Consider the following 452,523-nt stretch of genomic DNA (forward strand, 5'->3'; position numbering starts at 1 on the left):
CCATCAACTGGAGGAGCGGTAAAGCCCCCTCATTATGGCGACTGGGCAGAGTTGCCTCTGAGCGTGCCTCACGCACAGAGGCGCAAGGGCAGCGGCAGGGAGGTAAGCTCTAATGGACAAATATTTATAAGATTCAGCGATAAACTCAGGCTTCTGACCCCGGAAAATAGCCCAACAGGAGCCCGCTGAATGTTTCCTCACCTGCGCATTGCCAGACCCGTGACCGATCTTGCACGATCTTTCCATATGTACGCCAGCGGCCTGGGGCTGCAAAAGATTGCCGACTTTGACGATCATGACGGCTTTAGCGGCATCATGCTCGGCCGTGCGGGGCTGCACTGGCATATGGAGTTAACCCTCTGTCTGCACCATCCGGTACAGCCTTCCCCGACAGCAGAAGATCTGCTGGTCATGTACTATCCGGAAAAGCAGGCGTGGGAAGAGGCCTGTGAAAAGATGATCGCGGCGGGCTTCAGGGCGGTGAGCGCGTTCAATCCTTACTGGGATAAGCAGGGGGCAACCTTTATAGATCCTGACGGGTACAGGGTCGTTATCCAGAACCGAGCCTGGGAGTCACCTAAATAACGGATCAGAATGTCGGCACTGCCTGGTACGCATGCAGAACCGCCATGCACACAGGCTTACGCACGCGATAAACAACAGGAATGGCTGTATGCGTTATCCCACCACGGGAGACTGCGCCTTTAGAGTGGAAATAAAGGCGCAGATAGCACGCGAAATTACAGTTTTTTGTACCTTATGGACTGCCCAAAAAAGCGTGTTCTGTTAACGCTGTTCTGAACCGCACCAGGCGCCGAGTAACGCCTTCAACACACTGATAAGACCCAACACTATGAGCGCTACCAAAGCGGCCAGCAATACAAAATCTGCCATCGGTTAATCCCTTCTGATAACACGTTTCTCAGAAAGCGTAGACGCTGTTTTCAAATTTTCCTCCCTTAATAATTCAGTGCGCTCTTTTTGTTAAATGCTTCGTTTCGCACCGGGCATTTCGGAGCGTCTGGCGGAGACTGAGGAACAACGCACTGGAGCTGCCAGCGTTGTCCTACAACATCGGCCAGAGTAGCGCCGAGAGGGTTGCCAGCCCGCCGAGAACCACCCACAACACGGTCATGCCACGCAGCTGCGCCAGCGCAGTACGCGTGCAAATAAGCCAGGCGGGAATGAGGAACACGATCACCGCAATGAGCGGCCCACAAAACGTCTCGATCAGGTTGATGACGTCCGGGTTCGCGTAGACGATGCCGAACGTGAGCAGAAACAGTCCCAGAGAGGCGGCGCGCTTGCGAGACGCCGCGTTTTTACCCGATCCGCTGGTCACCAGCTGGCTAAAGGTTTCTGCTACCGACAGGCCCACCCCGAGGAAAGATTTTGTCATGCCGAGTATGGCGATGAACGGAGCCACATAAAAGATGAGGTTGAAGCTGCCGTTTCCTTTAATCACAGAGAGCACGTTCAGGTTCTCCGCCTTCGCCTGCACGAAGCTGTCATGCGGAATACTTAGCACGCAGCTCAGCACGAAGAAGATGATACTGGTAAAGATGGCGATATAAGCCACGCGGATCACCCACAACGCCTTTTCCTCGCCCCCGGCTTTTTTCTCTTTATACCAGGAGGTGAGGGGGGAGATCATCGGCGCACAGCAGAACGAAAACGTAATCAGCGGCAGCGTCAGCCAGATACCTTTCAGCGTCACCGGCAGCGGAGTGGTTTTCACCTCAGCAACCGCACCGGTGAAATTTGCAAGATGCCACTCCGGGATCAGTGAAACGGCGATAAGCAGCACCGATGCCGCGAAGGGTAGTGCCAGCGCGCTCATCGTCGCGACGACCTTATCGCGCCCCTTACTCAGTACCCCATATAGCGCAGCGACCACGATAAATGAAAGCGGCCCACGGTTGATGCTGGTCATCTGCAGATGATCCACGAGGAAGTTATCCAGCGCATTGACCAGCGCCACCCCGTAAACCAGGGTCACAGGGAAGAAGGTCACGCAGTAGAATAAGGTCATCAACTTCTCGCCGTGACCACTAAAGAAAGAACCGAAGATGGGCAGCATACCTTTTTCGGTCTGCTCCTCTCGCAGATAGACCCGACATAAAAGCAGGTGCGGTATCAGGGATAATGGCAGGCCCAGCAGCAGCATCACCAGGAAGATGACCGGCCCGCGCGTACCAATTTCCACCGGCAGGAAAAGCGTTCCCGCCCCGACCGCTGTGCCATACAGACCCAGGGTCCAGATATTGTCCTGCCAGCGCCAGCCCTTACGTACAGGGAGGGTGACTGTCGTCGTTGAACTATTCATCATGTTTTACCGCGTGGAGAATAACGCCTGAAACAGGGAGACCAAACCGGGAAATCGAATAAGTGTTGCCGGTCATCTTGCCAGTGAGGGGTGTAAAAAGGAGATCATCTGCCTCTGGAAATCGCGGTAGAGATATAACGTCCAGTGCTATCACGTACTGGGCCGAGAGGAGGTGCTTTCGCATACTCAAAACCTTGTCAGTATACCTGTAAGCAACTGTCATTATTTATAGAGTATGCTTTAACAGGCGGTTAATAAGAAAAGGCATTTGTGACATTAACGACTAAATAACGCCTGACTTTCCCTGCCTGCACGCCTGTTAATCAGAAAAAAATACCTTAATAATTAATTACCATAAGTAATTTTATTTCTGAAGGAGAAGCTTATTCGAATATTTTATAGCGGAGCTGAATGGATGCGCCTGGGGGGAATTAAAAAAACATGAACAATACAATCTTATAACCAGCCTATAGCGTTATGCACGTTAAGGATGCTGCTGAAAAAAGCGGTTGTGAGATGCCATAATTTTGTGGCGACAGGACATTGCCGGTTGGGTGATGCTGCCAACTTACTGATTTAGTGTATGATGGTGTTTTTGAGGTGCTCCAGTGGCTTCTGTTTCTATCAGCTGTCCCTCCTGTTCAGCTACTGACGGGGTGGTGCGTAACGGCAAAAGCACCGCCGGACATCAGCGCTATCTCTGCTCTCACTGCCGTAAAACATGGCAACTGCAGTTCACTTACACCGCTTCTCAACCCGGTACGCACCAGAAAATCATTGATATGGCCATGAATGGCGTTGGATGCCGGGCAACCGCCCGCATTATGGGCGTTGGCCTCAACACGATTTTACGTCACTTAAAAAACTCAGGCCGCAGTCGGTAACCTCGCGCATACAGCCGGGCAGTGACGTCATCGTCTGCGCGGAAATGGACGAACAGTGGGGCTATGTCGGGGCTAAATCGCTCCAGCGCTGGCTGTTTTACGCGTATGACAGGCTCCGGAAGACGGTTGTTGCGCACGTATTCGGTGAACGCACTATGGCGACGCTGGGGCGTCTTATGAGCCTGCTGTCACCCTTTGACGTGGTGATATGGATGACGGATGGCTGGCCGCTGTATGAATCCCGCCTGAAGGGAAAGCTGCACGTAATCAGCAAGCGATATACGCAGCGAATTGAGCGGCATAACCTGAATCTGAGGCAGCACCTGGCACGGCTGGGACGGAAGTCGCTGTCGTTCTCAAAATCGGTGGAGCTGCATGACAAAGTCATCGGGCATTATCTGAACATAAAACACTATCAATAAGTTGGAGTCATTACCGCCGGTTGGGTGAATTTTGTCTGTTTGTTTATATATTGTCACAGGTCGGCAGCAATGATCGCTAAACCGCACAATTGTGATAATTTTATAGCATCTATTAACAAAAGATGGCCATTTTCATAAGTTACCCTAAATTTTTGTCAAAGTTATAACATTATGAAAATATCCAAAAACCTTAGTCCTGCGTTCTGGTTCACCTTAATGCTGCCGTTACTGTTTATGGCGGTACGGTTCTCTCCTTTACCCTTATTTGATGCCTCTATGGTGGGTCAGATAGAAAATTATCAGGCACTCTGGTTACTCTTTTGCGGCGTATTCACACTGGCCGCGATGTTGCCACTCTCCCTCAGTAAGCCCACCCGGCTATTCTGGATCTGGTCTGCATACTGGTGGTTTGTACTGCTGGGGAGAAGCATTAGCTGGGGGCGTGAATATTTCCCGGATGTGCCACATCTTTATTTCCGTATCATCTCCGTGCTCTGGATTGCACCGCTTATCGTTGCGCTTTTTTCCAGGGCTCTCAGGGCAGAAATAGCACGCAAAATCAGAGATATTCCTTTCCCTGTGGCTATCTTCTCCCTGGCGCTCATCTCTTTCCTTATCTCCGATACGGTTGAGCATAAAAGAGTGCTCGCCTTCCTTTTCGTTGATAGCCCTGAACATCAGGATATTATTGAAGAGCTGTATGAAATACCCTTTATGGTCGCGCTATTTATGACGGCATGTTATTACATGCGGATTGATAAATTAGCCTTAGCACATCCGGTTCGAAACCGTACCGATAACAGAGAAGCATCGATAACGCGCACATAATTAATCGCTATCACGAGTCGTCATGCTGTGTTTTTACGGCATGATGGCAAAACAAAAATAGCAGCCAGGCTCGACTCCCCCTCTTTATGCCGCGAAAGGGGGATATTTAACGGCCGTCACAAAGCGAAACCGACTATCTCTCTCCTTCATAAAAAGTGAGGAGTGTGCTCACGCCTTACCGCATTGCAACGCGTACTGAGCCGTATAATACGCGTCGAGGGGCGTATCGTCCCGGTAGACCGCCCGGGTGTCCTCTCTGCATATCCACTCATCAAGAAACCAGTCATCTTTACATCTGGCGTCCCGGGATGGCTTCACCGTCCAGGTGGATTTTCTGCCAAAGAGTCCCCTCCGCTGAACGATACTGCCGATGCCTCTCTCGTCGCCCATGCGAATGATCTCAAACTTCGCCATCATAGCCTCATGCTAACGAATACTAAGTCCAGATTATCTCACCCCTGCGCCGTGGTTTCTTCACAGTCTGCGCTGTATTGCCTTCGTGATGGAGATGAAAGCGGGGGGTGTAACTCGGGTGACCGCGTTATACATAACGTCACCGAATTGCTTTTGATAGCGCATGAGCAGCGGCGATAACGCGTCACAGGCAGATTTCACTACCGCGTAAAACGCGTTTCGTGGCGTGAACCGTCGAACGTTTCACTTTGCGACCCGCATCCGCGCAATCTGTCATAAACCTGTCACACTCAAGGCGATGCGTAAAAAAAAGAGGAAGAAGGGATGAAAAGAGCACTCCTGGCGATCGCCGTGGCAAGCAGCGTCGCACTCAGTTCTGGGGTACAGGCGCAAACCGCGCCGGAAGGGTATCAGCTTCAGCAGGTTTTAATTATGAGCCGCCATAACCTGCGCGCTCCGCTGGCCAATAACGGCAGCGTACTCGAACAATCCACGCCCAGCCAGTGGCCGGAGTGGGATGTACCGGGCGGGCAGCTCACCACCAAGGGCGGCGTCCTGGAAGTGTATATGGGCCATTACATGCGGGAATGGCTCGCCGACGAGGGGATGATCAAGGCTGGGGAGTGTCCGCCGGCCAGTAACGTCTATGCCTACGCCAACAGCCTACAACGCACGGTCGCTACCGCGCAGTTCTTTATCACCGGCGCCTTCCCGGGCTGCGACGTGCCTGTCCATCATCAGGAACAGATGGGCACCATGGATCCGACCTTTAACCCGGTGATTACCGATAACTCTCCAGCGTTTAAAGAAAAAGCCCTTAAGGCGATGGAGGCCGAGCGGCAAAAAATGCAGCTTGGTGAGAGTTACAAACTGCTGGAGCAGATGACCCACTATGCCGACTCCCCCTCCTGTAAGGAGAAGCAGGTGTGTGATTTGAGCGAGGCGAAGGACACCTTCAGTGCAGACTACCAAAAAGAGCCGGGCGTTTCGGGCCCGTTGAAGGTGGGGAACTCGCTGGTGGATGCCTTTACGCTGCAGTATTACGAAGGCTTCCCGATGGATCAGGTGGCGTGGGGCGAAATCAAAACCGACCAGCAGTGGCGGCTACTTTCGAAGCTGAAAAATGGCTATCAGGATTCGCTGTTCACCTCGTCAGAGGTGGCACGTAATGTGGCTAAACCGCTGGTGAAATATATCGATAACGCGCTGGTCACCGACCAGGCGAAGGCCCCGAAAATCACGGTACTGGTCGGGCATGATTCCAATATAGCTTCGATGCTAACGGCGCTCGACTTTAAGCCTTATCAGCTACACGATCAGTACGAGCGTACGCCAATTGGCGGCAAGATCGTCTTCCAGCGCTGGCACGATAAAAACGGTAACCGGGATCTGATGAAGATTGAGTATGTGTACCAGAGTGCGGAACAGCTGCGAAACGCGGATGTCCTGACGCTGAAATCCCCGGCTCAGCGCGTGACGCTGGAGCTGACGGGCTGCCCAATTGATGCAAATGGTTTTTGTCAGATCGACAAATTCAATGCGGTATTAAACGACGCGGCGAAGTAAAAAAGTCCCCCCCGCGCTGGCGGGGGGGTAGTTGTCAGACGTTTTGCCGTTCTATGGTTTGCTCGCCCCAGAACAGCGAGTCTTTATCCGTCTTCTCAAAGGCGCGCACCAGTACTTCATCGCTGCCTTCTTCCCATATTTTCTCCGCCAGCTTCTCATCGTAGTTTGCGACTTCAAAGATAGCCTCTGCGATTTCTGGCGATGTATTACGTAAACTCGCCCATTCGCCCACGCGATGCGCTTTTGCTTCTTGAGTTGGCATATTCGTCCTCCTGTTTACGGTTAACCTTTCAGTTTGACGGCTAAGCCGGCAACATGTTCACCCTGATAGCGGGCAATATTCAGCTCCGCCTCGCTGGGCTGGCGGGAGCCATCTCCCCCGGCAATGGTCGTGGCGCCGTAGGGGGTACCACCACGTACCTGAGAAATATCAAACAGTTCCGGTGAGCCGTAGCCGATAGGTACAATCACCATCCCATGATGTGCAAGGGTAGTCCATGTAGAGGTAATTGTCTGTTCCTGGCCGCCGCCGGTGCCGGTTGAGCTAAACACGCTGGCAATTTTGCCGCGTAGCGCGCCGTTGGCCCACAGCCCCCCGGTCTGATCGAGGAAAGTGCGCATCTGTCCGGCCATATTGCCGAAGCGCGTTGGGGTGCCAATGATAATCGCATCGTAGTCCGCCAGCTCCTGCGGGGTGGCGACCGGGGTATCCTGTGTTTTACCCCCTGCGTTGGCAAACACCTCTGCGGGCATGGTTTCAGGTACACGTTTAATGGTTACCTCAACGCCCCCAATTCTTCTGGCGCCTTCCGCCACTGCCTGCGCCATCGTTTCTACGTGTCCGTACATCGAATAATAGAGCACCAGAATTTTCGCCATCTTGCTTCACTCCTCAATTATCGTCGCGCAGCCGAGCGCTGCAGTACCTTAAAGATATGACGTGCTGGCAGGAGTGCAAATTATTGCGCGGGTTGTTTGATCTGAGCACTGCTGCTTTTGCGGGGCCGGTGAGCGTCGCTTAAGATTCGCTTTGACCATAAACCGACCCCCACTGAACCGTGCGGCAGCGCTGGTCTGACGATATCCGGCGTTAGAGTCTGCAGCCGCGACGCGCCTCACTCAGTCGTTGCAGCCTGAAGATCATTGTGGCGAAAGGGATCAGGCGCATTGTTGCAATATGAAACATATTTGCCGTATCGAATTTTCGGAACGATAAGAGGTGCTTATGTGTAAGCGGCAGGAATTTTCATACGAAAGGCTGATTTCCTGTTGCTGAATATTACGATTCACTGGCCGGATGCCCTATGTCCACTAAGCTTAGTTTCACGCGGCGCAGATAAACTCGCTGAGTAAGTGTCGCCAGGTGAAAGAATCCTCTTTTACTGAATGCAGTATGATGTCTAATATGTCGAACTCTGGAGGTAGAACATGGCTAACCATCGTGGTGGGTCAGGTAATTTCGCAGAAGATCGTGAAAGAGCATCAGCAGCAGGCCGTAAAGGTGGCCAGCAGAGCGGGGGTAATTTCAAAAATGACCCTCAGCGTGCATCAGAAGCTGGCAAAAAAGGGGGCAAAAACAGTCACGGCAGCGGTAACAATAGCAAGTAGTGACTAAAGTCTACGATACGGATAGCGTAATCCGTAACGTTGCTCCCACCGCCGGATAGCCCGGCGGTTTTTTTTATCTCCGCAACATTGAACTGTTATCACCGACATCGCACACTAGCGGATTGATTCTTGTCTTTGGTGTTACATGTCTGCCTCTCGTTATGCTTTCTCCGTTAAACCGCAAGAAGCGCTATTAATTCTCATCACTATGTTCTGGGGTGGCACGTTTCTGGCCGTCCAGTATGCGGTCACCCTGAGCGATCCCTTTTTCTTTGTCGGCCTGCGCTTCGCCACGGCGGCAATTGCGGTGGCGTTGATCTCACTGAAATCTTTGCGCGGACTTACGCTTAGAGAGCTCAAAGCCGGCGTAGCGATCGGCGTGGCGATCGCCATGGGTTACAGCCTGCAAACCTGGGGTTTACAAAGCATCTCCAGCAGTAAATCGGCCTTTATCACGGCGATGTACGTTCCGCTGGTGCCACTGTTGCAATGGTTATGCCTCGGCAGAATACCGGGAATCATGTCCTGTGTGGGCATCGTGCTGGCCTTTATAGGCCTGATACTGCTGGCCGGGCCGGGCGATAATCTGCTGGCATTAGGACCGGGTGAGATCATCACCCTGGTAGGCGCGATTGCCATTGCGGCGGAGATCATTCTTATTAGTGCGTGGGCGGGACAGGTCGATGTAAAACGGGTCACCGTGGTGCAGCTCGCTACCGCGTCGCTGGTGGCATTTGGCGCGATGGTCCCTGCCGGCGAAGCCGTTCCAGCTCTGTCGCCAGGGCTGATTATTGTTGCGCTCGGTCTGGGCATTTTCAGCGCCATTATTCAGGTCACCATGAACTGGGCGCAGAAAAGTGTCTCCCCGACGCGTGCGACCGTCATCTACACCGGCGAACCGGTCTGGGCCGGTATTTTTGGCCGCATCGCCGGCGAACGACTGCCTGTCCTGGCCCTGCTTGGCGGCGTCTTTATTGTCGCAGGCGTGCTGGTGAGCGAACTGAAGTTAAAAAAGAAGCGAAAAGCGGCAAGCGAGCTAACCTCAGACTAAATCGTGTTGAGCAGAAATGCCCCTCCCCGGAGGGGCATTGGCTGTTAACTGTCCTGCCCGACAACTTCCCCCTGGGGGACGGCTGCCGTCCGTCGGCTTAATAGCGCATTCAACAGAATTGCGCCGAAGGTCGCGGTGCCAATGCCGCCCAGAGTAAAGCCGCCCAGCGACAGGGCAAAATCTCCCGCCCCCAGAACCAGCGTCACCGCCACCATGATCAGATTCCCGTTCTGACTCAGATCAACATGGTTTTGCACCCAGATGCGCGCTCCCGCCACCGCAATCAGGCCAAACACCACGATCGAGGCGCCGCCAATCACCGGAGCAGGAATGGTGTGGATCAGCGCGCCAAACTTCGGCGAGAAGCCCAGCAGCAGGGCAATCACCGCCGCGGCCACAAACACCAGCGTAGAGTAGACTTTTGTCACCGCCATCACACCGATGTTCTCGGCATAGGTGGTCACGCCGCTGCCGCCCACCGAGCCTGAAAGCAGCGTCGCCAGTCCGTCACCGACAAAGGCGCGGCCCATGTACGGGTCCATATTGCGCCCGGTCATCCCCGCCACCGCCTTCAGGTGGCCCAGGTTTTCCGCCACCAGGATCACTGCCACCGGGGCAATCAGCATCATCGCCTGGCCGCTAAACGTGGGGGAGGTGAGCTGCGGCACACCAAACCAGGCGGCGTTGTGTACCAGCGTAAAATCCACCGGTTTCCCCAGCCCGAGCACGTTAGTGACCAGCGCATAGAGCAGGCAGGCGATGATCAATCCCACCAGAATCAAAAGCCGTTGCACCATGCCGCGGGTAAAGACCGCGACCAGGCCAATGCACAGCACCGTCATCACCGCCATCCAGCTATCAAATGCCGAGCCAGAGACCCCTTTCACCGCAATCGGCGCCAGGTTAAGGCCAATGGCCATCACCACCGCCCCCGTGACCACCGGCGGCATGAGCCGTTCTATCCAGCGGGTACCGCTTTTCATCACGATCAGCCCAATCAGGGTATAGACTGCCCCGCAGGCGATAATTCCCCCCAGCGCCACGCTGAGATTGGGGTTTACCCCCTGGCCGCTAAAGCCGGTGGCAGCAATCACTACCCCCACAAAGGCCGCGCTGGAGCCGAGATAGCTTGGCACCCGCCCCTCGGTTATCAGGAAGAACAGCAGGGTGCCGACGCCTGACATCAGGATCGATAAGTTCGGATCCAGCCCCATCAGGATGGGCATCAGCACCGTGGCACCAAACATCGCCACCGCGTGCTGCACCCCCATCACGGCGGTCTGAGGATACGAGAGTCGTTCATCCGGCGCGACCACGCCGCTACCCGTAGAGGTCGATTTCAACTGCCAGTGGGGAAAACCGAACATTGCCATGAGCAAACTCCTTCAGGAGGGTTAACAGGCTGGTCGCATAAGTGCGTGATAGCCGCGATCAAACCACACCAACCCCTGCGGCGCGGGGTGGCACGTAATAGCCACGATGCTACAAAACAGAATGTCGTGGGTACCCACGCTCACCACCTGGCTAATGTGGCAATCGAACGACACCAGCGCCTCTTCCAGCCGCGGGCAGCCGGTCTCCCCCCTCTGCCAGCGGGCGGCGGCGAAACGCTCCACCATCGGCGTTTTGCCGCCAAACAGATTAGAGAGCGGTTCTTGTCCGGCGCTCAGGGTATTCACGCACAGGGTGCGGTTTTCGCTAAACGTGGGCCACACCGAGGCACCCCGATTCAGGCACACCAGCAGGGTCGGCGGCTCGTCAGTGACGCTACACACCGCACTGGCGGTAAAGCCCGCCTGTCCGGCAGGACCGTCAGTGGTGATGATATTCACCGCCGCCCCCATGCAGGCCATGGCGTCGCGAAAGGTCTGTTTATCAGGAAGGGTCATGATGGCTCCTTACGCCAGTCCGCAGGCGTCTTCAAAGGTGAGGCGCGGCAGGCGGGCATACACTTTGCTGGCATCGCCATAGCCGATGTTAACGAGCAGATTGCTCTTGAGAGGGGTGCCGGTGAAAAAGGCGGCGTCCACCTTCTCACGGTCGAAGCCGGACATCGGCCCGGTATCCATCCCCAGCGCCCGGCAGGCGAAAATGAGATAGGCCGCCTGCATGGCGCTATTACGGAACGCCGTCTCCTCGGCCAGCGCCGGGCTTGAGGTAAACCAGCTTCGCGCATCGCCGTGCGGAAACAGCGCAGGGAGGCGATCATAGAACGTGCTGTCCCAGGCGACGATGGCCGTCACCGGAGCGGTAAGCGTCTTTTCCAGGTTGCCGCTGGAGAGCGCGGGGCGCAGCTTCTCTTTGCCCTCCGGCGTACGGATAAACACGAAGCGCGCCGGAGAACAGTTAGCGGAGGTGGGCCCCCATTTCAGCAGCGCATAGATCTCGCGCAGGGTCTCGTCACTCACCGGCTGGGGCAGCCAGCCGTTGTGCGTGCGCGCCTGGGTAAACAGAGTATTGATTGCGGTGGGGTTGAGTGCTTCGCTCATTTCGACTCCTTAAAAAACGGGTTCGGGTCTGTGTAGCAGGCTGGCCAGCCCGTTCAGCAGCAGGGTGTTAAAGGATTCGGGTTCGGTGACATTGCAGGCGTGGCCGCCATGGCGCATCACCACCTTTGTGCTGCGGGGCAGGGCCGCATGCAGCGCTGTGGAGCAGACCGTCGGCACCAGCAGATCGTCGGCGGAACAGATCACCTGCACCGGGCAGGCCACGCGCGCAGCCTGATGGCTAAAATCGGCTGACTTGAGGGCGGCGAGCCTGCGCAGCAGATTGGTTTTGCCCTGGAAGTGGGCCAGCGCCAGCGCCTCTTCCGCCTCCATACGTGGCGCACGGGCGGCCATCCAGTCTGCCGGGTAGAGAAACAGCGGCTGGGCCTCGACCCACGCCTGAGCACCGCCCGCATGCAGGAGCCGCTCGCGAATCTGGAAGCAGCGTCGGGTGTGTGGATTAAGCGTCAGCCACCCGTTGATGCAGACCAGCGCGCTCACGGCCTCAGGCGAGTCGATGGCCAGTTGCAGCCCCACCAGGGCGCCCAGCGCATGACCCACCACGGCGTAGCGTGAGATGCCCGCTGTTAAAAGTGCCTCGTGCAGCTCGCGGGCCATCTGTGCCAGGGAGTAGTCCTCGGGCAGCGTCGCGGTATTGCTACCCGTGCCGCGCTGGTCGTAGCAGACCACCTGATACTCCTGCTCCAGCGCAGCGAGCTGAGGCAGCCAGTAGCTGGCGCTGCCCCCGAGCCCCGAAATCAATACCACGACTGGCGCGCCCGCCCAGGGCGGCGGTGAGACGGAGAGTTTCATCAGTCCCTCACTTAGCGATATGCGCAACAGAGGCGATCTCAACCAGCGCTTCCGGCTTCACCAGTCCGCACTGAATGCAGAATCGCGCCGGCTTATCGCCGGGGAAGAACTCCGCGTAAATTTCGTTAATCGCGGCGTAGTTTTTCCAGTCGGTGATAAAGATGCTGTTGAAGGTCACATCCTCCAGGGTGCCACCCGCCGTCTCGATAACGCTTTTGATGGTCTCGAGCACGTGGCGGGTTTGCCCCTTTGGGTCGTCGGGATAGACCACATTATTCTGCTTATCAAACGGCAGGGTACCGGAGACATAGACCACGCCATCGGCAAGGGTGCCCGGCACAAACGGGGCGATGGGGGTGCTGGTGCCTGGCGGGATAATGACGGATTTAGGCATGGCGTGACTCCTCAGGCGATACGGGCAAGTGTGGCGGGTGAAAGGGCATGGCAGAAGCTTTCGACATCGCTGACCCAGCCAAAAAAGGTTTCGATATTGAACAGCGCGGCCTCTTGCGCAAATGCAGGGCCCGCCTGGTGGGTCGCGTCCTCCAGCACAACGCCGAAATATTCGAGGAAAAAGCCGTCGCGCAGGGTCGACTCCACGCAGACGTTGGTCGCGATTCCGGTAAAGACCAGATGACGAATGCCCCGGCTTCGCAGGATGCTGTCCAGCGGGGTGTTGAAAAAGCCGCTATAGCGCGGTTTTGGCAACACGATATCGCCGGGCTGAGGCACCAGCTCATCCACGAGCTGGTAATCCCAGCTCCCTTTTGCCAGCAGCTTGCCCTGCAGTTCAGGCCGTTTGCGCATGGTTTTCAGGGCGTTCGATTTGTGGTAGTTGGGGGAGCCGGGGCCTCCCGCCTCGACGTACTGCTCATCCCAGCCGTTCTGGAACCAGATGATCAGCATCCCCGCTTCTCGTGCGGCGGTGACGGCGGTATGAATGTTCTCAATCACAGGCCGGGTGGTGGAGACGTCAAATCCGGCCAGATCGAGATAGCCTCCCGGGGTGGCGTAGGCGTTCTGCATATCCACCACAATCAGGGCGCTCTGCTGCGGCGCAAAGGTAATCGCCTCCGGGCGTGCAGGTAAGGTTGTCATTACGCGACCTCCCGGGTGGTAGCCGGGATATTCGCCCGACACTGCATCAGGGGCTGAATGCGTTCCCCGAAGGCCTCGATGCCCATCAGGAAATCGTCAAAGGTAAGCAACACCCCTTCGGCACCCGGTACGCTGGCGACTTCATCCAGCATTTTTGCTACGCTGGCGTAAGAGCCAACCAGCGTGCCCATATTGATATTCACCGCTGAGGTGGGGTCGGCCATCTGGCGCACATTGGTATCGGTGCCGGAGCGGGTGTCTTTCTGGCTCTGCTCGGTGAGCCAGCTCAGGGCCTCTTCGTCTGCCCCTGCTTTATAGTGTTCCCACTTCGCCCGTGCAGCCTCGTCGGTTTCGTCAGCAATAACCATAAACAGGACGTAAGAACCCACGTGGCGCCCGGTTTTCTCGGCCGCCTGCTGCATGCGAGCGGCCGTCGGCGCGAAGGCACTCGGTGTATTGACCCCTTTGCCGAAGCAAAAGTTAACGTCCGCATGCTCGGCGGAGAAGGCCATGCCCGCATCGCTCTGTCCGGCACAGATCACCTTCATTGGCACCTGCGGCTGCGGGCTGACGCGACAGTCGTTCATGGTGAAGTAGTCGCCCTTGAAATCGCTTTTCCCCGTGCCCCACAGGTCGCGCAGGACGGTGACATATTCGGTCAGGTAGTCGTAACGTTTTGAGAAGTATTCGTCGCCCGGCCAGAGCCCCATCTGCTCATATTCGGGTTTCTGCCAGCCGGTGACCAGATTCACGCCAAAGCGTCCACCGGAGATAGAGTCGATGGTTGAGGCCATCCGCGCCACAATGGCCGGCGGCAGCGTCAGGGTCGCGGCGGTCGCGTAAATCTGGATGCGGGTGGTCACCGCCGCAAGGCCCGCCATCAGCGTGAAGGAGTCCATGTTGTGATCCCAGAACTCGGTTTTACCGCCAAAACCGCGCAGCTTGATCATCGAGAGGGCAAAATCAAAATGGTAGTGCTCTGCCTTTTGCACAATCGCTTTGTTCAGCTCAAAGGTCGGCAGGTACTGGGGGGCATGGGTGGAGATCAGCCAGCCGTTGTTGCCGATAGGGACAAATACGCCAATTTTCATCACAAACCTCTCTTACTCTGTGTGGGGTGAAAGTCAGACGTGGCGCTGCATCCTGCATCTCCTCTTCAGCCGCGTACTCCTGTTTTGCAAAGGCGATGCCAGTTTTGAAAAGGTTAATGTTATTAGCGTGTTAAAAGAAAGTTGATAAAAAAGGCATTAGAAAAGTGGACTAAACGGTCAAAAAGTCTGCACATAAATCAGGCAGTCATGCGCGATCGCGGTGCAGAATATCGTGTCATGTCAGGGGTTTTGCTATGCTGTTGGCAAAGAAAAAGGAGTGAGCACATGGCACAAGGCGCAGTGAAGGGCACCGGTAAGCGGTCGCAGGCGGTGAGCGCAAAAAAAGCGGCGATCCTGGCGGCGGCGCTTGAGACCTTTTCCCAGTTTGGCATCCACGGTACTCGTCTCGAACAGGTTGCTGAGCTGGCGGGGGTGTCAAAAACGAATCTGCTCTATTACTACCCGTCTAAAGAGGTGCTGTACGTGGCGGTATTACGCCAAATTCTTGACGTCTGGCTGGCACCGCTGAAGGCGTTTCGCGAGGAGTTCACCCCGCTGGTGGCCATCTCGGAGTACATTCGCCTGAAACTGGAAGTGTCGCGTGACTACCCGCAGGCTTCCCGGCTTTTCTGTCTGGAGATGTTGCAGGGCGCTCCGCTGCTAAAAGAAGAGCTGACCGGGGGCGTGAAAGCGCTGGTGGATGAAAAATCGGCCATTATTGCGGGCTGGGTGGCCAGCGGCAAACTGGCGGCGGTGGATCCGCACCATCTGATCTTTATGATCTGGGCCGCGACCCAGCACTATGCTGACTTCTCGGCGCAGGTAGAGGCGGTGACGGGCAAGACCTTACAGGATGAGGCGTTCTTCCAGCGCACCGCCGAAAACGTGCAGCGGATGATTATTGAAGGGATCCGCGTGCGTTAGTTGGCCGGGGGAAGCGGGCAGCTCAAATCGCCCTCTTCACACTGCATCAGGCTGGCGAGCATGGCTTCGCGCTCGCTGGTCTTCTCGGTAAGACACTGATTGACGATCATGGGCTGTACGGAGCCGCCCTCAGTGCCAGAGCCGATAAAGGCGCAGTCAGCGTCGCGCAATTTAATCCACGCCAGCTGGGCGTTTTTCAGCAACCCTTGCTGAGCGCCAGCCGCACGCTTCATTGCTGCCTGGTATGTCTGGTTCAACTTACTATCCGCCTCCTGATACTGTTTTGCCGTGCAGATATTCAGATCCAGTTGCGTCGTCGCGTTTGCGCACTCATCCGCCAGCGCACTGGCGCTTAACAGCAACGCGGTGCCGGCGATCAGTAAAGATTTCACGTTTTCTCCCAGGGCTTAAAACGAAAAAAGCTCCGTTACCGGAGCTTTTATTAGCATAGCGTTAACCGATTGTCATCAGGCTTGCGTTGCCCCCGGCTGCGGCGGTGTTGACGCTGAGCGAACGCTCAACGTACAGACGCTCCAGCAGCAGATTCGTTTCACCGCGGGCGAAGCCCTGCACCGAAACAATCGCCCCTTCGCGGGCCGCAACCTCTTCGCAGAGTTCACGCAGCTGGTCAGAGTCGCCGTGGTAAATCACCGCATCGAACGGCTGGCGGGCCAGCTCCTCTTGTTTTGCAAAGTGGATCCGCTCGCTGACCGCCTTAGGCAGCTGTTTGGCCATGTCGCGGTGCAGGCCATCTTCTGGCCACAGCACTTCACAACCCGTTGCCAGCGCACCGGCCAGCTGGACCAGGGCATCCTGCTCGTTATCCGCCACACAGAGCACACGCTCACGCGGCATCAGCGTCCAGGTGTTGCGCTCGCCGGTTGGGCCCGGAAGCAGACGCTGCGTACCGGCCTGCGCCAGCTCGCCATACTGCAGGCACAGGGCATGCAGTTCCGGGCGTTTCTCTGCCCAGGCTGCCAGCGCCTCCAGCGGATGGGTAAGGACGGTTTTCACCTGGGTGTCCACCGCGTACTGCGCATCCTGACGCGCCAGGGTTACACCCAGTGCGTTCTCCGGGCGGTTCGCCAGCAGACGATAAAGGTACATTGGACCACCGGCTTTCGGACCGGTGCCCGACAGGCCTTCACCGCCAAACGGCTGCACGCCGACCACAGCACCGACCATGTTGCGGTTGACGTACAGGTTGCCCACTTTGGCGCTGCCCGTCACCTGCGCGATGGTTTCGTCGATACGGGTATGCACGCCGAGAGTCAGACCGTAGCCGGAGGCGTTGATCTGTTCAATCAGCGCGGCAAGGTTATTACGGCTGTAGCGCACCACGTGCAGCACCGGGCCGAAGACCTCTTTTTTCAGCTCATCGAAGCTGGCGAGCTCAATCAGGGTCGGTGCCACGAAGGTACCGGTTTTCCACTCACGGGCGTCGTCGCTATTTTCACGGACGGCCTGGTAGACCGGGCGGCCTTTAGCACGCATCGCCTGAATGTGATTTTCAATGTTGGCTTTCGCTTCGGCATCGATGACCGGCCCGATATCGGTGGTGAGACGACCCGGGTTGCCCATGCGGCACTCGGCCATCGCACCACGCAACATTTTCAGCGTATGGTCGGCAATGTCGTCCTGCAGGCAGAGAACTCGCAGGGCGGAGCAGCGCTGACCCGCGCTGTCGAAGGCGGAGGAGAGCACGTCTACCACCACCTGTTCGGTCAGGGCAGAAGAGTCGACAATCATGGCGTTCATGCCGCCGGTTTCCGCAATCAGCGGCGTCGGGCGGCCCTGTGCGTCAAGACGGGTAGCAATGTTGCGTTGCAGCATCGAGGCCACTTCAGTGGAGCCGGTAAACATCACGCCGCGCACCCGAGTGTCGGCGGTGAGCTGAGCACCGACGGTTTCACCGCGTCCTGGCAGCAGCTGCACCACGCCCGGCGGCACGCCCGCTTCCAGCAGAATAGAGATGCCCTGAGCCGCAATCAGCGGGGTTTGCTCAGCCGGTTTTGCCAGCACGCTATTGCCTGCGGCCAGCGCGGCGGCAATCTGGCCGGCGAAGATCGCCAGCGGGAAGTTCCACGGGCTGATACAGACGACCGGCCCCAGAGGACGGTGCGTTTCGTTATCGAAATCATCGCGCACCTGACCTGCATAGTAGTGCAGGAAATCGACCGCCTCACGCACTTCGGCGATGGCATTACTGAAGCTCTTGCCCGCTTCGCGCACCAGGATGCCAATCAGTTGCTGCATCTGGTCTTCCATCAGCACCGCGGCGCGCTCCAGAATGGCGGCACGTTCCTGCGGCGGGGTGGCGAACCAGATCGGGGCGTTATTCACTGCGCTATCCAGCGCCTGGTTAACTTCCTCTTCGGTGGCTTCACGCACATAGCCAACAATATCTTTTGGCTCTGCCGGGTTGAGCACCGGCTGCATATCACCGTCAGTCACCGGCTGTTCGAGGATCGGTTTGGCCTGCCATTTATGCAGGGCGCTGTTGAGCAGGGAAGAGGAGAGGGAGGCCAGACGGTGTTCGTTCGCCAGGTCCAGACCCGCGGAGTTGACGCGACCTTCGCCGTACAGATCGCGCGGCAGGGCAATTTTCGGATGCGGCAGGCCAACCTGACCCTCCTGCGCGGCCATCTTCTCTACCGCCTGTACCGGATCGGCCACCAGCTCATCCAGCGGCAGGGTGGTATCGGCGATACGGTTAACGAAGGAGGTGTTAGCACCGTTTTCCAGCAGACGACGAACCAGATACGCCAGCAGCGTTTCGTGGGTGCCGACCGGAGCATAAATGCGGCATGGACGGTTGAGTTTTCCTTCCGCCACTTTACCGGTGACCTGCTCGTACAGAGGCTCACCCATACCGTGCAGACACTGGAACTCATACTGACCCGGGTAGTAGTTCTGCCCCGCCAGCTGATAAATCGCCGCCAGCGTGTGCGCGTTGTGGGTCGCAAACTGCGGGTAGATCAGATTGGGCACGCCAAGCAATTTTTTCGCGCAGGCAAGGTAAGAGACATCGGTATACACCTTGCGGGTATAAACCGGGTAGCCTTCCAGCCCTTCCATCTGGGCACGTTTGATTTCGCTATCCCAGTAGGCGCCTTTCACCAGACGGATCATCAGGCGGCGACGGCTGCGCGAAGCCAGGTCAATCAGGTAATCAATGACGAACGGACAGCGTTTCTGGTAGGCCTGAATAACAAAGCCGATCCCGTTCCAGCCCGCCAGCTCTGGCTCAAAGCACAGTTTTTCCAGCAAATCTAATGAGATCTCCAGACGATCGGCCTCTTCGGCGTCGATGTTAATGCCGATGTCATACTGCCGCGCCAGCAGGGTCAGGGATTTCAGACGGGGATAGAGCTCTTCCATTACGCGGTCGTACTGCGCGCGGCTGTAGCGCGGGTGCAGCGCCGAAAGCTTAATGGAGATACCCGGGCCTTCATAAATGCCGCGCCCGTTGGAGGCTTTACCGATGGCGTGGATCGCCTGCTGATAAGAGACCATATAGGCCTGCGCATCGGCGGCGGTCAGGGCCGCTTCGCCCAGCATATCGTAAGAGTAGCGGAAGCCTTTGTCTTCCAGCTTGCGGGCATTCGCCAGCGCTTCGGCGATGGTTTCGCCGGTCACAAACTGCTCGCCCATCAGGCGCATCGCCATATCCACGCCTTTGCGGATCAGCGGTTCGCCGCTTTTACCGATAATACGGTTAAGGGAGCGGGAGAGGCTGGCTTCGTTGTGGGTAGAGACCAGGCGACCGGTAAACAGCAGTCCCCAGGTGGCGGCATTAACAAACAGCGACGGGCTGCGGCCAATGTGTGACTGCCAGTTGCCGTTGCTGATTTTGTCGCGGATCAGGGCATCGCGGGTGGCTTTGTCCGGAATACGCAGCAGCGCTTCGGCCAGGCACATCAGGGCGACACCCTCCTGAGAGGAGAGGGAGAACTCCTGCAGCAGGCTCTGCACCATGCCGGCACGGCCGCTGGCGGTTTTCTGATTACGCAGCTTCTCGGCCAGCTGGTATGCCAGGTTATGCGCCTGAGTCGCAATCGGCTCGGGCAGGCGGGCCTGCTCCAGCAGCATCGGCACGGCGTCGGTCTCTGCACGGCGGTAAGCGGCAGTGATGGCGGCACGGCTGACAGACTGCGGCAGGATCTGCTCGGCGAACTCCAGGAAGGGCTGATAGCTCTCTTCCGCTGCGTCGGCCGTCTCGTCGCCCTCGTTAGCGGCGCCGTTTAGCAGGGCCGGCAGCTCCGGTAACCCCTCTTCGCTCTCCAGTCGCTCCAGATAATTAAAAATAGCCTGCTTAATTAACCAGTGCGGCGTGCGGTCAATGCGGGTCGCCGCGCTCTTAATCCGTTCGCGGGTTGCGTCATCCAGCTTAACCCCCATGGTGGTCATGCCCATGCCAAAACTCCTGTTGTTCTTTAATGATGTTCTAACGTTTCGAGAAATATCCACCATGTTGCAACTTTGTGCAACCGTGTTAATTGTGACAGGGCTTGCAAGCTGAAAAATGAATGGATTGTTAATGACTGGTTAGCTGAAAAAATAGGTAGCCGGCGGCGGCTAAGGCCAGTTTTTATGCGGTGCTTAACACTTTTACAAGGTGCAACCCGTAAAAGCGTGAGCGAGTGCAACCTATAGGAAAGACCTATAAATTCTGGGATGAATTCGGTGTAAATGCAGTGTTAAATCGTTTGTGTGCGAGCACTGCTTACGGCAGGATACGCGCGGCCAACAGAAATAGAGATCATCATCACGTTCCGATGATGCAATAACAAGACAATCCGGATGATTGTCGCAGAACATTTGCGGAGTAGTTATATGGCAATAAGCACACCGATGCTGGTGACCTTCATCGTTTATATTTTTGGCATGATCCTTATTGGCTTCCTGGCCTGGCGATCTACCAATAGCTTTGATGATTATATTTTAGGTGGCCGCAGTTTAGGGCCGATGGTGACAGCACTCTCAGCGGGCGCCTCCGACATGAGCGGCTGGCTGCTGATGGGCCTGCCGGGCGCCATCTTCATCTCTGGTATTTCAGAAAGCTGGATCGCGATTGGTTTGACCGTCGGGGCCTGGATCAACTGGAAGCTGGTGGCGGGCCGTCTGCGCGTGCATACCGAAGCCAACAACAATGCGCTAACCCTGCCGGACTACTTCACTGGCCGCTTCGAAGATAACAGCCGCGTGCTGCGCATCATCTCGGCGGTGGTAATTCTAGTGTTCTTCACCATCTATTGTGCTTCCGGCATCGTGGCCGGTGCGCGTCTGTTTGAAAGCACCTTCGGTATGAGCTATGAAACCGCGCTGTGGGCCGGTGCCGCAGCGACCATCCTCTATACCTTTGTCGGTGGGTTCCTGGCCGTCAGCTGGACTGATACCGTGCAGGCGAGCCTGATGATCTTCGCCCTGATCCTGACGCCGGTCATTGTGATTATCACCGTGGGTGGGTTTGGCGATTCGCTGGAAGTGATTAAGCAAAAAAGCATTGAAAACGTCGATATGCTGAAAGGGCTTAACTTCGTCGCTATCGTCTCCCTGATGGGCTGGGGGCTGGGCTATTTCGGTCAGCCACACATTCTGGCGCGCTTTATGGCGGCGGATTCTCACCACACCATCGTGCATGCGCGTCGTATCAGCATGACCTGGATGATTCTCTGCCTGGCGGGTGCCTGTGCAGTAGGCTTCTTCGGTATCGCTTACTTCAATAACAATCCGGCGCAGGCGGGCGCGGTGAACCAGAACGCCGAGCGCGTATTCATTGAGCTGGCGCAGATCCTCTTTAACCCATGGATTGCCGGGATTTTACTGTCCGCTATTCTGGCCGCGGTGATGTCCACCCTGAGCTGCCAGCTGCTGGTCTGCTCCAGCGCCATTACTGAAGATCTCTATAAGGCTTTCCTGCGTAAAGGGGCAAGTCAGAAAGAGCTGGTATGGGTAGGGCGCTTTATGGTGCTGGTGGTGGCGCTAATTGCCATTGCGCTGGCGGCAAATCCGGATAACCGCGTACTGGGTCTGGTGAGCTACGCCTGGGCGGGCTTTGGTGCCGCTTTCGGCCCGGTAGTCCTCTTCTCTGTACTCTGGTCGCGTATGACCCGTAACGGCGCGCTGGCGGGGATGATCATCGGTGCGGTTACCGTTATCGTCTGGAAACAGTTCGCCTGGCTGGGCCTGTACGAAATCATCCCGGGCTTTATCTTCGCCAGCCTGGGTATTGTGATCTTTAGCTTGCTGGGCAAAGCGCCATCTGCGGCCATGCAGAAACGCTTTGCTGAAGCGGATGCCCATTATCACACGGCACCGCCGGTTAAGCTGCAGGCGGAATAAGCCTGACGCACGCTCTCTAAGCCGGGTACGCCCGGCTTTTTTATTGCTAAATTTTCTGTTTTACGTTGATATCTCGGGGCTTATAACAATGAGGATAGCAACCATGATGTTCAAAACAGGGTTAATGGCAGGCACACTTTTACTGCTGGCTGGCTGCAGCGCACCGTCGCAACATGCGGCGGTAGCGGAATGTAAAGCCGATAACCAGATGCAGCAAACCACGCTCTATTTCGGGCTTAACCGCCCGGCAGGGGCAGAGATTACCGGTGCGGAGTGGCAACAGTTTGTCGATCAGGACGTTACCCCACGTTTTCGTGATGGCTTAACGGTGTTTGATGCACGTGGGCAATGGCTGGGGAACGACGGGAAAGTGGCGCGGGAGCCGAGCAAGGCGCTGATGCTGATTCACGGTAAAGACGCGCAGAGTGAGAAAAATATTGAGGCACTGCGGGGGATTTATAAATCACGCTTCGCCCAGGAGTCGGTGATGCGTATTGACCAGCCGGTGTGCGTCCAGTTTTAACGAAAAACGGCGGGATACCCCGCCGTCAAGATTTACAGCACCAGGCCGGCAAAGCTCGCCGAGAGCAAGCTCACCAGCGTCGCACCGTAGACCAGGCGCAGGCCGAAGCGTGATACCACGTTGCCCTGCTGCTCGTTCAGCCCTTTAATTGCCCCGGCCACGATACCGATAGAGGCAAAGTTGGCGAACGAAACCAGGAACACCGACAAAATGCCCAGCCCCCGCGGCGTCATCTCCGCGGCAATTTTTTGCAGCTCGATCATCGCCACAAATTCGTTCGCCACCAGCTTGGTGGCCATAATGCCACCTGCGTGCAACGCATCGCTAAGCGGGATGCCTACCAGCCAGGCCAGAGGATAAAACACATAGCCCAGGATCTGCTGGAAGCTTAAACCAAAGATGCTGGAGAAGAGGGCGTTGACGGCGCTAATCAGTGCAATAAAGCCAATCAGCATCGCCAGAATAATCATCGCCACCTTAAAGCCGGCCAGAATATACTCTCCGAGCATTTCGAAGAAACTCTGGGATTCGTGCATCTTTTCCAGCTTAATATCCGGCTCAGCTTCCGGGCGCGTCGGATTAATGACCGACAGAATGATAAAGGTGCTGAACATATTCAGAATCAGCGCCGCCACCACATATTTGGCCTCCAGCATCGTCATATAGGCGCCCACGATCGAGAGCGAGACGGTCGACATGGCCGTGGCCGCCATCGTGAACAGACGACGGGAGGAGAGATCGCCTAACACCCCTTTATAAGCAATGAAGTTTTCTGACTGGCCGAGCGTAAGAGAGCTGATCGCGTTAAACGACTCCAGCTTACCCATGCCGTTCACTTTTGCCAGCGCGCTACCCAGCAGGCGAATAAAGATCGGCAGAATGCGCCAGTGTTGCAATATCCCAATCAGGGCGGAGATAAAGACGATGGGGCAGAGCACGCCAAGGAAGATAAAGGCCAGCCCTTTGTCACCCATACCGCCAAAGACAAAGTTGGTGCCCTCGGCGGCATATTTCAGCAGCGTTTCAAAGAAGCCCGAAACATATTTAATAATGAACAGGCCGCTTTCGGCATGCAGGAAAAAGAACGCCAGCGCTATTTCGATCACGATGAGCTGTAAAATATAGCGGATACGAATTTTACGGCGATCGAAACTGACCAGCCACGCCAGCGCCAGGATAACCACCAGGGCCAGCAGGAAGTGCAAAATAGTAGACATATTTAATAATCAGCAGGTTTTCGAGGCGCACATTTAGCCACAGCCGCGTTTAAGGGTAAATGGACTTTTATTCATGAGCTTATAAAGCCGTTAGTTAACAGGGTAATGATTACCCTGCAAGGGGTTTACATCCTGTCATCAAAACGCCGCATATTTCGCTTGTATTTCTTCATGCCGTAATGATAATCACTATCACAAGAATTTACCTTTCTTTGCATCAATTGACGGCGATAAACATTTAAGGTGTCGGCATGTTTGTTCCATTTCTCATTATGTTACGTGAAGGCCTTGAAGCGGCCTTAATTGTCAGTCTTATCGCCAGTTACCTGAAACGCACCCAACGCGGGCGCTGGATTGGGGTGATGTGGATTGGGGTTTTCCTCGCCGCAGCGCTCTGCCTGGGGCTGGGCATTGCCATCAACGAAACCACCGGCGAGTTTCCGCAAAAAGAGCAGGAGTTATTCGAAGGCATCGTGGCGGTAATTGCCGTGGTGATCCTCACTTGGATGGTGTTCTGGATGCGTAAAGTGTCCCGTAACGTCAAAGTTCAGCTGGAGCAGGCGGTCGATAGCGCCCTGCAGAAAGGCAATCATCACGGCTGGGCGCTGATCATGATGGTCTTTTTCGCCGTCGCCCGCGAAGGGCTGGAGTCGGTCTTTTTCCTGCTGGCGGCATTCCAGCAGGACGTAGGTATCTGGCCACCGCTCGGCGCTGTACTGGGGCTGGCGACCGCCGTGGTGCTCGGTTTTCTTCTCTACTGGGGCGGCGTGCGTCTCAACCTCGGCGCTTTTTTCAAATGGACCAGCCTGTTTATCCTGCTGGTGGCCGCCGGGCTGGCAGCGGGCGCTATCCGCGCTTTCCACGAGGCCGGGCTGTGGAATCACTTCCAGGATGTGGCTTTTGACCTGAGCACTATCCTCTCTACCCACACACTGGCGGGAACGCTCCTCGAAGGCATCTTCGGTTATCAGGAGACGCCGAGCGTCAGCGAAGTGGCGATCTATTTTATCTATCTTATTCCGGCGCTGGTGCTGTTTTTCATGCCATCACGCCCCAGCACGCAACCGACGCGGACTGCGCTGTAACGTGCTTTATTTAGTTACAACATACTTATTAACGGGAAGGGTCATGGCTATTCAATTTCGTCGTACCGCGTTACAGGCAGGTATTGCCGCGCTGTTGTCCTCTGCGTTTTATGTGCAGGCTGCCGATATTCCACAGGTGAAAGTCACCGTCAATGACAAGCAGTGTGAGCCGATGACCCTCACGGTCAATAGCGGCAAGACCCAGTTCCTCATTCAGAACCATAGCCAGAAAGCGCTGGAGTGGGAGATCCTGAAAGGGGTGATGGTTGTGGAAGAGCGTGAGAACATTGCCCCAGGCTTTAGCCAGAAGATGACGGCCAACCTGGAGCCGGGTGAGTATGAGATGACCTGTGGCCTGCTGACCAACCCGAAAGGCAAGCTGATTGTTAAAGGCGGTGCCACTGCCGAGGCGGCGAAAGGGGAGGCCTTACTAAGCCTGGGCGACGCCATCACCGCCTACAAAGCTTATGTGACGAAAGAGACCGCCGACCTGGTCGCCAGGACCAAAGCCTTCACCGATGCGGTGAAAGCGGGCGATATCGAAAAGGCCAAATCGCTGTATGCGCCGACCCGTCAGCATTACGAACGTATTGAACCTATCGCTGAGCTCTTCTCCGACCTCGACGGCAGCATCGACGCCCGTGAAGATGATTACGAGCAAAAAGCGGCCGATCCTAAATTCACCGGCTTCCACCGTCTGGAAAAGGCGCTGTTTGGCGATAACAGCACTAAAGGGATGGAGCACTATGCCGATCAACTCAATAGCGATGTGCTGGAGCTGCAAAAACGCATCAGCGAGCTGGCATTCCCGCCATCTAAAGTCGTGGGCGGCGCGGCAGGTCTGATTGAAGAAGTCGCGGCCAGCAAAATCAGCGGTGAAGAAGATCGTTACAGTCATACCGACCTCTGGGACTTCCAGGCGAACGTGGAAGGCGCGCAGAAGATTGTCGACCTGCTGCGTCCTCAACTGCAAAAAGAGAACAGCGCGCTCCTGACGAAGGTGGATGCCAACTTCAAAAAAGTGAACACCATTCTGGCGAAATACCGCACCAAAGACGGCTACGAGACCTATGAAAAGCTGACCGAGGCGGATCGTAATGCCCTGAAAGGACCGATTACTACTCTGGCGGAAGATCTGGCTCAACTGCGCGGCGTGCTGGGTCTGGATTAAGCATCATGAACAAGCACGATGAGTACGACGTTGCCCAGCCTTCGCGGCGTCGGTTGTTAAAAGGGGTCGGCGCGCTTGGCGGCGCGCTCGCTCTGGCAGGGGGTTGCCCGGTAGCGCATGCGGCAAAACCGCAAAGCGCGCCGGGGACGCTCTCCCCGGATGCACGCATGGAGACGCAGCCGTTCTTCGGTAAACATCAGGCGGGTATTCTTACGCCGCAGCAGGCATCGATGATGCTGGTGGCTTTTGATGTTCTGGCCAGCGATAAAGCCGATCTGGAGCGTCTGTTCCGGCTGTTAACGGCCCGTATCGACTTCCTGACGACGGGCGGCCCGGCCCCCGATACCCAGAATACACGCCTGCCGCCCATGGATTCCGGTATTCTGGGGGCCTATATTGCCCCGGATAATCTGACCATTACCGTCTCGCTGGGCGAATCGCTGTTTGATGCACGCTTTGGTTTGCAAAAGCTGAAGCCTAAGGCGCTGCAAAAAATGACGCGCTTCCCGAACGATTCGCTGGATGCCGCCTTCTGTCATGGTGATGTCCTGCTGCAAATTTGCGCCAACACCCAGGACACGGTGATCCACGCGTTGCGCGATGTGATCAAACATACTCCGGACCTGCTGAGCGTGCGCTGGAAACGGGAAGGGTTTATCTCCGATCACGCGGCGCGCAGTAAAGGCAAAGAGACGCCGGTTAACCTGCTCGGTTTTAAAGACGGGACTGCCAACCCCGACAGCAGCGACAATGTGCTGATGAACGAGGTGGTATGGGTCACAGCGGATCAGGGCGAACCGGCCTGGGCCGTAGGCGGCAGCTATCAGGCGGTGCGTATCATTCAGTTCCATGTGGAGTTCTGGGATCGTACGCCGCTGAAAGAGCAGCAGACCATCTTTGGCCGCGACAAACAGAGCGGGGCGCCGCTGGGAATGAAAAACGAGCACGATGTGCCGGACTACGCCCGCGATCCCGACGGGGAGACTATCGCCCTCGATAGCCATATTCGTCTCGCCAATCCTCGCACCAAAGAGACCGCCTCCAGCCTGATGATGCGCAGGGGATACAGCTACTCGCTGGGCGTGACCAACTCGGGGCAACTGGACATGGGGCTGCTGTTTGTCTGTTATCAGCACGACCTGAATAAAGGCTTTTTAACCGTACAAAAGCGGCTAAATGGCGAAGCGCTGGAAGAGTATGTGAAGCCCATTGGCGGCGGCTATTTCTTCGCCTTACCGGGCGCCCTGGATAAAAATCACTACCTCGCTCAGGGTTTACTCGAAGCCTGAATAACTCTCCCGCATCGTGGTGCGGGAGAGCTTTTTTTACTATGATCTTCCTGATGTTATAATTTTGTAATAATTCTGAATGACACTGTGGTCTGCTGCAGGGCGACTCTGAAAGTTGCATTCAGGTAAAATAAATGTTGCATTTGTTTTAAATCCTGATGTACTTATTCTAGGAAAGCGGTAAATCCCGGCAGTGATGTCTTTCACTATGGAGATCGCGAATGGTAGGGTCCTGTACTGGACAAGGTAAACGCAATAACCGCAGCACCCGACGCGGAGGCTTAGACTCCGACAGCGATTTCTTCACCACAAAAAACGCCCCCACCAACGTAAATCATGATTTTTCCCACGTGCCGAACGGTGCGCGTAGCCGTTCGGCAATGTCCAACAACCAGGCAAGCTATGGCTTAAAAGGAAGCCAAACCTCAGATGTTTGTGCGCATAATCGCGCCGGCAACGGCGTGTGTGATGAATACCAACAACTCAAGGTGCTATCCATGGGAAGACAAAAAGCAGTGATCAAAGCTCGTCGTGAAGCAAAACGTGTGCTGAGACGAGATTCACGCAGCCATAAACAGCGTGAAGAAGAATCGGTCACCTCGCTTGTGCAGATGAGTGGCGTTGAAGCAATTGGCATGGCAAGGGACAGCCGTGATCTTACTCCTGTTGTGGCACGCAATGACGCTCAGGCGCAGTACCTGAATGCTATTGAGAGAAAATCGCTTATCTTTGCAACTGGCGAAGCCGGATGCGGTAAAACCTGGATAAGCGCCGCCAAAGCGGCGGAGGCTCTGATCCATAAGGACGTAGACAAGATTATTGTTACTCGTCCTGTGCTGCAGGCCGATGAAGACCTGGGCTTCCTGCCAGGCGATATCTCGGAGAAGTTTGCGCCTTACTTCCGGCCGGTTTACGACGTGCTCGTTAAACGGTTGGGCGCTTCCTTTATGCAGTACTGCCTACGACCAGAAATTGGCAAGGTAGAAATCGCGCCGTTCGCCTATATGCGCGGACGTACATTTGAAAATGCGGTTGTGATTCTCGACGAGGCTCAGAACGTGACCGCTGCGCAAATGAAGATGTTTTTAACGCGCCTCGGGGAGAACGTGACGGTCATCGTTAACGGTGATATTACGCAGTGCGATTTGCCGGCGGGCGTTCCGTCGGGATTAAGCGATGCGCTGGCACGTTTTGAGGAAGATGAGATGGTGGGTATTGTCCGCTTCACAAAAGACGATTGCGTACGATCGGCTTTGTGTCAGCGAACGTTGAATGCGTATTACTGAGTTCGCTGTTCTGTTCAAGGCCCGGGAAACCGGGCTTTGTTTTTTTGGGAGGGGGATAGATTCGCTGCGCGCTCAGTCTGTCCAACTGGCTGCGCCAGTTGTCGAACCCCGGTCGGGAGTTCTCATCCCCCCTGCGGAGAATATAAAAGAAAAGAGCCCGTACTTTCGTACGAGCTCTCATCTCGAATATGGCGGTAAGGGGGGGATTGACTCGCTGCGCTCGCCCTTCGGGCAGATTCCTCGCAGGCTCGTCATCTGTCCAACTGGCTGCGCCAGTTGTCGAACCCCAGTCGGGGTTTCTCATCCCCCCCGCAGGCGTGCAATATGCGAAAAAAAAGCCCGTACTTTCGTACGAGCTCTTTCTCAAATATGGCGGTGAGGGGGGGATTCGAACCCCCGATACGTTGCCGTATACACACTTTCCAGGCGTGCTCCTTCAGCCACTCGGACACCTCACCATATTGTTTTGCTGCCTGACCACGTGGGGGGCAACGGGGCGCTACTATAGGGAGATGGGCTAAATCGGTCAAGCAGATTTTATAATTAATGGTTTGTTCGGTTAAGCAATAATCAGCTCCATCGTTTTTATCGTTGTGGAGCGGGCTGTTGACGCTGTGAATGGGCGTAGTTGGATGGAGCCGGTTGCCGAACCCCGGTCGGGGGTTCTCATCCCCCCCTGGCGGAGAATATAAAAGAAAAAAGCCCGTACTTGCGTACGAGCTCTTATCTCGAATATGGCGGTGAGGGGGGGATTGACTCGCTGCGCTCGCCCTACGGGCAGCCTGTTCGCTTCGCTCCCAGTCTGTCCAACTGGCTGCGCCAGTTGTCGAACCCCAGTCGGGAGTTCTCATCCCCCCCGCAGGCGTGCAATATGCGAAAAAAAAGCCCGTACTTTCGTACGAGCTCTTTCTCAAAATATGGCGGTGAGGGGGGGATTCGAACCCCCGATACGTTGCCGTATACACACTTTCCAGGCGTGCTCCTTCAGCCACTCGGACACCTCACCATATTGTCATCCCGTTGTTGCTTGGACGGGCGCTAATGTAAGGAAAACCCGAACGGTCGTCAACTCACTTTTTCAGTAATTTAGCGCGTTCATACAAACTTCAAGCAATATGCTTCCTAATTGTTCTGAAAGCGCCTCTTTTATCAGCAACGCAGCAGCCGCATTTATTTGTTATGCTGGCAATCCAGTTGAAAATGAAAATAAAACAGCGCAGAAAAGCAGGAGAAATTATGGATATCATCTTTTATCACCCTACATTTGATACCGCTTATTGGCTTAATGCCCTGTCAGCAGCATTGCCGGGGGCGCGGGTTCGCGAGTGGAAGCGAGGAGATAAAGATCATGCGGATTACGCCCTGGTCTGGCATCCACCCATCGAAATGCTCCAGGGACGCGATCTGAAAGCAGTGTTTGCACTCGGCGCCGGCGTTGATTCGATTCTCAGCAAGCTAAAAGCCCATCCAGAGATGTTGCCTGAACATATCCCCCTGTTCCGCCTGGAAGATACCGGGATGGGCGAGCAGATGCAGGAGTACGCCGTGAGCCAGGTATTGCACTGGTTCCGCCGATTCGATGATTATCAGGCCTTCAAGTTACAGGCGCACTGGGAACCGTTAGCGGATTATCAGCGTGAAGACTTTACCATTGGTATCCTGGGGGCGGGGGTGCTGGGCTCGAAAGTTGCCGAAGCGCTGGCACCCTGGGGATTCCCGCTGCGCTGCTGGAGTCGCAGTCGTAAAGAGCTGCCAGGCGTAACCAGCTATGCCGGTGTGGAAGAGCTGCCAGATTTCCTCAAAGAGACCCGCGTGCTCATAAACCTGCTGCCCAATACGGCAGAGACGGCGGGCATTATCAATGGGGCGCTGCTCAGACAACTGCCCGATCAAAGTTATCTCATCAACCTGGCTCGCGGCGTGCACGTGGTTGAACCTGACCTGCTGGCTGCCCTCGGGAGCGGAAAACTGAAAGGGGCCATGCTGGATGTCTACAGTAAAGAGCCGCTGCCGCCTGAAAGCCCGCTCTGGGCACATCCGCGCGTGGCTATGACGCCGCATATTGCCGCCGTCACGCGTCCGGCAGAAGCCGTCGATTATATTGCCCGCACCATCACACAGCTGGAAGCGGGAAAACCCGTCAGCGGACAGGTAGACCGCCAGCGCGGTTACTGAGTTAAACCCGGCGTTTGCCGGGTTTTTGCTAATATTCGCAGACGATAACTGCTATCCTTTGGGAAAGATGAGAGGAGAGAATGATGTATCCCGTTGACCTGCACATGCACACTGTCGCCAGCACCCACGCCTACAGCAACCTTCATGACTACATCGCACAAGCAAAGCTTAAGAACATCAAACTCTTTGCGATTACCGATCACGGCCCTGATATGGCAGATGCTCCGCACTATTGGCACTTTGTGAATATGCGTATCTGGCCACGCGTGGTAGACGGCGTCGGGATCCTGCGCGGCATTGAGGCGAATATCAAAAACACCCAGGGTGAGATTGACTGTACCGGCCCGATGCTCACCTCTCTGGATCTGATTCTGGCCGGGTTCCATGAACCGGTATTTGCCCCTCAGGATCAGGCCACAAATACCGATGCGATGATTGCCACCATTGCCAGCGGCAATGTGCATATCATCAGCCATCCGGGCAATCCAAAATATCCTATCGACATTAAGGCAGTGGCGCAGGCCGCGGCCGAACACCGCGTGGCGCTGGAGATCAACAACTCGTCATTCGTTCACTCGCGTAAGGGCAGTGAAGCGAACTGCCGGGCTGTCGCGGCGGCGGTACGAGACGCCGGAGGGATGGTGGCGCTGGGTTCCGACTCCCACACCGCGTTCACGCTGGGTGATTTTAGCGAGTGCCGTAAAATCCTCGACGAGGTCGACTTCCCGGAAGATCAGATTCTGAACGTGACGCCTCGACGCATGCTCGACTTCCTGGCGTCGCGGGGGATGGAACCTATCCCTGAATTTGCTGAATTTTAACTGTGTAATGGACTAAATAAATGAATGAGTTTTCCATCCTCTGCCGCGTGCTGGGCTCTTTGTACTACCGTCAGCCTCAGGATCCGCTGCTGGTGCCGCTCTTCACCCTGATTCGTGAAGGCAAACTGGCGCAGAGCTGGCCGCTGGAGCAGGATGAGCAGTTACAGCGTCTGCAGCATAGCTGCGATATGCAGCAAATTGCCGCAGATTACAACGCTCTGTTTGTTGGCGAGGAGTGCCGCGTGTCGCCTTATCGTTCCGCCTGGGAAGAGGGGGCAACAGAGGCCGAGGTAAGGGCTTTTCTTTCAGAGCGCGGCATGCCCCTGTCTGATACGCCGGCGGATCACATCGGTACCTTGCTGCTGGCAGCATCGTGGATTGAAGATCATGCCGGGGATGACGAAAACGAGGCGCTTGAAACGCTCTTTGCGGATTACATTCTGCCGTGGTGTGACACCTTCCTGGGGAAAGTTGAAGCCCATGCGGCCTCTCCATTCTGGCGGACCATGGCTCCCTTAACCCGTGACGCTATCGCAGCCATGTGGGATGAACTTCAGGAAGAGAACGAAGAGTGATATCTGTCACATAAATAATGTAACGGTGAATCTCATTTTACATATTATGTGCTTCTGATCGCATTTCACTGGCGCGTATCTGCTAAGATGCGCGCCATGAACATACTCCTTTCTATCGCAATCACGACAGGCATCCTCTCCGGTATCTGGGGATGGGTTGCCGTCTCATTAGGGCTACTGAGCTGGGCCGGTTTCCTGGGATGTACGGCCTATTTCGCCTGCCCGCAGGGCGGACTTAAGGGGCTCTTTATCTCAGGCTGCACCCTGATGAGCGGTGTTGCATGGGCGTTAATCATCATTCACGGCAGCGCGCTGGCACCGCATATGGAGCTGGCAGGCTACGTTATGACCGGTATAGTGGCGTTTCTGATGTGCATACAGGCAAAACATCTGCTGCTTTCGTTCGTACCGGGCACCTTTATCGGTGCGTGCGCTACCTTCGCAGGGCAGGGAGACTGGGCGCTGGTAGTGCCGTCTCTGCTGCTGGGGTTGGTATTTGGGTATGCCATGAAAAATAGCGGGCTGTGGATTGCCGCCAGGCGAGAACGATCGCAACGCGTAGCGGCGTTAAATGAATAAAAAAGGCGAGACATCTGTCTCGCCTTTTTTGATGCGCCATTAGCAATCAGGATTCAGGCGGTACCGACATCTGACGGTATTTAACCAGGATATCGTTTTTCACATCATTTTTATTCTGCAGATCCCATAAACCACGATCGATACCGTCGTTAATCAGGAAAATAACACCTGTCTCGATAGCAGACATCAGGCAGAGCATGACCGGTTCATTCGAGGTGTAGCCAATTTCACCCTCAAGCAGGCGCTGGTAATCAATAAAGCGGAAGACCCCAGCCTGAACCTCATAAGAGAGGATCGTTTTGCTGGTGGTGACCGAAGATAAGATCTCACCCGTGCTAACGTTAATAACACGAAGGTTAACCGCTATCTGATCCAGCTGGTACTGGGTATCGCCGCCGATACCAAAATACCGGGCCCCCACGCCGCCAGATTTCACGTTACTTTCGTAACCAATAATCGAACCTTCCACCATGACGTTTGCTGCAGTTAACGACTCGAGCGGAACACGGTTATTGATGGCAACGGTTCCGTTCTCCTGTGCGGCACGAATAATCTTGCGTTCGTTCAGCAGGTTTTGCAGTCCCTGACGTTCCAGCGGCACAAACCAGCGAGAATCTTTTAACGCCGTCACCAGCATTGCCGTGGCGCTTTGCGGTACAGCAGTAGAGAAGTTACTCGCCGGGTAAGGTTTGAATTGTCCGGTCTCATCCTGGATGTTATAGACCGAGACGAAAACTTTCCCGGTCGGCATCGGCAGATGAGTTAAATCACGATAACTTTGGGCCCGGGGCATTAATGTCGGTTTAGCGGCTTCTTTAGGTGGAGCAGTTAAACAACCGCTCAATAAGCACACTGCAACAAGTAACAGTAAGCGCTGCATGATTATTGTCCTTATTACGACGTTGTCTAAAAGTCGGTTGAGTTAGTTTGTAAACCCGAAACCTGGATAGTGGAGGTTTTCCCCGTTTTCCGGTCGGTTACGTTTAACTGCAACTGCCCATCTTTATTAGCAATATCAACGATGTAATCGCTGGTCACCATGCGGCCAGGCTTACCGGTATTAATATTGGTTAACAGTCCACCCAATATTTGCGACTGAATAGCCTGGGTAAAGTTATCCAGCGCAGAGGGCGTTTCGATGCCAAAGTCATCATCAAAACTGGGATCTTTATAGGAGTTCTGTGCCTGGGCACTGTTTAAAAGGAATGCGCCATTATTGGGGTTTCCACCAAAATTAGGGTTGCGGAACTGGAAAGTCATATTCCCGGCCCAGGTAATGGGTGAAATAAACATTAATACAATCACTGCATGTTTTATACGCATGACAGCCTCCGGATAATAATGCTTTTAAAATTCGTCTTGTGCTAAATCGCCTGTGCTCAATAGAGCTTTATCTATTTGCAAACGATTAAGCGCCTCTTCGGTTTGCGCCAGGGCAACATTCACGTTGTCATCGAGACCTTGTTTGCCTGGGAATAAGAAAGTCTGAAATATCACGTCCTGATTGACCGTTATGGTTATCCAGCTTCCCCAACGTGCGCTGGGCCGCTCATTGATGGTTAAGTTGCCGGGGTAATCACTTTCCCATTTGTCGCTAAATGCACGATAAAAGCTGTGCCCGACAGACGAAACTGTGTGATCGGTCAATAATCCGGGGATCTCCACTTCAACCGCGTGCAGCTCCCCGGCAGCAAGTAAAAAACCTGCGGCGGCAATCCAACTCATGGTGCGTTTCATAGCGTTAACGCCTGAGGTTATCGTTTGCCCATGAAACAGCCTGAGTTCGGTTTTTAACAGCTATCTTCTTGAAAAGATTATATAGGTGAGTCTTAACCGTATTTTCGCTGATAAATAACGAACGGGCGATTTCAATATTTGAAGCTCCGATGCGAAGTTTATTCAAAATCTCTTTTTCGCGATGCGTAAGCAAAGCGGATTCCGAACTGTTGTAGCGATAATTTCCGGAGTGTGTGATGAGATAGCTAGCAAGCTTTTGCGAAAAGTAGCATTCGCCGCGCAATATGCTTTGCAGCCCATCGATAACGCGCGTCTCGTCTTCACTGACATAAAAAACGCCGTTGATATGGGGCCAGCTTTCGATATCTCTGAAGGGATACTCGTCAGGAGTATTCAATAAAAGTACACGGATATTATTGTTTTTCCTGCTTAAAATATCCTGCCAGTAATGGATAAGCTTTTTGTCGGCTTCCATCATGTCGAAAAGAATAATACTGCCAGTCGTAATGTCGTCAAAAGAACGTTGAATATTATGCAATTTCCCGTTCAGTGACAGAGTATGTTTCAAATGCTGTAGTAAAGCTGTGGCTTGCAACGAAGGCTTGGTGATCAACAATAAAGCATGACCATGAATACTATGGACTTCATTAAACATGATGAAACCCCTTTTTTCGGGACATCCGGCAGCTGCCCTCTTATATTAAGAGGGCACCAGAAGTACTGACAGATGTTGCACTGCTGTGTGTAGAAGAAAATCATATCCTCCAGAAGGAGGTAAAATAAAAAATACTACTGAACTTCTGATTTCAATCTAGCTATTACGATTTTTAAAGCAAGTGTTAAACATGTAACAGGATGTAAAAATCAATATTGATTTGTAAAAACAGAGAGTTTAAAATGCTTATATTTGATAATAAAGTTGTACATATTGATATTGGTGCACACATTTTAAAAATCATACAAATATTTATAACCAGATGAATTTAAATGTAAATTTAATTTGTACAGGCTTGCGCATCAGGTATGAGTCCTGCCCGGAATCTACGACTCAGGTTACAATCTGTAAACGTCTTAAGAAATGACGCCTTGTGTCACGCTCTTAAAAATATATCCTGTTTTATCACCTATAACGAAGCCGTAACGCCCGGTTCGCCATCCTCTACGTTTTATTGTTAAAAGTGGGAAATGACCCGTATGACATAACGATAACCAGACTTATCGCTACCTTGATGAGTATTAATTAATACTTTGGGGTGACCACAAGAATAAAAATACAACTGGCGGGTGAGATATTTAAATTGTTTACCCCGACATACTGTTCTTCGTAACGCGGCGTTAACAAACTTTCACTGTTGTTAACACAATGTTATTCACGTAAGTCCAGGTCCAGGGTGACAACATGAAGAGCAAGATGTTATTGATGTTAACATTGCTGGGTGCGCCTGGGGTAGTTTTCGCGGCAACATCAGATTTAGCGGTTTCTGAATATAATTTCGCGGTTAATGAATTAAGTAAAGCTTCATATAACCAGTCAGCCATTATAGGTCAGCAGGGCGTTAATAATAACGCTGCTGTTCGGCAGGACGGCTCGAAATTATTATCTGTCGTCTCACAGGAGGGCGGAAATAATCGTGCAAGGATAGATCAATCAGGCAGTTACAATCTTGCATATATTGATCAATCCGGTAATTCGAATGATGCAAGCATTAAACAAGCTGCATACGGTAATACCGCGATGATTATCCAGAAAGGTTCTGGTAATAGAGCGAGCATTGCGCAGTACGGTACACAGAAAACAGCAGTTGTAGTACAGAGACAGTCGCAAATGGATATTCGCGTTATTCAACGCTAACCACGCGCGGCACTTAAATCAATCCGATGGGGGTTTACCATGAAACTTTTAAAAGTGGCAGTTATTGCAGCGATCGTAGTTTCTGGCAGTGCTATGGCAGGTTCTGTTCCTCAATATGGCCACGGTGGGAATGGTGGCTGGGGCGGTAATAATGGCGGCCCAAATTCAAATTTGAGCATTTATCAGAGTGGTGGCAGTAACGCAGCACTTGCTCTGCAAACGGATGCAAGAAATTCAGACCTGACTATTCGTCAGAACGGTTTTGGCAACGGCGCAGACGTTGGCCAGGGTGCTGACGACAGCGACATTCTGCTGACCCAGCATGGCTTTGGTAACAACGCCACCATCGACCAGTGGAACGCTAAAAACGCGGATATCAACGTCTCTCAGAGTGGCGGTCGCAACGCCGCAGCAGTTGACCAGACTGCATCAGGCTCGAACGTCGTTGTTCAGCAGGTTGGTTTCGCCAACAACGCGACTGCACATCAGTATTAATCGTCAAATCTGTGCTACAAACAAACAGGGCCTTTGCCCTGTTTTTTTTCGGGGGTAATTTATGAATACGCTGCTACTTCTTGCTGCGCTCTCCAGTCAGATAACGTTTCAAACCTCTCAGGAGAACGGCATGCTGACCATTATTCCGCAGGTCACGCTAACGGAATCCTGTCTTTGCCAGGTACAGATCGTCACGTTACGCAAAGGACAGGGGGGACAAAGTACCTCTCAGCAGCGTAATACACTGACGCTACCGGCGAACAGGACTGTCGACTTGAGCCGCATCAGCGTAAACGCCGGGCCTGATGATGCCATCAATATGGTTGTGACAGTATCTGACGGTAAATCGCTTCACCTGTCCCAGCAGTGGCCGCCGTCGAAATCCTGATTTAAAACATTCATTAAATCAATATATTATAGTTCTGGAATTAGTTTGAGCCCCTGTCTATGCTGACGTAAGGGGTGTCGTCGATACCCGCCCACAGGCCTATTTCGGGCAGGTGGTTTCATCATCAAGGACGATATCATTAAGGGTCTCACTAATGGTTACGTCAGCCATCAAATATCTCTCTGGTCTCTCTGTCACCCTCCTTTTCCTTGCGCCTGCTCTCTCTGCCACGCTGGAAAACGCAGCGGTTATCAAAATCGTTGGCCGCGTTGTGGAAGATCCCTGCGTCATCTCGCCGCAACAGCAAGCGGTACAATTTACCTGCTATCAGGCCGGTGAAATGCACAGCCGCAACGTCAGCTATCAGGCAGTCAGTGACGGGGCGACCGTGAATGTTGGGGTCGCAGATTTACGCATGAAATACCTGACTCCAGAGCGAAAACTGGCCATTCTTGAGGTCAATTACCGCTAGGCCCGGCCTCGATTAAAACAGGGAAGAGGTCAAAATCTTCCCTTTATCTACGTGGCCTCTGCGATACAATTAAAAGAAAACCGCAAGCAGAGGTACTTATGCAGGCGCGAATTGAAGTTATCCAGGGCGATATCACCACACTGCAGGTGGATGTCATAGTGAATGCGGCCAATCCTTCCCTGATGGGCGGCGGCGGCGTGGATGGGGCCATCCACCGGGCGGCAGGTCCGGAACTCCTTGAGGCCTGTAAAAAGGTGCGTCAGCAGCAGGGCGAGTGCGCCCCGGGTCAGGCGGTCATAACCCTCGCAGGCAATCTTCCCGCTAAAGCGGTGATCCATACCGTCGGCCCAGTCTGGCATGGTGGCGATCACCATGAAGCCCGTACCCTTGAAGAGGCCTATCTGAACAGCCTGAAACTGGCCGCAGCCAATGGCTATCAAAGCCTGGCATTCCCGGCCATCAGTACTGGCGTTTACGGTTTTCCGCGCGTGGCCGCTGCAGAAATCGCCGTCGCTACGGTTTCAGACTATCTCACCCGCAAGCCTCTGCCGGAGCGGGTATACTTTGTCTGTTATGATGAAGAAAATACCCGGCTATATCAGCGACTCCTTACCCAGGGAGGACAAGAAACCGACGCATAATACGCGGCTAGGCCGCGCCATTGCGCCGGTAAGCTCTGCACATCCCGGCCTGTGTGGTCTACTCCCGCTGGATGACAGTCTCGACGCTTTTGCCTGTCGTTACCGGCTGGCCGAGATGGCAGAGCGCTCGCTTGATGTGCAGTATTACATCTGGGAAGACGACATGTCCGGGCGGCTGTTGTTTTCCGTACTCTTAGCCGCAGCCTCGCGCGGGGTGCGGGTTCGCCTCTTGCTGGATGACAATAACACCCAGGGCCTGGATGAGATCCTCTCTCTTCTCGATGCGCATCCCAATATCTCTGTACGCCTTTTTAACCCTTTCTCTTTTCGTAGCCTGCGTGCGCTGGGCTATCTGACCGATTTTGCCAGGCTCAATCGGCGCATGCACAATAAATCGTTCACGGTTGATGGCGAAGCGACCATCATTGGCGGACGCAACGTGGGAGACGCCTATTTTGGCGCCGGAGAAGAGCCGCTCTTTTCTGACCTGGACGTCATGGCCGTTGGGCCTGTGGTAAAGGACGTGGCAGACGATTTTGAGCGGTACTGGCGCTGTGCGTCGGTTTCGACTTTGCGACAAGTGTTAGAGCTTTCCGAGACGGAGATCGCGGAAAAACTCACCCCGCCGGAAACCTGGTACCAGGGGGATATTACCCGCCGCTATCTCGACAAGCTCGCGTCGAGTGAATTTATCACTCGCCTCGAAGCCCGTGACCTACCGCTGATTTGGGCCAAAACGCGACTACTCAGTGACGATCCCGGTAAAGGGCAGGGTAGGGCAAAGCGACACTCTCTACTGCCGCAGCGTTTGCTGGATGTAATGGGCTCGCCGGAACAGCAGATCGATATTATCTCTTCTTATTTTGTTCCCACCCGTTCGGGCGTGGCGCTGCTGCTGCAAATGGTACGGAAAGGGGTGAAGATTGCCATTCTCACCAATTCTTTAGCGGCCAATGATGTGGCGGTAGTTCATGCAGGCTATGCCCGCTGGCGTAAGAAATTGCTGCGACACGGTATAGAGTTATATGAGTTAAAACCGACCCAGGAAGGGCCGCCGGTACTGCACGATCGGGGGATAACCGGGAATTCCGGTTCCAGCCTGCATGCGAAAACCTTTAGCATTGACGGGGAGAAGGTCTTCATTGGTTCGCTCAATTTTGATCCCCGCTCCACGATGCTCAATACCGAGATGGGCTTTGTGATTGAGAGCAAAACCCTGGCACAGTTGATTCATAAGCGCTTTTCGCGTAGCCAGCGTCATGAGGCCTGGCAACTACGGCTGGACAAATTCGGGCGTCTGAACTGGATTGAGTACAAAGAGGGCAAAGAGATTGTGCACAAAAAGGAGCCCAAAACCCGCTTCTGGCAGCGCGTGCTGGTCCGCCTCACTTACTGGCTGCCGGTGGAGTGGCTACTGTAAAAGCTGCGCCGGACCATAATCCGGCGCACCGTGATTAGTTTGCGGCTTGTTTGACGCTTTCAGCCTTGTTCTGCGGTTTACCCGAGAAGAGGAAACGCAGCAGGGGAATGCGCAGATGAATTTCGTACAGCACAATCGCCAGGCCGACGACAAACACCAGTCCGGTAATAAATCCTAACAGGTTCGAACCGATATGCGGCGTAATGTATGCACCAAAGAAGAGCGTCAGTGGGTGGTGCACCAGGTAGATGAAGAGCGAGGCATTAACGAAATAGGTCACCCGTGACGATTTAAAATTCAGCAGGCGGTGGCCCAGCGCAAAGACCACATTTACCATCCACAGCCCAAGTAGCATGGTGATCACGCTTTCAGTTTCATACATCCAGGCATCGCCGCTGCCATATTTCTGATTCAACAGATAAGCCACAAATGCCAGCGCCGCACCCAGCGTACACCCGCGGGAAGGGGTGGTAAAAAGCGCCTTCAGCTGAGGATAGATAAAGGCCAGCGCGCCCAGGAGGTAGAAAGGCAGATAGTAGAGCGTCTGCATGACCACAAAGTTGAACATGCCGTCGCTAAGAATAGGGGGGTAGAGGATAAACAGCGTGCGACGCACCGCCGCGTAAGCGATGCCCAATAGCAGGAAGACAATCGACAGTTTACCCAGCGTAATTCGTTCAAACAGACCTTCGCTACGGGTAGCAAGGTGATGCCGCACGCGGCTAAAGATCCACAGACTAATGGTCGTTAATACCACCAGTACCAACAGGAACCAGAGATGTGAAATCAGCTCCCAGGCGAGGGTGTTGTATTTTTCATACCCGGAGAGGTTATGCCAGTCATCCGCTTTTCCCTTCACATACTGAAGCATGATGAATTGAGGTAGCGTGAGGAGCGGAATGGCGGTCAGCATCGGTATCCCGACGCGCTCAACACGCACTTTCCACCAGCGTTTCAGCGGATAGCGCAAAAACAGCATATAAGAGAAGTAGCCGGAGATAACAAAGAAAACCTGCATCCGGAAAGAGTGAATAAAGTCGTTAAACAGCGTTAGCCACCAGGAGGGCTCGGCGCTATTCACGTGCCAGACGTGGCTTGAATAGATCAATGAGATATGAAAGGGGATCCCCAACAGCATGAGCCATGCCCGAATGGAGTCGAGGAAATATTCACGTTGTGCAGGTGCTGTGCTCATATAACGTTGTGCATTCTCAGACTTTTCGTCTTATCCCTAAGGGTCATAGTGGTTACATTCGAGGCCAACCCTACACGAAGTCCGACACACTGTCTCCAGGATAAGCACGCAAAGTGAAAATGGGTTACTTTCACTTGCTTAATCCATGAGCCAGCGCGCTGAACAAAGCGGTGATTATGTTGTCGGAATGCCTGATTTTCCATTAAAATGGATCGGATCGATATAAGCACACAAAGGGGGAAGTGCTTACTTATTATGAAACATAAACCACAAATGATGAAAATGCGTTGGTTGGGGGCAGCTGTACTGTTGTCTCTATATACCTCATCGGCCTGGTCCTTTACCATCGACGACGTCGCAAAACAGGCAAAATCGATGGCGGGCAAGAGCTATGAAGCGCCAAAAAGTAACCTGCCCTCCGTTTTCCGCGACATGAAATATGCGGACTATCAGCAGATCCAGTTTAACCGCGACAAAGCTTACTGGAACAACACTAAGACCCCGTTCAAGCTTGAGTTTTATCACCAGGGGATGTATTTCGACACGCCAGTCACCATTAATGAAGTGACCGCCACGGCAGTGCGTAAAATCAAGTACAGCCCGGATTATTTTAATTTTGGCAACGTACAGCACGATAAAGACACGGTAAAAGATTTGGGCTTTGCTGGCTTCAAGGTGCTTTATCCTATTAACAGCAAAGATAAAAATGACGAAATCGTCAGCATGCTTGGCGCAAGTTATTTCCGCGTGATCGGTGCCGGCCAGGTGTACGGTATCTCTGCGCGCGGTCTGGCCATTGATACGGCGCTGCCCTCTGGCGAAGAGTTCCCGCGTTTTCGTGAGTTTTGGGTCGAGCGTCCAAAACCTACCGACAAGCGTCTGACGGTTTATGCACTGCTGGATTCCCCTCGCGCGACCGGCGCGTACCGTTTTGTGATCATTCCAGGCCGCGATACGGTGGTTGACGTTCAATCCAAAGTTTACCTGCGCGATAAAGTGGGCAAGCTGGGCGTTGCGCCATTGACCAGTATGTTCCTGTTTGGGCCGAACCAGCCCTCTCCGGCGACCAACTTCCGTCCTGAGCTGCATGATTCCAATGGACTGTCGATTCATGCCGGTAATGGCGAATGGATCTGGCGTCCACTGAATAACCCGAAACATCTGGCTGTTAGCAGCTTCGCGATGGAAAACCCGCAAGGCTTCGGCCTGCTGCAGCGTGGCCGCCAGTTCTCTCGTTTTGAAGATCTCGATGACCGCTACGACCTGCGCCCAAGCGCCTGGATTACGCCGAAGGGCGAATGGGGTAAAGGCAAGGTTGAACTGGTAGAGATCCCGACCAACGATGAAACCAACGATAATATCGTTGCGTACTGGACGCCGGATCAGCTGCCGGAAGCCGGTAAAGAGATGAACTTCAAGTACACCATCACGCTGAGCCGCGATGAAGACAAACTTCATGCTCCGGATAACGCGTATGTCATGCAAACGCGTCGCTCTACCGGTGATGTGAAGCAGTCGAACCTGATTCGTCAGCCCGATGGCACCATCGCATTTGTGGTGGATTTTGCCGGTCAGAACATGAAGACGCTTGCGCCAGATACCCCTGTAACCGCCCAGGCCAGCATTGGAGACAACGGTGAAATCGTTGAAAACAGTGTGCGCTATAACCCGGTCACTAAAGGGTGGCGTTTAACCTTGCGCGTGAAAGTGAAAGATGCGAAACAGCCGACTGAAATGCGTGCCGCTCTGGTGAACGCCGACCAGCCGCTGAGTGAAACCTGGAGCTATCAGCTACCTGCCAATGAATAAGACAACTGAGTATATCGACGCCATGCCGCTCTCTGACATAGAGAAAGCGGCATTGCCGAAGGACGATATCCGCGCGGTACACACCGCGCTGGATGCAGAACGTCACCCATATACCCGTGACGACGATACGCCGCTGGGCTCGGTCAAGGCTCGCCTTGAGCAGGCCTGGCCCGATTCGCTGGCTGAAGGGCAACTGATAAAGGATGACGAAGGGCGTACCCAGCTTGAGGCAATGCCGAAGGCGACGCGTTCTTCCATGTTCCCGGATCCGTGGCGCACGAACCCGGTAGGCCGCTTCTGGGATCGTCTGCGTGGGCGCGACGTTACGCCGCGCTATCTTTCTCGTCTCACAAAAGAGCAGCAGGCGAGCGAGCAAAAATGGCGTACCGTGGGCAGCATCCGTCGCTATATTTTGCTGTTGCTGACCGTGGCGCAAACCGTTGTCGCTACCTGGTACATGAAAACCATTCTGCCTTACCAGGGGTGGGCACTGATCAACCCGGCAGACATGCTCGATCAGGATCTGCTCGTCTCCTTTATGCAGATCCTGCCGTACATTCTGCAAAGCGGCATCCTGCTGCTGTTCGCCGTACTCTTCTGTTGGGTCTCGGCCGGTTTCTGGACCGCGCTGATGGGCTTCCTGCAGCTGCTGATAGGCCGTGACAAATACAGCATTTCGCACTCTACGGTGGGGGATGAACCCCTGAATCCCGAGCACCGTACTGCGCTGATCATGCCGATTTGTAACGAAGACGTGGATCGCGTCTTCGCCGGACTGCGCGCTACCTGGGAGTCGGTGAAAGCCACCGGTAACGCGGCGCACTTCGACGTTTATATTCTGAGCGACAGCTACAACCCCGATATCTGCGTTGCTGAGCAGAAAGCGTGGATGGAACTGATTGCGGAAGTGCAGGGCGAAGGGCAGATCTTCTATCGTCGCCGCCGCCGTCGTGTGAAGCGTAAAAGCGGTAACATCGATGACTTCTGCCGTCGCTGGGGTAACCAGTACAGCTATATGGTGGTGCTGGACGCCGACTCGGTTATGACGGGCGACTGTCTGACTGGTCTGGTGCGCCTGATGGAGGCGAACCCGAACGCTGGCATTATCCAGTCTTCGCCGAAAGCGTCGGGTATGGATACGCTGTATGCGCGTTGCCAGCAGTTTGCCACCCGTGTTTACGGGCCGCTGTTTACCGCGGGCCTGCACTTCTGGCAGTTGGGTGAATCCCACTACTGGGGCCATAACGCCATCATCCGTGTTCAACCCTTTATCGAGCATTGCGCCCTGGCGCCGCTGCCAGGCGAAGGGTCTTTTGCCGGTTCTATCCTCTCCCATGACTTCGTTGAAGCCGCCCTGATGCGTCGTGCCGGGTGGGGGGTGTGGATCGCTTACGATCTGCCAGGCTCCTATGAAGAGCTGCCGCCAAACCTGCTGGATGAACTGAAACGCGACCGCCGCTGGTGTCACGGGAACCTGATGAACTTCCGTCTGTTCCTGGTTAAAGGGATGCACCCGGTTCACCGTGCGGTGTTCCTCACCGGGGTAATGTCTTACCTCTCTGCGCCGCTGTGGTTTATGTTCCTTGCGCTGTCCACGGCGCTCCAGGTGGTGCATGCGCTCACCGAGCCGCAATACTTCCTGCAACCGCGCCAGCTTTTCCCGGTGTGGCCGCAGTGGCGCCCTGAACTGGCGATTGCGCTCTTTGCGTCAACCATGGTGCTGCTGTTCCTGCCGAAGCTGCTGAGTATTGTGCTCATCTGGTGTAAAGGCTCGAAGGAGTATGGCGGCTTTTTCCGCGTCACGCTCTCGCTGCTGCTGGAAGTGCTGTTCTCGGTGCTGCTGGCGCCGGTACGTATGCTGTTCCACACCGTGTTCGTGGTTAGCGCCTTCCTCGGCTGGGAAGTAGTCTGGAACTCACCGCAGCGTGACGACGACTCCACGCCGTGGAGCGAAGCCTTTATGCGTCATGGTTCGCAATTGCTGCTGGGTCTGGTTTGGGCAGTGGGTATGGCATGGCTGGATCTGCGTTTCCTCTTCTGGCTGGCACCGATTGTCTTCTCGCTGATTCTGTCGCCGTTTGTGTCGGTGATATCCAGCCGTTCAACGGTCGGTCTGCGTACCAAGCGCTGGAAACTGTTCCTCATTCCGGAAGAGTATTCGCCGCCGCAGGTGCTGGTTGACACTGACAGATTCCTTGAGCTTAACCGTAGCCGTTCGCTGGAAGATGGGTTTATGCACGCCGTATTTAACCCATCCTTTAACGCGCTCTCTACGGCGATGGCAACGGCCCGTCACCGGGCAAGTCAGGTGCTGGAGATCGCCCGCGATCGTCATGTGGAACAGGCGCTGAATGAAACGCCTGAAAAACTGAACCGTGACCGTCGTCTGGTGCTGTTGAGCGATCCGGTGACCATGTCGCGTCTGCACTATCGCGTCTGGTCAGCCCCGGAGAGATACTCGTCGTGGGTTAGCCATTACGAGACGCTGAAGCTTAATCCGTTGGCGCTGAAGGCGAAATAAGCCTGAGGTAAAAAAAATACCGGCCTGTGGGCCGGTATTTTTTTCTATGAGGTAACCATGAAAGTCATCATCGTCATCATGATGTCCCTGATGCTAACTGGATGCGGAAGCATCATTAGTCGCACCATCCCTGGACAGGGGCATGGTAATCAATATTATCCCGGTGTGCAGTGGGATGTACGCGATTCCGCATGGCGCTACCTGACGGTGCTGGACCTGCCGTTCTCGCTGATATTTGATACGCTGCTCCTGCCCATTGATGCCCATCACGGGCCGTACGAATAGTTAACGCTCGTCCCACTCGTCTGCCGCGGTTTGCCCCTCTTCGGTATCCAGCGGCGGTTCGAGCTGGAACTCACCTTCATCCCACTCATGGAGGGTATTCTCCTCCAGCCACTCCTGGCGCAGTTCAATTTCATCGAAATCGCCGTCGAAAACAGCCTGCGCTGCTTCGCCACTTAATACCGGCAGGCATTCCCCCTCCTGGCCATCGTCGGCAAAAAACTCGACCTGCCACATAATGTCCCCATCCTGCAGAACATATTTTTGAATATTGAGTTGCTCAATATTCGCATTCTCTTCCTCAATGCCTGGATTATTGGCGAGATACTCCTCGCGTGCAGCGTCAATAGCTTCTTCCAGCGTGGCGTACATAGTCATAAGTGTCTCCCTGTTTTCGACATAGCATTCAGGGAAAGGATAGCTTATCCACTGAAATTGCAAGTATGAATGCGCGGAAAGCCGTCAGCCATTTTTCTTAATGACGCACTGCCGGGGAGGAAGAAGGGGGATTTCGCGGCGATTTGCGCGTAGCTCTCGCCATGCTGAGCCAGGAATAGATGGCGTTAAAGAGCACGACGCAGGCCGTCACAATAAAGACGGCCCTGAAGCCGAAGCTCGCAGAGACACCGGCCCCCACCAGCGGCCCGGTGACATTACCAATATCGCGAAAAGACTGGTTATAACTGAATATCCGCCCGGCAATCTGGTTGGTGGAGTTGTAGACCAGCAGGGTCTGTACGGCGGGCAATAGCGCCCCGTCAGCGGCTCCTAACAGGAAACGTAATACGACCAGTTGCCAGGGGGACTGCACCATCGACATAGGAATCAGCAGCAGCACCGAAATGATCAGGGCTGCGATCAGGATTTTCTCTGGGCCAATGCGATCGCCGAGTTTACCCAGTCGCGGCGCACTGATCAGCGCCGCCACGCCGGGTACCGAGGCAATCATCCCGCTAATAAAGGCGATATTGCTCACGTTGCCCGCTAAATCGCGCACATAGAGCGTAAGGATGGGGGCTATAGAGCCGGTCGCAACCTGAATGATTAAGGTCGTGACAAAGAGACTTAACACCAGTTTCGGATTTTTCAGGGCGCCTATCACCTGACGCGCATGGAGCATCTCTTTCTTCGCCACCGGGGTAAAGTTTTCCCGAATGCACAGCAAGGTGACGATAAAACAGATGAACAGCACCGCCGCGGTGATAAAAAAGACCGGCCGCAGGCCATAAATATCGGCCATAAAACCGCCCGCCAGCGGGCCGAGGAGTGCGCCGCTTACCGCCCCGGTAGAGAGCGTACCCAGCGCCCAGCCGCTTTTATGTCGCGGTATCTGCGTAGCAATAAGCGCGTTGGCATTGGGCACAAACCCGCCCAGCAAGCCCAGCAAGGCGCGCAAAATCAGCAACTGCCAGACATTTTGTGCCAGCCCCATCAGCACCATGATAATGGACATGCCCAGCGCTGAGCGCAGCAGCATGATTTTGCGCCCTTTCCGGTCAGCAAGTCCGCCCCAGAAGGGGGAGGCAATGGCCGAAAAGAGAAAAGTAATGCTAAACACCAGCCCCGACCACATATTCAGCGCGCTATGGCCGGTCACCCCGAGCTGTTCGACATACAGCGGCAGAAAAGGCATGACCAGACTGAAGGCTGCGCCGGTTAAAAAACAACCGAACCACGCAACCGCGAGATTACGTTTCCAGTTTATAGGGGCATCTGAGGGCGACATAGCAATCCGCAATAATATTATGAGAGGTAATAAGCCTGCTAATTATGCGCCTGCGTGATGATTGCTGCAATGGAGGAGGGCTTTTATCGCTAAAAGAGAGGCGGCCTGCTGGCCGCCCCGGGGAGATTAATAGCGGGAGGGAACGCCCTCCGGCCGGGTTTTAAAGCGACGATGTAGCCACATATACTGTTCAGGTGCCAGCATGATGCACTTCTCCACAACCTCATTCATCCAGCGGGCGGTGGTCTCGGCATCGTCAAGCGGGGGAGCCAGCTCGGGCTCGAGCATCATAAGTTCATAGCCTTTACCGTCAGGTTTTCGCCGCGGTACGAAGGGAACAATCGCCGCTTTAGACATGCGCGCCAGCATCCAGGTACCGGAGGTCGTTGCTGCCTCTTCTACGGCAAAGAAGGGGACAAAGACGCTGGCGTTACGACCATAGTCATGATCTGGCGCGTACCAGATGACCTCACCTGATTTCAGGGCGCGAATCATCCCTTTCAGGTCTTTACGGTCAATCATGCTCTTATTGGAACGCATACGTCCCCAGGTTTGTAACCAGTCAATCACCGGATTGTCGTTGGGGCGATAAACGCCGATGCCGGGCGCCTGCATGCCAAAAATACGTGCACCGATTTCGAGGGTGAGGAAATGGACCCCAATCAACAGCACGCCGGTTTTATCGGCCTGAAGTTGATGCACCGGACCCATGCCGGTACCGGTGACGTCATACCAGCGTGCCATCCGCTTATCAGACCAGAACCAGGCCATGCCTGTTTCCATCAGCCCCATACCGACGGATTCAAAGTTTTTAACCACCATCTCATGGCGTGCCTTTGCGTCCATTTGCGGAAAGCAGAGCTCCAGATTGCGATCGGCAATGCGGGCACGGCGTTTCATCAGGCGCAGGGCAAGGTGGCCCAGAACACAGCCAAGGCGATAGATGATGGGGTAGGGCAGCTTTACCACTAACCATAATAAACCGATCCCCAGCCAGGTAGGCCAATAACGTGGATGGAGTAGCGCCATGGAAAATTGAGGTAAATGGGTCATGTTTTTCCTGTTCTTAAACGTCCTTATGCAGCATTGTCGCATTTTTCAATCTATTGCCCAAATTTCTGCAAAAAAAGCGATCTCATGTTGCGGGTAAAGCGCAAAACGAAATTTTGTGAGTCAGAAATGTAGCGCAAAATGAAGGGATGTAAATTCTCATTGTTTGCTATATCATGCGGCCCGATTTGATTCTCTAACGATTGCAGGAACCGTACACCATGCCAGTGTTACACAACCGCATTTCGAACGAGGAGTTAAAAGCGCGCATGCTGGCCGAAACAGAGCCGCGCACGACTATCTCGTTCTATAAATACTTCACCATCGTCAATCCGCACGAAACGCGTGACACCCTCTACAAAGCCCTGACTGCGCTGAACGTATTTGGCCGCATTTATCTGGCTAAAGAGGGCATCAATGCGCAGATTAGCGTGCCTGAAAGCAAAGTCGACGCGTTACGTGATTATCTCTACGGCTTCGATCCTGCACTGAATGGGCTGCGTCTGAACGTGGCGCTGGAAGATGACGGTAAATCCTTCTGGGTGCTGCGTTTGAAAGTGCGTGAACGCATCGTCGCCGATGGGATTGACGACCCGACCTTCGATGCCAGCGACGTGGGTGACTATCTGAAGGCGGCTGAAGTGAATGCCATGCTCGACGATCCCGATGCGGTGTTTATCGATATGCGTAATCACTATGAATATGAAGTGGGCCATTTCGAGGATGCGCTGGAGATCCCGGCAGATACCTTCCGTGAGCAACTGCCTAAAGCCGTTGAGATGATGCAGGAACATAAAGATAAAAAGATCGTTATGTACTGCACCGGTGGGATCCGTTGTGAAAAGGCCAGTGCCTGGATGAAGCACAACGGCTTCAATAAGGTGTGGCATATTGAGGGCGGCATTATTGAGTATGCCCGCCGTGCCCGTGAGCAGGGCCTGCCGGTACGATTTATCGGTAAAAACTTCGTCTTCGATGAGCGGATGGGTGAGCGAATTTCAGAGGATGTAATCTCGCAATGCCATCAGTGCGGTACATCATGCGACACGCATACCAACTGCAAAAACGACGGTTGTCATCTACTGTTTATTCAGTGCCCGGCATGTGCTGAGAAGTTTAATGGCTGCTGTAGTGAACTGTGCAGCGAAGAGAGCGCTCTGCCTGAAGAGGAGCAGCGCCGTCGCCGCGCGGGACGTGAAAACGGTAATAAAATCTTCAATAAGTCTCGTGGTCGTCTCAATACCCGCCTGGGTATTCCTGACCCGGAATAACGGCTGTCCGGCCCGGTTGCAGCGAGCAACCGGGCCGACTTCACTTACTTCTTCTGCACGCCTTCAACAGAAATAATCAGATCCACTTCCTGCGATGCCGGACCCAGATCGGTAGTGATATTAAAGTCCTTCAGACGGATTTTACCCTCAGCTTCAAACCCGGCGCGTTTGCCGCCCCACGGATCGTCGCCCTGACCAATCAGCTTCGCTGCCAGCGTCACTGGTTTAGTCACGCCGTTTAAGGTCAGGTTACCGGTGATATCCAGTCCGTCACCTGCTTTTTTAACTTCTGTAGACGCGAAAGTCGCCTGCGGGAACTTCGACACGTTCAGGAACTCTGCGCTGCGCAGGTGTTTATCACGCTCAGCGTGGTTAGTGTCTACGCTGTTGGTATTGATCGTGACATTCACTTTATCGGCAGCCGGATTTTTTTCATCGAAGGTAAAAGACCCATCGAAATCATTAAAGGTGCCGTACAGCCAGCTGTAGCCCAAGTGCTGGATGCGGAAGTTGACGAAGGCGTGCTGCCCTTGTTTATCAATTGTATAGTCTGCTGCAACGGCGGCGCCGGTGGTGAACAGCAGAGTTCCTAAGGTTAATCCCAGCAGGCTTTTTTTCATCTTATGCTCCAGAGTCAGACGACGCTTTACCCAACATACGTGTCAGGGTGGCATCTTTATCGATAACGTGATGTTTGATGGCGGCGAGGCCATGTAAAACGGAAAGAACAACCAGGCTCCAGGCGAGCCATAGATGTAGTGAACCCGCGAGATCCGCCTGCGTACCGGCATCTGCCAATAGTGCAGGGACATCAAACAGGCCGAATACGCTGATGGGCTTGCCGTCGGCGGTGGAAATCAGGTAGCCGCTAATTAGAATGGCAAAGAGTAGGCCGTAAAGGGCGATATGGGCCGAGGCGGCCGCCAGTCGGGTCAGGCGAGTCTGGCTTTGCAGCGGCGGCGGTACCGGGGAGACGTGGCGCCAGATAATGCGGATCACCAGACCCATCATCAACAGGATGCCAATGCTCTTATGCAGCTCGGGTGCCTGATGGTACCAGCCATCGTAGTAGCTAAGCGTGACCATCCACAACCCGAGGCCAAACATGGCATAAACGACAATGGCCGTGACCCAGTGTAATAAAAGGGAAATAACACCATAGCGTGTCGGGGAATTACGTAACTGCATAGTCAGTACCGCAATAATATTAATGTGCGGTCAACATGACGTGTCAGAAATAGTAATGCAAATGATATTTAATAATAATGACTATTAATTTTTATCTTTCAGTTACTTTGATGATGACAGGGATTTTACATCAGCTTTTTCGTAAAAAATGAAATGTTTAGCAGCTCTGCAGCAGGTTTCATTGGGTTAATAACATTCAAATTATTTGCGATGAATTTATAGTTATTTTAAGAAATGTAAGGTTGTGTCAGGGGTTATGCCGCATAGAACAGAATATAAACGACATCGATAACGGCTAATAATGACCACAGCACAATATAGAGCATCAGATGCTCACGAATATTGTTGATCAGATAGTTAAGCAGGCGTCGCATTCACTTCCCATTTGCGAAAAGTTAAAGGCTTCGGCATCCCGAAGCCTGGGACAATTATCAGCGAAAGCGTGCTAAGGAGAAGGGCGTCAGATCAAACGACGGCGTGATATCCTGGGCAAATTGCGCGGCAATCTCACCCAGTACGCTGGCAAACTTAAAGCCATGACCGCTGAGGCCGGTGATCAGCAACGTATTATCATGCCCTGGCAGCGTATCGATAATAAAATCTTCGTCTGGGGTGTTGTCATAGGTGCAGGCTGCTCCATGCAGCAGACCGCCTACGCCCGGCAGTACATTCCGTAAGTATGTAAAACACTCCGATCCATCACTGGCTATGGCACCAAAGGGGACGCGTTCTTGCTGGGACGTGATGGGTTGCCCGCCGTTATGTTTACCGATCTTGAGTTCATCATTTTCAGCAGGAAAACCGTAGAACTGATTGCCGTCTGGCAACTCGCCGGTAAACGCCGGGAAGTGGTTTTTACTGCTGTAGCGGCCATCGGCCTGGAACCACGCAAAGACTTTGCGCACTGGCTGCACTGGCAGGTCAGGCACCAGGCTAGAGACCCAGGTCCCCGAACTGACCAGCAGTCGATGCGCGCTATATGCACCATCAGCCGTTTCTACCGTCACCTCATCATCACCATGCTGAATGCGGCTCACCGGGCAGTTAAACAGCTGCGCGCATCCGGACTCTTTCGCCAGAGCAATCCAGGTCTTAATCGCCAGTTCGCTACGTAATACCCCAGAACTGCCTTCAAACAGACCGACATAGTTCTCAGGCACCCGAATTTCAGGCCAGCGCGCCATAATGGCCTCGCTGCTCATAGACTCTACGTTGAGGTTAAACTTCTGCGCGCTCTGGGCGACATTTGTCAGAAATTCAGAATCAGCAGGGCCCAGGTTGATCACGCCGGTACGCTCAAAGACGGCCTCACCACTAATCTCTGCCAGCTCATCCCACAGCGCCTGCGCGCGTAACACCATCGGGACATAGCGCTCACCTTCGCCGTAAGCGTGACGAATCAGGCGGGTATCACCATGGTGGCTCCCTTCGGTGTGTGGCGGCATATGGGCATCTATCATCAATACCTTCAGCCCGGCACGCGTTGCATAATAACCTGCGGCGGCGCCGACGGAACCACTGCCAATAATGATTAGATCGTATTTCATATAAATCTCTTTACGCTGCACTTTACATAGCAGAGTAATTAACATGGCGGGGTTATACAAGGGAGAAATAAATAAGGCACCCTGAGGTGCCTGTTGAGTGAAAAATGGGCATATTCTTAATGTCGACGATACTCATTTTCCTGATAGTCACCAGATTCTATTTTTGCAATTCCTGCTTCTAAAATAGAAATAAACTGGCGTGCGACATCTGTTGTTAACCACAGAGTCTGCCCAACCTCCGCTTCTTCACGGTCCGCCTGATTTGGGGTCTGGTAGTGTAAGCGCAACATCAGCGCGTCGTAGCTGTCTACGGTGCTAATATCCCAGCCGACGAGAGGATGGGTCTGGATGACTTCATTATTCTTTTCCATCTTAACCCCCTTAATACGTGTTAGAAGACAACGACTTTGAGGTTCAATGCGTGTTTTTCTGAAGCTACTTCAGTATACATTAAATAAGGGTTCTGATCGGAAAAAGAAACCATCGCAACGTAAATAGTTACATTTTAGGAATGTTCGAACAATAAATCACCGTGATGCTCACGATTTTAAAAGAAGTCTGGCAGGGCGGGGAACTTTCTTAAAACGAAACGAAAAAAAGCCGGGGCGACCCGGCAAAAAACACAATGAGGGCGTAAAACTTAATCGGTAATAAACCAGTCGTCAGCGCTTTCCCAGGTCTCCTGGAGGATTTCGCTGATGCGCTCTTTATCTTCTTTGGCACCACCTAATACTGACAGGTTATTGGCGGCAGCATAACGCACGGTAACGGCACCATCGCGCTCGGGAAAGGAATCGTTGATACGACGGGATAATTCACCCGCCAGCGCATCCAGCGCGCCGGCAGGCATGGCTGTGGTTCTGGCGATCGTGACTTCAATACGCATAATAACCCCCTGTGCAATATACTGTGTATTTATACAGTTCTATTGATGCCAACGCAACAGGGGGCGACCATTTTTTTAACCTTTAACCGTCCATTGCACCTTTTCACCCGCCAGGAATGGAATTACGGTGTCATCCGTCAGGGCAATCGACTCCACCACCTGGCTCTCTTCGCGCACCAGTTCAACGAACGTATCGTTAACCGGCAGGTTGTAGAATTTCGGGCCGTTAAGCGAGCAGAAAGCTTCGAAATGTTGCAAGGCATTCATCTCCTCAAAGACCTGGGCATAGCTCGCCAGTGCGGTAGGCGCATTAAAGCAGCCTGCACAGCCGCAGCTGGCCTCTTTGCGATGACGTGCATGCGGCGCGGAGTCTGTACCCAGGAACACGCGGTCAAAACCGCTGGCGACCAGCTCACGCAGCGCCTGCTGGTGGATATTACGCTTCAGGATCGGCAGGCAGTACAGATGCGGACGCACGCCGCCAACCAGCATATGGTTGCGGTTAAACATCAGGTGCTGCGGGGTAATGGTTGCCGCCAGACGCTCGTTGCCCTCGCGGACATAATCTGCGGCATCTTTAGTGGTGATGTGTTCAAACACCACTTTCAAACCCGGCAGGCGCTGGCGAAGCGGTTCCATCACGGTATCGATAAAGCGGGCTTCACGATCGAAGATATCGATGTCGGCATGGGTCACTTCACCGTGCACCAGCAGCGGCATACCCAGTTTCTCCATGCGCTCCAGTACCGGCATAATGGCATCGACGCTGGTCACGCCGTGGCTGGAGTTGGTGGTGGCGTTTGCCGGATAGAGTTTGGCGGCGGTGAAAACCCCTTCGGTAAAGCCGCGCTCAATCTCTGCCGGATCCAGCGTGTCAGTCAGGTAGCAGGTCATCAGCGGCGTAAAGTTATGCCCGGCCGGTACGGCAGCGAGGATGCGGTCGCGATAGGCAATAGCGGCATCAACGGTAGTGACTGGCGGTACCAGGTTAGGCATGACAATCGCGCGGCCATAAATTTCACTGGTATAAGGCACGACGGTGGCCAGCATGTCGCCATCACGCAGATGGATATGCCAGTCGTCAGGACGGCGGATTTTCAGAACCTGGGGATGTGCAGTCATTAGTATGCTCCGGCTTGGTAGGAATCAGTCATGAAGGCTGTTTTTTGCCGGACACAAAGGATAGGCGGAAACGTTTTCGTTTGCACTCTTTTTCCAAAAAAAAGGCGCCGAAGCGCCGTTATATTTACTCAGTGAAGGGGATTATGATTTCTCCCGGCTTCACTTCAATGCCTTTGGCATATTTCTTCGCCAACGCTTCGCCTTTGCTCTTATCTTTACTCAGGATATAGGCTGGCTGTTTATTGAAGTAGCTGCGCAGCGACTGGTTGAGATAAGGCATCAGGGTCTGAAGTACCGGTTTCATTTTCTCCGGCGTGACGACCGCATCGGCAATCTCCATCTCCTGCAGATAAATCGCCCCTTCTTCTTTGTTGAAGACCGGCAGCGCTTTTAATTTGAGCTGAATATTGGCCTTCTGGCTGCCAAACAGGGAGTTCATGTCCAGGCTGGCATCACCGGAGAGCATCACTTTGTTTGGCTCTTCCCGGCCAATCTTACTGTCCAGGTTGGTCAGTACAATATGCGCATCCGCCACGCCGGGGACGCCGATATCTTTGGCAAAATTATTATGTTTCTGAAGCGCCTGGTTAATTTCCTGCTCGCTGACGGTGTACTGAGTAAGCTGATTGCAACCAACCAGCAGGCCGCTCACTATAAACGCAGCGGCAATAACGATTTTCTTCATGTTTTTCCTCAACATAATGTCAGCACTTAACGCCCGGCGAGCCAGTATGTCAGGCGAGAGTGTTACAGACCAGCAGAAAAAGCTGAAATCAACGGGCGGGCAGAGGGTGCCCGCCCGTCCGGGCTTACAGTGCCTGGGAAGAGAGAAGGTTGATTTGGGTCTGCTTCGCCATGTTATCGCGATAGTCCGCGACCCGCGTTGGCCAGGTAATGCCCGCGACCAGCGTCAGGTTACGCAGCAGTGGGAAGAGGTGAATATCATCGTCAGATAACTCGCCATTGACGGCGTTAGGCTGGACGATGAGCTTGTCCAGCGCCCGCAGGTCATCGCTGATATTTTTTACCAGACCGGCGGTGTGGGCCATATGCTCATCAAAGCTGCCGATAGCGGCCTCTTTCTTCTCAACGAAGTACGCACGGGCCTCTGGTGTAGAAAACTCATCAAACGCAGATTTCGCGAAGCGGGGGATAAGCAGACGATTCACGTAACCGTTCACTTTGCGTAGCCACTCTTCAATGGCGGGGTTTTGCTTGCCAGTGAGCAGCGGCTTGCCATCAAGCTGGTCGACATAGTGGACGATATCCATGCTTTCGGGCAGGTAACGGCTGTCGTCTTTTTGCAGGATGGGGGCCATTTTCTTACCAATCATCCGCGTGGGCGTTGCTTCGTCATCATTCTGCAGCGTGATGAGTTCGACGGGTAGATTCTTCAGACCAAAAATCATTCGGGCTTTAAGACAGAACGGGCAGTGATCGTAAATATAAAGTTTCACGTTTCTCCTCCAGTTGTTGACCATCAATAGTCAGTATGGAGGAGAAAAAAGCATGAGACAAATCAGGCCCCAGGCTCCAGCATGGTGCCCGCGCTACGTTTGTGGCTGAACTGCCAGCCCAGCGCGAAGAAGGTGATCACCCCGATCACCGCCAGCATCACCCAGGGTAACTCCGGCTGACTGAATGCTTTGCCGGCATCAAACAGCCAGCCGCCGCCTGCATAACCCAGCGCACCGCCAATCGCCAGTCCGAGGCGGCTAAAGCCCATATAGCTACCACGTGCACGGGCATCCGCCAGCTGGGCGCTCAGGGTTTCACGTGCCGGTTCGGCGATGATCGAGCCAATGTAAAAAGTGCAGATCAGAATAAACAGCTGCTGTAGCGAGCTGACCATCCCGATCGGCAGCATGCTGATCGACATTAACAGCAGTCCAGCCATTAACCGGTGCTCCAGACGAAACCGCTTTTCGCTCCAGCGGGCAATCGGATAGAGCAGAGTCAGCGACAGGCTGGCTTCGATGGCATACATCCATTTCACCGCTGCCGGAGAGCCGGCGATATCGTTGACCATGATGGGCAGCATAAGCATGACCTGCACCGCCAGCATGTAATAGCCCGCCAGGGTCAGCACGTAGGTGACGAAGCGTTTGTCCCGCAGCACCCGGCCCATCCCTTCGCGCACCGGGGCCTTAACGGTGGAGAGTTTCCACGCAGGCAGTAGCCAGGCGTTGAAGCCCGCGCACAGGATAAAGAGGACGGCACCTACGGCGCAGACCAGGCGGAAATCATACTGCAGTAGCCAGCTACCCAGCAGGGCGCCAATCACCGCGCCGGCACTGTCCTGCATCATCAACAGGGAGAAAAACCGTCCACGCTGCTGCGGGCGAATCAGTTTGACCACCAGCGCGGTGCGCGGTGGGTCAAATAATGTTCCTCCGAGCCCGGAGATAAGGCAGGAGGCCCAGAGTATCCAGGGTTCGTGAGCAATGCCCATGGTGGCAAACCCGGCCGCACGTAGCAGCATGCCGGTGACGATCATCGGTTTGGCGCCGAAGCGGTCGGCAATCGCGCCACCAAAGATCCCCAGCCCTTGCTGCACAAACTGGCGCAGGCCGAGGGCAATACCGACCATTAATGCCGCCCAGCCCATTTGATCCACAAAGCGAATCGAAATCAGAGGGAATACGACAAAAAAGCCCAGTACTACCAGCATATTATCGACGAGAAGGAAGTATTTACCCAGGTTCCGGGCCTGCGAGATGCGGGACATTTCCCCTCCGGGAAATTAAAAGGTAAGCGCGCTAATATTCTGCGGGGTTATGAACATTTTTCCCACTGTCCCGGCGACAATATTTTTTTATCAAACGAAGACTTTGATTGGCGCTTTTCATCGTAAAGTGTGAAAAGTCACGAAAATGGTATGTCACTGTTTTCACAGACGGCAACCGCACAGGTATAGTAAAGATAACGGGCCGAGGTTGTAACGGGAAGGAGTGGTATCGATGTTTGGCTATCGCAGTAATGTGCCGAAGGTGCGCCTGACGACCGACCGGCTGGTTGTGCGTCTGGTGCACGAGCGTGATGCCTGGCGTCTGGCGGATTATTACGCCGAGAATCGTCAGTTTTTAAAACCCTGGGAGCCCATTCGGGATGAGAGCCACTGTTATCCCTCCGGGTGGCAGGCGCGCCTGGGAATGATTGCAGAGTTCCATAAGCAGGGCTCGGCATTCTATTTCGCGCTGCTCGATCCCGATGAAAAAGAGATCATCGGCATCGCCAATTTTTCCAACGTGGTGCGCGGGTCTTTTCATGCCTGCTATCTCGGCTATTCAATTGGCCAGAAGTGGCAAGGGCAGGGGTTGATGTTCGAGGCGCTCTCCGCCGCCATTCGCTATATGCAGCGCACCCAACATATTCACCGCATTATGGCGAACTATATGCCGCACAATCAGCGCAGCGGCGATCTGCTGGCGCGTCTCGGCTTTGAAAAAGAGGGATACGCGAAAGATTATCTATTGATAGACGGCGAGTGGCGCGATCATGTCCTGACGGCGCTCACAACCAAAGAGTGGAGCTCAGGACGCTAAGGAGATGTCATGAAATATCAGTTATCGCTTATGGAAGCGCGGGTGATCGGCAGCCTGCTTGAAAAACAGATCACTACCCCTGAACAGTATCCCCTGTCGATCAATGCCGTGACGCTTGCCTGTAACCAAAAAACTAACCGCGAGCCGGTGATGAACCTTGCAGAACATGAGGTTCAGGATCTGCTTGATGCGCTGGTCAAGCGCCACTATCTACGAACAGTGAGCGGGTTCGGCAACCGCGTCACAAAGTACGAGCAGCGTTTCTGCAACTCTGAATTTGGCGACCTGAAACTCAATCCCGCCGAGGTGGCGGTCATTACCACACTGCTGTTGCGTGGGCCTCAAACCCCGGGTGAACTGCGCAGCCGGGCCGCGCGGATGTATGAATTTGCCGATATGCAGGAGATTGAGCAAACGCTGGAACATCTGGCCTCCCGCGAAGACGGGCCCTATGTCTTGCGTCTGCCGCGGGAGCCGGGCAAACGTGAGAGCCGTTATATGCATCTCTTTAGCGGCAATGTCGAAACGCTGATAAACGTGGTTGAGGCGGTGGCGCCGGTAGAGGATGAGAGCCTGCTTGCCCGCGTCGAGGCGCTGGAAGGTGAAGTCGCCGACCTAAAACAGCGGCTCGATTCGCTGCTGGCACATCTGGGAGATTAACTGTGACAAAATTACGCGTAGGTGTTGTAGGGTTGGGCGGCATTGCTCAGAAAGCCTGGCTGCCGGTATTGAGCGCCGCCACCGACTGGACGCTGCAGGGGGCCTGGTCTCCGTCGCGGGATAAAGCGCTGCGTATCTGTGAGACCTTCCGCATGCCCTATGCCGGCTCGCTGACCGAACTGGCCCAGCAGTGCGACGCGGTCTTTGTTCATACCTCTACGGCTACCCATTACCAGGTGGTGAGCGAACTGCTCAACGCCGGCGTGCATGTCTGCGTAGATAAACCGCTGGCAGAAAATATTCAGGATGCCGAGCGTCTGATTGAACTGGCCGCGCGGAAAAAACTCACCCTGATGGTGGGCTTCAATCGCCGTTTTGCCCCCCTGTATCAGTCGCTGAAAAGTCAGCTCTCTGGCGCGGCTTCTCTGCGAATGGATAAGCACCGCGCTGACAGCGTCGGCCCCGGCGATCTGCGCTTCACGCTGCTCGACGACTATCTGCACGTGGTAGACACCGCACTGTGGCTGGCAGGCGGTAACGCGCAGCTCGATAGCGGCACCCTGCTGGCGAACGAGCAAGGCGAGATGGTCTATGCCGAGCACCATTTCAGTATTAACCATTTGCAGATTACAACCGCCATGCATCGGCGGGCGGGCAGTCAACGGGAGTGGGTTCAGGCCGTCACCGACGGTGCGCTGGTGGATGTCACCGATATGCGTGAGTGGCGAGAAGAGAGAGGGCAGGGGGTGGTACACCGCCCGGTACCGGGCTGGCAGAGTACGCTGGAGCAGCGGGGTTTTGCAGGCTGCGCGCATCACTTTATTGAGTGCGTGCAAAATCAGACCATTCCGGAGACGGCGGGCGAGCAGGCCATTATGGCTCAGCGCATCGTCGAGAAGCTGTGGCGCGAGGCGATGAGCGAGTAACCATTATCTGCGGGTTCAACCCCTGTAACATCTGCCGATAGTAATTCCCCGGAATCCAGGTAGACTAAGCGCTTCTTTCAACGCCTGCACTGCAGGCGTTTTGCCGTGTGGTTGTGGAAATTCACGTTAATGAACCTATTAAAATCGCTGGCCGCCGTCAGCTCGATGACCATGTTTTCTCGCGTGCTGGGCTTTGCACGCGATGCCATTGTGGCGAGGGTTTTTGGTGCAGGCATGGCGACCGATGCCTTCTTCGTCGCCTTTAAGTTGCCCAACCTGCTGCGTCGTATCTTTGCTGAAGGGGCTTTCTCGCAGGCGTTTGTCCCAATCCTGGCTGAGTACAAAAGTAAGCAGGGCGAAGATGCCACCCGGGTGTTTATCTCTTACGTTTCGGGTCTGCTGACCCTGGCGCTGGCCATCGTCACCGTGGTGGGGATGTTGGCAGCGCCGTGGGTCATCATGGTGACCGCGCCAGGCTTTGCCAACACGGCGGACAAATTTGCTCTCACCACCCAGCTGTTGCAGATCACTTTCCCCTATATTTTGCTTATATCGCTCGCCTCTCTGGCAGGGGCGATTCTCAATACCTGGAACCGCTTCTCGGTACCGGCGTTTGCCCCCACGTTCCTCAATATCAGCATGATCGGATTTGCGCTGTTTGCCGCGCCGCACTTTAACCCTCCGGTGCTGGCCCTTGCCTGGGCGGTGACCGTCGGCGGCGTGTTGCAGCTGGCTTATCAGCTACCGCATCTGAAGAAAATTGGCATGCTGGTCTTGCCGCGCATCAACCTGCGCGATGCCGGAGCGATGCGTGTCGTCAAACAGATGGGGCCGGCGATCCTGGGCGTCTCCGTTAGTCAGATCTCGCTGATTATCAACACCATTTTTGCCTCCTTCCTTGCCTCAGGATCGGTTTCATGGATGTATTACGCCGATCGTCTGATGGAGTTTCCCTCTGGCGTGCTGGGCGTGGCGCTGGGCACCATCTTGCTGCCGTCGCTGTCGAAAAGCTTTGCCAGCGGCAATAATGATGAATATTGCCGCCTGATGGACTGGGGGCTGCGGCTCTGCTTCCTGCTGGCACTTCCCAGTGCGGTTGCGCTGGGGATCCTGGCCAAGCCGCTGACCGTGTCGCTGTTCCAGTACGGCAAATTTACCGCGTTTGATGCGGCCATGACCCAGCGGGCGCTCATTGCCTATTCGGTAGGACTGATGGGGCTGATCGTCGTGAAAGTGTTGGCGCCGGGCTTCTATTCGCGCCAGGACATCAAAACGCCGGTCAAAATTGCCATTGTGACTTTAATTATGACCCAGCTGATGAACCTGGCGTTTATTGGCCCTCTTAAGCACGCTGGCCTGGCACTCTCTATCGGTCTGGCGGCATGTCTTAACGCCGCGCTGCTCTACTGGCAATTGCGTAAACAGAAGATCTTTACTCCGCAGCCGGGTTGGGCACGTTTCCTGGTGCGTCTGGTGATAGCGGTGTTGGTGATGGCGGCGGCATTAGTGGGCATGCTGCATGTTATGCCGGATTGGGCGCAGGGCACGATGCTCTATCGACTGCTGCGGTTAATGGCGGTCGTGGTGACCGGCGTGGTGGCTTACTTTGCGACCCTGGCCATTCTCGGTTTTAAAGTGAAAGAGTTCACCCGCCGTACGGCGTAACGAAAAAAGGGGAGTCACAGACTGTGCTCCCCGTTCCTCTCTCGCTGGCGCGATTAGATAGAAAACTTCTTACCGCCGCCGCCGCGCGAGGCGGACTGTTGTCCATTCGCGCCATACAGGCCTGGCTCCTGATGTGGCTTCAGAACCTCCAGCGCCTGCTGGTTGCGGGTAATCTGTCCTTCCAGTAACCAACCATTGTGCTGGTTAAGGTCGCGCAACTGCTGGGTTTTTTCTGTAATTGTCTGCCAGCGTTCGGCGAAATCATCATTCGCACTACGTTGGGAGACTTGCTCAGCGCGACGCTGCTGCTCCAGGTAATCCAGAGTGGCGAGCAGCGAACTTTTATCTTCAGTAATTCGCTGAAGTGCGCTGCCGCTGATATGCCCGGCAGAGAGCTGTTGTTGTTCAGCATCCATTACCGTTTTCAGGTCATTAAGAATGACCGTCATTTGATCCAGTATTTCCGAGAGACGACTCATACGGTTTTTACTCTAAGAAACTTTGCGCTTCCTGAATCAGCGCGTCAGCAATTTTGCTGGTATCCATTTTTAGTTCGCCATTACGAATAGCGGTTTTCAGCGCGTCAACGCGTTCCATATTAATATCGTTGCTACCCGGCTGCATCAGCTTCGCCTGGGCATCGCTCAGCGTCACGCTGGTGCTGTTAGCCGACGCCGTTTTTTCAAGGCGAGTTTTTGGCGTGGCAGTGTCATTCGTTTCGCGAGTTTGTACAGTGCTAACCGGCTTTACGGGCGATGTACGATCAATGCTCATTGTGTTGTCCTCATAGAGGGTTCGCGGCGTTGGTGCCTGACATCATCATTTGTTACTACTTTATCGGCAGCCGCCGCAAAATCTTTAAAAAGATTATAGGTTAATCAGAATATTCCCATCAGAACCGACCGTTCCACTGACCACCTGGCCGGAAGCCATACGCACGCGGGCATTCTGCGCCACCGCTGCGTTGTTCAACGCCTTGCCTTCACTGTTCACGCTAAAGCCGTCTCCGCTGGCGACAACCATCACGCGTTGACCGGCTTTAATACGCCATGACTGACGCAGCATACTCAATTGCAGCGGCTGCCCTGGCGCCACATCGCGAAGCGTGACGGCATCTTGCGCCTGGTTGATATCCAGCATGGTGCGCGGTGGCAACTGATCCAGTCTGCCGCGCTTAAGCGTTACGCTACCGGGCTGCAACACGCTGCCGCGAGCAATCACCTGGGAGGCGACAACATAATTGCCCATCGCCTGAACTGCAACCTGAATGTAGCGCTTCTCATTGGCGCAACGTGTCTGCACGCTGAGATTGCCCCACAGTCTGGCACTGCCCGGTACGCTAAATGAGGGCTGCTCACAGCTGGGCAGCAGGTTAGCCGGGGAACGAATGGTCACGGTGACCTCATCGCTAATGCCGGCCAGCCGCTGGGCAAAAAATGCCGTCAGCTGCGCGTCCAGATCCTGCGCAGAGGAGAGGGCGCTCCAGAGCAATAAGGTTGCCGCAAGACCACGTTTGAAAATGCGCATCATAAAATACCCGCCAGTTCCAGGATGAGAGGGATTCTACCTGTCGTCCTTTCTCATCAACGCAATAAATAGCGACGCATTTTGCGCTTATTCCGTCGATAAGGGTGACGGGTTGAGATTTAAGCTGTGAACTGAAATTTTGCCATCAGCGGAGGAGACATGCTCGATAAACTCGACGCCGCGCTACGTTTTCAGCAGGAAGCGCTCAACTTACGCGCCCAGCGTCAGGAGATTCTGGCCGCCAATATCGCGAACGCTGATACCCCCGGGTTTCAGGCGCGCGATATTGATTTTTCCAGTGAACTTAAAAAAGTGATGGAGCGTGGACGGGCCGAAAACACCGGCGTTGCCCTTGCGCTGACATCTGCACGCCATATTCCCGCTCAGGTCGTTAACACCCCGACCACCGATTTACTTTACCGCGTTCCCGATCAGCCATCTCTCGACGGCAACACCGTAGATATGGACCGGGAGCGTACGCAGTTTGCCGATAACAGCCTGAAGTACCAGATGGGGCTGACCGTTCTCGGTGGACAAATTAAAGGCATGATGAATGTCCTGCAGGGAGGCAATTAATTTTGGCTTTACTGAATATTTTTGATATCGCCGGTTCCGCGTTGACCGCCCAGTCCCAGCGTCTGAACGTGGCTGCCAGTAACCTGGCAAACGCCGACAGCGTGACGGGCCCAGATGGTCAACCCTACCGTGCAAAACAGGTTGTTTTCCAGGTCAATGCTGCGCCAGGCGCAGCGACCGGTGGGGTAAAAGTCGCTGATGTGATCGAGAGCCAGGCGCCGGACAAACTGGTGTACGAGCCAGGCAATCCGCTGGCCGATGCCAATGGCTACGTCAAAATGCCAAACGTGGATGTCGTGGGTGAGATGGTGAACACCATGTCTGCCTCCCGCAGCTACCAGGCAAACGTTGAAGTACTCAATACCGTCAAGGGCATGATGCTCAAAACGCTTACTCTCGGTCAGTAAAGGAGACTCGCATGTCCATTGCAGTCAATATGAATGACACCACCAATGCTACCAGCGCAGCCAGCTCCAGCTCGTTGACGGGTAGCAAAGCGTCGGATCTGCAGAGCAGCTTCTTAACGCTACTGGTGGCGCAGTTGAAAAACCAGGACCCCACCAACCCGATGCAGAATAACGAACTGACCACGCAGCTTGCGCAGATCAGTACCGTTAGCGGCATCGAAAAACTGAACACCACCCTGGGCTCTATCTCCGGCCAGATCGACAACAGCCAGTCTCTGCAGGCGAGCAGCCTGATTGGTCATGGCGTGATGATCCCGGGTAGCACCATCCTTGCCGGTACCAACACTACCGACGGTACCAGCAATACGTCGACAACGCCGTTTGGCGTTGAGCTGCAGCAGCCTGCCGACAAAGTGACAGCCACCATTACCGATAAGGCTGGCGCCGTCGTTCGCACCATTGACATTGGTGAACTGAAAGCGGGTGTTCACACCTTTACCTGGGATGGCACGCTGGCCGACGGCACGACCGCGCCGAACGGCTCTTATAACGTTGCCATTTCTGCCAGCAGCGGCACGACCCAGTTGGTGGCACAACCTCTGCAGTTTGCGCTGGTTCAGGGCGTCACGCGGGGTAGCGATGGCAACAAACTGGATTTGGGTACCTACGGTACCACCACGCTCGACCAAGTTCGGCAGATTATCTAAGCCTTAATACTTATCAGGAGTAAGTCATGGCCTTTTCTCAAGCGGTCAGCGGCCTGAATGCTGCGGCCACCAACCTCGATGTCATTGGTAACAACATTGCCAACTCCGCGACCTATGGTTTTAAATCCTCAACCGCCTCTTTTGCGGATATGTTTGCGGGTTCTAAAGCGGGTCTGGGCGTCAAAGTGGCCGGCATCACCCAGGATTTCACCGACGGCACTACGACCAACACCGGCCGTGGCCTGGATGTTGCCATTAGCCAGAACGGTTTCTTCCGTATGGTCGACAGCAACGGTTCCGTGTTCTATAGCCGTAACGGCCAGTTCAGCCTGGATGAAAACCGTAATCTGGTGAACATGCAGGGCCTGCAGCTGACCGGTTATCCGGTCGCGGGTACGCCACCAACGGTGCAGACCGGTGCGAACCCACAGGCTATTTCCGTTCCAAATAACTTGATGGCGGCGAAATCCACCACTACAGCAACTCAGCAGATTAACTTGAACTCTACCGACAGCATACCGACGAAAGCATTCGATCCGACTGACCCTGATAGCTACAACAAAAAAGGGACCGTGACGGTGTTTGATAGTCAAGGTAACGAGCATAATATGAACGTTTATTATGTTAAAACCGAGGACAACAAGTGGGATCTGTATACCCAAGATAGCAGCGTAGCGAATTCTCCCTTCGCGAAAAAAGCAGTCATGAACTTTAACGAGAACGGTAATCTGACCTCAGTTAATGATTATATTCCGGATACGGCGAATCCTGGCGATGTTATCGAAGGACCAGCTAATACTGATCCTGCTTTGGGTATTAGAATCGCTACTGACTCAGTCAGCGGTGCGACGCCTGCAACATTCTCCCTGAGCTTCCTCAATTCCATGCAGCAAAACACCGGTGCTAATAACGTAGTTGCTACCACGCAGAACGGTTATAAGCCAGGCGATCTGGTCAGCTATCAGATCAACGATGACGGTACCGTTGTGGGTAACTACTCCAACGAACAGACCCAGGTTCTGGGCCAGATCGTGCTGGCGAACTTCGCCAACAACGAAGGTCTGCAGTCCGAAGGTAATAACGTCTGGTCTGCGACCCAGTCTTCTGGCGTGGCGCTGCTGGGTACCGCCGGTACCGGCAACTTCGGTTCACTGACCAACGGTGCGCTGGAAGCCTCGAACGTGGATCTGAGTAAAGAGCTGGTGAACATGATCGTTGCGCAGCGTAACTACCAGTCGAACGCGCAGACCATCAAAACCCAGGACCAGATCCTCAACACGCTGGTTAACCTTCGCTAAGTGGCTGACGGGATAGCTTAATGGATCACGCAATATATACCGCGATGGGCGCTGCCAGTCAGACGCTCAATCAGCAGGCAGTGACCGCCAGTAACCTGGCTAACGCCTCGACACCCGGATTTCGTGCCCAGCTCAATGCGCTGCGTGCGGTACCGGTAGAAGGCTTGTCCTTGCCAACGCGTACGCTGGTCACCGCCTCGACGCCGGGCGCAGATATGACCCCTGGCCAAATGGACTACACCTCGCGTCCGCTGGACGTGGCGCTGCAGCAGGATGGCTGGCTGGCGGTACAGACCGCAGACGGTACAGAAGGTTATACCCGTAACGGTAACATTCAGGTGAATGCGGCGGGACAACTGACGATTCAGGGGCGTCCGGTGATTGGCGAAGCAGGACCGATCGCCGTGCCGGAAGGCTCTGAGGTCACTATTGCCGCAGACGGAACCATCTCTGCACTTAACCCGGGCGATCCGCCGAATACGGTGGCACCGGTCGGCCGTCTGAAGCTGGTAAAGGCCGAGGGTAACGAAGTGCAGCGTGGCGACGACGGTATCTTCCGTCTGACGCAGGCGGCTCAGGCAACCCGAGGCGCAGCCCTGCAGGCTGACCCAACCATTCGCGTTATGTCTGGCGTACTGGAGGGCAGTAACGTCAAACCGGTTGAAGCCATGACCGATATGATCGCCAGCGCACGTCGTTTCGAGATGCAGATGAAAGTTATCAGCAGCGTGAATGAGAACGCGGGCAAAGCTAACCAACTGTTGGCAATGACTTAACAGGACTTCCTATGATCAGTTCTTTATGGATCGCAAAAACTGGCCTGGATGCGCAGCAAACCAATATGGATGTGATCGCCAACAACCTGGCGAACGTAAGCACCAATGGTTTTAAGCGTCAACGCGCCGTTTTTGAAGATTTGCTTTATCAAACCATCCGCCAGCCAGGTGCGCAGTCGTCTGAACAGACAACGCTGCCGTCCGGTTTGCAGATTGGTACCGGCGTTCGTCCGGTAGCGACCGAGCGTCTGCATAGCCAGGGTAACCTGTCTCAGACCAATAACAGTAAAGATGTGGCCATCAAAGGGCAGGGTTTCTTCCAGGTACAGTTGCCAGATGGCACCTCCGCCTATACCCGTGATGGTTCGTTCCAGGTGGATCAGAACGGCCAGCTGGTCACCGCAGGCGGTTTCCAGGTACAGCCAGCGATCACCATTCCGGCCAACGCCCTCGGCATCACTATCGGGCGTGACGGGGTCGTGAGCGTGACCCAGCAGGGCCAGGCGGCACCTGTGCAGGTTGGCCAGCTCAACCTCACCACCTTTATGAACGACACCGGTCTGGAAAGCATCGGTGAGAACCTGTACATCGAAACCCAGTCTTCCGGCGCGCCGAACGAGAGCACGCCAGGTTTGAATGGTTCAGGTTTGCTCTATCAGGGGTACGTTGAGACCTCTAACGTTAACGTCGCGGAAGAGCTGGTGAATATGATCCAGGTTCAGCGTGCGTATGAAATTAACAGTAAAGCAGTGTCGACGACCGACCAGATGCTGCAGAAACTGACGCAACTCTAAGGTGTAGCCCGGTGCGGTAATCCCCGCACCGGCTCCCTGTTTTCGAAGATGAAGGCAATGCAAAAACACGCGGCGAATCGTTATCCTATAGTGACTCTGCTGGCCGTGACCCTGAGCGGTTGCGCCTGGATCCCGTCTAAACCTTTGGTGCAGGGTGCGACCACCGCCCAACCCGTTCCCGGCCCCGCGCCGGTCGTTAACGGCTCTATTTTCCAGACCGCGCAGCCTATTAACTACGGTTATCAGCCGCTGTTTGAAGATCGTCGTCCGCGTAACGTGGGTGACACACTCACCATCGTCCTGCAGGAAAACGTCAGTGCGAGCAAGAGCTCGTCGGCGAACGCCAGCCGCGATGGCAAAACGAATTTTGGCTTTGACACCGTGCCACGCTACCTGCAAGGGCTGTTTGGTAATGCACGTGCCGATGTCGAGACCTCTGGCGGCAACTCCTTTAATGGTAAGGGCGGCGCCAACGCCAGCAATACCTTTAGCGGCACCCTGACGGTGACCGTCGATCAGGTACTGGTGAACGGTAATTTACATGTTGTGGGTGAAAAACAGATTGCCATCAATCAGGGCACTGAGTTCATTCGATTCTCCGGTGTGGTTAACCCTCGCACCATCAGCGGCACTAACACCGTACCGTCCACCCAGGTGGCGGATGCGCGCATTGAGTACGTCGGTAACGGCTACATCAACGAGGCGCAGAATATGGGTTGGCTGCAGCGTTTCTTCCTTAATTTATCGCCGATGTAAGCGAGGTGACCTATGTTTAAATCCCTCTTGGGTATCGCGTTGGTGCTGGTGGCAAGCTTTGCCCAGGCTGACCGTATCCGCGATCTCACCAGCGTACAGGGCGTACGACAAAACTCCTTGATAGGCTACGGCCTGGTCGTGGGGCTGGATGGTACCGGTGACCAGACGACGCAAACCCCGTTCACCACCCAGAGCCTGAACAACATGCTCTCGCAACTGGGGATCACTGTACCCACGGGCACCAACATGCAGTTGAAGAACGTGGCGGCCGTTATGGTTACCGCGAGCTTCCCCGCGTTTGCGCGTCAGGGGCAGACCATTGACGTGGTGGTCTCTTCCATGGGTAACGCCAAAAGTCTGCGCGGCGGTACGCTGTTAATGACCCCGCTGAAAGGGGTGGACAGCCAGGTCTACGCGCTGGCCCAGGGTAACATTCTGGTTGGCGGCGCAGGCGCCTCCGCGGGTGGCAGCAGCGTGCAGGTTAACCAGCTCAATGGCGGGCGCATCACTAACGGCGCCATCATTGAACGTGAGCTCCCGTCTCAGTTTGGTTCCGGTAATACCATCAATCTGCAGCTGAATAATGAAGATTTCACCATGGCGCAGCAGATTGCCGACACCATCAACCGCAGCCGTGGCTTTGGCAGTGCGACAGCGCTTGACGCGCGTACCGTGCAGATTCGCACCTCCAGCGGCGGCAGCAATCAGGTCCGGATGCTGGCCGATATCCAGAATATGGAAGTCAACGTACCGTTGCAGGATGCGAAAGTGATTATCAACTCCCGTACCGGCTCGGTGGTAATGAACCGCGAAGTGACCCTGGATAGTTGCGCCGTGGCGCAGGGGAACCTCTCGGTAACGGTTAACCGCCAGGCGAACGTCAGCCAGCCTGATACGCCATTCGGTGGCGGCCAGACGGTGGTGACGCCGCAGACGCAGATCGATCTGCGCCAGGAGGGGGGGTCACTGCAGAGCGTACGTTCCAGCGCCAATCTCAACAATGTGGTACGTGCGCTTAACGCGCTGGGCGCCACGCCGATGGAGCTGATGTCGATTCTGCAATCCATGCAGACCGCAGGCTGCCTGCGCGCGAAAGTGGAAATTATCTAATGCTCGGCGATAGCAAACTGATGGCAAGTGCGGCCTGGGATGCCCAGTCGCTCAACGAACTGAAAACCAGTGCAGGTAAAGACCCGGCGGCGAATCTCCGCCCGGTTGCCCGCCAGGTTGAAGGGATGTTTGTGCAGATGATGTTGAAAAGCATGCGTGAAGCGCTACCGAAAGATGGCATCTTCAGCAGCGACTCAACCCGGCTGTACACCAGCATGTATGACCAACAGATTGCCCAGCAGATGACCTCCGGCAAGGGGCTTGGCCTTGCCGATATGATCGTCAAGCAGATGGAAGCCGCACAAGGAGTTAAGCCGGAAGATCAGCCTCAGCAGGTGCCGATGAAGTTCGACCTGCAAACGGTGACCAGTTATCAAAACCAGGCGCTAACCCAGATGGTGCGTAAGGCCGTGCCGAAAGCGCCGGAGAGCAACGATGAGCCGTTATCCGGCGACAGCAAAGACTTCCTGGCGCAGCTCTCTCTGCCCGCACGCCTGGCGAGCGAGCAGAGCGGCGTGCCGCATCACCTGATTCTGGCCCAGGCGGCGCTTGAGTCGGGTTGGGGCCAGCGCCAGATCCGTCGGGAAAACGGCGAGCCGAGCTTTAACATCTTTGGTGTGAAAGCGTCTGGCAGCTGGAAAGGGCCGACGACCGAGATCACCACCACCGAGTTCGAAAACGGTGAGGCGAAAAAGGTTAAAGCCAGGTTCCGCGTTTACAGCTCCTATCTGGAGGCACTCTCAGATTACGTTGGCTTGCTCACCCGCAATCCGCGCTACGCTGCGGTGACCCAGGCGGCGACGGCGGAGCAGGGTGCACAGGCGCTTCAGAGCGCAGGGTATGCCACCGATCCGAACTACGCCCGCAAGCTCACCAGCATGATCCAGCAGCTAAAAGCAATGGGTGAAAAAGTCAGTAAAGCCTATAGCACAGATCTTGAAAATCTGTTCTGAAAGTTCTCAAGTCCTGATGGTGTCTGCCGATAATCATCATCAGGACTCGTGTCTGAAAGTGTAAAAGGAACCCCCATGTCCAGTTTGATTAACAGCGCCATGAGTGGCCTCGGTGCTGCACAGGCAGCGCTGAATACCGTCAGTAATAATATTTCAAGTTACAACGTGGCAGGGTATACCCGCCAGACTACAGTGCTGGGCGCATCGAACAGCACCCTCACAGGCGGTGGCTGGGTAGGAAACGGTGTTTATGTATCAGGAGTGCAACGTGAATACGATGCGTTCATTACCAACCAATTGCGCTCGGCTGAAAATCAGGGCAGTGCGCTAACGACACGCTATCAGCAAATGTCAAAAATTGACGATGTATTATCTGGTAACGCCAATAACTTATCTACGACAATGCAGGATTTCTTTACCAGCCTGCAGACGCTTGTGAGTAATGCAGAAGACCCGGCTGCACGGCAAACCGTTTTGGGAAAAGCAGATGGATTAGTTAACCAATTCAAAGTTAATGATCAATATTTGCGCGACCAAGACAAACAGATTAATACCGCTATTGGCACTAGCGTCGATCAAATAAACAATTATGCGAAGCAGATTGCTAGCTTAAATGATCAAATTTCACGACTGACAGGGGTTGGTGCTGGCGCATCTCCAAATAATTTACTCGATCAGCGCGACCAGTTAGTTAGCGAGCTGAATAAAATCGTCGGTTTGGAAGTTACTGTTCAAGACGGCAACAGTTACAACGTCTCTTTCGGCAATGGTTATACCCTGGTCCAAGGCAGCACTTCAAATGAGCTAGCGGCAGTGAAATCGCACGCTAATACAAATCGTATTACCGTAGCCTATGTAGACAAAGTTGCAGGCAATGTTGAAATCCCTGAGAAATTACTTACCACCGGTTCCCTGGGTGGTATGTTGTCCTTCCGCACTGAAGAGCTGGATAGCGCACGCAATACGCTGAACCAACTGGCGCTATCTTTCGCTAACGCCATGAACGAACAGCATACTAAAGGCTTCGATTCCCAAGGTAAGCAGGGAGGAGAACTGTTCAAAATCGGTAAGCCAGCCATTTATAGTAATGAGAAAAACAACGGCGATGCGGTTATCACGGCCAGTATCTCTGCCACCGATAGCAAATCCGTGCAGGCTACAGATTATAAACTCGAATACGTGGGTCCCACTTGGACGGTAACGCGGCTTTCAGATAAAACCACGCAAACACTCACGCCAGATGCTAGCGGCAATCTCTCGTTTGATGGTCTTGATATCAATATCAGCGGTAATCCAGAGCCTAAAGACAGTTTTATCATTCAGCCAGTCGTCGACGCCATTATGAATATGGACTTGGACATTTCTGATGCCACAAAACTGGCTCTGGCTTCCGCTTCTGATAGTGGTGAAAGCGATAATCGTAACGGACAGGCTTTGCTCGACTTACAAAATAGCAAGGTGGTTGGCGGTACGAAAACCTTCAATGATGCTTATGCGTCTCTTGTTAGCACCGTAGGCAGTAAAACGGCGACGTTGAAGACTAGCAGCACAACCCAGAATAATGTAGCAACGCAGTTGAGCAATCAGCAGCAGTCCATTTCGGGGGTTAACCTTGATGAAGAATACGGTAACTTACAGCGTTATCAGCAATATTACATGGCGAACGCCCAAGTATTGCAAACAGCTAGTGCACTATTCGACGCGTTGCTCAGTATTCGCTAAGGACGAGATAAAATATGCGTATTAGCACTCAAATGATGTACCAGCAGAATATGCGTGGTATCACCGAATCGCAAAGTAAATGGTTGGGTTATGGTGAACAGATGGCAACGGGGAAACGCATTAACCGTCCTTCAGATGATCCAATCGCAGCCTCACAAGCTGTGGTGCTTTCTCAGGCGCAGTCACAAAATACCCAGTTCACTCTGGCCCGTAGCTTCGCTACACAAAAAGTATCGCTAGAAGAGAATGTCTTAACTCAAGTCACTACGGCAATTCAGAGCGCACAAGAAAAGATTGTTTATGCCGGTAACGGTACGCTTAGTGACAATGACCGCGCCTCCCTGGCCACCGACTTAAAAGGGATTCGTGATCAATTAATGAATCTTGCCAACAGTACCGATGGTAATGGCCGCTATATCTTCGCTGGTTATAAAACGGAAAATCCGCCATTCGATATGGGTACGGGCGATTACAATGGCGGCAGTATAGGTATTAGTCAACAAGTAGACTCAGCACGCAATATGCAGATCAGCCATACGGGAATAGAAGTCTTTGACTCTTTCACCAGTAATGCCGATCCGGAGCCAGTAGGGAGTGAGCAGGAAACCAATTTATTCAAAATTTTGGACACTGCAATTGACTCACTAAACACACCAATTGAAGGTAATGGTGTACAGGCAGAAACCGAAACGGCGCGTATTGATAAAGCGAACCGCGGTCTTCGTAACGCGCTTGATAATGTATTGACAGTGCGTGCAGATCTTGGGACAAAACTCAATGAACTGGATAAGTTGGATGCTCTGGGTGATGACCGTGCAATGGGGCAAACACTACAGATGAGCGACCTGGTTGATGTTGACTGGAACTCGGTTATCTCGTCCTACACCATGCAGCAGGCGGCACTTCAGGCTTCGTATAAAGCGTTCAGTGATATGCAGGGAATGTCTCTGTTTCAGCTGAATAGATAACATTTTTGACCTTTAGAGTATGGCTTGAAACTGGTCATACTTTGTCTGCCCAACCCGTCATCCCGGGTTGGGCTTTTTTTTATCCGTTTTGCGCAGCGGCGGTGGTCGTTGCGGTGCGTTCGGTCAGGCGAATCACCAGTGCGATAGCGCCGGTGAGGGTGGCCAGGGCTACTACGGCTGGCCAGCCTGCAAGGGCATACACCTTAGTACCCAGCGCAGAGCCCAGCGCCATACCGATAAATACCACGGTAAAGAGGAGGGCATTCAGACGCCCGCGCGCCTGCGGCTCAAGGCTATAAACCAGGTTCTGGTGGGCCACCAGGCTGGATTGCAGACCCAGGTCAAACCCCACCGCCGATACGGCAATCAGAATCAGTTGACCATGAACGCCCAGCATAGGCATCAGGAACATCAGGGCAAAAGAGACGGTGACCAGTGCGGCGCCGAGCTGGGTGACTTTACCTGCGCCCAGCTTATCAGCCAGCCCACCGGCCAGCGGAGCCGCCAGCGCACCGGCTGCCCCGGCAATACCGAATCCTCCTGCCACCGCGCTGCCCAACTGATAGCGCTCCAGCAGCATCACCGCCAGCGTTGACCAGAAGGCGCTAAAGGCGATTGAGAGGAACCCTTGCGCCAGCGCGGCACGACGCAATGCGGGGTAGCGGCGCCACAGGTGCGCCATCGAGCGCATTAATGCGGGGTAGCTAAGCGTGGAATGAATAGCGAAGCGGGGCAGAACAGCCCACATCACCACACCGATGAGGGCAATACTGGCCGCCGCCAGTTGATACATCACGCGCCAGCCAAAGGCTTCGCCAACGATGCCGCTAACGGTACGGGAGAGCAAAATCCCGAGCAGCAGACCGGTCATCACCGTGCCAACGGTTTTCCCCTGTTTGCCCTCAGGGGCAAGAATGGCCGCCGCCGGAACGATATCCTGCGCCATGGTGGCTGCCATACCAATCAGCAGGCTAACAATCAGTAAGCTGTGCAGTTCCGTGACGAGGCTACTGGCCAGTAAAACCAGCGCCAGGGCCGTGCTTTTCAGCAGAATCAGGGTTCGACGATCATGGCGATCGCCAAGCGGCAGCAGAAACAGAATGCCGATGGCATAGCCTGCCTGGGTCAGGGTAGGTACCAGCCCCATCCCTTCAATACTCAGGTGCAGGTCGCTGCCCATCAGCGGCAGCAAAGGCCGGGCGTAGTAAATCGAGGCAACGCTAAAGCCAGCGCCAATGGCGAGCAGTAAAATGACCCAGCGGCTAATGGCGTGGGCAGGGAGGGTAGTGTTCATAGTGTGTACCTCAATCAGGATGTGACGCTATTCTTTCGCACCCACGCTTGCGGTGGTAGCCAGCCTGGTGTTAAAACACCTATACGTTAAACGTATAACAGAGGGTGATATGCAGCGTTCAGAGCGTATAGATAGGGTGGAGTTGATGCGAACCTTCGTCCGCATTGTTGAGGCAGGCTCGCTGTCTGCGGCGGCGAAACAACTTGAAACCACCCAGGCGACGGTCAGCCGCCGTTTGCAGTCTCTGGAGTCACTGCTGGGTGTGCGACTCATTTTACGCACCACGCATGCCATGAAACTGACCGATGACGGCGAACGATGCTATCAGCACGCGGGTAGGGTGATAGACAGCTGGCTGGCGCTGGAAGATGAGATGGGCCATGCGGAAGATGAACCCGTCGGTGTGCTGCGTGTGCGGGCGCCGCACGCCTTCGGTCAGGAGCAGTTACTGGAGCCATTAACACAGTTTCTGAACCGTTACCCGCGGCTGACGGTCGAGTGGATGCTGAATGACCGTTCGGCAGATTTTATGAGTGAAAATATCGACTGCGCGATTCGGGTCGGGGCGGAGATCGATCCGGCAACGGTTTCAATCCTGCTGGCGGAGGTGCCGCGCTGCATTGTGGCCGCGCCGGAACTCCTGGCTCGCTTCGATCCTGTGCAGTCACCTCAGGCGCTATCCGCATTGCCCTGGGTGGCATTGAACAGCTTTTATCGTCAACATATCGAGCTCTACACCGACGGAGAGACGCAACCGTTGCGTATCCCTATCTCTCCCCGCTTAAGCACTGACAGCCTGTACGTGACGCGTAAAAGCGCACTTACCGGGCTGGGGGTAGCGGTGGTGTCGAGCTGGACGGTGGAGGAAGATATTCGGGCAGGGAGGCTGGTGCATCTTTTACCGGAATGGCAGCCTGCGGCACTGCCCGTGCACCTGGTCTATCCGTGGTCGCGCTATTACCCTGCGCGCTTAAGACGTTTTCTGGAAATGATGCGTGAAGTGATGCCAGAAATAGCCGGTATGCGTAAGCCGCTGGCGCAAAAAAGGTAAAAAAAAGCCGACCCTAAAGTCGGCTTTTTTATTACGCGGCGTGTTTATTCAACAGACTGCGGACGCGTTGCAGGCGCAGTGGCCTGATGCGTTGCACTGTGGCCACCGGCAGATCCTTTACCTTCGAAGTTGAAGGCTGGACGTACCCAGTCGCTATGGCGCGGTGCTTCTGCGACGTATTCCGGCGCAGGAGCGCGGGTCATAGGAGCAGTCGCATGGTGCAGTGAGGTGTCAGCTTTCGCGGCTGGCGCTGCGTTGACTTCTGGCGCTTTCTCTACAGCGACATCCGCCTTCACTTCAGGCTCAGCTTTCACTTCCGGCTCTGCTTCAACCAAAGGCTCTGCTTCAACAACAGGCGCAATTTCCGGTTCAACGTCGGCCACGGCTGCGACAGCAGGGGCTTCCTGAGCAGGCGCTTCGGATGCTTCAGCCACAACAGGTTCTGCTACTGCGACGTCTTCAATCACCTCTTTAGCGACCACGACATCTTCATTGGCGATAATTTGCGGTTGTTCAGCAACAGGCGCGGCAATCACTTCCGGATGGGTTGTCTCCACCGGCGCAACCTGCGACTCAACAGCAATCGCTGCAGCGGTATTCACCTCTTCCGGTGCAACAGTAGTGGCGTCGGTCACAACAGGTTCAACGGCATTGGTTTGCTCATCGATCTGCGCTTCTTGCTCCAGCGGGCGAGCAACCGGATAACGGATCCAGGCTTTACCGGACGCCATCTCTGGGGAGGCGCAGGCAATGGCCAGTGGCATCGGCGACTGCAGCGGGTAACGTTCGTCACGGTAACGACGACGACGCTGACCACTTACACGCAGATGACGCGGGGAACGACGTGAACGACGCGGCATACCGGCGTTATCACGCGCTTCGCCGTTGTCGTCCTGCTCCTGCACGTTTTCCACCACGGCTGGCAGATCCACTTTCGCCAGTTCGGTGCTCTGTGCCGGGGCAACAGGTGCCTCAACGGTTTCTACGGCTGCGGCTTCGTCTGCCTGAGACTGGATACGTACAGATTTGGTCAACTGGCGCTGTTTACGGCGCGGCATCACCTGAACGCGTTCTTCCTGCTCGGTTTCCTGCTCTGGCTGCTCTTCGCGGTTCAGCACTTTAACTTCTTGCTGTGCCTGACGCTTCTCGTCATTACGACGACGGTTGCGCTCACGACGCGGCTGCTGCTCGTCACGGTTACGGGTTTTTTCCGCTTCGGTGCCGGTAGACTGGCGAATTTCGCGCTCTTCCGCGTTCTGCTGCGATTTCTCGCGGCGATTACGACGGTTCTCCTCGCGGCCTTCACGCGCTTCGTTGTTGTCAGCACGGTTGTCGCGACGTTCATTGCGGTCGCCACGGTCGCCACGGTCGCCACGGTCGCCACGGTCGTTACGATCGCCACGGTCATTACGATCGCGACGGTTGTTTTGACGTTTACGGCGCTCCTGAGAACGTTCCTGCTTCTCTTCTTTTTTCTCGACTTTCGGCTGTTCAGGCTGCGCCTCTTCACCGGCAAACATCTTCTTCAGCGCACTGAAGAAGCGGCTCAGCAGGCCTTGCTCAGCAGGGGCTGTGCTTGCTACAACGGCTGGTTTCTTCGCCGCAGGTTTGGCAGTTGCCTCTTCCTGTGCAGGTGCTGGCGGTGCTTCAGGCATCACGAAAGCGGCCAGCGCAGGCTGCTCTGGCAGTTTACGTTCGGCGTACTCTTCTTCAGACGGCAGGGCCATCGCTTCTTCATGCAGCTTCGGCAGCATGTAGCTCAGGGTGGCCGTCTCTTCGCCTTTACGCACGCGCAGAACGGAGTAATGCGGCGTCTGCATCTGATCGTTTGGCACGATCACGCAACGAACGCCGCCCAGACGCGTTTCGATGGCGCTCACTGCGGCACGTTTTTCGTTCAGCAGATAAGACGCAATCGGCACCGGAACAATGGCGTGAACTTCTTTGGTGTTCTCTTTCAGCGCTTCTTCTTCAATCAGACGCAGAATGGAGAGGGACAGCGATTCGTTGTCACGCACGGTACCCGTACCGGAACAGCGTGGGCAGACGTGATGGCTGGACTCACCCAGAGACGGGCTAAGACGCTGACGAGACATCTCCAGCAGGCCAAAGCGCGAAATATGACTGATCTGGATACGCGCACGGTCCTGACGCACGGATTCGCGCAGTCGGTTCTCAACGGCGCGCTGGTGGCGAACAGGGGTCATATCGATAAAGTCGATAACGATCAGACCACCGAGGTCACGCAGACGCAGCTGACGTGCAATCTCATCTGCCGCTTCCAGGTTGGTGTTAAAGGCCGTCTCTTCGATATCGCCACCGCGGGTTGCACGCGCGGAGTTGATGTCGATTGCGGTCAGGGCTTCGGTAGTATCGATAACGATAGAACCGCCTGACGGCAGACGCACTTCACGCTGGAAGGCGGACTCAATCTGGGATTCAATCTGGTAGTGGCTGAACAGCGGGATTTCACCGGTGTACAGTTTAATTTTGCTGGTGAAATCCGGACGACCCAGCGCGGCGATATGCTGGCGAGCCAGCTCAAGCACTTTAGGGTTATCAATCAGAATCTCGCCGATGTCCTGACGCAGATAGTCGCGGAAAGCACGAACAATGACGTTACTTTCCTGGTGAATCAGGAATGGGGCAGGGCGGCTTTCTGCAGCCTTCTGAATCGCTTCCCAGTGCTTAAGGCGGAAGCTCAGGTCCCACTGCAACGCTTCGGCAGATTTGCCGACGCCCGCGGTGCGAACAATCAGGCCCATGCCGTCCGGCAGCTCAAGGCTTGCCAGTGCTTCTTTCAGCTCAGTGCGATCATCACCTTCGATGCGACGAGAGATGCCGCCAGCGCGTGGGTTGTTTGGCATCAGCACCAGATAGCTGCCTGCCAGGCTAATAAAGGTTGTTAGCGCAGCGCCTTTGTTACCCCGTTCTTCTTTATCGATCTGAACGATAACTTCCTGACCTTCACGCAGAACGTCTTTGATGTTCGGACGACCATGGGCGTTATAGTTGGACGGGAAATATTCGCGGGCAATTTCTTTGAGTGGGAGGAAACCGTGACGCTCAGCACCGTAGTCAACAAATGCAGCTTCAAGGCTGGGTTCAATGCGGGTGATTTTGCCTTTGTAAATGTTCGCTTTTTTCTGTTCGTGGCCTGGGCTTTCAATATCCAGATCGTACAGACGCTGCCCATCCACAAGGGCGACACGCAACTCTTCTTGCTGAGTTGCGTTGATTAACATTCTTTTCATCGTAACTTACTCATTATTCTTACATTGACGACTAAGCTGCGGGCAAGATGACGCTTTCCGGGGTATGAACCGATGGCCTCGTGTCTATTCACGTCGCCAACCTCACGGTTGTCGCTCGCTTAAGAGGCGCAAAGTGTCGGTTGCCTGTATTTCATACGGAAACACAGCGCAATTATCAGGGGAACAGCCTGGGTAAAACTCTCCAGAGAAGATTCCATTTACCGGTAAGTACTGCAACCCGCAGCCCGCTAACTGTCTGAAAGATCAATACGTCTTACGCCATTGCTGCGTGGATGATCGGTCAGACAAAATTGGTCATTCCGTCGTTATCCTTACTTAACCAGGATTTAACACGGAAAACAGCAACATTATTCCATTGCTTCCTGGGTTATAGCAAGTTGACTTTTACCATTTATCACCCGGTTACTCACAGTTTTTTCACTTCTTCGAAAGGATCGGTTTAATAACCATCAAATCGATTGCGTAAAGCAAAGAGTAACCGGTCAAAGGTATATATAAGCATAGAAAAATGAGTGGCGCTAACCGCGACTGATAATTAGAATCGCCCACCATGAAAACAGAGACTCCATCAGTAAAAATCGTTGCCATCACCGAAGATGAAGCGGGGCAACGTATCGACAACTTTTTGCGCACCCAACTGAAGGGCGTGCCAAAGAGCATGATCTACCGCATCCTGCGTAAGGGTGAGGTGCGGGTAAATAAGAAGCGCATCAAACCTGAATACAAACTTGAAGCGGGAGATGAAGTCCGCATCCCGCCGGTCCGCGTCGCCGAGCGGGAAGAGCAGGCGGTCTCGCCGCATCTCAACAAAGTTGCGGCGCTAACGGATGTGATTTTATATGAAGACGATCATATCCTGGTGCTGAACAAGCCTTCAGGCACCGCCGTACATGGCGGCAGTGGGCTGAGCTTTGGCGTGATCGAAGGTTTACGCGCCCTGCGCCCCGAAGCGCGCTTCCTTGAACTGGTACACCGCCTCGATCGCGACACTTCTGGTATCTTGTTGGTGGCAAAGAAACGCTCCGCGCTGCGCTCCCTGCATGAACAGTTGCGTGAAAAAGGGATGCAGAAAGATTATCTCGCGCTGGTCCGTGGCCAGTGGCAATCTCACGTGAAAGTGGTTCAAGCGCCACTGCTGAAAAATATTCTGCAAAGCGGTGAGCGTATTGTGCGCGTGAGCCAGGAAGGTAAACCGTCTGAGACCCGTTTTAAGGTTGAAGAGCGTTACGCCTTTGCAACGCTGGTGCGTTGCAGCCCAGTGACGGGGCGTACTCACCAGATTCGCGTCCATACCCAGCACGCAGGCCACCCGATTGCCTTTGATGATCGCTATGGCGATCGCGAATTTGATAAGCAGTTGGCGGGTACCGGGCTTTCACGCCTGTTTCTGCACGCAGCGGCACTGAAGTTTACCCACCCTAATACGGGGGAGGTCATGCGCGTTGAAGCGCCTCTGGACGACCAGCTCAAACGTTGCCTCAAGGTATTGCGGGACGCGATCTAAAAGAAGAAACCGGCCATTGGCCGGTTTTTTTTACGCCATTAACGGGTTGTAATCTTCCCGACGCAGCATCTGGCAGAGCGCAATGAGCGGCAACCCGACCAGCGTATTGGGATCGCGCCCCTCCAGCCGATCGAACAGCGCAATCCCCAGCCCTTCGCTTTTGAAACTGCCTGCGCAGCTCAGCGGACGCTCTTTGCGCACGTAGTCGTCGATCTCCTGCTCGCTAAGATGACGGAAGTGGACGTCAAAGGGTTCGCACTCTGTCTGTAGATGGCCCGTCGCGGTGTTATACAGCGCCAGCCCCGTATAAAAGGTGACGATGTTGCCGCGCGCTTTCATGAGCTGCTGGCGTGCTCTCTCTTCCGTGTGCGGTTTACCGGTAATCTCGCCATCCAGGACGCAAACCTGATCGGATCCTATAATCAGATGGTTAGGATAACGTGCTGCGAAGCACTGCGCTTTTTCCTGTGCCAGACGAAGAACGAGATGGCGGGGGGACTCACCCGGCTGCGGGGTCTCATCGATGTCCGGTGCGGCACATTCAAACGGTAGACCGAGTTTTTCAAGCAACGCGCGGCGCCAGGGAGATGTGGAGGCAAGAATGAGATTCGGCATATTTTTTTCACCAGATATAGCGTATCGATGCCAGCCATTTTAAACTACAGGCCGCAATGTGTGCGAATAATTGGCAAAAGGCAGCTCTGGTTGCCTTTTTCTTTGACTCTATGACGTTACAAAGTTAATATGCGCGCCCTATGCAAAAGGTAAAATTACCCCTGACTCTTGATCCGGTCCGTACGGCTCAAAAACGCCTCGATTACGAAGGAATCTATTCTTCCGATCAGGCAGAGCGTATTGCCGAATCCGTAGTCAGTGTGGACAGTGATGTAGAATGCTCCATGTCGTTCGCTATCGACAACCAGCGCCTTGCCGTTTTAACCGGTGATGCAAAGGTGACGGTAACGCTCGAATGTCAGCGTTGCGGGAAACCGTTTGTACAGCATGTTCACACAACGTATTGTTTTAGCCCGGTTCGTTCCGACGAACAGGCTGAAGCACTCCCGGAAGCGTATGAGCCGATTGAGGTTAACGAATTCGGTGAAATCGATCTTCTGGCGTTGGTTGAAGATGAAATCATCCTCACCTTGCCAGTCGTTCCGGTGCATGATTCTGAACACTGTGAAGTGTCCGAGGCGGACATGGTCTTTGGGGAACTGCCTGATGAAGCGCAAAAACCAAACCCATTTGCCGTATTAGCCAGCTTAAAGCGTAAGTAATTGAGGAGTAAGGTCCATGGCCGTACAACAGAATAAACCAACCCGTTCCAAACGTGGCATGCGTCGTTCCCATGACGCGCTAACTGCAGTTACCAGCCTGTCTGTAGACAAGACTTCTGGTGAGAAACACCTGCGTCACCACATCACTGCTGACGGTTTCTACCGTGGCCGCAAGGTAATCACTAAGTAATCACGCGCAAGCGTGATGAAGCTTAGTGAGGATTTCCCCGGGCAACTGGGGAAACACCAAACCAGGCTGTGACGATACCTTGACACGTCTAACCCTGGCGTTAGATGTCATGGGGGGAGATTTTGGCCCTTCCGTGACAGTGCCTGCAGCATTGCAGGCACTGAACTCTAATTCGCAACTCACACTTCTTTTAGTCGGCAATCCCGACACAATCACGCCATTACTTGCAAAAGCTGACTTTGAACAACGTTCACGTCTGCAGATTATTCCTGCGCAGTCAGTTATTGCCAGTGATGCCCGCCCATCGCAGGCTATTCGCAATAGCCGGGGCAGTTCAATGCGAGTGGCGTTGGAGCTGGTAAAAGAAGGGCGAGCTGAGGCTTGCGTGAGCGCGGGAAATACCGGCGCGCTAATGGGGCTGGCCAAATTACTGCTCAAACCCATCGAGGGGATTGAGCGTCCGGCGTTGGTGACGGTTTTGCCGCATCAACAAAAGGGCAAAACGGTGGTGCTTGATTTAGGTGCTAACGTCGATTGCGATGGCGTGATGCTGGCGCAATTCGCCGTGATGGGCTCGGTGCTAGCCGAAGAGGTGGTAGGCATCACCAATCCCCGCGTCGCCTTGCTGAATATCGGAGAAGAAGAGACCAAAGGTCTTGATAATATCCGCGAGGCCGCCGAGCGACTTAAAACTGTTCCGACCATCAACTATATTGGTTATCTCGAAGCCAACGAATTATTGACCGGAAAAACGGATGTACTGGTGTGTGACGGTTTTACTGGAAACGTCACGTTAAAAACCATGGAAGGGGTCGTCAGAATGTTTCTCTCGCTGCTGAAATCGCAGGGCGAGGGTAAAAAACGGTCCTGGTGGCTGATTTTATTAAAGCGTTGGTTACAAAAAAGCCTGACGCGGCGATTCAGTCACCTCAACCCCGACCAGTATAATGGCGCCTGTCTGTTAGGATTGCGCGGCATCGTGATTAAGAGTCATGGTGCTGCCAATCAGCGAGCCTTTACCGTCGCGATTGAACAGGCAGTGCAGGCGGTGCAGCGACAAGTTCCTCAGCGGATTGCCGCTCGCCTGGAATCTGTATTAGCAAAAAGTGACTGAGCGTACATGTATACGAAGATTTTAGGTACCGGCAGCTATCTGCCCAAACAAGTGCGAACCAACGCCGATCTGGAAAAAATGGTTGATACCTCTGACGAGTGGATTGTCACACGCACAGGTATCCGCGAGCGTCGTATCGCCGCGCCAGATGAAACCGTTTCTACCATGGGTTATGAAGCTGCTCTGCGTGCGCTCGACATGGCTGGCGTCGATAAAAACGACATTGGTCTGATTATCGTTGCAACGACGTCTGCGACCCATGCTTTCCCAAGTGCAGCCTGTCAGGTTCAGAACATGCTGGGCATTAAAGGTTGCCCGGCTTTTGACGTTGCGGCCGCCTGCGCGGGCTTTACCTACGCGTTGAGCATCGCCGATCAATACGTGAAATCTGGTGCAGTTAAAAATGCGCTGGTGATCGGTTCTGATGTTCTCGCACGCACTTGCGATCCTAACGATCGCGGCACGATTATTATCTTCGGCGACGGTGCCGGCGCGGTACTGCTTGGTCAGTCTGAAGAGCCGGGCATCATCTCTACTCACCTGCATGCCGATGGCAGCTACGGTGAGTTGTTAACGCTGCCGAACGCCAACCGCGTTAACCCGGACGACCCGATTTTCCTGACCATGGCCGGAAACGAAGTGTTCAAGGTCGCGGTAACCGAGCTGGCGCATATCGTTGATGAGACGCTGCAGGCCAATAACCTGGAGCGCACGGCGCTCGACTGGCTGGTGCCACATCAGGCTAACCTGCGCATTATCAGCGCCACGGCCAAAAAGTTAGGCATGTCGATGGATAACGTTGTGGTGACCCTTGATCGTCACGGCAACACCTCTGCGGCATCCGTACCTTGCGCGTTTGACGAAGCGGTACGCGATGGGCGAATTCAACGGGGTCAGCTGGTGCTGCTCGAAGCCTTTGGCGGCGGGTTCACCTGGGGCTCTGCACTGGTTCGTTTCTAAAAAGGATTAATAAAAATGACGCAATTTGCATTTGTGTTTCCGGGTCAGGGCTCTCAGGCCGTTGGCATGTTGTCTGATTTAGCAGCAAGCAACCCGGTTATTGAAGAGACTTTCCGTGAAGCTTCTGATGCCCTGGGGTATGATCTCTGGGCACTGACTCAGCAGGGTCCTGCTGAAGAGCTGAACAAGACCTGGCAGACGCAGCCTGCGTTACTGACCGCCTCCGTCGCGCTCTGGCGCTTGTGGCAGCAGCAGGGCGGAAAAGCGCCTGTCATGATGGCTGGCCATAGCCTTGGCGAATACTCCGCACTGGTCTGTGCCGGGGTGATCGGCTTTGCGGATGCGGTGCGTCTGGTTGAACTGCGTGGCAAATTCATGCAGGAAGCCGTCCCTGAAGGGACCGGCGGTATGTCGGCCATTATTGGTCTGGACGATGCCTCTATCGCCAAAGCCTGTGAAGAGTCAGCCGAAGGGCAGGTTGTATCGCCTGTTAACTTCAACTCCCCGGGCCAGGTCGTGATCGCAGGTCACAAAGAAGCAGTGGAACGTGCAGGTGCAGCCTGTAAAGCAGCAGGCGCGAAACGCGCACTTCCTCTGCCTGTCAGCGTACCTTCTCACTGTGCACTGATGAAACCCGCCGCAGATAAGCTGGCGCTGGAGCTGGAAAAAATCACCTTCAACGCACCGTCTGTTCCGGTGGTGAATAACGTTGACGTGCAGGCTGAAACCGCACCTGAAGCGATCCGCCAGGCGCTGGTACGTCAGCTGTACAGCCCGGTTCAGTGGACAAAAACCGTTGAATTTATGGCATCGCAGGGCGTTGAGCACCTGTATGAAGTGGGCCCGGGTAAAGTCCTCACCGGCCTGACTAAACGTATTGTTGATACCCTGACTGCCTCGGCCATTAATGAACCGGAAGCAATGTCAGCGGCACTCTCGCAATAAAAGAGGAAAACCATGAGTTTTGAAGGAAAAATCGCACTGGTCACCGGCGCAAGCCGCGGTATCGGTCGCGCAATCGCTGAGACGCTCGTTGCCCGTGGCGCGAAAGTTATCGGCACTGCAACCAGCGAGAATGGCGCACAGGCCATCAGCGACTATCTGGGTGATAACGGGAAAGGTCTGGTACTGAATGTGACCGATCCTGCATCTATCGAATCTGTTCTGGGAAATATTCGCGCAGAGTTTGGCGAAGTCGATATTCTGGTAAATAATGCCGGTATCACTCGCGATAACCTGCTGATGCGAATGAAAGATGATGAGTGGGACGATATTCTCGAAACCAACCTGTCATCTGTATTCCGTCTGTCAAAAGCGGTAATGCGAGCTATGATGAAAAAGCGTCATGGCCGTATTATCACTATCGGTTCTGTGGTTGGTACCATGGGAAATGCTGGTCAGGCTAACTACGCTGCGGCGAAAGCAGGTCTGATCGGTTTCAGTAAGTCGCTGGCGCGCGAAGTTGCGTCCCGCGGTATTACTGTAAACGTTGTTGCTCCGGGCTTTATTGAAACGGACATGACGCGTGCGCTGACCGATGATCAGCGTGCGGGTACGCTGGCAGCTGTTCCTGCGGGTCGTCTTGGCGATCCTAAAGAAATTGCCAGCGCGGTTGCATTTTTAGCCTCTGACGAAGCGGGTTACATCACTGGTGAGACCCTCCACGTCAACGGCGGGATGTATATGGTTTAATCACGATCGAAAATATTTGCGTTATTGTAGGGATTGGCCTCAAAATAACGTAAAATCGTGGTAAGAACTGCCGGGATTTAGTTGCAAATTTTTCAACATTTTATACACTACGAAAACCATCGCGAAAGCGAGTTTTGATAGGAAATTTAAGAGTATGAGCACTATCGAAGAACGCGTTAAGAAAATTATCGGCGAACAGCTGGGCGTTAAGCAGGAAGAAGTTGTGAACTCCGCTTCCTTCGTTGAAGACCTGGGCGCAGATTCTCTTGACACCGTTGAGCTGGTAATGGCTCTGGAAGAAGAGTTTGATACTGAGATTCCGGACGAAGAAGCTGAGAAAATCACCACCGTTCAGGCTGCCATTGATTACATCAACGGTCACCAGGCGTAAGTGAACATCTCCAGGCGGTCATTCGACCGCCTGAGTTTTATCTTTTATCGTCCCACGAATCTCTTTTATTTATCCCTCCCTGGAGGACAAACGTGTCTAAGCGTCGTGTAGTTGTGACCGGACTTGGCATGTTGTCTCCTGTCGGCAATACCGTAGAGTCCACCTGGAAAGCTCTCCTTGCCGGTCAGAGCGGCATCAGCCTAATCGACCATTTCGATACTAGCGCCTACGCAACGAAATTTGCTGGCTTAGTAAAGGATTTTAACTGTGAAGAGATCATCTCGCGCAAAGAACAGCGCAAGATGGATGCCTTCATTCAATATGGAATTGTCGCTGGCGTTCAGGCCATGCAGGATTCTGGCCTTGTTATTATGGAAGAGAACGCAACCCGTATCGGTGCTGCAATCGGCTCCGGAATCGGCGGTCTTGGTCTGATTGAGGAAAACCATACCTCTTTAGTGAATGGTGGCCCACGTAAAATCAGCCCGTTCTTCGTTCCGTCCACGATTGTTAACATGGTGGCAGGTCACCTGACCATTATGTATGGCCTGCGTGGCCCAAGCATCTCTATCGCAACCGCCTGTACCTCTGGCGTGCATAACATCGGCCAGGCCGCGCGTATCATCGCGTATGGCGATGCGGATGCCATGGTTGCGGGTGGGGCTGAAAAAGCCAGTACACCTCTTGGCGTAGGCGGTTTCGGCGCAGCACGTGCGCTCTCTACGCGCAACGACAACCCTCAGGCAGCGAGCCGTCCATGGGATAAAGACCGTGATGGTTTTGTGCTGGGCGACGGGGCAGGTATGATCGTACTGGAAGAGTACGAACACGCGAAAAAACGCGGCGCGAAAATTTATGCTGAAGTCGTTGGCTTTGGGATGAGTAGCGATGCTTACCACATGACATCACCACCAGAGAACGGCGCAGGTGCTGCGCTGGCGATGGAAAACGCGATTCGTGATGCAGGTATTACCCCTGCACAGATTGGCTACGTGAATGCGCACGGTACCTCTACCCCTGCGGGTGACAAAGCTGAAGCGCAGGCTGTTAAGTCTATCTTCGGTGAAGCAGCCAGCCGCGTAATGGTGAGCTCGACCAAGTCCATGACCGGCCACCTGTTGGGTGCGGCGGGTGCAGTAGAATCTATCTACTCCATTCTTGCGCTGCGCGATCAGGCTGTCCCTCCAACCATCAACCTGGATAACCCGGATGAAGGTTGCGATCTGGACTTCGTTCCACACGAAGCGCGTCAGGTCAGCGGAATGGAGTACACCCTGTGTAACTCCTTCGGCTTCGGCGGAACCAACGGTTCTCTGATCTTCAAAAAGGTCTGAGACTGACTCTCCGCTAGTCCTGTTTAAAGGTCCGCTTGTCGGACCTTTTTTATTCAACCTTATCTGCTTGTTCAAGACCCGCCGTCCTGCCAGACTTAATCTCCCCTATAAAGGAGCCATCATGTATTTAATCAATGGATTGCCTCAGGACAGCCTGCCCGTGAACGACAGGGCAGTGCAGTTTGGCGATGGTTGCTTCACCACGGCGCGGATCGTCGATGGAGAGGTCTGTTTACTGACAGCGCACCTGCAGCGTTTGCGCAGTGCCTGTGAAAAACTCTTTATCCCTTTTGAGCAGTGGTCAGCGCTGGAAGCTGAAATGACTACCCATGCCCAGGGAATATCCCGGGGCGTGCTGAAGGTGATCATTACCCGCGGCGGCGGGGGGCGGGGTTACAGTGCGGCAAACTGCCTGCAACCGACCCGTATCCTGTCGGTTTCCGCCTTTCCTGCCCACTATGATCGCTGGCGCAATGAGGGTATTCGCCTGGCATTAAGTCCGGTACGTTTAGGGCGTAATCCGATGCTGGCAGGCATTAAGCATCTTAATCGCCTTGAGCAGGTCTTAATTCGCACGCATCTTGAACAGACGGATTGTGATGAGGCGCTGGTTCTTGACAGCGAAGGGCTCATTACGGAATGCTGTGCCGCTAATTTGTTCTGGCGCTGCGGGCGCGAGGTGTTTACCCCGCGGCTTGACCAGGCGGGTGTAAATGGCCTGATGCGCCAGTTTTGTCTGCAACAACTGGCACACTCCGACTATCGTGTTGTCGAAGTCTGTGCACAGGAAGAGGCGCTGGGCGCGGCCGAGGAGGTCATTGTTTGTAATGCTCTGATGCCTCTGGTGCCCGTGCGTCAGTATGGCGAACACCACTGGTCATCGCGAGAGTTGTACCAATTTTTAGCCCCACTGTGTGAGCAAACCAGATAATCATGAAGAAAATGTTTCGTTTTATTCTCCTCATCATCGTCGTGCTGGGTATTGCGGCCGGCGTGGGAATGTGGAAAGTGCGCCAGCTGGCGGACAGCAAGATCCTGATCAAAGAAGAGACCATTTTTAGCCTGAAAGCGGGAACCGGGCGTCTGGCGCTTGGCGAACAGCTTTACGGTGAAAAGGTGATTAACCGTCCACGCGTCTTCCAGTGGCTGCTGCGTATCGAGCCAGACCTCTCTCACTTTAAGGCCGGGACGTACCGCCTGATGCCAGGGATGAGCGTGCGCGAAATGCTGGAACTGCTTGAAAGCGGAAAAGAGGCGCAGTTCCCGCTGCGATTCGTTGAAGGCATGCGGTTGAGCGACTATCTTGCGCAGCTTCGTGATGCGCCATATATCAAGCACACTCTGAAGGACGACGATTACGCTACCGTTGCCCAGGCTCTTAAATTCGACAATCCAGCGCGGATTGAGGGCTGGTTCTGGCCCGATACCTGGATGTATACCGCAGGAACCACCGATATTGCCATGCTGCAGCGCGCGCACAAAAAAATGGTGAGCGCGATAGAGAAAGCCTGGGAAGGCAGGGCAGAAGGTCTGCCTTATAAAGATCAGAATCAGTTTGTCACGATGGCCTCGATCATTGAGAAGGAGACGGCGGTGGCCAGCGAGCGGGATCAGGTCGCTTCGGTGTTTATCAACCGTCTGCGTATTGGCATGCGTTTGCAGACCGATCCCACGGTGATCTACGGGATGGGTAAAAACTATAACGGGAAACTAAGCCGTAAAGACCTGGAAACCCCGACCGTTTATAATACCTACGTCATTAGCGGCTTACCGCCAGGACCGATCGCCACGCCGGGCCAGGCATCACTGGATGCTGCCGCTCACCCGGCTAAGACGCCTTATCTCTATTTTGTTGCTGATGGCAAGGGCGGGCACACATTTAATACTAATCTTGCCGCTCATAACCGTTCGGTTCAGGACTATCTGAAGGCACTTAAGGAAAAAAATGCGCAGTAATTACATCGTCATTGAAGGGCTGGAAGGCGCCGGAAAGACCACCGCACGGGATACGGTCGTTGAAACCCTGAAGGAGTGCGGCGTAGAAGAGATGGTCTTCACCCGTGAGCCGGGCGGCACGCAGTTGGCTGAAAAGCTGAGAAGCCTGGTGCTGGACATCAAATCCGTCGGCGATGAAGTGATTACCGACAAAGCTGAAGTGATGATGTTCTATGCGGCGCGCGTACAGTTGGTGGAAACGGTTATCAAGCCGGCACTGGCTCAGGGGCAATGGGTGATTGGCGATCGTCATGATCTCTCTACACAGGCCTATCAGGGCGGAGGGCGTGGAATCGATCAACAGATGCTGGCGACGCTGCGTGATGCGGTGCTGGGGAGTTTCCGCCCGGATCTCACGCTCTATCTGGATGTGACGCCGGAAGTGGGCCTCCGACGCGCACGTGCGCGTGGAGAGCTGGATCGGATCGAGCAGGAGTCTCTGGATTTCTTTAATCGTACCCGCGCGCGTTACCTTGAACTGGCCGCCCAGGACCCCTCAATTCGCACTGTCGATGCGACTCAATCGCTGGATGAAGTGAAGCAGGCGATTCGCCAGACCGTGCGTGACTGGCTGAAGGAAGTACAGGCATGAAATGGTACCCATGGTTGCGCCCGCATTTTGAACAACTGGTGAAGGGTTATCAGTCGGGGCGGGGGCATCATGCGCTACTTATTCAGTCGTTACCCGGTATGGGTGATGATGCACTTATCTACGCGATAAGCCGCTTAATGATGTGTCAGCAGCCGCAGGGTACCAAAAGCTGCGGACACTGTCGCAGCTGCCAGTTGATGCAGGCCGAAACCCACCCGGATTACTACACGCTTGAGCCGGAAAAGGGGAAAAGTACCCTGGGCATTGATGCAGTACGCGCGGTGAGCGAAAAGCTCTACGAGCGCGCACGGCTGGGTGGCGCCAAGGTGGTGTGGTTGAAAGATGCCGCACAGCTAACCGAGGCTGCTGCCAATGCTTTGCTGAAAACCCTGGAGGAGCCGCCGGAGAACACGTGGTTCCTGCTCTCGTGTCGGGAACCCGGAAAGCTACTGGCGACGCTGCGTAGCCGCTGCCGCTTACATCATCTCGGTGCTCCTCAGGAATCTTGGGCAATGAACTGGCTCCAGCGAGAAGTGACGGTGTCACAGGACGCGGCATTAACGGCGCTGCGTCTTTGCGGCGGCGCGCCAGCCGCGGCTTTGTATCTTCTCCAGCCCAACCTCTGGACGCCCCGTGAGCAGCTCTGTCAGGCCGTGGGCAACGCCAGCGAAAGTCGGGATTGGCTGAGCCTGCTGGCTATCCTCAATCATGACCAGGTGACAAGCCGACTGCAGTGGTTCTCCACTCTGCTGCTGGATGCGTTAAAAATGCAGCAGGGGGCGACACAGGTGAGCAATGTCGACGCCTGGCAACTGATCACCCTCCTGGCTCAGCGTCACAATGGCGCCTGGCTGCGCGCCGTACTACACGATGTTTGCAAGTGTCGTGAACAGCTTATGAGCGTCACCGGGCTTAATCGCGAGCTTGTGCTGACAGACCTGTTACTGAATATTGAGCATTACCTGCAACCGGGTGCCGTCTTGCCCGATACCCACCTCTGAGAGAGACATTATGTTTTTAGTCGACTCACACTGCCATCTCGATGGCCTTGATTACCAAACACTCCATAAAGACGTCGATGATGTGCTGGCGAAAGCCGCCGCACGCGACGTGAAATTCTGCCTGGCGGTCGCGACCACCTTACCAGGATACCGCAGCATGCGCGAGCTGGTGGGGGTACGTGATAACGTCGTCTTCTCCTGCGGTGTCCATCCGCTCAACCAGGATGAAGCCTACGACGTGGACGATCTGCGCCGGCTCGCGGCAGAAGAGGGCGTGGTCGCTATGGGCGAAACCGGGCTGGACTATTTTTACACGCCGGAAACAAAACCGCGTCAGCAGGAGTCCTTCCGCAACCATATCCGTATTGGGCGAGAGCTGAACAAGCCAGTGATTGTTCACACCCGCGATGCACGTGCCGACACCCTGGCGATCCTTAGCGAAGAAAAGGTGACGGATTGCGGAGGCGTACTACACTGTTTCACAGAAGATAGAGAAACAGCAGGTAAGCTGCTGGATATGGGGTTTTATATCTCGTTTTCCGGGATTGTGACGTTCCGTAATGCTGAACAGCTGCGCGATGCGGCGCGTTATGTACCGCTCGATCGCTTGCTGGTGGAGACCGATTCTCCCTATCTGGCACCGGTACCGCATCGCGGTAAAGAGAATCAGCCCGCAATGGCACGGGACGTGGCCGACTATATGGCCGTGTTGAAAGGCGTCGAGGTTCAAGAACTGGCACGCATTACTACTGAAAACTTTGCCAGCCTGTTTCATATCGACCCCTCCCGCCTGCAATCTGCCTGATTAACCTCTTTTTTTAAGGCTCGTAATTAATAGTTAAAACGAGTAAAGTTCTCCGCCCTGAAAGGGGCGGTAGAGACGATTTTGGAAACACTTTGACATCTATTTTGTAAAAAACTGCAAGTTTTTAGGATGCCATAAGCTGAAACGTGATAACCGTCAAACAACGACGCGGAGATTTATTTTACTCTGTGTAATAAATAAAGGGCACTTAGATGTCCTGTCCACGGCGCGGTTCTCCCCCCGTGCCAATGCGTGAAAGCGTAAAAAAAGCACAAATACTCAGGAGCACTCTCAATTATGTTTAAGAATGCATTTGCTAACCTGCAGAAGGTCGGTAAATCGCTGATGCTGCCAGTATCCGTACTGCCTATCGCAGGTATCCTGCTGGGCGTCGGTTCGGCTAACTTCAGCTGGCTGCCAGCCGTCGTATCTCATGTTATGGCTGAAGCAGGTGGTTCTGTTTTTGCAAACATGCCGCTGATCTTCGCAATCGGTGTTGCCCTCGGCTTCACGAATAACGATGGTGTATCCGCACTGGCCGCGGTCGTTGCCTACGGCATCATGGTTAAGACCATGGCGGTCGTTGCGCCTCTGGTGCTGCATTTACCTGCTGAAGAAATCGCGGCAAAACACCTGGCTGATACCGGTGTTCTGGGTGGTATCATCTCGGGTGCGATTGCGGCATATATGTTCAATCGCTTTTATCGCATCAAGCTGCCTGAGTATCTGGGCTTCTTCGCTGGTAAGCGTTTTGTTCCAATCATCTCTGGTCTGGCGGCGATCTTCACTGGCGTGATTCTCTCCTTCATCTGGCCACCGATTGGTTCCGCTATCCAGACCTTCTCCCAGTGGGCTGCGTATCAGAACCCGGTAGTGGCGTTCGGTATCTACGGCTTCATTGAGCGCTGCCTGGTACCGTTCGGTCTGCACCATATCTGGAACGTTCCATTCCAGATGCAGATTGGTGAATTCACCAACGCGGCAGGTCAGGTCTTCCACGGCGATATCCCACGCTACATGGCGGGTGACCCGACTGCAGGTAAACTCTCTGGCGGCTTCCTGTTCAAAATGTACGGCCTGCCGGCTGCGGCAATTGCTATCTGGCACTCTGCTAAACCAGAGAACCGTGCAAAAGTGGGCGGTATCATGATCTCCGCAGCGCTGACCTCGTTCCTGACCGGTATTACCGAGCCGATCGAGTTCTCCTTTATGTTCGTTGCGCCGATCCTGTACATCATTCACGCAGTACTGGCTGGCCTGGCATTCCCTATCTGTATCCTGCTGGGTATGCGCGACGGTACCTCCTTCTCGCACGGCCTGATCGACTTTATCGTACTGTCGGGTAACAGCAGCAAACTGTGGCTGTTCCCAATCGTGGGTGCGGGCTATGCGATTGCTTACTACACCATCTTCCGCGTGCTGATCAAAGCACTGGACCTGAAAACACCGGGTCGTGAAGATGCAACAGAAGACAGCAAAGCAGGCGTGACCAGCGAAATGGCTCCGGCCCTGGTTGCAGCGTTCGGCGGTAAAGAGAACATCACTAACCTGGACGCATGTATCACTCGTCTGCGTGTGAGCGTTGCTGATGTTGCGAAAGTAGACCAGACGGGTCTGAAAAAACTGGGCGCAGCGGGCGTAGTTGTTGCAGGTTCTGGTGTACAGGCTATCTTCGGGACGAAGTCCGATAACCTGAAAACCGAAATGGATGAGTACATCCGCAACAGCTAAGTTGTGACCTGGGGAGACTAAGGCAGCCGTATGGCTGCCTTTTTTATTGGCGGCATTAGCGTGTATTAACTGCCAGACAATGTACAGTCCATAAAAAAAGGGAGCCAGTTGGCTCCCTTGTTTGTCATGTTATTATCAGAACTGATAACTCGCGGTCACGCTTACGTTACGGGGTTCGCCATACACGAGGGCACCTTCCACGTTGGTGTCGTAAGTTTTGTCGAACAGGTTGTTCAGGTTGCCCTGCACAGAGAAGTTCGGAGTAACCTGGTAACGTGTGAAAAGATCAACCAACGCATAGCTGCCTTGTTTTGCACGCCAGGTGCCGTAAGGCGTAACAACATCTTTGTAGACACTATTTTGCCAGTTCACGCCCCCGCCGACAGTTAACTCAGGCAATACTGGCAGGCGGTAGCTGGTAAACATTTTTACGCTGGTTCGAGGCAGATTCGGATTTACGGCGTTACCCTCACTGTCTTCTGCAACATAGCGAGTTGCACCAAAGGTTAACTGCCAGTTATCTGTCAATGCGCCATTGATCTCAAACTCAACACCTTTACTTACGGTACCGTCAGCGGCTTTATATGCGGTGTCGGTTGAACCCTGAATAGGCACCCCAGTGCTCTGTCCAAGGTTATCCTGTTCGATACGGAAGATAGCCAGCGTAGTGGTCAGGCGGCTGTTCATCCAGTCCGACTTCAGTCCAAGCTCGTAGTTATTACCCGTAATAGGTGCGAGATACCTACCCGAGCTATCACGCACATTCTGTGGCTGGAAGATTGAGGTGTAGCTTGCGTAAGTCGACCAATTTTCGTTGATGTCAAAAACCAGACCCGCATAAGGCGTCGTATGGTTCTGCTCCATCCCGTAGGTCATAGTATCGACCTTCCAGTTGGTATAACGCGCTCCGAGAATCAGGTGCAGCGGGTCAGCCAACGAGATGCGGGTCGCTGCGTAGAGCGACTTCATGTCAGTGGTGTCGTCCTGCGCAAGCGACTGAGAACCCCAGTTGGTTTCAGGGAAGTGGCCGTTGTAGTCGTAGAAGCTGCCAAACTCGTCGGGGAAGACATTTGCCCATGAGTTGGTGTAACGGTTGGTCTGCCTGCTGTAACTGCCGCCAAACATCAGGGTATGCTGACGACCAAATAACTCGTAACCGCCATCAGCAAAGAGATCCAGCGCATCCACTTTACGTTTGCCACTGTTCCAGCCAGTCCCACCAATATAGGTGTAGTCAGGTCCGTAGCTAGCGTAAGGACCGACCAGCATGCCGGTGTTTTTATCGACATACGCATCAAGATACATCGCTTTACTGTCGAACTTCGCTTCGGTGTGAGTGGCATTCAGGGTTGCTTGCCAGTTATCCGAAAAACGCTGCTTCAGCGTAAAGTAAACTTTATTGAACTCTTTATCATTGTAGGCCCAGTCCGGCGCGGTGCTTTTGGCGCGGTCGTAGTGATTGACACTACCGTCGGTGTTCCAGCGTGGTAATCCGCCCCAGGTCTGGTTGTTCACGTCAATGCGTTGATATTCGTATCCTGCCGATAATGTGGTATCTGAACCTAAATCGGCGTCAATGATGCCGGAGAAGAATGTTTTCTTCTGGTTGTAATGGTCGAGCCAGGAGTCGTTATCCTGGTAACCCGCAACCACGCGGCCACGGAGATTTCCATCTTCGGTAAGCGGGCTCTGCAAATCCATCACATAACGTTGCTTATTCCAGCTACCGTATTCCGCAGAGAGATTACCTTTGAATTCGTGGCTGGTGGCGTGCTTACGCACCATGTTAATCGCCGCAGAGGGGTTACCAGTACCCGTCATTAAACCATTGGCACCGCGAACAACTTCTACACGCTCAAAGAGCGCCATATCGGAGAGTGAGTCGCCGAGATTCCAGCGCGACTCAAAATAGGTCGGGATGCCGTCGACCATGTAATTATCGATTTGGAATCCACGAGAGTAGTAACTGCTACGATCGGAATCTGCGGTACTTTTGCTGATACCCATCGTGCTATCCATGACGTCACCCAGCGTTTGCAGCTGCTGATCCTGCATACGTTGTTCGCTAACAATCGTAACGGACTGAGGGATATCACGCTGCACCATCTGCATTTTCGTGCCAACGGTGGTGGTTTTTACGCTGTAATCCTGCGCTTCGTCAGGCTGGTCGTTAGACGTAGAACCGTCAACAATAACCGTCTCTTCCGACGTTGCAGCGAAACTTACGGTCGGCATCAATGCCATCGCAATACAGGCTGCCAGCAACGAGGGGGTTGCGGCAGGCTGACGTTGCCCGTCCCTGGTATGATGAATGAAAGACATTATCAAACCCTTTCTGAGTGAGTTGTAAAAAGCGCCCCAGTCCTGCATTCGGTCTGGGATCATTTGTATGTTCAAAATGCGCATGAAAATGCAAATGCGAAATATACGCATTAGGATTCATCGTGTAAACAGATGTAATCCGGTGAATTAAAATTATGTTTTAGTCTGTCGGGGTGGGTAGCTGGTCACTCTGCGACCAGCAAGAGGTGAATAAGGAAAGAATTCACGGGATAAGGTTGAAAGGATTAGAGAAACTCGCTCATACTCTTATTCTGTGTCACTGAAGAGTGCGCCCGCAGGATGAGATTGCCGGGCACGACGTCTGATTAAAAAGTAATAAGGAAAACGTCATGGCTGAAGAAACTATTTTCAGTAAAATTATTCGCCGCGAGATCCCGGCCGACATCCTCTATCAGGACGATCTGGTGACCGCTTTCCGCGACATTTCGCCTCAGGCACCTACACACATCCTGATTATTCCTAATATTCTGATTCCGACGGCTAATGACGTGAAAACTGAGCATGAACTGGCATTAGGCCGTATGCTGACAGTAGCCGCAAAAATTGCCGCGCAGGAAGGCATTGCTGAAGACGGCTACCGTTTAATCATGAACTGCAACCGCCATGGCGGCCAGGAAGTCTATCATATTCATATGCATCTACTGGGCGGTCGTCCGCTGGGGCCGATGCTGGCGCATAAAGGTTGATGACATGCTAAATGGGCGTATTGCTGCGCTGATGGTAGGACTGGTGCTGGTGGGGTGCAGTTCGCGTCCGGCTATCCCCGTCAACGACGACCAGACGTTGATTATGGAGTCCTCCGTGCTGGCGGCGGGGATCACCGCAGAGGCACCGTCGCTGGCCATCAGTGAAATCCAGCCGTCTGCGTCCTCAACGCTATTTAATGAAAGAAACGTACCTGTTACCGTCCATTACCGTTTTTTCTGGTATGACGCCAGAGGCCTTGAAATGCACCCGCTTGAGGCGCCGCGTAGCGTAACCATTCCGGCTAAAAAGTCGGTTACGCTGTATGGCAGCGCCAACTATCTGGGCGCGCACAAGGTCAGACTGTATCTCTATTTGTAAGGGGTGAACCTTGATTAAGAACCTGACTCGTTACGCGCTGGTCACGGCTTTCGCACTTTTCCTTTCCGGCTGTATTACCCGTACGGAGCAACCGCCTGCGCCCGTTGACGAGGCGAAACCGGGTACGCAGCAACCTACCCAGCCAACGCAGCCGGTGCCTACTGTACCGTCGGTTCCTTCGGTCCCTTCACAGCCGGGCCCGATTGAGCATCCGGACGAAACTGCACAGCCCACGCCGCGCGAACGTCATTATGACTGGAACGGCGCCATGCAGCCGATGATGGACAAAATGCTGCAGGCCCAGGGCGTGACCTCCGGCAGCGTGCTGCTGGTGGATAGCGTGAATAACCGTACTAACGGTTCGCTGAACGCAAGCGAAGCCACGGAAACCCTGCGCAATGCGCTGGCCAATAACGGTAAATTTACCCTGGTTTCCGCGCAGCAGCTGGCGGTCGCCAAGCAGCAGCTTGGGCTCTCTCCGCAGGACAGCCTGGGTTCGCGCAGTAAAGCCATTGGTATTGCCCGTAACGTCGGCGCACAATATGTGCTTTACTCCAGCGCTACCGGCAACGTCAACGCGCCTGCATTGCAAATGCAGCTGATGCTGGTTCAGACAGGCGAGATCATCTGGTCGGGCAAAGGTGCAGTTCAGCAACGCTAATCTGTCGCGCGACACGCTGCTGTCGCGCTATTTTCCGCAATATCGACTCCTCGCGCCGCAGGCCCACCCGGGATTGAGCGGCGCGAGCGCCATTATTGAGCACGATAATCACCGGTTGGTACTTCGTCAGTATCATACCGCGCTGGGTTCACCGGCTCATTTTCGCCGTCACTATCATGCGTTACGCCACCTTCCTGAGACGCTGGCGCCGCAGCCGCGTTTTATTGCTCCTGGCTGGATGGCCGTGGAGTATCTTCCGGGCGAAGTGAAACAGGCCCTCCCGGCCACCCGGGCGCTGGCGGCTATGCTGTATCATCTTCACCGACAGCCGCCGTTTGGCTGGCGGATCGTTTTGATGCCGCTGCTTGAGCGCTACTGGCTACAAGCTTCGCCTTCGCGTCGTTCGCCGTTATGGCTACAACAGTTAAAGCGTCTGCGCAAACTGGGCGAGCCGTCACCCTTGCGACTGGCGCCACTGCATATGGACGTGCATGCAGGTAATATTGTGCACACGGCCAACGGCCCGCGGTTACTTGACTGGGAATATTGCGGCGACGGGGATATCGCCCTGGAACTGGCGAGCGTGTGGACGGAAAATGAAACGCAACGTCAGGTGCTACTGACAGAATATGCTCATCTCGCCAGGTTGCCAGCGCGGCAATTACACCGTCAGGTCAGACGCTGGCGTCCCTGGGTGCTGATGTTGATGGCTGGCTGGTATGAGCTGCGCTGGCAACAATCGCAAGACAAACAATTTATTACGCTCGCCGATGACATCTGGCAGCAGTTACAAACAAAAGGATAAGAGAGGGTACTGTGGGTCCAGTGATGTTGGATGTGGAAGGGTACGAACTGGATGCGGAAGAGCGTGAAATATTGGCGCATCCGCTGGTGGGGGGGCTAATCCTTTTTACCCGAAATTATCACGATCCGGCGCAGCTGCGTGAATTGGTGCGCCAAATCCGCGCCGCTTCCCGCCATCGCCTGGTCGTCGCGGTGGATCAGGAAGGCGGGCGCGTCCAGCGTTTCCGTGAGGGCTTTACCCGCCTGCCGGCGGCACAGTCCTTTGCCGCGCTGCTGGGTATGGAAGAGGGTGGGAATCTTGCGCAAGAGGCTGGCTGGTTAATGGCGAGCGAAATGATCGCCATGGATATCGATATCAGCTTCGCGCCGGTTCTGGATGTGGAGCACATCAGCGCCGCCATCGGTGAGCGCTCATACCACGCCGACCCGCAAAAAGCGCTGGCGGTGGCGACCCGCTTTATTGACGGTATGCACGATGCCGGTATGAAAACCACCGGTAAACACTTCCCGGGCCACGGGGCGGTAACGGCGGATTCGCATAAAGAGACGCCGCGCGACCCACGTCCCGAAGCAGAGATCCGCAGTAAGGACATGGCCGTGTTCCGCTCGTTGATTACCGATAACAAGCTGGATGCCATCATGCCTGCGCATGTTATCTACAGTGACGTCGATCCGCGCCCGGCCAGCGGTTCTCCGCACTGGCTCAAAACCGTGTTGCGTGGAGAGCTGGGTTTTAATGGCGTGATCTTCTCAGACGATCTGTCGATGGAAGGGGCGGCAATTATGGGCAGTTATGCTGAACGCGGTCAGGCGTCGCTGGACGCGGGTTGCGATATGATCCTGGTCTGCAATAATCGTAAAGGCGCGGTAAGTGTGCTTGATAACCTGTCGCCGATCAAAGCTGACCGTGTTACACAATTGTATCATAAAGGTTCATTTAGCCGTCAGGAACTGATGGATTCAGCACGCTGGAAGACGGTCAACGCGCAGCTAGAGGCGCTGAATGAACGCTGGCAGGCGCACAAAGCGGGCCAATAATCCCTTCCTGTTATGAGAAGTGTGGCGAGGATACGATGATCATCTATTTGCACGGTTTTGATTCGAACAGTCCCGGTAACCATGAAAAAGTTCTGCAACTGCAGTTTATCGACCCGGATGTACGTCTGATTAGCTACAGCACGCGCCATCCTAAGCACGACATGCAGCATCTGCTGAAAGAGGTGGATAAGATGTTGCAATTAAATGTCGACGATCGGCCGTTGATCTGCGGTGTGGGGTTGGGCGGTTATTGGGCAGAGCGGATCGGTTTTCTCTGTGATATCCGTCAGGTGATCTTCAATCCTAATCTGTTGCCGAACGAGAACATGGAAGGCAAAATCGACCGCCCGGAAGAGTATGTCGATATTGCCACCAAATGCGTAAGTAACTTTCGCGAGAAGAACCGCGACCGCTGTCTGGTCGTGCTCTCACGCCACGATGAAGCGCTGAACAGCCACCGCTCGGCCGAACTGCTGCATCCCTATTATGAGATTGTTTGGGACGAAGAACAGACCCATAAGTTCAAAAACATCTCTCACCATCTGCAACGCATAAAAGCCTTTAAAACCCTCGGCTAATCCCTGTGCTAAGCAGTAGAAAAACCCGGCGCCTCTCGGTTAGCCGGGTTTTCTTTTGCCATAATTGATTAACATTTAAACGGCAAAACTTGATTAATATCAATTTTGGTATGACCAATGCACCGAACATGCTATTCTCGAAAGTGTTGAATGGTTTCAGTGCGGTAACCCTTTGTTAAGTAAAGGTTATTTCTATAACTTTTACTTAACAATTGGTTAATAATTTGAGGGGGTCACGTTGACTACGCCATTGAAAAAGATAGTGATTGTGGGCGGCGGCGCAGGCGGGCTAGAGCTGGCGACGCAGCTAGGTAAAAAGCTTGGGCGCGGTAAAAAAGCCAAAATTACGCTTGTGGATCGTAACCATAGCCACCTGTGGAAACCGCTGCTGCACGAAGTCGCAACCGGTTCTCTGGATGAAGGGGTGGACGCCCTGAGCTATCTGGCACATGCCTGCAACCATGATTTTCAGTTCCAGCTGGGTTCCGTGGTGGATATCAATCGTGAAAGTAAAACCATCACTCTGGCAGAGCTGCGTGATGAGAAGGGCGAGCTGCTGGTGCCAGAGCGTAAACTGGCGTACGACACGCTGGTAATGGCGTTGGGCAGTACCTCTAATGATTTCAACACACCGGGCGTGAAAGAGCACTGCATCTTCCTCGATAACCCGCACCAGGCGCGTCGTTTCCATCAGGAGATGCTGAACCTGTTCCTGAAGTACTCCAATAACCTCGGGGCGAGCGGTAAAGTGAACATCGCCATCGTGGGCGGCGGGGCCACCGGCGTGGAGCTCTCTGCTGAACTGCACAACGCGGTGAAACAGCTGCATAGCTACGGTTATAAAGGGCTAACGAACGATGCGCTGAACGTGACCCTGGTTGAAGCAGGCGAACGTATTCTGCCTGCGCTCCCGCCGCGTATTTCCAGTGCCGCACATAACGAACTCACCAAGCTCGGCGTGCGCGTACTGACGCAGACCATGGTGACCAGTGCCGATGCGGGCGGTTTGCATACCAAAGAAGGTGAGTATATTCAGGCCGATCTGATGGTCTGGGCGGCGGGTATTAAAGCCCCTGATTTCATGAAAGATATCGGCGGCCTGGAAACCAACCGTATCAATCAGTTGGTAACCGAACCTACGCTGCAAACCACGCGCGATCCCGATATCTTCGCCATTGGCGACTGTGCTTCCTGCGCCCGCCCGGAAGGCGGTTTCGTGCCACCACGCGCTCAGGCCGCACACCAGATGGCAAGTCTGGTCCTGCACAACATTCTGGCGCAGCGCAAAGGGAAAGAGATGAAGAACTATGTCTACAAAGACCACGGTTCTCTGGTATCGCTCTCTAACTTTTCTACCGTCGGTAGCCTGATGGGCAACCTAATGCGGGGTTCAATGATGGTAGAAGGGCGTATTGCACGTTTCGTCTACATCTCTCTGTACCGTATGCACCAGATTGCACTGCACGGTTACTTCAAAACAGGCCTGATGATGCTGGTAGGCAGAATCAACCGCGTGATACGTCCACGTCTGAAATTGCATTAATCTTCTCGCCCCTCCGCACTCGTCGGAGGGGCTTATTCAGCAGATCCTTCTGTTTCAGTGCCCCTGAAAGTCCAGGAGTTCTCTGAATCACTTCGGTTTCCCCTGTCGTACCACATTTTTAATCCTTTATCCCATTTGCAGACCCCTCTGTCTGGTTGCAGAATTGTTACCAATAGCAACACAAAGGAGGAAGCCCCGTGAATAAGTCAATGTTAGCGGGTATAGGGATTGGCGTAGCTGCTGCGCTGGGTGTGGCGGCGGTTGCCAGTCTTAATGTGTTTCAGAGTGGGCCACAATATGCTCAGGTTGTCTCTGCCACACCGATTAAAGAAACCGTAAAAACGCCGCGTCAGGAGTGCCGTAATGTCACCGTAACGCATCGTCGGCCTGTGCAGGATGAGAACCGTATCGCCGGTTCCGTACTGGGTGCCGTAGCGGGTGGGGTTCTGGGCCATCAGTTTGGTGGTGGCCGCGGTAAAGATGTTGCCACCGTTGTCGGCGCGCTGGGTGGCGGCTATGCCGGCAACCAGGTTCAGGGCGCCATGCAGGATCGTGATACTTACACCACGACCCAGCAGCGTTGCAAGACCGTGTATGACAAGTCCGAAAAAATGCTTGGTTACGACGTGACCTACAAAATTGGCGAACAGCAGGGGAAAATCCGTATGGATAAAGATCCTGGCAGCCAGATCCCGCTGAACGATAAGGGTCAGCTGGTCCTGAATAACAAAGCATAAAAAAGCTGTACTCTGCATTTGCTCCCCATTCGCTCAGGCTGGGGAGCTTTTTTATGCCTGCAATAAAAAGACCTTAAACGCCCGTCTCGATCCCGGCAGGTTTAAGGCCTTTTTCATGTCCACAGTTATCAGATATCGAAGAGATTATGCTGGCGGTGTAAAAACCATCCTGTAAGCAGGATGGAGATAAAAGCAAATAACACAGAACCACCACATAAAATCCAGAGACCAAATAACAATGTTATTACTATTAGCACCTTCAATAATGGTAATAGCAAAATCATCTCTATCAATCCTTCTGTATGTGTAGTCAGAAAGTGTTTTGTCCTTGAGGAGAAGTACGATTTTGCCGCCCGCACAGGGTTCAGGAGAGTAAACGTCATTGTTGTTGTTGTCGTCATGACGTTTGCGCAACTTGTGTTGAACGGCTGCTAATCATTAGCAGAACAATAATCACAAGTTAAGGATAGCAAACGCCTTAATTTATGAGAAAGATTTGGCCTATCGTTTAACAGGCCAAACCCTCTTTCTGTGGCAGGTTTACATCTTAATGAGCTCAGGCCACAAGTGCAGCGTGGTCCGGGTGATGCTCTGTAGCTTTTCGAGGGTTGCCCCTTCACGTGCGCTGATAGACATTCCCTGCAGGACACAGCTGAGATACTGCGCCAGCCGGTCTGTTTCACATTGGGCCGGCATCTCACCGCGCTGTTGCCGTTGGCGAAGAAAAAGGCCAAGTGTCTCTTCCTGCATGGCGTGGCGCGATTTCACCGTATTCGCAATCTCTTTAGAAGAGGCGGCAAGGGTGGCGGAGGTATTAATCATAAAACAGCCCGCCGGGGTCTCTTTACTGGTGAAGCAGGTTGCTACTGCGGTGAAATAGTCACTCAGTGCCTGCTCAACGCTCTTCTCTTCACAAAACAGCTGGGCTTCATGTTTCGCCGCAAACCGGGTGATATAGCGATCCAGCACCGCGCGAAACAGCCCCTCTTTATTGGTGAACTCTGCATACAATGTTGGCGCTTTCGCACCCGTCGCTTCCACCAGATCCGCGAGGGATGTCGCTTCATACCCGTGTTGCCAGAAGAGTGTCATGGCCTTATCAAGCGCCGCGTCCCTGTCGAACACCTTAGGTCGGCCACGGCTTTTTTTAGCGCAACTCGTCACTGTGGTTGTCATAGGCCGTCGTACCTTAGTTGGATTGTTGAATAACCATTATAAAAATAATCTCATGGCGCGACCAGCACTCATTTCAGAAAAATAATTTAATCCTATCTTTATGAAAAATAAAGGATTTGAAATTAATTTAATGATCATTATAAAAATAATGTTGACGCGTGATGGGGATCACACTTACGATTTACCTATCGATCGTTAAGTAATTAACTTGCGACCCCAAATTCATCTGTCAAAAGGCTATAATCATGAAAAACGTAAAAACTTTGATCGCTGCAACCCTGCTCAGTTCCCTCTCTTTCGCCAGCTTCGCCGCGGTTCAGGTGCAGACCACACCTGCCGATCAGCATAAAGTGGGCACTATTTCTGCCAATGCAGGGACTAACCTGAGTTCTCTGGAAAGTGAACTGGCCCAAAAAGCCGATGAGATGGGTGCAACATCCTATCGCATCACCTCCGTGGCCGGTCCTAACAACCTGCACGGTACTGCTGTTATCTATAAATAAGCCCTGGCTAAACCCTCATACTGCCACTGCTTTACCACTGCTTTACCACTGCTAAAAAAAGGCCCTGCATCTGCAGGGCCTTTTTTATTTACATAGACTGGCTGGCAGCCACGTGTCGGGTGACATCGGTGGGCATTCCGGAACGCGCCTCCATCGCTCTTTCCATCACGATGCCGTCAGCCTGGCTTTTAAAAGCCTGCATGCTGGCATTAAGCGTGATGGGCAAGGTTTGCGGATCGTCCTCGATGTTTTTCGACAGGGGCTGATGGATCTCCACAAGGTGTCTGCCATCGGGCTCTACGGAGGCTTTAATCGGCGTATTGATGATATTGACCTTCGTGCCCGGGGTTATTACCCGGAACAGGGTTTCGATGTCGTTATCACGCAGACGAATACAGCCAGAGCTGACGCGCATACCGATACCGAAATCCGCGTTAGTGCCATGCAGTAAATAGACGCCGCCGTAGGCTGCCAGACGAATAGCATGATGGCCCATCGGATTATCCGGCCCGGCAGGCACTACCGCAGGCAAATCGATGCCCTGGGCTTTATAGCGGGCACGAATATTCGCCGTCGGGGTCCAGGTCGGATTGGCGCGCTTGTCCGAGACGGTCGTCACCATGGTGGGTGTTAACGTATTGCTATCCAGCTGCCCGATACCGATGGGATAGACGGTCACCTCATTTTTTCCAGGCGGGTAGTAATAGAGGCGAAGTTCGGCCAGGTTGATCACAATACCTGTGCGTGGTGCATCCGGCAGTAATGTTTGCAGCGGGATGGTCAGTACGCTGCCCGGGCGCGGAACATAAGGGTCGACGCCCGGGTTGGCTTGTAACAGGGCCAGAAAACCGACGTTATAGCGTTTTGCGATCGCCTCCAGCGAGCCGCCGTCATCTTCCACTACGTGAAAGCGATTCTCACCCACCAGACGACTTCCTGCAGCAGGGAGAGGCCAGGTGTTAGCCCGCGCAGGGAGGGCCAGGGCGACGGTGGCGACCAGCGCAAAAAACGTTATCCAGCGAGAAAATCGTTGAGTCATCATCACCAAAATCCATAGCAATAATTGGGTTCATGTTATCTGAACGTTAATTGATAATTATGGTGAATAGATGTGTCGAAAAGTGGCAGGAGATTGCAAAGAGTTTGTAAATTCCCGGCCTGTCAGGCAAGCCGGGGAGGGGGATCAGGCGACGGCGTTCTCTTCCAGCTGGCGCATAAAGTTTCGTACCCACTCCATGCGGGTCTTGCGCTCCGTCAGCTCCTGGGTGAACTTGAGATGGGTCGGGCCATCCAGGCGGAAGTGCTGGGGCTCTTTCTGCAGCAGGCCAATCAGCCACATCGGGTCGACGTGATTCTTCTCAGCAAACTCGATCATGCCCCCTTTTTCGTTACCTTCCAGCTTGCGTATACCCAGTTTCTGCGCCTGCTGACGAAGGCGAGCGATATCCAGTAGATTACGTGCCGCATCGGGGAGCAGGCCAAAGCGATCGATCAGCTCGACTTTTATCTCCTCCAGCTCGGCCTCCTTTTTGGCGCTGGCGATGCGCTTATAGAAGGAGAGGCGAGTATTGACGTCAGGGATGAAATCATCCGGCAGCAGAGAAGGCATGCGTAACTCGACCTCCGTTTGCTGGCTGGTCAGATCTTCGAGCGACGGCTCCCGTCCCGCTTTCAGGGCATCGACGGCGTTTTCCAGCAATTCCATATAGAGCGAGAAGCCAATGGTTTCCATCGAGCCGCTCTGGTCTTCCCCTAACAGTTCGCCCGCGCCGCGAATTTCCAGATCGTGGGTCGCCAGCGCAAAACCTGCCCCCAGATCTTCCAGCGAGGCGAGAGCTTCGAGGCGTTTTTGCGCGTCGGTGGTCATCGCTTTCGGGTGCGGGGTTAACAGCCAGGCGTAAGCCTGGTGATGCGAACGGCCCACGCGGCCACGCAACTGGTGCAACTGCGCCAGGCCAAAGTGGTCCGCACGTTCAATAATGATGGTATTCGCCGTCGGGATATCGATGCCGGTTTCAATGATAGTGGTGCAGACCAGCACGTTAAAGCGCTGGTGGTGGAAATCATTCATGACCCTTTCCAGCTCGCGTTCGCGCATCTGGCCATGGCCAATGGCGACGCGGGCCTCAGGCACCAGTTCGGCCAGTCGATCTGCGGCCTTCTGGATGTTCTCCACGTCGTTATACAGATAGTAAACCTGTCCACCACGTAGCACTTCGCGCAGGATCGCTTCGCGTACTACCAGGCTATCGTACTCGCGTACAAAGGTTTTCACCGCCAGACGGCGCGCCGGTGGGGTGGCGATAATCGACAGATCGCGCATGCCGCTCATGGCCATATTGAGCGTACGGGGGATCGGCGTTGCGGTGAGGGTCAGGATATCCACATCCGCACGCATCGCTTTGATGCGCTCTTTATGACGCACGCCGAAACGGTGCTCTTCATCGACAATGAGCAGTCCCAGATCTTTCCATTTCACGTCGCTTTGCAGCAGTTTATGGGTACCGATCAGGATATCGATTTTGCCTTCGCTTGCCTCCTGCAGGATCTGCGTCTGCTCTTTAGCGCTCCGGAAACGGGACAGCATTTCGATGCGCACGGGCCAGTTGGCGAAACGGTCGCGGAAGTTATCGTAGTGCTGCTGTGCCAGCAGGGTGGTCGGTACCAGCACCGCCACCTGCTTGTTGTTCTCCACGGCGAGGAAGGCGGCGCGCATTGCCACTTCGGTTTTACCGAAGCCGACGTCGCCGCACACCAGTCGGTCCATCGCCAGCGGCTGACACATGTCGCTCAGCACCGCATTAATCGCCTGGCTCTGATCCGGGGTGGTCTCAAAGGGGAAACTTTCACAGAAGAGCTGGTACTGTTCTTTATCATGCTTAAAGGCGTAGCCCGTTTTGGCCGCACGCTGAGCATAGATATCCAGCAGTTCCGCCGCCACGTCACGCACTTTCTCTGCCGCTTTCTGACGCGCACGCGACCAGGCATCCCCCCCCAGTTTATGCAGCGGGGCGTTATCTTCCGCACCGCCGGCGTAGCGGCTGATCAGATGCAGCGAAGAGACGGGCACATACAGTTTGGCGTCGTTGGCGTAGGTGAGCATCAGGTACTCCCCTTTGATGCCGCCGGCTTCAAGGGTGGTCATCCCGGCGTAGCGACCCACGCCATGCTCCAGATGGACGATAGGCTGGCCTGGATGCAGTTCTGCCAGGTTACGGATCAGCGTGTCCGGGTTTATGGTGCGACGGCTATCCTGGCGACGACGCGCCACGCGCTCGCCCAGCAGATCGCTTTCGCAGATCAGGGCCCGGTTGTTGAGGGTATCGACAAAGCCATGCTCGGCGGCACCTATCATCAGATAGCGGCCATTGCCGGTCGCCTCGTCGAGGCGCAGAATGCGTTTAGGTGCGAGCTTAATTCGCCCCAGCAACTCGCCCAGCGCTTCACGACGGCCTTCGCTTTCTACGGAGAAGATCACCGGGCCGGTAAAGCTTTCAAGGAATTTGCGCAAATTGTCCAGAGGTGACTTCTGCTGGGCCTGCACCGCCAGGTCTGGCAGTTTCTGGAAACCGAGATTGGTGTTTGCCGCTTTTTCTGCGAGATTTTCAGTTTTAAGCTGCATGCGCGGCCAGCGCTTCAGCTCGCTGAACAGTTCATCGCTGCGTAGCCACAGCTGTTCGGGTGGCAGCAACGGACGCATCGGGTCTACGCCGCGGTTCTCATAACGCGCACGGGTTTCGCTCTCAAAACGGTTTGCGCTACTTTCCAGATCGCCGGTGTTCACCACCAGGGTATTGGCCGGGAAATAGCTAAACAGCGGCGGCAGCGGCTCGCTGAAGAACAATGGCTGCCAGTATTCAATGCCCGCGGGCAAGGTGCCTTTGCTCACCTGCTGATAGATATGTTCAGCGTCACGTTTCACATCGAACTTATCCCGCCACTGACTCCGGAACAGCTCAATGGCGGTTTTATCCGTCGGGAACTCATGGGCCGGCAGCAGATTAATGGCTTCTACCTCTTCCAGCGTTCGCTGTGTATCGGCATCGAATACGCGCAGGCTATCGATCTCATCGTCGAAGAAATCCAGACGATAAGGGCGATCGCTGCCCATAGGATAGAGGTCGAGCAGCGCGCCGCGCGTAGCATATTCACCGTGCTCCATCACCTGGTCCACATGACGATAGCCCGCACTGTCGAGTTGCGCTCGCAGGGCATCACGCGATAAACGCTGCCCTTTTTTCATCACCAGCGCATGGCCATGCAGGTAGCTGTGGGGGCAGACGCGCTGCATCAGCGTATTGACCGGCACAATCAACACCCCGCGCTGCATAGAAGGCAGTTGGTACAGCGTTGAGAGGCGCGACGAGATAATCTCCTGGTGCGGGGAGAAGCTGTCGTAGGGGAGGGTCTCCCAGTCGGCAAGGCTGAACACCAGGCTGTCGGTAAATTGACGAATTTCATCATGCAGGCGCAGGGCGTTCTGCATATCTGGCGCAACCAGCACCACCGGCCCTGGATGACGTTCAGCGATCTCCGCCACCAGCGTGGCGCAGGCCGCGCCCGTGAGTTCACCCAACTGGCGTTGGTCGCCCGCTTTGTTGGGCAGGGAATAACGATATTGTTCAGACATAGCTTAGTCAGGATCTCTTATGGGCATATCACTGATACACAATGTCTTTATTATCCTTGATCGTTTTGCTTTAGCAAACCGGAACCGCACGGGAGGAGAAGGCGCCCCCCGTCGGGAGCGCCTGGAGGCTAGCGTGAAGCCTGTAACGCTGGGGGGGAGAAGAAAAGATCGCCAAACAGAATGCCCGACAGTTTACGCGTACCCAGTCCAACCAGGGTGCAGATCAGCAGGCTGGCAAACGGGTAAAACAGTACCAGCGTGAGTTCCGCCCACTGAGGCCATGTCGCCGCATTCATCTGGCCAATAAAGAACAGGCTGAAAGCCTCGATCAGAATGCGGTGCGTGGTATAGATGGCAATGGTGTTGGAGCCAATCACGTTAAGCAGATTGTTCGGTTGCACGCTATAGCGCTGCTCAAAGCCGTAAAAAAGCTTCATGATCAGCAGAATCGACAGCAGCGAGAGCAGCAGCGGCGCGTTGGCAAACCACAGCACGACCGAAATAGCGGCGAAAAGCGCCACCGGTAGCACGTTACGACGCAGCGCCAGCCCTTTCATCCATGTCATCAGCTGTGCGCCGTACCAGGCCCCCAGGCTGTAGTAAATGGCATTACGGACCACGCTGTTCATGCCCCACCAGGGTAACGGCAGGAAGTTAATCGCCACGCTTGCCAGCGCCAGCAGGGCGATCATGGGCACTTTCCAGCGGCTAAAGAATTTACACAGGGTGAAATAGACCACCAGCGCGTACAGATACCAGAGACTGGTACTGGCGGTGAGCATGCCTTTGATAAAGTCCGGTAAGGTAGCGGCGTAAGCGGCGTTGGAGCCGAGGGACAGTTCGCGCTCGGGTGCCAGCCAGGCGTTGATATGGCTCAGGGCTTGCCACTGCAGAACGCCCCACAGAATCAGTACCCAGACGATGCTCCAGATCCGTTTATCGATACTGTCACGCCAGGTCACCTCGTCGATGTACCGGCGAATCAAAAAACCGGAGATAAAGAAAAATACCGGCATACGAAAAGGGGCGAGATAAAGATTAAAGTAGACCCAGCATTTCGCCAGCAGCGCTGAAAGGGGAAGTTGTAGTGCATCCAGATGCGGATAAAAAGTGATCACCGAGTGATAAATGACCACTAAACAGATGCAAAGTCCTTTTATCTGATTAATCCATAATGCTTTTTGTTTCATCGGAAACCGATACCTGTATTGCCAAAAACGAACCGTTAAGTCTGCTAAGGGGCGCTAGTGATGTAATGGGTAAGAGTCTGTATCCGGGCGTTTTTAAGAAAAGGTGGAGGGAGTTTGCGGCTATGTTGCCCACAATTGTGACCTTAGCTGACTGATTTCCGTTGTTTTTTCGGAAAAATGAGAAGCAAAGCTTAGGGTTTCAGTCATTTACGCTTCACGGATTCGCTTATATACTCGTGGGTCTGCTATCAGCAAACAGACGGATTTCATGTACCAACCTGTCGCACTATTCATAGGCTTACGTTATATGCGTGGGCGCGCCGCGGACCGCTTCGGTCGCTTTGTCTCCTGGCTCTCTACCATTGGTATTACGCTTGGCGTGATGGCGTTGGTGACGGTGCTGTCGGTGATGAACGGCTTCGAGCGCGAGCTGCAAAACAATATTCTGGGGCTGATGCCGCAGGCCGTTCTCTCTTCTGCCAACGGGTCGGTTAACCCTCAACAGCTACCGGAAAGCGCGGTGAAGTTGCAGGGCGTAAACCGCGTCGCGCCGCTTACCACCGGTGATGTGGTGCTCCAAAGCGCCCGCAGCGTGGCGGTGGGCGTGATGCTCGGTATCGATCCGGCGCAAAAAGATCCGCTCACCCCTTATCTGGTTAATGTGAAGCAGACCGACCTGCAGCCCGGCCAATATAACGTGATCCTTGGCGAACAGCTGGCCGGGCAACTGGGCGTAAACCGTGGCGATCAGCTCCGGATCATGGTGCCTTCTGCCAGCCAGTTTACGCCGATGGGGCGCCTGCCGAGCCAGCGTCTCTTTAACGTGATTGGCACCTTTGCCGCCAGCAGTGAAGTCGATGGCTATCAGATGCTGGTGAATATTCAGGATGCCTCACGCCTGATGCGCTACCCGGCGGGCAATATCACCGGCTGGCGTCTGTGGCTGAATGAGCCATTGAAGGTTGACGTGCTCAGCCAGCAGACCCTGCCAGAAGGGACCAAATGGCAGGACTGGCGCGACCGCAAAGGCGAGCTGTTCCAGGCCGTGCGCATGGAAAAGAATATGATGGGCCTGCTGCTGAGCCTGATCGTCGCCGTGGCGGCGTTTAATATCATTACCTCGCTGGGGCTGATGGTAATGGAGAAGCAGGGCGAGGTGGCGATTCTCCAGACCCAGGGGCTGACGCCGCGCCAGATTATGGCGGTCTTTATGGTTCAGGGGGCCAGCGCCGGGATTGTCGGTGCGCTGTTGGGCGCCGTACTGGGGGCGCTACTCGCCAGCCAGTTGAACAATTTAATGCCTATTATCGGCGCACTGCTTGATGGTGCGGCGTTGCCGGTCGCCATCGAGCCGCTGCAGGTCGTGGGTATCGCGCTGGCCGCGATGGCCATTGCGCTGCTCTCTACGCTTTACCCTTCCTGGCGCGCTGCCGCCACTCAACCCGCTGAGGCTTTACGTTATGAATAAGATCCTGTTGCAATGCGACAACCTGTGCAAACGCTATCAGGAAGGCAACGTGCAGACTGATGTCCTGCACAATGTCAGCTTCAGCGTAGGAGAAGGGGAGATGATGGCCATTGTCGGGACCTCTGGCTCTGGCAAAAGTACCTTGTTGCACCTGCTCGGCGGACTGGATACCCCCACTTCCGGGGATGTGATTTTCTCCGGTACGCCGCTCAGTACCATGTCTTCAACGGCGAAGGCCGATCTGCGTAACCGCGAGCTGGGCTTTATTTATCAGTTCCACCATCTGCTGCCCGATTTTACCGCGCTGGAAAACGTGGCCATGCCGCTGCTGATCGGTAAAAAGAGACCGGCAGAGATCAATGAGCGCGCCAGCGCGATGCTGAATGCAGTTGGTCTGGGCCATCGTGGTAATCACCGTCCATCGGAACTCTCTGGCGGTGAACGCCAGCGCGTGGCCATTGCCCGTGCGTTGGTCAATAATCCGCGTCTGGTGCTGGCGGATGAGCCGACCGGTAACCTGGATGCCCGTAACGCCGACAGCATTTTCCAACTGCTAGGTGAACTGAACGCCTCTCAGGGTACAGCCTTCCTGGTCGTGACCCACGACCTGCAGCTGGCGAAACGGATGTCGCGCCAGCTTGAGATGCGCGACGGCCGTTTGAATGCGGAACTGACCCTGATGGGGGCAGATTAATGGCTTCACCATTATCGTTACTTATCGGCCTGCGCTTTAGCCGTGGCCGCCGCCGTAGCGGCATGGTATCGCTGATCTCGGTGATCTCCACCGTGGGTATCGCGCTGGGCGTGGCGGTATTAATCGTCGGCCTGAGCGCCATGAACGGTTTCGAGCGCGAGCTGAACAATCGTATTCTGGCGGTGGTGCCGCATGGCGAGATCGAGCCGGTTAATCAACCCTGGAATAACTGGAACGAGGCGCTAAACAAAGTAGAGAAGGTGCCCGGTGTGGCTGCCGCTGCGCCCTATATCAACTTTACCGGCCTGGTGGAGAGCGGCGTTAATCTGCGTGCGATTCAGGTAAAGGGGGTTAACCCTCGTCAGGAAGAGAAACTGAGCGCATTGCCGCAATTTGTGAAAGACGGCGCATGGACGGGCTTTAAAGCGGGCGAACAACAGATCATTATAGGCAAAGGGGTGGCCGACGCGCTGAAAGTGAAGCAGGGCGACTGGGTCTCGATCATGATCCCGAATGCCAGCGCCGATCATAAATTGCAGCAGCCGAAGCGCGTGCGCTTGCACGTTACCGGCATCCTGCAGCTGAGCGGCCAGCTTGATCACAGCTTTGCCATGGTCCCGCTGGAAGATGCCCGTCAGTATCTGGATATGGGTAGCAGCGTCACCGGTATTGCCATCAAGGTGAACGACGTCTTTAACGCTAACAAGCTGGTGCGCGACGCAGGCGAAGTGACCAATAGCTATGTCTATATCAAGAGCTGGATTGGCACCTATGGCTATATGTATCGCGATATTCAGATGATCCGCGCCATTATGTATCTGGCGATGGTGCTGGTGATTGGCGTGGCCTGCTTTAACATTGTCTCGACGCTGGTAATGGCGGTGAAGGACAAGAGTGGCGACATTGCGGTGCTGCGTACTCTCGGCGCCAAAGACGGTCTTATTCGTGCCATTTTCGTCTGGTATGGTTTGCTCGCCGGGCTGCTGGGAAGCCTCTGTGGTGTAGTGATTGGCGTAGTGGTTTCTCTGCAACTCACCCCAATTATCAATGGAATTGAGCGTCTAATCGGCCATCAGTTCCTCTCTGGCGATATCTATTTTATTGACTTCCTGCCGTCTGAATTGCATTGGCTGGACGTCGTTTATGTGCTGATTACAGCACTTTTGTTGAGTCTGCTGGCAAGCTGGTATCCGGCGCGTCGCGCAAGCCGAATCGATCCGGCGAGGGTGCTAAGTGGCCAGTAATTACGTCTTGATGTAGCGATCGCAAGGCCGCTATATCGAAAGAGGAATGCACTATGTATTACGGATTTGATATTGGCGGCACCAAAATTGCGCTCGGCGTGTTTGATGAGAATCTCAAACTGCAGTGGGAAACCCGCGTTCCCACGCCGCATGAAAGCTACGATGAATTCTTAACTACTCTCGTCGCGCTGGTGGGGCAGGCCGATGCGCGCTTTGGTGTGACAGGCAGCGTGGGGATAGGTATCCCCGGCATGCCGGAAACCGATGACGGCACGCTCTACGCCGCCAACGTGCCTGCGGCCAGCGGTAAACCCCTGCGCGCGGATCTCAGCCGCCTGTTGGCGCGCGATGTGCGTCTGGATAACGACGCAAACTGTTTTGCCCTCTCTGAAGCCTGGGACGATGAGTTTCGCCGTTATCCACTGGTTATGGGGCTGATTCTCGGCACCGGCGTCGGCGGCGGGCTTATTATTGATGGCAAACCGATCACCGGCCGCAGTTACATAACCGGCGAGTTTGGTCATATCCGGCTTCCTGTCGATGCGCTGGAGGTCGTCGGTCGCGATTTCCCGCTTATCCGCTGTGGTTGCGGCCAGCTTGGCTGCATTGAGAATTACTTGTCAGGCCGTGGATTTGCATGGCTATATGAACACTTCTATCATCAAAAAATGCAGGCACCCGAAATCATCGCCCTGTGGAATCAGGGAGATGAACAGGCGAAAGCGCATGTTGAGCGCTATCTCGACCTGCTGGCGGTCTGTCTGGGTAACATACTTACCGTCGTCGATCCTGACCTGTTGGTCATTGGCGGCGGATTATCAAACTTTACCGCGATCACGGAGCGGTTATCAGAACGTTTACCACGGCATTTGTTGCCGGTTGCCCGCCTGCCGCGCATTGAAAAAGCGCGCCATGGGGATGCCGGGGGAATGCGCGGTGCGGCGTTCCTGCACCTCAGCCGCTAGCCAGAAGAGGTTTTTATGTTGTCGCGTCGGTCACATCGCCTCACCCGTTTTCGCAGAAATAAACGTCGTTTGCGTGAACGCTTACGCCAGCGAATATTCTTCAGAGATCAGGTAATGCCAGAATTAATGGAAAAACCGAGAGTAGTGGTGCTGACCGGAGCAGGGATCTCCGCAGAGTCAGGCATTCGCACCTTCCGGGCCGCTGATGGGCTGTGGGAAGAGCACCGTGTGGAGGACGTCGCAACGCCGGAAGGTTTTGCCCGTAACCCGCAGCTGGTCCAGTCGTTTTACAATGCGCGTCGCCGTCAGCTGCAATCTGCTGAAATTGCCCCTAACGCGGCGCATCTGGCGCTGGCGAGGCTGGAAGAGGCGCTGGGCGATCGCTTCCTGCTGGTGACGCAGAACATCGATAATCTCCATGAGCGCGCGGGTAACAAGAATGTTATCCATATGCACGGTGAACTGCTCAAGGTACGCTGCGCCTGGAGCGGCCAGGTGCTGGAGTGGCCTGGCGATGTCACCCCTGATGACAAATGCCACTGCTGTCAGTTTCCGTCGGCGCTGCGCCCGCACGTCGTCTGGTTCGGCGAAATGCCGCTGGGTATGGATGAGATCTACAGCGCGCTGGCGATGGCCGATGTGTTTATCGCCATTGGCACCTCCGGGCATGTCTATCCCGCAGCCGGGTTCGTCCATGAGGCGAAACTGCAGGGGGCACATACGGTAGAGCTTAATCTTGAACCGAGCCAGGTGGGAAGCGAATTTGAAGAGAAACAGTACGGTCTGGCCAGTGAAGTGGTGCCGGCGTTCGTAGAAAAGTTACTGAAGGGATTGTAAAAGAGAGGTGAGGGCCCAGGCCCTCACCGTATTTATTAGCGACCTGCTTTCAACTTCTGATAATACTCTTCGTAGATGCGGCTGGCGTCGCCCACATCGTTTTGCCACTCACCTTTACTGATAGTTTCGGCATCAGGATAGAGCGTCTTATCGTTCGCCACGTCCGGGCTGAGCAGTTTACGCGCCGCGAGATTCGGGGTCGGGTAGCCAATGGTTTCTGCCACCTCTTTGGCCACATCCGGGCGCAGCAGGAAGTTAATCAGCTTCATGGCGCCATCTACGTTCCTGGCGTTTGCCGGGATCGCGAGGCTGTCCATCCAGAAGATGCCCCCCTCTTTTGGCCAGATGACCTCCAGCGGGGTACCGGCCTGACGCGCCACATACGCCGAACCGTTCCACACCATGCCGAGGTTCACTTCCCCTTCCATGTACGGGTTCGCCGGGTTATCGGAGTTAAAGGCCGCCACGTTAGGCATCAGCTTTCTCAGCTCGTTGTAGGCGGCTTCGATCTCTTTCGGATCGGTGGTGTTGCCGGAATAACCGAGTTTACGCAGCGCCATCTGGAACACTTCGCGCGCATCGTCGGTCAACAGCAGGCTACCCTTATACTCGGGTTTCCACAGATCGGCCCAGCTGGTCACCGTTTTCGGATCCATCTCGTCACGGTTTACGCCAATCGCGGTGGCACCCCAGATATAGGGAATGGAGTAGTCGTTGTTAGGATCGAAGGGTTTGTTCAGCATCTCAGGATCGAGGTTAGCGAAGTTGGTCAGCTTCGTCTTATCGATCTTCTGGATCATCCCCTCTTTACGCATTTTATCCACGAAATAGGTCGAGGGTACAACCAGATCGTAGGCGCCGTCTTTATAGGTTTTGAGCTTGGCATACATGGTTTCGTTCGACTCGTAGGTCGAATAGATCACCTTGATACCGGTCTCTTTGGTGAACTGCTCCAGCAGGCCTGGCGGCACATACTCGGTCCAGTTATAGAAGTAGAGTGTTTTACTGTCGTCCGCGTGCGCAGCGCTCATACCGAAAGCAAGCGCGCCAGCCGCGAGCAGGTGGCGTGACCATTTCATCATTTTAACGTCCCCTGAACTTTTGTTTTATCACGAGCAATAAGCTGGCTGGTAATAACCAGAACCAGCGATAACGTCAACAGAATGGTGGCCAGCGCGTTCACCTCCGGCGAGACGCCCACTTTAACCATCGAATAAATTTTCAGCGGCAAGATCTCATAGCTCGGCCCGGTGACGAACGAAGAAACCACGACGTCGTCCATCGACAGGGTAAAGCTCAACAACCATCCGGCTGCCACCGCAGGCATCGCCAGCGGCAGGAGGATCTTGCGCAGAATCACCATCTCACTGGCACCCAGATCTTTCGCCGCTTCCAGCATGCGCACGTCAAATCCCTTCAGACGGGAGTAAACCGTCACCACCACGAAAGGCAGGCAGAAGGTGATATGCGAAAAGAGCAGCGACCAGAAGCCGAGTTGTACGCCCAGCAGCATAAACAGCACCAGCAGCGATATGGCCATTACAATGTCCGGAGACATCATCACCACAAACAGCATGCCGCTCACAAACGGCTTGCCGCGAAAGCGGTAACGGTAGAGGGCCACGGCGGTCAGCGAGCCAATCAAGGTCGCAAACGTGGCCGAGACGATTGCCATCGTCAACGAATGCTGCGCAGCCTGAAGCAAACTGTCGTTGTTGACCAGCAGGCTATACCACTTGGTGGTAAAACCCTGCCAGTTAATCCCGAAACGTGAACTGTTAAATGAATTCACAATCAGGATGATGATGGGAATATACAAATAAGCATAGATGGCGGTCATAAAACCGCCGCGAAGCAGTCGACCCATCATTCCAGCTCACCTTTTTTGTTAAGCAGTCGGGATGCGCGCCAGTAGACCATTAGCATCAGCCCCATAACCACCGTCAGCGTGATGCTGGTGGCGGAGCCAAACGGCCAGTCGCGAATATTGAGGAACTGGCTTTTGATGACGTTGCCAATCAGCAGGTTTTTCGCGCCACCCATCAGATCCGAGACGTAGAACAGCCCCATGGCCGGCAGTATCACCAGCAGGCAACCGGCGATGATACCCGGCATCGTCAGCGGCAGGATTATCCGGATAAAGGTCTGCATCTTACTGGCGCCGAGGTCTCTTGCCGCTTCCAGCAGCGGCTTATCGAGCTTCTCGATGCTGGAGTAGAGCGGCATCACCATAAAGGGCAGGAGTATATAAACCAGGCCGATAATGACGGCACCCGGGGTGTACATAATGCGAAGCGGGGTCTCAATGATCCCCAGCCACAGTAAAAATTCGTTCAGATACCCTTTGGTACTAAGGAAAATCTTCAGGCCATAGATGCGAATCAGAGAGTTGGTCCAGAATGGCACAATCAGCAGAAACAGCAGCAGCGGGCGAATTTTCTGTGGCAGACGCGCCAGAAACCAGGCGAAGGGATAGCCCAGTACCAGACAGGCGAGGGTGGCTATCACGGCCATGTTCAGCGAGTGCATCAGCACCTGGAAATAGAGCGGATCCAGCAGGCGCGCGTAGTTATCCAGCGTAAAGACCAGCTTAACGAAGTGGGCATCGTCACGGGTCAAAAAGCTGGTGGCGATGATCATCAGGTTGGGTAAGAAGACAAACAACACAAGCCAACCGACGATAGTGGCAATCACCACATTCTGGAACTTACTTGTGTTCTTCATCAGCCAGTACGACCTCCCAGCTCTCTACCCAGTTAATGGCCATTTTCTGGTCAAGGGAGTGGTCGAAGTCCGGATCGTCTTCATTGAAGAACTCACTGACCAACACCATTTTGCCATTTTCGAGTTCAACCACCGACTCCAGGGTCATGCCCTTATAGTTGCGCTCGCGGATATAACCAATCAGACCTTCGACGTCGCTGCTGTCATGGACCTCGTCAACGCGCAGATCTTCCGGGCGCAGCATCACGTTCAGCTTTTGCCCTTTTTCTACCGCAAAGTTAACGGTGATGTTGCACTCATGGCCTTCGACGCTGGCGCGGACGCGCTGCGCATCCAGGCGTTCGATAACCGTGGCGCTAAAGTTATTGATCTCACCAATAAAGCTGGCGACAAAGAGGTTTTTCGGCTCTTCATAGATCTCACGCGGCGTGCCGTCTTGCTCGATTTTGCCTTCGCGCATCACGACGATACGGTCGGACATTGTCAGCGCCTCTTCCTGATCGTGCGTCACGAAAACAAAGGTGATGCCCAGCTTACGCTGTAGCGCTTTCAATTCGTTCTGCATCTGTTTGCGCAGTTTGTAATCCAGCGCGGAGAGCGATTCGTCGAGTAACAACAGGCGGGGTTTGTTCACTACCGCGCGGGCAATGGCGACGCGCTGCTGTTGTCCACCTGAGAGCTGATGCGGCTTGCGCTGGGCAAACTCTTCCAGCTGCACCATGCGCAGCGCCTCCGTCACACGCGGGGCAATCTCCTGCGCCGGGGTTTTCTGCATGCGCAGGCCAAAAGCGACATTTTCAAAGACCGTCATATGCGGGAAGAGGGCGTAGCTCTGGAAGACGGTATTGACGTGGCGATGCTCGGCAGGGACGTCGGTGATATCCTGGTTTTCAAGATGAATATGGCCGGTGTCGACGTTTTCCAGCCCGGCGATCAGGCGCAATACTGTTGTCTTACCGCAGCCAGAGGGGCCGAGAAGCGTAAGGAACTCGCCGTTGTTAATGGTCAAATTAAGGTCGGCGATAACGGTTTTACCATCAAAACTCTTATTAATGCCCGATAAAAGCACCAGCGGTGACAGTGAACCTGGTTGTGTATTCAATTTATGACTCTGTCCCATATCGACGCTGCGATCTATCTAACGCAGCGGGGTTTGTGTGTAACCACCTTGGTGACTCGTAATGAGGGCGGCCATTCTACGGCAAACCATTGAATTCGCCAATCCTTGATGCTCCCCGATAAGCTACCTTTATTAGCAACGGGATGAGATAAACGAAAAATATTCTCGTTTGCGGGATAAAAGTGACCTGACGCAATATTTGCGTTTTAGGGCTTATTGATAATGTTGTCACAAAAAGTGAGGGTGACTGCATGGATAAATTACTAGAGCGTTTTTTACAGTACGTTTCGCTGGATACCCAATCTAAGCCGGGTGTTCGCCAGGTGCCGAGCACAGAGGGCCAATGGAAATTACTGCAGCTGCTAAAGTCGCAGCTTGAAGAGTTAGGCCTGGTCAACGTGACATTAAGTGACAAAGGCACGGTCATGGGCACGCTACCGGCGAACGTGCCGGGTGAGATACCGGCCATTGGTTTCATATCCCATGTTGATACCTCCCCTGATTATAGCGGCAAAAACGTTAACCCTCAGATTGTGGAGAACTATCGCGGCGGCGATATCGCCCTGGGCGTCGGCGATGAGATTTTATCCCCGGTCATGTTCCCTGTGCTCCACCAGTTGCTCGGCCAGACCCTAATCACGACAGACGGTAAAACGCTGTTGGGAGCAGACGATAAAGCTGGCGTCGCCGAGATCATGACCGCGCTGGCGGTGCTGAAGGGTAAAAACATTCCTCACGGTGATATTCGTGTCGCCTTCACCCCCGATGAAGAGGTGGGGAAAGGGGCAAAGCATTTTGATGTGGAGGCGTTTAACGCAAAATGGGCCTACACCGTGGATGGCGGTGGCGTAGGGGAGCTGGAGTTTGAAAACTTCAACGCCGCGTCGGTCAATATCCGTATCGTGGGCAACAATGTGCACCCAGGCACCGCAAAAGGGGTGATGGTTAACGCACTCTCGCTGGCGGCGCGTATCCACGCCGAAGTGCCTGCCGGGGAGAGCCCGGAGCAGACGGAAGGCTATGAAGGTTTTTATCACCTTACCGGCATTAAAGGCACCGTTGACCGCGCGGATATGCACTACATCATTCGCGATTTCGATCGCGAGGGGTTTGAAGCGCGTAAACGTAAAATCATGGATATCGCCAAAAAGGTTGGCAAGGGGCTGCACCCGGATTGCTATATCGAACTGGTGATTGAAGACAGTTATTACAATATGCGGGATAAGGTGGTCGCACATCCGCACATTCTGGATATTGCCCAGCAGGCGATGCGTGATTGCGATATTGAACCGCAACTTAAGCCGATTCGTGGCGGAACCGACGGGGCACAGCTCTCCTTTATGGGATTACCTTGCCCGAATCTCTTCACCGGAGGCTATAATTACCACGGCAAGCATGAGTTCGTCACCCTGGAAGGGATGGAGAAAGCGGTGCGGGTTATTGTGCGCATTGCCGAACTGACGGCGAAAGGGTGATAAGGAAGAGTCCGGGTGGCGTTATGGCCACCCGGTACAGGCGCGACTTAGTCCTCAAAGAACCAGTAGCCGCTGTTAACCAGCGCGGCGAGCATCGCCAGGAAGGAGGGGTCATCCAGCGCATCGCCAAACTGTGCGGCATCCAGCACCATATGGCTGGCGATAGCTTCCACGGCAGGGCGGTGAGGTGAATCCAGCTTCTCGCCGTTAACATAAACCTCGCCATCGATACGCAGTACGCGCAGACCACCCAGGCGTACCAGTTTGTCGCCCTGCTGCAGCGCATCGTAGATTTCGTCTGGCTGGTAAGGTGGCTCCGGCGGCGAAACATCCAGCTCGTGACGAGACTGGCTGACAAACTCACCAAACCACTGGTTAAAATGTTCTGGTTGATTAATCAGATCCAACATCATCCCGCGCAGTTTATCGAGCTCCTGCGGCAGGATATCGGCGGGATGTTCACGCGCAGGGACGTCCGGATCGGCAAAGCGATGGCTTCCCAGCTCGCGCTGCAGGACGTAGTCCGCAAAGCTGCTGATCATCTCCCGGCCGCTTGGCGCGCGGAATCCGACGGAATAGTTCATCGAATTTTCCAGCGAGTAGCCTTCGTGCGGGAATCCAGGCGGAATATAGAGAATGTCGCCCGGCTCCAGCTCTTCATCAATAATGCCTTCAAAGGGAGCAACCTGCAGCAAATCCGGATGCGGGCAGTGCTGCTTCATGGGCACTTTGTCACCCACGCGCCAGCGGCGACGGCCGGTGCCCTGAATGATAAATACGTCATACTGATCGAGATGCGGGCCTACGCCGCCGCCAGGCACGGAGAAGGAGATCATCAGATCGTCCATCCGCCAGTCAGGCAGCGCGCGGAACGGGCGCATCAGCGCTGCGGTAGGTTCATGCCAGTGGTTGACGGCCTGAACTAACAGCGACCAGTTGGTCTCGCCGAGGTGATCGTAGCTCTCGAACGGACCATGGCTAACCTGCCATTTCCCATCCTCATGACTGACCAGGCGGCTATCGACCTCATTCTCCATCGCTAAGCCAGCGAGTTCGTCAGGGGAGATAGGATCGACAAAATTTGCAATGCCGCGTTTCAGAACGACCGGGCGTTTTTGCCAGTAACGTTCAATAAACTCAGGCCAGTTAAGTGTTAAGTGATAATCCATAATATTTTATTCCGCAGGCTCTTACTGAGACGGATTATAACGGAAGCTCAGGCACCTGCGCGTGAGAATCTCGCTTTTTTCACCCGGAGGGCTTAACTCTCATGGTCGCCTGGCTGTTGGCGGCCAAAGATTGCCACCATGCGGGCACCGCCGAGCAGGCTGTCGCCCGTTTCGATACGGCCGTCATACTGCTCAACAATATCCCGCGCGACCGAAAGCCCCACGCCCTGGCCTGGACGCAGGGTATCAGCCCGCTGTCCGCGGTCGAAGACCTGATCGCGTTTACCCTGGGGAATACCGGGGCCATCGTCCTCAACAATAATATGAAGTTGATCGTCGTCCTGTCGGGCCGAGATTTCGACAAACTCGAGGCAATATTTGCAGGCGTTATCAAGCAGATTACCCATCACCTCCATAAAGTCGTTTTTCTCGCCAATGAAGCTTATCTCCGGCGAAATATCGAGGCTGATGCTGACCCCTTTACGTTGATAGACCTTGTTCAACGCCGAGGTGAGGTTGTCCAGCAGCGGCGCCACCGGGTGAAGTTCGCGGCTGAGCAACGCACTGCCAGAACGCATACTTGCCCGGTGCAGATAGTAGCCAATCTGCTGGGAGATACGGCTGATCTGCTCCAGCATCACCGGCTCGGCGTCGTCCACGCTCAGCTTCGCGCTGCGCAGGGAGCGTAAGGTACTTTGTAATACCGCCAGCGGCGTCTTCAGACTGTGGGTCAGGTCGGTCAGCGTTGTGCGGTATTTGTCATAGCGTTCACGCTCACTCTTCAGCAGGCGGTTCAGGTTACGCACCAGGCTGGTCAGTTCACGGGTGGTGACCGGGTTAAGTTTCTCCCGGTGATGCTCTTCCAGCTCACGCACCTCTTTCGCCAGCGACTCGATAGGGCGCAGGCTCCACCAGGCGGCGACCCACAGCAGAGGGATCACCAGCAGCAGGTTCGCCACCAGCACATAGACGAACCAGTTCCACACCATATAAGAGCGTTTTAGCTCAACGGGAATGGTGTCGATCACCACGATGGTGAGCTGGGGCATTTCGAGGGTCGCGGGATAGAGATTAATAGCGACCGAGTGGGTCATCTCAGTGTCGTCGTCATCTTCGCGGATCTCGCTCAGTTGCTGCTGCATGGAGCGGTCATTACCTACCAGGCTGCTGGAGGCGTTAAGGTCTGCCTCCAGCTCGTGAAATCCGTTGGTTCTCAGCCACTCCGGCTGGATACGGTTCACCAGCCAGGGTACATCTCGCTGGGCCCAGAGAAGCTGGCCCTTTTCACCGTATATCAGGGCGATGGTCGGACTCTGTCTGTCCAGATGTTCCGGCATGTCGATGCTGATTTTATTATTTTCCCAGCGGGCAAGGGTATAAAACAGGTTACTTTCGCCGCGCAGTAGGCGAAAGGTGGTCTTGTCAAAGCTAACGCTGTAACCCAACAACGCCACCAGACCGTAGGCCAAAGAGAGCACCAGCACCACGGCAGCCGTCGCCAGCAGGAAGCGAACCCGCAGCGAAAGCGGCAGGAAGTGACGCAGAATTTTTTTCATTTAGCGTAATTCGAAAAGGTAGCCCTGACCGCGGACCGTCGTAATGACATCTTCCGGATACTGTGCCTGGATCTTTTTCCTTAGACGCCCCATCAGCACATCAATGGTGTGGCTTTCACGCAACTCAGCATCAGGATAGAGCTGCAACATCAGGGAATCTTTGCTAACCACTTTGCCGCTGTTGCGGATCAGGGTTTCCATAATGGTGTATTCGAAAGCGGTCAGTTTGATCACTTCGTCATTGATGGAGAGCTCACGGCGAGAGAGATCGACCTGGAAAGGCGGTAGCGAGATCACCTGAGAGGCGTGGCCGCTGTTACGGCGCATCAGGGCCTGCATGCGGGCAGCGACTTCTTCAATATGGAAGGGCTTGGTCACATAGTCGTCGGCCCCGGCGCTAAGTACCTCGACTTTATCCTGCCACCCTTCGCGGGCGGTTAACACCAGCACGGGCAGTGAGACATCGTGGCTGCGCCAGCGACGAATGAGCGACAGACCGTCTTCATCCGGCAGGCCGAGGTCGACGATGGCAATATCCGGCAAGTGTTCATTCAGATAGTAGTCAGCCTCTTTGGCATCTTCGGCATCATCCACCTGATGACCCATTTCCTGAAGTTGAACCTTCAGGTGATGACGTAATAATGCATTATCCTCGACAACCAATACGCGCATCATCGCTTCTCCCTAAAATAATTGCTCTGAATAGTTTAACGCTGATTATGTGACATGGAATCAGCACCATGAAATTAAATGACTTTTTTCATGCTTCCGAACCCCTGGGGGCGTCCTGGGGGCAATGCCGTCGGCATTTGCTTGTTCAGCATGTTGACCTGATCCTGATTCATATCGCTAATCCACTTCGAATAAACCTGATACACCATACGCGCGTCCTCATGCCCCATCTGACTAGCGATAAAAGAAGGGTTGGCACCGGCCATCAGCGTCCAGCATGCGAAAGTATGGCGCGTCTGATAGGCGTTTCTCTTACGGATACCGGAAAGTTTAGTACCGCGCTTCCAGCTGTAGGAGATTGAGTTTTTCGAAAAATGGTTATTCTTTGATCCTGAGTTTTCGCCAGGTATGAAAACAGAGCGTAAATTCTGCCGCTCAGTCTTACCGAGCTCACGATGATGAAACACGATCTCCTGCTTCTGACCGCCGCCCGTAATTTCATATTGCTCCAGCAGGGCCTCATGGGCAGGCTTCAGCAATTTGATAGTTCTTATACCTGCATCCGTTTTAGGCGGCACAAATACCCGCTTGTTCGTCAGGCTTCTCAATACGTGGATTTCACCTTTTTTCAGGTCGATATCTTCCCATGCGAGCGCACAAATTTCGCCAGGCCTTAATCCCGTATGTACCGCAACAATGATGATCAAAGCTTGTTTGCGGGGAAGGGCGGAGATTAGGGCCTGATACTCATGAAGTAAAAGCGGATCAGGATCTGGTTTAGACAGCTTGAGCCTCGATACACCTTCATGAGGAGCATGTAATATAAACTGACTTCGCTGCGCGAGCTTCAGCATTTCTGATAAAACAGCCATCTGTTTATTGACCGTTGAGGGGCACGACCCTGCTTTGCTGTATTCGGTATTGCCGGGTTGATAACTGACCCGGTTAGCAGTTCTTTGCGGTAGTTCAAAATGTCAGCATGCTGAATATCATCGAGACGAGTATTTTCTCCCACAACACGTTGCAACGTATTTACTGCTGAGGTAATTGATTGCAATGTTGCGGCAGAAACCTCCAGGGCCTTGGTATCAAGAAAAAATTCGCTTAGCTCGCTGAACGTTACGATCCGTTTTGTTGTTGAGAATTTTTTCAGCGATTTGGATTCAGGGAAACGTTCAGCGTAACTGAAGTTCCCCAGTTGGATCTCACTCATGATGAGCGCGCGAAGATTACCTGCTTTTTTGATATTACTGGTATTTACGACCCACCCCCGAAGGGTTTCGCGGCAACGAATGCCGCGATAAGTGAAAGTGATTCTTATTTTTCCGTTATGTATTTCTACACCTGTGGGGTATTTCATTAAGCATCCCGAACTAACTGATTTATCTTAGGGTAGTTGTACCAAAGCAGACCTTTTGAATTATCAGTCTCGCCGAGAGCAGTCAGGCGTTTGAAGTGGACGCCCTCCACCCAAAGCTTCAGACGATAATTTTTTATTTGTCCTTCATTCAAGCCTGTTTTTTCACTTAGCCTGGCCTCAACAACCCATTCAGAATCGAAAATTACCTGTGCCATTTTTCACCTCAGGTAACCGGCATCAGTATAAAGATGCCGAGGAAATGTTAGTGATATTTCAATATCAGGCGATCTGCCCGGGTAAGGATCGCAAGCGGCGCATGCCGGTCATCGCGGTGGCCACGTAGCTCGCCTTTCGGTTCCCCACCTCCACCCAGACCTTCACGCCTTCTACTCTCACCGTATACGTCTCTTTCATTTTGCTGCGAGCGTAATCGCCGTAACGTTCTGCGTGGGTCGCCAGGGCGATAGCACATGCCCGGCGCGCCAGAGGGGACTGCTGATTGCCGCGGTTAATCAGTCGCATGGTCATCTCCTAGCACTTCAGGTTGCATGCCGGCACGGCAAGCATTGAGCCGCTGTATTTCTTCCCGAATCACCGCAATGCAGTCTCTCGAGTCCATTAAGTAGTCTTCGCCGTGGAGTCGCTCCTGCTCTTTTTCTATCGCCGCGATAAAAGCGTTAGCGATAGACTCGAGTACTGGCTGCGAAAATTGTGATGCTGAAAGCGCTGACATTGCGATTTCAGCCAGGCATTTATCCATCTGCGCCAACTTGCTATCCGGGAAACTTGCAACCATAGCGAGGCGCATTTTTGTGCGTGCGATTAACTCTTCGTTTGTGAATTTGCTCATCTCGTTACCGGGAGGGCGTACCCTCCCGCCTCCCTTAGGCCACATATTCCGGTTTCATATCTGCAAGGGTGATGCTGAACTGATCGTGCAGTTCGTCGCCCAGATGACGTTTTGCCGACGCCAGCACGCGTTCGGCTTCCTCGAAGCGCTCGGCACCATCCGGTTCGCCGGGCTGCGGCAGGGAGTTGATTGCCGCTTCGACTTTGTTGCGTGCATCCACCAGGTGATAGCGTTTCACCGCTTTGTTTTTGAGCTCTGTGTACAGGGCTGTACCCAGCGTCACCTTTGCGGTTTCGATGTCAGCGCGGAGTGCTTTGGCACTATCCACATCCTCAGCAGCCTCGATGCGATCGCGGAACTCATGGGCTATAGCATCGATGTTTGCGGCAGACTCCTGTGAACTGTGGGTGTTTGTTACGCTGTCACCTTTGATATCAGCCAGGCTCACGCGCTGAGCTGGGGCCGGGTTAATTTCCCTCTCGGTGCGCTGCTCAACTTCATCCGGGGTATACACACCCAGAACAACTGCAGGGCAATACAGTCGCGCCCAGTATTTGAGGGCCAGATATGCAATCTGCTGCTTAGGATTCGAAATCCACAGGGGAGAATTACGCGTAATCACGCTGGACAGGAATACCGGTTCGCCCCAAATGATCTCACTCTCACCGCGAATGACTGCCCCCACACGAACAGATAGGCCTTGCTCGTCAGTACTGGTCCAGCCGCGTACCATTTCTTTTTTGTCGTACGTACCACCGCCTTTCGCTGGCTTCTTAACGATCTCCTCGCGGCTGCTGGCGCATTTCGACCAGTCACCTTCGTACTCATAGTGAAAACGGCCAACAATGGCGTTGGAGCTGGAGATCACCGCGTTCAACATCTGCGCTTCGTAACCCAGCACACCGTTGACCAGGTGCGTTTTCTGCGCCACGGCGTAAGGGTTCATGCCCCACTGCATGGCCTGCATGACGATCGCCATGCAGTCGGCAGGATTGCCGCGAAGATGCTCAGGAAAGGTGACGGCAGACTGCTCCCTTAACCCGGCGAACGCCTGAAGTGGCCGAACAGGTTCAACTGAAGGACGTTGTGCAGATTGTCAGTGAGATCCCCTCGTTCACCGAAGGGCGCGACGTATCCGTGGCCATTCCGACGGTCCGGGTTATCTCCCGCGAAATTCGCCGCGCGAAGAGCAAGCTGGCGAACCTGGAGAGATTGCGCGACGCCGTGCGTGTTGTTGGCCGCCATAAGCACCTCGTTCAGTAGCTGGTAAATGCGGAGGCACAAAATGGCAAGGCCTAAGACCCATCAAGAACGCGCGCTGTTTATCGCCTGGATCATCGAGATGGTGAAAAAGAATGGCCACGCTACGACCAAAGACATCGTGGAGATGTTCGGGTTGCATCGCACCATCGCCGAGAAGTACATCGGGGTTGTCATAAAACAGGGCTCACTAATCCGCCATGGACGCTGCGGCATCTTCCGCGACGAACGCGCAGTTATCGACTTTGACCTGGAACGCTATACGCATCTGGGAGCCTCAAAATGAACGATTCACTGAACAACAAAGAGCTGGTGGCCGTTGGGTATCAGTTTGCGAAGGCAATGAGCAGCAACACGCCAATCATCGATATGGCGAAGATTGTTTCCCGACTGGCCGAACGACTGGATTGCACCATCGCGGCGCTGCTTGAGATGACAAAGCAGCGCGATGCGCTGGCTGCGGAGAATGCGGGGCTCAAAGCGATATGCGATGACAGTTGCACGTTCATCATGAACGGTGTCAAGTTGGGTTATATCCAAGTTCCGACAATGGAAGCAGACCCGGCACTTGAAACCATTCGCGTTGCCGTATCTCCGCAGGCACCAACCCCCGCCACCGACTCCTTCCAGGCTGAAGTGCGCGTGCAAGATATGAAAGTTACGCTCCCCACTGGTTGGTCAGTTCGCGCTGGTCACCTGATTAACGAGGCAGAACGCGGCGTTATGACTCCCAAATATAACGGGCCATGGCTTTCTCGTCACGATGTTGAACATGCTTTGCGGGTTGCTGGTATCAGCATCAACGGGGAGGGGTGATATGGCTAAGTATATCGTGACGATTGAGGGGTTTTACCACAGCAAATCTGTCGAGTTTGAGGCTGATTCTCTTGAGGCGGCAGAAGAGATAGGTAAAGACATTTTCCACGAGAAATGTAACTACGGCGTATCACCGGCCGATGAGGTCTAACCCATTGAATCGCCACAGATAATCTAGACACTTCCGAGCCGCTGATAATATTGTTTTTCGTATTCAGTTGGTGGCATATGATCACTCGAACCATGCCGACGCTTACTGTTATAAAATATTTCGATGTAATCAAAAATATCACCGCGAGCTTCTTCTCGCGTTCCGTAGATCTTTTTCTTTATCCGTTCACGTTTCAGTAGCTGGAAAAAACTTTCTGCGACTGCGTTGTCATGACAGTTACCGCGACGGCTCATACTGCCCTCCAGCCCGTGTGATTTCAGGAACGACTGCCACTCATAGCTTGTGTACTGACTGCCTTGATCAGAATGAACCAGCACCTGCTTTTGAGGATTACGTCGCCACACGGCCATCAGAAGTGCATTCAGGACAATATCCTTTGTCATCCGGGGCTGCATTGACCAGCCAATAACTTTGCGCGAGAACAGGTCAACAACCACAGCCAGATACAGCCAGCCTTCGTGAGTCCGGATGTAGGTGATGTCCGTTACCCAACGCTCATCCGGTGCTTCCGGGTTGAACTGCCGCTGGAGCCTGTTGGGCGTCACGATGCTGGTTTCACCCTTACGTGCCCGTGGGCTACGGTACCCGACCTGAGCCCTTATCCCGGCACGCTTCATCAGTCGCCAGACACGGTTAACTCCGCACTGTTGTCCGGTATCCCGCAGGTCGAGGTGGATCTTGCGATAACCATAAACGCAACCCGACTCCAGCCAGAACTGCTTTATCAGCCCCGTCAGCCTCAGGTCAGCATGATGCCGCCGTGAATCCGGCTGCTGAAGCCAGGCGTAAAAACCACTCGGATGCACATCCAGCACCCGACAAAGCAGTCGGACAGGCCAGCAATAGGTGTTGTCACGGATAAAGGCGTACCTCAGTCGGACAGCTTTGCGAAGTACGCCGCGGCTTTTTTTAATATGTCCCGTTCGTCGGTAACCCGCTTCAGCTCTTTCTGGAGGCGTCGGATCTCAGCCTGAGCGTCTGACTGGACTTTATTGGTTGAGGAATCCGGGCCATATGCCTTTATCCAGGCATAAAGACTGTGGGTGGTGATACCGAGACGTGTTGCCACGCTGGAAACAGAATGGCCGCGATCAACAACCTGTTTTACCGCTTCAATTTTAAACTCTTCGGGATAACGCTTACCGCTCATGGGCACCTCTCTTTAAGTCATCTTAAATGACTCTGAGGTGTCTGTTAAACCCGTGGCGATTCAGTTGCGTTAAAAATTAAAGATCAACAAAGAACTGACGTTATTTATTAATGATGTACTTACAAGGAGAAAGTTATGCAGCATCATTTTAAAAACGTCATTTTCCAGCGTATCGCGAAGGGTTCAACGGTTGGCAATCAGGTAAAGCTAAACGATGTTCTTGCTAATGGGAAGACGGAATCAGCTCTGCTAGAGGCTCTTCAGAAGCAATTTAAGGGCGATACGATAAAGCTGAAAAGCTACCAATAGGTTCAGGCCACTGCGGTGGCCTTTTTTATTGCTATAAATCCACCAACGGACAAACCATGACTGACAAATTAACTCTCGCCGTCAACCATGCGTTGAATGATGCGCGAATGGCGCGCGCCCGTATGGGGCTGATGGCACCGACGATGGGGCTGGAAAATAAGCGCCATTCAGCGTGGTGCGAGTATGGTTTCCCTGAGCAGGTCATCTACGAAAACCTTTACGCCCTGTACCGGCGCGGTGGCATAGCCCACAGTGCAGTTGAGAAGTTGGTGGGCAAGTACTGGCAGACTAACCCGGAAATTATTGTGGGGGATGATGCCGATGAAAGCAAGGATGAGACTGCTTGGTAGAAGAACACCAAAAAGGTTTTCACAAAGCGCCTATGGCGTGCCTTTGCTGAGGCAGACCGACGCCGCCTGGTCGGACGTTATGCCGGCATCCTGCAGCACATCAATGATTCCAGAACGTGGGATCAACCCGTTGTTCGTGGTAAGTCACTAAAAAAGGTTACGATCGCATGGGCTGGGTCATTAACAGTCAGCGAGTGGGTCACTGACCAGAAATCGGCAGATTACGGCCAGCCAAAACAATGGAAATACGTTGAGAGCCTGCCAAATGGCGCGACAAATCAGTGCTTCGTACATCCCGATCGCGTCTTCATCCCTGGTGACTATTCTAACGATGCCATTGGCTTCCTTGAACCCTGCGTCAGCCTAGAGAAGGTTGAAGGTCGGTCAGGTGAGGCCATGGAAGAGGCAGAGGTAATGGGCCGGGTGATGTACTTCATCAACCGTGCTCTGGGCAGTGACGAGGCACTGGTATAATACGTGATGCGCACCTTAAATCCTACAATCTGAGGTGGGCATTATGAACACGTCAGATAGGGTCGTAAAGAGTGTAATGACGATTCCGGGAAGAGCCACGCAAAAGCAAAGATTTTTGGGGGCAAATGAATATCCGTTATTATCCGTTATTGTCTGTTAGGTAACAGCTGTAACCATATAATTTATAAATAACTATATGTCTTGTTAGGTTTTTTTCTCTATTTCCACAGTTTAACGCTGATTATGTTGGGAGGGGGATAAACATTTAATAAACCGGGGGAGGGAACCCTCTTTCCGGACGGAAAGAGGGGGAATGCGATTACTTCAGTTCATCAACCATGGTAATGGCGCGGCCGATGTAATTCGCCGGGGTCATTGCCTTCAGACGGGTCTTCTCTTCTTCCGGCACGTCCAGGCTATCGATAAACTGTTTCATGCCTTCTGCGTCAACGCGCTTACCGCGGGTCAGCTCTTTCAGCTTCTCATACGGTTTTTCGATGCCATAGCGACGCATCACGGTCTGAATCGGCTCGGCCAGGACTTCCCAGTTGTGATCCAGTTCGTCCAGCAGACGGTCGCGGTTCACTTCCAGCTTGCTCACGCCCTTCAGGGTGGACTGATAAGCAATCAGCGCATAGCCAATACCCACGCCCAGGTTACGCAGGACGGTGGAGTCCGTCAGGTCGCGCTGCCAGCGGGAAACCGGCAGTTTGCTCGCCATGTGTTGCAGCACGGCATTCGCAAGGCCGAGGTTGCCTTCGGAGTTTTCGAAGTCAATCGGGTTCACTTTGTGCGGCATGGTGGAGGAGCCGATTTCGCCGGCGATGGTTTTCTGCTTGAAGTGGTTCAGCGCAATGTAACCCCAGACGTCACGATCAAAGTCGATCAGGATGGTGTTGAAACGCGCGATGCAGTCAAACAGCTCAGCAATATAGTCGTGCGGCTCGATCTGGGTGGTGTACGGGTTCCACTGAATGCCCAGTGAGGTCACGAACTCTTCGCTGAACTGGTGCCAGTCCACTTCCGGGTAGGCAGCGATGTGGGCATTGTAGTTACCGACAGCGCCGTTGATTTTACCGAGAATTTCAATCTGTTCCAGCTGACGGAACTGGCGCTCCATACGGTAGGCCACGTTCGCCATCTCTTTACCCATGGTGGATGGGGTAGCTGGCTGACCGTGGGTACGGGAAAGCAGCGGGATATCGCGATACTCGACTGACAGCGCTTTCACCGCGTCAATAATTTTACGCCAGTACGGCAGCACCACGTCCTGACGCGCAGTTGAGAGCATCAGGGCATGAGAAAGGTTATTGATATCTTCAGACGTACAGGCGAAGTGAATGAATTCGGAGACAGCATTGAGGGCCGGGATGCTGGCCACTTTCTCTTTCAGGAAATATTCAACCGCCTTCACATCGTGGTTAGTCGTGCGTTCAATGGTTTTGATGCGTGCGGCATCTTCTTCATTGAATTGAGCAACGATTTGATCGAGGTAATCGTTTGCCTGGGCGTCAAAAGCAGGAACTTCCTTGATGGCTGCCTGTGCGGCCAGCTTTTGCAGCCAGCGAACTTCAACCTGTACGCGGAACTTCAGCAGACCATATTCGCTGAAAATGTCGCGCAGCGCGCTGACTTTATCGCCGTAGCGTCCATCGACAGGGGAAACGGCGGTCAGTGAGGATAATTCCATAATTCGTAACTCCGGGAGGTTAACAATGAGCAAGAATCTGTTTTGCCTGAGTGCTCAGGCGATGACGAGAAAACATTAACTGCAGGCGGCCACCGCCGACCTGGTGCCACAGCACGGCGGCGCGGATGCCCGCCAGCAGCGAGGCGCGAACTTTGGCCTGCACCTGTGGACTTTGTAGCACTGCCGGGGACCCCGTGACCTGAATGCGTGGCCCCAGTGGGCTAATCACATCCACGTAGATACCCGCCATGGCGCTCAGTAAGGTTTCAGATTGCAAATCGAAATGATCGAGCTGACGCTGCAGCCCGGCAATGCGGTTGCCGAGGGTGTCCATCGCGCCTTTGGCTGCGTTGAGCTTACGCTCCAGCACCATCATGCTTAAGGTATAGCGGGTCAGTTCGGCATTCAGCCCCTGACGATTGTTAGCGTTCAGGACCCCTAACAGGGTTTCAAGGCCGAGGCGAAGATTCGCTTCACTGCCGCCGAAGACACCAAGCGTTGAACTGGGGTTCAGATCAACGATGCTGTTCAGCGACACGTGCAGGGCATCAGCGTCGCAATGACCCTGATGCGCCAACTGTTGCACCAGACGGGCAGACTGGCAAATTCCCGCCAGCGCCAGGGTGATGTCATAATAGTTCTTCGCCACACTTACTCCTTTCTGTGTGCTAACGCATTAGTCGGTTGTCAGCGGCAGACGCTGTTCGATGATACCACCGCCCAGACAGATTTCGCCGCTGTAAAAGACCGCGGACTGCCCTGGGGTAACGGCGGAGACGGGCTCGTCGAAGCGCACCTCAATGCGTTCGCCGTCAATCGCGGTGAGGGTGCAAGGAATATCGGTCTGGCGATAGCGGGTTTTCACCGTGCAACGCAGCGTGCCTTTTACCGGCTCGCGATCGACCCAGTGCAGCTGTTGGGCAATCAGCCCCACCGACATCAGACGCGGATGATCGTGCCCCTGCGCCACAATCAGAATATTGTTCTCAACATCTTTATCGACCACGTACCACGGATCTTCGCTGCCTTCTTTGGTACCACCAATCCCCAGCCCTTTGCGCTGGCCGAGGGTGTGGTACATCAGCCCCTGATGCTGACCAATTTCTTCACCATCAACGGTGACGATTTTGCCCGGCTGGGCTGGCAAGTAGCGGCCAAGGAATTCGCGGAATTTCCGCTCGCCGATAAAACAGATACCGGTTGAGTCTTTTTTCTTGGCGGTGATCAGATCCAGCTCTTCGGCAATCTTACGCACTTCGGGTTTTTCCAGCTCGCCCACCGGGAACAGGCTCTGGGCAATCTGCTCATGACCGAGGGTATAGAGGAAATAGCTCTGATCTTTATTGCCGTCGAGGCCTCGCAGCAGCTGGCTTTTGCCGTTGACATCGGCACGACGCACATAGTGGCCAGTGGCAATGTAATCGGCGCCCAGGTCTTCAGCGGCGAACTCAAGGAAGGCTTTAAATTTGATCTCTTTGTTGCAGAGAATGTCCGGGTTAGGGGTACGGCCGGCTTTATACTCTTCCAGGAAATGTTCGAAGACATTATCCCAGTACTCTGCAGCAAAATTGACGGTATGCAGTTCAATGCCGAGCTTATCGCACACGGCCTGCGCATCGGCCAGATCGGCCGCCGCGGTACAGTATTCCTCGCCGTCGTCTTCCTCCCAGTTCTTCATGAACAGGCCTTCCACCTTATAGCCCTGTTGCAGCAACAGCCAGGCGGAAACGGAGGAGTCGACACCGCCGGACATGCCGACGATCACTTTTTTTGGGCTTTCTGACATTGGAATACTCACGACATTGAACTTCAAGGCGGCGTATTCTATCACGCGCCCCCGGCAATGGCACCCTCTGTAAACGGCCAGTTAAATTCGCCGATTGTCTCTAACGGCAGACGATGACCAGAGAGATAGCAGCGGATGCTCTCGGCAACCAGCGGTGAACGCAGGTTGGTGGCGCTCAGAATCTCGTCGGCCGTCACCCACAGGCAGCGGTCGATATCATCGTCGTGCGGCTCGGTGTCGCACATTTCGTTAAGCTCGATAACAAACAGAAAACGCAGGAACGGCGTCTTATCCGGCGCAATCCAGTGATGAAGACGAATAAACTGCTGAGGTTCAGCGTGAATACCGGTCTCTTCCCACAATTCCCGGCGGGCGGCCTGTACCAGGGTCTCATCGGCTTCAAGATGACCGGCGGGTTGGTTCCACAGCGCTTTGCCGTTGATAGTCTCTTCCACCACCAGAAATTTGCCCTGGGCGTGAACCACTGTGGCCACGGTGACGTGCGGTTTAAACATTCTCTTCTCCTTTTTCTGTCCCGTCGCGCCATTCACCATTGGCGAGATTATCCAGTGAGTAATCGCCCATGGCGTAGCGGATTAAGCGTAACGTCGGGAAGCCGACATGCGCGGTCATGCGACGAACTTGGCGATTGCGCCCCTCATAAAGGGTAATTTTGAGCCAGGATGTGGGGATCGATTTGCGCTCGCGTACGGGCGGCGTGCGCGGCCACAGCCACTCCGGTTCACTCACCCGCTCAATACCGGCGGGCAGGGTAGGGCCATCCTTAAGGGTCACCCCGGTACGCAGAGCGGCAAGCGCCTCTTCGGTAGGTTCACCTTCTACCTGTACGTAATAGATCTTTCCGGTGCGCTTACCGGGCTGCGTCAGCCGCGCCTGCAATGCGCCGTCATTCGTTAACACCAGCAGACCTTCACTATCCCGATCCAGACGGCCTGCGGCGTAGACGCCTGCAACCGGGATAAAGTCTTTCAACGTGCTGCGGCCAGCTTCATCGGTAAACTGCGGCAAAACATCGTAGGGTTTATTGAACAAAATCACCCGTTTGGGCTGGTTTGTTTTCGGTTTTCTGGTGGCTTGTCGTGAGCTGAATCGCTCAACCCGGTGATTTCTAAAAGAAGTTTTCTTCATGGTATTTTCAGGCTTTATCAATTGCCGCATTATAGCCTAATAACGAAGACCTTTCATGGCGCCAGACATTCAGGTACTATCGGGAGGCTCATTACAAATTATTAACATAAGATCAGTAACAACCAGAAGCGCTCGAAGGAGAGGTTAATGGAAAGCAAAGTAGTTGTTCCGGCGGAAGGTAAAAAGATCACCCTGCAAGACGGTAAGCTGAACGTCCCTCATAACCCGATTATCCCGTTCATCGAAGGCGATGGTATCGGTGTAGACGTCACCCCGGCAATGCTGAAAGTGGTGGATGCCGCTGTTGAGAAAGCCTACAAAGGCGAGCGTAAAATTTCCTGGATGGAAATTTACACCGGTGAAAAATCTACCCACGTTTACGGCCAGGACGTCTGGCTGCCAGCTGAAACCCTCGATCTAATCCGCGACTACCGTGTTGCCATCAAAGGCCCACTGACTACCCCAGTCGGCGGCGGCATCCGTTCTCTGAACGTTGCGCTGCGTCAGGAGCTGGATCTGTATGTTTGCCTGCGTCCGGTACGTTATTACCAGGGCACCCCAAGCCCGGTTAAACACCCGGAGCTGACCGATATGGTTATCTTCCGCGAAAACTCTGAAGATATCTATGCGGGTATCGAGTGGAAAGCGGACTCCGCTGACGCCGAAAAAGTGATTAAATTCCTGCGCGACGAGATGGGCGTGAAGAAAATTCGCTTCCCGGAACATTGCGGTATCGGTATCAAGCCGTGCTCCGAAGAGGGGACTAAGCGTCTGGTACGTGCGGCGATCGAATATGCGATCACTAACGACCGTGACTCTGTGACCCTGGTTCACAAAGGTAACATCATGAAGTTCACCGAAGGCGCGTTCAAAGACTGGGGTTACCAGTTGGCGACCGACGAGTTCGGCGGTGAACTGATTGACGGCGGCCCATGGCAGAAGATTAAGAACCCGAACACCGGCAAAGAGATCATCATTAAAGATGTGATCGCCGATGCGTTCCTGCAGCAAATCCTGCTGCGTCCAGCGGAATACGACGTTATCGCTTGTATGAACCTGAACGGTGACTACATCTCCGACGCCCTGGCGGCGCAGGTTGGCGGCATCGGTATCGCCCCGGGCGCGAACATTGGTGACGAGTGCGCCCTGTTCGAAGCGACCCACGGTACTGCACCGAAGTATGCAGGCCAGGATAAGGTGAACCCAGGTTCAATCATCCTGTCGGCAGAGATGATGCTCCGTCATATGGAATGGTTCGAAGCCGCAGACCTGATCGTTAAAGGTATGGAAGGCGCGATTAACGCTAAAACCGTAACCTATGACTTCGAACGTCTGATGGAAGGCGCTAAACTGCTGAAATGTTCAGAGTTTGGTGACGCGATCATCGCAAATATGTAATCCATTTGAGGGATTAAACAAGAATGGGAACCGTATGGTTCCCGTTCTTGTTATTAGTTTTTGATTGGTTAACAAAATTTTATCAAAATAAGTTATCAAAATACCTTGGTTACAACTTGTCAAACAAAGTAGTTAGCTTAACTGCAATTACAGAGTAATCGTCTATAGGGGGGCCATTCTCGATACGCTTTTTTAGGCTTGAACAGAACCTAGAGGGTTCAGACAAAGTATTTACCGAAAATCGGGGCCTTTTTTCCCAAAAATGATGCGCTCCGTCAGACATTACGATGAGAATTAAATTATGGTTGTCATCATAAAGTTCATCCAGTGGTATTTGCAACATGCTGTAATCTAAATTAATTGTTTTTGAAATCGCCGTTGTTAGTAAATTTTTACCTTTTGCATTTTTTAATTGTCTAGAGCTAAAGAGGCCTTCATCAATAAGCATCTGGTGTTGAGTATGATCTTTTGTAAGCTGCTTTAATTTATTGCCCTGTTTAACATATAAACGACAATCTCCTACATGTGCAATTTTTAGATATTTATTTGTAATAAAACACAGAGTTAAAGTTGTAGCTGCATTTGTAAGTTCACTATTTTGCTCGCTTAATTGATTTACAGCTTCTTTGAGGCCTATGAAAAGATTTTCGAAATTATTATTGATTAAATTATTTGAGTTTTCATATAAGAACGAAATAACTTTCTCTGAGGCTTCCTTCCCTCCTGTATAACCACCTAATCCATCGGCAATGGCAAATAGATAGCCATCATTTATTTTTATTGGTGGGAGTATGGTGTCTTGATTAAGCTTGTTTAGCTCTTTAGGCATGGTGAAGAAAGAAGCTGAGACGATATCAGTCATTTGTTCTGCTCCATATGCTTGTTAATATCATTGAGAAGTTGCTCTGCATTTAAATATCGTTTTTGCAACCTTCTGTCAGTACATCTAGCAATGATATCATCAAATCCTGCAATGTTTAACTCCTCAAGAACTATTCCTATAGAGAAAATATCAGATTGAGGTGAGTAACCATTGAGCACAACATTATGATCAAAGTACCGAGGAGTTCGCGGGAAATGGCCAACTTGTGTTAGAATCTGGCTAGCCTCATCAGGATCCATGTGTCTTGCCAACCCAAAATCAGAAATTTTGTATACACCGTTTGGACACTTTAAAATATTCTGAGGTTTTATGTCTCTATGTAAAAAACCTTTGGAGTGTATATGCGCAACACCGCTGGTAATCATTTGTGCTATCTTTATTTTATCAGCTTGTTGTAATTGACCTGCTTTAATTTCATCCTCTAAGGTACATTCTCCTAATTCCATTACATACCATAAAGGTGGGGATATTAAGTTGCACAGAATTATTCTCACCACATTTGTATGCAAGCAGGTATCTTGGGACATTACTTCTCGACGAAAACGAGCTTCAAGTAATGGATCGGAATGATGGTTTACAAGAATTTTTCTTGCAAACTCACCGCAATCCTCTTTTTTAGAATTTCTAATAGTCACTTTTTCGACATTGCCGAAACTTCCTTCTCCTAGACCATTGTGAAGCTCAATAAAGTAACTGCTATGTGGAATCATTAAAACCCTCCGAAGCGGCTATCAACATTTTTATGAACAAGATACCCATTTCATTCAGATATATCCTAATTATGTGTCAATTCATTGAACTTAATCAACATTTAGAGCTGATTACTTAGTCTGGTTTTCACACATTATCATCTTATAATGCAACCTTCGTCCATTCCTTACCACGATCATCATGATAACGAGCAGTCTGATTTGGTGACTTGTGGCCTAGCAATTTCTGAGTATCAACACCTTGTTCATTGTAGAGTCGCTCTGCTAGTGACCGCTGTTCATGAAATGTCGCTGGGGTACCATCCCCCCACTCAATATCAGTCTTGTCCCGGGACTTACTAAAATTCATAGTAATGGTGTTCGACTTAACCTGTGCACCTCGTTCAGCCATTGAGGTTGCGCGGAAAAAATGGATTAGATATGGACTCACTGCATAGTCACGGCATCGCGCAACTACATCCCTCAAACTCCAGTCAATCGCGTTAAGTTTAAGGGAAAGCGGGATCGCTAGCTTACTCCCCGTCTTCTCCTGAACGACGTGAAGATGGTCATCCCAAATATCGCTAAATTTCATATTCGAAATATCCCCGAGGCGCTGACCAGTAACGAGCGCCAAAAGCATCGCATTACCCATATACTTGTGCTGTGCGTCAGCAATCTCGAAAATCTTTTGCCACTCTTCAAGGTTAAGGCGTTGCCTAGTGATACGTCTTCGTGGCTGCTTCGTTGCGAGTGCTGGATTATAGCCAGGAGGAACCTCACCATAGTGTTGAGCTTCCTTAAATACGTCGATTAATACGGAACGAATAACCTGCGCCATTCTCGGTTGACCTTCTGAGACGTAAGACTCAAGTATTTCAGCAATATCCCGAACGTCAACGGTGGGAATAAGCTTCATGCCAACACGTTCGCGGAGAAGTGCTACCGGTTTAGCCTTTTGCTTATGAGTGTTCGGCCTGATATCGCCGTTCTCCAGCCTTTCATCCTGAATTTTCCAGTAACGGTCAAGCCAGGTGCTGGTGGTTATCGCTTTCCCTTTGCTGGTAGCTATCTTGTCGCTAATCGCCAGAATCTGTTTGGTACGTTGCTCCGCGAGCCGTGCATTTGCTTCGAGGGCAATTGCTGTAGCTTCAGCCTCATCCGTGCCGAGGCTGTGAAATTTACCAGTGATAGGATGCTTATATCGCCAATAAACCTTATTAACCTTCCGGCTAAATAGCGGATAGAGGTTTGGGACTTTGACATTGTTCTTACGTGGACGAGCAGCCATCGTTCAAGATCCTTTGGAGTTTTTGTGAATCAGTTTTTCGGATATCAGGCTTTGCCAGTTCGCCAACAATTTCAGCATCCTCTCTTACTCTCCACAAACGTCCTTGCTTCATCGCGGGTGGGGAGAACATATTTTGCTTGGCATAACGACGCAAGGTATTCATGCCCGGTGGGTTGCTCCGGTATTTCTCTGCCGCCCATTCCTCTAGTGTTAGCATTTGCTTCATGGTTTCTTCTCCACTAAACCGGCTGCACCCGGTTAAGGTTTATAGAACGCGCAAGATGAGCATCCACCGCGGAGGCCATCATTGCAGGTACGACATCTTTTTGTTTCTGTGTGATAGAGCTGGTGGATCATTTCTTTCGGCATCATCACGGGCATCGACACACGGATAACCAGTTTCTTGAGCCTGTCTATCTCGTCGGCCTGCTCCATCACCCTGGCGTGTAGGTCGTTGGCTTCTGCGCGCCACCTGGCCACATCGGATTTAAGGCGGCGCGTACTCCGCTGTTTAAGTTTGCTCACCATGGCAGCCAGCCCATCTGGTCGATAGAACCATAGCCGAGCAGCGCGAACATGATTGCATCTACTGGGTTAGGCATCGCTATTATCCTCGTAGCAGTGGTGTCGGCCTTCTGGGTCATCAGTTACACACCCGCACTCACTACAGGTGAATTCATCCGGGAACGGATTCCCATCGCCTCCAGGCCAGGCATCCAGCTCGTCTTCACGTTGACAGTTTCGGCAGAGGTTATTGCCAGCCCACATATCCTCTTTGCAGAGAGGGCAACGGTCTAAATCTTCGTCTTTCATACTTCAAGCCCCTCGCAAATATGCTGTTCTGGCTCGTCTGCCTTGCAGTAACCACCGCAGATGGTGCAGAGAGTCTCTGGCACGTCGTCGTAACTTGAGGTTCCAGTAATCACTCTTCACCTCCCTGGCGAAGCTGGGCGGCGAACACTTTGGCGTGTTCGATCATCAGCGTGTAATGCTCTTCATCCTCTGGCTCAATAAACACGATGTCTAATTCGCATTGCTCAACCATCATATCCACACCCTGCGCCCGCACTTCAGCCAGGAAGGAATCGGTGGCCGGGGTTTCCATGGAGCGATAAAGCGCAACGATATCGTCCGTTTCGCTCGGCTCTTCATGCGAGCAATTCGGGCACACTGCAACGGAATCTGCATGCTGCTCAATAAGCGACTTCAGCCCCGCATTCTCCGCAGCCAGTGCATCGCGCTGCGCTTTCAGTTCTGCAACTTGTTCCGAAATGCCCAATGTATCGCTTGAGCCAAGAATCGCGATGATGGCTTTGATGCTATTCATCGCCGCCACGTGATTTTCATCAGTTGGTTTCATTTCCCGAACCTGGCGCAGTTCCAGAACTGCAACCTGAACTGCATAAGCGAAGAGGGAAGTCTGGCGGTCGTTGTTCGATTCACATTCGCGCTGCATGTTGACGGCAACAGTCATCAGTTCATCCAACTGCTCACCGGTCATTGGTTTATCAGTTGTTTTCATGATGGCTTTCCTGCTGCAGCTTGTATTGCTTAACGAAGTGGGCAACCGCTTTCGACTGGCTGGTGATGATCCCGTTGAGCGTAACGTTTTTGCCCCGGTAGATAGGAGCTGACCCGATTTCGATACCGTCCAGAGTGACGTAAAGGTTTTTCCCACGTACTTCAGCGGCCGGTATTGGCTGAGACAGGCGGTAGGTTTCACGCGCTTCAGCAATGGCTTTGTGTTCGTCGATGATGGAAAGAGCTTCGGCCAGAGCTGCGCCTTCGACAGTAAACACACCTTCATCGCTGATAGATGCCTGGGCCATTAGCTCGACGAAACGACGTGCAGTTTTGATGCTGAGTTCTGGCGCGATAGAGCTGCGCGTAACTTTCGTTTTGCCCTGGGCAGCAGCCACAGCTTTATCGTGCTGGAGAACTTCACCCGCCTGCTCGCCATATTCGCGAACGCGGTCAACAGCCACATCAACCGAGACAGCACCGGATTTAACTTCCTGCTGAACGTCGTAATTGGCAGTGCTGAGGGTCAGGAGCTTCTCAACCGTGGACACGGACTTATTTACGAGCTTCGCTATATCGCTGGTGGTCTGGTTAAACGCGTTGTGCAGTTCCTGTATAACGGCGGCCTGTTCCATATCGGAGAGAGGAAGCTGGTTATTACTGGTCATGATGCGAGCCAGGCGCTGCACGTCGCTACCGTTGAACGGCATGATGTGAATACGGTCAACCGGTTTACCAGCATCACGGCAACGCTCATAGCAGCGGCGTCGGCGATGGCCTTCGACAACCCACACGCCACCTTCATCACGGGCGATAACTTCCATTGGAGGAACTGAGCCACCGTTCATCAGATAGTTGAACAGGTCATCATCAGCCAGGCGGGTACGATCATCGTTGTCGTCACGCTTGTTGAAACCTTCGCGCACGTGGATATCGTCGAGACTAATGAACATGCCGGTGTCGGTACGTTTGATTGTCCCGTCACGAGACATCAATTTGAATGAGTTAGCCATCACGCAACCCCTTCGCTTAATACAGTCAGGGTTACAGGCGTAAGTTCGCGTAATTCGCGCTGAGCTTCCAGCAGGTGCATATTACTGCGGGTCTTGGTGTGACGTTCTACGATACGGTCACACTCTTTGGCCCAGTTTTTAACGTCATCACGAAGGGTGACATTCTCAGCAGCAAGCTCTTTGCGCTGTTTCATTGCCTCGCACAGCGCCACACTGGTGTAATCCAGTCGGTTCGCCAGTTCGTTCATCAGCTGAGCTGAAGCAACGGGCAGAAACTTAGCTGCGGTATGAGCTGCATCGATCAGTTGCTCGCGGGTCAGGCGTGGTTGTAACTCGGTGATGTTCTGTGTGGTCGTCATTGTTAGTTTCTCCGTTATATAAGCGCTCTGCACAGCGCTGGTTTTTGGCCTTACAACTTAAAAGAGGCCGCCTTGGTCTTTCGGGGTGCTGCGTTTTCGTTTAGTGATTTCGGTTTTAGAAACCTGCTTGTCTGCCCAGGCTTTCGCATGCCGTAACACATCATCAAAAATCGCGCCTTTCTTACTTGCCTGTGACATACGCTTATACAAATCAAGCGCCTGCCACGCCCCCCTTGAGCCACTGAAGAGGAAAAGCCCTGTTTAATGAGCAATTCCTTCACGTTCTTCTCAATAAATTCGAGGTGGTTCATCAGTCCTCCAGTGGAAAATCCGCTGAATTTTGGTTGCACGAATCCCTCGCCGGATGGCGACAAAAAATAAAGGGGTATCGTTTTAGTAAGCACCCAGCCTGGGCACTTAGTGAAACGGGCGACTGCAATCGCCTGTTAGCTTCTCCACAACTGAGAGCGCGTTCCGCTCGAAATTGCATTTAACGAACTGACACTTAGGTTAAAGGTCCAGAACGCGCTTTCAGTTGTGTAAAAGGGGCGGCCGACATAAGGACATTCGAAACTGCCGACCGCCAAGACTACACACAGCATTTGTTGCAGTTACTACGGGTTTACCACATTGGCTACGTGATACTGGCGCAGCATGCAGGATTCGAACCTGCGACCCACGGCTTAGAAGGCCGTTGCTCTATCCATCTGAGCTAATGCCACAACCGAGAGAACACTAATCGGTTCAGAAAGGTCTTCTGGAGTTTCCTTTGCCACAGAAGAGTGTTCTCACGGTTGCATCCTCGTCTCTTCCGAGGTGTCACACCGTACCGCCAGGATGGTGAATCCCATGTTCGTGCAACTGCGTGGCTTGCACATTCCGGCTACCCGCTGGATCTGGATATTGTCTTGCAAGGAATCCCCGGACCGCTGCGGCACATGTGCCATATGCCGTTCTGCATTATGTTTCGATGACTAAAATCTAAAATAACTTAGAGTGAACGTCAAGCAGAAAACCTAAAATAATTTAGATTCTCTGTAAGGGGAGGGGATCTACTTGCGGCGCATCATTCGTCGATGCTCAACAACCACACCAACGATATGAATTTTTTCTTGTGCAGAATTGCGAATGGCGTAATCGTCGTTCAGAGGAACGAGCTCGAATATCTCTTCGCCATATTCACTGATACCACGAGCGCGGTATTTCTTAAATGTCGCCTCATCACCACCATTTTTAGCGACAACGTAATCGCCAGGGCCCGGATGCAGCTCTGGATCCACGATGATGACATCACCCTCGACAAATTCAGGCTCCATAGACTTTCCTTTTACTTTCAAGGCAAAAGTTGAATGCGAGTGAAGCTCTGAAGTCAAAATATAGTCCACCGTTCCTTCAAGGTTTCTGGCGTCGCATTCAGGTGACCAGGCACCGGCTTGAACGTAGCTAATTATCGGAACCTGCTGCGCAGCGACTGGAGCAGCACTTATGTTAGATTCGTCTTCTCTGCCGTACAAAAGGAAACCTTCACTAACCCCCAAGTATCGAGCTAGGTTTGTCAGTGACTTCCCGCCAGGAACATTAAAATCTCTTTCCCAATAGCCAATGGTTACATCTGAAACACCCACAGCCTTTCCTAGCTGGCCTTGAGTTAGCTTCCTCTGCTTCCTTAACTCCTTTAAACGCGTGCCAAGTGTTCCCACAGTTCAGATCCTTAGAAATTATAACCTAAGTAATCTTAGTTTTTATTGACCTAAAAAAGATTAGGTAATAATATCTAAATATTCTTAGGAGGACATCATGACTACGACTGAACTTGAGCAGTATTTCGGCTCACCAAACAAGGCTGCAGAATTTTTTGGAGTTTCCCCGGAGGCTTTTTACCAATGGCGCACTCGCCCTGGTCAGTTAATCCCGAAAGGACGTGCAGCCGAGGCAGCGGCACGAACTAAGGGGAAGCTTAAGTTCGACGCATCGCTTTACCAAAAGCGTAACCAAAAAGCTGCTTAGCAGTAACCACAGAGATAAGGGGTTAACCGTGGGTATTGAACCTGAATGGAAAGTTGATAAGCAACCAGCCTGGCTGGTGGGTGCTATCAAAAAAACGATCACCGAACTGCCTGGCGGCTATGCCGAAGCAGCAGAGTGGTTAGGTGTAACTGAAAACGCTTTGTTTAACCGCCTTCGTACCGATGGTGATCAGATTTTCCCGCTGGGTTGGGCCATGGTTCTGCAGCGAGCTGGTGGTTCTACGTACATCGCTGACGCTATCGCTCGGCATTCAAACGGCGTCTTCGTGCCGTTGGCAGATGTGGAAGAGGTAGACAACGGGGACATCAATCAGCGTCTGATGGAATCCGTAGAGTGGATCGGCAAGCACTCACAGTATCTGCGTAAAGCAACGGCTGACGGTGTTATTGACGATGCAGAACGCGCTCAAATCGAAGAGAACAGCTATCAGGTGATGGCTAAGTGGCAGGAACATTTAACGCTGCTTTTCCGTGTGTTTTGTGCACCAGAAAAGAGTGACGCCCGCGAGTGTGCAGCTCCGGGCGCCGTGGCGTGTCGTATCAGTGGAGAAACTAACGCATGAACAGTTTAACGGTAAAACACCGTCTGCCGCAACTACGTGGCGTTCCAGTGCATGGGGCCTCGTCGTTTCGGTATGAGCGCATGGTATCAGGCCGCTGGGTTCCGTGTAACCACAGTCGGGCGATGGCAATCGTGGGGGTATGGCGTCGTAAAGCGGAGGTTTTATGCCAGAGCTTGATCGCAGGTTCAGGGACCACTACGGCGTCCCGGTTAGAGTTATCCGGTGGGAGCCAGAGAGTCGACGCGTTATATACCTTCGCGAAGGGTACGATCATGAGTGCTTCAGCCCTCTTGAGCAATTCCAGCGTAAATTTACAGAGTTAAAGGACTGCCATGAGCCTGTTAATGCCATCCCGGCCGATAGTGATAAACCCTGACCTTGCATACAGCATTGGCCTGAACGAGGCAATTGCGTTGCAGCAGGTGAACTACTGGCTGAAAGAAACAAACTCCGGTCTGGAGCGTGACGGCGTGCGCTGGATTTACAACACGAACGAGCAGTGGCTGGAGCAGTTCCCGTTCTGGTCAGAGTCTACCCTGAAGCGCACTTTCACCCGCCTGAAGACTCTAGGTGTTCTCAAAATTGAGCAGCTGAACAAGTCTCAGCGCGACATGACGAACTACTACACGATCAACTACGAAAGCGAGCTTTTAGATGAGGTCAAAGTGACCAAATCGAAGAGTTCAAAATGCACTCGTCCATCAGGTCAAAATGAACTCATGGAAGAGGTCAAAGTGGAACGCTCCATCGGGTCAAAACGAACCGCTGTCATCAGGTCAAATTGCACTGATGTTCTTACAGAGAGTACAACAGAGATTACTACAGAGAATAAAACCCCTTTTTGTCCGGTTGCGTCGCAACCAGACCGTGAAGTGTTGATCACTGATCAGGCCAAATCGGTGTTATCTCACCTGAACCAGGTCACGAACTCACGGTTCCAGGTATCAACCACATCCCTGCAGAATATCCGCGCCCGTATCGGCGAGGGGTTCACCGTGGAAGAGTTGCAGCTGGTGGTTGACTACTGCAATGCCAAATGGGCTGATGATCTGAAAATGTCCGATTACCTTCGCCCACAGACGCTTTTCCAGCCGACCAAGTTCCCTGGCTACCTGAAGTCTGCTAACAGTTGGTCAAAAGCTGGTAAGCCTGCACGGGTTAACGGTGAGTGGGCGAGGGAGGAGGGTATATTCAAATCAAGTTTCCAGAACACCAACTACGGCAAGATCCCCGCTGGTTTCAGAGGAGCTAACTCGTGAGCCTTTTGAAAAACATTCAGCTGTTCATCGCGAACAACCCCGGCCTGACGAACAAGCAGCTCGCGGCTTCGATGCCACAGTTCGATGTTCATGCTGTTCAGCGTGCTGTGTGTCACCTGGTAAAACTGAATCGCGCCACTCGCAGACATAACGGCAAGTGCTACCAGTACTTCGCTGAGCCACCAAGCGGAGCGGTAGGGGAAGTGGTTTCCCGCGTGAAAATCGACAGAGCCCAGAGCACTACTGACGCGGAACAAGAATCAGTATCTAACCCGGCGGTAGCTGCAATGCTGCTGAAAGCGAAGGGACTGGCTGAAAAGGGTCTGTATCAGCGTGCAGCTACAGTCCTGATGGAGGCATTCAACCGTTCTAAGAACGAAGATGTGCGCGAAATGATTCTGGTTGAGCGCCAGAAATGCCTCAGCCAGGTTCACAAGCCGAAAGCATCAACGGATTCATGGTGTTTGGCTGGCAGGGGGAGAAACGTCTGATGAAATATTCACTGATTTACGCCGATCCAGCCTGGGAATATGGCAACACCATCAGCAACGGTGCAGCAGAGAACCACTATGGCACGATGAAGCTGATCGACATGAAACGTCTGCCTGTGTGGGAGCTGGCTGCAGAAGATGCCGTTCTGGCCATGTGGTTTACCGGCACTCACACACGTGAGGCTATCGAACTGGCTGAAGCGTGGGGCTTCAAGATTCGCACGATGAAGGGGTTCACCTGGGTGAAGCTGAACCAGTTGGCTGAGCAGCATATTAACAAAGCCCTTCAGGCTGGTGGCGTAGAGGACTTTTACGACTTCCTCGACCTGCTCAATGTGCAGACCCGGATGAACGGTGGCAACTACACCCGCGCCAATACCGAAGACCTGCTGATCGCCGCCAGAGGGAAGGGCCTCGAACGCATGAACGCCAGTGTGAAGCAGGTTATCTACAGCCCTCTCGGTGAGCATAGCGAGAAACCAGCAGAGGCTCGTTTCCGGCTGGAGCAGCTTTACGGCGACGTTCCGCGCATCGAACTGTTCAGTCGCTGCGGCGCGCCTGGCTGGGATCACTGGGGAAATCAGGCTGAGCGCCCAGCGATTCATTTGTTGCCAGGTGTTGTCTGCGCCATCGACTGGGCTAAAGAGGATGTCGCATGAACCAGTCCATCGAGAACGCCATTCAGGCAGAAGCTAAGCGCTGCAGCGAAGCCATCAAGTCAGCGATGAAGGCAAAGCCACGGCCAAAGTTCGACAGCATCAGCAAGCCCTTGCTCAGCAAGCACTATGCGAAGGTAAAGCCACTTGGAATTTCCTTCATCAAATTCGTCAGTGTGATTGGACGCCTTAACGGGCGCTATGGAGTGGACTCATGAACCATTTAACGCCCCGTCAAAGTGAAGTTCTGGATGCAATAGTGCTCTACAAGGATAGAACCGGATTCCCACCGACGATTCTGGAGCTTGCCGGTTTAATTGGCTGTGCATCACCTAATGCTGCTGCCGAGCATGTGAAGGCACTTAAGAAAAAGGGGTACATCTCAATTGCTCCTGGCGCTGCCAGGGGGATTACCGTAATCAAAACGGAATGGGATGCAGAACCTGTAACGATCATCAAAGAGCTCTTAACCGGTGGAGAGAATGCCAGAGATAACGCTATGGAATGGCTGAAAAAGCAGGGAGTGACTTTATGAAGCTAATGCTCCCGTTTCCACCAAGCGTAAACACTTACTGGCGAGCCCCTAACAGCGGCCCACTTAAGGGGCGTCACCTCATCAGTGCAAAGGGCAGGGCATACCAGAGCGCGGCATGTGCGGCCATTATCGAACAACTGCGCCGCCTGCCCAAGCCATCGAATTCACCAGCATCAGTGGAGATCGTGCTGTTCCCGCCAGATGCCCGCCGCCGTGACATCGACAACTACAACAAAGCGCTGTTCGACGCGCTCACTCATGCTGGTGTCTGGGAGGACGACAGCCAGGTTAAACGCATGCTGGTGGAGTGGGGGCCGCAGGTAGCAGGCGGTCGGGTAGAAATCACGATCACCACGCATGAACCTTTGGCGGGTGCAGCCGCCTGATAAGTGGAGAAGAGCATGAACCAGATGAACGTAACCGTAATGTGTCAGACCCATCATGCAGCTGCTATGGCGCAGCAAATAACGATGTCCAGTCGTGAAATTGCCAAGTTAGTGGATTCTCGCCACAGCAATGTATGCGTGACCATTGAGCGGCTCATGAACAGCGGTGTTATTGGGGGGTATGCTGCAATGCAGTACACCCATCCCCAGAACGGGCAGGTTTACCACTACTACGAAGTTAACAAGCGAGACAGTTACGTGATCGTCGCCCAGCTCTCGCCAGAGTTCACGGCCCGTCTTGTTGACCGTTGGCAGGAGCTGGAAAGCAGCGGGGGAATGGTGGTACCGCAATCGTTGCCTGAAGCCCTCAGGTTAGCGGCTGACCTGGCTGAGCAAAAGCAGCGCCTGAGCGAAGAGCTGGCGATTGCCGCACCTAAAGCAGAGTTTGTTGATCGTTACGTCACGGCAACCGGCTCAATGACTTTTCGACAGGTTGCGAAGTTGCTTAATGCCAAAGAGCCAGAGTTCCGCCTGTTCCTGCTGGATCATCACATCATGTACCGTCTGAGCGGGGTTCTTACACCATATCATCAGCATATTGAGTCTGGCCGCTTCGAAGTTAAGACCGGTACAACCAACGCTTCGAATTATGCGTTCAGCCAGGCCCGCTTCACGGCGAAAGGGGTCAAGTGGATTGGTGGTCTTTGGGCTGAACACACCGCTAAGGGGCAAATGACGTGAGGGCACTACTTACACCTGAAATCGCGCCTATGGCCGGGGTGGTTATCTTTCGCCCCGGGACTGATTTGCTCTGGCTATTCCGTCAGGGAAGGGTGGTAATTGAAAAGCCCTCGGACGCTATACAGCATCTACCGTCTGGCCTTCTTCCAGAGTCATACCAGCCACTTACACATGATGACAGCATGCAGGTTGTTTTTGAGAACGAGCGGGTCATTCAGCGTGCCGGCGGTCTGAACGGTCTGGATGCCTGGCTGGAGCGAAAGTATGAATGCCAGTGGCCACACGAAGAATGGCATTCCCGTGATTTTACAGTGATGCGCCACGCTCCCGGCAGCATACGTCTGTGCTGGGGTTGTGATAACAATCTGCGTGATCAAACCACTGAAAGACTCGCAGGAATTGCGCGTGAAAACCTGGTATCCTGGCTACTGGCAACCGTAAGCGGCCAACTTGGTTTCAGCGAAGACCATGTGCTGACACTTCCGGAGTTCTGCTGGTGGATGGTCAGGAACGGGCTGGCAGATGTTATTCCGGAAAAGCTGGCGGCAAAAGCTCTGAGGATTGAGCCAGAACCCATCCAGTCTGTGATGCGCGAAAGCGATATCATGCCATCGGTACCGGCGGCAGAACTGTTACAGGAGAAAGCCAAAAAGATAGTGACGGTGAAGGTTGATCCGGATAGCCCGGAATCCTTCATGCTGAAACCTAAGCGTCGCCGCTGGGAGAACGAGAAGTACACCCGTTGGGTTAAGTCGCAGCAGTGCATGTGCTGCAACAACCCGGCAGACGACCCCCACCACCTGATAGGCCACGGGCAGGGTGGAATGGGTACAAAGGCGCACGACCTGTTTGTGATACCTCTGTGCAGAGAGCATCACGACGAGTTGCACGCTGGCCCTGTGGCATTTGAAGCGAAATACGGCGACCAGTTAACGCTGCTGTTTCGGTTTTTAGATCGTGCACTGGCAATCGGCGTACTGGCGTAATTTAGTGGAGAGAGTTGATGCGTGATATTCAGAAGGTCATGGAGTTGTGGGGCGGGTGGGCTGCAAGCGATAGCTCAGGTGTGGATTACTCACCAATAGCTGCTGGTTTTAAGGGATTGCTGCCGCAAACGGGCAAATCCCGTCTTTCATGTACAGACGATGATGCCTTGATCATTGAAGGCTGCTTGGCCCAGCTGAAGAAAAGAAAACCGTATGAGCATTCATTGCTGGTTGCACATTATCTGTATGGCATCTCAAAGCGGAAGATTGCTAAAGCGCGAAAAAAAGATGAGAAGTTGATACGCATTGAGATACAGATGGCAGAGGGGTTTGTTGAAGGGTGCCTTAGCATGCTAAATATCAATTTAGATATGGATGCTATCGTAAATTGAAAAAAACGGCCGTTAGGCCGTTTATTCTTCTTCTGAGGAAGTAGTTGCAGCAGTAACTGATAGCGTCTTACCAATATTGACTAAGCTTCTAATAGTTTTTTCTCGATCTTTGATTAATTCATTACGAAATTCATCTGTTAGATGAGAGCTCTTCAATTGTTCATCGATGAGATTAAGATCTCTATTCAGGCGGTTGCGAAGTGAAGCCTCAGCAGGGGATTCTAATCCATGACGATTGATCACCCAAATCATTATGTAAGTCAAAAACGCAGAAACTAAAGGAGCCAATGCGTAAAGTAATGGTCGCCAACCACTAGTAGGATCAGGAGCAATCAAAGGGACGATGGTTGTGAGAACAGCACCTATGCCACCTGTTGTAAGCCCTTTGCTTTCACTCAGCAGGTTTTTTTTGTCATCACTCATTGTTTAGCCGAGACCTTCGATTTAGCTTCTTCAATGAGATCAACAACTTTCTTTCCTTCACTACCATCTAATTTAATGGTAAGGGTTTTGATCAAACGGTGCTCAGAATCATGCATCCGTATTTCAACCTTGCGTGTAGGAAAAAGTTGTCGCCAGATCAAGGCAGAACCAGCATATACAAAGCGATAAAAGGTCGGAAGGCTAACGATCACCCCCAACCAAAATACGATTTGTATTAACTGTTGCTGTATCATTTTGATTTATAGTCTTAAATTAGTTTTTTGCCTTGAGCAACACGGTGGCGTAGCACTCTCTTAATCACAAATTTTTGTGTGCTAGCTCGAGCAGTCGTGGTCTTGGTTGTCTCTAATGTCACCGAAAAAAGGTCTTCGCTGGTTATCGTACCTTCAGCCTGACGTACTTTAGCTAAAAATTCGTAATCTGTAAGTAGTACCGAATGCTCTTCATCCAAATACTCCATCCTCCACCCCTTCTCACTATGGAAGTTGACCTGAGTAAACTTGACGTTTACATCTTTAGTTTCAACCTCTTTTTTCAGCAAAGTTCCTCTGGGTAGGGGTTTTATTTCCTCTGTTTGTTCGCCTTCAAGCCTCATCAATTCGTTGCCATTATCATCAACAATCTTGAAAACAGGTGCTTCTTTGCCTTCTAGTGGAGCCTGTACAACAGAAATCAAAGCATCACGAATTGTTGGTTCTGTAACAAGTGCCGCAACTGGAGCAGGGCAAACAATCTCCTCGCCTTCAAGCTCGAGAACAGCCTCGTTGGTACCAGCTCTTCTGGTTACTGAAATTACTTTTCTACTTCCTAACTGTCGAATTAAGGAAATAGCTGTTGCATGAGCTACAGCGCCTGCGGTTCCCACAATGCCGATAGTTTTAAGCACGCTAATTGTAGCGGGCAATAATTCGACAATTGTATAAGCCACTCCAATTGATCCAGCGACAGCTGGATTTGTAACTAAAACTTTAACTGACTTATTACCCTCATTAAGGATGTCATCCGCTTTCTCAATAAGGTTTGTCATTGAAAGTATTGATTTTGCTAATGTTTCAGCATCGATGGCGTGTTTAGAAAGTTCATCGTCATCAGCATCGTAAAACACTTTAAAGGAGGTAGTCTTATTCATAACTTTCCTGTTATGTAAGGCAGCTCTAACAATTAATCGCTGTAGTGGGCAAAGCATGAATTTAACGCGAAAAAAAATAGAAATCACTACTGCGGTCCGCAATTTGTGTTGTAGCCTGTTAAGAGTGGTCACTTCGCCACGGACTTAAAACAAATTTTCTACCTCGCTTCGGCGGGGTTTTGTCATTTCTAAGGCTGCCAACGGGCGGCCTTTTTTGTTTCCCCTCACTTCTGAGAGGACTCACAGTAATAAGAGGGGGCTAAATGTCCGATCCTGTTTCAGGCACTACGGTAGCTGCCGGTGGGCTCATGGGGGCCAGTATGTTTGGCCTGGCAACCGGCATTGATTACGGTGTGGTGTTTGGTGCATTTGCTGGCGCGGTTTTTTATGTCGCTACGGCGGTAAATATCACCCGCCTTAAGCTGGTGGGCTACTTCATCACCTCGTTCATCTTCGGCGTTATCGGCGCTCCATTACTTGGCTCTTACTTCTCCAAATGGACGGGTTACAGCGACAGGCCACTTGATGCGCTGGGCGCGGTAATCGTAGCCGCTATTGCTATTAAGCTGCTGACGTTCGTCAACAGTCAGGATTTGGGTAGCCTGTTTGGAATTCTCTCTCGTTTACGTGGAGGAGGGGCCAGCAATGGTAACAAGTGATCCGAGTGCAATGGCGAATGCTCTTATCTGTGGGGTGATCGTCGTTGCTCTGATGTTCTACCAGCGCGGCGGGGCGAGACATCGCCCTCTGATATCGCTGATGGCTTATTTCACGGTGCTGGTATATGCCAGCGTCCCCTTCCGTTACCTGTTCGGCCTGTACCATGAATCGCACTGGTTCGTGGTGCTGGTGAACGTCCTGATTTGCGCTGCCGTTCTCTGGGCTCGGGGAAACGTGGCGCGTCTGATTGATGCACTGAGGCAGCCCCATGACCAAAGACGAAATTTTTGATGCCATTCTTGGTAAAGAGGGTAGCTACGTTAATCACCCTGATGACAAGGGTGGCCCAACAAATTGGGGGATTACGCAAGCGGTAGCTCGCGCCCATGGGTTCACCGGCGATATGCGGAACCTCAGCCGGCAACAAGCTCTGGATATTCTGACCGCTGACTACTGGACAGGTCCACGCTTCGACCTTGTTTCTGAGGTGTCACCGGCCATTGCCGCAGAACTCTGCGACACAGGCGTTAACATGGGGCCATCGGTTCAGACGAAATGGTTTCAGCGTTGGCTTAACGTCTTCAACATTCAGGGCTCGCTCTACCCCGATCTTATTGCAGATGGTTTTATCGGTCCGAGAACAATCAGTGCATTACAAAGTTATCTTTCTCGACGCGGTAAAGAGGGTGAACTGGTAATGCTTAGGGCCCTAAATTGTAGCCAGGGTCAACGCTATCTTGAACTGGCTGAACAGCGCAGCGCGAACGAGACGTTTGTTTATGGCTGGGTGAAGGAGCGGGTGGTGATATGAATCTTGAATTGATCATCGGTCTCGCTGCAGCTGTGTTTGCTGCAATCGCCGCCGCGTTCGGATTGGGCCATTCACGCGGCACCAACAAAGCGGAAGCCAAAGCTGACCAGCAGCGAGCAGAAGAAAAGGCCGCAGCCACTGAGGCAGCAGCCGAACGCCGGGTACAAGCCACCAAAGAGGCCAGCAATGTACAGCAGACTGTTAGCCGTATGCCTGATGACGATGTTGATCGCGAGCTGCGCGGAAACTGGACCCGCACCGGTAGTCGTTGATACCGCGTGCGATTGGGTTAAGCCAATCTATCTTACTGACCACGACATTGACGTTTTGGATAAGCAGACTAAACGCGACATCCTGGCGCATAACAAAACGTGGCAGGTGAACTGTCAGAAATCAGGTAGAGTCTCGCAATAGCGAGATGTTTTACAGCGGTGACCACTGGGCTTTTGGCTTTGTTATCTTTGGGTTAAAATATTAGTTCTCATAAATGGAGAATTTAATGTTCAAACTATTCAGACGCAATATCGCTTCTGCGAAGATGAGGAAGTACATAGCTCATTGGATGGAAGTAATGTCGCTTACATTCAGAAATTCTATGGCAGGAAATTATATTGACCAGAAGGATTTAGACAGAATTAGCCTTGTTATTATTAGTACTGCAATCGCTGAGGAAAAAGTTTGTAGTGGCACAATCATGACGTGTGTTGCTGATGTGGCGTCTAGAGCAGGTATGACTGAGGAAGATTTGAGCTATCTTCCGTATCAGGTGCTTGCCATAACGAAAGGGGTGAAAGGCCGTTCCCCATTAGAGTCTAAGAAAGGTATGCTTGGACTCATTTCACCTGGTTATGAGTTTTCTGATCAGGACACAGGATGGTTTGATACTAATATTGAAATCATAACTAAACAGCTTAAAAATGATCTTCGCAGCGTAGTTAACACGCTGCAAGATTAATTCATTTGGCGCGTATGATTTCATAACCCTCTTCGGGGTGGTTGCCATTAGTGTATGTATTACCGCAGGCATTCACTGAGTGCCTGTGATAATGTCGAATTTGAGGGGGAACAGCCAAGGCTGATTGGCATGACCGGTCGTTCTTGTGGCACCACAGACCTAGATCGTTAAGCCGCAAAGCTGGAGATCAGCACCAGCCACCTCAACCCATCCAAGCCACTGGTATCCGCCGGTGGCTTTTTATTTGGATTTTCTCATGCCGCCACGCACACCAAAGGCCTGTCGCGTTCGCGGCTGCCGCTTGACAACCACTGACCCATCAGGCTACTGCGAATCCCACGAAGGCGAAGGCTGGCGACAGTATAAGCCTGGACAAACCAGACACCAGCGAGGATACGGTACCAAATGGGAGATCATCCGCGCCCGCATACTGAAGAGAGATAACGGTCTCTGTCAGGATCACCTTACAGATGGCGTGGCGAAGCCAGCCTCCTGTGTTGACCACATCAAGCCCAAGGCTCAGGGCGGAACCGACGATGACTCGAACCTGCAAAGCCTGTGCTGGTCATGCCACGCCCGCAAGACCGCGCGCGACCGCATCAAGTGAGAGTGGTTCTCATTTGCATCAAGACAGGGGGGAGGGGGAGGGAAAATCTCTGGCGTCCCCCGACTTCCGGACTGCCCGCCTCCTCGAATTTTTATACCCGCGAAAAATCAAATTTAACCAGGAGTGTCGCTTATGGCTGGAACGGCGGGGCGTTCCGGGCGTCGCCCTAAGCCAACGGCGCGCAAGGAGCTGGCTGGAAACCCCGGCAAGCGAGCCCTGAATAAAGAAGAACCGGTGTTCACTCCCATCAAAGGGGTGGCCCCGCCGGATTGGTTCGAAGAGGATGATCTCCCTCTTGCTGCAATCATGTGGCAACTGACCACAAAAGAATTATGTGGTCAGGGTCTTCTCTGCGTTACCGATCTCGCCGTGCTGGAGCGCTGGTGCATTGCTTATGAGTTCTGGCGCCGCGCCGTAAAAAATATCGCGGTTGATGGTCTTTCCATCACTGGCGCCATGGGCGGCAAGATTAAGAACCCTGAGCTTACCGCCAAGAAAGAACAGGAATCGGAGATGAGTTCTACCGGTTCAATGCTGGGCCTCGACCCCAGCAGCCGCCAGCGTCTGATCGGCCTCGCCGGCCAGAAGAAGACCGACAACCCATTCCTGAAGATGATTAACTCATGAGCCGGAAATCGTACCCCAACGTTAACGCCGCGAATCAGTATGCCCGCAACGTTGTGCGGGGAAAAATCCCGGCGTGCCAGTTTGTCATTCAGGCCTGCCAGCGTCATATCGATGATATGGCCCAGGAGAAGAGCCGCAAATTCCGGTATCGCTTTGACAAAGACATGGCGGAGAAGGCGGCGAAGTTTATCCAGCTGCTGCCCCACACAAAGGGGGAGTGGGCGTTCAAACGGATGCCGATCACGCTGGAACCCTGGCAGTTATTTATCGTGTGCTGCGCCTTCGGCTGGGTGCAGAAAGGCTCAAAGCTTCGTCGCTTCCGTGAAGTCTATACCGAGATCCCCCGCAAGAACGGCAAGTCGGCTATTTCTGCGGGCGTGGCGCTATTCTGTTTTACCTGCGACAACGAGTTCGGCGCTGAGGTTTACTCTGGCGCCACAACCGAAAAACAGGCGTGGGAGGTGTTCAGACCCGCCCGCCTGATGTGCAAGCGCACACCTCTGCTGGTGGAGGCTTTCGGGATAGAGGTCAATGCCTCGAACCTGAACCGGCCCGAGGATGGGGCGCGTTTCGAACCGCTGATCGGTAACCCCGGCGATGGTGCTTCGCCACACTGTGCCATTGTCGACGAGTATCATGAACACCCGACGGATTCGCTTTACACCACAATGCTGACAGGTATGGGTGCCCGCCGGCAGCCGCTTATGTGGGCCATCACTACGGCAGGCTACAACATCGAGGGGCCTTGTTACGACAAGCGGCGCGAAGTGATTGAGATGCTGAATGGCACGGTACCGAACGAAGAGCTGTTCGGCGTGATCTACACGGTCGACGAAGGCGACGACTGGACGGATCCGAAAGTGCTTGAGAAAGCCAACCCGAATATGGGCGTCTCCGTTTACCGGGACTTCCTGTTGAGCCAGCAACAGCGTGCCATCAATAACGCCCGCCAGGCTGGGGTGTTTAAAACTAAACACCTCAACATCTGGGTGGCCGCGCGCGCCGCATTCTTCAACCTGGTGTCCTGGCAGAACTGCGAGGACAAAACCCTGACGCTTGAAATGTTCGAAGGGCAGCCATGCGTGCTGGGCTTCGACCTCGCGCGCAAGCTGGACATGAACAGCATGCCGCGTCTGTTCACGCGTGAGATTGACGGCAAAACGCATTACTACAGTGTTGCTCCGCGCTTCTGGGTGCCTTACGACACGGTCTACAGCGTTGACAGAAACGAGGATCGGCGCACAGCGGAGCGCTTTCAGAAATGGGTTGAGATGGGGCTACTAACCGTTACCGATGGTGCTGAGGTTGATTACCGCTACATCCTTGAAGAGGCCAAGGCTGCGAACAAACTCAACCCGGTTAGCGAGTCACCTATTGACCCGTTCGGCGCAACTGGCCTTTCGCATGATCTGGCTGATGAAGGGCTTAACCCCATCACGATTGTTCAGAACTACACCAACATGTCTGACCCTATGAAGGAACTGGAGGCCGCGATTGAGTCTGGCCGTTTTCATCACGATGGCAACCCGATCATGAGCTGGTGTATCAGCAACGTCGTCGGCAAATACCTTCCTGGTAATGACGATGTGGTGAAGCCAATCAAGGAGCAGAACGAAAACAAAATCGACGGCGCAGTAGCGCTGATTATGGCGATTGGTCGGGCAATGCTGAAAGAACCTGGCGATTTCCTCTCATCTCTTGATCCGGACGACGACCTCTTAATTCTATGAAATCACTTATTACTGATGTTATCGGGCTAACCGGTTTTGGTCTGCTCACGTCCGGGGTTTACCTGCGGTTTGGTCTGGCCCCGGCGCTCATGTTCTCAGGTAGCATGATGGTGCTTAGTGCCCTGGCTTTAGCCAGAGGGGGGAAACGTGCTGATTGATGCCTTATTCCGAAGCGAATCACTGGAGAACCCGACCACACCAATAACGGGGGATGCCATCGATACGGACGGGCTGTTCAGGGCTGATGTGTATGTGAGCCCTGAAACAGCCATGAAGCTGGCCGCGGTTTACGCCTGTATTTATGTCCTGTCCTCAAACCTTGCCCAGATGCCGCTGCACGTGATGCGCAAGCACAACGGCAAAGTTGAACCAGCCCGGGATCATCCCGCGTTTTACCTTGTGCACGATGAGCCAAACACCTGGCAAACCAGTTACAAATGGCGCGAGCTGAAACAGCGCCACATCCTCGGCTGGGGAAACGGATACACCTGGGTTAAACGTAACCGCCGAGGGGAAGTGACCGCCCTGGACTGCTGCATGCCCTGGGAAACCACGTTGATTAATACCGGCGGCAGGTACACCTACGGTCTGTATAACGAAGAGGGCGCGTTTGCCATCAGTCCGGATGACATGATCCACATCCGTGCGCTGGGCAATAACCAGAAGATGGGGCTGAGTCCTGTGATGCAGCATGCCGAAACGATTGGCATGGGGATGAGCGGGCAAAAATATACCGAGAGCTTTTTCAGCGGTAACGCGCGCCCAGCCGGGATTGTCACTGTCAAAGGTGAGATTAAATCCGAAGGGTGGGAGAGGCTAAAGAAGGTCTGGCAAAAGGCTGCGCTAGCACTGCGCAGCCAGGAAAACAAAACGATGCTGCTACCTGCAGACCTGGACTACAAAGCGCTGACCGTATCGCCAATTGACGCCCAGATCATCGATATGTCCAAGCTCAACCGCTCCATGATTGCCGGGATATTTAACGTACCGGCACACATGATTAACGACCTTGAAAAAGCCACCTTCAGCAACATCACGCAGCAGGCCATTCAGTTTGTCCGCTACTCGATGATGCCCTGGGTAACGAACTGGGAGCAGGAGCTTAACCGCCGCCTGTTTACCCGCGCCGAGTTGGCCGCCGGGTATTACGTCCGGTTTAACCTTACTGGCCTGCTGCGCGGTACCCCGCAAGAACGAGCCCAGTTCTATCACTTTGCCATTACCGATGGATGGATGAGTCGCAACGAAGCACGCGCTTTCGAGGATATGAACCCTGTGGATGGTCTGGACGAAATGCTCGTCAGTGTAAACGCCGCCAACCCAGCGGACGATTTCAAAACCACCAAAACCGAAAAGGAAAAAACCGATGAGTGATCGCGAGACTCGCTGTTACAGCGGTGAGGTCCGTGCCGAAAAGCAGGGTGAGCAGCCCACGCGGATTATCGGTTACGGCTCGGTATTCAACAGCCGCTCTGAGCCGCTCTGGGGATTCCGTGAAATTATCAAACCTGGCGCGTTCGACGATGTGTTGGGTGACGATATTCGCGGCCTGTTTAACCATGATCCCAATTTCATTCTGGGCCGTAGCACTTCCGGCACGCTAAGCGTGGGCGTGGATGATAAAGGCCTGCGCTATGACATCGCAGCGCCGGATACGCAGACCATTCGTGATCTGGTGCTGGCACCGATGATGCGCGGGGATATCAACCAGTCGTCTTTTGCATTTCGCGTTGCGCACGATGGCGAGAATTGGTACCAGGACGATGAGGGGATCGTCATCCGCGAAATTAACCGTTTTTCACGCCTCTTTGATGTCAGCCCGGTGACCTATCCGGCTTACCAAGAGGCCGATTCTGGAATTCGTTCCATGAAAGCCTGGCAGGAAGCGCGCAACAGCGGCGCGCTGGCGCAAGCCATGACCCAACGAATGGCGCGTGAGCGCCTGCTGACTCTTCTTAACGCGTAAGGAAAAATCATGAAATTGCACGAACTGAAGCAAAAACGAAATACCATCGCCACCGACATGCGTGCACTGCACGAGAAAATTGGCGATGCTACCTGGACTGATGAGCAGCGTACTCAGTGGAACGCAGCGAAATCTGAACTGGACGCGCTTGAGTTGCGTATTGCCCGCGAAGATGAGCTTCGTCGTCAGGATCAGGACTACGTCGATGACAACGAGCAGGAAAACCGTCATCAACAGCAGCAAGACCCAGCCAACCCGAACGCTAAAACTGATGAACGTCGCGCTGCGGCATTCGATCGCTTCCTGCGTCATGGCTTCAGTGAATTGACGGCGGAAGAACGTCAGGCGGTTAAAGAACTTCGCGCTCAGGGGACGTCACCGGACGCGAAAGGCGGGTATACGGTTCCGACCCAGATGCTGAATAAGATCGTTGATACGATGAAAGCTTATGGTGGCATCGCCAGTGTGGCACAAATCCTCACCACCTCAACTGGTCAGGATATTACCTGGTCAACTTCTGACGGAACCTCGGAAGAGGGCGAACTGCTGGGTGAGAACAGCGAAGCATCAGAAGAAGATGTCACTTTCGGGTCTGCTGTTCTGGGCTCCAAAAAGCTGTCTTCTAAAATCATCCGTGTGTCGAACGAACTGCTGCAGGACAGTGGTGTTGATATTGAAGCTTACCTGGCGAAACGTATTGGTCAACGCATTGGCCGGGGTGAGGCTAAATACCTTGTCCAGGGTAGTGGTGCAGGCACCCCGGTACAGCCTAAAGGTCTGATCGCCTCTGTTACGGGTACGGTTAACACCGCTGCTGCAGGCGCATTCACCTGGAAAGAGATGAATGCGCTGAAGCATTCTATCGATCCTGCATATCGTGGCGGACCGAAATTCCGCTGGGCATTCAACGATTCGACACTCCAGGTCATCGAAGAAATGGTTGATGGTCAGAATCGTCCCCTGTGGCTTCCGGATATTGCAGGCGGTACCCCGGCCACTATTTTGAATATTCCTTATGTTATCGATCAGGCCATTGATAGCATTGCTGCGGGTAAGAAATTTGCTTTCCTCGGCGATTTCGACCGTTTCATTGTGCGCCGTGTTACCTACATGACGCTTAAGCGTCTTGTTGAGCGCTATGCTGAATACGATCAGACGGCGTTCCTTGCCTTCCATCGCTTCGACTGCGTTCTTGAAGATACCGCCGCCATTAAAGCGCTGGTGGGTAAACCAGCAACACCATAATCACAAACTCAGGTTTAACTGATGCCGCGTAAGCGGTTTTTTTATGCCCGCCAGATGGCGGGCATGGAGGTCTTAATGCTCCTGACACTGAAAGAAATTAAACGTCAGTTGCGTCTGGAGGAGGATTATTCGGATGAAGATTCACTTCTGGAAGCCTTCAGTAAAGCGGTGCAAGCCAGGACAGAAACGTATCTGAACCGAAAGCTCTACGATGCTGTGTCCGACATCCCGGCTGACGATCCTGACGGGCTTGTGTTGCCGGATGATATCCGGCTGGGGATGCTGCTGCTGGTGACGCATTTCTACGAAAACCGCTCTTCCGTTACTGAGGTTGAGAAAACGGAAATGCCGCAATCCTATACCTGGCTTGTTGGCCCGTACCGGTTCATCCCGCTATGAAGCTTCGCCAGGCGCAAACCAGCGCGAACTATCTGCTGCCCGATCCTGGTGAACTGGATAAACGGATACTCGTTCGCAAACGGGTCGATGTACCGACTGCTGATTTCGGTACCAAACCGGAATACCCGGTTTCATTCCGAACCTGGGCGAAGGTCGTCCAGACCAGCGCGACGACTTACCAGGAAACAGCCCAGACCGACAACGTCATCACGCATTACATCACCATTCGCTGGCGCAGTGGGATCACCACTGACTTCGAGGTGGTGCTCAACGACCTGGTGTACCGGGTTAAACGGGCACGAGACCTCAACAGTAAACGGCGATTTCTGTTGCTCGAGTGTACTGAGCTGGGCATCGAACCAGCTTCAACCGGAGGGAGCGGTAATGGCGACACCCTTTTTTCACGTTGATTTTCAGCAGCCAAAAGAGATGCGGTTCAACCGGGCGCGCGTCCGGCGGGCGTTTACCCACATCGGTCAGCGCCATATGCGTGATGCTCGCCGTCTGGTGATGCGCCGCGGGCGTTCTGAGCCAGGCGATAACCCAGGCTATCAAAGCGGCCGCCTGGCAAAGTCCATCGGGTATATGGTGCCGAAGGCCAGCAAACGCCGACCCGGCTTTATGACCCGCATCGCGCCGAACCAGCGCAACGGTCAGGGAAACAGGCTGATCACCGGTGACTTCTACCCGGCGTTTCTGTTCTACGGCGTGCGCGGTGGTGCCAAACGTCGCCGCAGTCACCATCGTGGCGCTTCCGGCGGCAGCGGCTGGCGCATGGCACCGCGTAATAACTTCATGGTTGAGACGCTGAAAAGAAACAGCCCATGGACACGTTACTATCTGGCGCGCGAGCTGCGCCTCTCACTCAAACCGGAGAAACGGCGCTGATGAAACTGACGCCCATAATCGCTACGCTGCGCGCCCGCTGCGCACTTTTTCAGAACCGGGTGGCCGGTGCTGCGCAGTTCAAGGAGCTGCCTGAAGTCGGGAAGATGATTTTGCCCGCTGCTTATGTAGTACCGGGTGATGATTCTCCGGGTGAGCAGAAAAGCCTGACCGATTACTGGCAGACGATACGCGAAGGTTTCTCCGTCATTGTGTTCGTCAGCAACAGCCGTGACGAGCGCGGCCAGTTTGCCTCTTTCGATGTGGTGCATGAGGTGCGCGAGGCGCTCTTTAAGGCGCTGCTGGGCTGGAACCCGGAAGAGGGCGGTAATCCAATCACGTATGACGGCGGCACGCTTCTTGATGTGAACCGTCACGAGCTGAGTTACCAGTTCGACTTCGTGGTTGAGACCGAGCTTGGCGAGGAAGACACCCGCCAGTTCGACGAGCTCAACGCGCTTGAAGAGTTCAAAACGTTGTCCATCGATGTCGACTTTATCGATCCCGGTACAGGGCCGGACGGTAAGATCGAACACCACACGGAAATCACTCTCCCCACCTGAGGAAACCATGTTTGTAAAACCCACGAAAGGGCGGGCAGTTCATGACCCCGCCCGCGGCGACCTTTTGCCTGAAGAGGGGCGAAACGTTGACGAAAGCCAGTACTGGTACCGTCGGGAGATTGACGGTGATATCAAAATTGTTCAGCCAGGCAACGAGGCTGAACCGGTTAAAAAGGCGAGCGCTAAATGACAGTCTCCATGAATACCATCCCGGCCGATCTCCGCGTTCCTTTGTTTTACGCAGAGATGGACAACAGCGCGGCGAATACAGCGCAAACCAGTGCGCCGTCGCTGCTGATTGGCCATGTGAATGCTGGCGCCAGTATCGCAACTAACCAACTGGTCTTTATGCCATCGAAAGACTATGCCATCCAGCAGTGTGGTGCCGGCAGCCAGCTGGCCCGTATGGTTGAGGCATATCGTGCAACGGATCCGTTTGGCGAGTTGTGGGTTATTGCTGTGCCGGATACAGGAACAGCGGCGACATTTAAAATGGCGGTGACCGGCACGGCCACGGAATCTGGAGTGGTCAGCCTTTATATCGGGTCACGACGTATCCAGACCGTGGTGACCACCGGCGATGCGGTCACTGATATCGCTACTGCGATTGCAGCCGCTATTACCGCCGATGGGCAGTCACCATTTACTGCCGCGGCTTCTGCCGGTGTTGTGACACTGACGGCTCGGCATAAGGGGACCTGGGCTAATGACATTCCAGTCAGCCTGAACTATCGCGGGTTTAGTGGTGGTGAAAAACTGCCTGCAGGCGTACAAATTGCCATTACCCTGGATGCAGCGGGCGCAGGCGCACCGGCGCTGGCAGGCACCATTGCTGCCATGGGTGATGAACCTTTCGACTATATCGGCCACCCGTTTAACGACACGGCGTCCGTTAACACCTTCACGCTGGAAATGAACGATACCAGCGGGCGCTGGAGCTGGTTACGCCAGATTTACGGCCACGTCTACACTGCCAAAATTGCGGCGATCAGTGACCTGATCACCGTCGGTGACATGTTCAACGATCAGCATCTCACCCTGGCGGGCTACGAGAAAACCATCCAGTCGAATCCTGACGAACTGGCGGCCAGCCGCACAGCGCGCGCGGCGGTGTTCCTGCGCATCGACCCCGCGCGACCAACGCAGACGGGCGAACTGGTGGGCATGCTTCCACCTCCGACGGGCAAACGCTTCATCACCACGGAACAGCAGTCCCTGCTGACCCATGGCATTGCCACGGCGTATACCGAAAGCGGCACGCTGCGCATCCAGCGCGACATCACCACCTATAAGAAGAACGCTTATGGCGTGGCGGATAACAGCTACCTGGATAGTGAGACGCTGCATACCAGCGCCTACGTTCTGCGCCGCCTGAAGACGGTGATCACCAGTAAGTACGGGCGCCATAAACTGGCGAACGACGGCACGCGCTTTGGGCCTGGTCAGGCGATTGTGACGCCTGCCGTTATCAAGGGTGAGCTGCTGGCGACTTACCGCCAGATGGAGCGCGAGGGGATTGTCGAAAACTACGACCTGTTTAAGAAGTACCTGATCGTAGAGCGCGACGCTAACACCCCGACGCGCATCAACGTGCTGTACCCACCTGACTATGTTAACCAGCTGCGTGTCTTCGCTGTGCTTAACCAGTTCCGTAATCAGTATGCAGAGGAGAGCGCATAATGGGGAAGATTGCCGGTACCTGTTATTTCAAACTGGATGGCCTCCAGATTTCAGCAACTGGGGGCGTAGAGGTTCCGATGAACACCAAGGTGCGGGATGACGTTCTCGGCCTTGATGGCAGCGTGGATTTTAAGGAGACACACCGCGCACCTTACGTCAAATTCACCGGGAAAGTCCCTAAAGATTTCCCGGTCGACAAAATCACTGAATCGACCGAAATGACGATCACATCAGAGCTGGCCAACGGTCAGGTCTATGTGTTGTCTCAGGCCTGGCTTCACGGGGAAGCGAACCACAACCCGGAAGAAGGCACGGTTGATCTCGAATTCCATGGCACAGAGGGAGGTTACCAGTAATGAAAGAACTTGAACTCAGCACCCCGGTAACCGCTCACGGTGAAAGTGTCAGCGTTCTGGAATTCAAGGAGCCGACGGGTAAGGACGTTCGTGAACTGGGTTATCCATATCAGATGAACCAGGATGAATCGATCAAACTGCAGGCGCACATTATCGCCAAATACATCGTCAAGCTGGCTGGTGTTCCGTTAAGTACAGTTGATCAGATGTCTCCATCAGACCTGAATAATGCAGGCTGGCTGGTGGCAGGTTTTTTCCTCCAGGCCTGACGGCAGACTATCTCACCGACCGTTATTTTGACTGCGCCAGCTACTGGCGCATTAACCCCTTCGAACTGCTTGAGCAGCCAATCAGCGAGATCCCTGCGCTTGTCAGTCAGGCAAACAGAATAGAAGAGGAGAAGCGGCGTAATGGCTGAGTTCGAACTAAAAGCGCTCATCACAGGTGTCGATAAGCTCTCGCCTGCACTTTCAAGGATGCAGAAAAATATCCGTGGCTTTAAACGGCAGGCCGAGGAGGGCGCAAAAGGTGGGCTTGGCATGGCCGCCGGTCTTGCTGCTGGATTGACACTGTCTCTTAAAACGTATGCCGACCAGGAAAACGCGGCAACTGGCCTTAAAGTCGCCATGATGCAGGCGAATGGGGAGGTTGGGAAAAGCTTTGAAAGCATCAATAAACTGGCTGTCGGGCTGGGTAACCAGTTGCCGGGAACAACGGCAGACTTTCAGAACATGATGCAGATGCTGGTTCGCCAGGGTATTCCTGCTGAAAACATACTCGGTGGGGTGGGTAAAGCCACGGCTTACCTGGCTGTTCAGTTAAAGAAAACGCCTGAAGCTGCGGCTGAGTTCGCGGCAAAAATGCAGGACGCAACAGGCACAGCCTCAGATGACATGATGGGGTTATTCGATACGATCCAGAAAGCTTTTTACCTGGGCGTTGACGATACCAACATGCTGTCGTTCTTTACCAAAACCAGCTCAGTGCTGCAGATGGTAAATAAGGATGGACTTAAAGCTGCACAAGGCCTGGCACCTATCAGTGTAATGATGGATCAGATGGGTATGCAGGGTGAGTCGGCAGGTAACGCCGTGCGCAAAGTGATTCAGGCAGGCCTCAGCGTCAAAAAAGTTAATGATGTGAATAAGGTGCTGGCGCGTCAGAAGTTGGGCATTAACCTGGATTTTACTGACGGAAAAGGCAGTTTTGGCGGTCTGGACAATTTGTTCAAGCAACTGGCCAAGCTTAAAAGCCTGACCGATGTTAAACGAACCGGGGTGATGAAAGCGTTGTTCGGCGATGATGCCGAGACACTACAGGTCGTAAATGCGCTGATTGACAAAGGCAAGGATGGGTACGATCAGGTTCAACAAAAAATGAACCGCCAGGCCAACCTGAATAGTCGTGTTCAGGCTCAGCTCGGAACATTAACAAACCTTTGGGAAGCGATGACCGGTACCGCCACTAACGGCCTTGCAGCAATTGGCGGTGCGTTTTCTTCGGATACTAAGCAGCTTGTAAATTGGTTGGGTGAACTTGGTGAGAAGTTTTCTAACTTCGCACAATCTAACCCCGCAGTTATCAGAGGGGCTTTTGGTCTTGCTGCCGGATTAACCGCGGTTAAGTTAGGCTTTATGGGTGTCAATTTTGCTTTAGGCTTAGTGTCAAAGACGTTATCTATGTCCTGGTTTGGCATTGCCATTAGAGCCATTGCATTAGCGGCTGGATTTATAATTGCTAACTGGGGAACCATAGGCCCATGGTTTCAAGACATGTGGGCCTCCATAAAACCTTATTTCGATACGGGATGGGCATTTATTAAAGAAGTGTTCAGTTGGTCCCCGCTTGGCCTAATCATCAATAACTGGGGTCCTATCGTTAAATGGTTCCAGGACATGTGGGAGAAGGTTAAACCAATAGTTGAGTGGTTCACTGATGGTGCCAGTGAAACCGTAGCGGCAGCTAATGCCGCACAATGGGGCGCTGGTGGTTACGGCGCATATGGCACAGGCGTGGCAAACCCCGGTTACAATCCTTACCAGATCCAGAAGGGAGGAACTCAACAACCTAAAGGATCAATTACCGTTGAGTTCAAAGGGGCTCCACCTGGAATGAGTGTTACTGAAAGTCGTAGTGCTGGAATTGATGTAAATCATGATGTCGGCTATACCAGAATTGGTAGAGTTGGCATGGGTGGTTAACTCAATGTATTTTGTATTCGCTATCATTTGCATAGCAAATAACTATACACAGGCAAAGGTTAATCATGAATAACACTATTGTGGCGAGTGCAATCATTGGCGTCTCAGTGATTTTTTCAGGTCTTGTCATCTCGGACAATATCTCCTTCAAAGATCAGCACATAATTCCCCTAGCAGGTGGTGCTGTAAAGCTAGGCGATATATATAAGGAAGAGAAACTAATTAGCGCGAAACTCATTTTCAAAGAGGGTGAGGAAGTATTAGTTACTGAAGGAAATCCTGATGATTTTAGCAGTGAGGTAGATAATAAAATCGCTGAAATTATCAAATCCTTGAATGCTGGAAAAGGCAAAAATGACGAGCGCGTTACGCCGGAAACCCTTAGTGTCCTTGACGATGCCAAGCTTGAGCTAGTGTCAGCCGTTCGTTACAACAGTGAGCATCAACCAATGTTCACTTTAACTCTTGAAAAGAAAGCTATACCAATGGTTAAGGGTTCCTACATTAAAGATTTTTCTGAACAAAACATTAAAAAATTTGTTGAAAGTCAGCAACAGGCATACAACCAAGCACTTTTCCTCACCAAATAATTAACCATATGTATTAGCCAAGCCCGCCAACCGGCGGGTTTTTTATTGCCCGGAGTTTATATGGCGTGGAAAGACAGGCTTGTTGATGCGTCGTTTCGCGGCGTACCTTTCAAAACCGAAGATGAGTCCATGGGGGTTGGTCGTCGTGTTGAAACCCATGAATACCCCAACCGTGACAAGCCCTACACCGAAGATCTCGGCAAGGTCACAGGGCGGCCCGTATTTTCAGGTTATGTGATCGGGGAGGACTGTTACGACCAGCGCGACAGGTTGATTGAAGCACTGAACACACCGGGGCCGGGAACGCTTGTTCATCCTGCCTACGGTGAAATGTCCGTGTGCGTCGACGGCGAAATCCGTGTAAGCACGACCTATGGCGAAGGCCGCATGGTACGTTTCGATCTGCGTTTCGTTGAGGCGGGAGAGCTTTCTTTCCCCACCTCTGGCGCGGCCACGGCAGACAACCTGACAACCTCATGCTCTGCGCTTGATGACTGCATCAGCGATAACTTCGACGATTTCAGCATTGATGGCGTGGCTGACTTTGTGCAGAACGATGTGATCGGCAATGCGACAGAAATGATGGGTTATGTTTCAGGCGCGATGAAGGTAGTCGATGCCGTGGTATCTGAATCAGCCCGCCTGATGCAGGGTGATATCTCCGTTCTTCTGCCCCCGCCGTCGTCCGGTAAAACGTTCGTTAACCAGTTACAGACAATGTGGCGCGCCGGCAATCGCCTTTATGGCAATACGGGTGACCTGATCACGATGATCAAAACCTTTTCCGGAATCAGCCTGGGCAGCGACCTGCAGCCGCGCGGAGTCTGGAAGACGGACAGCGTCACCACGAAAACCACGAAAGAGCAGAGCAACTATGTGGCCAGCGCTATCCGCACCACTGCGATTAGCGAAGCTGCACATGCTGTCACGACCTTACCCGCGCCACGCCCGAAAGTGACTGGCTCCACACCGCAAGTAAGCCAGTCCACTGGTTTCCCTGTTATCTCGCATCCGGCCCTGAACAATGCCCCGGCAGAAACGACGGCTACCGAGTCTGCCGAAGAGCTGCCGAACTGGGATGAACTGGTTGAAGTTCGCGATGCCCTGAACGAGGCCATTGATAAAGAGCTAGGACGAACGACAGACGACAGACTGTTTCTGGCGCTGCGCCGGGTAAAAGCTGATCTCAACACGGATATTAAAAGCCGTCTGGAACAGGCAGGGCAGACCGTCTTCCGCACGCCGGGAGAGGTTACGCCCGCGCTGGTGCTGGCGGCGACCTGGTACGACAACGCCGCGCGCGAGCGTGACATCGTCAAACGTAATGCCATCGCACATCCCGGCTTTGTGCCTGTGGCCTCACTGAGGGTGTCTGTTCAATGAGCGATATCGTAACCCTGCGCGTAAACGGTCGGGAGTGGGGCGGCTGGACCTCTGTTCGTATCGGGGCCGGCATCGAGCGTCTGGCCCGCGACTTCAATGTGGAGATCACCCGAGAGTGGCCTGGCAGTGATGGTGCAGCCTCTCTCCAGCCCCGGATTAAAAACGGCTCGAAGGTTGAAGTCCTGATTGATGATGACCTGGTGATCACCGGCTGGGTGGAAGCGACGCCAGCCCGCTATGACGCGCGTTCCGTAAGTACGGGTATCAGCGGCCGTAGCCTGACCGCCGACCTTATCGACTGTGTCGCCGAACCCACGCAGTTCAACGGCCAGTCACTGGCGCAGGTTGCCGCAGCACTGGCAAAACCCTTCAGCATTGAGGTGGTGAATGTTGGCGCTCCGTCGGCAGCTATTCCCGGCGTGCAGCCCGATCACGGCGAAACCGTTATTGAGGTGCTGAATAAAATGCTGGGTCAGCAACAGGCGCTGGCCTATGACGATCCGAAAGGACGGCTGGTCATTGGCGGCATCGGCGCCACCCGTGCACATACCGCCCTGGTGCTGGGCCAGAACATCATCTCCTGCGATACCGAAAAGAGCATCCGCGATCGGTTTTCAACCTATCAGGTTTCCGGCCAGCGGGCCGGGAATGATGAAGACTTTGGCGCGGCCACCACAACGGCACTGCGCAGTAAAACAGCCGATGCCTCGATCGGGCGCTACCGTCCGATGGCTATCCAGCAAACGGGCCAGGCGACGGGTGAAAGCTGTATTGCCCGCGCGGAGTTCGAAGCGCGTCAGCGCGCCGCCCGCACCGATGAAACGACCTATGTTGTCTGGGGCTGGCGTCAGGGTGATGGCTCTCTGTGGCAGCCTAACCAGCGCGTGATTGTCTTTGATCCGGTTTGTGGGTTTAACAACCGCGAACTGCTGATCTCTGAAGTGACGTTTACCAAAGACAACAACGGCACGCTGACGGAATTACGGGTTGGCCCGCCTGATGCCTATCTCCCTGAACCTCAGGACCCTGCGAAACGGAAAAAACAAAAAGTAGAGGAGGCTCCGTTCTGATGAACCTTTCACGGCTGGTACTTGGCCTGATTGGCCGCGCGGTGGTGAAGAGCATTAACGCTGCAGGCAAATGTCAGACGGTGGATGTTGCGCTGCTTGGCGGCCAGACAAAATCCGGTATTGAACATCTCGAACCCTATGGCTTTACCTCCCGCGCTAAGGAAGGGGCTGAAGCCGTCGTTCTCTTTCCTGACGGTGACCGTTCACACGGCATAGCGATTGCCGTCTCTGATCGCCGTTACAGGATGAAAGGACTTAAAGGCGGCGAAGTCGCGCTGTATGACGATCAGGGCCAGTCGGTGGTACTCACCCGTGACGGGATTGTGGTGGACGGTGGCGGCAAGCTTATTACCTTCAAAAACGCGCCTAAAGCCCGGTTTGAAATGGATATTGAAGCGACGGGTCAGATTAAAGATTTGTGTGATTCCGGTGGCCTGACGATGGCAGCGATGCGCATTGCCTACAACGGCCATAAACATAAAGAGAACGGAAACATCACCGACGCGCCTGACAAAAAGATGGAGGCATGATGGAACTCTGGCTCACGGTAAATGGCCAACGCGTAAGCACCAGCACGCAGCTCGACCCGCTCACCCGGTCGGTTGTTATTTCCCTCTTCACACACCGGCGCGCCGATCCTGACGATAACGCCGATGTGCCCATGGGATGGTGGGGCGACACCTGGCCGGTGGTTGCAAATGACCGCTACGGCTCGAAGCTATGGCTGCTGCAGCGCAGCAAGTTAACCAACGACCTGGTGAACCGGGTGCGGACATACCTTCGCGACGCGCTTCAGTGGATGCTGACGGATGGTGTGGTAACGCGAATTGATATCGATGTGAAACGCACCGGTATCAACGAACTCGGGAACAGCATCGTACTGTGGCGCGGTAACAGTCCGCTCACGCTCTCTTTCGAAAATTTCTGGAGTGCAATTACCAATGGCGGACAGTGAATTCCAGCGGCCCACGTTGGCCGAAAACATTAACATGATCCGCACAGACCTCTTCTCCAGGCTGGATATCAGCGACACGCTGCGACGGATGGATGAGGATGTGAGGGCGAAGGTCTACGCCGCGGCGCTGCACACGGTGTACGGCTATATCGATTATCTGGCCATGAACATGCTGCCGGATCTCTGCGATGAGTCCTGGCTGGCACGTCATGCGGCCATGAAGCGCTGTCCGCGCAAAGCGGCTACCAGCGCAGCCGGATACATTCGCTGGGACGGTGTGAACAACAACCTGAAAGTAACGGCAGGGGCGGTCATTCAGCGTGATGATCTGCTGACCTATACCGTACTCGCCGACGCAGTGAGTTCCAGGGGCGTTCTTCGCGCGCCAGTTTCCTGTAATACACCTGGTGCGACTGGTAACACGGACGACGCGCAGGCGCTTTATCTTGTCACCCCTGTCAATGGCCTGCCGTCTGCCGGACTCGCCGACAGCGTTATCGGCGGCTTTGATATTGAGGATCTTGAAGTATGGCGGGCGAGGGTGCTGGAGCGATACTACTGGACCCCGCAGGGCGGTGCCGACCCGGATTACGTTATCTGGGCGAAAGAGGTTCCTGGCATCACGCGCGCCTGGACGTACCGGCACTGGATGGGTACCGGGACAGTGGGAGTGATGGTGGCTAGCAGTGACCCGATTAACCCGATACCCGATCAAGTGACAGTGGATGCCGCCAAGGCACACATTGAGCCTCTGGCCCCCGTGGCCGGTGCGAACCTTTATGTCTTTGCGGCCACGGAAAAGAAAGTCGATTTTCACATCCGGCTTACTCCTGATACACCTGCAATTCGCGCAGCTGTAACCGCTGAGTTGCGATCGTTTTTATTCCGTGATGGTTACCCGGAAGGCACGTTAGTTCTTTCGCGTATCAATGAGGCTATTTCCGTGGCTACCGGGGAATACAGCCACGTGCTGGTGGCTCCGGCGGCAGACACCCCGATTGCCAAAAATGAACTTGCCACACTGGGGACGCTTTCATGGACGTGACGGATGACGACTACATTTCGCTTCTTTCGGCACTGTTGCCACCCGGCCCCGCCTGGTCAACTGATGATGTTGCAATCCGTGGCGTAGCGCCCTCACTCAGACGCGTGCATGAGCGCGCTGACGAGCTGATGCTGGAGCTAGATCCTCGTACAACCTCTGAGTTGATAGATCGCTGGGAGAAGTGTTGCGGGCTGCCGGATGAATGTATCCCCACCGGAACGCAAACTCTTCGCCAGCGACAGAAACGATTAGATGCAAAGGTGAATCTCATTGGCGGCATTAACGAGGCGTTCTATCTCTCTCAACTGGCAGCACTGGGGAAACCCGGCGCGACAATCACGCGTTATGACAAAGGTCCGTTTAAATGCACATCGGCCTGTACCGATGCGGTGTTCTCACCGGAGTGGCGTTATTACTGGCAGGTCAACATGCCAGCCTCGACGGACGCAACCTGGATGACATGTACCGACGACTGCGAAACACCGATTCGATACTGGGGCGATACCGTCGCTGAGTGTGTCATCAACAAACTTTGTCCTTCTCACACCTACGTTATTTTCAAATATCCGTAAACGGAGATTCTATGCACCGTATTGATACTCCCTCCGCGCAAAAGGATAAGTTCGGCGCGGGCAAAAATGGCTTTACCCGGGGTAACCCACAGACAGGAACTCCTGCGACCGATCTTGATGATGACTACTTTGACATGCTGCAGGAAGAGCTTGCCAGCGTAGTCGAGGCGGCAGGCATTACTCTCGATAAAACCAAACATGACCAGCTATTACAGGCCTTGCCCTTAATTGCGGGGTTTGGTTTCAGGAGCCGCATCATCTTTAATGTCGCGGGTGTAACAAACTGGAATGTTCCGGACATTCTCAAATCGGGCAAACGCAAAGCGCTGGTGAAAGTCATCGGAGCCGGTGCCAGCGGCGGACGCCTTGACGTCGGCGGCGGCGGCGGCGGTGGCGCGGGCGGGATTGCCGAGAAATTACTGGATCTCACTGACGTAGACACTGTGACAATTACGGTCGGCAAAGGTGGAGAGTTGGCAATGGGCGCACCGCAATCCCCCGGCGTGGGCGGTGGTTCATCATCATTTGGTTCATATCTTTCCGCCACCGGAGGTGGTCGCGGGGCTACGCCAAGCGGTGGCGCGTCGGGGGTAGGTTCCGGAGGTGATGACAACAGTGGTATTGGCCCAGGAACGGCTGGAAGCAGTAGCGGCTCTGGATATGTGGGCGGTACAGGAGGAGGCGCGGGTGGTGCAGGTCCGTATCACTTAACGCTGACGGATGGTAACGATGCCGTAGGGCCAGGCGGCGGTGGTTCTGGCTGTGCAAAATCTACAGCAAGTGCCTCAGCCAAACCCGGCAAAGGCGGGGACGGCCTGATAATGATTATGTGGTAACAGGAGAAGATTTTATGTGGGCTCGTATTGATATTGATCCAGAAAACAGGGAATTGGAAAGCGTAGCGGAGCTAACGGACATTGATCCCGATGGGCGATTTCATCCCTCTTTAGTGTGGATTGAATGCCTAGCCGGCACGCAGCAGGGTTATATCTATGATGGTTCGGGTTTCATTCCACCCATTCCTGTTTAAAGCATTGCGGACATTTAACGCTTGATCTATTCACCTTGAATTAATACTGTATATAAATACAGTTGAATGGAGTGAAGTTCATGCCCCGCAAATTAGACCTTCGCGCCGCATTCGTTGCGGCAGTTCACAAAAATCCGAAAGGGTACCAGTGCCTGCATACCTCAGATTTTATCCGGGAGTTGCGCGCCAGGAACTGGCATTTCACTGAGCAGGATGCCAACGACTGGATAGAACGGTACCAGGCTGGGTTCGTTGATAAAACACCGAATGAAAGCCCGAACCGTTTCTGGATCATGCGCAACATGGGGTATGTACGATAATGGGTTTCGTATCGCCGGCAGGCGACTATGTTGAGCGCAGGTTAAACCCTGAGGACATGCTTACAACCGATCAGAGCCGTATCCTTGAAACCTCTACAGGGTATGCTGTGATTGAACCTGTATCCAGGCTGAAGCAGGGCATGGTGCTTATTCTACGCTGTGACGGGCATACGCAATTTGCGAAGCTGCAGGGGGGGTCACTGATAACTGAAGATGGTGAAGCGATAGAAGGAGAGGCGGCAGAGCAGGTTGAAGTGTTAGGAAGGGTGACGTTCTTCATCAATCGAGCATCGGATGATGACACACCGGTTTAAACTGGAACGATCAATTCAGGTCCCTGATTCTTTACATTGCCAACGGCACGTGTCACAGCGTGCCAGATAAACCGATCTGCAGGTACCGCGCCATCAGACGCAATACTTTCGGCCTCTTTTCCTCCAACATCTTGCCGCATCCACTCACGAGCCGCTTCTGGTGACAAAACAACTGGACGACGGTCATGAACGTCAACCAACCCCTTATCAGCCGCTGATGTCACAATCAGAAAGCCCTCAGCCTCATCACCCCTATCAAATGGTGTACTACCAATAGCAGCCATGTAAATTGGTTGCCCGTCTTCCCGATGAATAAAGTAGGGGGTTTTAACTGATCCCTCTTTCTTCCATTCGAACCATCCATCAGCAAAGCAGATCGCTCTCCCATGTTGCCATAATGGTTTGAACATTCTGCTGGTGGCCGCTGTTTCAACTCTTGCGTTAATGAGCGGTGGTTTGTCCCACCATCCTGGTGCGTATCCCCACAGTACAGGATCAAGATGTAGCTGTTCGTCTCTCTCACTCAACAGTAAGACTTTCGTGCCTGGCGAGACGTTGAAACGACCAATAGGTTCAGGATCATAGGCAATATTACGTTCTGCATCCTCAGATAGGAGAGCAAGGTAATCCTCACGTGTCATTGATTGTGCAAAACGTCCACACATAGATACCTCCAGGCAGATGTCATGCTGAAATTATAGGCAGGGAATTAACAATATTCGCAGCAGTTAGTTTGACTAAAATGATGATGAAAGTGGTTATCAAAACTTAAAAGTTTTTAGGCTAAATCAACGAGTTAGTTTGTAGTCATAAATGAGTGATGTGAATGTTATTTCTGAAAATATAAACTGTATATCAATGAGTTAAGTTCAATACAAAGAAATACTGCTCCGTCATATGGAGTGGTTCGAAGCCGCTGACCTTATCGTTAAAGGTATGGAAGGCGCGATCAACAACAAGACCGTGACCTATGACTTCGAACGTCTGATGGAAGGCGCTAAACTGCTGAAATGTTCAGAGTTTGGTGACGCGATCATCGAAAACATGTAATCCAGTCACTGGGTTATACAAGAACGGGAGCCGAAGGGCTCCCGTTTTTTTATGCTTGATAAACTTTTCCCTTATACCGGGCGGCTCGAGGTTGCCACGCATAGTGTGATAACGGCTGAGTTATATATCAAGGCGAGTGGTATTGAGGGCTGTAATAGTATTTGCTGCTGCGCTTATGATTATCCAAATTATTATTCGGAATAATCGGAAAGGAGATTTTGCATTAATAAATGGCGCGTCAAAACGGCCTCTTTAAACCTTATGCTCTCTGCGGTACAGGGGTGAAGAAGAGTGTAAACAGCCCGGTAAACACCGGGCCTGCTCAGTTAAAACCAGTTGAATTTGGCGGACAGCAGACATAACAGCGCGCCTGCTGAAACAACATTTATAAAAATGATGAATCGACTAGATACGTTCATATTATCAATTTATGTATAGGATATTGGGTAATGACTCCAACTTATTGATAGTGTTTTATGTTCAGATAATGCCCGATGACTTTGTCATGCAGCTCCACCGATTTTGAGAACGACAGCGACTTCCGTCCCAGCCGTGCCAGGTGCTGCCTCAGATTCAGGTTATGCCGCTCAATTCGCTGCGTATATCGCTTGCTGATTACGTGCAGCTTTCCCTTCAGGCGGGATTCATACAGCGGCCAGCCATCCGTCATCCATATCACCACGTCAAAGGGTGACAGCAGGCTCATAAGACGCCCCAGCGTCGCCATAGTGCGTTCACCGAATACGTGCGCAACAACCGTCTTCCGGAGCCTGTCATACGCGTAAAACAGCCAGCGCTGGAGCGATTTAGCCCCGACATAGCCCCACTGTTCGTCCATTTCCGCGCAGACGATGACGTCACTGCCCGGCTGTATGCGCGAGGTTACCGACTGCGGCCTGAGTTTTTTAAGTGACGTAAAATCGTGTTGAGGCCAACGCCCATAATGCGGGCGGTTGCCCGGCATCCAACGCCATTCATGGCCATATCAATGATTTTCTGGTGCGTACCGGGTTGAGAAGCGGTGTAAGTGAACTGCAGTTGCCATGTTTTACGGCAGTGAGAGCAGAGATAGCGCTGATGTCCGGCGGTGCTTTTGCCGTTACGCACCACCCCGTCAGTAGCTGAACAGGAGGGACAGCTGATAGAAACAGAAGCCACTGGAGCACCTCAAAAACACCATCATACACTAAATCAGTAAGTTGGCAGCATCACCGGATATTGAACCAGTGCGAATAATCGTAATAGCAAATGCTAAAACGATCAATGCGGATATAGATAAAAAAAAGCCCACACGAGGTGGGCAAGAAATACTGGAAGCAATGTGAGCAATGTCGTACTGAATACCTGAGTGTTTCGCTCAACTATTCAGTATTGAGAAAGATAATCTTTCTCATTGGAACATGCAACCCCTTCTTTTGTGCGGATTGCCTCTTTTTCAGATGGCGTTAAATCGTGCACGTGATGCTTATCACAATTTGCAAATCTGAATCCTGTGCTATCCTTTGTGTGTACTTGATTTAACGACAAAAACCATACAGAGAGGAACGATATGGGAATTTTATCCTGGATTATCTTTGGGCTTATCGCGGGTATTCTGGCGAAGTGGATCATGCCGGGCAAAGACGGCGGCGGCTTCATTGTCACCATCATCCTGGGGATTATTGGTGCCGTGGTCGGCGGTTGGATCAGTACACTTTTCGGGTTCGGCAAAGTGGATGGGTTTAACTTCGGTAGCTTTGTAGTCGCGGTGATCGGTGCGCTGGTCGTGCTGTTTGTTTACCGTAAAATCAAGAGCTAACAGATAAAAAGACCGCCTTCTGGCGGTCTTTTTATTGTCATCACCACCAGCCCAGTTGGCTTCCGGCTACGGCAACAACGGCGACAATCAGCATAATAATGGTCGTTTTTCTCATTTATCCTCCCGGTGCCGCGTAACCGCCGACAAAAAACCACGTTAAAAATACTACCGCCGTTATAAAGATAACGACCGGAAACAAAATACCGATCCGCATGTTTTTATCCATCCTGATAATCAAAGCCCGTTGAGTGTACGGGGTTAATCCACATTGAGGAAAGCGGTTTTACGTCGGGATTTTTTATCCACGTACATCGCCGCATCGGCCGAGCGCAGGGCGCTGTCGGCATCAGTCGAAAGCGGATCCACTTCGATTACCCCAAGGCTGGCCCCTGGATAGACAATATGCACATTCCCTAGCCAATACTCTCCGGCAATACGCGCATTGATTTGTGTCTTCAATAGTGAGAGCGATTGCTCTTCCTGCGTTCCCTCATTCCGGGACAGGCAAGCAACCATAAACTCGTCTCCGCCCAGTCTGCCGACGATATCATCATCACGACGGCCGTCGTTAAGCCGCTTCCCCACTTCAACCAGGAACTTGTCACCCGCTTCATGGCCAAAGCGGTCATTAATCAGTTTGAAATCGTCCAGATCGATATAAGCGATAATGGCGTTCTGCTTTACGTGTCGCGCCAGGGAGAAAAGGGTAGAGAGGTCTTCAAAAATCGCGCGTCGATTTGGCAGGCCCGTCAGCGCATCGGTATAGGAGTAGGCAATCAACGCCGCGTTGGCTTCCCGCAGTTGAGTGACCAGCGACTCTTTTTCAATGGACTGGGCAATCAGCCCGGCAAACAACTTCAGCACATGTTCGGCGCGCTCGCTCAATCTCTTTTTATGCGTGCTGGTCGCGCACAGGGTGCCGTAGAGAGACCCATCCGCAAGATGAATGGGGATGCTCATATAGGTGGTGATCCCCAGCGCTCTGGCTGCATCGCAATCGGGAAACTGCTCCCCAACGTGATCGCTAAAAAAGGTACTGGAGTCGATCGCCCGCTTACACAGGGTATCGCCCCAGGGAACGCTCAACCCTTCCGGGATCTGCATCTGCTGGCTATTACGGGCATAAAGAATATGCTGCAAACGGGCGCTGATATCGATTTTAGTGAGATAGGTAGACTCCATCTCGGTAACAATCTCGAGCATTTCAAGAAGCTGGCGCACCAGACTCTCAAGAGATTGTTCGGTGGCAAGCGTTTCAGAAACACGGGCAAGAATAAGATCCGACATGCGATGCTCGACTCCCATACAGAGACCTCTGTATCTGTATGTTTTGCTGAAAAAATGGGCTTCGGCGCATAGTAAAACATGAATGTGAATAATTTGATATATCCAGGAATCGTCCGTTATGTTTCGGCGAGAGAATAAAAAAAGCCCCGGTAGTTAACCGGGGCAAAATAGATCTTGATTACGGAATGATGTTCTCTGGTCAAGGTGAGAACGGGGCCACTATAACCCCCAAAGATGCAGTATTAATGAAGAAATCATGGAGAAGGTGATTGCGATAATAGGCGGGATTAAGAATAATCTTAGCCCTCAGAATTCAACCTGCAATGAGTGAAGCATGTTTCAGTTAAAGCCGGGCAACCTGGCGTTAGTCATTGGCGCCCGTACGACTGCCGGCCGTCGCAATATTGGTAAATCCGTTGAGCTGTTTGGTCTTTGCCAGCCTGGACAGCGTTTTTTGAACCCGGTGAATGGCGTAATAACCGAAATGCCAGATACCGCCGAACGCGCGCTCTGGCTGGTGACCGGCGATGTCTTTGCCTGTGATAATCAGCACGGTTTTGCCTTTGTGCGCCCGGAACATCTGCTGCCGCTCAATCCGCAACAACTACCAGAAACCTTGCTCACAGCACTGCACGACTAAATTACAGACGGCGGAGCCATGCGGCCAACACCTGGGCGTGGTTCTGCTCGCGATCTTTCGCACCATAGAGCAGCGTGACCCTTTGTTTATCTGCTAGCCTGGCGATGCGTTTTCCTTCCTCGACGTTTTCTTCCAGCTCTTGCTGATACGCCTTACTGAAGTTGGCAAAGTCGATGGTTTCGCTATGGAAGGCTTTGCGCAGCTCGCCTGAAGGCGCCAGGACCTTGCACCATTCATCGCAGGCCAGGTCCGTTTTCTTCACTCCTCGTGGCCAGAGACGGTCAACCAGAATGCGGTACCCATCCTCTTTACTGGCGTCGTCATAGAGACGTTTGCACTGAATCATGATCCTTATCTCCTTATTTTGCCACCTAATTTAAGGTGTTGTGATAATTGCAAAAGATCGGTAGTCTGAGATTCCTTATGTTATCCGGAATTTTTCTGGCATAAGGAATACCTGATGGAACACACTCCGCAAAAAGATACCCTCCGCATTGCCCTGGTCGGGGATTATAACCCTGACGTTCTGGCGCACCAGGCGATACCGCTCGCCATTGATGATGCCGCCGCTGTACTGGATATTACCGCTGATTACGACTGGATAGCGACCATCGAGCTTAGTAGTCCGGAGGATCTGGTCGGTTATGACGCACTCTGGCTGGTTCCGGCAAGTCCTTATAAAAACGTGCAAGCGGCGTTCATTGCCGCCCGCTATGCCCGCGAAAACAGCCTCCCGTTCCTCGGTACCTGTGGCGGCTTCCAGCATGCGCTGATTGAATATGCGCGTAACGTGCTGGGCTGGCATGACGCTGCCCATGCCGAAACGGACCGTGACGGGCGCATGGTGATCGCTCCGCTCACCTGTTCTCTGGTGGAGGTCACGAACACCATCGAGTTGCGCGCCAATACCCTGATTGCGAAAGCGTATGGTCGGGAAGAGATTGTCGAGGGGTATCACTGCAACTACGGTGTGTCTGAAGCCTTCGCGGCAGAGCTGGAAAAGGGCGACCTGCGGGTGACCGGCTGGGATGAACAGGGTGATATTCGCGCCGTTGAGTTAGTGACGCATCCGTTTTTTGTCGCCACGCTGTTCCAGCATGAGCGTGCGGCGCTGGATGGGCGTCCTGCGCCGCTGGTGCAGGCACTGCTGCGTGCGGCGCAGGGCTAAAGGCCTGTTAACGCGGCGCGATCTCCCGGTCGCGCCCGGCCAGTATGCCGCAACCGGCCATCACGATTGAGGCCAGCGCACAGGCAAGCAGCGGGATATGCCAGTCGCCGCTGGTATCATGAATTTTCCCCATCAGCGGTGGGCCGCAGGCGGCCAGCAAATAGCCCACCGACTGCGCCATCCCCGAAAGCGCCGCAGCCTGATGCGCGGAACTGGCACGCAGGCCAATAAAGGTCAGGCCGAGAATCATCGTCGCCCCTGAACCGAAGCCGAATATCAGCGTCCAGACCACCGCCTGCGAGGGCATAAACCAAAAGCCGGCGGCACTGACCGCACACATTAACGCTACCACTCCGGCCAGCGCGCGCTGATCTTTCAGACGGTGAAGGATCAGCGGAACGGCCAGCCCCGGGGCGGCAGTGGCCAGCTGCAGCAGGCCGTGCATGGAGCCGGCTTCGGTTTCGCTGTAGCCGTGACTTTGTAAAATAGCGGGTAACCAGCCGATAATGACGTAATAGATCAGCGAGTTAATGCCGAGGAACAGCGTCACTTGCCAGGCCAACGGTGAGCGCCAGATCCCCCGGTTATGCAGCGCCCGGGCACCACTGAGCTGGCTGGCCGGTTGCTGTCGCCATTGTGGGAGCCACAGCAGCAACGCCAGCAGCGGGAAGACCATCAGCATCAATAAGGCGCCGTGCCAGCCCGCACCGCCCAATGCCACCGGCACCACCAGCGCTGAGCCCAGCGCCGCCGCCGCGCCCATGGTCAGGGAGTAGGCCCCGGTTAACTTCGCCACCTGGCCTGGAAAGTCACGTTTAATCAGTCCTGGCAGTAACACATTGCCCAGTGCAATACCGCAGCCGATCACGGCGGTGCCGATAAACAGCAGCGATGCCGTGGGCAGGGAACGCAGCGCAATACCGCCGATAATTAGCAGCAACGCCACAAACAGGCTGCGCTCCATCCCAATGCGCCGGGCAAGGCCTGCCGCTAACGGCGATATCAGCGCGAAAGCCAGCAACGGCAGGGTGGTCAGTAATCCAGTCTGAGCGGTACTCAGGGCGTAGTCGAGACGAATCGCATCCAGTAGCGGTGCGGCGCCGGTAAATGTCACTCGCAGCGTGGTGGCGATTAACAAAATCCCGGCAATCAGCAGGGCGCGCTGTTTCCCGGTGGCAGAGAGTGCAGTGGTCATTGTTTTCCCTGGTCTGAAATGAAGGCCACACGATACCCGTTTTCGTTGCTGATGGAATCAAGCTAAAATGACAGATTATCGCTAAATTCGGACAAGATGATGTCTGGTCTCGGTTTAAATGGTTATGACCCGGATAGCCAGCACGCTGCGGCAGTGGCTTTCCATATACGCGTGGTGGAAGAGGAGCAGCACATTCCGCTGCATCAGCACCGCAAGGGACAGTTGATCCTGGCGCTACGCGGCGCCATCACCACGGAGGTGGAAAATGCCATGCTGATGGTGCCGCCCCAGTATGCGGTGTGGATCCCGGGGCAGCTTCCCCACAGTAATAAAGCCACCCCCGGCGCGCGGCTCTGCTTCTTATTTATTGAACCCGGAGCTATCGCGCTACCCGATCGCTGCTGCACATTAAAAATCTCGCCGCTGGTACGAGAGGTGATCCTCGCAATGGCAGAACGTCAAAACATCGCCTGCCAGCGACTGGTGGAGGTGCTGGGCGATGAACTGCCGAGCCAGCCGCAGGAACAGTTACAGTTGCCGGTATCACCGCATCCTAAAATCCGTCAGATGAGTGAAATGATGATCGCCCAGCCCGCCGCGTGGCAAACCCTGCATCAGTGGGCGCGCCATTTTGCGATGAGTGAGCGTAACCTGGCGCGGCTGGTGGTTAACGAAACCGGGCTGAGTTTTCGCCGCTGGCGCCATCAGCTACAACTGATTGTCGCGCTGCAGGCATTAATATCCGGGCAGACGGTGCAGCAGGTCGCGCAAATGCTGGGCTACGACTCTACCACCGCCTTTATTACTATGTTCAAGAAGGGGCTTGGGCAGACCCCCGCGCGCTACATTGCCAGCCTGGCTACGTCTTACCGATAAACAGCGAGACCAGACCGGCAGCGATAAGCGGGCCAACAGGAACGCCGCGAAACAGCGCGACCCCCAGTACGGTACCCACCAGCAGGCCGGCAACCAGCGTCGGCTGAGAGCTCATTAAGGTTACGCCCCGTCCGCCCAGCCAGGAGACAAAGACGCCCACGGCAATGGCGATCAATGATTTCCAGTTCATAAAGGCGTGGATAAGCGTTGAGGCAGGTAGCGTACCGCTGGCGATGGGCGCCATCACCCCAATGGTGAGAATAATAATGCCGATGGTCAGGCCCTGTTTTTCAATCCAGGGGAAAAAGCCGCTGAGTGGCGTAACGCGCACAATAATTAACACCAGAATGGAGATGGCAACCGTGGTGTTATGGCTGACAAAGCCCAGTGCAGCCAGCCCGAGCAGGATAAGCAGGGTAGGGTCAAACATGAAGAGATCCTTGCCAAAAATAGTAAGCCTGCTTACTTTACCCGCAAGCGGGTGAGTAAACAGGCTTTTCTAAAAAATTCCACTATTTTTGGGCGGTTGCCTGAAGGTTACGCCACTAACAGCGATACCAGCGGGCTTCCTTCGCGCACAAAGACAGGAATGGTCTCCAGTGCGGCCTCAACACGGATACGTTCACCGCCCTGGTAGCGCTCACCGTTCAGCGCGATCCACTGCTGGCCCGCAGGCAACCAAACTTCGCGCTGGCGTTGTCCGGCGTGCATCACCGGCGCGACCAGCAGGTCCTCGCCAAACAGATATTGATCTTCATTTTCCCAGCTCTGGGGCTGCTGCGGATAGTGCCAGAAGAGCGGGCGCATTAGCGGATCGCCGTGCTGATGGGCATTGTCATACAGCTCATCAATATAAGGTCGCAATTTCTCGCGTACCGTCAGCCAGTGCTGCATGATGCTGAAGTTCGCTTCGCCATAACTCCACAGTTCGTTCGGGGAGCCGCTGTTGCACTGAGGAATGCCGTCGCGATAGCGCTCTGGCGGCTGGATTTGTGGCTCACGATATCCGTGCATCCGCAGAACCGGGCAGAAGACCGCCCACTGGAACCAGCGGATCAGCAGTTCATGAAACGCCGGATCGTTAACGTTGCCGCCCTGGAAGCCGCCGATATCGGTCGTCCACCATGGGATACCCGCCAGACCCATATTGAGCCCTGCGGCTAGCTGATTGCGGAAGGCGTGGAATGATGAGTGCACATCGCCTGACCAGGCCAGCACGCCATAGCGCTGGCTGCCTGCCCATGAACAGCGCACCAGGTTAACAATATCCTTTTCGCCGTTGGCCTTCAGCCCATCGTAGAACCCTTGCGCGAAGTCGCGTGGATAGCGGTTACCCACTTCCAGCACAGGGCCTGCGTGGTAACGATAGTTATCAAAGTCGTAAGCACGATACTCAGGCTCGGCCTCATCCAGCCAGTACAATTTGATACCCAGATCATAATAATTCTGTTTTACCGTATCCCAGACGAAGGCGCGCGCCTGGGGATGCGTCGCGTCAAAGAAGGTCGTGTTACCCATAAAGTCGAGATTTACCTGCACCCCGCGTTCGCTGGACACCAGCCAGCCTTTGGCTTTCATGTGGGGATAGAGCGGGCTACGTGCTTCAACCGTTGGCCAGACGGAGACCATCAGCTCAATGCCCAGGCCGTTAAGCTCTTCAACCATCGCTTTCGGATCGGGCCAGTCGATCGGATCAAAACACCAGGTCCCCTGATTCGGCCAGTGGAAGAAATCGATCACCATCACCGACAGCGGTAGGTTGCGGCGACGGTACTCACGGGCTACGTCCAGCACCTCCTGCTGGGTGCGATAGCGCAGTTTGCACTGCCATAATCCGCTGATAAATGCCGGGGCCGGCGGAGGTGTCCCCGTGGCCTTGACATACTGGCGGGTAATGGCCTGGATGGAGTCCGCGGCGGTGATCCAGTAGTCCATCTCGCCGGTCACGCGGGCGCGCCATTCGGTCTGGTTTTTGGCGAAACTGACCTCGCCAATGGCCGGGTTGTTCCAGAGCACGCCATAACCGAGGCTCGACTGCATAAAGGGAACGCTGGCCTGGGAGTTGCGCTGTGCCAGCTCAAGGGTGCAGCCTTTCAAATCCAGCCACGGCTGTTGGTACTGACCCATACCGTAAATCCGCTCATCAGGGCGCGACTCAAAACGGACGGCGAGCTGATATTTCCCGCCCGCAAGCGGTTTGAATTCACGGCCATCAAGCTTCAGCGCACTGACGTACTTATCCTGACTCTTTTCACTTGCCCCAATGCCTACCGTGGAGCGCTGACGCCACATCTCCTCCAGCAGCAACTCTCCGCGCTGGTTATAAAACGCCAGTTGCCCCTTCAGGTTGAGCACTGCGGTAATATTGCCATTACGCAGGGTCAGGATCTCGGGCTGGACGTCAATGTCAGCCGTAGACGGTGTCGCCGGCAGTAAGGCATGATTTTCATCATTGAACGCCGGTGAACAGGTCGCTCTCACGCGCAGGCTGTGCTCTCCCCAGGGCTCTATACGTAAGATCTGACGCTCAAAACGCCACTCAATACTGTTGGTGTGTCGAATAAGTTCACTCATGAATGCTGCGTCCTTTTAAGAAAAAGTCTGTTTGGCGAGTTGGATGGATTTCATGGTGCTGTCGTCGAGTTTGTACCAGCGCAGAGTCGCGAAGGCGGCCAGCGAAAGGATGCCCGGCACCACGGTAAAGAGGGCGATGATGCAGTACATGGCGGTAGAGGTCTGTTCCGGCGCATTCGCCACATAGCCGCTAAAGCCCAGCGTCCAGCCAACAATGGCGCCGCTGATGGCCATACCGAGTTTGAGCACCGCCAGGAAGGTCGAGAAGATAACCCCATCCATGCGTTTGCCCTGTTTCCATTCGCCGTAGTCGGCGACGTCGGCCATCATGACCCACATTAGCGTGGTGGTGGCCTGGTAGAGGGTAGAGATGATGAATGTCATTGGCACCAGCACCAGCACGGATTTTGGCGCGAAGAACAGGGCGATGCTCAGTACCCCGGCCAGCACCGCACAATAGCCGAACATTTGCACTTTGCTGTAGTCACGCGTCAGGCGTTTTGCCAGTGCGCTACCGGCGGCTTTACCCAGAATATGCGCCCCCAGCATCCACATAAAATAGCTGGCGCTGCCGAGATAATAGGTGACGAAATACATCATGGCGCCGAGGCGAATTACGCCGAAGCCGATGTTAGTCAGTACCAGAACGGCCACAACGCGCCACTGATCGTTGCGTAACAAATCGCGTAATTCAGAGAGGTAATTATTATGGGTCGCGGGGGCATTAATCCTCTCCCGGGTATTGGCGAAGCAGATCCAGAACATGATGACCGCCACCGTCGCCATTATTCCCATGGCCCAGCGATAACCGACTAATTTGTCATCTCCGCCAATAAACTCGGCCAATGGCATCATAAAGAAAGTGGATAATGCGCCGCCCAGGGTGGCAAGGAAGAAGCGATAAGATTGCAGAGAAATACGCGCTTCGTTATCTGGCGTAATGACCGCCCCCATAGAGCAGTATGGAATATTAATGGCGGTGTACATCAGCATCATCAGGGTATAGCTGACGGTGGCGAAAATCATTTTACCATGAAGATCGAGCGATTCCGGTACCGCATAGGTCAGCAGGCAGCTGGCACCAAATGGCAGGGCCAGCCACAACATCCATGGTCGGAACTTACCCCAGCGGGTACGGGTGCGGTCAGCAATATATCCCATGGCCGGGTCAATGATGGCATCGGCGGTACGCGCCAGTAAAAACATGGTGCCAACAAAGGCAGCAGGCAGCCCGACCACATCGGTATAATAGAAGGTCAGAAAAATAATGACGTTATCCAGCCCTATATGGCTGGCCATATCGCCCAGCCCGTAGCTGATTTTTTCTTTACGGGTAATTTTTTCGGTCATTGCATTCCCCTGCCGGTAGGCGGTGTATTTGTTATGATGTTCTGCAGCTTATGTTTTATCAGTAACGAATGTTTAACAATTACGAGATCTGGCATCGTAGTTACGGAAACTTATTTTCGTGATACCGGTAACAAATCACTCTGTAAGGGTTAGCGTTTATTTGAATTAAATGGTTTGAGAGGCTAGAGCTGTCTGAATCGTTTCAGTATGAAGATATTTATTTCTTACTAAAAATGTCATTGAAGTGTCATTTCTCCGGGGTAAAAACGAATAAAACACGACGGGAGAATGATGATGAACGATCCTGCTTTTGGCGATGTAATCTATATTTCCGGCACCTTTTTCACCATTGTTTTTATTCTGGTCGCCTCGGTACTTTGGCTCGAAAAGCACGCGTAAATCCGTGACTCCGGGTCGTTAGATCCCCTTTTTCAACCCTTTTTTCACGCCGTTATTCTCCTCGTTTTTTATTGTTGCGCCCCGTTCCCCGCGGCACACTTTTTCATTCAGATCCCTGTGCCTGCCCATCTCTCCCACTCTCTGAACAAGGGATTTGTCTTCACGGCAGGACAGCAACACTCTTTTAAGTTTGGGTTCAGGAATGAATAAAGAATGCTTTGTCCTTCATCCGCTGGCGCTTGCGCTACTGGGCGCATTGTCATTTACTTCTCAGGCGGCTGAACGAACTACGGCCCCGCAGGTAAACGATGGCGATGTCATCACCGTAACCGCGCCCGTGCTCTCCCCGCTGGAAGTGGTGACCTCGCCAAAAACGCCACGCCAGCCGGTGCCGGCCAGCGACGGTTCTGATTACCTCAAAACCATTCCCGGGTTTAGCCAGATCCGTAACGGAGGGAGCAACGGCGACCCGGTATTCCGCGGCATGTTTGGCTCACGCCTGCGCCTGTTGACCAATGACAGCGAGATGTTAGGTGCCTGTCCTTCGCGTATGGATGCGCCAAGCTCCTATATTTCGCCAGAAAGTTATGACCTGCTGACGGTGATCAAAGGGCCCGAAACCGTACTCTGGGGGCCGGGTAACTCTGCCGGAACGGTACGATTCGAACGTGAACCTCCGCGTTTCGATAAGGCCGGCATAAAGGGGGACGCCAGTTTGCTGGCCGCCTCTAACGATCGCGTTGATGAAAATGCCGACGTCAGCTTTGGCAACGATAAGGGCTACGTGCGCCTGACGGGGAATAATTCGAAAGCGGGGGATTACAAAGATGGCAATGGCGATCGCGTCGCCTCGAAGTGGGATAAATGGAACACCGATTTGGCCATCGGCTGGACGCCGGATGCGGACACGTTGCTGGAGTTGACCGCCGGGCAGGGCGATGGCGATGCCAGCTATGCCGGGCGTGGCATGGACGGCTCGCAATTCAAACGTGAAAGCCTGGGGCTGCGCTTCAAAAAAGAGAATATCGGCGAGGTCTTCGATTCGCTGGATATGAGCGCGTATTACAACTATGCCAACCACATTATGGATAACTACTCCATGCGTTCGCCGGGAGCGCCCGCTTCAGGCACCATGCCGATGGGATCGATGGATATGTCGATGCCAAGGGAAAAACAGGTCGATCGGAGGACGGTAGGGGGCAGGGTGATGGGAACCTGGCTGTGGTCTGATTATGAGCTGAAAAGCGGTCTCGATACGCAACTGAATACCCATCGCAGCAACGAAGATGATGAGGACGAAGGCTGGCAGGAAGATGCTCGCTTTCATGACTATGGTGCCTTTAGCGAACTGACGTGGAGTGCGACCGACCTCAGCAAAGTGATTGGCGGTGCGCGTCTGGATAAGGTGGAAGTGGATAACTTTACTGGCGTTGGTAGCAGCAGTCGGCAAGACACGCTTCCGGCCGGCTTCTTACGGGTTGAGCATAATCTCGGATCTCAGCCAGCGATGGTCTACGCCGGACTGGGATACACCGAGCGTTTCCCGGATTACTGGGAACTCTTTTCACCCACCTATGGACCGGATGGCACCACGGATGTCTTTGATAATCTGAAACCGGAAAAAACCACCCAGCTTGATGTTGGGGCACAATACAAAGGGAAAAAAACGACCGGCTGGATCTCCGCCTATATCGGACGGATTAACGACTATATCCTCTTTCTGTACGATTCCGATGATAGCCACGTCAGCCAGGCAGATAACGTTGATGCCACCATTATGGGGGGCGAGATGGGTGCCTCTTATCAGCTAAGCGAACGGTGGAAAACAGATGCCACCCTGAACTACGCCTGGGGGGAAAATACGGACGAACATCAGCCGCTGCCACAAATGCCGCCGCTGGAAGCTCGCCTTGGCCTGACGTGGGAGAAAGGCGACTGGAGCTCTACAGGGCTGTTGCGTATGGTCAGCCCGCAGCACCGGGTGGCGTTGAACGAGGGGAACGTGGTAGGCAAAGACTTTGATCAGAGTGCCGGGTTTGCCATTGTTTCCGCCAACGCTGCGTACAAGGTCAATAAATTCCTGAAACTCAGCAGTGGCGTTGATAATCTGCTGGATAAAAGTTACAGCGAACACCTTAACCTGGCGGGAAACAGTAGCTTCGGTTACTCCTCTGATACCCCTGTCAATGAGCCAGGGCGAACCTTCTGGGCCAAAATGAACGTTGAATTTTAAGTCTCTGCCCTCCGTCGTTATTATTTAATGGGACGTGAGGGCTATTAAATAGAATTAAACAGGTTGGCCTGTTTTAACTGATAATAATATCGTTGCTTGTTATATGCAGTTTAACGAATAACTAAATTTTCTTATTTAATAGGGAGTTTCTGTTTTTAATGCCGTTAATTTAGATATACTGACAAAAATAGATATTTAATATGGTATACTCTTTACAGGTTATTCTTTTGTTATGTGAAGGTTAATATGAACAGGAAGTTCAGAGATATCGACGCGACCGTGCGTGGACTCAATAGCGCAACTGATGCGCATTTTAAATGGCTGGTAAAAGTTCTCCGTTATGTAGCGAGTCGTGAGGGCGATTTACCTGAAATCACCTGCACCGACGCGCATCATCATTGTGAATTTGGACACTGGCTGAATGACAAATTGCTTGAGGAGCGAGAGGATAAAAACTTTCTCCTGGACATTAATAAACAGCATATTGTGATTCATTACGCCTGTCGTACCATGATTACGGAAATCATTGAGAACAAAGACGCTTCCAGTGCCTATGAGGACTTTGAAAACGCGCTGTTAGCCTTCACGGAATCTCTCACTCTTTTTAAAGTGCATCTTTTGCAGCTGCGCACAAGTTATGACGCACTCACAGGGTTACCTTTACGCCGCGTGCTTGATGAATCTTTCGCGAGCATGAATAAAGAGTTAAGCGATGATGGTCTTTATCTGTTGCTGCTCGATGTCGATCATTTCAAAAAAGTGAATGATGATTACGGCCATTTGAATGGCGATATTGTATTGCAATCATTGGCAACGCATCTTGATAACCACGTTCGCGCATCAGAGTCGGTATATCGCTACGGGGGTGAGGAGTTTATTATTCTGCTGCACGTCAGGGATGATAACGAAGCTATCGCAACGGCGGAACGACTCCGTCGACTGATTTCTGAAATGGTGATTGTCGCAGGGGAATATCATATCAATGTGACGTTCACCTCGGGATTAACCAGAATAAAGTATGGCGAACCCCTTCGGGAAGCGGTCGAGAGAGCAGATTTAGCTTTATATAAAGGCAAAGCCAGCGGCCGAAATTGTACGATGTTGATAAACACCCAGCGTGAAACGCAGAGATATAGCGATTAAAAAAGAACAGCCAGTTAGTAATAACTGGCTGTTTTGTTTAGCTGTTGCTGGTGGCCGATTGCTTGTGGAAGAGCTCACGGAAGACGGGATAAATATCATCCTGGTCGCGGATATGCTGCATCGCGAAGTTTTCAAACGTCGCCTGCAGATGTTCATATTCACGCCACAGGGTCTGGTGTGCCCGACGGGTGATCTCAATATAGCTATAGTAGCGCACCACGGGCAGCAGTTTTTTCGCCAGGATCTCATGACACAGCGGTGAATCGTCTGCCCAGTTATCCCCATCGGAGGCCTGAGCCGCATAGATATTCCATTGTGCCGGGTCGTAGCGCTCTTTCACCACCTCGTCCATTAACTTCAGGGCACTAGAGACAATGGTGCCCCCTGTCTCTTGAGAGTAGAAGAACTCGTGTTCATCTACTTCTTTCGCCTGAGTGTGGTGACGAATATAGACCACCTCCACGTTTTTATAGGTTCTGCTCAGGAACAGATAGAGCAGGATATAAAAGCGTTTGGCCATATCCTTAGTGGTCTGATCCATCGAGCCGGAGACGTCCATCAGACAGAACATCACCGCCTGGCTTGAGGGCTCAGGGCGTTTTTCATAGTTCCTGTAACGCAAGTCGAAGGTGTCGATAAAGGGCACGCGTTCGATCTTAGCGCGTAACTCGGCAATCTCTTTGCGCAGACGCTCCTCTTCCAGCAGTTGCACAGGCTCGCTGTTTTCCACCGTTTGCAGGCTGGCTTCCAGTTCGCGTAGCGCCCGACGTTTGCCTGCTGTCATGGCGGTCCGCCGCGCCAGCGAGTTCTGCAGCGAGCGCACCACGCTGATGTTTGCCGGTACGCCATTCGCGGTATAACCCGCGCGATGGGTTTTATACTCGGTTAACTGACGGTGCTGATTTTTCTTCAGATTTGGCAGGGCCAAATCTTCAAACAGCAGATCGAGATACTCATCTTTGGAGATCTGAAAAACGAATTCATCCTGTCCTTCACCATCCTGACTCGCCTGGCCCTGGCCGCTGCCAGAACCGCCACCGCCGCCCTGCGGACGCTCGATGCGGTCATTCTGGATAAAGTGATCGTTACCGGGATGTACGCGATGGCGTAAACCGCCGCGTCCCTGGTGAAACATTGGCTCGCTAATATCGTCCGTCGGAATAGAGACGGACTCGCCGCTATCGACATCGGTCACCGAACGCTTATTAATGGCCTCGGAGATCGACTGTTTGATTTGCGCTTTATAACGGCGCAAGAAGCGTTGGCGATTCACCGTGCTCTTGTTTTTGCCGTTAAGACGCCGGTCAATAAACCAGGTCATATGTCCCCCGTACTGCATTTGCCAACTTTGTACCCTTACGGGTATGCGCAGTTGCTGTTTGCCCGGCAGGCTTTCACCGCCGGGCATCATTGTTATGATGATTTACGGACGCGGAGATACCATTCACACAGCAGGCGAACCTGCTTGCGGGTATAGCCTTTCTCCATCATACGGTCGACAAAGTCGTCGTGCTTTTTCTGCTCGTCGGTGGAAGTTTTGGCGTTAAACGAAATCACCGGCAGCAACTCCTCGGTATTAGAGAACATTTTCTTCTCAATGACCGTGCGCAGTTTTTCATAACTGGTCCAGTTGGGGTTGCGACCGTTGTTATTTGCCCGGGCACGCAGCACAAAGTTAACGATCTCATTACGGAAGTCTTTCGGGTTACTGATCCCGGCAGGCTTCTCGATTTTTTCAAGCTCGGCGTTCAGCGATTCACGATCGAAGAGCTGACCGGTGTCCGGATCGCGGTACTCCTGATCCTGGATCCAGAAATCGGCATAGGTAACATAGCGGTCAAAAATGTTCTGGCCGTACTCGGAGTACGACTCCAGGTAGGCCGTCTGGATCTCCTTGCCAATGAACTCAGCATATTTCGGGATCAGATAACCTTTAAGGAACTCAAGGTAACGTTCGGCCTGCTCCTGCGGGAACTGCTCACGCTCAATCTGCTGCTCCAGAACATAGAACAGGTGTACCGGGTTTGCCGCCACTTCCGCATGATCAAAGTTGAATACGCGAGAGAGGATCTTAAACGCGAAGCGCGTAGACAACCCGTTCATCCCTTCATCAACACCCGCATAGTCGCGATACTCCTGGTAGGATTTCGCTTTCGGGTCAGTGTCTTTCAGGCTCTCACCATCGTACACGCGCATTTTTGAGTAGATGCTTGAGTTTTCAGGCTCTTTCAAACGCGACAAGATTGAGAAGCGTGACAGCGTTTCCAGGGTGCCAGGGGCGCAGGGCGCATGCACCAGCTCACTGTGATTCAGCAGTTTTTCGTAAATTTTGATCTCTTCTGAGATGCGCAGGCAATAAGGCACCTTGACGATGTAAACACGGTCAAGGAAGGCCTCATTGTTTTTGTTATTTCTGAACGTGACCCACTCCGATTCGTTCGAGTGAGCCAGAATAATGCCGTTGAACGGCAGGGCGGAGATGCCTTCAGTCCCGTTATAGTTGCCTTCCTGCGTCGCGGTCAGCAGCGGGTGCAGCACTTTGATGGGGGCCTTAAACATCTCGACAAATTCCATCACCCCCTGGTTTGCCCGGCAGAGCGCACCTGAGTAGCCGTACGCATCTGGATCGTTTTGGGCATGGTTTTCCAGTTTACGGATATCGACTTTACCGACCAGGGCAGAGATATCCTGGTTGTTCTCATCACCCGGTTCCGTCTTGGCGATAGCAATCTGTTCCAGAATGGACGGCCAGACTTTTACCACGCGGAATTTGGTAATATCGCCGCCAAATTCGTGCAGACGTTTTGCCGCCCAGGGTGACATGATGGTGCCCAGATAACGACGGGGAATGCCGTACTCTTTATCCAGGATCTGCGCATCTTCCTGCGGATTAAATAGACAGAGCGGGTGATCATTCACCGGGCTGCGCTCACCGTTGGCGCTCAGCACATAGATTGGCACCCGCTGCATTAATGATTTCAGACGTTCAGCCAGTGACGATTTACCGCCACCCACCGGCCCTAGCAGATACAGAATCTGTTTCTTCTCTTCCAGCCCTTGTGCCGCGTGCTTCAGATAAGAGACGATCTGCTCAATGGCATCCTCCATACCATAAAACTCTTCGAACGCAGGATATCGGGCGACGACCCGATTGGAAAAAAGACGGGAAAGCCGTGGTTCCTGGGCAGTGTCCACCATCTGTGGCTCACCGATAGCCATCAATAGCCGTTCTGCCGCGTTAGCATAGGCACTGCGATCTTGCTTACAGATGGCAAGAAACTCCTGCAGTGTGAACTCTTCGTCCTTGGCAGCTTCATAGCGCTGGCGATAGTGATCGAATATATTCATGGCATGCCGTCCTTTCGTTTTTTAGCACAGGATAAGAGCCGTTCGTATGAATAGTGGAGGCTCCCGGAAGCGGGATCCTTTGCACCTCACTGCAAAAGCAGCAACCCGTGTGCCAGGTCGGGGGCTAAAACTGCGGGGTGGTCAGGAATTCATCTTCTTAAAATTAAGCGTAGATGGCATTTGCAAAACTTGCATGTCGCCCAAATCTAATTTCAATGACATATCAATAACTCATCCGAAAAATCAGCGATAATTTTTAAGTCAAACACACTTATTTCGCGGTTCTGTCATCGGAGTGACAATATTTCGTCATGTGCATCGCAGAAATTAATCTGTTTATCAGAAATATTCGTATGTAAAAAATTGGGAAAGCGCGCGAAGGGCGGTTAAACTCCTTTCGCGGATTATTTGACTACAGGAAAGAATGGATTGTGACCAAACTCAAACTTCTGGCACTGGGAATTCTCGCTGCCGCTTCAGTGGGTACCGCTAGCGCGGAGAATCAGTGGTCTGTCGGCGCAGGCGTCGGCGTGCTCAATAGCCCGTACAAAGACTATGACCGTGATGTCTATCCGGTACCGGTGATCACCTATGAAGGTGACAACTTCTGGTTCCGCGGTCTTGGCGGTGGCTATTATCTGTGGAATGACGAAAGCGATAAGCTTTCGATCATGGCTTACTACGATCCGATGCACTTCAAGCCGGGCGACAGCGACGACTGGCGACTGAAGCAGCTCGATAAACGTAAGAGCACCATGATGGCGGGTCTCTCCTACGTGCATAACACCCAGTATGGTTTCCTGCGTACCTCCCTGGCAGCTGACACGCTCGATAACAGCAACGGCTACATTTGGGATCTGGCCTGGTTGTATCGCTATACCAACGGCGGCCTGACGCTGACGCCGGGTATTGGCGTAGAGTACACCAGTGAAAACTATAATGACTACTACTATGGGGTGTCCCGCCGTGAGGCAAATCGTAGTGGGTTAAATCGCTACAATGCTGACGATGGCTGGAACCCGTACCTGGCGCTCACTGCCAGCTACGAATTCACTCAGGACTGGAATATCTACGGCACCGGCCGTTATACCCGTCTGAGCGACGAGATCAAAGACAGCCCGATGGTCGATAAATCCTGGGCAGGCGCGTTCTCTGTTGGGGTGACCTACAGTTTCTGATTGTGCATCTTCACAGTGCAATCACTGCATTACAACGGGGCGCTTGCGCCCCGTTTGCATTATGTTGGTGCGGTGAAACAGGAGAAACAGATGAGCAAAAAAACCGTTATGTTTGGCGAAAAAGAGACTCTGCCGGCCATTGGCAGGGCACCTGGTATATAGGTGAGAAAAACAGCCTTCGTTCTCAGGAGGTCACTGCGCTGCGCACGGGCATCGAACTGGGCCTCACCCTGATCGATACCGCAGAAATGTACGCAGACGGCAAAGCAGAAGAGGTGGTTGGCGAAGCGATTAAAGGAGCGCGGGATAAAGTCTATCTGGTCTCCAAAGTCTATCCGTGGAACGCGGCAGGCCAGAAAGGGATGGCGGCCTGTGAAGCCAGCTTACGCCGCCTGGGTACCGACTACCTCGATCTCTATCTGCTGCACTGGCGAGGCGAGTACGGCCTGGAGGAGACCGTCGGGTTGATGGAGACCTTGCAGCGTCAGGGCAAAATTCGCCGCTGGGGTGTATCTAATCTGGATGTTGAAGATATGCAGGCGCTCTGGCAAGTGCCCGGAGGGCAGGCCTGCGCGACAAATCAGGTCCTCTATCATCTGGCTTCGCGAGGCATCGAATACGATCTTCTTCCCTGGTGTCAGCAACAGCAGATGCCGGTAATGGCTTACTGCCCCCTGGCTCAGGCCGGGCGATTACGTTCTGGATTAATGACGCATCCGGTGGTCAATGAGATAGCATAACGTCATCGCGCCACGCCGGCGCAGATCCTGTTGGCATGGGTCATTAGTCATCAGGGGGTGATAGCGATTCCAAAAGCGGGCTCGCCAGAGCATGTCAGGGATAACGCGCAGGCGTTAGAGATTACGCTCTCTGACGAAGAGATAGCTATGCTTGCGGACGCATTTCCGGCGCCTGGCCATAAAACGCCGCTGGATATGGTGTGATGGTAAAACGCCCCGCTCCCGTGGGGAGTGAGGCGGGCATCATTAGCGCTGAATGATGCTAATAGTTTGCCCCAGACGAGAAGGCTTCTCTTCGCTGGTCTTCTGTGGTGATGTTACGCAGGCGGTTTCTACACAGACGAAGGTCTTATAACCCTCGTCCGGTACGTCGGCCATGCTCACAGAGAGCGCCGGGCCCGGGTTCCAGCCCACAACGTTGCTATGGTGATGGTGCACCACTTCGACGCTGCGGTTCAGCGCGGCGTCATGAATGACGCTGCACGCTTCCGGATGCAGATAAACGCGGTCGGTACGATCCGGGAAGGTCTGCACGCCGTCGCTCAGTTTGCCCTCTTTGGCGTTATCCACTTTGTCGATAAAGGTATCGCCCAATCCACTCACCTTGACCGCGCTGATGTCACCCACGTTGAAATAGGTGTGCAGGGCGCTGGTGGTTTCAAATTCGCCGTGGGCTTCCAGTTCGATTTCACAGGTTTTACCCAGCTTGAAGCGTGCATAGAGTGTGAAATCGTGCGGCCAGAGCGCACGGGTCTCCTCATTTGCCTGCAGTTCAAACGTCAGTACCACACCATTTTCATCGTCATTGTGCGCTTTCAAGGTCCACTGCTGATTACGGGCAAACCCGTGAGCAGGCAAACCTGACTGTGCCGCCGGGCCAAACCACGGCCAGCAAATCGGCACGCCGCCGCGGATCGCCGCCCCTTTTTTGAAAGAGGTGTTGTCGCTGAGCCACAGCGCTTCGGTTTGACCTTCTGGTTTCCAGGAGAGCAGGTGAGCGCCATTCAGCGCTACGGAGGCTTTTACGCGCGGGTGATCAACGACGATGATGTCGGCTCCGTCAATCTGACGGCGGGAAAGCACAGGGGTAAGTTCTTCGACTACCGGAAGTGCAAAAATTTTATTAATCATTAAGCAATCCTCTGTCTTGAAGCAATAAAAAAGGCGACCGAAGTCGCCTTTTGAATCAGTGTCTCATCTCAACTTATTTGGAGATGTGAGCGATCAGGTCCAGTACTTTGTTGGAGTAACCGGTTTCGTTGTCGTACCAGGATACCAGCTTAACGAAGTTGTCGTTCAGTGCGATACCTGCTTTAGCATCGAACACGGAAGTGCATACTTCGCCGTTGAAATCGGTAGAAACAACGTCATCTTCGGTGTAACCCAGAACGCCTTTCATTGCGCCTTCGGAAGCAGCTTTGATTGCTTTCTTAATTTCTTCATAAGAAGCAGCTTTTTCCAGACGAACGGTCAGGTCAACAACGGATACGTTAGGAGTCGGAACGCGGAACGCCATACCAGTCAGTTTGCCATTCAGTTCTGGCAATACTTTACCTACCGCTTTAGCAGCACCGGTAGAGGATGGGATGATGTTCTGAGCCGCGCCACGGCCGCCACGCCAGTCTTTGTGAGACGGGCCGTCAACGGTTTTCTGAGTTGCGGTGGTCGCGTGTACGGTGGTCATCAGACCTTCAACGATACCGAAGTTGTCGTTGATAACTTTCGCCAGCGGTGCCAGGCAGTTGGTGGTGCAGGATGCGTTGGAAACGATATCCTGGCCAGCGTAAGTTTCGAAGTTAGCACCACGTACGAACATTGGGGTGTTGTCTTTGGAAGGACCAGTCAGAACAACTTTTTTCGCGCCAGCGGTGATGTGCTTACGTGCAGTTTCGTCGGTCAGGAAGATACCGGTTGCTTCAGCAACCACGTCAACACCGATTTCGTTCCACTTCAGGTTAGCTGGATCTTTTTCAGCAGTAACACGGATGGTTTTGCCGTTAACAACCAGGTGGCCGTCTTTAACTTCAACAGTACCGTTGAAGCGACCGTGGGTTGAGTCGTACTTCAGCATGTACGCCATGTATTCAGCGTCCAACAGATCGTTGATACCAACGATTTCGATGTCAGAACGTTCCTGAGCAGCACGGAAAACAATGCGACCGATACGGCCAAAACCGTTGATACCTACTTTGATAGTCATATATTCCACCAGCTATTTGTTAGTGAATAAAAGGTTGCCTGTAAAATTACAAAAACCATACGCAGCGTCAAGCGGAATCGTGTCAATCATTGCGGCAAATCAATCCTTCGCGCGACCTTTGGGCGATTGACTCGCCTAACATTCCCTCGGAGCTTGCAACCATATGGGGACTGCGCCGTGAATTTTAAAGGGCTGGCCGAAGAAAAATGTGGATTAGATCACATTTGGCCGACCGCCTTTTCGCAACGACTAAGTTTAGAACAAAAGTTCACACTTCAGTGTTAATGTTTTGTTAGAATCGACCTAAACGTTGTCTGTTTTCAATCGTGAGATATGAGCTTATGTCGAATCAATCCAACCCGGACGAACTGAAGAAAAATCTAACAGAAATGCAGTTCTACGTGACCCAGAACCACGGCACCGAGCCGCCGTTCACCGGGCGTTTACTGCATAACAAACGTGATGGGATCTACCACTGCCTGGTGTGTGATGCTGCGCTGTTTAACTCTGAAAGTAAATACGATTCTGGCTGCGGTTGGCCAAGCTTCTATGAGCCCGTCAGCGATGAGGCAATCCGCTATCTGACCGACAACTCTCATGGTATGCAGCGCATCGAAATCCGCTGCGGAAATTGTGATGCCCACCTCGGTCATGTTTTCCCGGACGGCCCTCAGCCAACAGGGGAGCGTTTCTGCGTCAATTCTGCCTCGTTAAGCTTCACCGATGACCAGAATGGCGACCAGACTAAAGGTTGAAAAATCGATTCAGCAAATTATTCCACCGGAGCCGGGTAAATCATGAATATTGACGAGATGATTAGTGGGATGACAGAGGACGTTTATCAACGCCTGGTCACTGCCGTTGAGCTGGGAAAATGGCCTGATGGGGTGGCGCTGACCCCGGCCCAGAAAGAGAACAGCCTGCAACTGGTTATGCTATGGCAGGCGCGGCATAACACCGACGCGCAACACATGACCATTGATACTCAGGGGCAGATGGTGATGAAGAGTAAACAACAGCTGAAGGAAGATTTCGGCATCGCGCCAAAATCGATTGCCATGTTCAAATCCTGATGGGTTTATGCGTACCGGGCGGTGAAAGTACCACCGCCCGGCAAAAGGACTACGCCTGTGTCTCTTGCCAGTCTTCCAGCGTATACAGGGTGGCACCCGCAGCTGCCATATCCATAAACGCCTGCGCGCTATCCTGAGGCTGAAGATTGACGCCGCGGCAGCCATCGGTAATCACATTGACGGTGTATCCCAGCTGGAGTGCGTCCAGCACGGTAAATTTCACGCAATAATCTGTCGCCAGACCCAGCACAATAAGCTCAACGATTTCATGGTGACGCAGCCACGCATCCAGCGCCGTTTTCTGACGATGGCCGTTATCAAAGAATGCGCTATAACTGTCGATGGCCGGGTTTTCGCCTTTGTGGAACACCGCATCAATCGCTTTTTGGTTAAGCAAAGGGTGGAGCTCAGCGCCTTCGGTCTGCTGAACGCAGTGATCCGGCCAGAATGTCTGTGCCAGCCCGTCGAGTTCGCCCAGGCTATAAGGTTCAACGTCATGCTGGCTGGCAAAGCTACCGTGATTTTCCGGATGCCAGTCCTGGCTTGCCACCACGGCATCGCCGCGGGCTTTACACCACTCAATAAGCGTATTAGCGATATCAACAGTGCTGTCGCCTTCTGCTACCGCCAGCGCGCCGCCTGCGCAAAAATCATTTTGCAGATCAACCAGTAATAAAGCTCGTTGCGTCATATTCATTCCTTAAAAGCAGCGTATTTATCATCTAATTTTAATGGTAAAGCGGGGCCACAGAATGCTATCCGGAGCATTCCTGGACGCCCGGGCATTAACGACAAAAGACGACAGGGACGCGTTTCGAGTAGATAAACCAGGGCACTAAAACAATCAGGCTGAAAGAGGAGACCAGAAGCCAGAGCAGGTCGGCGAATTGTTGTGACATATCGAAGGCGATCCCGCTGTAGATGACCGAACCGGCGTTGATAACAAAATTACCCACGTAATAGGCAATCATGGCTTTTCGGGTTCGCTTACTTTTTCTGAAGAACTGCCAGCAGGCGTTGCCCAGCAAGGTCATATAGACAATGCTCGGCAGGGTTAACGCTGCAACAGCCAGCCCGACGTCATGGTCTTCACCCGTGAAAAAGAGCCACAGGAGTAACACGACCACCCAGGCGTTGAACGCCCCGGCGATGCAGGAAAGTATCAAACCGGCTGCAGGAAACAAGAGAAAACCGTCAATTTTGGTACTGTTGCTCATAAGCTCCCTCTCATGAGATAGCGGGCGAGGAGGGCAACGCCGTTACCCTCTCGTGCTTCCCAACCGACTCTATTCGTCTGGCGTCAGTTCGCCGCGCAGGTTCTGCATCATGGCGAGACGTATGGCGTGGATATCCAGATCCTGGCTCAGAAGGTAGTGCAATTTGGTAAGGGTGGCTTCCACCGTCATATCAAAGCCGCTGATCACCCCGGCATGCGCCAGCGCGTTACCCGTGGCGTATCCGCCCATATTGACCTTACCGGACATGCACTGCGTCAAATTCACCACCACAATGCCGCGTTCGCTTGCGGCCTGCAGCTCTTGCAAAAATTCACCATTCTGCGGAGCATTGCCCACCCCGTATGAACGCAGTATTAGCGCTTTCACCGGCTGACGCAGAAAGTTTCGCACCACATCCGCCGAGATCCCCGGGTAGATCGTCACTACGCCAATCGGCTGCGGCGTAATCGGATGGACCACTAGTTCGCCCAGGGTATTTGGCGCAGGCGGGGTACCGAGGCGGCGAATATGAATACCCGCCTCCAGCAGCGGTTGCAGGTTAGGTGAGGCAAACGCATCGAAACCATCCGCGTGGGCTTTGGTGGTGCGGTTACCCCGGAAGAGGCGGTTATTAAAGAACAGCGCGACCTCGTTAATCGGGTAGTTTGCCGCTACGTACAGGGAGTTCAGCAGATTGATCTGCCCGTCAGAGCGCAGCTCGGCCAGCGGGATTTGCGAGCCGGTCACAATCACGGGCTTACCCAGGTTCTCCAGCATAAAAGAGAGCGCCGAGGCGGTAAACGCCATGGTGTCGGTGCCATGCAGGATCACGAAGCCGTCATACAGATCGTAATGAGCTTTAATATCGTCGGCGATATGCTGCCAGTCTTCTGGCGTCATATCGGAGGAGTCCATTAGCGGGTCATACTCGTGAATGGTGAAGTCTGGCATCTCCGGGCGATGAAACTCCGGCATCAGCGCCAGCTGGCGTTGCAGATGACCCGAGACCGGGATGTAACCATTTTCAGAGCGCTGCATACCGATGGTACCGCCGGTATAAGCCACGTAGATCGATTTCTTGTGCATGATGTTGTGTTCTTGGCTTCAAAGAAAAATCCCCTCTTCACGGAAGAGGGGATGAGGATTAACGCACGTTGGCGCAGGTTAGACAGAACGCGTAACGATTTTGTGGATCGTTAAAGGCCGCGAGCTTATCGCTTTCACCTTTTACCACGCTGGCCGCCGAGGCCAGCGGTGCCGGCAGCATCGCCTGTAGCGCCTGCGGCAACATGGCCCGCACCGAGCCTGACATGCTGTTCACGACCACGTCGAAGAACGTAGGTTCGTCCTGATAGTAGTCCACATGCCACTGCTTCAGCTTCGCCAGTTCAGCCGCTTTCGCGACGGCATCGTCGAAATCGCCGAGGCTATCAACCAGACCGTTCTTTTTGGCATCCTGACCGGTCCAGACGTGACCCTGGGCAATCTGATCGATCTGCTCCGGCGTCTTCTTGCGCGAGTCGGCAACCAGCGTAATAAAGCGCTTGTAACCATTCTCAATGCTGAGCTGCATCATCTGCGAGACTTCTGGCGGCAGCGCTTTGGTTACCGCGACATCTGCCAGCGGTGAGGTGGCTACGCCGTCGGTATGCACGCCCAGATAATCCAGGCTGTTCTCCATAGTGTTGATGACCCCGAAGATACCGATAGAGCCGGTCAGGGTGCTCGGGTTCGCCACGATGTAGTTCGCTGGCGTGGAGATCCAGTAACCGCCAGAGGCCGCCATACCACCCATGGATACGACCACCGGTTTACCCGCCGCGCGCGCCGCAGCCAGCTCGGCGCGGATCACCTCAGAAGCGCTGACGCTGCCGCCCGGGCTATTAACCCGCAGAACAATCGCTTTCACTTTTGGATCGAGGCGTGCATCGCGGATCTGCGAAGCGGTAGTATCACCGCCCACGTTACCCGGCGTCTCTTCCCCGTCCATGATGGCGCCGTTAGCAAACACAACCGCAATACTGTCGCCAGCATCGGCCGGTTTGTTCGGCTGGTAATCATAGAAGCTGATGGCGCTGAAGTTTTTGTCCTCTTTGCTCCAGCCAAACTGTTTGGTCAGGGCTTTTTCGATGTCGGCGCTGGAACCGAGCACATCAACCAGTTTGTTATTCAGGGCATATTTCGCCGTGTCGCCATCGACCTTACGCAGGCCATCAAGCACCGCCTGTGCGCCCGGGAAAAGCTGTTCAGGCGTGATCTGGCGGTTAGCGGCCACGGTGCCGAGATAGTTCTGCCACAGTTCGCCAATCCAGCGGCTGTCAGCCTCGCGGGCGGCAGGGGACATATCATCGCGAATAAACGGCTCAACGGCCGATTTATAGGTGCCAACACGGAAGACATGGGTGGTGACTTTCAGCTTATCCAGCAGCGATTTGTAATAAAGGCCATTGGTCGCAAAGCCATGCAGGTCCACGGTACCTTGGGGCGAGAGCCAAATTTTATTGGCGAAACTGGCCAGATAATATTGCCCCTGACTGTAGTTATCGCCCACAGCGATGACCGGTTTGCCGCTGTCGCGGAGCTCGCGTAGCGCTTTACCAATGTACTGCATGGAAGGCTGGTCGGCCCCCGCGAAGTTTCTCAGGTCGAGAACGATCCCGGTGATGTTACGATCTGCTTTCGCCTGACGAATCGCGTCGACGATGTCAAACAGCGAGTTCTCCTGCAGACGATCGCTGCTGGCACCAAACAGCTGGCGACCCAGCACGCCGAGTCGGTTGTTGGTAGATGGTTTATCGACCACCACCCCAGCAATATCCAGCAGCAGCGCACCGCGCGTAGCATGCTGACTTTGACTGGTGCTGCTTATATGCATCCAGACGCCAACGCAAACCATCACCAGCAAGATGAAAAAGAGGTTCATGACCAGCTGACGGACGAAATTCAGCAGCCGCCACGTCCATTTAAAAAATCCGGCAAAAAAACGCCAAAGGGTTCGCATCTCTTCTCCCTGTCCAAAAATTACCCGGCCCGTCGCCATGGACGGGTTGTCGGGCTATCGTAATGACCCAACTGCCTCTTGTCAGCAGGAATCGCCTGCCACGCTGTAACAAAATCTGCTGTCGTGTTAATTTTGAGTAAATCCGTAGACAGGAGTTACCCCATGGATGCACTAGAACTGCTGGTTAACCGCCGCAGCGCCTCGCGCCTTACTGAGCCCGCTCCCGCTGGTGAGCAGCTGGAAAATATCCTTCGCGCAGCCTTGCGCGCGCCCGATCACGGTACGTTACAGCCGTGGCACTTCTTTATCATAGAAGGTGAAGGCCGCACGCGTTTCAGCGCGCTGCTGGAAAAGGGGGCTATTGCCGCTGAGCAGGATGAAAAAGCGATCGAGAAAGTGCGAAATGCGCCATTCCGCGCGCCGATGATCATCGCCGTGGTCGCCAAATGTCAGCCGAATCACAAAGTTCCCGTCTGGGAGCAGGAGATGTCCGCCGGATGCGCGGTCATGGCAATGCAGATGTCTGCCCTCGCGCAGGGCTTTAATGGTATCTGGCGCAGCGGGGCATTAACCGACAGCCCGGTGGTACGGGATGCGCTTGATTGCAGAACAGAAGATAAAATCGTCGGTTTCCTCTATCTCGGTACGCCGCAGTTAAAAGCGTCCACCACCGTCTCAGTGCCCGATACCTCGCCGTTCGTCACCCGCTTCTGACGACCTGGGCTAAACTGTCTGGATTCTGTGCAAGTGCACCAGAATTCAGACACCCATACTTACCCCGTAATGGAATGAGCGTTAACATAACGCAATTGCAATGACAGGAGATGTCCATGAGCGAGCAAACCATTCGTTTAACGCAATACAGCCACGGAGCCGGTTGCGGTTGTAAAATTTCCCCCAAAGTGCTGGAGACCATTCTTCACAGCGAGCAGGCGAAGTTTGTCGACCCGAACCTGCTTGTTGGCAACGAAACCCGTGACGACGCCGCCGTTTACGATTTAGGCAACGGGACCAGCATCATTAGCACCACCGATTTCTTTATGCCGATTGTCGACAACCCGTACGACTTTGGCCGCATCGCCGCCACCAACGCCATCAGCGATATCTTCGCGATGGGGGGTAAACCCATTATGGCGATTGCCATTCTTGGCTGGCCCATTAATACCCTGGCACCGGAAATTGCCCGCGAGGTGATTGAGGGCGGGCGTTTTGCTTGCCAGCAGGCGGGCATTGCGCTGGCAGGCGGCCACTCTATCGACGCACCAGAGCCTATCTTTGGCCTGGCGGTGACCGGCGTGGTGCCCACCGAACGCGTTAAACGCAACAGTACCGCCGAGCCCGGCTGCAAACTCTATCTGACCAAGCCGCTGGGGATTGGCGTGCTCACCACCGCGGAGAAGAAATCTCTGCTCAAGCCTGAACATAAAGGCCTGGCGGCGGAAGTGATGTGTCAGATGAACCTCGCCGGGGCGGCTTTTGCCAACATTGATGGTGTGAAGGCGATGACGGATGTCACCGGCTTTGGCCTGCTTGGCCACCTGAGCGAGGTGTGTCAGGGAGCGGGCGTGCAGGCGCAACTCTGGTATCAGGATGTGCCGAAACTGCCGGGTGTCGAAGCATATATTGCCCAGGGGGCGGTGCCGGGTGGCACCCAGCGCAACTTTGCCAGCTACGGTCATCTGATGGGCGAGATGCCCGCCGAGTGGCGTGATCTGCTGTGCGATCCGCAAACCTCTGGCGGTCTGCTGCTGGCGGTAACGCCAGAGGCCGAAGCCGAAGTGAAAGCCACCGCCGCGGAATACGGCATCAACCTGAGCGCCATCGGCGAACTGGTCACGGCTCGTGGTGGACGGCCAATGATCGAGATCCAGTAATTCGATGCGGTTATTTATTGCCGAAAAACCGAGTCTCGGTCGCGCCATCGCCGATGTGTTGCCTAAACCGCACCGCAAAGGCGATGGTTTTATTGAGTGTGGTAATGGGCAGGTGGTGACCTGGTGTATCGGCCACCTGCTGGAGCAGGCGCAGCCCGATGCCTACGACAGCCGTTATGCGCGCTGGAATCTTAACGACCTGCCCATCGTGCCGGAAAAATGGCAGCTTCAGCCGCGCCCGTCGGTAACTAAACAGCTCAATGTGATTAAGCGCTTCTTGCACGATGCGGCGGAAATCATTCACGCCGGTGACCCGGACAGGGAAGGGCAGTTGCTGGTGGATGAGGTGCTGGACTACCTGCAACTGGCACCAGAAAAGCGTCAGCAGGTGCAGCGCTGTCTGATTAACGATCTCAACCCGCAGGCGGTCGAGCGCGCCATCTCGCGACTGCGTGCCAATAGCGAGTTTGTACCGCTCTGCGTCTCGGCGCTGGCCCGGGCGCGCGCCGACTGGCTGTACGGCATTAATATGACCCGCGCCTACACCATTCTTGGGCGCAATGCAGGCTATCAGGGCGTGCTCTCCGTGGGCCGCGTCCAGACGCCGGTCCTGGGGCTGGTGGTGCGTCGTGACGAAGAGATCGAAAACTTCGTTGCCAAAGATTTCTTTGAAGTGAAAGCGCATATCGTTACCCCGAAAGAGGAGCGCTTTACCGCGACCTGGCAACCCAGCGAAGCCTGCGAACCCTATCAGGATGAAGAGGGGCGTTTGCTTCATCGTCCGCTCGCAGATCACGTCGTGAACCGTATCGGCGGGCAACCGGCGGTCGTGACCAGCTATAACGATAAACGGGAATCAGAACCGGCACCGCTGCCGTTTTCGCTCTCTGCGCTGCAGATTGAAGCGGCGAAACGCTTTGGCCTGAGCGCGCAAAACGTGCTCGATATCTGCCAGAAGTTGTACGAAACCCTTAAATTGATAACTTATCCGCGTTCTGACAGCCGATACCTGCCCGAGGAGCATTTTGCCGGGCGGCACGCAGTGATGAACGCCATCAGCGCGCATGCGCCGGAGTTATCAGGCCAGCCTGTCGTTAACGCAGATACCCGCAACCGCTGCTGGGATGACAAAAAAGTCGATGCCCACCACGCCATTATTCCGACGGCGCGCAGTAGCAAGGTCACGCTGACGGACAACGAAGCGAAAGTGTACAACCTGATTGCCCGCCAGTATCTGATGCAGTTCTGCCCTGATGCGGTATTCCGCAAGTGCGTCATTGAGCTGGAGATCGCAAAAGGCAAATTCGTGGCCAAAGCGCGTTTCCTGGCCGAAGCCGGATGGCGGACGCTGCTGGGCAATAAAGAGCGCGATGAAGAGAACGACGGTACGCCGCTGCCGGTGGTGGCAAAAGAGGACGAACTGCTCTGTGAGAAAGGCGAAGTGGTTGAGCGGCAGACGCAGCCGCCGCGTCACTTTACCGATGCGACGTTGCTCTCGGCCATGACCGGTATTGCCCGCTTTGTGCAGGACAAAGATCTGAAGAAGATCCTGCGCGCGACGGATGGATTAGGCACCGAAGCTACCCGCGCCGGGATCATCGAGCTGCTGTTCAAACGGGGTTTTTTTATCAAGAAAGGGCGCTACATTCACTCCACCGATCCAGGACGGGCGCTGATCCACTCGCTGCCTGAACTGGCCGCACGGCCGGATATGACAGCCCACTGGGAATCGGTACTGACACAAATCAGTGAGAAGCAGTGCCGTTATCAGGACTTTATGCAGCCGCTGGTGGGCACCCTGTTTGATTTGATTAACCAGGCGAAGAGTACCCCGGTCAGGCAGTTCAGGGGGATGTCAGCGCCAGGTGGCGGTAATAAGAAACCCTTTAAAAAAAAGCGCAGCGCAGCATAAAAAAAGCCCGGTGAGGTAACCTGCACCGGGCTTTTAACGTCTGCCATTTTAGAGAATTTAAATCACTCCCTGGCCCATCATCGCATCGGCGACCTTTACGAACCCGGCGATATTTGCCCCGCGTACGTAGTTGGTCTGTTTCTCTTCACCGCCGTACTCGACGCAGGCGTGGTGAATATCCAGCATGATGTGGTGCAGGCGCGCATCCACTTTTTCGGCTTTCCAGCCCATCCGCGCGGCGTTCTGCGCCATCTCAAGACCTGACGTCGCCACGCCGCCGGCGTTAGCCGCTTTACCCGGCGCGAAGAGCACACCCGCCTCCAGGAACAGATCGGTCGCTTCGATGGTGGTGGGCATATTGGCCCCTTCCGCTACCGCTTTCACGCCGTTTGCCACCAGCTGACGCGCGGCATCGATATCCAGTTCATTCTGGGTGGCGCAGGGCAGGGCGATATCCACCGGCACGGCCCATGGCTGTTTGCCCTCAAGATAGGTCAGCCCAAATTCGCGGGCATAGTCGGCCACGCGGCCATCGCGGCTGGCTTTAATTTCGCAAAGACGTGCCAGCTTCTCGGCAGTAAAACCGGCTTCATCAACTACGGTGCCGCTGGAGTCAGAGGCGGTGATGACCCGTGCGCCAAACTCCATCGCTTTCTCAATGGCATACTGAGCCACGTTCCCCGAGCCAGAGACCGCCACGCGCATCCCTTCAAAGCTCAGACCATGGCGCTGTAACATCGCCTGGGTGAAATAGACCAGACCATAGCCGGTGGCTTCCGGACGGATCAGGCTGCCGCCGAAGGAGAGACCTTTACCGGTAAACACGCAGGCGCTGTTATTGGAGAGTTTTTTCATCATCCCGGCCATAAAGCCCACTTCGCGTCCGCCTACGCCGATATCCCCGGCCGGTACGTCGGTGTCCGGCCCCAGGTGACGATAAAGTTCAGTCATCAGCGCCTGGCAGAATCGCATGACCTCACCTTCACTTTTGCCTTTCGGATCGAAATCACTGCCACCTTTACCGCCGCCCATCGGCAGGGTGGTGAGGGCGTTTTTAAAGGTTTGTTCAAAACCGAGGAACTTAAGAATGGAGAGGTTAACGGAGGGATGGAATCGCATGCCGCCCTTAAACGGACCAATTGCCGAGTTGAACTGTACACGCCACGCACGGTTAACCTGTACCTGATTGCGGTCATCCACCCAGACCACGCGGAACTGAATTACGCGCTCAGGCTCAACCAGACGCTCCAGCAGGGACATCTGACGATAGCGTGGGTTCTGTTCAAGGAACGGCCACAGGGTGGTCATCACTTCGCGAACGGCCTGCGAAAACTCACTCTGATGCGGGTCGCGCTGTTGAACAGTATTCAGAAACGATTCCAGAGAGCATACCTGGTCCATAAGTATAAGTTCCTCTTATAAATAGAATTATTATCTTTTTGACGGTTTTATCTGTGATGTGTTGTGGTTTTCGACTATATCACTCGTACCAGTTTGTAACGCAAGTGAAAATTTCCCCATCCAGGGAAATTCATCATCCGCCCCGGGTCATAATAAAAAACGATGATGGAAAGGGTTAAAGCTTGCGGGTGACTGTCCGTTATAGTGTTAAGAGGACAAGACAGGATGAAACGTCTATGAATCGATTAATGATTGCCGCCATGCTCGGGCTTTTCTCTCTCAGCAGTTATGCCGAGCAACGTCTGCGCCCGGATATCGACGTGAACGTACCGCCGGAAGTGTTCAGCTCTGGTGGGCAGCGGGCGCAGCCGTGCAACATGTGTTGTATCTATCAGGATCAGAACTATTCGGAGGGGGCGGTGGTTCGCGCTGACGGGGTATTGTTACAGTGTCAGCGCGACGAACGGACAATCAGTACGAATCCACTGGTGTGGCGTCGTGTGAAAGAATAAAGGCTTCCAGCAGCGGGACATCCGCGGGCGCAAGGTTGTAAGTCAACGCCTGCCGTGGGGTACACCATACCAGTTGGGTGTGATAGTGCGCCACCGGGGTGCCGCTAAAGTGCGGCACGTGCCAGGCGTGCAGGTGGATCAGCCGGCGGGAGACTTCCCGCTGGTGGCTGGCAACATAGTCGCCTGGCTGAACCTCAATGGCGAGTTCCTCACGCAGCTCGCGAATCAGAGCCTCTTGCTGCGTTTCACCCGGTTCCACTTTGCCCCCGGCCAGTTCCCACATTCCCGCCTGATCGGCATGCTCTGGCCGCTGGGCCAGCAAAATCTGGCCATCCCGTTCGAGGATGGCGCAGACGACGTCAATTGTTTTGACCTTCATCGCGGTGAGCTTAGAGATCAAACTTCGCCCAGACCGGCGCATGGTCAGACGGTTTTTCCATGCCGCGGATGGCGTAATCAATCCCGGTGTCGATACAACGTTCCGCCAGCGGATGGCTTGCCAGCAGCACATCAATGCGCAGCCCGCGGTTGTCATCAAAACCTTTGGAACGGTAGTCGAACCACGAGAAGCGATCCTGGGTTTCCGGGTTGGCGTGGCGGAAAGTGTCTACCAAACCCCAGTCCAGCAGGCGACCCATCCACTCGCGCTCTTCCGGCAGGAAGGAGCATTTACCGGCGCGCAGCCAGCGTTTGCGGCTCTCTTCGCCAATGCCGATATCAAGGTCCGTCGGGCTAATATTGATGTCACCCATGATTAGCACCGGGTTTTCTTTCTGCAGCTCAGTTTCAAGATAACGCTGGAGATCCTGATAGAACTTCTCTTTCGCCGGGAACTTGGTCGGATGGTCGCGGCTTTCGCCCTGTGGGAAATAGCCATTGATAACCGTGATGTTTCCCATCGGCGAAGGCAGTTCTGCCATGATGATGCGGCGTTGCGCCTCACCGTCATCGTCCGGGAAGCCACGACGAACAGAAACTGGCGTCTCTTTGGTCAGCAGCGCCACGCCGTAGTGACCTTTTTGCCCGTGATAAAAGACGTTATAGCCCAGTTTTGCCACCTCTTCGAGGGGGAACATATCGTCGTGAACTTTTGTCTCCTGCAGACCAATGACGTCGGGCTGATGTTGTTCGACGATGGCTGCCAGTTGATGGGGACGGGCGCGCAGGCCGTTGATATTAAATGAGACAAATTTCATAGTCGCTGCCAGTGCAAGGTGAATAGTGCAAGGATGGTAGCAGAATTTAGCGCGACTGACTGCCACCGCAAGGAGGGAAAAACCGATAACGGCGATAGATGTAAATAATGGTGCAAGTTTTGCACTTTTTAGGCGCAGCTTGCCCAATAAAAGCGCGTAAAGAGTTAAGTAATTTCGCGAGGGATCACAATTCCAGAATTATATTTGGCAAATGAATAATATTACTATTTTTCATCCGGCAAACCCGCGCTTGTTGCGAAAATATTCACTATTTATGCAAAAATAATGAATAACGCCTCGACGTAACTTGTTGATTTTACGTTTACACCTCCCTTTTATGCACTTTTATCGCTAGCTGGCACGAACAGTGCAATCTACATTTACAGCGCAAACACTCAAATATTTAACATCTAAATAACCTTTTATTTACCGGATGAGGTCGCTATGTCTCTGTCAATTACGCGTGAAAATTTCGATGAATGGATGATGCCGGTTTATGCGCCGGCGGCTTTTATTCCGGTGCGGGGAGAGGGTTCACGTCTGTGGGATCAGCAGGGTAAAGAGTATATCGACTTTGCCGGCGGGATTGCGGTTAACGCACTGGGCCATGCGCACCCGGCATTGCGTCAGACCCTGAACGAGCAGGCGGCCAGGTTTTGGCATACGGGAAATGGCTACACCAACGAGCCGGCGTTGCGTCTGGCGAAGAAGTTGATCGACGCCACCTTCGCGGAGAAAGTGTTCTTCTGTAACTCGGGGGCCGAAGCCAACGAGGCGGCGCTGAAGCTGGCGCGCAAATATGCCCACGACCACTTTGGCAGCCAGAAAAGCGGGATCGTCGCGTTCAAAAACGCGTTCCATGGCCGCACGCTATTTACCGTCAGTGCCGGCGGGCAGCCCTCTTATTCTCAGGATTTTGCCCCGTTGCCGCCGGACATTCGCCACGGCGTCTATAACGATCTGAACTCAGCCCGGGATCTGATCGACGACATGACCTGCGCGGTGATCGTTGAGCCGATGCAGGGGGAGGGGGGCGTGTTACCGGCAGACAAAGCGTTCCTGCAGGGGTTACGCGAACTCTGCGATCGTCACAACGCGGTGCTGATTTTCGATGAAGTACAGACCGGCGTCGGCCGTACCGGTGAGTTGTATGCCTATATGCACTACGGTGTAACGCCAGATGTACTCTCTACCGCCAAGGCGCTCGGCGGCGGCTTCCCGATTGGGGCGATGCTGACCACCAATAAATTCGCCAGCGTCATGGGCGTGGGGACGCATGGCACAACCTATGGCGGTAACCCGCTGGCTACTGCGGTGGCCGGGCAGGTGCTGGATATTATCAATACGCCAGAGGTGCTGAATGGCGTGAAACAGCGTCATGACTGGTTTGTTGAGCGTCTCACGGCCATCAACAATCAGACCGGCCTCTTTAAGGAGATTCGTGGCCTTGGTCTGCTGATTGGCTGTGTGCTAACGGAGGAGTACGCCGGAAAAGCGAAATTGATTTCACAGGAGGCGGCGAAAGCGGGGGTCATGGTGTTAATTGCCGGGGCCAACGTGGTGCGTTTTGCCCCCGCGCTGATTGTGAGCACCGAAGAGGTGCAAACCGGGTTAGACCGGTTTGCGCAGGCCTGTGAACGCGTGAAGTCCGGGGTGTCATCATGATGGTTATCCGTCCCGTTGAGCGTGAGGATCTCCCTGCGCTCATGCAGCTTGCCGGTAAGACAGGCGGTGGGTTGACCTCGTTGCCGGCCGATGAACAGACGCTGTTGGCGCGTATCGAGCGTGCCATTCAAACCTGGCAAGGGACGGTGCCGAAAGGTGAACAGGGCTATGTCTTTGTGCTGGAAGAGTGCGAAACCGGCACCGTGGCGGGGATCTGCGCCATTGAAGTGGCGGTGGGGCTCAACGATCCCTGGTACAACTACCGCGTAGGTACCCTGGTTCATGCCTCGAAAGAGCTGAACGTCTATAACGCACTGCCGACGCTATTTCTCAGTAACGATCACACCGGCAGCAGTGAACTTTGTACCTTGTTTCTCGATCCCGCCTGGCGCAAGGAGGGCAATGGCTACCTGCTCTCTAAATCGCGTTTTATGTTCATGGCGGCCTTCCGCGATCGCTTCAATGACAAAGTGGTGGCTGAGATGCGCGGCGTGATCGACGAAACGGGTTTCTCTCCGTTCTGGAAAAGCCTCGGCGAGCGCTTCTTTTCCATGGAATTCAGCCGCGCTGACTACCTGTGCGGCACCGGGCAAAAAGCCTTTATCGCTGAGCTGATGCCCAAACACCCGATCTATACCCACTTCCTTAGCGAAGAGGCGCAGGCGGTGATTGGCGAAGTGCATCCGCAAACCGCGCCGGCCCGTGCGGTGCTGGAAAAAGAGGGATTCCGCTACTGTAACTATGTGGACATTTTCGACGGCGGGCCAACGCTCGAGTGCGATATCGATCGGGTGCGCGCGATTCGTAAAAGTCGGCTGGTGGAGGTGGCAGAAGGCCAGCCTGCACCGGGCGAGTGGCCAGCCTGTCTGGTCGCCAACGAACAGTATGACCATTTTCGCGCCACGCTGATTCGCGTGGATCCCGACTGCGAACGTCTGGTGCTCACCGCCGCGCAACTGGATGCCCTGAAATGCCACGCAGGCGACCGTATCCGCATGGTGCGTCTGTGTCCTGAGGAGAAAACAGCATGACTTTATGGATTAACGGCGACTGGGTCACCGGCGCGGGAGAAAAACGCACGAAAACCAATCCGGTTGGACAAGAGACCCTCTGGCAGGGCAACGACGCCAGCCCGGAGCAGGTTGAGCAGGCCTGCCGTGCCGCCCGGGCGGCCTTCCCGGCATGGGCCAGGTTGCCCTTTACCGTGCGCCAAAGCATTGCGGAAAAATTCGCCGGACTACTGGAAGCCAATAAAACTGAACTGACGAGCATCATTGCTCGCGAAACCGGGAAACCGCGCTGGGAAGCGGCCACTGAAATCACGGCGATGATCAATAAAGTGGCCATCTCGGTGAAGGCCTACCATACCCGCACTGGCGAGCAACGCACCGAGATGGCAGACGGCGCGGCAACCCTGCGCCATCGTCCTCATGGGGTGCTGGCGGTGTTCGGCCCCTATAACTTCCCCGGCCACCTGCCGAACGGACACATCGTTCCGGCGCTGTTGGCGGGTAATACCCTGATCTTCAAACCCAGTGAACTGACCCCCTGGACGGGCGAAGCGGTGGTTAAACTGTGGGAGCAAGCCGGTTTGCCGCCGGGCGTGTTGAACCTGGTGCAGGGGGGACGGGAAACGGGCCAGGCGCTGAGCGGTCTTCGCGACGTGGATGGCCTGCTGTTTACGGGCAGCGCCGGCACCGGGTATCAGCTGCACCGTCAGCTGGCAGGACAGCCGGAAAAAATTCTCGCGCTGGAGATGGGCGGCAATAACCCCCTGATCGTTGATGAGCCCGCCGATATTGATGCCGCCGTCCACCTTACCATTCAGTCCGCCTTTATTACGGCGGGCCAGCGCTGTACCTGCGCGCGTCGCCTGCTGGTAAAACGCGGTGCGCAGGGGGATGCGTTTCTGGCGCGCCTGGTAGAGGTATCGTCAACGCTGATACCCGGCGAGTGGGATGCTCTGGATCAACCGTTTATCGGCGGCCTAATCTCTGAGCAGGCAGCTATACAGGTGTATAACGCCTGGCGCGAGCATGTTGCGAAGGGCGGGACCTCGTTACTGGATCCGCGACGGGTAAAAGCGGGTACCTCTTTATTGACGCCAGCTATCGTCGAGATGAGCGGCGTGCAGAGCGTGGCGGATGAAGAGGTCTTTGGCCCCCTGCTGTGCGTCTGGCGTTATGACACCTTCGATGAAGCCATCGCCATGGCTAATGCCACCCGCTATGGCCTGTCGAGCGGGTTGATCTCCCCGGATCGTGAAAAGTTTGACCAGCTGTTGCTGGAAGCCCGGGCCGGGATCGTCAACTGGAACAAACCCCTTACCGGTGCCGCCAGTACCGCGCCGTTTGGCGGCGTGGGTGCCTCTGGCAACCATCGCGCCAGCGCCTGGTACGCCGCAGATTACTGCTCGTGGCCGATGGCGAGCCTAGAAACGGAAACCATCGCGCTGCCAGAGCAGCTCAATCCGGGCCTCGATTTTACACAGGGGAAGCGCCATGAAAGCGCGTGAAGTCAATTTTGACGGCCTGGTCGGGCTGACCCACCACTATGCCGGGCTCTCTTTTGGGAATGAAGCCTCAACCAAACACCGTTTCCAGATCTCAAATCCTCGTCTGGCGGCGAAACAGGGGTTGCTCAAAATGAAAGCCCTGGCTGATGCCGGGTTTCCGCAGGGGGTGATCCCTCCTCATGAGCGGCCAAACGTGGCCGTTTTGCGCCAGCTTGGCTTCAGCGGGACTGACGAGCAGGTCGTAGAGAAAGCCGGCACTTTGTATCCGGATCTGCTCTCCGCCGCCAGTTCAGCGTCGGCGATGTGGGTGGCGAATGCCGCCACCGTGGCGCCCTCTGCCGATACGCTCGACGGCAAAGTGCATCTCACCGTGGCTAACCTCAATAACAAATTCCACCGCGCCACCGAAGCGCGAACCACTGAACAGCTGCTGCGGTCGATTTTCCGCGACAGAACGCACTTTAGCGTTCATGACGCCCTGCCGCAGGTGGCGATGTTTGGAGACGAAGGGGCAGCCAACCATAACCGCCTGGGAGGGGAGTATGGCGAACCGGGTATTCAGCTCTTTGTCTATGGCCGCGATGAATCCGGGCATGCCACTCCGTCACGCTATCCCGCCCGTCAGACCCTGGCGGCGAGCCAGGCGGTGGCCCGGCTGAATCAGGTCAATCCGGGTCAGCTGATTTTCGCCCAGCAAAATCCCGAGGTGATTGACCACGGGGTATTCCATAACGATGTGATTGCCGTCTCCAACCGTCAGGTACTGTTTTGCCACGAGCAGGCGTTTATGGACCAGCAGGCGCTGTTCGGGATCCTTCGCAGCCGCGTGCCGGGCTTTACCCCGCTGGAGGTGCCCACAAAGGCGGTCTCGGTCGCGGATGCCGTGGCCACCTATCTCTTTAACAGCCAGCTTCTGAGTAAAGACGACGGCAGCATGATGCTGGTGCTACCGCAGGAATCGCAACTTCATGCTGGCGTTTGGCATTACCTGAATACCTTGCTGGAAGGGGACAACCCCATCAGCGAATTGCGCGTATTTGACCTTCGCGAAAGCATGGCGAACGGCGGCGGCCCGGCATGCCTGCGGTTGCGGGTCGTCCTCACGCCAGAGCAACAGCAGGCGGTCAACCCGGCGGTGATGATGAATGAGACGTTGTTCAACACACTTAATGACTGGGTGGATCGCTACTATCGCGATCGCTTAACCCAGGCCGATCTGGTTGATCCGCAATTGTTGCGTGAAGGGCGCGAGGCGCTGGATGCCTTAACCCGAATTTTACAGCTCGGTTCGGTCTATCCGTTCCAGCAATAAAGGAGGCGAGATGGAAAACCTGTTGGCCCTGACGCTGGCCGCGGAGTCACCGGCCCAGCATGCGGGCACCGGCCCTTCGTTTCACTGGCGCTGGCTGGCGCCAGGCGTGATGGAATTGACCCCTGAGACACAGAGCACGCGTTCGCTGGTGCTTTCGTCAGGGATCCATGGCAATGAGACGGCACCGGTTGAAATCGTCGATGCCTTACTTAGCGCCCTGTTCCGCGGCGAAATGATGCTGAGCTGTCGTCTGCTGGTGATCTTCGGCCATCCGCAGGCGCTGGTGGCGAATAAGCGCTATCTGGAGTGGGATATCAACCGCATGTTTGGTGGACGCTGGACGCAGTTTCCGCCTGGGGAAGATGCCGCCCGGGCCCAGGTGCTGGAACAGTGTGTAGCTGACTTCTTTGCCGATGCAGGGGATGATCGCTGGCATCTGGATCTGCATACCGCGATCCGCGCCTCTTACCACGTGCGCTTCGGGGTGTTGCCCCAGCGGGACGCCCCCTGGGATGAGGTATTTCTGGGGTGGCTGGGGGATGCAGGGCTAGAGGCGCTGGTGTTCCATCAGACTCCGGGCGGAACCTTTACCCATTTCAGCTGTGAACGCTTTGGTGCGCTGGCCTGTACTTTGGAGCTCGGGAAAGCCCTGCCTTTTGGGCATAACGATCTTCGCCTGTTTGCTGTCACTCAGCAGGCCCTGCAGGCACTATTAAGCGGAAAAACGCCGACCCGGCAGGCAGGCGAGGTGGAGCGCTATCGGGTGGTGCAACAAATCACCCGCCGCAGCGACGCCTTTCGCCTGCATATGGCGGCACATACGCTAAACTTTACCCCGTTTCGTCGGGGCGTGCTGCTGGCGGAAGATGGTGAGGAGCGCTACGAGGTGCAAAAGTCGACCGAGTATGTGCTCTTTCCAAACCCCTCGGTTGCCTTTGGGCTGCGCGCAGGATTAATGCTGGAAAAAATAAGCTGATAACGGCTGCCCCGAAAGGGGCGGTCATTCATCGTTGCGTTTATTTTGATTGATCTTTAATGCGCCAGATTTTTTATACGGATTATTCCTGGATAATTGCTTTATTATTAAACGCCATGCCGCTACACTTCCCCATAATTCCTTTAAAATCATTCATATGATTATTCTTGTTTCATCTCCCCACGGTTTATCCTTATTTCCTTCACAATTGAACAAATATTGTTTTTTACACTTTCACAGTTTTACTGTTGCTCTGATTTATTGACGATAAACCCCGTAAAGTTTATCTCGTCAACACGGCATAGCGCCGAAGAATAACTGAAAGAAAGGACAAGATTATGCGTAAATTAACTGCACTGTTTGTTGCTTCTACCCTGGCTCTGGGCGCTACCAGCATGGCGTTCGCAGCGGATACCGCCACAACGACCGCGGCGCCGACTGAAGGCAAAATGATCCACCATAAAGGCAAGCCGGGCATGCATCACGATATGATGTTTAAAGACCTGAATCTGACCGACGCGCAAAAACAGCAGGTGCGCGACATCATGAAAAGCCAGCGCGACCAGATGAAGCGTCCACCTCTGGAAGAGCGTCGCGCAATGCACGACATCATCGCCAGCGACTCCTTCGATAAAGCGAAAGCAGAAGCGCAGATCGATAAAATGGCCGAGCAGCACAAAGCCCGTATGCTGGCGCACATGGAAACCCAGAATAAGATCTACAACATTCTGACGCCTGAACAGAAAAAACAGTTCAATGCCAATTTTGAGAAGCGTCTGACAGAACGTCGCGCACCAGAAGGTAAAATGCCAGCACCTGCCGAATAATCGGCCCCCTCCTTAAGACCGCCGGCGTCCTGTTCACAAAAGCGAATTCGCTGTGGACAGGTCCGGCGGTTTTTTTCTTTACCGCCCTCTTGTAAGCCGCCAGAAGCGCGGTATTCTCCTGTAACGGCTTGAATGTACTTACACTTATGGCCAGAAATTTTTCCTGACCAGCCTAAAATCTGTAAGCACGCTTGCCGATACTACGTCTGTAGTAAACCAACTAACGATAACAATCAATTCAGCGACCGTGGTAAACGGCCGCTCTGGTGCGTTTTGCGCCATTCAGGAGTGGTGATGGAGTTTTTCGATATCCGTAAAATGCCGGTCAATCTTTGGCGTAATGGCGCCGGAGAGACGCGAGAAATTTGTTGTTTGCCTCCGGCAACCCGTGACTTTACCTGGCGGGCCAGTATCGCGTCCATTGCCGGTAATGGTGAGTTCTCTCTCTTTCCGGGCGTTGACCGGGTCATTACGCTACTGGAAGGGGGGGAGGTCGCTCTCGATGGGGGCCATGCGTTTAACCACAGGCTACGTCGCCATCAACCCTTCAGCTTTGCAGGTGATACGCCGGTAAAAGCGAAGCTCACTGAAGGGCAGATGTCGATGGATTTCAATATTATGACCCGACGTGACCGCTGTCGGGCCAAAGTGCGGGTGGCCGATCGCACCTTTACGACCTTTGCCTCGCGCGGTGGCGTAGTCTTTGTCATCAGCGGCGCATGGCAGATGGGCGACAAGCTTCTGACCGCCGATCAGGGGGCATGGTGGCAGGAAAGGCCGGCATACCCTGCGTTTACTGAAGGACGAAGGCAAGCTGCTGTTTAGCGAAATTATTTGGCTACCCGGTCATTAAGGGGGGTGATCTCATAACTGCCGGAGAGCAGCGGTTTACAGAGGATCTTATACCCATCCTGATCGAACCCCGCAGGCGTGCGGAGCAACTCCGGCGCCTCGTCCAGCGAATTCACTGCGCCCAGCCAGAGCCAGTTGTGGATGATATGATAATGGGTCATCCCCTCTCGCGACTCTTTAAGCGCAATGGCACTGTCCCACGGCCAGCAGGTGACGCCAATGTTTTCCAGCCCCGTCAGCAGCCGTTGCTGATGATCCTCCACGCTCTCTTTGCCGCAGCAGGCACCCGCGCAGCGTTTTAGCGCTGAGCGAAAGCAGGCGCGCCCGCGGGTTAAGGACTCCAGCCCCAACAGGCCGTAACAGAGCTTCTCCGTATCGGCGAGGCTTTGCAGAGTTTGTAACGCCGCACGGCGGTTAGCAAAGAGGCCGTAGAGATTGGGCGTATGGGAGAAATCGACTTCACGGGCATACACCACCTGCGGTTTCCCCTCGCTGATATGCAGCGAGCAGAGCTGCCGGTTGCGGCGCAGCCGTTTATTAAAGAGCGGCTGCTGCTCTTTAATCAGGCGCGCTTCCAGCAGCAGCGCACCGAGTTCACCGGCGGTCTGCGTCCAGCTAATGCGCCGGGACTGACGTAACATCGCGGCCTCTTCCGGGGTACGCAGATGCGACAGGACCCGGCTGCGAATATTGACGCTTTTACCTATGTACAGCGGCATGGCATCGCTCTCGCCATGGAAAAAGTAAACGCCGGGCTGCTTAGGTAACGCTTCCAGCCATGGGCGCAAATGTTCGGGGTATTCATAGATGGCAGCCGCTTCAAATTCGAGACGCGGTGCGGATTGACGCCTGCTCACAACTTACTCCTGATACTGTTCAGGTATACAGTATAGCAGCCTGTCGCTGGTTAAAAAAGAGGCGGCTTACGCCGCCTGCAGGAAATTATCGTTTCCAGAAGTCGTCAAATAGCGTGATAGGTGGGCGACGTTTATGCTCCGTCTTCACATACCAGCCTTCGATAATGCGCGCAGTTCCTTCGTCGAGAACCTTGCCTTCCAGATAATCATCAATATTCTCATAGGTTACACCCAGCGCGGCTTCGTCCGGCAGGGAAGGGCGATCGTCTTCCAGATCGGCGGTTGGGGCTTTTTTGTACAGATGCTCCGGACAGCCCAGTGCGGCCAGCAGCTGTTTACCCTGGCGCTTGTTAAGGCGGAACAGCGGGTTGATGTCCGTGCCGCCATCACCGTATTTGGTGAAGAAACCGGTCAGCGCTTCGGCGGCGTGGTCGGTCCCAACGACGATCCCTTTGGTCATACCGGCAATGCTGTACTGTGCTTTCATTCGCTCGCGGGCCTTTTCGTTACCGCGAACAAAATCGCTTAGCTCAATACCGGCATCGCGCAGCGCTTTTTCACTGGCCAGCACCGATTCTTTAATATTGACGGTCAATACCCGATCCGGCTGGATAAAGTTGAGTGCATCCTGGCAATCCTGTTCATCGAATTGCACGCCATACGGCAGGCGTACCGCGATAAACTGCAGCGTGGCGTCGCCGGTTTCATCACGCAATTCCGTGATGGCCTGCTGACTCAGTTTACCCGCCAGCGTGGAGTCCTGACCGCCGCTGATGCCCAGCACCAGCGTCTTAATGAAGGGGTAGGTTTTCAGATAGGTTTTCATAAAATCGACGCTACGGCGGATTTCATCCTCCGCGTTGATCGTCGGTTTGACCCCGAGCGCTTGAATAATCTCTTGTTGCAGAGCCATTTAGCCCCTCCGTTTCGTGAATTCGCTTAATGAATGATTCGTTAAAATTACCCCGTCAGGCGTAAAACGACAAGGATCCCTGTTATCACTGTGGCAAAAGCACGCGATTTTGCTGCTAATCGCTGTTTTATTAGAATTTTCCTAAAAAGCCGCGCTGGGCTGTCCGGGGTTGAAAAAAGTAATTTTATATTCCAGGCTTATCTAACACGCTGATAAACAAGAGGACGGAATATGAACAAGAACATCGCAGGAATGTTGGGTGCAGCGGCGGTACTGACTATGCTGGCAGGCTGTACGGCGTATGACCGTACAACGGACCAGTTCACACAGCCTGTTGTTAAAGACGTTAAGAAAGGGATGAGCCGTGCGCAGGTTGCGCAGGTAGCCGGCAAACCTTCTTCAGAAGTTTCAATGATTCATGCACGCGGTACTTGCCAGACTTACATCCTGGGTCAACGTAATGGTAAAGCAGAAACTTACTTTGTTGCCCTGGACGATACCGGTCACGTGATCAATTCGGGCTACCAGACCTGTGCGGAATACGATACTGACCCGCAGGCTCCTAAAGCCCAGTAAGGCACTCTCCTTAGCTCTGATACAAACCGGCCACTGCGCCGGTTTTTTTACATCCCGCCGACGCTTAATTCTCCACGCGAATTATTTGCCTGAAATGTGAAGGTAATCATTACGCCAGGTCAATGAGAGACAATTATAAACCTCTTAGGATTATTACCGGCATAGCGGTTGCCGTATACTCATGCCATACCGAAACGTCATCGATACACCGAGGAAAGTGGAGGCTGGCGTTGTCACCCATCGGGTAGCCATATAAGAGGGAAGTTGGGATGGAAAAGAAACACATCTATCTGTTTTGTTCTGCGGGCATGTCAACGTCACTGTTAGTGTCAAAAATGCGTGCGCAGGCGGAGAAGTACGAAGTACCGGTCATCATCGAAGCATTTCCGGAGACCCTGGCAGGCGAGAAGGGCGTTAACGCCGATGTCGTTCTGCTCGGCCCGCAAATTGCTTATATGCTGCCAGAAATCCAGCGTTTATTACCCAATAAGCCGGTAGAAGTGATCGACTCTGCGCTGTACGGCAAAGTTGATGGTTTAGGTGTACTTAAAGCTGCCGTTGCAGCGATTAAAAAAGCTGCAAATTAAAATTTTATTTTTTTCCCGTCAAAGAGCAATTTCACACTCACTTACGCCGCAATTTTATTGCGGCATTTAAGGGTATTTTTCTATGAGTAGAGTCATTGGTGCACTTGAAAAGGTACTCCTTCCTTTTGCAGTTAAAATAGGAAAGCAACCCCATGTCAACGCCATCAAAAACGGTTTTATTAAATTAATGCCGTTAACGCTGGCCGGTGCCATGTTCGTTTTAATTAATAACGTTTTTCTAAGTTTTGGCGATGGCTCATTTTTCTACTCATTAGGTGTTCGGTTAGACCCCTCAACCATTGAAACGTTAAATGGTTTCAAAGCCATCGGCGGCAATGTATATAACGGTACGCTGGGTATTATGTCGCTGATGGCCCCTTTTTTTATTGGGATGGCGCTGGCTGAAGAGCGTAAAGTGGACTCGCTGGCGGCGGGGCTGTTATCTGTTGCTGCCTTTATGACCGTCACGCCCTATAGCGTTGGCGAAGCCTATGCGGTAGGCGCGAACTGGCTGGGTGGCGCCAATATTATCTCCGGTATCGTCATCGGGCTGGTAGTTGCGGAACTCTTTACCTTTATTATTCGTCGTAACTGGGTCATTAGATTACCCGATAGCGTGCCGGCATCGGTGTCACGCTCCTTCTCAGCGCTGATCCCGGGCTTCATCATTCTTTCTATAATGGGCACCCTTGCCTGGGCGTTGTCGCACTGGGGGACGAACTTCCACCAGATCATCATGGATACCATCTCCACGCCGCTGGCATCGATGGGCGGTGTAGTCGGCTGGGCTTACGTTATTTTCACCTCGTTGCTGTGGTTCTTTGGCGTGCATGGCTCGCTGGCGCTGGCGGCTCTCGACAGCGGCATCATGACCCCGTGGGCGCTGGAGAACGTGGCGCTGTATCAGCAGTATGGCTCCGTGGATGCGGCACTGGCAGCCGGGAAAACCTTCCATGTATGGGCGAAACCGATGCTCGACTCCTACATCTTCCTGGGGGGCACCGGTGCTACGCTTGGCCTGATCATTGCGGTCTTTATCACTTCACGCCGCGCTGACCATCGTCAGGTGGCGAAACTGGCGCTGCCATCCGGGATCTTCCAGATTAACGAGCCGATTCTGTTTGGTCTGCCGATCATTATGAACCCGGTGATGTTTATTCCCTTTATTTTGGTTCAGCCGCTGCTAGCGGCCATCACCCTGACCGCCTACTACTTAGGCACTATCCCCCCGGTGACCAATATCGCGCCGTGGACGATGCCCGCTGGTCTGGGTGCGTTCTTCAACACCAACGGCAGCGTAGCGGCCTTCCTGTTGGCGATGTTTAACCTTGGGGTGGCAACCCTGCTTTATATGCCGTTCGTGGCCATTGCCAACAAAGCGCAGACCACCATTGATGAAGAAGAGAGCGAAGAAGAGATCGCCCTCGCACTGAAATTCTGATGTCGACTGGCGCGGGGTAACTCGCGCCTGTAAAGGAGAAGAGCATGTTTGATTTGGATAACGTCGTGGCAGAAGAGGCCGTTGAAAACGATCTGGAAGAGGTGGTGATGAGCCTCATTATCAACTCAGGGCAAGCGCGCAGCCTGGCGTATGCCGCGCTGAAGCAGGCTAAGCAGGGCGATTTTGCCGCTGCGCGTGCGATGATGGACCAGTCCCGCCTGGCGCTGAATGAAGCGCATCTGGTACAAACTAAACTGATTGAAGGCGATCAGGGTGAAGGTAAAATGAAAGTGAGCCTGGTGCTGGTACATGCCCAGGATCATCTGATGACCTCAATGCTTGCCCGCGAGCTGGTCACCGAACTCATCGATCTTCACGAAAAAATTCAGTAAGTATGGACAGGCAGGAGGTCAGCGCGATGGAGATCAAAACCGCACGTGAGCAGCAACTGTTCAATGGCAAAAATTTTCACGTGTTCATCTACAACAAGGTTGAGAGCATCAGTGGTTTGCATCAGCATGACTACTATGAATTCACCATTGTGCTGACCGGCCGTTACTATCAGGAGATCAACGGCAAGCGGGTACTACTGGAGCGCGGTGATTTTGTTTTTATTCCGATGGGCTCACATCACCAGAGCTTCTACGATTTTGGCGCCACGCGTATTCTCAACGTGGGGATCAGCAAGCGCTTTTTCGAAACGCATTATCTGCCGCTTCTGCCGTTCTGCTTTGTCGCCTCGCAGATTTATCACATCAAAGCAGAGTTCCTGACCTGGATCGAAACGGTGATTGCATCGCTAAATTTTCGCGACAGTGAATTTGATGAGTTTATCGAAACCGTCACCTTTTACGTCATCAACCGCCTGCGCCACCATCGCGAAGAGCAGCAGGTGGCGGATGATATTCCCCAGTGGCTGCGCACCACAGTTGAGGTGATGCACGATAAACTCAAGTTTGGCGAAAACGCGCTGGAAAATATGGTGCAACTCTCCGGTAAATCACAAGAATATCTCACCCGTGCGACTCAGCGCTATTATCGTAAGACGCCGGTGCAGATTATTAATGAAATTCGCATTAATTTCGCCAAGAAGCAGCTGGAAATAACCAACTACTCAGTGACGGATATTGCTTATGAGTCGGGTTATAGCAGTCCCAGTCTGTTTATAAAAACGTTTAAAAAATTCACCTCATTTACACCTAATAGCTATCGCAAAAACCTGACGGTAATCAATTAAACGCCGGCGGATCTGACGCCGGGAATATCGATTTCAAAAACTTGCCCATAACTGGTGGGAAGGGAGCGCTATACTTAACGGGCGGCTCTCCCAGGGAGAATAATATGCAGAAGAAATTAAAAGTAGTTACGATCGGCGGCGGCAGCAGTTATACCCCGGAATTACTTGAAGGCTTTATTAAGCGTTACCACGAACTGCCGGTCAGTGAATTATGGCTAGTCGATGTGGAAGAGGGGCAGGAGAAGCTGAATATTATTTTCGACCTCTGCCAGCGGATGGTGAAAAAAGCTGGCGTACCTATGACGGTGCATAAAACACTGGATCGCCGTGAGGCACTGAAAGACGCCGATTTCGTCACCACCCAACTACGCGTAGGCCAGCTCAAAGCGCGTGAGCTGGACGAGCGTCTGCCGCTGAGTTACGGCTACCTCGGACAAGAGACCAACGGTGCGGGCGGTCTGTTCAAGGGGCTGCGCACTATTCCGGTGGTCTTCGACATCATCAAAGATGTGCAGGCGATCTGCCCGAACGCGTGGGTGATTAACTTTACCAATCCGGCCGGCATGGTCACCGAGGCGGTCTATCGTCATACCGATTTCAAACGCTTTATTGGTGTCTGTAATATTCCCATCGGTATGAAGATGTTTATACGCGACGTGCTGGCGCTTGAGGAGAGCGATGCGCTCTCTATCGACCTCTTTGGTCTGAACCATATGGTCTTTATCCGCGATGTGCTGGTAAACGGGCAGTCGCGCTTTGCCGAGCTGCTGGACGGCGTAGCCAGCGGCAATCTTAAGGCTGGCTCGGTGAAAAATATCTTCGACCTGCCGTTCAGCGAAGGGCTGATTCGCTCCCTGAATCTGCTGCCTTGCTCGTATCTGCTCTACTACTTCAAGCAGAAAGAGATGCTGGCCATCGAAATGGGCGAGTACTACAAAGGCGGCGCACGTGCGCAGGTGGTGCAGAAGGTCGAAAAACAGCTGTTCGATCTGTATAAAGATCCGCAACTGAACATTAAGCCGAAAGAGCTGGAGCAGCGCGGTGGCGCCTATTACTCCGACGCGGCCTGCGAAGTGATCAACGCTATCTATAACGATAAGCAGGCCGAACATTACGTGAACATTCCGCATCATGGTCACGTTGAAAATATTCCGGCTGACTGGGCGGTAGAAATGACCTGCATCCTGGGGCGTGACGGCGCAAAACCGCACCCACGTATCACCCGCTTCGACGATAAAGTGATGGGGCTTATTCACACCATCAAGGGCTTTGAGGTGGCGGCAAGCCAGGCGGCGCTGAGTGGCGAGTTTAACGATGTGCTACTGGCGATGAACCTCAGCCCGCTGGTGCACTCGGATCGCGATGCTGAAAAACTGGCACGTGATATGATTCTGGCCCATGAAAAATGGCTGCCAAATTTTGCAGCAACCATCGATAAGCTCAAGAGCGAACAGCATTAAGAGGGCGTGCAATGGAAAATCTGCTGATCGTCAACGCCGATGATTTTGGTCTGTCGAAAGGGCAGAACTACGGCATCGTGGAAGCCTGCCGGCATGGCGTGGTGACCTCTACCACCGCCATGATGAATGCTGAGGCAATTGAACACGCCGTTGCCCTGAGCCGTGACCTGCCTGCTTTGGGCGTCGGGATGCACTTCGTCCTGACGTTAGGCAGGCCCCTGACCGCAATGCCTGGCCTGGCGCGCGAAGGGGAGCTTGGAAAATGGATCTGGGAAATGGCTGAGCAGGGCGGCCTGCCGCTTGAGGAGATTGCCAAAGAGCTGGAGTGTCAGTTCAACCGCTTTGTCGATCTCTTCGGTCGTGCGCCGACGCATATCGACAGCCACCACCATGTGCACATGATCCCGGCGATTTTCCCGCTGGTGGCTGAATTTGCCCGCCGTAAAGGGGTGGCGATGCGGGTGGATCGTCAGGAGGCCGCCTTTAAAGCAGCGGTGCCAGCGTTGCCGCCAACTACCGATGGCTTCAGCAGCGCGTTCTATGGCGATGCCATCGACGAGGCGCTGTTCTTGCAAACGCTTGATGATTCGGCGCAGCAGGGGGAGCGAAGTCTGGAGGTGATGGCGCATCCGGCCCTAATCGACAATACTCTGCGTAAAAGCGCCTATTGCTGGCCGCGACTGGATGAGCTGGAGGTATTGACCTCGGCGTCACTGAAAACTGCGATTGCCGAGCGCGGATATCGAATGGGAACCTTTAACGACCTGTAAAAAACAAAGCCGGGTGGCATTACCACCCGGCTCTTTTTTATGCCGGAATAGCGGCTATCTTGTTGCTACGTGACCAGACACGGTGCGCGGCCAGCAGATTCAAAAGCTGATCGGTGAAGGCGCTATCTGCGCTGTCACCTTCTACAATGCCCTCTTCACCCTGATCCGCAACCTTAAGCAGCGCTTTAAACTGTCGCGCATCGCCCGCCAGCGCGATAGGTTTAAGATGCTTATAGGCCTCCAGCAGGTAATATTGCGCATCGCCATTATTCAACAGGCTTTGAATATCACCACATGGCACCACCACGGCATCTACCGTCAAGGAAGGCGCACCCGCAAAGGTCGCGGCTATCGGCAGGGTAGAACCGTCGTCAGCCGTTACTTCACCCATGCGGGCGTAGAGCAGCTTTGCGTGAACCCCCCGGGACTTGAGGGCCTGTAACACCGCCAGTAGATCCGACGAACGGGTTTTATCATTCAGCAGTACGCCAACCACACGACCTTTAATATCGCCGCCCGGCACCGCATAAAGGCTGAGGCTGGGATCCTTTTTCAGGTTGTTGACGTCCTTCGGCGGCGCAATGTTGCGCTGTGCTTCAGTGAGGGTAATCCCCAGATTTTCAGCGACCCCCTGGGCAAGCGTGATATCAATGTGGGCCAGTTGATCCACGACCCGCTCCCGGATATAGGCCCGAACCACCTTGCTCAGCTCGAAACTGAAGGCACCAATAATATGCTGCTGCTCCACCGGCGTTTGACTCTGCCAGAAGAGGCGAGGGTGGGCATAATATTCGCCAAAGGAGGGGCTACGCTCACGTACTTTATGACCCTCAACGCGTTCCTGATACGACTCAAAGCCGCCGCGTTTTGGGCCTGGAGGGGTTTCGCGCGGCCAGTTATCGTTGATCGAGTTCGGTTCATAGTTGGCCGGGTTGGTATCGATATCCTGACGGTGCATGCCATCGCGCTGGAAGTTGTGGTACGGGCAGGTCGGGCGATTAATCGGGATCTCGTGGAAGTTAGGTCCGCCCAGGCGGCTGATCTGCGTATCGGTATAGGAGAACAGACGCCCCTGCAACAGCGGATCGTTAGTGAAGTCCAGCCCCGGTACGATGTGGCCAGGATGGAAAGCAGCCTGTTCGTTTTCGGCGAAGAAGTTATCCGGGTTACGGTTAAGGACCATTTTGCCGACGCGTTGCACCGGCACCAGCTCTTCAGGAATCAGCTTGGTAGGATCCAGCAGGTCAAAATCATATTTGAATTCATCTTCTTCCGGGATGAGCTGGAAGCCCAGTTCATACTCCGGATAATCGCCCGCTTCGATGGCTTCCCACAATTCACGGCGATGGAAATCCGGATCGCGCCCCGTCAGTTTTTGCGCCTCATCCCAGACCAGAGAGGCTTTACCCGCTACGGGCTTCCAGTGGAAGCGAACAAACGTGGCTTTACCTTCGGCGTTAATCAGCCGGAAGGTGTGGATGCCAAAACCTTCCATGGTGCGATAGCTACGCGGGATACCGCGATCGGACATCGCCCACATCACGTTGTGCAGGGTTTCCGGCTGCAGAGAAACATAATCCCAGAAGGTGTCATGGGCGCTCTGCCCCTGGGGAATGGCCCAGTGTGGCTCGGGTTTAACGGCATGGACGAAGTCGGGAAACTTGTGCGCGTCCTGAATAAAGAAGATCGGCGTGTTGTTGCCCACCAGGTCAAAGATACCTTCGTCGGTATAAAATTTGGTGGCGAACCCGCGGATATCACGCACCGTATCGGCGGAGCCTGCACCGCCCTGTACCGTTGAAAATCGTACGAATACCGGGGTGATCTTATCGGGGTCGGAGAGAAAATCCGCTTTGGTCAGGTCGCTCAGGCTCTTATAGGGCTGGAAATAACCGTGTGCTGCCGAGCCGCGCGCATGCACGATACGCTCCGGAATGCGCTCGTGGTCGAAATGGGTGATCTTCTCGCGCAGGATAAAATCTTCCAGCAGCGTGGGGCCGCGGCTACCGGCGCGCAGGGAGTTTTGATCGTCGGCGATACGTACGCCCTGATTGGTCGTTAGCGGAAAGTTCTCGCCATTTTTACGCTGGCACTCCAGCGCGTTGAGCTTTTCGTTACCCGTGTGCGGTGCCTTCAGGCTACCTGGCGCAGTGGGCTGTTCTCCTGGTGCAGTTGGGTCAGCCGTGGGCCGGTGAGAGCCGTCCTCCGGCGCCAGCGAGTCCAGTCCGGGTTTTGCTTCGTTTTCGTTGTGAACTGGAGATTGATGGGGTTTATGGGGATTATCATTCTGCGACATTACTCTCGTCTCCTGTTTTCATTGCTGAAAAGCCTTTTTTATTGGCATCAAAACCTATTAACTATAGAACAAGAGGCGTAATAATCCCGGTTAGGGCGTCATATCTTGCTGTTCAAGGGTGAGTAAAAGGCACGCAAGGCACGACGCAGGAGGGGCAATCAGCTATGATAGGATTTTACTGATTCTTGAATTTGCTTTAGTGAACCAGTCGCTTATGAAACCACTTCGCCAACAAAACCGTCCTGTCATTAGCTACGTACCCCGCGTGGAACCCGCCCCGCCTGACCATGCCACTAAAATGGAGGGGTTTCGTGATGTCTGGCTATTGCGCGGCAAATATGTGGCGTTTGTGCTGATGGGGGAACATTTTCGTTGTTCCCCACCGTTTACCGTGCCAGAGTCGGCCCAGCGCTGGGCGACACAGGTACGTCAGGAAAACGAGTTAAAAGAGTAGCCATAAAAAAACCGCCCGAAGGCGGTTTTTTTTATGCTGTTAGCGATTAACGGTGCGCCAGTTCGGCGTTGTCGTCGCTCTCCAGAATCTCTTTATCGGTCTGTTTCAGCCACTGACTGGTCAGTGTACCGGCAGTCATAGAACCACTCACGTTCAGGGCGGTACGGCCCATGTCGATCAGGGGCTCTACAGAGATGAGCAGGGCAACCAGCGTGACCGGCAGACCCAGTGCAGGCAGAACAATCAGTGCGGCGAAGGTCGCACCGCCACCCACGCCGGCTACGCCTGCGGAGCTGATGGTGACGATACCTACCAGCGTTGCAATCCAGACGGGATCCAGCGGGTTAATCCCGACGGTTGGAGCCACCATCACTGCCAGCATCGCCGGATAAAGGCCCGCACAGCCATTCTGACCAATGGTGGCACCAAAGGAGGCAGAGAAGCTGGCGATAGATTCCGGTACGCCCAGACGACGGGTCTGCGCTTCAACGTTCAGCGGAATAGAGGCTGCGCTGGAGCGGCTGGTGAACGCGAAGGTCAGAACCGGCCAGACTTTGCGGAAATATTTCAGCGGGCTCACGCCGTTCACGCCCAGCAGGATCCCGTGAACCACAAACATAATGCCCAGGCCCAGATACGAGGCGACAACGAAGCTACCCAGCTTAATGATGTCAGCCATATTAGAACCGGCAACCACTTTGGTCATCAGTGCCAGGACGCCGTATGGCGTCAACTGCATCACCAGACGGACCAGCTTCATTACCCAGCTCTGCAGGGTATCGATAGCGGTGATAACACGCTGACCTTTCGGCGCATCTTCTTTCAACAGCTTGAGGGCGGCCACGCCCAGGAACGCCGCGAAGATCACCACGCTGATGATCGACGTCGGGCTCGCACCCGTCAGATCGGCAAACGGATTTTTAGGCACGAAAGAGAGCAGCATTTGCGGCACGGTCAGGTCGGCCACTTTGCCCGCGTAGTTTGTTTCGATCGCCGTCAGACGTGCGGTTTCGGCCGTACCCTGTACCAGACCTTCGGCAGTCAGGCCGAAGAGGTTGGTGACCAGCACACCCACGAGCGCGGCAATCAGCGTGGTAAACAGCAGCGTACCGATGGTCAGGAAGCTGATTTTACCCAACTGAGAGGCGTTATGCAGACGCGCAACCGCGCTCAGAATAGAGGCAAAGACCAGCGGCATTACGATCATTTGCAGCAGTTGAACGTAGCCGTTACCGACAATGTTAAACCACTGGATGGAGTCTTTCAGTACCGGGTTGGCGGCACCGTAAATAGCCTGCAACGCCAGGCCAAATACCACACCCATTACCAGACCTACCAGCACCTTTTTGGCCAGGCTCCACTGACGATGACGCGTTTGCGCCAGCAGCAATAGCAAGACTACGAACACCACGATGTTCGCGATTAATGGAAAGTTCATCCCCGTTCTCCTGATTTATTATCAGATCGGACGTCAGCCCGATCCTGTTGGCGCAAGGGTAGCAGATGTGAACCAGGTCTCTTATATCCAAATGGAATGGATTATGCCAAACCGACCAATAACGTTGGTTTATTGTTCAATCTGGTGATGAATAAAGCGATTGAACTGCATTTGTAGCGAATTAATCATCTGCGATGACCAACGCACTGCACCATTATCGGGCAAGGTTTGCGGCATCCACACCGCCCAGGCAAAGAGCGCCATGCAGAGCACGCGCTCAAGCTGGTTCCCTTTTTGCGGCGCCAGAATAGGCAGGCGAAAACGCCAGCGGCAGGGCCAGAGTAGCGGAACGCCGGCCGGGGTGAGCATATCCGCAAGGATATGGCTGAGATAACCGAGTACCATCCCCTGAATGGCATCCGCGGGGATAATCCAGTCTTCAGGCACTTTTAAATAAAAGAGGGTAAGGGCGATGAAAACCGCCAGCAGGCTGTGGGTAAAGCCCCGGTGACCAAACATGCGGGCCACCGGCTTTGATATCCACTTGAGGCGCTGCCCCAGCAGCGATTTTGGGTGATCGATATCCGGAAGCAGACAGGTCAGTACCGCGGAGGGCACAATGTGCCACCAGTCGCCCTGCGCCAGCACAGGCGTAAGCTCAGCGTTTTTGGCAAACACTGCGCAGGCGAGAGAAAAAAGCAGATGACCTTCCGCCGTCATGATAAAACCCACTAAACTGTCGATTCATCCAGTATAGGGTTTTTATACAGTAGACGGAAGAGGTGACGTTGTAACCCTTTGTCACAAATTGCGCTTAACGCGCCAGCCAGCCGCCGTCTACTGCCAGAGTATGACCATTAATATAGTCGGAGGCCGACGAGGCTAAAAACACGACGGGCCCTTGCAGGTCGGCGGGCGTACCCCAGCGACCGGCGGGAATACGATCAAGAATCTCTTTGCTGCGCTGTGCATCATCGCGCAGTTGCTGCGTATTATTGGTTGCCATATAACCGGGTGCAATCGCGTTAACGTTAATTCCCTGCGTTGCCCATTCGTTGGCCAGCAGTCGTGTAATACCCAGTACGCCACTTTTAGAGGCCGTATATGAGGGCACCCGGATACCGCCCTGAAAGGAGAGCATCGACGCGATATTAATGATTTTGCCGCCCTGACCCTGGCGAATAAACTGCCGCGCCACGGCTTGCGAGAGGAAAAAGACCGACTTCAGGTTCAGGTTCATGACCTCATCCCAATCTTTTTCGCTAAAGTTAAGGGCATCTTCCCGGCGGATAGTTCCGGCGTTATTGACCAGAATATCTACCCGGCCCATCTCCGTCACCGTCTGGTTGACGATATCGTCCAGGGCATCCTGCTTACTGAGGTCGGCCTGAATAGCCATAAAGCGGCGACCCAGCGCGTTGACTTTTTCGGCGGTCTCTTGCGGGATTTTGCGGTTTACGCCGACGATGTCGCAGCCTGCCTGTGCCAGGCCGAGCGTCATTCCCTGGCCTAAGCCCGTGTCGCAGCCGGTGACAATTGCCACTTTACCTGAAAGATTAAAGGCATCCATTATCATGTTGACCTCAGAAAGTAGGGTTATTGTGATTCTGAGATAAGAATAGAAGTGGCGTATAGAAAATACAAACTAAAATGAAATGGCGTTTTAAAATATTTAAATTGATCGCATTTCTGGGCAACCTGGGTTGCCCAGTGCCGCATTAACCGAGCAGGTGGGCAGGGGTTAGCTGCGTTAGAGAGTGAAGTTTAACATCGGCCAGCGCATAGCGTGCGTCCTGCTGATTCTCCTCGGCAGGTACCACGATAGCGCGCATGCGTGCCGCTTTACTGGCGATCATGCCATTAACGGAATCTTCCAGCGCGACGCACGCCGTAGGATCGACGCCCAGCTTAGCCGCACAATCCATATAGACCTGCGGGTGCGGTTTGCTGTAAGGCAGTTTTTCGGCCGATGCGAGCGCATCGAAGCTGCTGCGCAGATCGAACATCTCCAGCACTTTTTCCAGCATATGAAGCGGCGAGGCGGATGCCAGACCCACCCGTAACCCCTGCGCTTTACAGAGCGCGGCGGCTTCGCGCGCGCCTGCCAGCAGCGGGCGGCTCTCTTCAACCAGCGCAATGGCGCGGTTGATAATTAAGTCGGTGACTTCGGCCCGGCCCGGACCCGACCAGGGTTGCTGGGCAAACCACAACTCCACCACCATGTCGATCCGCAGACCGAGGGTATCCGGCAGTTCATTGCGGCGGCTGATATCCACGCCAAGGCTGGCCATGACATCCAGTTCAGCACGATCCCAGAGCGGCTCGGAATCGATCAGTAATCCATCCATATCAAAAATGGCAGCAATAATTTGACGCGAGTTTGACATTATAACTTCTCCATAAAGGGGGCCGAACACCGTGGGTGTACACAGCAATTTACCATATTGTCCTCAAAGATCGGGCGAAAATGGCGACCAGCAGGTAGACTTATCCACTATGTAAGCGTCTCTATAACGAGGAATCAATGACGTATCAACAAGCTGGACGCATAGCCATTCTTAAGCAGATCGCGGGCTGGGTGATTTTTATTCCAACGGTAATTTCCACGATCATCTCTGTTTTGAAATTTATGTATGACCACAGCGAAAAGCAGGCCGGTATAAACGCCGTCATGCTGGACTTCGCTCACGTCATGATTGAGATGATGCGTTTTAATACGCCGTTTCTTAACTTTTTCTGGTTTAACTCCCCAACTCCGGATTTCAAACAGAGCCTGAATATCGGTTTCTGGATTATCTTTGTCCTTATTTTTGTCGCGCTGGCGTTACAGGCTTCAGGCGCCCGTATGCGGCGGCAAACTCGTTTTCTGCGCGAGGGGCTTGAAGATCAGCTGATTCTGGAGAAAGCGAAAGGGGCAGAAGGGATGAGCCGGGAGCAGATTGAGTCGCGTATCGTGGTGCCACACCACACCATTTTCCTGCAAATCTTTCCGCTTTATGTGCTGCCGGTCATTTTGATTATTGGCGGCTACTTCTTCTTTTCACTGCTCGGGTTTTTGTAAGAGCATTGCCGGGCAGGTTGGCTGCCCGGCAGTTCCGTCAGGCCGCCAGTACCCTTTCCAGCGCTTTTTGGGCATTGACCAGATGCTGTCCGCCAAAGAGGATCGCACGGTTCATCAGCGTATAAAGCTGGTAAATAGGTTGGCGCTCAAGGAAGTCTGCCGGCAGGGGAGAGACCGACTGGTAACCGTCGTAGATTTGTGGCGGCTGTTCTGGGTGCAGCGGCAACATCGCCAGGTCACACTCTCTGTCCCCCCAGTAGCAGGCCGGGTCAAAAATGTAAGGCCCCTGTGGGCCGAGCGCGCAGTTATCTGACCAGAGATCGCCATGCAGGAGCGACGGCTGCGGTTGATGGGAAGAGAGCCGCTGGCGGATATGTTCCACGATGGTATCGATATTCCCGAACTCCAGTCCTTTTTCAGCCGCCAGTTCAAGCTGCCAGCCAATGCGTTGCTCGGCAAAAAAAGTAGACCAGCGCCGCTGCCAGGCGTTGGGCTGAGGCGTGGTGGAAAGATCGTTATCAAAATCGAGGCCGAATTGTGGCTGGTCGCTCCACTGGTGCAGCCGTGCAATCTGTTGCCCCAGAATAAAGGCGTTGTGGGCATCCAGCGGACGGGGAGGGAGATAATCCACCACCAAAAAACTGTAATCGCGATCGCTTCCAACGGCCAGGACCTGCGGTACGCTCACCGTTTTGCTGCGAGAGAGGAGTTCCAACTGATCGGCCTCGGCGGTGAATATAGGCAGTAACTCCCGCTCATCGCATTTAACGAAAAGGTCGCGCCCCGCATAGCGCAGATGCCATGCGGCATGGATCTCTCCGCCTGGCAGTTCGTTACGCAGTTCAATTTCACCTTCACCCAGTTGTTCACGTAAAAGATGACTGATAGCCTGCCACATGTGCTCTCTCCCATGTTGTCTGCCAGATCATAAAGTTAGCGTAAATTGGTGGTAAAAAAATACGAACTAACGCACATCTGCGCCGTTTGGTACGAGCGAGGGCACTTATTGTTGCTTGTGCCACTCATCCCAGGTGGCAATCTCAACCGTCGCCTCTTTACCGGTAGCACTTGCCACCAGCCCTTTCGCCAGCGCTTCTACCTCATCCGGACTAAGTGGACTCACCAGACCAAAGGTATTGGGGCCGAGTTCATGCAGATTGCCTTCATCATCCGTCAGCGTTAATAAAAAACCGCTGCGGGTAAGATGGTTATTAATTTCGTTCAGTTCAGTCAGCGAATCTTCGTGGACCTTTACGGTTACGACGTAGCGGGTGATGTCACCACTGCTCATATTTCACCTCATTGTTATCATGAAATTTTTCTAGCTTAGTCGATTCATCTGGTTTGGCGACCCCTCCGGCAGGCCGAAGGGGGAATATCAGGATTTCGCCAGGTATTGATATATTTTATCGGTGTCCGCCAGAGAACAGAGACGGGTGCCCTGATTTATGGTGGCTGCGCTACCTGCGGCGACGCCGTAGCGCGTCATCTCCTGGAGTGATGCCCCCTGCGCCAGCTTGAGCGTCATGGCGCCCACCATACTGTCACCGGCACCGACGGTGCTCTGGCTTTTCATCGGGGGCGGCACCACCTGGACGAAGCCAGTGGCATCTACGGCCAGTGCTCCCTGTGGACCCAGGGAGACCACCACGCGGTGTGCTTTGCCGCTTTTTACCAGCTCTTCTGCGGCGGTACGGACGTCATCCGGCTGGGTGAGATCGCGTTTTACCAGCGCGCTCAGCTCTTTTTGGTTGGGTTTCACCAGTTCAATCCCGCCGAGTGCCAGCGCCGCGGTAAGCGCATCACCCGAGCTGTCCACAATGCAGCGAATACCTTGTCGCTGGGCAGCCTGAATGAGCTGCGTGAGTTTGTCGGTTTTAACCCCAGGCGGAAGGCTGCCGCTAATAACCAGGATGGATCCGCTTTCAATTGCGAGGACTTTTTCTTCCAGTTGGCGAAACTCGTCATCACTCAATGTGGCGCCGGGCATCACAAAGCGGTATTGCTCGCTGTTAGACTCCACGTGAACATGCAGGTTCTGCCGTGTCCAGTCGTGCGCATCCACGGTCTGAACCGGAACCTGTTCATCCGCAAGCAGGGTAACCAGGTGCTCGCCGGTTGCCCCGCCTGCAGGGAAAATCGCTGTCGCTTTGCCCCCCAGGTGGGTAATGGCGCGAGCGACATTGATGCCACCGCCGCCCGGTTCGAACACGGGGGCGCTACAGCGTAATTTACCTTCCGGGTAGATCTGCGCGGTGATGGTCGCACTATCCAGTGAAGGGGAGAGCGTTAAAGTAAAGATTCGGACCATTTTAACCTCCATTTTGTATGGGCAGCTTAAGCCTGGCACCAATAAGCCGATCGCGAAAGTAAATAACAGTATGATTTCTCATATAAATATTTTTTTGCGATGTCGCTTCTATTTATATTTTTTTAAAGGGTTTGAGATCGTTCTTATTCAAAAAATGAAATAAGAAATCATTGCTATGTTATTTGAGCCTTTTTATAATTTGTTACCTTTCGATGGGCGGCTTGTTATTGATCCATAAGAAGGTTTCCGGGACCGTGATGGTCTCTTTTTTTGTTGTACGGACTCTTTATAAATGAAGCTCTTAAAGACAGTACCCGCTGCGATGATGTTAGCGGGGGGCATGTTTGTATCTCAGTATGCAGCTGCCGATGATTCCGTTTTTACTGTCATGGATGATCCCTCCACTGCGCAGAAACCTTTTGAAGGCAACCTTAACGCAGGTTATCTGGCGCAATCCGGTAACACGAAAAGCTCATCTCTGACGGCTGACAGCACACTGACCTGGTACGGTAATACGACCGCATGGTCACTGTGGGGGAATGCCAGCAACACCTCTTCTAACGATGAGCGCTCTTCCGAGAAATATGCGGTGGGCGGACGTAGCCGTTACAATTTGACTGATGTGGATTACCTGTTTGGCCAGGCAAGCTGGCTGACCGACCGCTACAACGGCTATAAGGAACGCGATGTGGGGACCGTCGGTTACGGTCGTCAGTTCCTGAGTGGCCCGGTTCACAGCTTCCGTTTTGAATTTGGTCCGGGCGTACGTTACGACAAATATACCGACGGCGATAGTGAAACTCAGCCGCTGGGTTATGCGTCCGGGACTTACGCCTGGCAGATGACAGACACCACCAAATTTACCCAGGGTGTTTCTGTCTTTGGTGCAGAGGATACTACCGTAAACTCAGAAACGGCGCTTAACGTTGCCATTAACGAGCATTTCGGTTTGAAAGTCGCTTACAACGTGACCTGGAACTCCGAGCCGCCGTCGTCTGCGCCAGAGCATACCGACCGTAGAACCACGCTCTCACTGGGCTACAAGATGTAATAATGGCGGGCCAATTAATATTGGCCCGTTTTTAATTCTGCGCCAGGAAATAACAAACGCCGTTTTAAAAATATTAGCGTAGCTGATATCTCCATATTTCCTCCATCATTCCTTTGACTGAGCTTTGTCAGTTTATTTGACACGAATTGATAAATATTTTGACTAGGCAAAAGTGTGATCCAGATCTACACTGTGAACACAGGCAATATAAAGCCTATTAAGTTGTTCTGTATTAATTCTGTGTGAGATATCTGTTATGAATAAAATTACAACTGCGGCTGCAGTGACTGTGCTTTCTGCACTTTCATTCGGCGTATTTGCCGCCGATGCCGTTTATGACTCTGCCAGTAACATGAATAGCCAAATTGGTATTACTCAAGCTTCCGACGTTGAAGCAGGTTCAAACATCGCGCCGGGTTCACAGTCCACAGGGCAGTCCATGGACAAAGCCTTTGATGTGCATACTCTGGTTGCGGGTGAATGGTCCTGACACATGCTAATAATGGCTGGCCGTTGATTTCACATCGTCGTGCCGAGTAAAAAAACCGGATCTTGTCGTACCGGTTTTTTTTATTTTTCGCATTAATGGTTAAAATATTTAAAATTGAATTTTAGTTCTGCGCACAGAGTGCAAATTTAAGTAAAGATCGCTTGCCCGAAACGAGGGGATTATCCCCAAATCATCGCAGCCCAACGTAATAACAACATCGCAGCGCATATTGCGATAAGTATCAGCACCATTTTCCAGTGTTTTTTTGAAAAGCGTTTCGTTGGCATAGTTTCCATCCCTGTTCGAATCCCGACGAAGTTTATCAAACTTCGCCTGACGATGCTTCCACCCACTCGCTCGGGAAAAACGCGGCAGAGGTTATGTCTTAAAACCAGTGAAATTTATTCGCAAGGATCAGTACCACACCCGCTGCGGAGAGAATGTTCAGGATAACCACGGTTCGACTGGATACATTCATAAGACGCCCCATTATCTGTTAACGGACCAGTACAAGGATAGCTCAGCAATTGCGCCTTGCCTGTTCCCGCTTTGAATCTCAGACAAAAGTACCAGTGACTCATTCTCCGGGGAGGGTGTTTTCACTCTTTTGTTAGTGTTACCATCGGCATGCTGATCGAAAGGGGAAACCACACCCTTCGATCTTGTGCGGGATGACAAGCCAATTTGACGATTGTTGGTCAGATGGTTCGGTAATCCACTGTTAACTGTAAAATTATTCTCTTTGCATATGCTCTTATGTGTGGGGCATCACTGCGAATAAGGACATAAAATGCCTGTTATTACTCTTCCTGATGGTAGCCAACGCCATTTCGACCACGCTGTAAGCCCAATGGATGTTGCCCTGAACATCGGTCCAGGCCTGGCGAAAGCCACCATTGCCGGCCGCGTGAATGGCGAACTGGTTGATGCTTCCGATCTCATTGAAAACGATGCGCAGCTCTCCATCATTACTGCGAAAGACGAAGAAGGTCTGGAGATTATTCGTCACTCCTGTGCGCATTTGTTAGGTCATGCCATCAAACAGCTGTGGCCCAATACCAAAATGGCGATTGGCCCGGTTATCGACAACGGCTTCTATTATGACGTTGATCTTGACCACACCCTGACCCAGGAAGATATCGACGCGCTCGAAAAGCGTATGCACGAGCTCGCTGAAACCAACTACGATGTCATCAAGAAGAAAGTGAGCTGGCACGAAGCGCGTGAAACCTTCGTGAAGCGTGGCGAGAGCTATAAAGTCTCTATTCTTGACGAGAACATCGCCCATGATGACAAGCCTGGCTTGTACCATCATGAAGAATACGTCGACATGTGCCGTGGACCGCACGTGCCGAATATGCGCTTCTGTCATCACTTTAAGCTGATGAAAATCGCCGGCGCTTACTGGCGTGGCGACAGTAACAACAAAATGTTGCAGCGTATCTATGGTACGGCCTGGGCAGACAAAAAAGCCCTGAATGCCTACCTGCAGCGCCTGGAAGAGGCCGCAAAACGTGACCACCGTAAAATCGGTAAGCAGCTTGACCTGTATCATATGCAGGAAGAAGCACCGGGCATGGTGTTCTGGCACAACGATGGCTGGACCATCTTCCGCGAACTGGAAACCTTCGTACGCTCCAAGCTGAAAGAGTACCAGTACCAGGAAGTGAAAGGCCCGTTCATGATGGACCGCGTGCTGTGGGAAAAAACCGGCCACTGGGAAAATTACAAAGATGCGATGTTCACTACCTCTTCCGAGAACCGTGAATACTGCATCAAGCCGATGAACTGCCCGGGTCACGTGCAAATCTTCAACCAGGGTCTAAAATCCTACCGTGACCTGCCGCTGCGTATGGCTGAGTTCGGTAGCTGTCACCGTAACGAGCCATCAGGTGCGCTGCATGGTCTGATGCGTGTACGTGGCTTTACCCAGGATGATGCGCATATCTTCTGTACCGAAGATCAGGTTCGTGATGAAGTTAACGCCTGTATTCGTATGGTCTACGATATGTATAGCACCTTTGGCTTCGAGAAGATCGTCGTCAAACTCTCAACGCGTCCGGAAAAACGTATCGGTAGCGATGAGACCTGGGATCGCGCGGAAGCGGACCTCGCCGTGGCGCTGGAAGAGAACGGTATCCCGTTCGAATACCAGCTGGGTGAGGGCGCCTTCTACGGTCCTAAAATTGAATTTACCCTGTATGACTGCCTCGATCGCGCATGGCAGTGCGGAACAGTACAGCTGGACTTCTCCCTGCCGCAGCGTTTAAGCGCCTCTTATGTTGGCGAAGACAACGAGCGTCAGGTACCGGTTATGATTCACCGTGCAATCCTCGGTTCTCTGGAGCGCTTCATCGGCATCCTGACCGAAGAGTTTGCTGGCTTCTTCCCAACCTGGCTGGCGCCAGTGCAGGTCGTGGTCATGAACATTACCGATTCTCAGGCCGATTACGTTAAAGAATTGACGCAGAAACTACAAAATGCGGGCATTCGCGTAAAAGCGGACTTGAGAAATGAGAAGATTGGCTTTAAAATCCGCGAGCACACTTTACGTCGTGTCCCTTATATGTTGGTCTGTGGTGATAAAGAGGTGGAAGCAGGCAAAGTTGCCGTTCGCACCCGCCGTGGTAAAGACCTGGGGAGCCTGGACGTAAGTGAAGTGATTGAGAAGCTGCAACAAGAGATTCGCAGCCGCAGTCTTCAACAACTGGAGGAATAAGGTATTAAAGGCGGAAAACGAGTTCAAACGGCACGTCCGAATCGTATCAATGGCGAGATTCGCGCCCAGGAAGTTCGCTTAACAGGTCTGGAAGGCGAGCAGCTGGGGATTGTGAGTCTGAGAGAAGCAATCGAAAAGGCTGAAGAAGCTGGAGTAGATTTAGTTGAAATCAGCCCTAACGCCGAACCGCCAGTTTGTCGTATCATGGACTACGGCAAGTTCCTTTATGAAAAGAGTAAGTCTTCTAAGGAACAGAAGAAGAAGCAAAAAGTTATCCAGGTTAAGGAAATCAAATTCCGTCCTGGTACCGACGATGGCGATTATCAGGTAAAACTCCGCAGCCTGATTCGCTTTCTGGAAGATGGCGATAAGGCCAAGATCACACTGCGTTTCCGCGGTCGTGAGATGGCCCACCAACAGATCGGTATGGAAGTGCTTAACCGCGTCCGTGAAGATCTGAGTGAACTGGCAGTAGTCGAATCCTTCCCTACGAAGATCGAAGGCCGCCAGATGATCATGGTGCTCGCTCCTAAGAAGAAACAGTAAGGCCTTCAAGCAGCAAAATCTGTGGAGCCTTCGGGCCTCATAGGTTTTGCTCGCCTATGTTTCGTTTATTTAACAATGCGAAGTGGAAGTTATTAAGATGCCAAAAATTAAGACCGTACGCGGTGCTGCTAAGCGCTTCAAAAAAACCGGTGGTGGTGGATTTAAGCGTAAGCACGCAAACCTGCGTCATATTCTGACCAAAAAATCTACTAAGCGTAAACGTCACCTGCGTCCAAAAGGCCTTGTTTCTAAAGGCGATCTGGGTCTGGTTATCGCGTGCCTGCCGTACGCATAAGCCGTTAACGTTTAATTTTTTTACTAAGAATATAGATACAGGAGAGCACATATGGCTCGCGTAAAACGTGGTGTAATTGCACGTGCACGTCACAAGAAAATTTTGAAACAAGCTAAAGGCTACTACGGTGCGCGTTCACGCGTTTACCGCGTTGCCTTCCAGGCTGTTATCAAAGCAGGTCAGTACGCTTACCGTGACCGTCGTCAGCGTAAGCGTCAGTTCCGTCAACTGTGGATTGCGCGTATCAACGCAGCAGCACGTCAGAACGGTATTTCTTACAGCAAATTCATCAACGGCCTGAAAAAAGCCTCTGTTGAAATCGACCGTAAGATCCTGGCTGACATCGCAGTATTCGACAAAGTAGCGTTCACCGCTCTGGTCGAAAAAGCGAAAGCAGCTCTGGCATAAGCCAGTTGAAAGAGGGGGCTTTGCTCCCTCTTTTCATATACCCGTCATACTTCAAGCTGTACCTGCATTGGCTGCGTTCGTTCACTTCAGTCACTGATGTAAGGGCCTGAGGATTCTCTCTCTTGCCGCCTTGTTACAACGTGAATTATTTGGGGTATAACCTTATCAGAACATTGACATTTATCCGTGCAGGCTTTTCAATAAGCGCTTAACGGTTTTTCCACACAAGGTAACGCAAGCATGAATGCTGCTATTTTCCGCTTCTTCTTTTACTTTAGCACCTGAATTCAGGAGGCTAGCGCGTGAAAGATGAAACGAAAAACAGCGCCAATTAAGCCTCCCGATGGAGGCTTTTTTTGTGTCTAAATTCGAGAGATTAAGTCCACCAAATCGGTGTCTGCACCGACATAATGAGGAAAACCATGTCACATCTCGCAGAGCTGGTTGCCAGTGCAACGGCTGCCATTAACCAGGCCTCAGATGTTGCCGCGTTAGACAACGTCCGCGTCGAATACCTGGGCAAGAAAGGGCATCTGACTCTTCAGATGACCACCCTGCGTGAGCTGCCGCCGGAAGAGCGTCCAGCTGCAGGCGCAGTGATTAACGAAGCCAAAGAGCAGGTCCAGCAAGTTTTGAATGCGCGTAAAGCCGAATTAGAAAATGCCGCGCTGAACGCCCGTCTCGCTGCAGAGACCATCGACGTCTCCCTGCCGGGTCGCCGCGTTGAGAACGGTGGCTTGCACCCGGTTACCCGCACCATTGACCGTATTGAAAGTTTCTTCGGTGAACTGGGCTTTACCGTCGCCACCGGGCCGGAAATTGAAGATGACTACCATAACTTCGATGCCCTGAACATTCCGGGTCACCACCCGGCACGTGCCGACCACGACACCTTCTGGTTTGATGCGACCCGTCTGCTGCGTACCCAGACCTCTGGCGTACAGATTCGCACCATGAAAAACCAGCAACCACCGATTCGCATCATCGCGCCGGGCCGTGTTTACCGTAACGATTACGACCAGACTCACACCCCGATGTTCCACCAGATGGAAGGTCTGATCGTTGATAAGAACATCAGCTTCACCAATCTGAAAGGCACGCTGCACGAGTTCCTGAATAACTTCTTTGAAGAGGATCTGCAGGTGCGTTTCCGTCCGTCCTACTTCCCGTTCACCGAACCCTCTGCTGAAGTGGATGTGATGGGTAAAAACGGCAAATGGCTGGAAGTGCTGGGCTGCGGTATGGTGCATCCGAATGTACTGCGCAACGTGGGCATCGATCCGGAAGTTTACTCCGGCTTTGCGTTCGGCATGGGTATGGAGCGACTGACCATGCTGCGTTACGGCGTAACCGACTTACGCGCTTTCTTCGAGAACGATCTGCGTTTCCTCAAACAGTTTAAATAAGGGCAGGACAGAACAATGAAATTCAGTGAACTGTGGCTACGCGAATGGGTGAATACCTCTCTCGACAGCGAAGCGCTTTCTAACCAGATCACCATGGCTGGCCTGGAAGTGGACGGCGTTGAGCCGGTTGCGGGCGCTTTCAACGGCGTGGTAGTGGGCGAAGTGGTGGAGTGCGGTCAGCACCCTAACGCCGATAAATTGCGTGTTACCAAGATCAACGTAGGCGGCGAACGCCTGCTGGATATCGTCTGCGGCGCACCTAACTGTCGCCAGGGGCTGAAAGTTGCGGTGGCGACTATCGGCGCCGTACTGCCGGGTGACTTCAAAATTAAAGCCGCAAAACTGCGCGGCGAGCCTTCCGAAGGCATGCTTTGCTCCTTCTCTGAGCTGGGTATTTCCGACGATCATAACGGTATTATCGAATTGCCGGCCGATGCGCCTGTCGGTACCGACATTCGTGAGTACCTGAAACTCGATGACAACACCATCGAAATTAGCGTTACGCCAAACCGTGCGGATTGCTTAGGTATTATCGGTGTGGCACGTGACGTCGCCGTGCTGAATCAGACCGAGCTGAACGTACCAGAAATCGTGCCTGTTGAAGCGACCATCAGCGACACGCTGCCTATCCAGGTTGAAGCTGCAGACGCCTGTCCGCGCTACCTGGGGCGTGTGGTCAAAGGCATCAACGTGAAAGCGCCAACTCCGCTGTGGATGAAAGAGAAGCTTCGTCGTTGCGGCATTCGCTCTATCGATGCCGTCGTTGACGTCACTAACTACGTTCTGCTGGAGCTGGGTCAGCCGATGCACGCGTTCGATAAAGATCGTATCGAAGGCGGCATCGTGGTGCGTATGGCGAAAGAGGGCGAAACCCTGGTTCTGCTGGACGGCACCGAAGCCAAACTGAATGCCGATACGCTGGTAATTGCTGACCATAACAAAGCGCTGGCCATGGGCGGCATCTTTGGTGGGGAGCACTCTGGGGTTAATGATGAAACGCAGAACGTGCTGCTGGAGTGTGCGTTCTTCAGTCCGCTCTCCATCACCGGTCGTGCACGTCGTCACGGCCTGCACACCGATGCGTCTCACCGCTACGAGCGTGGTGTGGATCCTGCACTGCAGTATAAAGCGATGGAGCGTGCGACACGCTTGCTGCTCGATATCTGCGGCGGCGAAGCAGGCCCGGTTATCGATGTCACTCACGAAGCGACCCTGCCGAAGCGTGCAACCATTACGCTGCGCCGCAGCAAGCTGGATCGCCTGATTGGTCACCACATTGCCGATGCGCAGGTAGGTGACATTCTTCGCCGTCTGGGCTGCGAAGTGACCGAAGGTCAGGATCAGTGGCAGGCTGTTGCCCCAAGCTGGCGTTTCGATATGGAGATCGAAGAGGATCTGGTTGAGGAAGTTGCCCGCGTCTATGGCTACAACAACATTCCTGACGCCCCTGTTCAGGCGGGTCTGGTCATGGGCTCGCACCGCGAAGCTGACCTGTCCCTGAAGCGAGTGAAAACCATGCTTAACGACAAAGGCTACCAGGAAGTCATCACCTACAGCTTTGTCGATCCGAAAGTGCAGCAGCTGGTTCATCCAGGTGAAGACGCGCTGATTTTGCCAAGCCCAATCTCCAGCGAAATGTCTGCAATGCGCTTGTCATTGCTGACCGGTCTGCTGAGTACCATCGTTTATAACCAGAACCGTCAGCAGAGCCGCGTACGTATCTTTGAAACCGGCCTGCGTTTCGTACCGGATACCCAGGCTGATCTCGGTATCCGTCAGGATCTGATGCTGGCCGGCGCCATTTGCGGCAACCGCTACGAAGAGCACTGGGATCTGACGAAAAACAGCGTTGATTTCTACGATTTGAAAGGTGACCTCGAGTCCGTGCTCGATCTGACCGGTAAATTATCCGAAATTGAGTTCCGTGCTGAAGCTATTCCAGCCCTGCATCCGGGCCAGTGTGCGGCAATTTATCTGCAGGGAGAACGCGTTGGTGTCATTGGCGTTATCCATCCAGAGCTTGAGCGTAAACTGGACCTGAATGGCCGTACGCTGGCGTTTGAGCTGGAGTGGAACAAGGTTGCAGACCGCGTTATTCCTCAGGCTCAGGACGTTTCTCGCTTCCCGGCGAACCGTCGTGATATCGCTGTTGTGGTGGCCGAAAACGTGCCTGCCGCAGATATTTTGGCCGAATGTAAGAAAGTTGGCGTAAATCAGGTAGTTGGCGTAAACTTATTTGACGTGTACCGCGGCAAGGGCGTAGCAGAGGGCTTTAAGAGCCTGGCTATCAGCCTGATCCTTCAGGATACCGGCCGTACACTCGAAGAAGAGGAGATTGCCGCTACCGTTGCCAAATGTGTAGAGGCATTAAAAGAGCGATTCCAGGCATCATTGAGGGATTGAACCTATGGCGCTTACAAAAGCTGAAATGTCAGAATATCTGTTTGATAAGCTTGGGCTTAGCAAACGGGATGCTAAAGAGCTGGTAGAGCTGTTTTTCGAAGAGATCCGTCGTGCTCTGGAAAATGGTGAGCAGGTAAAACTCTCCGGCTTTGGCAATTTTGATTTGCGAGACAAAAACCAACGTCCGGGCCGTAACCCGAAGACGGGGGAAGATATTCCCATTACAGCCCGCCGCGTGGTGACCTTCAGACCCGGACAGAAGTTAAAAAGCCGTGTCGAAAACGCTTCGCCAAAAGCAGAGTGATATGAACTAACTAAAAAGGCCGCTTTTGCGGCCTTTTTTCTTTGCGCTGTTGTAAACCCACCGTAAAATCAATCACCTCATTCATACGCATAATGATACCCATGCCCGAATTCGCCCGTCATCAATACCGCGCCGATCTGCGAAAATTACTGTTGCTGATAGTGGCGCTGGTAGCGGCCCTGGGGTTTAGCCTGTGTGCAGGTGAGCAGTGGATTTCGCCGCAGGCCTGGTTTAGTGATGATGCGCGTCTTTACATCTGGCAAATACGGCTTCCGCGTACCCTGGCGGTGGTGTTGGTGGGGGCGGCTCTGGCCCTGAGCGGTACCATTATGCAGGCGCTGTTTGATAATCCCCTCGCCGAGCCCGGTCTGTTGGGCGTCTCAAACGGTGCCGGTGTGGGTCTGATTGCGGCAGTCATGTTGGGGGGCGGGGCGCTCTCGGGGACGGCGCTAAGCCTCTACGCCATTCTCGGCGCGCTGATTATTACCACTATCCTGCTGCGCTGCGCCCGCAAACATCTCTCCTCCAGTCGCCTGCTGTTGGCAGGCGTGGCGCTGGGCATTATCTGTAGCGCCCTCATGACCTGGGCGGTCTATTTCTCCACCTCGTTTGACCTTCGCCAGCTAATGTACTGGATGATGGGGGGCTTTGGGGGTGTCGACTGGAGTCAAGGCTGGCTGATGCTACTGCTGATACCTGTGATTCTCTGGGCGTGCCTGCAAGCCTCGCCGCTGAATATGTTAGTGCTGGGAGAGACCTCCGCGCGCCAGCTCGGCCTGCCGCTGACCTTCTGGCGTAACACGCTGGTGATGGCTATCGGATGGATGGTGGGCGTCAGCGTGGCGCTGGCGGGTGCCATCGGATTTATTGGTCTTGTCATTCCACACATGCTGCGCTTAGCCGGTATCACCGATCATCGTCTGTTGCTGCCTGCCGCGGCGGTGGCCGGGGGGGCCATATTGCTGCTGGCCGATATCATCGCCAGGCTGGCGCTGAATGCTGCAGAACTGCCCATCGGTGTCGTGACCGCGACATTGGGCGCACCGGTGTTTATCTGGCTACTCTTAAAGGCCGGACGTTAATCGCCGCCAACCTGAAACACAACCTGAGGTAAAACTATGTCGACAGATATTTTGCATACTGAAGTGACGACCATCGATGGGGAAAAGACCACCCTGGAAAGCTATAAAGGTAACGTTTTGCTGGTGGTGAACGTGGCATCAAAATGTGGCCTCACGCCGCAGTATGAACAGCTGGAAGCGCTGCAAAAGAGCAAAGAACAAGAGGGCTTCACCGTACTCGGCTTCCCGTGCAATCAGTTTCTGGGACAGGAGCCAGGCAGCGAAGAAGAGATCAAGACCTTCTGCAGCACGACTTATGGCGTGACGTTCCCGATGTTCAGTAAGGTAGAGGTTAACGGAGAACAGCGTCATCCTCTCTACCAGAAGCTTATCGCTGCGGCTCCTGCGGCCGTCGCTCCAGAGGGCAGTGGTTTTTACGAGCGAATGGCAAGCAAAGGTCGCGCGCCGCTCTATCCGGACGATATTCTTTGGAACTTCGAGAAATTCCTCATTGGCCGCGACGGACAGGTCATTCAGCGCTTTTCACCGGATATGACGCCAGACGATCCGCAAATCACTGCCGCCATTGAGAAGGCACTGGCCAGCTAATGACGGCGCTGATGCAGCTCAACGGCGTTGCGGTGGCGAACAGGCTAGGGCCGATCGATGTGCAGGTCAACGCAGGGGAGATTATTCACCTTGTGGGGCCGAACGGCGCCGGTAAAAGCACCTTGCTGAGCCGGATGTCAGGGTTGTCAGACGGTGCAGGGGAGATCCTTTTTCAGGATAAACCGCTGGCCGACTGGTCGCCGGCCTCGCTTGCCACTCGACGCGCCTGGCTGGTTCAGCAGCAAACCCCGCCGTTTGCCATGCCGGTCTGGCACTATTTGATGCTGCATCAGCACGATAAAGCCCAGGAGTCGTTACTGCTGGAAGTTGCGGGCGCGCTGGGCGTTAAGGATAAGCTCACCCGCAATGTCAATCAGCTCTCCGGCGGCGAGTGGCAGCGAGTGCGCCTGGCTGCAGTGATCCTGCAAATTCATCCGTCAGGTAACCCACACGGCCAGTTACTGCTGCTGGATGAGCCAATGACCAGCCTTGATGTTGCGCAGCAGGTAGCGCTCGACAGAGCGCTCAGCGCGCTCTCGCAGCAGGGGATCGCCATTGTGATGAGCAGCCACGATCTTAATCATACGTTGCGGCATGCCCACCGCGTATGGCTATTAAAGCGCGGCGAGTTGCTCGCCAGCGGCGCGCGAGACAAGGTTTTAACCCCTCCTAATCTTGCCCGCGCCTACGGGATGCCATTCCGCCGGCTGGATATCGAAGGTCACAGAATGATCATTTCCACCGGACAGGAATAAGCGCAGGTTGCGCCGTAGCGCTAAGACAGGCTAAATTACGGAAAGAACAAAAAAAGCAGAGGATTCGTCTGGAATGCGATTCTGGTTTCCCCTTGTGGTGGCGCTATTTCTGGCCGGGTGCAGTAGCCATCGTGCGCCACCGCCAAACGCGCGCCTCTCTGACTCGATCACGGTCATTGCTAACCTAAACGATCAGTTGCAGAACTGGCGCGGCACACCTTACCGCTATGGCGGGATGAGTCGTGGCGGGGTGGACTGCTCGGGCTTTGTGTTAATGACCTTCCGCGACAAGTTTGATTTGCAACTCCCCCGGGAGACGCGTAAACAGGCTGAAATAGGCACCGAAATTAATAAAGATGACCTCCTACCAGGGGATCTGGTTTTTTTCAAAACCGGGTCGGGCGAGAGTGGGCTTCACGTCGGTATTTATGATACCGACAACCAGTTTATTCACGCTTCTACCAGCCGCGGCGTGATGCGCTCGTCGCTGGATAATGTCTACTGGCGTAAAAATTTCTGGCAGGCCAGACGTATATAAATGGGTAGCGCCGCAAGGCGCGCTCGCTTTAAAAGTCCCGCAATATTCTTTCATCGACGTTATTTTCTGTTGTAATAATTAGCCGTAAATGCGTTGCTTATCAAAAACTGGCTATTAATGGATATCCAGGATAAGATTATTTCGAGTCTAAGGAAACTCCTAAAATTATAACGGAACTAATGAAATTCTTCCTATTAAAATCCATGATATTGAATTACATATCTATATGTTTCAGGATGACACATAGCGTCATAAGTACGGGGCGGGAAAATGATAATTACGCTGGATAACGCTTATCAGTCTGAGCTGTTAATAGTGCCAGCCCGCAATGATTCAGGGGCGCTAATCGGAATCGAAATAATCGTCAACTTTGTTGGCGTGGCTACAAATGTACGTATGCCGACTGAACTGGTTATGCCGTATCTCACGGCCAGGCAAGAGATTGAGCTGTTTCAGGAAAAGTTGTTACTGCTCGATAGCTGTAAACTCTTTTTTATTCAACATCAGCTGACCGCATGGATAAATATTACCCCTACGGTCGTAACCTGGTTAATTAGCGAAGGTAATGGTATTGCAATTTGTGAACGTTACCCGTCACTCGAGTTTACTGTTAATGAGAATTATCCTGAACTTAATAAAGGAAAAGAAAATACCAGTTTGATGAACTTCGCGCTTCGCTTTCCGCTGGTATTAGCCAATTTTGGTGCGGGGGATGCCTCCACTAAAGCCATTTTCGATGGATTGTTTAATCGCGTGGCGCTGGATAAAAACTTCATTCAACAACATTTAACTGATCGAACGTTTGAACCCTTTATCCGGGCCATCATGATGCAGGTTTCACCTTATTGTCAGTCGGTGATGGTGGCTGGAGTGGATGACAAAGAGACCTTGCAGCGTCTGTCGGGTTTTGGCTTTAGCGCCATGCAGGGGAGTCTGTGGCCCCCGGTATCTGTAGAAAACATCACCTCCCTGGTGCAAGATAACCCTTAGGTTACCCCGTGTTTAACACCGGATAAACGCACTACACTAAAGGCAGGAGGATCTATGACCCTGTCTTTTACTTCTCACTGGCATGATGAACTGCCAGGTTTTTACACCGCGCTGAAACCCACGCCGCTCAGTAATGCTCGTCTGGTCTGGCATAACGCCGCCCTGGCGGACGAACTGGGTATCCCTGCATCACTGTTTACCCCAGCCGAAGGGGCTGGCGTCTGGGGAGGCGAAACGCTGCTCCCGGGCATGAAGCCGCTGGCACAGGTCTATAGCGGCCACCAGTTTGGCGTCTGGGCCGGACAACTCGGCGATGGTCGTGGCATCCTGCTGGGCGAACAGCAGCTTGCGAATGGTCAGACGGTCGACTGGCACCTGAAAGGGGCTGGCCTGACGCCTTACTCCCGCATGGGGGATGGCCGAGCCGTTCTGCGCTCAACCATCCGGGAAGCTCTCGCTTCCGAGGCGATGCACGCGCTGGGCGTGCCCACCAGCCGTGCTTTATCGATCGTCACCAGCGATACCCCGGTATCACGTGAATCGGTGGAGCAGGGTGCGATGCTGATGCGTATAGCCCAAAGCCATGTGCGTTTCGGTCATTTTGAACACTTTTACTATCGCCGTGAGCCAGAAAAAGTGCGACAGCTGGCGGATTTCGTTATTGCCCATCACTGGCCCCACCTGCAGAACGATGCCGATAAGTATCGGCTCTGGTTCCGTGATGTTGTCGCCCGCACCGCCTCGCTAATGGCCTGCTGGCAGACGATCGGTTTTGCGCACGGGGTAATGAATACCGATAACATGTCGATACTGGGTCTGACTTTTGATTATGGCCCATACGGTTTTCTGGATGATTACCAGCCCGGTTTTATCTGTAACCACTCCGATTATCAGGGACGCTATAGCTTCGATAACCAGCCGTCCGTGGGATTATGGAACCTGCAACGGCTGGCCCAGTCGTTATCGCCGTTTATCGACGTGGATGCCCTCAATGATGCGCTCGATGAGTATCAGGAGGTGTTGCTGCAGCAGTACGGTAAACTGATGCGCCGCAAACTGGGGCTGATGCGTCAGGAGAAGGGCGATAACACCCTCCTGAACGGGCTGTTTACGCTGATGGCAAAAGAGGGCAGTGACTATACGCGAACCTTCCGCATGCTGGGCCAGACGGAGCGCCAAAGCGCGGCGTCCCCGCTGCGGGATGAATTTATTGACCGCCAGGCCTTCGACCAGTGGTTCGCGCTCTACCGCGAGCGCCTACAGCTGGAAGATGCGGACGATGCTGCCCGACAGACGCAAATGAACGCCGTCAACCCGGCAATGATACTGCGTAACTGGCTGGCACAGCGCGCTATCGAGCAGGCAGAGCAGGGCGATTATGCCGAACTCCATCGTCTACATGAGGCGCTTCGTACGCCGTTTGCCGAACGGGATGATGACTACGTCAGCCGCCCACCGGACTGGGGCAAGCGGCTGGAAGTGAGTTGCTCAAGCTAAGGGACAAGAAAAACCTGCGGTGTGGCGCTGGCAGGATGCGTACCAACGTGGATCTCAGCGCCATACCAGCGGGTGAGGGTATCAGCTTGTAAAACATGCTGCGCTGTTCCCCCGGCAACGAGATCGCCGTTGTGCAGCAACAACACACGATCTGCCCACAGCGCGGCGAGGTTGAGATCGTGCAGGACAACGCACACATGCAGATGCCCGTGCCCCGTCAAACGCTTCAATAAACGCAGTATGTGTTGCTGGTGGTAAAGATCCAGCGCTGAGGTAGGTTCATCCAGAAACAGCCAGCCTCGGGGCGCCCCGTTGCGCCAGAGCTGCGCCAGCGCGCGGGCAAGTTGCACCCGCTGCTGCTCACCGCCGGAGAGCGCCGAATAAGAACGCCCGGCCAGCGGCAGGCAGCCGGTCAGCTGCATGGCCTGGGTGATTATCGATCTGTCCGGCGTTAAGCCCCAGGGGGTACGCCCCATGGCGACGACCGCTTCAACCGGCCAGTCAAAACCAGGCTGGGTGAGCTGGCGCATCACCGCCCGGGTACGCGAAAGGGCCGGGGCGCTCCAGTGTGCCAGGTCTTTACCCTCGAGTTTGCACTGCCCGGCCTCGGGCTTCAGGTAGCCGGTCAGCAGCCGTAATAACGTCGATTTCCCCGCTCCGTTGGGGCCAATCAGCGCCACCAGTTCACCCGGTGCCAGAGTGAGGGAGATGTTGCGGATCACCGTCCGATCCGCCACGCGATAAGTCAGGTTTTGTGCGACAAACGTCTCAGCCATGGTGCCCTCCCCGGCGGAAGATCAGCCACAGGAACCAGGGGGCGCCGAGGAGGCTGGTCAGCAGGCCAACCGGCATCTCCGCAGGCGCCACCAGCGTACGGGCGGCCGTATCGGCGATCAGCAGCAGTAATGCTCCCGCCAGCACGGAGCCTGGGATCACCGCCCGATGATCGGAACCCAGCCACATGCGCAACAGATGGGGAACCACCAGCCCGATAAAGCCAATCACGCCGCTTACCGCCACGGCAGCAGCCACCAGCAGGGCGCTGCAGAGCAGTAAAATCCGCTGCACCATCCGCACCTCAATGCCGAGGTAGTGTGCTTCTTCATCGCCCAGTTGCAGCACGTTAAGCGCCGACGCCAACCGACAGATAATTAATACCGTGGGGATCATCAGGGAAGTGATCGCCAGTAGCGTTGACCACTGGGCCTGACCCAGGCTACCCATACCCCACAGCGAGAGTTGACGTAGCTGGGCATCGTTACTGACCCACGACAATACGCCCACTGCGGCACCGCACAGGGCATTGATCGCGATCCCCACCAGCAGCAAGCGAGACAGCGAACTTTCGCGCTGCTGGCTCAGGATAAAGATGACTCCGGTTGCCGCCAGTGCGCCGACAAACGCTGCCAGCATTGGCGCGTAGAGCATCAATAGCGCGGGTAAAGAGAGCGGTAAGACCACCCATAAAGCCACAGCTAACGCCGCACCGCTACTGATCCCCAGCAGGCCCGGATCGGCGAGGGGGTTACGAAACAACCCCTGCATCACGCAGCCTGCCAACGCCAGCGAACCGCCAATCACCAGCGCCAGCAACACGCGGGGCAAACGGATGGTAAACCAAATCTGGCGCAGAGCGTCGTCATCCCTGCTCCAGAAGAGACTTACCGGCAGGCGCAACGCGCCAAAACCGGTAGCAAGCAGGGTCGCGAGGGCCAGCGAAAGGGCCAGTAACCATAGCGAGAGTGTGATTTTACGGGACATCAGGGGAGTTGCCCGGCTTTGGTACGCAGCTGCTGGATGGCCTGCGGCGTGCGAACGCTAAAGCCAAGCAGCGCCATATCGTCAATAACCAGAAGCTGTTTATGACGCCCGGCCAGGGTTTGTGCCAGCCCGGGTAACGTCCACAGGTTATCCTCGCCGCCCAGCGCTTTCACGCCGTCCTGCGAGATCACCACCAGATCGGGTTGGCTGGCGATCACCCCTTCTTGCGAAAGGGGCTGATAGCGGGTAAATCCCTGCATCGCATTTTGCAATCCGGCGGCACGGATCGCCGCATCGGCTGCGGTTTGCTGGCCTGCGGCCATCGCGGTCATTCCCCCGTGATTCAGTATGAAAAGGACACGCTTGTGAAGCGAAGAGTCAGGCAGCGCAGCCAGCTGCGCGCGCAGCCTGTTGCGCAGAACCTCGCCTTCAGCTTCCCGGTGCGTCGCCTTAGCCACAATCCGCACTTTCTCATCGATCGCGCTCAGGTCAGGACTCCCTGGCACCGTGACCACCGCGACGCGGCTTTGTTCAACCTGCTTCAGGGCCAGAGAGGGTTGCGCCTGATCGCTGGCCAGCACCAGCGTCGGACGCATGGCGAGGATCCCTTCGGCATTGAGCTGACGCAGATAGCCCACGTCCGGCAATGATTTCGCCTCGGCGGGCCACAGGCTGGTACTGTCTCGCGCTACCAGCGACGACTGCGCACCCAGGGCATAGACGATCTCGGTAACGTCGCCCCCGAGGGCGACGATTTTTTGCGGAGTGGCGGCAAAAACCGTCAGCGGCAAGGCGGCGATCAGGACCAACAGTCTTTTCATGCGGCCAGCCCCTTAGGCAGCAGGGTGTCGATCTGAGTCCGCCACTGGGGCTGCTCTGGCTCCCCTTCGGTGCGCTGGCCATAAAGCTGGGCGATTTGCGTCCCATCGGCCGCAAAGAGCTCAAGGCTGGTGACGTGACCGTCGGCGGTGGGTTTACGGGTCACCCAGGTTTCTGCGATGGTCTCTTCCAGCAGATGGAGGGTGAAAGTCGGGTTAAAGATATTTAGCCAGCCTTTCATCGGCACCACTTTTTCGACCGTACCCGTGAAAATCTGTACGCAGCCACGATTGCCGACAAAAACCATAATTTCGTTGCCGTCCTGACGGGTGGTCTCCAGCAGTCTGCTCAGGGCGCTGTTATCCACCCGGCAGGCCAGATCGTCACTCACCAGGCGGAAGGCCTGCTGGCGGCTCAGGTTATGGCGTTTCAACAGACCAAAGAACTGATGCACATCGGTCATGGCGCGCCATTCTTTATCCAGGGTAGCGGCATCTGCCCCTTCGGCGTAGGTGACGGCGTCGGCCGGTTTGAGCGTCAGCGGCGGATTGTCGGCAGAGATAAAGCGCGTGAGCAGGTCGCCCCAGGCGGCAACGTCGGTCTTGTCGGTGGTGTAAACCTTCAATAGCGCATCGCCCTGATGGTCAAAAAACTGGATGCTCTGGTGCGCGCCCCGGGCGTTGACCTCGCTAATATGGAAGGCGCTGGCCCACTGGCCGAGGAACAGGCGCAGATCCAGGGCCCGCGGATTCAGCACCAGCCCGGCGTGACCCTTAAGATGCTGATTGCTGAAGGCACCGACCTGCTCGTGTACCGCATATTCATTACGGCAAATGCACTTTGTTTCTCCCACGGCCTCCAGCGCGCCGAGGATCTCGCGGATCTCGCCCTGCAGACGCCAGGCATCATGCCCAACGCGCGCAGAGGTGAGTTCTGCTTCGCTGATACTCATCATGCCTGCGATGTCACGAGCATATTTACCCGGATGTTCTTCTTTTAGCGCAAGCCAGCGTGTGTAGTCATTCATTGTCTCTTCCTTCCGAATAAAGACCCCGGCGAACCGGGGCAAGGGGATTACCACTGATAACTTACGAAGATCTTACCGTTACGGCCATCCTGCGGGATGCCCTGCGGTGACCAGTACTCTTTGTCGAAGGCGTTGCCCAGCACCAGCGTGGTGGTAACACCTTTCAACTGCGCCTGACCTTCGTAGCTGACGTAGAAGTCATTTACCGCGTAGCCAGGTTGCTTACTGTAGCTGCTGCTAACGTGGGTTGAACGGTCGGCAAAGGTGCCGATCCAGCCGACGGAGAAGCCGCTCTGGGCCACCGGTATGTTCAGTTTACTGGTGACAGTGTCCGGGTTGATGCTGGAGATGTACTCCCCGGTGTCGGTATCTTTGCCGCGGGTGCGGTTATAGGCCATGTCGAGGCTAAACAGGTCGGCGGAATATTTTGCCATTACGTCCCAGCCCCAGATTTTGGCATTCGGCACGTTGTAGGACATGGTGGTCGCAGCGGCAAAATCGACGGTGGTCGAGATGTAGTCTTTGGCGTTGGTATCAAAGTAGCTGGCTTTGAACTCCAGCGCATCGTTGCCAAGCCAGAGATTGTCAAAGCGCAGACCAAAACCATACTCCTGCGTTTCGTTGGTTTCTGGTCGCAGGTTCGGGTTTGGTACCCAGTAGTTGGTGTAGAAGCTGCCTATGGAGAAGTGTTTCTCATCGTTATAAATCTCACCCATGGTCGGGGCGCGGAAGGCCTGGGCATACGAGCCAAACAGCATCAGCCAGTCGGTTGGGCTAACGGTTAACCCGGCACGCGATGACCACTTATGCGCATCCACATCTTCATAGCCGTCGCTACTTCCGCGATAGTTGTCATAGCGGGTACCGCCAAGAAGGGTGACCGGCAGATCGCGCAGGGTGATCTCATCCTGCAACCAGCCTGAGCTGAAGTCGATTTTCGCATCCGGGAAGCCTGTCGCAGCGCCAGATGCGTTCTGCTCCTGACGGTAATACTCGCCGCCGTAAGTCAGTAAATGAGAGGCGAAGGAGTCGCTGAACAGGCGGGAGCGGTTTTCCACTTTCCCGCCTTTGGTGGTCTGTTTGCGGAATTCGCCGGTGTCATCGAGGTTTTGCGCGTTGATGCGGGCTTCTGACCAGTACACTTTGGCATCCGCATTCAGCCAGTCGTTACCCGCCGGCGCAATCTTATAGCCAAGCTGGGCGTCACGCTGAATAGTGGAACGGTCAGTCATGGGGTTGCTGCTATCCACTTCGCCTGGCGTTTGCGGATTTTTTGGCTCCTGCGCGGCATTGTTGTAGTAACGCAGCATTCCGCTCAGGGTCTGAGCGCTGTCAATTTTCCAGCTCCCTTTTGCCAGCATGTTATTGATGGACTCATCGTTGGGCGCGGTATCACCGTCGCTCTGACGAATATCGCCCCGGTCGCGGCTGGACCAGGAGAGAAGGCCGTCGAGGGTGTCGGTACGGCCAAAGGCGCTGGCGCCCATGCCCAGGCTATGATCCCTGGTGGCGGCGGTGCCGAATACGCGATATCCGCTGTTTTTTCCAGCCTCCAGCAGATCGCTGGCATTCACCGTATCGTAAGCAATCACGCCCCCCAGCGCGCCGCTGCCGTACAGCAGGGCGGAGGGGCCACGCACCACTTCGATGCGCTTAATAAGGGCGGGATCGAGAAAAGTGCTGTTGAGATGACCGGTATCGGTCCCCTGACGCACCCCATCTACCAGGATCAGTACGCCACGACGATCGTAACCGCGCAGGTTCACGTCCTGGCCGTTAGTGCGACCACTACCGTCGAGGGTTATCCCCGGTACCTGACGCAGCAAATCGGCGGCAGAGCTGGCGGTCTGATTCTCAGGGGCGGTGGCATCAATAACGCTCACCATCATCGGGGCTTCAAAGGTGCTCCGGGCGTTGCCCGTGGCGGTGACGGTCATCTCCTCCGCAGCAGCAAAAGCGGCGCCGGGCAGGGTACTGAAAATCGCCAGCGCCAGCAGCGACGGGCGCAAAGACGCGGAATGCAGGTATGGCATAGCAACTCTCCATAAGGATATGAAAGCGCTGGCTGCCTGGGGATGACCTGGGTGGCTGGCGAGGTTTTTTATTTTGTCAGGATTAATTTTCCGGCATGGGTTTGACGCAGCAGATACTGCTGGCCGTCATGCTCGATAATGACGCGGCCTTCATCGCCCAGCAGCGTTTTACTGCTGATACGACGATCGGCTGCATCGGGCGCAGGCTGTGTTTTGTCTTCAGGACGAGAAAGCGTTGCTGCAGTGTTATCCATACGTGACATAGTGTTTTCAAAATAGCAATCAATGTAACAATGATAATCATTATCAACAAAAGATCTGACTCGGCAAGCGTTTTTACCAAAAAAGCGCGAGAGGATCGGATTACCGACAAATGTGAAGAAAATGAGGATATTAAGCGCGGAGAAACCCGGCGCAAAGGCCGGGTATTAGTTTAAAACCGGGTATCAACCGCGGCAGCGAGCTTTTCAATCAGCAGCTCAGTATCTTCCCAGCTGAGGCACGGATCGGTAATGGACTGGCCGTAAGCAATCGGCTGACCGACCACCACTTTTTGCGTCCCTTCTTTGATAAAGCTTTCAGCCATAATGCCGGCGATGGCGGTGGAGCCGCTGCGGATCTGCTGGCAAACGTCATCACAAACCTCCAGCTGGCGACGATGTTGTTTCTGGCAATTACCGTGGCTGAAGTCGACGACCAGCTGCTCCGGCAGGTCAAATTCACGCAGCGTTTCACACGCCTCATGAATATCCTGAGCATGATAATTCGGCTTTTTGCCGCCGCGCATAATGATGTGACCGTACGGGTTGCCGCTGGTCTGGTAGATCGCCATTTGACCGTTTTTATCCGGCGAGAGGAACATATGGCTAGTCCGCGCCGCGCGAATCGCGTCTACGGCGATACGGGTATTACCGTCGGTGCCATTTTTAAAGCCCACAGGGCAGGAGAGCGCTGAGGCCATTTCACGGTGGATCTGGCTTTCCGTCGTACGGGCGCCGATTGCGCCCCAGCTAATGAGGTCGGCGATAAACTGTCCGGTCACCATATCGAGAAATTCGGTGGCCGTCGGCATGCCAAGCTCGTTCACCTGCAGCAGCAGTTTACGCGCCAGTTGAATACCCTGATTAACGCGGTAGCTACCATTCAGATCGGGATCGGAAATCAGCCCCTTCCAGCCCACCACCGTGCGCGGTTTTTCGAAGTAGGTGCGCATGACGATCTCAAGCCGGGCCTGATGTTTGTCACGCAGCACTTTCAGCCGTTGGGCATAGTCGATAGCGGCATCAAGATCGTGGATGGAACAAGGGCCAATAATTACCAGCAGGCGAGGGTCATCGCCATTAAGGATTTTTTCGATACTTTTTCGTGACGTTGTCACGTTTTCTGCCACGGCGGCAGAGAGAGGATAGCGCTCGGCCAGTTCGGCTGGCGTGACGAGAGTGTCAATGCGCGCCGTGCGGAGTTCATCGGTTTTATTCATGGAATATCTCAGAATTTTGTGCTTCATCGGCAAACTACCGGGAAGTGATGGGCATCACCTTAAACCAATCCCCGCTGATTTCAAGTGCAGGGCGTTATCCGCCCTGCCGTTGCGCAGCAGTATACGCTTTTATGAATTCATGTACTAGCATGTTAGTACATGCGGCGACTCAGACCCATTATGTCGAGGATTTTGGTGGCAATCTCTTCCACCGAATAGTTAGTGCTGTTTAGCCAGGGGATCTGGTTTTTTCGGTATAAAGCTTCCACTTCAGAGACTTCCATTCGGCACTGACGCATAGAGGCGTAACGGCTATTTTCGCGGCGCTCTTCGCGGATAGCGGCCAGCCGTTCCGGGTTGATCGTCAGGCCAAAAAGTTTGTGTTGCAGCGGTTTAAGGGCCGCAGGCAGGACAAGATTGTCCATATCGTCGGCAATAAAGGGGTAGTTGGCGGCGCGGATACCAAACTGCATCGCCAGATAGAGGCTGGTGGGGGTTTTACCGCAGCGCGAAACGCCCAGCAGGATCACCTGCGCCTGATCAAGGTTACGCATTGAAATGCCATCGTCGTGCGCCAGGGTGTAATCAATGGCGGCAATACGGGCATCGTATTTGATGATATTGGCCGGGTTCAGGCCGTGCGTACGGTGGGCGATAGGGGTCGGATCGAGTTGCAACTCATTCTGTAACGGAGCAACCAGCGCCTGGACAATATCCTGGCAGAATCCTTCGCTCTGCAAAATGATGGCCCGGATTTCAGGAAGCACAATAGAGTAAAACACCAGCGGACGTACGCCGGTTTGCTGAAAGATAGCGTCGATCTGATCCTTCACCGCCCTGGCGCGGCTTTCGTTTTCCACAAAAGGGAGCGTGATGCTGTTAATGGCGACCGGGAACTGTGACATTACCGCGTGGCCCAGCACTTCGGCGGTAATTGCCGTCCCATCGGAAATATAAAAAACCTGGCGATCCACAGCATTATCCATTTTGCGTACCTTGAATATCAAACGTAATTGACTGAAAGCATAAATTAAAAAAGTAAATTACAACAGTCAATCAGCGGGCCTAATTAAAAATGAAATGGTGTTTTTATTTTTAATGAAAAGTGGATTTCATTTTTATAAACAGCGTTGTATACCGATTATTTTTGTGGGAATCCATATTAATCATTAGGTTAGCAATTGAGCGGGAACAGTCCGAAAAGCGAAAAAATAAATCTGCTTACACGATTCACCGTTTTTTTAGCGCGGATAAATATGCCAGTATAAATACCGCAGTAAGGTGTTTCTTAACCCGTTCATATATCATAAAAGGATTGTTTCGATGTCCAACAATGGCTCGTCACCGCTGGTGCTTTGGTATAACCAACTCGGCATGAATGATGTAGACAGAGTTGGAGGCAAAAATGCCTCCCTGGGTGAAATGATTACAAATCTGTCAGGTATGGGTGTCTCCGTACCGAATGGATTTGCTACCACCGCCGATGCGTTTAATCTGTTTTTAGACCAGAGCGGCGTAAACCAGCGCATTTACGACCTGCTGGACAACACGGATATTGATGATGTCTCTGCGCTTGCAAAAGCCGGGGCACAAATCCGCCAGTGGATTATCGACACACCTTTCCAGCCGGAACTGGAAAAAGCCATCCACGATGCGTACAACCAGCTTTCGGCTGATGATGCGCAAGCCTCTTTTGCCGTGCGCTCATCCGCCACCGCAGAAGATATGCCCGATGCCTCCTTTGCCGGGCAGCAGGAGACCTTCCTCAACGTGCAGGGCTATGATGCCGTGCTGGTGGCAGTGAAACACGTCTTTGCCTCCCTCTTTAACGACCGCGCCATCTCTTATCGCGTACACCAGGGCTACGACCATCGCGGGGTGGCGCTGTCTGCTGGCGTTCAACGCATGGTGCGCTCCGATCTCGCCTCATCGGGTGTGATGTTCTCTATTGATACCGAATCCGGTTTCGATCAGGTGGTCTTTATCACCTCGGCCTGGGGCCTGGGCGAAATGGTGGTCCAGGGGGCGGTGAACCCGGATGAGTTCTACGTGCATAAACCGACGCTGGCCGCCGGGCGCCCGTCGATTGTGCGTCGTACCATGGGCTCGAAAAAAATTCGTATGATCTATGCCCCGAACCAGGAGCACGGTAAACAGGTGACGATTGAAGATGTACCGCAGGAACAACGCGACCGCTTCTCTCTGACCGATGCCGAAGTGCAGGAGCTGGCGAAACAGGCGGTACAGATCGAGAAACATTATGGCCGTCCGATGGATATTGAGTGGGCCAAAGATGGCAACACCGGCAAGCTGTTTATCGTCCAGGCGCGTCCGGAAACCGTGCGCTCACGCGGGCAGGTGATGGAGCGTTACACGCTGCATGCGCAGGGCAAAATTGTTGCTGAAGGCCGTGCTATCGGCCATCGTATCGGCGCCGGCCCGGTAAAAGTGATCCACGATATTAGCGAGATGAACCGCATTCAGCCCGGCGATGTGCTGGTCACCGACATGACCGACCCGGACTGGGAACCGATCATGAAGAAGGCCGCGGCCATCGTCACCAACCGTGGCGGCCGTACCTGTCACGCGGCCATCATCGCCCGTGAGCTGGGGATCCCTGCCGTTGTTGGCTGTGGGGATGCGACGGAGCGCATGAAGGATGATGAGAAGGTGACCGTCTCCTGTGCCGAGGGTGATACCGGTTATGTCTACGCCGATATTCTGGACTTCAGCGTGAAAAGCTCCAGTGTGGATACCATGCCGGATCTGCCGCTGAAGATCATGATGAACGTCGGTAACCCGGATCGCGCCTTTGACTTTGCCTGTCTGCCGAACGAAGGCGTGGGTCTGGCGCGACTGGAATTTATCATCAACCGCATGATTGGCGTTCACCCGCGTGCGCTACTGGAGTTTGATGACCAGCCGGCGACGCTGCAGAACGAAATCCGTGAAATAATGAAAGGCTACGACTCACCGAAAGAGTTCTACGTGGGCCGTCTGTCCGAAGGAATTGCCACCCTGGGCGCGGCATTCTACCCGAAACGCGTGATCGTACGTCTGTCGGACTTTAAGTCGAATGAGTACGCCAATCTGGTCGGCGGTGAGCGTTACGAGCCGGAAGAAGAGAACCCGATGCTGGGCTTCCGTGGTGCGGGTCGCTACGTCTCCGACAGCTTCCGCGACTGCTTCGCGCTGGAGTGCGAGGCGGTGAAACGCGTGCGCAACGACATGGGGCTGACCAACGTTGAAATCATGATCCCGTTTGTGCGTACCGTAGACCAGGCGAAAGCGGTGGTAGACGAGCTGGCGCGTCAGGGGCTGAAGCGCGGTGAGAACGGGCTGAAGATCATCATGATGTGCGAAATTCCGTCCAACGCACTGTTGGCAGAACAGTTCCTTGAGCACTTTGATGGCTTCTCTATCGGCTCGAACGACATGACGCAGCTGACGCTGGGTCTGGATCGCGACTCCGGCGTGGTCTCTGAGCTGTTTGATGAGCGTAACGAAGCGGTGAAAGCGCTGCTTTCTATGTCTATCCGCGCGGCGAAGAAGCAGGGCAAATATGTCGGGATTTGCGGACAGGGCCCGTCCGACCATGAAGACTTTGCGGCGTGGCTGATGGAGGAGGGCATTGATAGCCTCTCCCTGAACCCGGATACCGTGGTGCAGACCTGGCTGAGCCTGGCTGAGCTGAATAAGTAAAACCTGAATCCGGTTTTTTTATAAGGCCGGGAAAGAGTAAAAAGGGCGAGGAGAATACTCCTCGCCCTTTTATTTTCTCTTATTTGCTGCGCATCACAAATAATGCAAAAAACTAAAAATCATAATTTGTCTGTTAATTTCGACAATTGTTAGCCTGGCAGGTGTTGCTAATACTTTGGCCTTAACTGCGCATTGCCCTGAAATCTGCGCATCCTGGTTGAAACACGTTTTAACCTGATAATAAGGCCAATAAAATGACACTCTCCTCTGTTTTAACTACGAAAGATAAAATAGGTTACGGTTTTGGCGATATGGCCAGTGCGCTGGTCTGGCAAACAGCAACGTTATTTCTTGCTTATTTCTATACGGATGTTTTCGGTTTGCCTGCAGCGATTATGGGAACCATGTTTTTAGTGGTTCGCGTCGTGGATGCCTTTGTCGATCCCTGCATCGGTGCCCTGGTCGACCGGACGCAAACCCGCCATGGTCGATTTCGTCCCTGGCTACTGTGGTTCGCCATTCCGTTTGGCGTAAGCTGTCTCATCACCTTCTACGTACCGGACGTGGGGGCGACGGCGAAAATAGTCTATGCCTGCCTCACCTATACCCTCCTGAGCCTGATCTACTCTGCTATCAACGTCCCGTATTGCGCCATGCCCGGTGCTCTGACGCTGGATCCGCGTGAACGTCACTCGTTACAATCCTGGCGCTTTGGACTGTCGTTCATCGGCGGGTTGATTGTCACGGTGATTGCCCTGCCGCTGGTTTCGCTCCTCGGTAATGGAAACGTGCAGAAAGGCTATTTCTACGCCATGAGCCTGATGGGGTTACTGGGTATCATTTTATTTTTCTGCTGCTTCTTCATGACCCGCGAACGTTATTCCCCGCGAAATGATACTTCGGGCTCTATGTTGTCTGATTTAAAACTGCTGGCCGGCAACAGCCAGTGGCGAATTCTTTTCCTGTTTAATATTTTATTGTTAACCGCAGTGGTGACGCGTGGCTCGGCGACAATGTATTATGTTAATTATGTCCTGCTGCGCCCGGATCTGGTCTTTGCGTTTATCGTGGCCGGAATGGTCGCGGCCCTGAGCGGGGCATTATTGTCCGAACGTCTGTTAGGTAAATTCGACCGCGTACGTGCTTATCAGTGGACAATAATCTCTTTCGTGATATTTGGTGCGCTGATATTCTTTATTCCCCCATCACAGATCTGGCTTATCTTTGGCCTGAATATCATTTTTAGCTTTATTCAAAACCTGACGACACCATTACAGTGGACGATGTTCTCTGACGTGGTCGACTACGAAGAACATCGCAGCGGTCGTCGCCTTGATGGGCTGGTTTTTTCAACCGCGCTGTTTGCCATTAAGTTCGGCCTGGCGCTGGGCGGTGCCGTTGTGGGCTGGGTGCTGGGTATGGTGAATTATGCCCCAGGACAGGCGACCCAGACGCCGCACGTGCTTACCACGATTAATGCGCTGTTTACCCTCATTCCTTGCGCGCTGTTTCTCGGCATGGTGGTACTGCTTGCCCTCTACAAGCTTAACAGCCGGGTGGTGGATTCCATCGCCCGTGAGCTCGCCAGTAAGCGCGACGGACAGACCGCTGCTGAACCGCTTAGCCCTGCCATTCCATCTGCCACACAGGAGTAAACTATGACTGCTATCTACAAGGATGCGGGCCGTCCCGTTCAGGAACGCGTTGCTGATTTACTGGCGCACATGACTCCGGAAGAGAAATTTGCCCAGATGCACGCCTACTGGTTGATCCTCGATGAGCACGGCCACCACCGTGAGCGCAGCGATCTCAGCGATGAATTCGCGGGCGTCACTGAGCAGGCATCCCTCAACGAACGCCTCAAGTTAGGCGTGGGACAGATCACCCGTCCGCTGGGAACCCATATTGTGGAGGCAAAAACCGGCGTTCGTGCCGCAAACCGGCTGCAACGAATGATGATGGAGGAAACCCGGCTGGGTATTCCTGCGCTGTTCCATGAAGAGTGCCTGGTCGGCCTGTTATGTAAAGACGCCACCCTGTTTCCCTCTTCACTGAATTATGGATCGACCTGGGATCCGGCACTGGTTCAGCGTGCCGCAGAGCAGATTGGAAAGGAGGCGCGATCTGTGGGCTGCCAGCAGGGACTGGCGCCGGTGCTGGACGTCTCCCGTGATGTACGCTGGGGCCGCACAGAAGAGACCTTTGGGGAAGACCCCTGGCTGGTGGGGGTGATGGCGACGGCGTATGTCAAAGGGCTGCAGGGAAAAGAGCGCGATCTGCTGGCCACGCTAAAACACTATGTGGGCCACTCCTTCAGCGAAGGGGCGCGTAACCATGCTCCGGTACATCTCGGCTTTAGCGAACTGAACGATACCTTCCTGCTGCCGTTCGAAATGGCGGTTAAGCTGGCCAACGCCGGCTCGGTGATGCCGGCCTACCACGATATCGATAATCAGCCGGGGCATAGCGATAGCTTCCTGCTGACCACGGTCTTACGCGAACAGTGGGGGTTTGACGGGCTCATTGTCGCCGATTACGGCGGCGTAAGTTTGCTGCATCAGCATCACGGTATCTCTCATGATGCCGCGGAGTCTGCGGCGCTGGCATTTAATGCCGGGCTGGACGTCGAGCTACCGAAGGATGATTGCGCCCGCCATCTCGCAGATGCGGTCGCGCGCGGGCTGATAACGATGGCGAAGATTGATGAAATCGTCGCGCGCGTGCTCACGGAAAAATTCCGTCTTGGCTTATTTGAACAGCCTTACGTGGATGAGAGCGGTATCGACCTGCAGAACGAAGAGACCCGGCAGGTGGCACGCGAAGTGGCCACGCGCTCCATGACCCTGCTGGTGAATAACGGGATCTTACCGCTGTCCTCGACACCGCAGGTGGCCGTCGTCGGGCCTACCGCCGATGATCCCCTTGCGCTGCTGAGTGGCTATAGCTTCCCGGTGCATCTGATTATTAGCGATATGGTGGAGGAAACTGTTCAGGTCACTACACCGCTGGCGGCCCTGAAACACTACCTCGGAGAGGGCAATGTCCGCTATGCCAAAGGTTGCCATATCATTGAGCACCGGATGGCGGGGGCGCCGGTCTTCCCGGGCGAGAGCAGCGGCAAGCCGATGCAGCAATCACCGGTCTCGCACGATACCGGTCTGATAGCGCAGGCGGTGCGCGCCGCGCAGGATAGCGAGGTCGTGGTGGCATGCGTCGGGGATCTGGCGGGCTTATTCCAGAGTGGCACCGTTGGAGAAGGGTCCGATACCGATAGCCTGAATTTACCGGGCGTACAACAGCAACTGCTGGAAGCGCTGGTTGCCACCGGCAAACCGGTAATTGTGGTGATGACCGGCGGCCGACCTTACAACCTGCAGGGGCTGGAGGAGAAGGTGGCCGCCCTGATGCTGGCCTGGGCTCCGGGTCAGGAAGGGGGCTGGGCCATCGCGGACGTGCTGACAGGGCGCGCTGAGCCTGAAGGCCGGCTGGTGGTCAGCGTACCGAAAAGCGCAGGGGCGATGCCGTATTACTACAACCACAAGCTGAAAAGCGGCGGCACGCCGTTTGCTTTCCATTTTGGCGCGCGCTACCCCTTCGGCTTTGGTCTGGGATGGACGCAATTTGACTGGAGCGCGGCGCAACTCGTTGAAAGCCAGGTTGCGATAACCGGTGATGTTGCGGTGAGTATTACCCTGAAGAACGTAGGCGAGCGTAGCGGCAGTGAAGTCGTCCAGCTGTACGTACGCGATAAAGTGGCGACGCAGGTAAGGCCTTTACAGGAGTTGAAAGCGTTTCAGCGGGTCACGCTTGCGCCAGGCGAATCGGCGAAGCTTACCTTCACGCTGCCTGTCGATATGTTCAACTTTACGCGCCGTGACGGCAAGCGCATCGTCGAGCCCGGCGAGTTTGAACTCCAGCTCGGGGCGTCGTCGGCGGATATTCGTGATGTTGCCACGGTCAACGTAACGGGTGAGACTCGGATGCTGCCTGCCCAATGGCGAATGGTGGGGCGGTGTGAGGTCAATCGCGGATAGCAGGATAAAAAAAAGCCCATCGTGGGAGATGGGCAAAGACTACACACAGCAATTCGTTGTTTCACTCAGGGGATTTCCATGCTTATAAATCAACGCGTTGATTCATAACCGTGACCTAATAGTAGGCTTGCGCGCTTTTAGCGTCGATCGGATTCCTCTCAATAGTTTAAAAGCGTTGAAGATTTTTCGAGGTTTATGAGGCAATTGCGGGCACTTAGTAGGTCAGAGGGGATAAATACACTCAATAAATATTAGCAACGCTTAACATTCTGGTGGGCGAACCCACCAGAACCATGGTTTTACTTATGCCGTTGTTCAGCGTCGCTAATCTCTTCGGGTACCAGGTGCGGATCCTTGACGGGGAAGGGCACTTCATTCACCCACGCTGAGAAAAGACGCCAGGAGACGGCCAACAGGACCGGGCCGATAAACAAGCCTATCATGCCGAAGGCGATCAGCCCGCCGATGACGCCGGACAGAATCAGGATGAGCGGCAAATCGGCGCCCATCCGGATAAGTATTGGGCGAATGACGTTATCCATCGTGCCCACAACGCAGCTCCAGACCAGCAACACGGTGCCCCAGGTGGTATCGCCACTCCAGTAAAGCCAGATAATCGATGGTACCAATACCGTCAGCGGCCCCAGCTGAACCAGACAGGAGAACAGCATTACGACGGTGAAGAGGGTTGCGTAGGGCACACCCGCAATCGCCAGACCAATGCCACCCAGCACCGACTGCACCAGCGCGGTAACCACAACACCCAGCGCCACGGCGCGGACCGCCTGCGCAGCCAGCACCATCGCGGCATCGCCGCGCGCAGAGGCGAGGCGCGTGGCGAAGTGACGTACACCCAGCGCCACTTGCTCGCCCCGCCAGTAGAGCAGAGCGCTAAACAGCAGCATCAGGGCGCAGTGCACGATAAAGCGACCAATATGCGCCGCCTGGCCGACAAACCAGGCCGTGGTGGCGCCCACGTACGGGCGTACCTTCGCCATAATTGCGCTGCCGCCCATATCCAGCAGGTTGTGCCAGCCGGCGTACAACTTATCGCCCACCAGCGGAATACTGTTCAGCCAGGCCAGATCCGGTAACGTGAGATCGCCGCTGGTCAGTGCTTTGATAATCGGGCCGCTGCCATCTACAAGGCTGTTCACCAGCAGGGCGACAGGAATCACAAACAGCAGCACCAACAGAAGGGTCATCACCAGCACCGCCAGCGAACGACGGCCAAACAGCAGGCGCTGAAGACGGATAAAGAGCGGCCAGGTGGCAATCACCACCGTACCCGCCCAGGCAAAGCCGAGAATAAAGGGTTGAACAATCCACAGACACGCAATGATCATGATGGCCAAAAACAGCACCGACAGCAGTATCTGCGCAACATCCCTGGGCTGACGAAGAGAGGTCATAAATGAAATTTTCCTTAATGAACACCCGCCGGGCTGGCAGGAAGGGAAACCGCGTCACTCTAATCATCAGTGATTTCCCCGGTTTTTAACAGGCGGATTCTGCCTGTAATTCTACTGAGCGTATAAGAAAAAAATGTGATAAAACTTTCCGGACACAACGCAAACGATTATCCCCCTCCTGGTTCAAGCTGCAGATGCGTGGGCTGCGTGTATTCACCCGGTGTGCTGTGCGCCCGGGGATCTGTTCACATGCCGCCTTTCTGTAGCGCGAATGAGTAAGGGGATCCACAACTCTTATTAGGGTCGACAGTAATGATCCCACAGATTTCTCAGGCACCCGGCGTCGTTCAGTTGGTGCTCAATTTTTTGCAAGCACTGGAGCAACAGGGTTTTACCGGCGATACCGCCACGGGCTACGCCGACAGGCTGACCATGGCCACCGACAACAGTATCTACCAGCTACTTCCCGATGCCGTCGTATTTCCCCGTTCTACCGCTGACGTGGCGCTGATTGCCCGTCTTGCCTCGCAGGAACGTTTTACGTCTCTGATTTTTACCCCGCGCGGCGGCGGTACCGGTACCAATGGTCAGGCGCTTAACCAGGGCATCATCATCGATATGTCCCGCTATATGAACCGCATCATCGAAATCAATCCTGAAGAGGGATGGGTGCGTGTAGAAGCGGGGGTGATCAAAGACCAGCTTAATCAGTACCTCAAGCCTTACGGCTACTTTTTTGCGCCGGAACTCTCTACCAGTAACCGCGCCACCATCGGGGGGATGATCAACACCGATGCGTCCGGCCAGGGCTCGCTGGTGTATGGCAAAACATCCGACCACGTCCTCGGCGTCCGTGCCGTATTGCTGGGCGGTGACATCCTTGATACCCGGCCCATGCCGGTTGCGCTGGCCGAGACGCTGGGCAACGACAGCACCGCCACGGGGCGAATTTATCGTACCGTGCTGGAGCGTTGCCGGGATAACCGCCAGCTGATTATTGATAAATTCCCGAAACTGAACCGCTTCCTGACGGGGTACGATCTGCGCCACGTTTTCAATGACGATCTGAGCGAGTTCGATTTAACCCGTATTCTGGCAGGCTCCGAAGGAACGCTGGCGTTTATTACCGAAGCGCGGCTGGACATTACGCCGCTGCCAAAAGTGCGCCGTCTGGTGAATGTGAAATACAACTCCTTCGACTCCGCGCTGCGTAATGCCCCCTTTATGGTCGATGCGCGGGCGCTGTCGGTAGAGACGGTCGATTCCAAAGTGCTGAACCTCGCACGGGAAGATATCGTCTGGCACTCGGTAAGCGAACTTATTACCGACGTTCCCGACAAAGAGATGCTCGGTCTGAATATCGTCGAATTTGCCGGCGATAACGGCGAGTTGATCGACCACCAGGTTAACACGCTCTGCCAGCGCCTCGATGAGCTTATCGCCGCGGGCGAAGGCGGCGTGATTGGCTGGCAACTGTGCAGTGAGTTGGCGGGTATAGAACGTATCTACGCTATGCGTAAAAAAGCGGTGGGGCTACTGGGTAATGCCAAAGGCGCGGCCAAGCCCATTCCTTTTGCCGAAGATACCTGCGTGCCTCCCGAGCATCTGGCCGACTATATTGTGGAGTTCCGGGCGTTGCTCGACAGCCACGGCCTGAGCTACGGCATGTTTGGTCACGTGGATGCGGGTGTGCTGCATGTGCGTCCTGCGCTGGATATGTGCGACCCGCAGCAAGAGATGCTGATGAAACAGCTCTCTGATGACGTGGTGGCGTTAACGGCCAAATACGGCGGGCTACTCTGGGGTGAACACGGTAAAGGCTTCCGCGCGGAGTACAGCCCGGCGTTCTTCGGAGAGGCGCTCTACGGCGAGTTGCGCAAGGTGAAAGCGGCGTTCGATCCGGATAACCGCCTGAATCCGGGAAAGATCTGCCCGCCAGAGGACATCGATGCCCCCATGATGAAGGTCGATGCCGTCAAACGCGGCACCTTTGATCGTCAGATCCCTATCGCGGTGCGCGCCTCCTGGCGCGGCGCGATGGAGTGTAACGGTAACGGGCTGTGCTTTAACTTCGACGCAAAAAGTCCGATGTGCCCGTCAATGAAGATCACCAGCAACCGCATTCACTCGCCAAAAGGGCGCGCCACCCTGGTGCGTGAATGGCTGCGTCTGTTGGCCGATCGGGGTGTGGATCCGCTGGTGCTGGAAAAAGAGCTGCCCGGGAAACGCGCCAGCCTGCGTTCACTTATCGAGCGCACGCGCAATAGCTGGCATGCCCGCAAAGGGGAGTATGACTTCTCGCATGAAGTAAAAGAGGCGATGTCCGGTTGTCTGGCCTGTAAAGCGTGCTCTACGCAGTGCCCAATCAAGATCGATGTGCCGGAGTTCCGGTCACGCTTCCTGCAGCTTTATCACACCCGCTATCTGCGCCCGGTGCGCGATCACCTGGTGGCGACGGTGGAGAGCTACGCCCCCCTTATGGCCCGCGCGCCGAAGACCTTCAACTTCTTCCTTAAACAGCCGATGGTGCGCAAACTTTCCGGTAAGCACATCGGTATGATCGATCTGCCGCTGCTGTCGGTGCCGTCGCTGCAGCAGCAGCTTGTGGGTCACCGCTCCGCCAACACTACGCTCGAACAGCTCGAAGCCCTGAGCGACGAACAGAAAGCCCGCACCGTGCTGGTGGTGCAGGATCCTTTTACCAGCTATTACGACGCGCAGGTTGTGGCCGATTTCATCCGGCTGGTGGAACGCCTCGATCATCAACCCGTGGTGCTGCCGTTCTCGCCCAACGGCAAGGCGCAGCATATTAAGGGGTTCCTCAACCGCTTTGCGAAAACCGCGCAGAAGACCTCTGATTTCCTCAACCGCGTGGCGCAGTTGGGGATGCCGATGGTGGGTGTCGACCCGGCGCTGGTGCTCTGTTATCGCGATGAGTACAAACAGACGCTGGGAGACAAACGTGGAGATTTCCACGTTCAGCTGGTGCATGAATGGCTGCCAGCCGTGCTGAATAACCCTGCGGTGCCGGAGTCCAGCGGGGAGTCCTGGTATCTGTTTGGTCACTGTACGGAAGTGACGGCGCTGCCCGGGGCGCCGGGACAGTGGGCATCTATCTTCGCCCGTTTTGGCGCGAAGCTGGAAAACGTCAACGTAGGGTGCTGCGGTATGGCAGGAACTTACGGACATGAGGTGAAAAACCATGCCAACTCGCTGGGTATTTATGAGCTCTCCTGGCGCCAGGCGATGCAGCGCCTGCCGCGAAACCGCTGTCTGGCTACCGGCTACTCGTGCCGCAGCCAGGTGAAGCGCATCGAGGGCAGCGGCGTGCGTCACCCTCTGCAGGCATTACTGGAGATTATGGGATGATCTGGAGACGTACCACGACGCTTGAGGCCTTAAACGCCATGGGCGCGGACAATATGGTCGGCCTGCTGGATATACAGTTCACCCGCCTCGGTGATGATGAGCTGGAAGCCACCATGCCCGTCGATAGCCGGACGCATCAGCCATTCGGTCTGCTGCATGGCGGCGCCTCCGTGGTGCTCGCCGAAACGCTGGGGTCGGTCGCCGGTTATCTCTGCACCGAGGGGGAACAGAAGGTGGTAGGCCTCGAGGTCAATGCCAATCATCTTCGTTCTGTGCGGAGTGGTAGGGTGCGCGGCGTCTGCCGCGCGCTGCACGCCGGGGGGCGCCATCAGGTGTGGCAGATTGAGATCTACGATGAGCAGCAACGGCTGTGCTGCTCCTCGCGGCTCACAACCGCGGTGGTGTAAAAAAAGGCGGGGATGCCTTGTTTATGGTCAAAAAACGAACAGCAAAGTGTGATATACTGGTCGCGTTTTGTACATAAACGAGGACATTATGGATACCGATTTGAACCCAACCCAACTGGCCATTGAATATTTACGCCGCGATACGAGCAACCTTTCTCCGGCTCAGTATTTGAAAAAGCTGAAACAGCTTGAACTGGAATTTACGGATCTGCTCACGCTCTCTTCAAGCGAATTGAAAGAAGAGATCTACTTTGCCTGGCGGTTGGGTGTTCACGTCCATTAATTTCTGCACTCTGTAATAAAGGCCGCGATTGCGGCCTTTATGCTTTCTGTGCGCTTTGCAGAGCGGCGCCGCAATTTATGTCAAATCACCGCCCGCTATTCATGAGACTATTCTGATGCTCCTTCAAGAGCTAAGCCACAGAGTGCCGGAGATAAGCGCCGGATGGAGCAAGGAACCCTTAAGATTACCCACGGGTAGTCTTAAGGGTTTTCTTTTGGCTGAATTACAATGACAGGCCGATCGCCGCGTTCACTATGCTCGAAGCCATAAAGACGCCACCCACGATGAGAAACGCCCGGTTTTTGCGAGTGCCCGCGAGCGTCAGCATTACTATAGCCACCACGAAAAACGGGATGGCAATAATCGAAAATGTATTCATAGTGGCACCTAATCTTTAAGAGGCAGATAACGTAACCGGGTCTACCGCCTAACGCCAGACTTTGCGAACCGCCAATACAGGTAGGGTCTCGCTTCACACCTGGTTTCCCTTCTATGACTGTTCCGGAAGAGTCGGGTTGCCGGCCGCGCTCTTCATCAACGAAGCCTGCTCAAAAAACTATCTCATAAATAGGCATTCCCTATACAACTTTACCATTTCTACCCGTCTCATCGATTAGCGCGTCTAAATCCATTATTAATCAATGAATTGATTAAAATAATCCTTGCCTGATAACAACTCAGGCAGGGTCTATGCTTAATGAAAGTAGCCAAAAAGGGCGATTAAGCAGAAAGCCCCTGCTGTCAGGGGGTTGAAGTGATAATCGTTATCACTAACATGGTGTTATGCCCTGATGGCGCAACAAATGAGGTGGACCTATGGAATTGCATTCAGAAACGTTCAACCCAGCGGATTTCACATGGCGCGGACTGTCGCTTACCCCTGCGGCAGCGAAGCATATTCATGAGCTGGTGGAGAAACAGCCCGGCATGCTGGGCGTGCGCTTAAGCGTCAAGACGACCGGCTGCGCCGGTTTCGGCTATGTGCTGGATACCGTCAGCGAGCCGCAAAAAGACGACCTTATTTTCGAGCATGACGGTGCAAAATTGTATGTGCCGTTACAGGCGATGCCGTTTATTGACGGTACTGAAGTGGATTACGTGCGCGAAGGTTTAAACCAGTTATTCAAATTCAACAACCCGAAAGCCCAGAACGAATGTGGGTGCGGCGAAAGCTTTGGGGTATAGGCGGTACTATGTCTCGTAATACTGAAGCAACTGACGATGTCAAAACCTGGTCCGGTGGCCAACTCAATTATAAAGAGGGCTTCTTTACCCATTTACAAACCGACGAGCTGGCAAAAGGGATCAGCGAAGAGGTGGTGCGCGCTATCTCAGCACGCCGTAATGAGCCTGAGTGGATGCTTGAATTTCGCCTGAGCGCTTACAAAGCCTGGCTGGAAATGGACGAGCCGCACTGGCTGAAGGCGCACTACGATAAGCTGAACTATCAAGATTACAGCTACTACTCCGCCCCTTCCTGCGGTAACTGCGACGATACCTGCGCCTCTGAGCCGGGGGCCGTACAGCAGACCGGCGCCAACACCTTCCTGAGCAAAGAGGTGGAAGAGGCCTTTGAGCAGCTCGGGGTGCCGGTGCGTGAAGGGCGAGAAGTGGCCGTAGACGCCATCTTCGACTCCGTCTCCGTGGCGACGACCTATCGTGAAAAACTGGCGGAACAGGGGATTATCTTCTGCTCCTTTGGCGAGGCGATACACGATCATCCGGAGCTGGTGCAGAAATATATTGGCACCGTGGTGCCCAGCAACGACAACTTCTTTGCAGCGCTGAATGCGGCCGTGGCCTCGGACGGCACCTTCATCTACGTGCCAAAAGGGGTGCGCTGCCCGATGGAGCTGTCGACCTATTTCCGTATCAACGCGGAAAAAACAGGTCAGTTTGAACGCACCATCCTGGTTGCCGATGAGGGCAGTTACGTCAGTTACATCGAGGGCTGTTCTGCGCCGGTACGAGACAGCTATCAGCTGCATGCGGCCGTGGTGGAAGTGATTATTCACAAAGATGCGGAAGTGAAGTACTCCACGGTACAAAACTGGTTCCCGGGGGATAACAACACCGGCGGCATCCTGAACTTCGTCACCAAGCGTGCCCTGTGCGAAGGTGAAAACAGCAAGATGTCCTGGACCCAGTCGGAAACCGGCTCCGCCATCACCTGGAAGTACCCAAGCTGCATTCTGCGCGGCGATAACTCCATCGGTGAGTTTTACTCCGTGGCGCTGACCAGCGGTCATCAGCAGGCCGATACCGGCACCAAGATGATCCACATCGGCAAAAACACCAAATCAACCATCATCTCGAAGGGGATCTCTGCCGGACAGAGCCAGAACAGCTATCGGGGGCTGGTAAAAATCATGCCAACGGCGACCAACGCCCGAAACTTCACCCAGTGTGATTCAATGCTGATCGGGCCAGACTGTGGGGCGCATACCTTCCCCTACGTGGAGTGCCGGAACAACAGCGCACAGCTGGAGCATGAAGCCACCACCTCGCGGATTGGTGAGGATCAGCTCTTCTACTGCCTGCAGCGCGGCATCAGCGAAGAGGATGCCATCTCCATGATTGTTAACGGCTTCTGTAAGGACGTGTTCTCTGAACTGCCGCTGGAGTTTGCCGTTGAAGCACAGAAACTGCTGGCGATTAGCCTTGAACACAGCGTCGGTTAAGCATTAAGGAAAGCACATGTTAAGCATTAAAGATTTACAGGTCAGTGTGGAAGATAAAGCGATCCTGCGTGGGCTGAGCCTGGAGGTTCGCCCGGGCGAGGTGCATGCCATTATGGGGCCGAACGGTTCCGGGAAAAGTACGCTCTCTGCAACCCTGGCCGGGCGTGAAGATTACGACGTGGTGGGCGGCTCGGTGGCGTTCAAGGACAAAGATCTGCTGGAACTGTCGCCGGAAGAGCGCGCCGGTGAAGGGATCTTTATGGCCTTCCAGTATCCGGTCGAGATCCCGGGCGTCAGTAATCAGTTCTTCCTGCAAACCGCGTTAAACGCCGTGCGCAAGTACCGTGATCAGGAAGCGCTGGACCGCTTCGACTTCCAGGACTTAATGGAAGAGAAGATTCAGCTGCTAAAAATGCCGGAAGATCTGCTCACACGTTCGGTAAACGTCGGCTTTTCCGGTGGCGAGAAGAAGCGTAACGACATTTTGCAGATGGCGGTACTGGAGCCTGAGCTATGTATTCTGGATGAGACCGACTCCGGTCTGGATATTGATGCGCTGAAAATCGTTGCCGACGGGGTGAACGCCCTGCGCGATGGCAACCGCTCATTTATCATCGTCACCCACTACCAGCGTATTCTCGACTACATCAAGCCAGACTTCGTACACGTACTTTATCAAGGGCGCATTGTGAAATCGGGTGATTTCACTCTGGTTAAACAGCTGGAGGAGCAGGGCTATGGCTGGCTTACCGAACAGCAGTAACGCGCTACAGCAGTGGCATCGCCTGTTTGAAGCGCAAGGTCAACCACGCTCCGAACAGGCTCAACAGCATCTGCAGCAGATGCTGCGTCTGGGATTGCCTGGGCGGAAACATGAAAACTGGAAGTACACCCCCCTGGACGGGTTGCTGAATAGCCAGTTTGTCACCCGTCTGGCCGAAGTGAGCGCAGCGCAGCGGGATGCGCTGAGCATAGCGGTGGATGCCGTACGGCTGGTCTTTGTCGACGGTCAGTTTATTCCGGGCCTGAGCGACAGCAGCGAAGGGAGCGGTTTTGACATTGAGATCAACGACGCGCGTCAATCCTTGCCCGCGCCGGTTCAGCCTGAGCTCTTCCTGCATCTCACCGAAAGCCTGGCGCAATCGGTCACGCACATTCGTGTGAAGCGCAATCAGCGTCCCGCCCGGCCTTTGCTGTTGCTGCACATTACCCAGGGGCTTGCGGGGGGAGAGGAGGTGAATACCGCCCACTACCGCCACCATCTGGAGCTGGAGCAGGGCGCCGAAGCGACGGTCATCGAACACTATGTCAGCCTGAATGATGTTCGCCATTTTACCGGTTCACGAATGACCATGAACGTGGCGGCAAATGCACAGTTGCACCATCTGAAGCTGGCGTTTGAAAATGCGCTTTGTCATCACTTCGGCCACAACGACATCTTGCTGGCTGCAGACGCGGCGGCCCACAGCCACAGCTTCCTGCTGGGCGGCGCGGTGTTACGCCACAATACCAGTACCCAACTTAACGGCGAAAATACCACGCTGCGCATTAACAGCCTGGCGATGCCGGTGAAATCCGAAGTGTGCGACACCCGCACCTGGCTCGAACACAACAAAGGGTTCTGCAACAGCCGTCAGCTGCACAAAACCATCGTCAGCGATAAAGGTCGCGCGGTGTTTAATGGGCTAATCAAAGTGGCCCAGCATGCCATCAAGACCGACGGGCAGATGACCAACAACAATCTGCTGATGGGGCGCCTGGCTGAGGTGGATACCAAGCCGCAGCTGGAAATCTATGCGGATGATGTGAAGTGCAGCCACGGGGCAACCGTGGGCCGTATCGACGATGAGCAGATGTTCTATCTCCGTTCGCGCGGTATTGACCAGCAGGCTGCCGAAAAGATGATCATCTACGCCTTTGCCGCTGAGCTGACAGAAGCTATTGGTGACGAAGGGGTAAAACAGCAAGTCCTGGCCCGCATCGGTCAGCGCTTGCCTGGAGGTAAGGCATGAATTTTCCGGTGGAGAAAGTACGGGCGGATTTTCCGGTCCTGACCCGTGAAGTGAATGGTCTGCCGCTCGCCTATCTCGACAGCGCCGCCAGCGCCCAGAAGCCGGCGCAGGTGATCGATGCCGAAGCGGAGTTTTACCGACACGGCTATGCGGCGGTACACCGGGGTATCCATACCCTCAGTGCAGAAGCGACTCAGCGCATGGAAAATGTGCGCAACCAGGCGGCGGCGTTTTTAAACGCCCGTTCGCCGGAAGAGCTGGTCTTCGTGCGCGGCACCACCGAAGGGATCAACCTGGTCGCTAACAGCTGGGGCAGCGCCTCGGTTCATGCCGGGGATAATATTGTCATCACTCAGATGGAACATCATGCCAACATCGTGCCGTGGCAGATGCTCTGTGAGCGCGTGGGGGCCCAACTGCGGGTGATCCCGCTGAACCAGGACGGTACGCTGCAGCTGGCGCAGCTGGATGCGCTGCTTGATGAACGTACCCGACTGGTGGCGGTGACGCACATCTCTAACGTTCTGGGGACCGAAAACCCGTTGGCGGAGATTGTAGCGAAAGCGCATCAGGTGGGGGCGAAGGTGCTGGTGGACGGTGCCCAGGCGGTGATGCACCAGGGTACCGATGTCCAGGCGCTGGACTGCGATTTTTATGTGTTTTCCGGACATAAACTCTACGGACCGACCGGGATCGGCGTGCTCTACGTGAAGGAGGATATCCTGCAGGCTATGCCGCCGTGGGAAGGGGGCGGGTCGATGATCGCCACCGTCAGCCTCACCGAGGGGACGACCTACGCTAAAGCGCCCTGGCGCTTTGAAGCGGGTACGCCAAACACCGGCGGCATTATTGGTCTTGGGGCTGCTATAGAGTATGTCTCAGCCATTGGTCTGGAGAAGATTGCCGCGTACGAGCAGAAGCTGATGGATTACGCCTTGCACGCCCTGGCCGAGGTGCCGGATCTGGTTCTCTATGGACCGGCAGATCGCAAAGGGGTGATTGCCTTTAACCTGGGTAAACATCACGCCTATGATGTGGGGAGCTTCCTCGACAATTACGGCGTTGCGGTGCGCACCGGGCACCACTGTGCAATGCCGCTGATGGCCTTTTATCAGGTTCCGGCCATGTGCCGCGCGTCGCTGGTCATGTATAACACCACAGAAGAGATCGACAGGCTGGTGGCGGGACTCAAACGCATCCACCAGCTGTTAGGTTAACAGGGAGGCAAGAGATGGCCGCGTTGCCAGACAGAGATAAATTACTGCGTAACTTTACACGTTGCGCAAACTGGGAAGAGAAGTACCTGTACATCATTGAGCTTGGGCAGCGACTGCCTGAGCTTAGTCCGGAAGCCCATAACCCGGACAATATTATTCAGGGATGTCAGAGCCAGGTCTGGATCCTGATGCACCAGAACGAGGCGGGGGTGATAGAACTGCAGGGCGATAGCGATGCGGCCATTGTGAAGGGGCTGATCGCCGTGGTGTTTATTCTCTATCACCAGATGTCCCCGCAGGACATTCTGGCTTTCGATGTGCGCCCGTGGTTTGAACAGATGGCGCTGACTCAACACTTAACGCCGTCCCGTTCCCAGGGGCTGGAAGCGATGATTCGCGCTATCCGCACCAAAGCCGCCAACATTAGCTAAACTTACCAGACAGCATTCATTCTGTTTCGCGAGGCGGTTCCCGCCTCGCTGGTTTTCAGCTTTCTGACGTCCTGTCAGTGAATAAGGAATATCAGCATGAAGCGCGCGTCTCTGATTACACTTTTACTTCTTGGGTCGCTCGGCGCGGTAAATAGCGCCAGAGCGGTAGATTATCCATTGCCGCCTGCGGGCAGTCGCCTAATAGGACAGAATCAGACTTACACTATTCAGGAAGGCGATAAAAATCTGCAGGCAATCGCCCGCCGGTTTAATACTGCTGCGCACTTAATTCTCGAAACCAATAACACCATTGCCCCGGTTTATCCGGCTCCGGGCACGGTGATTACTATTCCATCGCAAATGTTACTGCCCGATACGCCGCGCGAAGGAATTGTGGTTAATCTTGCCGAACTGCGGCTCTATTATTTCCCCCCCGGGGAGAATAGCGTGCAGGTTTATCCTCTGGGGATAGGCCAGTTGGGGCTGGAGACGCCGGTCACCACGACCCGCATCAGCCAGAAGATCCCCAATCCCACCTGGACGCCACCAGCCGGCATCCGGGCGCGCTCACTGGCGCAGGGGATAAAACTGCCGCCCGTGGTCCCGGCAGGGCCAAATAATCCACTGGGGCGCTTCGCATTGCGTCTGGGGGTGGGTAACGGCGAATACCTGATTCACGGCACCAGCGCACCCGACAGCGTAGGCCTGCGCGTGAGTTCTGGCTGTATGCGTATGAATGCGCCGGATATTAAAGCGCTCTTCTCGCAGGTTCGGGTCGGCACCCGGGTGCAGATCATCAATGAGCCGGTGAAATTCGCCGTCGAGCCGGACGGCAGACGCTATGTTGAGGTGCACCGCCCGCTGGCGGCTATTGAAGGTGATAATCCACAGATCCTGCCTATTCCGCAGTCTGCTGGTTTTGCGTCCTTTGTTGCTGAGAGCGGTAGCGATAAAGCGCTGGTGGATAAAGCAATGTCACGCAGGGCAGGCATTCCGGTCGCCGTGTCGGTAGGGGCCACGCCTTCAGCGAATCACACTGTGCAGTCGGTGCAGAATCAGCGCACGCCGGTGACCTCTGTTGAGGAGACGCGCGAGCAGGTTACGCAGTAGGGAAGGGGAATCGCAGGCAAAAAAAATGGCGCACAATGTGCGCCATTTTATTAACAGCTACTATTACTTACGGTATTTAGTAGCCTGGTTGTCCAGACGCTGGTTAGCGCGTGCTGCGTCGTCTTTAGCAGCCTGAACGTCGGAACGCATTGCGTTCACGTCGTTGCTCAGCTGGTCAACTTTAGCGTTCAGAGTCTGAACGTCAGAAGACAGCTGATCGATTTTAGCGTTGCTGGAGCAACCTGCCAGCAGAGTAGAACCCAGGATTACCGCGCCCAGTACCAGTTTAGTACGATTCATTATTAATACCCTCTAGATTGAGTTAATCTCCATGTAGCGTTACAAGTATTACACAAAGTTTTTTAGGTTGAGAATATTTTTTTGTTGGGAATCCGCCTATTTTTGATCGTTCGCTCAAAGAAGCATCGAAATCGGCTATATCAGCCAAAAAATGCTGTTAAAACAAAATATTTTAATCGGATTCATCTTAGTAAAAGTGCGTATTAAATAGAAAAACCCGATTTGATTTTTTAATGACTATGGTCGATGGCACAAATAAAAAAAACGCTCCGAAGAGCGCTTTTTAAACTAATTAATTCGGACAGTAATTATTACAGAACGTGAACAGATGCGGTATTGGTGGTGCCTGATGGTACCAGCGCGCCAGAAACCATCACCACAACGTCGCCTTTCTGTGCCAGACCGCACTCAACCAGCTGCAGAGCCACTTCTTTACCCAGACGATAGAAATCATCGGTAGAAGCAATCTCTTTCACCAGATGCGGAACCACGCCTTTGCTCAGCACCAGCTGACGTGCTGTGGTTTCGTTGGTGGTCAGTGCAAGGATGGTGGCGTTCGGGAAGTATTTACGTACAGCTTTCGCAGATTTGCCGCCCTGGGTTGCCACAACGATCAGCGGCGCTTCCAGTTTCTCAGCGGTCTCTACCGCACCGCGGCAGACGGCTTCGGTGATGCGCAGCTTACGGCTGTCGTTGTTGTTGTCCAGACGGCTCTTCATCACGCGGTCGGTACGCTCACAGATGGTCGCCATGATGGAGACCGCTTCCAGCGGGTATTTACCTTTTGCGGATTCGCCAGAGAGCATAACGGCATCGGTACCGTCGAGGATGGCGTTAGCCACGTCGCCTGCTTCAGCGCGGGTTGGGCGTGGGTTTTTGATCATGGAGTCCAGCATCTGCGTCGCGGTGATAACCACTTTACGTGCACGCACACACTTCTCGATCATCATCTTCTGCGCGAAGATTACCTCTTCAACCGGAATCTCAACGCCCAGGTCGCCACGAGCAACCATGATGCCGTCAGACGCTTCGAGGATCTCATCGAAGTTGTTCAGACCTTCCTGGTTTTCAATTTTGGAGATGATCTGGATATTTTCGCCGCCGTGCGCTTTCAGGTGCTCACGGATTTCAACGACGTCAGAACGTTTACGGATGAAAGAGGCCGCCACGAAGTCAACGCCTTGCTCACAACCGAAGATCAGGTCTTGCTTATCTTTTTCTGCCAGGGCAGGCAGCGCGATGGAGACACCCGGCAGGTTCACGCCTTTGTTCTCACCCAGGTCGCCGTTGTTCAGCACTTTACAAACAACGTTCTTACCTTCGATAGCGGTCACTTCCATGCCGATCAGACCGTCATCCACCAGCACGGTGTTGCCCACGGAGAGATCGTTGGTGAAGCCTTCGTAAGTCACAGCAACGATTTCGCTGTTGCCGACCACGGACTTGTCTGTAGTGAACGTGAAGGTCTGGCCCGCTTTCAGCGAAACGTCATTGCCGCCTTCCAGTTTGATGGTACGAATTTCTGGACCTTTGGTATCCAGCAGGATTGCTGCTTTTTTACCGGTCTTGCTCATCACGTTGCGCAAGTTCTGAATGCGCTGGCCGTGTTCAGCATAGTCACCGTGAGAGAAGTTCAGACGCATAACGTTCATGCCGGCGTCCAGCATTTTGGTCAGCATCTCTTCAGATTCGGTTTTCGGGCCGATGGTGCAAACAATTTTCGTCTTTTTCATGACAGTCTTAGTCTTTAAGTTGAGAAGGATATGGAAATCTCGCTCCGGGGGCGCTGGGCCTCAGAGTCAAACCTGTGTTGCGAATGATTTTATGGCACGCAGTAAGGATAGGTGACATCAATTGAGCGTGCAGAAGAAAGTGTGCCTGTGTTTCAGCCCAGGAGGAGAGGGAAAGTTGTATGCGTTGTTTTTTGTATTCCAAGCGCTGAAACCATTCATCAGGGATTAGGCGCGCATTATACGCCTAAGTATGCGCAAAAGGAAAATGAAAACAGCGTTTCAAAAATTATATGTGCAGATTCACAAAGGATTGTTATCAACGCGTTAAGCTTGCCCAGGCGGATGTTGCGGCAACGAAAAACCTAACCGCAAATTGGCCAGATTTGCTGCTTTTCCAGCGATACGCCGCCCTTTCTGGCCCCTGAATCCGGGTAAAAGGCGAACCAGAGGTGCATTTGCGGAAAATAGCTCACCTTTTCCATAATGCAGCTATCCCGCTCTCCCCAATCAAACTGCCGTTTATAACTCAAAATTATATGAAATTCCTTTTTGGTCATTTCAAAGATAATCACGGCTGATTACTATCATTTGGACATCCATACTGCTAAACCGCTAAATGCTAACGGATAAGTATAAGAATGATAGTTCTCAGGAATATTTCGAAGATTTTTGATGACGGAAAAGTCTCGCTGACCGCCGTTGACGACGTCAACCTGGCGATTGAGCAGGGGCAAATTTACGGCATCATTGGCTACAGCGGTGCCGGTAAAAGTACGCTGATTCGCCTGCTAAACGGACTGGAAAAACCGACTACAGGCACGGTGACCATTAACGGGCAGGAGATTTCCGCGGCGAAAGGCGAGGCCCTGCGTCAGGCACGTCTGAAGATCAGCATGGTGTTTCAGCACTTTAATCTGCTCTGGTCGCGCACGGTGAGTGAGAACATCGCCTTCTCTATGCAAATTGCCGGCGTATCCAAAGCCAGGATCGCTGCGCGCGTCGCCGAGCTGGTAGAACTGGTGGGATTAAAAGGGCGTGAAAATGCTTATCCATCCCAACTGAGCGGCGGGCAGAAACAGCGCGTAGGCATTGCCCGGGCGCTGGCCAATAATCCGGATGTGCTGCTCTGCGACGAGGCCACCTCGGCGCTTGACCCGCAAACCACCGATCAGATCCTCGATCTACTGCTGGACATCAATCGTCGCTTTAAGCTGACCATTGTATTGATCACCCACGAAATGCACGTGGTGCGCAAAATCTGCGACCGCGTGGCGGTGATGGAAAACGGCAAAGTGGTGGAGGAGGGCGAGGTGCTACAGGTCTTTACCCATCCGCAAAAGGCGATCACGCAGCAATTTGTGCGTCAGGTAAGCCAGTATGCAGAAGAGGAGACCTTCAATCCGGAACTGACAAACGCGCTGGAAGGCACGGTAATCAAACTGACCTTCACCGGTCACAGCACCCATCAGCCGATCGTTGGGGAGCTGACCCTGCGCTATGGCCTGCCCTTTAACATTCTGCACGGCAAAATGACACAAACCGCCCACGGCGTCTTCGGACAGCTCTGGCTGCATGTCGTTGCAACGGAAGAACAACTTAACAATATCCTCGCCGACCTGCAGCAAAGCGATATTGAAGGCGAGGTAGTTAAACATGGCTGAAAATCTCTTCCCACACCTGAAGTGGGACCAGCTCTGGGCCGCCACCCAGGAGACGCTGTACATGACCGCCTTATCCGGCGTGGCGACATTTGCGCTGGGGTTGATTCTGGGACTGGCGCTCTTTTTAACCGCCCGCGGCGGTATGTTCCAGAACCGCACGGTCTATAGCCTGATCTCCATCGTGGTGAACGTCTTCCGCTCGATTCCTTTTATCATTCTGATCGTGCTGCTGATCCCCTTCACCAAAACCGTGGTGGGCACCATTCTTGGCGCTAACGCCGCATTGCCGGCGTTGATTGTCGGGGCGGCCCCTTTCTATGCGCGTCTGGTGGAGATCGCCCTGCGCGAAGTGGATAAAGGCGTTATTGAAGCCACGCGATCGATGGGCGCACGACTGAGCACATTAATCTTTCGGGTTTTATTGCCGGAGTCATCACCCGCGCTGGTATCAGGCATGACGGTCACGCTGATTGCCCTGGTGAGCTACAGCGCAATGGCAGGGGTGATTGGTGCTGGCGGTTTAGGAAATCTGGCTTATCTGGAAGGATTCCAGCGCAACCATGGTGACGTCACGCTGGTGGCAACGGTGACCATTTTAATCATCGTTTTCATTATCCAGTTCTGCGGCGATGTCATTACTTCACTGTTAGATAAAAGATAATCACGAATAACACACAGGAACCAACATCATGAAAAAAACACTGACGCTGATCGCCGCCGCAACCCTGAGCACCCTGAGCTTTGCCTCCTGGGCCGACACCCTGACCGTGGGCGCGTCTAACACCCCGCATGCGGAAATTCTGGAGCAGGCTAAGCCGATTCTGGCGAAGCAGGGTATCGACCTGGAGATTAAACCTTTCCAGGACTATATTCTGCCGAACACCGCGCTGGCGGGGCGGGATATTGACGCCAACTATTTCCAGCATATCCCTTATCTGAACAGCGTGCTGAAAGACCACGCCGGTGACAAAGAGTATGGCTTTGTCAGCGCAGGCGCTATCCACATTGAGCCTATCGGTATCTACTCTAAAAAATACAAATCGCTGAAGGATCTGCCGGAAGGCGGCAAAATCATCATGCGTGACGCGGTGTCTGAAGAGGGCCGAATCCTCTCCATTTTCGAGAAAGAGGGCGTGATTAAGCTGAAGCCGGGTATCGACAAAGTAACCGCCCGCATTAGCGATATCGTGGAAAACCCGCAAAAACTGCAGTTTACGCCGAACGTGGAGGCCTCTCTGCTGCCGCAGATGTATAACAACGACGAAGGCGCCGCCGTGGTGATTAACGCCAACTACGCGATTGATGCCGGTCTGGATCCGGTTCACGACCCCATCGCGGTAGAGAGCGGTGAGAACAACCCGTATGCCAACATCATCACCGTGCATCGTGGCGATGAGAAGAAGAAAGATATCGTCGCGCTGGTGGACGTGCTGCACTCGAAAGAGATCCAGGACTGGATCCGCACCAAATATAAAGGCGCGGTGATCCCGGTAAATAACTAATTCCCTGATTTATTTTAAAAAAGCCTGGTGAGCCACTCGCCGGGCTTTTTTTGTATAAGAGGTATGAATGCTTTAAGCTGGCCTTTTCGGGCAAAGGAGTGAAAGCGATGGGCAATGTGAGCAAAGACGACGCGCTGTATCAGGAGATGTGCCGGGTGGTAGGAAAAGTGGTGCTTGAGATGCGTGATCTGGGACAGGAACCGAAGCATATTGTGATTGCCGGGGTGGTGAGGACATCCCTGGCGAACCAGCGCGTGAAGCGAAGTGAATTGACCACCGAAGCGATGGAGCGCGTCATTAAAGCGCTGGCAGGCTAACCACCACGCACGCGGGCGCTTTGCGCTGCCCGTCCGGTTTGTGCGAATTTCGCAAAACCTCTGCCGGTTTTGGTATTTCCCTCGTCCTCTTTCTGCTGCTTAACTAAGGGCAGGCTGAAATGACGAGGAACAGGACCATGCGAAAATGGATAAGTACGTTACGGCGGTTTTTTGCCACACCCGAAACGCGTGCAGAGAACAGTGCGCAACGTATTATTGAGTCGATTTTGCCTGTCGCCAGCCTGTATGGCGTGGACATCGCCACTATCGACCCGGAGTGGTTCCATGCGCAAACGCAACGTTAAAAACCGCCTCATGCGGGAAACTTACTGGAACGAGGTGTGCGTTCTGTGACCGGGATCCCCGGCACCTTTTGTCCATAACCTGACAACCTGCTAAGGTTTCTGGCGTCTACCCACCACGCCAGCTAACCGGATGAACAGCAAAAACTTTATTAGACGTAGCCTCCTGCTCTAGCTCTCCTTTAGTCTGCTCTGTAGCGCGCTACTCTACGCCGAGCAAATCCGCCGTCAGTACTGGGATCGCGATCGGGATTTCAGCGCCCTCTGGTCAGCCATCGGTGCGGTACTCACCCAAAACGAATCGGTTCTGCCGCTGCTTAGCGGCGATGAAGATCTGCTGGCGTTGCGCAAAAAATTTCCGCAAATTGTGGCGCTGGAAAAAACGGCTAACCGTCCCCTCGATGCCGCACGCGTTGAACCCTCAGGCGGCAATCAATACTGGCTCTATAATCCCTGGCGACAAATCCGGGTGCGCATTGACCTGCAACCCATGCTGGATACCCGCCACCGTTTTAACGCCTTGCGCCTGTATCTCACCGATCCTGTTGCCGCACCCGACACCACGGCCTTCTGGCACTGGCAGCGCCCGTTTCCTCAGCACACTCAACCGTTCTTGCTGAGCGCCGAGGCAAAGCCGGCCTGGTTTCAGGTCTCTGCCGGGCCGTTCATGCTGCTGATTCTGCTCTGCGGCGCGGTGACCGGGGTCGGTCGACTGTTCGTCTGGCAGCGTCTGCAGCGGCAGAATGCCGAACGCCGCGCCTGGTATTATCAGCATGCCCGTCTGAATACGCTGGGGGAGATCACCGCCGGGATTGTCCACGAAATTAACCAGCCGTTGACGGCCGCGCAGACCTGGATACAGGGCGCAAAGCGACAGGTGCGACAAGGGAATCTGGATGCCACAGGGCAGGCACTGGACGCAGCCCTGGTGCAAACGCAGCGGATCAGCGCCTTGCTAAACCGCTTTCGTGAACATGTGGCCGAAGAGAAAGTGGATTTACAGGCGGTCGATCTGGCCGAGTGCTGGCAGCATGTGGGCAATTTACTGCAACATGAGCGCAGCGCGAAACATATTCGCATTACCCACGATTTTCCCCCTGATGGGCGCAGCATCCGGGCAGACCGTTTATGGCTGGAGCAGGTGCTGCATAACTTGCTCAGCAACGCCATTCAGGCCCAGCAAGAGCGCCCGGCGGGCTGGGTACATATTGCCAGCCAGCGTCGGGCTGAGCATATCCTGGTAACATTAACCGACGGTGGCCCCGGCTTTACCCCCGAAGCACTCGAGAAGGCCTTTATGCCGTTTTATAGCGGCCGGCAGGCGGGCATCGGCTTGGGGATGACCCTGACGGAGTCGCTGGTAGAGAGAATGAACGGCACGATTTCACTGCATAATGCGCCCGAAGGCGGAGCCCGGATCGCGCTGCAATTCACCCATCCGGAGGAGACAACACATGGGTAGTCACATCTATTTAATCGATGACGATGCGGCCATCCGGGAATCGTTAGCCTTTTTGCTGTCGGATATGGGCTGGCAGGTCGTTTCCTTCGAGAGCATTGCCGCCTTTATTGCCGGGCACGGCAGCGACCCATCCTTGACCGGCTGCCTGCTGCTGGATATGCGCATGCCGGGGAAAGGGGGAATGACGTGGCTGGAAGAGGGGCAGTGGCCCTGGCCGCTGCTGCCGGTGATCCTGATGACCGGACATGGGACCATCGACGCCTGTCGCCGGGCATTTCATAACGGGGTGTTTGAGTTCTTCACCAAGCCTCTGGACGCCGATAAGCTTATCGAAACCCTCGGTTGCGCGCTGGAGGAGAGCACCTCGCGCATGACGCGCTGGCAGGAAAGCCGGCGCGTGCGAATCTTATTTGAGCAGCTCACAGCCCGCGAACATGAGGTGCTGAAAGCACTGATGGAAGGGCATAGTAACAAAGAGGTGGCGCAGCGGCTGCATCTCTCCCCGCGTACGGTAGAGGCGCACCGGGCGGCAGTCTTCGCCAAGCTGGGCGTCACCAGCCTGGTGCAGGCCATACGTGAATATGACAAATTGCAATCCGTATAACTACCAGGTGGCTTGCGTAATCAACCGAATAACTTTTCATCGCGCGCTTTCGTACTCTGTGCCTGTTTCCCCTCACAAGAGAATGAGCAATGAAAAAGAGAATAATGGCAGCGGCCCTGATCGCGGGTCTGGTAAGCGTATCGGCACAGGCGCAGTCTGTCGCGCAGAAGAGCCTCTCATTAACCCAGGCCAATGCCCTGGCGACGGCGGCCATTCAGGCCTGCATGGCCAAAAACTATCAGGTCACGGTGACCGTGGTTGATCGCGCAGGGGTGGTAAAAGCCGTCCAGCGCACGGATAACGCGGGTCCGCATACGGTTAAGGCCAGTGAGATGAAAGCCTGGACTGCCCTGAGCACCAAAAATTCCTCGGGCAAGGTGATGGAGGCGGCGCAAAACAATGCCGGGGCACAAAACATGCGTGATGTTCCTGGCTTCTTGCTGCTGGCGGGTGGGCTACCGGTGAAGGAGGTGATTGGTGCCATCGGTATCGGCGGCGCACCGGGAGGCCATCTTGATGAAGCCTGCGCTCAGCAAGCCATTGAAGGCCTCGATAAGTAATAAAAAGCCCCGAGGTAACGGGGCATTTCGTTTAGATCTTGCAGGCATCGCCGCAGTCGTTGTCCGCGATAATTTCCTGAGCTTTTTTATTAGCATCTTCCAGACGCTCTGCGTTACGCTCTTCTGCCTCATCCAGCCCGCTAAAGACCAGATTATCGAGATCGATTTCCATACATCACCTGCTTTATCAGTTTGATCATCGGCTCAGTATAGGCAGGTGACAGGCAAACTGCACGTCGCAATCTGTGCGGTTACGCGAGACGTTTCACACATGCACTGCATGGCGAGATTGTTGACGAGCGCTATACATTTGCTGACATATCCCTTACATTGCCCTCCCCATAATAAAACAAATAGTTCTCATTACTATTCGCATTGGCGCTCAGCGGGCATTAGACGCTGGCGTAAAAGACGATAAAGGGCAGGGCACAAGATGACATTTCTACGCAGAAAGCGTGGCAGGAAACTCGCCGCGTCGATCCCACTTAAACCGCTTACAGTTTCTCTGCTGGCGGTGGCAATCCATGCGCTGGTGCAGCCGGCATATGCCGCTGACGAAGCAGATATGGTGGTGTATGGCAGCGGCGAAAGCACGGCTGAGTCACAGCAAGACTATGCGGTAAAAACCACGCGGGCGGGCACGAAGATGGTGCTGGCACCGCGTGACATCCCCCAGGCGGTGAGCGTGGTAACCACCCAGCGGATGGCGGATCAAAACCTCCAGTCGGTGGATGACGTCTTAACCAACGCCACGGGCGTTTCGTCCCAGGCCATCGACAGCGAGCGTAGTTATTACTATTCGCGCGGCTTTGCGATCACAAGCTTCTCTTACGATGACATCCCCACCGCCACGGGCGATGCGTGGAACTACGGCGACGCGGCGGGAGATACCGCCATCTACGATCGCATCGAAGTGGTGCGCGGGGCGACCGGGCTCATGACCGGGGCTGGCGATCCGGGGGCCTCTATTAACATGGTGCGAAAAACAGCTGCCTCGAAAACCCCCGCAGCGAATATTAGCGCCAGCTACGGCAGCTGGAATGCACAGCGCTACGTCGCCGATCTCGCCACACCGCTTAACAGCGACGCCAGCCTGCGCGGGCGAGTGGTGACGGGGTATCAGGATCAAGACAGCTGGCTGGATCGCTACCATAAAAGAAAGAAATTCCTCTACGGCGTGGTGGATGCCGATTTGACCGAACGCACAACGTTATCGCTGGGCTGGGATTATCAACAGAACAATACCGCTAATCCAACCTGGGGCGGCCTGCCGAGTCTTTATAGCAATGGTACCAGAACCCATTACAACCGCAGTACCAACACGGCGGCCGACTGGACGGGTTATGAAGTTGAATCACGTAAGGTCTTCGCGACCCTCACCCACGCCTGGGATAATGGCTGGACCTTCCGCCTTAACGGGACGCACGGAGAGCAGACCTTTAACGATACCTTGCTGTATGTGATGGGCAACCCCGATGTGAACACCGGCGAAGGCACCACCGGCTGGGGCAGTAAAGATCGCGGCGAACGTAAGCTCGACGCCTGGGATGCGTATCTCAGCGGCTCCTTCGAGCTGCTGGGACGCCAGCATCAGCTGATGGCGGGAGCCAGCTATAGCCGCCAACACAATGCGACCGAAAGCCGCGATGGCCCGCTGGACAGCGAGCTGATGGGCATTTTTAGCAATAACTGGGACGGCAGCGTGGCAGAACCGACCTGGGGCGACTGGTATCAGAATGCGGATGATGTTGTCCGGCAGAAATCTGCCTACACCGCAGCACGGTTGTCGATCACCGATCCGCTGTCGCTGATTCTGGGGGCGCGTTACACCCAGTACAACACCATCGGCAGCAGCGGTGAGATGCGTAAATATAACCTCACCCCATATGGCGGCGTGGTTTATGACATCACCGACAGTCTGTCGGGCTACGCCAGCTATACCTCAATCTTCTCACCGCAGACAAAACGCGACACCCGCGGCGCATGGCTCTCGCCGGTGACCGGCAAAAACTACGAAACTGGTTTGAAAGCCGACTGGGCGGATGGCCGCCTGACGACCAATCTGGCCATTTTCCGCATTGAGCAGGAGCATGCCGCCGAGGCGATCAGCGGCCAGTTTGTTAACGGCTCCAGCGAGCAGGCCTATCAGGAGACGGAAGGCGCGGTGAGCAAAGGGGCTGAGCTGGAAGTTAACGGTGCCGTCACCGATAATCTGCAGCTCACCTTCAGCGCGACGCGTTACGTGGCGCGGGATAAGCGCGGCCGGTTTAACAGCTATGCGCCGCAAACGCAGCTCAAGCTTTTTACCCGTTACCAGCTTCCGATGCTGCCGGAATTGACAGTCGGCGGCGGCGTGAACTGGCAAAACCGGGTCTACAAAGACGTGACCGGGCCTGATGGCGAGACGCAGCGCCTCCATCAGGGCAGCTATCCGCTGGTGGATCTGTTTGCTCGCTATCAGCTGACCCGACAGCTAGCGGTGCAGGCGAACGTCAGCAATCTGTTTGATCGTGAATACTATTCATACCTGGATGACTCCGCCGTCTATGGCGATCCCCGTCACTTCTCGGTCAGCCTCAATTACCAGTTCTGATTTTCCTTCCCCGGCCTGGCCGGGGATTTTCTTGCAAAACGTGTCATCTCGCTTAATTCCCCTTCCGGTTTTACCTGCCGGTGGTACACTTTAAAACTGTGATCTTTGTCATGCAGTCATTAAAACCGAAAAAGAGACAGTGCTATGCAACATATCATTGAGGGTTTCCTCAACTTTCAGAAAGAAATTTTCCCACAACGTAAAGAACTGTTCCGCAGCCTGGCTTCCAGCCAGAACCCCAAAGCACTTTTTATCTCCTGCTCCGACAGCCGCCTGGTACCGGAACTGGTCACCCAGCAGGAACCGGGACAGCTCTTTGTGATTCGTAACGCGGGCAACATCGTTCCGTCATTCGGCCCAGAGCCGGGCGGCGTGTCAGCAACCATCGAATATGCGGTGGTTGCGTTGGGCGTGACCGATATCGTGATTTGCGGCCACTCCAACTGTGGCGCGATGAAAGCCATCGCCGCCAACCAGGATCTGGAGCCGATGCCGGCTGTCGCCCACTGGTTACGTTACTCAGACGCGGCGAAAGCGGTAGTGGATAAGAAAAGCTGGGAAAACGAGACAGATAAAGTGAACGCAATGGTGCAGGAAAACGTCATTGCGCAGCTTAATAACATTAAAACCCATCCGTCTGTCGCGGTCGGCCTGCGTAACAACGCGCTGCGCCTGCATGGCTGGGTCTACGATATTGAAAGCGGTGTGATTCATGCGCTGGATAAAAACAGCAAATCGTTCGTTTCGCTTTCGGATAATCCGGACGTTTACTGCGAATAATCTAAACGCGGCTCAGGCCGCGTTTTTTTATCCCCTCTGCCAGTAGAGAGGCGAGCCAAACGCCTCCAGATAGTAATCAATTACCGCCCTGACATTCAGAGAAGGATGACGCGCATCGGGATAAAGTGCCGAAATCAGTTGCGGCTCGGTATTGATGGTCGCCTCAAGTTCGGGCAGTAGCGCAACAAGTTCCCCGCTTTGCAGCTTATCGCCAATCAGCCAGTCCGGAAACAGCACCAATCCCATCCCCCCCAGCGCGGCGATGAGCAAAGCCTCCGCATTGTTAGAGGTCATCAAGGGCGACACAGGGTAGTGTGTCCAGTCAGCGCCCATCGCGCGAAAAAACCAGCGGTTAGGACCCGAAGAACCCCGGTACACCAGACAACGGTGAGATGAAAGGTCGTCAGGGCTCGCCGGCGTGCCAGAGCGGCGGAGATATCCGGGGGCGGCGGCCAGATGATACACCTGGCGTCCGAAGGTACGGGCGTGAAACGACGAGTTGGTGAGAGCGCCGATGCGAAAGATCACATCAGCAGCGTCTTTATGCGGATCGATATAGTCGTCGGTCAGAATGAGCTCGATATCCAGTCCCGGATAGCGCTCGCTCAGGCCCGGCAGGGCAGGGGCAACGTGCCGCTGGCCGAAAAACACCGGAGCGTTAATACGCACCAGACCGGTGGGCTGCTGGGTTCTGGCGGCTAGCTCCCGACGCGCCTCGTCGAGGCTACGAGTCATCTCTCGGGCATAGCGGATAAACAGATGACCATTTTCGGTGGGGATGATTGAGCGCGTGTTGCGATAAAAGAGCTGCTGACCGAGGGCATCTTCGAGCTGATGGATCACCCGCGACACCTGTGAAGCCGAGATCCCCTGCTGGCGTGCCACCACGGAAAAATTATGCGTTTCATAGACTTCTATAAAAATGAGCAAAGTACGCAGGGTGATACTACCCGAATCGGTCATTGATGCAGTTCCTGCAAAGGTGTTTATCCGATTGTAGCATTTTTCTCATGAATACAAACGCGTACCCTTCCGGACCTGAACAACAAAAGAGTCACTATTATGCAATTTTTATTGATCGGGTTAGTCATTGCCGGAGGGATGGGACTGTCCGTAGAGGCCGGTCTGCTGGGGCCGCTGGGACAAGAGGTTGGCGATTTATGGGCAACGTTGAGCATATTTGGCGTAGGCGCGGCGTTAACGTTTTTGCTGATGCTCTTTTTTAGTCCACGTAATGCGCCTTCGTATTTTTCGCAACCCGGTTGGCAGCTGCTGGGCGGCATTCTTGGGCCGGTTTACGTCATTATCCTGACGGTTACCACTCCGATGATCGGCATTGCGTTAACGATGATAGGTATTCTGGCCGGGCAGGTGTTCAAAAGCCTGGTGATAGATCATTACGGCCTGTTTGGTACGCCGCACCGTAAAATTGACCGTAAACGACTTCTTGCGCTGGTGTTTATCATTGCCGCGCTCATCTTCGTCGCGCAGGGGTAAGATATGACGATAGTAATGATTATGCTCGCCGTGATTGGCGGGGCGATGTTGAGTATTCAGGCTGCGATTAACGGGCAGCTTGGCAGTAAAGTGGGGGTCTTCAAGAGCGCGTTTCTGACCTTTTCTGTGGGCGCGTTGGTGACGTCGCTGCTCATCCTCTTCTTTGAACCCGCTCATCCGGTCACGCTGCTGGATGTTCCGAAATGGCAACTGGTCGGGGCGCTGTTTGGTGTCCCTTACATCATTATTATGGTGATAGCGGTGCAACGCATCGGCACCGCCGTAGCCACGGTGGCGGTCATTTTTGGGCAACTGGCCATGAGCCTGCTTATCGACAATTTTGGCTGGCTGGGCAATGCGGCCATCCCTTTTTCCTTCAACCGCTTTGGCGCCGTGATCTGCCTGGGCATAGCCCTGTGCTTTATCTACGCCAGCAGCGTTGCTGAAAAACGTCGCTCATAGCGCTCCCGCTGTGTCACGCCGACGCTAGTCTAAGCGTCGGCGTATCCGTTGCGACGGAGAGAGAATGGCCCTCGCCATGGCGGCACCAATGTCAGCACTTTCGGTCAGACCCTGCACAAAGGGTCGGTCCTGCATCAGCCATGGCAGGGCACCAAAGGCGATGCGGCCCCGTGCTTCGACGGGATCGTGCAGAGTGTAATTCTCGGTCACGTCCGGAATGTCGTCCCCGACGGCCTGAAGCTGTTCGCGCAGGCGTGGGAACGGCAGATCTTTGGTTTTTAGCGCCCGCTGACCGCGTGCGTCAATATAGACATCAAATTCATAGCGCCGCTCGTCAGTGGTGATGATGGTTCGGTCTTCCTGAATATCCAGACGGTAGTCGGTGCCCAGCGCGATAATGTTGATGATCCCAGCCTCACGCAGTGCAAGCAGGCGGCGAATCGACTGCGAGGGGATAGCCGCATAGTTATCGATAAAGACCCGGGCCAGGCCGGATTTAAACCGTTTTCTGTCGTCATCGTTCAGGTGAGGCACGATCTCCTGAACCGGCTCATGCATACGCAAAATAGCGTATCGCCAGGGGACGGTATGCTTGTTACGTTTGTTCTCCTCGACTTCACGCAGATTCTCTTCGGCCCATTTAAAAGGGTCATGCTCACGACGTTCAGCGAACCAGGCTTTTGAGAAGCTATCTGCATCATGGGTCGCCAGCGCGATATGGTCACTCCAGGCCGGATCGGCAAGGCTAATCTCCTTTACCATCAGGGCAAAGACCCGGTCGAGTAACCCCTCCGGGCCCTGTTCGATTTCAGCCTTTAGCGCGGCGTCTGTGACCACCTCAAGGGGCTCGTAGGGCAGCGGACAGTAAAAGTCCGCTTCGGGAAACACTCCGGTGCGCGACATTAACGCTACCTTCAACCCTTCGTGGCCATCATCGAGCTCAAAGCGGCACGGCTGTGCATCAGATTCGAAAAACGTCCCGTGCTGGATCACCACCGCCATGGCCGCATCGAGACCACTCAATGAGGTGCCCATAATGCCCACCCGACAGGCCGGAACCGTTGCTTCCATCAGGCCGGACCAGGGGCTTGGGAAATACGTGCGGCTAGATTCCTCTTCATCCGGCCAGACGTGCCCGGTAGCAATCGCAACAAAATCATAATTACGCGGCTCGGGTGCCGCATCTTCCCACAGCATGACCCCCTCTTGTGTTGCTTGCAGATCAGTAACCTGACAAGACTCTTTTATCTCAACGTCGAAGCCTTGTTTTTTCGCCTGTTCCACGCAGGCGAGAAAGCGATCGCGCAGGTATTCGCCCAGCAGCAAGCGCGGCAGAAACTTGCGATCGTGCAGGGAGTCTCGTGCAACGTCATAACGGGCCAAATGTTCAACAGGCTGCAGACGTAGCCAGTCGAGGTAAGTCATAAAGAGAGGGGGGATTTCGATACTGGCGATGTTGGCCAGCATCATCCTGGAGTTATCGTCATGGCTGTACGGCATGCCGATACCGGCTTTTTCACCCTGTTCATAAACCGTAATCGATAACGCTTCTTTCGCCTCAAGTAACGAAAAGAACGTATAAATCCCTGTGGGACCCGAGCCGACAATCGCTATTTTTTTCATTTTTTTATGCATCCTTATCTCAACGCCATGCCGAAAAAAGTCCTCTGGATCAAGTGTGGACGAAAAATGTGAAACCCGGCAGGTCTGGCGCGTAAATGAGGCACGGAGTGCGTAAAAAATGATCTGCCACAGGCGAATACTGACTTCAGAAAGCATATGACCTTGCGATAAACAACAATCAGGAGGGAGATGCTATGAACGAACAGAATCCATATTCCGTCACCAATTTTGACTTTCTGGCGCGCAGTTTTGCCCGGATGCAGGCGATGGGACGACCCGTTGATATTGGTGCCGTCACTGGCAATATGAATGACGAACAAAAGGTCTGGTTTCGGGAAAGATACCAACGTTACCTGGAGCAAGCCACAAGGGCAAAGGAAAAAGCACTGAGCTAATCATCACGACCAACGGGCTTTCGGGCCCGTTTTCTTTTCGTCGAAAAGGGTGATTAAAAAGAGAGGCACTGAGATTCAGCAGAATGGTGCGTCCGGGTGAATCCGTACACCGCCCCCATTCTGTCGATCGGTTAGGGCTACCAATATATTCTGTTCAGCTAATAGCGACCTGCCTGGATATTTACCTGACGAGATACTTTGTAGGTGGTGTTAACGCTGTCTCTTATTTACGCTGTTGATTTTGCGTTCAGTATCGAATGAAAAGAATAGTCTGCGGTTCGTCTTCGGCGTTGCATAATCAGAATTGAGGAACGCGCAATCCTCTCTGAAATTCTTAAACAAAAAATGCGGGCGATATTTTTTGTCTGATAATGGAGTCAATCTCAGCGCAGGCCTGCAAGAACAGGCCGAAGAATATTCTTAATGAAATAATCGCCATGAAAGCAATAATAAAGATACGTTGTTGAATGGAGTGATCTAAATCAATAAATAATGATAATTTCGATATAAAAGTAATGATTTTTATATTTCTAGCCTATATGTCTACCCTTTTCAAACGAAGCGGCTGATTTCTCTTATCTGTCAGGCATGCGGAATGTTCATCATATTCTCAATGAAGAAGAAAATTCTTAAGTAATTTCTTATGGTGGCCCTAAGATCTAAAATGTTGATCTTTATTAGTGGTTTACACTATTATCGCTTTTGCAATAAAGTGCCCATCCACTCAATAAACATTTTGCAAGGAAAGGGAATGCTATGGCTGACACGTTCCAGAATGAAGTGCCAAAAGCACGAATAAATTTAAAATTGAGCCTGCATACAGGGGGGGCGCAGAAGAAAATCGAACTGCCGCTTAAACTCCTCACCATGGGTGATTTCAGTAATGGCAAAGAATCCCGGCCATTATCTGAACGAGAGAAAATCAACGTCAATAAAAACAATTTCAACAGCGTGCTTTCAGAATTTAATCCAGAGGTGAACCTGAACGTTAAGAATACGCTGGTAAACAGTGACTCCGCAGAAAATGTAAGGCTGAGTTTTTCCGATATCAAAGATTTCGAGCCAGAACAGGTTGCTCGTCAAATACCTCAACTTCGCGCCATGCTGGCAATGCGTAATTTATTACGCGACCTTAAATCCAATCTCCTTGATAACGCCACTTTCAGAAAAGAGCTCGAGAAAATTCTCAAAGATCCGGCTCTGTCTCAGGAATTACGCGACGAAATGAGTGCGCTGGCCCCGAAATAACCGTCGGGCCTCTCTTTTAATGGATTAATCGGGAACATGCTGATGACTGTCAATACTGAAACTGCTGCGGCACCGGGTCATACTACGGTGCTGGAAAAAGAGAGCGTTTACGCCTCCCTGTTCGAAAAAATTAATCTGACGCCGGCTTCCCATCTTGGCGATATCAACGCCTTTATGGATGATGCTGCCCTTGCCGATGCGTCTGCGGGCGAGCGTTTGACGGCGGCGATGCAGGTCTTTATGGACTGTATCCGTAAATCCGGGCAGCAGGTGGAAAAGCTCGACAAGACCTTGATCGACCACCATATCGCCGAACTGGATTACCAGATTAGCCGCCAGCTTGATGCGGTAATGCACCATCCTGAATTCCAGAAAGTCGAATCCCTGTGGCGTGGCCTGAAACAACTGGTCGACAATACTGACTATCGTCAGAACGTAAAAACCGAAATTCTGGATGTGTCCAAAGACGATCTGCGTCAGGACTTCGAGGACGCGCCGGAACTGATCCAGAGCGGCCTCTACTGGCACACCTACACCGCCGAATATGATACCCCGGGCGGTGAGCCGATCGGTTCGGTGATCTCCTCTTACGAGTTTGACGCCAGCCCGCAGGACATCGCGCTGCTGCGCAACATCTCCAACGTCTCCGCCGCGGCACATATGCCGTTTATCGGCTCCGTTGGCCCGACATTCTTCCTGAAAGACTCCATGGAAGAGGTGGCCGCGATTAAGGATATCGCTAACTACTTCGACCGCGCCGAATACATCAAGTGGAAATCCTTCCGTGACACCGACGACTCCCGCTACATCGGGCTGGTAATGCCGCGCGTGCTGGGCCGCCTGCCGTACGGTCCGGACACCGTGCCGGTGCGTAGCTTCAACTACGTTGAGCAGGTGAAAGGCCCGGATCACGAGAAATACCTCTGGACCAGCGCGGCGTTCTCCTTCGCCTCCAATATGGTGAAGAGTTTCATCAACAACGGCTGGTGCGTGCAGATCCGTGGCCCGCAGGCGGGCGGGGCGGTGAAAGATCTGCCTATCCACCTGTATGATCTGGGCACCGGCAACCAGGTGAAAATCCCGTCAGAGGTGATGATCCCGGAAACCCGCGAGTTCGAATTCGCCAATCTCGGCTTTATCCCGCTGTCTTACTATAAGAACCGCGATTACGCCTGCTTCTTCTCGGCGAACTCTGCCCAGAAACCGGCGCTGTACGACACCGCCGATGCGACCGCCAACAGCCGCATCAACGCGCGTCTGCCGTACATCTTCCTGCTGTCGCGCATTGCCCACTACCTGAAGCTGATCCAGCGTGAAAACATCGGCACCACCAAGGATCGCCGCCTGCTGGAGCTGGAGCTGAACACCTGGGTGCGGGGTCTGGTGACCGAAATGACCGATCCGGGCGACGCGCTGCAGGCATCCCATCCGCTGCGCGATGCGAAGGTGGTAGTGGAAGACATCGAGGACAACCCGGGCTTCTTCCGCGTGCGTCTGTATGCGGTGCCGCACTTCCAGGTGGAAGGGATGGACGTGAACCTGTCTCTGGTCAGCCAGATGCCGAAAGCGAAAGCGTAAGGCGGTAGCAGGGATGAAAATTTATCGTCCGTTATGGAGTGACGGGGCGTTTCTGGCCCCGCAACAGTTCCAGCAGCAGGCCCGCTGGGATGCGCACGTTGCTGATAACGTCGCGCGAATGGCGCTGGCGCATCCCTGGGGTGTGCTGTGCGCTGAGTTTGACGACAGCGCACTGTCGTCCTCCCGCCTCAATGCCACGCGTCTGGCGGTACGTTTTGCCGACGGAACGTTGGTGGACACGGATCTGGCGGATAACCTGCCGCCGGTATGTGATGTGTCCGCAGTGGGGCAGGAGAGTGTAGAGGTGCTGCTGTGTCTGCCCCTGCTCAGCGCGAACGGCGGTAATCTGGATGACGGGCGCGACAGCGCCCGTCCTCGTCGCTGGATGTCTGAGCGGGTGACGGTTCAGGAGCTTGCCGGTCATGAACGTAGCGATCTGGCGGTACTGCGTCATGCGCTGACGCTGCGGCTGTCCACTCAGGAAAACAGCGCGTATCTGACCTGCCCGGTGGCGAGGCTTACCCGCAATACGCAGGGGCAGTGGGTCCGGGATGCCGAATTTATCCCACCGCTACTGTCGCTGGAGGCCAGTCCCGTCCTGACGGGTGAACTCAGGGATCTCCTGCACCGCCTGTCAGCACGGCGTAAGCGTCTGATGTCGATGCGACGTGAAAGCAATGAGCGGATGGCGGATTTCGCCGTGGCGGACGTTTCCCTGTTCTGGCTGCTTAATGCCCTAAATAGCGCCGAGCCCGTGCTGACAGAGCTGCACCAGACGCCGACACGCCACCCTGAACTGCTGTATCGGGAGCTGGCACGGCTTGCCGGCAGCCTGCTGACGTTTTCTCTCGGGCACAATGTCGACGATATTCCTCCTTACCGGCACGACGCGCCGGAGCGAGTGTTTCCGCCGCTGTTTACCCTTCTGGACCATCTTCTGGAGGCCAGCCTGCCGTCGCGGGTAATCGCCATTGCGCTGGAACAGGGTGAGGACCAGGAAATCTGGCGCGGAAAACTGCACGATGCGCGGCTGCGCGAAGGCGCGGATTTCTATCTCTCCGTGCGTTCTTCCATGCCAAACCACGAACTGCAGACCCGCTTCCCGCAGCTGTGTAAAGCAGGCAGCCATGACGATGTGTCTGAGGTGGTCAATATCGCCCTCAGCGGCATGGTCATTAAACCGCTGAGCCATGTCCCTGCGGCTATCCCGCTGCGTCTGGAGAACCAGTACTTTGCGCTTGACCTGTCCACCGATGCGGCCCGCGCCATGCTGGAAGCAGGAAACTGCACCTTCTACACGCCACAATCGCTGGGTGACGTGAAACTTGAACTCTTTGCGGTGCTGCGCTCATGAATACCCCGGATACTGATCTGATCAACCAAACGTTTTATCCAGGCTGGCTGATGGTCAGCCAGTTGCGAAGTGGCCATGAGATCCAGGACGGCGAGGCGCTTTACCGCCGCGCCTGCCGGTGGGTGAAGGATGCCCGCGAATCTCTGACTCAGGCGGGCTTCAGCGAGCTGAGCTGTGACCGGATGTTATATGCCTACTGCGCCCTGCTGGATGAGAGCGTGCTCAACCGTGACAGGCAGGATGATGGCTACCGTAGGTGGCGTAAAGATCCGTTGCAGGCCCGGTTTTTTAGCACCCTGAACGCGGGTGAAGAGCTGTGGGAGCGCATCCGCTTCATCCTGCGGGAACCCGCGCCGGATGTTGCGGTACTGACCTGCCTGTACCGGACGTTACAGCTCGGTTTTGTCGGCGAATACCGTGCGCAAAATGACGAGCGGCGCGAGGACGTGATCCGTGCGCTCAGCGAGCATGTCCCGCCCTTTACCCTGACGCAGGATTCGCCTGTGGTGGTCAAGGCACCAGGGCTGCGCAGTGGACGCAGGCTCTACTGGCTGGGCTGGGCGGCAGGCTTTGTGGTGCTGGTGGCGCTGTGGTTCACCTTTTCCTCAGTACTGGCGCAGATGGTGTCACATATTGCAGGGCAGGGATAAGGGATGCGTGAATTATCCCGGGTAGTACTGACGATGCTCGCTACTGTACTGGCGCTGTGGCTGGTCCTGGGTTTCTGGCCGCTTTCCGGCGGGAGTCGGTTTGCCCTCTGCCTGTGTATTTTAGTGATGGGCGGCGCGGTGCTATGGCGGCAGTGGCGACGGTTTCGGCGTCTATCTGCGGCCCGTGAACAGCGCGAAGAGAACAATCTACCGCCCGAGGAATTTCAGGGGGCAGTGGTATTCGTCTGTGGCGATACCGCATCGCTGTTTTCGCAGGGCCTGGCGCATAGGGAAACGCGCCAGGGCTGGTATCTGCGGGTAGAGAATGCTGAGCAACTGCCTTTGCTGGCCCGGCATCTGGCGAACGTCCGTCCTGACCTGATACCCCAGGTTTCGGTGCTGCTGGCGGTTGTGCCGGAGCAGCATCATTCAGAAGAGGGGCTGGCGCAGTCCCTGCGCGGATGGCGGCGAAGTATTGTGCAGTGCCGCGCGTGGCTGAATGGCCTGCCGCCAGTCTGGAACACAGTCTGGGTAACACCGCCGGACGGCGAATGCCCGCAAGAGGAGCGCTGGTTTACCGTGACGCCGGACCTGCCGGGTGTGCGGGTGCGTCAGAGCAGCCATCTTCCACTTCCGGTTGAGGACTGGCAGCGTGAGGCCGCCGGTCACGCTTTCCGGCTCTACCACGCGCTCTGGCTGAACAGCGTACTGGCGCTGATAGATCGTCATATTAACCCGCCGCTGAGTACCCGACAGGCCGAACTTCCGGCCCTGACACTCTGCGCCTGCGGTATCAGTCTGACGCCGGTCTCTGCCGTTGCGGATAATCTCTGGCAGCAGCAAATAGGGGAGATCACCACGCTCGCCCCGGACAGTGCGCCCGTGTCGGAAATGCTCTCTCTCCCGGATGTCCTTCTTCCGTATCTGCCGCGCCGCCAGGGTGTCAGTCGCCGGATGCAGGATATACGTCTGGCTGGGGGTGTCTGTTTTCTTTTCCTCGCGCTGGCGATGCTGGCTTCCTTTATTAACAACCAGCGGCTGGTCCGCAGCGTTGGCGATCACCTTGCCGTCTATCACCGCCTTAGCGGTACGCCCCCTGAGCCAAAACTGCAGGCTCAGCAGCGTCTTCGCGCCGACAGCCGCCTGCTTGATGACTGGCTGCGTCGCGGCGAGCCGCTGCGCTACGGTCTGGGGCTGTATCAGGGGATGCGTCTGATCCCGCCAGCGGAGGCAGCCATAAACGACTGGACGCCGCCACCTCCGCCTCGTCCGATCATCAAGCAGATCGTGCAGGGACCGCAGACGATCCGCCTCGACAGCATGTCGCTGTTCGACACCGGCAGGTGGGCGCTGAAGCCGGGTTCCACGAAGCTGCTGGTCAACTCGCTGGTGGGCATTAAGGCGAAGCCCGGCTGGCTGATTGTGGTGGCGGGCCATACCGACAGCACCGGCGACGACAAATCCAACCAGGTGCTTTCCCTTAAGCGCGCGGAATCGGTGCGCGACTGGATGCGTGACACCGGCGACGTGCCGGAGAGCTGTTTTGCAGTGCAGGGCTACGGCGAAAGCCGGCCTGTCGCAACCAATAACACGCCGGAAGGCCGGGCGCTGAACCGCCGTGTCGAAATCAGCCTGGTGCCGCAGGCGAACGCCTGCAAGTTACCGGGCAACCCCCATGCGTCATTGCAGGATGATGGCGCATTAAAAAATGAAATGGAGAAATAACATGGCAATTCCTGTTTATCTGTGGCTCAAGGACGACGGCGGCGCGGACATTAAAGGTTCCGTGGATGTGAAAGACCGTGAGGGCAGCATCGAAGTGGTGGCGCAGGAGCATAACCTGTACATCCCGACCGACAACAACACCGGCAAGCTGACCGGCACGCGTATCCACACCCCCTTCCTGTTCACCAAGGAAATCGACTCCTCCAGCCCGTACCTGTACAAGGCGGTGACCACCGGCCAGACCCTGAAATCGGCTGAATTCAAGTGGTACAAAATCAACGACGCGGGCCAGGAAGTGGAGTACTTCAACACAAAACTGGAAAACGTGAAGCTGGTGAAGGTTGCGCCAAAAATGCACGACATCAAGGACCCGGCGTTCGAGAAGCACAACCATCTGGAACAGATTGAGCTGCGCTACGAGAAAATCACCTGGACCTATAAAGACGGCAACATCATTCATTCCGATTCGTGGAACGAACGTACTACCGCTTAATTTCGTTGCGGACAGGGGCCCCTGTCCGCCGTTTTTGCTGAGCGCCTGCCCCGCGGACGCTCAGCAAAGAACACACAATCTGCCTGCCTGACCTGATGCGCTTTGGTAAGTCAACAGCGAGGGGCGGTAGCGTGCCCGGAACTGACAAAGAGAGAATCTCATGGAAAATCCAGCCATCCTGCTACGTCGTCTACCCGGTTGTGCGGACAATACCGCCACGCCGCTGTCGCGCTTTCTGGCGCTGCTGCCGGTCATGTTGCTACCGGGGCGCACGGCGGAGGGGATCGCTGCGCTGGTTCAACTCCTGGCACCGGATACCCGTGCGACGGTGTATCCCCACGACCGTTGCCGCATCGAGCTGAAGCATCCGCTCACCATGAGTACGCAGCGGCCGATTGGCCTGCGGATTCGCCCTGTCATGGGCACGCACGGAACGGACGTGAATGGTCAGGTGCTGTTGCAGTTGACCTCAGATAACCCCGAAGAGGTGCGCGGCTGGCTACCCGGCGGGGAGCTGCACGGCGATCTGATGGCGCTGCTGCATGTCTATCTGGGATCGCATCTGGACGTGCGGATGCAGCTGTGCGTAGCGCGGCATCTGCTGCCGGATGCCCGGCTGGCGTGCAATGACGTCCAGGGGAGCCAGATCGGACGGACGGCGGTACTGCGGCCGCTCAATGCGCAGCAAAACATTAATGACGTTATCACCATTCACCTGGGCCGTTATCAGCGCGTTCAGGAAAATATTCACCGAAGGGAGAGCGATGAAGATGGCGATTACCGCTGGTAACACCACCGCTACGCTGCTGGCATTAACACTCGCCACGGCCTTAACCGGCTGCGGGCTGACGCAAACGGTAAAAGACGGGACGGTCTCAATGACCCGCTCCATTTTTTACCAACAGGTTAAAACCCTGCATCTGGATATTCAGGCGCGCTTGGGGGTAAATAACAACGCGAAAGGGGCGTCGCTGGCGACGGTCGTACGCATTTACCAGTTGAAAGACCGCAAGGCTTTCGACAGCACCGATTATCCGTCGCTGTTTGCCGATGACAGCCAGGCCATTAAAGCGGACCTGGTAGCCGAAAAAGATATCCGTCTTCGTCCAGGAGAATCCATGACGCTGGACATGCCGCTGGAAGAGGCGGCACAGTTTGTCGCGGTGGCGGGGATGTTTATGTCGCCGGACCAGGAGAACGATACATGGCGTCTGGTCCTCACCCGTGACGACCTCGACCCGGATAAACCCCGCATTATTGAAGCCAGCAATAATCGCCTGACCCTGCAACCGCTTAAGGAGGAGTGAAATGCCACGTCCGTCTCTGTATGAAACGCTTTTCGGCAACTTCGCCGGCGGCTTCGGCCTGAACAGCGTCAGCGAGGAGAATCAGCTCATCCTGTCGGTGCTGGACAACATGCAGCGCATTCTCAACTGCCGCGCCGGGACGCTGGCACATCTGCCGGACTACGGCCTGCCTGATATGACCAGAATCCTCCAGGGGATGCCCGGCACCGCGCACCAGTTGATCGCGACGCTCTCCGCCGTGCTGCTGAAATACGAGCCGCGCCTGAGCAAAATCACCGTAGTGATGCTGGATCAGAGGCAGCCTGGCGAGCTGCGCTACGCCATTGATGCGGAACTAAAGGGCATTGGGCTGGTGCGCTACGGTACCGAGTTTATGCCGGAAGGCAGGGTCTTAATCCGCCATCTTAAACAGCAGCAGTACCTGGACGCTCGCGCCGCAATTTAGCGCTCTTTCTGTCGGAAATGACTATGCCAACCTTTCCTGAACGCCACCTCAAAACCGGTGGCGATCCGCGCACGCTTGCGGAATATGTTGCCCTGCGCGATGAAATCAACAAACTGACCCATCCGGCGCGCCCGGATGTCGACTGGATTTATATCGAGAAACGCTGCCTTTCGCTGTTTGAGTATAATGGTGTCGAGTTGCAGACCGCCGCCTGGTATACGCTTGCCCGTACGCATAATGCCGGGTTGTCCGGCATGAACGAGGGGTTAACGGTTCTGATGGCGCTGGTCTCCTGGCAGTGGGAGCACCTCTGGCCGCATCCTGCTAATGCGCGAGTGGAAATCCTCAGCACGCTCAGTAAACGACTTCAACAGGGGATGCGCACCCTGACCCTGAGATACACCGACCTCAGTCAAATGTACCAGGTCGAAGCGCATCTGAAAGCGCTGGAAGAGGTATTGCAGCGCCGGGAATTAAATCATGGCGGTCATCTGACTGCGCTGCGCACGTTACTGCATAACGCGGTGATACGGCTGGAAAAGAGCGACGGTGCGACCGGGGCGGTTTACCCCTCTCCTGTTGCCGAGCCGGGTGACGTAGAGCCCCCCGCTCGCGATAGTAAACCAACAGATCCTGTGAAAAGGGTCTACGTCGTAAAGCCGGAGCCGCAACCTCATATCGAGTATGTGCACGCCCCCTCACAAGCCGCAAAGAGGTGGAAGCCATTTATCGCCGGAATGCTGACTATGCTGGTCATGGCAGGCGGCACCGTAGGCGGATGGCAGGCGATGCACCAGCCGGATCCTCTACAGGCGCAGCTTGCCGCCTCGCTGGCACCCTTGCCCGTCGCGCTTGCTCCGGCGCAGTTGAAGACGTTGCCGCCGAGCTTGCTGTTGCCTGAAAGGGGGATTAGCCAGACGAAGCGGCAATTAGCAAGGCTGGGGCAATTAGAGCCGGACTGGGCCTTTAGCTATAGCCGACAGCTGGTGCAGCAGGCGCTGACGCTGTGGCCTGAGCAGGCAAAACCGCTGGCGACGCAGTGGCAGCAGCAGGTTGCGGCACAGGCGTTACCCACGTCCGGCCTGAACGGCTGGTATCAGGGGATGACGGGGCTACATAACCTGGCGAACCAGCTCAGTGCGCTGGATGAAAAGCGCGGCAAGTATATGACCGTCAGCGAACTTAAAACGCAGGTATTTGCCATTATGCAGTCGTTTAACCGCGCCATCCCGGCAGAAGAACAGCTGCGCCAGCTCTCTGTCTTACCCAAAGGCGAACCATGGCCTGCGGCGCACCAGAGCCTGACGGAGCAGCATCTGCAACAACTTATTGCTCGTTACGGCCTGCTGAAACAGGCAAAACCATAATAGCCGGTCAGCACAGGGGATGAATGTGTCAGCCAGAGAGCGAATGTGAGAATGTGATCATGACGGAGGCCTGTTTTTTCGACACCATTGACCGCCTGGCCTGAGTGTGACAACGCATTGGCGGAGGCAAGATTGTCAACGAAACCGTTGGGGGTTAGCTAATCAGCAAACCGGGCAGGGGAGAGCGCGTTAACCCGTCGCTACAGGATGAGCTAAAGACATCACAAGGTTTAAGGTAAAAAGCTGGGAATGAACGAGATAAAACAGAATGGTGCGTCCGAGTGGACTCGAACCACCGACCCCCACCATGTCAAGGTGGTGCTCTAACCAACTGAGCTACGGACGCACTGAAGAGATGGTGCGTTCAATTGGACTCGAACCAACGACCCCCACCATGTCAAGGTGGTGCTCTAACCAACTGAGCTATGAACGCATTGTTGTGTGTGACAACGGGGTCGAATATTAGCGGCAGAGGCGGGAGGTGGCAAGAGGTAAACTGCAAATTTCTTTCGGATTTCACGCGATTGCTTCATTCCCGCGCAAAATGAAGAGAAAGTAGCCGCCCGCAGGCGGCTACTGTGCACTTAGCGGGCGGCGCGCTGTAAAATCACCTGGGACGGTTGGCGCTGCAGGTGACGCATTCGCAGCATCATCATAATGGCCGCTGAGGTTAGCCCGATGATAAAGCCCATCCAGAATCCGGCAGGCCCCATCCGATCCACCACCAGATCGGTGAGGGCGAGAATATAGCCGGTCGGCAAGCCCAAAACCCAGTAGGCAATAAAGGTAATAAAGAAAATAGAACGCGTATCTTTATAACCCCGCAGCACACCGCTGCCTATCACCTGAATAGAGTCCGAGATCTGATAAATCGCTGCCAGCAGCATCAGATGTGAGGCCAGGGTGATAACCTCCGGATTATCGTTATAAAGCAGGGCAATCTGCTCGCGCAGGATAATGGTGAAAAGGGCGGTGAAAACCGCCATACATACGCCCACGCCAATGCCGGTTCTCGCCGCCGTTTGCGCCTCCAGCGTGGAGCCCTGGCCAAGACGGAAGCCCACCCGGATAGTCACCGCTGCGGCCAGCGACAGCGGCATCACGAACATCAATGAACTGAAGTTAAGCGCAATCTGGTGACCAGCCACGTCCACGATCCCGAGCGGCGAAACCAGCAGGGCGACAACCGCGAACAGCGTCACTTCGAAAAAGAGAGCCAGTGCGATAGGCAGGCCCAGTTGTATCAGGCGAATCATGATGGCTTTATCCGGTTTGCTAAACGGCACTTCATGGCGAATATCACGCATCGAACGGGCACGCTTCACGTAGGAAATCATGCTGAAGAACATCACCCAGTAGACCGCCGCGGTGGCGACGCCACATCCCACACCGCCAAGTTCAGGCATACCAAAATGGCCATAAATAAAGACGTAGTTCACCGGAATGTTCACCAACAATCCGATAAAGCCCATCACCATGCCCGGTTTGGTTTTTGCCAGTCCTTCACACTGGTTACGAGCCACCTGGAAGAAGAGATAGCCGGGTGTTCCCCAGAGCAGAGCCCGCAAATAGCCCACCGCTTTATCTGCCAGGGCCGGGTCGATATTGCGCATCGCATGAATGATGTACCCCGCGTTCCACAGCACCACCATGATCAAGAGCGAGACAAATCCCGCCAGCCAGAATCCTTGACGTACCTGATGCGCGATGCGGTCCCGGCGTCCAGAGCCATTTAACTGCGCAATGACCGGCGTTAATGCCAATAGCAGGCCGTGACCAAATAAAATGGCCGGCAGCCAGATAGAGGTGCCGATGGCGACGGCGGCCATATCGGTGGCGCTGTAGCCTCCCGCCATCACTGTATCGACAAAACCCATCGAGGTCTGGGCAATTTGCGCGAGTATCACCGGGATCGCCAGGGCTAATAACTGACGCGCTTCACTCATGTACTTCTGCACGTGAACACCTTTGATATTGTTGTTATTTGAGAGACTAAAAAAGCCGCCGTAACTGGCAGCAAGAAGAAGAAATAGAGGGAATTTCAGCTATTGTAGCGGGGTTTAGCCATTTATCTAGTGAAAAAAACGTCAGATAGGGCAGGGTGCTGGCAACCTCTATTTCCAACTGTTATTGTGATGCGATTAACGGTGGAATCACCGTACCGATCCTGGAGGAGTTGTACGCATGTTTACTGGTATTGTGCAGGGCACCGCAAAACTGGTGTCTATCGATGAAAAACCGAACTTCCGTACCCACGTCGTGGCGCTGCCCGACACCATGCTCGACGGGCTGGAGACGGGGGCATCGGTTGCACACAACGGTTGCTGCCTGACGGTAACTGAGATCAACGGCAATCTGATCAGCTTCGACCTGATGAAAGAGACGCTGCGCATTACCAACTTGGGTGAGCTGGTGGAAGGCGACTGGGTGAACGTCGAGCGCGCTGCGAAATTCAGCGACGAGATTGGCGGCCACCTGATGTCTGGTCATATTATGACTACCGCCGAGATTTCTAAGATCCTTACCTCTGAAAACAATCGTCAGATCTGGTTCAAGGTACAGGATCCGACGCTGATGAAGTACATCCTCTATAAAGGCTTTATCGGCGTGGATGGTATTAGCCTGACCGTGGGTGAAGTGACCCCAACCCGCTTCTGCGTGCACTTAATCCCGGAAACTTTGCAACGCACCACGCTTGCGAATAAAAAATTGGGCCATCGTGTCAATATTGAAATCGATCCGCAAACCCAGGCGGTGGTTGACACCGTTGAGCGGGTCCTGGCGGCAAAAGAGGCAGCCATAAAACAGGCTGTTGATGAAGCATAAAAAAATACCCCGGCAAGCCGGGGTATTTTTTAACGGGCGACCCGCAGGCCGTGTTCAACGCCGCGGCTAAAGACCACCTGCCACAGCTGAATATCACGAGCGCGAAAAGCCCCTGCGCAGGCATTCAGATAATAGCTGAACATCCGTTTAAACCGTTCTGAATAGTTGTCTGCAATTTCCGGCCAGCTGGCGAGGAAACGCGAATACCATGCCATTAGCGTGGTATCGTAATCTGCGCCGAAATTATGCCAGTCTTCCATCACGAAGTGCGGTTCGCTGGCAGTAGCAATCTGGCGTACAGAGGGTAAACAGCCATTCGGAAAGATGTATTTGTTGATCCAGGGATCCACCTTCAGGTCCGTTTTTTTCGAGCCGATGGTATGCAGGAGAAATAACCCGTCAGGTTTAAGGTTACGATCGACCACTTCAAAATAGGTGCGGTAGTTCTTGGGCCCCACGTGCTCGAACATCCCTACCGAAACGATGCGGTCAAACTGATCGCGCAGCTCACGGTAATCCTGCAGTAAAATCGTGACATCCAGCCCCTCGCACCGCGTCTGTGCCATTTTTTGCTGCTCGGCAGAGATAGTCACCCCCACGACGCTCACGCCATAGTGCTGCGCCATATACTGGGCCAGCCCACCCCAGCCGCAACCGATATCCAGCACCCTCATGCCGGGCTCCAGCTGCAATTTCTGGCAAATAAGCTGCAGTTTATCCTGCTGGGCTTGTTCAAGAGAGTCTGCCTCTTTCCAGTAACCGCAGGAATACTGCATAAAGGGGTCAAGCATGCGGGTAAAGAGATCGTTTCCGAGGTCGTAATGTTCCTTTCCGACGATCCAGGCGCGTTTTTTGCTTTGAAGGTTGAGCAGGCGGGCAGTGGCAATGCGCAGCGTATCTTTCAGATGACTGGGTAATTGATTTTCCAGTCCGGCGCGGAGAACGCGAGTGAAAAAGATATCCAGCCGTTCGCACTCCCACCAGCCGTCCATATAACTCTCGCCAAGACCCAGCGAACCTTCCCGCATGACACGTTTGAAAAAGTCCGGGTGTTTAACCTGAATATCAGAGGGGGCCGTGCCGTTAATCGCGATGCCCGCGCGGCTTAGCATTTCATTGACGATCCGGAACCAGTTGTCGTCCCGGATGGTGACTTCTTCTATACACGATGAACTCATAGCTTCTCCATCACTCGCTGTGATCAGAACCTTTAAACAGCGTAGACGCTCTTTTGGTTTGTGAGAAATCTCACGGCTTTCCCGCGAGGCTAGTATCCGACGTAGAACAGAGGAAGGGAGGTGACCCTTGCCGAAAGGCCTTCCATGGTGAAACGGGAGCGCTCCGGCTCCCGTTACTACATAATAAGTATCGTTATTATTAGACCGCGAACTCAGTATAGGCCTGAAAAAAGCCTCCTTCAACAGAAAGTTGTTAGCAGGCTAATAACTGATTTTTAACATAATGTCTGGCGGCACTATGCTTCTGAGGATTCTGGCTGCAGCGTTTCGTGCTGCTCTGATGCTTTTACATACTGCATCCGATAGCCCAGCCCCGCCAGCGCCACGGTGGCCAGCATCACGCTGGTGGTCGTCAGCAGCGGTGTCGCAATAAGCCAGGAGACAAGCAGGCTCGCCAGGAAACAGAGCCCCAGCTGCAATGTATTTTGCAGCGCCGCTGCGCTCCCGGTGGCCTGTGGGAAGGGACGCAACGCCTGCGCTACCACAATCGGGTAGATCGCGCCGTTAGCCACCGCCATCAGACAGAACGGGATCAGCAACTCCACGAGGTTCGCGCCGGGGATAAAACCGACCCCCCAGGTGGCAACCACACTCAGGGCATACAACACCAGCAGCCATGGCAGCATCTGATGCCCGTGCCATTTTTGCAGGGCTGCGCGGCAACCATAGCCGCCAACCAGAAAGGCGATAGTCTGCGGCACATAGCTCAGGCCAATTACGGCCGGGCTGTAACCCATTTCGTTGAGAATAAACGGCGAACCGGTCAGCCAGGCGAAGAAGCTGGCGGAGCAGGCGGCATAAATCAGCACGTTGCCACGATACGCGCGGGTGCGCAGGAGCGTAGTGAAGGTGACGGGTGCGGCGGCGCTAACATGCTGCACGCTACGGCGTTTAAGGGTGAAGGCCGGAAGCATCAACAACAGCGTAATCGCGAACAAGACGGCAAAGATGGCTTGCCAGTCAAAGTGAGCCAGTAGCCAGCTGCCCAGCAGCGGGGCGAGAGCAGGGGAGAGCCCGACCAGCGGCATAATGGTGGCAAATATACGGTTGGTACGGGACGCCGGATAGTAGTCTGTCACCAGCGCCTGCCAGGTGACCGCCGCAGCACATACGCCCACGGCCTGCACGAATCGTAATACCAGCAGCCAGGTCGCATCGCGCACCCATAGCATGCCGAGGCAGCCGACAGCGAAAATCGCTAAACCGGTCAGCAAGATTGGTTTACGACCCAAGCGATCGGAGAGCGGCCCCCAGAGCAACTGCGCAAAGGCGAAGCCGGCCAGGAACACGCTCAGGCTGGCGCTGATGGCAGCGGCTGGCGTTTGTAAATCTTCCTGCATCGCCGCAAAAGCGGGCAGGTACATATCGGTTGCAAGAAAGCCCAGCACGCTTAAGCCGCCAAGCCAGACTAAAAATCCTTTCCCGGGTGTCACGATGGTTTTCCCCATTTTGTATGCAGGTGTGGCAGCCGCTGAGTGTAGAGAGTGCAATACCGCTTGTGAAACGCTAATATTTGGCGGTTGCATTCAAAAAATTTGCAGGCAGAAAATGTGGTCAGAATATTCCCTTGAAGTCGTAGATGCGGTAGCTCGTAACGGCAGCTTTAGCGGCGCAGCGCAAGAGCTGCATCGCGTGCCTTCTGCCATCAGCTATACGGTGCGCCAGCTGGAGGAGTGGCTGGCGGTGCCGCTGTTTGAACGCCGCCACCGTGACGTGGAACTGACCCCGGCAGGGGCATGGTTTTTGAAAGAAGGGCGCTCTGTTATCAAAAAAATGCAGATCACCCGCGAGCAGTGCCAGCAGATTGCGAATGGCTGGCGCGGGCACCTCTCTATCGCCGTGGATAATATCGTCCGCCCCGAGCGTACCCGCCAGATGATCCTCGATTTTTATCGCCACTTTTCTGATGTGGAGCTGCGCGTCTCGCAGGAGGTGTTCAATGGCGTCTGGGATGCGCTGGCCGATGGCCGGGTAGAGATGGCGATCGGCGCGACTCAGGCCATCCCCGTGGGTGGGCGCTGGGCGTTTCGCGATATGGGAACCCTCAGCTGGTACTGCGTGGTGGCAAGCCACCATCCGCTGGCGGCGATGCCAGGGCCGCTCAGCGATGATACCTTGCGCAGCTGGCCCTCGCTGGTGCTGGAAGATACCTCCCGCTCATTACCCAAACGCATTACCTGGCTGCTGGATAACCAGCGGCGAATCGTTGCCCCGGACTGGGCATCCTCTGCCGATTGCCTCTCTGCCGGGCTCTGCGTGGGGATGGTTCCCGCCCATTTTGCCCGCCCCTGGATCGATGCCGGCAAATGGGTGGCGTTGCAACTTGAGAATCCCTTCCCGGATGCGGCCTGCTGCCTGACATGGCAACAGAATGACATGTCGCCTGCGCTGGCCTGGCTGCTGGATTATCTTGGGGATAGCGAAACGATGAACAGGGAGTGGTTGCGGGAGCCAGACGCGCTGGCTCCGCAGGAGGATTAACGGCGATAATCGCGGAACGGGCCGTCGGCCACCGAGCGGCGTTCAATAAGGCGGGGATGCACTTCAATTGATTGCGACTCTTCTCGCTTATTGACGATGCGATCCAGCAGCATGTTAAACGCGGTTTCACCGAGGAAATCTTTAGGCTGATGGATGGTGGTCAGAGCCGGGGTGAAGAAGCGCGCGTTGCGCACGTTATCATACCCGATCAACGAAATGTCTTGCGGCACCCGCAGTCCCATCTCGTCTGCAGCGCAGAGCGCGCCCATCGCCATCACATCTCCCCCGCAGAACACGGCGGTCGGGCGCGGAGATTGGGAGAGGATCTGCTGCATGGCACGATAGCCGGACTCGGGCTCAAAATCGCCCTGCACAATCCAGTTTTCTGGCACGGTGATCAGCGCCTCTTCCATCGCTTTCATAAACCCAGCCAGACGTCCGGCGCCGGTATTACGCTCCAGCGGGCCGGGGATAACGCCGATTTCACGGTGTCCGCGTTCAATCAGATAACGCCCCGCCATGTAACCCCCCTCGAAGGCGTTATCGATAACGGAGTCGGTAAAGTCAGCTTTCGCTTCACCCCAGTCCATCACCACCATCGGGATATTGCGATACTCTTCCAGCATCGTCAGCACGGGTTCCGGGTACTCTGAACACATCACCAGCAGACCGTCGACACGCTTTTGCGCCATCATCGATAAATAGGCCCGCTGCTTTTCCAGGTTATTCCACGCGTTGCCAAGAATCAGGGTATAGCCCTTCTGGAAGCAGTTTTTCTCCACGGCTTCGATAATCTCGGCAAAGTAGGGCGCTTCGCTACTGGTTGCTAACAAGCCGATAGATTTGGTGTGATTCACTTTCAGGCTGCGAGCGACCGCGCTCGGTGAATAGTGCAGCTCTTTGATCGCCGCCCAGACGGCATTACGCGTCTCTTCAGCGACAAAACGCGTTTTGTTAATTACATGTGATACGGTTGTAGTGGAAACGTTTGCTCGTTTCGCTACGTCTTTGATTGTTGCCATTAGATGTCACTCCAGACCATATCCTAAACTCCTGAAAAACCGAAAGGTAAACGATTGCCTTCTCTCACCCTAATTGCGCAATCTGAATTGCGGTACGCCGGGAAAACGACACAGGACGTCAGGAGGGGGTCAATGGCCGGTACGCTAATAAATTAAGCCTGGAATTTTGTCTGATCTTGACCAAAAGGGGAAGAGCAAAAACGGATATCGCACTAAATCCTGCAAGATTTTTAGCGTAAGTTGTGTAAAAATGAGCAGGCTCACTTTTCGTGGGGGGATTATAAGGAGAAAAATTGATGAATACCGATCTTAAGTTTTCGCTGACAACCACCATCATTGTTCTGGGTCTGATTGTTGCGGCAAGTTTTACCGCGATTCTGCACTGAGTGACTGGGGGGAGTATCATCTCCCTCCTGCCTTTCCTGATTGTTACCCTTCTGGCAAAAATCTTTTGCGCAATTGTTAACTTCTCATTTTTTGTGATTGATGTCATGCTTTCGCCTTCACTGTTCTGTGTCGCATCAAGACACGGTTTCTGGAGTTGACGTATGAAAATCAATTTTCCCCTGCTGGCCCTGGCGATAGGTGCCTTCGGGATTGGCACGACTGAATTCTCTCCCATGGGATTACTCCCGGTAATTGCCCGTGGCGTAGATGTCTCTATCCCGACGGCGGGGATGCTGATCAGTGCTTATGCCATCGGCGTGATGGTGGGGGCGCCGTTGATGACGCTTCTTCTCTCTCACCGCGCACGCCGCAACGCACTTATTTTCCTGATGGCAATTTTCACCGTCGGCAATGTGCTCTCTGCCGTAGCGCCGGATTACAGCACCCTGATGCTCTCGCGCATCCTGACCAGCCTTAATCATGGGGCGTTCTTCGGCCTCGGCTCGGTGGTCGCGGCCAGCGTGGTACCTAAACATAAGCAGGCCAGCGCCGTGGCGACCATGTTTATGGGTCTCACCATCGCCAATATCGGCGGCGTTCCGGCAGCTACCTGGCTGGGGGAAACCATTGGCTGGCGTATGTCTTTCTTCGCCACGGCCGGGTTAGGTATGGTGGCGATGGTCGCCCTCTACTTCTCTTTACCGAAAGGGAGCGCGGGTGAGCGTCCGGAGGTGCGTAAAGAGCTGGCGGTGTTACTGCGTCCGCAAGTGCTTTCTGCGCTGTTAACCACCGTGCTGGGTGCCGGGGCAATGTTTACCCTTTATACCTATATCTCACCGGTGTTGCGCGATATTACCCATGCGACACCCGCGTTTGTCACCGCCATGCTGGTGTTGATTGGCGTCGGATTTTCCATTGGCAACTATCTGGGCGGCAAGCTGGCGGATCGCTCGGTCACCGCCACGCTGAAAGGTTTTTTACTGCTGCTGATTGTCATCATGCTTGCCATTCCGTGGCTGGCGCGCAGTGAAATTGGTGCAGCCATCAGCATGGTGGTATGGGGCGCCGCTACCTTTGCCGTGGTGCCTCCACTGCAGATGCGGGTGATGCGGGTTGCCAGCGAAGCGCCGGGATTGTCCTCTTCGGTGAATATCGGGGCGTTTAACCTCGGGAATGCGCTTGGTGCGGCAGCGGGTGGTGCGGTCATCTCCAGCGGAATGGGCTACAGCGTGGTTCCAGTGATGGGAGCGGTGATAGCCGGTTTTGGCTTGCTTCTGGTGCTGCTGTCGGGTCGTCGTCAGCCTGAACAGGTCTGCGTTGCGGAGTAGATACTAGCGCAGAAGGGGTGACCCTTCTGCGTTTTCGTTATGCAGCGAAATTCTTCGCCACAAAGTCCCAGTTTACCAGCGCCCAGAAATGTTCCAGATAATTCGGGCGCGCGTTACGGTAGTCGATGTAATACGCATGTTCCCACACGTCCACGGTCATCAACGGGGTTGCGCTGGTGGTCAGCGGCGTGCCGGCGTTTGAGGTTGAAACGATGGCCAGTTTGCCGTCTGCCTCTTTCACAAGCCAGGTCCAGCCTGCGCCAAAGTTCTTCACCGCCGCATCGGTAAATTTTGCTTTGAAATCAGCAAAGCTGCCGAAGCTTGCAGCAATCGCCTGTGCCAGTTCACCTGTTGGTTCTCCGCCCGCATTTGGTGCCAGGCAGTGCCAGTAGAAAGTGTGGTTCCACACCTGCGCTGCGTTGTTGAAAACGCCCGCTTCGGAAGTCCGAATAATCTCTTCCAGGGATTTGCCTTCGAAAGCCGTACCCGCAATGAGATTGTTCAGGTTCGTGACATAGGTCTGATGATGTTTACCGTAATGGTATTCGAGGGTTTCTGCCGAAATATGAGGTTCCAGCGCCATTTTTTCGTATGGTAATGCAGGTAATTCGAACGACATTGCTTCACTCCTTATTTTATTTGCGCACCCAATAACCTTATTGAGTGTAGGGTTAGGGTAGCAAATAGCGGAGTGGGGTTAAAGCGTTGTAAATCCCGCTGCAGTTGCAGCGGGGTGGGGCGTTAACGAATGGTTTTCGGGGTCATGACGCGGCGGGCACCCACATAATGGCGTTGCCAGTAATCTTCACTCAGGGAGGTGATCTGAATATCCTGACCTGTACGTGGAGACTGAATAAACTTCCCATTGCCCACATACACCCCCACGTGATCGGCGGTACCGCGACCCTGAGTGCGGAAGAAGACCAGGTCCCCGCTCTCCAGTTCGCCGCGATTGACCGGCGAGGCATCGCGCAGGTGGTACATCTCATTGGCGGTACGTGGAATACGGAACTTCACCAGATCTTTATAGGCATACCAGACCAGACCGCTGCAATCGAAACCGGTACGTGGCGAGTTGCCACCCCAGCGATAAGGTTTACCAATCTGGCCCATCAGTTTATTCATTGCCGTCTTTTGCGCTTTCTGCATCCGCACTTTATGCGCCTCGGCAAGCGTCGTGGGCTTGCTGGTTTTGACGCAGCGGGTTTTATGGCCTTTTCGGACGGTGCATTTTTCAGTCACCACGCGAGAAGCGGTTTTGGGCGCGGTGCGGGAAGAGGTTTTACTTTTTTTACTGGAGGAGGCGGTCTGCGTTTTTGCGAGGTTTTTTTTGCTACTGCTCTTTTTACTGCTCTCTTTCTTCGTGGTTTTTTTGCTGCTGCTCTTTTTCTTGGGTTCCGTCACTTTCACCAGATGTTTTTTTTGCACGGCCGAGGTCCGCGCCTGCTCTGAGGCGGTCGCCGTTGAGGTGAAAGTCAGTGTCGTAAACAGCAAAGCACAGAGCGTGATCGAGATTTTATTTATCCGCGCCACTGGGCAATCCCCTAATAATTCCGGGCAACAATAATACCCGCGTGTGATTTACAAAGCCCGTCGATTCTAATCCATAAAAAGGGACAAAGTTAATAAACTTTCACCGCTAAAACGACGTTTCGTTAGCGAGCGCAAAAAAAATCACCATAAAGTGAGCGTATTGTACATTCGCTGAACAAAACCCTGGACAGAACAGGGTTTTGTTACTTTTAGAATGCAGCTTTATCGGTAGCGCGATACAATAGATAACGTGACGAAAATGTTATTTTCCGTTGTCGTTCTGAAACGCTACAATGACAGACGATTGCCGTAACAGAAGTTAAAGGAAGCAAGACATGAGCACCACTATTGAAAAAATTCAGCAGCAAATCGCTGAAAACCCGATTCTCCTGTACATGAAAGGTTCTCCGAAGCTGCCAAGCTGTGGTTTTTCCGCACAAGCAGTGCAGGCGCTTTCTGCCTGTGGTGAGCGTTTTGCTTACGTTGATATTCTGCAGAACCCGGACATTCGCGCCGAGCTGCCGAAATACGCAAACTGGCCGACCTTCCCACAGCTGTGGGTTGATGGTGAACTGGTTGGCGGCTGCGATATCCTGATCGAGATGTATCAGCGCGGTGAACTGCAGCAGCTCATCAAAGAGACCGCTGCCAAGTACAAATCGGAAGAGCCGAGCGCAGAGTAACGTCTCTCGCCATGCAAAAAAGCGACCTTACGGTCGCTTTTTTTATTCCTCGCTGTCGCCTATCGGCAGCGGCCAGCCGCCCAGGCGTTTCCAGCGGTTGACGATCTCGCAAAACAACTCCGCGGTACGCTCAGTATCATAGAGGGCTGAGTGTGCCTGGCTGCCATCAAATTCAATACCCGCGGTAATACAGGCTTTAGACAGCACCGTCTGACCCAGCGCGAGTCCGCTCAGGGCCGCGGTGTCAAAGGTCACAAACGGGTGGAACGGGTTGCGTTTCAGGGAAGAGCGCTCGGCGGCAGCCATCATAAAGCTATGATCGAAGGTCGCGTTATGGGCGACCATAATGGCGCGATTACAGTTCTGGTCTTTCATCCCCTTGCGGACCATTTTGAAGATGGCGTGCAGAGCGTCGTATTCGCTTACCGCGCCACGCAGCGGATTGTGCGGGTCGATGCCGTTAAAGGCCAGCGCCTCTGGCTGCAGATTGGCACCTTCAAAAGGTTCCACGTGGAAATGCAGCGTCTCGTCCGGCATCAACCAGCCCTGTTCATCCATTTTCAACGTGATCGCGGCGATCTCAAGCAGCGCATCGGTTTTAGCATTAAATCCGGCGGTTTCTACATCAATGACGACAGGATAAAAGCCACGAAAACGGTCACACAGACCGGAAAATTGAGCGATATCGGACATCTGGGTCTCTTAAAAGGGGGAAAAAGCAGTGCGCATTATGGCAAATTTTGAGAAGGGATGCAGTAAAACAACGGGCGCGTAGCGCGCCCGGGGGATTAATTGCCCAGACCGCGACCGGCGTCTTTGGCTTCAATCAGTTCAATTTTATAACCGTCTGGATCTTCAACAAACGCAATCACGGTGGTGCCGCCTTTAACCGGGCCAGCTTCACGGGTGACATTACCGCCGTTGGCACGGATGCGCTCGCACGCCTCTGCTGCGTTGTCCACTTCCAGCGCGATATGACCGTAAGCGGTGCCCAGCTCATAGCTGTCCACGCCCCAGTTGTAGGTCAGCTCAATGACCGCTTCTTCGCTCTCTTCGCCATAACCGACAAAGGCGAGGGAGTATTTGTACTCCGAATTTTCGCTGGTGCGCAGCAATTTCATGCCCAGCACGTTGGTGTAAAATTCGATGGAACGTTGCAGGTCGCCAACACGCAGCATGGTATGAAGTAAGCGCATAATATCCTCTTAACTTTTTATCATCTTGAACAGAAACGATGTTTTAGTATAGCGGCGAAGTGTCGCCGCTATCAATGCGCCGTTTATAAAGTTGGGTAATCGGTATAACCTTCAGCACCGCCGCCATAGAAGCTTTCCGGACGCTGCGGGTTGAGTTCTGCTTTATGTTTCAAACGCGCGACCAGATCCGGGTTAGCAATATAATCGCGGCCAAAAGCAACGGCATCAATCAGACCTTTGTTGATCAGATCTTCCGCTTTCTCAGGTGTATACGCACCCGCACCGATAATGACGCCCTGGAAACGGGCACGCACTTTTTCACGGAATGCTTCAGAGTAAGGCTGGCCACCGGCCCAGTCAGGCTCGGACATGTGCAGATAGGCAATGCCACGTTTTGCCAGCTCTTCGATCAGGTACAGCGCATCGGCTTCTTCGTTCGGGCCGTTATCCACATTCTGGAAGCTGCCAATCGGTGATACGCGAATACCGACGCGGTCAGCACCGATTTCAGCTACCACAGCATCGACCACTTCCAGCACCAGGCGCGCGCGGTTTTCAACGCTGCCGCCGTACTGATCGGTACGCTGGTTAGAAGACGGGGAGAGGAATTGGTGCAACAGGTATCCGTGCGCAGAGTGCAGCTCGATCATATCGAAGCCGGCTTCACGGGCGTTTGTCACCGCCTGTCGGAAATCATTCACAATACCAGGGATCTCTTCGAGCTCCAGCGCGCGCGGCGTAGTGGTATCCACGCGGATAGCGCGGCCTTGTTCGTCGCGCAGCGAGGTGCGGGTGCTGGCGTTCAGGGCTGAGGCCGATACCGGCGCCTGGCCGTCAGGTTGAATGCTACTGTGCGAAATACGCCCGGTATGCCACAGCTGAACGGCAATACGTCCCTCTTCAGCATGTACGCCTGCGGTGATTTTTTTCCACGCGGCAATCTGTTCCGGGCTGTGCAGACCCGGTGCACCGGCATAGCCTTTCGCCTGGGCGGAAATCTGCGTTGCTTCGGAGATAATCAGACCTGCGCTGGCGCGCTGGCGATAATATTCGCCCATCAGCGGCGTCGGGATATCACCCGGCTCAATGCTGCGCAGACGGGTCAGCGGGGCCATAAATACGCGGTTTGGCGCGGTCACGGCACCGACTTTCAGTGGGGTAAACAATTTTGAAGCTGACATAGCGTCTCCTGAGTAGACCGGTCGTCTAGTAAAGTGCGAAATAAAAACGCCTGTTAACCACCAGGCGTGATAATGATGTTCTGGACGTGCGCCAGCGCGCTCTCAAGCGGTACGGCACTGTGCGATATTTTGGCCTGCAGGTTCGCCCCCAGCCACAAGGAGTAGAGCACTTGTGCCTGGGTCAACGGCTCGCCAATAAAGCTCAGTGATTTTTCATCACGCCCCGCAGACAACGCCTGAGCGAGGAGGGTAATCACCCCGCTGGCCCCTTTGTCCATCGCTGTGCGCATATCCTCTGAAAGATCGCACACCTCGGCAGAGAGCTTCACGGTAAGGCATCCACTGATTATGCCCTGCGAACAAAACTGGTTCAGCGTCTCTTGATAATACGCCAGCACACGATCACGATGATTACCTGCGCCGCCCGTAAAATGTTGAGCAAGGCGCTGATGGTAATTAGCGTAATGCCGCTCGAGCAATGCCACCCCAAACGCCTCTTTCGAGCGGAAGTAGTGGTAAAACGACCCCTTTGGCACATCGGCAGTTTTAAGGAGTTCGCTCAACCCCATGCCGGTAAATCCCCTGTGCATGCAGAGCTTTTCACCGGTGGCCAGGAGGTGTTCGCGGGTATCGTGTTCAGTGTTTCTGTTCATGGCCCCAATGTAGTAGACCGTTCGGTCTAATGCAAGCGTTATGTTCGTCGACAGGGGTTCAGCAAATCGCTTTGAGGCTGATACACCGAGGTTTGCACATTCATCATGCCGAGCACCGTGGAGAACAGATTATCTTGCGATACGGCCTCGGTCTGCGCCTGTTGGCGCACGCACTGTTCGTCAATGCCGAAGCCTTTCTGATAATCCGCCGATAGCCAGAACAAAAACGGAATATGGGTCTGTTGCGACGGTGCCAGCATATACGGGGTACCGTGCAGATAGAGGCCGTTTTCTCCCAGCGATTCACCGTGGTCGGAGAGATAGATCAGCGCCGTATTCATGCTGTTCTGTCGGGCCTTCAGCGCATCAATCGTTTTGCTCACCACGCTATCGGTGTAGAGAATGGTGTTGTCGTAAGTATTAAGCAGCGCCTGATGATCGCAGTTCTGAATTTCATTGGTATCGCAGGTGGGCGTAAAACGACGGAACTGCGGCGGATAGCGCCGATAATAGGCCGGGCCGTGGCTACCCATCAGGTGAATAACCAGCACGCTGTCCTGCTTCAGACCGTCCAGTACTTTATCCAGACGATAGAGATCAACGTCATCAATGCAGACACTGTCTTTGCAGAGTTGATCCTGCTTCCACTGGGTCATATCGGTAAAGTGCACACGATTGCAGGCTCCTTTACAGCCTCCGTCATTATCGCGCCACAACAGATTCACACCCGCGTGGGCGAGCACGTCCATCAGCCCCTCCTTATGATGGGCGAGATCGGCATCATACTGCTTGCGCGGCATTCCGGAGAACATGCAGGGTACAGAAACGGCAGTTTCGGTGCCACAGGACGACGCCTGGGGGAAGTTAATCACGTTCTGTTTTTTCAGTTCCGGATTCGTCTCACGCCCATAGCCATTGAGCGAATAGTTTTCTGCCCGTGAGGCCTCGCCCAGCACCAGCACCAGCACGGTTTTTTTATGCTGAGCCAGCAAAACCGGCCCTTTATGGGCATCTTCTCCCTGCCGAATCAGGGTTTGATCGCCTTCAAACCAGCGCGCTTTGCTGTATTTCACTATCGCACTCACGTAGTTCGCCGGCGTGACCATCTTGACGATGCTTTTGTTATTGCGAAACAGCGAGGCGTAATCCTTATAGAAGAGGGCGGCAATCAAAATAATAATCAACAGGCTTCCCAGGATCGACGCCAGACGCATCACCAGCACATGCCACCAGCGGGCAGGGCGGATGCGAACCATCGCCAACACCACAGCCGGCACCAGCCCGGCCACCGTCAGCCATAGCACCAACTGCGGGGTAATCAACGCCGTCGCTTCCTGTGAATTCGTCTCGAAGACGTTCACCATCATGTTCTGATCGATAACCGCCCCGTAGGTAAACATGAACCAAGTCGCCGCGGCGCAGCCCAGCGTCAGTAGCACCAGCAGCGGTTTACGAATCAGCGGGATGTTTAAAAAGCTAAAAACGATTACCCAGCCGCAGAACAGCACCACTGGAATCGAGAACGCGAAGAGATATTCATGCAGTCGGGCTGGCGCAATAATGGCCCAGCTACGATGAATGAACAGGGCATTCAAAAGTGTAAAAAAGAGCGCGCAGCCGAGCGTAAACCGGGTATCGTTACACTGTAACTTATTAAAAAGGCGCATCATCAGTAAAACCCTTCATTGTTGTGATGACGCGAGTATAAGGAGCAAAGATTAGTGAAACCTTAGCCCCACATTTCTGATATTGACGCCTTGCGTAACCCCGGCTTAAGGTCTTCACTTTACTCTATTCATTGGGCCGGGAGGTGGGTGTGGCAGAACAACTGGAGTTTTTTCCCGTTCAGAGCCCGTGCCGGGGTATCTGCCAGTCGGATGAACGTGGATTCTGCCGGGGCTGTATGCGTAGCCGGGAGGAGCGCTTTAACTGGCAAACCCTGAGCGACGCGCAAAAGCAGGAGGTACTGCGCCTCTGTCGCCAACGTCTGCTGCGCAAATTACGCGCAAACAGGCCGCCCGATGCCGAAGAACCCCAGCAACCCTCACTGTTTTAACCTGCAAAATGCGTATACTCATCTCATCTTTATGTTGAGGAAAATCCAATGGTTCAGCGTATTACTCTCGCCCCGCAGGGGCCGGAATTCTCGCGTTTTGTGATGGGTTACTGGCGTTTGATGGACTGGAACATGTCCGCCCGCCAGCTGGTGAGCTTTATTGAAGAACATCTTGATTTAGGGATCACCACCGTCGATCACGCGGATATCTATGGCGGTTATCAATGCGAAGCGGCGTTTGGCGAAGCGATGAAGCTGGCGCCGTCGCTGCGTCAGCGGATGGAGGTGGTGACCAAATGCGGTATCGCCACCACCGCCAAACCCGAGCATGCCCTGGGTCACTACATCACCGATCGCGACCACATTGTGCAAAGCGCTGAGCAGTCGCTGATAAATCTGGCGACCGACCATATCGACCTGTTGCTGATCCACCGCCCGGACCCTTTAATGGATGCTGACGAGGTTGCAGAGGCTTTCCTGGCACTTCACCAGAGCGGCAAAGTGCGCCATTTCGGCGTCTCGAACTTTACCCCAGCGCAGTTCGCGCTGCTGCAGTCTCGTGTGCCTTTCACTCTGGCGACCAACCAGGTAGAGATTTCGCCGGTACATCAGCCCCTGTTGCTGGACGGTACCCTCGATCAACTGCAACAGTTACGTGTGCGTCCAATGGCATGGTCCTGCCTGGGTGGCGGTCGTCTGTTTAATGACGAACAGTTCCAGCCGCTGCGCGATGAGTTGGCGCAGGTGGGGCGCGAGCTGAATGCACAATCGATTGAACAGGTGGTCTACGCCTGGGTGCTTCGCCTGCCGTCACGCCCGTTGCCGATTATCGGATCCGGCAAAATCGAACGCGTGCGCTCGGCCATTGCCGCTGAAGAGCTTAAGATGACACGTCAGCAATGGTTCCGCATTCGTAAAGCTGCTTTAGGTTACGACGTCCCCTAAATCTCTATTTATCTGACTTTCCGGTGAAATCCTTGCCCCTCGTATAAACTTAAGGGGCAAAAAATAACCTGAGGAGGTCATATGAAGCGTTTTACTCTGGCAATATTGGCGCTGGTGGTCAGCGCAGGAGCGCAAGCCGCCAGCGACGAAGTTGAGATGAACCTTGTCACACCTCAGGGGGTAGGTCAGTCAATCGGTACGGTGACCATCACCGAAACGGATAAAGGGCTGGAATTTACCCCCGCGCTTAACGCCCTTCCTCCGGGCGAGCATGGCTTCCACGTTCACGCGAAAGGCTCCTGCCAGCCAGCGATGAAAGAGGGAAAACCGTCGGCGGCTGAAGCGGCGGGGGGACACCTTGATCCACACCAGAGCGGTAAGCACGAAGGGCCAGACGGTATGGGGCACCTTGGCGATCTGCCGGTATTGGTCGTGAACAACGACGGTAAAGCCACGGACGCGGTGGTGGCCCCTCGACTGAAAAAACTGGATGAGGTGAAAGGCAAAGCGCTGATGATCCACGTGGGGGGTGACAATATGTCCGATCAGCCGAAACCTCTCGGCGGCGGCGGCGCGCGTTACGCCTGCGGCGTCATTTGATCCCCCAGCGTCCCCGGCGCGGGAGCATGCTCGAGCTGGGATAATGAGCAGTGTAGACGCCAGACCAGCGCAGCCAGATCCTGCGCCGCCGGCTGCGGATGGCGCGCCAGCGTATCGCAGATACGCTGCAACTCGTTAAGCGTGGTGGAGAGCGGACGTTGCTGCACACCGCGTTCGCTCATCACATCCCGCAGAAGTGAAATACAGACATCACGCACCTGGGAGAGTGGGTCAGACCGTGTCTCCCAGCTGCGTAATTGCCATACCACATGCGAACAGTTGAGTAACACTACCCCCCAGCGCAGCAGCCAGCGACGCGCCTGCGCATCCTGACTGGTATTAAGCTGACTGACATGATGATAAACCAGCGACTCATAACCATTCTCATCCCGCTGAGGCCTGCGGCTGAGCTGGTCGACAAACCCACGCCGCAATTCACGAATATGACGACGGCTTTTACGCGCGTCAGAGCCCGGGCGTAATACTGCAAACGCCAGCCAGACCAGCCCGACGCCCAGGATTTTAGCCAGATCGTCATTTAAGAAATCGGCAAAGTCATAGGTCGGTGGATTGGTCACCGCTATAAAAGAACCCATAAAAACGATCAACTGCCCCCAAAGTCCCGCCAGTTTCGGCATCTGTAGCTTGAGAAGCTGCATCGTAGTGAGCAAGGGGAAGAGGAACAGCAGGAACTGCCAGAGGTCGCTTATTTGCACCATCAGCCCGAACTTCACCACAAAGCTGAACAGCGAGAGCAAGATCAGCGTGCGCAGCAGCAGGTTGAGCGATTTAAACGGCGAGGGTGAAACTGAGTACAGTACGCTGCTGATGGCGGCCAGGGTCAGCGCGGCAGCACCGGCGTCCCACTGCGTAGCAATAGTCCAGGCGCCGATTAGCGTTAGTGCGCAGAAGGTACGAAAACCGCTCCACAACGCTTCGAGGTTATCAGTGTGCCGGGCCAGCGCCGGGCTGCGCGGTACGTTAAAGGTGGTAATGGGTGTCGCCGCTTCCAGCATGGCAATCCAGCGGCTACTCCGCAGGTAGAGTCGGCTAAACCAGAGGAGTCGCTGCCAGAAGGCGTGATGACGATAATCTTGCCCCTCTTGCGGTTTTAGCGGTGCGATAATACGCGCCACGGTATAGAAATCGGTCTCCGGACGGCTCAGCGCCTCCAGCAGCTGTTGTATGACCGGCTGGATCGTCTCAGGCGGATCGGGCCAGTTGAGCAGCATGCGGCGAAGACTGGAGATTGCGCTGGTCATTCGCAACTGCTGATGGAGCAAATAGTTGAGCAGGGCGTTTTGACGGCGAAAACGGTAGTGGCTCCAGAAGGCCTGAATGCGCAGTAAATTGGTGGTCAGGATCTGGGCGATGACTTTTTCGTGTGCAAGACGGATTGCATCGTTGGTGTCAGGTTGCCAGAGCAGCCTGGCATGCTCCAGCAGTCGGGCGTGCATATTTTGTAGAGCAGTAATGAGTGCCGTCCCGTCGGAGGTACTGGGCAGGATCATCATCATCAGACCACCGCAGAGTATGCCGAGCATGACTTCGCATACCCGCGCCTGCGCCATATCCCATAACTCCGTGGTATCAAGAATGTTGATGACCGGAAAGGCGATGATGGCCGCCGTATAGCCTGCAAGTTGAAAAGCATAGGCGACGTTATTGGTGAAGTGGGCGCAGGCCCAGGTACAGACCCCAAGCCAGGTCGCCATACAGAATAAAAACAGCCACGGATCGTTCAGCGTGTGTCCGGCAATAATCAGCGCGGCGGTCGCACCTAACAGACTGCCCGCCACGCGGCCCAGGCTTTTACTTATGACACCGCCGACGGTAGGGAAGCTGACCACTGCCGCAGAGGTCATCGCCCAGTAAGGTTCATCCAGATTCAGGTAATAGGCGCAGGTCAATGCCAGACACATAGCAATCCCGTTGCGCAGCGCGTAGCGCCACTGCCCAGGGGTCGCCTTGAGCCACGGCGTGTTACGCCAGCTGAACGTAGAGAGTGTCACCGGGCTGTTCCGATAGAGACGCTACAGGTGGTGCCGGAGACCAACGTCAGATCCCTGGGCAGCTCGTCGAACTCGATACGCACCGGAATACGCTGAGCCAGCCGTACCCAGGGGATATTCGGCTTCACGTCCGGTACCAGCCCCGAGTCGGTCTCCACGCTCTGATCAAAGATGGCACGGCCAATGCTGCCGACGTGACCCTGTAACGTCACACCGCCGCTATAGAGGGTAATTTGAGCCGGGGCGCCAGTACGGATATGGCGTAGCTTGGTCTCTTCAAAATATCCCACCACGTAAAACGAGTGGCTGTCCACCAGGGCGAACAGCGGCTGGCCGGTGGTGGCGTAATCGCCGGTGCGGGTGGAGAGGTTGGTTACCCAGCCATCCACCGGGGCTTTAACCACCGTCTGCGTCAACTGCCACTCGGCCTGTTTTAGCGTCGCTTCAGCGACTTTTACGCTTGCCTGCATCGCCTTCACGTTGATATTGGCGGTATCCAGATCTTCTGCCGAAATGTAGTTATGTGACAGGTGGCGGCGACGATTCGCTTCATTGTTGGCTTTGGCGAGATCGGACTGGGCTTTCGCCAGCTGCGCCTGCGCATTCAGCACCGCGATATGATAGGGGGTCTCGTCAATTTGAAACAACACGTCGCCGCTGTGGACAAGTTGATTGTCTTTCACCTTTAAGGCCGTAATCGCACCGGAAACCTGCGGGGTAATGCTGACCTGCTCGGCGCGGATCTTGCCGTCCCGGGTCCACGGCGACTGCATGTAGTAATTCCACACCCACCATCCGGCGACCAGGGCCAACGCAAGCACGGCTAAACTGGAAAAATATTTGAGCGTTTTTAACATGGTTGTCACCAGAGAGTCAGGATAACCAGCGCCAGGCAGACGCAGAGCACGAACAGCGAGAGATCCATGAGCATCGGATGCCAGATTTCACCGGCGTAGATCCAGTCGCGCAGCAAACGGTGGACCAGTAGCCAGAGGAAGAAGCCGGGGATTACCGCTTTAAATAACGGAGGGAAATAAATGGATGCACCCACGATGAGATCCTGAAGCGGTAGCCCCGCGGCGAGAGATGTGATTTTCACCAGCTCGTTCCTTTGCAATTGAAAATTGGCCATAACGACCCAGCCTGACGCGCGACGGCCTCAGAACTTGAGTGTAAATCATGGTGTCATCAAGGATGTAGGACGTATTGCATTTGTTTTGGCAATATAAATGCTGCACACTATTCTAAAATCAGTATAATAACTTAGCAAGCTAATTATAAGGAGATGAAATTGGAATCGCCATTAGGTTCTGATCTGGCAAGGTTAGTACGCATCTGGCGTGCTCTGATTGACCATCGCCTGAAACCTCTGGAACTGACGCAGACACACTGGGTAACGCTGCATAACATTCATCAGCTGCCTCCCGACCAGTCGCAGATTCAACTGGCAAAAGCGATAGGCATTGAGCAGCCATCTCTGGTTCGTACGCTCGATCAACTGGAAGAGAAGGGACTAATCTCCCGTCAAACCTGTGCCAGCGATCGACGTGCCAAACGCATCAAGCTGACAGAAAAGGCTGCGCCTATCATCACTGAGATGGAAGCGGTCATCAGCAAGACGCGTGGCGAGATCCTTTCGGGTATCTCACCGGCGGAACTGGAACAGCTGATTGTGTTGATTTCTCGCCTTGAGCAGAATATCAACGAGCTTCAGTCCCGCGGCTAACCTGCCATACATTAAAAAAGCCTTGCTGATGCAAGGCTTTTTTTTACTTAGCGCTGCTGATATTCACGGTTAGCGTGGGGAGACGGTCACCTGGCTGCCATTGCTGGCCAGCACGACACGCTGCCCGGCGGCGAATCTGGTTGCCCCTTGTTTCTGCACTACCATGATGGTGCTACCGTCATCTTTACGAATCTCAAGCTCTACGCCCTGAGATTTGTTCATTGCACCCTGGACACCCTGGCCCGCTACACCACCGGCAACGGCACCTGCCGCTGTTGCAAGGCTGCGACCGGCGCCCCCGCCAACGGTGTTACCCAGGAAACCACCCAATACCGCACCGCCAAGTGCACCAATAACGTTGCTTTCGTCTCCACCCTGGATTTGTACCGGGCGAGCGTTAACAACGGTTCCGTAGGTGACATTCTGAACTTGTTTCGCTTCAGAAGCACTGTAGACATCCCCTGAGAGGGAACTGTCGTTGACACAGCCTGCCAGTGTAAACCCTACAAGGGAAACAGCCAGTACACGTAAAATCATTTGAATCTCCTGTTCACCAAAAACGCTCAAAGAGCATCCGTTATGGCTAAATTATAAGGCATTGGCTGCCATAGATCATATTCTTGCGTAAACACCAGCAGAATGGTACTGGATTTTGACGTAACGAAAGATAAACGGCTTAAAAAATGGGCACAATTCTGGCGCTGAAAAATGAGAATATCGCTCGGCTGGCGCGGGAGTGTTAAAAAGTATTATCCCGCCATAGCATTGCCCCGGCGTTTATGATGGAGTGGGCCACTCCCCCACGCGAATAAAGGAAAGCGTATGAAATCGGGTCGTTACATCGGCGTTATGTCAGGAACCAGTCTCGACGGTGTGGATGTTGTTCTCGCGGCAATCGATGAGAATATGGTGGCACAACAGGCCAGCCTCAGTTGGCCTATCCCCCCCGAACTCAAACAGGCCATTCTCGACATCTGTCAGGGCCAACAGTTGACGCTCTCCCAGTTGGGACAGCTGGATACCCGTCTGGGGCAGCTGTTTGCCGAGGCGGTACAGGCGCTGCTGGACCAGGAGAATCTGCGCCCACAGGATGTGGTCGCCATTGGCTGTCATGGCCAGACCGTCTGGCATGAACCGACCGGCGATGCCCCGCATACCCTGCAAATTGGCGATAACAATCAGATTGTGGCCCGAACCGGCGTGACGGTGGTGGGCGATTTTCGCCGCCGTGACATTGCGTTAGGCGGGCAGGGTGCACCGCTGGTGCCCGCCTTTCATCAGGCGCTGCTCACGCATCCCACTGAACGGCGAATGGTGCTGAATATTGGCGGGATCGCCAACCTCTCATTGCTAATCCCTGGCCAGCCGGTTCGGGGTTACGATACCGGGCCAGGCAATATGCTGATGGATGCCTGGATTTGGCGACAGATGGGCAAACCCTATGACAAGGACGCGCAGTGGGCCCGTAGCGGGAAGGTGATCCTCCCCCTCCTGCAGAATCTCCTGAGCGATCCCTATTTTGCCGCACCGGCACCGAAAAGCACCGGGCGCGAATATTTCAATTACGGCTGGCTTGAGCGCCACCTCGTCACCTTCCCGGGACTGGCAGCGGAGGATGTCCAGGCGACGCTGGTCGAACTCACGGCGGTATCTATTGCCGAACAGGTTCTGCTCAGCGGCGGCTGCGAACGTCTGCTGGTCTGCGGTGGCGGCAGCCGAAACCCACTGGTAATGGCTCGTCTGGCCGCGTTACTGCCGGGTACCGAAGTCACCACAACCGATGAAGCGGGTATCAGTGGGGACGATATGGAGGCGCTGGCATTTGCCTGGCTGGCCTGGCGTACCGTGGCGGGGTTACCAGGGAATTTGCCCTCTGTGACCGGTGCGCGTGAAGCAAGCGTGCTGGGAGCGGTCTATCCCGCTAACCCCCGGCAAAATCAGAGTTAACTGAAATTCGCCTTACCAGGCAGGCAGTACACTAAGGGCATGTGGGAGGGTGATTTCACCCTCCAGGACCAGGAAAGTCTTTGGAACAGATCCATGAAAAAACTGCTGCTTGTGATTGCCCCTCTCTTACTCTCCGGCTGTAGCTACTACAACCAGTTTGTCGAACGTATGCAGACAGACAAACTGGAGTACCAGTGCGATGAGAAACCGATCACCGTCAATCTCAATAACCCGCGCCAGGAAGTGAGCTTCGTCTATGACAACAAACTGCTGAACCTGAAGCAGGGGATCTCTGCCTCCGGGGCGCGCTATACCGATGGGGTCTATGTCTTCTGGTCTAAGGGAGACACGGCCACAATTTATAAGCGCGATCGCATCGTCATGAACAACTGCCAGCTGCAGAATCCGAAGCGTTGAGATTTTCAAAGGGGCGGCGCACAATAGCGCCACCCACTTCTTATCTCAGATAACGCCATGTCAGATAACGATCACTTGCAGCAAATTGCGCATCTGCGCCGTGAATACACCAAAGGGGGGCTGCGCCGTCAGGACCTGCCTGCTGAACCGCTGGTGCTGTTTGAACGCTGGTTGAAACAGGCCTGCGAAGCGAAACTGGCCGATCCCACGGCCATGGTTGTCGCGACCGTTGATGAAAATGGCCAGCCCTATCAGCGCATCGTATTGCTCAAGCACTTTGATGAGAAAGGTCTGGTGTTTTATACCAACCTCGGCAGCCGCAAAGCCCACCATCTGGAGAACAATCCGCGTATCAGCCTGCTTTTCCCTTGGCATATGCTGGAGCGTCAGGTCATGGTGACCGGCAAAGTGGAACGTCTGTCTACGCTCGAGGTGGTGAAATATTTCCATAGTCGCCCACGTGATAGCCAGATAGGTGCCTGGGTCTCTAAGCAGTCAAGCCGCATCTCCGCACGTGGCGTGCTGGAGAGTAAATTCCTCGAACTGAAGCAAAAGTTTCAGCAGGGCGAAGTGCCGCTTCCCAGTTTCTGGGGCGGATTCCGTATCCCCATCGATCAGATGGAGTTCTGGCAGGGCGGTGAACACCGTCTTCACGATCGCTTTTTATACCAGCGCGATAATGGCGGCTGGAAAATCGACCGTCTGGCTCCGTAATCCCCGAAATTTGTTGTGTTAAGCGCTAGCGCATGCCGCGCTTGCGCTTTATTCTATGTCTCTTTCGCGTCTGGCGAAAAGTCGTGTACCGACAGAGGTGCAGTCGATTATTAATGGAGCATTTGATGGCAAGCAGTAACTTGATTAAACAATTGCAAGAGCGGGGCCTGGTGGCTCAGGTGACGGATGAAGAAGCGTTAGCTTCGCTGCTGGCGCAAGGTCCCATCGCGCTCTATTGCGGCTTCGATCCCACCGCTGACAGCTTGCATTTGGGGCATCTTGTTCCTTTGTTATGCCTGAAACGCTTCCAGCAGGCAGGCCATAAGCCTGTCGCGCTGGTGGGTGGCGCAACCGGTCTGATTGGTGACCCAAGCTTTAAAGCCGCCGAGCGTAAACTGAACACCGAAGATACCGTGCAGGAGTGGGTGGATAAAATCCGCAAACAGGTTGCACCGTTCCTCGACTTTAACTGTGGCGATAACTCTGCGATTGCTGCTAACAACTACGACTGGTTTGGCGGCATGAACGTGCTGACCTTCCTGCGTGATATCGGCAAGCACTTCTCTGTAAATCAGATGATTAACAAAGAAGCGGTGAAGCAGCGTTTGAATCGTGACGATCAGGGCATCTCCTTTACCGAGTTCTCCTATAACCTTTTGCAGGGTTATGACTTTGCCTGTCTGAACAAGCTGCACGGCGTGTCGCTGCAGATTGGCGGCTCCGATCAGTGGGGTAACATTACCTCCGGCATCGACCTGACTCGCCGTCTGCATCAGAACCAGGTCTTCGGTCTGACCGTTCCGCTGATCACCAAAGCCGATGGTACCAAGTTTGGTAAAACCGAAGGCGGCGCGGTATGGCTTGATCCGAAGAAGACTAGCCCGTACAAGTTCTACCAGTTCTGGATTAACACCGCGGATGCCGATGTTTATCGCTTCCTGAAATTCTTCACCTTTATGGACATTGAAGTCATCAACGCCCTGGAAGAAGAAGATAAAAACAGCGGTAAAGCCCCACGCGCGCAATATGTGCTGGCGGATGAAGTGACCAAACTGGTACACGGTGAAGAGGGGCTGGCTGCGGCAAAACGCATTACCGCCAGCCTCTTCAACGGCACCCTGAGCGATCTGAGCGAGGCTGACTTCGAGCAGCTGGCGCAGGATGGCGTACCTATGGTTGAGATGGAAAAGGGCGCAGACCTGATGCAGGCGCTGGTTGATTCAGAGCTGCAGCCGTCGCGTGGTCAGGCACGTAAAACCATCGCCTCCAATGCCATCACGATCAATGGCGAAAAACAGGCCGATCCGGAATATACCTTCGTTGAGGGCGATCGCCTCTACGGCCGCTACACGCTGCTGCGTCGCGGGAAGAAAAATTACTGTCTGGTCTGCTGGAAGTAATAATTAGTACACAGGGGCGTGGGAAACCACGCCCCTTTATTTTTTCAGGGTTGTGGTAAGTAAAACATGAAGAACATCCTCGCCATCCAGTCCCACGTCGTGTTTGGCCATGCGGGTAACAGCGCCGCAGAGTTTCCAATGCGTCGCCTTGGCGCCAACGTCTGGCCTTTAAACACCGTCCAGTTTTCTAACCATACGCAGTACGGTAAATGGGCTGGCTGCGTCATGCCGCCGTCGCACTTGACCGAGATTGTGCAGGGGATCGCTGAGATAGATAAACTTAAAACCTGCGACGCGGTGTTAAGCGGCTATCTGGGCTCGGCGGAGCAGGGCGAGCACATTCTGGGTATTGTGCGCCAGGTGAAGGCGGCAAACCCCGGTGCGAAGTATTTCTGCGACCCGGTGATGGGCCATCCGGAGAAGGGCTGCATTGTGGCGCCGGGCGTGGCGGAGTTTCACGTGCGCCATGCACTGCCGGCCAGCGATATCATTGCCCCCAATCTCGTGGAGCTGGAAATTCTTTGCGAGCATCCGGTGACAAACGTTGAAGAAGCGGTCGCCGCCTCGCGGGAGTTGATCGCTCAGGGGCCTGAAATCGTGCTGGTAAAACATCTGGCACGCGCGGGTTTAAGTCAGGATCGCTTTGAAATGTTGTTGGTTACCAAAGACGAAGCCTGGCACATCAGCCGTCCGCTGGTGGATTTTGGGGTACGCCAGCCGGTGGGCGTCGGCGATGTGACCAGCGGTCTGCTGCTGGTGAAGCTGCTCCAGGGGGCAAGCCTGCGTGAGGCTCTGGAGCACGTTACCGCAGCGGTGTACGAGATCATGGTCGCTACGAAGGGGATGCAGGAGTACGAACTGCAGGTGGTTGCGGCGCAGGAACGCATTGCCCAGCCAGAGCACTATTTCAGCGCGACACAGCTTTAAAAGATGCCGGGCGGCATTGCGCCGCCCGGTGACGCTTAGTTCAGCCCTTCAGCCTGCAGCGCAGCTGCCACCGTCGGACGTGCCGCCACGCGATCCATATAGGACGCGATATGGCCCAGACCTTCCATATTCAGTTTAACCGCACGTGCCCAGCGCAGTACGGTAAACAGATAGGCATCGGCAATCGTAAAGCGCTGGCCGCAAATCCACTGGTCATCCTTCAGGGAGTCGTTCACGTACTGCAGTTTTTTCTCCAGCAGCGCGCGGACGGTCGGTTTGTACTCTTCAGGCGTATCCGGGCGGAAGAGCGGCGTAAAGCCTTTATGCAGCTCGGTAGCGATGTAGTTCATCCACTCCAGCGTCTTGTAGCGCGCGACGCTGCCAGTAGGGGCCAGCAGCTGGCGATCCGGCACGGCGTCAGCCAGGAACTGCATGATGGCGACCCCTTCAGTCAGCAGCGTGCCATCATCAAGCAGTAGCGCAGGAACCTGTCCCTTCGGGTTAATTGCGAGAAAATCATCGCCGTTTTCCAGGCGTTTCTTCATCAGGTCAACGCCGTTTAGCGTGTAATCTTTACCGCTCTCTTGCAGCGTGATATGTGACGCAAGCGAACAGGCACCCGGTTTGTAGAACAGTTTCATCGGTAACTCCTTTTGGCTAAGGTTATCGCTATGTTAGTGCGCCGCCAGATAAAAAAAAAGCCGCTAACGCACAGTTAGCGGCTTCTCTTCAGTCGTTTCCCGATGACATTACGCGGTCGCGGTGCTGCTCGCTTTCGCCGTCGTGTCGTCGTCCTGAGTCATACGGTTCAGTTTCGGGGCCGTCAGCAGCATCAGCGCTGCGATAACGGCGGTCACAATACCAATCTGCAGGAACACGGAGCCATAAACATTCAGGGAGAGCAGCGGATCGGTCACGTTTTCCGGTACCGCCATCAGGGAGGCAATTTTACCTGCAATGATCGCTGCGCCCGCGGTGGTCAGGAACCAGCTACCCATAATGAAGCCCATCAGACGCTGCGGCACCAGTTGAGCAACCATTGCCAGACCGAGACCGGAGATCATCAGCTCGCCGACAGACTGCAGCGCGTAGCTCAGGATCAGCCAGTTAACAGAGACAATACCCGCATCACTGGCGAATTTCGCACCCAGCGGCAGCACCAGGAAGGCGCCCGAGCACAGCACCATACCGATAGCGAATTTGTGCGGCATTGGCAGACGGTCACCCATCTTGTTGTAAATCGCCGCCAGAATCGGGCTACCGACCATGATCCAGAATGGGTTCAGCGCCTGGAACTGCTCCGGCTCGAACGCGATACCGAGGATAGAGTGCTCAACGTTACGAATGGCGAAGAAGTTCAGTGAAGTCGGCATCTGGCTGTAAAGCACGAAGAAGGCAATGGCTTCAACCATCAGAATGAAGGCCACAATCATCTTACGACGTGCAGCACCCTGCATAGAGAAGGCTTCTTTACCGAAGATAATCACAATACCCAGTGCAACCACGCCCAGAACCGCACGCGCGATGCCCTGGTTGTGCAGCAGCCAGGTGGCAATGGCAACCAGTACAACCACACCTACGATGGTTGCCAGCAATTTACCCATCTGCACAGGAGCGAAGTCCGGTTTAGAACCGTACTCTTTAACCCAGCTGCGGCAGAACAGGAAGTTCACCACGGTGATCAGCAGCCCGACGAAGCTCAGGGCAAATGCCACGCTCCAGCCGAATTTTGCCGCCAGCCACGGGGTCGCCAGCATGGAGAAGAAGGAGCCGATATTGATGGACATATAGTACATGGTGAATGCACCGTCCAGACGCGGATCGTCTTTGTTATAGCAGGTAGAGAGCAGTGAGGACGGGTTCGCTTTAAACAGGCCGTTACCCACGGCAATCGTCGCCATCCCTAAATAGACCACACCTGCATCGTGGCCGGACCAGGCGACCAGGCCATAGCCGATTGCCAGAACGATGGCACCCAGCAAAATAACACGTTTGGTACCTAGGACTTTATCGCCCAGCCAGCCGCCAATCGCGACCAGGCCATATACCAGCGCACTGAAAGAAGAGAACAGCGTGATGGAATCGGCTTCTGACATACCCAGCTGTTTAACCAGGTAAACCGCCATGATCCCTTGCAGGCCGTAGAAACCAAAACGCTCCCATAACTCGATAGAGAAGATGAGATAGAACGATTTAGGTTGTTTGAAAGCGTTAAGACTTACGCTCTCTTCCGCTGGTTTATTGTTTGCAGTAGACACATATACCTCTTTTTTTACATCCCATATTAACGGGGGTGTTCATAGCGTGATGTCTAAAAAACCATCCGCTTTATAGTTATAGTGGGAGGGGAAACGGCGGGTAATGTTCACTATCCTGACCCATCTGGCAATACATTTGTAATGGTCTGTTACATTTAACTAAGCCGATACAATACGCCAGAAACCTAAATGTTATTTAGCGTTAAATTTCATCCATTAGGTTTTACTGGATTTTTTCACTACCAGGGCGGGGAGAGAATGGGCTTATGGCGATATGTTCTGCTGTTTGGTTGTTTGAGTAGTGATATGGGCTATGTTCTGAAAATTAGCTGGTCAGATATGTTGAATGGGCGGTTGTATCACCTGCGCGCGGAAGGGGTTACCCGTCTTTTATACACAAAAAACTAACATCGCGTTATCAGGGTGATCGCGATCACAGAGTTATAGAAATTTTCGCTGACAAAAAAACAATTAACCTGTCTTTCCGTTAATGCGCCCTATGAAATCACTGCGCGTTGGCAAAGCAAGAGCAGGATCGACGTATAAAAAGCGAACAGACAGGTTGGGTTTCAAAGGCTTGCTGTTGCCAGGGGTAATAATGAACCGTCGGACGACGGTTCAGGCGTAGACTTTCTCTTTATATTCGCAGAGATCTTCAATGATGCACGAGCCACAACGTGGTTTGCGCGCAATACAGGTATAACGCCCGTGAAGGATGAGCCAGTGATGGCAATCCACTTTAAACGAGGCAGGGACCACTTTCAGAAGCTTCTCTTCAACCTGCTCGACATTTTTCCCGGGGGCGAACTGGGTGCGGTTGCAGACGCGAAAGATATGGGTATCTACTGCGATTGTCGGCCATCCGAACGCCGTGTTTAATACCACGTTCGCCGTTTTGCGCCCCACGCCAGGTAACGCCTCCAGGGCTGCGCGATCTTCCGGTACCTCGCTACCGTGCTGTTCAACGAGGATCCGGCAGGTTTTGATCACGTTTTCCGCTTTGCTATTAAAGAGGCCAATCGTTTTGATGTACTGCTTTACGCCATCCACGCCCAGCGCCAGCATCGCTTCCGGGGTATTTGCCACCGGATAGAGTAGCGCGGTGGCCTTGTTGACGCTGACGTCCGTCGCCTGGGCTGAGAGCAGCACAGCAATCAGCAGTTCGAAAGGCGAAGTAAACTTCAGCTCCGTCGTAGGGTGCGGATTTTCATCGTGCAGGCGTTGCAGAATCGCAATACGCTTCTCTTTGTTCATCAGGCTTTCCCGGCCGCGCCATCTTCAACGCTTACGCTGCGGGCTGCCGCACGACGTTTGCGTTTCTCATCAATCAGGTATTTCACCGCCAGCATCATGCCAAGGCCGATAAAGGCACCAGGTGGCAACATTGCCAGCAGGAACGGGGTATCGGTGTGGAAGACTTCGATGCGTAGCGCCTTCGCCCAGCCGCCCAGCAGTGCATCTGCACCGTCAAAGAGCGTTCCGTTACCCAGAATTTCACGCATCGAACCGAGCACAAACATGGCGCAGGTGGCGCCCATGCCAATAGAAAAGCCGTCCAGCGCAGAGATGGCCGGGTCGTTTTTCACCGCAAAGGCTTCCGCACGGCCTACTACGATGCAGTTGGTTACGATAAGCGGAATAAAGATCCCCAGAGACTGATACAGACCAAAGGCATAAGCGTTGATCAGCATCTGCACCACGCTTACCACCGAGGCGATAATCATGACGTAGATTGGAATACGAATTTCCGATGGCGTCCAGCGACGCAGGGCTGAGATAGAGAAGTTGGTCAGGGTTAACACCAGCGTGGTTGCCAGCCCCAGACCCACCGCATTGGTCGCTGTGGATGTCACCGCCAGCAGGGGACACATCCCCAGCAGCTGTACCAATGCCGAGTTGTTCTTCCAGAGACCCTGGACGATTACCTCTTTAACCTGGCTCATGATTACTCCTCACAGGCCGGAAGATTGTTGAGTTGCGCAGGCAGCGTTTCCGCATAAAGCCCTGCACGTTTCACCGCGTTGACCACGGCGCGTGGCGTAATGGTGGCGCCGGTAAATTGATCAATCTCGCCGCCATCTTTCTTAACGGCAAAGGCGGTATCATTATCACCGTTAATCACCTTGCCCGCGAACTGCAAAATCCAGTCGCTCAGACGGACTTCAATTTTATCCCCAAGGCCTGGCGTCTCATGATGTTCGGTCACGCGGGTGCCAAGAACGGTACCCGCAAAGTCGGCCCCGACAAGCAGTTGAATAGAACCGGAGTAGCCGTCCGGAGCTGTCGCTTCCATGACTGCCCCAACCGGAGTATCGCCTTTACGGGCAATAAAAACGCGATGGTTCCCTTTCCCCAACTGCGGCGCCTGAACGATAAAGCAGCTTTGCTGCAGATCATTATCATAGACCTCTGACGGGATCACCTGATCGAACAGCGCTTTTTGCTGACGGGCAGCCTGCTGATCGATAGTCGGTTTGGTCAGCTCATTCACCAGCGCGGTGAGCCCGGTCAGGGCCGCGGCGAAAATCGCCAGGGTCACGCCGTGTTTCTGCATGGTTTTCAGCATGGCGGTTCCCTTAGCGATGGCCGTAAACGCGCGGACGCGTGTAGTAGTCAATTAACGGTACGGTGATGTTTGCCAGTAGCACGGCAAAAGCAACACCGTCCGGATAGCCCCCAAAGGAGCGAATCAGCCACACCAGCAGGCCTGCCAGCGCGCCAAAAATCAGACGTCCCCGATTGGTGGTAGAGGCGGTGACGGGGTCGGTGAGGATAAAGAACGCGCCGAGCATGGTGGCACCGGAGAGCAGGTGGATCTGCGGGCTTGCCAGCGATTCGGGAGAGAAGAGCCAACCGAGCGTCGCACATACCGCCAGCGTGACAATAAAGCTCACCGGGATATGCCAGCGAATCGCCTTTTGTTGCAGCAGAAATACGCCGCCCAACAGATAGGCCAGGTTGACCCACTGCCAGCCCGCACCTGCCAGCACGCCGCTGTAAATCGGGTACTGCAAAATTTGCTCGACGGGATGCCCGGCGTGCAATGAGGTTTTAAAGGTATCCAGCGGTGTGGCCTGGCTAATGCCATCTACGCCCATCCGGAGGCTGTCCATATCTCCGCTGGCGCTGTGGCCGGTGAAGATCACCTGAAGAGCATCCATAAAGCCCGGTACGGTGGCAGCTATTTCATGGGGGGGTAGCCAACTGGTCATCTGAACCGGGAAGGAGATCAGCAAGACGACATAGCCAATCATCGCGGGATTGAAGGGGTTATGCCCCAGCCCGCCATACAGCTGCTTGGCGATAATCACGGCGAAAACGCTGCCCAGTATCACAATCCACCACGGGGCGAAAGGCGGAATACTGATCGCCAACAGCAGGCCGGTGAGCAGGGCGGAGTTATCGGCGACAATCTTGCTGACCGGCATCTTGCGCAATTTGAGCACCAGCGCTTCAGCGGCGAGGGCGCTGATACAGCCGAGGAGTATCTGGAAGAGCGTTCCCCAGCCAAAGAACCAGAGCTGAACGGCAATGCCGGGTAGTGCCGCCAGGCAGACCAGCATCATGATGCGTGAGGTCTGGCGCTGGTTATGGGTATAGGGGGAACTTGCGATTCTAAAAACCATTTAATCCTCGTTTACTGCTTGCTGTGCGGCTTTTTTTGCCTGTACGCGCGCAATAGCGGCCGAGATGGCGGCTTTGCGCGGGTCGTCGTTGGCGGCCTGTTCTTCTTGTTGCGCTTCTTTACGGGCTTTAGCGCGGGCGATAGCAGCCTCAACGGCGGCTTTACGCGGGTCAACGGGCTCCGCCGGGGCGGCTTCCTGCGCCTCGGTCTTGCGGGCTTTGGCACGGGCGATGGCAGCCTCAACGGCGGCTTTGCGTGGGTCCAAGGGCTCTGCTGGCGCGTCGACCGGGGTTTCCTCGGCCTGGGCTTTACGGGCCTTGGCTCGGGCGATGGCGGCCTCGACGGCGGCTTTGCGCGGGTCAACCGGCTCTGCCGGGGCGTCGACCGGAGTTTCCTCGGCCTGTGCTTTACGGGCTTTAGCGCGAGCTATAGCCGCCTCTACGGCAGCTTTACGCGGATCCACGGTTGCTGAGGAGACCTCATCATGATCTTCCGCTTTACGCATCTCCGCCTGCGCAATCGCCTCTTCGACCGCCTCGACGGATGGATCAATTTTCGGATCGTGAAGCTCGGCGGTTTTCTCAGCCTGACGCGCGCGGGCCTGGGCTTTACGCGCTTCCCGTGCGGCAATCGCTTCGCTGTTATCCGGACGGGTGCCGGACTGAATCACCACCTCTTCGGTGGCGTTGGCATTTTTCTCACGTACGCGCGCCAGCGCCGCCTTGATAGCATCCTGATCTTTCGCTGCAGGCTGCACCGCAGCCTGCTTGTGACGTGCCTGTCGCGCCTCTTTTTCACGCTCAAGACGAGCCTGACGGGCTTCAAAACGGGCTTTTGCTTCTGCAGCCCGTTTCTCTTCCATCGAAATGGCATAAATTTCAGCCTTCTCGACGCGGAAATACTGCACCAGCGGAATATTACTTGGGCAGACCCAGGCGCACGCGCCGCACTCAATGCAGTCGGCCAGATTGTGCGCTTTGGCTTTATCGTGCAATTGACCTTTGCTGTACCAGTAGAGCTGCTGGGGCAGCAGATCCGCCGGACAAGCATCGGCACAGGCGCTACAACGGATGCAGCCTTTCTCTTCCTGCTCCTCGCCCATCTCGCTGGCCGAGGGAGCCAGCAGGCAGTTCGTAATTTTTACGACCGGGACGTCCAGCCAGGGCAGGGTAAAGCCCATCAGCGGGCCACCCATAATCACCATCTGCTCAGGGCCTGGACAGAAACCTGCCTGCTCAAGCAGATGGCGAATTGGGGTACCCAGGCGCGCCCAGACGTTACCCGGACGTGAAACGGATTCACCAGTCAGGGTCACGACACGTTCGGTCAGCGGCTCGCCGTCAATCACCGCGCGTTTAACCGCATAGGCGGTACCGACGTTTTGCATCAGCACGCCGATATCCGACGAACGACCGCCGTGAGGAACCTGCTTGCCGGTTAAAATCTGGGTGAGCTGCTTCGCACCGCCAGAGGGGTATTTCGTGGGGATCACCCGCAGGCTGATATCATGGCTGCCCGCCAGCACCGCACGCAGCATGGAGATGGCCTGCGGTTTATTATCTTCAATGCCAATCAGCACTTCGCGTGGCTGTAACACGTGCGCCAGAATGCGGATACCTTCCACAACCTGCGCTGCGCAGTCCTGCATCAGACGGTCATCGGCGGTGATATAAGGCTCGCACTCGGCGGCATTGATAATTAAGGTTTCAATCTTATCGCCACCGCCACGCAGTTTGGTGCCAGTAGGGAAACCCGCCCCGCCAAGGCCAGCCACGCCGAACTGGTGGATACGCTCAATCAGCGCCTCGCGGCTTTGGCTGCGATAATCACTCCAGCCCTCGCGCTCACACCACCGATCTTCGCCATCGGCTTCAATCACGACGCACAGTTCAGATAAGGCGGAAGGGTGGGGGACGGTATGAGGCGCGATGGCCACCACCTGACCTGACGTTGGCGCATGTACCGGCAACATCCGGCCACGACCAAAGGTCAGCGGCTGGCCGCGCAGTACAGTATCACCCGGCTTCACGCACAGTTCACCCTCAGCACCAATGTGCTGTTTAAGCGGGATGATAAAACGCGTTGCCAGCGGAATCTGACGCAGCGGCGTACCGCTGGACTGGTTTTTCATCTCCGGCGGATGAATACCGCCATCGAAATCCCAGATCTTCTCTTTTCTGAAGGCAGAAAATAACTTAAGCATGGTGTTCCACAGGAATAATACGAACCGGAATGGTTTGAAGATCCCATTTCCAGCTGTCAGTCGTAGGGCTGACCGGACGCAGCTCAATACATTGCGTTGGACACGGCGCAACGCAGAGATTACAGCCGGTGCACAGATCTTCAACCACGGTGTGCATGGCGCGGGTGGCGCCGATGATGGCATCTACCGGACAGGCCTGAATACATTTGGTGCAGCCGATGCAGTTTGGCTCATCAATAACCGCCAGCATACGCACGGGCTCAGCGGCCTCTTCGCCGTCGGTCGGCTGGGGATCGACGTTAAGCAGCTCAGCGATTTTGAGCATTACCGCTTCGCCGCCAGGGGCGCAACGGTTTATTTTCTCTCCGCCGTTACCGACCGCTTCGGCATAAGGGCGGCAGCCGGGGTAGCCGCACTGCCCACACTGGCTCTGCGGCAGTAGTTCATCAATTTTTTCAACAACGGGATCATCCTCGACCGCAAAGCGGCGGGAGGCATATCCAAGAATGAGGCCAAACACCAGACCCAGCATGCTGAGCGAGGCGATGGCGATCCAGATTGCATTCATTACAACTTCACCAGACCACTGAAGCCCATAAAGGCCAGAGACATCAGTCCTGCGGTCACCAGCGCGATGGCGTTACCACGAAACGGCGCCGGAACATCGGCCGCAACCATGCGTTCACGGATGGCGGCAAACAGTACCATCACCAGCGAGAAGCCAACCGCTGCAGAAAAACCATACAGCGCGGACTGCATAAAATTATGCCCAAGATTGATATTGAGCAGCGCCACGCCAAGCACCGCACAGTTAGTGGTGATTAAAGGCAGGAAGATGCCGAGCAGGCGATAGAGCGCCGGGCTGGTTTTACGCACCACCATTTCGGTGAACTGCACCACTACGGCAATGACCAGGATAAATGCCAGGGTGCGAAGATAGGTCAGACCCAGAGGAATCAGGATCCAGTTATCGATCCACCAGGCGCAGATAGAGGCGAGGGTCATGACGAAGGTGGTTGCCAGCCCCATTCCCATCGCGGTTTCGAGCTTTTTGGAAACGCCCATAAACGGGCACAGGCCGAGAAACTTCACCAGGACGAAGTTATTCACCAGCACTGTGCCGACAAAAAGCAGTAAGTAGTCAGTCATTATTCAGCCTGAAATAAAAAAGCCGCCTATTATCGGACAAAGCCCGGTAAGCGACAACAGGATAACTGTAAGGTTATTACGGGTTCACAAAGGTCTGCTTCACGCGTACAGAGCGCTTAAAGTAGGGAACGAAGAGCGCCGTAACCAGTAGCGGGAAGAGCAGTTGACGAACGGCCAGCGCATCAGAAACCGGCGAGAAAGCGAAGGCTTTCACCGCTAATAACACCGCAACCAGCAGCCAGATAATATAGTGTTTTGGTACGCATTGACGTCGCTTAAAGAAGGCGATAGTCAGCCACAGGGTGTAGTACCACATGGCGATGGCGAAACCGAAGGAAATAAACCACATCACTTTATTACTGGTATTTTGCGCACTGAGGGTCTCGAGAGCATGCGGCGTAATTAAAGCGGTTGAATAAAGCACCAGCGCCAGCGATGCGCTTAATAGTGCCACCAGCAACCAGGCGAGAGGGGCAAGTAACCAGCCTCCAATTCTTTCTCCAGCGGTTGTGGTCATGGTATCTCCCGAAAGTTAGCGCGAAATCGTAGGCAGAATAGCCGGGGCAAGATTATATAACATTTCGCGCTAATGGCTACTTTCTTATTGTACGAAGCGCCAGACGGACTTTGGCACCTCGCCGATATTAAACAAACGCCCACCGGAGACCAGTTCTGCGCGGCGATGATCGGCGGCGCGGTACATACTAATAATGTCCTGATTATCTGTAAGGGTGTAGTTCAGGTGATCAAACAATTTTTCCAGACTTTCAAGAGAATTGATCTTACGAAATTTTAATAAATAGTCCTGAACTGTCATTTTAATAAGTTTCCATTTAAGAGTTAGTAATACCAGCAGGGTAATTCGTTCGAATAATAAACGGATAAAAAAAGAGGTAAACAAATTGCACAGCGCACCATGCACAATTAAGAGTTTTCTTTGCCGATGAAGTCAGGCGTCGACCGACGCCTGGGGAAGAAGATTAGCGCTGTTCATCATCGCTGGCAATAAGCAACTGACATCATATGTCACCCTTTTTTAGGAGGGCGTTACTTATGCGGCGCCTCGCTGGTTACGGGGACGGGAGGCTGATAGTTATCAATATGGCTGGCGACACCCAGCAGGATCACAGAGACCCCCAGGACAATCCATCCCGTTAACTCAATAATTCGATTAATAATTGACGTCATCATCGTTGATATTTGTTTTATCCATAAATACAGGGGCTAAATTTTACAGCGCAGTACGCGTGGCGGCAAGCGCTTTGCGGACTGGGTTTGTGATGGTAAACAGTAGGTTATAATTTGATATAAGATTTTACTTATTTAAGGCGCGCCGGGGCTGCCTCCCCTTCGGTATTAATTTATTGTGAGGGCAGGAGAGATCGTGTGAAATAGAAGGGTCATAAGATGAGAGGCAACGTCATGAGCGATAAAATCCGCGTTGGATTAATAGGTTATGGTTACGCCAGTAAAACGTTCCACGCCCCCCTGATTGCGGGAACGGCAGGAATGGAGCTGGCGACAATATCAAGTAGTGATGCCACGAAAGTTCATGCGGACTGGCCAACCGTCCCGGTGGTTTCTGAGCCGAAGCAACTCTTCAACGACCCCAATATCGATTTAATCGTTATACCTACCCCCAATGATACACACTTCCCCCTGGCGAAAGCGGCACTCGAAGCGGGCAAACATGTCGTGGTCGATAAACCGTTTACCGTGACGTTGTCACAGGCCCGCGAGCTGGACGCGCTGGCGAAAAGCCTGGGACGTTTACTGTCGGTCTTTCACAACCGTCGCTGGGATAGCGATTTCCTGACGGTAAAAGCGTTGATTGCCGAGGGTGCGCTGGGCGAAGTCGCTTTCTTTGAATCACATTTTGACCGCTTCCGTCCGCAAGTGCGCGACCGCTGGCGTGAACAGGCAGTGCCGGGCAGCGGCATCTGGTACGATTTGGCACCCCATCTGCTGGATCAGGCGGTCAACCTGTTTGGCCTGCCGGTCAGCTTGTCGGTGGACCTGGCCCAGTTGCGCCCTGGCGCGCAGGCGACGGACTATTTCCATGCGGTTCTGAGCTATCCCCAGCGTCGCGTTGTACTGCACGGCACCATGCTGGCGGCGGCGGAATCGGCGCGCTATATCGTGCACGGTACCCGGGGTAGCTATGTGAAATACGGCCTCGACCCGCAGGAAGATCGCCTGAAGAATGGTGAGCGTCTGCCGCAGGAAGACTGGGGTTATGACATGCGTGATGGCGTGCTAACCCGTGTGGAAGGTGAAGAACGCGTCGAAGAGACCTGGCTGACGCTGCCGGGGAACTATCCGGCGTACTACGCGGGGATCCGCGATGCCCTGAACGGCGACGGCGAAAACCCGGTACCGGCCAGCCAGGCGATTCAGATTATGGAGCTGATCGAGCTCGGTATTGAGTCGGCGAAGCATCGCGCAGCATTGAATCTCACTTGATAGCCTGTCCTCTGGCGGTGGCTATGCCGCCAGGGACGACAACGCTAAACCCGCCAGGCGGCGGGGAATCACTCAGCCGTTCTGCACGCGGGCAATCAGCGCCGTTTTTTCTGCCTGGCTGAGGAACGCAATATCCAGTCCGTTAATCTGCGCCTGGCGGATCTGCTCCCGGCTAAGCCCCGCTTGCGGTGCTGCTACGTTGTACTCATGAATGATATCCACGCCCTGAACCGCCGGGTCGTCAGTGTTAATCGAGGCCAGTACGCCCTGTTCCAGGAAGGTTTTCAGCGGATGCTGTGCCAAAGACGGCACGGTGCTGGTCTGGATATTGGAGGTCAGGCAGGATTCGATGCCAATGCGCTGCTCGGCAAGGAACGCCATCAGCGCGGGGTCTTCTACGGCTTTCACCCCGTGACCGATCCGCTCAGCGCCCAGCTCACGAATCGCTTGCCAGATACTTTCAGGGCCTGCGGCTTCGCCCGCATGAACGGTAATGTGCCAGCCCGCATCACGCGCCCGGTTAAAGTGGGACAGGAAGAGGCTACCCGGGAAGCCCAGCTCGTCACCGGCAAGATCGATTGCCGTGATCTGATCGCGATGGGCAAGCAGCGCTTCCAGCTCTTGCAGGCAGGCGGACTCACCGAAGGTGCGGCTCATAATGCCAATTAAACGCGCCTCTACCGGAAACGCGTTGCAGCCTTCACGTACCCCGGCGATAACCGCTTCTACCACACCGGCTACCGGCAGTTGGTGGGTCATAGCCATATACCCCGGCGAGAATCGCAGCTCCACATAATGCAGACCATTGCGCGCGGCATCTTCAATATTTTCAAATGCGACGCGGCGACAAGCATCCAGCGAGGCGAGCACTTTCACCCCCCAGTCCAGCTTGCTAAGGAAACTCACCAAATCCGGTTCGTTTTGAGTCACCTGAACGTGCGGAATTAGCGCCTCAAGCGACTGGGCGGGCAGGGTCAAATTAAACTGGCGGCCAAGGTCGAGGATAGTCTGGGCGCGAATATTGCCATCAAGGTGACGATGGATGTCGGTTAAAGGCAGGCGGGTATCAATCATGGACGCACTCTTATTTAGGTGAAGTGCAGGTCATTATACAACAGGTCAATAATGTATTTAAAATGCTGCGTTAACCCGCAGGTAAAAAGGTTGCTGCGGGGGAAGCGTACCGCAGGAGCAGTTTCTTTCGCTATCCAGCGGACCGGCAGCGCAGCGTATACCCGCTATAAACACGCAGGGTCACTAACACCCCATGGGCCACTCGCGAACCGCCGCCGTTAAGCGGAAAGACTGGCGCATCATCACAATAATGCCATTAACTAATTGATATAATGAATAAATGTCGACGCGGTGCGACAGAAAAGCAAGCGCCCCGGTTACGACCAGGGCGCGGCTCAGGTAGGGTATCACTCGTTTAAGGCATAAATACCGGCAATTAAGCGCGCCACCCCTTGTTCCAGTTTGCTGCGTGGACAACCCGCATTAAGGCGCACAAAGCCAACCCCCTCCTGACCATAGGTATAGCCGGGCATTATCGCTACCTTTTGTTGCTCAATCAGCACTTTCTGCAGCGCTTTGTCGTCAATATCGAGCGGGCGAAGATCGATCCAGGCGAGGTAAGAAGCTTGCGGCGGCTGCCAGTTCAACTGCGGGAAAGCGTGGTTAAGCGTCGTGGCGACGAAGCGCAGATTCTCTTCAAGATAGTGGCGAAGGGCATCCAGCCAGGGTTCGCCCTGCTGATAGGCGGCGATGTGGGCAACCAGCGCCAGCACCGACGGTGATGACAATCCATCCCGGCCTTTGAGCGCATCCAGATAAGCCGCCCGGGTCGCCTCATCCCCAATCAGACCATACGCCCCCGTGAGCGCCGGAATATTAAAGCTCTTGGAGCCCGAGGTGAGTAACGCCCATGGCCCCTGCGCCACTGCGCTCCAGGGAGTATGTTGATGGCCGCTCCAGACCATATCCATATGAATTTCGTCGCTAATCACCGCCACGTTGTGGCGTGCGCAGAGCTGGGCCATCCGGGTCAGTTCTTCCCGGGACCAGACTTTCCCCGTCGGGTTTTGCGGGCTGCACAGCAGTAAAATTTTGTTCTGCGGTTGCGCCAGAGCATGCTCCAGAGCCGTCATATCGCACTGCCAGCCCTCAGCATCCCTGTGCAGGGGGAGGGCGACAACCTGGCGTCCATTTCCTTCAATTGCTTTGTAAAACGCATCGTAGGCGGGGGTATGAACCACGATGCCGTCGCCGGGCTGCGACCACTGACGAATCAGTTCCGAGACCATATAGATAACCGACGGGCCATAAACCAGGGCCTCGGTGTCAATTGCGCAGTGAAAACGCTGGCGGAACCAGTGGGCCACGGCGGCAAGAAACTCAGCATTCTTCCAGCGGCTATAGCCAAATACGGCGTGGTCAATTCGCTGATGCAGCGCGTCGATAATGCAGGGGGCGGTGGCGAAATCCATATCGGAGATGGTAAACGGCAGCAGATCGGCAGCACCGAAGCGGTCTGCCACATAATCCCACTGGGTACACCAGGTGCCGTGGCGATCCACGACGGTGGAAAAATCAAACATTTTTCGTCCTTAATGAAAAAGCCCCCTTCTGCAGAAGGGGGCGAGACGTCAGGCTTCTACCGTTCGCATCAGCGTCGCCAGCTCATCTTTTACTGACTGTACCTGTGGGCCAATGACTACCTGAAGGTTGTGCTGATTCAGCTGCACGACGCCGATGGCGCGGTTTGCCTTCAGGGCGTTGGTGTCTACCAGGGACATATCCTTAACCGACAGACGCAGGCGGGTAATGCAGTTATCCAGCGAAGTAATGTTATCAGCGCCGCCCAGCGCCGCCAGAATAGCCGGGGTATTATAGCCCGATTTACCGGTCACGCCGGCCACGGCCTGCTCAACGGCAGCCGCGGTATCGATATCGCGGCCCGGCGTCTTCAGGTTAAAGCGGGTGATGGCGAAGCGGAAAATGGCGTAATAGACCACAAACCAGATCGCGGCCACCACTGGTACCAGATACCATTTGGTCGACAGACCATGCAGGATTCCAAACACCACAAAATCGATAACGTTGCCGTCGGTATTGCCGATAGTCACGCCCAGCACCGCCATGGTAGTAAAACCAATCCCGGTCAGTACGGCGTGGATAAGGTAAAGCACCGGGGCGACGAACAGGAACAGGAATTCGATTGGCTCGGTAGTGCCGCCGACTACGCAGGCAATTACGCCGGAGATCAGCAAGCCCTTAATTTTATGGCGGTTCTCAGGGCGAGCGCAGTGGTACATCGCCAGCGCTGCACCTGGCAGGCCGCCGAGGAAAGCGGGCATTTTGCCCTGCGATAAGAAACGGGTGGCGCTTTCAGAGAAGCCGTGGGTGGTCGGGCAGCTCAGCTGCGCCTGGAAGATGGTCAGCGCCCCGCTTACGGAGTTGCCACATACGTCCATGGTGCCGCCGGCTTCGGTGAAGCGGATGAGCGCCACCAGAATATGCTGTAAACCAAAGGGCAATAGCAGACGCTCGCCGGTACCGAAAATCATCGGTCCAAAGTCGCCCGCGCTGTTGATGATGTGACCGATGCCGGTAATACCCAGCGCAAATACGGGCCAGATCAACGAGATCACCAGACCAAACAGCCCCATCACCAGGGTAGTGATGATGGGGACAAAACGGGTGCCGCCGAAGAAAGCCAGCGCATCGGGCAGGCGGATATTGTGGAAACGCTCATGCAGTAACCAGATAATGACCCCTGCGATCACCGCCCCGAGGATACCGGTATCAATGGACTGAATGCCAATCACGTTCTGGATATTGTTGGCCTTCAGGATGGCGGCATCGGTCGTTGGCAGGATACCTTTCGCCGTCAGCCAGAAGTTGACAGCGAGGTTCATCACCGCATAACCAACGAAACCGGCAAACGCGGCCACGCCTTTATTTTCGCGCGCCAGGCCCAGCGGGATAGCGATACAAAACATGACGGGCAGGAAGCTAAACGCAAAAGAACCGAGCTTGCTCATCCAGACGAAAATGGCCTTCAGCACCGGGTTGCCCAGCACCGGGATCAGACTGATTACGTCGTGACTGCTTAATGAACTGCCGATACCGAGCATAATCCCACAGAAGGAGAGCAGGGCAACGGGCAGCATGAAGGTCTTTCCTAACTGCTGGAAAAATTCCCATAGCGAGACTTTTTGTGTTGTTTTCGTCGTCATCAAACGACTCCTTTATTGTTAAAATCAGTGTAGCGGCTTCGATGCTGCGAAAAGATAAAACGTTTTATCAAGATTTAGTGCGGTGTAAATCACATTCTCAGGCTTTGACAGGCAGTATAAATATAACCTATTGATAAAACGTTTTACCGGAATGGAACACAAGGGTGGCGGGAGCGTATGGCAGTAGCAAAAAAAATCACGATTAACGATGTCGCGCTGGCGGCGGGGGTCTCTGTCAGCACGGTATCGCTGGTTCTGAGCGGCAAAGGGCGAATCTCTCCCGCGACCGGCCAGCGCGTTAACGACGCCGTGGAGCAGTTGGGTTTTGTGCGTAATCGCCAGGCGGCATCGCTGCGCGGCGGGCAGAGCGGGGTGATTGGGCTTATCGTGCGCGACCTGACTTCTCCCTTTTACGCTGAACTGACCGCGGGGCTGACCGAAGCGCTGGAGGCGCAGGGGCGGATGGTCTTTCTGCTGCATGGCGGGCGTGAGGCCGGGCAGTTAGTGCAGCGTCTCGAAATGTTATTAACTCAGGGTGTAGACGGGGTGATCATTGCCGGTGCTTCGGGAGTGAGTAGCGAGCTGTGTGAACGCGCGGCCGAAAAGGGCATCCCGCTGGTGTTTGCCTCGCGGGCAAGTTATCTCGATGAAGCCGATACGCTACGCCCGGACAATATGCAGGCCGCACAAATGCTGACCGAACATCTTATTCGCCGCGGTCATCAGCGCATCGCCTGGCTCGGCGGTAAAAGTTCTTCTCTGACCCGCGCCGAGCGCGTCGGCGGATACTGCGCCACCCTGCTGAAATATGGCCTGCCTTTCCATAGCGAGTGGGTGGTGGAGTGTGAATCCAGTCAGAAAAAAGCGGCCGAAGCGATGGGCACACTGCTGCGCCACAATCCGACCCTGAGCGCGGTGATCTGCTACAACGAAACCATTGCCATGGGGGCGTGGTTTGGCCTGATTCGCGCCGGGCGGCAGAGCGGGGAGAGCGGGGTGGGGACCTTCTTTGATCAGCAGATCGGGTTGGGAGCCTTCGCTGACGTCGCAGAAAACGCATTGGACGATCTGCCCATTGTCTGGGCGACCACGCCTGCCCGTGAAATGGGTTATCAGCTGGCAGACCGTATTATGCAGCGTATCGAAAAAACCGAATTGCCGATGGGGCATCACATTTTCCCTGCACGCCTGGTTGCAACCAGCTAAGTCGTTCTCTTCATTCCGGTTCCCGGCGACGCGTTTCGCGGGAACCGCCCCCTTGATGCAAATCTCCCCACTAATTATGTGAATGCGAATGATATTGATAATTATTATCATTACTGAATATAATTCTGCGCAAATTAATAGCATATAAAAATAATGCTAAAAAATGGCGTCTGAAACTGGGATTACGTATGGAATACGCTTTTACTTCGTTCTTGCTCTGCAGCGCATTGCTGCTTGGCGGCTGTCACAGTCTGCCGACCGAAAAGCAGCCACTCTCCTCTATCGACACAGCGCGCGCCTCGATACGCGATACCGCAACTGGCGAGACGTTGACCCCGGAGCAACTGTTTGCCCGCCTGGCGACCGCCCCCATGGTGATTGTTGGCGAAGAGCATACCAATGTGGAACATCACCGTATTGAAAATGCGCTACTGCAAAACCTGAATAAGCGTCGTCCGCAGGGGAGCGTGTTGCTGGAGATGATCAACAGCAGCCAGCAGGAGGCGGTCAATCGGGTGAAGGAGGCGACGCGATCTGGCACGACGGTAAGCAGTAACCGCGCGGCGCAAGCCTTACGCTGGGATCCAGGCTGGCCGTGGGCGCTATATGGTGAACTGGTCATGACGGCGCTGGAAGGACCTTATCCGCTGCTCGCCGCAAATATCAGCCGCCAGCAGGTCAGCGAACTTTACACGCACCCGGTTTTCCCTGCGGGGGAGCATGCCTCGCAGCCGAAGGTGCATGAAGCCCTGTCGGCCATCATCTGGCTGATGCACGACCGGAAGATCGAAGACGACCAGATGCGCGCGATGATCGCCATCCAGCAACAGCGAGATCGCTTTATGGCGGAACAGCTGCGCAAGGCGCCGCGCCCGGCTTTATTAATTGCAGGAGGCTACCATGCAGCGAAAGACATTGGCGTGCCGCTGCACATGGCAGATTTACACGCGGAGGCGCCGATAGTGGTCATGCTTACCACGGACGGCACCACGGTATCGGCAAAACAGGCTGATTTTGTCTGGTCGGTGCCCGTTTCCCGATGAACGCTCAGATAACGGCCCTACCGCGCGCTTCATGGCTCAGAAGCGGTGCTGCAAGCGTCCTCTTTCATTTTGCACTGGCCATGCCTTTTCTTCTTCACTTCACGCGGGAGCAGGACGCGCCGATGCCTGCCGCCGTAATGATGGAACAATCTACAGAGTTTGAGGTTTCGCTGATCCATCCCGACTCACCGCCCGGTATTAGTCAGCAGCGTAGCCTGGAGGCAATGAGTGAACAGGAGACCGCGCGGCAAAAGGAAGCGCCAGCGCTGCCTGAACGCGACGACGCTGAGGTTAAACTGGCCGCCGCCAGCCCGAAACCCGAAAGTAGAAAAAAGAGGGAAATAAAGAAAAAAGCCCAGCGAGAGCAAAAAGAGGAGAAGGGCAACGCAAGCATGACCAGTCTGGCCGCCCCGCCAGTTCAGACGGTGCAGACGCAGCGTACCGCCGCCCCGCTGGATACCGATTCGGCGCATATCAGCCAGCGTAAAATCGGCTGGGAATCGCTGGTTAAAGGCAAGATCAACAAAATGCGCAACTACCCACAAGATGCTCGTCGGCGTAAACGCTCCGGTACGGCCGTGATTATGTTTCGCGTCAATGAGCGGGGCGATGTGCTGAGCTCACAGCTGGTCTCCTCGTCCGGCACGCTGTCACTGGACAGAGCGGCACTCATGGCGCTGGAGAAGGCGAGCCCGCTCCCACCGCCGCCAAAGGAGATTGTCAAAAGCGGCATGCAAATAGTCACATTGCCGGTGGAATTTGGTTTAACAAATATCTAATAAAAACAGATCCACGTAATTCATTTTCGCGAAGTCGATTTCATTACCTGCAGGAGCGCTAATTAACTAACACGCGCTCTGCGGATTTTTTTGCTCTGAGCAATGCGCTGTCATCCTTCGAAATAAGAAGGAGGGGCGCGGCTGCTCATTTTTCCTTGAAAATAAAAATATCAGGAATTGATTATGGAAAAGTCACACATGGTTAAGGGGCTGCTGACCGGGCTGCTTATTGTGCACGGTCATGCCTTTGCGGCGGAACAGGAGGGGGAATCGGTCTTTTCACCGCTAACCATTACCGATAATCCGCTGGAGGAGAAACAACAGGTTGGCTCTTCTGTCGAGAGCTATACCCGGCCGGGCGCTTACAGCTCAAGGACGCTGAATAAAAATTTGCAGAGTCTGGATGCTTCGCTTCGCAGCATGGCGGGGACCTATACCCAAATCGATCCTTTACAGGGAGCGGTGAGCGTAAATATCCGCGGGATGAACGGGCTGGGTCGCGTCAATACGATGGTGGATGGCGTTACCCAGACCTTCTTTGGGATGGCTCCGGCGAACTATCACGGCGGCGCCAACACCGCGGCAGGCGTGCCGCTCGATCCTAACTTCCTGGCCGAGGTCGATGTCACACGTGGAAATAGCGCCGGTTCTCAGGGAGTTAACGCTCTGGCCGGAAGCGCCAATATGCGTACCCTGGGCGTTGATGATGTGCTGATGGCGGGGCGACAGATCGGGGTGCTTTCACGCTTTAAGGTCGGAGATAATGGCCTGGGGCGCACCGGCATGGTGGCGGTTGCCGGGAAAACGGATCCCTTTGCCAACGGTGGCGGACTCGGGGCAATGGTCGGCATTAGCGGCACGCGGACCTATGCCACATATAAAAACGGCGGGGGGCGCAGCAGTAAAGATTTTATCGGCGAAGATAATAAATACCTGCGCCAGGAGCCGCATTCAGAAATCTATAAACTGAATTTCAATCCGGATGAATTTAATAAAATCGAACTCTCTGGTAGAAATTACAGTAATACCTTTACCCGCAGGGATATTACCAGCGACGATTATGCGGTGCGTTATAACTATGCACCGCTGAATGAGCTGATCGATTTTAATCTGCTGGCCAGCACCAGCCGCGGGAATCAATCTTATAAGCCCGAGTCGCTCTATAATTTTAACCGCTCGTCCACCACCAATAAATCCAATGCTGTCGATCTGAATAACACCAGCCGGTTTACCCTGGCAGAGGATCTGTATGCCGAATTTCAGGTAGGCGGCAAGGTGATGGATACGCGTTACAGTCGCCGTTTTGTGCAGAGTACGGAAACCGATCGCAATGCCTTTGCCCCGGCAGGAAAACAGAAGATTTCCGCCCTCTATACAGGACTGACGCTGAATAAAGATATCTACCAGCTTGATCTCAACCTCAATTATACCCGCAGCCAGGTTGAGGCGCATAAACCCGCCTGTGCCGATAACGAGAAATGTTTCCCACAGGGGGCCACCACGCTCCGACTGGATGACAAGGCCTTTAATCCGTCGGCCACGCTCTCTGCACAGGTCACCCCGTGGCTGCAACCTTTCGTGAGCTGGAGTCACTCGTCACGCGCGCCAAATGTGCAGGAGGTCTTCTTCGCTAACGAGGGCGGCGCCTCGATGAACCCCTTCCTCAAGCCCGAGAAAGCCGAGACCTGGGAGGCCGGTTTTAACGTGAACAAGAAAGGCTTGCTGCTGGAGCAGGACAGTTTCCACCTGAAGGCACTGGCTTATCACACCCGGATAAAAGATTACATCACCAGTGAATTCTTTATGCTCTGCTACAGCGGCCAGCTCTGTCATGACTTTGAGAACTCATTTGATGGCTTCAACGCGAACGTCTACGTCAACACCACGACACCTGTCACCACCAAAGGGTATGAGATCGAGGCGGGCTACGATGTGGGCTTCGCTTATGCCAACCTCTCGTGGAGCAAACAGCAGACCGACCAGCCCACTTCTATTGCCAGCACCATTTACACCTTCGCCTACAGCGATATGAGTGATCTTCCCGAGAGCTACGCCACGCTGGATATTGGCGGGCGTCTGTTCGATCAAAAAGTCACCCTTGGCAGCCTGGTGAAATTTACCGGTAAATCCAAACGCCTGAGCACTGAAGGGATAAGCTCCGACACCAACAGCGTTCCTAAAGAGAAGATGCCCAATATCCCGACGGTGATCGACCTCTATAGCAGTTGGCAGATGACCGACAACGTCCTGCTGCGCTTTAGCGTACAGAACGTGACGAACCGCGATTACGCCGAAGCCCTCAACCGCATGAACCAGAGTCTCGACTACGCCCAGGAGGGCGCCAGCGTGAACACCACCGCGCGCGGGCGGACTTACGTCTTCGGCGGCGAAATTCAGTTCTGAGCATCAACTTTTTGTACACTGATCAGGAAAATTTATGAACCGTTCTCGTTTATCACTACAACTTGCCGGGCTCTGTCTGGCCACGCTCATCCCCACTCTGGCGCTGGCCATCGATCCACCCGCGCGCGAACTGACCCGCTTTGCGCTCTCGACGAACTATCTTGAGGATGCCAACGAAGGTCTTTACGAGCTGGCCTACGACAACAGCGGCCACCATCTTTTCGTCGCGGTGACAGACCGCATGAACCGGGCGGCCAATAAGGGCTTTCTCTATACCTTTAACCCGGAAACGCTGGCGGTAGAGCAGCGTCTTGAGATGCCATACCGTGCCTTCTCTCTGGCGCTCGCCCCGACGCGGCATCGGCTTTATGTGGGCCATACCCAGTCGGCTTCGCTGCGTATCAGCCTGCTGGACAGCGAAACGGGCAAACTGCTCAAAACCAGTGACAAGCTGAGTTTCAATCTCGCTAACGCGGCCGATGCGCGCTTCGAACATCTGCGGCATATGGTTTACAGCCCGGCCTCTGACACGCTTTTCGTCAGTTACAGCAATATGCTGAAAAGCGGGGAAGGGATGCAGCCGGTGCATAAATTGTTGATGCTGGATGGGGCAACCCTGGCGCTGAAGGGGGAAGTGGAGGGAGCCTATAGCGGCACCGCCTATGGCCTGACGCTGGATGATAAGACACAGAAAATCTACGTGGGCGGCCGGGATTATATCAATGAGATCGATGCGAAGACGCAGAAGGTACAACGCACCATCGCCCTGAAAAATGTTAAGCCGCAGATCAGCAGCGTGCAGAATCTGGCCGTGGATTCGGCTTCGCAGCGCGCGTTTGTGGTGGTCTTTAACCATGAAGATCGCAGCGGCCCCGATGACGGCCTTTATATTTTCGATCTGCGCGATGGCAACCAGCTCGGCTTCGTGCACACCGGGGCGGGCGCCAATGCGGTAAAATACAACCCGAAGTATAACGAGCTTTACGTCACGAATTTTACCAGCGGTACCCTTAGCGTTATCGATGCGAAAAACTACAAGGTGACCAGAGAATTTGTGGTACCGGTCTACCCGAACCAGATGGCGCTCTCAGCGGATATGGATACGCTCTTTGTCGGCATCAAAGAAGGCTTTAACCGCGACTGGGATCCGGACGTGTTTGTGAAAGGGGCAAAAGAGCGCATTTTGCGTATCGATTTGAATAAATCCTGAAGCCAGATATAAAAAAAGCCCCGCACTGGCGGGGCTTTTCAGGTTCAGGCTTACTGCTGAGGAACAGCAGGCGCCGCAGGAGCAGCAGGTGCTGCCGGTGTCGGCAGACCCAGCGTTGGCATACCGAACATACTAATAAACTCTTCCAGCGACATCTTCTGTCCGTTCAGGGTGACCTGGCCGTTAGCGTACTGCAGGCTGGCGCCAATCACGTTATCTTGCAGGGTAGTGATGCGGAACATCTGGCCCATCGCCGCAACGCCTTTCACCTGTTGATTCGCCAGCTTGCCGGCATCCTCGTCCTTATACCCTTCCAGCTTCGCAATCTGGGTCATCAGCTCGGTCGCCATATCTACCGGCACCGTCAGTTTGCTCTCCAGCGATTTCACGCTGCGATCCACTTCCTGGGTCAGGGTCTGGGCTTCGCCGGTCGCGGTGGCCGGATCTTTCAGGAACAGCGACAGGTTGAAGTTCGTTTCGCCTTTACTGTTTTTCCAGCTCAGCGGCGCAATGGTGATCACCGGTTCGCCTTTCAGCAGCAGCGGCAGATTGCCATAGAATGCGTCCATCACTTTCTGCTGGTACAGCGCCGGGTTGCTCTCCATCAGCGCTTTGTCCGCCAACGCCGCCTGGCTCTGGGCGCGATACTGCTGGCTAAACTGGTGCCATGCCTGGCCGTCAATATTGCCAATTTTGAGGGCCAGCTTGCCGCTGCCCAGATCCTGATTCTGCACTTTCAGGCTCTTCAGGGTGTAATCCAGCTGGCTATCGATGCTCTTGCCATCTTTAGAGACCTCGGACTTGCCGTCCAGATCCATACCCTCCAGCACCGCCATCTCTTTCCCTTCCACGGCGATGGCCAGCTTATCCAGGGTCAGTTTCTGATCGCCGATGCGTTCGTCAAAGGAGGTCAGTCGGCTGTTGCCATCGGTTTTCAGGTTGTTGAAGGTCAACTGAACCTTCTGGCCATATTCGTTAACCGCGTTCACCAGCCCGCTGGCGGCGTCACCGGTCAGCGAGAAGACGTTGCCCTCGCGATCGGCATCCAGCTTGAAGTGACCGCCGCTAAAGGCCACTTTTTCGTCGCCTTGTTCATAGTTCAGCGCCTTCAGGTCGATGTCAGAGGAGGTGTCACCGCCGTAACTGATGCGCGTATTGACCTCAAACGGGGACTGGTTCTTCGCCAGATCAAACAGCGGCTTTGTCGCTTCGTTATTCACCAGCGTGGTTTTCACCGACGCCATCGAGGGGATGAGGTTGAAATGTTTTAGCTGCGCCGCAGGGAAGGGACCATGATCGACCACCTCATCCAGCACCACGCTCTGGCCTGGCTTCAGCCAGCTCTCCTGGCTGCCCGCAACTGGCTTAACCACCAGCTGCATTTTGCTGCTGAACAGCCCGCGCTGATAATCCTGATAACTCAGCGCCAGCCCGGCTTCCGGGGCGGTGCGCTTAATTTCGTTGTTCGCCTGCGCCACCATCTCGGCCAGACGGCTTTCCAGCTGTTTTCCGGTGTACCAGGACGCACCCGTCCAGATCACGCCTAATGCAACAATAACGCCAACCGCTACGACCGATTTTTTCATTCTGATTATCCCTAAAATGAAACCAGGCGGTAAATACCGCCTGGTGATGGAAAAGGCTCTCACTAGCTTAGCAAGAGTTGTTAAAAAATTCAGTAAGTGACTATAGCTTATTGAAAACCCGGGCCAGTCGACCCACGCCGCTGACGCTGACCGGCGGCTCACTGGCGCTGATAATGGCCGATTCGCCAGGTTTGAGCACCAGACGCTGCTCGCCCTGGCTGAGTACCGCTTCCCCTTCAACGCAGAAGAGAATTGCCGCGCTTTGCTGGGCAATCGCCGTTTCGTTGTGGCTCAGGTCGTGCAGAGCAAAGGCAAAATCATCAACCGGGATAGGGAAGTCCAGTTCCGCACCGTTTTTCACCGGCTGGGTTAACAGCTCTGCCGCCGGTTTGGCCTCGAACTTGACGTTGGCCACCAGCTCCGGAATATCGATGTACTTCTGCGTCAGGCCTGCGCGCAGCACGTTATCGGAGTTGGCCATCACCTCCAGCGCGACACCCTGCAGATACGCATGCGGCGTCTCGGCAAAGAGGAACATCGCTTCCCCTGGATTCAGCTTCACCACGTTCAGCAGCAGCGGAGAGAAGAGGCCGCTGTCGTCCGGATAGAACTGCGCAATCAGACGGATGGTCTCCCACGGCTCACCCTGCTGGCTGTTCAGCGCCGCGGCCAGCACGGCCAGCGCATGGGCTTTCTCCTCGCCCTGCATGTTCAGCAGACTGGCGAACAGCTGGCTTAGCCCTTCGGCATTGGGATTTTCCAGGAAGTGGGCGATAGCGGTATGGGCCCCGGCGACCGGTTGCAGCAACGAGACGATTTCCGAAAACTCGCGAAACGCATTCATCGCCAGGAAGGGGGTAAGGGCAAAGACCAGCTCCGGCTTATGGTTCGGGTCTTTGTAATTACGCTCGGCGGCATCAATTGGGATACCCGCCGCGTTCTCTTTGGCAAAGCCGATTTCAGACGCCTGTTTATTCGGATGCACCTGAATGGAAAGAGGCTGTGCGGCGCAGAGCACTTTAAACAGGAAGGGCAGTTCGCCAAAACGTTGGTTAACGGCGTCGCCAAGCCATGCGGCTTTATCACCGTCAATCACGTCACGCAAGGATTTCACTTCGCCGTGAACGTCAATCTTTGAGCTGCTCTTCGGGTGGGCACCCATCCACAGCTCGGCCATTGGCTGCTGGTCTGGGTTGGCGATACCGTAGAGTTCCGTTAACGCAGTTTTACTTCCCCAGGCATAGTTCTGCACTGAGTTGATGAGTTTTTGCATTATCAAGCCCTGTTTCATAAGTAGAATTAACTGCCCGTATTAAAGCAATAAACCGCCCGGAAGTAACCTGCGGGCGCAAAAAGTCGTACTAGTCTCAGTTTTTGTTAAAAAATTGTGTAGGATAAGCTAACTCGCTTTTATAGAGGGCAACGGAAAATTGCCCGAACCATAATCTGCAATGTCGTAAGTGAGAGCACAATGTCGAACAAACCCTTTCATTATCAAGATCCTTTCCCTCTTACAAAGGATCAAACCGAGTATTACCTGTTAACCCGCGACCACGTTTCCGTCACTGAATTTGAAGGCCAGGAGATCCTGAAAGTGGATCCGCAGGCCCTGACGCTGCTGGCGCAGCAGGCCTTCCACGATGCCTCCTTTATGCTGCGCCCGGCGCACCAGCAGCAGGTAGCGGATATCCTCAGCGATCCGCAGGCCAGCGAAAATGATAAGTATGTAGCCTTGCAGTTCCTGCGTAACTCCGATATCGCCGCAAAGGGCATTCTGCCTACCTGCCAGGATACCGGCACCGCGATCATCTCCGGGAAAAAAGGTCAGCGCGTCTGGACCGGCGGCGGTGACGAAGCCGCTCTGGCTCGCGGCGTGTATAACACCTATATCGAAGACAACCTGCGCTACTCGCAAAACGCGGCGCTGGATATGTATAAAGAGGTTAACACCGGCACGAATCTGCCCGCGCAGATCGACCTCTACAGCGTGGATGGCGACGAGTATAAATTCCTCTGTATCGCCAAGGGCGGCGGCTCCGCGAACAAAACCTATCTCTACCAGGAAACCAAAGCGCTGCTAAGCCCCGGTAAGTTGAAAAACTATCTGGTGGAGAAGATGCGTACCCTGGGCACCGCGGCCTGTCCGCCGTACCACATCGCCTTTGTGATTGGCGGTACATCCGCCGAGAGCACCCTGAAAACCGTTAAGCTGGCCTCCACAAAATATTACGATGGGCTGCCAACGGAAGGTAACGAACACGGTCAGGCGTTCCGCGATATCCAGCTGGAGCAAGAGCTGCTGACGGAAGCGCAGAATCTGGGCCTGGGGGCACAGTTTGGCGGCAAATACTTTGCGCATGATATTCGCGTGATTCGCCTGCCGCGCCACGGGGCCTCTTGCCCGGTGGGGATGGGCGTGTCGTGCTCTGCGGACCGTAACATCAAAGCTAAGATCAACCGCGGCGGCATCTGGATCGAGAAGCTGGAGAACAATCCGGGTAAATACATTCCGGCCGAGCTTCGCAGAGCGGGAGAGGGTGAAGCGGTGCGTGTAGATCTGAACCGCCCGATGAGTGACATCCTGGCGCAGCTCTCTCAGTATCCGGTCTCTACCCGTCTGTCGCTTAACGGCACCATTATCGTGGGGCGCGATATCGCCCACGCGAAGCTGAAAGAGCGTCTGGATAACGGTGAAGGGCTGCCGCAGTACATTAAAGATCACCCGATCTATTACGCCGGCCCGGCCAAAACGCCGGAGGGCTATGCGTCTGGCTCCCTGGGGCCGACCACCGCAGGGCGTATGGACTCTTACGTCGATCAGCTACAGGCCAACGGCGGCAGTATGATCATGCTGGCGAAGGGTAACCGTAGCCAACAGGTGACCGATGCGTGCCATAAGCACGGCGGTTTCTATCTGGGGAGCATTGGCGGCCCGGCAGCGGTGCTGGCGCAGGGCAGTATTAAGAGCCTGGAGTGCGTTGAATATCCTGAGCTGGGGATGGAAGCCATCTGGAAAATTGAAGTAGAAGATTTCCCGGCGTTTATCCTGGTGGATGACAAAGGCAACGACTTCTTCAAGCAGATCCAGTCCTCTCAGTGCGCGGCTTGCGTGAAATAAAGATGTTTCTGCCGGGTAGCCCTGGGCTACCCGGTCTTAATAAGAGCGCACAAAGCGCCATGCGTTTTCTTTGAAGCCATCAATACTTATTCCTTAAGCACGTGAGCAATCCCATTTGTTTATCAAGGAGAAAGTAATGACAACGTTACGCAGTGAGAAAGATTCCATGGGCGCCATCGACGTCCCGGCGGATAAGCTCTGGGGCGCGCAAACGCAGCGCTCGCTGGAGCACTTCCGCATCTCGACTGAAAAGATGCCCGTCTCGCTGATTCAGGCCCTAGCGCTGACCAAACGCGCCGCGGCGAAAGTAAACCAGGATCTTGGCCTGCTGGTGGCCGAGAAATCCACTGCCATTATCAGTGCCGCCGATGAAGTGCTGGCAGGTCAACATCCCGACGAGTTTCCCCTCGCCATCTGGCAAACCGGGTCTGGCACCCAAAGCAACATGAATATGAACGAAGTGCTGGCTAACCGGGCGAGCGAACTGCTGGGCGGTGTGCGTGGGATGGAGCGCAAGGTTCACCCGAACGATGACGTAAACAAAAGCCAGAGTTCTAACGACGTCTTCCCGACGGCGATGCACGTGGCGGCGGTGATCGCTCTGCGTGAGCAACTTATCCCGCAACTGAATGTGTTAAAGCAAACGCTGGCGGCGAAATCCCAGGCGTTCAGCGATATCGTCAAGATTGGTCGTACTCACCTGCAGGATGCCACCCCACTGACGCTGGGTCAGGAGATCTCAGGCTGGGTGGCGATGCTGGAGCACAACCTGCGCCATATCGAACACAGCCTGCCGCACCTGGCGGAGCTGGCGCTCGGCGGCACGGCGGTAGGTACCGGTCTGAACACCCATCCGGAATATGCCGTGCGGGTGGCTGAAGAGTTGGCGGCAATTACCGGCCAGCCATTTGTAACCGCACCAAACAAATTTGAAGCGCTGGGCACCTGCGATGCGCTGGTTCACGCTCACGGCGCCCTGAAAGGGCTGGCTGCCTCGCTGATGAAAATTGCCAACGATGTCCGCTGGCTCGCCTCGGGCCCACGCTGCGGCATCGGCGAAATCAGCATTCCAGAGAACGAACCGGGCAGCTCCATCATGCCGGGTAAGGTCAACCCTACCCAGTGCGAAGCCATGACCATGCTCTGCTGTCAGGTGATGGGCAACGACGTGGCGGTCAATATGGGGGGTGCATCCGGTAACTTTGAGCTGAACGTCTATCGTCCCATGGTGATCCATAACTTCCTGCAGTCGGTGCGCCTGCTGGCGGACGGAATGGAGAGCTTCAACGAACATTGTGCGGTGGGCATTGAACCGAACCGGGAACGCATCAGCCAGCTGCTGAATGAGTCTCTTATGCTGGTGACCGCGCTCAATACCCATATCGGCTACGATAAAGCGGCAGAAATCGCCAAAAAAGCCCATAAAGAGGGGCTGACCCTGAAGGGAGCAGCCCTGGCGCTGGGCTATCTTAGCGAAGCCGAGTTCGACAGCTGGGTCCGCCCGGAAGAGATGGTCGGCAGCATGAAATAATCAGGTCGCCACATAGAGGTGCAGCCGCGGAATAATCAGATGCAGCGGCTGCGCCTCGGGCTTATAGCGATGCTGAATATTTTCAGCATCGTAATTGAGCAGTTCCCCGATATCCGGCATCACCGCCCCCTGATCCGCATCGTACAGCGCAATCAACGGCGTGGGGCAGGCGTACTGTACCTGCTTCTGCTGCCCGGCATACCAGACGCGGGCGATAGGCTGCACCTTCACCGGACGTTTTATTTTCAGCCGCGCATCGGTCGGCAATGCGGCGATGGCCGTGTATTCCGCCTCCAGACGCTCCAGCCACTGCTCCCGTGACCAGGGGGCGACGGTGCGGGGTGCTTTAATGCTCTTTTCCAGCATCTCCAGCACCTCGTTGCGGGTGAAATTCTTAATGATGTGTTTATTCGCCCAGCCGAAGCGCAGCGTAGCCGGGTGGCGCAGCACCGTGAGGGTTCGGTAGGCATTAAGCGTGATCAAGCCGGGCAGGTGGCGGTGCACCCATTCAAAGCGGGCGGCGGGGGCGAGGCCCGACTCCTCAACGACGATCTTCTCGAACGCCGCTTTCAGCTCATTAATCTGCGTAATGCGGTTTTCAACCGTTTCCCGCCGTTTGCTCTCTAACTGCAGGCAGATCACCCCTGGCAGCCTGACGGCGGCTTTGCTGCTGCGCCGTTCGGATTGCTGCTGAATAAACAGGTGCCGGTAGTGCTGCAAGGCCATCGATAGCGCCTCTTGCCCCAGATGTTGTTTTACCTGAATTGTATTCAGCGGATCCTGTTCGGCCCCTTTCACCACCTCCGGCAGGGAAAACACCCGGGCGGCCAGCAGGCGGCACTGCTGAAGATCTTCGGTTAGTGCGGCCAGAGCCTGCTCCATCTCCCGGAAGGTGCCGTTAAGCCGCTCGATAAGATCGTAAGTCGCCATAGTCACTCTCATTAGTTACAACATACTTACTGTATAGCACAGCACGCCGGGTCAGGCCAGCGTGCGCGTGGGGTCAGGCAGGGACGGGGAGGGTAATGGCGTGGTAAACCGGCCAGCTAAAGCAAAAACGGGCGCCGCCCAGCGTGCTCTCATCGCACTGTACATCGCCGCCCATGGCCTGCGCGATTGAGTGAACAATCGCCAGCCCCAGGCCACACCCGCCGGTAGCACGGTCGCGGCTTGGGTCAAGACGGACAAAGGGCTCGAAGACCCGCTGGCGTGATTCCGGAGCGATGCCGGGGCCATCGTCTTCCACCGTCAGGCTTGCCCGGCTTCCCGTGAGTTCCAGCGCGATGTGCAACGTCTGGTTGCTGTAACGCAGCGCGTTATTCACCAGATTATCCAGCACGCGCTCCATCAGGCGCATATCCAGCGCGCCGTACTCCCAGGCGGTCACCTGGCTCAGGACCAGCGTGCGCGTGGGGGTGACGCTCTGGACGTCATCCACATAGCTGCGGATCCAGGCAGGGAGGTCAGGGGTGCTGAGCTGCAGCTCATTTTGCGGGCGATCGAGGCGGGCGTAAGTCAGAAGCTCCTCAATCAGTGCCTCAAGCTGTCCGATATCCCGGTTCAGCGCCTGCGACTCCCCGGCGGTGAGGTTTTCGCTCATCTCCAGGCGATAACGCAGGCGTACCAGCGGCGTACGCAGCTCATGGGCAATCCCATCGATAAGCTGTTTTTTGCTGGCAATCAGGGCATTGATATTGTCCGCCATCTGGTTGAAAGCGACGCCGAGCCGTTCGAAGCTGGATGCGCTGTCAAAATGGATGCGCTCGGTCAGGTGCCCCTCTCCAAAGCGCTGGGCGGCGGCCTCCAGCCGCAGCATCTCTTGCCAGTGAGGGCGCATCCAGATAAAGACCGGAAAGGCGAGAGAGATGGCGATAAAAGCCAGCAGGCCAATATCCAGCAGCCGCATCTGATGTAAGAAATAGAGATAGGGCACAGGGCCGACTGCCAGCACGTAATGGCTGCGGGGGATGCGCTGGATGAAGGTGTATTCATCATCCAGCGCCACGATATCACCGTCGCGCAGGCGCTGAGCGGTAGCAGCATCCAGCCGGTAATGGTTCAGCGGCTCGATGCGCAAATCGAAGGAGAGGTTCAGATCCAACTCTTTCAACGTCTGCGCCCAGTCGCGCGGCGGGATCTCGCGCAGCTCGCTGCGCATCAGGTAGAGCGAGCTTTTCATTAAATCATCCAGCGACTGTCGGCCCGCGCGCTCGGCGGTAAATTTATAGACCAGCCCGACCAGGATAGTCATCACCAGAAAGCAGACGAACAGCAGGAGATAAAACTGCACAAACAGTTTTTTCACGGAACACCACCAAAACAACGATTTAACCTTGCCGTGTTACAGCAGAGTCGTATGAAGGTGCTAGTGTATCGCTAATTGCACTGCTTCTGAACCGGGCTGCTTCAGTTACCTTATTCGTCAGGCTAACCGTGGCCGCCACTGGCGCTAAGCGTGTTGAGCCGGTTCATCTGCTCCGGTGAGAGCAGCACCTCCGCTGCCGCCAGATTTTCCCGCAGATGCGTCACCGAAGAGGTACCGGGGATAAGCAGAATATTCGGCGAGCGTTGAAGTAGCCACGCAAGCGCTATCTGCTTCGGCGTGGCGCCCGCCTCCTCGGCAATCTGATTGAGCAGCGACGACTGTAGCGGTGTGAAGCCGCCTAACGGGAAGAAGGGTACGTAAGCAACGCCCAGCCCCGCAAGTGAGTCGATAAATGCGTCATCGTTTCGGCTGACAATATTGTATTGATTCTGTACACAAACAATGTCCGTGATGGCTTTAGCCTCGGCGAACTGGGCAGGCGTGATGTTGCTCAATCCCAGATGGCGGATGAGCCCCTGCTCCTGCAGCCTGACCAGCGCCTCCAGAGGGGCTGCAAGCGATCCCTCTTCGGGCCCGTTTACCCCACCAAGCCTCAGATTCACCACATCCAGCGCCTGCAGGCCCAGCGTCTCCAGGTTTTCATGCACGGCGCGTTCAAGTCCGTCCGGGCTGATCTCAGGCTGCCATGAGGCGTCAGCGCCGCGCACGTAGCCCACCTTGGTGACCAGCGTCAGGTTTTCAGGATAGGGCCAGAGCGCTTCGCGTATCAGCTGGTTGGAAACGTCAGGGCCATAAAATTGCGCCGTATCCAGATGATTTACACCAAGCGCAACAGCCTCGCGCAGTACCGAAAGGGCCGCCTCTTTGTCATGTGGGGGCCCCCATACATGCGGGCCGGGTAACTGCATGGTGCCATAACCCATTCGGCCCAGATTAAGCCGGGTGCCGGCGGGGGGGTACGTTTTAGGCATGCGATTGATCATGAAATTATCCTGGAATGGGAAAAAGAAGGCCAGTTGAGCGCTTGTAGAGGCCGGGTTTGCCGGGCTAATATTGCACCGGGTGCAAATAAATATATTGCACTGAGTGCAATATTTCAATGATGACGGGAAAGTAACGTGTCGGACGGATTAAAAAAAGCAGAAGGTACCCGTGAAAGAAAGCGACGGGAAACGCATCGAAAGCTCACCGAAACGGGGTTAACTCTGTTTGCGCAGAAGGGGTTTGAGGGTACAACGCTGGATGACATTGCCAGTGCGGCGGGTATTGCCCGGCGCACCTTTTTCCACTATTTCAGCTCCAAAGAAGAGATTATCCTCGCATGGCAGAACGGCCTGCCCGAATCTTTGTATGCAGAAATAGTCAGCCGTGGCAACAGCACGACGCCGTTCGGCGTGGTCAGTGAAGCGCTGCTGGCCATGACCATCAGCATGGATCCGGATATTGCCGCACTGATTGCCCGACTGACGCAGTCGAACGAACAACTGCGCATGGGTAATCAGATGAAGTTTCTCAGAATGGAAGAGGCCGCTTATGCCGCACTTTGCGCGCTCTGGCCTGCACCACAAGGCGCGCCGGCTCTAAAAATGGCGGCCATGGCAGCCACAGGCGCGATGCGCCTCGCAGTCGATGACTGGCTGTGCGAAGCGTGCCAAAAGCCTCTTGGCGATTACCTCAGGGCGAATATTCTCTCTTTGCAGTCTGAACTGTTTGGCGATTAAGCCCCGGGCGCCGGTCATTCCAGGGTTCGCTTAACGATCGGTCTCCCAGGCAATGGCCGCGTTCACTGCAGTCAGGGCGTCCTTTAGCTGCGGCATGCTGACTGAACCAAGGGCGAGGCGAATGGCGTGCGGCACATGCGTTGAGGTGCAGAATGGTTCTGCCGTTGAGACCGAAATCTGTTGCTGGGCTAACTGCTGGACCAGCCGGTCGGCCCGAACCTCCTGCGGAAGCGGTAACCAGAGAAAGTAAGCGTTGGGATGGCTTACGCAGGCGTAGCTAGAGAGTATTTTTCGGGCCAGCCCCTGGCGTTGACGTGCATCCCGTCTTTTGAGTGATTCGAAGCGTTTAATCGTGCCATCTTTAATCCAGCCGCAAACGATGGAGACCATCAGGGAAGGGGTATTCCATGTCGTGGCTCTGATAGCCCGTTCCAGCGCACCCCGCATCATCCCAGGGCAAACGACGACGCCGACGCGTAAGCCGGTCGCCACGTTTTTCGCGAATCCGGTTACGTAAACCGTCCGTTCGGGCGCGTAGGCGGCAAGCGGGGGCAGGGGGCGCTGAACAAGAAAAGCATAGGCTGCATCTTCAATGATGAGCAGATTGTAGGTTCTGGCGATCAGCGCGAGTTCGCGTCGTTGGGCGTCGTTCAGGACCCAGCCAAGCGGATTATGTAGCGTGGGCATCGTATATATCGCGCGAATACGTCTGCGCTGGCACAGCCCCCTGAGCGCGTTCAGATCGGGGCCGGTGGCTTCAACAGGGATGGCGACAAGCTCCAGATGATACAGACGGGCCAGCGCGATAAAACCGGGATAGATCAGCGCATCAACAGCCACCACATCCCCCGGATTCAGTAACCCCATCACCGTAACCGCCAGACCGTGCTGCGCACCATTCACGATCAGGATGTCATCTGCAGAACGCTGAATACCGGCCGAACTAAGCCATGAGGCAATGGTTTCCCTGTCGTTTTGTCTTCCGGCGTGCGGCTGATAACGCAGCAGGGAAGCCAGATCGCCTGAGGTGGCCAGTTGCCGCAGGGCTTCGCGTAACCGTTCCGCCTGATCCGGCAGAGAGGGGTAGTTGAAGTTGAGGTCCAGAATATCCGAGGCTACCGCGTACTGATCAATGCCCAACCCCGCGGGCAGGGAAATTTCTCTGACGAACGTTCCTCTGCCGGTTTCTCCACTCACCAGACCCATGGCTTCCAGCTCAGCGTAAACGCGGGTAGCGGTGGCCAGCGAAATATGTTTCTCAGCAGCAAGCGCCCGGTGCGTAGGAAGACGTGTGCCCGGGGCAAGCGTGCCGCTGCGGATGGCGGAGGCAAACGCATCCACGATAGCTTTATACCGCGCTTTCATAGATTGTATCCATGACGATTATTTGATTGTCATAAATGGTGGGCCTTAGCATGGCGGGAGTCAACTTCAGTCGCTGAAGTAGTGTCCTAACTTTGAGAGGTCTAAAGTGGTAACAAACGAAGTCAGTGAAACGCGCCCAGGGGGCAGGTCCGGCTGGTTAAGCGGCCTGATGGGAGTGGTTATTTTCAGTGGTTCGCTCCCCGCAACCCGGATAGCGGTACAGGAAATCGATCCCTTTTTTTCTGACATTTCTGCGCGCCTCCCTTGCCGGTGGGCTGGCATTAGCATTGGTCTTATTTTGTCGACAACAACGCCCCAGGGCTCAACAATGCCTGTCGCTGCTTATTGTCTCCCTGGGCGTGGTGGTGGGTTTTCCTTTGCTGACTGCCATGGCGCTGCAGCATGTGTCCTCCGCTCACTCCATTGTATTTTTGGGGCTGTTGCCCATGGCGACCGCTACGTTTGGCGTTGTCCGAGGGGGGGAGAGGCCCCGGCTGGCTTTCTGGCTATTTTCTGCGATTGGTAGCCTGCTGGTGATGGGTTTCGCGCTGTCGCAGGGATCCACCGTCTCCTTCACGGGCGATCTGCTGATGCTGGCCGCCGTGGTTGTCTGTGGTCTTGGCTATGCTGAAGGCGCAGTGCTCTCACGTGAACTGGGAGGCTTGCAGGTGATCTGCTGGGCGTTGATCCTCTCCCTGCCGCTGATGCTGCTCGCTACTTATGCGACAATGCCAGAAAACATGGCGGTGATAAGCCTGCAAGGGTGGGCCGCGCTGGGGTATGTCTCCCTGTTCAGTATGCTGATCGGTTTTATTTTCTGGTATCGGGGGCTGGCGGCTGGCGGCATTGCCGCGGTAGGGCAGCTCCAGTTGCTGCAGCCCTTCTTCGGCCTGGGCCTCTCGGCAACACTGCTCTCTGAAACAGTCAGCCCACTTATGCTGTTGGTTACGCTGGGGGTGATCCTCTGCGTCATCGGATCCCGCAGGTTTGCTCAGGTATGAGGGCGGGCTTCCGGGTATCGGCTATGGCCGAACACGGGTGGTGCTGTATGCACTCTGCGTCCGCCTTTGAGCCCTGCACAACCGTCAGGCGGTTTCGTTTCCTGTATTACGTAAGCCGCCTGCAAGTAGGGTAAATACCTCAATCACTTTTGGCAGCGTCTGTTGCGGAGCATCGCTGGCGGCGATCAAAAGTGCCGCATTCAGCGCAGCGCTGTTCAACAGGTGAGCCGCGGCTTTCGCGTCTACCTCTTTGAGAATGTTGCGCTCGATTAGCTCAGAAACAGTCTGGCGGGTGGCTTCCAGACAGCTATTCTGGCTTGGCCATTGGGAGGGATCGCCCAAAAAAGCCGGGCCATCAAGCAGCACGATGCGCCTGACTTCAGGATCCAGGGCCATTTTTATGTAGGCAATGCCTTCTGCCAGTATCCTCTCCCAGTCGTCGCGGGCCGTCACGGCGGCCGCTTTAGCACGTTGCGCCATTTCACCATCCACCTGCGCAACAACCGCGGCGAGTAACCCTTTTTTATCGCCAAAGGTGTGGTAGAGCGCCCCGCGGGTGAGACCTACGCTTGCGGTCAACTCATCCATTGAAACCTCGGCAAAGCCTTTTTCAGCAAACGCCTTACGCGCTGCGGCAATCATTTTTGCGCGGTTTTCTTCCATCATCTCGACGCGGCGTTTCGCAGCCATAGCACTCTCCTTTTGACATACGCGATGTATCTCACTTGACATACATCGCGTATGTGATATCTATTTAACATACATAGCGTATGTTAAACCAACTGCAGCTCTCTTGCTTATCGAATTCGACCCTGGAACAAAAAGAGGAATCCCTGTGATCCAACGCGAACCTGTTTTTCCCCCAAACCGCCATGCGCTTTATGATGCGCACGGTTATTCTGCGGCAATTCGTTCAGGCGATTTGCTTTTTGTTTCAGGCCAGGTCGGAAGTCGCGATGATGGCACACCCGAACCGGATTTTGCCGCCCAGGTTCAGTTAGCCTTCGATAACCTGGAAGCGACGCTTTCGGCGGCCGGCTGCACATTTGATGATCTTATTGATGTCACGACCTTTCATACCGATCCAGAAAACCAGTTTCCTGTCATTATGCAGGTTAAAAACGCAATATTTCAGCAGCCCCCTTATCCAAACTGGACCGCAGTTGGCGTAACCTGGCTTGCTGGGTTTGATTTTGAAATTAAGGTTATTGCCCGTATCCCTGGCGCTGCGCAATAACGCTGAATCTTTATCCACGCTGGCGGGTCGGTTGTGAGACTCGCTAGCGAAGCAGGCCAAAACGTTAATTCTCTGAAATCAAGGTTAACGACCCGCCTGGCGCTGCTCTGAAGGCGATTCCCTGGCGATAAACACCCCTCGATAGCACAACCAGGATTAATGTCAGGCTTATCGGCGTAAGCCCCTTCTCTTCCCTGCCGTATAAAGATGCGCTACTCTGATAAATGCGTTTGCACTCAATGCGATATGGAATCTGTGTACTTGCTTAATTCATCAAAGCAGGTGGGCTGACATTTATAGGTTATTGTCATCAAAGGTTAGAGAATGAAAAAAATAACGCCTGGATATATGCCTGTCGATTTATCTCGTTGGCCCAGAAAAGAGCACTTTGAGGTATTTCAGTCCTTTGCGCAAAGTACAATCAACCAGACCGTAGAACTGGATATTACCGCGCTGCACAAACATATCAAAAACGTTGGCTGGAAGTTTTACCCGACGATAATTTTTCTTATTTCGAAAATCGTTAATAGCCATGCGGAGTTCCGTATGGCTATAAAAGATAACGAGCTTGTCATCTGGGATGAAATACATCCGCAATACACTATTTTCCATAATGAAACGGAGACCTTTTCATCATTATGGAGCCATTACGATGGCAATATTCACCATTTTCAGCAGGTCTATTCAGAAGATGTGGCACGCTATGGGGATAATTTAGCCTATTGGCCTAAAGAACAGTCGCTGGAAAATGTCTTTTTCGTCTCGGCTATTCCCTGGGTCACCTTTACCAGTTTCAATGTCAACGTTGCGAACATGCAGAACTTTTTTCTCCGATGTTTACGCTTGGTAAATATTATCAAAAAGAGGAAAAAATGGTCTTGCCGCTCGCCGTTCAGGTGCACCATTCCGTGTGCGACGGCTTCCATCTGGCAAGACTTTATAACGAGTTGCAAGCGCTGTGTAATGACATAGAGAACCTGGCAGATGCCCAGCAAGCGTAGAAGGGCACCTGCATAGATTCAGTCCGCAGGAGATTGTTGCAGTGACTGTAAATGACTCATTGTGTCTCCTGTTTTCTGAATGATTTCGACAACGCTGTGGCACTGTCGCGTTGAATTCAGGAACACGTTAAGACGAAGGCGGCGGAGGAAAAAGAGGGCTTTTCAGGTAGGTGTTTCTCTCTGAAAGAGAAAGTGCCAGCCAAATGAGGGCGCGACCGCGTTGCCGGGATCGCGCCCATTCGTCAGGATTTAAACAGGTTTTTCAGCGTATGGGGCTGGCAACGCAGATACTGATCCGGGGCATGCACCTGGGCTCCCAGCGCAGCGGCGGCGTGCCATGGCCAGCGCGGGTTATACAGCGCGCCACGGGCAATGCCGATGAAATCGGCGTCGCCGCTGGCCACGATCGATTCCGCATGTTCAGGCTCGGTGATGAGTCCGACCGCCACCACCGGAATGTTAACGGCCGCTTTCACCGCTCTGGCCAGTGGAACCTGGTAGCCGGGATAGACCTCAATCTTTTGATCCGGATGCAGGCCGCCGCTGGAGACGTGAATCACATCCACCCCACGCGCTTCCAGCATTTTAGAAAAGGCGACGGCCTCTTCCAGGTCAAAGCCGCCTTCCACCCAGTCCGTTGCCGAAATTCGCACGCTGATCGCTCTCTCTGCCGGGAAGGCTTCGCGTACCACGTCGAAAATTTCCAGCGGGAATCGGGCACGGTTTTCCAGGGAACCGCCGTATTCATCCGTGCGCTGGTTAGAAAGTGGAGAGAGGAACTGATGCAGCAAATAGCCATGTGCGGCATGGATCTGGATCAGGTCAATTCCCAACCGGGCGGCGCGTTTAGCAGCGCTGGCGAACTGCTCGCGGATTTCGGCTAGACCCTCTCGGTCAAGGGCGGTGGGAACGGTATAGCCTTCGCTGTAGGGGAGCGGAGAGGGGGCCAGCGTCTGCCAGCCACCCTGCTGGTCGGGTGCGATTTGTCCCGGCTTCTCCCAGGGTCTGTGGGTGGAGGCTTTACGGCCTGCATGCGCCAGCTGAATGGCAACAGGGATAGGGGACCACTTGCGAATGGTTTCCAGCACCCGGCCCATTGCCGCTTCGGTTTTATCATCATAAAGCCCGACGTCCGCCCAGGTGATCCTCCCTTCCGGGGAGACGGACGCCGCCTCAATCGTCAGCAAGCCAGCACCGGAGAGGGCCAGCTGCCCCAGATGGAGCGTGTGCCAGTCAGTCATGCAGCCCTCTTCGGCGGAATACTGACACATCGGGGCGATGACGATACGGTTTTCAATTTCCAGATTACGAATACGTAACGGTGTAAACAATTTCGGTTTAGACATGCTTATCGCTCCAGCTTTAACGTAAAGATTCTCTACCTTACTGATACTTATTTCTAATCCTGTTACGCATTTGTGCCCTAAAGGCGCGGTGACTGGCAATGCAGGTCAGGGGGCTTGCTGCACGATTTTACAGTAGAGCGCTCCCAGTAGAGCCAGATCGACCAGCAGGGCGACCGCAGGGGTTATGCCCAGCAGCGCAGAGACGTTCAGGATCAGCAGGCTGCTCAGGATGACAAAGAGTACAATGACAAGGCGCAGTAAACGTCCGGGACGTTCGCCCTGCCACTGGCATTGCACTGCTCTGCTCGCTACTCCCTGCCCAGCCCCAACGCAGACCATGCCGACAAGCTGCCCATACTCCTGAAGGTAATGATGCGTAGCAAAGCGTATCAGTATCAGTCCGCCAGCAGTGGCGACAAATCCATAGCATAGACGACGTAACGTCGGCAGGGGGGACATCATGCCTCTCTTTGTCAGCCGGTAGCTGCAAAAGAAGGCCATCAGCCAGACAGCGGCATGTATCAGGCTGAGACTGGTTTCAGCCGTGAAAAACAGCGTCAGCTCAGCGCCCAGCAGACTGAATAGCATACAGGAGGCGATGTTTCGCGCCTCTGCCGGGAGGCGACCTGCGTCGTGTAAAGTGGACAGTGACATAAAAACCTCAGGGTAAGCGAAAATAAAATTCATCCATTAAGGAATGTGTAATAAGCTTATTGCCTGCGTTATCAGTGAATCAAAGTCATTGTTTTCAGCCATAGATGAGATTAATTCATCATGAAGTTATCCCGTTTACCGCCGCTCGGCGCGCTACGCGCTTTCCATGCCGTTGCCACCGCGCTGAGCTTTAAAGAGGCTGCAAAGCAGCTTAACGTGAGTGCGACCGCTGTCAGCCATCAGATCCGGCTCATCGAATCGACGCTGGCGTGCCGGGTATTCGAACGTAATGCCCAGGGGGTAAAGATGACCCAGGCCGGGGAGCTGCTTTATGCGGGAACCTCCAGCGCGTTTACCGCGTTAGCCTCGGCGGTTAAGCAGATAGAGCGGGCCAGACACCCGCCTGCGCTGACGATCACTACCACCTCCAATTTTTTAACGAACTGGCTGGTGCCGCGTCTGGCGGATTTCAAGGCGCAATTTCCGCAGATAGATTTGCACCTGCACACCAGCGTTGAAAAAGTGGATTTAACACAGCGTACCGTTGATGTGGCGATCCGCTATCGCGAAACCCCTGAGGAGGGGCTGCACAACACGCTGCTGTATGAGGACAAGTTTGTCGTGGCGGCCAGCCCGGCACTCAGGTTGCAAAACCCGGAGGATCTGCTTAATGCCACGCTTTTCCATGTGGAGAACCGGCACGTACCGGCTGAATCGCCGGACTGGCAGCACTGGAAAAGGCGTTACGGGCTGGAAACGCTCAACGCCAGTAAGGGGCTCTATTTTAGCGATGAAACTCACGCGCTGCAGGCAACCGTGGCGGGACAGGGGGTCGTCATTGCCAGCAGTCTGTTGGCGGAAGATCTGATTACGCGCAACATGCTGGCGACGCCGTTTAATTGCTCGTTACCGGGTGCCAATTATTATCTGGTGACGATGAACGAGAGTGCCGTGCGGCCGGAGGTGGTGCTGCTTCGGGAGTGGATAATTCAGGAGATGCAGCGATCGACCGCCTCTGTACACGCGAACACGTAAAACGTAGCCATAAAAAAAGGGGCCTTCGGGCCCCTTGCTGTTGACTGGCACTTTAATCAGGCAGCGCGTAAACCACTACCTGGTCGCCCACCTGATCCTTCAGGATAGTGTTCCCCCCGGCAACGAACGCCACGTACTGGCGGCCTTTGTACTCATACACGGAGGGGTTGGCCACCGCAGGCGCTTCAACCTGATCGGACCATAGCTCATCGCCACTCTCCACCGAGTAGGCGCGCACTTTGGCATCCATTGAGGCACCGATGAAGACCACGCCTCCCGCCGTTACAGCCGGCCCGCCAATGGTCGGCGAGCCCCAGCTTTCCGGCATAAAGAAGCCATACTGCTGCGATGCGCCAACCGGACGACGCCATTTGACATCCCCGGTGTGCATATCCAGCGCGACAATCTCGCCGAATGGCGGTTCCCAGCACGGCATGCCCAGCCAGTTATTGGCGACCATCAGACGCAGGCCGTAAGGTGCCCCTTCCTGTGGCGCAAAGCCGCTCTCATTGCCAGCACTTTTGTCCGCCTTATCGTAATCTTCGCGGCTATAAAGCTTCACATACTGCACGATATGCGAGGTGTTAACGATGGCAATCTGCTTATGCGGATCAAAGGCTACGCCGCCCCACTGAACGCCACCGGCGCTGTCCGGATAGGTTAATGCACCTTCACCTTTCGTGGTGGGCGGGGTATACATCCCCTCGTAGGTCAAATTGTCCCACAGGCGGCTACACTGCCCGGCGCCGACAATATCCGCCAGTTTCCAGATAGCGGGCTTTTTCGACTGGTCGAGCAGCGGCGCGGGTTTGGTCGGGAAGGGCTGCGTAGGCGAGAGGACTTCCCCCTGCACCGAGCCATCACCCTGTGGTACCGGACGCTCTTCGATAGGCCAGACATCTTCCCCGGTCAGGCGGTTAACCACAAACAGGAAGCCCTGTTTAGTGGCCTGAATCAGCGCCGGGATCTGCTTGCCGTCGACGGTGATATCCATCAGGGTTGGCGCAGAGTTGATATCGTAATCCCACACGTCATGGTGCACCCACTGACGGGACCAGACCACTTTACCGGTGTTGATATCCAGCGCGGTGGTGGAGGTGCCAAGAGGGATAGGCTTGGTGCGGTTACCACCCCAGTAGTTAGGTGACGGGGAGGAGACCGGCAGATAGACCAGGCCATTAGCCTCGTCGGCAGACATATGCGTCCAGACGTTAGCCGTACCGGTGCGTTTGCGGATGTCGGCCGGTATTGCATCAAAGGTCCACTCGCGCTCGCCAGTACGTGCATTAATTGAGAACACGCTGCCCGGAGGCGCTTCCGCATAGGCCCAGTCTTTACCGGCCCAGCCCACGATCAGGTGATCACCCACCACGGTTGGCGGCTGCAGGATAGAGAGCGGGAATTTGGCATTCACCGTATTCCACTGGTTAACGTCCAGCATGCCGTTATCTGCAAAGTCGCTGCATGGCTTGCCGGAGTCAGCGTCTATCGCGTAGAGCTTGCCATCCACCGTGCCCATATAGACGATCTTCTGGCAGGCTTCGCCGGCAACCGGATTTTTGGCCTGCCAGTAAGAGACGCCGCGGTTCTTCAGCACCGGCTGGGTCAACGCCTTGCGCGGTGATTTGGTGTCATAGTGCCACTTCTCTTTACCGGTACCCGGATCCAGCGCAATCAGGCGATCGAAGGGGGTACCAATATAAAGGGTGTCATTGGCAAAAATAGGCGTCGCTGACCAGACGGTAGCGGGCGTGTCGCCTTTACCATCCGACACGTCGCCCGTATGAAACTCCCACACCTTGGTTAACTTGCCCACGTTCTCTGCCGTGATCTGCTTCAGCGGGCTGTATTTCTGCGCGTTTAGCTGCCCGTGGAAGCTGTCCCAGGTGGCCGTAGAGGGCACCAGCGGCGTGGCCGGCTGGTTGGCCGAGGCAACTTTTTGCCCCTTACTTTTGCCGGTAGAGGCTTCATCGGTAGTTTTAGTGGTGCCCGGCTGTTGTTGATCGGCCGCGTCCACGTTGAGCTCTTCCTGGGTCCCCTGGGAGGCCTCAGCGGCTTTATCCTGCGCCTGCAGCGAGAGCGGAGCAACCAGCAGCGCTATCGCCGTCAGGCTGACCTTCATGAAGGGATAGTGTTTATCGTTATGCACGGGTGGCTCCTCAGACGTTGACGTGGTGATTGTGACGAACGGAATTGCTGCTCAACGCAATCAGACCAATCAGGCCGACCACCATCGCTGCCGTGATGATGTACTGGTGCAGCAGCGCGGCCGCAAAGCCAATACCCACCAGTACCACAAGGGTGATAATAATCAGGAAAATGCGGGAACCGCGACGGGAGGCGGCCCGTAACATCGGGGTAAGTACCGCCAGCACCACGCAGGCGATAGCCACACCCAGCGCGCCGATAGTACCGGTGACGCCGGTTAGCGGCGTCAGCCAGGCGTATAACGCCACGGCGAAGCCGATGACCGCGGCCAGCAGCAGCAACAGGCTGCCGACGCGCGAAGGTTGAGATTGCAACATACCAGGAACTCCCCCTATCAAAAAAAAGAACAAATCATCACTATGTTGTTATCGGAAACACTGCGGCCGGGCCCCTGAAAGCAACCATAATTAAATCAAGGTGCTGGGAATAACGACCACAGAATTCTCTGAACGTAAATGAGTATAGAAGAGGATTTTTTTAAGGGGAGAGGAAACCTGGCGCAAAATGATGCTTTGCGTCCAGGTGATGGGTTTTACATCTCCCAGGCATGGGGTGCAAAGAGATAGCCTTTGTTACGCACGGTTTTAATACGGAACGGCTCGGTGGCATTATCGAGCAGCTTCTTACGCAGGCGCGAAATAGCCACGTCAACGCTGCGATCCAGACCGTCATAACTGACGCCGCGCAGGTTTTTCAGTAACGCATCCCGATCCATTATCTGCCCCGCGTGGGTGGCCAGCTCCCATAACAGATCAAAATCGGCAGTTGAGAGCGCAACCTCGTCGCCCGAGAGCATCACCTGGCGATTAATGGGGTCGATGGAAAGCGTACCGAAGCGCAGCATTTTATGGGGCGTTAAAGCCGGGGCATCCGCCGGGGCACCCACGCGCTGGCGTAAATGCAGACGCAACCGCGCTAACAAGACGGCGGGCGGTGTCGTTTTCAGAATATAGTCATTTGCCCCCATCTCCAGCGACAAAATGTGGTTCATGTCGCTATCAAGTGATGTGAGTAAAACGATGGGGCCGCTATATTGTGAACGCAGATCCCGGCACAGGGTCATGCCGTCTTTGCCGGGCAACATGATGTCCAGCAGCACCAGATCCGGTTTTTGCTGGGCCACCACCTCCTCGGCGCGATCGCCGCGAGGTTCAACGATGACCTCGATATCATGTTTTCCCAGGTAGGCTGCAATCAGCTGGCCCACTTCCGGTTCATCTTCTACATATACAATCTTATTCATACAACGTCTGAGATGGCGAAAAAAGCCAACATACACCGCACTCCCTTAACCTTCCATTAATCTTTCGCAAATTGCAGCCGTTCCGTTATGCTGCTCATTATTGTGAATAAATTGTTGCAGGGAAGAGGGATGGGATTGCTCATTAAAGCCGCGCTGGGTGCGCTGGTGGTGGTACTGATAGGGGTATTGGCCAAAACCAAAAATTACTATATCGCGGGGCTCATTCCGCTCTTTCCGACCTTCGCCCTGATTGCCCACTATATCGTTGCGTCAGAACGGGGAATCGAAGCCTTACGGGCAACGATTGTCTTTGGCATGTGGTCGATCATTCCCTATTTTCTTTATCTACTGTCATTGTGGTACTTCACCGGTTTTCTGCGTTTGCCCCTGGCGCTGGGCGGGGCCGTGGTCTGCTGGAGCCTCAGCGCCTGGGTACTCATCTTCTTCTGGAGCCGTTTCCACTAACGCAGCGGGCGTCCGCCGTCGACGCCAAACGTGCGACCCGTTACGTAGCAGCTGGTAAAGATATAATCGATAAGATCGATCACCTCTTTCTCGCCCGGCGCGATCTTCATCAGCGATTTATTCAGCGCCTCACGACGGTAATCCGCGTCGTCGTGGTCGTTAAACAGAATGAGAGAGGGGGCGATGGCGTTCACTTTCACTTCCGGTGCCAGCTTGCGCGCAAATGAACGCGTCATATTATCCAGCGCCGCTTTACTGGCAGCATAAGCGATGTGCTTATCGCTGCCGCGCTCCACGACATAATCGGTGAAATGAATAATATCGCTCGCTGCATGCCCGTGCCCGCGCAGCAGATCCTGCAAAGCATGGTTAAGAAGATAGGGGGCGTGAACGTGGATCTGCAGCATGCAGGAGAGCGTCTCGCTCAGCGAGGTGCCCGGCTTTTCAGCGCGCCAGTCGCTGGCATTATGAATAATTCCGCGCAGGCCGCGATTATCGGCTTTCACTTTATCGGCAAAGGCCAGAATACCCTCGTCGGTGGAGAAGTCGGCCTGAACGCAGACCGCGCCAGCCTTGCGCAGGGTATCAATGGTGGGATATTCCGTACGATAACTGACGATTACGGGCTGGCGTAGATTTAAAAAATGGTGAGCCAGAGCGAGGCCGATACGACGGCCTCCACCGGTGATCAGAATCGGGAGCGGTTGCGCGTTTCCCATCGTTTTCTCCTTAACCGTAAGACGATGGGTAACGGCAAGTTAGCCCATCAGCATCCACGTTGCCGGCACAGCGGCAACCAGTAACAAACCTATTAACCATAGTTCTCTGCGCTGCAGCGAACTTTCAATCTCATGTGTTCTGCGGGCGTAGATAAACACCAGCAGGCCAGGTGCATAGAGCACTACAGACAGCAGCAGGTGCATCGGACCGGAGGCATACAGCAGCCATAGTCCGTAAAGGCAGGCGCCGATCCCCACCGCCTGATGCAGGGGTCTGGTGGCTATTTTTAACAGATATGCGCCTACCAGGAAATACGGTACCAGAATCATCTCTGAGGCGATGGTTAACAAGGTGTTATAGTCAGAACCTGTGAGCCAGATCAGTACCAGACACGCTTGTACGCTGATATTGGTCAACCACAGCGAGGCCGCCGGGGCATTATTTTTATTCTGGCGGGCAAACAGGCGGGGGAACGCTTTATGCGTTGCGGCCAGGAAGGGCACTTCCGCCGCCATAATTGTCCAGCTCAGGTAGGCTCCGCATACCGAGATAATCAGTCCTGCGGCAATCACCACTTCGCCCCAGCTGCCCATCATTTTGACCATCAGACCGGCCATCGACGGGTTACGCATACCAGCCAGCTCAGGACGGGCTACCACCCCCAGCGACAGCAGAGTGACCAGCAGGTAGACCCCCAGCGCCGCCAGCACGGCGAGCAACGTGGCGCGGCCGACGTCACGCTTGTTACGGGCACGGGCAGAAACCACCACTGCCCCCTCTACGCCAATAAACACCCACAGGGTTATAAGCATGGTGTTTTTGACCTGCTCCCAGACGGGCACGCCCAGCGCCAGGCCGGAAAAATCCATACTAAAGACATCGAGGCGAAAGCCAATAAAGGCCAGCACAACAAACAGGCCCAGCGGCACCAGCTTCGCCAGCGTAGCGACCAGGTTGATGCTGGCCGCCGTCTGCACGCCACGCAGCACTAACCAGTGGACAAACCACAGCAGGACCGAGGATCCCACAATAGACTGCCAGGTGTTGCCGTCGCCAAAGAGTTTCAGTTCCGGCGTATCGGTGAAGAAACTGAGGGCAGAGAAGACGATGACCAGATAGGAGACATTGGCGATCACCGCACAGAGCCAGTACCCCCACGCCGAGCAGAAGCCAATGAGCTCGCCAAAGCCTTCACGGGCGTAGGTGAAAATGCCGCCGTCAAGATCCGGGCGAAGCCGCGTGAGCAACAACATGGCGAAGGCCAGCAGCAGAATACCCGCACCGGTTATGCCCCAACCAATCAGCAGGGCTGCAGGGCTGGCGACGGCGGCCATGTTTTGCGGCAGGCTGAATACGCCTGCCCCGAGCATGGAGCTTAATACGAGCGCAGTTAATGCACTCAGGCCAAGTTTCTTTTCCATTGGCTTCCTGTTAAAAAACGGACCGAATCCAGAATAATTATTTCGCTATGGCGCATAAAAATGGTGGATCACACTAAGGCGCGGGATTTTACGGAGTGTCAGGAAGTCATGCAATGCGCAACGCTCTAAAAGTGCATAAAAAGCATAAAAAAAGGCGGCTACGCGCCGCCTTAATCAACCTGGATAATTACTTATACAGGTCAGCACTGATGGTCATGTTATTACCACGCTCCTGCCACTGGCGGGTGATGTGGTAATACTTAGCCCCTTTTTTGGCTGCACGCTTCGCGACCTGGTAGGAGATCTCAGTCATGTTCGGGTAGTTACCCGTGAACTTAATGCTGTCGAACGGAACCATCTGCGCTGCGGTGGCGTTGTTCAGCTCTTCTACTTTCGTCCCATCCGGCAGCGTGACGCTGTAACGGCCACCTTTGGTGGTCTGGGTTTCGAAGAAACGGCCAACGTCAGAACTTGGGGTCGCAGTCGTCGCGACGCCCGGAATTTCAACGTTTTTCGCCGCTGCGCCGCCTGCAGCGATCGCCGCACGGCCTGCGTCAGAATCTGCCGGAATCACGTCAGGACTCTGCAGTACGCGTTTCTTCGCATCTTTTTTATAGATGAAGGCGGTAATACGCTGGTTACCACCCGAGTTGGCATCGATCTGACGCACAATGTAGAAAGAGTCCGCGCCTTTGTTTTTGGCCGCTTTGGTAATGGCGTCGTTCACGTCAGGCTGGCTACGGTAGAAGCCCTGAACGGTCACGGTGTCGTACGGCTCCAGTAAGATGGCCTGATCTTTTGGCAATTCCATTACGCCATTAATGACGCGATTGCCTTTGGTTTCAGCTTTTGGCGCATCTTCTTTATAGAGATCGGCAATAACGCGCTGGTTGCCGCTGTTGCCATAATCTGCGGAGTCCACTACATAAAATGATGCGGCACCTTCTTTATCCGCGCGGCGGGAAGCGGCGTCTACCCCATCGCCGATGGAATTAAAACGTCCTACGATAGTAATACGATCAAAGGGTTTTAACGCTGCCGCTTGCTCCGGCGTTAACTCTGTCGCGGCGTTCGCAGACAGGGCAGTCGCAGAAAGGAGTGCGGACGCCAGGAGAGTGTTCTTAAGCTTCATAAAAATAATCCTTCGCCTTACGCAAACCAGGTACTGGTGTTGTTGTTAATTTGAAAACGTTGATGATTATTGCATTTAATCCCAGTCGCTGTCTGCGCCATTTTTCACACCGGGTGCTACCCTGCAATCCAGTTTCTATAACATTTAGTGATATGTTGAAAAAACAGACGTTAGACCAGCAAAACTGATGAAGCCTATAACTTTCACAAGTAAAATTAATGTTAATAAGTTGATCTACGCTGGGGCTATATCGTGTTTTTCCCGCTTCGCCTGAGTATTTATCGGCTCTCGAGAAGAATTTAAGGCAAATATCTCTGTCAGCGACCCGGATCACCTATTTTTGACCGTTATAAAAAGAAATACTCTTTTCTGACGGTGGATCACAGGCGATATTTTCAGTAGGTTATAGAAAGTTTGTTACTGTTTAATTTTCTGCGGGTAATTTGTGGTTACCGCTGAGCGCTCTCAGTGGCGATGGCGCCCGTAGAAGCGACCAACAAACCATCATCACAAACCGATGGAAGGGAAAACTATGCGTATTGGGGTACCAAAAGAACGGTCGGCCAATGAAACCCGCGTTGCAGCAACACCGAAAACGGTGGAGCAACTGCTTAAACTGGGTTTTACCGTCGCGATTGAAAGCGGCGCCGGCAAGCTGGCTAGCTTCGACGATGAAGCGTTTATTCAGGCTGGTGCAGAAATTGTAGACGGCGCGGAAGTGTGGCAGTCACCCGTCATTCTGAAGGTTAACGCACCGGAAGAGAGTGAAATTGGCCTGCTTAACGCGGGTACGACGCTGGTGAGCTTTGTCTGGCCAGCGCAAAACCCGGAGCTGATGGAAAAACTCGCTGCGCGCGGCGTCACCGTGATGGCGATGGACTCCGTGCCGCGCATCTCGCGCGCCCAGTCTCTGGATGCGCTGAGCTCAATGGCGAACATCGCCGGTTACCGCGCCATTGTCGAAGCGGCCCACGAGTTCGGCCGTTTCTTCACCGGACAGATCACCGCAGCCGGTAAAGTGCCACCTGCCAAGGTGATGGTCATTGGTGCGGGTGTCGCCGGTCTCGCTGCGATTGGTGCGGCTAACAGTCTGGGCGCTATTGTCCGGGCTTTTGATACCCGTCCGGAAGTGAAAGAGCAGGTGCAGAGTATGGGCGCCGAGTTCCTGGAGCTGGACTTCAAAGAAGAAGCGGGCAGCGGCGATGGCTATGCGAAGGTGATGTCAGAGGCCTTTATTAAAGCCGAGATGGCGCTGTTCGCGGCGCAGGCGAAAGAGGTGGACATTATCGTCACCACCGCGCTGATCCCAGGCAAACCTGCACCGAAGCTGATCACCCGCGAAATGGTCGACGCCATGAAACCCGGAAGCGTCATCGTTGACCTGGCGTCGCAAAACGGCGGCAACTGTGAATACACCGTGCCTGGCGTGGTGACCACCACCGATAACGGCGTTAAGGTCATCGGCTATACCGATCTGCCGGGTCGTCTGCCAACGCAGTCTTCTCAGTTGTATGGCACCAACCTCGTTAACCTGCTGAAACTGCTCTGCAAAGAGAAAGATGGCAACATCACCGTCGATTTTGAAGATGTTGTGGTGCGTGGCGTGACCGTCGTACGCGAGGGTGAAATCACCTGGCCGGCCCCGCCAATTCAGGTGTCTGCTCAGCCTCAGGCGGCGGCGAAAGCTGCACCGGAGCCGAAAGAGCCTGAAAAACCGGCATCGCCATGGCGCAAATACGCCTTTATGGCGCTGGGTATCATTCTGTTTGGCTGGCTGGCCGACGTGGCGCCAAAAGAGTTCCTCGGACATTTCACCGTCTTCGCGCTCTCCTGCGTGGTGGGCTACTACGTCGTCTGGAACGTTTCTCACGCGTTGCACACGCCGCTGATGTCGGTAACCAACGCCATCTCCGGGATCATCGTCGTCGGTGCACTGCTGCAGATTGGCCACGGTGGCTGGGTCAGCTTCCTGAGCTTTATCGCGGTGCTGATCGCCAGTATCAATATCTTCGGTGGTTTCACCGTGACTCAGCGCATGCTGAAAATGTTTCGTAAAGGCTAAGGGGTAGCATATGTCTGGAGGATTAGTGACAGCCGCATACATTGTTGCTGCGATCCTGTTTATTTTCAGCCTGGCGGGGCTCTCAAAGCACGAGACCTCCCAGCAGGGTAACAATTTTGGTATCGCCGGGATGGCGATTGCGCTGATTGCCACCATTTTTGGACCGGATACCGGCAACGTGGCGTGGATTCTGGTGGCAATGATCATCGGTGGCGCAATCGGGATTCGTCTGGCGAAGCGCGTTGAGATGACCGAGATGCCGGAGCTGGTGGCGATTTTGCACAGCTTTGTCGGACTGGCTGCGGTGCTGGTAGGCTTCAACAGCTACCTGTATCACGAACCTGGCATGGAGCCGATTCTGGTGAATATTCACCTGACGGAAGTGTTCCTGGGCATCTTTATCGGTGCGGTGACCTTCACCGGTTCAATCGTGGCCTTCGGCAAACTGCGCGGCAAAATTTCCTCAAAACCGCTGATGCTGCCTAATCGCCACAAGCTGAACCTGGCGGCGCTGGTGGTATCCTTTGTACTGCTGTTGATCTTCGTGCGTACCGAAAGCGTAGGGATGCAGGTACTGGCGCTGCTGGTGATGACCATGATCGCGCTGGCGTTTGGCTGGCATCTGGTGGCTTCCATCGGCGGGGCAGATATGCCAGTCGTGGTATCAATGCTGAACTCCTACTCGGGCTGGGCAGCGGCAGCAGCGGGCTTTATGCTGAGCAACGACCTGCTGATCGTCACCGGTGCGCTGGTGGGCTCTTCCGGTGCGATCCTCTCCTACATCATGTGTAAAGCGATGAACCGCTCGTTTATCAGCGTCATCGCCGGCGGCTTCGGTACCGACGGTTCTTCTACGGGGTCTGAAGACGAAGTGGGCGAGCATCGTGAGATTTCCGCCGAGGAGACCGCAGAAATGCTTAAAAATGCCCATTCGGTGATCATCACTCCGGGCTACGGCATGGCGGTTGCGCAAGCGCAGTATCCGGTGGCGGAAATTACCGAGAAGCTGCGGGCGCGTGGCATCAAGGTGCGCTTCGGTATTCACCCGGTTGCCGGGCGTCTTCCTGGGCACATGAACGTGCTGCTGGCAGAGGCGAAAGTCCCTTACGATATCGTGCTGGAGATGGATGAGATCAACGATGATTTCGCCGATACCGACACCGTGCTGGTTATCGGCGCGAACGATACCGTCAACCCGGCGGCGCAGGACGATCCAAACAGTCCCATCGCCGGCATGCCGGTGCTGGAAGTATGGAAAGCGCAGAATGTTATCGTCTTCAAACGCTCTATGAATACAGGCTATGCTGGCGTTCAGAATCCATTGTTCTTCAAAGAGAACACTCATATGCTGTTTGGCGACGCCAAAGCCAGCGTGGACGCGATTCTGAAAGCGTTGTAACGCAACCATTGGCCGTAATGACAAACCGCTCTTCGGGGCGGTTTTCTTATTTCTGCGGTCAGCCTTTCTCGTCTGTCTATACTTTTAGCTTTGCGCAAGACGAGGAGGTGTAATGCAATTTCTGTCCCGCTTCGACATCATTGACCTGATGATGAGACCCACTTTCTGGATTGGCGTCGCCACCGTTATCATCGTGACGCTGTTGGTCTACTGGCTGCTCACGCGCCTGATAGGGTTTATCAAAAAAGGGATCACCACCTGGGGCGACAAGCATCCCACCACAAACCGGATGCGCTTTGTACTGATGGAGATGCTGAACAGAACCAGCCGTTTCCTGCTGTTTGTGGTGGCGCTGCTGGTCAGCCTACGATTTGTTGATTTGCCGTCCCATCTCTCCGGGACGCTTAGCCATGCCTGGTTCCTGGTCTTTGCCATTCAGGTGGCCTTGTGGCTGGATCAGGGAGTGGTCTCCTGGCTGCGTCACATCATGCTGGCGCCGGGAAGCCACAAGAACCCTGTTACCCTGGTGATCACCGGGTTGATTCTGCGGGCGGTGGTCTGGTCGGTCATGCTGCTCTCTATTCTTGCCAATGCGGGCGTCAATATCACTGCGCTGGTGGCCAGCCTGGGGGTAGGGGGTATCGCCATTGCGCTGGCGGTGCAAACGATTCTTAGCGATGTCTTTGCGTCGCTCTCCATTGGTTTTGATAAACCCTTTGAGATCGGCGATTTCGTGGTGTTTAACGATGTTGCCGGAACGGTGGAACATATTGGCCTGAAAACGACCCGTATTCGTAGCCTGAGCGGCGAACAGATCGTTTGCGGGAACGCGATTCTGCTCCAGCAAACGCTGCATAACTATAAGCGCATGCAGACGCGCCGTATCGTCTTTACGTTTGGGGTGGCCAGCGACACGCCGCCGGAAAAACTACGCGTGATTGGCGATAACGTGAAAAACATCATCACCGATGTCGGTGAAACCCGGTTTGACCGTGCCCATCTGCTGGGGTTTGATACTGACAGGCTCACCTTTGAGGTGGTGCATATCGTGAACACGGCGGATTATAACAAGTACATGGATATTCAGCAGGAGATCAATATCCGGATTCTTGAAAGCCTGAATGAAGCCGGCGTTAAGCTTGCTCTGCCCAGTATGGTGCTGCACGCCCCCTGGATGCAGAAAGGCGAGAACAGACAACAAACTGCGCCTCAGCAGAGGGCAGCAGAAAGCTAAAAAAAAGCCCGCCATTGCGGCGGGCTTTTTCATCTCTAGTCGTCCTCTTCGTCATCCAGCTCAACCGGCGTCTGATACTGATCCGGTTTAATGACCAACAGGTCGCAGCGCAGATGGTCAATTACCTGTTCCGCCGTGTTACCGAGGAAGGCTGCGGAGATACCGGTGCGACCCACGGTACCTAAGACCACAATCCCCGCCTGGAGATGTTCCGCCAGATCCGGTATCACCTCTTCCGGCAATCCTTTCTCTACATGGGTGAGCTTTTCATCAATACCAAATTTCTGCCGTAGGGCCTTCATGGCCAGCAAGTGCTGTCCACGAATGGCATCGTTATAAACGCTGGGATCAAATTCCGGTAATTCGATGGCGATATTGATAGGGGTAACGGGATAAGCACCGACCAGATGCACTTCGGTATGGTTAACCTGCTCGGCGAGTTGGATGGTCTCTTTAAGCAGTTTCTCGTTCAGAGAGTTGTGATAGTCCTCTTCACTGGCGAGATTCACGGCGACTACGGCTTTGCCGCCTTCTGGCCACGGCTGATCTTTTACCATCCAGACCGGGCAAGGGCATTTACGCAACAAGTGCCAGTCGGTCGGGGTGAAGATCACGGCTTCAAGTTTGTCATGCTGGTGGGCCATTTTCAGCAGTAAATCATGCTCGCCCGCGATGACTTCCTGAATAATGGCCTCGAATGGGCGGTTATGCCAGACCACTTTGATATCGATAGGCACGCCGGCTTCAAGATAATATTTTGCCTGCTCGCGGATCCACGCGGTTCGCTGACTGATCACTCCCTGACGCATAGCGGTGCGCTCGTCAGGCGACAGAAGGGTGGTCATTTCGTAAGAGAAGTCATAGATCGGCAAAAACGCTTTGATTTTGCCACCAATCCGTTGATGTAAATAGACAGCTCTTCGTAACGCTGGTTGATCGTCCTGATTAGGATCGATGGCCACCAGCGTGTTTTGATACTTTGCCATACAGGTCTCCTTACAACTGTCACCACAGTCTGTAATTCAAAGAGTAACCCATATATGTGGAATGAAACAGGGGGGAAGTTTTCGTCAGATCAATAAATCAGGAAATTTTACTTCCACGCCGGTTTCCCTGTGATATCACGGGTTTTAATGGTTTTAGCCGTTCACCCAAAAGTGAAAAAGCCCACTGGATGGGGCTTTTTGCCGTATTTATTTTCAGACGTTTTTCCTGGGTTCCTAGATATCATCGCGGGTATACCCGACAACGATTTCAAGCGTATTGCGAATGATATCGCAGGCTTCAGGATCCGTGGTCACATCAAGCGCATGTATCAGTTGCAAGATTAGCTCTTTATTAGACAGGCTCTCTCCACACACCATCATGCAGCGAATGGCGGCACCAAGAACCGCAGCTTCATCCTGCAGTGACCCCCCCGCCGTACTAAAATGTTGAGCCAGTCCGCGGTCATGCAGGGCATCAAAAAGGTAAGTGTGCTGAGTGCTGACATTATTCATGGAATTCTCTCTTAACGATCAAAAAACAGGGCGATGAGACTGTTGTAATGCGCGATTTCATCTTCATCAGTCGCCATCTCAATTTTGCCAAGCAGCTTCGAGCAAATAGTCATACGACTAAGTTGTACACGTTCTTTTAAAATCTCACTGACGATCGCACCCAGCGTCTCTTCCGGCGTTGGGAGCATTTTTTTATTGAAATAGACTACCAGAGCAGCTTCAGCTGCTGATCTTGCGCGATTGTGACGCATTTAATCCGCCAGTTAGTTATTAGCCCAGAGTTGGAATGACCTAAATCTAAACTAGTCGCGCAAATCTGTACAGTGGTGTTGTACAACTTTTTTCGTCTTTACCTGGTTTTGTGATGTCCATAGCTCGTTCGGGTATTCATGTATGGCACACGAGAAGAGTGAAAAATAAAAAAGTGTAAACGATAATATGAGGGAATTATTGCAAAGGGAATGTTTATATATCTTTAAACGCTACAATTTCAATAAGATGGAATTAAGTGGCTGCCGATTCGCTCGAATATATAGTAAGCAGAACTTATACTTTCAATGCAGCACAAGCTGTAGACCCTACTGGAGTTTCAAATGAAATCCATACTCTCTAGCGTAAATAAAGAGCAGCCTAAACAGCCGCAAAAGATGCCTGATGATAAACAGGGCAACAAACAACAACCGAGCAAAAGTAAATAGCTCAAGCTATCCTGTCTGACGGAGGCGTAATGGCTGATCGTCCTGATTTAATTGATCCTTTACCAGAAGATGACACCATTCCTGGTGATGATGTGCCTGATGTGCCAGATGTGAATGACCCGCTGGCGCCTGAAGATCCGGATGGTGTGAACAAACCACTCTGATCGGCTCGCATCTAAACCGCCTTCGGGCGGTTTTTTGCTGGGTGAAGTAAAGGGGAGGAGGAAATACAAGAAGAGCCCGACCAATAATATCGCATTACCGATCGGGTATAACGTTTAAACAGGCGTTACGCGACGTTACGCGTATGGCCGGCCAGTACCGCCAGCGCTTCACCGTTTTCGATGGTGATATATTTACCTTTCACCGCCAGCATGCCGCTTTTCTGGAAACGACCCAGCAGACGGGAGATCGTCTCTACGGTGAGCCCCAGATAGTTACCGATATCGCCACGCGTCATGGTCAGACGGAACTCGCGTGGTGAGAATCCTCGCTCGGCAAAACGGCGAGAGAGGTTATAGATAAAGGCCGCCAGGCGCTCTTCGGCATTCTTCTTGGACAGCAGCAGGATCATATCCTGATCGCCTTTGATTTCGCCGCTCATCAAACGCATCATTTGCTGACGCAGGCTCGGCATTTTGCCTGACAGGTCATCCAGAGTCTCGAACGGGATTTCACACACCATTGAGGTTTCCAGCGCCTGCGCAAAGCTTGGGTGATGGCCCGTACCGATAGCATCAAATCCAACCAAATCGCCGGCCAGGTGGAAGCCGGTGATCTGCTCGTCGCCCTGTTCGGTAATGGTGTAGCTCTTGATGGTGCCAGAGCGGATAGCGTAGAGGGATTTGAGTTCGTCGCCGGCTTTGAACAGCGTCTGACCTTTCTGAATCGGCTTTTTACGCTCGATAATATTATCTAGCTGGTCGAGTTCATGCTCATTCAGCGTAAAAGGGATACAGAGCTGGCTGATGCTGCAATCCTGACAGTGAATAGCACAACCGCCAGACTGAATGCGTCGAATAATTCGCTTTTCCGGGATCATAGGTATGCTCAAGCCTTAATTGATATTGGTCAATTTTAACATCTTTTTGGGGCTGGCGTAAGCCTGGTAAACCATCAATAAAGGCAAGAAAAGGGCATGCAGAGGCATCTTCTTGAAATTCCACAGAATGATTGAGGAAATGCCCCCTAAGACGAGGAAATTTAAGCACTAAAAGCCTGGTATTTACAACAGCAAGTAACCCTCGTGGCGCAATAACCACTCCTTACGTTGCACCCCGCCAGCATAGCCAGTCAGGGTGCCGTTACGCCCAATAACGCGATGACACGGCACCACAATACTGACCGGGTTTGAACCGTTGGCCGCGCCAACCGCACGGGCGGCGCCTGGGCGTCCAAGCAGCGCAGCAAGCTGACCATAATGCATTACCTGGCCGCAGGGGATCTGCCGTAGCGCTTTCCAGACTTCGTGCTGGAACGGCGTACCCGCAGTGGCGGTAGGCAGGTCATCAATGATGCTGAGTTCACCCTCAAACCAGGCGGTGAGCTTATCGCTCAGGCCGCCCGGATTGCTGGCGCCGATACGCTCGTAGCCTTGCGAGCGATAGTGGATATTGAGCAGTTCGACCATGCGGTCGCTGTGTTCTTCCCACTCTACGGCGCGAAGACAACCCTGCTCGTCCGCCAGAATCCACAGAGGCCCCAGCGGGGTCGCAATTTTGTCTTCGAGTAATCTCAGCATCCTGTTTTCCTTAGTTCAGACGTGGGTAAACCCCCGGCCCAATGGGCAGGCCGACAAGATACCATGCCACCAGCATCAGCAACCATACCCCTAAAAAGATAAGCGGATAGGGTAATACCAGCGAATAGTAGGTACCCAATTTCGCCTCAGGTTTATACCGTTGCAGGAAGCCTAAAAACAGCGGCACGAAGGGTGAAACAGGCGCCAGCGGGATCACCGACGAATCTGCCACGCGGAAGAGAATTTGCGCAAACGCCGGATGGAAGCCCAGCAGCATAAACATCGGGACAAAAATCGGTGCCAGAATCGACCAGATTGCCGAGCCGCTGGCGATAAACATGCAGAGCAGAGAGGATAAAAGCGCCAGCCCGACAAAGGCAGGGACGCCGCTCAGACCGGCTGATTCAAGAATATCGGTCAGGCCTACCGCCATAAATTTGCCCATGTTGCTCCAGTTGAACATGGCAACGAACTGGGCCAGCGGGAAGACCATCACGATAAAACCGGCCATCTCTTTCATGGGCTCGATCATCAACTGCGGCAGGTCGGCCTGACGGCGGATTTTGCCCACCGCAATGCCATACGCCAGCGAGACCACAAAGAAGAAGAGAATGATCAGCGGCACGATGCCCTTAATGAAGGGTGAGGGCAGGACGGTATGCTGTACCGGGTCACGCAGAATGCCGTTTTCGGGTACCACCATCAGGGCAATCAGGCCAATAAACAGCAGTGAGACTACGCCAGCCACCCGCAGACCAAAACGCTGCGCGGGCGATAAGGTATCGAGTTTCTCCTCGCTGCTGCCTTGCCACTCACCGAGGCGCGGCTCCACAATTTTATCGGTGATCAGCCCACCCACGAGGGTAAGGAGGATGACGGAGCTGGCCATAAAGTACCAGTTGTCGATCACGCTGACGTGGAGTGATGCGTCCAGGGTTTTGGCCGCTTCAGTACTGATGCCCGAGAGCAGGACGTCGGTGGTCACGATCAAGAGATTAGCCGTAAAGCCACAGCCCACGCCGGCGATAGCCGCCAGCAACCCCGCCACCGGATGACGGCCGACGGCCAGGAGGATCAGCGCCCCCATCGGCGGCATGATTACCAGCGCGGCATCCGAGGAAATATGGCTAAAGAAGGCGATAAACAACACCATATAGCTGGCGTAACGTGCACTGACGTGCGACGCCATTTTTACCATCAGCGCTGGCAGCAGCCCCGATCGCTCTGCCAGCCCGGCCCCCAGCACCAGCGCCAGAATCGCCCCCAGCGGGGCAAAGCCGCTGAAGTTTTTAATCACATTGGGCAAAAACCAGTGCAGCCCCTCTACGCTCAACAGGTTTTTTACGGCCACCATGCTGCCATCGGCCGGGTTGCGGGCACTGACGCCAAAGGCGGAGAGTGCGGCAGTGGCCACCATCAAAATCACAATCAAGTAGATGAACAGCAGGAAAGGGTGCGGCACTTTGTTGCCGACTCTTTCGACCCAACCATAGAGCTTACCGGATGGGGAATGCGAAGGTATGGAAGACATACTCATGGGCGTTCCTCGAACGTATTGGATGTTGTGTTGTGTTTATTATTTTAAAGGTGACGGTGTCACGCCGTGTGGAATCGGGCAGACATACGGTGTGTCGGCCACCATTTTTTCGAACTCCTCACGGCACGCCTGCAGCAGGGAACGATCCTGCAACAGGGAGAGCGCGGTCGCACCCATGACTTTCGCAGCCAGCAGCATCCCCTTATGTGCCATCGAGGTGCGCCCCTGGGCCACCAGCTGCCAGGTGTGCAACGGGGTGCCTACGGTAAAGCAGGGGCTGAAGCACTGCGCCACCGGCATCTTCCAGCTCACGTCGCCCACATCGGTCGAGCCCGCCAGGACGTTGTCGGTGACGGCATAGGGGGCCACCTCGTCTACCAGCAGGGTCTGCTGCTGTCGACGGGCAAAGGTTTTACCGGCCTCACCCCCGGTGGCGGCTATATTTTTCAGACTGTTGTGCAGATCGTTATCGGTAAGGGTGGCGCGGATCTCCGCTGCGAAGGCCCGCTCTTCATCACTCCACTGGGGCGTACCGTAATGGGTGAGAGCAGAATACATCGCGGCCTCCAGCGTGCGATTAGGCAAGTAGCTGGAGCAGGCTTTGTCGAAGCGCTGCTCGACGGTGGTTTCGGTCATCAGCGCCGCGCCTTGCGCAATCTTCTCGATACGCTGGTAGATCTGCTGCGCATCGGCCATCTCCGGCGCGCGAATGAGATAGAGCACTTCGGCCTGCGCCTGTACCACGTTCGGCGAGATACCCCCGGTATCGGTAATAGCGTAATGGACGCGGGCTTTTTCGATAATGTGTTCATTAAGGAAGTTTGTGCCGGTAGTCATCAGCGTCACGGCATCAAGGGCGCTGCGACCCAGATGAGGCGAGTTGGCGGCATGCGCCGCTATACCCTGGAAGCGCCAGGCGGCCTGGATATTTGCCAGGGTGCTGACGTTGAACATGCCAGCAAAAGCCTCCGGATGCCAGGTGACGGCGGCATCCACATCATCGAACAGCCCTTCGCGTACCATAAAGGTTTTGCCGGAGCCACCCTCTTCGCCAGGGCAGCCGTAGAAGCGCACGGTACCTCTGCCGCCGTGTTGCTCGAGCCAGCTTTTCACCGCAACGGCACCCGCCAGGGCGGCAGTGCCGAGCAAATTATGGCCGCACCCGTGGCCGTTCGCGCCGGGGGCGTCACTCTGCTGAGTGGCACAACCCGCGCGCTGGCTAAGGCCTGCCAGCGCATCATACTCCCCCAGTAGCGCGATAACCGGTTTACCGCTGCCGAAGCTGGCAATAAAGGCATTGGGAATATCGCCGGGGGTGCGGGTTACGCTAAACCCCGCCTCCTGCAGCGCCGTGGCCAGCCGTTCGGCCGACCAGAACTCTTCAAAACGCGTTTCCGGATGATCCCAGATATCGTCAGCCATGTCGGTAAATTGCTGAGCCCGTGTTTCGATCGCATCGTCGATAAAGCGGTAAATCGCCTCCATCACACACCTCGCGCCCACGGAAAATTGAGCGCAGTACGCGCCAGGGTTTCGACCGCGATCTGCATGATCTGCTCATCGAAATCGAATTTTTCGTTGTGATGTCCGGCGCTGAGGGAGGTGCCAAAGACCATATAAGATGCCAGACCGCCGTTCTGCTGCACCCGGGCCATCATCAGGGTGGCATCTTCTGAGCCCGCCGGCGCAGCCACCTTATCAAGCACCTGTTCAACGCCAGCTACCTGAGAGGTTTGCTCTCGCAGGTAGTCGACCCATGCGGGGGATGGCGAACTCGAGGTGGCAGCGCCCATCAGGCGCATCTCGCTCTGTACGCCATACATCGCCGTTGCGCCGTCGATAACTGATTTTGCCCGTTCAAAAACATACTGGTTAATAGCCTCGGTCTCGCCGCGGGTCTCCACCTTAAGCAGGGCGGTGGTGGGCACCACGTTACGACCGGTACCTGCCTGCATCACGCCAACATTCACCCGGGAAGCGCCTTCGCTGTGCGGCGCAATAGCGTGCAGACCCAGGGCAGCCTGCGCGGCGGCGAGCAGGGCATTGCGACCCTCTTCCGGTTTGCCGCCGGCGTGCGCCGCCACACCGGTAAAGCGTACGTCGAATTTGGTGGTGGCCATAAAGTTATCGCTACCGCAAATCACCGTGCCCGCCGGCACGCCCGTGCCGATATGGATGGCGGTAAAGTAATCCACACCGTCCAGCGCGCCGGCGGCGACCATCGCCCGGGCCCCGCGCGTACCTTCTTCCGCAGGCTGGAAGATCAGCTTAATGGTGCCGTTAAGCTGCGCCTCGTTCTCTTTCAGGAGATGGGCCAGACCGAGACCGATAGTGGTGTGGCCATCGTGTCCGCAGGCGTGCATCATGCCCGCGTTACAAGAGGCAAAACCTTCCCGGTAAGGGCGGTGTTCCTCATGCAGGGCTTCGTCGAGATCCAGCGCATCCATATCTACCCGGTAGGCAAGCGTCGGGCCAGGACGGCCAGTCTGGAGGGTAGCCACGATTCCGGTAAAACCGCCTTCGAAAGCGCTCAGCCATTTTTCCGGCGCCCCCTGCGCACGGGCGCGCGCAAATTCACGGGCAAGGGTTGCTTCATCCGGCAGGCCCATCCGGCTGTCGGCGTCCACAACGTCACGGCCCAGGGCCAGTTCATATCCTAGCCGATCAAGAATTTCAGCCACTTTTGCGGCGGTACGAAACTCCACCCAGCCGGATTCGGCATAGTGGTGGAAATCGCGCCGCCATGCGGTTAGTTGCGGAGATAACGTCTCAAGGTAGTGCGCTAATGCCTGCATCGTGTTTCCTGTCATCATTAGATTATGTGAACTCCCTCACGGTGTGATAGTTTTTACTTATCACTCACTGCTTTTTCACAGATTTAACCTTTCGGGAATTACCCTGACACAATCATTTCCATTAAAGTAGATGACAGTTTCTTTTCTCTGATAAACAACGGTTATCGGTGCAGCTATGACATTTCATGTAAAATTTCATCAAATTCGGGCCTTTGTGGAAGTGGCGCGTCAGGGGAGCATTCGCGGTGCCAGCCGGGTATTGAATCTGTCGCAACCGGCGTTGACGAAATCAATTAAAGAGCTTGAAGAGGGGATTGCCGCCCAGCTTTTTATCCGCCGCAGTAAAGGGGTGGCGCTGACCGAATGTGGCGAGAGCTTCTATCACCATGCCAGTCTCATTCTGGAGGAGTTGCGTTCAGCGCAAGAGGACATTTTGCAACGTCAGGGGAAACTCGCGGGGCAGATTAACATCGGCATGGGGGCCAGCGTGGCACGTCTGCTGATGCCCGGGGTGATTAGTCGCTTTCATCAGCAACACCCGCAGGTGAAGGTGCGCATCATGGAAGGCCAGCTGGTGTCGATGATCAATGAATTAAGGCAGGGTGAACTGGATTTTACTATCAATACCTATTACCGGGGACCTTACGATCACGAATTTAGTTTTGAAAAACTTTTTGAGAAGCCTTTTGCAATATTCTGCCGGGCGGGGCATCCGGCGTTGGGCGCAACATCGATAAGCGAATTGTTAAAATACAGCTGGACGATGCCCACACCGCGAGGCAGTTATTATAAACAGTTGGAAGAAGTTTTTATTAATCGAGAACAATTCCCAAATATCGGCGTTGTATGCGAAACATTCTCATCCAGTATTAGTCTGGTGGCGCAAAGTGATTTTTTGAGCATATTACCGCAGGAGTTGGGGTGTGACCCGCTGCTGGCAAACCGGCTGGTGATGCTCCCGGTCAAAGAGACGCTGCCGAAGGCAACCTACTACCTCATCCAGCGCCGTGACACGCGCCAGACGCCGCTGACGACATCGTTGATCACGCAGTTCCGCCGGCATGCGAGGCAGATAAATAGTATGGCGGACGAAGGATAAAAAAATAGAGCCTGTCGACATCCAACAGACTCTACAGTACCCACAGCAATGCTCCACATGCATACACTGCTTAATCATTCCTTGTGCAGATGGATGCATTTATAACTGTTATCCTGGAATAAATAAAGGAAATAACGCATTCAGTGTCACAATTTTTATATTGGGGCTCGGTATTAACTATTATTAAATTTGACTTAAGTGGCGATTAAGGGGTCGGTTACTTTACTTATTTAACTTTTATTTTTATTTCACGGCAGCGTTATATTCGCCTTACCCCTGCCCATTGAGCCATCTATACTACCCAGGTATAGTAAGGGGTCAGTAGAAGCAGGAGGATTGCCATGAAACCCGATGATAGATCGCTTTTCCTTGATGCGATGCAGGACGTCCAGCCTCTGAAACGCTGCACCGATATCCACTGGCAGCCCGCCCCAAAAGCGCGTGACAAACAGTCGCTCGATCTGGAACAGCTCGATAACTTTTTGACCACCGGCTATCTCGATATTCTTCCGCTTGCAGAGCCGCTGGCCTATCAGCGCGAAGGTATCCAGCAGGGCGTAGTCGAGAAGCTACGTCTGGGGAAATATCCGCGCCAGGCCAGCCTTTCGCTGTTGCGCACCCCTGTAGAGCAGTGCCGTCAACGGCTGTTTAGCTTCATCTGTCAGGCCGAGCGGGAGGGGCTTCGTAACCTTATCATCGTGCACGGTAAAGGCCGTGAGGCGGATTCTCACGCCAACATCGTGCGCAGCTATCTGGCTCGCTGGCTGACGGAATTCGAGGCGGTTCAGGCTTTCTGCCCCGCGCAGCCTCATCATGGCGGCAGCGGAGCCTGCTATGTCGCATTGCGCAAGTCCAGCGAAGCCAAACTCGACACGCGCGAACGCCATGCCAAACGGAGCCGCTAAAGCACATTGAACGCGGCCTGACTGTTTAGCGCCAGGCCTGAAAGGGCCACGCCCGTTAAAAACAGCGGCGTCAGCCGATTCACCACCGGGAGGGAGCGGGCAGGTAAACAGCGGCGGACGCTCAGGATCCAGAGCGACAGAATCAGCAGATCCAGAATCACCCAGCCCAGCGTAAGCAGGGTTACGCTCAGCGCAAAATCGGGTGTTACGCGAATAAACTGTGGGAAAAAGGCGGCAAAGAAGAGGATGTCTTTGGGATTGGCGATAGCGGTGAAAAAACCCACCCCAAATCCCCCGCGGCGAGGCTCGTCATGGGCCTCTGTGCCGCCTTGCCGCCACAGATCCGCCGCCAGCCAACCGAGATAGAGAGAACACGCCACGCCCGCCAGCGGAAGCGAGAGGGGATGAATGCGCACCGCTCCGCTCAGCATCACTACCGCCCCGACAATCAACATGAGCGACGCAAGATTACTCCCCGCAACGGTGATAAAGGCCGGGCGGTACCCCTGACGAAGCGCCGTATGGGTGACAAGCGCCACGACCGGACCCGGCGTAATCAATAACAGCACCACCGAAAAGAGATACGTCGCGAACAAGCTGATAACCATCACTGCCTCCGGGTAAACAAAGTGAGTGGGGAGTGTCGGCAAAAGCTGGGGAATTGAAAAACGGAAAATCCTGCGATTAAATGTGAGTAAAACTCATCATGGAAGATCGCGATGTCCTCACCCCTTCCGCCCTTATATGCGCTGCGCGCCTTTGATATCGCCTGCGCTGCAGGGCTCTTACACCCGCGCCGCCGAGGCGTTGCACGTTACCCCTGGCGCCATCAGTCGCCACATCCGCACCCTGGAGGCGCATTTCCATTGCCAACTGTTCCTGCGTAAAGGGCCCCGCGTCGAGTTAACCGATGCGGGACGAGCGCTGGCCAGCCAGTTACGTGCCGGATTTGTCGCGCTTGAAAGCGCCTGTGATGCCTTTCGTACTGCCCGTCACTGCCTGCGCCTGAAGGCACCTACCACCCTGACGGTCAACTGGTTGCTTCAGGCGCTGAAAGGCTTTCATGAACGCCATAGCTTACCGGAGGTGCAGGTCTCCAGCGTCTGGATGGATGTAGACCGGATCGATTTTCATCGTGAGGCTTTCGATTGCGCCATTCTGCTGGGGAACGGGCAGTTCGGCCAGCAGACCCACGCCCTGCGGCTGTTTGCGGAGCGTCTTGCCCCTGTCTGCGCACCCTCGCTGGTGGCGCAGGCGCAGCGCAATCTTCCGGGTTGCGATCTGATACATCCCTCGGCAGACCGCCGGGACTGGCGTCGTTGGCTGAAAGACACCCCGCTGGAACAGCAGGTGGATATCAGCCGCGGCCATCTCTTCGATACGCTGGAGCAGGGGAACCAGGCCGCCATCGCCGGGCATGGCGTGTCGGTGGCCGACCTGACCTTGAGTCGCCACGCGCTGGAGAAGGGGGTGCTGGCGCTGCCGTTTTCCCGCCAGGTGGTGACGGGCGATGGCTACTATCTGGTCTGGCCGGAAGACAGTCCCCGCAAGAAAGAGATCGCGACGCTGCGTCACTATCTTCTGACCTGCGTACCGGAGTGCTGCGATGAACAATAACGCGTTAACCTATCAGCGTTTTGGCGAACCCGACGCCGTGCTCAGGCTGCAGAGCGAAAATAAAGGGGCGCGTGCGGCAGATGCACTTCGGGTTGAGATGCTCTACGCCCCGGTGAACGCATCCGATTTAATTCCCATTACGGGAGCCTATCGCCATCGAATCTCCCTGCCTGCCGTGGCGGGCTATGAAGGAGTGGGTAGGGTGATAGCCGCGCCGGCTGCTTTTGGTCATCTGCTGGGGCGGCGCGTGCTGCCTCTGCGGGGAGAGGGCACCTGGCAGCAGCGAGTGGACTGCCCGGCTGCGCTGGCGATCCCGGTGCCGGATGAGGTCGGTGATACGCTGGCCGCACGAGCGTTTATCAATCCGCTGGCGGCACAATTGATGCTGAAACTTTATCCTGTAACGGGCAAACAGGTGCTGCTCACCGCCGCGGGATCAGATTGTGCCCTGTTACTGGGCCAGTGGGCGCTGGGTAGCGGCGCCCGGGCTGTCTATGGCATCCACCGTTCGCCAGCACATGCCGAACGACTCGCCGCACTGGGCATCATTCCTGTGGCGCAGGAGGATGCCGGGGCGGTTTGCCACGTCGCCGCCACTAGCGAGGGGGTATTCGATGCGACAGGAGGCGCACTGGCGCAAAGTTTGCTGGAACGAATGCCGAAAAAGGGAGTCTTTGTGAGCTATGGCCTGCTCAGCGGACAGCCCTTTACCCTGAGACACCACTACCCGCAGGTGCACTGGTTTCATGTGCGCAATACCTTTGCCACCCTGACTACCGAGCAGTGGCAGGCCGAATTTCAGTCCCTGTGGCCACGGTTGATCTCCAGCCACTCTAGCCACGCGGTGGTCTGGCCCTTTGCCAACTGGCATGATGCGCTGACGCATTATCGCCAGCCGGGGAGAGTGGGGAAACCGCTACTTAAGCTGACGGGCGCGTAAAGGTTAGCGCGATGGCTGCACATCGCTGAGCAGCACCGCAATGCTCTGCCCCCCTGCGGTCTGCTCAAGGGCGATCTTGACCATAATCGTCAACGGCACAGAGAGCAGCATGCCCACCGGCCCCAGCAGCCAGCCCCAGAAAATCAGTGATAAAAAGACCACCAGCGTAGAAAGTCCCAGCCCGCGCCCCATCATGCGCGGCTCAAGGATATTGCCAAACACGAGGTTAATCAGCAGATAGCCCGACAGCACAATCAGCGCATCGTAAAAACCGCTAAACGCCAGCACCTGAACAATGGGGGGAATAGCGGCCAATACTGATCCGATATTAGGAATGTAGTTCAACGCAAAGGCCAACAATCCCCAGACGAACGCGAAGCGGACCTCCAGCAGGGTGAGCATGCCCCAGACCACCAGCCCGGTCACGACGCTGATCGCCGTTTTCAGCACCAGGTAGTGGGTTACGCTGTCGAGCGCACGCTGGATAGCGCCCATCCCTTCAGCGGGGCGTGCCATGAGCGGCTGAAGTTTCGCCGGTAGTTGCGGCACTTCAATCAACATAAACACTACCGTCAGAAGCAGCAGGAAAATCGAGGTCATAGCATTCGAAAGCTGCGTCAGCAGATTGGTCACCAGGGTCATGGCGGCGTTGGGATCGATAAATGTTTGTAATTGTTCGATCGACACATCGATACCCACGCGGTGGAGCCAGGGATCGAGCCGTTGTAAGGGCGCCAACAACGAATCGCGGTAAACGGGCAGGGTGCGCGCCAGCTCGTTCAGTGAACTGCCCAGATATGCCAGCAGCAGGACCATGCCAAGAATAATCACGCCAATCAGGAGCGAGATAGCCAGCACGCGCGGCACGCGCAGGCGCACCATCCGCTGCACCAGCGGATTGAGTACCACGGCAATAAACAGCGCCAGAATAAAGGGAACGATAATATCGGCAGCAAAACGGATCCCGGCTAGCACGATGACCAGCATGCCCAGCATGATGACTATTTTTAATCCGTTGAGCGTGATGATAGGTTTTGCCATACGAGCTCCTGCGTTTTTTGTTAATAATAATCGCGAGGCGCAGGGAAATAAATTAACCAATATCAAACGACAAGGGTAAAGAATTGAAAAGGTATTGAGTAAATATTTGCCCTGTGATAAAAATCAGCTGTGTTTAACTACCGGAGACAATTTTCATCTGCAATGACGAGAAGCAACACCGCAGATAATTGTAATTTTATGGACAATCTGTTCAGGACGTATTTCACAGCATTTACATTTGGTTTCTCCCCCTCTTTCTCTCCGCTTGCTGGTGAGCAACACTGGCGCAACGCGCTATAGATCCCTCTCTCTGCCTGAGCTGACGCTACGCGTTTAGCTTTCTATTGCTATTTCTTTTTTTAGGTTTGCTGTTCACAGCGAGCCGCGAAGGACTCTATTCTCAAGCAGGAGAAAACCATGTTTTACTGGATCTTATTAGCTCTGGCCATTATCGCTGAAATAATCGGCACGCTGTCGATGAAATGGGCAGCAACCAGTGGTGGACATGCCGGGTTTATTTTAATGCTGGCGATGATTACGCTCTCTTATATATTTCTCTCATTTGCAGTAAAAAAAATCGCGCTGGGTGTCGCCTACGCACTCTGGGAAGGAATAGGTATTTTAATAATTACCCTTTTCAGCGTGATGCTGTTTGACGAAACCCTTTCAACGATGAAAATCGCCGGTCTGACGACCCTGGTCGCAGGCATTGTGTTGATTAAATCGGGCACCCGTAAAAGCAAAAAACAGAAAAACGAGGTGACCCATGCAGCAGTTTGAATGGATCCACGCCGCCTGGCTGGCGCTCGCCATCGTGCTGGAGATCGTCGCGAATATTTTCCTGAAGTTCTCTGACGGTTTTCGCCGCAAACTTCAGGGCCTCCTCTCTATCGCCGCCGTGCTGGGGGCCTTTAGCGCCTTGTCTCAGGCGGTCAAGGGGATCGATCTGTCGGTGGCCTATGCTCTGTGGGGCGGTTTCGGCATCGCAGCGACCTTAGCCGCGGGCTGGATCTTATTTGGTCAGCGCCTCAATCCTAAAGGCTGGGTCGGATTAGTGTTACTGATTGCCGGAATGGTGATGATAAAACTGGCCTGACTGTTCTGCTGCCTGCGAGAGCGGGCAGCGAAATTTGCCACCTGTGTTTGCTGAAAATTAGGTGTTCAAGAGGGGCATTGAAGAGCTAACTTAGTCAGCCGGCAGCGCATCTGGTACAGCAGGCCGGTGCCTGTTGACGACATCAGGCAGTAACGTATATTGCAGCTGGGGTGCATTACTCTTGCGCCAGAGCCTGTAATTTGTCGCGAAAGCCGGTGACGGAGAGCGCGCGGTTATCTGCCCGCCAGCGATCTTTCGCCGCCGGCGCCGAGCTTTGTACCCCAATCAACTGCCAGCCGCTGGCGGTTTTCAACATCAGAGGTGAACCGCTGTCACCCGGCAGGGTGTCGCACTGGTGCGAAAGAACGCTGTTTTGCGCCCAGCCGGTGACGACGCAGTCCTGGTGCGTAAAGAGCCTGTCCAGATGATCTTCCGGGTAACCTGCCTGCGTCACTTTGCGATCGGCTGCTTTCAACGCGGCGGTTAGCGCGTCCTTATCGCCGCTAAACAGTGGTAGGGGGGTGATCCCGGACGGCGGATAACGCAACACCACCAGCCCAAAGTCCCATGAAGCCGCGGCAGGGGGAACAATCCAGCCGTCGCCATCGGCCTTCAGCCGTTTGCCTAGAGAGGCATCCACCCGCCCTTCGATACCGTGTATTTCATAACGCCATAACCCTTTTTGCGACACAAAGCGCAGGGCGAGCGCTTTATCTTCTTTCCCTTTTGGCGGGGTAAGCAGACAGTGCCCGGCGGTCAGGGCCAGGCGTGGGGTAATGAGGGTGGCGGTGCAGAGGTTTCCGCTGGCGGTTTCAAGCTGTCCGATCGCATCCCAGGGGGCCTGGGTGGGATCGCTAACGCGCGTACGGTCATCATGACCAAAGAACAGCGTCTGAATTTCATCGGCATTCGCCGCGTCATCGCTGCCGTCGTCGGCATAAGAAAAACCTGATAAGAGACTTAACGTTCCCAGTAAAATCGCTGCAGATCTATGCATAGCTCACTCTGAAAGGGATAATTATGATTATTAAAGTAAACCCTGTTAAATAACTATAGACGGGACCGCAAGAAAGTGGGAGCAAAATCAGCGTGCTACATTCAGGAAAGGAAAAAACTACCGGAAATCAGCGCGCACAAAATTAGGGTGATAAGAATCAGCTCAAACCGATAGCGACGCAGCATAACGCCCTCCGGAAATAAAAACGGTGCCGGAACAGATTGCGCTCCGGCACCGGGATACTGATGTGCCCTCAGGCACGCATGACCTTATGCAGCGGGCTGGGCAGCCGGTTTAGCCGCGTCGTGTTTTACCGCTTTCTTGTGATGTTTTTTTGCTGCCTGGGCTTTCTGTGCAACCGGCGCAGCTTCCTGTTTTTTCACCGCTTTTTTATGGTGTTTTTTCGCAGCCTGCGCTTTCTGCACTGCGGCTTTCTTGTGTTTTTTATGGTGCACAGTTTTTGCCGCTGGCGCCGCGCTGGTGGTTGCAGTGGCGGCAGGTGCCGCGGTGGTGGCAGCATCTGCAGCGAACGCAGCAGAAGAGAGACCCATAGCAGCGGCAACAACCAGAGCTAATACTTTTTTCATCGTTCTGTCCTCGAATTGGTTTTTCATTTAACCCCACTGCGGGGCCGTTGAAGAGACTATATCCCTGTAAATCCGAGGCTTCCGTGAGTGATTGGTATCGGCGTGTAACGATATGTACAACCTGTGCGAGAAGCGCTTTATTCAGCGACCAGCCACATATCGGCCTCATCAAACATCTCTTCCAGCATGCGGTTCAGTTTTTCACGATCGCTTTTGCTGGCATCGCTGTTGAGACTGTTGGCCTGCATTGGCTTTACCTTAACTACCGCCTCCGGGAAGATGCGGTTAACCCGGCGGGTTAATTCATTAAGGATGATCTCTTGTGCGCCAGGCAGACCCGCCACATTGCGCTTGTCGTAAATGAGTTCCACAAACATCGGTTAATCCTTGCACTGTTTTTATATCCAGTATTTAAACTGGCGCAGTCAAAAATAGCAAGCGGGAAATCGCCGGGCGGAGCGCCCGGCGCGAGAGGTCAGAGGTAACGTGAGGTGAGGTGCTGGCGGAAGTACGCACTATTCAGATCTTCGCCGGTGGCCTGCTGAATGAGCTGCGAGGTGCTGAAGCGACTCCCGTGCTGCCAAATATTCTGGCGTAGCCAGTCGAACAGGGCGCTGAAATCGCCTTCGGCGATGGCGCTGTCCAGTCCCGGCAGCGCGTTTCTGGCCGCATGGAAGAGCTGTGCGGCATACATCGCTCCCAGCGTATAAGACGGGAAGTAGCCAAAACCACCGTCGGTCCAGTGAATATCCTGCATACAGCCGTTACGGTAGTTATCTTTCGTCGATAATCCGAGCCAGGCCTGCATTTTTTCATCCCACAGGGCTGGAATATCGTCCACTTCGATATCGCCGTTAATCAGCGCACGCTCGATTTCGTAGCGCAGAACCACGTGTGCCGGGTAGCTCACTTCGTCCGCATCTACGCGGATATACCCCGGCTTAACGCGCTGGTTCCAGGCGATAAAGTTCTCTTCAGAAAACGCCGCCTGGCTGCCGAAACGTTGATGAACGGCAGGAAGCAGCTTTTTCAGAAAGGCGTTGCTGCGCCCGAGCTGCATCTCAAAAAACAGGCTTTGAGATTCATGAATGGCCGTCGAGCGCGCCAGCGCAACCGGCTGACCTTGCCAGGTGCGCGGCAGGTTCTGCTCGTAACGCGCGTGGCCGGTTTCATGCACCACGCCAAACAGGGCGCTGAGCAGATCCTCTTCGTCGTAGCGAGTCGTGATTCGCACATCTTCCGGTACGCCGCCGCAGAAGGGGTGCGCGCTTACGTCCAGGCGTCCGCCGTTAAAATCAAAGCCGAGCATCGTCATCGTCTCAAGCCCCAGCTCACGCTGAGTGGCAATCGGGAACGGCCCCTGAGGCGGCACGAACGACTGCTGGGCCTGCTTTTCGACAACCTGCGCCAGCAGTTGCGGCAGCCAGGATTTCAGATCAGCAAAGAGTACATCCAGCCGGGCGCTGGTCATGTCCGGTTCGAAAATATCCAGCAGCGCATCGTACGGGGTGCAGCCTTTCGCCTCCGCGCGCAGGCGGGCCTCTTCACGGCTGAGTTTGACCACCTCTTTCAGGTTGGCCGAAAAGCCTTGCCAGTCATTCGCGGGGCGCTGGGTACGCCAGGCATGTTCACATTTGCTGCCCGCCAGCGATTTCGCTTCGACCAGTGCTTCAGGCAGGAGAGACGCCTGCTGATAATGTCGCTGCATTTCTCGCAGGTTGGCCTGTTCGACGTCGTTCAAATTCTCACTCTGAGCCGCATCCAGCCATTCGCCCACTTTTTTATCGGTGAGGATCTGGTGTTGCAACACGCTCAACTCTGCCAGGGCTTCGCCACGTGCCGCACTCCCGCCTGGCGGCATCATGGTAAACATATCCCAACTGGCGATAGAGGAGAGGTGGGAGAAACGGGAGAGACGCTGGAAAGTGCGGGTGAGTTGTTGGTAGTTATTGTTTTCCATTAAGACCTCGTGTCTGAACAAGCCAATGCCCCACGTTAGCATCAGGCTGGCGTAAACACGAGGCCGGGTTTATTTAATGCAGCCGTTTATGCAGGCTGGCCCCCACCAACAGCGCGGCACAGAGCATCAGCGCGATAAAAGCCCCTACGCCGTTCCAGCCGTAGTGGTGCCAGAACACGCCCCCCAGCGTCCCGGCAAGACTGGATCCGAGATAGTAGCTGAAAAGGTAGAGAGAAGAGGCCTGGCCTTTTGCGCGGCGAGCACGGGGGCCAATCCAGCTACTGGCCACCGAATGGGCAGCAAAGAAGCCCGCCGAGAAGAGCAGCATCCCGGCAAAAATCACCCACAGTGGAGAGAATAGTGTCAGCAGAAGTCCGCTCAACATTATTCCCGTCGAGGCCACCATGACCGGGCCGCGGCCATAGCGGGCCGTCATGGCGCCCGCTTTCGGCGAACTCCAGGTGCCGGTCAGGTAAGCCACCGACAGCAGGCCCACCAGCGCCTGGCTCAGATGCCAGGGGGAGAGCATCAACCGGTAACCGATGTAGTTAAAGAGGGTCACAAAGGCGCCCATCAGCAAAAAGCCCATCAGGAACAGGCGCGGGAGCCCTTTATCCCGCCAGTGGAGGCGAAAGTTGATAAACAGCGTTTTCGGACGCAGCGAAGTGGGGCGGAAATGGCGTGATGCCGGCAATATACGCCAGAACATCAGCGCTGCGGCCAGCGCAAAACAGCCAATAGCCGCCAGCGCGATCCGCCAGCTAAAGAAGTCGGTAAACACGCCGCTTAGCAGGCGTCCGCTCATGCCGCCAATCGAGTTTCCGCTGATATAGAGCCCCATCGAAAATGCAACAAAACTGGGGTGGATCTCCTCGCTAAGATAGGTCATCCCTACTGCTGCTACGCCGCTCAGCGATAAGCCTATCAGCGCGCGCATCAGCAAAATACCGTGCCAGCTGGTCATCAAAGTCGATAGCAGGGTACAGATCGAAGCCAACAGCAGGGCGGTAACCATCACCGGTTTACGCCCTATGGCATCGGAGAGCGGGCCGGTAAAGAGCAGTCCAATAGCCAGCATGCCGGTGGAAATCGAAAGGGAGATACTGCTGCTGGCTGGTGAAACGCCAAACTCGCTGGAGAGTACCGGCAATATCGGCTGTACGCAGTAGAGCAGGGCAAAGGTCGCCAGTCCGGCGGAAAAGAGCGCGAGGGTGACGCGCATAAATTGCGGCGTACCGCGCTTTATGAATTGTACCGGCAGCGGTCGGGCGGGTTTGTCGTCGATCTCGCTTGCCGGCGCGATATCGGCGGTAGTTGTACGGCTCACTCTGTTTCCTTGGTTTAGGTTTCCGTGACGATGGGTAATGGGTATGACCACAATGATCAGGGTAGGAAATTGTAAATATTCTGTCTAATATATTAATAATCTCAAATGATACTTTAAATATATGAATATTGAGCTGCGACATTTGCGCTACTTTATTGCCGTAGCTGAAGAGCTGCACTTTGGCCGCGCGGCGGCCAGGCTCAACATCTCGCAACCCCCGCTGAGTCAACAAATTCAAATACTCGAGCAGCAGGTCGGGGCGCGACTGCTGGCGCGAACCAACCGAAGCGTTGCGCTTACGGCGGCGGGTAAACAGTTTCTTGCCGACAGCCGCCAGATCCTCGGTACCGTAGACGAGGCCGCCGCCCGTGCGGCACGGCTTCACCTGGGTGAAACCGGAGAGTTGCGCATCGGTTTTACCTCTTCCGCCCCCTTTATCACGGCCGTCTCGACGACGTTGTCATCGTTTCGCCGTCACTATCCCGACGTGCATATTCAGACGCGAGAGATTAACACCCGTGAGCAGATCGCTCCCCTGAACGAAGGGTCGCTGGATCTGGGGTTAATGCGCAACACCCAACTCCCGGAAAGCCTGGACTGGCAACCTATTCTGCGAGAACCCCTGATGGCGATGATCCCCAAAGATCATCCGTTAGCGGCAAAGCCGACGGTGACGCTGGCCGAGCTGGCGCGAGAGCCGTTTGTCTTTTTTGATCCGCATGTGGGCACCGGGCTTTATGACGATATTCTCGGGATAATGCGCCGTTATGGGCTGGCGCCAGTGATGGCCCAGGAGGTGGGTGAAGCGATGACGATTATTGGGCTGGTGGCGGCCGGGCTGGGGGTATCTATTCTGCCCGCCTCGTTTAAGCGGGTGCAACTCAACGAAATGCGCTGGGTCCCCCTTGCCGAACCGGATGCCGTTTCCGAAATGTGGCTGGTCTGGCCCAGGCACCACGAACTGAGCGCAGCGGCACAGCGTTTCAAAACGCAGCTGATTACTGCCGCGCCGGGGCGCTAAAATCGCCAAAACAGGGTTAAAAACGTGCGGTTAATCACAAGGCTACGTAAATATTTGACGACCGACGGTGAAGTGTTTCACCATAGCCGAAAGTTTATTTCGAAGCGCGAAAATAAGGGAGTACGTGGTGGTTGCTGATAGTCAGCCTGGGCATATTGATCAGATCAAACAGACCAATGCAGGAGCAGTATATCGCCTGATTGATCAGCTTGGTCCGGTTTCGCGTATTGACCTCTCCCGTCTTGCTCAACTGGCCCCCGCCAGTATTACAAAAATTGTCCGCGAAATGCTCGAAGCGCACCTGGTGCAAGAGACTGAGATTCAGGAGCCGGGCAGCCGTGGTCGTCCGGCAGTGGGGCTGGTGGTAGAAACCGAAGCCTGGCACTACCTGTCGCTGCGTATCAGCCGCGGTGAGATTATGCTCGCCCTGCGGGATCTCAGCAGTAAGTTAGTGGTAGAAGACCGCTTGCCGTTACCTCTCACAGCGGCGCAGCCGCTGCTGCAGCGCATTACTGCGCTTATCGATCAGTTCTTTATCAATCATCAGCAAAAACTGGAACGCCTGACCGCTATCGCTATCACGCTGCCAGGCATTATTGATACCGAAAACGGCGTTGTCCACCGCATGCCTTTTTACGAGGATGTGAAAGAGATGGCCCTGGGCGAAGTGCTGGAGAAGCATACCGGCGTGCCGGTGTACATCCAGCATGATATCAGCGCCTGGACCATGGCCGAAGCCCTGTTTGGCGCATCACGCGGGGCGCGGGACGTTATTCAGGTGGTCATCGATCATAACGTCGGCGCCGGCGTCATTACCGATGGTCGTCTCCTGCATGCGGGCAGCAGCAGCCTGGTCGAGATTGGTCATACTCAGGTCGATCCCTATGGTAAACGCTGTTATTGCGGTAACCACGGCTGCCTGGAGACCATCGCCAGTATCGAAAGTATTATGGAGCTGGCCCAACTGCGCCTGAGCCAGTCAATGAGCTCAATGCTGCACGGCCAGCCACTCACCGTCGAGTCGCTCTGTGCCGCCGCGCAGCAGGGCGATTTGCTGGCGAAAGATATTATTACCGGGGTGGGTAATAACGTTGGGCGCATTCTCGCCATTATGGTTAATCTGTTCAACCCGCAAAAAATTCTGATTGGCTCTCCCCTGAGCCAGGCGCACGATGTCCTCTTCTCGGCTATTGCCGACTGCATCCGCCAGCAATCCTTGCCCGCCTACAGCAAACACATTGCCGTTGAAAGCACCCAGTTCACTAATCAGGGCACCATGGCCGGAGCGGCGCTGGTCAAAGATGCGATGTATAACGGCTCCTTACTGATTCGCTTACTCCAGGGTTAATTGATTTCCGATAGAGTTACCAAATATTGCGCTATCTCAAGCCGATGATATCACGCATACCTTAGACTTCCTCCACTGAATTATTTCGTTGGTTTATATTTTCACGGCATAACGGTGGAGTAAGTGATGCTTAAGCGTTTCTTTGTTACGGGTACGGATACCTCTGTCGGCAAAACAGTGGTCTCCCGCGCCTTACTGCAGGCCCTGGCTGCGAGCGGTAAGTGCGTGGCAGGATACAAGCCAGTCGCAAAAGGCAGTAAAGAGACGCCAGAAGGATTGCGTAATAAAGACGCGCTGGTGCTGCAAAGCGTCTCTTCCCTGGCGCTGCCCTATGAGGCGATTAACCCTATTGCCCTCAGCGAAGATGAGAGCAGCGTAGCGCACAGCGGGCGTGTCGATTACACCTTGCTGTCGAACGGCCTGGCGAACTTAAGTGACAAGGTCGATCACGTGGTGGTTGAAGGCACTGGCGGCTGGCGGAGTCTGATGAACGACCTGCGTCCGCTCTCTGAATGGGTGGTCCAGGAGCAACTGCCGGTACTGATGGTGGTGGGTATTCAGGAGGGTTGCATTAACCATGCCCTTCTTACCGCCCAGGCTATCGCCAACGACGGTCTGCCGCTGGTGGGCTGGGTGGCGAACCGCATCAATCCGGGGCTGGCCCATTACGCCGAAATCATCGAGGTGCTGAGCAAAAAACTGCCGGGCCCTCTGGTGGGCGAGTTGCCTTACCTGCCACGGGCAGAGCAGCGAGAGCTATCGCAATATATCGATCTAACCATGTTCGGCCGCGCGCTGGCCGTAGATCGCGTTCTGGCGTAAGGTTCGCGACAGTACCGACGCCAGCACGCAGGCAATCAGTAAGCCGGGCAGCAGCGCATACTGCCCGGTCATTTCACAGACCATCAACGTCGCCATAATCGGCGCATGGGTGGTGGCCGCCAGCAGCGTGGCCATCCCCGTTAACCCCAGCAATATCGCCATCTCCGGCTGCGAGATCGCTACGCCGGCTATCCGGGCGAAGACCATTCCCAGCGCCATACCGATAAACAGCGTCGGTGTAAATACTCCACCGGGGGCGCCTGAACCGCTACTGGCTAATACCGCCAGCAATTTGCAGATCAACACGCCGCCTACGACCGCAAGCAGCGGCGGGGCCAGCAGATCCGCCTGAACCACGCTGTAGCCGTTGCCCCAGACCCGGGGCGTTAACAGCGACAGTAACCCGACAATCAATCCGCCCAGCGCCAACTGCAGCGGGGGAGAGAGCTTTAGCCGCACGAAGAGGGCGTGGCTTTGGTCCATCAACCACATTAAGAGGGGGCCGCCAAGCCCTGCCAGCAGCCCCATGGCGATCATCAGCACATAATCGACGCCGTCGGGTAAGCCGCTCAGGTGCACCTGATACAGCTGCGTCACGCCCGGGCTGAGAAGCTGAGTGGTCAAAAGCGCCACCACAGCGGCAACCACCACCGGGCCGAGCGAGGCGAGCATCAGGGTGCCAAACAGGATTTCGGCGATAAATAAACTGCCTGCCAGTGGAGCATGATAAGCGCTGGCCATACCGGCTGCCGCACCGCAGGCTATCCACAGTTTCCACTCGCGCTGTGGGGTAAAGCGCCTGGCAAACAACGAGGCCGCCAGCGCCGCCAGCAGGATCATTGCCCCTTCGCGGCCAATGGCGCTGCCGCTCGCCACCACCAGCAACGAGGCGAGGGATTTCACCAGACTGCCAGGATAATCGAACTGCCCGTCACCGGTTTCAATCGCCTCCATATAGTCGGTGGGGGCATGCGGGCGCTGGTGCGTATAGCGTTGCCAGCCCCACAGCAGCAGACCCGCCGCCAGTCCCCCGAGCGCCGGGGTGATGGCGCGCCGCCAGGGGGCCAGACTGGCGGCCGCGTTCACCAGGCTACCGCTGTCATTACTTAAAAATGCCACTTCGAGCAGGTACATCGCATGGCGAAAGACGGCCACGGCCAGTGCCGCCAGCACGCCCGTCAGGGTGGCAATCAGTAACCGACGAAACATCGCCCGGATATCGGGATAAGCATGAAGACGCTGCATAGCTCGGCAATAGAAGAGGAATAGTGGGGTAATTGTGAGGGAAAATCGACGGTCAGGAAAGCCGTATTCGGCCCGACAGAAGCCGGGCCGGATGGGATTAAGTGTCGCTATGAATATTCAGCGCCCGGCGGGTACGACCGGAGCTGAGGTATTCGGCAATATAGTCCTGGGAAATTTCGCCGTTATAGCGTCCCTCTTCATCGACGATGGGCATCCAGCTGGTATTGCTCTCGTAAAGGCGCGACAGAACAACGCGTAGGTTGTCCTCGGCTTTGCCGGTGATGCGGAACGGATGGATAATATCGCCACAGGCCCCCGTAGCATTTCGGGCTTCCCGACGCTTAACAAATCCAAGCGGCTTGCCCTGACCATCGACCACGGTGACGGCGCGAATATCGTTATCGTCCATGAGCGCGAAGGCTTCCATTAAAGCCGTATCCGGGCGCACGGTAAGGGTCGGCTGTTGGTCGGTGACATCACCCGCTGATACCAGCAGCAGACGCTTCAGGGTGCGGTCCTGGCCGACAAAAGAGCCGACAAAGTCGTTCGCCGGTTTTGCCAACAGCTCGTCAGGGCTGGCGCACTGTACAATACGCCCCTGGCGGAAGACGGCAATACGATCCCCCAGCTTGAGCGCTTCGTCGATGTCGTGGCTCACCAGCATCACCGTCTTTTTCAGCTTACGCTGCATCTCCAGGAACTGATTCTGAATCACTTCGCGGTTGATGGGGTCGACGGCGCCGAAGGGCTCATCCATCAACAGTACCGGCGGATCCGCCGCCAGGGCGCGAATCACGCCGATACGCTGCTGCTGACCGCCGGACATTTCGCGCGGATAGCGGTTTAGGAACTTGTGCGGATCCATCGCCACCATGTCCATCAACTCTGTAGCGCGTTCTTTACAACGTTTCTTGTCCCAGCCCAGCATGCGGGGGACCACGGTGATGTTCTCTTCGATGGTCATATTCGGGAAAAGACCGATCTGCTGAATCACATACCCGATGCTACGACGCAGGGTTACGGTATCCATGCCGGTGGTATCTTCACCGTTAATCAAAATTTTGCCGCTGCTGGGGGCAATCAAGCGGTTGATCATCTTCAGCGTAGTGGTTTTACCGCAGCCGGAAGGGCCCAGCAGCACACACATTTCGCCCTCGGGCACGTTCAGATTAACGTTATCTACCGCTTTCACGCCCTGACCATTTTTCTGGGCAAATTGTTTGGTGAGGTTTTCCAGTTTTATCATTATCGAATCCCCTTTGGAGTCAGAACGCGCTGCAAACGGTGCAGCAGCCAGTCCAGCACAATGGCTAACAGACAAATCATCACGGCGCCGGCAATCAGCATACGGATATCACTGCCGCCGATGCCGTTCAGTAACAGCAGCCCCAGACCGCCCGCGCCAATCACGGCGGCGATTGCCATCACCCCGATATTCATCACTACGGCGGTACGAATGCCGCCAAAGATGACCGGCAGTGCCATCGGGATCTCAACCCAGCGCAGGCGCTGCCAGAAGGTCATGCCGATACCGCGCCCCGCCTCCTGCAGACCGGACGGCAGACTGTCGAGGGCGGTATGGGTGTTACGTACAATGGGCAGCAGTGAGTAGAGAAACACGGCGGTGATGGCAGGCAGGGCGCCAATGCCATGACCGATCAGCGAAAAGAGCGGAATCATCAGCCCGAACAGCGCAATCGACGGTATGGTCAGCAGGATGGTGGTCAGGCCGAGTATCGGCGTGGCCAGCCATTTGTGACGGACAATCAGAATCCCGAGCGGAACGCCGATGATTATCGCCAGCCCTACCGCCAGCGCGACCAGCCACAGGTGCTGGAAGGTGAGGGTCATCAGATAACCCCAGTTGTCTATGATGTAGTGAATCGTCTCCATCTCTCCTCCTTACAGCAGTTTTTTGCTACGCAGGAAGTCGCGAGCGACCTGCTGGGGTGACTGATGATCGATATCCACTTTTTTATTCAGCTCGGTGATCACCTCATTATTTAACTGGTCAGAGAGCGTGTTCAGCGCCTCCTCCAGTCCCGGGTTTGCTTTCAGCGTATCCTGGCGCACCACCGGCGTAACCGCATAGCTGGGGAAGAAGCCTTTGTCATCTTCCAGCACCTTCAGGTCGAAGCCTTTTACCCGACCATCGGTGGTGTAGATCAGGCCGGCATCGACGAAACCGTCACGAATGGCGTTATAGACCAGACCCGGATCCATCTGGCGGATCTGTGGGCGGTCAAGCTCCAGCTGGTAGGCAGCCTGCAGGGGTTTCATGCCATCGCTGCGCCCGGAAAACTCCAGATCCAACCCCAGCAGCCAGTTATTGTCCGGATCGGTTTTACGGATTTTTTCAATTCTTTCCACCATCTCCGACATGGTATTAATGTGCTCCGCTTCGGCCCGCTTGCGCTGCATGGCGAAGGCGTAGGTATTGTTCATATCGGCCGGTTTAAGCCACACCAGACCGTGCTTCGCATCCAGGCGTTTTACCGTCTCGTAAGACTCTTCGGGCGACATGCGCTTATTGATATGGTTAAAGATAATCAGCGAGGTGCCTGTGTACTCCCAGGTCATGTCAATCTGCTTGTTGATCATGGCATTACGGGAGATCACCGTCGCGATGTTGGTCTTTGGCTGAACCTCAAAGCCTTTTTTTTGCAGATACTGCACGGTCATGGCGGAGAGGATATGTTGCTCGGTGAAGCTTTTGGTCGCCAGAATCAGTGGCGCGGCCTGCGCTTGCGCGACTAAGAGCGTGGCAGCACACAGCCCTGCCAGGCGGGAAAAGAGTGTCATGGTGGCTCCTTATTATAATTATCAGGCGGTGTGCGGGCTCAGAAGACGGCCCAGCACGGCCAGCAACGTATCCAGAATCAGGGCAAACAGCGCCGTGGCGGCAGCACCCAGAATCAGCGTCGGGAAGTCGTTCAGGTAGATGCCCGGGAAGATCAGCTCGCCATAGCTGCTGGCCCCGATCAGAAACGCCAGTGGCGCGGTGCCCACGTTAATGGCGGTTGCGATGCGGATCCCCGATAAGATTACCGGCCAGGCATTGGGCAGCTCGACCTGACGCAGGCGTTGCCATTTGGTCATGCCGATGCCATTTGCCGCCTCCAGTAAGGAAGAGGGAACTGAACAGAGCCCGGCGTAGGTGTTACGCACAATGGGCAGCAGCGAAGCAAGGAAAAGGGCGATGATGGCCGGAGTGTCACCGATGCCAATCACCACCATCGCCAGCGCCAGTACGGCCAGCGGTGGCAATGTATTACCGACGTTAAAGATCTGCATTACATATTCGGCAATACCGCGTGCGGCGGGACGGCTGAGGGCAATACCGCTGGGAATGCCAATCAACAAAGCAAAAAACATGGAGGAAAAGACCAGGATGAGATGCTGCTGGCCGAGATAGATCAGGTCAACCTGGCGCGCTTTTATCGTCTCAAGGCCAATTCCCCAGGTAAGCAGCCCGAGTACCACGGCGATGGCGGCGATAAATAACAGTGCGCGTGTGAAAAACGATGCGTGCATTGCGGTGTGCCTCCCTGTTGTGCATGCGTTATAGCAACCTGTTGGTCGCCTGTTGTTATGCCATGTTCCGGCAGGGTCTTTTTCAGCTATAGCAACGAGCCGGCAAAGGTGCCAGTTAATGACAAAAAGTGTTGTGCAAGGTTTAGAGGGAAAACAGGGTGTTACGCCTTATGGCATAACGTATGGTACAGGGCCGGGCAGAATAGTCTTAAACCGCGATGCTACAAGTGACAACGTCACTATGGTGGCGGCTGTCAACCCTGAAAACGCGGGTCTGGCAGCCTGGTCTGTTCGCCTGTACTCTTCGCGTTACCGCTCAGCGTCTCTTACGTGGTGACCTGAGCCAGCATAAAAAGAACTATCACAAATTCTGCAGAGGGAAGTGAGTGTGTTGCAGGGAAAAACTGGGGTGACTGGCGCACCCACGACAGCGCTAAAAATTATTGCCACGGGCATTGCGTTACCGGGAGAAAAAATCGTATCCGCAACGCTGGACCGCCAGCTCGGTAAGCCCGAAGGCTATGTTGAGCGACGCTCAAATATTCTCTGGCGCTATCATGCCACGGCAGAGGCCAGCCAGGCGGCTCTGGCGGCAGAGGCGCTGCATAACGCACTGGCCTCGGCGTCGCTCGCCCCCTCGTCCATCGACCTGCTGATTTGCGCCTCGGCCATTGCCGTTCAGGCGCTACCCTGCAGCGCGATCCATATTTTGCAGGCGGCGAATATGCCCGCAGGCGTAGCCGGATTTGACATTAACAGCAGCTGCGTGAGCTTCATCTCGGCGCTGGAAGTGGCGGCCGGCCTGCTCAATAGCGGCGCTTATCGGCGTATTGCTATTGTCTCGGCGGATATCGCTTCGCGGGGTATCGACTGGGCGCATGAAGAGTCTTCGCTGATCTTTGGCGACGGCGCGGCCTGCGCTATCGTTGAACGAGGAGACGGGACCAGCGGTATCGTCGCCAGTCTGATTGAAATGTATCCCGATGGCAGCGAACTGTGTGAAATCCGCGCCGGTGGCACGCGACGTAACCCGCGCGCGGGCATGACCGATCGTGATTTCCTGTTCCACATGCAGGGCAAACGCCTGTTTCGCTTCGCCGCATCGCTGATTGAGGACTATTTTGCACGTTTGCTGCAAAAAAGCGGTATTGCCCTTGATGAGATTGCTACCGTGGTACCCCATCAGGCCAGCCATCTTTCGCTTGAGCATATGCGTAAGCGCCTCAAGGTGCCGGAAGCGGTACTGGTCGACATCTATCGCTACTACGGTAATCAGGTGGCGGCCTCAATTCCGACTGCGTTACATGAAGCGGTCATCTCCGGGCGTTTCCAGCCGGGTAAACCCGTTATGCTGATTGGGACGGCAGCGGGGTTGACCCTTGCAGGAATGGTGCTGATCCCATGAAAATCCTGGTCACAGGCGCGACCAGCGGACTGGGTCGCAATGCGGTTTCGCAATTACTGGCGCAAGGGCATCAGGTGGTCGCCACCGGTCGCAATCGGTCGGAAGGCAACGCTTTAATGCAGGCGGGGGCGCACTTTATTCCGCTCGAGTTAACGACTGCCAGCGAGGCGGAGTGCCGCCAGTTGATGAACGGCTGCGACGCAGTATGGCACTGTGCCGCGAAATCGTCGCCCTGGGGCGGGCGCGCCGCCTTCTGGCAGGCCAATGTCGAGTCCACCCGCCGCCTGGCGCAGGCCGCTGGGGAGCTGGAAATCCCCCGCTTTATTCATATTTCGACTCCGGCCATCTATTTCGACTTTCAGCATCGCTACGATGTACAAGAGAGTGACCGGGCGCGCCATTTTTCCAGCCATTACGCCAGCAGCAAATACGCCGCTGAAGAGCGGATTCAGGCTGCGGTTGCGCGCTTCCCGGCCACCACCTTTGTGCTTCTGCGCCCGCGCGGCCTGTTCGGCCCTCACGACAGGGTGATCGTACCGCGGCTATTGCAGCAACTGCACCGCGACGGCGGCGTGCTGCGCTTGCCGCGTGGCGGAGAGGCGCTACTCGATCTGACCTATGTCGAAAACGTGGTGCACGCCATGACCCTCGCCACCGGCGAGGCCGGGCTGCGCTCCGGCAGCGTCTATAACATCACTAATCATCAGCCGCAGCAGCTTAAAACGATGCTCAACGCGCTGCTGCACCAGCAGCTTGGCCTGAACTATCGCATCCAGGCGCTGCCCTGGCCGCTAATGTCGCTGGTGGCTCGCGGTATGGAGTTGGTGGGCCATTGCAGCGGCAAGGAACCGCGCATTACCCGCTATAGTGCGGGCACGGTCTGTTTCGATATGACCTTAAGTCAACAAAGGGCCATTGATGAACTGGGGTATCACCCGGTGTTTACAATGGATGATGGCATCGCACGTACCGGGGAGTGGCTAAGAACGCATGGCAACGATCATCGCCTTTGAAGTGGGCTACTGTACCCATATTGGCTGCATGGCGCTAAAAGGCGCCGGCTTTCGCGTTTGCAAATTTCCTTCCCGCGCGTGGCTGCTGGAGGCAGGGGGCAAGCGCTGGCTATGGGATACGGGTTATGCCTCGTGGTTTGAGCAATATACCCGCGAAGGCGTTTTTCGCATTTATCGCCAGATGACGCCCGTCTACTTTGACCCGCAGGCGTCGCTGGCCCAACAGCTGCTCGCGCGCGGCATCACCGGCGGGGATATCGACGGCATTATTCTGTCGCATTTCCACGCCGACCATGTTGCCGGGTTACGCGATTTTCCTGGCGTAGCCTGCCTCTGCTCGGGGGAAGGCTGGCAGCAGGTGAGACATTTGCGTGGCTTTGCCGCGCTGCGGCAGGCCTTTGTCCCCGGGCTATTTCCCGCTGAGTTTGAATCGTCGCTCACTTTCTTTGAGCGCTTCGAATGCGTGGCGCTACCTGCGGCGCTGATGCCCTTTGATCGTGGATATCTGTTGCCCGGTAGCAATGACGAAATTCTGCTGGTGCCGTTGCCAGGCCATGCTGCAGGGCATTTTGGCGCCTTTGTGCTTACCGATGCGGGATGGACCCTACTGGCGGCAGATGCCGCCTGGTCTCCCACCAGTTACCGGGAGCTGAAAGGGCCGTCGCGTCTGGCGAACCTGGTAATGGCTGACCCGGCGGCGTTTTATCGCACGCTGGAAAAACTCAACCAGCTCTGGCAACAAGGGCAGGTGGATATCCGTCTTTGCCATGAGGGAGACTTATGATCCCGCTTCGGCTGTTATGGCGCTATTATCGCACCCGCCATCTGCGTTTTACCGACCGCGAGGCGCTGGAAGCGTGGCAGACCCGGCGCCTGGAAAGGTTTAAAATACGGGTGCTGTCCCGAAGCCCATGGTTTCGCCGTTATCTCAGGTTACCTCTCAGCCAGTGGCCCACCATGGATAAGGCGCTGATGATGGAAAAGTTCGATGAAATGAACACCGCCGGGCTGAAGCGCGACGCGCTGATGGCCTGTGCGCTGCAGAGCGAGCAGAGTCGGGATTTTCGTCCAACGATAGGGCGCTATAGCGTGGGGCTCTCGTCCGGGACCTCCGGGCGACGCGGGTTGTTTGTGGTCAGTCCGCATGAGCAGCAGGTCTGGGCCGCCGGGGTACTGGCGAAAGCGTTGCCGGATGGCCTGTTCGCCGGCGAGCGCGTGGCGCTTTTTTTGCGTGCGGATAACAACCTCTATCAGAGCGTCAATAACCGCTGGCTGAGCCTCGAGTTTTACGATCTACTGGCACCGTTTTCTGCCGGGCTTGCCCGTCTTGCACAACAATCTCCGACCCTGATCGTTGCCCCGGCGCAGGTGCTGCGCGCCCTGGCGCTGGCGGTACAGGCCGGCGAGCTGAGCTTATCGGTGAAAAAGGTCATCTCGGTAGCAGAGGTGCTGGACGAACAGGACAAAGTCTTGCTCAAGCAGACTTTTGGTTCAGTGGGGGAAATCTATCAGGCAACGGAAGGTTTTCTGGCGTCAACCTGTGCTCATGGCACGCTGCATCTCAATGAAGAGTTTGTGCATATTGAGCCCCAGTGGCTGGATGATCGCCGCTTTATTCCCCTTATTACCGATTTTACGCGCACCACTCAGCCCATTGTGCGCTATCGGCTTGACGATGTGCTGGTTGCGCGCACGACGCCATGCCCCTGCGGCAACGCCGCCCGCGCCATCGAGCGCATCGAAGGGCGCCGGGACGATCAACTGCAACTTCCCGATCGGGCAGGTAAGCCACAGGTGGTGTTTGCTGATGCCTGTAGCCGCGTGCTGGCCCAGACATTGCCTCTGACGGCGGACTACCGGCTGGAGCAGAACGGAGCGGCGAGCCTGACATTAATAGCGGATTGCGACAAGGCGATCCTTGAGCAGTGTCGCTCGGCTCTCAGCGAGCTCTTCACCCGCCAGGGGATCGTTCCAGAGTCGCTGGACTGGACCTTAATTTCCCGGCCGTTACCGGCGCACTTTGCCCATAAAAGACGGCGTATCGTCCGTCGCCAGGGGGAAGCATGAATGCGATAAAACCCCGTCTGTGGCACATGCTTCTCGGCTGGGGGGCGGTGGGGGTGGCCTACGCACTCAGCGATCGTCTGCAGGGGAAGGGATATCATCTGACACCGATGGCTATCGATTCCAGTATTCCTTTCTCGCCCTCGGCAATCTGGCTCTATTTGTCGTTTTTCCTGCTGGTGCCGCTTGGGTATTTGCTGGTTCCGCGCGATCGCTTGCGCTGGCTGACATGCGCCATGCAGCTGTCGGCACTGGGTGCAGGCGTGATTTACCTGCTCTGGCCGACCACGCTTCATTATCCCACTTATTCTCCCGACGGCAGCGCGTCGCAACTTCTGACCTGGCTTATTAGCGTCGATTCACCACAAAACTGTTTTCCATCGCTGCATGCGGCATTAACCCTGCTTTCCGTCTGGGCTATTGCCGCCAGACGGCAGGGCGTATTGACGGTGGCAAGCCTGGTCTGGGCGCTTGCCATTGGATTTTCGATCCTGCAGCTGCGCAGGCATCTGTTTATCGATCTGCTGGGCGGCGGCATGCTGGCCTGGGGATGCGGCTGGCTGGCGTTACGCCTGGAGAGGCGTCGGACATTACACAGGGAGCGTATTAATGAGTGATTTACTGGTTCCGATTATTGTTATGCTGGTTCTGGTGTTTGGCGAAGCGGGCATTTTACATCTGACCGGGCGACAAAAAATCGACTGGCACGATGTCGTCTTTAACATCAACTCCGGCCATATCGTCCTGTGGTTGTTCAGATGCACCGAGGTGCTCTGTTACGGGCTGGTCTTCAGCCGCTTCAGTCTGCACCTTTTTGATAGCGTATCACCGGTCTGGCTGTGGTTGTTCACCCTTCTGGCGTGGGATTTCGGTTTTTATTGGCTCCATCGCCTTCACCACACGCTGCGCCCTCTTTGGGCGGTACATGTGGTGCACCATCAGGGCGAGCATTTCAATCTTTCGCTGGGGGTGAGGAACTCATGGTACTCCTCATTAACGGGGATCCCGTTCTTTCTGGTATTAGCGGTGCTTGGCGTCCCGTTAAGCGTTTTTTTAGTCGTCTCCGTGCTGCATTACAGCGTGCAGTTCTTTAACCACAATGCCTTAACACCAAAGTTGAGTTGGCTGGAATATCTGTTTGTTACACCGTCACATCATCGGGTACACCATTACAAGGCGCGCCGCTTTGCCGATTCCAATTACGGCGGTACCTTTATCTTTTGGGACAAGTTATTTGGTACTTTTTGTCACGTCACGCCACCCGTCGAGCCCGGTTACGGTGTGCAGGGTGAACGTCCTTCCTCTAATCCTTTGCGAGAGAGCAATCTGCCTTTCCTGCGCATGCTTGGGGTGCGAAAAACGCGTGTTCAACCGCCCCGGCGGTTTAACGCCTCAGCTACGATCGTGATCGCCGGCGCGCTCTTACTGTTTGGCCTGGTGCTGGGTTATATCCAGCTTTACGGCTACGACATTGAGCGGGTCACCACGCAGCAGACCGCGCTGTTTTTATTACTGGCCGCAGGGTCTATCGCGCTGGGCGGGATCAGCGATGGGCAGCGGTGGGGAGTGGTGCTCTGGCTGCTGGTGACGCTGGGGTTGCCGCTGCTGTTTATCGGCATCTGGGACTGGCGCCAGCCTTACTGGCTGGGGGTGATGGCCGGGCTCGTTGTGCACGCCATTGCGCTGTTGGCGGGTCAAGGGCGCAGGGTGAACGAGCCACAGCGTGAACCTGTTTAATCCGCAAAAATCGATTCGTTTTCCTGCAGACGATCCACGCCTGGTCAGGGCGTTACAGCGTGAGTCACGGGCGTTATTGGCAAAAAATAATGATCACCGCTACGCCGATGCGCGCACTGTCGGTAAAGCGCTAGCTCTGCTGGCGCTGTGTCTGCTCTGTTATGGCGTGGCGCTAATCCAGCAGCACCTGTTGCCCTTTTTTGTCTGGTATCTGCTGATGATAGTCTGCGCAATGTTACTGGCGGTGAATGTTATGCATGACGCCTCCCACAATGCCTTTCTGCGCGGCAGGAGGGCGAACCGGTGGCTAAACCGGCTCATCACGGTACCGCTGGGCATGGATCCGGACTGCTGGCGGGTGCGTCACGTACGTTTTCACCACAGTTATACCCATATCGAATGCTACGATCCTGATACCGCCGAAAACGGTCTGCTGCGCCAGAGCCCCTGGCAGCGCTGGCGGCCCATAATGCAGGCGCAGCGCTACTACTGGCCGCTGGTGGCCGCATTGACCTTTCCCTGGTATATCTGGGTGATGGACTGGCTCGACAGAGGCGGGCTGACGCCGGTCACTCCCCACCTCGAGAAGCGTGGATTCGCCGGCTGGTGGGTTTTTCTCTGCGGTAAGGAGGCACACATCGCGTTCTCGCTGCTGTTACCTTGCTGGGTGATGGCAGACAGTTTTAGCGCCGGAACAGTAGCGGGTGTCTATCTGGCGAGCCAGATGACCTCGTCGCTCTTCTTCGTGATGCTGGTCATCGGTACCCACTGGGCGAAAGGCCATGCGCAGTTACCTCCTGAAAACGGCAAGATGAGTGAGGGCAGGCTGGCCCATGTCTTCACTACCACCTTTGACTGGTCTATCCGTCCGGCATGGCTGGGCTACTGGCTGGGCGGGCTGAATCTTCATCTGACCCATCATCTCTTTCCGCACTGGAATCATCGTCATTATCACGATTTAAGTCAGGTGATTGAGGCCATAGCGCGTGATGAAGGGCTGGATTACCAGCGCCTGTCGCTGCGCGATCTGCTGAAGCTCCAGCAGCAATTTTTAACACGGATGGGTGAAAAGCCAGAGGCGTAAACCTGCCCCGAAGGGCAGGTTTATCAACGATAGAGCGGTTTTTTCGCGACCGGGACGGGCAGCGCCGTTCGCCACGACTCCAGCGTCAGTCGGGCCAGTTGGGCGAGCGCGCTATAGAATGGATGCTGTGCCTCCTGTTCCAGCACGGAGAGAAAACGCTGACTCCAGGGCAGCAGATGTTGCGCCAGTAGCGCATCGCGGGCATCGTCACGCCCGTTTTCACTCAGCCAGGCTGCGAGCATCAACAGGGTACCGAAATGATCTTCGGGCTCATTTTGCTGAGCCTCAACGGTTATGGCGTTATCACGCATCCACTGGCGCAGCGCGAGCGTCGAGTCACCAAATAGCACCGATTCACGATCCAGCCAAACCGAACCCCATGGCGGAGCAGGTAGCGCATAGGGGCCGATAAAGAGCCGCTGCCAGGCTTCAGGTAACGGTTCATCGGCCGGCGCTTGCAGGATCTCAACCACAGGTTGCAGCTGTTCCGATGAAAGAGGCCAGTCGGCGGCCCAGTCCGTAGTGGAGAGGGCCGTTACCAGCGGTGCCGCCTCGGCGCTATCCGGTGCGTACCAGAACAGGGCGCCCAGAACCCGGGCGCTAAAAGCGAAAGATTCGCGATGTAAAACAGAATTCATGCCAACATCCCTTGCAGTGGCGCGGGGCAAACCCGCGCCGGTTTATCCGGCGATAGCCATGCCGGTTGTCATATGCAGACCATAAAAAAGGCCACGGCCGATTAACTCACCCACGACGACCAGAACAAACCCTGCAGCAAGCCCCCAGGTTTTCGGCGACTGGCGTCGCAGCAGTGGGCAAAGCCAGCATCCCAGCCCGGCAGCAAGCAGTATGATACGCCACACCTGCAGCGAACCATACTCCGGTAGCAGGGTACTGGCCTGCTGCACAGAGCTGTGAACAGTGGCGAGCATGTTGCTTTGCAGCACCACCACTGCCACAGTAGCCAGCAGCGCCAGGACGCTTAATGCCGCCGCCTGGCTATGGACCTTCACTTTTGCCGTCTGCAATAACAGCGCAGCAAAAATCGGGCCGCCCAACAGCACTGTCAGGAAGAAGCCCAGGGTGGTATATCCATTATGCCAGGTGGGGACGGTATCGATCTGATAGACGCGGGTCATTGCCCAGACAAAACCGATCCCCATAATTTGGGTGATCACCAGCCAGGCGGTGTAGAGCGCATCCGGCAGTTTCTTCAACATTGCCAGCAACCAGCCGAGGCCGCCTACGGCAAAGAAGAGCGAACCACTGGCGATTTCGTTACTGAGGGCAGAGGCCCCGATGCGGTTCAGGGAGTTAAAGGCCCGCAGCGGCGAGCCCAGATGCAGCACCGAGGCAATAAAGCCTGCCCCCATCACCAGCCAGACGAAGAACATCATGCGCAGGATCCGCTCCCGTGCCGGACCCTCGCTTTCCCGCATCAGGACAAAACCCATCACCAGTATTGCCCCCACGGCACACTGCCCAAATACCGTAAAAATGACCAGAGGCCACTCATGCCATCCGCTTCCCATCTCACACCTCCTTCGGATTGGCCAGATAGCCGGTGGTATCACCCGTTGGTCGGCTGTTGGCATTGGGTTTAATGACAATACTTGGTTTCGTAAAGTGCGCCGACGGCAGCGGCGCAACGGCCGCCAGCTCGCCGTGTTTCTGCCGCAGCTCGTCGATCGGGCCGAAGTCCAGTGCACGCAGCGGGCAGGACTCCACGCAGACCGGCTTTTTGCCCTCTGCCACGCGATCGTAACAGCCATCGCATTTGGTCATGTGGCCTTTGGCGGCGTTGTACTGTGGCGCGCCGTACGGGCAGGCCATATGGCAATAGCGGCAGCCAATGCAGACCTCTTCGTTAACCACCACAAAGCCGTCTTCCCGCTTGTGCATGGCGCCGCTCGGGCAGACTTTGGTGCAAGCCGGGTCTTCGCAGTGGTTACAGGCAATCGACAGATAGTAGGCAAAGACGTTCTGCTGCCAGACGCCGTTATCCTCCTGCCAGTCGCCCCCTGCGTATTCGTAAATGCGACGGAAGCTCACGTCCGGGGTCAGATCTTTGTAATCTTTACAGGCCAGCTCGCAGGTTTTGCAACCGGTGCAGCGGCTGGAGTCAATATAAAATCCATACTGGGTGGTCATCGACTACTCCTTATGCCTTCTCAATTTGCACCAGGTTGGTGTGCTGAGGGTTCCCCTTCGCCAGCGGTGAGGGGCGGTGCGTGGTGAGGGTGTTAACGCAGGCACCGTGATCGACGCGATCGCCATTCATGTCGGCGTTATGCCAGGCACCCTGGCCCATCGCGCTGACGCCGGGCATGATGCGCGGCGTGACTTTTGCGGCAATACGCAGTTCGCCGCGTCCGTTAAACACCCGGACCAGATCGCCGTTTTTAATCCCACGCGATGCGGCATCGAGCGGATTGATCCACACCTCCTGGCGACAGGCGGCCTCCAGCACGTCGATGTTGCCGTAGGTTGAGTGGGTGCGTCCCTTGAAGTGGAAACCAAAAAGCTGAAGCGGATAGCGGTCGCGCGCCGGATCATCCCAGCCTTCAAAGGTGTGAGCATAGATAGGTAGGGGGCTGATGGTCTCGTCTGGCGCAAGCTCCCAGCGATGGGCGATATCTGCAAGCTTGCTGGAGTAGATTTCAATTTTGCCGGAGGGCGTTTTCAGCGGGTTGTTAAGAGGGTCTTCGCGGAATTTCTTGTACGCCACAAAGTGCCCGGCAGGATCGCGTCGCTTATAGATGCCCATTTTCTTCAGCTCATCATAAGCGGGTAGTAGCGGATCCCGGGCCACCATCTTCGCATAAAGGTATTGCAGCCATTCTGACTGCGTGCGCCCCTCTGTAAATTTATCGTAGACATCCTTGCCGAGACGTTTAGCCACCTCACTCATCATCCAGTAGATAGGTTTGCGCTCAAATTTGGGCGAGGTCGCCGGCTGCAGGAAGATGAGATAACCCATATTCCCGGCGTAGTCGTTAGGGATGATATCTTCCTGCTCTACGGTCATTAAATCGGGCAGCAGCAGGTCGGCGTACTTCGCCGAGGAGGTCATAAAGTTGTCGATCACCACAATCATCTCGCATTGACTCTCGTCCTGCAGAATGGCGTGGGTTTTGTTGATATCCGAGTGCTGGTTAGTGATGCAGTTACCGGCATAGTTCCAGATAAATTTGATGGGGACATCCAGCTTCTCTTTACCGCGTACGCCATCGCGGGTAGCGGTCATTTCCGGTCCGCGGGCGATGGCATCCGTCCAGCTAAAGCAGGAGATTTGCGTTTTGACCGGATTTTCCAGCACCGGCATGCGCTCGATGGTGATGGTATAGGTAGATTCCCGCGCGCCACTGTTGCCACCATGTATGCCGACGTTGCCGGTAAGGATTGGCAGCATTGCGATGGCGCGCGCACTCAGCTCGCCGTTGGCATGACGCTGTGGCCCCCACCCCTGGCTGATATAGGCCGGTTTAGCGCTGCCGATTTCACGCGCCAGCTTCACAATACGTTCGGCAGGAATACCGGTAATTTTCGCCGCCCATTCAGGTGTTTTGGCGAGACCGTCCTCGCCGTCTCCCAGAATCCAGGCTTTGTAGTGCCCGTTGGCCGGGGCACCTTCTGGCAGGGTTTTTTCGTCGTATCCCACGCAATAGGTATCAAGAAAGGCTTGATCAACCCGATTTTCGGTAATCAGTACCCAGGCCAGGGCGCTCACCAGTGCGGCGTCGGTGCCGGGACGGATGGGTATCCATTCATCTTCACGCCCGGCCGCGGTGTCGGTATAGCGCGGATCGATGACGATCATTCGGGCGTTTGAGCGCTCCCGCGCCTGTTCGAGGTAGTAGGTAATACCCCCGCCGCTCATGCGCGTCTCCGCCGGGTTGTTGCCAAACATGACGACCAGCTGGCTGTTCTCGATGTCGGAGGTGCTGTTACCCTCGTTGCTGCCGTAGGTGTAGGGCATGGCACAGGCTATCTGTGCGGTACTGTAAGTACCATAATGGCTGAGGAAGCCGCCGTAACAGTTCATCAGGCGTGCCACCAGTGAGGCATACGGGGACGAACGGGTCACGTTGCCGCCAACGATGCCAGAGGAGTAGTTGATGTAGACCGCTTCGTTACCGTACTGGCTTACCACCTTTTTCAGGCTGTCGGTCAGCAGGTTCAGGGCTTCATCCCAGCTGATACGTTCAAATTCTCCTTCGCCGCGTTTGCCCACTCGTTTCATCGGATAGTTAAGGCGATCCGGGTGATTCATACGCCGGCGGATAGAGCGGCCGCGCAGGCAGGCGCGAACCTGGTGATTGCCGTAGATATCTTCGCCGGTGTTATCGGTTTCGACCCGCCACACTTCGTCATCGCGAACGTGCAGACGCAGCGCGCAGCGGCTGCCACAGTTAACAGAACAGGCGCCCCAAACGACTTTATCTTCTGCAGGCTGCGTGGCTTGCTGAACTGCCGCAGCCGCGCTACGTAACCCAAAAGGCAAGGAAATCCCGCCCGCTGCAAGAGCGAGGGAACCGATAGCGGTGGATTTGACGAGGCTTCGGCGACTGATCGCCCCCCAGTGCTGATGATCGGACATGGCTCACTCCATCGTTATTGTTGTGCAAACAATTTCATGCCTGATGATTACCAGGCTAATGACGAAGGGAGTGTTACCTGTTTAGAGGTAGAAAATATTAATCCTTATCAATGAAGAGGGCATTTCCCCCGCCAGGGCGGGGGAAAGTTACTGGGGCTCGGTGGGAGCATTGTCTTGCGTGGCGGCACCGCTTACCGGGTAATTGCCGCTGCTGGTGCGGGTATAGAGAATTTTATAACTGTCATTTGCACAGTGACCAACAACCTGAGTATCGGGTTGATCGCTTTGGTCGTTCGGCACAATGTTGAGGGTAAAACCCGACTCGGGTACGCCATTATTGATAATTCGCTGCTGTATATCGCTTTTAACCCGTTCGCAGGAATCGGGTGCCGCCAGGGCAGCCGGAGCCACGCCAGCCAGCAGCAGTGCAGTAATCAAAGGTAACTGTTTCATAACCGCCTCCTTTAGTTTGGCATCAGGTTAATTTTAGCAGGCTTAGTGTAAACGTCTGTATTTGCTAATATGATTGAGAATTATCTCCAGATTTGGTGAGTTACGTGAAGAAAATTGCAGCCAGTTTAGCCCTGACGACACTGTTGGCGGGATGTGATAACGCCTCAGCACCGCTTTCGTTTACGCCTGAAATGGCAAGCTTTTCTAATGAATTTGACTTTGATCCCCTGCGCGGACCGGTAAAAGAGTTCAGTCAGACTCTGATGAATGAGAAAGGGGAAGTGGCGAAACGGGTCAGCGGTTCGTTATCCACCGAAGGGTGTTTCGATACCCTGGAGATCCACGACATCGAATCGAATTCGGGGGTGGCGCTGGTACTTAATGCTAACTACTACCTCGACGCGCAGACGATGCAGAAAAAGTTGCGTTTACAGGGTAAATGTCAGCTGGCCGAGATGGTTGCTTCAGGCACTTCATGGGAAACCAATGACGCCGGATTTATTGTCAGCGCGCACGGGAAAGAGACCGATGTTAGCTATCGTTACGATGTGGATGGGTACCCGTTGGGCAAGACGAGCGTTTCAGGGGAGCAACGGCTGTCGGTGGCCTCCAAACCTTCTGCGGATCTTCGCAAGCGGCTGGATTATACCGCCGTCAGCATGCTGAACGACAAGACGCTGGGTAACGTTAAACAGAGTTGCGATTACGATCGCCATGACAACCCCGTGACCTGCGAGCTCCTGATTGTGGATCAGAGCGTAAAACCGGCGCAGGAACACAAATACACCATCAAAAACACAATTGATTACTATTGAGAAACCGCGCAGGGATCTGCGCGGTGAAGTGCAGGGCGATTAGGGTGCCAGGCTGCGGCCGGTGCGGCGGTCAAGGCAGCGCAGGGTATTGGGTTCCCAGTAGGCATTAACGTTCGCGCTTTGCTGGCACTTATCGCGCGCATCAAAGGCCACGTCCTCTTTATCCCACTCTTTCTCTGCGCGGGTATTAACTTTATGGCGCAGACTGCGGGTGTCGTTCCACTGCTCTTTATCCATTGCAGCGTTCTGACGGCTTTGCGCGCTATCCCCGGATTCGATAATCAACTTGCTGGTATTGGCAGAGACTGGAGCGATAAACATCGCCGCCAGCAGGGCAACCAATCCGAGACGTGTACTCATTGTATTCATGGTGATTTTCTCCCGAACGGCGAAGATTCGAAAATGACGCCGTCGATTCTACAACAGTCCATTTTGAGGGCAAAACCACATCAGCTGTGTGGAACGCTTCCTTATAGAGTTGGGTATAATAACTCAACCCCCCTCAAAGTACGTTAAATATGATTAAAACAACTTTACTCTTTTTCGCCACTGCAGTTTGTGAAATTTTGGGCTGTTTCCTGCCCTGGCTCTGGCTGAAGCGGGGTGGTTCGGTGTTTCTGTTGCTGCCTGCGGCGGTAGCGCTGGCGCTGTTTGTCTGGTTATTGACTCTGCATCCGGCGGCCAGCGGCAGGGTCTATGCCGCCTACGGTGGTGTCTATGTCTGTACGGCTCTCCTCTGGTTACGGGTCGTGGATGGGGTGAAATTGAGCTCGTATGACTGGGCAGGCGCGGCGATAGCGCTCTGCGGCATGCTGATTATCGTGGCAGGATGGGGGCGCCCCTGAGCGCCTCTTTTTGTGATCCGGTGAGGATTTTTTGATCGCAATACTTGTATGGTAGTAGGCTTATTGCATAAATTTCCTGCATCACAACGCAAGATGTAAGGAACCGGAACATGAAGATTGTTGGGGCTGAAGTATTTGTTACCTGCCCAGGCCGTAATTTTGTCACGCTGAAAATTACCACTGACGACGGTATCGTCGGGCTTGGCGATGCCACCCTGAATGGTCGCGAGCTTTCTGTCGCCTCCTACCTGAAAGATCACCTCTGTCCGCAGCTGATTGGCCGCGATGCGCATCGCATCGAGGATATCTGGCAGTTCTTCTATAAAGGCGCTTACTGGCGTCGCGGCCCGGTGACTATGTCTGCTCTTTCGGCCGTGGATATGGCGCTGTGGGACATTAAGGCTAAAGCGGCAAACATGCCGCTCTATCAGCTGTTGGGCGGCGCCTCCCGTGAAGGGGTGATGGTTTACTGCCACACCACCGGCCATAGCATTGATGATGTGCTGGAAGATTACGCCCGCCACAAAGAGATGGGCTTTAAGGCGATTCGTGTGCAGTGCGGTGTGCCGGGTATGAAAACCACCTACGGCATGTCGAAGGGCAAAGGGCTGGCCTACGAGCCTGCCACCAAAGGCAACTGGCCGGAAGAGCAGCTCTGGTCAACCGAAAAATATCTCGATTTCACACCGAAGCTGTTCGATGCTGTGCGGAATAAATTTGGTTTTAACGAGCATTTGCTGCACGACATGCACCACCGTCTGACGCCAATTGAAGCTGCGCGTTTCGGTAAGAGCATCGAGGCGTTCCGCATGTTCTGGATGGAAGATCCTACGCCGGCAGAGAACCAGGCGTGCTTCCGTTTGATTCGTCAGCATACCGTAACCCCGATTGCGGTAGGCGAAGTCTTTAATAGCATCTGGGACTGCAAACAACTGATTGAAGAACAGCTGATCGACTATATCCGCACCACCATTACCCACGCGGGGGGGATCACCGGCATGCGTCGTATCGCCGATTTCGCCTCGCTCTACCAGGTACGTACCGGCTCGCACGGGCCGTCTGATCTGTCGCCGATCTGCCACGCGGCGGCTCTCCATTTCGACCTGTGGGTGCCGAACTTTGGCGTGCAGGAGTATATGGGCTATTCCGAACAGATGCTGGAAGTCTTCCCGCATAGCTGGCGTTTCGACAACGGCTACATGCACCCAGGCGACAAGCCCGGACTCGGCATCGAGTTTGATGAAAAACTGGCCGCAAAATATCCCTACGATCCCGCCTATCTGCCGGTTGCCCGTCTGGAAGATGGCACCCTGTGGAACTGGTAAAGGAGCAGAAGATGAAAAGTATCGTCATCCAGACCCCTGAAAAGCTGGTTATTGAAGAGCGACCGCGGGCAGAGCCCGCGGCCGGGGAGGTGCGGGTTCAGGTCGATGCCGATGAAGTTGAAACCTTCCTCGATGGCCGCCCGGCCAGTGCTACCACTCCCCATCCACGGATCCAGCACGGTACCGCCAGGCGGAGTAATCAGCTTGCAGAGATAGCTCATCAGGGCGATCGGCTTAACGGTTGGGTGATTGTTCTTCGCACCTTTGGTGCGTCCGGCACCGGCGCGCGGGTCGTTAATTCCAACGCTTCCCTCTTTGCGGCCGCCGGTCATGTCGCTGGCTGACGTGGCTATAAATCTCTCGAGGCCTTCATCACGCTCTTTCGGTTTGACCTTGGCGCAGTAAAAGAAACGCGCCGCGCTTCCCTTGTCGCCGTGGTGGACGGTGGCAACACGATTTCCCAATCCAAGCACGTGGCCCGTTGACGCTGCTGACGGTTCATTTCCTGTTACAGGTGCCGCTGCCCTAGCATTGGCGGGGAAGCAGGAGATCACCTCATCGCTTCCGTCGTGAATGATATTTGCCGGCCAGCGTCCCTCTGGCGCCTGTTCGTAGTCTCCAACCGGGTCGGTACCGTCACGCTGATGTGTGAATCGCCACGGGTTTAACAGACACCTCAGAGTCATTTAAGATGACTTAAAGAGAGGTGCCCATGAGCGGTAAGCGTTATCCCGAAGAGTTTAAAATTGAAGCGGTAAAACAGGTTGTTGATCGCGGCCATTCTGTTTCCAGCGTGGCAACACGTCTCGGTATCACCACCCACAGTCTTTATGCCTGGATAAAGGCATATGGCCCGGATTCCTCAACCAATAAAGTCCAGTCAGACGCTCAGGCTGAGATCCGACGCCTCCAGAAAGAGCTGAAGCGGGTTACCGACGAACGGGACATATTAAAAAAAGCCGCGGCGTACTTCGCAAAGCTGTCCGACTGAGGTACGCCTTTATCCGTGACAACACCTATTGCTGGCCTGTCCGACTGCTTTGTCGGGTGCTGGATGTGCATCCGAGTGGTTTTTACGCCTGGCTTCAGCAGCCGGATTCACGGCGGCATCATGCTGACCTGAGGCTGACGGGGCTGATAAAGCAGTTCTGGCTGGAGTCGGGTTGCGTTTATGGTTATCGCAAGATCCACCTCGACCTGCGGGATACCGGACAACAGTGCGGAGTTAACCGTGTCTGGCGACTGATGAAGCGTGCCGGGATAAGGGCTCAGGTCGGGTACCGTAGCCCACGGGCACGTAAGGGTGAAACCAGCATCGTGACGCCCAACAGGCTCCAGCGGCAGTTCAACCCGGAAGCACCGGATGAGCGTTGGGTAACGGACATCACCTACATCCGGACTCACGAAGGCTGGCTGTATCTGGCTGTGGTTGTTGACCTGTTCTCGCGCAAAGTTATTGGCTGGTCAATGCAGCCCCGGATGACAAAGGATATTGTCCTGAATGCACTTCTGATGGCCGTGTGGCGACGTAATCCTCAAAAGCAGGTGCTGGTTCATTCTGATCAAGGCAGTCAGTACACAAGCTATGAGTGGCAGTCGTTCCTGAAATCACACGGGCTGGAGGGCAGTATGAGCCGTCGCGGTAACTGTCATGACAACGCAGTCGCAGAAAGTTTTTTCCAGCTACTGAAACGTGAACGGATAAAGAAAAAGATCTACGGAACGCGAGAAGAAGCTCGCGGTGATATTTTTGATTACATCGAAATGTTTTATAACAGTAAGCGTCGGCATGGTTCGAGTGATCATATGCCACCAACTGAATACGAAAAACAATATTATCAGCGGCTCGGAAGTGTCTAGATTATCTGTGGCGATTCAGTCGCTTCACTGTTTCATCCTGTCCAGCCCAGGAAAAAAATGCCAGAAGATGCCTGAGATAAGCCGGTAATGACTCCAACTTATTGATAGTGTTTTATGTTCAGATAATGCCCGATGACTTTGTCATGCAGCTCCACCGATTTTGAGAACGACAGCGACTTCCGTCCCAGCCGTGCCAGGTGCTGCCTCAGATTCAGGTTATGCCGCTCAATTCGCTGCGTATATCGCTTGCTGATTACGTGCAGCTTTCCCTTCAGGCGGGATTCATACAGCGGCCAGCCATCCGTCATCCATATCACCACGTCAAAGGGTGACAGCAGGCTCATAAGACGCCCCAGCGTCGCCATAGTGCGTTCACCGAATACGTGCGCAACAACCGTCTTCCGGAGCCTGTCATACGCGTAAAACAGCCAGCGCTGGAGCGATTTAGCCCCGACATAGCCCCACTGTTCGTCCATTTCCGCGCAGACGATGACGTCACTGCCCGGCTGTATGCGCGAGGTTACCGACTGCGGCCTGAGTTTTTTAAGTGACGTAAAATCGTGTTGAGGCCAACGCCCATAATGCGGGCGGTTGCCCGGCATCCAACGCCATTCATGGCCATATCAATGATTTTCTGGTGCGTACCGGGTTGAGAAGCGGTGTAAGTGAACTGCAGTTGCCATGTTTTACGGCAGTGAGAGCAGAGATAGCGCTGATGTCCGGCGGTGCTTTTGCCGTTACGCACCACCCCGTCAGTAGCTGAACAGGAGGGACAGCTGATAGAAACAGAAGCCACTGGAGCACCTCAAAAACACCATCATACACTAAATCAGTAAGTTGGCAGCATCACCAGATAAGCCTTAACTGTGGCTGGTGAATGGTACCTGTCGGCTCGGCACGCATAAACCGTCAACGATAAATGTGGCAACCCTTGAGAATCTGTCACATGAAAGAGAAAATCACCGCTACCGCGACGTAACCGAAACATATATACCTCTCCTCTAATGCTGGCAGCATATGACAGATGTACTGATGTAACTGGATTTTTGATTGAGTGTAGAACAGCAGTGTTACACAGCAAAGCTGGCGAATCATGCGGCAAAAAAATGGCAGACCCAGACGGGCGGCGTGCTGGACCTGTCGAATATTGATCGTCAGCGCAGGCTGATGGCCGCGCTGCCAGTCGAGGAGGTCTGGGGCGTGGGGCGACGCATCGGCAAACGGCTGGAGGCGATGGGGATCCGCACGGCGCTGGATCTGGCCGATACCCACATCGGGGTGATCCGCAAACATTTCAGCGTGGTGCTGGAGCGTACCGTGCGGGAGCTGCGCGGGGAATCGTGTCTGGGGTTTGAAGAATTTGTTCCCGACAAGCAGGAGATCGTCTGCTCGCGCTCCTTTGGTGAGTGGGTGAGCGACTATGAGTCAATGCGCCAGGCGATATGCAGCTATGCCTTTCGCGCGGCGGAAAAGCTGCGTAAAGAGCATCAGTACTGCCAGTTTATCTCCGCCTTTGTGAAAACTTCGCCCTTTGCCCTGAACGAGCCCTATTACGGGAACAGCGCCTCGGTAAAATTGCTGACGCCCACCCAGGACAGCCGTGACATCATCAACGCGGCGACCCGCTGTCTGGATAAAATCTGGCGAGAAGGGCATCGCTATCAAAAAGCGGGGGTGATGCTGGGCGATTTTTTCAGCGTTGGTGTGGCGCAACTGAATCTCTTTGATGAAGCGCCGCCCCGGCATAACAGCGAAGCGCTAATGACGATAATGGATAAGATGAATGAGAAAGGGCGCGGCACGCTCTATTTTGCCGGGCAGGGGATTCAGCAGCAGTGGCAGATGAAGCGGGAGATGCTCTCACCGCGGTATACCACCCGAATAGGGGATTTGCTGCACTGTCGTTAAATCGATGAGTGCCATCCAGGCTCGCCGCACAGGCGGACGTGAGAAGACGATACTCAAAGCCCTACGCCCGGTACTGGCGTAGGGCTTATCCATGACAGGGCCGACAGGACTCAGACTGTCGCCTTTCCGGTTGCCATGCCTGGCACCAGGATGATTTTGCGACACATCTCCTCTTTCTTTTCAAAGATCTCATACCCGCGTGCCGCCTCTTCCAGAGGAAGATGATGGGTAACAATCTCTTCTGGCGTCAGCAAGCCTTGCTCAATCAGATTTAATAAGTCCGGTAAATAGGCATGTACATGCGTCTGCCCCATTTTGAAGGTCAGCCCTTTATCGAACGCATCGCCAAACATAAACGCATGAATGAAACCGGCGTATACGCCCGGCACGCTGACGATCCCGCCCCGGCGAACCGCGGCGATACACTGTCTTATCGCTTTCCCGCTGCTGCCTTCAATTTTCAGGTTACTGAGCACCGTCTCGGTGAGGCTGCCTTTCGCTTCAAAACCAACGGCGTCAATTACGGCATCGACGCCACGATGGCCCGCGGTGTTCTCAATAATCCACTGGGCCGGATCGTCGTTTTTATCGAAATTGACAGGAATGGCACCATAACGCTGTTTCGCAAATTCGAGCCGGTAGTCGTTATGATCGATGATGAAAATCTGCTCTGCGCCACTGAGGCGGGCACAGGCTGCGCTTAAGAGCCCGACAGGCCCGGCACCATAGATCGCCACGCTTGAACCCTGCGTGACTTCGGCATTCTTAACCGCTTGCCAGGCGGTAGGCAGAATATCTGAAAGGAAAAGCACTTTTTCATCGGACAGGGTGTCAGGGACTTTAAATGGCCCGGTATTAGCCTTCGGCACCCGGACATATTCCGCCTGACCACCGGGGATGCCACCATACATATCGCTATAACCAAACAGCGCGGCGGGCGGGGTAATGCCCTTACGGTTTAGTATTGCGCCCCTGCCGCTGTTGGTACTTTCACATGCCGCGTATTGATGCAGATGGCAGAAGAAGCAATCGCCGCAGGCGATAACAAACGGCACCACCACCCGATCGCCTTTTCGCACCGCAGTGACCTGTGACCCGGTTTCAACGACTTCACCCATAAATTCATGGCCAAAGATATCGCCATGGTGGGTGCCGGGAATTTTTCCGCGATACAAGTGAAGGTCTGAACCGCAGATGGCCGTCGCCGTCACGCGAAGGATAATGTCATCAGCTGCCTGCAGCCCAGGATCGGGCTGATTGTCGACGCTGACATGATGAGGACCATGGTAGGTAAGTGCTTTCATTAATGATTCTCCAGTGAATATTCGATAGCGAGTTCAGGAGGAATATTCATTCAGGGATGCTGGCAGAATGAATCTTATTAAATATAAAGCCTAGAGCAAAAGTGACGCATTCACCTAAAAAACCTGACGGGAGAGATTAACCTCTTTGTATTCAATGGCTTTCTGCAGCTTAAATAATCCGTTATTAACGCAGCGGTAATATGGAAGTATTAAGCGAAGCGCAGATTGAGTTTGGGGATATTACCGCCTCCCTTTTAATTTAAGCATTCCAGCCATAAGAGTAATCCTAATATTCTGGCAACGAGCGAACCTCCGTGGCGGCATTTTATTAAAGCGATGCGGTAATGCGAGATATAATAAGAAAAGTCTGGTGCGCCTTAGCGAAATATAGAGTTGACTGTAGATAGATAGGGGCTAAATTTAACTATCGAACGACGAGCGATACAAATAAGCAGGTTTATTTGTATCTACTGACATAAACGAAACGAAAGAGGTTTAAGATATGGCAGAACATCGTGGTGGTTCCGGTAATTTCGCTGAAGACCGTGAAAAGGCATCTGAGGCCGGACGTAAAGGCGGTCAGCACAGCGGCGGGAGTTTCAAGAACGATCCGCAGCGTGCGTCGGAAGCAGGGAAAAAAGGGGGGCAGAACAGCCACAGCGGTGGCCGTAGCTCTGGTAAGTCATAATTCCCTGAACTGATAGTGATATCAGATAAAAAACTGCGAGTCTTTCGGCTCGCAGTTTTAATTTGTGCAGGCAGAAACTTTTAATCAAATGAATGAAACTCTTTAAGTCACTTGACCATAGTACCAGCGTTCTCCCGTGAACCACTCATCCCGATCTTCACTTCCATAATAAGCGAGTGAGATGCCTATTTCCTGTACGTTATCTGGCAAAACGAGTCCCCATTCGGCTGCAAGGCTACGATCTTTGATCAAAGCGGAAGCACCATTCTCAGAACGATCTTCAGTTATAAAGCCTTGATAATATTCTTCGGAGCGATAAAGACAGACCTCGCTTGTAAACATATCCGGCAGACATACTACAGCGGTAATTCGAGGCCTATAATTTATACTGGCAGTAGCAGTTATAAGGTTTGAACAAGCATTAATTAAAGCTTGTGCACAAGCTGCTTTAGTTTTAAACGTGCTGTATTTCCCCTCAACGAGATTGATACCCACTGGGATTTTGAAATTCCAGTAATGCTGTTCTTCTGGAAAGACGCTACGTTCAAGGTTATGAAAAGTACCAGCCCAACGATTAAGCGCTTTTATGCGTCGAGGTATATTTCTGACTTTGGTTCTATAATCTCTATTAAGTCGTCTACTCATGAATAATGTACCTATTATCTACCTCAACGATTCACGTTCTGCCTTCTATACAAGATATTGCCTTAACATTTATACCGTCCAGGCGTCACGCCAAATACACGGCGAAATAGGGCAATAAAAGCGCTCACATTGTCATAGCCCAGATCCAGCGCGATTGCCGTTACAGGCTGGCCCGCAGCCAAAAGCTCGAGAGCCCTGAGCAAGCGCACGCGTTGTCGCCATTCAGTGAAATTAAAGCCAGTTTCAGCGCTGAATCGCCGCGTGATCGTCCGTGGCGATGTCCCGGCCCAGGCTGCCCACTCTTCAAGACTGCGGTTATCGTCTGGCCGTTCTGAAAGAGCGCGTGCAATCTTGCGGAGTCGGACATCCTTGGGCATTGGCAGACCGAGATGAGTCAGCGGAAGCGATTGGATCTCGTCAAGAATGACACCGGCCAACCGTGCCTGCGATGCAGTAAAAGCATTTCCTTTCCAGCTCGCCGCCCGCATTACGGCTTCGCGCAGCAGGCCTGTAAAAGAGAAAATACAGGGTTTCTCAGGTAACTCTTTGCAGGCAGAAGCGGCGACATAGACACTCCAGCCTGAGTAGGGGCCATGCGAATATAAACCGTGCGGTAAAGCTGGAGGTGTCCAGACTGCATGCGTTGCTGGCACTACCCAGAGACAATTACCGGCATCAACTGTTAGCAGTCCATGTTCGGCTCCCAGTAACTGTCCACGAGCATGGTGATGACGGGGTGTTTCCCTTACCACACCTGACTGGCTTATCGCGGCGAAGAGATCCGGTCCTTCATGAGAGGAAGCCAGAGATAATGGAATCAGGGGAACAGGCATATTTGGCGCTTTAAGGGTATTGAATGTCTTTTATAACGCATCAAGGCCAGTAATTCGACTGTAAAATGCTCGCAACATTTAGTGAGGAGCACACATGGAAACCATTACTATTGATAAGGTTCTGGATGAACTAATTAACCAGCAGAAGCTGCCCCTTGAAAAGGTCATTGATCGGTACTTTAGCCCCAGCTATCGGCAGCGTACAAATGGCTGCTGGGAAGATCGTGAAGGGTTTGCTCAACATGCACGTAAGCTTCGGGAAATCTGCGCTTTTGCACGGATCGATGTACTTGACGAGCTTCGTGAAAGAAATCTTTACGCCACCAGGCACCGCGTACTGTGCACTAAGCGCGACGGTTCAGAAGTTGTCATGGAAGTCTATATGTTCGCAGAGACAGACGAGTCCGGTCGCTTCCTGCGGATTGAAGAAACCACGCTTATGCTTAAAGGTACAGAAAGCGATCACGATTTAGGGAGTGCTAAATAAGAGCCTTCAAAACAGCAATGAGGTAGATTTTTCGCACATAGCGGACCTGCAGCTCCGTATGTTCGTCCGCTTTGTGCCAGCAGCGGAAGTTACTCCCCATTCGGTATTAATCAATGCAGAGCAAATCAATCTACGACAAAGAAAATGAGAGGCTTATCACTACTCATATAAAAATTATTATAGTAAAGTGAACAGTTAATTTATAATTAATAAATCATTAGCATATTCATCAATGTTAATTTAAATGGCAGAATAATTACCATGGAAAAAATCAAAGCTCCTTGTCCATACTGTAAAGGTGAAAAAAATCGCCAAACAATAGGCTATAAAAAAAGAGAATGGAGTAAGGATGATGGGGGCAACTATTTTTGGGCTGAAAGTGAATGCAAATTATTAGAGTGCATGGGGTGCGACGGAATATTTACATATATTAAATCCCGTCACAGTGAAGATTACGACTTTGAAAGAGACGAGTCAGGCTATGATTGTATGGTATATAACTATCATATATCAACATATCCTACGCAAGAGCAAGAAGAAATTAGACCCATTTGGTTTGGCGAGTTGTTAAGCAAAGATTATCAGCTGTATGTAATAATGAATGAAATGTACATTGCATTTCAAAATAAATCACTCATTTTAGCGGCAATTGGGCTTAGAACTATTTTTGACAGAACAGTTGAAGTTCTAAACATTCACCCAGGACATACATTAGGCCAGAAGGTTGACATTCTTAAAGAGGAAGGTTTTATTGGGGAAACAGAAAGGAGCCAACTTAAAATTGTAACCGAAGCTTGCAACTCAGCCGCACACAGGGCATGGGCTCCAAACGAAGCTGAATTTAAATCACTTTTGGTAATTATAGAAAATTTTGTAATGCGAACAATACTAAAAGATGAGGGTATATTTAAGATTGCACAAAAATTACCTGAGAAACATCCAAGGCCTCCCAAAAAGCAAGAATAATGCACGTAAGTTTAAATAGAGCTAAGAGATTATACCTTGGTTCTGGGTACCTCTATTAGTATATGCTTTTTGTAATGCCTTATCTGATCATTTAAACAAGAAACTACCTCCTGTCAGCTTTTCGCTCAAAAGGGACAACCATACTCAAATCTCCCTCATTGCAGGAGATTTGAGTATGAACACGTCACCGTGGAACAAATAACGTATCATCGGCCAAAAAAGACCACTTCAGATATCTCATATCTGGGGGATCCGAGTCCGGCTTGAACTAGAAGGTAAAACGCGCGATTTAGCTCTGTTCAATATGGCCCTGGACAGTAAGCTTCGAGGCTGTGATCTGGTCAAACTCAAAATATCTGATGTGGCATATGGTAGCTCGGTTTCAAGCAGAGCAACGGTGTTGCAACAGAAAACCGGCAGCCCTGTGCAATTTGAGATAACTAAAGGGACAAGAGAAGCTGTTGCTGCATTAATAAAGCTTGGCAATTTGTACAGTAAAGACTTCTAGTTCCAGTCTCGGGTCGGAACTAACCAGCACATATCAACCCGACAGTACAACCGAATCTTTCATGGATGGGTAGAAAAGCTTGGTCTCGAAGATTCGCTTTACAGCACACATTCCATGAGAAGAACAAAACCTTACCTGATCTACAAGAAAACCAAGAATCTTCGGGTGATCCAACTTCTGTTGGGCCATAAGAAACTGGAAAGCACGGTCCGTTATCAGGGCATTGAAGTAGAGGTGCGTTAGAGATCTCTGAATCGATTGAAGTCTAAAGTTGTCAGGGCTGCAACCGCAGCCCTGTGCCAGGAGCTGCCATTGCCGACCAGTTGTATTTTATGCAGCTTACAAACGCCTCTATTTCATTAACTTGTATGACTTTGCTCCTTGATTTGTTCAAGTAACTTTAATAGTGGGTTGTCATAAGGGTAATATTCTTTTCTTATATTATCTTTAAAGTGCTCCAATAATATTGGCTTATCCTCCCTATAAAATATTTCATTTTTTGAATATATCTGAACGATGTCGTTACAGATGGTCACTTCTTCCTCATTTATTGCTAATGAAATTAACGAGTTATCTTTTTTTCTTTGTTTTGCATCAATAATGACACATATGTGAGGTGTAAGTGGGCATACTAATGTTGGTGATCTACTTGGTATAGTAACTGCTGGAATGTCATGATAAAATCCATCACCAAAGATAAACTCTTTTTCTTTACTTATAAGTAGATAAATTGTCGCTTCGTTTTTTATATGGTTTGTAATATTTTTAAGAGCATCTCTCATGTTGATAGCGATCAATCTATCCTTCTCTAGCGCCGGTATCTCCCCCCTAAGTTTTTCAGCAATAGCTATACACCTATCCCTATACATTGGGCTTCTTACTGCAAGAGAAACAATTATTTCTATGAGTAATTCATGCTCTTCTGACGAACAGATATTAGAACTGATAGAGCTTTCACTATCACATTGAAATTGGTTAAATCGAATTTCTGACAATAACTTTATTATTGCGTTTGTATTACTATCTGCTTTATCAAAAAAACATTCGAAATTTTGATCAAAACTCGACCTTTTTTCTGGATTATCGCTGAGTTTAATTATATGACCATTTTTTATTACAGCTAAGGATTTCGGTTTTACTTCGGTAATTTCCCCATTTGTATTCACTCTATTAATAAAACCTCGTGAGTTCCCCCAGTGTTTAGAAATTGTTTGTGGCCACCAATGGTGCCTTTCAGTTTTAAGACTTTTTTCATATTTCATTATCACCCCATTTTTATTTAAAACAAATGGCTTACTCGGGTATTCTAAATGCTAACGACAAACAAAACAAAGAAATTAGTGTGATAAAGCTCACTGAGCAACTTCATTGTTTATAACAATACTCTCTGCCCTAAGCTGAATTGTTCGAGGGATTACCTTACCCAGTATTCACTCTGATGATAATCTTTTCTCTACCGTCCGCTCCTCGCTCATTACGGACCATTTACCTCCCTTCGAGAGAGAGCCCCTTTCTGGCTCAGCCAAAATAGAGTAACTACTGCCAGGGTTCAAAATACCTCTACGTGCAGCCCCATAACGTACTGCAACCCCCTTACCGAACGCCTCTCCACAGAACCCCCATCCCGCGAGGGATGCTTACATAACGCAAATCGCAATTGTAAATATTCATATTTTCTTTGTAAGGTTATTTGAAGTTCACGGCTTTTAAATCTACTCTTATTTTTCATCGCGAAATTACTCAGAGGCTCATAGAAGCCTTATGACAGGCACAAGAGAGTATCAGAACAGCAATGAAAGGGGTTTTATGGAGTGGAAGATAGTTGAGATTGTTGCCAGCCCGGATACGGGTACGATTTTTGGAAAGGTAGAGACACCCTATGGTCTGAATTATATCCTGTGGTTCAAAGGGGATTATTACGTAAGTACCGGGGAAGTCGTCACGATGACTGAGAAAGGGATCCTGATTGATAATCGACGGAAACGCGTATGGATTGCACATGCAATGCCTTATTCATCAATACGTTGGCTGGGTTTTCGGATGAAGAATGAATGTCCGGGTAACCGCCGGGAAGTGGGTCAGGTATGCGATCGTGAATTGCCGTGCCAGTTTAAACATTGCCCCTTTGGACTCATGAGGAACAACTCAGTGAGTTATTATCCTTTGAAAATTAACAATTCTGGAAGAAATACTCTCTGAGTTACAAACCACGGTACCGTATTCGTCGTCATATGCCCCGGGCAAAATGGTTAATACGGGATAGCGCGAGCAAGGGAATTTGGTGACTGTCGAGGGGGGCGGGGCTTTCTCAAAAGGGATTCAGCTTATCTTATGAGAAACACCCATTCCCCGCTCAACACCGATCTACTACACAGCTAAACCACGACCTCATCGCCATAGCGGTCGGATTTACACCATGCCATTGTTACCATGCCGCAAAAAGGCCGGACGTTGATTCAGTTTTTCAAACCATACGTAGATAGCGGGAACATCAGGATGGGGGAAGGGCGTCATTTTCCAGCGATTTACCGATAACCCGAGCACAATATCCGCGAGGGTAAAGGTGTCACCCGCGACCCAGGCGCCGGTACGCTGAAGTTGTTGTTCAACGATATCAATACAGTGATTCCATTCGGTAATGCCGTTGGCAATCGCGTTTTGATCGTTAAAGGCGGGGTTTTTACGGGCAAGCGCCGGAAAGGCATAGCGCCAGGCGTTGTTAAACTCTGACGCCTGCCAGTCCATCCAGTGCTCAACATTCGCTGCCGCCTGCGCTTCAAGGGGGAGCAGGTCATCGCGGCAGGCTTTGCGCGCCAGATAGCGGCAAATCGAATTGGACTCCCACAGCACGAACCCCTCATCAACAATGACCGGCACCATGGCATTGGGGTTAAGGGCTTTGAACTCAGGCGTTTGGGTTGAGGCAAAACCACTGCCGTAATCTTCCTGAAGATAGTCGATGCCCGCCTCTTCACAGGTCCAGAGCACCTTACGCACATTGATGGATGATTTTTTTCCCAAAATTCTGAGCATGCTGCGAGCCTCCTCGACTATTTTTTCTTGCCAATCATCGCTTTTAAATCGGCAAAGGGATTGTATGTTGCCGCCCCGATATCTTTTTGCGCATCTTCGCCCGCTACTACCGTGGAGCCGTACTGGTCCGCCTCGGTGTATTTCGAGTGTTCATGATCATGGCAAAACAGGCACAGCAACTCCCAGTTGCTGCCATCGGGCGGGTTATTGGTATGGTCGTGGTCGATATGGTGGACGGTTAATTCGCGCAGGTTGGAGTAGACAAACTCGCGCGAGCAGCGTCCACATACCCAGGGATAAATTTTTAAGGCTTTTTCGCGGTAGCCGCTTTCCAGCTGCGTGTAGTTTTTTGGGATCAGCGCCATGGCAGATGTTACCTGTGGTAATAAATTTGCTGACCACGATAACCGAAAAGGGGGCAGAAGGAGAATGCTGTGCGGCAGAGAAAACCGCTTTTAATTCACCTTTGCCCACGATGGTGGCTAATTATCTTCCGGCGAGCTCAGCGCGCACGATGTCGGCACCTGCGCTTAGGGCAGTGAGTTTGCCGTTGGCAACCCGGCGGGAGAGGGGAGTCATCCCGCAGTTGGTCGAGGGATAAAGTTTATCGGCATCAACAAACTGCAGCGCTTTTCGCAACGTATCCGCCACCTCTTCCGGCGTTTCGACCGTATTGGTAGCGACGTCGATTGCCCCGACCATCACTTTTTTACCGCGGATCAGTTCGAGCAGATCCATTGGTACGCGCGAGTTATGGCATTCCAGGGAGATAATATCGATGCTGGAGGTTTGCAGTTTAGGGAAGGCCTCTTCGTATTGTCTCCACTCGGAACCCAGCGTCTGTTTCCAGTCGGTGTTGGCTTTAATGCCATAGCCGTAGCAAATATGCACTGCAGTTTCGCATTTCAGCCCTTCAACGGCCCTTTCTAATGCCGCGATACCCCAGTCATTCACTTCGTCAAAGAAAACATTAAAAGCAGGTTCATCGAACTGGATAATATCGACGCCAGCCGCTTCTAACTCTTTCGCTTCCTGATTCAGGATCTTCGCAAATTCCCAGGCCAGCTTTTCGCGGCTTTTATAATGGGCATCGTAAAGCGTATCGATCATGGTCATCGGGCCGGGCAGGGCCCACTTAATGGGCTTATGGGTTAACTGACGTAAAAAACGGGCATCTTCCACGAAAACCGGTTTTTGGCGCGCAACAGCCCCTACCACGGTAGGAACGCTTGCGTCATAGCGGTTACGAATTTTCACGACTTCGCGTTTTTCAAAATCTACGCCGCTCAGGTGTTCAATAAAGGTCGTGACAAAGTGCTGACGCGTCTGCTCACCATCGCTGACGATATCAATCCCGGCACGGAGTTGATCAAACAGGGCCAGGCTCAACGCATCTTTTTTCCCCTCGATTAACTCTTCATTTTGCAATTTCCAGGGGGACCACAGTTTCTCGGGCTCCGCCAGCCAGGAAGGTTTCGGTAAGCTGCCAGCCGTTGAAGTGGGTAGCAAGATTGTCATAATAAATCGCCTTGTACTTTCGGTTAATTAAAGAGCGTAATGCGCAGACCACTGCTCAAGAACATGCTTATAGGGTTTGATAAAGTGCTCTTCAGTAAATTTGCCTTGCTCAATAGCCAGCTGGCTCCGCTCTTCCCGGTCATAAACAATTTTCGTTAATGAGTGATCCTGATGAGTCAGGCTGGGTTGATAGAGCTGGCCTGCCGCGGAGTTAGCATTGTAAATTTCGGGGCGGTAGATTTTCTGAAAGGTCTCCATCGTACTGATGGTGCCGATCAATTCCGGATTGGTGTAATCACGCAGTAAATCACCGGTAAAATAGAAGGCTAACGGCGCGACGCTATTTTTGGGCATGAAATAGCGAACCTGCAGCCCCATTTTATTGAAGTATTGTTCAGTGAGTGACACGCCATTCTGCGCATATTCATGACCCAGAACCGGATGTTCATTTCCCGTACGGTGATAAATATCTTTACTCGATACACTCAGGCAGATCACCGGCGCTTTTTTGAAGTGCGCTTTATACGCGTCTGAATGGATAAAGTGCTTAAAAATATTGCCGTGCAGATCGCCAAAATTGTCCGGAATGCTGAAGCCGGGCTTGTCTTTGTTGTAATCCAGCAGCACGACGCTGAAGTCATAATCGCGGACATACGAGGAGAAGTTATTCCCCACAATGCCCTCTGTGCGTTCATGCGTTTTATGGTCGAGGATCCAGGTTCTCAAAACTTCGATTGCCGGGAAGCTTTCGCCGTTTGGCCCCAGATTCATCTCAACGGAAATAATATCCAGTTCGATGGAATAGCGATCGCCTTTTGGATTATCCCAGTGCGCCAGGGTATTAAAACGATTATTCATCATCACCAGCGTATTGCGCAGATTCTCCTGACGATTATCCCCTCTGGCGAGATTGGCAAAGTTAGTGGTAATACGCGTATTCTCAGAGGGGTTATAGTTCTCATCGAAACGGCTGCTTTTAATCGTGAAGGTGAAATCAGTATTCATCGCAATTCGGTATCCTGGACGTCATAAGAAAAGGACATTGAGAAGAGCCTTGACTGTGCGCAAGTTAGCTCAATGCGATCTTCTTGTTATTAATTGGTTAATAGGGATATTTTATGCCAGAGCCTTGGGAGGAGTGAAAGCGACTAAATTTCACGACAACATGAGTTCTCTTCATGTTCGGGAGAGGTGTAGGGTGGTCTCATCCGGACAATGTTTAGCATCAAGGAGAACACGCATGCAGATACCCGCGTTAACCACAGAGCGCTTGCTATTAAAACCGCTGGTCGAGGATGATGCCCGGCAAATTCAGCACGCTTTTCCCCGTTGGGAAATTGTGCAGTATCTGGTCTCAACGGTGCCCTGGCCTTACCCCGATAATGGCGCGGAGTATTATGTGAATCAGGTTGCCCTCCCTGACGTGGCAAAAGGTATTGCCTGGTTCTGGTCAATCCGCCGCCGTGAAGATCCCGATACGCTTATCGGTCTGATCTGTTTATATGCTGTGGAGGATAATAACCGGGGCTTTTGGCTGGTCCCGGAATGGCAAGGGCAGGGATATATGCGTGAAGCCAGCGAGGCCGCAACGGATTACTGGTTTAATACCTTGAATAAGCCAGTATTACGCGCACCAAAAGCCGTAGGTAATAGCCGCTCAAGGCAAATATCAATTCGAAGCGGTATGCGGCTGATTAAAACCGAAAAGAAACAATATGTCAGCGGACTTCTGGACTCTGAAATATGGGAGATTACCCGCGATGAGTGGAATGCCAGGCGTCTATATGGATAAAGCGGTAATAAGAAAGTCCCATTACTTCGCTAAATATTCATAATATTTATGATAATGGCCGCGCTATCAGACGATATATCCCTCAACGCCTGAAATTTACGTTAAGGTAGAGGTTCAATACGCCTGACTGGAGGGGCCTATCCCCAACATCAAGTTTGAATGTCCGGTTTGCACGAGCAAGAGATTCTATTTCACCTCTTTTGGCGGCTCGTTACATAACCAACCTCATGGTGCAGTGTGCTCCATCTGTGGAACCCGACTCACCACGCATTCATGTGTGCCAAAACTCCGCCGCCGGCGGTGGCCAAAACAAGTGCCGTAAATGGAGGCCTCACGAGAGGCCTCTCTGGAACGCCAGCTTCCCCCTCATAAATCATCTCTCCCACATTAAAACCGGTAAAAAGTTACGGTTTACAGCCGTTCATAACCTATATAGTATACCCCCCTACAGTATATGGAGGGCGTATGCCGCATTCACCCGAAGATAAAAAACGTGTCCTTACCCGCGTTCGCCGCATTCGTGGGCAGGTTGATGCCCTTGAGCGTGCGCTGGAATCCGGGGAGCCCTGCCTGTCCATCCTGCAACAGATTGCCGCGGTGCGCGGTGCTGCGAACGGGCTGATGGGCGAAATGGTCGAAATTCACCTCAAAGATGAGCTGGTCACGGGTGAAACCACCCCCGACCAGCGGGCAGTACGGATGGCAGAAGTCGGCCATTTGCTGCGCTCTTATCTAAAATAAAAATCAGACATCACTAAAAGGAAAGCGTTATGAAATCACGTGCTGCTGTTGCATTTGGCCCTGGTCAGCCGCTGAAAATCGTTGAAATTGATGTCGCACCGCCGAAAAAAGGCGAAGTGCTGATCAAAATCACCCATACCGGCGTTTGCCACACCGATGCGTTCACGCTCTCGGGCGAAGATCCGGAAGGGGTCTTCCCGGCGGTGCTGGGGCATGAAGGCGGCGGCGTGGTGGTGGAAGTAGGCGAAGGGGTGACCAGCCTGAAGCCGGGCGACCATGTTATTCCGTTATACACCGCGGAGTGTGGTGAGTGTAAGTTCTGTAAATCCGGTAAAACCAACCTCTGCCAGGCGGTTCGCGCCACCCAGGGTAAAGGGCTGATGCCGGACGGTACTACTCGTTTCTCTTATAATGGTGAGCCGATTTACCACTACATGGGCACCAGTACCTTCAGCGAATACACCGTGGTGGCTGAAATCTCACTGGCTAAAGTGAACCCACAGGCACCGCTGGATAAAGTTTGTCTGCTGGGCTGCGGCGTGACCACCGGTATCGGTGCGGTTCACAACACCGCAAAAGTGAAAGAGGGTGATAACGTCGCGGTCTTTGGCCTGGGCGGTATCGGTCTGGCGGTGATTCAGGGGGCAGTCCAGGCGAAAGCGGGGCGCATTATTGCCGTGGACACCAACCCAGAGAAGTTCAAGCTGGCGGGTGAAATGGGCGCGACCGATTTCATCAACCCGAAAGACTACGACAAGCCGGTGCAGGATGTGATCGTAGAACTGACCGACGGCGGCGTGGAGTTTAGCTTCGAATGTATCGGTAACGTCAACGTGATGCGTTCGGCGCTGGAGTGCTGCCACAAAGGCTGGGGCGAGAGCATCATCATTGGCGTGGCGGGCGCAGGTCAGGAGATCAAAACCCGTCCATTCCAGCTGGTGACCGGTCGCGTCTGGCGCGGTTCCGCTTTCGGTGGAGTAAAAGGCCGTACGCAACTGCCTGGCATGGTTGAAGATGCAATGGTGGGGAAAATCAATCTCGACCCGTTCATCACTCACCGTCTGCCGCTGGAACAGATCAACGAGGCCTTTGATCTGATGCACGAAGGTAAATCCATCCGTACGGTTATCCATTTCGGCGATAACTGATTATTCTGCCAGCGGTTTCTGCCGCTGGCATTTCTTTAATAATCTTTTCTAAAGTGTGACGTGGCTGGCGATTTTAGCCATAAGCTAATTCTCTGCCGTGCCGATGACTCTATTACGGGCGTGTTTTTTGCGCATCTTACTTATAAGAGAGTCGACGGTCATGGATACTTCATCAACGATGCGGGCGCAACACAAGTTGAGCTTCCTGCATCACATCAGGTTGCTTCCGCTGTTTTCCTCCATTCTCGGCGGCATTATTTTGCTGTTTGCCCTGAGCTCAGGTCTGGCTGGTTATTTCCTGTTACAGGCTGATACCGACCAGCAGGACGTGACATCAGAAATCGAAGTGCGCACCGGGTTGTCGAACAGCTCGAACCATCTGCGCACCGCGCGTATTAATATGATCCACGCGGGTGCGGCCAGCCGTATCGCTGAAATGGAGGCGATGAAGCAAAACATCGCGGAAGCAGAGCGCCGTATTAAGCAGTCGCAAGATAGCTTTAAAATCTATATGAACCGTGCGGTGCGTACTCCTGCCGACCAGGCGCTGGATAACGATCTCAAAGCACGTTACGAGGCCTATATTAACGGCCTACAGCCGATGCTGAAATTTGCCAAAAATGGCATGTTTGAAGCCATCATCAATCATGAAAATGAGAGCGCCCGCCCGCTGGATGACGGGTACAACGAAATCTTGCTGAAAGCGATTAAAATCCGTACCGATCGCGCGAATCAGCTTGCCGAACAGGCGCATTCCCGTACGCAGCTCGGGCTGATGTTTATGGTGGGTGCCTTCGCGCTGGCGTTGATCTTAACCGCCATCACCTTCCTGGTGCTGCGCCGCACGGTAATCAATCCGCTGCAGCGCGCCGCTAATCGTATTGCGCATATCGCCAAAGGCGATCTGACGCTGGCCGACGACCTGACCGGGCGCAGCGAGATTGGTCGTCTGACGCAGGATCTGCAAACCATGCAGCACTCTCTGGTGAAAACCGTCGGCACCGTGCGTCAGGGAGCGGAAGAGATTTATCGCGGTACCAGCGAAATTTCCGCCGGCAATACCGATCTCTCCTCCCGTACCGAACAGCAGGCTGCGGCAATCGAAGAGACCGCCGCCAGCATGGAGCAGCTGACCGCCACCGTGAAACAGAACGCGGACAACGCCCACCACGCCAGCAAGCTGGCGGAAGATGCTTCAGGTAAAGCCAGCCGTGGCGGCCAGATGGTCTCCGGGGTGGTGAAAACCATGGGTAACATCTCCACCAGCTCGAAGAAAATCTCTGAGATCACCGCGGTGATTAACAGCATTGCCTTCCAGACCAACATCCTGGCGCTGAACGCGGCGGTAGAGGCGGCGCGTGCCGGTGAACAGGGTCGCGGCTTTGCCGTAGTAGCAAGCGAAGTCCGTACCCTGGCCAGCCGCAGCGCGAATGCGGCCAAAGAGATTGAAGGGCTGATTAACGAGTCCGTTACCCTGATCGATCAGGGCTCGGGTGAAGTCGTTGCTGCAGGCAACACCATGAATGAGATCGTTGAGGCGGTGAAACGCGTCACCGACATCATGCTGGAGATTGCCGCCGCATCCGATGAACAGAGCCGCGGGATTGTGCAGGTAAGCCAGGCCATTTCCGAGATGGATAAAGTCACCCAGCAGAATGCCTCGCTGGTGGAAGAGGCTTCTGCCGCCGCCGCCTCGCTGGAAGAGCAGGGCGCGCGTCTGACCGAAGCCGTAGGCGCATTCCGTCTTAACGGCGCGGCGCAAACGCGCAGCAGCACCGCCTTCACCCCCAGCGCGCCATCGACGCCGTTACGCCCGGCGGCGGTGAACGCCACTTCCAGCGATAACTGGGAAACGTTCTAATCCCATCGCGGTAAGTCGCCAGAGGGTTCATGCGTCAGCATGAGCCCTTTTTTTTCGACTGTGGTCAGCAACAGCTATGCTCTGTGTAAGAGATGATGAGGAGCGCAAAGATGCAGCTATCAACACAAATTATGCAGGTTGCCAGTATGGCACTGCTGGTGGGGGGCTGTTCGTCAGGAGGCAGCGTCGGGATCGGCGGCGTTGGCATTGGCGGCGGCAGTAGCGGGGTGGGCGTCGGGCTCTCGTTTCCGGTGGGCGGCAGTACGGCGGATAACGATGCCCTGGCAGATTGCGAGGGAGACGTTTACCGGATCACCCCACGCTATCCGCAGCAGGCCGCGGCGCAGCAGTTTTCGGGCCGGGTCACGGTGTCATTCAACGTCAAGCTGAACGGGCGAGCAGCAGACTACAACGCGGCAGGAGATAAGGCCTTCTTCGAGGAGACGAAACGCGCCGTGCTTCGCAGCTGCTGGCCAGAGGGGGTAAGACAGAATCTGGTGGTGAGCTACAGCAATGGCAAAGAGGTTATCTGGCAGGAGAACTCGCTGTAAAAAAACCGGCCACAAAGGTGGCCGGTTGCGGGTTGAAACGGGTTACGATTTATCTGGCAGGGCGTAGGCGATAATGTAATCGCCGCGATCCGGAGACTGACGCGCGCCGCCTGCATTGATAATGATGTACTGTTTGCCGGTCTTCGGCGAAACGTAGGTCATCGGGCCGGACTGGCTGCCCACCGGCAGACGATCTTTCCAAATCTCCTTACCGGTGGCGGTATCAAACGCGCGCAGGTAGAAGTCCTGAGTGCCGGCAAAGAACAGCAGGCCAGACTGGGTTGAGAGCGATGCGCCCAGGGTCGGCATCCCGATAGGGATGGGCATATGCATTCGGATACCCAGCGGACCGGTATCCTGCACCGTGCCGACCGGAACCTGCCACACCAGCTTGCCGGACTTCAGATCCACCGCCGACATGGTCCCGAAGGGCGGTTTTTGACATGGGATCCCCAGCGGCGAGAGGAAGCGTTCCCGCATCGCACCGAACGGGGTGCCATCCATCGGCACAATGCCCATCTCAATACCGCTGGCGTCCTTCGCAACGTTTGCGCGCGGCACCATGTAGTTGGCCAGCCCCAGACGCATATCATTCACAAACATCAGGCCGTTGTTCGGGTCAACCGACACGCTGCCCCAGTTCATGCCGCCGAGCGACCCCGGGAACTGCAGGGAGCGATCGAGGCCAGGCGGGGTGTAGACCCCCTGATGGCGCATCTCTTTGAACTGGATACGGCACAGCAGCAAGTCAACCGGCGTTGCGCCCCACATGTCGGACTCGGTCAGGGTCTGGTTGCCAATCATCGGCATACCCACGGAGTACGGCTGGGTAGGTGAGTAACGCTCGCCTTCGACGTTGCCCGCCGGAACCGGACGCTCTTCCACTTTCGCCACCGGTTCGCCGGTTTCGCGGTTGAGCATAAAGATCATGCCCTGCTTGCTGGTCTGGACCAGCACCGGCGTGGTCCCGCCCTTGCCGTCAGGCAGATCGTACAGCAGCGGCTGAGCAGGCAGGTCAAAGTCCCACAAATCATGGTGCGTGGTCTGGAAATGCCAGCGTACTTTACCGGTGGTGGCATCTACCGCCACCACGGAGGAGCTGTATTTATCGTCCAGCGCGGTGCGGTTACCCGCATAGAAATCGGGGGTGGCATTACCGGTCGGCAGGTAGATCAGGTTCAGCTTCGCATCGTAAGACATCGCCGACCAGACGTTCGGCGTACCGCGCGTATAGGTCTGGCCTTTCGGCGGCAGGCCGGTAATGTCCGGATTACCGGGATCCCAGGCCCACGCCAGTTTACCCGTATGCACGTCATAGGCCCGCACAACACCCGGCGGCTCGCCGGTAGAGAAGTTATCCGCTACGCGGCCACCTACCACCACGACATTACCCGCAACCATCGGCGTCGAGGTTTGCTGATAGTAGCCCGGTTTGATCTCACCCATGCCCACGCTCAGGTCAACCACACCGTGCTCGCCAAACTCCTCACACACCTTGCCGTTATCGGCATTAAGGGCAATCAGGCGCGCATCGGTCGTGGGCAGGAACAGACGGCGTGAACAGGCGGCCGGCTGCGACTCGTTATGTGACGTTGTCACGGAAGGGTTATCTTCAAAGTAACCTAAACCACGGCAACGCTGCCAGTTTGGCGCGGTCGCTTTGGCATCGTAACGCCATTTCTCTTTACCGGAATCCACATCCAGCGCCAGCACCTTGCTGTATGGGGTACACACGTAAAGCGTATCGCCAATCTGTAGCGGGGTGTTCTGGTCCTCGGCACCAGAGCCGTTGCTCTGCGGGATATCCCCGGTATGGGCGACCCAGGCGACTTTCAGCTCACTGATGTTTTGCTTGTTAATCTGGTCGAGCGCCGCAAAGCGATCGCCGTGGGTGGTATTGCCCCAGTGCGCCCAGTTTTTCTGTTGTTGCCCTTCGGCGACCGGTTTTACCGGTACCGGCTCGTTGGCCGCGACCAGCGTTTGTGGTTTAAACATCCAGCCGAAACTGACCAGCATCGCCACTGCCAGCACGGCTGCAATCGCAAAAGCCGGGCCTTTACGGCTACCACGCAGGAACGGCCAGACAATCGCCGCGAGGAACGCCAGCACCGTGAAGGTGAACAGGCGTGAGAAGAGGGGCCAGAAGTCCCAGCCCGCATCGCTTACCGCCCAGAACAGCGAGGCGATGAATGCCACAGCGTACAGGACGATGCCGCTGACGCGATGGCGTGCAATTAAGAACGCGGCGATAAGCATCACAACGCCCATAATCAGGAAGTAAAACGTTCCCCCCACGGTGGCGAGCTTTAAGCCCAGCCCCCCTACAGCCAGACCGATAATTGCCATCAGTCCGACCAGTAACCACAGCAGGAATCGGGGGATCCCGCGTGGCGTGTTACCTAAAGCCATTTCTATCTCCTGAACAACCTCAACGTCTTTAAACCATTGCCAATGGCTTGCGTACCAAATGGATAACAGAGGTGGAGGGTTATCATAAATAATGCACTATTAGCCAGATATCGGGCCGTGTAATTCACCCTTTTACAGTGTTAACGAACCATTTGGTGAATTGGCGGGTATGATAAATCTGTTAAATTGTTTTACGCAATTGTTAATGAATGATTTCGCATTATTTGATTAAGGCGAGAAAAAGCCCGTCGACAAGACGGGCCTGAGGTGGGGTGATTAGACCGGCATGGATTTTCGTATCGAGCTTAGTAGCGTTTGTGCGGCGGAAGAGAGAGGGCTATCCACCCGCGTCAGTACACCAATAGGTTCACCCGCGCCGGTGGAAGGAACAGGGAGTGAGACCAGGGTGCCCTGGCGTAAATCTTCTTTAACGGCGCCAGAGGGCACAAACCAGACGTAGTCGAAATCAACCGTAAGCTGACGAGAGAGCGAGGCCGATAGCGTCTCGATACAGCCCGGCGGAAGTTTGCAGCCCTGTGCCTGAAGCAGGGTTTCGGCGGTCTGACGCGGCACTGTGCCTTTCGGCGACACCACCACCGGCCACTCCATCACCCGGCTCAGAGTCACGGTATCGTTAAGCAAAGGGTGATTGGGGCGAACCACCAGCTTCAGGGATTCGAGGAACAGCAACTCATAATTCAGACCGCTCATCAATTCAGGGTCTGACATGCGGCCAATGCCCAAATCCAACTCGCCAGATTTGAGCCCCGCCAGCAGCATAGGGTTATTCATGGTCGCGACCTGCAGCGTAATGTTGCGCTGCTGCTTATGAAACTGGCCTATGACCGCAGGTAATATGCCCAGCGCGGCGGTGGGCAGGGCGCCAATACGCACCACATCCGGGGTGTGTTCATCTTTGCGCGTCAACGACTGCCCGGCGGTGTTCAGGGCGTCCAGCACCTTAACGGCATGGGTCAGAAATTGTTCGCCCATCAACGTAAGCTGCGCCCCCAGCCGCCCGCGCTCAAACAGGCGGGTACCGGTAAGTTGTTCCAGCTCATTGAGCGTTTTTGATAACGCCGGCTGGCTTAAATTAAGCGTTTCAGCCGCTCGCCCCAGCGTTCCCTGTTGAGCGACGGCCACGAATGTATGCAGATGGCGCAAGCGAATGCGCTGACTAAACAGACCATTTTTTTCCATAGGCGATGTTTAAAGCAGAGCGATGAGAGAGACAAGAAAAGTTGTTTAATTTTGATAACCTGCTAGCAAAATATCATTAACATTTACTCATTTTATGCAAAGTGCCTGTTTGCCGCCTTGTAAAAAGCGCGTGTCACCAGGCTGTTGTTTCGACAGGATTAAATCTGCGGCAGTAAACGAAAAGAGCATCCTTACCCCGAACCGGCAAAGCCGGGAGGCGGGGCGAAAACATAAAGGGAGGTTATGCTTCGCGCATGGCGTGGCGATGTTGCTGACAAATATGACAGCGCTCAGCCTGAGGCGAAAAGGTAGAAAAGGGGTGGCGACAGACGGAACAGACCTTCTGCATCAGCGGAAACCGCTGCGCATGCGCTGCGGCGATCTCTCGCCGGAGAGTGATTGCCCCGGTAAAACAGACCGCCGTACAAGCATGGCATCCGGTGCAGACAGAAGAATCCCAATCCAGTGCGGTCTGGGTGAAGCGCAGCGCTTTTTCCGCGCATGCCCGGGCGCAGGCCCCACAGGCCACACAGCGTGATAGCGAAAAGTCCAGTTCGTAAGGGGTAAAAGGGTGGTAAGCCTGCAGGCGTGTAGGCTGATCTGCCGTGACGCTTGCGGTCTGGTGCGCATCATCGGGAACGCGAAGCCAGTGCCGACGGAAGCCATCCACAGGGCGCGGCTGCGGTGGAAAAATTTGCCACTCCGCTTCGTTCAGTTCCCTCAGGATCACATTAAGCGCAGCCACCGCACGCAACCAGGCGGGGTGGGCCGCGTAATCCAATTCCACGCCCCCTATCGCGTACTGGCGGTGCCATAGCAGCAGCTCTTCTGGGGTAATGGTGGTCGAAAAGGGGCCGACCAGTCGGTTGTTGCGCAGGTTGCGTCTGAGGGGCTGAAGATGAGTCAGCGCATCGGTCGGACAGACGAAGAGACAATTACCGCAGCGCAGGCAAGCGTCAGCGTCGAGATGCGGCCCGTCAGAACCGATGTTGATTGCCGCCACCGGACAGGCATCTGCACAGGCCTGGCAGCGGTGGCGCGAGAACGTTTTACGCAGGCAAGAGGCCCCCACGCCGGGGGGCGGTGAGGGCTTTATGGAGAAAGGACGCATCACAATCAGCCGATGCTAAAGAAAACAAAGCGGAAGAGGATCTCTGCCAGGATCAGCAGCAGCCCTCCGAACAGCACGCCGTTTCTACGGTGACGCCAGGCGCTGAACGCAAACAGGATGGCGCCCAGGACGCTGGCAACCCAGCTAAACAGTCGCAGCCCGCCATGCTGATTGAAGGCCTCAACCGGCTGATGCGGCAGGGTGACGACGCCATTCAGCGGCGCGCTGGCCAGATAGTGCACGTAGGCTGGCTGAGCCAGCAGACGCACCGCCACAATCGCGATAACCAGCATCGCCGCCAGACGCAGAAGTCGCGTGCGAGCCTGCATCACGCCAGGGGTATTCAGTAGGGGCAGCCAGGCCATCGCCACCGCGCCGAGAATGCCCACCGCGCCATAAAACATCAGCCAGGTGTTGAAATGCATCCAGGTCACCACCGTGCTGCTGGCGTAGATCGCGCTCATGCACCAGACGTCGATCAACCCTAGCAGCGTGGCAAGCGGCAACAACAGCGCCAGCGGTGATTTTCTTATCAGCATGCTGAGCGTGCAAAGACCAAGCACCGCGAGATAGAGACTGGCGAAGACGATTTCACGGCTTAACCACGAGCTGGCTACATGGCGCAGCGCGTTAAACGCATTCAGCGGATAACCCAGGTGCAGCGTCGAGGCCACCAGACCCAGCCCGCCGGCAATGCAGGCCAGCAGCATGGCCGGCAGCAGCTGACGCTGGGCCGCAGGCAGCGTTTTCGCCTTTCTGACGGCGAGGGTTAAAAACAGCGTGATACCGACCGAGCCTTGCACCAGCAGGGTGAAAATCAGTAATGGCAACTCATGCATGCGGCGGCTCCTCTTTTTCTGCCCCAGCGTGGGGTTTTATCACCAGGTTCGGCTGCGTGATGGACGAATCCGGCAGCCCCTGAACATCGCAAACCGTACCGTACAGGGCGCGGAGTTCATCGATGGGCCCAAACTTAATGGCCCCCAGCGGACAGGTTGCTACGCAGATGGGCTGCTCGCCTTGCGCCAGTAAATCTACGCACAGGTCGCATTTCGACATCTGTCCCGTCTCCTCATTCATCTGCGGTGCGCCGTACGGGCAGGACCAGGCGCAATAGCCGCAACCCACGCATTTGCGGGTATCGACGCGCACGATGCCGTCGCCGGGCCGTTTGTGCATCGCGGTGGTGGGGCAGTTTTTAGTGCAGATAGGATCGGCACAATGGTTACAGGAGATCGAGAGGGTATAAGCGAATACCGAGTTGCTCACGCCCCCTTGACCGGTCGGGATAAATCCGCCGCCATTCACCTCGTATACCCGACGAAAGCGTCGACCCACCTCAAGATTATGTTTGTCTTTGCAAGCCACCTGACAGGCTTTACAGCCCGAGCAGCGCGAAGAATCGATGAAAAATCCAAGCTGTTTATCGCTGACCGCGGGGAACTCTTTATACTGCTGACTCATACTTGACGACCTCCACAAGCAGGGTTTGATGCGCGTTACCTTTAGCAAGCGGAGTAATTCGCGCCGAGCTTAGTACGTTTGGACAACCGCCGAGATCGACCCCGTCGGCATCCGGCTGCCACCAGGCACCCGCCTGCATGGCCACGACGCCGGGAATGATGCGCGGCGTCACTTCAGCCGGCACCTGGCAGACGCCGCGCGCATTGTGAATGCGCACGAGGTCGCCCTGGCGGATACCCCGTTTTTGCGCATCCAGCGGGTTGATCCACAGTTTTTGGATCTGCACCTCTTGCAGCCAGGGGTTGGCATATTGCGTGGAGTTCGCGCGGTTCCTTCCTTTCCAGGTGATCAGCTGCAGCGGATACTGTTTGACCAGTGGATCTTCCGGGCCTTCCGCCGCCGGGACGTAGTGCGACAGGGCAGGAATGTCGGGATGCTTCATGTCGTACAGCCGTTTGGAGAAAATCTCGATTTTGCCCGACGGCGTGGGGAACGGGTTCGCCTCGGGATCGCGAATGTTGGCTTCAAACGCCACGTAGGGTTCGCTTTTAAACAGATGCTGGCGCGTTTGCTGCAGCTCAGTAAAGGTGGGCAAATGCTCATCCGGCATCGCCAGGCGGGTCTGCTCCCAGATGTGTTCGATCCACTCTTTTTCACTGCGCCCTTCACTGAATTGCGGCTCAACGCCGAGCTTGGCGGCCACTTCGCGCTGCCAGTCGTAATCCGAACGGCGTTCAAATTCCGGCTCAATTAGCTTTTCAGAGAGGATCAGATAGCTGCCGGTCCCCCAGGTTTCGCCGATGTTCCAGCGCTCCATAAAGCTGGTTTCGGGGAGCAGCAGGTCGGCGTAGCGGGCGCTGGGGGTCATATAGAGATCGCTGACTAAGATAAACTCTATTTTGGATTCATCC

468 protein-coding genes, 5 tRNA genes, 2 other RNA genes, 14 pseudogenes and 1 other annotated feature (2 of these 490 cut by a window edge) are annotated in these 452,523 nt (G+C 54.4%); of the genes and pseudogenes, 274 read left to right on the top strand and 215 right to left on the bottom strand.

What is annotated here, in order from left to right:
• Both JZ655_RS07540 and JZ655_RS07545 read left to right on the top strand, forming a co-directional pair.
• Window positions 1–22: the 3' portion of a LacI family DNA-binding transcriptional regulator gene (locus JZ655_RS07540; protein WP_040076244.1), read on the top strand. Its footprint begins 1,055 nt before the window's first position; only the last 22 of its 1,077 coding nucleotides appear in the window; its start codon lies off the left edge, out of view; the stop codon is at window positions 20–22.
• Window positions 23–189: 167 nt separating this feature from the next.
• Window positions 190–585, top strand: a complete 396-nt coding sequence (locus JZ655_RS07545; protein ID WP_207293438.1) for a VOC family protein — start codon at window positions 190–192, stop codon at window positions 583–585.
• A gap of 481 nt (window positions 586–1,066) precedes the next feature.
• On the opposite strand, the gene JZ655_RS07550 is transcribed toward JZ655_RS07545, so the two are convergent.
• Entirely contained in the window at window positions 1,067–2,326 is a 1,260-nt protein-coding gene (locus JZ655_RS07550; RefSeq protein ID WP_425352484.1) for an amino acid permease, read from the bottom strand.
• Window positions 2,327–2,934: 608 nt separating this feature from the next.
• Here JZ655_RS07550 and JZ655_RS07555 point away from each other — a divergent pair.
• The 3 genes from JZ655_RS07555 (at window position 2,935) to agp (ending at window position 6,440) form a co-directional block, all read left to right on the top strand.
• Window positions 2,935–3,632 (top strand): IS1-like element IS1A family transposase gene (locus tag JZ655_RS07555; protein ID WP_242637262.1). Its coding sequence is split into 2 segments (ribosomal slippage): window positions 2,935–3,184 and window positions 3,184–3,632, totalling 699 coding nucleotides; the frame shifts between segments, so codons are not numbered across the junction.
• A 216-nt stretch (window positions 3,633–3,848) separates the two neighbouring features.
• Entirely contained in the window at window positions 3,849–4,460 is a 612-nt protein-coding gene (locus JZ655_RS07560; RefSeq protein ID WP_207293440.1) for a hypothetical protein, read from the top strand.
• Window positions 4,461–5,198: 738 nt separating this feature from the next.
• A complete protein-coding gene (gene agp / locus JZ655_RS07565) occupies window positions 5,199–6,440 on the top strand; it encodes a bifunctional glucose-1-phosphatase/inositol phosphatase (protein WP_207293441.1) in 1,242 nt (413 codons plus the stop codon).
• A 34-nt stretch (window positions 6,441–6,474) separates the two neighbouring features.
• Here the strand turns inward: agp and JZ655_RS07570 are convergent, their stop codons facing one another.
• The gene (locus JZ655_RS07570) at window positions 6,475–6,702 is read right to left on the bottom strand and encodes a YccJ family protein (protein WP_040076238.1); all 228 of its coding nucleotides are present in this window, start codon (window positions 6,700–6,702) and stop codon (window positions 6,475–6,477) included.
• Between the two features lie 20 nt (window positions 6,703–6,722).
• On the bottom strand, window positions 6,723–7,319 hold the full coding sequence (wrbA, locus tag JZ655_RS07575) for an NAD(P)H:quinone oxidoreductase (protein WP_040076237.1): 597 nt from the start codon (window positions 7,317–7,319) through the stop codon (window positions 6,723–6,725).
• 549 nt (window positions 7,320–7,868) lie between these two features.
• Here wrbA and JZ655_RS07580 point away from each other — a divergent pair.
• Window positions 7,869–8,048 (top strand): con-10 family general stress protein, encoded by a 180-nt coding sequence (locus JZ655_RS07580; protein ID WP_040076236.1) that lies wholly within the window; start codon window positions 7,869–7,871, stop codon window positions 8,046–8,048.
• A 145-nt stretch (window positions 8,049–8,193) separates the two neighbouring features.
• Window positions 8,194–9,099, top strand: coding sequence for a DMT family transporter (locus JZ655_RS07585; protein WP_207293442.1), 906 nt, complete (start codon window positions 8,194–8,196; stop codon window positions 9,097–9,099).
• A 44-nt stretch (window positions 9,100–9,143) separates the two neighbouring features.
• Here JZ655_RS07585 and rutG read toward each other — a convergent pair whose 3' ends face one another.
• Genes rutG through rutA form a run of 7 tightly spaced genes read right to left on the bottom strand, consistent with a single transcriptional unit; the run spans window position 9,144 to window position 14,587 of the window.
• A complete protein-coding gene (rutG, locus tag JZ655_RS07590; protein WP_207293443.1) occupies window positions 9,144–10,472 on the bottom strand; it encodes a pyrimidine utilization transport protein G in 1,329 nt (442 codons plus the stop codon).
• 21 nt (window positions 10,473–10,493) lie between these two features.
• The gene (rutF, locus tag JZ655_RS07595) at window positions 10,494–10,988 is read right to left on the bottom strand and encodes an NADH-dependent FMN reductase RutF (protein WP_040076233.1); all 495 of its coding nucleotides are present in this window, start codon (window positions 10,986–10,988) and stop codon (window positions 10,494–10,496) included.
• Window positions 10,989–10,997: 9 nt separating this feature from the next.
• Complete coding sequence (locus tag JZ655_RS07600) at window positions 10,998–11,588, bottom strand: malonic semialdehyde reductase (RefSeq protein ID WP_207293444.1); 591 nt, start codon at window positions 11,586–11,588, stop codon at window positions 10,998–11,000.
• A 9-nt stretch (window positions 11,589–11,597) separates the two neighbouring features.
• Complete coding sequence (gene rutD / locus JZ655_RS07605) at window positions 11,598–12,398, bottom strand: pyrimidine utilization protein D (protein ID WP_207293445.1); 801 nt, start codon at window positions 12,396–12,398, stop codon at window positions 11,598–11,600.
• 7 nt (window positions 12,399–12,405) lie between these two features.
• A complete protein-coding gene (gene rutC, locus JZ655_RS07610) occupies window positions 12,406–12,792 on the bottom strand; it encodes a pyrimidine utilization protein C (RefSeq protein WP_040076230.1) in 387 nt (128 codons plus the stop codon).
• Window positions 12,793–12,803: 11 nt separating this feature from the next.
• Window positions 12,804–13,496, bottom strand: coding sequence for a pyrimidine utilization protein B (gene rutB, locus JZ655_RS07615; RefSeq protein ID WP_040076228.1), 693 nt, complete (start codon window positions 13,494–13,496; stop codon window positions 12,804–12,806).
• On the bottom strand, window positions 13,496–14,587 hold the full coding sequence (gene rutA / locus JZ655_RS07620; RefSeq protein ID WP_046886637.1) for a pyrimidine utilization protein A: 1,092 nt from the start codon (window positions 14,585–14,587) through the stop codon (window positions 13,496–13,498). The genes rutB and rutA overlap by 1 nt, the downstream gene beginning before the upstream one ends.
• Window positions 14,588–14,872: 285 nt before the next feature.
• Between rutA and rutR the strand changes: the two genes are divergently transcribed.
• A complete protein-coding gene (gene rutR / locus JZ655_RS07625) occupies window positions 14,873–15,511 on the top strand; it encodes an HTH-type transcriptional regulator RutR (protein WP_040076226.1) in 639 nt (212 codons plus the stop codon).
• Here the strand turns inward: rutR and JZ655_RS07630 are convergent.
• Both JZ655_RS07630 and putA read right to left on the bottom strand, forming a co-directional pair.
• The gene (locus tag JZ655_RS07630) at window positions 15,508–15,903 is read right to left on the bottom strand and encodes a lysozyme inhibitor LprI family protein (protein ID WP_040076225.1); all 396 of its coding nucleotides are present in this window, start codon (window positions 15,901–15,903) and stop codon (window positions 15,508–15,510) included. The genes rutR and JZ655_RS07630 overlap by 4 nt on opposite strands.
• A 61-nt stretch (window positions 15,904–15,964) precedes the next feature.
• Window positions 15,965–19,927 (bottom strand): trifunctional transcriptional regulator/proline dehydrogenase/L-glutamate gamma-semialdehyde dehydrogenase, encoded by a 3,963-nt coding sequence (gene putA, locus JZ655_RS07635; protein WP_207293446.1) that lies wholly within the window; start codon window positions 19,925–19,927, stop codon window positions 15,965–15,967.
• Window positions 19,928–20,347: 420 nt separating this feature from the next.
• Here putA and putP point away from each other — a divergent pair, with 420 nt between their 5' ends.
• Complete coding sequence (gene putP / locus JZ655_RS07640; RefSeq protein ID WP_207293447.1) at window positions 20,348–21,856, top strand: sodium/proline symporter PutP; 1,509 nt, start codon at window positions 20,348–20,350, stop codon at window positions 21,854–21,856.
• Window positions 21,857–21,959: 103 nt separating this feature from the next.
• Window positions 21,960–22,379, top strand: a complete 420-nt coding sequence (locus JZ655_RS07645) for a DUF3574 domain-containing protein (RefSeq protein ID WP_207293448.1) — start codon at window positions 21,960–21,962, stop codon at window positions 22,377–22,379.
• A 32-nt stretch (window positions 22,380–22,411) separates the two neighbouring features.
• On the opposite strand, the gene JZ655_RS07650 is transcribed toward JZ655_RS07645, so the two are convergent.
• On the bottom strand, window positions 22,412–23,596 hold the full coding sequence (locus JZ655_RS07650) for a NupC/NupG family nucleoside CNT transporter (RefSeq protein WP_046886632.1): 1,185 nt from the start codon (window positions 23,594–23,596) through the stop codon (window positions 22,412–22,414).
• Between the two features lie 251 nt (window positions 23,597–23,847).
• On the opposite strand from JZ655_RS07650, the gene efeU reads away from it, so the two are divergent.
• The 4 genes from efeU (at window position 23,848) to phoH (ending at window position 28,427) form a co-directional block, all read left to right on the top strand.
• The gene (gene efeU, locus JZ655_RS07655; RefSeq protein ID WP_207293449.1) at window positions 23,848–24,681 is read left to right on the top strand and encodes an iron uptake transporter permease EfeU; all 834 of its coding nucleotides are present in this window, start codon (window positions 23,848–23,850) and stop codon (window positions 24,679–24,681) included.
• 43 nt (window positions 24,682–24,724) lie between these two features.
• Window positions 24,725–25,852 (top strand): iron uptake system protein EfeO, encoded by a 1,128-nt coding sequence (gene efeO, locus JZ655_RS07660; RefSeq protein WP_207293450.1) that lies wholly within the window; start codon window positions 24,725–24,727, stop codon window positions 25,850–25,852.
• A 5-nt stretch (window positions 25,853–25,857) separates the two neighbouring features.
• Window positions 25,858–27,141, top strand: a complete 1,284-nt coding sequence (gene efeB / locus JZ655_RS07665; RefSeq protein WP_207293451.1) for an iron uptake transporter deferrochelatase/peroxidase subunit — start codon at window positions 25,858–25,860, stop codon at window positions 27,139–27,141.
• A 497-nt stretch (window positions 27,142–27,638) separates the two neighbouring features.
• Window positions 27,639–28,427 (top strand): phosphate starvation-inducible protein PhoH, encoded by a 789-nt coding sequence (phoH, locus tag JZ655_RS07670; protein ID WP_040078532.1) that lies wholly within the window; start codon window positions 27,639–27,641, stop codon window positions 28,425–28,427.
• 189 nt (window positions 28,428–28,616) lie between these two features.
• Here the strand turns inward: phoH and JZ655_RS07675 are convergent.
• The 3 genes from JZ655_RS07675 to JZ655_RS07685 all read right to left on the bottom strand — a co-directional run bounded on the left by JZ655_RS07675 (window position 28,617) and on the right by JZ655_RS07685 (window position 29,433).
• A non-coding RNA gene (locus JZ655_RS07675) (RtT sRNA) lies at window positions 28,617–28,752 on the bottom strand.
• A 45-nt stretch (window positions 28,753–28,797) separates the two neighbouring features.
• A tRNA-Ser gene (locus tag JZ655_RS07680) sits at window positions 28,798–28,885 on the bottom strand.
• A 460-nt stretch (window positions 28,886–29,345) separates the two neighbouring features.
• A tRNA-Ser gene (locus JZ655_RS07685) sits at window positions 29,346–29,433 on the bottom strand.
• A 230-nt stretch (window positions 29,434–29,663) separates the two neighbouring features.
• Here JZ655_RS07685 and ghrA point away from each other — a divergent pair.
• The 4 genes from ghrA (at window position 29,664) to JZ655_RS07705 (ending at window position 32,577) form a co-directional block, all read left to right on the top strand.
• The gene (gene ghrA / locus JZ655_RS07690; protein ID WP_207293452.1) at window positions 29,664–30,602 is read left to right on the top strand and encodes a glyoxylate/hydroxypyruvate reductase GhrA; all 939 of its coding nucleotides are present in this window, start codon (window positions 29,664–29,666) and stop codon (window positions 30,600–30,602) included.
• 83 nt (window positions 30,603–30,685) lie between these two features.
• The gene (locus tag JZ655_RS07695; RefSeq protein WP_207293824.1) at window positions 30,686–31,423 is read left to right on the top strand and encodes a phosphatase; all 738 of its coding nucleotides are present in this window, start codon (window positions 30,686–30,688) and stop codon (window positions 31,421–31,423) included.
• 20 nt (window positions 31,424–31,443) lie between these two features.
• A complete protein-coding gene (locus JZ655_RS07700; RefSeq protein WP_207293453.1) occupies window positions 31,444–31,998 on the top strand; it encodes a TorD/DmsD family molecular chaperone in 555 nt (184 codons plus the stop codon).
• A gap of 96 nt (window positions 31,999–32,094) precedes the next feature.
• Entirely contained in the window at window positions 32,095–32,577 is a 483-nt protein-coding gene (locus JZ655_RS07705) for a DUF1097 domain-containing protein (protein ID WP_207293454.1), read from the top strand.
• A gap of 46 nt (window positions 32,578–32,623) precedes the next feature.
• Here JZ655_RS07705 and csgG read toward each other — a convergent pair whose 3' ends face one another.
• From csgG to csgD, 4 genes are read right to left on the bottom strand one after another with little or no spacing between them, the layout of a single operon-like run.
• Window positions 32,624–33,457 (bottom strand): curli production assembly/transport protein CsgG, encoded by an 834-nt coding sequence (csgG, locus tag JZ655_RS07710; RefSeq protein WP_040076211.1) that lies wholly within the window; start codon window positions 33,455–33,457, stop codon window positions 32,624–32,626.
• 26 nt (window positions 33,458–33,483) lie between these two features.
• The gene (gene csgF, locus JZ655_RS07715) at window positions 33,484–33,900 is read right to left on the bottom strand and encodes a curli production assembly/transport protein CsgF (protein WP_040076210.1); all 417 of its coding nucleotides are present in this window, start codon (window positions 33,898–33,900) and stop codon (window positions 33,484–33,486) included.
• Between the two features lie 24 nt (window positions 33,901–33,924).
• Window positions 33,925–34,314 carry a curli production assembly/transport protein CsgE gene (gene csgE / locus JZ655_RS07720; RefSeq protein ID WP_040076209.1) on the bottom strand — a complete coding sequence of 130 codons (390 nt, stop codon included), beginning with the start codon at window positions 34,312–34,314 and terminating at the stop codon, window positions 33,925–33,927.
• A gap of 4 nt (window positions 34,315–34,318) precedes the next feature.
• Window positions 34,319–34,969 carry a biofilm master transcriptional regulator CsgD gene (gene csgD / locus JZ655_RS07725; protein ID WP_046885729.1) on the bottom strand — a complete coding sequence of 217 codons (651 nt, stop codon included), beginning with the start codon at window positions 34,967–34,969 and terminating at the stop codon, window positions 34,319–34,321.
• Window positions 34,970–35,713: 744 nt separating this feature from the next.
• On the opposite strand from csgD, the gene csgB reads away from it, so the two are divergent.
• The 6 genes from csgB (at window position 35,714) to JZ655_RS07755 (ending at window position 39,582) form a co-directional block, all read left to right on the top strand.
• The gene (gene csgB / locus JZ655_RS07730) at window positions 35,714–36,166 is read left to right on the top strand and encodes a curli minor subunit CsgB (RefSeq protein ID WP_046885728.1); all 453 of its coding nucleotides are present in this window, start codon (window positions 35,714–35,716) and stop codon (window positions 36,164–36,166) included.
• Window positions 36,167–36,205: 39 nt separating this feature from the next.
• Entirely contained in the window at window positions 36,206–36,661 is a 456-nt protein-coding gene (csgA, locus tag JZ655_RS07735) for a curli major subunit CsgA (RefSeq protein WP_040076204.1), read from the top strand.
• A 61-nt stretch (window positions 36,662–36,722) separates the two neighbouring features.
• On the top strand, window positions 36,723–37,049 hold the full coding sequence (csgC, locus tag JZ655_RS07740; protein WP_040076203.1) for a curli assembly chaperone CsgC: 327 nt from the start codon (window positions 36,723–36,725) through the stop codon (window positions 37,047–37,049).
• Between the two features lie 154 nt (window positions 37,050–37,203).
• On the top strand, window positions 37,204–37,521 hold the full coding sequence (locus tag JZ655_RS07745) for a type 1 fimbrial protein (RefSeq protein WP_207293455.1): 318 nt from the start codon (window positions 37,204–37,206) through the stop codon (window positions 37,519–37,521).
• Between the two features lie 98 nt (window positions 37,522–37,619).
• The gene (gene ymdB / locus JZ655_RS07750) at window positions 37,620–38,162 is read left to right on the top strand and encodes an O-acetyl-ADP-ribose deacetylase (protein WP_040076201.1); all 543 of its coding nucleotides are present in this window, start codon (window positions 37,620–37,622) and stop codon (window positions 38,160–38,162) included.
• Window positions 38,098–39,582 (top strand): phospholipase D family protein, encoded by a 1,485-nt coding sequence (locus JZ655_RS07755; protein WP_207293825.1) that lies wholly within the window; start codon window positions 38,098–38,100, stop codon window positions 39,580–39,582. The genes ymdB and JZ655_RS07755 overlap by 65 nt, the downstream gene beginning before the upstream one ends.
• A gap of 34 nt (window positions 39,583–39,616) precedes the next feature.
• On the opposite strand, the gene mdoC is transcribed toward JZ655_RS07755, so the two are convergent.
• A complete protein-coding gene (mdoC, locus tag JZ655_RS07760) occupies window positions 39,617–40,777 on the bottom strand; it encodes a glucans biosynthesis protein MdoC (protein ID WP_207293456.1) in 1,161 nt (386 codons plus the stop codon).
• Window positions 40,778–41,050: 273 nt separating this feature from the next.
• On the opposite strand from mdoC, the gene mdoG reads away from it, so the two are divergent.
• The 3 genes from mdoG to JZ655_RS07775 are packed head-to-tail and all read left to right on the top strand — an operon-like array spanning window position 41,051 to window position 45,392.
• Complete coding sequence (gene mdoG, locus JZ655_RS07765; protein ID WP_207293457.1) at window positions 41,051–42,586, top strand: glucan biosynthesis protein G; 1,536 nt, start codon at window positions 41,051–41,053, stop codon at window positions 42,584–42,586.
• Window positions 42,579–45,107, top strand: a complete 2,529-nt coding sequence (gene mdoH, locus JZ655_RS07770) for a glucans biosynthesis glucosyltransferase MdoH (RefSeq protein WP_046885721.1) — start codon at window positions 42,579–42,581, stop codon at window positions 45,105–45,107. The genes mdoG and mdoH overlap by 8 nt, the downstream gene beginning before the upstream one ends.
• Before the next feature lie 57 nt (window positions 45,108–45,164).
• On the top strand, window positions 45,165–45,392 hold the full coding sequence (locus JZ655_RS07775) for a YceK/YidQ family lipoprotein (protein ID WP_040076197.1): 228 nt from the start codon (window positions 45,165–45,167) through the stop codon (window positions 45,390–45,392).
• On the opposite strand, the gene JZ655_RS07780 is transcribed toward JZ655_RS07775, so the two are convergent.
• The 3 genes from JZ655_RS07780 to JZ655_RS07790 all read right to left on the bottom strand — a co-directional run bounded on the left by JZ655_RS07780 (window position 45,393) and on the right by JZ655_RS07790 (window position 48,168).
• Window positions 45,393–45,767 carry a MysB family protein gene (locus tag JZ655_RS07780; RefSeq protein WP_040076196.1) on the bottom strand — a complete coding sequence of 125 codons (375 nt, stop codon included), beginning with the start codon at window positions 45,765–45,767 and terminating at the stop codon, window positions 45,393–45,395.
• A 97-nt stretch (window positions 45,768–45,864) separates the two neighbouring features.
• On the bottom strand, window positions 45,865–47,115 hold the full coding sequence (mdtG, locus tag JZ655_RS07785; RefSeq protein WP_207293458.1) for a multidrug efflux MFS transporter MdtG: 1,251 nt from the start codon (window positions 47,113–47,115) through the stop codon (window positions 45,865–45,867).
• 126 nt (window positions 47,116–47,241) lie between these two features.
• The gene (locus JZ655_RS07790) at window positions 47,242–48,168 is read right to left on the bottom strand and encodes a Kdo(2)-lipid IV(A) acyltransferase (protein WP_207293459.1); all 927 of its coding nucleotides are present in this window, start codon (window positions 48,166–48,168) and stop codon (window positions 47,242–47,244) included.
• A 218-nt stretch (window positions 48,169–48,386) separates the two neighbouring features.
• Here JZ655_RS07790 and trhO point away from each other — a divergent pair, with 218 nt between their 5' ends.
• Window positions 48,387–49,436, top strand: a complete 1,050-nt coding sequence (trhO, locus tag JZ655_RS07795; protein ID WP_207293460.1) for an oxygen-dependent tRNA uridine(34) hydroxylase TrhO — start codon at window positions 48,387–48,389, stop codon at window positions 49,434–49,436.
• Between the two features lie 44 nt (window positions 49,437–49,480).
• On the opposite strand, the gene JZ655_RS07800 is transcribed toward trhO, so the two are convergent.
• The 10 genes from JZ655_RS07800 to mdtH form a co-directional block, all read right to left on the bottom strand.
• On the bottom strand, window positions 49,481–50,056 hold the full coding sequence (locus JZ655_RS07800) for a YceI family protein (RefSeq protein WP_040076191.1): 576 nt from the start codon (window positions 50,054–50,056) through the stop codon (window positions 49,481–49,483).
• 1 nt (window position 50,057) lies between these two features.
• A complete protein-coding gene (locus JZ655_RS07805) occupies window positions 50,058–50,624 on the bottom strand; it encodes a cytochrome b (protein WP_207293461.1) in 567 nt (188 codons plus the stop codon).
• A 254-nt stretch (window positions 50,625–50,878) separates the two neighbouring features.
• On the bottom strand, window positions 50,879–50,998 hold the full coding sequence (locus JZ655_RS07810; RefSeq protein ID WP_046885716.1) for a YceO family protein: 120 nt from the start codon (window positions 50,996–50,998) through the stop codon (window positions 50,879–50,881).
• 57 nt (window positions 50,999–51,055) lie between these two features.
• Complete coding sequence (gene solA / locus JZ655_RS07815; RefSeq protein ID WP_207293462.1) at window positions 51,056–52,171, bottom strand: N-methyl-L-tryptophan oxidase; 1,116 nt, start codon at window positions 52,169–52,171, stop codon at window positions 51,056–51,058.
• Window positions 52,172–52,287: 116 nt separating this feature from the next.
• Window positions 52,288–52,542, bottom strand: coding sequence for a biofilm formation regulator BssS (gene bssS, locus JZ655_RS07820; RefSeq protein ID WP_040076189.1), 255 nt, complete (start codon window positions 52,540–52,542; stop codon window positions 52,288–52,290).
• Between the two features lie 269 nt (window positions 52,543–52,811).
• Window positions 52,812–53,057: a DNA damage-inducible protein I gene (dinI, locus tag JZ655_RS07825; protein WP_046885715.1), complete on the bottom strand. Its 246-nt coding sequence runs from the start codon at window positions 53,055–53,057 to the stop codon at window positions 52,812–52,814.
• A gap of 75 nt (window positions 53,058–53,132) precedes the next feature.
• Window positions 53,133–54,179, bottom strand: a complete 1,047-nt coding sequence (pyrC, locus tag JZ655_RS07830) for a dihydroorotase (protein WP_207293463.1) — start codon at window positions 54,177–54,179, stop codon at window positions 53,133–53,135.
• Between the two features lie 124 nt (window positions 54,180–54,303).
• On the bottom strand, window positions 54,304–54,864 hold the full coding sequence (locus JZ655_RS07835) for a lipoprotein (protein WP_207293464.1): 561 nt from the start codon (window positions 54,862–54,864) through the stop codon (window positions 54,304–54,306).
• Between the two features lie 124 nt (window positions 54,865–54,988).
• On the bottom strand, window positions 54,989–55,636 hold the full coding sequence (gene grxB / locus JZ655_RS07840) for a glutaredoxin 2 (RefSeq protein ID WP_046885712.1): 648 nt from the start codon (window positions 55,634–55,636) through the stop codon (window positions 54,989–54,991).
• Between the two features lie 62 nt (window positions 55,637–55,698).
• The gene (gene mdtH / locus JZ655_RS07845; protein WP_046885711.1) at window positions 55,699–56,907 is read right to left on the bottom strand and encodes a multidrug efflux MFS transporter MdtH; all 1,209 of its coding nucleotides are present in this window, start codon (window positions 56,905–56,907) and stop codon (window positions 55,699–55,701) included.
• 232 nt (window positions 56,908–57,139) lie between these two features.
• Between mdtH and rimJ the strand changes: the two genes are divergently transcribed.
• From rimJ to murJ, 4 genes are all read left to right on the top strand, one after another.
• Window positions 57,140–57,724 (top strand): ribosomal protein S5-alanine N-acetyltransferase, encoded by a 585-nt coding sequence (gene rimJ, locus JZ655_RS07850; protein WP_207293465.1) that lies wholly within the window; start codon window positions 57,140–57,142, stop codon window positions 57,722–57,724.
• 9 nt (window positions 57,725–57,733) lie between these two features.
• On the top strand, window positions 57,734–58,384 hold the full coding sequence (locus tag JZ655_RS07855; RefSeq protein WP_040076181.1) for a YceH family protein: 651 nt from the start codon (window positions 57,734–57,736) through the stop codon (window positions 58,382–58,384).
• A 2-nt stretch (window positions 58,385–58,386) separates the two neighbouring features.
• Window positions 58,387–59,310 (top strand): Gfo/Idh/MocA family protein, encoded by a 924-nt coding sequence (locus tag JZ655_RS07860; RefSeq protein WP_046885709.1) that lies wholly within the window; start codon window positions 58,387–58,389, stop codon window positions 59,308–59,310.
• 129 nt (window positions 59,311–59,439) lie between these two features.
• On the top strand, window positions 59,440–60,975 hold the full coding sequence (gene murJ, locus JZ655_RS07865) for a murein biosynthesis integral membrane protein MurJ (protein ID WP_207293466.1): 1,536 nt from the start codon (window positions 59,440–59,442) through the stop codon (window positions 60,973–60,975).
• A 53-nt stretch (window positions 60,976–61,028) separates the two neighbouring features.
• Here murJ and flgN read toward each other — a convergent pair whose 3' ends face one another.
• The 3 genes from flgN to flgA form a co-directional block, all read right to left on the bottom strand.
• The gene (gene flgN / locus JZ655_RS07870) at window positions 61,029–61,454 is read right to left on the bottom strand and encodes a flagella biosynthesis chaperone FlgN (protein WP_040076178.1); all 426 of its coding nucleotides are present in this window, start codon (window positions 61,452–61,454) and stop codon (window positions 61,029–61,031) included.
• Window positions 61,455–61,461: 7 nt separating this feature from the next.
• A complete protein-coding gene (gene flgM / locus JZ655_RS07875) occupies window positions 61,462–61,749 on the bottom strand; it encodes a flagellar biosynthesis anti-sigma factor FlgM (protein WP_040076177.1) in 288 nt (95 codons plus the stop codon).
• A gap of 93 nt (window positions 61,750–61,842) precedes the next feature.
• Window positions 61,843–62,502: a flagellar basal body P-ring formation chaperone FlgA gene (gene flgA, locus JZ655_RS07880; protein WP_046885740.1), complete on the bottom strand. Its 660-nt coding sequence runs from the start codon at window positions 62,500–62,502 to the stop codon at window positions 61,843–61,845.
• 159 nt (window positions 62,503–62,661) lie between these two features.
• Between flgA and flgB the strand changes: the two genes are divergently transcribed.
• The 11 genes from flgB to flgL all read left to right on the top strand — a co-directional run bounded on the left by flgB (window position 62,662) and on the right by flgL (window position 72,569).
• Window positions 62,662–63,078 (top strand): flagellar basal body rod protein FlgB, encoded by a 417-nt coding sequence (flgB, locus tag JZ655_RS07885; protein WP_046885708.1) that lies wholly within the window; start codon window positions 62,662–62,664, stop codon window positions 63,076–63,078.
• A 2-nt stretch (window positions 63,079–63,080) separates the two neighbouring features.
• Window positions 63,081–63,485, top strand: coding sequence for a flagellar basal body rod protein FlgC (gene flgC / locus JZ655_RS07890; protein ID WP_040076175.1), 405 nt, complete (start codon window positions 63,081–63,083; stop codon window positions 63,483–63,485).
• 11 nt (window positions 63,486–63,496) lie between these two features.
• Complete coding sequence (flgD, locus tag JZ655_RS07895; protein WP_040076174.1) at window positions 63,497–64,192, top strand: flagellar hook assembly protein FlgD; 696 nt, start codon at window positions 63,497–63,499, stop codon at window positions 64,190–64,192.
• Between the two features lie 26 nt (window positions 64,193–64,218).
• The gene (gene flgE, locus JZ655_RS07900) at window positions 64,219–65,490 is read left to right on the top strand and encodes a flagellar hook protein FlgE (protein WP_207293467.1); all 1,272 of its coding nucleotides are present in this window, start codon (window positions 64,219–64,221) and stop codon (window positions 65,488–65,490) included.
• Between the two features lie 20 nt (window positions 65,491–65,510).
• On the top strand, window positions 65,511–66,266 hold the full coding sequence (locus JZ655_RS07905) for a flagellar basal body rod protein FlgF (RefSeq protein WP_046885706.1): 756 nt from the start codon (window positions 65,511–65,513) through the stop codon (window positions 66,264–66,266).
• Between the two features lie 11 nt (window positions 66,267–66,277).
• Window positions 66,278–67,060, top strand: a complete 783-nt coding sequence (gene flgG / locus JZ655_RS07910; RefSeq protein ID WP_040076171.1) for a flagellar basal-body rod protein FlgG — start codon at window positions 66,278–66,280, stop codon at window positions 67,058–67,060.
• 57 nt (window positions 67,061–67,117) lie between these two features.
• Window positions 67,118–67,816: a flagellar basal body L-ring protein FlgH gene (flgH, locus tag JZ655_RS07915; RefSeq protein ID WP_040076170.1), complete on the top strand. Its 699-nt coding sequence runs from the start codon at window positions 67,118–67,120 to the stop codon at window positions 67,814–67,816.
• A 12-nt stretch (window positions 67,817–67,828) separates the two neighbouring features.
• Window positions 67,829–68,926, top strand: a complete 1,098-nt coding sequence (locus tag JZ655_RS07920) for a flagellar basal body P-ring protein FlgI (RefSeq protein WP_040076169.1) — start codon at window positions 67,829–67,831, stop codon at window positions 68,924–68,926.
• Window positions 68,926–69,879, top strand: a complete 954-nt coding sequence (gene flgJ, locus JZ655_RS07925) for a flagellar assembly peptidoglycan hydrolase FlgJ (RefSeq protein ID WP_040076168.1) — start codon at window positions 68,926–68,928, stop codon at window positions 69,877–69,879. The genes JZ655_RS07920 and flgJ overlap by 1 nt, the downstream gene beginning before the upstream one ends.
• 75 nt (window positions 69,880–69,954) lie before the next feature.
• Window positions 69,955–71,601, top strand: a complete 1,647-nt coding sequence (flgK, locus tag JZ655_RS07930) for a flagellar hook-associated protein FlgK (RefSeq protein ID WP_207293468.1) — start codon at window positions 69,955–69,957, stop codon at window positions 71,599–71,601.
• A gap of 14 nt (window positions 71,602–71,615) precedes the next feature.
• A complete protein-coding gene (flgL, locus tag JZ655_RS07935) occupies window positions 71,616–72,569 on the top strand; it encodes a flagellar hook-associated protein FlgL (RefSeq protein ID WP_040076165.1) in 954 nt (317 codons plus the stop codon).
• 79 nt (window positions 72,570–72,648) lie between these two features.
• On the opposite strand, the gene JZ655_RS07940 is transcribed toward flgL, so the two are convergent.
• Entirely contained in the window at window positions 72,649–73,863 is a 1,215-nt protein-coding gene (locus JZ655_RS07940; protein ID WP_207293469.1) for an MFS transporter, read from the bottom strand.
• 109 nt (window positions 73,864–73,972) lie between these two features.
• Between JZ655_RS07940 and JZ655_RS07945 the strand changes: the two genes are divergently transcribed.
• Window positions 73,973–74,914, top strand: a complete 942-nt coding sequence (locus JZ655_RS07945; RefSeq protein WP_040076162.1) for a LysR family transcriptional regulator — start codon at window positions 73,973–73,975, stop codon at window positions 74,912–74,914.
• A gap of 44 nt (window positions 74,915–74,958) precedes the next feature.
• Here the strand turns inward: JZ655_RS07945 and rne are convergent, their stop codons facing one another.
• A complete protein-coding gene (gene rne / locus JZ655_RS07950) occupies window positions 74,959–78,168 on the bottom strand; it encodes a ribonuclease E (RefSeq protein WP_207293470.1) in 3,210 nt (1,069 codons plus the stop codon).
• Window positions 78,169–78,739: 571 nt separating this feature from the next.
• Between rne and rluC the strand changes: the two genes are divergently transcribed.
• Complete coding sequence (gene rluC, locus JZ655_RS07955) at window positions 78,740–79,693, top strand: 23S rRNA pseudouridine(955/2504/2580) synthase RluC (protein WP_207293471.1); 954 nt, start codon at window positions 78,740–78,742, stop codon at window positions 79,691–79,693.
• A gap of 30 nt (window positions 79,694–79,723) precedes the next feature.
• Here rluC and JZ655_RS07960 read toward each other — a convergent pair whose 3' ends face one another.
• A complete protein-coding gene (locus tag JZ655_RS07960) occupies window positions 79,724–80,308 on the bottom strand; it encodes a Maf family protein (RefSeq protein ID WP_207293472.1) in 585 nt (194 codons plus the stop codon).
• Between the two features lie 140 nt (window positions 80,309–80,448).
• Here JZ655_RS07960 and yceD point away from each other — a divergent pair, with 140 nt between their 5' ends.
• The 14 genes from yceD to ptsG all read left to right on the top strand — a co-directional run bounded on the left by yceD (window position 80,449) and on the right by ptsG (window position 92,775).
• Window positions 80,449–80,970 (top strand): 23S rRNA accumulation protein YceD, encoded by a 522-nt coding sequence (gene yceD, locus JZ655_RS07965; protein WP_006174678.1) that lies wholly within the window; start codon window positions 80,449–80,451, stop codon window positions 80,968–80,970.
• Window positions 80,971–80,986: 16 nt separating this feature from the next.
• On the top strand, window positions 80,987–81,160 hold the full coding sequence (gene rpmF / locus JZ655_RS07970; protein WP_003857964.1) for a 50S ribosomal protein L32: 174 nt from the start codon (window positions 80,987–80,989) through the stop codon (window positions 81,158–81,160).
• A 79-nt stretch (window positions 81,161–81,239) separates the two neighbouring features.
• The gene (gene plsX / locus JZ655_RS07975; protein WP_154298858.1) at window positions 81,240–82,274 is read left to right on the top strand and encodes a phosphate acyltransferase PlsX; all 1,035 of its coding nucleotides are present in this window, start codon (window positions 81,240–81,242) and stop codon (window positions 82,272–82,274) included.
• Window positions 82,275–82,280: 6 nt separating this feature from the next.
• A complete protein-coding gene (locus JZ655_RS07980) occupies window positions 82,281–83,234 on the top strand; it encodes a beta-ketoacyl-ACP synthase III (RefSeq protein ID WP_046885700.1) in 954 nt (317 codons plus the stop codon).
• A 15-nt stretch (window positions 83,235–83,249) separates the two neighbouring features.
• Window positions 83,250–84,179 (top strand): ACP S-malonyltransferase, encoded by a 930-nt coding sequence (fabD, locus tag JZ655_RS07985; RefSeq protein ID WP_207293473.1) that lies wholly within the window; start codon window positions 83,250–83,252, stop codon window positions 84,177–84,179.
• 12 nt (window positions 84,180–84,191) lie between these two features.
• Complete coding sequence (gene fabG, locus JZ655_RS07990) at window positions 84,192–84,926, top strand: 3-oxoacyl-ACP reductase FabG (RefSeq protein WP_040076152.1); 735 nt, start codon at window positions 84,192–84,194, stop codon at window positions 84,924–84,926.
• 154 nt (window positions 84,927–85,080) lie between these two features.
• Window positions 85,081–85,317, top strand: coding sequence for an acyl carrier protein (gene acpP, locus JZ655_RS07995; RefSeq protein ID WP_003857954.1), 237 nt, complete (start codon window positions 85,081–85,083; stop codon window positions 85,315–85,317).
• A 92-nt stretch (window positions 85,318–85,409) separates the two neighbouring features.
• Complete coding sequence (gene fabF, locus JZ655_RS08000) at window positions 85,410–86,651, top strand: beta-ketoacyl-ACP synthase II (RefSeq protein ID WP_207293474.1); 1,242 nt, start codon at window positions 85,410–85,412, stop codon at window positions 86,649–86,651.
• A gap of 121 nt (window positions 86,652–86,772) precedes the next feature.
• A complete protein-coding gene (gene pabC, locus JZ655_RS08005; protein ID WP_207293475.1) occupies window positions 86,773–87,582 on the top strand; it encodes an aminodeoxychorismate lyase in 810 nt (269 codons plus the stop codon).
• 2 nt (window positions 87,583–87,584) lie between these two features.
• Complete coding sequence (yceG, locus tag JZ655_RS08010) at window positions 87,585–88,607, top strand: cell division protein YceG (RefSeq protein WP_207293476.1); 1,023 nt, start codon at window positions 87,585–87,587, stop codon at window positions 88,605–88,607.
• The gene (gene tmk, locus JZ655_RS08015; RefSeq protein WP_040076147.1) at window positions 88,597–89,238 is read left to right on the top strand and encodes a dTMP kinase; all 642 of its coding nucleotides are present in this window, start codon (window positions 88,597–88,599) and stop codon (window positions 89,236–89,238) included. Before yceG ends, tmk begins: the two co-directional genes overlap by 11 nt.
• Entirely contained in the window at window positions 89,235–90,239 is a 1,005-nt protein-coding gene (gene holB, locus JZ655_RS08020; protein WP_207293477.1) for a DNA polymerase III subunit delta', read from the top strand. The genes tmk and holB overlap by 4 nt, the downstream gene beginning before the upstream one ends.
• Window positions 90,240–90,249: 10 nt before the next feature.
• On the top strand, window positions 90,250–91,044 hold the full coding sequence (locus JZ655_RS08025; protein ID WP_040076145.1) for a metal-dependent hydrolase: 795 nt from the start codon (window positions 90,250–90,252) through the stop codon (window positions 91,042–91,044).
• A 297-nt stretch (window positions 91,045–91,341) separates the two neighbouring features.
• Entirely contained in the window at window positions 91,342–92,775 is a 1,434-nt protein-coding gene (gene ptsG, locus JZ655_RS08030; RefSeq protein WP_207293478.1) for a PTS glucose transporter subunit IIBC, read from the top strand.
• A 135-nt stretch (window positions 92,776–92,910) separates the two neighbouring features.
• Here the strand turns inward: ptsG and fhuE (JZ655_RS08035) are convergent, their stop codons facing one another.
• Window positions 92,911–95,097 (bottom strand): ferric-rhodotorulic acid/ferric-coprogen receptor FhuE, encoded by a 2,187-nt coding sequence (gene fhuE / locus JZ655_RS08035; RefSeq protein WP_207293479.1) that lies wholly within the window; start codon window positions 95,095–95,097, stop codon window positions 92,911–92,913.
• Window positions 95,098–95,447: 350 nt separating this feature from the next.
• Here fhuE (JZ655_RS08035) and hinT point away from each other — a divergent pair, with 350 nt between their 5' ends.
• The 8 genes from hinT (at window position 95,448) to JZ655_RS08075 (ending at window position 101,544) form a co-directional block, all read left to right on the top strand.
• Window positions 95,448–95,804 (top strand): purine nucleoside phosphoramidase, encoded by a 357-nt coding sequence (gene hinT, locus JZ655_RS08040; protein ID WP_040076141.1) that lies wholly within the window; start codon window positions 95,448–95,450, stop codon window positions 95,802–95,804.
• Between the two features lie 4 nt (window positions 95,805–95,808).
• On the top strand, window positions 95,809–96,183 hold the full coding sequence (locus JZ655_RS08045) for a YcfL family putative periplasmic lipoprotein (RefSeq protein ID WP_046885692.1): 375 nt from the start codon (window positions 95,809–95,811) through the stop codon (window positions 96,181–96,183).
• A 10-nt stretch (window positions 96,184–96,193) separates the two neighbouring features.
• Window positions 96,194–96,844 carry a penicillin-binding protein activator LpoB gene (gene lpoB, locus JZ655_RS08050; protein WP_040076139.1) on the top strand — a complete coding sequence of 217 codons (651 nt, stop codon included), beginning with the start codon at window positions 96,194–96,196 and terminating at the stop codon, window positions 96,842–96,844.
• Window positions 96,825–97,649: a thiamine kinase gene (gene thiK / locus JZ655_RS08055; RefSeq protein WP_207293480.1), complete on the top strand. Its 825-nt coding sequence runs from the start codon at window positions 96,825–96,827 to the stop codon at window positions 97,647–97,649. Before lpoB ends, thiK begins: the two co-directional genes overlap by 20 nt.
• An 11-nt stretch (window positions 97,650–97,660) precedes the next feature.
• Window positions 97,661–98,686 carry a beta-N-acetylhexosaminidase gene (nagZ, locus tag JZ655_RS08060; RefSeq protein ID WP_207293481.1) on the top strand — a complete coding sequence of 342 codons (1,026 nt, stop codon included), beginning with the start codon at window positions 97,661–97,663 and terminating at the stop codon, window positions 98,684–98,686.
• A gap of 35 nt (window positions 98,687–98,721) precedes the next feature.
• Window positions 98,722–99,264 (top strand): alpha/beta hydrolase YcfP, encoded by a 543-nt coding sequence (gene ycfP, locus JZ655_RS08065; protein ID WP_040076135.1) that lies wholly within the window; start codon window positions 98,722–98,724, stop codon window positions 99,262–99,264.
• 238 nt (window positions 99,265–99,502) lie between these two features.
• Window positions 99,503–100,807: an NAD(P)/FAD-dependent oxidoreductase gene (locus JZ655_RS08070; RefSeq protein ID WP_207293482.1), complete on the top strand. Its 1,305-nt coding sequence runs from the start codon at window positions 99,503–99,505 to the stop codon at window positions 100,805–100,807.
• Between the two features lie 197 nt (window positions 100,808–101,004).
• On the top strand, window positions 101,005–101,544 hold the full coding sequence (locus JZ655_RS08075) for a glycine zipper 2TM domain-containing protein (RefSeq protein WP_072039520.1): 540 nt from the start codon (window positions 101,005–101,007) through the stop codon (window positions 101,542–101,544).
• Window positions 101,545–102,084: 540 nt separating this feature from the next.
• Here JZ655_RS08075 and JZ655_RS08080 read toward each other — a convergent pair.
• On the bottom strand, window positions 102,085–102,720 hold the full coding sequence (locus tag JZ655_RS08080; protein WP_207293483.1) for a TetR/AcrR family transcriptional regulator: 636 nt from the start codon (window positions 102,718–102,720) through the stop codon (window positions 102,085–102,087).
• Window positions 102,721–102,965: 245 nt separating this feature from the next.
• On the opposite strand from JZ655_RS08080, the gene bhsA reads away from it, so the two are divergent.
• Window positions 102,966–103,223 carry a multiple stress resistance protein BhsA gene (gene bhsA / locus JZ655_RS08085; RefSeq protein WP_040076128.1) on the top strand — a complete coding sequence of 86 codons (258 nt, stop codon included), beginning with the start codon at window positions 102,966–102,968 and terminating at the stop codon, window positions 103,221–103,223.
• 88 nt (window positions 103,224–103,311) lie between these two features.
• Here bhsA and ldtC read toward each other — a convergent pair whose 3' ends face one another.
• From ldtC to JZ655_RS08100, 3 genes are all read right to left on the bottom strand, one after another.
• The gene (ldtC, locus tag JZ655_RS08090; protein ID WP_249220520.1) at window positions 103,312–104,265 is read right to left on the bottom strand and encodes a L,D-transpeptidase LdtC; all 954 of its coding nucleotides are present in this window, start codon (window positions 104,263–104,265) and stop codon (window positions 103,312–103,314) included.
• A 141-nt stretch (window positions 104,266–104,406) separates the two neighbouring features.
• Entirely contained in the window at window positions 104,407–107,853 is a 3,447-nt protein-coding gene (gene mfd, locus JZ655_RS08095; RefSeq protein ID WP_207293485.1) for a transcription-repair coupling factor, read from the bottom strand.
• Between the two features lie 128 nt (window positions 107,854–107,981).
• Window positions 107,982–109,043: an acyltransferase family protein gene (locus tag JZ655_RS08100; protein ID WP_207293486.1), complete on the bottom strand. Its 1,062-nt coding sequence runs from the start codon at window positions 109,041–109,043 to the stop codon at window positions 107,982–107,984.
• A 268-nt stretch (window positions 109,044–109,311) separates the two neighbouring features.
• Between JZ655_RS08100 and lolC the strand changes: the two genes are divergently transcribed.
• From lolC to cobB, 5 genes are read left to right on the top strand one after another with little or no spacing between them, the layout of a single operon-like run.
• Window positions 109,312–110,511, top strand: a complete 1,200-nt coding sequence (lolC, locus tag JZ655_RS08105; RefSeq protein ID WP_207293487.1) for a lipoprotein-releasing ABC transporter permease subunit LolC — start codon at window positions 109,312–109,314, stop codon at window positions 110,509–110,511.
• Window positions 110,504–111,205 (top strand): lipoprotein-releasing ABC transporter ATP-binding protein LolD, encoded by a 702-nt coding sequence (gene lolD, locus JZ655_RS08110; protein WP_040076120.1) that lies wholly within the window; start codon window positions 110,504–110,506, stop codon window positions 111,203–111,205. Before lolC ends, lolD begins: the two co-directional genes overlap by 8 nt.
• Window positions 111,205–112,449 (top strand): lipoprotein-releasing ABC transporter permease subunit LolE, encoded by a 1,245-nt coding sequence (gene lolE, locus JZ655_RS08115; RefSeq protein WP_040076119.1) that lies wholly within the window; start codon window positions 111,205–111,207, stop codon window positions 112,447–112,449. Before lolD ends, lolE begins: the two co-directional genes overlap by 1 nt.
• 53 nt (window positions 112,450–112,502) lie before the next feature.
• A complete protein-coding gene (nagK, locus tag JZ655_RS08120) occupies window positions 112,503–113,414 on the top strand; it encodes an N-acetylglucosamine kinase (protein WP_207293488.1) in 912 nt (303 codons plus the stop codon).
• 15 nt (window positions 113,415–113,429) lie between these two features.
• Entirely contained in the window at window positions 113,430–114,251 is an 822-nt protein-coding gene (gene cobB, locus JZ655_RS08125) for a Sir2 family NAD+-dependent deacetylase (protein ID WP_207293489.1), read from the top strand.
• 35 nt (window positions 114,252–114,286) lie between these two features.
• Here the strand turns inward: cobB and potD are convergent, their stop codons facing one another.
• From potD to potA, 4 genes are read right to left on the bottom strand one after another with little or no spacing between them, the layout of a single operon-like run.
• Window positions 114,287–115,333: a spermidine/putrescine ABC transporter substrate-binding protein PotD gene (gene potD, locus JZ655_RS08130; RefSeq protein WP_207293490.1), complete on the bottom strand. Its 1,047-nt coding sequence runs from the start codon at window positions 115,331–115,333 to the stop codon at window positions 114,287–114,289.
• Complete coding sequence (gene potC / locus JZ655_RS08135) at window positions 115,330–116,121, bottom strand: spermidine/putrescine ABC transporter permease PotC (RefSeq protein WP_207293491.1); 792 nt, start codon at window positions 116,119–116,121, stop codon at window positions 115,330–115,332. The genes potD and potC overlap by 4 nt, the downstream gene beginning before the upstream one ends.
• On the bottom strand, window positions 116,118–116,975 hold the full coding sequence (potB, locus tag JZ655_RS08140; protein ID WP_040076113.1) for a spermidine/putrescine ABC transporter permease PotB: 858 nt from the start codon (window positions 116,973–116,975) through the stop codon (window positions 116,118–116,120). Before potB ends, potC begins: the two co-directional genes overlap by 4 nt.
• Complete coding sequence (gene potA / locus JZ655_RS08145) at window positions 116,959–118,095, bottom strand: spermidine/putrescine ABC transporter ATP-binding protein PotA (protein WP_046885683.1); 1,137 nt, start codon at window positions 118,093–118,095, stop codon at window positions 116,959–116,961. Before potA ends, potB begins: the two co-directional genes overlap by 17 nt.
• A 251-nt stretch (window positions 118,096–118,346) precedes the next feature.
• Here potA and pepT point away from each other — a divergent pair, with 251 nt between their 5' ends.
• Entirely contained in the window at window positions 118,347–119,570 is a 1,224-nt protein-coding gene (pepT, locus tag JZ655_RS08150) for a peptidase T (RefSeq protein ID WP_207293492.1), read from the top strand.
• A 47-nt stretch (window positions 119,571–119,617) separates the two neighbouring features.
• On the opposite strand, the gene JZ655_RS08155 is transcribed toward pepT, so the two are convergent.
• From JZ655_RS08155 to JZ655_RS08190, 8 genes and pseudogenes are all read right to left on the bottom strand, one after another.
• Window positions 119,618–120,739: a ribosomal protein uL16 3-hydroxylase gene (locus tag JZ655_RS08155; RefSeq protein ID WP_207293493.1), complete on the bottom strand. Its 1,122-nt coding sequence runs from the start codon at window positions 120,737–120,739 to the stop codon at window positions 119,618–119,620.
• Between the two features lie 92 nt (window positions 120,740–120,831).
• Window positions 120,832–122,295 carry a two-component system sensor histidine kinase PhoQ gene (gene phoQ / locus JZ655_RS08160; RefSeq protein ID WP_207293494.1) on the bottom strand — a complete coding sequence of 488 codons (1,464 nt, stop codon included), beginning with the start codon at window positions 122,293–122,295 and terminating at the stop codon, window positions 120,832–120,834.
• Window positions 122,296–122,967 carry a two-component system response regulator PhoP gene (phoP, locus tag JZ655_RS08165; RefSeq protein WP_040078526.1) on the bottom strand — a complete coding sequence of 224 codons (672 nt, stop codon included), beginning with the start codon at window positions 122,965–122,967 and terminating at the stop codon, window positions 122,296–122,298.
• Between the two features lie 74 nt (window positions 122,968–123,041).
• Window positions 123,042–124,327 (bottom strand): annotated as a pseudogene (locus JZ655_RS08170) (Arm DNA-binding domain-containing protein).
• Window positions 124,327–124,542, bottom strand: a complete 216-nt coding sequence (gene xisR, locus JZ655_RS08175) for an excisionase family protein (protein ID WP_040076107.1) — start codon at window positions 124,540–124,542, stop codon at window positions 124,327–124,329. The pseudogene JZ655_RS08170 and the gene xisR overlap by 1 nt, the downstream one beginning before the upstream one ends.
• A 64-nt stretch (window positions 124,543–124,606) precedes the next feature.
• A complete protein-coding gene (locus JZ655_RS08180) occupies window positions 124,607–124,849 on the bottom strand; it encodes a DUF4060 family protein (protein WP_207293495.1) in 243 nt (80 codons plus the stop codon).
• Complete coding sequence (locus JZ655_RS08185; RefSeq protein WP_207293496.1) at window positions 124,836–125,177, bottom strand: hypothetical protein; 342 nt, start codon at window positions 125,175–125,177, stop codon at window positions 124,836–124,838. Before JZ655_RS08185 ends, JZ655_RS08180 begins: the two co-directional genes overlap by 14 nt.
• A 34-nt stretch (window positions 125,178–125,211) precedes the next feature.
• A pseudogene (locus tag JZ655_RS08190) lies at window positions 125,212–126,234 on the bottom strand (RecT family recombinase); the annotation flags it as partial.
• Between JZ655_RS08190 and JZ655_RS08195 the strand changes: the two are divergent.
• Genes JZ655_RS08195 through JZ655_RS08210 form a run of 4 tightly spaced genes read left to right on the top strand, consistent with a single transcriptional unit; the run spans window position 126,234 to window position 127,404 of the window.
• Window positions 126,234–126,440, top strand: coding sequence for a DUF1627 domain-containing protein (locus JZ655_RS08195; protein ID WP_207293497.1), 207 nt, complete (start codon window positions 126,234–126,236; stop codon window positions 126,438–126,440). The pseudogene JZ655_RS08190 and the gene JZ655_RS08195 sit on opposite strands and share 1 nt — an antisense overlap.
• 22 nt (window positions 126,441–126,462) lie before the next feature.
• Window positions 126,463–126,723: a DUF977 family protein gene (locus tag JZ655_RS08200; RefSeq protein ID WP_207293498.1), complete on the top strand. Its 261-nt coding sequence runs from the start codon at window positions 126,463–126,465 to the stop codon at window positions 126,721–126,723.
• Window positions 126,720–127,253, top strand: coding sequence for a hypothetical protein (locus JZ655_RS21345; RefSeq protein WP_242637305.1), 534 nt, complete (start codon window positions 126,720–126,722; stop codon window positions 127,251–127,253). Before JZ655_RS08200 ends, JZ655_RS21345 begins: the two co-directional genes overlap by 4 nt.
• 1 nt (window position 127,254) lies before the next feature.
• On the top strand, window positions 127,255–127,404 hold the full coding sequence (locus JZ655_RS08210) for a hypothetical protein (RefSeq protein ID WP_207293499.1): 150 nt from the start codon (window positions 127,255–127,257) through the stop codon (window positions 127,402–127,404).
• Window positions 127,405–127,427: 23 nt separating this feature from the next.
• On the opposite strand, the gene JZ655_RS08215 is transcribed toward JZ655_RS08210, so the two are convergent.
• Window positions 127,428–128,575, bottom strand: a protein-coding gene (locus JZ655_RS08215; protein WP_089620201.1) for an IS3 family transposase whose coding sequence is annotated in 2 segments (ribosomal slippage) — window positions 127,428–128,338 and window positions 128,338–128,575 — 1,149 coding nt in all. Because the reading frame shifts where the segments join, the coding sequence is not laid out codon by codon here.
• Between the two features lie 135 nt (window positions 128,576–128,710).
• Here JZ655_RS08215 and JZ655_RS08220 point away from each other — a divergent pair.
• Window positions 128,711–128,884 (top strand): hypothetical protein, encoded by a 174-nt coding sequence (locus tag JZ655_RS08220; RefSeq protein WP_017383021.1) that lies wholly within the window; start codon window positions 128,711–128,713, stop codon window positions 128,882–128,884.
• Window positions 128,885–128,940: 56 nt separating this feature from the next.
• Window positions 128,941–129,630: pseudogene (locus JZ655_RS08225) on the top strand (anti-CBASS protein Acb1 family protein); the annotation flags it as partial.
• Window positions 129,631–130,027: 397 nt separating this feature from the next.
• On the opposite strand, the gene purB reads toward JZ655_RS08225, so the two are convergent.
• Genes purB through rluE form a run of 5 tightly spaced genes read right to left on the bottom strand, consistent with a single transcriptional unit; the run spans window position 130,028 to window position 134,363 of the window.
• Window positions 130,028–131,398 (bottom strand): adenylosuccinate lyase, encoded by a 1,371-nt coding sequence (gene purB / locus JZ655_RS08230; protein WP_207293500.1) that lies wholly within the window; start codon window positions 131,396–131,398, stop codon window positions 130,028–130,030.
• Window positions 131,399–131,417: 19 nt separating this feature from the next.
• Window positions 131,418–132,047, bottom strand: a complete 630-nt coding sequence (hflD, locus tag JZ655_RS08235; protein WP_040076078.1) for a high frequency lysogenization protein HflD — start codon at window positions 132,045–132,047, stop codon at window positions 131,418–131,420.
• Between the two features lie 27 nt (window positions 132,048–132,074).
• Entirely contained in the window at window positions 132,075–133,184 is a 1,110-nt protein-coding gene (gene mnmA / locus JZ655_RS08240; RefSeq protein WP_207293501.1) for a tRNA 2-thiouridine(34) synthase MnmA, read from the bottom strand.
• A gap of 41 nt (window positions 133,185–133,225) precedes the next feature.
• Window positions 133,226–133,699: an NUDIX hydrolase gene (locus JZ655_RS08245; RefSeq protein WP_207293502.1), complete on the bottom strand. Its 474-nt coding sequence runs from the start codon at window positions 133,697–133,699 to the stop codon at window positions 133,226–133,228.
• Entirely contained in the window at window positions 133,692–134,363 is a 672-nt protein-coding gene (rluE, locus tag JZ655_RS08250) for a 23S rRNA pseudouridine(2457) synthase RluE (protein WP_207293503.1), read from the bottom strand. Before rluE ends, JZ655_RS08245 begins: the two co-directional genes overlap by 8 nt.
• A gap of 117 nt (window positions 134,364–134,480) precedes the next feature.
• Here rluE and icd point away from each other — a divergent pair, with 117 nt between their 5' ends.
• Window positions 134,481–135,731 (top strand): NADP-dependent isocitrate dehydrogenase, encoded by a 1,251-nt coding sequence (gene icd / locus JZ655_RS08255; RefSeq protein ID WP_207293504.1) that lies wholly within the window; start codon window positions 134,481–134,483, stop codon window positions 135,729–135,731.
• Window positions 135,732–135,840: 109 nt separating this feature from the next.
• Here icd and JZ655_RS08260 read toward each other — a convergent pair whose 3' ends face one another.
• The 4 genes from JZ655_RS08260 to JZ655_RS08275 all read right to left on the bottom strand — a co-directional run bounded on the left by JZ655_RS08260 (window position 135,841) and on the right by JZ655_RS08275 (window position 138,820).
• Entirely contained in the window at window positions 135,841–136,593 is a 753-nt protein-coding gene (locus JZ655_RS08260) for a PP2C family protein-serine/threonine phosphatase (protein WP_207293505.1), read from the bottom strand.
• On the bottom strand, window positions 136,590–137,324 hold the full coding sequence (locus JZ655_RS08265; RefSeq protein ID WP_207293506.1) for a protein kinase family protein: 735 nt from the start codon (window positions 137,322–137,324) through the stop codon (window positions 136,590–136,592). Before JZ655_RS08265 ends, JZ655_RS08260 begins: the two co-directional genes overlap by 4 nt.
• A gap of 142 nt (window positions 137,325–137,466) precedes the next feature.
• Window positions 137,467–138,594 (bottom strand): site-specific integrase, encoded by a 1,128-nt coding sequence (locus tag JZ655_RS08270; RefSeq protein WP_207293507.1) that lies wholly within the window; start codon window positions 138,592–138,594, stop codon window positions 137,467–137,469.
• On the bottom strand, window positions 138,575–138,820 hold the full coding sequence (locus JZ655_RS08275) for an excisionase (RefSeq protein WP_207293508.1): 246 nt from the start codon (window positions 138,818–138,820) through the stop codon (window positions 138,575–138,577). Before JZ655_RS08275 ends, JZ655_RS08270 begins: the two co-directional genes overlap by 20 nt.
• A gap of 350 nt (window positions 138,821–139,170) precedes the next feature.
• Between JZ655_RS08275 and JZ655_RS08280 the strand changes: the two genes are divergently transcribed.
• Window positions 139,171–139,392 carry a hypothetical protein gene (locus JZ655_RS08280; protein ID WP_207293509.1) on the top strand — a complete coding sequence of 74 codons (222 nt, stop codon included), beginning with the start codon at window positions 139,171–139,173 and terminating at the stop codon, window positions 139,390–139,392.
• 124 nt (window positions 139,393–139,516) lie between these two features.
• On the opposite strand, the gene JZ655_RS08285 is transcribed toward JZ655_RS08280, so the two are convergent.
• The 5 genes from JZ655_RS08285 to JZ655_RS08305 all read right to left on the bottom strand — a co-directional run bounded on the left by JZ655_RS08285 (window position 139,517) and on the right by JZ655_RS08305 (window position 143,187).
• Complete coding sequence (locus tag JZ655_RS08285) at window positions 139,517–140,116, bottom strand: hypothetical protein (protein ID WP_207293510.1); 600 nt, start codon at window positions 140,114–140,116, stop codon at window positions 139,517–139,519.
• Entirely contained in the window at window positions 140,103–141,128 is a 1,026-nt protein-coding gene (locus JZ655_RS08290; protein WP_207293511.1) for a chromosome partitioning protein ParB, read from the bottom strand. Before JZ655_RS08290 ends, JZ655_RS08285 begins: the two co-directional genes overlap by 14 nt.
• On the bottom strand, window positions 141,128–141,487 hold the full coding sequence (locus tag JZ655_RS08295; protein ID WP_207293512.1) for a hypothetical protein: 360 nt from the start codon (window positions 141,485–141,487) through the stop codon (window positions 141,128–141,130). The genes JZ655_RS08290 and JZ655_RS08295 overlap by 1 nt, the downstream gene beginning before the upstream one ends.
• Window positions 141,488–142,132: 645 nt before the next feature.
• Window positions 142,133–142,209 (bottom strand) — tRNA-Arg (locus JZ655_RS08300).
• Window positions 142,210–142,539: 330 nt separating this feature from the next.
• Entirely contained in the window at window positions 142,540–143,187 is a 648-nt protein-coding gene (locus JZ655_RS08305; protein ID WP_207293513.1) for a LexA family protein, read from the bottom strand.
• Window positions 143,188–143,284: 97 nt separating this feature from the next.
• On the opposite strand from JZ655_RS08305, the gene JZ655_RS08310 reads away from it, so the two are divergent.
• The 12 genes from JZ655_RS08310 to JZ655_RS08365 all read left to right on the top strand — a co-directional run bounded on the left by JZ655_RS08310 (window position 143,285) and on the right by JZ655_RS08365 (window position 149,523).
• Window positions 143,285–143,494: a Cro/CI family transcriptional regulator gene (locus JZ655_RS08310; protein WP_207293514.1), complete on the top strand. Its 210-nt coding sequence runs from the start codon at window positions 143,285–143,287 to the stop codon at window positions 143,492–143,494.
• A gap of 28 nt (window positions 143,495–143,522) precedes the next feature.
• Window positions 143,523–144,077: a YmfL family putative regulatory protein gene (locus JZ655_RS08315; protein ID WP_207293515.1), complete on the top strand. Its 555-nt coding sequence runs from the start codon at window positions 143,523–143,525 to the stop codon at window positions 144,075–144,077.
• A 163-nt stretch (window positions 144,078–144,240) separates the two neighbouring features.
• The gene (locus JZ655_RS08320) at window positions 144,241–144,453 is read left to right on the top strand and encodes a DUF4222 domain-containing protein (protein ID WP_207293516.1); all 213 of its coding nucleotides are present in this window, start codon (window positions 144,241–144,243) and stop codon (window positions 144,451–144,453) included.
• Complete coding sequence (locus JZ655_RS08325) at window positions 144,410–145,336, top strand: conserved phage C-terminal domain-containing protein (protein ID WP_207293517.1); 927 nt, start codon at window positions 144,410–144,412, stop codon at window positions 145,334–145,336. The genes JZ655_RS08320 and JZ655_RS08325 overlap by 44 nt, the downstream gene beginning before the upstream one ends.
• Window positions 145,333–145,827, top strand: a complete 495-nt coding sequence (locus JZ655_RS08330; RefSeq protein ID WP_207293518.1) for a PerC family transcriptional regulator — start codon at window positions 145,333–145,335, stop codon at window positions 145,825–145,827. The genes JZ655_RS08325 and JZ655_RS08330 overlap by 4 nt, the downstream gene beginning before the upstream one ends.
• Window positions 145,827–146,486 carry an MT-A70 family methyltransferase gene (locus JZ655_RS08335; RefSeq protein ID WP_207293519.1) on the top strand — a complete coding sequence of 220 codons (660 nt, stop codon included), beginning with the start codon at window positions 145,827–145,829 and terminating at the stop codon, window positions 146,484–146,486. The genes JZ655_RS08330 and JZ655_RS08335 overlap by 1 nt, the downstream gene beginning before the upstream one ends.
• On the top strand, window positions 146,483–146,701 hold the full coding sequence (locus JZ655_RS08340; RefSeq protein WP_207293520.1) for a hypothetical protein: 219 nt from the start codon (window positions 146,483–146,485) through the stop codon (window positions 146,699–146,701). Before JZ655_RS08335 ends, JZ655_RS08340 begins: the two co-directional genes overlap by 4 nt.
• A complete protein-coding gene (locus tag JZ655_RS08345; protein ID WP_207293521.1) occupies window positions 146,698–147,018 on the top strand; it encodes a LexA family protein in 321 nt (106 codons plus the stop codon). Before JZ655_RS08340 ends, JZ655_RS08345 begins: the two co-directional genes overlap by 4 nt.
• Window positions 147,015–147,404: a RusA family crossover junction endodeoxyribonuclease gene (locus tag JZ655_RS08350; protein ID WP_207293522.1), complete on the top strand. Its 390-nt coding sequence runs from the start codon at window positions 147,015–147,017 to the stop codon at window positions 147,402–147,404. The genes JZ655_RS08345 and JZ655_RS08350 overlap by 4 nt, the downstream gene beginning before the upstream one ends.
• Before the next feature lie 24 nt (window positions 147,405–147,428).
• Window positions 147,429–148,145, top strand: coding sequence for a phage antirepressor KilAC domain-containing protein (locus JZ655_RS08355; RefSeq protein WP_425352485.1), 717 nt, complete (start codon window positions 147,429–147,431; stop codon window positions 148,143–148,145).
• Window positions 148,142–149,131 carry a DUF968 domain-containing protein gene (locus tag JZ655_RS08360; protein WP_207293524.1) on the top strand — a complete coding sequence of 330 codons (990 nt, stop codon included), beginning with the start codon at window positions 148,142–148,144 and terminating at the stop codon, window positions 149,129–149,131. The genes JZ655_RS08355 and JZ655_RS08360 overlap by 4 nt, the downstream gene beginning before the upstream one ends.
• 17 nt (window positions 149,132–149,148) lie before the next feature.
• Window positions 149,149–149,523, top strand: coding sequence for an antiterminator Q family protein (locus JZ655_RS08365; RefSeq protein ID WP_207293525.1), 375 nt, complete (start codon window positions 149,149–149,151; stop codon window positions 149,521–149,523).
• Window positions 149,524–149,544: 21 nt separating this feature from the next.
• Here JZ655_RS08365 and JZ655_RS08370 read toward each other — a convergent pair whose 3' ends face one another.
• Together JZ655_RS08370 and JZ655_RS08375 are read right to left on the bottom strand one after the other, a co-directional pair.
• Window positions 149,545–149,946: a hypothetical protein gene (locus JZ655_RS08370; protein ID WP_207293526.1), complete on the bottom strand. Its 402-nt coding sequence runs from the start codon at window positions 149,944–149,946 to the stop codon at window positions 149,545–149,547.
• A 268-nt stretch (window positions 149,947–150,214) separates the two neighbouring features.
• On the bottom strand, window positions 150,215–151,096 hold the full coding sequence (locus JZ655_RS08375) for an LAPAL motif-containing putative phage structural protein (RefSeq protein WP_207293527.1): 882 nt from the start codon (window positions 151,094–151,096) through the stop codon (window positions 150,215–150,217).
• A gap of 263 nt (window positions 151,097–151,359) precedes the next feature.
• On the opposite strand from JZ655_RS08375, the gene JZ655_RS08380 reads away from it, so the two are divergent.
• From JZ655_RS08380 to JZ655_RS08530, 32 genes are all read left to right on the top strand, one after another.
• On the top strand, window positions 151,360–151,755 hold the full coding sequence (locus JZ655_RS08380; RefSeq protein ID WP_046884899.1) for a phage holin family protein: 396 nt from the start codon (window positions 151,360–151,362) through the stop codon (window positions 151,753–151,755).
• Window positions 151,742–152,047: a phage holin family protein gene (locus JZ655_RS08385; protein WP_207293528.1), complete on the top strand. Its 306-nt coding sequence runs from the start codon at window positions 151,742–151,744 to the stop codon at window positions 152,045–152,047. The genes JZ655_RS08380 and JZ655_RS08385 overlap by 14 nt, the downstream gene beginning before the upstream one ends.
• A complete protein-coding gene (locus JZ655_RS08390) occupies window positions 152,025–152,567 on the top strand; it encodes a glycoside hydrolase family 108 protein (RefSeq protein WP_207293529.1) in 543 nt (180 codons plus the stop codon). The genes JZ655_RS08385 and JZ655_RS08390 overlap by 23 nt, the downstream gene beginning before the upstream one ends.
• Window positions 152,564–152,839 (top strand): hypothetical protein, encoded by a 276-nt coding sequence (locus tag JZ655_RS08395; RefSeq protein ID WP_207293530.1) that lies wholly within the window; start codon window positions 152,564–152,566, stop codon window positions 152,837–152,839. Before JZ655_RS08390 ends, JZ655_RS08395 begins: the two co-directional genes overlap by 4 nt.
• Entirely contained in the window at window positions 152,790–152,981 is a 192-nt protein-coding gene (locus JZ655_RS21350; RefSeq protein ID WP_242637315.1) for a hypothetical protein, read from the top strand. Before JZ655_RS08395 ends, JZ655_RS21350 begins: the two co-directional genes overlap by 50 nt.
• An 85-nt stretch (window positions 152,982–153,066) precedes the next feature.
• Window positions 153,067–153,522, top strand: coding sequence for a hypothetical protein (locus tag JZ655_RS08400; RefSeq protein WP_207293531.1), 456 nt, complete (start codon window positions 153,067–153,069; stop codon window positions 153,520–153,522).
• 256 nt (window positions 153,523–153,778) lie between these two features.
• The gene (locus JZ655_RS08405) at window positions 153,779–154,129 is read left to right on the top strand and encodes an HNH endonuclease (protein ID WP_207293532.1); all 351 of its coding nucleotides are present in this window, start codon (window positions 153,779–153,781) and stop codon (window positions 154,127–154,129) included.
• A gap of 132 nt (window positions 154,130–154,261) precedes the next feature.
• Complete coding sequence (locus tag JZ655_RS08410) at window positions 154,262–154,756, top strand: phage terminase small subunit P27 family (protein ID WP_207293533.1); 495 nt, start codon at window positions 154,262–154,264, stop codon at window positions 154,754–154,756.
• A complete protein-coding gene (locus tag JZ655_RS08415; protein WP_207293534.1) occupies window positions 154,753–156,486 on the top strand; it encodes a terminase large subunit in 1,734 nt (577 codons plus the stop codon). The genes JZ655_RS08410 and JZ655_RS08415 overlap by 4 nt, the downstream gene beginning before the upstream one ends.
• A gap of 147 nt (window positions 156,487–156,633) precedes the next feature.
• On the top strand, window positions 156,634–157,860 hold the full coding sequence (locus JZ655_RS08420; protein ID WP_207293535.1) for a phage portal protein: 1,227 nt from the start codon (window positions 156,634–156,636) through the stop codon (window positions 157,858–157,860).
• Window positions 157,853–158,452: an HK97 family phage prohead protease gene (locus JZ655_RS08425; RefSeq protein ID WP_207293536.1), complete on the top strand. Its 600-nt coding sequence runs from the start codon at window positions 157,853–157,855 to the stop codon at window positions 158,450–158,452. Before JZ655_RS08420 ends, JZ655_RS08425 begins: the two co-directional genes overlap by 8 nt.
• 9 nt (window positions 158,453–158,461) lie before the next feature.
• Window positions 158,462–159,697 (top strand): phage major capsid protein, encoded by a 1,236-nt coding sequence (locus JZ655_RS08430; protein ID WP_207293537.1) that lies wholly within the window; start codon window positions 158,462–158,464, stop codon window positions 159,695–159,697.
• 75 nt (window positions 159,698–159,772) lie between these two features.
• Window positions 159,773–160,096, top strand: a complete 324-nt coding sequence (locus JZ655_RS08435; RefSeq protein WP_207293826.1) for a head-tail connector protein — start codon at window positions 159,773–159,775, stop codon at window positions 160,094–160,096.
• Window positions 160,093–160,506: a phage head closure protein gene (locus tag JZ655_RS08440; RefSeq protein WP_207293538.1), complete on the top strand. Its 414-nt coding sequence runs from the start codon at window positions 160,093–160,095 to the stop codon at window positions 160,504–160,506. Before JZ655_RS08435 ends, JZ655_RS08440 begins: the two co-directional genes overlap by 4 nt.
• Window positions 160,481–160,984 carry a hypothetical protein gene (locus JZ655_RS08445; protein ID WP_088568487.1) on the top strand — a complete coding sequence of 168 codons (504 nt, stop codon included), beginning with the start codon at window positions 160,481–160,483 and terminating at the stop codon, window positions 160,982–160,984. The genes JZ655_RS08440 and JZ655_RS08445 overlap by 26 nt, the downstream gene beginning before the upstream one ends.
• Window positions 160,984–161,544 carry a phage tail terminator protein gene (locus JZ655_RS08450; protein WP_207293539.1) on the top strand — a complete coding sequence of 187 codons (561 nt, stop codon included), beginning with the start codon at window positions 160,984–160,986 and terminating at the stop codon, window positions 161,542–161,544. The genes JZ655_RS08445 and JZ655_RS08450 overlap by 1 nt, the downstream gene beginning before the upstream one ends.
• A 7-nt stretch (window positions 161,545–161,551) precedes the next feature.
• Window positions 161,552–161,734, top strand: a complete 183-nt coding sequence (locus JZ655_RS08455; RefSeq protein ID WP_207293540.1) for a DUF2635 domain-containing protein — start codon at window positions 161,552–161,554, stop codon at window positions 161,732–161,734.
• The gene (locus JZ655_RS08460) at window positions 161,731–163,224 is read left to right on the top strand and encodes a phage tail sheath subtilisin-like domain-containing protein (RefSeq protein WP_207293541.1); all 1,494 of its coding nucleotides are present in this window, start codon (window positions 161,731–161,733) and stop codon (window positions 163,222–163,224) included. The genes JZ655_RS08455 and JZ655_RS08460 overlap by 4 nt, the downstream gene beginning before the upstream one ends.
• Complete coding sequence (locus JZ655_RS08465) at window positions 163,224–163,580, top strand: phage tail tube protein (protein ID WP_207293542.1); 357 nt, start codon at window positions 163,224–163,226, stop codon at window positions 163,578–163,580. Before JZ655_RS08460 ends, JZ655_RS08465 begins: the two co-directional genes overlap by 1 nt.
• The gene (locus tag JZ655_RS08470) at window positions 163,580–163,849 is read left to right on the top strand and encodes a phage tail assembly protein (RefSeq protein WP_207293543.1); all 270 of its coding nucleotides are present in this window, start codon (window positions 163,580–163,582) and stop codon (window positions 163,847–163,849) included. Before JZ655_RS08465 ends, JZ655_RS08470 begins: the two co-directional genes overlap by 1 nt.
• A 141-nt stretch (window positions 163,850–163,990) precedes the next feature.
• Window positions 163,991–165,781: a phage tail tape measure protein gene (locus JZ655_RS08475; protein WP_207293544.1), complete on the top strand. Its 1,791-nt coding sequence runs from the start codon at window positions 163,991–163,993 to the stop codon at window positions 165,779–165,781.
• Between the two features lie 65 nt (window positions 165,782–165,846).
• Complete coding sequence (locus tag JZ655_RS08480) at window positions 165,847–166,371, top strand: hypothetical protein (RefSeq protein ID WP_207293545.1); 525 nt, start codon at window positions 165,847–165,849, stop codon at window positions 166,369–166,371.
• A 60-nt stretch (window positions 166,372–166,431) separates the two neighbouring features.
• Window positions 166,432–167,754 carry a DNA circularization protein gene (locus JZ655_RS08485; RefSeq protein ID WP_207293546.1) on the top strand — a complete coding sequence of 441 codons (1,323 nt, stop codon included), beginning with the start codon at window positions 166,432–166,434 and terminating at the stop codon, window positions 167,752–167,754.
• Window positions 167,751–168,824: a phage baseplate assembly protein gene (locus JZ655_RS08490; RefSeq protein WP_207293547.1), complete on the top strand. Its 1,074-nt coding sequence runs from the start codon at window positions 167,751–167,753 to the stop codon at window positions 168,822–168,824. The genes JZ655_RS08485 and JZ655_RS08490 overlap by 4 nt, the downstream gene beginning before the upstream one ends.
• Window positions 168,824–169,354 carry a phage baseplate assembly protein V gene (locus JZ655_RS08495; RefSeq protein WP_207293548.1) on the top strand — a complete coding sequence of 177 codons (531 nt, stop codon included), beginning with the start codon at window positions 168,824–168,826 and terminating at the stop codon, window positions 169,352–169,354. Before JZ655_RS08490 ends, JZ655_RS08495 begins: the two co-directional genes overlap by 1 nt.
• A complete protein-coding gene (locus tag JZ655_RS08500) occupies window positions 169,354–169,779 on the top strand; it encodes a phage GP46 family protein (RefSeq protein ID WP_207293827.1) in 426 nt (141 codons plus the stop codon). The genes JZ655_RS08495 and JZ655_RS08500 overlap by 1 nt, the downstream gene beginning before the upstream one ends.
• Window positions 169,766–170,824 (top strand): baseplate J/gp47 family protein, encoded by a 1,059-nt coding sequence (locus JZ655_RS08505; RefSeq protein WP_207293549.1) that lies wholly within the window; start codon window positions 169,766–169,768, stop codon window positions 170,822–170,824. Before JZ655_RS08500 ends, JZ655_RS08505 begins: the two co-directional genes overlap by 14 nt.
• Window positions 170,815–171,396 carry a YmfQ family protein gene (locus JZ655_RS08510; RefSeq protein WP_207293550.1) on the top strand — a complete coding sequence of 194 codons (582 nt, stop codon included), beginning with the start codon at window positions 170,815–170,817 and terminating at the stop codon, window positions 171,394–171,396. The genes JZ655_RS08505 and JZ655_RS08510 overlap by 10 nt, the downstream gene beginning before the upstream one ends.
• Before the next feature lie 11 nt (window positions 171,397–171,407).
• Window positions 171,408–172,232 carry a glycine-rich domain-containing protein gene (locus JZ655_RS21530; RefSeq protein WP_207293551.1) on the top strand — a complete coding sequence of 275 codons (825 nt, stop codon included), beginning with the start codon at window positions 171,408–171,410 and terminating at the stop codon, window positions 172,230–172,232.
• 14 nt (window positions 172,233–172,246) lie between these two features.
• Window positions 172,247–172,426: a hypothetical protein gene (locus tag JZ655_RS08520; RefSeq protein ID WP_207293552.1), complete on the top strand. Its 180-nt coding sequence runs from the start codon at window positions 172,247–172,249 to the stop codon at window positions 172,424–172,426.
• Window positions 172,427–172,506: 80 nt separating this feature from the next.
• Entirely contained in the window at window positions 172,507–172,746 is a 240-nt protein-coding gene (locus JZ655_RS08525; RefSeq protein WP_207293553.1) for a hypothetical protein, read from the top strand.
• Window positions 172,746–173,060 carry a hypothetical protein gene (locus tag JZ655_RS08530; RefSeq protein ID WP_207293554.1) on the top strand — a complete coding sequence of 105 codons (315 nt, stop codon included), beginning with the start codon at window positions 172,746–172,748 and terminating at the stop codon, window positions 173,058–173,060. Before JZ655_RS08525 ends, JZ655_RS08530 begins: the two co-directional genes overlap by 1 nt.
• Here JZ655_RS08530 and JZ655_RS08535 read toward each other — a convergent pair.
• A complete protein-coding gene (locus tag JZ655_RS08535) occupies window positions 173,057–173,725 on the bottom strand; it encodes an SOS response-associated peptidase (RefSeq protein ID WP_207293555.1) in 669 nt (222 codons plus the stop codon). The genes JZ655_RS08530 and JZ655_RS08535 overlap by 4 nt on opposite strands.
• 214 nt (window positions 173,726–173,939) lie before the next feature.
• On the opposite strand from JZ655_RS08535, the pseudogene JZ655_RS08540 reads away from it, so the two are divergent.
• Window positions 173,940–174,110: pseudogene (locus JZ655_RS08540) on the top strand (NADP-dependent isocitrate dehydrogenase); the annotation flags it as partial.
• A 326-nt stretch (window positions 174,111–174,436) separates the two neighbouring features.
• On the opposite strand, the gene yncL (JZ655_RS08545) reads toward JZ655_RS08540, so the two are convergent.
• The gene (yncL, locus tag JZ655_RS08545; RefSeq protein ID WP_072039515.1) at window positions 174,437–174,529 is read right to left on the bottom strand and encodes a stress response membrane protein YncL; all 93 of its coding nucleotides are present in this window, start codon (window positions 174,527–174,529) and stop codon (window positions 174,437–174,439) included.
• Between the two features lie 41 nt (window positions 174,530–174,570).
• Window positions 174,571–175,268 (bottom strand): IS1-like element IS1A family transposase gene (locus tag JZ655_RS08550; RefSeq protein ID WP_242637262.1). Its coding sequence is split into 2 segments (ribosomal slippage): window positions 174,571–175,019 and window positions 175,019–175,268, totalling 699 coding nucleotides; the frame shifts between segments, so codons are not numbered across the junction.
• A 391-nt stretch (window positions 175,269–175,659) separates the two neighbouring features.
• On the opposite strand from JZ655_RS08550, the gene JZ655_RS08555 reads away from it, so the two are divergent.
• Window positions 175,660–175,908 carry a GlsB/YeaQ/YmgE family stress response membrane protein gene (locus tag JZ655_RS08555; RefSeq protein ID WP_040076073.1) on the top strand — a complete coding sequence of 83 codons (249 nt, stop codon included), beginning with the start codon at window positions 175,660–175,662 and terminating at the stop codon, window positions 175,906–175,908.
• 40 nt (window positions 175,909–175,948) lie between these two features.
• On the opposite strand, the gene yoaJ is transcribed toward JZ655_RS08555, so the two are convergent.
• The 3 genes from yoaJ to JZ655_RS08570 are packed head-to-tail and all read right to left on the bottom strand — an operon-like array spanning window position 175,949 to window position 177,195.
• Complete coding sequence (gene yoaJ, locus JZ655_RS21610) at window positions 175,949–176,023, bottom strand: protein YoaJ (RefSeq protein ID WP_072039564.1); 75 nt, start codon at window positions 176,021–176,023, stop codon at window positions 175,949–175,951.
• Window positions 176,024–176,122, bottom strand: a complete 99-nt coding sequence (locus JZ655_RS08565; RefSeq protein WP_154298865.1) for a YoaK family small membrane protein — start codon at window positions 176,120–176,122, stop codon at window positions 176,024–176,026. It abuts the gene before it with no gap.
• 44 nt (window positions 176,123–176,166) lie between these two features.
• Entirely contained in the window at window positions 176,167–177,195 is a 1,029-nt protein-coding gene (locus tag JZ655_RS08570; protein ID WP_207293556.1) for a sensor domain-containing diguanylate cyclase, read from the bottom strand.
• Between the two features lie 334 nt (window positions 177,196–177,529).
• Between JZ655_RS08570 and JZ655_RS08575 the strand changes: the two genes are divergently transcribed.
• Entirely contained in the window at window positions 177,530–177,835 is a 306-nt protein-coding gene (locus JZ655_RS08575; RefSeq protein ID WP_207293557.1) for a hypothetical protein, read from the top strand.
• A gap of 1 nt (window position 177,836) precedes the next feature.
• Here the strand turns inward: JZ655_RS08575 and JZ655_RS08580 are convergent, their stop codons facing one another.
• Complete coding sequence (locus JZ655_RS08580; RefSeq protein ID WP_207293558.1) at window positions 177,837–178,181, bottom strand: DUF488 domain-containing protein; 345 nt, start codon at window positions 178,179–178,181, stop codon at window positions 177,837–177,839.
• 114 nt (window positions 178,182–178,295) lie between these two features.
• On the opposite strand from JZ655_RS08580, the gene JZ655_RS08585 reads away from it, so the two are divergent.
• Window positions 178,296–179,003, top strand: coding sequence for a CTP synthase C-terminal region-related (seleno)protein (locus tag JZ655_RS08585; protein WP_207293559.1), 708 nt, complete (start codon window positions 178,296–178,298; stop codon window positions 179,001–179,003).
• Between the two features lie 7 nt (window positions 179,004–179,010).
• Here the strand turns inward: JZ655_RS08585 and JZ655_RS08590 are convergent, their stop codons facing one another.
• Window positions 179,011–180,198, bottom strand: a complete 1,188-nt coding sequence (locus tag JZ655_RS08590) for a CynX/NimT family MFS transporter (protein WP_046885877.1) — start codon at window positions 180,196–180,198, stop codon at window positions 179,011–179,013.
• 99 nt (window positions 180,199–180,297) lie between these two features.
• Here JZ655_RS08590 and JZ655_RS08595 point away from each other — a divergent pair, with 99 nt between their 5' ends.
• Window positions 180,298–181,074: an AraC family transcriptional regulator gene (locus tag JZ655_RS08595; protein ID WP_046885878.1), complete on the top strand. Its 777-nt coding sequence runs from the start codon at window positions 180,298–180,300 to the stop codon at window positions 181,072–181,074.
• Here JZ655_RS08595 and JZ655_RS08600 read toward each other — a convergent pair.
• The 3 genes from JZ655_RS08600 to JZ655_RS08610 all read right to left on the bottom strand — a co-directional run bounded on the left by JZ655_RS08600 (window position 181,058) and on the right by JZ655_RS08610 (window position 184,998).
• Window positions 181,058–181,504 (bottom strand): DUF441 domain-containing protein, encoded by a 447-nt coding sequence (locus JZ655_RS08600; RefSeq protein WP_040076064.1) that lies wholly within the window; start codon window positions 181,502–181,504, stop codon window positions 181,058–181,060. The two genes, JZ655_RS08595 and JZ655_RS08600, sit on opposite strands and share 17 nt — an antisense overlap.
• Before the next feature lie 107 nt (window positions 181,505–181,611).
• The gene (locus JZ655_RS08605; protein ID WP_207293560.1) at window positions 181,612–183,648 is read right to left on the bottom strand and encodes a glycoside hydrolase family 31 protein; all 2,037 of its coding nucleotides are present in this window, start codon (window positions 183,646–183,648) and stop codon (window positions 181,612–181,614) included.
• 15 nt (window positions 183,649–183,663) lie between these two features.
• A complete protein-coding gene (locus tag JZ655_RS08610) occupies window positions 183,664–184,998 on the bottom strand; it encodes a glycoside-pentoside-hexuronide (GPH):cation symporter (protein ID WP_046885880.1) in 1,335 nt (444 codons plus the stop codon).
• A gap of 294 nt (window positions 184,999–185,292) precedes the next feature.
• On the opposite strand from JZ655_RS08610, the gene yoaI reads away from it, so the two are divergent.
• From yoaI to JZ655_RS08620, 3 genes are all read left to right on the top strand, one after another.
• Window positions 185,293–185,397 carry a small membrane protein YoaI gene (gene yoaI / locus JZ655_RS21500; protein ID WP_281064309.1) on the top strand — a complete coding sequence of 35 codons (105 nt, stop codon included), beginning with the start codon at window positions 185,293–185,295 and terminating at the stop codon, window positions 185,395–185,397.
• Window positions 185,398–185,599: 202 nt separating this feature from the next.
• On the top strand, window positions 185,600–187,630 hold the full coding sequence (locus JZ655_RS08615) for a TonB-dependent copper receptor (RefSeq protein ID WP_207293561.1): 2,031 nt from the start codon (window positions 185,600–185,602) through the stop codon (window positions 187,628–187,630).
• Between the two features lie 246 nt (window positions 187,631–187,876).
• Complete coding sequence (locus tag JZ655_RS08620; RefSeq protein WP_040076060.1) at window positions 187,877–188,773, top strand: diguanylate cyclase; 897 nt, start codon at window positions 187,877–187,879, stop codon at window positions 188,771–188,773.
• A 37-nt stretch (window positions 188,774–188,810) separates the two neighbouring features.
• On the opposite strand, the gene JZ655_RS08625 is transcribed toward JZ655_RS08620, so the two are convergent.
• Together JZ655_RS08625 and yeaG are read right to left on the bottom strand one after the other, a co-directional pair.
• The gene (locus JZ655_RS08625; RefSeq protein WP_040076058.1) at window positions 188,811–190,094 is read right to left on the bottom strand and encodes a YeaH/YhbH family protein; all 1,284 of its coding nucleotides are present in this window, start codon (window positions 190,092–190,094) and stop codon (window positions 188,811–188,813) included.
• Between the two features lie 92 nt (window positions 190,095–190,186).
• Window positions 190,187–192,121: a protein kinase YeaG gene (yeaG, locus tag JZ655_RS08630; protein WP_046885883.1), complete on the bottom strand. Its 1,935-nt coding sequence runs from the start codon at window positions 192,119–192,121 to the stop codon at window positions 190,187–190,189.
• Window positions 192,122–192,552: 431 nt separating this feature from the next.
• Between yeaG and JZ655_RS08635 the strand changes: the two genes are divergently transcribed.
• Together JZ655_RS08635 and JZ655_RS08640 are read left to right on the top strand one after the other, a co-directional pair.
• Window positions 192,553–193,299: a MipA/OmpV family protein gene (locus JZ655_RS08635; protein WP_046885884.1), complete on the top strand. Its 747-nt coding sequence runs from the start codon at window positions 192,553–192,555 to the stop codon at window positions 193,297–193,299.
• Window positions 193,300–193,389: 90 nt separating this feature from the next.
• A pseudogene (locus JZ655_RS08640) lies at window positions 193,390–194,243 on the top strand (aldo/keto reductase).
• Window positions 194,244–194,285: 42 nt separating this feature from the next.
• On the opposite strand, the gene JZ655_RS08645 reads toward JZ655_RS08640, so the two are convergent.
• Together JZ655_RS08645 and gapA are read right to left on the bottom strand one after the other, a co-directional pair.
• Window positions 194,286–195,170 (bottom strand): D-hexose-6-phosphate mutarotase, encoded by an 885-nt coding sequence (locus JZ655_RS08645; RefSeq protein WP_046885886.1) that lies wholly within the window; start codon window positions 195,168–195,170, stop codon window positions 194,286–194,288.
• A gap of 73 nt (window positions 195,171–195,243) precedes the next feature.
• Window positions 195,244–196,239 (bottom strand): glyceraldehyde-3-phosphate dehydrogenase, encoded by a 996-nt coding sequence (gene gapA / locus JZ655_RS08650; RefSeq protein WP_006174810.1) that lies wholly within the window; start codon window positions 196,237–196,239, stop codon window positions 195,244–195,246.
• A 341-nt stretch (window positions 196,240–196,580) separates the two neighbouring features.
• On the opposite strand from gapA, the gene msrB reads away from it, so the two are divergent.
• Complete coding sequence (gene msrB, locus JZ655_RS08655; RefSeq protein ID WP_040076050.1) at window positions 196,581–196,994, top strand: peptide-methionine (R)-S-oxide reductase MsrB; 414 nt, start codon at window positions 196,581–196,583, stop codon at window positions 196,992–196,994.
• A 42-nt stretch (window positions 196,995–197,036) separates the two neighbouring features.
• Entirely contained in the window at window positions 197,037–197,312 is a 276-nt protein-coding gene (locus JZ655_RS08660) for a YeaC family protein (protein ID WP_040076049.1), read from the top strand.
• Window positions 197,313–197,361: 49 nt separating this feature from the next.
• Here the strand turns inward: JZ655_RS08660 and pncA are convergent, their stop codons facing one another.
• The 4 genes from pncA to sppA form a co-directional block, all read right to left on the bottom strand.
• The gene (gene pncA / locus JZ655_RS08665) at window positions 197,362–198,003 is read right to left on the bottom strand and encodes a bifunctional nicotinamidase/pyrazinamidase (protein WP_207293562.1); all 642 of its coding nucleotides are present in this window, start codon (window positions 198,001–198,003) and stop codon (window positions 197,362–197,364) included.
• A 94-nt stretch (window positions 198,004–198,097) separates the two neighbouring features.
• A complete protein-coding gene (locus JZ655_RS08670; protein ID WP_207293563.1) occupies window positions 198,098–198,529 on the bottom strand; it encodes a DUF2569 family protein in 432 nt (143 codons plus the stop codon).
• Window positions 198,530–198,598: 69 nt separating this feature from the next.
• Window positions 198,599–199,615, bottom strand: a complete 1,017-nt coding sequence (gene ansA / locus JZ655_RS08675) for an asparaginase (RefSeq protein WP_040076047.1) — start codon at window positions 199,613–199,615, stop codon at window positions 198,599–198,601.
• Between the two features lie 58 nt (window positions 199,616–199,673).
• Window positions 199,674–201,530 carry a signal peptide peptidase SppA gene (sppA, locus tag JZ655_RS08680; protein ID WP_207293564.1) on the bottom strand — a complete coding sequence of 619 codons (1,857 nt, stop codon included), beginning with the start codon at window positions 201,528–201,530 and terminating at the stop codon, window positions 199,674–199,676.
• Window positions 201,531–201,692: 162 nt separating this feature from the next.
• Between sppA and JZ655_RS08685 the strand changes: the two genes are divergently transcribed.
• The 3 genes from JZ655_RS08685 (at window position 201,693) to JZ655_RS08695 (ending at window position 205,316) form a co-directional block, all read left to right on the top strand.
• Window positions 201,693–202,244, top strand: a complete 552-nt coding sequence (locus JZ655_RS08685; RefSeq protein ID WP_207293565.1) for an NAD(P)H nitroreductase — start codon at window positions 201,693–201,695, stop codon at window positions 202,242–202,244.
• Between the two features lie 116 nt (window positions 202,245–202,360).
• The gene (gene selD / locus JZ655_RS08690; protein WP_046885890.1) at window positions 202,361–203,404 is read left to right on the top strand and encodes a selenide, water dikinase SelD; all 1,044 of its coding nucleotides are present in this window, start codon (window positions 202,361–202,363) and stop codon (window positions 203,402–203,404) included.
• Between the two features lie 4 nt (window positions 203,405–203,408).
• Entirely contained in the window at window positions 203,409–205,316 is a 1,908-nt protein-coding gene (locus JZ655_RS08695) for a DNA topoisomerase III (RefSeq protein WP_207293566.1), read from the top strand.
• A gap of 57 nt (window positions 205,317–205,373) precedes the next feature.
• On the opposite strand, the gene gdhA is transcribed toward JZ655_RS08695, so the two are convergent.
• Window positions 205,374–206,717, bottom strand: a complete 1,344-nt coding sequence (gene gdhA, locus JZ655_RS08700) for an NADP-specific glutamate dehydrogenase (protein WP_046885892.1) — start codon at window positions 206,715–206,717, stop codon at window positions 205,374–205,376.
• Between the two features lie 248 nt (window positions 206,718–206,965).
• Between gdhA and JZ655_RS08705 the strand changes: the two genes are divergently transcribed.
• Window positions 206,966–207,229 carry a YnjH family protein gene (locus JZ655_RS08705; protein ID WP_414671878.1) on the top strand — a complete coding sequence of 88 codons (264 nt, stop codon included), beginning with the start codon at window positions 206,966–206,968 and terminating at the stop codon, window positions 207,227–207,229.
• Here JZ655_RS08705 and JZ655_RS08710 read toward each other — a convergent pair.
• A complete protein-coding gene (locus JZ655_RS08710) occupies window positions 207,189–207,608 on the bottom strand; it encodes a pyrimidine (deoxy)nucleoside triphosphate diphosphatase (protein ID WP_207293567.1) in 420 nt (139 codons plus the stop codon). The two genes, JZ655_RS08705 and JZ655_RS08710, sit on opposite strands and share 41 nt — an antisense overlap.
• Before the next feature lie 10 nt (window positions 207,609–207,618).
• Window positions 207,619–208,425 (bottom strand): exodeoxyribonuclease III, encoded by an 807-nt coding sequence (xthA, locus tag JZ655_RS08715; RefSeq protein WP_207293568.1) that lies wholly within the window; start codon window positions 208,423–208,425, stop codon window positions 207,619–207,621.
• A gap of 444 nt (window positions 208,426–208,869) precedes the next feature.
• Between xthA and astC the strand changes: the two genes are divergently transcribed.
• The 7 genes and pseudogenes from astC to ves all read left to right on the top strand — a co-directional run bounded on the left by astC (window position 208,870) and on the right by ves (window position 216,573).
• Window positions 208,870–210,090: a succinylornithine/acetylornithine transaminase gene (astC, locus tag JZ655_RS08720; protein ID WP_040076038.1), complete on the top strand. Its 1,221-nt coding sequence runs from the start codon at window positions 208,870–208,872 to the stop codon at window positions 210,088–210,090.
• Window positions 210,087–211,121: an arginine N-succinyltransferase gene (astA, locus tag JZ655_RS08725; RefSeq protein WP_040076037.1), complete on the top strand. Its 1,035-nt coding sequence runs from the start codon at window positions 210,087–210,089 to the stop codon at window positions 211,119–211,121. Before astC ends, astA begins: the two co-directional genes overlap by 4 nt.
• Window positions 211,118–212,605 (top strand): succinylglutamate-semialdehyde dehydrogenase, encoded by a 1,488-nt coding sequence (gene astD / locus JZ655_RS08730; RefSeq protein WP_207293569.1) that lies wholly within the window; start codon window positions 211,118–211,120, stop codon window positions 212,603–212,605. The genes astA and astD overlap by 4 nt, the downstream gene beginning before the upstream one ends.
• A complete protein-coding gene (gene astB, locus JZ655_RS08735; RefSeq protein WP_207293570.1) occupies window positions 212,592–213,917 on the top strand; it encodes an N-succinylarginine dihydrolase in 1,326 nt (441 codons plus the stop codon). The genes astD and astB overlap by 14 nt, the downstream gene beginning before the upstream one ends.
• A gap of 10 nt (window positions 213,918–213,927) precedes the next feature.
• A complete protein-coding gene (gene astE / locus JZ655_RS08740; protein WP_207293571.1) occupies window positions 213,928–214,893 on the top strand; it encodes a succinylglutamate desuccinylase in 966 nt (321 codons plus the stop codon).
• 338 nt (window positions 214,894–215,231) lie between these two features.
• Window positions 215,232–215,720 (top strand): ATP-independent periplasmic protein-refolding chaperone Spy, encoded by a 489-nt coding sequence (spy, locus tag JZ655_RS08745; protein WP_207293572.1) that lies wholly within the window; start codon window positions 215,232–215,234, stop codon window positions 215,718–215,720.
• A gap of 294 nt (window positions 215,721–216,014) precedes the next feature.
• Window positions 216,015–216,573 (top strand): annotated as a pseudogene (gene ves / locus JZ655_RS08750) (environmental stress-induced protein Ves).
• On the opposite strand, the gene cho reads toward ves, so the two are convergent.
• On the bottom strand, window positions 216,551–217,429 hold the full coding sequence (gene cho, locus JZ655_RS08755; RefSeq protein ID WP_207293573.1) for an excinuclease Cho: 879 nt from the start codon (window positions 217,427–217,429) through the stop codon (window positions 216,551–216,553). The pseudogene ves and the gene cho sit on opposite strands and share 23 nt — an antisense overlap.
• Window positions 217,430–217,514: 85 nt before the next feature.
• A complete protein-coding gene (nadE, locus tag JZ655_RS08760) occupies window positions 217,515–218,342 on the bottom strand; it encodes an ammonia-dependent NAD(+) synthetase (protein ID WP_207293574.1) in 828 nt (275 codons plus the stop codon).
• Window positions 218,343–218,573: 231 nt separating this feature from the next.
• Here nadE and osmE point away from each other — a divergent pair, with 231 nt between their 5' ends.
• The 7 genes from osmE (at window position 218,574) to chbG (ending at window position 224,413) form a co-directional block, all read left to right on the top strand.
• Window positions 218,574–218,918, top strand: coding sequence for an osmotically-inducible lipoprotein OsmE (gene osmE, locus JZ655_RS08765; protein ID WP_040076027.1), 345 nt, complete (start codon window positions 218,574–218,576; stop codon window positions 218,916–218,918).
• A 269-nt stretch (window positions 218,919–219,187) separates the two neighbouring features.
• Window positions 219,188–219,505 carry a PTS N,N'-diacetylchitobiose transporter subunit IIB gene (gene chbB / locus JZ655_RS08770; RefSeq protein ID WP_040076026.1) on the top strand — a complete coding sequence of 106 codons (318 nt, stop codon included), beginning with the start codon at window positions 219,188–219,190 and terminating at the stop codon, window positions 219,503–219,505.
• A gap of 82 nt (window positions 219,506–219,587) precedes the next feature.
• Complete coding sequence (gene chbC / locus JZ655_RS08775; protein WP_207293575.1) at window positions 219,588–220,946, top strand: PTS N,N'-diacetylchitobiose transporter subunit IIC; 1,359 nt, start codon at window positions 219,588–219,590, stop codon at window positions 220,944–220,946.
• A 44-nt stretch (window positions 220,947–220,990) separates the two neighbouring features.
• A complete protein-coding gene (gene chbA / locus JZ655_RS08780; RefSeq protein WP_207293576.1) occupies window positions 220,991–221,338 on the top strand; it encodes a PTS N,N'-diacetylchitobiose transporter subunit IIA in 348 nt (115 codons plus the stop codon).
• Window positions 221,339–221,340: 2 nt separating this feature from the next.
• Window positions 221,341–222,183 carry a transcriptional regulator ChbR gene (gene chbR / locus JZ655_RS08785; RefSeq protein ID WP_072039513.1) on the top strand — a complete coding sequence of 281 codons (843 nt, stop codon included), beginning with the start codon at window positions 221,341–221,343 and terminating at the stop codon, window positions 222,181–222,183.
• Between the two features lie 104 nt (window positions 222,184–222,287).
• On the top strand, window positions 222,288–223,643 hold the full coding sequence (locus JZ655_RS08790) for a 6-phospho-beta-glucosidase (RefSeq protein ID WP_207293577.1): 1,356 nt from the start codon (window positions 222,288–222,290) through the stop codon (window positions 223,641–223,643).
• 11 nt (window positions 223,644–223,654) lie between these two features.
• Complete coding sequence (gene chbG / locus JZ655_RS08795; RefSeq protein WP_207293578.1) at window positions 223,655–224,413, top strand: chitin disaccharide deacetylase; 759 nt, start codon at window positions 223,655–223,657, stop codon at window positions 224,411–224,413.
• A 37-nt stretch (window positions 224,414–224,450) separates the two neighbouring features.
• Here the strand turns inward: chbG and katE are convergent, their stop codons facing one another.
• Complete coding sequence (gene katE / locus JZ655_RS08800) at window positions 224,451–226,709, bottom strand: catalase HPII (RefSeq protein WP_207293579.1); 2,259 nt, start codon at window positions 226,707–226,709, stop codon at window positions 224,451–224,453.
• A gap of 214 nt (window positions 226,710–226,923) precedes the next feature.
• Here katE and cedA point away from each other — a divergent pair, with 214 nt between their 5' ends.
• Complete coding sequence (gene cedA, locus JZ655_RS08805; protein WP_242637306.1) at window positions 226,924–227,163, top strand: cell division activator CedA; 240 nt, start codon at window positions 226,924–226,926, stop codon at window positions 227,161–227,163.
• A gap of 46 nt (window positions 227,164–227,209) precedes the next feature.
• Here cedA and JZ655_RS08810 read toward each other — a convergent pair whose 3' ends face one another.
• From JZ655_RS08810 to hxpB, 4 genes are all read right to left on the bottom strand, one after another.
• Entirely contained in the window at window positions 227,210–228,601 is a 1,392-nt protein-coding gene (locus JZ655_RS08810) for an L-cystine transporter (protein WP_040076018.1), read from the bottom strand.
• A 129-nt stretch (window positions 228,602–228,730) separates the two neighbouring features.
• Window positions 228,731–229,321, bottom strand: coding sequence for a metal-dependent hydrolase (locus tag JZ655_RS08815; protein ID WP_040076017.1), 591 nt, complete (start codon window positions 229,319–229,321; stop codon window positions 228,731–228,733).
• Between the two features lie 94 nt (window positions 229,322–229,415).
• Complete coding sequence (gene kduD, locus JZ655_RS08820) at window positions 229,416–230,177, bottom strand: 2-dehydro-3-deoxy-D-gluconate 5-dehydrogenase KduD (protein WP_207293581.1); 762 nt, start codon at window positions 230,175–230,177, stop codon at window positions 229,416–229,418.
• 142 nt (window positions 230,178–230,319) lie between these two features.
• A complete protein-coding gene (gene hxpB / locus JZ655_RS08825) occupies window positions 230,320–230,988 on the bottom strand; it encodes a hexitol phosphatase HxpB (protein WP_207293582.1) in 669 nt (222 codons plus the stop codon).
• 137 nt (window positions 230,989–231,125) lie between these two features.
• Here hxpB and JZ655_RS08830 point away from each other — a divergent pair, with 137 nt between their 5' ends.
• The gene (locus JZ655_RS08830) at window positions 231,126–231,662 is read left to right on the top strand and encodes a YniB family protein (RefSeq protein ID WP_207293583.1); all 537 of its coding nucleotides are present in this window, start codon (window positions 231,126–231,128) and stop codon (window positions 231,660–231,662) included.
• Window positions 231,663–231,699: 37 nt separating this feature from the next.
• Here the strand turns inward: JZ655_RS08830 and JZ655_RS08835 are convergent, their stop codons facing one another.
• The 3 genes from JZ655_RS08835 to pfkB form a co-directional block, all read right to left on the bottom strand.
• Window positions 231,700–232,560, bottom strand: coding sequence for a fructosamine kinase family protein (locus tag JZ655_RS08835; protein WP_040076013.1), 861 nt, complete (start codon window positions 232,558–232,560; stop codon window positions 231,700–231,702).
• 105 nt (window positions 232,561–232,665) lie between these two features.
• Window positions 232,666–232,953, bottom strand: coding sequence for a type V toxin-antitoxin system endoribonuclease antitoxin GhoS (gene ghoS, locus JZ655_RS08840; protein ID WP_207293584.1), 288 nt, complete (start codon window positions 232,951–232,953; stop codon window positions 232,666–232,668).
• 87 nt (window positions 232,954–233,040) lie between these two features.
• On the bottom strand, window positions 233,041–233,973 hold the full coding sequence (gene pfkB / locus JZ655_RS08845; RefSeq protein WP_046885908.1) for a 6-phosphofructokinase II: 933 nt from the start codon (window positions 233,971–233,973) through the stop codon (window positions 233,041–233,043).
• A 292-nt stretch (window positions 233,974–234,265) separates the two neighbouring features.
• On the opposite strand from pfkB, the gene JZ655_RS08850 reads away from it, so the two are divergent.
• On the top strand, window positions 234,266–235,024 hold the full coding sequence (locus JZ655_RS08850; RefSeq protein ID WP_207293585.1) for a DUF481 domain-containing protein: 759 nt from the start codon (window positions 234,266–234,268) through the stop codon (window positions 235,022–235,024).
• Window positions 235,025–235,280: 256 nt separating this feature from the next.
• Window positions 235,281–235,514: a hypothetical protein gene (locus tag JZ655_RS08855; RefSeq protein WP_040076008.1), complete on the top strand. Its 234-nt coding sequence runs from the start codon at window positions 235,281–235,283 to the stop codon at window positions 235,512–235,514.
• A gap of 179 nt (window positions 235,515–235,693) precedes the next feature.
• Here the strand turns inward: JZ655_RS08855 and yniD are convergent, their stop codons facing one another.
• A complete protein-coding gene (gene yniD, locus JZ655_RS08860; protein ID WP_154298868.1) occupies window positions 235,694–235,801 on the bottom strand; it encodes a small membrane protein YniD in 108 nt (35 codons plus the stop codon).
• Between the two features lie 98 nt (window positions 235,802–235,899).
• On the bottom strand, window positions 235,900–235,992 hold the full coding sequence (gene yncL, locus JZ655_RS08865; RefSeq protein ID WP_156132618.1) for a stress response membrane protein YncL: 93 nt from the start codon (window positions 235,990–235,992) through the stop codon (window positions 235,900–235,902).
• A gap of 312 nt (window positions 235,993–236,304) precedes the next feature.
• On the opposite strand from yncL (JZ655_RS08865), the gene thrS reads away from it, so the two are divergent.
• The 14 genes from thrS (at window position 236,305) to selO (ending at window position 249,045) form a co-directional block, all read left to right on the top strand.
• Window positions 236,305–238,233 (top strand): threonine--tRNA ligase, encoded by a 1,929-nt coding sequence (gene thrS, locus JZ655_RS08870; RefSeq protein ID WP_040076006.1) that lies wholly within the window; start codon window positions 236,305–236,307, stop codon window positions 238,231–238,233.
• A gap of 3 nt (window positions 238,234–238,236) precedes the next feature.
• A complete protein-coding gene (infC, locus tag JZ655_RS08875) occupies window positions 238,237–238,779 on the top strand; it encodes a translation initiation factor IF-3 (protein ID WP_059287945.1) in 543 nt (180 codons plus the stop codon).
• 97 nt (window positions 238,780–238,876) lie between these two features.
• Window positions 238,877–239,074 (top strand): 50S ribosomal protein L35, encoded by a 198-nt coding sequence (gene rpmI, locus JZ655_RS08880; protein WP_003030583.1) that lies wholly within the window; start codon window positions 238,877–238,879, stop codon window positions 239,072–239,074.
• A gap of 51 nt (window positions 239,075–239,125) precedes the next feature.
• Complete coding sequence (gene rplT, locus JZ655_RS08885) at window positions 239,126–239,482, top strand: 50S ribosomal protein L20 (protein ID WP_000124850.1); 357 nt, start codon at window positions 239,126–239,128, stop codon at window positions 239,480–239,482.
• A gap of 235 nt (window positions 239,483–239,717) precedes the next feature.
• Window positions 239,718–239,842 (top strand) — a sequence feature (Phe leader region).
• Window positions 239,723–239,767, top strand: coding sequence for a pheST operon leader peptide PheM (gene pheM / locus JZ655_RS08890; RefSeq protein WP_001386830.1), 45 nt, complete (start codon window positions 239,723–239,725; stop codon window positions 239,765–239,767). Its footprint overlaps the feature before it by 45 nt.
• A 62-nt stretch (window positions 239,843–239,904) precedes the next feature.
• Window positions 239,905–240,888, top strand: a complete 984-nt coding sequence (gene pheS / locus JZ655_RS08895; protein WP_207293586.1) for a phenylalanine--tRNA ligase subunit alpha — start codon at window positions 239,905–239,907, stop codon at window positions 240,886–240,888.
• 15 nt (window positions 240,889–240,903) lie between these two features.
• Window positions 240,904–243,291 (top strand): phenylalanine--tRNA ligase subunit beta, encoded by a 2,388-nt coding sequence (gene pheT, locus JZ655_RS08900; RefSeq protein WP_207293587.1) that lies wholly within the window; start codon window positions 240,904–240,906, stop codon window positions 243,289–243,291.
• A 4-nt stretch (window positions 243,292–243,295) separates the two neighbouring features.
• A complete protein-coding gene (gene ihfA / locus JZ655_RS08905) occupies window positions 243,296–243,595 on the top strand; it encodes an integration host factor subunit alpha (RefSeq protein WP_006820203.1) in 300 nt (99 codons plus the stop codon).
• A 101-nt stretch (window positions 243,596–243,696) separates the two neighbouring features.
• Entirely contained in the window at window positions 243,697–244,677 is a 981-nt protein-coding gene (btuC, locus tag JZ655_RS08910) for a vitamin B12 ABC transporter permease BtuC (protein WP_207293588.1), read from the top strand.
• 36 nt (window positions 244,678–244,713) lie between these two features.
• Window positions 244,714–245,265, top strand: coding sequence for a glutathione peroxidase (locus JZ655_RS08915; protein WP_046885913.1), 552 nt, complete (start codon window positions 244,714–244,716; stop codon window positions 245,263–245,265).
• The gene (gene btuD / locus JZ655_RS08920) at window positions 245,265–246,020 is read left to right on the top strand and encodes a vitamin B12 ABC transporter ATP-binding protein BtuD (RefSeq protein ID WP_207293589.1); all 756 of its coding nucleotides are present in this window, start codon (window positions 245,265–245,267) and stop codon (window positions 246,018–246,020) included. The genes JZ655_RS08915 and btuD overlap by 1 nt, the downstream gene beginning before the upstream one ends.
• A gap of 73 nt (window positions 246,021–246,093) precedes the next feature.
• The gene (locus JZ655_RS08925; RefSeq protein WP_040075998.1) at window positions 246,094–246,558 is read left to right on the top strand and encodes a C40 family peptidase; all 465 of its coding nucleotides are present in this window, start codon (window positions 246,094–246,096) and stop codon (window positions 246,556–246,558) included.
• Between the two features lie 270 nt (window positions 246,559–246,828).
• Window positions 246,829–247,548, top strand: coding sequence for an EAL domain-containing protein (locus tag JZ655_RS08930; RefSeq protein WP_046885915.1), 720 nt, complete (start codon window positions 246,829–246,831; stop codon window positions 247,546–247,548).
• Window positions 247,549–247,602: 54 nt separating this feature from the next.
• Window positions 247,603–249,045 carry a protein adenylyltransferase SelO gene (selO, locus tag JZ655_RS08935; protein ID WP_207293590.1) on the top strand — a complete coding sequence of 481 codons (1,443 nt, stop codon included), beginning with the start codon at window positions 247,603–247,605 and terminating at the stop codon, window positions 249,043–249,045.
• Here the strand turns inward: selO and JZ655_RS08940 are convergent.
• The 8 genes from JZ655_RS08940 to ppsR form a co-directional block, all read right to left on the bottom strand.
• Complete coding sequence (locus JZ655_RS08940) at window positions 249,042–249,821, bottom strand: heme ABC transporter ATP-binding protein (protein WP_207293591.1); 780 nt, start codon at window positions 249,819–249,821, stop codon at window positions 249,042–249,044. The genes selO and JZ655_RS08940 overlap by 4 nt on opposite strands.
• Window positions 249,814–250,806: a FecCD family ABC transporter permease gene (locus JZ655_RS08945; RefSeq protein WP_207293592.1), complete on the bottom strand. Its 993-nt coding sequence runs from the start codon at window positions 250,804–250,806 to the stop codon at window positions 249,814–249,816. Before JZ655_RS08945 ends, JZ655_RS08940 begins: the two co-directional genes overlap by 8 nt.
• Window positions 250,806–251,627, bottom strand: a complete 822-nt coding sequence (locus tag JZ655_RS08950; protein WP_207293593.1) for a heme/hemin ABC transporter substrate-binding protein — start codon at window positions 251,625–251,627, stop codon at window positions 250,806–250,808. Before JZ655_RS08950 ends, JZ655_RS08945 begins: the two co-directional genes overlap by 1 nt.
• Entirely contained in the window at window positions 251,624–252,652 is a 1,029-nt protein-coding gene (locus JZ655_RS08955) for a hemin-degrading factor (protein WP_207293594.1), read from the bottom strand. The genes JZ655_RS08950 and JZ655_RS08955 overlap by 4 nt, the downstream gene beginning before the upstream one ends.
• Window positions 252,653–252,699: 47 nt before the next feature.
• A complete protein-coding gene (locus JZ655_RS08960) occupies window positions 252,700–254,685 on the bottom strand; it encodes a TonB-dependent hemoglobin/transferrin/lactoferrin family receptor (RefSeq protein WP_207293595.1) in 1,986 nt (661 codons plus the stop codon).
• Window positions 254,686–254,753: 68 nt separating this feature from the next.
• The gene (gene hemP / locus JZ655_RS08965; protein ID WP_040075988.1) at window positions 254,754–254,948 is read right to left on the bottom strand and encodes a hemin uptake protein HemP; all 195 of its coding nucleotides are present in this window, start codon (window positions 254,946–254,948) and stop codon (window positions 254,754–254,756) included.
• Between the two features lie 170 nt (window positions 254,949–255,118).
• Entirely contained in the window at window positions 255,119–256,165 is a 1,047-nt protein-coding gene (gene aroH / locus JZ655_RS08970; protein WP_207293596.1) for a 3-deoxy-7-phosphoheptulonate synthase, read from the bottom strand.
• A gap of 152 nt (window positions 256,166–256,317) precedes the next feature.
• Window positions 256,318–257,151 carry a posphoenolpyruvate synthetase regulatory kinase/phosphorylase PpsR gene (gene ppsR, locus JZ655_RS08975; RefSeq protein WP_040075986.1) on the bottom strand — a complete coding sequence of 278 codons (834 nt, stop codon included), beginning with the start codon at window positions 257,149–257,151 and terminating at the stop codon, window positions 256,318–256,320.
• Window positions 257,152–257,488: 337 nt separating this feature from the next.
• On the opposite strand from ppsR, the gene ppsA reads away from it, so the two are divergent.
• The 3 genes from ppsA (at window position 257,489) to JZ655_RS08990 (ending at window position 263,901) form a co-directional block, all read left to right on the top strand.
• Window positions 257,489–259,867: a phosphoenolpyruvate synthase gene (gene ppsA, locus JZ655_RS08980; protein ID WP_046885923.1), complete on the top strand. Its 2,379-nt coding sequence runs from the start codon at window positions 257,489–257,491 to the stop codon at window positions 259,865–259,867.
• A 254-nt stretch (window positions 259,868–260,121) separates the two neighbouring features.
• Window positions 260,122–261,522, top strand: coding sequence for an MFS transporter (locus JZ655_RS08985; protein WP_207293597.1), 1,401 nt, complete (start codon window positions 260,122–260,124; stop codon window positions 261,520–261,522).
• A 3-nt stretch (window positions 261,523–261,525) separates the two neighbouring features.
• Window positions 261,526–263,901 (top strand): glycoside hydrolase family 3 N-terminal domain-containing protein, encoded by a 2,376-nt coding sequence (locus JZ655_RS08990; RefSeq protein WP_207293598.1) that lies wholly within the window; start codon window positions 261,526–261,528, stop codon window positions 263,899–263,901.
• A gap of 4 nt (window positions 263,902–263,905) precedes the next feature.
• Here JZ655_RS08990 and rprA read toward each other — a convergent pair.
• Window positions 263,906–264,013: antisense sRNA RprA (gene rprA / locus JZ655_RS08995), an RNA gene on the bottom strand.
• 187 nt (window positions 264,014–264,200) lie between these two features.
• Window positions 264,201–265,313, bottom strand: coding sequence for an AI-2E family transporter YdiK (gene ydiK, locus JZ655_RS09000; protein WP_046885926.1), 1,113 nt, complete (start codon window positions 265,311–265,313; stop codon window positions 264,201–264,203).
• A 312-nt stretch (window positions 265,314–265,625) separates the two neighbouring features.
• Here ydiK and ydiJ point away from each other — a divergent pair, with 312 nt between their 5' ends.
• The 3 genes from ydiJ to JZ655_RS09015 all read left to right on the top strand — a co-directional run bounded on the left by ydiJ (window position 265,626) and on the right by JZ655_RS09015 (window position 269,372).
• Window positions 265,626–268,682 (top strand): D-2-hydroxyglutarate dehydrogenase YdiJ, encoded by a 3,057-nt coding sequence (gene ydiJ, locus JZ655_RS09005; RefSeq protein ID WP_207293599.1) that lies wholly within the window; start codon window positions 265,626–265,628, stop codon window positions 268,680–268,682.
• Window positions 268,679–269,089: a 1,4-dihydroxy-2-naphthoyl-CoA hydrolase gene (gene menI, locus JZ655_RS09010; RefSeq protein ID WP_040075978.1), complete on the top strand. Its 411-nt coding sequence runs from the start codon at window positions 268,679–268,681 to the stop codon at window positions 269,087–269,089. Before ydiJ ends, menI begins: the two co-directional genes overlap by 4 nt.
• A gap of 88 nt (window positions 269,090–269,177) precedes the next feature.
• Complete coding sequence (locus JZ655_RS09015; protein ID WP_040075977.1) at window positions 269,178–269,372, top strand: YdiH family protein; 195 nt, start codon at window positions 269,178–269,180, stop codon at window positions 269,370–269,372.
• A gap of 223 nt (window positions 269,373–269,595) precedes the next feature.
• Here JZ655_RS09015 and JZ655_RS09020 read toward each other — a convergent pair whose 3' ends face one another.
• Window positions 269,596–269,751 (bottom strand): hypothetical protein, encoded by a 156-nt coding sequence (locus JZ655_RS09020; RefSeq protein ID WP_207293600.1) that lies wholly within the window; start codon window positions 269,749–269,751, stop codon window positions 269,596–269,598.
• A gap of 437 nt (window positions 269,752–270,188) precedes the next feature.
• Between JZ655_RS09020 and sufA the strand changes: the two genes are divergently transcribed.
• The 7 genes from sufA to ldtE all read left to right on the top strand — a co-directional run bounded on the left by sufA (window position 270,189) and on the right by ldtE (window position 276,823).
• Window positions 270,189–270,557, top strand: a complete 369-nt coding sequence (sufA, locus tag JZ655_RS09025) for a Fe-S cluster assembly scaffold SufA (protein WP_040075975.1) — start codon at window positions 270,189–270,191, stop codon at window positions 270,555–270,557.
• An 8-nt stretch (window positions 270,558–270,565) separates the two neighbouring features.
• Complete coding sequence (sufB, locus tag JZ655_RS09030) at window positions 270,566–272,053, top strand: Fe-S cluster assembly protein SufB (protein ID WP_040075974.1); 1,488 nt, start codon at window positions 270,566–270,568, stop codon at window positions 272,051–272,053.
• A gap of 16 nt (window positions 272,054–272,069) precedes the next feature.
• Entirely contained in the window at window positions 272,070–272,816 is a 747-nt protein-coding gene (gene sufC / locus JZ655_RS09035) for a Fe-S cluster assembly ATPase SufC (protein WP_046885930.1), read from the top strand.
• On the top strand, window positions 272,791–274,065 hold the full coding sequence (gene sufD, locus JZ655_RS09040) for a Fe-S cluster assembly protein SufD (protein WP_207293601.1): 1,275 nt from the start codon (window positions 272,791–272,793) through the stop codon (window positions 274,063–274,065). The genes sufC and sufD overlap by 26 nt, the downstream gene beginning before the upstream one ends.
• Window positions 274,062–275,282, top strand: a complete 1,221-nt coding sequence (gene sufS, locus JZ655_RS09045) for a cysteine desulfurase SufS (protein ID WP_046885932.1) — start codon at window positions 274,062–274,064, stop codon at window positions 275,280–275,282. Before sufD ends, sufS begins: the two co-directional genes overlap by 4 nt.
• A 14-nt stretch (window positions 275,283–275,296) precedes the next feature.
• On the top strand, window positions 275,297–275,713 hold the full coding sequence (gene sufE / locus JZ655_RS09050; protein WP_046885933.1) for a cysteine desulfuration protein SufE: 417 nt from the start codon (window positions 275,297–275,299) through the stop codon (window positions 275,711–275,713).
• 96 nt (window positions 275,714–275,809) lie between these two features.
• The gene (gene ldtE / locus JZ655_RS09055; RefSeq protein WP_207293602.1) at window positions 275,810–276,823 is read left to right on the top strand and encodes a L,D-transpeptidase LdtE; all 1,014 of its coding nucleotides are present in this window, start codon (window positions 275,810–275,812) and stop codon (window positions 276,821–276,823) included.
• Between the two features lie 63 nt (window positions 276,824–276,886).
• Here ldtE and lpp read toward each other — a convergent pair whose 3' ends face one another.
• From lpp to ynhH, 3 genes are all read right to left on the bottom strand, one after another.
• Window positions 276,887–277,123, bottom strand: coding sequence for a murein lipoprotein Lpp (lpp, locus tag JZ655_RS09060; RefSeq protein ID WP_001082307.1), 237 nt, complete (start codon window positions 277,121–277,123; stop codon window positions 276,887–276,889).
• 311 nt (window positions 277,124–277,434) lie between these two features.
• Window positions 277,435–278,856, bottom strand: a complete 1,422-nt coding sequence (gene pykF / locus JZ655_RS09065) for a pyruvate kinase PykF (RefSeq protein WP_207293603.1) — start codon at window positions 278,854–278,856, stop codon at window positions 277,435–277,437.
• A 7-nt stretch (window positions 278,857–278,863) separates the two neighbouring features.
• Window positions 278,864–279,058, bottom strand: coding sequence for a protein YnhH (ynhH, locus tag JZ655_RS21615; RefSeq protein WP_419395493.1), 195 nt, complete (start codon window positions 279,056–279,058; stop codon window positions 278,864–278,866).
• 436 nt (window positions 279,059–279,494) lie between these two features.
• Here ynhH and JZ655_RS09070 point away from each other — a divergent pair, with 436 nt between their 5' ends.
• The 8 genes from JZ655_RS09070 to JZ655_RS09105 all read left to right on the top strand — a co-directional run bounded on the left by JZ655_RS09070 (window position 279,495) and on the right by JZ655_RS09105 (window position 285,264).
• Window positions 279,495–280,517, top strand: a complete 1,023-nt coding sequence (locus JZ655_RS09070; RefSeq protein ID WP_207293604.1) for a methionine ABC transporter ATP-binding protein — start codon at window positions 279,495–279,497, stop codon at window positions 280,515–280,517.
• Window positions 280,510–281,178, top strand: coding sequence for a methionine ABC transporter permease (locus JZ655_RS09075; protein ID WP_040075965.1), 669 nt, complete (start codon window positions 280,510–280,512; stop codon window positions 281,176–281,178). The genes JZ655_RS09070 and JZ655_RS09075 overlap by 8 nt, the downstream gene beginning before the upstream one ends.
• A gap of 28 nt (window positions 281,179–281,206) precedes the next feature.
• Window positions 281,207–282,019 (top strand): MetQ/NlpA family ABC transporter substrate-binding protein, encoded by an 813-nt coding sequence (locus JZ655_RS09080; protein ID WP_207293605.1) that lies wholly within the window; start codon window positions 281,207–281,209, stop codon window positions 282,017–282,019.
• 107 nt (window positions 282,020–282,126) lie between these two features.
• Entirely contained in the window at window positions 282,127–282,336 is a 210-nt protein-coding gene (gene fumD, locus JZ655_RS09085) for a fumarate hydratase FumD (protein WP_040075964.1), read from the top strand.
• A 137-nt stretch (window positions 282,337–282,473) separates the two neighbouring features.
• The gene (locus tag JZ655_RS09090; RefSeq protein WP_046885936.1) at window positions 282,474–282,641 is read left to right on the top strand and encodes a hypothetical protein; all 168 of its coding nucleotides are present in this window, start codon (window positions 282,474–282,476) and stop codon (window positions 282,639–282,641) included.
• Window positions 282,642–282,981: 340 nt separating this feature from the next.
• Window positions 282,982–284,100, top strand: coding sequence for a sensor histidine kinase (locus JZ655_RS09095; protein ID WP_242637307.1), 1,119 nt, complete (start codon window positions 282,982–282,984; stop codon window positions 284,098–284,100).
• Complete coding sequence (locus tag JZ655_RS09100; protein WP_207293606.1) at window positions 284,093–284,704, top strand: response regulator transcription factor; 612 nt, start codon at window positions 284,093–284,095, stop codon at window positions 284,702–284,704. The genes JZ655_RS09095 and JZ655_RS09100 overlap by 8 nt, the downstream gene beginning before the upstream one ends.
• 89 nt (window positions 284,705–284,793) lie before the next feature.
• Window positions 284,794–285,264 (top strand): GlcG/HbpS family heme-binding protein, encoded by a 471-nt coding sequence (locus JZ655_RS09105; RefSeq protein ID WP_207293607.1) that lies wholly within the window; start codon window positions 284,794–284,796, stop codon window positions 285,262–285,264.
• Between the two features lie 31 nt (window positions 285,265–285,295).
• Here JZ655_RS09105 and JZ655_RS09110 read toward each other — a convergent pair whose 3' ends face one another.
• A complete protein-coding gene (locus tag JZ655_RS09110) occupies window positions 285,296–285,436 on the bottom strand; it encodes a hypothetical protein (RefSeq protein WP_207293608.1) in 141 nt (46 codons plus the stop codon).
• Between the two features lie 261 nt (window positions 285,437–285,697).
• On the opposite strand from JZ655_RS09110, the gene fhuE (JZ655_RS09115) reads away from it, so the two are divergent.
• Both fhuE (JZ655_RS09115) and JZ655_RS09120 read left to right on the top strand, forming a co-directional pair.
• Complete coding sequence (gene fhuE / locus JZ655_RS09115) at window positions 285,698–287,857, top strand: ferric-rhodotorulic acid/ferric-coprogen receptor FhuE (RefSeq protein WP_207293609.1); 2,160 nt, start codon at window positions 285,698–285,700, stop codon at window positions 287,855–287,857.
• A gap of 144 nt (window positions 287,858–288,001) precedes the next feature.
• Window positions 288,002–288,637 carry a carbonic anhydrase gene (locus JZ655_RS09120; protein WP_040075960.1) on the top strand — a complete coding sequence of 212 codons (636 nt, stop codon included), beginning with the start codon at window positions 288,002–288,004 and terminating at the stop codon, window positions 288,635–288,637.
• A gap of 27 nt (window positions 288,638–288,664) precedes the next feature.
• Here the strand turns inward: JZ655_RS09120 and JZ655_RS09125 are convergent, their stop codons facing one another.
• A complete protein-coding gene (locus JZ655_RS09125; RefSeq protein ID WP_040075959.1) occupies window positions 288,665–289,600 on the bottom strand; it encodes a LysR family transcriptional regulator in 936 nt (311 codons plus the stop codon).
• Window positions 289,601–289,699: 99 nt separating this feature from the next.
• Here JZ655_RS09125 and JZ655_RS09130 point away from each other — a divergent pair, with 99 nt between their 5' ends.
• Entirely contained in the window at window positions 289,700–290,134 is a 435-nt protein-coding gene (locus tag JZ655_RS09130; RefSeq protein ID WP_046885942.1) for a DMT family transporter, read from the top strand.
• Between the two features lie 3 nt (window positions 290,135–290,137).
• The gene (locus tag JZ655_RS09135) at window positions 290,138–290,596 is read left to right on the top strand and encodes a DMT family transporter (protein WP_046885943.1); all 459 of its coding nucleotides are present in this window, start codon (window positions 290,138–290,140) and stop codon (window positions 290,594–290,596) included.
• 24 nt (window positions 290,597–290,620) lie between these two features.
• Here the strand turns inward: JZ655_RS09135 and JZ655_RS09140 are convergent, their stop codons facing one another.
• On the bottom strand, window positions 290,621–292,219 hold the full coding sequence (locus tag JZ655_RS09140; protein ID WP_207293610.1) for an FAD-NAD(P)-binding protein: 1,599 nt from the start codon (window positions 292,217–292,219) through the stop codon (window positions 290,621–290,623).
• Between the two features lie 194 nt (window positions 292,220–292,413).
• Between JZ655_RS09140 and glgS the strand changes: the two genes are divergently transcribed.
• The 11 genes and pseudogenes from glgS to JZ655_RS09195 all read left to right on the top strand — a co-directional run bounded on the left by glgS (window position 292,414) and on the right by JZ655_RS09195 (window position 302,781).
• Window positions 292,414–292,614 (top strand): cell surface composition regulator GlgS, encoded by a 201-nt coding sequence (gene glgS / locus JZ655_RS09145; RefSeq protein WP_207293611.1) that lies wholly within the window; start codon window positions 292,414–292,416, stop codon window positions 292,612–292,614.
• A gap of 756 nt (window positions 292,615–293,370) precedes the next feature.
• A complete protein-coding gene (gene tssB, locus JZ655_RS09150; protein ID WP_207293612.1) occupies window positions 293,371–293,862 on the top strand; it encodes a type VI secretion system contractile sheath small subunit in 492 nt (163 codons plus the stop codon).
• Between the two features lie 42 nt (window positions 293,863–293,904).
• On the top strand, window positions 293,905–295,440 hold the full coding sequence (gene tssC / locus JZ655_RS09155) for a type VI secretion system contractile sheath large subunit (RefSeq protein ID WP_207293613.1): 1,536 nt from the start codon (window positions 293,905–293,907) through the stop codon (window positions 295,438–295,440).
• Between the two features lie 13 nt (window positions 295,441–295,453).
• The gene (tssK, locus tag JZ655_RS09160) at window positions 295,454–296,794 is read left to right on the top strand and encodes a type VI secretion system baseplate subunit TssK (protein WP_207293614.1); all 1,341 of its coding nucleotides are present in this window, start codon (window positions 295,454–295,456) and stop codon (window positions 296,792–296,794) included.
• Entirely contained in the window at window positions 296,791–297,444 is a 654-nt protein-coding gene (gene tssL, locus JZ655_RS09165; RefSeq protein WP_207293615.1) for a type VI secretion system protein TssL, short form, read from the top strand. Before tssK ends, tssL begins: the two co-directional genes overlap by 4 nt.
• Window positions 297,445–297,447: 3 nt before the next feature.
• Window positions 297,448–299,169, top strand: a complete 1,722-nt coding sequence (locus tag JZ655_RS09170) for an OmpA family protein (protein ID WP_207293616.1) — start codon at window positions 297,448–297,450, stop codon at window positions 299,167–299,169.
• A 1-nt stretch (window position 299,170) separates the two neighbouring features.
• Window positions 299,171–299,662, top strand: coding sequence for a type VI secretion system effector Hcp (hcp, locus tag JZ655_RS09175; protein ID WP_006178104.1), 492 nt, complete (start codon window positions 299,171–299,173; stop codon window positions 299,660–299,662).
• A gap of 190 nt (window positions 299,663–299,852) precedes the next feature.
• A pseudogene (locus tag JZ655_RS09180) lies at window positions 299,853–300,452 on the top strand (type VI secretion system baseplate subunit TssG); the annotation flags it as partial.
• Complete coding sequence (tssJ, locus tag JZ655_RS09185) at window positions 300,433–300,969, top strand: type VI secretion system lipoprotein TssJ (protein WP_207293617.1); 537 nt, start codon at window positions 300,433–300,435, stop codon at window positions 300,967–300,969. The pseudogene JZ655_RS09180 and the gene tssJ, both read left to right, overlap by 20 nt.
• A gap of 1 nt (window position 300,970) precedes the next feature.
• Window positions 300,971–301,414, top strand: coding sequence for a type VI secretion system baseplate subunit TssE (tssE, locus tag JZ655_RS09190; protein ID WP_207293618.1), 444 nt, complete (start codon window positions 300,971–300,973; stop codon window positions 301,412–301,414).
• Between the two features lie 23 nt (window positions 301,415–301,437).
• A complete protein-coding gene (locus tag JZ655_RS09195) occupies window positions 301,438–302,781 on the top strand; it encodes a VasL domain-containing protein (protein WP_207293619.1) in 1,344 nt (447 codons plus the stop codon).
• A 269-nt stretch (window positions 302,782–303,050) separates the two neighbouring features.
• Here JZ655_RS09195 and JZ655_RS09200 read toward each other — a convergent pair.
• From JZ655_RS09200 to mdtK, 3 genes are all read right to left on the bottom strand, one after another.
• Window positions 303,051–303,127: transfer RNA gene (locus JZ655_RS09200), tRNA-Val, on the bottom strand.
• Window positions 303,128–303,137: 10 nt separating this feature from the next.
• Window positions 303,138–303,214: transfer RNA gene (locus JZ655_RS09205), tRNA-Val, on the bottom strand.
• A gap of 151 nt (window positions 303,215–303,365) precedes the next feature.
• Entirely contained in the window at window positions 303,366–304,739 is a 1,374-nt protein-coding gene (mdtK, locus tag JZ655_RS09210) for an MATE family efflux transporter (protein WP_207293620.1), read from the bottom strand.
• A gap of 226 nt (window positions 304,740–304,965) precedes the next feature.
• On the opposite strand from mdtK, the gene JZ655_RS09215 reads away from it, so the two are divergent.
• A complete protein-coding gene (locus JZ655_RS09215) occupies window positions 304,966–305,607 on the top strand; it encodes a riboflavin synthase (protein ID WP_046885965.1) in 642 nt (213 codons plus the stop codon).
• A gap of 29 nt (window positions 305,608–305,636) precedes the next feature.
• Here the strand turns inward: JZ655_RS09215 and cfa are convergent, their stop codons facing one another.
• Window positions 305,637–306,785 carry a cyclopropane fatty acyl phospholipid synthase gene (gene cfa, locus JZ655_RS09220; protein ID WP_207293621.1) on the bottom strand — a complete coding sequence of 383 codons (1,149 nt, stop codon included), beginning with the start codon at window positions 306,783–306,785 and terminating at the stop codon, window positions 305,637–305,639.
• A gap of 296 nt (window positions 306,786–307,081) precedes the next feature.
• A complete protein-coding gene (gene punC, locus JZ655_RS09225; protein ID WP_207293622.1) occupies window positions 307,082–308,278 on the bottom strand; it encodes a purine nucleoside transporter PunC in 1,197 nt (398 codons plus the stop codon).
• 115 nt (window positions 308,279–308,393) lie between these two features.
• On the opposite strand from punC, the gene punR reads away from it, so the two are divergent.
• Window positions 308,394–309,326: a DNA-binding transcriptional activator PunR gene (punR, locus tag JZ655_RS09230; RefSeq protein ID WP_046885967.1), complete on the top strand. Its 933-nt coding sequence runs from the start codon at window positions 308,394–308,396 to the stop codon at window positions 309,324–309,326.
• Here punR and purR read toward each other — a convergent pair.
• Window positions 309,323–310,348, bottom strand: coding sequence for an HTH-type transcriptional repressor PurR (gene purR / locus JZ655_RS09235; RefSeq protein WP_040075925.1), 1,026 nt, complete (start codon window positions 310,346–310,348; stop codon window positions 309,323–309,325). The genes punR and purR overlap by 4 nt on opposite strands.
• 296 nt (window positions 310,349–310,644) lie before the next feature.
• On the opposite strand from purR, the gene cydH reads away from it, so the two are divergent.
• The gene (gene cydH, locus JZ655_RS09240; protein ID WP_040075924.1) at window positions 310,645–310,734 is read left to right on the top strand and encodes a cytochrome bd-I oxidase subunit CydH; all 90 of its coding nucleotides are present in this window, start codon (window positions 310,645–310,647) and stop codon (window positions 310,732–310,734) included.
• A 162-nt stretch (window positions 310,735–310,896) separates the two neighbouring features.
• Complete coding sequence (locus JZ655_RS09245; protein WP_207293623.1) at window positions 310,897–312,063, top strand: MFS transporter; 1,167 nt, start codon at window positions 310,897–310,899, stop codon at window positions 312,061–312,063.
• 37 nt (window positions 312,064–312,100) lie between these two features.
• Here the strand turns inward: JZ655_RS09245 and sodB are convergent, their stop codons facing one another.
• Together sodB and JZ655_RS09255 are read right to left on the bottom strand one after the other, a co-directional pair.
• On the bottom strand, window positions 312,101–312,682 hold the full coding sequence (sodB, locus tag JZ655_RS09250; RefSeq protein ID WP_207293624.1) for a superoxide dismutase [Fe]: 582 nt from the start codon (window positions 312,680–312,682) through the stop codon (window positions 312,101–312,103).
• Between the two features lie 122 nt (window positions 312,683–312,804).
• Window positions 312,805–313,596: a C40 family peptidase gene (locus JZ655_RS09255; protein WP_207293625.1), complete on the bottom strand. Its 792-nt coding sequence runs from the start codon at window positions 313,594–313,596 to the stop codon at window positions 312,805–312,807.
• A 335-nt stretch (window positions 313,597–313,931) separates the two neighbouring features.
• Between JZ655_RS09255 and grxD the strand changes: the two genes are divergently transcribed.
• The gene (gene grxD / locus JZ655_RS09260) at window positions 313,932–314,279 is read left to right on the top strand and encodes a Grx4 family monothiol glutaredoxin (RefSeq protein WP_207293626.1); all 348 of its coding nucleotides are present in this window, start codon (window positions 313,932–313,934) and stop codon (window positions 314,277–314,279) included.
• A gap of 42 nt (window positions 314,280–314,321) precedes the next feature.
• Here the strand turns inward: grxD and rnt are convergent, their stop codons facing one another.
• The 5 genes from rnt to eptA all read right to left on the bottom strand — a co-directional run bounded on the left by rnt (window position 314,322) and on the right by eptA (window position 318,976).
• The gene (gene rnt / locus JZ655_RS09265) at window positions 314,322–314,972 is read right to left on the bottom strand and encodes a ribonuclease T (RefSeq protein ID WP_046885971.1); all 651 of its coding nucleotides are present in this window, start codon (window positions 314,970–314,972) and stop codon (window positions 314,322–314,324) included.
• Between the two features lie 95 nt (window positions 314,973–315,067).
• The gene (gene gloA / locus JZ655_RS09270) at window positions 315,068–315,475 is read right to left on the bottom strand and encodes a lactoylglutathione lyase (protein WP_207293627.1); all 408 of its coding nucleotides are present in this window, start codon (window positions 315,473–315,475) and stop codon (window positions 315,068–315,070) included.
• An 83-nt stretch (window positions 315,476–315,558) separates the two neighbouring features.
• Entirely contained in the window at window positions 315,559–316,656 is a 1,098-nt protein-coding gene (nemA, locus tag JZ655_RS09275; protein WP_207293628.1) for an alkene reductase, read from the bottom strand.
• A 53-nt stretch (window positions 316,657–316,709) separates the two neighbouring features.
• Complete coding sequence (locus JZ655_RS09280) at window positions 316,710–317,309, bottom strand: TetR/AcrR family transcriptional regulator (RefSeq protein WP_207293629.1); 600 nt, start codon at window positions 317,307–317,309, stop codon at window positions 316,710–316,712.
• A gap of 38 nt (window positions 317,310–317,347) precedes the next feature.
• Window positions 317,348–318,976, bottom strand: coding sequence for a phosphoethanolamine transferase EptA (gene eptA / locus JZ655_RS09285; RefSeq protein ID WP_207293828.1), 1,629 nt, complete (start codon window positions 318,974–318,976; stop codon window positions 317,348–317,350).
• A gap of 149 nt (window positions 318,977–319,125) precedes the next feature.
• Between eptA and JZ655_RS09290 the strand changes: the two genes are divergently transcribed.
• The 3 genes from JZ655_RS09290 (at window position 319,126) to sodC (ending at window position 320,910) form a co-directional block, all read left to right on the top strand.
• Window positions 319,126–319,365 (top strand): DUF1289 domain-containing protein, encoded by a 240-nt coding sequence (locus tag JZ655_RS09290; RefSeq protein ID WP_040075915.1) that lies wholly within the window; start codon window positions 319,126–319,128, stop codon window positions 319,363–319,365.
• Window positions 319,366–319,413: 48 nt separating this feature from the next.
• Window positions 319,414–320,310, top strand: coding sequence for an aldo/keto reductase (locus JZ655_RS09295; RefSeq protein WP_207293630.1), 897 nt, complete (start codon window positions 319,414–319,416; stop codon window positions 320,308–320,310).
• 81 nt (window positions 320,311–320,391) lie between these two features.
• Window positions 320,392–320,910, top strand: a complete 519-nt coding sequence (gene sodC, locus JZ655_RS09300) for a superoxide dismutase [Cu-Zn] SodC (RefSeq protein ID WP_040075913.1) — start codon at window positions 320,392–320,394, stop codon at window positions 320,908–320,910.
• Here sodC and JZ655_RS09305 read toward each other — a convergent pair.
• The 3 genes from JZ655_RS09305 to JZ655_RS09315 are packed head-to-tail and all read right to left on the bottom strand — an operon-like array spanning window position 320,889 to window position 324,021.
• Complete coding sequence (locus JZ655_RS09305) at window positions 320,889–322,922, bottom strand: FUSC family protein (RefSeq protein ID WP_207293631.1); 2,034 nt, start codon at window positions 322,920–322,922, stop codon at window positions 320,889–320,891. The two genes, sodC and JZ655_RS09305, sit on opposite strands and share 22 nt — an antisense overlap.
• Entirely contained in the window at window positions 322,919–323,779 is an 861-nt protein-coding gene (locus JZ655_RS09310) for an efflux RND transporter periplasmic adaptor subunit (RefSeq protein ID WP_207293632.1), read from the bottom strand. The genes JZ655_RS09305 and JZ655_RS09310 overlap by 4 nt, the downstream gene beginning before the upstream one ends.
• Before the next feature lie 5 nt (window positions 323,780–323,784).
• Window positions 323,785–324,021, bottom strand: coding sequence for a DUF1656 domain-containing protein (locus JZ655_RS09315; protein ID WP_412098735.1), 237 nt, complete (start codon window positions 324,019–324,021; stop codon window positions 323,785–323,787).
• Window positions 324,022–324,207: 186 nt separating this feature from the next.
• On the opposite strand from JZ655_RS09315, the gene slyA reads away from it, so the two are divergent.
• On the top strand, window positions 324,208–324,648 hold the full coding sequence (gene slyA / locus JZ655_RS09320) for a transcriptional regulator SlyA (protein ID WP_281064310.1): 441 nt from the start codon (window positions 324,208–324,210) through the stop codon (window positions 324,646–324,648).
• Window positions 324,649–324,717: 69 nt separating this feature from the next.
• On the opposite strand, the gene slyB is transcribed toward slyA, so the two are convergent.
• A complete protein-coding gene (gene slyB, locus JZ655_RS09325) occupies window positions 324,718–325,185 on the bottom strand; it encodes an outer membrane lipoprotein SlyB (protein WP_046885978.1) in 468 nt (155 codons plus the stop codon).
• Between the two features lie 285 nt (window positions 325,186–325,470).
• Between slyB and anmK the strand changes: the two genes are divergently transcribed.
• The 5 genes from anmK to pdxY all read left to right on the top strand — a co-directional run bounded on the left by anmK (window position 325,471) and on the right by pdxY (window position 330,053).
• Window positions 325,471–326,595, top strand: coding sequence for an anhydro-N-acetylmuramic acid kinase (gene anmK / locus JZ655_RS09330; RefSeq protein ID WP_040075908.1), 1,125 nt, complete (start codon window positions 325,471–325,473; stop codon window positions 326,593–326,595).
• Between the two features lie 93 nt (window positions 326,596–326,688).
• Complete coding sequence (mliC, locus tag JZ655_RS09335) at window positions 326,689–327,012, top strand: C-type lysozyme inhibitor (protein ID WP_040075907.1); 324 nt, start codon at window positions 326,689–326,691, stop codon at window positions 327,010–327,012.
• Between the two features lie 57 nt (window positions 327,013–327,069).
• Window positions 327,070–327,726, top strand: a complete 657-nt coding sequence (gene pdxH, locus JZ655_RS09340) for a pyridoxamine 5'-phosphate oxidase (RefSeq protein ID WP_046885980.1) — start codon at window positions 327,070–327,072, stop codon at window positions 327,724–327,726.
• A 125-nt stretch (window positions 327,727–327,851) separates the two neighbouring features.
• Window positions 327,852–329,126, top strand: a complete 1,275-nt coding sequence (gene tyrS / locus JZ655_RS09345; protein WP_040075905.1) for a tyrosine--tRNA ligase — start codon at window positions 327,852–327,854, stop codon at window positions 329,124–329,126.
• A 66-nt stretch (window positions 329,127–329,192) separates the two neighbouring features.
• Window positions 329,193–330,053 carry a pyridoxal kinase PdxY gene (pdxY, locus tag JZ655_RS09350; RefSeq protein ID WP_207293634.1) on the top strand — a complete coding sequence of 287 codons (861 nt, stop codon included), beginning with the start codon at window positions 329,193–329,195 and terminating at the stop codon, window positions 330,051–330,053.
• Between the two features lie 35 nt (window positions 330,054–330,088).
• Here pdxY and gstA read toward each other — a convergent pair whose 3' ends face one another.
• The 12 genes from gstA to blr all read right to left on the bottom strand — a co-directional run bounded on the left by gstA (window position 330,089) and on the right by blr (window position 340,464).
• A complete protein-coding gene (gene gstA / locus JZ655_RS09355; RefSeq protein ID WP_040075902.1) occupies window positions 330,089–330,694 on the bottom strand; it encodes a glutathione transferase GstA in 606 nt (201 codons plus the stop codon).
• 108 nt (window positions 330,695–330,802) lie between these two features.
• Window positions 330,803–332,311, bottom strand: coding sequence for a dipeptide/tripeptide permease DtpA (dtpA, locus tag JZ655_RS09360; RefSeq protein ID WP_046885982.1), 1,509 nt, complete (start codon window positions 332,309–332,311; stop codon window positions 330,803–330,805).
• A 618-nt stretch (window positions 332,312–332,929) separates the two neighbouring features.
• Complete coding sequence (gene nth, locus JZ655_RS09365; protein WP_046885983.1) at window positions 332,930–333,565, bottom strand: endonuclease III; 636 nt, start codon at window positions 333,563–333,565, stop codon at window positions 332,930–332,932.
• The gene (locus tag JZ655_RS09370) at window positions 333,565–334,254 is read right to left on the bottom strand and encodes an electron transport complex subunit E (RefSeq protein ID WP_207293635.1); all 690 of its coding nucleotides are present in this window, start codon (window positions 334,252–334,254) and stop codon (window positions 333,565–333,567) included. The genes nth and JZ655_RS09370 overlap by 1 nt, the downstream gene beginning before the upstream one ends.
• 2 nt (window positions 334,255–334,256) lie before the next feature.
• Entirely contained in the window at window positions 334,257–334,877 is a 621-nt protein-coding gene (gene rsxG / locus JZ655_RS09375) for an electron transport complex subunit RsxG (RefSeq protein WP_207293636.1), read from the bottom strand.
• 10 nt (window positions 334,878–334,887) lie between these two features.
• Window positions 334,888–335,937 carry an electron transport complex subunit RsxD gene (gene rsxD, locus JZ655_RS09380; RefSeq protein ID WP_207293637.1) on the bottom strand — a complete coding sequence of 350 codons (1,050 nt, stop codon included), beginning with the start codon at window positions 335,935–335,937 and terminating at the stop codon, window positions 334,888–334,890.
• Window positions 335,938–338,139 carry an electron transport complex subunit RsxC gene (gene rsxC / locus JZ655_RS09385; protein WP_207293638.1) on the bottom strand — a complete coding sequence of 734 codons (2,202 nt, stop codon included), beginning with the start codon at window positions 338,137–338,139 and terminating at the stop codon, window positions 335,938–335,940.
• Window positions 338,132–338,707 carry an electron transport complex subunit RsxB gene (gene rsxB / locus JZ655_RS09390; RefSeq protein WP_207293639.1) on the bottom strand — a complete coding sequence of 192 codons (576 nt, stop codon included), beginning with the start codon at window positions 338,705–338,707 and terminating at the stop codon, window positions 338,132–338,134. The genes rsxC and rsxB overlap by 8 nt, the downstream gene beginning before the upstream one ends.
• On the bottom strand, window positions 338,707–339,288 hold the full coding sequence (rsxA, locus tag JZ655_RS09395) for an electron transport complex subunit RsxA (protein ID WP_046887210.1): 582 nt from the start codon (window positions 339,286–339,288) through the stop codon (window positions 338,707–338,709). Before rsxA ends, rsxB begins: the two co-directional genes overlap by 1 nt.
• Window positions 339,289–339,364: 76 nt before the next feature.
• Entirely contained in the window at window positions 339,365–339,805 is a 441-nt protein-coding gene (locus JZ655_RS09400; protein WP_040075890.1) for a DUF2569 domain-containing protein, read from the bottom strand.
• A gap of 84 nt (window positions 339,806–339,889) precedes the next feature.
• The gene (gene ydgT, locus JZ655_RS09405; protein WP_040078505.1) at window positions 339,890–340,105 is read right to left on the bottom strand and encodes a transcription modulator YdgT; all 216 of its coding nucleotides are present in this window, start codon (window positions 340,103–340,105) and stop codon (window positions 339,890–339,892) included.
• A 230-nt stretch (window positions 340,106–340,335) separates the two neighbouring features.
• Window positions 340,336–340,464 (bottom strand): division septum protein Blr, encoded by a 129-nt coding sequence (gene blr, locus JZ655_RS09410; protein WP_172657838.1) that lies wholly within the window; start codon window positions 340,462–340,464, stop codon window positions 340,336–340,338.
• 246 nt (window positions 340,465–340,710) lie between these two features.
• On the opposite strand from blr, the gene JZ655_RS09415 reads away from it, so the two are divergent.
• On the top strand, window positions 340,711–341,751 hold the full coding sequence (locus JZ655_RS09415) for an oxidoreductase (protein WP_207293640.1): 1,041 nt from the start codon (window positions 340,711–340,713) through the stop codon (window positions 341,749–341,751).
• Window positions 341,752–341,823: 72 nt separating this feature from the next.
• Here the strand turns inward: JZ655_RS09415 and add are convergent, their stop codons facing one another.
• The 3 genes from add to malX all read right to left on the bottom strand — a co-directional run bounded on the left by add (window position 341,824) and on the right by malX (window position 345,989).
• Window positions 341,824–342,825 carry an adenosine deaminase gene (gene add, locus JZ655_RS09420; protein WP_207293641.1) on the bottom strand — a complete coding sequence of 334 codons (1,002 nt, stop codon included), beginning with the start codon at window positions 342,823–342,825 and terminating at the stop codon, window positions 341,824–341,826.
• A 347-nt stretch (window positions 342,826–343,172) separates the two neighbouring features.
• Window positions 343,173–344,348 carry a MalY/PatB family protein gene (locus tag JZ655_RS09425; RefSeq protein ID WP_207293642.1) on the bottom strand — a complete coding sequence of 392 codons (1,176 nt, stop codon included), beginning with the start codon at window positions 344,346–344,348 and terminating at the stop codon, window positions 343,173–343,175.
• 48 nt (window positions 344,349–344,396) lie between these two features.
• Complete coding sequence (gene malX / locus JZ655_RS09430; protein WP_207293643.1) at window positions 344,397–345,989, bottom strand: maltose/glucose-specific PTS transporter subunit IIBC; 1,593 nt, start codon at window positions 345,987–345,989, stop codon at window positions 344,397–344,399.
• Window positions 345,990–346,166: 177 nt separating this feature from the next.
• Between malX and JZ655_RS09435 the strand changes: the two genes are divergently transcribed.
• The 5 genes from JZ655_RS09435 to JZ655_RS09455 all read left to right on the top strand — a co-directional run bounded on the left by JZ655_RS09435 (window position 346,167) and on the right by JZ655_RS09455 (window position 352,630).
• Entirely contained in the window at window positions 346,167–347,195 is a 1,029-nt protein-coding gene (locus JZ655_RS09435) for a Mal regulon transcriptional regulator MalI (RefSeq protein WP_207293644.1), read from the top strand.
• A 188-nt stretch (window positions 347,196–347,383) separates the two neighbouring features.
• The gene (locus tag JZ655_RS09440; RefSeq protein WP_207293645.1) at window positions 347,384–348,238 is read left to right on the top strand and encodes a ChaN family lipoprotein; all 855 of its coding nucleotides are present in this window, start codon (window positions 347,384–347,386) and stop codon (window positions 348,236–348,238) included.
• A 122-nt stretch (window positions 348,239–348,360) separates the two neighbouring features.
• Window positions 348,361–349,017, top strand: a complete 657-nt coding sequence (locus tag JZ655_RS09445; RefSeq protein ID WP_242637308.1) for an energy transducer TonB family protein — start codon at window positions 348,361–348,363, stop codon at window positions 349,015–349,017.
• A gap of 183 nt (window positions 349,018–349,200) precedes the next feature.
• Window positions 349,201–351,420: a TonB-dependent receptor domain-containing protein gene (locus tag JZ655_RS09450; protein ID WP_207293646.1), complete on the top strand. Its 2,220-nt coding sequence runs from the start codon at window positions 349,201–349,203 to the stop codon at window positions 351,418–351,420.
• Window positions 351,421–351,454: 34 nt separating this feature from the next.
• A complete protein-coding gene (locus tag JZ655_RS09455; RefSeq protein WP_207293647.1) occupies window positions 351,455–352,630 on the top strand; it encodes a YncE family protein in 1,176 nt (391 codons plus the stop codon).
• Between the two features lie 50 nt (window positions 352,631–352,680).
• On the opposite strand, the gene JZ655_RS09460 is transcribed toward JZ655_RS09455, so the two are convergent.
• Together JZ655_RS09460 and manA are read right to left on the bottom strand one after the other, a co-directional pair.
• Window positions 352,681–354,216, bottom strand: coding sequence for a YdgA family protein (locus JZ655_RS09460; protein ID WP_207293648.1), 1,536 nt, complete (start codon window positions 354,214–354,216; stop codon window positions 352,681–352,683).
• A gap of 100 nt (window positions 354,217–354,316) precedes the next feature.
• Entirely contained in the window at window positions 354,317–355,489 is a 1,173-nt protein-coding gene (gene manA, locus JZ655_RS09465) for a mannose-6-phosphate isomerase (protein ID WP_207293649.1), read from the bottom strand.
• Between the two features lie 198 nt (window positions 355,490–355,687).
• On the opposite strand from manA, the gene fumA reads away from it, so the two are divergent.
• Entirely contained in the window at window positions 355,688–357,334 is a 1,647-nt protein-coding gene (gene fumA, locus JZ655_RS09470; RefSeq protein WP_207293650.1) for a class I fumarate hydratase FumA, read from the top strand.
• A gap of 136 nt (window positions 357,335–357,470) precedes the next feature.
• The gene (fumC, locus tag JZ655_RS09475) at window positions 357,471–358,865 is read left to right on the top strand and encodes a class II fumarate hydratase (protein WP_040075874.1); all 1,395 of its coding nucleotides are present in this window, start codon (window positions 357,471–357,473) and stop codon (window positions 358,863–358,865) included.
• Here the strand turns inward: fumC and tus are convergent, their stop codons facing one another.
• From tus to JZ655_RS09490, 3 genes are all read right to left on the bottom strand, one after another.
• Window positions 358,866–359,795 (bottom strand): DNA replication terminus site-binding protein, encoded by a 930-nt coding sequence (tus, locus tag JZ655_RS09480; protein WP_207293651.1) that lies wholly within the window; start codon window positions 359,793–359,795, stop codon window positions 358,866–358,868.
• Between the two features lie 73 nt (window positions 359,796–359,868).
• The gene (gene rstB, locus JZ655_RS09485) at window positions 359,869–361,170 is read right to left on the bottom strand and encodes a two-component system sensor histidine kinase RstB (RefSeq protein WP_207293652.1); all 1,302 of its coding nucleotides are present in this window, start codon (window positions 361,168–361,170) and stop codon (window positions 359,869–359,871) included.
• 122 nt (window positions 361,171–361,292) lie between these two features.
• On the bottom strand, window positions 361,293–362,174 hold the full coding sequence (locus JZ655_RS09490; protein ID WP_281064311.1) for an oxidoreductase: 882 nt from the start codon (window positions 362,172–362,174) through the stop codon (window positions 361,293–361,295).
• Between the two features lie 135 nt (window positions 362,175–362,309).
• On the opposite strand from JZ655_RS09490, the gene JZ655_RS09495 reads away from it, so the two are divergent.
• A complete protein-coding gene (locus tag JZ655_RS09495) occupies window positions 362,310–362,912 on the top strand; it encodes a TetR/AcrR family transcriptional regulator (protein ID WP_207293653.1) in 603 nt (200 codons plus the stop codon).
• A gap of 30 nt (window positions 362,913–362,942) precedes the next feature.
• Here the strand turns inward: JZ655_RS09495 and JZ655_RS09500 are convergent, their stop codons facing one another.
• The gene (locus JZ655_RS09500; RefSeq protein WP_207293654.1) at window positions 362,943–364,277 is read right to left on the bottom strand and encodes an aminotransferase-like domain-containing protein; all 1,335 of its coding nucleotides are present in this window, start codon (window positions 364,275–364,277) and stop codon (window positions 362,943–362,945) included.
• 169 nt (window positions 364,278–364,446) lie between these two features.
• Between JZ655_RS09500 and JZ655_RS09505 the strand changes: the two are divergent.
• Window positions 364,447–365,278, top strand: a pseudogene (locus JZ655_RS09505) (DMT family transporter).
• Window positions 365,279–365,362: 84 nt separating this feature from the next.
• On the opposite strand, the gene JZ655_RS09510 reads toward JZ655_RS09505, so the two are convergent.
• Window positions 365,363–365,968, bottom strand: coding sequence for a TetR/AcrR family transcriptional regulator (locus JZ655_RS09510; RefSeq protein ID WP_207293655.1), 606 nt, complete (start codon window positions 365,966–365,968; stop codon window positions 365,363–365,365).
• A 145-nt stretch (window positions 365,969–366,113) separates the two neighbouring features.
• On the opposite strand from JZ655_RS09510, the gene JZ655_RS09515 reads away from it, so the two are divergent.
• Together JZ655_RS09515 and JZ655_RS09520 are read left to right on the top strand one after the other, a co-directional pair.
• Window positions 366,114–366,515: a RidA family protein gene (locus JZ655_RS09515; protein ID WP_046887229.1), complete on the top strand. Its 402-nt coding sequence runs from the start codon at window positions 366,114–366,116 to the stop codon at window positions 366,513–366,515.
• Between the two features lie 348 nt (window positions 366,516–366,863).
• Window positions 366,864–367,408 (top strand): annotated as a pseudogene (locus JZ655_RS09520) (CatA-like O-acetyltransferase); the annotation flags it as partial.
• 350 nt (window positions 367,409–367,758) lie between these two features.
• Here JZ655_RS09520 and JZ655_RS09525 read toward each other — a convergent pair.
• Window positions 367,759–368,862: an NADH:flavin oxidoreductase/NADH oxidase gene (locus JZ655_RS09525; RefSeq protein ID WP_046887231.1), complete on the bottom strand. Its 1,104-nt coding sequence runs from the start codon at window positions 368,860–368,862 to the stop codon at window positions 367,759–367,761.
• A gap of 105 nt (window positions 368,863–368,967) precedes the next feature.
• Window positions 368,968–369,516 carry a hypothetical protein gene (locus tag JZ655_RS09530; protein WP_207293891.1) on the bottom strand — a complete coding sequence of 183 codons (549 nt, stop codon included), beginning with the start codon at window positions 369,514–369,516 and terminating at the stop codon, window positions 368,968–368,970.
• A 120-nt stretch (window positions 369,517–369,636) separates the two neighbouring features.
• Between JZ655_RS09530 and JZ655_RS09535 the strand changes: the two genes are divergently transcribed.
• A complete protein-coding gene (locus tag JZ655_RS09535; protein WP_207293656.1) occupies window positions 369,637–370,551 on the top strand; it encodes a LysR substrate-binding domain-containing protein in 915 nt (304 codons plus the stop codon).
• Window positions 370,552–370,603: 52 nt separating this feature from the next.
• Here JZ655_RS09535 and JZ655_RS09540 read toward each other — a convergent pair whose 3' ends face one another.
• The 3 genes from JZ655_RS09540 to rstA all read right to left on the bottom strand — a co-directional run bounded on the left by JZ655_RS09540 (window position 370,604) and on the right by rstA (window position 374,002).
• Entirely contained in the window at window positions 370,604–372,700 is a 2,097-nt protein-coding gene (locus tag JZ655_RS09540) for a pyrroloquinoline quinone-dependent dehydrogenase (RefSeq protein WP_207293657.1), read from the bottom strand.
• 10 nt (window positions 372,701–372,710) lie between these two features.
• A complete protein-coding gene (locus JZ655_RS09545) occupies window positions 372,711–373,076 on the bottom strand; it encodes a hypothetical protein (protein WP_207293658.1) in 366 nt (121 codons plus the stop codon).
• Between the two features lie 215 nt (window positions 373,077–373,291).
• Window positions 373,292–374,002 carry a two-component system response regulator RstA gene (gene rstA, locus JZ655_RS09550; RefSeq protein ID WP_207293659.1) on the bottom strand — a complete coding sequence of 237 codons (711 nt, stop codon included), beginning with the start codon at window positions 374,000–374,002 and terminating at the stop codon, window positions 373,292–373,294.
• A 129-nt stretch (window positions 374,003–374,131) separates the two neighbouring features.
• Here rstA and JZ655_RS09555 point away from each other — a divergent pair, with 129 nt between their 5' ends.
• Entirely contained in the window at window positions 374,132–374,467 is a 336-nt protein-coding gene (locus JZ655_RS09555) for a GlpM family protein (protein ID WP_040075852.1), read from the top strand.
• On the opposite strand, the gene folM is transcribed toward JZ655_RS09555, so the two are convergent.
• The 3 genes from folM to ydgH form a co-directional block, all read right to left on the bottom strand.
• The gene (folM, locus tag JZ655_RS09560) at window positions 374,464–375,186 is read right to left on the bottom strand and encodes a dihydromonapterin reductase (protein ID WP_040075851.1); all 723 of its coding nucleotides are present in this window, start codon (window positions 375,184–375,186) and stop codon (window positions 374,464–374,466) included. The genes JZ655_RS09555 and folM overlap by 4 nt on opposite strands.
• Window positions 375,187–375,225: 39 nt before the next feature.
• Window positions 375,226–376,608 carry an amino acid permease gene (locus JZ655_RS09565; protein WP_207293660.1) on the bottom strand — a complete coding sequence of 461 codons (1,383 nt, stop codon included), beginning with the start codon at window positions 376,606–376,608 and terminating at the stop codon, window positions 375,226–375,228.
• A gap of 187 nt (window positions 376,609–376,795) precedes the next feature.
• Window positions 376,796–377,740, bottom strand: a complete 945-nt coding sequence (gene ydgH / locus JZ655_RS09570) for a DUF1471 family protein YdgH (RefSeq protein ID WP_046887238.1) — start codon at window positions 377,738–377,740, stop codon at window positions 376,796–376,798.
• 532 nt (window positions 377,741–378,272) lie between these two features.
• On the opposite strand from ydgH, the gene pntA reads away from it, so the two are divergent.
• The 3 genes from pntA to JZ655_RS09585 all read left to right on the top strand — a co-directional run bounded on the left by pntA (window position 378,273) and on the right by JZ655_RS09585 (window position 382,435).
• A complete protein-coding gene (gene pntA / locus JZ655_RS09575) occupies window positions 378,273–379,802 on the top strand; it encodes a Re/Si-specific NAD(P)(+) transhydrogenase subunit alpha (protein ID WP_040075847.1) in 1,530 nt (509 codons plus the stop codon).
• A gap of 10 nt (window positions 379,803–379,812) precedes the next feature.
• The gene (gene pntB, locus JZ655_RS09580) at window positions 379,813–381,201 is read left to right on the top strand and encodes a Re/Si-specific NAD(P)(+) transhydrogenase subunit beta (RefSeq protein WP_207293661.1); all 1,389 of its coding nucleotides are present in this window, start codon (window positions 379,813–379,815) and stop codon (window positions 381,199–381,201) included.
• A 112-nt stretch (window positions 381,202–381,313) separates the two neighbouring features.
• Entirely contained in the window at window positions 381,314–382,435 is a 1,122-nt protein-coding gene (locus JZ655_RS09585) for a mechanosensitive ion channel family protein (protein WP_046887240.1), read from the top strand.
• A gap of 35 nt (window positions 382,436–382,470) precedes the next feature.
• Here the strand turns inward: JZ655_RS09585 and uspE are convergent, their stop codons facing one another.
• The 3 genes from uspE to JZ655_RS09600 all read right to left on the bottom strand — a co-directional run bounded on the left by uspE (window position 382,471) and on the right by JZ655_RS09600 (window position 384,185).
• Window positions 382,471–383,421, bottom strand: a complete 951-nt coding sequence (gene uspE, locus JZ655_RS09590) for a universal stress protein UspE (RefSeq protein WP_207293662.1) — start codon at window positions 383,419–383,421, stop codon at window positions 382,471–382,473.
• Window positions 383,422–383,655: 234 nt separating this feature from the next.
• Entirely contained in the window at window positions 383,656–383,934 is a 279-nt protein-coding gene (locus JZ655_RS09595; RefSeq protein WP_046887241.1) for a biofilm development regulator YmgB/AriR family protein, read from the bottom strand.
• 11 nt (window positions 383,935–383,945) lie between these two features.
• Window positions 383,946–384,185: a hypothetical protein gene (locus JZ655_RS09600; RefSeq protein WP_046887242.1), complete on the bottom strand. Its 240-nt coding sequence runs from the start codon at window positions 384,183–384,185 to the stop codon at window positions 383,946–383,948.
• Window positions 384,186–384,661: 476 nt separating this feature from the next.
• Between JZ655_RS09600 and JZ655_RS21355 the strand changes: the two genes are divergently transcribed.
• The gene (locus tag JZ655_RS21355; protein WP_242637309.1) at window positions 384,662–384,796 is read left to right on the top strand and encodes a hypothetical protein; all 135 of its coding nucleotides are present in this window, start codon (window positions 384,662–384,664) and stop codon (window positions 384,794–384,796) included.
• Between the two features lie 125 nt (window positions 384,797–384,921).
• Here the strand turns inward: JZ655_RS21355 and fnr are convergent, their stop codons facing one another.
• From fnr to JZ655_RS09625, 5 genes are all read right to left on the bottom strand, one after another.
• Window positions 384,922–385,674 (bottom strand): fumarate/nitrate reduction transcriptional regulator Fnr, encoded by a 753-nt coding sequence (fnr, locus tag JZ655_RS09605; protein ID WP_040075840.1) that lies wholly within the window; start codon window positions 385,672–385,674, stop codon window positions 384,922–384,924.
• A 183-nt stretch (window positions 385,675–385,857) separates the two neighbouring features.
• Window positions 385,858–386,373, bottom strand: coding sequence for a methylated-DNA--[protein]-cysteine S-methyltransferase (gene ogt, locus JZ655_RS09610; RefSeq protein WP_207293663.1), 516 nt, complete (start codon window positions 386,371–386,373; stop codon window positions 385,858–385,860).
• Window positions 386,374–386,383: 10 nt separating this feature from the next.
• On the bottom strand, window positions 386,384–387,910 hold the full coding sequence (gene abgT, locus JZ655_RS09615) for a p-aminobenzoyl-glutamate transporter (RefSeq protein ID WP_207293664.1): 1,527 nt from the start codon (window positions 387,908–387,910) through the stop codon (window positions 386,384–386,386).
• 39 nt (window positions 387,911–387,949) lie between these two features.
• The gene (locus tag JZ655_RS09620) at window positions 387,950–389,395 is read right to left on the bottom strand and encodes a M20 family metallopeptidase (RefSeq protein ID WP_207293665.1); all 1,446 of its coding nucleotides are present in this window, start codon (window positions 389,393–389,395) and stop codon (window positions 387,950–387,952) included.
• Entirely contained in the window at window positions 389,395–390,705 is a 1,311-nt protein-coding gene (locus JZ655_RS09625; protein ID WP_207293666.1) for a M20 family metallo-hydrolase, read from the bottom strand. Before JZ655_RS09625 ends, JZ655_RS09620 begins: the two co-directional genes overlap by 1 nt.
• Window positions 390,706–390,880: 175 nt before the next feature.
• On the opposite strand from JZ655_RS09625, the gene JZ655_RS09630 reads away from it, so the two are divergent.
• Window positions 390,881–391,804 (top strand): LysR family transcriptional regulator, encoded by a 924-nt coding sequence (locus JZ655_RS09630; protein WP_207293667.1) that lies wholly within the window; start codon window positions 390,881–390,883, stop codon window positions 391,802–391,804.
• 341 nt (window positions 391,805–392,145) lie between these two features.
• Window positions 392,146–392,709, top strand: coding sequence for a DNA endonuclease SmrA (gene smrA / locus JZ655_RS09635; protein ID WP_207293668.1), 564 nt, complete (start codon window positions 392,146–392,148; stop codon window positions 392,707–392,709).
• Here smrA and JZ655_RS09640 read toward each other — a convergent pair.
• A complete protein-coding gene (locus JZ655_RS09640) occupies window positions 392,706–393,317 on the bottom strand; it encodes a LysE family translocator (RefSeq protein ID WP_207293669.1) in 612 nt (203 codons plus the stop codon). The two genes, smrA and JZ655_RS09640, sit on opposite strands and share 4 nt — an antisense overlap.
• A 111-nt stretch (window positions 393,318–393,428) precedes the next feature.
• Between JZ655_RS09640 and JZ655_RS09645 the strand changes: the two are divergent.
• Together JZ655_RS09645 and JZ655_RS09650 are read left to right on the top strand one after the other, a co-directional pair.
• Window positions 393,429–394,326 (top strand): annotated as a pseudogene (locus JZ655_RS09645) (LysR substrate-binding domain-containing protein).
• Complete coding sequence (locus tag JZ655_RS09650) at window positions 394,316–395,266, top strand: zinc-dependent alcohol dehydrogenase family protein (protein ID WP_207293670.1); 951 nt, start codon at window positions 394,316–394,318, stop codon at window positions 395,264–395,266. Before JZ655_RS09645 ends, JZ655_RS09650 begins: the two are co-directional and overlap by 11 nt.
• Window positions 395,267–395,269: 3 nt before the next feature.
• Here the strand turns inward: JZ655_RS09650 and JZ655_RS09655 are convergent, their stop codons facing one another.
• Complete coding sequence (locus tag JZ655_RS09655) at window positions 395,270–396,307, bottom strand: AI-2E family transporter (protein ID WP_207293671.1); 1,038 nt, start codon at window positions 396,305–396,307, stop codon at window positions 395,270–395,272.
• A gap of 129 nt (window positions 396,308–396,436) precedes the next feature.
• Between JZ655_RS09655 and JZ655_RS21620 the strand changes: the two genes are divergently transcribed.
• The 3 genes from JZ655_RS21620 to mdtI all read left to right on the top strand — a co-directional run bounded on the left by JZ655_RS21620 (window position 396,437) and on the right by mdtI (window position 397,403).
• The gene (locus JZ655_RS21620) at window positions 396,437–396,607 is read left to right on the top strand and encodes a protein YdgV (protein ID WP_425352478.1); all 171 of its coding nucleotides are present in this window, start codon (window positions 396,437–396,439) and stop codon (window positions 396,605–396,607) included.
• A gap of 117 nt (window positions 396,608–396,724) precedes the next feature.
• Window positions 396,725–397,087, top strand: coding sequence for a multidrug/spermidine efflux SMR transporter subunit MdtJ (gene mdtJ, locus JZ655_RS09660; protein WP_207293672.1), 363 nt, complete (start codon window positions 396,725–396,727; stop codon window positions 397,085–397,087).
• Complete coding sequence (mdtI, locus tag JZ655_RS09665; RefSeq protein ID WP_040075825.1) at window positions 397,074–397,403, top strand: multidrug/spermidine efflux SMR transporter subunit MdtI; 330 nt, start codon at window positions 397,074–397,076, stop codon at window positions 397,401–397,403. Before mdtJ ends, mdtI begins: the two co-directional genes overlap by 14 nt.
• 175 nt (window positions 397,404–397,578) lie before the next feature.
• Here the strand turns inward: mdtI and JZ655_RS09670 are convergent, their stop codons facing one another.
• The 6 genes from JZ655_RS09670 to JZ655_RS09690 all read right to left on the bottom strand — a co-directional run bounded on the left by JZ655_RS09670 (window position 397,579) and on the right by JZ655_RS09690 (window position 402,274).
• Complete coding sequence (locus tag JZ655_RS09670) at window positions 397,579–398,400, bottom strand: trypsin-like serine peptidase (RefSeq protein ID WP_046887254.1); 822 nt, start codon at window positions 398,398–398,400, stop codon at window positions 397,579–397,581.
• 101 nt (window positions 398,401–398,501) lie between these two features.
• Complete coding sequence (gene ydgU, locus JZ655_RS21700) at window positions 398,502–398,585, bottom strand: small membrane protein YdgU (protein WP_458675289.1); 84 nt, start codon at window positions 398,583–398,585, stop codon at window positions 398,502–398,504.
• 84 nt (window positions 398,586–398,669) lie between these two features.
• On the bottom strand, window positions 398,670–398,987 hold the full coding sequence (asr, locus tag JZ655_RS09675; protein WP_046887255.1) for an acid resistance repetitive basic protein Asr: 318 nt from the start codon (window positions 398,985–398,987) through the stop codon (window positions 398,670–398,672).
• Between the two features lie 137 nt (window positions 398,988–399,124).
• Window positions 399,125–399,364, bottom strand: a complete 240-nt coding sequence (locus JZ655_RS09680) for a DinI family protein (RefSeq protein ID WP_040075822.1) — start codon at window positions 399,362–399,364, stop codon at window positions 399,125–399,127.
• A gap of 98 nt (window positions 399,365–399,462) precedes the next feature.
• Window positions 399,463–400,947 carry a carboxypeptidase M32 gene (locus JZ655_RS09685; protein WP_207293673.1) on the bottom strand — a complete coding sequence of 495 codons (1,485 nt, stop codon included), beginning with the start codon at window positions 400,945–400,947 and terminating at the stop codon, window positions 399,463–399,465.
• A gap of 73 nt (window positions 400,948–401,020) precedes the next feature.
• Complete coding sequence (locus JZ655_RS09690) at window positions 401,021–402,274, bottom strand: MFS transporter (RefSeq protein WP_207293674.1); 1,254 nt, start codon at window positions 402,272–402,274, stop codon at window positions 401,021–401,023.
• Window positions 402,275–402,395: 121 nt separating this feature from the next.
• On the opposite strand from JZ655_RS09690, the gene JZ655_RS09695 reads away from it, so the two are divergent.
• From JZ655_RS09695 to bioD, 3 genes are all read left to right on the top strand, one after another.
• Window positions 402,396–403,295, top strand: coding sequence for a LysR family transcriptional regulator (locus JZ655_RS09695; protein ID WP_207293675.1), 900 nt, complete (start codon window positions 402,396–402,398; stop codon window positions 403,293–403,295).
• Between the two features lie 127 nt (window positions 403,296–403,422).
• Window positions 403,423–404,643 (top strand): sugar metabolism global transcriptional regulator Mlc, encoded by a 1,221-nt coding sequence (mlc, locus tag JZ655_RS09700; RefSeq protein ID WP_207293676.1) that lies wholly within the window; start codon window positions 403,423–403,425, stop codon window positions 404,641–404,643.
• A 126-nt stretch (window positions 404,644–404,769) separates the two neighbouring features.
• Window positions 404,770–405,465 carry a dethiobiotin synthase gene (gene bioD, locus JZ655_RS09705; protein ID WP_040075818.1) on the top strand — a complete coding sequence of 232 codons (696 nt, stop codon included), beginning with the start codon at window positions 404,770–404,772 and terminating at the stop codon, window positions 405,463–405,465.
• Here bioD and clcB read toward each other — a convergent pair.
• The 5 genes from clcB to osmY form a co-directional block, all read right to left on the bottom strand.
• A complete protein-coding gene (gene clcB / locus JZ655_RS09710; protein ID WP_207293677.1) occupies window positions 405,418–406,710 on the bottom strand; it encodes a voltage-gated ClC-type chloride channel ClcB in 1,293 nt (430 codons plus the stop codon). The genes bioD and clcB overlap by 48 nt on opposite strands.
• 97 nt (window positions 406,711–406,807) lie before the next feature.
• The gene (gene osmV, locus JZ655_RS09715; protein WP_046887260.1) at window positions 406,808–407,956 is read right to left on the bottom strand and encodes an osmoprotectant ABC transporter ATP-binding protein OsmV; all 1,149 of its coding nucleotides are present in this window, start codon (window positions 407,954–407,956) and stop codon (window positions 406,808–406,810) included.
• A complete protein-coding gene (gene osmW, locus JZ655_RS09720; protein ID WP_040075814.1) occupies window positions 407,956–408,603 on the bottom strand; it encodes an osmoprotectant ABC transporter permease OsmW in 648 nt (215 codons plus the stop codon). Before osmW ends, osmV begins: the two co-directional genes overlap by 1 nt.
• Before the next feature lie 9 nt (window positions 408,604–408,612).
• A complete protein-coding gene (locus JZ655_RS09725) occupies window positions 408,613–409,512 on the bottom strand; it encodes a glycine betaine ABC transporter substrate-binding protein (protein WP_207293678.1) in 900 nt (299 codons plus the stop codon).
• 21 nt (window positions 409,513–409,533) lie between these two features.
• A complete protein-coding gene (gene osmY / locus JZ655_RS09730; protein ID WP_207293679.1) occupies window positions 409,534–410,244 on the bottom strand; it encodes an ABC transporter permease in 711 nt (236 codons plus the stop codon).
• A gap of 409 nt (window positions 410,245–410,653) precedes the next feature.
• On the opposite strand from osmY, the gene JZ655_RS09735 reads away from it, so the two are divergent.
• The 7 genes from JZ655_RS09735 to JZ655_RS09765 are packed head-to-tail and all read left to right on the top strand — an operon-like array spanning window position 410,654 to window position 417,547.
• Window positions 410,654–411,649: a 3-oxoacyl-[acyl-carrier-protein] synthase III C-terminal domain-containing protein gene (locus tag JZ655_RS09735; RefSeq protein ID WP_207293680.1), complete on the top strand. Its 996-nt coding sequence runs from the start codon at window positions 410,654–410,656 to the stop codon at window positions 411,647–411,649.
• Entirely contained in the window at window positions 411,646–412,662 is a 1,017-nt protein-coding gene (locus JZ655_RS09740; RefSeq protein WP_207293681.1) for an NAD-dependent epimerase/dehydratase family protein, read from the top strand. The genes JZ655_RS09735 and JZ655_RS09740 overlap by 4 nt, the downstream gene beginning before the upstream one ends.
• Window positions 412,640–413,446, top strand: a complete 807-nt coding sequence (locus JZ655_RS09745) for an MBL fold metallo-hydrolase (protein WP_207293682.1) — start codon at window positions 412,640–412,642, stop codon at window positions 413,444–413,446. Before JZ655_RS09740 ends, JZ655_RS09745 begins: the two co-directional genes overlap by 23 nt.
• A complete protein-coding gene (locus JZ655_RS09750; protein WP_207293683.1) occupies window positions 413,443–414,729 on the top strand; it encodes a F390 synthetase-related protein in 1,287 nt (428 codons plus the stop codon). Before JZ655_RS09745 ends, JZ655_RS09750 begins: the two co-directional genes overlap by 4 nt.
• Window positions 414,726–415,343, top strand: coding sequence for a phosphatase PAP2 family protein (locus JZ655_RS09755; RefSeq protein ID WP_207293684.1), 618 nt, complete (start codon window positions 414,726–414,728; stop codon window positions 415,341–415,343). Before JZ655_RS09750 ends, JZ655_RS09755 begins: the two co-directional genes overlap by 4 nt.
• A complete protein-coding gene (locus JZ655_RS09760) occupies window positions 415,336–416,463 on the top strand; it encodes a sterol desaturase family protein (RefSeq protein WP_207293685.1) in 1,128 nt (375 codons plus the stop codon). Before JZ655_RS09755 ends, JZ655_RS09760 begins: the two co-directional genes overlap by 8 nt.
• Complete coding sequence (locus tag JZ655_RS09765; protein WP_207293686.1) at window positions 416,450–417,547, top strand: fatty acid desaturase family protein; 1,098 nt, start codon at window positions 416,450–416,452, stop codon at window positions 417,545–417,547. The genes JZ655_RS09760 and JZ655_RS09765 overlap by 14 nt, the downstream gene beginning before the upstream one ends.
• A gap of 23 nt (window positions 417,548–417,570) precedes the next feature.
• Here JZ655_RS09765 and dmsD read toward each other — a convergent pair whose 3' ends face one another.
• From dmsD to JZ655_RS09790, 5 genes are all read right to left on the bottom strand, one after another.
• The gene (gene dmsD / locus JZ655_RS09770; RefSeq protein ID WP_207293687.1) at window positions 417,571–418,185 is read right to left on the bottom strand and encodes a Tat proofreading chaperone DmsD; all 615 of its coding nucleotides are present in this window, start codon (window positions 418,183–418,185) and stop codon (window positions 417,571–417,573) included.
• A 42-nt stretch (window positions 418,186–418,227) separates the two neighbouring features.
• A complete protein-coding gene (locus tag JZ655_RS09775; RefSeq protein WP_207293688.1) occupies window positions 418,228–419,079 on the bottom strand; it encodes a dimethyl sulfoxide reductase anchor subunit family protein in 852 nt (283 codons plus the stop codon).
• 1 nt (window position 419,080) lies between these two features.
• The gene (locus JZ655_RS09780) at window positions 419,081–419,698 is read right to left on the bottom strand and encodes a DMSO/selenate family reductase complex B subunit (protein WP_207293689.1); all 618 of its coding nucleotides are present in this window, start codon (window positions 419,696–419,698) and stop codon (window positions 419,081–419,083) included.
• 10 nt (window positions 419,699–419,708) lie between these two features.
• Entirely contained in the window at window positions 419,709–422,147 is a 2,439-nt protein-coding gene (gene ynfE, locus JZ655_RS09785) for a selenate/tellurate reductase subunit YnfE (protein ID WP_207293690.1), read from the bottom strand.
• Window positions 422,148–422,294: 147 nt separating this feature from the next.
• Entirely contained in the window at window positions 422,295–422,600 is a 306-nt protein-coding gene (locus tag JZ655_RS09790; protein WP_207293691.1) for a DUF1161 domain-containing protein, read from the bottom strand.
• Window positions 422,601–422,704: 104 nt separating this feature from the next.
• Here JZ655_RS09790 and JZ655_RS09795 point away from each other — a divergent pair, with 104 nt between their 5' ends.
• Entirely contained in the window at window positions 422,705–423,415 is a 711-nt protein-coding gene (locus JZ655_RS09795; RefSeq protein ID WP_207293692.1) for a YnfC family lipoprotein, read from the top strand.
• A 39-nt stretch (window positions 423,416–423,454) separates the two neighbouring features.
• Here JZ655_RS09795 and JZ655_RS09800 read toward each other — a convergent pair whose 3' ends face one another.
• Entirely contained in the window at window positions 423,455–423,784 is a 330-nt protein-coding gene (locus JZ655_RS09800; protein ID WP_046885567.1) for a DUF1283 family protein, read from the bottom strand.
• 149 nt (window positions 423,785–423,933) lie between these two features.
• On the opposite strand from JZ655_RS09800, the gene JZ655_RS09805 reads away from it, so the two are divergent.
• Window positions 423,934–424,260: a YnfA family protein gene (locus JZ655_RS09805; RefSeq protein WP_046885568.1), complete on the top strand. Its 327-nt coding sequence runs from the start codon at window positions 423,934–423,936 to the stop codon at window positions 424,258–424,260.
• 110 nt (window positions 424,261–424,370) lie between these two features.
• The gene (rspA, locus tag JZ655_RS09810; protein WP_040075792.1) at window positions 424,371–425,585 is read left to right on the top strand and encodes a starvation-sensing protein RspA; all 1,215 of its coding nucleotides are present in this window, start codon (window positions 424,371–424,373) and stop codon (window positions 425,583–425,585) included.
• 92 nt (window positions 425,586–425,677) lie between these two features.
• On the opposite strand, the pseudogene JZ655_RS09815 reads toward rspA, so the two are convergent.
• A pseudogene (locus JZ655_RS09815) lies at window positions 425,678–426,235 on the bottom strand (DNA methyltransferase); the annotation flags it as partial.
• A gap of 62 nt (window positions 426,236–426,297) precedes the next feature.
• On the opposite strand from JZ655_RS09815, the gene JZ655_RS09820 reads away from it, so the two are divergent.
• Window positions 426,298–427,445, top strand: a protein-coding gene (locus tag JZ655_RS09820) for an IS3 family transposase (RefSeq protein ID WP_160435769.1) whose coding sequence is annotated in 2 segments (ribosomal slippage) — window positions 426,298–426,535 and window positions 426,535–427,445 — 1,149 coding nt in all. Because the reading frame shifts where the segments join, the coding sequence is not laid out codon by codon here.
• Window positions 427,446–427,543: 98 nt separating this feature from the next.
• On the opposite strand, the gene JZ655_RS09825 is transcribed toward JZ655_RS09820, so the two are convergent.
• Window positions 427,544–428,241 (bottom strand): IS1-like element IS1A family transposase gene (locus JZ655_RS09825; protein WP_242637262.1). Its coding sequence is split into 2 segments (ribosomal slippage): window positions 427,544–427,992 and window positions 427,992–428,241, totalling 699 coding nucleotides; the frame shifts between segments, so codons are not numbered across the junction.
• 275 nt (window positions 428,242–428,516) lie between these two features.
• On the opposite strand from JZ655_RS09825, the pseudogene umuC reads away from it, so the two are divergent.
• Window positions 428,517–429,353 (top strand): annotated as a pseudogene (gene umuC / locus JZ655_RS09830) (translesion error-prone DNA polymerase V subunit UmuC); the annotation flags it as partial.
• A 110-nt stretch (window positions 429,354–429,463) separates the two neighbouring features.
• Here the strand turns inward: umuC and JZ655_RS09835 are convergent.
• Window positions 429,464–430,657 (bottom strand): zinc-dependent alcohol dehydrogenase, encoded by a 1,194-nt coding sequence (locus JZ655_RS09835; RefSeq protein WP_040075495.1) that lies wholly within the window; start codon window positions 430,655–430,657, stop codon window positions 429,464–429,466.
• A gap of 502 nt (window positions 430,658–431,159) precedes the next feature.
• Here JZ655_RS09835 and JZ655_RS09840 point away from each other — a divergent pair.
• Window positions 431,160–431,345, top strand: coding sequence for a con-10 family general stress protein (locus JZ655_RS09840; protein WP_040075496.1), 186 nt, complete (start codon window positions 431,160–431,162; stop codon window positions 431,343–431,345).
• Between the two features lie 102 nt (window positions 431,346–431,447).
• On the opposite strand, the gene JZ655_RS09845 is transcribed toward JZ655_RS09840, so the two are convergent.
• A complete protein-coding gene (locus tag JZ655_RS09845) occupies window positions 431,448–431,990 on the bottom strand; it encodes a DUF3916 domain-containing protein (RefSeq protein ID WP_207293693.1) in 543 nt (180 codons plus the stop codon).
• A 62-nt stretch (window positions 431,991–432,052) separates the two neighbouring features.
• A complete protein-coding gene (locus JZ655_RS21360) occupies window positions 432,053–432,478 on the bottom strand; it encodes a helix-turn-helix domain-containing protein (protein WP_040075497.1) in 426 nt (141 codons plus the stop codon).
• Window positions 432,479–432,917: 439 nt separating this feature from the next.
• On the opposite strand from JZ655_RS21360, the gene JZ655_RS09855 reads away from it, so the two are divergent.
• The 3 genes and pseudogenes from JZ655_RS09855 to JZ655_RS09865 all read left to right on the top strand — a co-directional run bounded on the left by JZ655_RS09855 (window position 432,918) and on the right by JZ655_RS09865 (window position 435,053).
• Entirely contained in the window at window positions 432,918–433,310 is a 393-nt protein-coding gene (locus JZ655_RS09855; RefSeq protein ID WP_046885328.1) for a hypothetical protein, read from the top strand.
• Between the two features lie 261 nt (window positions 433,311–433,571).
• Window positions 433,572–434,276, top strand: a complete 705-nt coding sequence (locus JZ655_RS09860) for a DUF4145 domain-containing protein (protein WP_207293695.1) — start codon at window positions 433,572–433,574, stop codon at window positions 434,274–434,276.
• Window positions 434,277–434,481: 205 nt separating this feature from the next.
• Window positions 434,482–435,053: pseudogene (locus JZ655_RS09865) on the top strand (tyrosine-type recombinase/integrase).
• A 90-nt stretch (window positions 435,054–435,143) separates the two neighbouring features.
• Here the strand turns inward: JZ655_RS09865 and JZ655_RS09870 are convergent.
• Complete coding sequence (locus JZ655_RS09870; RefSeq protein ID WP_207293696.1) at window positions 435,144–436,046, bottom strand: DUF4238 domain-containing protein; 903 nt, start codon at window positions 436,044–436,046, stop codon at window positions 435,144–435,146.
• Between the two features lie 544 nt (window positions 436,047–436,590).
• Between JZ655_RS09870 and JZ655_RS21705 the strand changes: the two genes are divergently transcribed.
• Window positions 436,591–436,983 (top strand): hypothetical protein, encoded by a 393-nt coding sequence (locus tag JZ655_RS21705; protein ID WP_483423526.1) that lies wholly within the window; start codon window positions 436,591–436,593, stop codon window positions 436,981–436,983.
• A gap of 210 nt (window positions 436,984–437,193) precedes the next feature.
• Here JZ655_RS21705 and JZ655_RS09875 read toward each other — a convergent pair whose 3' ends face one another.
• The 4 genes from JZ655_RS09875 to JZ655_RS09890 all read right to left on the bottom strand — a co-directional run bounded on the left by JZ655_RS09875 (window position 437,194) and on the right by JZ655_RS09890 (window position 440,340).
• On the bottom strand, window positions 437,194–437,817 hold the full coding sequence (locus JZ655_RS09875; RefSeq protein ID WP_207293697.1) for a glutathione S-transferase family protein: 624 nt from the start codon (window positions 437,815–437,817) through the stop codon (window positions 437,194–437,196).
• Between the two features lie 17 nt (window positions 437,818–437,834).
• Window positions 437,835–438,182 carry an HNH nuclease YajD gene (yajD, locus tag JZ655_RS09880; protein WP_040075514.1) on the bottom strand — a complete coding sequence of 116 codons (348 nt, stop codon included), beginning with the start codon at window positions 438,180–438,182 and terminating at the stop codon, window positions 437,835–437,837.
• 121 nt (window positions 438,183–438,303) lie between these two features.
• Window positions 438,304–439,335 carry a methionine synthase gene (locus tag JZ655_RS09885; protein WP_207293698.1) on the bottom strand — a complete coding sequence of 344 codons (1,032 nt, stop codon included), beginning with the start codon at window positions 439,333–439,335 and terminating at the stop codon, window positions 438,304–438,306.
• Window positions 439,336–439,362: 27 nt separating this feature from the next.
• Window positions 439,363–440,340, bottom strand: a complete 978-nt coding sequence (locus tag JZ655_RS09890; protein ID WP_207293699.1) for a DUF1852 domain-containing protein — start codon at window positions 440,338–440,340, stop codon at window positions 439,363–439,365.
• Between the two features lie 235 nt (window positions 440,341–440,575).
• Here JZ655_RS09890 and JZ655_RS09895 point away from each other — a divergent pair, with 235 nt between their 5' ends.
• From JZ655_RS09895 to JZ655_RS09915, 5 genes are all read left to right on the top strand, one after another.
• Window positions 440,576–441,127, top strand: a complete 552-nt coding sequence (locus JZ655_RS09895; protein ID WP_207293700.1) for a GNAT family N-acetyltransferase — start codon at window positions 440,576–440,578, stop codon at window positions 441,125–441,127.
• 465 nt (window positions 441,128–441,592) lie between these two features.
• Window positions 441,593–441,868, top strand: coding sequence for a metal/formaldehyde-sensitive transcriptional repressor (locus JZ655_RS09900; RefSeq protein ID WP_040075518.1), 276 nt, complete (start codon window positions 441,593–441,595; stop codon window positions 441,866–441,868).
• 29 nt (window positions 441,869–441,897) lie between these two features.
• Window positions 441,898–443,016, top strand: a complete 1,119-nt coding sequence (locus tag JZ655_RS09905; protein WP_040075519.1) for an S-(hydroxymethyl)glutathione dehydrogenase/class III alcohol dehydrogenase — start codon at window positions 441,898–441,900, stop codon at window positions 443,014–443,016.
• A gap of 160 nt (window positions 443,017–443,176) precedes the next feature.
• Window positions 443,177–444,877 (top strand): methyl-accepting chemotaxis protein, encoded by a 1,701-nt coding sequence (locus JZ655_RS09910; RefSeq protein ID WP_207293701.1) that lies wholly within the window; start codon window positions 443,177–443,179, stop codon window positions 444,875–444,877.
• A gap of 110 nt (window positions 444,878–444,987) precedes the next feature.
• Window positions 444,988–445,428 carry an energy transducer TonB gene (locus JZ655_RS09915; protein ID WP_207293702.1) on the top strand — a complete coding sequence of 147 codons (441 nt, stop codon included), beginning with the start codon at window positions 444,988–444,990 and terminating at the stop codon, window positions 445,426–445,428.
• 42 nt (window positions 445,429–445,470) lie between these two features.
• On the opposite strand, the gene JZ655_RS09920 is transcribed toward JZ655_RS09915, so the two are convergent.
• The 6 genes and pseudogenes from JZ655_RS09920 to JZ655_RS09945 all read right to left on the bottom strand — a co-directional run.
• Window positions 445,471–447,837, bottom strand: a complete 2,367-nt coding sequence (locus tag JZ655_RS09920) for a glucose/quinate/shikimate family membrane-bound PQQ-dependent dehydrogenase (RefSeq protein ID WP_207293703.1) — start codon at window positions 447,835–447,837, stop codon at window positions 445,471–445,473.
• Window positions 447,838–448,113: 276 nt separating this feature from the next.
• Complete coding sequence (locus JZ655_RS09925) at window positions 448,114–449,037, bottom strand: LysR substrate-binding domain-containing protein (RefSeq protein WP_040075523.1); 924 nt, start codon at window positions 449,035–449,037, stop codon at window positions 448,114–448,116.
• A 241-nt stretch (window positions 449,038–449,278) separates the two neighbouring features.
• Window positions 449,279–450,148, bottom strand: coding sequence for a 4Fe-4S binding protein (locus JZ655_RS09930; protein WP_207293704.1), 870 nt, complete (start codon window positions 450,146–450,148; stop codon window positions 449,279–449,281).
• A 5-nt stretch (window positions 450,149–450,153) separates the two neighbouring features.
• On the bottom strand, window positions 450,154–450,987 hold the full coding sequence (locus JZ655_RS09935; RefSeq protein WP_207293705.1) for a dimethyl sulfoxide reductase anchor subunit family protein: 834 nt from the start codon (window positions 450,985–450,987) through the stop codon (window positions 450,154–450,156).
• Window positions 450,980–451,612 (bottom strand): DMSO/selenate family reductase complex B subunit, encoded by a 633-nt coding sequence (locus JZ655_RS09940; RefSeq protein ID WP_040075526.1) that lies wholly within the window; start codon window positions 451,610–451,612, stop codon window positions 450,980–450,982. The genes JZ655_RS09935 and JZ655_RS09940 overlap by 8 nt, the downstream gene beginning before the upstream one ends.
• Window positions 451,596–452,523 (bottom strand): annotated as a pseudogene (locus tag JZ655_RS09945) (DMSO/selenate family reductase complex A subunit); it runs 1,472 nt beyond the window's last position. Before JZ655_RS09945 ends, JZ655_RS09940 begins: the two are co-directional and overlap by 17 nt.

The organism is Leclercia pneumoniae, assembly GCF_017348915.1.
Taxonomy (GTDB): domain Bacteria; phylum Pseudomonadota; class Gammaproteobacteria; order Enterobacterales; family Enterobacteriaceae; genus Enterobacter; species Enterobacter pneumoniae.

Coding starts and splice junctions, on each gene's coding strand:
- mdoG (WP_207293457.1), top strand. CDS start 41,051: ATGATGAAAATGCGTTGGTTGGGGGCAGCTGTACTGTTGTCTCTATAT.
- JZ655_RS21705 (WP_483423526.1), top strand. CDS start 436,591: ATGGAGTGGAAGATAGTTGAGATTGTTGCCAGCCCGGATACGGGTACG.
- bssS (WP_040076189.1), bottom strand. CDS start 52,542: ATGGAAAAGAATAATGAAGTCATCCAGACCCATCCTCTCGTCGGCTGG.
- JZ655_RS08530 (WP_207293554.1), top strand. CDS start 172,746: ATGGGTTTCGTATCGCCGGCAGGCGACTATGTTGAGCGCAGGTTAAAC.
- JZ655_RS07700 (WP_207293453.1), top strand. CDS start 31,444: ATGAATGAGTTTTCCATCCTCTGCCGCGTGCTGGGCTCTTTGTACTAC.
- flgB (WP_046885708.1), top strand. CDS start 62,662: ATGCTCGATAAACTCGACGCCGCGCTACGTTTTCAGCAGGAAGCGCTC.
- lolD (WP_040076120.1), top strand. CDS start 110,504: ATGAATAAGATCCTGTTGCAATGCGACAACCTGTGCAAACGCTATCAG.
- JZ655_RS08245 (WP_207293502.1), bottom strand. CDS start 133,699: ATGTTTAAACCGCACGTCACCGTGGCCACAGTGGTTCACGCCCAGGGC.
- gapA (WP_006174810.1), bottom strand. CDS start 196,239: ATGACTATCAAAGTAGGTATCAACGGTTTTGGCCGTATCGGTCGCATT.
- chbB (WP_040076026.1), top strand. CDS start 219,188: ATGGAAAAGAAACACATCTATCTGTTTTGTTCTGCGGGCATGTCAACG.
- JZ655_RS21355 (WP_242637309.1), top strand. CDS start 384,662: ATGGCTGATCGTCCTGATTTAATTGATCCTTTACCAGAAGATGACACC.
- JZ655_RS09015 (WP_040075977.1), top strand. CDS start 269,178: ATGGATACCGATTTGAACCCAACCCAACTGGCCATTGAATATTTACGC.
- uspE (WP_207293662.1), bottom strand. CDS start 383,421: ATGGCAAAGTATCAAAACACGCTGGTGGCCATCGATCCTAATCAGGAC.
- aroH (WP_207293596.1), bottom strand. CDS start 256,165: ATGAATAAAACCGATGAACTCCGCACGGCGCGCATTGACACTCTCGTC.
- flgH (WP_040076170.1), top strand. CDS start 67,118: ATGCAAAAACACGCGGCGAATCGTTATCCTATAGTGACTCTGCTGGCC.
- JZ655_RS08815 (WP_040076017.1), bottom strand. CDS start 229,321: ATGACGGCGGAAGGTCATCTGCTTTTTTCTCTCGCCTGCGCAGTGTTT.
- JZ655_RS09090 (WP_046885936.1), top strand. CDS start 282,474: ATGCGAAAATGGATAAGTACGTTACGGCGGTTTTTTGCCACACCCGAA.
- JZ655_RS09755 (WP_207293684.1), top strand. CDS start 414,726: ATGAATGCGATAAAACCCCGTCTGTGGCACATGCTTCTCGGCTGGGGG.
- JZ655_RS21360 (WP_040075497.1), bottom strand. CDS start 432,478: ATGCGGGCGGCGAGCTGGAAAGGAAATGCTTTTACTGCATCGCAGGCA.
- rstA (WP_207293659.1), bottom strand. CDS start 374,002: ATGAATAAGATTGTATATGTAGAAGATGAACCGGAAGTGGGCCAGCTG.
- JZ655_RS08925 (WP_040075998.1), top strand. CDS start 246,094: ATGCGATTCTGGTTTCCCCTTGTGGTGGCGCTATTTCTGGCCGGGTGC.
- tyrS (WP_040075905.1), top strand. CDS start 327,852: ATGGCAAGCAGTAACTTGATTAAACAATTGCAAGAGCGGGGCCTGGTG.
- sufB (WP_040075974.1), top strand. CDS start 270,566: ATGTCTCGTAATACTGAAGCAACTGACGATGTCAAAACCTGGTCCGGT.
- JZ655_RS08570 (WP_207293556.1), bottom strand. CDS start 177,195: ATGTCGGATCTTATTCTTGCCCGTGTTTCTGAAACGCTTGCCACCGAA.
- JZ655_RS09780 (WP_207293689.1), bottom strand. CDS start 419,698: ATGACCACCCAGTATGGATTTTATATTGACTCCAGCCGCTGCACCGGT.
- JZ655_RS08465 (WP_207293542.1), top strand. CDS start 163,224: ATGGGGAAGATTGCCGGTACCTGTTATTTCAAACTGGATGGCCTCCAG.
- JZ655_RS08200 (WP_207293498.1), top strand. CDS start 126,463: ATGGCAAGGCCTAAGACCCATCAAGAACGCGCGCTGTTTATCGCCTGG.
- JZ655_RS09725 (WP_207293678.1), bottom strand. CDS start 409,512: ATGACACTCTTTTCCCGCCTGGCAGGGCTGTGTGCTGCCACGCTCTTA.
- JZ655_RS08485 (WP_207293546.1), top strand. CDS start 166,432: ATGGCGTGGAAAGACAGGCTTGTTGATGCGTCGTTTCGCGGCGTACCT.
- trhO (WP_207293460.1), top strand. CDS start 48,387: ATGCCAGTGTTACACAACCGCATTTCGAACGAGGAGTTAAAAGCGCGC.
- ghrA (WP_207293452.1), top strand. CDS start 29,664: ATGGATATCATCTTTTATCACCCTACATTTGATACCGCTTATTGGCTT.
- JZ655_RS07800 (WP_040076191.1), bottom strand. CDS start 50,056: ATGAAAAAAAGCCTGCTGGGATTAACCTTAGGAACTCTGCTGTTCACC.
- JZ655_RS09790 (WP_207293691.1), bottom strand. CDS start 422,600: ATGAAACAGTTACCTTTGATTACTGCACTGCTGCTGGCTGGCGTGGCT.
- JZ655_RS09750 (WP_207293683.1), top strand. CDS start 413,443: ATGATCCCGCTTCGGCTGTTATGGCGCTATTATCGCACCCGCCATCTG.
- JZ655_RS09900 (WP_040075518.1), top strand. CDS start 441,593: ATGCCGCATTCACCCGAAGATAAAAAACGTGTCCTTACCCGCGTTCGC.
- JZ655_RS09070 (WP_207293604.1), top strand. CDS start 279,495: ATGATAGTTCTCAGGAATATTTCGAAGATTTTTGATGACGGAAAAGTC.
- JZ655_RS08270 (WP_207293507.1), bottom strand. CDS start 138,594: ATGGCTGCTCGTCCACGTAAGAACAATGTCAAAGTCCCAAACCTCTAT.
- JZ655_RS07745 (WP_207293455.1), top strand. CDS start 37,204: ATGGTTACGTCAGCCATCAAATATCTCTCTGGTCTCTCTGTCACCCTC.
- rutB (WP_040076228.1), bottom strand. CDS start 13,496: ATGACAACCTTACCTGCACGCCCGGAGGCGATTACCTTTGCGCCGCAG.
- JZ655_RS07810 (WP_046885716.1), bottom strand. CDS start 50,998: ATGCGACGCCTGCTTAACTATCTGATCAACAATATTCGTGAGCATCTG.
- JZ655_RS08495 (WP_207293548.1), top strand. CDS start 168,824: ATGAACCTTTCACGGCTGGTACTTGGCCTGATTGGCCGCGCGGTGGTG.
- rluE (WP_207293503.1), bottom strand. CDS start 134,363: ATGCGGCAATTGATAAAGCCTGAAAATACCATGAAGAAAACTTCTTTT.
- JZ655_RS09295 (WP_207293630.1), top strand. CDS start 319,414: ATGGTTCAGCGTATTACTCTCGCCCCGCAGGGGCCGGAATTCTCGCGT.
- JZ655_RS08790 (WP_207293577.1), top strand. CDS start 222,288: ATGCAGAAGAAATTAAAAGTAGTTACGATCGGCGGCGGCAGCAGTTAT.
- csgC (WP_040076203.1), top strand. CDS start 36,723: ATGAATACGCTGCTACTTCTTGCTGCGCTCTCCAGTCAGATAACGTTT.
- JZ655_RS09855 (WP_046885328.1), top strand. CDS start 432,918: ATGGAAACCATTACTATTGATAAGGTTCTGGATGAACTAATTAACCAG.
- JZ655_RS08280 (WP_207293509.1), top strand. CDS start 139,171: ATGATTGCATCTACTGGGTTAGGCATCGCTATTATCCTCGTAGCAGTG.
- JZ655_RS09875 (WP_207293697.1), bottom strand. CDS start 437,817: ATGCTCAGAATTTTGGGAAAAAAATCATCCATCAATGTGCGTAAGGTG.
- grxD (WP_207293626.1), top strand. CDS start 313,932: ATGAGCACCACTATTGAAAAAATTCAGCAGCAAATCGCTGAAAACCCG.
- flgG (WP_040076171.1), top strand. CDS start 66,278: ATGATCAGTTCTTTATGGATCGCAAAAACTGGCCTGGATGCGCAGCAA.
- yncL (WP_072039515.1), bottom strand. CDS start 174,529: ATGAACGTATCTAGTCGATTCATCATTTTTATAAATGTTGTTTCAGCA.
- JZ655_RS09545 (WP_207293658.1), bottom strand. CDS start 373,076: ATGTTGCAATCTCAACCTTCGCGCGTCGGCAGCCTGTTGCTGCTGCTG.
- JZ655_RS08275 (WP_207293508.1), bottom strand. CDS start 138,820: ATGAAGCAAATGCTAACACTAGAGGAATGGGCGGCAGAGAAATACCGG.
- tus (WP_207293651.1), bottom strand. CDS start 359,795: ATGGCGACTTACGATCTTATCGAGCGGCTTAACGGCACCTTCCGGGAG.
- JZ655_RS09170 (WP_207293616.1), top strand. CDS start 297,448: ATGCGTGAATTATCCCGGGTAGTACTGACGATGCTCGCTACTGTACTG.
- astC (WP_040076038.1), top strand. CDS start 208,870: ATGTCTCTGTCAATTACGCGTGAAAATTTCGATGAATGGATGATGCCG.
- JZ655_RS07600 (WP_207293444.1), bottom strand. CDS start 11,588: ATGAGCGAAGCACTCAACCCCACCGCAATCAATACTCTGTTTACCCAG.
- csgB (WP_046885728.1), top strand. CDS start 35,714: ATGAAGAGCAAGATGTTATTGATGTTAACATTGCTGGGTGCGCCTGGG.
- rutR (WP_040076226.1), top strand. CDS start 14,873: ATGGCACAAGGCGCAGTGAAGGGCACCGGTAAGCGGTCGCAGGCGGTG.
- dmsD (WP_207293687.1), bottom strand. CDS start 418,185: ATGAATTCTGTTTTACATCGCGAATCTTTCGCTTTTAGCGCCCGGGTT.
- JZ655_RS08440 (WP_207293538.1), top strand. CDS start 160,093: ATGAAGCTTCGCCAGGCGCAAACCAGCGCGAACTATCTGCTGCCCGAT.
- JZ655_RS08585 (WP_207293559.1), top strand. CDS start 178,296: ATGGAACACACTCCGCAAAAAGATACCCTCCGCATTGCCCTGGTCGGG.
- JZ655_RS08960 (WP_207293595.1), bottom strand. CDS start 254,685: ATGCCATACCTGCATTCCGCGTCTTTGCGCCCGTCGCTGCTGGCGCTG.
- gloA (WP_207293627.1), bottom strand. CDS start 315,475: ATGCGCTTACTTCATACCATGCTGCGTGTTGGCGACCTGCAACGTTCC.
- ansA (WP_040076047.1), bottom strand. CDS start 199,615: ATGCACAAGAAATCGATCTACGTGGCTTATACCGGCGGTACCATCGGT.
- wrbA (WP_040076237.1), bottom strand. CDS start 7,319: ATGGCGAAAATTCTGGTGCTCTATTATTCGATGTACGGACACGTAGAA.
- flgK (WP_207293468.1), top strand. CDS start 69,955: ATGTCCAGTTTGATTAACAGCGCCATGAGTGGCCTCGGTGCTGCACAG.
- JZ655_RS08310 (WP_207293514.1), top strand. CDS start 143,285: ATGACTACGACTGAACTTGAGCAGTATTTCGGCTCACCAAACAAGGCT.
- malX (WP_207293643.1), bottom strand. CDS start 345,989: ATGACGACGAAAACAACACAAAAAGTCTCGCTATGGGAATTTTTCCAG.
- JZ655_RS08625 (WP_040076058.1), bottom strand. CDS start 190,094: ATGACCTGGTTTATTGACCGGCGTCTTAACGGCAAAAACAAGAGCACG.
- JZ655_RS08600 (WP_040076064.1), bottom strand. CDS start 181,504: ATGTTTGACCCTACCCTGCTTATCCTGCTCGGGCTGGCTGCACTGGGC.
- JZ655_RS09745 (WP_207293682.1), top strand. CDS start 412,640: ATGGCAACGATCATCGCCTTTGAAGTGGGCTACTGTACCCATATTGGC.
- ppsR (WP_040075986.1), bottom strand. CDS start 257,151: ATGGATAATGCTGTGGATCGCCAGGTTTTTTATATTTCCGATGGGACG.
- JZ655_RS09450 (WP_207293646.1), top strand. CDS start 349,201: ATGGAAAAGTCACACATGGTTAAGGGGCTGCTGACCGGGCTGCTTATT.
- JZ655_RS08455 (WP_207293540.1), top strand. CDS start 161,552: ATGTTTGTAAAACCCACGAAAGGGCGGGCAGTTCATGACCCCGCCCGC.
- JZ655_RS08155 (WP_207293493.1), bottom strand. CDS start 120,739: ATGGATTATCACTTAACACTTAACTGGCCTGAGTTTATTGAACGTTAC.
- JZ655_RS09930 (WP_207293704.1), bottom strand. CDS start 450,148: ATGCGTCCTTTCTCCATAAAGCCCTCACCGCCCCCCGGCGTGGGGGCC.
- icd (WP_207293504.1), top strand. CDS start 134,481: ATGGAAAGCAAAGTAGTTGTTCCGGCGGAAGGTAAAAAGATCACCCTG.
- JZ655_RS08475 (WP_207293544.1), top strand. CDS start 163,991: ATGGCTGAGTTCGAACTAAAAGCGCTCATCACAGGTGTCGATAAGCTC.
- JZ655_RS09940 (WP_040075526.1), bottom strand. CDS start 451,612: ATGAGTCAGCAGTATAAAGAGTTCCCCGCGGTCAGCGATAAACAGCTT.
- dinI (WP_046885715.1), bottom strand. CDS start 53,057: ATGCGTATTGAAGTCACGATCGCCAGAACCACAGCCATGCCTGCCGGC.
- ynfE (WP_207293690.1), bottom strand. CDS start 422,147: ATGTCCGATCATCAGCACTGGGGGGCGATCAGTCGCCGAAGCCTCGTC.
- JZ655_RS07780 (WP_040076196.1), bottom strand. CDS start 45,767: ATGACTATGTACGCCACGCTGGAAGAAGCTATTGACGCTGCACGCGAG.
- JZ655_RS07560 (WP_207293440.1), top strand. CDS start 3,849: ATGCTGCCGTTACTGTTTATGGCGGTACGGTTCTCTCCTTTACCCTTA.
- JZ655_RS08210 (WP_207293499.1), top strand. CDS start 127,255: ATGGCTAAGTATATCGTGACGATTGAGGGGTTTTACCACAGCAAATCT.
- JZ655_RS08710 (WP_207293567.1), bottom strand. CDS start 207,608: ATGAAGGTCAAAACAATTGACGTCGTCTGCGCCATCCTCGAACGGGAT.
- csgD (WP_046885729.1), bottom strand. CDS start 34,969: ATGTTTAATGAAGTCCATAGTATTCATGGTCATGCTTTATTGTTGATC.
- menI (WP_040075978.1), top strand. CDS start 268,679: ATGATCTGGAGACGTACCACGACGCTTGAGGCCTTAAACGCCATGGGC.
- JZ655_RS08325 (WP_207293517.1), top strand. CDS start 144,410: ATGAGCCTGTTAATGCCATCCCGGCCGATAGTGATAAACCCTGACCTT.
- JZ655_RS09740 (WP_207293681.1), top strand. CDS start 411,646: ATGAAAATCCTGGTCACAGGCGCGACCAGCGGACTGGGTCGCAATGCG.
- JZ655_RS09585 (WP_046887240.1), top strand. CDS start 381,314: ATGCAATTTCTGTCCCGCTTCGACATCATTGACCTGATGATGAGACCC.
- JZ655_RS08940 (WP_207293591.1), bottom strand. CDS start 249,821: ATGGCTGAGACGTTTGTCGCACAAAACCTGACTTATCGCGTGGCGGAT.
- JZ655_RS08340 (WP_207293520.1), top strand. CDS start 146,483: ATGAACCAGTCCATCGAGAACGCCATTCAGGCAGAAGCTAAGCGCTGC.
- murJ (WP_207293466.1), top strand. CDS start 59,440: ATGAACCTATTAAAATCGCTGGCCGCCGTCAGCTCGATGACCATGTTT.
- JZ655_RS09075 (WP_040075965.1), top strand. CDS start 280,510: ATGGCTGAAAATCTCTTCCCACACCTGAAGTGGGACCAGCTCTGGGCC.
- pntA (WP_040075847.1), top strand. CDS start 378,273: ATGCGTATTGGGGTACCAAAAGAACGGTCGGCCAATGAAACCCGCGTT.
- JZ655_RS09530 (WP_207293891.1), bottom strand. CDS start 369,516: ATGTCACTGTCCACTTTACACGACGCAGGTCGCCTCCCGGCAGAGGCG.
- lpp (WP_001082307.1), bottom strand. CDS start 277,123: ATGAATCGTACTAAACTGGTACTGGGCGCGGTAATCCTGGGTTCTACT.
- JZ655_RS09845 (WP_207293693.1), bottom strand. CDS start 431,990: ATGAGTAGACGACTTAATAGAGATTATAGAACCAAAGTCAGAAATATA.
- ppsA (WP_046885923.1), top strand. CDS start 257,489: ATGTCCAACAATGGCTCGTCACCGCTGGTGCTTTGGTATAACCAACTC.
- JZ655_RS08535 (WP_207293555.1), bottom strand. CDS start 173,725: ATGTGTGGACGTTTTGCACAATCAATGACACGTGAGGATTACCTTGCT.
- JZ655_RS09565 (WP_207293660.1), bottom strand. CDS start 376,608: ATGGAAAAGAAACTTGGCCTGAGTGCATTAACTGCGCTCGTATTAAGC.
- abgT (WP_207293664.1), bottom strand. CDS start 387,910: ATGAGTATGTCTTCCATACCTTCGCATTCCCCATCCGGTAAGCTCTAT.
- katE (WP_207293579.1), bottom strand. CDS start 226,709: ATGTCGCAGAATGATAATCCCCATAAACCCCATCAATCTCCAGTTCAC.
- tssL (WP_207293615.1), top strand. CDS start 296,791: ATGAATACCCCGGATACTGATCTGATCAACCAAACGTTTTATCCAGGC.
- JZ655_RS08810 (WP_040076018.1), bottom strand. CDS start 228,601: ATGAACTTTCCATTAATCGCGAACATCGTGGTGTTCGTAGTCTTGCTA.
- csgG (WP_040076211.1), bottom strand. CDS start 33,457: ATGCAGCGCTTACTGTTACTTGTTGCAGTGTGCTTATTGAGCGGTTGT.
- phoP (WP_040078526.1), bottom strand. CDS start 122,967: ATGCGCGTATTGGTTGTCGAGGATAATGCATTATTACGTCATCACCTG.
- chbC (WP_207293575.1), top strand. CDS start 219,588: ATGAGTAGAGTCATTGGTGCACTTGAAAAGGTACTCCTTCCTTTTGCA.
- JZ655_RS21350 (WP_242637315.1), top strand. CDS start 152,790: ATGTTGATCGCGAGCTGCGCGGAAACTGGACCCGCACCGGTAGTCGTT.
- osmE (WP_040076027.1), top strand. CDS start 218,574: ATGAACAAGAACATCGCAGGAATGTTGGGTGCAGCGGCGGTACTGACT.
- pabC (WP_207293475.1), top strand. CDS start 86,773: ATGTATTTAATCAATGGATTGCCTCAGGACAGCCTGCCCGTGAACGAC.
- JZ655_RS08460 (WP_207293541.1), top strand. CDS start 161,731: ATGACAGTCTCCATGAATACCATCCCGGCCGATCTCCGCGTTCCTTTG.
- JZ655_RS08370 (WP_207293526.1), bottom strand. CDS start 149,946: ATGAGTGATGACAAAAAAAACCTGCTGAGTGAAAGCAAAGGGCTTACA.
- gdhA (WP_046885892.1), bottom strand. CDS start 206,717: ATGGACCAGGTATGCTCTCTGGAATCGTTTCTGAATACTGTTCAACAG.
- rutC (WP_040076230.1), bottom strand. CDS start 12,792: ATGCCTAAATCCGTCATTATCCCGCCAGGCACCAGCACCCCCATCGCC.
- JZ655_RS09525 (WP_046887231.1), bottom strand. CDS start 368,862: ATGTCTAAACCGAAATTGTTTACACCGTTACGTATTCGTAATCTGGAA.
- JZ655_RS09125 (WP_040075959.1), bottom strand. CDS start 289,600: ATGACCGATTCGGGTAGTATCACCCTGCGTACTTTGCTCATTTTTATA.
- csgE (WP_040076209.1), bottom strand. CDS start 34,314: ATGAAACGCACCATGAGTTGGATTGCCGCCGCAGGTTTTTTACTTGCT.
- astE (WP_207293571.1), top strand. CDS start 213,928: ATGGAAAACCTGTTGGCCCTGACGCTGGCCGCGGAGTCACCGGCCCAG.
- fumD (WP_040075964.1), top strand. CDS start 282,127: ATGGGCAATGTGAGCAAAGACGACGCGCTGTATCAGGAGATGTGCCGG.
- tssJ (WP_207293617.1), top strand. CDS start 300,433: ATGGCGATTACCGCTGGTAACACCACCGCTACGCTGCTGGCATTAACA.
- JZ655_RS07805 (WP_207293461.1), bottom strand. CDS start 50,624: ATGCAGTTACGTAATTCCCCGACACGCTATGGTGTTATTTCCCTTTTA.
- JZ655_RS09775 (WP_207293688.1), bottom strand. CDS start 419,079: ATGGGAAGCGGATGGCATGAGTGGCCTCTGGTCATTTTTACGGTATTT.
- flgA (WP_046885740.1), bottom strand. CDS start 62,502: ATGCGCATTTTCAAACGTGGTCTTGCGGCAACCTTATTGCTCTGGAGC.
- JZ655_RS08855 (WP_040076008.1), top strand. CDS start 235,281: ATGAATAAAATTACAACTGCGGCTGCAGTGACTGTGCTTTCTGCACTT.
- JZ655_RS07705 (WP_207293454.1), top strand. CDS start 32,095: ATGAACATACTCCTTTCTATCGCAATCACGACAGGCATCCTCTCCGGT.
- JZ655_RS09455 (WP_207293647.1), top strand. CDS start 351,455: ATGAACCGTTCTCGTTTATCACTACAACTTGCCGGGCTCTGTCTGGCC.
- JZ655_RS07580 (WP_040076236.1), top strand. CDS start 7,869: ATGGCTAACCATCGTGGTGGGTCAGGTAATTTCGCAGAAGATCGTGAA.
- yncL (WP_156132618.1), bottom strand. CDS start 235,992: ATGAATGTATCCAGTCGAACCGTGGTTATCCTGAACATTCTCTCCGCA.
- potA (WP_046885683.1), bottom strand. CDS start 118,095: ATGGGACAGAGTCATAAATTGAATACACAACCAGGTTCACTGTCACCG.
- JZ655_RS09120 (WP_040075960.1), top strand. CDS start 288,002: ATGCAACATATCATTGAGGGTTTCCTCAACTTTCAGAAAGAAATTTTC.
- xthA (WP_207293568.1), bottom strand. CDS start 208,425: ATGAAATTTGTCTCATTTAATATCAACGGCCTGCGCGCCCGTCCCCAT.
- JZ655_RS07545 (WP_207293438.1), top strand. CDS start 190: ATGTTTCCTCACCTGCGCATTGCCAGACCCGTGACCGATCTTGCACGA.
- flgN (WP_040076178.1), bottom strand. CDS start 61,454: ATGAGTCGTCTCTCGGAAATACTGGATCAAATGACGGTCATTCTTAAT.
- JZ655_RS09020 (WP_207293600.1), bottom strand. CDS start 269,751: ATGAATACATTTTCGATTATTGCCATCCCGTTTTTCGTGGTGGCTATA.
- ghoS (WP_207293584.1), bottom strand. CDS start 232,953: ATGAGCAGTGGTGACATCACCCGCTACGTCGTAACCGTAAAGGTCCAC.
- ydiJ (WP_207293599.1), top strand. CDS start 265,626: ATGATCCCACAGATTTCTCAGGCACCCGGCGTCGTTCAGTTGGTGCTC.
- selO (WP_207293590.1), top strand. CDS start 247,603: ATGACCCTGTCTTTTACTTCTCACTGGCATGATGAACTGCCAGGTTTT.
- btuC (WP_207293588.1), top strand. CDS start 243,697: ATGCCCGAATTCGCCCGTCATCAATACCGCGCCGATCTGCGAAAATTA.
- ldtC (WP_249220520.1), bottom strand. CDS start 104,265: ATGATGACTCAACGATTTTCTCGCTGGATAACGTTTTTTGCGCTGGTC.
- JZ655_RS08930 (WP_046885915.1), top strand. CDS start 246,829: ATGATAATTACGCTGGATAACGCTTATCAGTCTGAGCTGTTAATAGTG.
- JZ655_RS09130 (WP_046885942.1), top strand. CDS start 289,700: ATGCAATTTTTATTGATCGGGTTAGTCATTGCCGGAGGGATGGGACTG.
- JZ655_RS09840 (WP_040075496.1), top strand. CDS start 431,160: ATGGCAGAACATCGTGGTGGTTCCGGTAATTTCGCTGAAGACCGTGAA.
- JZ655_RS08260 (WP_207293505.1), bottom strand. CDS start 136,593: ATGACTGATATCGTCTCAGCTTCTTTCTTCACCATGCCTAAAGAGCTA.
- ydgT (WP_040078505.1), bottom strand. CDS start 340,105: ATGACAGTTCAGGACTATTTATTAAAATTTCGTAAGATCAATTCTCTT.
- JZ655_RS09440 (WP_207293645.1), top strand. CDS start 347,384: ATGGAATACGCTTTTACTTCGTTCTTGCTCTGCAGCGCATTGCTGCTT.
- ymdB (WP_040076201.1), top strand. CDS start 37,620: ATGCAGGCGCGAATTGAAGTTATCCAGGGCGATATCACCACACTGCAG.
- hemP (WP_040075988.1), bottom strand. CDS start 254,948: ATGTCACGTATGGATAACACTGCAGCAACGCTTTCTCGTCCTGAAGAC.
- pheT (WP_207293587.1), top strand. CDS start 240,904: ATGAAATTCAGTGAACTGTGGCTACGCGAATGGGTGAATACCTCTCTC.
- JZ655_RS09680 (WP_040075822.1), bottom strand. CDS start 399,364: ATGTTTGTGGAACTCATTTACGACAAGCGCAATGTGGCGGGTCTGCCT.
- JZ655_RS08835 (WP_040076013.1), bottom strand. CDS start 232,560: ATGTGGCAGGCTATCAGTCATCTTTTACGTGAACAACTGGGTGAAGGT.
- JZ655_RS08580 (WP_207293558.1), bottom strand. CDS start 178,181: ATGATTCAGTGCAAACGTCTCTATGACGACGCCAGTAAAGAGGATGGG.
- add (WP_207293641.1), bottom strand. CDS start 342,825: ATGATTGATACCCGCCTGCCTTTAACCGACATCCATCGTCACCTTGAT.
- lolE (WP_040076119.1), top strand. CDS start 111,205: ATGGCTTCACCATTATCGTTACTTATCGGCCTGCGCTTTAGCCGTGGC.
- JZ655_RS08025 (WP_040076145.1), top strand. CDS start 90,250: ATGTTTTTAGTCGACTCACACTGCCATCTCGATGGCCTTGATTACCAA.
- fabD (WP_207293473.1), top strand. CDS start 83,250: ATGACGCAATTTGCATTTGTGTTTCCGGGTCAGGGCTCTCAGGCCGTT.
- JZ655_RS08395 (WP_207293530.1), top strand. CDS start 152,564: ATGAATCTTGAATTGATCATCGGTCTCGCTGCAGCTGTGTTTGCTGCA.
- JZ655_RS09510 (WP_207293655.1), bottom strand. CDS start 365,968: ATGGCTGCGAAACGCCGCGTCGAGATGATGGAAGAAAACCGCGCAAAA.
- JZ655_RS07945 (WP_040076162.1), top strand. CDS start 73,973: ATGCAGCGTTCAGAGCGTATAGATAGGGTGGAGTTGATGCGAACCTTC.
- JZ655_RS09555 (WP_040075852.1), top strand. CDS start 374,132: ATGGGATTGCTCATTAAAGCCGCGCTGGGTGCGCTGGTGGTGGTACTG.
- JZ655_RS09435 (WP_207293644.1), top strand. CDS start 346,167: ATGGCAGTAGCAAAAAAAATCACGATTAACGATGTCGCGCTGGCGGCG.
- JZ655_RS08185 (WP_207293496.1), bottom strand. CDS start 125,177: ATGAGCAAATTCACAAACGAAGAGTTAATCGCACGCACAAAAATGCGC.
- JZ655_RS09215 (WP_046885965.1), top strand. CDS start 304,966: ATGTTTACTGGTATTGTGCAGGGCACCGCAAAACTGGTGTCTATCGAT.
- nagK (WP_207293488.1), top strand. CDS start 112,503: ATGTATTACGGATTTGATATTGGCGGCACCAAAATTGCGCTCGGCGTG.
- pntB (WP_207293661.1), top strand. CDS start 379,813: ATGTCTGGAGGATTAGTGACAGCCGCATACATTGTTGCTGCGATCCTG.
- yajD (WP_040075514.1), bottom strand. CDS start 438,182: ATGGCGCTGATCCCAAAAAACTACACGCAGCTGGAAAGCGGCTACCGC.
- JZ655_RS08345 (WP_207293521.1), top strand. CDS start 146,698: ATGAACCATTTAACGCCCCGTCAAAGTGAAGTTCTGGATGCAATAGTG.
- JZ655_RS08450 (WP_207293539.1), top strand. CDS start 160,984: ATGAAACTGACGCCCATAATCGCTACGCTGCGCGCCCGCTGCGCACTT.
- JZ655_RS07775 (WP_040076197.1), top strand. CDS start 45,165: ATGAAAGTCATCATCGTCATCATGATGTCCCTGATGCTAACTGGATGC.
- flgM (WP_040076177.1), bottom strand. CDS start 61,749: ATGAGCATTGATCGTACATCGCCCGTAAAGCCGGTTAGCACTGTACAA.
- JZ655_RS08265 (WP_207293506.1), bottom strand. CDS start 137,324: ATGATTCCACATAGCAGTTACTTTATTGAGCTTCACAATGGTCTAGGA.
- yceD (WP_006174678.1), top strand. CDS start 80,449: ATGCAAAAGGTAAAATTACCCCTGACTCTTGATCCGGTCCGTACGGCT.
- JZ655_RS07695 (WP_207293824.1), top strand. CDS start 30,686: ATGTATCCCGTTGACCTGCACATGCACACTGTCGCCAGCACCCACGCC.
- yeaG (WP_046885883.1), bottom strand. CDS start 192,121: ATGAATATATTCGATCACTATCGCCAGCGCTATGAAGCTGCCAAGGAC.
- rluC (WP_207293471.1), top strand. CDS start 78,740: ATGAAAACAGAGACTCCATCAGTAAAAATCGTTGCCATCACCGAAGAT.
- JZ655_RS08595 (WP_046885878.1), top strand. CDS start 180,298: ATGTCTGGTCTCGGTTTAAATGGTTATGACCCGGATAGCCAGCACGCT.
- JZ655_RS09910 (WP_207293701.1), top strand. CDS start 443,177: ATGGATACTTCATCAACGATGCGGGCGCAACACAAGTTGAGCTTCCTG.
- rpmF (WP_003857964.1), top strand. CDS start 80,987: ATGGCCGTACAACAGAATAAACCAACCCGTTCCAAACGTGGCATGCGT.
- JZ655_RS07650 (WP_046886632.1), bottom strand. CDS start 23,596: ATGTCTACTATTTTGCACTTCCTGCTGGCCCTGGTGGTTATCCTGGCG.
- clcB (WP_207293677.1), bottom strand. CDS start 406,710: ATGCAGCGTCTTCATGCTTATCCCGATATCCGGGCGATGTTTCGTCGG.
- JZ655_RS09640 (WP_207293669.1), bottom strand. CDS start 393,317: ATGGTTATCAGCTTGTTCGCGACGTATCTCTTTTCGGTGGTGCTGTTA.
- hinT (WP_040076141.1), top strand. CDS start 95,448: ATGGCTGAAGAAACTATTTTCAGTAAAATTATTCGCCGCGAGATCCCG.
- flgL (WP_040076165.1), top strand. CDS start 71,616: ATGCGTATTAGCACTCAAATGATGTACCAGCAGAATATGCGTGGTATC.
- JZ655_RS07585 (WP_207293442.1), top strand. CDS start 8,194: ATGTCTGCCTCTCGTTATGCTTTCTCCGTTAAACCGCAAGAAGCGCTA.
- JZ655_RS09885 (WP_207293698.1), bottom strand. CDS start 439,335: ATGACAATCTTGCTACCCACTTCAACGGCTGGCAGCTTACCGAAACCT.
- kduD (WP_207293581.1), bottom strand. CDS start 230,177: ATGATAATGGATGCCTTTAATCTTTCAGGTAAAGTGGCAATTGTCACC.
- pdxY (WP_207293634.1), top strand. CDS start 329,193: ATGAAGAACATCCTCGCCATCCAGTCCCACGTCGTGTTTGGCCATGCG.
- eptA (WP_207293828.1), bottom strand. CDS start 318,976: ATGCGCCTTTTTAATAAGTTACAGTGTAACGATACCCGGTTTACGCTC.
- fhuE (WP_207293609.1), top strand. CDS start 285,698: ATGACATTTCTACGCAGAAAGCGTGGCAGGAAACTCGCCGCGTCGATC.
- JZ655_RS08505 (WP_207293549.1), top strand. CDS start 169,766: ATGGCGGACAGTGAATTCCAGCGGCCCACGTTGGCCGAAAACATTAAC.
- JZ655_RS08100 (WP_207293486.1), bottom strand. CDS start 109,043: ATGAAACAAAAAGCATTATGGATTAATCAGATAAAAGGACTTTGCATC.
- sufC (WP_046885930.1), top strand. CDS start 272,070: ATGTTAAGCATTAAAGATTTACAGGTCAGTGTGGAAGATAAAGCGATC.
- JZ655_RS08285 (WP_207293510.1), bottom strand. CDS start 140,116: ATGAAAACAACTGATAAACCAATGACCGGTGAGCAGTTGGATGAACTG.
- JZ655_RS08615 (WP_207293561.1), top strand. CDS start 185,600: ATGAATAAAGAATGCTTTGTCCTTCATCCGCTGGCGCTTGCGCTACTG.
- JZ655_RS08400 (WP_207293531.1), top strand. CDS start 153,067: ATGTTCAAACTATTCAGACGCAATATCGCTTCTGCGAAGATGAGGAAG.
- JZ655_RS08445 (WP_088568487.1), top strand. CDS start 160,481: ATGGCGACACCCTTTTTTCACGTTGATTTTCAGCAGCCAAAAGAGATG.
- JZ655_RS08985 (WP_207293597.1), top strand. CDS start 260,122: ATGACACTCTCCTCTGTTTTAACTACGAAAGATAAAATAGGTTACGGT.
- JZ655_RS09760 (WP_207293685.1), top strand. CDS start 415,336: ATGAGTGATTTACTGGTTCCGATTATTGTTATGCTGGTTCTGGTGTTT.
- JZ655_RS08850 (WP_207293585.1), top strand. CDS start 234,266: ATGAAGCTCTTAAAGACAGTACCCGCTGCGATGATGTTAGCGGGGGGC.
- fhuE (WP_207293479.1), bottom strand. CDS start 95,097: ATGTCTTTCATTCATCATACCAGGGACGGGCAACGTCAGCCTGCCGCA.
- xisR (WP_040076107.1), bottom strand. CDS start 124,542: ATGGCACAGGTAATTTTCGATTCTGAATGGGTTGTTGAGGCCAGGCTA.
- mnmA (WP_207293501.1), bottom strand. CDS start 133,184: ATGTCAGAAAGCCCAAAAAAAGTGATCGTCGGCATGTCCGGCGGTGTC.
- JZ655_RS08045 (WP_046885692.1), top strand. CDS start 95,809: ATGCTAAATGGGCGTATTGCTGCGCTGATGGTAGGACTGGTGCTGGTG.
- JZ655_RS09620 (WP_207293665.1), bottom strand. CDS start 389,395: ATGGAGGCGATTTACCGCTTTATCGACGATGCGATCGAAACACGGGCT.
- JZ655_RS09490 (WP_281064311.1), bottom strand. CDS start 362,174: ATGATCAATCGCATGCCTAAAACGTACCCCCCCGCCGGCACCCGGCTT.
- JZ655_RS08565 (WP_154298865.1), bottom strand. CDS start 176,122: ATGCGGATCGGTATTTTGTTTCCGGTCGTTATCTTTATAACGGCGGTA.
- cedA (WP_242637306.1), top strand. CDS start 226,924: ATGAAACCACTTCGCCAACAAAACCGTCCTGTCATTAGCTACGTACCC.
- rsxB (WP_207293639.1), bottom strand. CDS start 338,707: ATGAATGCAATCTGGATCGCCATCGCCTCGCTCAGCATGCTGGGTCTG.
- mdtH (WP_046885711.1), bottom strand. CDS start 56,907: ATGTCCCGCATCTCGCAGGCCCGGAACCTGGGTAAATACTTCCTTCTC.
- JZ655_RS08320 (WP_207293516.1), top strand. CDS start 144,241: ATGCCAGAGCTTGATCGCAGGTTCAGGGACCACTACGGCGTCCCGGTT.
- acpP (WP_003857954.1), top strand. CDS start 85,081: ATGAGCACTATCGAAGAACGCGTTAAGAAAATTATCGGCGAACAGCTG.
- rutD (WP_207293445.1), bottom strand. CDS start 12,398: ATGAAACTCTCCGTCTCACCGCCGCCCTGGGCGGGCGCGCCAGTCGTG.
- tssE (WP_207293618.1), top strand. CDS start 300,971: ATGCCACGTCCGTCTCTGTATGAAACGCTTTTCGGCAACTTCGCCGGC.
- agp (WP_207293441.1), top strand. CDS start 5,199: ATGAAAAGAGCACTCCTGGCGATCGCCGTGGCAAGCAGCGTCGCACTC.
- chbA (WP_207293576.1), top strand. CDS start 220,991: ATGTTTGATTTGGATAACGTCGTGGCAGAAGAGGCCGTTGAAAACGAT.
- JZ655_RS09670 (WP_046887254.1), bottom strand. CDS start 398,400: ATGCATAGATCTGCAGCGATTTTACTGGGAACGTTAAGTCTCTTATCA.
- JZ655_RS09630 (WP_207293667.1), top strand. CDS start 390,881: ATGACATTTCATGTAAAATTTCATCAAATTCGGGCCTTTGTGGAAGTG.
- smrA (WP_207293668.1), top strand. CDS start 392,146: ATGAAACCCGATGATAGATCGCTTTTCCTTGATGCGATGCAGGACGTC.
- putP (WP_207293447.1), top strand. CDS start 20,348: ATGGCAATAAGCACACCGATGCTGGTGACCTTCATCGTTTATATTTTT.
- tssK (WP_207293614.1), top strand. CDS start 295,454: ATGAAAATTTATCGTCCGTTATGGAGTGACGGGGCGTTTCTGGCCCCG.
- JZ655_RS09935 (WP_207293705.1), bottom strand. CDS start 450,987: ATGCATGAGTTGCCATTACTGATTTTCACCCTGCTGGTGCAAGGCTCG.
- JZ655_RS09600 (WP_046887242.1), bottom strand. CDS start 384,185: ATGCGTCACAATCGCGCAAGATCAGCAGCTGAAGCTGCTCTGGTAGTC.
- JZ655_RS08380 (WP_046884899.1), top strand. CDS start 151,360: ATGTCCGATCCTGTTTCAGGCACTACGGTAGCTGCCGGTGGGCTCATG.
- JZ655_RS09905 (WP_040075519.1), top strand. CDS start 441,898: ATGAAATCACGTGCTGCTGTTGCATTTGGCCCTGGTCAGCCGCTGAAA.
- JZ655_RS09860 (WP_207293695.1), top strand. CDS start 433,572: ATGGAAAAAATCAAAGCTCCTTGTCCATACTGTAAAGGTGAAAAAAAT.
- pykF (WP_207293603.1), bottom strand. CDS start 278,856: ATGAAAAAGACGAAAATTGTTTGCACCATCGGCCCGAAAACCGAATCT.
- pfkB (WP_046885908.1), bottom strand. CDS start 233,973: ATGGTCCGAATCTTTACTTTAACGCTCTCCCCTTCACTGGATAGTGCG.
- JZ655_RS08830 (WP_207293583.1), top strand. CDS start 231,126: ATGACGTATCAACAAGCTGGACGCATAGCCATTCTTAAGCAGATCGCG.
- phoH (WP_040078532.1), top strand. CDS start 27,639: ATGGGAAGACAAAAAGCAGTGATCAAAGCTCGTCGTGAAGCAAAACGT.
- JZ655_RS09535 (WP_207293656.1), top strand. CDS start 369,637: ATGAAGTTATCCCGTTTACCGCCGCTCGGCGCGCTACGCGCTTTCCAT.
- cfa (WP_207293621.1), bottom strand. CDS start 306,785: ATGAGTTCATCGTGTATAGAAGAAGTCACCATCCGGGACGACAACTGG.
- JZ655_RS08220 (WP_017383021.1), top strand. CDS start 128,711: ATGCAGCATCATTTTAAAAACGTCATTTTCCAGCGTATCGCGAAGGGT.
- mliC (WP_040075907.1), top strand. CDS start 326,689: ATGAAAAAACTGCTGCTTGTGATTGCCCCTCTCTTACTCTCCGGCTGT.
- ihfA (WP_006820203.1), top strand. CDS start 243,296: ATGGCGCTTACAAAAGCTGAAATGTCAGAATATCTGTTTGATAAGCTT.
- JZ655_RS08480 (WP_207293545.1), top strand. CDS start 165,847: ATGAATAACACTATTGTGGCGAGTGCAATCATTGGCGTCTCAGTGATT.
- JZ655_RS08945 (WP_207293592.1), bottom strand. CDS start 250,806: ATGTCCCGTAAAATCACACTCTCGCTATGGTTACTGGCCCTTTCGCTG.
- JZ655_RS07790 (WP_207293459.1), bottom strand. CDS start 48,168: ATGACCCATTTACCTCAATTTTCCATGGCGCTACTCCATCCACGTTAT.
- osmW (WP_040075814.1), bottom strand. CDS start 408,603: ATGGAGACGATTCACTACATCATAGACAACTGGGGTTATCTGATGACC.
- JZ655_RS07645 (WP_207293448.1), top strand. CDS start 21,960: ATGATGTTCAAAACAGGGTTAATGGCAGGCACACTTTTACTGCTGGCT.
- efeO (WP_207293450.1), top strand. CDS start 24,725: ATGGCTATTCAATTTCGTCGTACCGCGTTACAGGCAGGTATTGCCGCG.
- JZ655_RS08365 (WP_207293525.1), top strand. CDS start 149,149: ATGCGTGATATTCAGAAGGTCATGGAGTTGTGGGGCGGGTGGGCTGCA.
- pepT (WP_207293492.1), top strand. CDS start 118,347: ATGGATAAATTACTAGAGCGTTTTTTACAGTACGTTTCGCTGGATACC.
- yceG (WP_207293476.1), top strand. CDS start 87,585: ATGAAGAAAATGTTTCGTTTTATTCTCCTCATCATCGTCGTGCTGGGT.
- JZ655_RS08955 (WP_207293594.1), bottom strand. CDS start 252,652: ATGAATGACTACACACGCTGGCTTGCGCTAAAAGAAGAACATCCGGGT.
- slyA (WP_281064310.1), top strand. CDS start 324,208: ATGAAATTGGAATCGCCATTAGGTTCTGATCTGGCAAGGTTAGTACGC.
- JZ655_RS09800 (WP_046885567.1), bottom strand. CDS start 423,784: ATGAATACAATGAGTACACGTCTCGGATTGGTTGCCCTGCTGGCGGCG.
- ogt (WP_207293663.1), bottom strand. CDS start 386,373: ATGCTGAGATTACTCGAAGACAAAATTGCGACCCCGCTGGGGCCTCTG.
- JZ655_RS09280 (WP_207293629.1), bottom strand. CDS start 317,309: ATGAACAGAAACACTGAACACGATACCCGCGAACACCTCCTGGCCACC.
- btuD (WP_207293589.1), top strand. CDS start 245,265: ATGACGGCGCTGATGCAGCTCAACGGCGTTGCGGTGGCGAACAGGCTA.
- rspA (WP_040075792.1), top strand. CDS start 424,371: ATGAAGATTGTTGGGGCTGAAGTATTTGTTACCTGCCCAGGCCGTAAT.
- pyrC (WP_207293463.1), bottom strand. CDS start 54,179: ATGACTGCACATCCCCAGGTTCTGAAAATCCGCCGTCCTGACGACTGG.
- JZ655_RS07940 (WP_207293469.1), bottom strand. CDS start 73,863: ATGAACACTACCCTCCCTGCCCACGCCATTAGCCGCTGGGTCATTTTA.
- tssC (WP_207293613.1), top strand. CDS start 293,905: ATGACTGTCAATACTGAAACTGCTGCGGCACCGGGTCATACTACGGTG.
- JZ655_RS21345 (WP_242637305.1), top strand. CDS start 126,720: ATGAACGATTCACTGAACAACAAAGAGCTGGTGGCCGTTGGGTATCAG.
- JZ655_RS09080 (WP_207293605.1), top strand. CDS start 281,207: ATGAAAAAAACACTGACGCTGATCGCCGCCGCAACCCTGAGCACCCTG.
- phoQ (WP_207293494.1), bottom strand. CDS start 122,295: ATGAAAAAAATTCTGCGTCACTTCCTGCCGCTTTCGCTGCGGGTTCGC.
- JZ655_RS08660 (WP_040076049.1), top strand. CDS start 197,037: ATGAATATTGACGAGATGATTAGTGGGATGACAGAGGACGTTTATCAA.
- JZ655_RS08555 (WP_040076073.1), top strand. CDS start 175,660: ATGGGAATTTTATCCTGGATTATCTTTGGGCTTATCGCGGGTATTCTG.
- chbR (WP_072039513.1), top strand. CDS start 221,341: ATGGACAGGCAGGAGGTCAGCGCGATGGAGATCAAAACCGCACGTGAG.
- asr (WP_046887255.1), bottom strand. CDS start 398,987: ATGAAAAAAGTATTAGCTCTGGTTGTTGCCGCTGCTATGGGTCTCTCT.
- tssB (WP_207293612.1), top strand. CDS start 293,371: ATGGCTGACACGTTCCAGAATGAAGTGCCAAAAGCACGAATAAATTTA.
- JZ655_RS07960 (WP_207293472.1), bottom strand. CDS start 80,308: ATGCCGAATCTCATTCTTGCCTCCACATCTCCCTGGCGCCGCGCGTTG.
- JZ655_RS08500 (WP_207293827.1), top strand. CDS start 169,354: ATGGAACTCTGGCTCACGGTAAATGGCCAACGCGTAAGCACCAGCACG.
- hxpB (WP_207293582.1), bottom strand. CDS start 230,988: ATGTCAAACTCGCGTCAAATTATTGCTGCCATTTTTGATATGGATGGA.
- JZ655_RS08335 (WP_207293519.1), top strand. CDS start 145,827: ATGAAATATTCACTGATTTACGCCGATCCAGCCTGGGAATATGGCAAC.
- rne (WP_207293470.1), bottom strand. CDS start 78,168: ATGAAAAGAATGTTAATCAACGCAACTCAGCAAGAAGAGTTGCGTGTC.
- JZ655_RS07835 (WP_207293464.1), bottom strand. CDS start 54,864: ATGAAGAAAATCGTTATTGCCGCTGCGTTTATAGTGAGCGGCCTGCTG.
- JZ655_RS08525 (WP_207293553.1), top strand. CDS start 172,507: ATGCCCCGCAAATTAGACCTTCGCGCCGCATTCGTTGCGGCAGTTCAC.
- JZ655_RS09805 (WP_046885568.1), top strand. CDS start 423,934: ATGATTAAAACAACTTTACTCTTTTTCGCCACTGCAGTTTGTGAAATT.
- JZ655_RS09195 (WP_207293619.1), top strand. CDS start 301,438: ATGCCAACCTTTCCTGAACGCCACCTCAAAACCGGTGGCGATCCGCGC.
- JZ655_RS08695 (WP_207293566.1), top strand. CDS start 203,409: ATGCGGTTATTTATTGCCGAAAAACCGAGTCTCGGTCGCGCCATCGCC.
- astB (WP_207293570.1), top strand. CDS start 212,592: ATGAAAGCGCGTGAAGTCAATTTTGACGGCCTGGTCGGGCTGACCCAC.
- selD (WP_046885890.1), top strand. CDS start 202,361: ATGAGCGAGCAAACCATTCGTTTAACGCAATACAGCCACGGAGCCGGT.
- sodC (WP_040075913.1), top strand. CDS start 320,392: ATGAAGCGTTTTACTCTGGCAATATTGGCGCTGGTGGTCAGCGCAGGA.
- mdtJ (WP_207293672.1), top strand. CDS start 396,725: ATGTTTTACTGGATCTTATTAGCTCTGGCCATTATCGCTGAAATAATC.
- ydiK (WP_046885926.1), bottom strand. CDS start 265,313: ATGACCTCTCTTCGTCAGCCCAGGGATGTTGCGCAGATACTGCTGTCG.
- JZ655_RS09140 (WP_207293610.1), bottom strand. CDS start 292,219: ATGAAAAAAATAGCGATTGTCGGCTCGGGTCCCACAGGGATTTATACG.
- thrS (WP_040076006.1), top strand. CDS start 236,305: ATGCCTGTTATTACTCTTCCTGATGGTAGCCAACGCCATTTCGACCAC.
- JZ655_RS09915 (WP_207293702.1), top strand. CDS start 444,988: ATGCAGCTATCAACACAAATTATGCAGGTTGCCAGTATGGCACTGCTG.
- ldtE (WP_207293602.1), top strand. CDS start 275,810: ATGAAGCGCGCGTCTCTGATTACACTTTTACTTCTTGGGTCGCTCGGC.
- JZ655_RS09835 (WP_040075495.1), bottom strand. CDS start 430,657: ATGAAAGCACTTACCTACCATGGTCCTCATCATGTCAGCGTCGACAAT.
- JZ655_RS08990 (WP_207293598.1), top strand. CDS start 261,526: ATGACTGCTATCTACAAGGATGCGGGCCGTCCCGTTCAGGAACGCGTT.
- JZ655_RS09245 (WP_207293623.1), top strand. CDS start 310,897: ATGAAAATCAATTTTCCCCTGCTGGCCCTGGCGATAGGTGCCTTCGGG.
- sufA (WP_040075975.1), top strand. CDS start 270,189: ATGGAATTGCATTCAGAAACGTTCAACCCAGCGGATTTCACATGGCGC.
- csgA (WP_040076204.1), top strand. CDS start 36,206: ATGAAACTTTTAAAAGTGGCAGTTATTGCAGCGATCGTAGTTTCTGGC.
- JZ655_RS09695 (WP_207293675.1), top strand. CDS start 402,396: ATGAATATTGAGCTGCGACATTTGCGCTACTTTATTGCCGTAGCTGAA.
- JZ655_RS08470 (WP_207293543.1), top strand. CDS start 163,580: ATGAAAGAACTTGAACTCAGCACCCCGGTAACCGCTCACGGTGAAAGT.
- fumA (WP_207293650.1), top strand. CDS start 355,688: ATGTCGAACAAACCCTTTCATTATCAAGATCCTTTCCCTCTTACAAAG.
- holB (WP_207293477.1), top strand. CDS start 89,235: ATGAAATGGTACCCATGGTTGCGCCCGCATTTTGAACAACTGGTGAAG.
- JZ655_RS09110 (WP_207293608.1), bottom strand. CDS start 285,436: ATGGAAATCGATCTCGATAATCTGGTCTTTAGCGGGCTGGATGAGGCA.
- JZ655_RS07905 (WP_046885706.1), top strand. CDS start 65,511: ATGGATCACGCAATATATACCGCGATGGGCGCTGCCAGTCAGACGCTC.
- spy (WP_207293572.1), top strand. CDS start 215,232: ATGCGTAAATTAACTGCACTGTTTGTTGCTTCTACCCTGGCTCTGGGC.
- rplT (WP_000124850.1), top strand. CDS start 239,126: ATGGCTCGCGTAAAACGTGGTGTAATTGCACGTGCACGTCACAAGAAA.
- msrB (WP_040076050.1), top strand. CDS start 196,581: ATGTCGAATCAATCCAACCCGGACGAACTGAAGAAAAATCTAACAGAA.
- chbG (WP_207293578.1), top strand. CDS start 223,655: ATGGAAAATCTGCTGATCGTCAACGCCGATGATTTTGGTCTGTCGAAA.
- JZ655_RS09595 (WP_046887241.1), bottom strand. CDS start 383,934: ATGAATAATGTCAGCACTCAGCACACTTACCTTTTTGATGCCCTGCAT.
- rsxD (WP_207293637.1), bottom strand. CDS start 335,937: ATGGTTTTTAGAATCGCAAGTTCCCCCTATACCCATAACCAGCGCCAG.
- folM (WP_040075851.1), bottom strand. CDS start 375,186: ATGGGAAACGCGCAACCGCTCCCGATTCTGATCACCGGTGGAGGCCGT.
- JZ655_RS08915 (WP_046885913.1), top strand. CDS start 244,714: ATGTCGACAGATATTTTGCATACTGAAGTGACGACCATCGATGGGGAA.
- JZ655_RS07550 (WP_425352484.1), bottom strand. CDS start 2,326: ATGAATAGTTCAACGACGACAGTCACCCTCCCTGTACGTAAGGGCTGG.
- osmV (WP_046887260.1), bottom strand. CDS start 407,956: ATGATAAAACTGGAAAACCTCACCAAACAATTTGCCCAGAAAAATGGT.
- ydgH (WP_046887238.1), bottom strand. CDS start 377,740: ATGAAGCTTAAGAACACTCTCCTGGCGTCCGCACTCCTTTCTGCGACT.
- JZ655_RS09655 (WP_207293671.1), bottom strand. CDS start 396,307: ATGGCAAAACCTATCATCACGCTCAACGGATTAAAAATAGTCATCATG.
- JZ655_RS08620 (WP_040076060.1), top strand. CDS start 187,877: ATGAACAGGAAGTTCAGAGATATCGACGCGACCGTGCGTGGACTCAAT.
- JZ655_RS08390 (WP_207293529.1), top strand. CDS start 152,025: ATGACCAAAGACGAAATTTTTGATGCCATTCTTGGTAAAGAGGGTAGC.
- JZ655_RS09500 (WP_207293654.1), bottom strand. CDS start 364,277: ATGAAAGCGCGGTATAAAGCTATCGTGGATGCGTTTGCCTCCGCCATC.
- astD (WP_207293569.1), top strand. CDS start 211,118: ATGACTTTATGGATTAACGGCGACTGGGTCACCGGCGCGGGAGAAAAA.
- flgJ (WP_040076168.1), top strand. CDS start 68,926: ATGCTCGGCGATAGCAAACTGATGGCAAGTGCGGCCTGGGATGCCCAG.
- JZ655_RS09460 (WP_207293648.1), bottom strand. CDS start 354,216: ATGAAAAAATCGGTCGTAGCGGTTGGCGTTATTGTTGCATTAGGCGTG.
- nadE (WP_207293574.1), bottom strand. CDS start 218,342: ATGGCTCTGCAACAAGAGATTATTCAAGCGCTCGGGGTCAAACCGACG.
- purR (WP_040075925.1), bottom strand. CDS start 310,348: ATGGCAACAATCAAAGACGTAGCGAAACGAGCAAACGTTTCCACTACA.
- fabG (WP_040076152.1), top strand. CDS start 84,192: ATGAGTTTTGAAGGAAAAATCGCACTGGTCACCGGCGCAAGCCGCGGT.
- slyB (WP_046885978.1), bottom strand. CDS start 325,185: ATGATTTTACGTGTACTGGCTGTTTCCCTTGTAGGGTTTACACTGGCA.
- JZ655_RS08080 (WP_207293483.1), bottom strand. CDS start 102,720: ATGACAACCACAGTGACGAGTTGCGCTAAAAAAAGCCGTGGCCGACCT.
- rimJ (WP_207293465.1), top strand. CDS start 57,140: ATGTTTGGCTATCGCAGTAATGTGCCGAAGGTGCGCCTGACGACCGAC.
- astA (WP_040076037.1), top strand. CDS start 210,087: ATGATGGTTATCCGTCCCGTTGAGCGTGAGGATCTCCCTGCGCTCATG.
- JZ655_RS08605 (WP_207293560.1), bottom strand. CDS start 183,648: ATGAGTGAACTTATTCGACACACCAACAGTATTGAGTGGCGTTTTGAG.
- rsxA (WP_046887210.1), bottom strand. CDS start 339,288: ATGACTGACTACTTACTGCTTTTTGTCGGCACAGTGCTGGTGAATAAC.
- ydgU (WP_458675289.1), bottom strand. CDS start 398,585: ATGCTGCGTCGCTATCGGTTTGAGCTGATTCTTATCACCCTAATTTTG.
- JZ655_RS08950 (WP_207293593.1), bottom strand. CDS start 251,627: ATGAAAAGACTGTTGGTCCTGATCGCCGCCTTGCCGCTGACGGTTTTT.
- JZ655_RS08415 (WP_207293534.1), top strand. CDS start 154,753: ATGAGCCGGAAATCGTACCCCAACGTTAACGCCGCGAATCAGTATGCC.
- JZ655_RS08410 (WP_207293533.1), top strand. CDS start 154,262: ATGGCTGGAACGGCGGGGCGTTCCGGGCGTCGCCCTAAGCCAACGGCG.
- JZ655_RS07755 (WP_207293825.1), top strand. CDS start 38,098: ATGAAGAAAATACCCGGCTATATCAGCGACTCCTTACCCAGGGAGGAC.
- csgF (WP_040076210.1), bottom strand. CDS start 33,900: ATGCGTATAAAACATGCAGTGATTGTATTAATGTTTATTTCACCCATT.
- sufE (WP_046885933.1), top strand. CDS start 275,297: ATGGCCGCGTTGCCAGACAGAGATAAATTACTGCGTAACTTTACACGT.
- pheS (WP_207293586.1), top strand. CDS start 239,905: ATGTCACATCTCGCAGAGCTGGTTGCCAGTGCAACGGCTGCCATTAAC.
- JZ655_RS09870 (WP_207293696.1), bottom strand. CDS start 436,046: ATGAAATATGAAAAAAGTCTTAAAACTGAAAGGCACCATTGGTGGCCA.
- JZ655_RS08510 (WP_207293550.1), top strand. CDS start 170,815: ATGGACGTGACGGATGACGACTACATTTCGCTTCTTTCGGCACTGTTG.
- JZ655_RS08590 (WP_046885877.1), bottom strand. CDS start 180,198: ATGACCACTGCACTCTCTGCCACCGGGAAACAGCGCGCCCTGCTGATT.
- anmK (WP_040075908.1), top strand. CDS start 325,471: ATGAAATCGGGTCGTTACATCGGCGTTATGTCAGGAACCAGTCTCGAC.
- rutG (WP_207293443.1), bottom strand. CDS start 10,472: ATGGCAATGTTCGGTTTTCCCCACTGGCAGTTGAAATCGACCTCTACG.
- efeU (WP_207293449.1), top strand. CDS start 23,848: ATGTTTGTTCCATTTCTCATTATGTTACGTGAAGGCCTTGAAGCGGCC.
- gstA (WP_040075902.1), bottom strand. CDS start 330,694: ATGAAACTGTTCTACAAACCGGGTGCCTGTTCGCTTGCGTCACATATC.
- JZ655_RS09425 (WP_207293642.1), bottom strand. CDS start 344,348: ATGTTTGATTTTTCCACCGTCGTGGATCGCCACGGCACCTGGTGTACC.
- rutA (WP_046886637.1), bottom strand. CDS start 14,587: ATGAAAATTGGCGTATTTGTCCCTATCGGCAACAACGGCTGGCTGATC.
- JZ655_RS08385 (WP_207293528.1), top strand. CDS start 151,742: ATGGTAACAAGTGATCCGAGTGCAATGGCGAATGCTCTTATCTGTGGG.
- JZ655_RS08705 (WP_414671878.1), top strand. CDS start 206,966: ATGATTGCCGCCATGCTCGGGCTTTTCTCTCTCAGCAGTTATGCCGAG.
- JZ655_RS08670 (WP_207293563.1), bottom strand. CDS start 198,529: ATGAGCAACAGTACCAAAATTGACGGTTTTCTCTTGTTTCCTGCAGCC.
- cydH (WP_040075924.1), top strand. CDS start 310,645: ATGAATACCGATCTTAAGTTTTCGCTGACAACCACCATCATTGTTCTG.
- mfd (WP_207293485.1), bottom strand. CDS start 107,853: ATGTCTGAACAATATCGTTATTCCCTGCCCAACAAAGCGGGCGACCAA.
- JZ655_RS09370 (WP_207293635.1), bottom strand. CDS start 334,254: ATGAGCCAGGTTAAAGAGGTAATCGTCCAGGGTCTCTGGAAGAACAAC.
- lolC (WP_207293487.1), top strand. CDS start 109,312: ATGTACCAACCTGTCGCACTATTCATAGGCTTACGTTATATGCGTGGG.
- mdoH (WP_046885721.1), top strand. CDS start 42,579: ATGAATAAGACAACTGAGTATATCGACGCCATGCCGCTCTCTGACATA.
- punR (WP_046885967.1), top strand. CDS start 308,394: ATGTGGTCAGAATATTCCCTTGAAGTCGTAGATGCGGTAGCTCGTAAC.
- JZ655_RS08645 (WP_046885886.1), bottom strand. CDS start 195,170: ATGATTAATAAAATTTTTGCACTTCCGGTAGTCGAAGAACTTACCCCT.
- JZ655_RS09445 (WP_242637308.1), top strand. CDS start 348,361: ATGCCTGCCGCCGTAATGATGGAACAATCTACAGAGTTTGAGGTTTCG.
- JZ655_RS09625 (WP_207293666.1), bottom strand. CDS start 390,705: ATGCAGGCATTAGCGCACTACCTTGAGACGTTATCTCCGCAACTAACC.
- JZ655_RS08375 (WP_207293527.1), bottom strand. CDS start 151,096: ATGAATAAGACTACCTCCTTTAAAGTGTTTTACGATGCTGATGACGAT.
- JZ655_RS09895 (WP_207293700.1), top strand. CDS start 440,576: ATGCAGATACCCGCGTTAACCACAGAGCGCTTGCTATTAAAACCGCTG.
- yoaI (WP_281064309.1), top strand. CDS start 185,293: ATGAACGATCCTGCTTTTGGCGATGTAATCTATATTTCCGGCACCTTT.
- JZ655_RS08520 (WP_207293552.1), top strand. CDS start 172,247: ATGTGGGCTCGTATTGATATTGATCCAGAAAACAGGGAATTGGAAAGC.
- JZ655_RS09650 (WP_207293670.1), top strand. CDS start 394,316: ATGAACAATAACGCGTTAACCTATCAGCGTTTTGGCGAACCCGACGCC.
- JZ655_RS07920 (WP_040076169.1), top strand. CDS start 67,829: ATGTTTAAATCCCTCTTGGGTATCGCGTTGGTGCTGGTGGCAAGCTTT.
- JZ655_RS09415 (WP_207293640.1), top strand. CDS start 340,711: ATGAGCGATAAAATCCGCGTTGGATTAATAGGTTATGGTTACGCCAGT.
- JZ655_RS09400 (WP_040075890.1), bottom strand. CDS start 339,805: ATGACCACAACCGCTGGAGAAAGAATTGGAGGCTGGTTACTTGCCCCT.
- mdtI (WP_040075825.1), top strand. CDS start 397,074: ATGCAGCAGTTTGAATGGATCCACGCCGCCTGGCTGGCGCTCGCCATC.
- JZ655_RS07855 (WP_040076181.1), top strand. CDS start 57,734: ATGAAATATCAGTTATCGCTTATGGAAGCGCGGGTGATCGGCAGCCTG.
- potD (WP_207293490.1), bottom strand. CDS start 115,333: ATGATGAAATGGTCACGCCACCTGCTCGCGGCTGGCGCGCTTGCTTTC.
- nth (WP_046885983.1), bottom strand. CDS start 333,565: ATGAACAAAGAGAAGCGTATTGCGATTCTGCAACGCCTGCACGATGAA.
- purB (WP_207293500.1), bottom strand. CDS start 131,398: ATGGAATTATCCTCACTGACCGCCGTTTCCCCTGTCGATGGACGCTAC.
- efeB (WP_207293451.1), top strand. CDS start 25,858: ATGAACAAGCACGATGAGTACGACGTTGCCCAGCCTTCGCGGCGTCGG.
- fumC (WP_040075874.1), top strand. CDS start 357,471: ATGACAACGTTACGCAGTGAGAAAGATTCCATGGGCGCCATCGACGTC.
- sufS (WP_046885932.1), top strand. CDS start 274,062: ATGAATTTTCCGGTGGAGAAAGTACGGGCGGATTTTCCGGTCCTGACC.
- JZ655_RS09890 (WP_207293699.1), bottom strand. CDS start 440,340: ATGAATACTGATTTCACCTTCACGATTAAAAGCAGCCGTTTCGATGAG.
- potC (WP_207293491.1), bottom strand. CDS start 116,121: ATGATGGGTCGACTGCTTCGCGGCGGTTTTATGACCGCCATCTATGCT.
- flgE (WP_207293467.1), top strand. CDS start 64,219: ATGGCCTTTTCTCAAGCGGTCAGCGGCCTGAATGCTGCGGCCACCAAC.
- pdxH (WP_046885980.1), top strand. CDS start 327,070: ATGTCAGATAACGATCACTTGCAGCAAATTGCGCATCTGCGCCGTGAA.
- manA (WP_207293649.1), bottom strand. CDS start 355,489: ATGCAAAAACTCATCAACTCAGTGCAGAACTATGCCTGGGGAAGTAAA.
- JZ655_RS08350 (WP_207293522.1), top strand. CDS start 147,015: ATGAAGCTAATGCTCCCGTTTCCACCAAGCGTAAACACTTACTGGCGA.
- ycfP (WP_040076135.1), top strand. CDS start 98,722: ATGATCATCTATTTGCACGGTTTTGATTCGAACAGTCCCGGTAACCAT.
- sodB (WP_207293624.1), bottom strand. CDS start 312,682: ATGTCGTTCGAATTACCTGCATTACCATACGAAAAAATGGCGCTGGAA.
- JZ655_RS08685 (WP_207293565.1), top strand. CDS start 201,693: ATGGATGCACTAGAACTGCTGGTTAACCGCCGCAGCGCCTCGCGCCTT.
- JZ655_RS08610 (WP_046885880.1), bottom strand. CDS start 184,998: ATGACCGAAAAAATTACCCGTAAAGAAAAAATCAGCTACGGGCTGGGC.
- JZ655_RS07570 (WP_040076238.1), bottom strand. CDS start 6,702: ATGCCAACTCAAGAAGCAAAAGCGCATCGCGTGGGCGAATGGGCGAGT.
- ptsG (WP_207293478.1), top strand. CDS start 91,342: ATGTTTAAGAATGCATTTGCTAACCTGCAGAAGGTCGGTAAATCGCTG.
- glgS (WP_207293611.1), top strand. CDS start 292,414: ATGAACGAACAGAATCCATATTCCGTCACCAATTTTGACTTTCTGGCG.
- fnr (WP_040075840.1), bottom strand. CDS start 385,674: ATGATCCCGGAAAAGCGAATTATTCGACGCATTCAGTCTGGCGGTTGT.
- JZ655_RS09925 (WP_040075523.1), bottom strand. CDS start 449,037: ATGGAAAAAAATGGTCTGTTTAGTCAGCGCATTCGCTTGCGCCATCTG.
- JZ655_RS09135 (WP_046885943.1), top strand. CDS start 290,138: ATGACGATAGTAATGATTATGCTCGCCGTGATTGGCGGGGCGATGTTG.
- flgD (WP_040076174.1), top strand. CDS start 63,497: ATGTCCATTGCAGTCAATATGAATGACACCACCAATGCTACCAGCGCA.
- JZ655_RS09685 (WP_207293673.1), bottom strand. CDS start 400,947: ATGGAAAACAATAACTACCAACAACTCACCCGCACTTTCCAGCGTCTC.
- sppA (WP_207293564.1), bottom strand. CDS start 201,530: ATGCGAACCCTTTGGCGTTTTTTTGCCGGATTTTTTAAATGGACGTGG.
- sufD (WP_207293601.1), top strand. CDS start 272,791: ATGGCTGGCTTACCGAACAGCAGTAACGCGCTACAGCAGTGGCATCGC.
- JZ655_RS08425 (WP_207293536.1), top strand. CDS start 157,853: ATGAGTGATCGCGAGACTCGCTGTTACAGCGGTGAGGTCCGTGCCGAA.
- tmk (WP_040076147.1), top strand. CDS start 88,597: ATGCGCAGTAATTACATCGTCATTGAAGGGCTGGAAGGCGCCGGAAAG.
- cobB (WP_207293489.1), top strand. CDS start 113,430: ATGTTGTCGCGTCGGTCACATCGCCTCACCCGTTTTCGCAGAAATAAA.
- JZ655_RS08405 (WP_207293532.1), top strand. CDS start 153,779: ATGCCGCCACGCACACCAAAGGCCTGTCGCGTTCGCGGCTGCCGCTTG.
- rutF (WP_040076233.1), bottom strand. CDS start 10,988: ATGACCCTTCCTGATAAACAGACCTTTCGCGACGCCATGGCCTGCATG.
- yniD (WP_154298868.1), bottom strand. CDS start 235,801: ATGCCAACGAAACGCTTTTCAAAAAAACACTGGAAAATGGTGCTGATA.
- hcp (WP_006178104.1), top strand. CDS start 299,171: ATGGCAATTCCTGTTTATCTGTGGCTCAAGGACGACGGCGGCGCGGAC.
- putA (WP_207293446.1), bottom strand. CDS start 19,927: ATGGGCATGACCACCATGGGGGTTAAGCTGGATGACGCAACCCGCGAA.
- bioD (WP_040075818.1), top strand. CDS start 404,770: ATGCTTAAGCGTTTCTTTGTTACGGGTACGGATACCTCTGTCGGCAAA.
- pncA (WP_207293562.1), bottom strand. CDS start 198,003: ATGACGCAACGAGCTTTATTACTGGTTGATCTGCAAAATGATTTTTGC.
- solA (WP_207293462.1), bottom strand. CDS start 52,171: ATGAAATACGATCTAATCATTATTGGCAGTGGTTCCGTCGGCGCCGCC.
- mdtG (WP_207293458.1), bottom strand. CDS start 47,115: ATGTCGCCCTCAGATGCCCCTATAAACTGGAAACGTAATCTCGCGGTT.
- rsxC (WP_207293638.1), bottom strand. CDS start 338,139: ATGCTTAAGTTATTTTCTGCCTTCAGAAAAGAGAAGATCTGGGATTTC.
- potB (WP_040076113.1), bottom strand. CDS start 116,975: ATGAAGAACACAAGTAAGTTCCAGAATGTGGTGATTGCCACTATCGTC.
- JZ655_RS21530 (WP_207293551.1), top strand. CDS start 171,408: ATGCACCGTATTGATACTCCCTCCGCGCAAAAGGATAAGTTCGGCGCG.
- JZ655_RS08180 (WP_207293495.1), bottom strand. CDS start 124,849: ATGCGACTGATTAACCGCGGCAATCAGCAGTCCCCTCTGGCGCGCCGG.
- osmY (WP_207293679.1), bottom strand. CDS start 410,244: ATGCACGCATCGTTTTTCACACGCGCACTGTTATTTATCGCCGCCATC.
- JZ655_RS08430 (WP_207293537.1), top strand. CDS start 158,462: ATGAAATTGCACGAACTGAAGCAAAAACGAAATACCATCGCCACCGAC.
- mdoC (WP_207293456.1), bottom strand. CDS start 40,777: ATGAGCACAGCACCTGCACAACGTGAATATTTCCTCGACTCCATTCGG.
- JZ655_RS09105 (WP_207293607.1), top strand. CDS start 284,794: ATGAAAAAGAGAATAATGGCAGCGGCCCTGATCGCGGGTCTGGTAAGC.
- JZ655_RS09310 (WP_207293632.1), bottom strand. CDS start 323,779: ATGTTAAAAACGCTCAAATATTTTTCCAGTTTAGCCGTGCTTGCGTTG.
- JZ655_RS08355 (WP_425352485.1), top strand. CDS start 147,429: ATGAACGTAACCGTAATGTGTCAGACCCATCATGCAGCTGCTATGGCG.
- rsxG (WP_207293636.1), bottom strand. CDS start 334,877: ATGCTGAAAACCATGCAGAAACACGGCGTGACCCTGGCGATTTTCGCC.
- rpmI (WP_003030583.1), top strand. CDS start 238,877: ATGCCAAAAATTAAGACCGTACGCGGTGCTGCTAAGCGCTTCAAAAAA.
- JZ655_RS08575 (WP_207293557.1), top strand. CDS start 177,530: ATGTTTCAGTTAAAGCCGGGCAACCTGGCGTTAGTCATTGGCGCCCGT.
- JZ655_RS08295 (WP_207293512.1), bottom strand. CDS start 141,487: ATGACGACCACACAGAACATCACCGAGTTACAACCACGCCTGACCCGC.
- JZ655_RS09100 (WP_207293606.1), top strand. CDS start 284,093: ATGGGTAGTCACATCTATTTAATCGATGACGATGCGGCCATCCGGGAA.
- JZ655_RS08290 (WP_207293511.1), bottom strand. CDS start 141,128: ATGGCTAACTCATTCAAATTGATGTCTCGTGACGGGACAATCAAACGT.
- rnt (WP_046885971.1), bottom strand. CDS start 314,972: ATGTCCGATATCGCTCAATTTTCCGGTCTGTGTGACCGTTTTCGTGGC.
- JZ655_RS08490 (WP_207293547.1), top strand. CDS start 167,751: ATGAGCGATATCGTAACCCTGCGCGTAAACGGTCGGGAGTGGGGCGGC.
- JZ655_RS08435 (WP_207293826.1), top strand. CDS start 159,773: ATGCTCCTGACACTGAAAGAAATTAAACGTCAGTTGCGTCTGGAGGAG.
- nemA (WP_207293628.1), bottom strand. CDS start 316,656: ATGTCAGCTTCAAAATTGTTTACCCCACTGAAAGTCGGTGCCGTGACC.
- JZ655_RS07980 (WP_046885700.1), top strand. CDS start 82,281: ATGTATACGAAGATTTTAGGTACCGGCAGCTATCTGCCCAAACAAGTG.
- bhsA (WP_040076128.1), top strand. CDS start 102,966: ATGAAAAACGTAAAAACTTTGATCGCTGCAACCCTGCTCAGTTCCCTC.
- JZ655_RS09920 (WP_207293703.1), bottom strand. CDS start 447,837: ATGGCTTTAGGTAACACGCCACGCGGGATCCCCCGATTCCTGCTGTGG.